The following is a 461,373-nucleotide window of genomic DNA, read 5'->3' as shown; positions in this document are numbered from 1 at the left end:
GGACCGCGCCGCCAGCACCGCACGCATGGCGCGTGATCGCGTGTTGACGCGAATGGTTCAGGCCGATGTTCTGACCACCGATGAAGCCGAACGCGGCAAGCGCGAGGCGATCTCCGCCACCCGTCATGCTCTGCCTGCCCTCGCCGCACACTTTGCCGATCTGGCGCTCAAGAAAGCGCCGACAGAAGCCCGCCACACACTGACGCTGAAGAAATCCGTCCAACTGGGTCTTGAAGCATCGGCCCGCGAGGCGGCATCAAAACTTGGACCCAAAGTGTCCGTGGCCATGGTGCTGGCCGATAGCCGCAACGGCAATATTCTCGGCGAAGTCGGGTCCGCGGATTATTTCGATGGCAGACGGCAAGGCTGGATCGACATGACGCGCGCCGTGCGTTCGCCTGGATCGACGCTCAAGCCATTCATCTATGGGCTTGCCTTCGAACAGGGCATGATTGCGCAGGAAACCATCATTGAAGACCGCCCGCAGGACTTTGCTGGTTACCGTCCGCGCAATTTCGACATGAGCTATCAGGGCGATGTCAGTATCCGGCAGGCGCTGCAAATGTCGCTGAACGTCCCGACCGTCAGCCTGCTGGACGCTATCGGTCCTGCCCGGTTGACCACGCGGTTTCGGCTGGCGGGTGTCAGCCTGCAACTGCCTAAGAACGAACCACCCGGTCTCGCCATCGGGCTTGGCGGCGCCGGGATCAGCCTGCGCGATCTTGTGCAGCTTTATACCGGGCTCGCCAATGGCGGACGTGGAGCCGCCTTGCGCGACGGAACCGAAACGGCGGAGCCGACGCAACCGTCCGGCCCTATTCTCACCGAACAGGCCTCATGGCAGATCGGCGATATTCTGGCCGGTGTCGTGCCTCCTCAAGGGGCACCCCGACGTGGCCTCGCTTACAAGACCGGCACATCCTATGGTTATCGCGATGCATGGTCGGTCGGCTATGACGGGCGTTATGTGCTGGGTGTCTGGGTCGGGCGTGCTGATGGCGGTTCGGTGCCGGGTCTTGCCGGTTATGCATCCGCCGCGCCAATTTTGTTCGATGCTTTCGTCAAGTCGGGCGTGGTTTCCGTGCCATTGCCGCGCGCGCCAGCCGGAACATTCCGCACGGCCCGTGCCGATTTGCCTGTTACGCAGACACGGTTTTCGTCGGCGAGCGATCCGCTCCCTGTGCTGAAAGCCGCAACCGAACCCGCACCGCGCATCATTTTTCCGCCCGATGGCGCGCATGTGGAGTTGAAAGCACTGACTGAAACCGCATCGCCGCTGGTGCTGAAATTGCAGGGCGGGCGCGCACCGTTTCGCTGGCTCGCCAACGGCAAGCCCGTGGCAGAGCCGGAACGCCGCCGCACCGCCACATGGCAACCGGACGGCACGGGCTACTCGACCCTGACCGTGATCGACGCCGCAGGCCGCGCGGCAAGCGTGAAGATTTTCGTGGAATAGCGCTTATTGCGCCGCTTCCGCGACGACCTCGCGAACCTCGGTCTTTTTCTCCAGCGACATGACTTTCAGATTGCCGGAAAACAATATGCCGGTGATCGGCAGAACCGGCTCGGCTGGCAGTTCATCCTGACGAACGCTATCCTTCGGCACATGCAGCTTGTGTTCGACATCGCTATCCGCACCGGAAAGCGTCAACGCGACATTGCCCCGCGCGTCGAGAAGATTGGTGCCGTAGAGAAATTCGAAGCTCAGCATGGAGACGAGAAACTTGTACGTTCCGTCGCGCACACCACCCTTCATCATCGCTGCGCGGTGCACCTCGTCGCCGATCCTGACGTCGAGCGGCGGAATGCGTGGATCGCAGACATAGCCGACCGCCAGCAACTGGCCGTTGTCCACTTCAAAGCGCATACGCTCATTGCCGAGGTTCAGGGCGGAAATGGAAAAGCGGCGGTTGCTATATTCCACCGGAACCCGTCCCAGCCGCTTGCATAGCTGCTCGCCACTTAAGGCACGTGCATTGGCAAAGTGGTCGGGATCGATTGCAAAAGGAAGCGCCTTCGGGCGATGGGGCGCGGAGAGCGCCGGTTCGAGCACATCAGCAATCAGGTTGGCGACAATGGTGGTGGCGATGGGCCGCGAATAATGCCCCTGATCGAGATAGAAAGACGGGTTGGTCACGGCATCACGACCATATTGCTGCATCAGCATGCGCGAGACATCGGCGCAGATCGTGCCATACCATTGCGAGATGTAATTGATGCCCGCATCGATAGACGGAACCGAATTGAGGAAAGACCCGTTGCGCGCACCGAAGACGAGCGTTGCGATACGCAGGTTCGGATTGCGCTCCAATGCGTAGCGGATAATCCCTTCATAGAACCGCGCCCAGTGACGGAAGGGCCTGCGCTCGTCGCCATAGACGAAAGCGTCGTTGATCGCATATTCGATCAGCAGCAATTCGCAGTCTTCCAGTTGCTCGAAAATCTTCAGCTGATAAAGACCGAGCGCGCTCGTCGTACCGCCGACCGCCAGATCGGCAACGATATCCAACTCCACCCCGCGTCGCGCCATGGTTGAAAGCAGGGTCGGCAGATAGCCGGGCAGCATGACCGTGTTGGAACCGCCAATGATTACAGTCTTGAGTTTCATTTCGTCACCGTTGCGGCCTGACCTGCAGGGGTCAGAGCCCCGCAGCGCCAGACGCCGTAAGTTCCCTCATCCCAATCGAAATAATAGGCAGCCGCGATCTGGCCGCTATCCATCATCTGGCGAAAGCGTTCCCGCGCTTTCTCGACCAGTTGCTGGCGGTTATTGTCATCTGCCGGGCAGGCCTTGGATTTGTTGGCAAAGCCCCATTCCGTGATCCAGCACGGCTTTCCATCGGCACCGCCGCAGAAGGAAAGCGCCTTATCGACATGCTTAGCGCGCGCGGCCCGCGTTCCGCTGCTGCCGGGATAAATGTGAATCCCGTAGCCATCGGCCACCGTATCGAGGCCGTGCTTTTTCAGAAGATCGGTGAACGTCGTCGGATCGATCGTATCGATCCCGCGCCGATCTGCATCGGCAAAGGGGATATCCGAAAGTCCCGCTGAAACCACCTTTGCGCCCGCATTGTGTCTGGTTTTCGCCAGTTCGGTACGAACGACGCGCAGCAGTTCGACATATTTCTCCGCGCCCTTCTCCACGAGGGGCAGTTCTTCCATTTCGCTCAGCGAGCGAGCGGTCTTTGTTTTTTCCTTCGGCAGAATGGCCAGATCGCCATTATAGGCGCCCCAGTTGATTTCGTTGCCGGTCTCGACACCGATCAGCTTCACGCCAAGCGCGTCGATTTTCTGCAACGCATCACCAATCGCTGTCTGAAACCGTTTCGGATCAATATCCGATAGCCGGTACATATCCCAGATACGGCCTCGCCCTGAACGCGGCTTCGTGCCTTCCGGATAGAAGTCCACATTGTTCAGCGAAACTTCCAGCAGAATTGCGAGCTTCTTCTCGTGCGCAAGCCGCACCGCATCGATGCTCTGGTCGATGGGCCGCGTCAGCGAAAGCCGCACGGCGACCACACCGTTCTTCACCATCTGGTCGAAGATCTGTTCGCGCTCTGCGGCGGGCAACCAGGCCATATTAACCCGGTTGACGCCGAAACGCGTATCGGCCAGAGCGCCGTTCGGCATGACGCCGAGCAGGGCAGCACCCAAAAGCGCTGCAATTGCCCGTTCGCTGCCCCCGGTGCTCCTGACCGTCAGTTTCATCGGATACCGATATCCTTCAGCGCGCCGTTGAAATTGGCTTCGCATTCCGAATAACGATTGATGGCGGCGGGCACATCGATCTTCGAAAGGAAGTCGCGCAGGTAAGCCTTTTTCTGCGGTTCACGGTTCCACACGCTGGCATCAATATGCGGAAAACCGACAAAACCCAGCATTTCGCGCATTCGGTCATCGACGGCGATCATCAGCCCCGGAATGCCGGACTGCATGCCGATGATCGTGCCGTGGAAGCGGCGGCTCAAGCCGAAATCCTGACTGGAAATCCAGCTGCGCCATTTGTGCGTATCGAAGAACACCAGCAGCTCATTCTTGCGCTGCCATTTTTCCATATGCTTGTATTCGACAGGCGCCGTGATGCGGCTTGCCGCCTGATCATAGGCTTCGGAGTGGTCTTCACCCGCCATGTTCATGTTGTAGACGATCACTTCGTCCTGAAGGACATAGCTTGCGACACTGTCCTTTTCGAGCAGCGCATGCGCGTCCACAATCGTATCAGCAACGCTGCCGAGATAGCCGCCGAAAGAGATTTTCTGCGCGTCCGCAAGGCTTGGATCAGCCAGACGGCTCAGCGAGCGTTTCATCTGGTCCGGTGCATAATAAAGCGATGGACAGCCGGTCGGACGGACATATTTCATGCCCGCATCCTTCAGGAATTCCGCCGTGAAATGGCCACGGGTCAGAAAGAAGCTTTCCTTGCGGCGCAGAATTTCAAGGAAGCGGCGCGTGCCTTCCGGCAGCTCTTCCTTCAGATTTTCCTTCTTCTGAATACCGATACCCATGACGACAATCGGCATGTTCAGCTTTTCAAAGACGAAGGATTCGGTCGTTGCCGCATAGCCCGGGCGCAAGAGATTCGCCGAGGCGAACAGGCAAAGATCAAAGCTCTCATTGAGCTTTGCATAGGTGTCCGGTGAATTGAGGCTGTTGGCGAGATGCCAGAACGGAACATAGGTCACGTCGTGGCCGCGCACGGCGTTGGCTGCGCCCTCACCGATAAGATAATTACCTGTATTGGCAATCTTCTTGACCTGATCGATCACATCCTTCTTCGTGCGGATAGGTTCGAAATAGGGGCGATGCTTCACGCTCGCCCCGGAAACACTTTCGACGGTCCGCATCAAATATGACGGAATGCCGGTAATCATTATGCGCATGATGATCCATCTTCGCTGGAGTTATAAAACGGCTCGTGGATTGGGAGCTATCCAATGCCGATTTCTGAAAGGGCGCTTCGGAAGTTGCGTTCGCGGTCCGAATATTTTTCGATCACGTCGGGGATGTTCATCGCCGCAATATGATCGCTCACGAATGCGCGCCGGTCGTTGGCGGCGTTGAGATCGCGGGCGTCGATCTTCGGCAGGCCGGAGAAATTCAGCATTTCGCGCATGCGATCATCGACAGCCACCATCAGGCTCGGCACGCCAGCCTGCATGGAAATGACATTGCCGTGGAAACGGCGACCGAAGGAGAAATCCATGGTCGAGCACCAGGCACGCCACTGATTGGTGTCGAGAAAAGCGTGAACGCTGATCTTCTTCTTGAGATCGCCGGAGCCCTTATAGGTGAGCGGGCCGACCAGTTCGCCTGTGGTCGAATCGTAGGCGCGGCCATTGGCGTCCGGCTCAAGCTGCATGTCGAAATGCAAAAGCTCATCCTGCACGACATAGGCCGAACGACCATCATCGGAGCTAAGTGCATTCATGTCTCCGATGGTTTCCAGTTCCGCACCCATATAGCCGGTGAAGACGGTGCGACCCTCGCCCACCTTCACATCCGGCAAGCGGCTGATTGCCTTGCGCATATTGTCGGGACGGAAATAGAGCGACGGACAGCCAACCGGGCGAACATAGGAAAAGCCCTGATCGCGCAGATAACCAGCGGCATTCTCGCCACGCGTGAGGAAATAATGCTCACGGGATTTCAGGACTTCCAGAAGCTTCTTCGTGCCTGCTGGCAGACCGTCTTCACCTTCAATGTCCGGACGATTCTGAATGCCGATACCGAGCATCACCACCGGCATGTCCAGCTTGGATAGGACCAGAGCTTCTGCATCAGCCGACAGGCCCTTGCGCAAAAGATTGGCGCAGGTAAAGACGCAGATGTCGAATTCCTTGTTGATCTCTTCGAGACCAGTCCCGTTATTGATGCAGTTATAAAGATGCCAGAACGGAACATGTTTTGCAGATGGCAGAAGGGCGGTCATGGCGCCCTCTCCAATCAGATAATTACCCGTGTTGCTGATGTTCTTCAGTTCCTGGATAAAATTATCCTTGGATTCCGAATCCCGCTGCTTTTCCGAATAATAAACCTGCGCCTTGTCCGCGCGCTGGATAAGGCGGGTCAAATGGCTCGGAATGCCAGTGACGAGAATTCGTGGGTTGGCTGGGCGGCTCATAGGTCGACCTTTCTGGTATGATCAGGCAACTGCGCGGCCGGGGAGAACGGCAATCGCGCTGGCATCATCTGCAACGTCCGGCTGGGAAGACCGGGATTTCGGATAGACAGGGCTGATTTCATTGGCCCAGTCCGTGAAGTCGGAAAACGCGGCGCTCCATGTGCGGTGCGCCGCCGAGGCAAGCGCGCCTTCAGCCGTGCGCATCAAGGCGTCACTGTCCTGCGCAAGAATGGTCAGGATACGCGTCATGTCGGAGACGATCTGCGCATCATTGCCATTGCGGATCAGGATGCCGTCACGGCCATGATTAATGAGCTCGTCAACCGCACCGACCGCTGTTGCGACCGGCACACAGCCAAGCTGTTGTGCTTCGGCGATCATCAATGGTGCGCCTTCCCAACGGGAAGGCATCAAAAGCACATCGGCCCAGGCAAGATGGTTTGCGATGTCCTTGCCGTCGAAGACCGGCGGCGACACGCGAACGCCCGCCTCTTGCAGCTTCGTCATCCAGGATGCGCTCGGATCGTCGGACAAAATCTCTCCACCAATTGCCTGTGCGTCGAAGGAAATGCCCTGCTCTCGCAGCTTCATGATCGCGTCGTGCAGCCGGTCGATGCCCTTCTGGCGGTCAAGGCGGCCCATATAGAGGATGCGCATAGGTCGGCCTTTTCGGCCTTCCTTGCGGGCTGCTGTCACCTGCGCGCGCTGCTTCGCATCGATTGAGAAGCTGGCGCCATTGGGCACCGAGAACACTTTCTCGAACGGCACGCCAAAACTGTGCAGGTAGATTTTCAGCTGATCCGAACAGGTGAGAAACGCATCATAGGCATGTTCGAAGGCGATGGCCGCATAAGGCTGTCCAGCCTGACGGCGGAAGACCGTTTCGTCCACCACATGGAGATAACAGGCCGTGCGCGTTCCCTCGGATCGAAGCTTGCCCATCAGCGGATGCGCGGCCATCACGTGGTTGTTCACGACCAGATCGAAGCCTGAAAGCTGACCACGGAGAATGCTCCAGTCGAGCGGATGATCCTCGGTGATGAAATCCTGCCCCAGAAAACGGTTCGTATCGCCCCAGGCCGGAATACCATCCTTCCACAAATGGAGATAATCGAAGGACTGGTCGAACTCGTCCAGCACGTCCATGCGTTCATTGCCGAGGACGAAGAGATGGGTTTCAAAGCCCTGATTCTTCAATTCGCGGCCTGCGGCATAGGCCACCTTTTCCGCGCCGCCAAACGATGCGTTCGGAACCAGAACGGCAGCCGTCTTTTTCTTCGCTGGATTATGGCCGAGCGGCAGGACAGGCCCGCCGCCCAGCTCGTCACGCAGCACCTGATACATGTCCGACAAGGCGGGCAGACGGCGCGGACGCCACGTCCAGCGCATGGCCGCGCTCTGCTTGAGCGGGCTTGTGGCAATCGACGTGACCAGATTGAGCATGGATTGTTCCGGTCGCGACAAAGCGCGACGCTGGCGCACCCGCGGGAATGGAAAGCGCACTTTCATACGCGCCGATGTGGGCCACAATTGCTGCGTGCCGAGCGAGGCGAACCAGTTCAGCGCATCGTTCTCGATAATGTCCCGGATCAGTCGGGTCGAAACGAAAATCAGATCGGCATGCGGCTGTCGCGTGCCGGACGGCATGATTTCCGTATCGATCCGCCGCTCGTTTTCGACATTCGTCAGTTCCACGAAAACGATATTGGCCTGCTCGGCGAGCTTCTCCAATCGCGACAGAATATTCGGGAACAAACGCGAGCGTGCCAGCAGTTTCAGAGTCTCGGTATTGGATGAGGCGAGGAATGGCGGGAAATGGAAATTATCGGGTTCCGACACACTGCCCCAAAAGGCCCGGATCGCATCATCGAATTTGAGATCGGTCGCACCGAGGCTCGGATCGGTGAAGAAACTGACGGTTCCCTCGCCTGCGCGAATGACGCCATAGCGCGGGCATTCCTCATGCTCGAAACCAACCAGAGTAGGACGACGGAACAGCGCCTTATGTCGCTTGCGCAGGAAATTGATCGAACCGGAACGGTCGCGATTGGCTTCCTTGAAGCGGCTTTCTGCGCGCAGACGATATTCGAAGCCGGTGTCATGGCACGGCGTACCAACAAAGCCTGCCTCAATCGCCGAAAGCCAGAATTCCCAGTCTTCAAATCCGTTCTGGCGGTCATCGTCGAAGCGCACGCCGCTGCGGAACACATCCGCCGAGATCATCGACCCCGTATCGCAAATATTGTCCGTGATGCAGTGGATGAGCCGCGAATAGCTGTCGCCGTAATGGGCACGCCAGTTGACCGAAAACGTATCGATATTCGTGTAGACCCAGCCCGCATTCGACGCGAGAAGCTTGCGGTAAAGCGTATCGATGGTGTGCGGCTGCACACGATTGTCGGCATCGACGAAATAGACCGCCTTGACGTCCGGCATCTCGTCCAGAATGTATTCGACAGCGCGATTGCGCGCGCCGCCCGGGCCGGCGTTTTCGCCGAATATCACATGGATGTTCGGATGGGCTGCGGAATAAAGCGCCAGACTGTCGAACACCTCGCGACGCGGATCGCCATCGACCGACACAACAATCTGCGTGCGGAACACGGTCTGCGACGCGAGGATCGATTCCAGTGCCTCAAGCGCCAGCGCCGCATGGCCGTAGAGCGGCATGGCGATGACGATCAAATCCTTCGATCTATCGTACATTCGCGGCCTCTTTCAGCACCTCTTGGGCGGGACTGGCTTCGATGTGCTTGACCAGCCGGAAGTTGAACACTTTCAGCCATGAGAAATCGACGGAATCGCCTGCCGCCTTGCTCAGCACGATGAGGTCCATCGTGCGGTCGATGGGTTCTTCCAGCATGAAATTGATGTCGATGGGACGATTGGGCGCCACTTCCGACCAGCCACTGAACAGCACCTGCGAACGCCGCCGGTCCATGGAAGCCAGCGCACCGATTTCTTCCTGCGCATCCGATGCCAGATTGACGAGCAGCAGACCGACAGCGCAAGCTTGGCCCTCGGGGTGATCGATCACAGCACGGGCCGAAATCCGCACGGTCCCCGGCGCGACCACGCGGCGGATGGCAGCGGCGGTGATCCCCTCTGCAAGCGGGTGGCAACCGATAGCGTCTTCGTGTTCCAGAAAACGTACCGTCGGGAAATCCGGCGTAAGCGGTGTCACCGAAACATTGGTGACATTGCGCAGCAATTCAATCGGCAGACGGTAATCATCCACCTTGCGACCGTTGATCATCGATGTCGGCACGATGGCGTTTGGCAGCGATGCCGGACGCACACCCGGCAGACCGGTGAAAATCCGCAGCGCCAGTGGGCGCATGTCGAGATCGGCATGCGGAATGCGCGCACGCGCGGCATAGCGCTCATTGGCGATCACATTGCCCAGCGAGATTTCTGGCGGCACGCCGCCCGTCGCCGCGATGCGAAGCCGCAACGTTCGATGGCTGCCGTCACAGGCTTTCGGGAGCGAGAAGAAGTTCCACTCCGAATGCAGCGTGCCATAAGGCACCAGCCATTCGGCGATACCCTCGCCGTTTTCGAGATAGTCCAGGGTGACGATCAGCTGACCGTTACGGTTGGCGGGCAGATCGCGGAAATGCAGCGCAAAGCCCGACACGGCATAGCTCGACACCGGAAAAAGCTGTTCGATTTCAGATTCGCGCAGCAGGCGCGCAAAGCCTTCATCCTTGGGATCGACCAAAGGCGCGTGGCTGAATATCTCGGTGGAAGAATCCCAGTTGCGCGCATGAAACGCGTCTTCGATGGCGCGATAATTCTCGAACATCGTTTCGCGTTCACGTCGCAGCATGGCAAGTTCTGCATGCACCTTGCTGACATGCCCGACAAGGCGGTCCAGACTGCTTTCCAGCAGCTGGGTCACCAGCATGGGCACGGTTTCAGGCCCAGCCTCATCGACGCGCACAACCGGCACTTCCGGTATGGTGCGCATGCGATAAAGCTGCTGCAGTATAGCGTTCAGTTCGTGGGCGCCTTCATCGGAAGCGGCAACCGCGATGAGTGGAAATGTATTCGCCAGACGCAGACGCTTGCCGTCGCCTTCGACGAAAGCAGTCACGTCGCCCAGAGAAGTCGCCTCCAGCGCTTCACGATCACGCATCGAAGCAATGGCATAGCGGCGGTTCTTCCGCCCCGAGATCGCAGGAAGTGGTGTGCTCAACATAGTCGTCCATTGTCTGATGGCCGATTGGGAGGTTCGGCTTACAAGTACAATGAGAAAATACAGACCATGTATTGTCAACAGGGATATAGCATCAACTATATGATAATATTGCGAATAATTGGAAGTGGTTTAATTCAAAATTTGAAACAATATGCATCTATATTCATTATACGTCGTAAATACGCAGAATTGCGGGCTATTATATTATAAAACAAACTCTTGAATGCCCGATTGTCGCCACATACTGCTCATCGAACATTCAATACTGCGTCGATCAACGTTTTTTGCTGACGTAAACATTCCGACAACCGAAAGCGATTTTCGATGGTTCGGCGTGCTGCCGCGCGCATTTGAAGGCAAGCATCAGGGTCGGCGAGGATATCCAGCACCGTTTGAGCCAGCACATCCGTGTCATAGAATGGAACAAGCAGACCATTTTGACCGGCACGGATCACCTCGCGCACCGGCGGCGTGTCGGACCCGATGATGAGCGCGCCGCAAGCCATGGCCTCGATCACCGACCAGGACAGCACGAACGGATAGGTCAGATAAATATGCGCAGTCGATATCTGGTAGAGCTTGCGCAGATCGGCATGGGGGATGGCCCCCAGAAACACCACCCTGTCGGGCGGCAAGTCGTGATTGCGCACCAGATGTTCGCGCCATGATCCGCCATCCGGCGGCGGCGTTCCATAGCTGACCCCGTCTCCGCCGACGAAGACGAAGATGGCGTCCTTGTTCTGGCGAATGACTTTCGCCGCGGCCTCCAGCGCTTGCGGGAAGCCCCGATAGGGTTCGAGATCGCGCGACACGAAGGTAATGACGCGCGATTCTCCGGCCTTCAAAACGCGACCGTCGGGCAGCTGCAAAGATGCATGGCGGTCGGGATAGAAAACCTTGGTATCGACGCCCTCATGCACGACGGCGATGCGATTTTGCACAGCCTTCGGATAAAGGCTCTTCTGCCAGTGTGTCGGGCTGAAACCGCCATCCATGCTTTCAAGCGTGACGAGCTGCGCCATATTTCTAAGCCGCAGCCGCTTCCGCATCTCCACATCAGGCTTGTCGTCGGGCGCAAAGCCTACATCCGCACCATGCGCCCGATAGAAAAATTCGCAATAGCCAAGCGCCGGCGTCGAGGGCAGCACGTCCTTGACGAACATCATGCTGCCCCAGCCGATATGACCGATGACTATGTCCGGCGGTTGACCGTGTCGCGCCATCGCTTCAAGCGTTTCGGCGACACGGTAACCGATCCGGGTATGATGATCCGGAACCTCGAGATATCTGGCCATCGCACCATCGGTGCGAGGACCAGATTCAACTCTGTGGCGAATGACGCGGACCGCAGGGAGGCGACGGTCCACCGTTTCGCAAATCAGGCTTACATCATGTCCGCTCTCGGCCAGATGTCCGGCTAAAGCAGCGAACTGACCAAAACCACGTCTGTGCACAAAAGCTATATGCATGTCACAAAACGTGTGCGATTTTTGGTCGTTTTTCGTCGATCAACATCAAATGCCATACCGTGCGGCGTTGCCCCACAGCAATTCCAGCCTGTGTAAAGTCTGGTATGCGATTTCGAGATTTCTAAGATCATCGTCATCGCGAGCAAGGATATGATGATAGTCCCTGCTGGCGTTTCTCAGGTTCATGCAAAGGCGTTCGCCCTTGTCTGTCAGACGAATGCGCGCCGACCTTTTGTCTCGCTGGGAGGCGACACGATCGACATAACCACCATCGGTAAGCTGCTTTAAATAATAGGAAATGTTGGACCCGACATAGTGCCCGCGATCCAGTAGTTCACCCACAGTGAGCTCGACATCGCCGATCGCCATCAGAACAAGCGTCTGTGCCGGGCCAATGTCCTCTACCCCCAGCTTGGTAAGCTCCGTCTTCAGAAGGCTCACAAAGCGGCGGTTCACTCTTTCAATCATCCGGGCCAGTTCGAAATGTGTAATAACGACTGTATGCACCGGATTTCTGCGTTCCTGTTTCTCGGCGGTTACTTCAGGAAAATCGACGGCTGAGTATCCGTCAATTGATGTTTCGACTTCCACTCCCTCGTGCAGAAGTTTTTGCATCTCTTACTCTCCATTTTCAATTTTACTTCAAATTTTGAAGAAATTTTCAATTAGATTTTCTTGTCTCCTTTCGCATTTCCCCGCCGTAATAACTTTTTTCCGTCACATTCTGAGCGGTATTACTTGAATAATACTGATAGAAGGGTGACTCTCTTTAGGGATATCCACGACCTGTGACCATACCAAGGCAGACCGCGTATGAACGATACTGGCCAAAAGAACCCAAATGGCAAGAGCTCCGTCGGCAAAAAAGCCACCGATGAAGTGGGGATTTCGCCGAAAAGCCTAATTTACCGGGCCCGGCGCGTGTTCCTGTCAGGGCTGCTTTATGCGGTGCTTTTAAGTGCCTGTATCAATTTGCTACAACTCACCGTACCGCTCTACATGTTGCAGGTTCATGACCGCGTCCTGAACAGCCGCAGTCTCGATACACTGACCATGCTGACGATTCTCGCGGTCGGCGCGATGATCGTATTCGGCGTTCTGGAGTTTATCCGGGCGTTGTCGTTTCAGGCCATGGGCACCGCGCTTGTACGCCGTCTCAACCTGGCCGTGTTGACCGCCGCCGTTCAGGCCTCGGTCGATCAGGGGCTGCCGAAAGCGACGCAGACCCTGCGCGACCTGACCGAATTGCGTGGCTTCCTGACCTCGCCCGCCATCAATGCCCCGCTCGACGCGGCATGGTCGCCGATCTTCCTCGGCGTCCTGTTTCTGCTCCATCCAATGCTCGGCGTGATCGGCGTGATAGCGGTCGTCATTCTGGTTGCCTGCGGTCTGTTGACCGATCTCCTGACGCGTAATCTCATTCAGGAGGCCAATCAGGCCAATATCGAAGCCGTGACGAAAATCGGTAGCAGCCTGCGCCACGCGGAAGTCATCGAGGCTATGGGCATGCTGCCTGCTCTCGCCCGTCGCTGGCGCACTGTGCAGATGCAGGCGCTCGAAGTGCTCGACCTCGGCGGCACCCGCGTGAAAGCCCTGTCGTCTATTGCACGTACAGCGCGCTTCATCATCCAGATTGCTTCGCTCGGCATCGGTACGCTGCTTGCCATGCAGCAGGAAATCACCCCCGGCGCGATGATCGCGACCAGCATCATCATCGGTCGCCTGCTGATGCCATTCGACCGCATCGTTGAGAACTGGCGTCAGTGGGTCAGCGCCATAGCAAGCTGGAAGCGCGTTCAGTCGCTCCTGTCTGAAAACCTCGCCGTGCGCCAGACCATGCCGACGCCGCGCCCCAATGGCGATCTGGTGATCGACAAGCTGATTTATGCCGCGCCCGGCGTTGAAGTTCCGATCATCAAGGGCATCTCGTTTTCAATTTCGCCCGGTGAAGTGCTGGGCGTCGTCGGCCCCTCGGCTGCAGGTAAATCCACACTTGCGCGCCTGCTGATCGGCATCGTTAAACCCACCTCGGGCGGTGTCTTCCTCGACGGCAACAATGTCTATCTTTGGGAGCGCGGTTCGTTCGGAGAGATCGCCGGTTACCTGCCGCAGTCGGTTTCGCTTTTGGACGGCACAATCAAGGATAACATTGCGCGCATGGGCGACAGCGATCCACATCGTGTGCTGGAAGCCGCCCGTCTTGCCGATGTGCACGAGATGATCGGGCGCATGCCGCTCGGCTACGACACGCCGGTCGGTGATGGGCGGCTGACGCTTTCGGGCGGCCAGCGCCAGCGCATCGGCCTTGCGCGCTGCCTCTATAATCGCCCGCGCCTGATCGTGCTTGATGAACCCAATTCCAATCTCGACGCCATCGGCGAACGCGCCCTGATGCGCGCCATCGAACATGCGCGCGACGACGGTGCCATTGTCATCATGATCGCCCATCGCCCGACCATCATGCAGGTTGCCGACAAGCTGCTGGTGCTGGAAAACGGCCGTATCACCCAGTTCGGCCCGCGCACCGACGTTGTGGCGTCGCTGACGCCCGGCAACAATAATCCGCAGGCAGGAGCCGTAAACTCATGACCGGAAAATCCGTCATTCCGCGCCGTGTTTCGAATTTGCTCGCGCCGCGTGCAGAATCGTCAGACCACACGGCACTTACCCGCTTCGGCAGTGTCAAACCCGAATGGGCCTATGATCTGGAACGCGAGGACAACCAGTCTCCGCTGCGCCGCCTGATCATCGCGGGCCTCGCCACTATCGGCGTCGCTTTTGGCGGCTTCTTCGCCTGGGCCTATTCTGCCGAGCTCGGCAGTGCCGCTGTCGCCAACGGAACCGTCATCGTCGATTCCAAGCGCAAGACGATCAGCCATCTGGAAGGTGGCATTCTCGACCGGTTGCTGGTGCAGGAAGGCGATCTGGTCAAGGCTGGCCAACCGTTGCTTCGTCTCGACGCCACCAAGGCCCGCTCACAGCTGAAATCGCTGGAAAGCCGTCGGATCGGCCTCATCGCCAAATTGGCGCGCCTGCGGGCCGAGCAGGCCGGTGAAACCGAAATCACCTTCCCCGATAAATTCGCGGAAGGTGGCGAGAATGCAGAAAATGCCATGCGCGCCGAGCAGATCTTCTTCGAAAAGCGGAAGACCCAGAAGCGTAGCAAGATCGATATTCAGCAGAAAACCATCGAGCAATATACCGAACAGGCCAAAGCATCGACGGCGCAGATCGCCGCCACCGACCGCCAGATCGCGTTGATCGAAGAACAACGCAAGGCAATCGCCAGCCTGGTCGAAAAAGGCTTTGCGCAGAAATCCAAGCTGACCGAAATCGAGACCCGGTTGAGCCAGCTTGCGGGCGACCGGGGCGAATATACCGGCGACAAGGCCAAAGCCGAACAAGCCAAGGCAGGCGCAGAATTCGCCCTTTCCGGCATTGAAAGCGACCTGCAATCGGAGATTGCCGGTGAAATCACGACCAGTCAGGTCGAACTTTCTGACGCGGAAGAGCAGATCATCGCGGCGAAAGACGTGATGCGTCGCGTTGAGGTGCTCGCCCCGCAGGACGGCATCGTCGCCAATATTCGCCTGCGCACACCGGGCGGGGTCATCTCTCCCGCCGAAGCGATCATGGATATCGTTCCTGAAAATGAACCGCTTCTGGTGGAAATGAAAGTCAGCCCCAACGATATCGACAGCGTTGCGGTGGGATCAAAGGCGCAGATCAAGCTGACTGCCTATAATCAGCGGTCCATGGCGCCCTTCGATGGCAAACTGACCTATATCGCCGCCGACCAGACGATCGACGACAAAACCAACACGGCCTATTTCGTGGCCCGCGCTGAGATTAATCCGGATTCTTTGTCCGCCAATCCGACAGCCCGTATGTATCCGGGCATGCCCGCCGAAGTCATCATCGTGCACAAGGAACGCCGCGCAATCGACTATATTGTTTCGCCGATCACCGACAGTCTGAACCGCGCATTCCGCGAGGATTAAGGTCGAAACTGCGCGTTCTTACCCGGACATTTAGAAAATGCGTTCTACAGTATAGTTTGAATTAAGTACGCAATTTCAGATTCTATCGCCGCCGCGCATTGGAAACGATGCGCGGCGGCATCGTTTTGAAAAACGGGCATTTTCTTGACAATTCCGTGACGTTTCAAATTTTGAAGCAATTTGCGTTTAAATATAATCCAAATACAAATTATAATTGATACAAAAGTAATTTTAAAAGAAGTTCACAATTCTGGAATATAAATTTTTCGTAATAAATTGTTACACGGCATTTCTATAATTATACCATTTTCCGATGTTGTATTTATCAAAGATACGTATCAGACTACTACGAGCATAATGGTCGGAGCATTCCGGCTTGTGAAACCCAACGGAACACAAGGAGAAGCAGATGGCCACTCTAGAAGGCGGCGCCTACGACGACGTGTTGTTCGGCTCCCGCTTTGACGATTTCATCCGTGCCCATGGCGGTGATGATCTCGTTTTCGGAGGGGATGGCAATGACACCATCTTCGGTGGGAATGGCAGCGACATTCTTTTCGGCGGCACGGGAAACGACACCCTGTTCGGCGAGAATGGCAATGACATTCTTTACGGCAATGAAGGAAACGACGTCCTGAGCGGCGGCAATGGCAGCGACGTGCTGTTTGGTGGCAATGGAGACGACATTCTCCAGGGCGGCAACGGCAGTGACCTGCTCTATGGCGGCGCGCACAACGATATCCTGTATGGCGGCAACGGCAACGACATCCTTGATGGCGGCGCCGGAAACGACATCCTTATCGGTGGCAACGGGAGCGACACGTTCCTGTTCAATGGTGGCGGCGGAAACGACGTCATTCTCGACTTCAATCCTGGCGAGGACATCCTTCAGATTCAGAAGGGTATCAATGGCCTCGACATTTCGTCCGCGGACGATCTTGCCGATCGCGTCACGCAGGTTGGTGGCAATGTCGTTGTCGATCTCGGCAATGGCGACAGCGTTACCCTCGTGAACACCAGTGCCGACGACGTACAGTCGCATCCCGACCAGTACTTCACCGTTCACTGATTGAACCAATAATGGCGTGCCCGGCAGCCTCCCGCCGGGCACGTTTTCTTTTGAAGCGAATTCCGAAAAGTGACTGCCAGTTTTCGGATCAGAATGCGGGCTTGTTGTTGAATTCCTGCATCCGACAAGAATGAAAGGGTATTCGCATTGAACCTCGACCATTCGGCGGAATTTGCAAGCGGCATCGGGGCAAGCGATATCGGCTCGCGCGACCTCCGGGAAAGCAAACCCGAAAACCTTTCGATTTGCCGTCTTTGCGCCGATATTGCAGTGATTGCCTGGGATATTCCAAGCCCGGCACGCCAGTCGACCAAATGCGCGCTCGAAATGCCTGTTCAGCCGGTGCCTCTGCTGAGCGTCGGCATTCCGCTGGAAAGCGGCGGCACGCGCATGTTCTGGGCCATGCGCACCGGCAGCGAGCCGGTCGAGTTTGCGCTTTCTGCGGGTTCCCTCGGCCCCACTGTTCAGACCGTTCTCTACCCCGCCAACGAACTGGCATCCTTTGATAGCGAGCGCATCCTGTCGGACCTGACGCTGCCCGGGCATATCAAGCTGCTCTCGACCATTCTCTCCACGTGGCGCAGCGCGTTTCGCCTGTCGCGCAATCAGACTTTTGCAGCCCTCGTCCGTGACATCACGCTGGCGCTGACCCCGGAACCGCGCGATATCCAGAACTGCGGCCAGCCGGTTGCGGGGCATCATCTGCTGGAAACCGCCGTTGACCCGATGCTGGGCGAAATTTCTGCCATCTATGGCGTCAGTAATGGAAGCGTCATCGTCATCCCGCCGCGCTTCACGGTCGGACAGCAATCACGCAAGGCGTGGCAACCCTGCCATCTTCTGGTCGAATCGCCACAGGATCTGCCATCATCCTTTCTGTTCGTCCTGACAGGACAAAAGGGTGTTGCGATCCGCAAACTCGCCGATGGCCCGTCAGAGCCGATGGATTTCGGCAAATGGTGGTCCAAATGGCAAGGCAATGCCGATCTGCGCGAATTTCTGGTTGGCGAACTCGCCAAACTCGGCACAAGCGGCCCCGCGGTCGCCATCGATCTGCAAAGCCGTTCGCCTCTTCCGGTGCGCCAGATCACGCAATCCGCAAGCCATAACCCGGCAGCGGAAATCGATCTCGCGCTTGCACTGGATAACGGGCTGATCGTTGGCGGGTGGTATCACGATCCCTCCGCCATGCTGGGCGATATCGAATATCTGCCCGCCAATGGCAGTGCGATTTCGCTGAAAGCCCATTTCCACAAATTCCCCGGCAAGATCGCCAAGCGCGAGGATGCCCCACAGGCCGATGTGACAGGATTTGTCGCGTGGCTGCCGGCGGCTAAGAACCTTGGCCCGCTTCTGCAACCGCGTTTCCAGATGCGGCTCACATCCGGCGCAGTCGCACCGCTCGTCCCTGCCCCGCAGCCATTCGAACCGGCGGAGCAGCGCAAGCGCATCTTGCGCGCCGTGCCGCCGCAACATGCCCGCCCGAAGGTGTTCGAGACCATTCTCGCCCCGGCCTTGACCGAAGTGGAAAAGAAGCTCGGCGCAACCGTGCGCATTTCGGAGGTCAAGGATTTCGGCATGATACCCGCCAATCCGGTCGCCTCAATCGTCATTCCGCTTTATCGCAATCTCGATTTCCTGCGCTTCCAGTTTTCGGCCATGGCGACCGATCCATGGATCGTCCGCAATGCCGAACTGATTTTCGTTCTCGATTCGCCGGAAATACACGACGACACCGAGCATATGCTGGGTGGCCTGCATATCTTGCATGACCTGCCGTTTCGCCTTGTCATCATGAACCGCAATGGCGGTTATGCCCGCGCCTGCAATGCGGGTGCGAGCGTGGCAACGGGTACGGCCATTGTGATGCTGAATTCTGATGTTGTGCCGGAAAAGCACGGCTGGCTGCAACAGCTTCTGCAACCGCTCTTCGATAACAAGCGGCTTGGAGCTATCGGCCCTCGCCTGCTGTTCGAAGACGGCTCGCTCCAGCATGCGGGCCTCTATTTCGCTCGTGACCGCCACGGCGTCTGGCTCAACCATCATTATTACAAGGGCATGCCCGGCAGCTATGCTCCTGCCCTTGTGGGACGCGATGTGCCCGGCGTTACTGGTGCCTGCCTTATAACCCGCAAGGATATCTTGGATCTCGTCGGCGGATATACTGAAGACTATGTGATCGGCGACTATGAAGACAGCGATCTTTGCCTGAAAATCCGCCAGCTCGGCTTTCAGGTCTACTACGACCCTGCCGTGGCGCTCTACCATTTCGAGCGCCGCTCGATCCGCCGCAGCGCCGATTATATGCGTGGTCTCGCCAGCCAATATAATTCCTGGCTGCATACCCAGCGCTGGGATGAAGACATCACCGACCTGATGGCTCCGCCTGAAGACGAAGCGCAGACCGCGCCGTCGGCCAATGTGATCGATGCCAAATATGAAAGGAGCGTCGCTTGACCGACGTGGTAGCGCTGAAACAGCCTGAAACCAAACTTCCAATCCCCGAAGAACAGATCGGCTGGCTGACACGCGCCGTCTTGAAGAACCGCTTCCTGCCCTCACCCGACCCCAACAGCGTGTTTGTCGGCGACGGCGATTTCCGGGCTGTCGGTGCTGAATTTCTCGGACATTTCATCCGCAAGGGCGGCCTCAAGCCTGACGCGCGCGTTCTCGATATCGGTTCGGGTATCGGGCGCATGGCGGTGCCGCTGACGCAATATCTCGATCCTGCCAAGGGGCGATATGCGGGCATCGACCCGGTTGCGGGCGGGACAAGCTGGTGTCGCCAGCATATCAGCGCGCTTTATCCGAACTTTCAGTTCCAACATATCGACATTGCCCATGCGCTCTATAATCCGCGTGGCGCTGTCGATGGCCTTCACCTCGTTCTGCCGTTTCCCGACAAGAGCGTCGATTTCGTCATCATGACATCGGTGGTGACACATCTCGACGCTGACGAAGTCAAAGTCTATCTGCGGGAGATCGCGCGCGTGCTGGCGCCCGGCGGCAAATTGTTCATGACGGCGTTTGTCGTGGATGATATTGCCGCGCGCGATCGCCATGGCAAACGCGATCCGCGCCTCAGTTTCGAACGCAGCGGTGCGGGGCCCTGCTGGTATGTGCCGGAACTTCCGCCGCTTGCCGCCGTCGGCTTTGAGAACGGCTTTATGGATCGCGCCCTTGCAGGTGTCGGCCTGTCGCTGGAACTGAAATCCTTCGGTCACTGGCGCGGGATCGCATCCGACCATTATCAGGACCTCTTCATCGCAACACGCGGAGGCGCTGCCTGATGGCCGAACGCGTGCTCGTTGCTGCCCATAATCACCCCTCGCTGCATCCCGGCGGGACGGAAATCTTCGCGCATGACCTGTTCCGCGCCTATCAGCGCGCCGGTTGCGAAGCATTGTTTCTGGGAGCCACCAACAAGATTCACCGTCAGGAACGCCCGGGAACCAGCTTTCAGAGCATAGGTAACGGCGGCGATGAAATCCTGCTCTGGTCGGGTCATTTTGACCGTTTCAACCTGAGCCAGGTCGATCTCTACGGCATCGTGCCGGACATTGTGGAACTGCTGAAGGATTTTCGCCCGGATGTGGTGCATCTTCACCATCTGTTGCTGCTGGGCGCAGAATTTCCGCATATCGTCCGCCGCACATTGCCGGATTGCCGTATCGTCCTGACATTGCATGACTATTACCCGATCTGTCACCATGACGGGCTGATGGTGCGTACGACCGGCAAGGAACTCTGCTACGGCGCCAGCCCGGATCGCTGTCATGCCTGTTTCAAGGACATAGCGCTCGACAAATTCGTACTGCGCGAGCGCCATATCAAATCATTGTTGAGCGCTGTCGACGCCTTCGTGTCTCCCAGCGAATTCCTGAAACAGCGTTATGTTGACTGGGGCCTGTCGGAAGAGCTGATCAGCGTCATTCCCAACGGCCAGCCGGAGCGCCCTGCTATCGACGCCCCGCGCCGCGCAAGAACCAAGCCTGTCTTCGGCTATTTCGGCAATCTGAACCCATGGAAGGGCGCGACGGTTCTGCTCCGGGCAGCGCAGCAACTCATCAATGAAGGTTTCGATTTCGAATTGCGCGTGCATGGTGCGGCACCCTTTCAAAGCGAGAGCTTTGTCAGCGAAATCGACCAGCTTTTCTCTGACACGGCCGCCTTCGTGCAACGGCGCGGCGCCTATCGGCGTGAAGATATCGCGCAGCTTATCCGCACCGTCGATTGCGCCATCATGCCGTCGATCTGGTGGGAAAATGCGCCCCTCGTCATTCAGGAAGCGCAGGGACAGGATTGCCCGGTCATCTGCTCCAATATCGGCGGCATGGCTGAAATGATTACGGACGGCGTAAACGGCCTAACCGTTCCGCCCAATGATCCGCAGGCGCTGGCGGAAGCCATGCGTCGTATGGCGGAAAACCCGGAGCTGCGTCAGTCGCTGAGCCACAATGCACGCCATCCGGACACTATCGACACGACGGCATCGCGCTATCTCGATCTGATCGGAACACTGCGAACGACCCGTGTCGAGGCAGCATAAGAGGTACACTATGAACATCGCGACCAAAGTTCCAGCCGAAGGGGCAGCAAATCCGGCAGCAGCACAGACTGCATCTGCCGCACCTCAGAGGACAGAAGCCATGAAAGGACGCGTTGACGCCATCGAGGAAGGCCGCCTTTACGGCTGGGCGTTTGATCCCGGAGCGCCCACGGAACGGCTTTTGATCCGCGTTCTTCTTGATGACAAACCCATCGCGGAAGCACCGGCGGACAAGGAACGTCCCGACCTGAAGCGCAACGGCATTGGCGACGGCCTGCATGCTTTCGAAGTGATGCTGCCGCAATTCGCGGCTGCCCGCGCCGGTGAACTTGTTGTCGTCGCAGCCAATGCGGCAGGCAATGAGCAGAAACTGCGTGTGCCGAAGCCCGACGAACAGGCCGCCGAAGCGCTGATTGCAGCGCCGATGACGCGCATTCTCGACAAGCTCGACATGCTGATGGCCGCGCAGCGCCAATTGCAGGTCAATCAGCGTTCACTGCAACGCGTAGCCCCGGTGCTTGACAGTTCGGGCAACGCTGCGCCTGCCGAAATGGCGGACATAGCCACATCCGTCGACGGATTGCGCACCGATCTGCATCAGCGCATGACCGAGCTCGACGTGCACATCATGCGCATGGATGGTGTGGTCGCTGGGCTCGAAAAGCGCATTGACGACGTGCGCAAACGCGCCGGTGGCGACGTGAAGCTGCTGTTCATGCTGATGTATGTGATGGCGGGCTTCGTCGCGGGTGCTATCCTGACGCTTTTCGTGATGCGCTGAGGGGAAACCCATGACGCAAGACGAACGACCCGCCACGCAGCAACCGGCAGTAAAACCTGCCCGACCATCGGAACGCCCGCCCATGATGATGGAGGGCGAGATGGTTGTCGGCTGTGTGATCGAGGATACGCTTCTGCTCGTGCTTGGGATCGGCAATGCGACCGGCGATCAGGTCACTGCCTTTCTGAATGGCGATCCGGCATTGAGCGTCAAGGTGAACCTCGTCACCTGGCCGCTGAAGGAGCCGTCGCCCGCCGGAACCCATGGATTCGTCGCGATTGTGCCGACCGGCATTTTGCGCCGGGGCATCTTGAAGACGATCATGTTCCAGCACAAGGCGAAGGTCGCGCGTTACAATTTCGCCTCGCGCGCAGCACCTGTGGCCGATTTCGTCGCCATGATCGGCGATCTGGCCGGGCCGAGCCTGCCAACGGTCATCGATGAACTGGTGGAAGGGCTGATCTCCGGTCCTATCGGACGCAAGAAACTTGCCGCCATCACCGTTCTTTTGCAGGTGGGTGCGCGCTCCGATGGCTGTATCGAGCTGATTGGCGGCAGCGATGAAGGCGAAATCTTCGTTCAGGGCTGGGCGCAGGATTTGACGCCCGCCGTCACACGACTGCTCATCAGCGGCAAAAACTCTTCACTGGCAGAATGTTCGATCAGCGTTTTCGCGCGCCCCGATCTCAACGATCAGGCGTCGGGCTTTGCCGGATTGCTGCTTGCCAATGAGCCGGTAGAACCCAACGACATTGAACGGCTGTTGTTTCGCGGGCGGCGCGGCTGGCGCTTCACGGAAGTCTATGATCGCAGGCTGCTGGCCGGATCGCGCGAGACGCCAAGCCATATTCGCGCCATCCTGCCGCGTGTGCGCAGTTCGACGGATATTTTGCTCCGGCTGCGCTCCGCCGCCAACCGCTTTGACGGCGGCGAGACCGTTTCCGGCCTGCCTTTCCCGGTGCGGCTTGGCATCGACAATGTGTTCCGTGTTGAGGGCAGCGGCATACTGGTTTCCGGTTGGCTACTCGACCCTGACAGCCATGTGGAAAGCGTCAAGCTGCGCCGCCATCGCGGCGAAATCCAGATCGACGGCACATGGACCCGTTATGACCGGCCTGACGTCACCCGCGAATTCGACAACCAGCCGCCCTTCAATGCCGGTCTCGACCCGAACCGCCATGCGCATGGTTTCGTGGCCTTTGCACCTGAACTCGCGGGCGATAGCACATCACCGTTTTATATCGAGCTTGCCATCAGCGATGGACGCCGCGCCTTTCATCCGCTGACGCCGACCCGTGTCACGTCACGCGATGCGATTGTCCGGCAGATACGCGCAACCGATCCCAATGCCTGGGCGCTGCGCCACATTGTCGATCAGCAGCTTGTTCCGCTGCTCAGCGGCGTCAGCCGCCCGGCGCCAGAAGTGTTTGGCGTGGTCGATCTCGGCCCGTTCGAAGACGCGGTCAATCACGCCGCCAATCTGGCGATCATCATCGGCGTCGATGAACGAGTAGAAGAGATCGAGCCTTTGCTGGCCCTGCTCGCACTCGATCCCGAAACCCGCATCGCGCCGATTGTCATTTCGGCGGCGACGGAAATCATCGACCGCATCGGCGTGCAGGTTCGAAGGCTCGCCGACTTCTATCGTCTGTGCATCCGCCTTGTTTCTGCCAGCGGCTCGGAAGACCTCTACGATGCGCTGGAAGTGGGCGCGCGCGCCGTTACAACCGACAAGGTGGTCTTTTTGGCAGGTTCGCTGTTGCCGCGACGCGCAGGCTGGTTGAACAAGCTCGTCACGGCCTATGACGCGCATCACGACTGCGTACTGTCGCCGACACTCGTTTACGAAGACGATTCCATCCGCTGGGCCGGAACCTGGGTTGCCGGCCCGCAATCGGATCGCGCCCTCATCAGCCGTTATGCCGGTTATCCGATGGATTCCGTTTCCGGCATGTCTCTTACCGAAGTCGCCACCGCGACCTTCGAATGCTGCATCCTGCCCCGTGATGCGTTGTTTTCGGTCGGCGGATTCACGCGCGGCTATCTCGGCACGCATGAAAAAGGCCTCGACCTTGGCTTGAAACTCAAACAATCCGGCCTGCGCTCCTATTGGCTGCCATCAGCGCAAATGCTTGGCTCCGACGATGTGTCTGTCACCGACCGGGCATCAACCATCGCATTGATCGAGCGGATCGACCGTCAGGTCTTTGATGCGCGCTGGTCGACTATTCTTGCTGGCAGGCGCAGCGCACCGATTGAGGAACCCGCATGAGCGACAAACTCCGCGTTCTGGTTATATCGCACGCCCACCCGTCGATTTCCCTCGGCGGCGGTGAAATCGCATCTTATAATTTGCACAAGGGCCTGAACGCCATTCCCGGCGTGCAGTCGGTCTATTTAGCCCGCGCCGGGCACCCGATTCCGCGTCATGGCACGACGGCATTGATGAGCATGCGCCGCGCCAGCGACGAAATCCTGTTTCATGCCGACGAATACGATCACTTCTACCTGTCGAACAAGAACACGGACGAAATCCGTCGCGATCTGCTGCGTTTCGTGCGCGATTTCGATCCGGATATCGTGCATTTCCATCATGTGATGGGACTCGGACTGGAAACGCTTTACGCAATCCGCGAGGCCTTGCCGGATCGCATTATTCTGGTCACGTTCCATGAATTCCTGTCGATCTGCAACAATGACGGCCAGATGGTGAAAGCCGGAACCTCGAAGCTTTGCAACGAGGCCTCGCCCATCGATTGCCACGCCTGCTTTCCGCAGGTTCCGCCAGCGCGGTTTCTCAAGCGCGAGCGCTTTGTGCGCGGGATGCTGGAACTGGCCGACGCCTTCATTTCGCCAAGCCAGTTTCTGGCAAACCGCTATCATGAATGGGGGCTGAGCCCCGACAAGATGGCCGTCATCGAAAATGGGATTGCCATCCGCGAAGTTACGCCGCCACGCGAACTGACCGGCCCAAACCCGCGCCGCAGCCGCTTCGCCTTTTTCGGCCAGATCAATCCGTTCAAAGGCATAGATGTGCTGGTTGACGCGGTATCGCGTGTGCCGGAACAGGTGTGGGGCGAAGATTCCCGCCTGATGATTTTCGGCGGCAATCTGGAAAAGCAGCCGCCCGCCTTTCAGGAGCGCATGCAGAAACTGATCGAAGAGGCTGGTCCCCGCGTGCGCTTTTATGGTGCTTACCAGAATTCGGAAATGCCGCGTCTCATGCAATCGGTCGATTGGGTGGTGATGCCGTCGATCTGGTGGGAAAATTCACCCATCGTCATTCAGGAAGCCTTGCATCATCGTCGCCCGGTTATCTGCTCCAATATTGGCGGCATGGCCGAGAAAATCCGCGACGGTGAAGACGGTCTGCATTTCCGCGTCCGCAGCGCTGAAGATCTGGCTGACCGTTTCACGGAAGTTCTAAGCGAGCCGAGCATATGGGATCGACTTCACAATTCCATACGTCGCCCTGTACACTATGTGGATTGCGCCAAGGAACATCTCGACCTTTATAACCGATTGCGCGAGGCGAAGCCTCGCAAACCGAAGCCAGCAGTGAGTGAAACTGTGCTCTCTCAGGCAAGCTGAGCCTGGCTCGCCTGGAACCATTATCTTACGCATTTCCGAACGCAAAACCGTTTCACACTTTTGCTGGAAATGCTCTTACTAAAGGAAAACCGAATGGCCCGTGCCCCCCGCGCCCTCGTGATGATTCCCGCTGGAGAAGTGTATGACCACGACAATGTGCGCTGGTATCGTCACACCGACGTGCAGGGCAGCATCAACCACTATCACAATATCGGCGATGCTTTCGTGTTCGAGTCATCGCTCAAGCTGATGAATTATGAAAAGGCGTCCGAGCTTCCCATAACCGCTTATTCGCCGGAAAAGATCGACCAACTGCGCGAGGAATATGACTATGTCATCCTGCGCGGGTCGAACTATGTGAACAAGGACATGAACTGGCGCGAGAGTATCACCGTCCTGCAACGGTTGAAGCTGCCCGTCATCGCTTTTGGCATTGGCGCGCAGGCGCCCTCCAAGGGCGCGCTGGAACTTTCCGAAGAAACCAAGGCCGTGCTGCGCATCATCGCGGATTCGACCGTTTCCATTGGCGTGCGCGGCGCTTATACGGCGCAGGTCCTGAACGATATCGGCATTCGCAATGTGCGCATCATAGGTTGCCCCACGGCCTTCCGCCGCAACAACCAGCATTTGCGCATCAAGCTGCCGCCGCTCGACAGCGTGCAAAAGGTTGGCGTCACCGTACGCCGCGAGGTTTCACCTGCCTATGCACAGGACATTGAGCAATATCTCACCCGCCACCGCGATCTCATCAAGACAATGGCGCGGCGCTTCGACGTTACCCTGATGGCGCAAGGCGAGATTGACGAGAAAAAGATGGTATTCGGCACGCCCGAGCAGAAGGAAGAGGCCATCGCCGCACTGAAAGGCCATCGCTGGACCGCCGACTGGTATTTCGATGATGAAATCGAAAACCTCTACCGGAACAAGATGTTCTATTCCGATGTTGTGGCCGACTATGAGAACCTCGTGCGTCAGCAGCAGCTTGTGCTTGGTTATCGCCTGCACGGAAACCTGATGGCGCTCGCCAATGGCGTGCCGTCTGTCTATTTCACCTATGACAGCCGTACCGCCGAATTTGCCGAGACCTACAAGATTCCGAGCTATGACGTGTTCAGCGACAAGCCGTTCCGTCTGGAAGACTATTGGGATCAGTCGCTATTCGACAAATACAACCGCGCATGGTTTGAAACCTATGCGGAGATGAAGCAGTTTCTCGATGAAAACGGCATCGACAACAAGATGACCGATACCGGCTTGCCGGTGGAAACGCTCAAAGTCGCTTGATCTTTCTGCGACCTTATTTCGAGCGTCTTGCCTTCGCCGCTGCTGGTTTGGGACTGTCGGCGGCAATGGGCTTGTCCTTCTGTTCTTCGGCCAGCAGCGACCATGCGGCAATGAACATGGCGGCGATCAACGGCCCGATGACGAAACCGTTAATGCCGACCAGCGAAATGCCGCCGACCGTCGAGATCAGCACCACATAGTCCGGCATGCGCGTGCCCTTGCCGACCAGCGGCGGGCGCAGCAGATTATCCACGAGACCGATAACCAGCGTTCCGATCAGGACAAGGATGACGCCCTTGACCCAGTCGCCGCTGACGAAGAACCATACGGCGGCAGGCACCCAGACGAGAGCTGCGCCAACCGCTGGCAGCATGGAAAAGAAGGTCATCATCACGCCCCACAACAGGGCGGCTTCGATGCCCAGCAGCCAGAAAGCGACGCCGCCGATCAAACCCTGAATGATCGCGATGATGATATTGCCTTTGACCGTCGCACGGATAACGGCGGTGAATTTCTCCAAAAACTGGCGCGTATAGTCATCGCTCAGCGGGATCGCCTGCCGGATTCTGCGTCCAAGATCCGCACCGTCGCGAAACAGGAAGAACAGCAGATAGAGCATGATGCCGAAGCCGATGAAAAATTGCAGCGTGTTCTGGCCAAAGCTGACCAGACGCCCCGCGAATAGCTGGCTGCCTTGCAGGATTGTCGATGAAATTCGCGAGCGCCATTCGGCGAAACTGCCAAGCTCAAAGCGCTTGAGCCAGTCTTCCAGCGAATCCGGCAGTACGGAAAGAATGCTGGTAATGTAGCTATTCAGGTCAAATTCGCGGCTGCTCAGCCGTTGGTAAAGCGAGTTTCCCTCCTGCACCAGCGAGCTGAAAATGATCAGCATCGGAATGATGACGAGACAGATACACATCAGCACCGACATGAAAGCCGCTAGATTGCGCCGTCCGCGCAGAACCCGCACGAGATATTGCTGAACCGGATAGAAGATAACGGCGAGAATGACCGCCCACAGGACTGCGGTATAATAAGGAATGAGCAGCCAGGCGAAGGCGATCGTGACGAGCGCCAGTAGAATATAGAAGCTTACGCGCTGGACGGACATATTCACTCACCGACATTGTCTTGGGAGTAAACCCTGCCCAAAATCCGCTTTTTATTCAATAGGGTATTTCCGGCAGGGACTAGGAGACGCCAGCCGAAATGTCAAGCTGCGGCCCGGATGGAAACCGGGGCAGTTTGGGGCAGAACGCGCGCAACGGCACTGAGAAGGTCGCTTTTCGACACGACGCCGACCACGAACCTGTTCTCGTCCACGATCACCGCCACATGCGTCAGACCATCGGTCAGAACCGGAAGCAGGCCCATTGCCGCATCGTCCGGGGCAGCCGTGATCGCCGGGACCACATGATCCTTGAGGCTTTCACCGGGCTGAACCAGCTCACGCAGGCCCACCATGCCAGTCAACCGCCCATCCGCGCCCGTCACCGGCAAGGTCAGGATGCGATGGCGCAGGAGAAGATGACGGGCCTGATCGGCGGTGTCGTTTTCCCCAATGCTGATGACGTCACGCGACATGATATCGGCGCAGGTCAGATCGCCATGCGCGCGGATCGATGCCTGCAACTCAACCTGCCGCAACAACCGGCCAAGATCGTTGCGATCAATGTCAAAACTTTCGTCCAGCGTGTTCAGCGCTTCATCGATATCCTCTTCGCGGATGCCTGCCCGCACGGAAGGGGGCAAGTCCTTGGTCGCGTGCATGCTCACCGGGGCAGCCGCCACATTATGCGGATATTTGCGCCGGGAAAGCTTGTGGAACAGGATGCCCAGCCCCACCAGCAGACATGAATTGAAGCCGACCGGCACAAGCGGGAACCACAGTCCCCAGCTGGCGACCGCCTGACCACCCAGCACAGCCGTCAGCGCAGCAGCGCCGCCAGGCGGATGCAGGCTGCGGGTGACCGACATGGCTGCGATTGCCAGCGAAACGCCAAGACCGATGGCGAGCGCCGGATCGCTGACATACTGGGCCACAATCACACCCACTAGCGCCGAAATCGTATTGCCGCCGATGATCGACCATGGCTGCGCAAGCGGACTGTTCGGCACGGCGAACAGCAGCACCGCCGAAGCACCGATAGGCGCAACGATTAGCGGCAGATGTGGCCCCTTACCCAACAAAAGCCCCGAAACGAAACCGGTGAGAGCAATGCCCACCAGCGCACCGACACAGGCAATGGCGCGTTCGCGCAGCGTTGCGCCAGCAAGCATCGGATTAAACAGCCGGAATCGCCAAGAAGGCGCTCCGTTATGGTCAGGAGGATTATGTCGTGTCATGTCGCACTACAGCCAGAGGCGGCCTGTCTATTCCGAGCTTTCCCGGGAACTGCAACAGATCCCGCAATTCATGGAGCGTGAGTATCCTGTCTCCGGTATATGCGAACAAGAAAGCAAATCCGCATGTCTCGGATGAGAAAAGAAAATTCTTCCGCTATTGAAAGCTTAATAAGAAAATCGGCCTCACCAGCATTTCCGCTCCCAATAGCATAAGCCCGACAAGAAACCAGAGGCGAAACCGTTCTGGACTTATTTTCTGGCGGAAAAGCTGCCCAAGCCCCATGCCAGCCAGCGCAGGCAGGACAGCAGCGAGCGAAATCAGAAGGATATCACCGCTATAGGCCTGATGTGAGGAGAGCCCGATCGCCAGCGCAATCGTCGATACCGTGAAGGACAATCCCAGCGCCTGCACGAGATCGTCTTTCTTCAAGCCCAGTGCCTGAAGATAGGGAACGGCTGGAATCACAAACACACCGGTCGCACCGGCAATCAGGCCGGTCAATAAACCGATCAGCGGAGACAGCCAGACTTCATGCCGCCGCGATACCTGCCACTGTCGGGCGAAAAGAGTGTATCCGGCATAAATGACCAGACATGCGCCGAGGAGCGCCGTCGTCACGATCGTATCGCCGCCCACGAGTAGAAAGGAGCCGATCCACGTTCCAGCGATGATTGCGACCATCATCGCCCACAGGCGCAGGGCCAGCGCACGAAAACTTGCCCCGGCCAGCAGCTGCCAGACATTGGTAATGAATGACGGAACAATCAGCAGGCTCGCGGCAGTGAGCGGCGAGATCAACGCCCCCAATACCCCCATGGCGACAGTCGGCAACCCCATGCCGGTCAGGCCTTTGACGAAGCCTGCGCCGAGGAAAGTAAGCGTAATCGTGACGAAAAGTGCGACGGATTGGGTCATGCTTCCGCTATAGAGAATTCCCCATTTTGCGAAATGCGGAAGTTCCATATTCTGCCTTCGGCTTTACCGAAGGCAGAATATAAGCGATAAATATGCATGCGTTTTGACCTCACAGACCTCCGCCTTTTCATCGCCGTTGCCGATGCCGGAAGCATTACGCATGGCGCAACGGAAGTGGGGCTCGCCCTGCCCTCGGCCAGCGAACGCCTGCGTGACATGGAAGCCATTGGCGAGGTCAAGCTTCTCGAACGCGGCAGACGCGGCGTCACCCTCACTGCAGCGGGTGAAGCGCTTGCCCATCATGCGCGCCTCGTGCTGCGCCAGATGACTGACATGCATGCGGACCTCATCACCCACGCCAGGGGCATGCGCTCAACCGTGCGCGTGGCAGCCAACACAGCCGCTGTGACCGAATATCTTCCCATGCGGCTCGCGCAGTTCATGGCAGACAATCCACAGATCGACGTCGAACTGAAAGAACGGCAGAGCGCGGAAATCGCAAGGTCCGTTGCGAGCGGCTTTGTCGAGATCGGCATATTGTCCGACGCCGTCGATACCGGTGGATTGGTTCTCATCCCCTTCACCATCGACCGGCTGGTTCTCATCACCGGGCAGCAGCACTCCCTTGCCGCCAGAAAATCGGCGTGTCTTGCCGATGTCCTGCATGAACCGTTCATTGGCCTCTATTCCGGCGCGCTCTACGATCACATCGAAGCGCATGCGGCACGCCTTGGCGTCAAGCTGAAGATGCGCACGCGACTGCGCACATTCGAGAGCATTTGCCCCATGGTCGCCGCTGGCGTCGGCCTGGCGATCATCCCGGAATTGGTCGCTCATCGCATGATGACAACGACCGGCATCGTGCCGATCCCGCTGACGGACACTTGGGCCACTCGGCATTTGTCGCTTTGCATACGCGCGCCGGACGAACTGACATCATCAGCCCGCGCGCTGATCGAACACCTTTCGGCAGAAACTCTGGTAGCGCTTCCCACGATTCAATCTTAACCGGAACGCTCTAGAAAACTTGCGGAGGCCCATCCTCTTGTCTATCACACGGCATCGAAGAACATGTTGTTTGGAAGCCGATGGCCACGCAGGACAAAGCAATCATCAGAACGGTTGGCGTTTCCGTCAGCTTTGACGGCGCGATGGCTCTGAATTCGGTCGATGCCTCGGTTCAATCCGGACGGATAACCGTCATTTGCGGGGCCAATGGTTCGGGCAAAAGCACGCTGTTGCGCAGCATGGCGCGGCTTCAGACGCCAACGAGTGGACAGGTTCTGTTTGACAGTGAAGACATAAACCGCCTGAAACGGATTGATCTGGCCCGCAAGATCGCCGTGCTGGGGCAGATGCCGGAAATTCCCGCTGGCCTGACCGTCGAAGAACTGGTCGAAAACGGACGTCACCCGCATCGAGGTCTGTTTTCCCGACTGGGCAATCATGACCGAAAGGCAATCGAACGCGCCATCACGCAAACCGGCCTGCAAGCCCTGCGTCATCGTCAGGTGGCTTCGCTATCTGGCGGCGAACGTCAGCGCGCATGGGTTGCGCTGGCGCTGGCGCAGGAACCATCCGTCCTGTTTCTCGATGAGCCGACGAATTTTCTCGATATCCGGCATCAGGCCGAGTTGCTGACATTGCTCAAGCAGTTGAACCGCGATCATGGCCTGACCATCGTTGCTGTTCTGCACGATCTCAATCAGGTGCTGGAACTGGCCGACGACGTTATCCTGATGCGTAAAGGCCGCTTGATGGCTTCTGGCTCTCCTGAAGAGGTATTCACAACGGAACGACTCCGAGAAGCTTTCGACTTCGATATCGAAGTGACCGCGCACCCGGTTCTGCCGATCCCGTTCTGCATGCCACGCTGGGTCAACCATGCATCCATCAAGCCATCTGCCGGAAATCAGCAGAGCGAGCGGAGCGCGGAATGACCGCGCAGCCTCTGACCACAAGCCAAACTAAACCGGCAGGTTTCACGATTGGAATTGTCGTTCTGGCAATCCTGCTGCTGATCGCGCTGACCGTCGCCGAACTCGTCATCGGCAGTGGAAATGTCACGCTACAGGACGTTTTGCAGTCGCCGTCGCGGCCGCAAACGCTGGCGCAGATTATCATCGAAACAATTCGCCTGCCCCGTGCAATAGCGGCTATATTGGTCGGCGCAGCGCTTGCCGCCGCTGGCACGGTGATGCAGACCATTTTGCGCAACCCGCTTGCCGCGCCAGACATTCTGGCTGTCACCAGCGGCGCGCAACTGGCCCTGGTTGTTTCCAGTCTGCTGCTTCCATTTGCCTTTCCGGGCTTCCTCGCCACGATCATCGGCGGCGCATTGGGCGGAACATTATGCCTGCTGGTGGGCGGCGGATTGCGCGCCCAAGCGGTTCGGCTGGCACTGGCGGGCGTGGCGGTATCCCTCGCCTTCTCGGCGCTTTCTTCCGCGATTATCCTGATTGCCGATGATCGCGCATCCGGCATCATCCTGTGGTCTTCCGGCATGCTGGAACAAACAGGCTGGGCTAAAGTTGCACCGCTCGCCCCCTTTATTGTCGGAGCCATCCTGCTGCTGGTCGCCCTTGCCCGCCAGTTCGACGTCATGGCGCTCGGCAGCGACATGGCGGCAAGCCTTGGGCTTGGCAAAGCGACTGCGCTGATCGGCCTTCTGGCCACAATCGTGCTATCAGGTGCTGCCGTTACCATCGCCGGGCCTATCGGTTTCATTGGTCTCGCAGTGCCCAATCTGCTCCGCGCCACTGGCATGGTTCGGCACAAAGCGCTTTTGCCCGCAGCCTGCCTGTGGGGAGCGGTTGCGCTGCTTTCAGCCGACATTGCCGCTCAATGGCTAAGCAGTGCCGGCACCATCATCCCGACCGGAATCCTCGCTGCCTGTTTCGCAGCACCGGCGCTGATCTTCGTCTTGCGTCGTATGAAAGCGGAGGCACCCGCCCACAACGCGCAGATCCTTGGGAAAACCATATTCAAGCGACCGTTCGCGCTTTATGCGAGCCTCGGCGCAGTTCTGTTCGCGGCTCTTCTGGCCGGGCTTCTGTTCGGCGACGGCATCGCAGGACGCGACATTGACTGGCAGGCGATACAGGCACTGCGCGCGCCACGCGTGTTGGTGGCCATGGGCGCGGGCGCTTTGCTCGCAATAGCTGGATTGTTGCTGCAGGCCGTGACGCGCAACCCGCTATCCGGCCCGGAAACTCTGGGCCTCGCACAAGGCGCAGCACTCGCAAGCCTCGTCGCACTGCTCGGCGGCATCATTCCGGGAAGCGCGCTTTTTGCGCTCTGCTCGGCAGGCGGCGCCTGTCTTGTGGTCTTGCTTTTAAGCCTGCTCGGCAAAAACCTGTCACCGACCCGCACGGCGCTGACCGGACTTGCAGTGGCAGCCAGCCTTTCAGCGTTGAGCACGATTGTGGTGATTGAGGCAAAGCTTCAGATTGCCGAAGCACTTGCCTGGCTCGCAGGCTCCACCCATGGGCGCAACTGGCAGGATGTGGCGGCGCTTGCCCCCTGGCTTCTGCTGATCGCTATCGCACTTGCATTCGCGAAACGCCTCGACATTCTGGCGCTCGGTCGCGATGCGGCGGAATCGCTTGGCGTGGATACGGCCACGACCCGCTTGTGGCTACTACTACTGTCAGCCCTTTCTGTGGCAGGCGCGGTGTCCGCCGTGGGCGCAATTGGCTTCGTGGGATTGATCGCGCCGCATGCAGCGCGCCTTTGTTGCGGCGCGCGCTATCGGCATCTACTGCCAGTGACAGCGTTGATCGGCGCAATATTGACCGTTCTGGCTGATACGCTGGGCCGCGCGATCTTCGCTCCGCAGGAAATCCCGGCGGGCATCGTGACGGCCTTCATTGGTACGCCACTCTTCATTCTGCTCATGCGCAGACAATCGCGCTGATTGTCAATCTCACAATAAAACCTCGATGAGAAGCGCCGGATTCGAGGGAGAACCAACACTGCTCACCGAGTGAGGACGGCGCTAACCGTCCTGTTTGCCGCATCCGCGAATTACCGAGCGGCCATCACACCAGCGATAAGACCGGTTGCCGCGGTAATCAGAAGATACTGATTATCGACCTTCACCCAACGCTGCCCCTTGCCCGGTGCACGAAGCCCATAACGCTTGTAATCCTTGACTTCGCTTTGACGCGAACCATTGAAGCGCTGCCCTTTAGACCAGCCCTTTGCGGACTGTTTCTTTTTCTGCACCTGTTGAACTGCTGGTTTGCGCTGCGGCTGGTTGTCACGAGCTTGCGCCAACGGCGCACCAATGAACGAAAGAGCAATCGCCGCGAGTAGGATTTTCTTGAACATGATATTCTCCTTTCGTGATGAACTCACGCTACCCAACCCGCGATGAACAATAAATGAATACTTTCAAAAATAATCATTAAATAAAATCAATGTTATTATTGATTTTCCAATTCCTTATTATTTCTTAGTATTCGCAATTTAATAGGTATAAACTTGATAAGTTAAATTATAAATTCAAACTATTTAAATGATTTTCTTATTATTTTATATTTAATAAAGTATAATATTATATATATTGAGAACGATCGATCACGCCAAGCGCAGGCTTGGAAAGCCAAAACCGTCGCCGGTTTTGACGGCACCATCGAAAACAAAAAGGGAAATAATGGCGGAGGGGGTGGGATTATTTCCGAGGCAGGAAAAATCTATACTCGCTTTTATATCAAAAGCTTAACCCTATTCCACATATTCGATTTTGTACCACTTTTTGTACCAACAATTTAGATAGATAAACGTCAAATTATGCTTGGGTACGCTTTGCAAACGGGATACTGCACGCCCTTCCATTGTTAAAAATCGTAGCGATCAACATTCTCGCGTTCAACCTGAGGGTCGCAATATTATATGGAAATGCTCTCAGAAACTGAGACTGGTCTATTCTAGCTTATCAGAAACTCAGACTGATCTGACTTAGCATTGCGATTCAGACCTCTCCCTAATTTAAAGGTCAGAAAAAATTCTAGAGGCGCGTGCTACATCTTATATCCAGTTCGTTTGCATGCCATCATGAAATGCGCTCTAAGAAGCGACGTAAGATTCGCGAGGCCCCGAAATGAAAAAAAATCCTGAAGATCAGTTTTCCGCATCGCAGGATTTTATTGACTTCGTTGGAAAACGCAGGTTCGCGACCATTATGGCCGACCCGCCTTGGCAGTTCGTTAATCGAACTGGTAAAGTGGCACCAGAACATAAGAGGCTTTCACGCTACGGTACGATGGAACTGGATGCCATAAAGGCGCTTCCGGTAGCTGACGCTTGCGCGGCGACGGCTCATCTGTATCTATGGGTTCCTAATGCTCTTTTGCCGGAAGGCCTTGAAGTAATGCGAGCATGGGGATTCAACTACAAATCAAACATCGTCTGGCATAAGATTCGGAAAGATGGCGGATCAGACGGTCGCGGTGTAGGTTTCTATTTCCGTAACGTTACGGAGTTAATTCTGTTCGGAGTCAAGGGCAAGAACGCACGTACGTTGCCACCGGGAAGATCGCAAGTGAACTACATTTCTTCACGGAAGCGGGAGCATTCGCGGAAGCCTGATGAGCAATATCCTCTCATAGAAAGCTGCTCGCCGGGTCCTTACTTGGAAATGTTTGGGCGTGGCGTGCGTAAGGATTGGTCAACTTGGGGTAACCAAGCTACCGAGGCATATGAGCCCTCGTGGGACACATACAGTTACAACTCCGCGACTGACAGACCTATCGCAGCTGAATAGTCAACTTTCAGGTGCAATGCCGTCCCGAATGAGGGCATTTTCTTCCTCAGCAATGTCTTCTAAGTCAATGTTTTGGTCAAATCTGACAATACTTGATGGAAGACCAATCAGCACCAGAGGACAAGGATTTCCGACGCCTCTGTGCACTCTCGCTTCCAGTTTGCTCCAGTGCGTCGTCGCTGCTCCGTATTTGTCTGCTACGAAAAGACTAGCCCACGCTTCTTCAAACGAGCATCCCGACGCGCTAACTCTATTTTCGACGGCAGTCCTCTGCCTCTTTGTGCGCGCCATGCCGAACTCCTCAACTGCGTCGTTCGAATTCAATCCTCGCTCGTAAGCAAATCGCTGAACCAATTCCTTCATGTTATCTTGCATTGTGGTGCCGCGAGTAACGATAACTCCAACAGAGATAGCCCCGTCTGCATGAAGTCTTTTAAAATTCTCTAAGTCGCGGTCGAAGAACGGGTCCTTGTTGTTCCATTCAATTTCTAAGGCAACTATGCCTTTATCAAACTGTTTCACGTGGTCGATCTCGTGCGAAATCGCTTCTCTTCGTTGGCCGTTTATTGTCTTTTCAACGATAAAATTCATCTTCTTCCAACCCAACGCTGCAAGTGAGCGTCGCAACCGCTGTGTCCCTTGGGTCTCTCCGCCGCCAGAGCCGATGATTTCTTCAATTGGAATTGACAAACTGCCCACAGCTTCTTCGAGTTGCAAAACAGCCTCTGGAAAATCTACACTCAATATTGCTTCTGCATGAGAATGAATTTCCACCTGAAAACCAAGCTCTTTGAGGGTATCAAACATACTGCCCACGCCAAAAAATGTTTCTGACGAAGATTAACAAATTGAACTATCCAAATCCTTAATAAGCCCAAACGAGTTGAGCAGGGCGACAGAATCTTAGATGAGTGCAGTTGATGGAAGAACGTGAAAACTAAGAAATGTCTACCACGCAACAGCCTTCTTCATTATGCTCTGAAGCGCTATGTTCTTCAACTTAAGCGCAATACTGGAAGATTGATCCAAGTTATCTTTACGGTGCATGGCATCATTATATATCACACCAAGTAAGAAGCACACCTCTGGTACGTTAACATTCAGGGATTCCGCTAGTTCAAGCTTCGCTGCCGTTCCATGTAAGTCAAGGAATTCTGCTCGCCTCTGAGGGTCACCAATTTTTTCGTATGCGCATTGTTCAATCGCTATACGAACATGCGCGCACACTGCGAACGGATCATAAGACTCAGCCCCGTCGACAAGTTTCTCCCAGTGTTCCCTCAAAAAACCATAGAAATCAACACTCACGCCGTGCTTCTTAGGTAGCCCATACGTCTCATTAAATATTTTTGAAATATCCCTACGCTCCGGATGATAATGTAGAAAGTACTTCGAAAGATCGTCCTTCCATACTGCGTCATCACGTTGCAAAATCACCTTTTTCATAGTATTTGAAATGCTTTGATTTGGTACTCCAAGATAAATCCTATTCTGTTTTTTAAGCGCATAGCCCTTAAAAAATACAGGGTCGAGATGCGTCAACAAAGCCAAATATATTCTTCGCCCTTCCCTCTTAAAATCCTCTATTAATTTACTTAGAAAATATTGAGCTACTACAATATTTGCATCATCAAGGTAATCAAAAATTTCATCGATAATTAATATTATAGGTTTTTGTGATCTTGAATTTGTTACCTTAATGAGAGCACAGGTAAAGTAAAGGAGGTCTCGCTGACCATTTGAAAGAGAATTTGCATCCGGAAATTTAATGATAAGACGTCCCTTAGTTTCTTTTATATCTGCCGCAACCCAGCCACCATTTATATCGTTTATAAAAGCTTTTATGTTACTTAACCGCCGTTCAAAGTCGCAGCGTTGTAGCCATTTCTTAAACTCCGCGCGATTGTCCTCTATTAGTTTGTGTAATTGAAACGTCAACAGAAAGCGTTCAACTAAATTTGTTTCAGTGGCTGACTGCTCAATTATCTGAACAATTTGCTTGATGGGTTCGCAAGCCATGATAGCGCTTGTGAATTCTTGTGAGAAACGCTGAGCGATATCCGGCTTGGTTCCTTTCGCTGCAACCAAGAACAATAGCGAGGCGTCAAATAACTCCGTGCACCGCTTTTGTTTTAATTTGTCAATAGCGTCAATATTGCTTAACAAATCGGAACATATAGAATTATTAAAAATTTTCGGTAAATTGGGAGACAGTTTTGAGTTCTCTGCAAGTAATATCTTGTAATCAGACGATTTATAATTAAGTGCAGCCTTCGGCGGCACGGGGCCTAAATCTAAGTCCGAAATCTCTAGATACGGTCTTGCGACTGCAAAACCGTTAGGACGCGGCATTTTTGCTTTAGCTTCTATATTTGATTTGATGACGGAAATTTCGAATTCTTCAGATACTTCGTTTTTCGAATCATCGGCTGTTAGCCATTTTCCCTCATGACAAATCTTGAGCAGTGAAATCCGTACTTCTTGTTGCCGATGCTTGTCTTTTTCATCAACTAAAAGTTTTGCGCCTCGGGCACAATTGAACGCGGTAGATAACGTGCTTTTCCCGAATCCGTTAGGCGCTATAAAGATATTTGGCTTATTGGGAAGAAACTGGACATCTAAAGTTGTATCATTAAATCCGCGGATATTCTGAATTACAATTTTCGAAATTGTCATTTTGCGATGCCCCCAGTCAGCCGAGTCCGATAAAAGACGTGAATCGGAGTTTTAATCAAGACATCAACATCAGCGACAGCTTATTATGATACCGGGGGAAGACGCGAAGGGTTCATTTCAGTGAAGATGTAATGGTGCTTTGCACTTCCACGCCCCGCTTGCGGACACCAAGCTTGCGCTCAATGATCTGTCCTTGTTGGCGCGAAATCATTACATGTACTGCCTTCTCCTCCAGCAGGCAGACCAATCAAACTACGATGACACTTCATGAAAAGTTCAAGACCAGTCGCGCTATGCTCAGCCTCAAGACGCCATTAAACTAAAGCGGTTTTCCTCAACTTCGAAAGGGTCGAGCGGCTACAGCCAGTAGCTGCTATAATGCTGTTCCAGCTCTGACCACTCTCTAGCATTTTTAGAAGCGCTGCATTCCGCGACTTATTTTCTGGCCTACCTTTGTATTTTCCATCGACCTTGGCTTTGGCTATTCCCTGTTTCTGCCGCCGCCTGCGATCATCATAATCTTTTCGAGCTATGGCCGCGATCATATCCAGAAGCATACTGTTGATTGCTTCAAACATTCGAAGCGTGAACTCATCCGTATTTTCGGAAGCCATCGTCCATGAGGTAGGAAGGTCAAGCGCAACGACGCGAATTTGTTTTATCCTAATTTCCGCCTTCAGCTTTTCCCAGTCGGCAGAGTTCAAACGGCTCAACCGGTCCACCTGCTCAATCAAGAGTATATCGCCGGGTTGGCTATCCGAAAGTAGGCGGAACAATTCCGGGCGATCAAGGGAAGCGCCGCTCTCATTTTCGGTATAGAAGGCCGCAATCTTCAAACCACGCTCTTTGGCAAATGCAATCAGATCGTCTTTCGCCCGATTGGCATCCTGATCCTTGGTTGACGCTCGCAGATAGGCACGTAAAAACATAGAACCACTCAAAAGTTCGTTTTAAGTGGTTCTTTTATAATCGGTTCGTTTTGAGTTGTAAACGGAAATTATCGAACCAGCGTAGAGCTAGTTCGCTAGAGGTTTACCCTTAGCGCATAGGCATCCAACTCCAGCAAAGCCGTCATGTTTTCAATTCGCACAAAAAGAGATAAAGATGCCGTGTATGGGCGAACTGCTGATTTTTTAACAAGGGAATGAAATGGTAAATGTCATTTGGGGTACGACTAGAAAACCGGTTTCAAGTCAACGCCTCGCCGATCTCTTGGAAACAGAGATACAAGACGAAGGCGACCTTTTCATCGGATACCCCATTATTGCAACTCCCGAAGGAGCATTCTCCATTGATGCTCTGCTCGTAAGCCCTTCGCGCGGAGTAATTATCTTCGATTTGGTGGAGGGGAGAGATTTAGGCGATTTTCAAGACCGCCAAGATGAAGGCGTAAATCGATTAGAGACAAAGTTTCGCTCCCATAAAAACTTGATGCAGGGGCGAAAACTGTTGGTCACATCAAACGTTATTACATACGCCCCCGTCGCTAACATCGAAGGACGGGGAGACGATCAATACCCCATATGTAATAACGCAAATTTTTCTGAAACAATTGACAAATTTCTTGGATATGAATGGGAAAGTCAAGATACTTATCTGGGCGCTCTTTCTGTAATACAGTCCATTTCTACGATACGCCGAAATAAGAGAAGCAGGATAGCTTCACGAGTAGACTCCCGCGGCTCAAAACTGAAGTCTCTGGAAGAATCTATTGCAAATCTTGATGTGATACAGGGACGCGCGGTAATCGAAACCGTAGATGGTGTGCAGCGAATTCGTGGACTTGCGGGTTCAGGGAAGACGGTTATTCTGGCACTCAAGGCGGCATATCTTCATGCTCAGCACCCAGAGTGGAAGATTGCTGTCACATTTAACACTCGGTCCCTTAAGGAACAGTTCAGGAGACTTATCACAACCTTCGTGATCGAACAGTCGGGGGAAGAGCCGATCTGGGACAATCTACAGATACTTAACGCATGGGGTGCGCCCGGTGGCAGAGAAAAGACCGGCATGTACTACATGTTCTGTCAAAGGCACGGTATTTCCGCCTACGATTTCCAAAGCGCACGACGGGCCTTCGGCCAAGGTAATGAATTCAACGGAGTTTGCACCAATGCTTTACAGCAAATGCAAAATCCCCAAAAAATATTTGATGCAATTCTTATTGATGAAGCGCAAGATTTTGAAAGCTCGTTCTTGCAGCTATGCTATTGGATGTTGGGGGATATTAAGCGCCTCGTCTATGCTTACGATGAACTTCAATCGTTGACTGAAAGGTCTCTTCCTCCACCAGAAGAGATTTTCGGCTCTGACGAGCGCGGTCGCCCTCGCGTTCAATTAGCGGCACCTGAACATGGACAGCCCCAACAAGATATCATTTTAGAAAAATGCTATCGCAATTCCGGACCAGTCTTGGCGACAGCACATGCCCTGGGATTCGGGATTTATCGTGACGCAGACCCTAAAACTGGAACAGGGTTAGTGCAGATGTTTGAAAATAATAATCTGTGGCTCGATGTTGGTTATCGCGTTAAGGAAGGGGAACTTGTAGATAATTCACAAGTAAGGCTTATGCGAACCGCGCATTCAAGCCCTCAATTTCTACAAAATCACTCTCCAATTAATGATCTTATCCAGTTTATCCACTTCGACAATGAAGATCAGCAAGCAAGTTGGCTTGCAAATTCCATCCAAGAGAACTTAACCGATGATGAACTCGCTTGCGACGACATTATCGTGATTAATCCAGACCCCCTGTCGACTCGCAGCGCAGTTGGCAAGACCCGCCGCATCCTTTTTGAAAAGAACATAAATAGCCATCTAGCGGGCGTCGATACATCTCCGGACGTATTCTTCGATGAGGGAAACCAGTCTGTTGCCTTCACCGGAATTTTTCGCGCCAAAGGAAACGAAGCCGGTATGGTTTACATCATGAATGCTCAGGATTGCTATACAGCATTCGGCGGTATTGCGCGGGTGAGGAATAGGCTATTTACGGCGATCACGCGCAGTAAAGCATGGGTTAGAGTGCTTGGGATCGGCGAGAACATGCGACGTTTGGAGCAAGAGTTTCAAAGGGTTCAGCAAGAGGATTTCGAACTCGCGTTCGTTGTCCCAGATGATAAAACTAGAAAGAGCATCAATATCATTAATAGAGACATGACGGATGCTGAGAAGAAGAATGTTAAAGACTTTAGTACAAATATTGGTCGGCTCATAGAAGAAATACGTAAAGGAGAGTTGCGCGTTGAGGACCTTCCCAACGAGCAAATTGAGCAACTTAGAACAATTTTGGGCAATAAGTAGTTGCTATGCCAAGTCCAGAAACTGTTAAGAAACAAATTGATAGTATAACAGCGGACCTAATCGAAACAGGACTGAGCAGCAAACAAAATTTTTCCATCCTCAGAACTCATCCAGAAGGGGTTATTGACGTAACTACCGAAAAGTATACGGACATGTCTCTTTTTATGAAAGATATCAGTTATGTTGATATGTATAATGGAGCCTTGGAAGGAGAACAATACAACATTGCGATGGTGGACGGCGCTCTAATTCAGATGCAGTACCGATTCGTTGATGGTGTTATTCACAAGCATCGGCTGGCTTTTTTTCCTTCACCAACGCTTGATGAGTTTCAAAATAATCCTGATATCTACGATGAGGATGAAATCTACGGCGATGTGATCAAAAGAAGTATCTTCCCTGCACCATTGCGCTTCGATTTTGATAGGTCAGCAGCTAAGAATGTAACTCACCCGATGTCACATCTTACTATAGGGCAGTACGGAAACTGTAGGATACCTGTTCTATCACCATTATCACCCTTTTTGTTTACTGATTTTATACTCCAGTCTTTCTATAACTGTGGATATAAGAACTTTTCAAAAAAAATAAGGACAATGAAAGAAAGATTTACGTCAACGATTACAGATTCAGAAAAGGAAATTATTCATATAAGTATTCCTTTATAAATATCCGTATTTACAATACTTATTAAATTTTTAAATTTTTCTCTTTCTATTTCTCTGACCAAGCCTAGATGGGCAGGAATTGAAGGTGCTGGCATCGGGTTGATTTTCCAGAAAGATGGCTAGACTGTATTGATTGGTCAGAGTGTGACTGTAATTTGCCCTGACTTGAATTCATACATAAAAGCCGTTCACATAGCATAATCTGTGAACGGCTTTGCAGAAAGCCTCGTTAGGAAGGTGTTTTTGGCAACTGCTTTCTCGATCCAAGAGTCGCAATCAGTCCACCGATAAATGCAAGCACCATAAATACGGCGACTATGGTCCCTCCGAGGACTGCTCCAGCCACAGCACAGATCATCAGAAGAATGCCGGGTAACCGTCCTCTTGCGCCTAGTGCAACGGCACCCAAAATGATGGTCAGAAACGAAAACGCAACACCACCCCAACCAAGGCCGATAATGGTTGAAGCTCCTTCAGCTTCAAGCCCAGCTCCCATACCGCCGACTGCTAACGTGAAAATGGCTGCGAAGACGCCAAAAATCCCTGCAACCAGCGCGATAATTCCGCCTGCTTTCTGCATTTTTGTATTCCTAGTTTGATGTCGATTGCTGTTGCGGGTGCTCTAATCCGAAGATGAGCGCTGAGCCGCTTTGAGCGAGATACGCCAACTTGACGTCGCCAAGCTTCACATTGGCTTCCTGACGCGGATTTAGCTGTAGTTGCATAGGCTGATCAGCAGGCTTTCCATCCACAAAGGCACCGCGTGCAAAAACCACCGGTACAGGCTCACGAAGATCGTTGTTGATGACAACAGAGATGGACGCATCAGACAGCTTTATGCTGGCCATGGTATTCACACGGCGTATTCGTTTCTGAATTTCCTCGTACTTCTCGGCGTTGAATGTCACGGCTACAGTGGGAGTTCCGTTCTCCATCCTGAACGCTTCAAAGGCCAGCAAGTAGTTGCTTTTCATTGGCTCCTCCGGTTTGGCATAGAAAAGGAGCGTCGTAGCCTTGATCGTCATCCGGTCATTGAGGCTTCCAGAAACCTTCTCGCATGCAACCAGCGATGCTTTTTCAAAAACGGACGCAACAGCTTCAACCAGCTCCTGTCCTTCCGGCTTGGAACATCTTTGAGCCAGTCCGGATTCCAGAACCTCAATAGAAATATCGACCGGAATTTGAGAAGGCTCTGATTTAGCCAGCATTTCCTGAACGTCTCGAACGTAAAGGGTGGTTGAGACATTTTGATCGCAACCGATCAAAGTCACTGAGGCAAGGCAAAAGCCCGCAATTTTCTTCAGCATGGATTTCCCCGACACCAATTCCCCAAAAGAACTCATCTAACAATAATGAGTCATATAACACCACGTTTCTTATAACGTGGCTCCGGGAAAGCCAAGCGTGTTTTGTAAGCGAATGGATATTCTCGAAAAGCTTGCTTTCAATTTGCGCCGTATCAGGGTCGCTAACGGCATTTCTCAGGACGAGTTGGCGCTCGTGTCCAACGTAGAGCGCGCCTATGTCGGCCACATTGAACGCGGCAAGAAAAACCCAACAGTGATTACCTTGGACAAACTGGCCACGGCATTGAACTGCCATATCGCGGATTTCTTCACAGAAGTTGAGGAAGAAGCGGAGAACCCAACTCTTCCACGTGGCCGTAAGGGAAATGGAGAGAAAGGGTTTCGCTAAAAGTCCTTCTCAATGCTCATTTTCACGCCACCATATTTGGACAGATAATCATCCAAGATGACATTCAGCGCAGCACCAGTCTGTTTGCAGGCGTTTGCAAAACGCATCCGATCTTCGAAGCCGACCGGCATCATTTTATAGAGCTGCATGAGTTTGTAATTGTCGTCCTTTTCCATCTTTTTTGCTGTGTCTGCCCAGATTGTACTGGTATCCAGCGAAAGAGACGCGGCAACAAGATCGACCTCCTTCAGCTTAGCTTTCAAGGGAGCCATTTGTCGTTCAGGAGCCACATGATATTCGCAGAACCCCTTTACCAGCAGATAATTCTGATAGATGTCGGAAAGAGCATTACGCGCTGCCTTCGATGTGGAAGGTGATTTACGACTTGCATCACTTTCCTCTGCGTGAGCAGCTTTGGATTGAGACGCGGCATTAGAAGCCGTTTCATGAACCGGCTTGGTCGCAGATTGCCCGCAAGCCTCCGCCCAAAGAGCGTCTGATAGTGAGATCAGTTCAGGATCAACATCCCGATTAAGCTCTTCAGCAAGCGTTTTCTCAATGCCGACCAGCGCTTTTCTCTGCTTCCAATAAACAGTACCGCTATCCGCATCGCAATAAACGTAAGCTCTCTCTGAACCTTTTTCGCCTTTACTCTGGACATCGGCTTTCACGAGATTGGCGATGGTCTTTGAATAATCCAGCGATTGCAAGCGAACCGTATAGGGCATGTCTTTCAGTGAAAGTTCTGTTTTACCGTTCAGGGTTTCGAGCCAGTTGTGAATTTCCGTCCGTTTAGAAAGCTTCGCTACGTCTTTACGGCAAGCTGCAAACCATAGTTCCCAATACAGCCGGTCAGCATTAGACGGTTCTTTACGGACATCAATCTGGTGATTGAGATTATCGCCATCCAAGACTTGCGCCATCGTATCATTGCAATTGACCACGAATTCGCTGGTCTCGCTTTCCCCACGATTGTCAGAAGCAATCACAGTCGCAATACGATTATCCTCCACACCTGTAGCTTCTACGCCTTGGAGAAAATATTCGCGATAAAGCCCTGAACGTCCTTCACTCGAAAAATGCTGAGCATTGGCCGTGAATGCCATCGTAGAAGAGACAACCGCAACGCCTGCTATCAAAAGGGGTCTATTTGCAGCGTTCATACTCGCCAGCCCCTGCAATCGAAATTTTGTTGGCGCTCAACTGCGTGATTTTCAGACTATCCCGCACAGTCTCACCCTCCGTTTCGCACAGAAACTGAATGGTGTGGCTGGTTCCCTTGTTCGTGTGTTTTATGATCGCACAGTCGCCCTCGTATCGCTTGAGGGTCTTTTTTCCGATTACGAGAAAATCTTCTGTCGTATCGTTTCGTACCGCTTTGCAGCTTTCGGCGTATTTGCCTTTCCACGTTCCAAAGATTGAACCGCCTTTTTCCGCTGAATGCACTTGTCCTGAAATGGCTGTCATTACCGTTGCGATTAAGATTGCAGAACCAATCCGTTTCATTGCCCCTCCGAATTAAAAACTGAAAGAAGTCACCGTTATCTAAAATCACGTTTTAAAACACCATAATTTGAAAGTCACGTGGTTCTGTGCATTCTAACAATTGCCATCCCTTCAAGCCTCAATCGAATGAAAGAGCACGAGTGAAACGAGATACAAATCGTGTCACAAAATCAGTATATTATCCGCGTCTCAAACTGTTCATTTTACTGTGTATGTATGCTGAATAGCCATTAGATAAGCGCTTTATAAAAGTATTTTATTTAAATGATCTCATGATCATTTCGAATAATGAGATGACGGACCAGAAAATGACCTGATCCGCCGTGGTTTGCTTTAAGCTGCGCGCCGTCTTCGATACGTCCGATAACAGTATTGGCGTCGATTTGGATTGCGCCGTATTTTATTTCTAATATGCCTTTGATACGGGAAAGTCTTCAGGCCACTTACTTGAGGTACGGTCAAATCGCTATTGTACCATGAAGGCTTGTCATATCGAGCTGCAAGTTTCGGGTGCAACTCAAGCCATAAATTTCGATCCCTCGTAGCTTTGAATCCGGCCTTTCGACGGGACTTCAGGCTAAGGGCATGACACACCATTGATCTTCTGCCGCGAAACCATCCTTGATATTCGGCATAATTTTCAAGATTGAAATATTCGATAGAATCCGGCGTGACGCCTTTAACCAGATAGTTTGCAAGAACCTTGTCTTCGTAGATGTTCACTGGGCGGATATCTATTGAATGCTCAAAGACGTTGTCTTTTCGCTTTTTTACCCATTTCGGTACTTTGCGCTTGAACTCCTCTGCCAGTTCCACTGGCACATGAACCAACCAATGGACATGAGTAAACCTATGAGGACTTTCAAAGACAAACAACCAATATGGAACGCATTTAGGAAGATTATTTCTTGAACAGGCATTGGCAAGCCACCGCCTGTAAGACTCTCGAATTTTAATGAATATTTGGTCTTCGTTAAATTCAAAGCATTTATCAAATGTAATTGTAACGAATGTATTTAAATTAAAGCCAATGAACTTAGCATAGTCAAAGGCGTGTAAAATGTTTTCTGCTCCCTTATGGGTTAGATATTCTGTATGCAATTGTTTAATTATTTAACTTTCTTTATCCTTTCAAAATTGACGATATCTAGCCTACATAAACTAGAAATCGCATCGGGGGATTCCCGGGGCTTTTGAGGATTTGCGTTTTTGAATTTTGGATTGAGAGCTCGCTATAGGAATTAGTCGGGACAAGACACGCTTAACCCCGCCTGAACGCGCCATAGCAAGAGGCCTATGAGCTCTGAAAATGTGATTTAAATTGAAATAGCTGCCGCTACGATTTACGCCGGACAGGATACACTATTTACAATACCATCATTGGAGCCAAGGCAATTCGAGGCTTTTCTTAAACTTGACAGCCTCATGCCATTCATCAAGAAGGACCTTCAATTCCCGCCTTAAACGGGGATGCTTGCTACAAAACTCGCAAGCGGCCTGAATTTCAAAAATATAACTTTCAATATCAACTGTTTCATATTTGCTATTCACTCTACATTGGTCCGTGCACCGCTACTATGGCCGTGCCTCCTGTTAATCGGATACATAAAGAGGAGATCGTAGAAGAAACTTTTGAGAGCTACTAATAAAACCTTCCGTCAATACATAAATGAACTATACAGTATTCACTGAAAAAATCAAGAAGAAAATTAATCCCAATCGGACGAAAGTAGCTTCATAACTTCGTATTTTGCTTCGAGTTCATACCCGTCACCATAATTATCCGCCATGGTTTTGTATTTGTGTCCCATAAGGTCGTGAGAAAGCTCTTCGTTGGTTTTGTGCTTTCGAAGGCGATCTTTAAAAGTATGCCGCAAGCCATAAAGTGTCTGCTTATCGTGTTCGACCAGATGATTTTCACGGAGAAATTTGTTTATCGTAGCGGACGCGGTCGCATGCCCGCTGTCGTTCGCATATCGGGTGAAACCTGTCGGGAATGCCTGAAATGCCTCAAGGGCCTTGCCGACCAACGGCATCGTCCGAAACCGCGCTTCCGCTTTGAGCCCGCGATTATCGTTTGCCTGAATCACCAGATGAGGAATTTTATGGTCGAGAACGATCTCACTCTTGGCATCTAGACCGCATAGCTCCTTGAGATTGCAACCTGTGTCGAGAACGGCGAACAAGAGATGTTTGGCACAGTCGTTCAAACCGACGAATGCATCGTCTTTGAACCAGTTCGCCTTGATGAATTCTACTGGTATTTTGGGCCGCTTATTGGTCTTTTTACCGAAAGTAAGACCTGCGAAAACCGTATCTTTCTCAATATCATATTTCTTGTAATACTCATTTATCAGCACACGTAAATGAGTGATATATTTAGAAGCCGTGTTCTCGGTAATTTTCTTGTTCTTGCCGCTCGTATCCTGAGAGAGAACGCGCGCCGTTAGCATTTTATGAAATGACTTTGCATCCGCACGTGTCACGTCTTCAAGAAATTTGTCAGCGTTCAAGTGCTCTTCAAACTTCTTCGCCGCGTTTTTCAAAGCGTTAAGATGGACACTACGCTCTCGCTTGGACCGCGTACTAAGGGCAATTGCTTGCTCTTCTTCGTAAACACCGACCAACTCTGACATCCGGACTTTTCCAGCAGAAGCGTTGATGTAAGTCAGAAAAACATCCGGGTCAGCGCTATTCTTTGCGTTGAATTGCTTGAGCCGGTTTTGTAGCTCGACAGGATTCTCTCGCAGTGTCTGCAGGTCAATATTGCGACGACCGAACGTTAAAGCTTCGTCTGCATAGAAGTCGAAAGGCTTATCATCGTCCAGCGACATATTTCGCTTTAGACGTTCAAAGTCCGCATCGACTTTTTTCTTATAGCGAGCATAACGCGCGAGAGCTTCATCGTAATCTTTAGTTTCGAGCGTTTTCTTGAACTCGGGCCGTTTTGCTAAAACGCGGTATTCAGGGGGAACGTAGCGACGGAAAACATAAGTCCCACCTCGTAGATACAAATAGGGAATGTCTTTCGAAACGCGCTTCATTTGTACCACCTTTTGTACCAAAAAATAGCACAAGAACCTCAGAAATCAAGGGATATAAGGGTTTTTGCGAGATAAATGGCGGAGGGGGTGGGATTCGAACCCACGGTACAGTCTCCTGCACGCCGGTTTTCAAGACCGGTGCCTTAAACCGCTCGGCCACCCCTCCAAGTGATTGTAATGTCTTCTTTTCCCTCAGCGGGAAAAGCAGCAAATCACCGATTTGCTAACCAATCACTCAACGGGTGACTTCTTAGCAGCTTTTATCGCCGCGTCAACTTGATCGCGACCGTTCTGTACGATCTCTCAGGGGGACAGCAACTTCGCAGGAAAACAAAAAAGGCCGGGGCAAAAACGCACCGACCTTCCTGATCCATCGCTTTCCTACCAGTGCCAGTACATCCGTGGTCAAAAGCATTAAACGATGGCGGCAATAGCGAGCAACAGACGCGTCCAGCGCTCTTAAGCTTTGCCGATGAGAGCGATATAGGTGGCCAATGTGTTCAAAACAAGTCCGTGCGGGAAAAATAGCATCTGCGCCACATCATGCTGTCCAACCGGTCGGCATTTCGCCGTTTATTGGTAATTATTATTCAATTGACCAATTCCACCAAAATTATAACAGTTCTAGGGTTGCTCTCATCGTTAATGAGACGTAAACTTGAGTTTAATTATCATCATAAAGGGAAGCCATGAGTCTGGAATCCGTAAAGGCATTTTTTGCTGACAAGGCGCCCGAAGTCGAAGTCATCGAATTGCCGACCAGCACCGCGACCGTAGCTCTGGCTGCAGAAGCGCACGGCGTGGAACCTGGCCAGATCGCAAAGACGCTTTCCTTCTCGACCAAGGACCAGACAATTCTTGTTGTCACACGCGGCGATGCGCGTATCGACAATCGCAAGTTCAAGGATCGCTTCGGCACCAAGCCACGTATGCTGGACGCCGACACCGTGCTGGCCGAAACCAGCCATCCCGTCGGCGGCGTGTGCCCCTTCGGCTTGCCGAGCGCGCTTCCCGTTTATTGCGATGTCTCGCTGAAAGCATTCGAGGAAGTGGTTCCGGCAGCGGGAGCAACAAACAGTGCGGTTCGTATTGCGCCGGACAGGATGGCCGCATTGGTAACCGCCGAGTGGATTGACGTGTGCCAGTGAAATGCTAGCCGGGCACGGGAGGCTCGCAATCAGAAAAATACGACTCGTTTTTTCCACTTTAAATGTGGAGAAAGACCTCGTATATATTAAGAACGATTCTAAACTGGACCATCAAGGAAATCCGGTTTCCATGAAAAAGCCATGAGCTGAGAGTGTTCTCGGCGCGGCTTTGTGGAGTTCAACCGAAATTTCGGTCCAGATTTTGGAACCAGGATACAAAGAGCGAGGGCATTTTCCGACCTGACTTGGTCGGGTTTGAAAATGCTCTGGACGTGCTGAAAGGAACTGTCATGCGCCTTACTCGCCAGACGAATTATGCCGTTCGGATACTCATGTACTGTGCCGCGAATGAAGGCAAGCTGAGCCGCATTCCGGAAATTGCTCGCGCTTACAGCGTTTCGGAGCTGTTTCTTTTCAAGATTTTGCAGCCGCTCGTGGAAAACGGGCTGGTAGAAACCGTGCGCGGTCGCAATGGCGGCGTGCGCCTTGGCCGTGCGGCCAACGATATCAGCCTGTTCGATGTCGTGCGCGTCACCGAAGAAAATTTCGCCATGGCGGAATGTTTTGAAAACGATGCGACCGAGTGCCCACTGGTCGATAGCTGCGCCCTTAACTCAGCGCTGCGTGAAGCGCTGAACGCCTTCTTCGGCGTCTTGATGAAATACAGCATTTCAGACCTCGTAAAAGCCCGTCCGAATGTACGCGCCCTGCTCGGTCTCGATGAAATGGAAGAACAGCGCGTCGCGAGCTAATCCTGCGACAGCGAGAGAAGCAAAAGGTCCGCTGAAAACCGGACCTTTTTTAATGCGTTGAGGTTATTCAGCGGCGGCGCGATAGGCCGATTGCGGCAGCACGAAGGGCACACCACGCGCAGGCGGCACCCCTACCCGCAGCGCGCATTCATAAACCCGTTCCAGCCGTTCATCGGTCAGCGCCTCCTGTGGGGAGCCGATTGTGTCGAGCCTGCCCTGACACATTACTGCGATCCGGTCGGCGAACATGGCCGTCAGATTGAGATCGTGCAGAATGGCGATCACGCCGCCGCCTTCAGCGGCAAAATCCCGCGCGATTTCCATCACGACGATCTGGTGCCGGATATCGAGGCTCGAAATCGGCTCATCCAGAAAAAGATAGCGCGCAGAGCCATCGACCACGGGCCTCCAGACCTGGCAAAGCACGCGGGCGAGTTGCACCCTTTGTTGCTCGCCGCCGGAAAGTTCCTGATAGAGCCTGCCGCCGAAGCCGCCAAGGTCCACCCGCTGCAAGGCGAGGTCGGGCAAGCCAGTTTCCAGATCGCGCGACAGGCCGCTATAGCCGCCTGTCAAACCGAGGCCGACGATCTCGCGCACCGTGAACGGAAAGGACAAGGCGCTCGCCTGCGGCAGCACCGCACGACGCGCTGCCATTTCCCATGGCTTGATATCCGTAAATGACCGCCCGTCCAGAAATGCACGACCCGTAAAGGGCACATCGCCGGAAAGAGCGCGCAAAAGCGTTGTCTTGCCCGATCCGTTGGGACCGACAATTGCCGTCACCTCTCCAGCGCGCGCCGTAAAATCGATGTTTTCGATGATCGACTTACCCGAGAGACGAACGCTGAGTGCCTTGGTTTCAATCATGACAGTTTCACAGATCAAGAAGGCCGCGCTGGCGCAGCAATATCCAGAGGAAGAACGGCGCGCCGCACATGGCGGTGATGATGCCGATGGGCAATTCCGCCGGTGCAACGATGGTGCGGCTGACCGCATCGGCCAGCAAAAGCAGGATGGCGCCCAGCAGAGCCGACGCAGGCAGAAGATAACGGTGATCCGGGCCGATGCTGAGACGCAGCATATGCGGCACCACGATACCGATAAAGCCAATGCCGCCCGCTACCGCCACGGTCGCGCCAGTGGCCGCAGCCACGGTAACGATGGCGACATTCTTGATGCGCTGCACCTGAATGCCGAGATGTCCGGCGGCGGCTTCGCCCAATGCCAGAGCGTTGAGACCGCGCGCCAGCATTGGCGCTGCAATCAGCACCACGGCGATAATGGGTCCGGCAGCGACAATCTTGCTCCAGGTTGCGCCCGCAAGTGAGCCAAGCCCCCAGAAGGTCAGATCGCGCAACTGCCGGTCGTCGGCCATATAGACCAGAACGCCGGTCGCAGCCCCCGCCAGCGCGCCAAGCGCGATGCCCGCCAAAAGCATGGTGGCAACAGAGGTGCGCCCGCGTCGGGTCGCAACCCGGTAGAGCAACAAGGTTGTGGCAAGGCCGCCGAAGAAGGCAGCCAATGGCAGCGCGTAGATGCCGAGAACGGCGATAACAGGCGCCAGAACGGTGCCGCCCAATACGATCATCGACACCGCACCAAGACTGGCGCCCGAGGCCACGCCCACCAGACCCGGATCGGCAAGCGGATTGCGGAACAGGCCCTGCATGACGGCACCAGACACGGCAAGCCCCGCACCGATCAACATGCCGAGGATAATGCGCGGCAGGCGGATTTCCATAATAATCAGATGATCACGCTGGAAGGTTTCCGCGCCCTCGCCGCCAGCAAACCCGCGCAGCAGCGTGAGAAGCGAAGCATCCGAAGCCCCTGCCGTGAGGCTGAACAAAGCTGTCAGGCAGAGGACAACCGCCAGCACGACCAGCACATTGCGCGCGCGTTGCGTGCGATCCCCGACCTTCGCGCCGGTTGCACCAGCGTTCTTCCGATTGTCTCCGGCTCGATGACGCATGGTGAAGGGCTCTCCGCCTGCCACACGGCCTTGGCTGGTCATTTGCTTATTCCTCATGTCGGATGCGTGATCCGATTATTGCGCTGCTGGCGCACCATAGAGTTTTGCCGACAATTCACGAATGGCAGCACCGGTGCGCGGGCCAAAGCCCAGCAGATAAAGCGCGTCCATGGCGACGACATTTTTGTTGCGGCCCGCAGGTGTGCTTGCAATGGCCGGGTTCTTCAAAAGTTCATCCGGACCGACACCGTCACCGCCATTGTTCATCATCAAAATCATATCCGGTGCGGCCTTGCCGATGGCTTCATCGGTCAGCTGCTTGTAACCGGGATATTCAGTGATGACGTTCACACCACCTGCAAGCTTGATCATGCCGTCAGCCGCAGTATCCGTTCCAGACGCCATCAGACGCCCACTAGCGCCGTTCAAAACGAACAGTACGCGCTTGCGTTGCTCATGCGCAGCGGCGGCCTTTTCAGCAGCCTGAAGATCGCTCGCAACGCTATCCGCCAGCGCCCTGGCTTTGTCTTCGAGGCCAAGCGCCTTGCCGACTGCTTCGATCTTCGCAATGACGCTTTCGCCGGTATAATCTTCCGGCACGATGACCATCGGCACCGAGGCCTTCTTCAAGACCTCCAGCGTGTCCTGCGGCCCGCTGCCCTGAATGAGCAGGATGCCGGTCGGGTTGACCGACAGCACCCCTTCGGGTGCCAGCCGGCGCATATAACCGACATCTGGCAGAGCCTTCGATTCCGCTGGATAGGTGCTGGTCTGGTCGCGCGCGACAAGCATCTTTTCCGCGCCAAGCGCATAGATGATCTCCGTCAGCGGCCCGCCCACGGAAACAATGCGGGACGTATCGGCAAAACGCTCGACGGTATCGGCACCGGCAATGCCGGTTGCCAATGACCAAGCCAAAGCGGCGACAGCCCCAATGCGCATGAAACGTGCTGAAATGACAGACATGATGCGCGTCCTATGCAGCGGTCGACCGGGGAAGACGCGGCAGGTTTTCAGCAATCATGCGCCAGTCGGCCAATTCCGCCTCACCTTCGTGACGCTCACCGAAGAACTGCACAATCAGTTCGCCATTGGCGTCGTAAGCTTCCAGCGAAGTCACATGACCGTCCTTGGTCGGCTTGCGCACGACCCACGCGTCGGCAATGTGATCGAGACGCAGATGCATGTGGAAGGTCGGATCAAGCACATTGAGCCATGGGCCCATCATCTTGATCTCATAGATCGGGCCGGTATGGATCTGGATGCAGCCGCGATTGCCGACAAAGCACATGATCGGCAGCTGTTGCTGCACAGCGTGGTTCATCATCGCTTCCACGGATGAAAGATCAACACGCCATGCGAAATCCTGTCCGGCGAGATGCACGGCCTGATGGCGGTCAACGCCAAAATCCTTCAGCAGCCCCATGAACTGATGCACATCGGTCAAAGCGCTCCAGCGCTCGCGAAAGGCATCGGTATCGACAAGCGCGACATTGGCCTTTGCACCTTTCGGCGCAATCGCGGTCGTTTCGATAGAACCCGACTGATCATCAAGCAGAAGTTCGGTGACAAGCGCCTCATAGGCTTCAACATCGGATGCCGGGCGCAGGTGAATCTTGTGCACGGCCTCACCGGAGGCATCGAAGAATTGGAGGCTGCGGCGCAGTTCCTCGCCGTCCTTCTTGCGAACCGCGAAACCATGCACCCAATGCTTCGGGAAAATACGCAGATCAATCTGCTTGCCCAGCACGATTGAGGCATGCGGGCCCCAAACGGCCTTTTCGAACGGTCCGATCTTTTCGTGCACGACACTTTCGTTGCGCGTCAGCGCCATCACTTCGCCAAGGGTCGAAGCGCGCTTAAGCAATGTCTCGACATCCGCGCGAATGCGGCGGGCCGAAATGGCGGCATCGTCGCCGAGGCCACAATGGGCAGCAACGAAATCAGCTTCTGAAATACCGAGGCTCTGCGCGAAATCGCGTTCGCGCGCCTTCGGGTTGTCCGCCCGTGCCTGGAGAATCTGCTCTGGGGAGGGCTTGGAATGTTGCGTCATGTGTGTCGTGCCTACTTGTTCAAAATGAGCTTGCCTTGGCGGGTAATCTTGAGGCGATAGAGCGATCCGCCATGCTCTATCCCTACCTCGCGGGAGCCGTCGAAAAGTTCGCGGCTGCCATAAGTTTTGATCTGCGCTTCTTTCAGGGTCGCGCGAATCGGCGGCGCGGTGCGCTCAACCGAACGCCCCGTTCGGTCGCCAGTATTGTCGCCTGCCGGACCGTCGATCATGCGATTGGCAGAACGGTCGGCGGCGTGCCCGCGAGGCAAACGCACTTGCATGTCGATATGAATACGCCTGTTCATTTTATCGCCCTGACGTTGACTTGAAAGCTCCGCTCGGAAGCCCGTTTTTCACAAAACCATATCCGCCTGTTCGTCGCGAAATTGATTTGTTGACATCACTAGTCATGTTTACTAATCACTGCATTACTGGATTAATCGAGTCAAGTTTAAATCTCGCCCTTCCAGCGCAAGCCACGAAGAATTCGTCTTCGCCAGCCAGCAGAGCTGCCTCCATATTGGAAGCATTCTAAACAATTGAATTCTCAGGGCTTCCTGCCGTGTCTCAGGTCGGCGGGGGAGCACACTTGCGCAGAGGAAATACAGCAATGCGGGCGACTGGTGGGGTACACAAGCGTTCATTCCTGGCGAGCAGCGGGCTCGCCGTCATTCTTGTCGCAATGGCATCGCAGTCATGGGCGCAGGAGCAAAAAGCAGCCGAAGGCGAAAACGACGTCAAGCTGAAGACGATCACCATCCGGGGCGATGGCGCCAGGGGTGATGCGACCTACAACACGCCCGCCGCCGTCAGCACTGTTTCCAGCGAAGAGCTTCGCCGCAACGGCGATGTGAAGCTGGACGATGTGCTACGCGACAAGCCGGGCGTCTTCACCCGCATGAACGGCTCCCAGCCCGGCGTGGCCGTCAATATTCGTGGCTTTGAAGGTTCCGGACGCGTCAACATGATGGTCGATGGAGTTCGTCAGAACTTCCGCTTCACCGGCCATGAGGCACAGGGCTTCACCTATGTCGATCCGAACCTTCTCGCCGATATCGACATTTCGCGCGGCGCAGTGACCGGCGCTGGTGGCGGCGGGCTCGCAGGCAGCGTTAATTTCCGCACGCTCGGCGTGGATGACATCGTCCGTCAGGGCCAGCAATATGGCGTTCTCGGTCGCGCCTCGTGGGGCAGCAACGGCGTCGGTTTCTCTGAAATGCTGGCCGCCGGTGCGCGCGTCAATTCGATGGGCGTTGCCGCAGCCATCAGCCGCCGCGATTCCAACAATTACAAGAATGGCGATGGCGTTGAACAGCCGGATACCGGTCAGGAACTGACCTCCGGGCTCGTCAAAACCGAGTTCGGCTTCGGCGAAGATCACAAGCTGGCGCTTGGCGGTGTTTTTTACAACAACGATTTTGGTGCCAATTCCTACGATCAGAACGTCAAGAACAAGACGTTCACGGCGAATTACACCTACAATCCGTCGGATAACGACCTGATCGACCTGCATGTCAACGCTTACTACAATCGCCTCGACATGACCTATTACAACAGCCTGTCCACGGGCCTTCCGGGCAGCGCGACAGGCCGTGGCATCACCGACAAGGGCTATGGCTTCGATATTTCGAACACATCGCGCTTCAATGTCGGCGAAGTGGGCGTCAAGTGGAACTACGGCGTCGAATATTTCCGCGACAACATTTCGGGCGACAATTCCGGCGTCAATCCAGTCGACGGACGCAGCAGCAACGGCGCAGTCTTCTCCGAAACCACCTTCAGCTACGGCATTGTCGACCTGATCGCCGGCCTGCGCTACGACTTCTTCAACACTTCTGGCAGCGCCGATACCGGCCTTGCCAATTTCGGTGACGGCGGCCTCTACGACGTCGATATTTCCAAGCAGCGCCTCGATCCGAAAATCACGCTGGCGATCAACGCGACCGACTGGTTGCAGCCATACGTGACCTATTCCCAGAGCATGCGTTCGCCAACGCTGCAGGAAACCATGTTGGGCGGCAACCATCCCGGCTCGACAAGCGTCAGCTTCCTGCCGAATCCGACCCTATTGCCTGAAACCCAGAAGGGTTGGGAAATCGGCGTCAACCTCAAGAAAGACGATCTGTTTCTTGCCGGAGACTCGCTGCGTCTGAAGGCCGATTATTACGACATGGATGTCGAGGACTACATCACGTCCACGTTCAACCCGACCTATCGCAAGTACCAGTTCGTCAATGTCGACGGCACTTCGCAGGTGCGCGGCTTCGAACTCGAAGCGATGTATGACGCAGGCATGGCCTTCGGCGGCATCACCTATACCCACTCGAAGTCGGATCTTCCAGCGCAGACCCCAGGTCTCGGTGCAGGTCAGTACATGCCGGATGATGTCTTCTCGGTTAGCGGTGGTGCGCGTTTCCTCGAACGCAAGCTGACGGTTGGCGGTCGCTACTCCTATGTTTCGGGCGGCGATACCGTCGGTTACACCGGCGTTACCCAGTCCGACAGCTATGGCCTCGTGGATGTGTTCGCCAATTACAAGTTCACCGAGAACGTCGATCTGACTTTGAAGGTCAATAACCTGTTCGACAAGAGCTATACGCCATTCCTGAGCACATCCGGCTCCGGTCAGGGCCGTACGTTCCTCATGGCGACACAGTTCCAGTTCTGACCATGGCGGGCGCCTGATCGCCCGCTTTAACCGTCGCATCTGTGAAGACCGGCCCACCTTCTGACCGCGGCTGTGGCCTTCTGATCCCGAGATGCGACACGGCGCGTGCGGCCTTGACCCCGCACGCGCCTGAAATTCGAATTCAGTTTTCTGGCCATGCCGGCCCGAAAACCCATATAGTCGATCTAAAGCCAGTCCAAACCCAATGGAAAAGGATGAGCCATGTTCATAGCCATGAATCGCTTCAAGGTGCGTGTCGGCAGCGAAGCCGATTTCGAAGCCGTCTGGAAAAACCGCGATTCCACGCTTTCCGAGCTGCCGGGCTTCGAAACGTTCCACCTGCTGCGCGGCGCAACCAATGAGGAAGAAGGCTATACGCTCTATGCTTCCCATACGGTCTGGCGCAGCCGCGAAGACTTTGTCTTCTGGACCAAGTCGGAACAGTTCCGCGAAGCGCATCGCAATGCCGGAACCAACAAGCCTCTCTATCTTGGCCCACCGCAGTTTGAAGGCTTCAGCGCCGTCGAAGGCGCCTAGTGGATTGAATTTGGCGTTTTAATCCCGGCTGACACATAAGCTGTTTCAAACGTCAAATTCGAAAAAGCCATCGGATTACGCTTCAAGCCATTGCCACGCCCACCTTTTCCACATGGGTGCGGCGAAATGGCACAGCCTCTATCGGTATAGCTTCAACGCCGTTGCAGATAGAGCATTTTAACAGATAATTAGTGTTTAAACATGGGTAGTTAACTCATATTTAGAATGATTCTAAGTTATTGTTTTTTAGAACATTTCAAAAACATAGAATTTGACAGACACCCCGCTCGCCAGCCATAACCTGACCTAGTTTGGCGAGTTTAACAGACCGTCGAAATAGACCTTTAATGTTCGGGCCTTTAACCCTTGCAATTGGAGGAACCATTGTCCGGTTCATCTTGGCCTTGCGCCACCAGTAAAATAACGCTGCGCGTTTCCTGCGGCAATCTTGAAGTAGAAGTACCGGGCAATCAGGTAAACTTCCTCCGTTTTTCGCATTCCGCGTCGGGTTTTTACTGGCAAAACGGCATGGGAGTATCCATCTCATGCTAGTTTGTAGCTGTAACGTCATCACAGATAAAGATATCGAAGCAGTTGTGATCGAACTTCTCGATCAGGACTGCTGGCAGCTTATCGTCCCCGGCACCGTCTATAATGCCATGTCCAAGCGCGGCCGCTGCTGCGGCTGCTTCCCAAACGTCGTAGAAACGATCATAAGGGTGACTGAAGAGTATCATCTTCGTCACAACCAAATGGACGAAAACGTTATCCAGTTCATGGATCGTGTACGTTCTCTACGCGACAAATTCGGGAGTTCATGGAATGAAAGGCGAACCAAAGGTCATCGAGCGGCTTAACGAGGCTCTGTTTCTCGAGCTCGGCGCCGTCAACCAGTATTGGCTGCACTACCGCCTGCTGAACGACTGGGGTTTCACGCGTCTTGCCAAGAAAGAGCGTGAAGAATCCATCGAAGAGATGCATCACGCTGACAAGATCATCGACCGCATCATCTTCCTCGAAGGTCACCCAAACCTGCAGACTCTCGCACCGCTGCGCATCGGCCAGAACGTCAAGGAAGTTCTGGAAGCCGATCTTGCCGGTGAATATGACGCTCGTGCTTCCTACAAGAAGTCGCGCGAAATCTGCGACGAGCTTGGCGACTACGTTTCCAAGCAGCTTTTCGACGAGCTTCTGGCGGATGAAGAAGGTCATATCGACTTCCTCGAAACCCAGCTCGACCTGCTGTCCAAGATCGGTGAAGAACGCTACGGCCTGCTGAACGCTGCTCCCGCCGACGCTGCCGAATAAGCCTGTTTCACAGGATGTTATGAAACCGGGACCTCGAGTCCCGGTTTTTTTATTGCCTATAACAACCCGCCGCTTTTCGATGCTGCGGCCCTGGCTGCGGCAACACTACCCGGCATCCAAGCTTTACCTTGGCCCCTTGGTCGTGGTATTGCGCGCGCAATTTCCGAAATTTGCAAGGTTTCCCCCAATGAGCGCACCGCGCGTCAGTTTCGTTTCACTTGGCTGCCCGAAGGCGCTGGTTGATTCCGAACGCATCATCACCAGCCTCCGCTCGGAAGGCTATGAAATCTCCCGCAAGCATGACGGCGCCGATCTGGTGATCGTCAACACCTGCGGCTTTCTCGATTCTGCCCGCGATGAGTCGCTTGATGCCATCGGCCTCGCTCTCAACGAAAACGGCAAGGTGATCGTCACCGGCTGCCTGGGTGCCGAACCGGAGGTCATTCGCGAACGTCACCCGAATGTTCTCGCCATCACCGGCCCACAGGCCTATGAAAGCGTCATGAGTGCCGTGCACGAAGCTGCCCCGCCCGCGCATGATCCGTTCGTTGATCTGGTGCCGCCGCAGGGTGTGAAGCTCACGCCGCGCCATTATGCCTATCTGAAAATTTCGGAAGGCTGCTCGAACCGCTGCTCTTTCTGCATCATTCCGGCGCTGCGCGGCGATCTCGTCTCGCGCCCGATTGATCAGGTGCTGCGCGAGGCCGAGAAGCTGGTGAGCGCCGGGGTCAAGGAAATCCTTGTTATCTCTCAGGATACGAGCGCCTACGGCCTCGACATCAAGTATCAGGAAGCTATGTGGCAGGACCGTACGGTCCGCACCAAGTTCCTCGATTTGTCACGAGAGCTGGGCGACATGGGCGTATGGGTGCGCATGCACTATGTCTATCCCTACCCGCACGTCGACGAAGTCATTCCGCTGATGGCGGAGGGCAAAATCCTGCCTTACCTCGATATTCCGTTCCAGCATGCTTCGCCTGCGGTTCTGAAAAACATGCGCCGCCCAGCCCATCAGGAAAAGACCTCGCGCCGCATTCAGGCATGGCGTGAAACCTGCCCTGATCTGGCGGTGCGCTCGACCTTTATTGTCGGCTATCCGGGTGAAACGGAAGAGGATTTCCAGCTGCTGCTCGACTGGCTCGACGAGGCCAAGATCGAACGCGCGGGCTGCTTCAAATATGAGCCGGTCAAGGGTGCAAAGGCCAATGATCTTGGTCTTGAGCAGGTGCCGGAAGAAATCAAGGAAGCCCGCTGGCATCGTTTCATGGCTAAGCAACAGCAGATATCCACCAATCTTCTCAAGAAGAAGGTCGGCAAGCGTCTGCCGGTCATTATTGACGAGGCAAACGGCACCGTTGCCAAGGGCCGCACCCGCTATGACGCACCCGAAATCGACGGTAGCGTGCATATCCAGTCGCGCCGACCGCTGCGCGTCGGCGATATTGTGACTGTAAAGATCGAAGCGAGCGACGCCTACGATCTGCACGGCATTGCGGTCTGATGGTGGCTCCGGCTGCCATTGCCATCAGAAAAGCAACATCGGCAGATGTGGCGGCTATCGTCGCCATGCTTGCCGATGACGCGCTTGGCGCAAAGCGCGAAGACGCCAGCCTGCCATTGCGCGACGAATATCGGAATGCCTTCGCAGCCATCGATGCCGATCCGAACCAGTTTCTGGCCGTGGTCGAGCATGACGGGCGGATCATTGGCTGCATGCAGCTGAGCTTCATTCCGGGCCTGTCTCGCCTGGGCCAATGGCGCGGCCAGATCGAAAGTGTGCGTATAGCGAGCGATATTCGCGGCGGCGGTATCGGTCGTCAGATGATCGAATGGGCCATTGAGAAATGCCGCGAACGGGGCTGCGGGCTGGTGCAGCTCACCACGGACAAATCCCGTTCCGATGCGCTGCGTTTTTATCAGTCGCTTGGTTTCACCGACAGTCATGAAGGCTTTAAACTGTCGCTTTAGGAAAGCTCTGTAAAAAGCTTATAATAAAGAAAAAGGGCGCTTGAGGCGCCCTTCTTTTTTGCCTGTGAACGATGCTTACTGCGGGAGCTTGTCGTCCACGCCAGCGACGTAGAAATTCAGGCCAAGCAGGGTCTTGTCGTCGGCCTGTTCGCCAGCCTTCAGCCATTCCGAACCGTCCTGCTTCTTGATCGGGCCGGTGAAAGGCTTCAGTTCGCCAGACTTGATCTTGGCTTCGGTTTCCTCGGCCAGTTTCTTCACGTCATCCGGCATGTTGGTGTAAGGCGCCATCTTGACGAGGCCTTCCTTCATGCCCCACCAGACATTCTGGCTCTTCCAGCTGCCGTCGAGAACAGCCTTGGTGCGGTCGATATAGTATGGACCCCATTCGTCCACGACTGCCGTAAGCTGCGTGTCGGGGGCGAACTTGATCATGTCCGAAGCCTGACCAAAAGCCTTGATGCCGCGATCATGCGCCACCTGAATGGCAGCGGTGGAATCGGTGTGCTGAGTGATGATGTCCACGCCCTGATCGATCAGAGCCTTGGCGGCATCAGCTTCCTTGCCCGGATCGAACCAGGAATTGACCCAGATTACCTTGACCTTGAATTCAGGATTGATCGACTGTGCGCCGAGCATAAAGGCATTGATGCCCTGCACGACTTCCGGAACCGGCACTGAGGCGATGTAACCGGCAACGCCCTTGGTCGACATCTTGGCGGCGATCACGCCCTGCACATAACGGCCTTCATAGAAGCGCGCATTATAGGCTGACATGTTGTCGGCGGTCTTATAGCCGGTCGCATGCTCGAACTTCACCTTCGGGAACTTCTTGGCGACCTTGACGGTCGGGTCCATATAGCCGAACGAGGTCGTGAAAATCAGCTGATTGCCAGCGCGCGCCAGACGTTCGATGGAACGCTCGGCGTCAGCACCTTCCGGCACGTTTTCAAGAAAGGTGGTCTCGATCTTGTCGCCCAGCGCTTCGACCAGTTCCTTGCGCGCCTGATCATGCTGATAGGTCCAGCCGAAGTCGCCCGGAGGTCCGATATAGATGAAGCCCACTTTGAGTTTGTCTTCTGCATGCGCCGCGCCGCCGAGCATAAAGCTGGCAGCGGTGGCGATGGCCATAAGCGTCTTTTTCATGGTCCCTGCACTCCTTGTTTGCACCCTATAAAAACGAAACCGTCCTGTCGTGGGAACCGGTTCGCGTTTAACCCCTATCTGTCCGGAACGAACGGCTTACCGAGCGACGCAGGCGTGTTCATCATCGTCAGGCGCTTGTTGCGCGAGATGATGACCAGCACCACGATGGTCGCGATATAGGGCAACGCCGAAAGCAATTGCGACGGCAGGCCGAAACCAAGCGCCTGCGCATGCAGCTGGCCGATGGTCACAGCGCCAAAAAGATAAGCCCCGATCAGCACCCGCCATGGTCGCCACGACGCAAAAACGACGAGCGCCAAAGCGATCCAGCCGCGACCGGCGGTCATGTTTTCCACCCATTGCGGCACATAGACGAGCGAGAGTTGCGCGCCCGCAAGGCCTGCGCAGGCACCGCCGAACAGCACCGCCAGATAGCGTGTGCGCACCACATGCACGCCAAGCGCATGGGCGGAACCGTGGCTGTCGCCAATGGCGCGCAAGGTGAGCCCCGCGCGCGTGCGAAACAGGAACCACGTCACTGCTGCAACCAGCATGAGCGAGAAGTAAAAGATCGGGTCTTGCCCGAACAGGAACCGCCCAACCAGCGGAATCTCGGTGAGATATGGAATGTGGATGGCATCGAGCCGGACACCCGGAACACCAACAAAGCTTTCGCCCAACAGTGCTGAAGCGCCGATACCCAGAATAGTGAGAGCAAGGCCCGTTGCCACCTGGTTGGTGACGAGTGTGAGCGTCAGGAAGCCGAAAATGGCCGAGAACAGGGTTCCAACGGCTATGCCCGCCAATAGGCCGAGCCATGCCGAGCCGGTGAGCTGCGCCGCCGCAAAGCCGGAAACAGCGCCCATCAGCATCATGCCTTCGACGCCAAGATTGAGAACGCCCGAACGTTCAACCACCAATTCTCCAATGGCTGCGATCAGCAGCGGTGTTGCGGCGGTGGCGATGGTGAGAAGAATGGCCTGTGTCAGTTCCATCGGATCAGGCCTTTCCCGCTTTGCGCGCGCTGACAAAACGAATGCGATAGAGAATGAGCGTATCACAGGCCAGCACAAAGAACAGGATCATGCCCTGAAACACGCGCGCCGATTTTTCTGAAATGCCGATGGCAACCTGCGCCGCCTCGCCGCCGAGATAGGACAGCGCCAGCACAAGGCCTGCAGCGATAGCGCCGAGTGGGTTCAGACGCCCGAGAAACGCGACGATGATTGCGGTGAATCCGTAGCCGGGTGAAATGACCGGACGAAGCTGCCCGATAGCGCCAGATGTTTCCGCAATACCGGCAAGGCCGGCCAGCGCGCCTGAAACGGCAAAGACGAAAAACACTAGTTTGCCGGAACTGAAGCCCGCGAAGCGCCCTGCCCTCGGGCTTTGGCCGATGACCTTGACCTCGAAGCCCTTCAGCGTGTGCTTGAGCAGGAACCAGACCAATAGCGCGGCAATCAGCGCCAGAATGAAGCCCCAATGGGCGCGTCCCGATTCACTCCAGATTTCCGGCAGAATAGCGCTGTCATTGAACTGGCGCGTTTCCGGGAAGTTATAGCCTTCCGGGTTACGCCACGGTCCGCGCACCAGCCAATCGAGGAAAAGCTGCGCCACATAGACCAGCATCAGGCTGGTGAGAATCTCGTTGGTATTGAAGCGGACCTTGAGAAAGGCCGGAACCGACGCATAGGCAGCACCGCCCGCCATGCCCATCAGCATCATCAGCGGCAGAACGAGCCATGACTGAAGGTCCGGGAACATCACCGGCAGAATGGAACCGGCGACGGCCCCCATAATGAACTGCCCTTCAGCACCGATATTCCAGTTGTTTGACAGGAAGCAGACACACAGACCCACCGCGATCAGGATCAGCGGCGCGGCCTTGACCAGCAATTCATGCCACGACCAGATATCGAACAAAGGTTCGACGAAGAACACATAAAGCGCATTGAACGGGTCCTTGCCCATCAATGCGAAGGCGAGCCCGCCGAATATGAAAGTGAGCGACAGAGCCAGCAAGGGCGACAAGGCGCTGAAAAGCTTCGACGGCTGGTGGCGTTTGACGAGTTCGATCCGCATCAGGCCGCACCCATCTCTGCTTCACCGGAAATGCCGCCCATCAGCAGGCCGATCTTTTCAAGAGTCAATTCGGCAACAGGCATAGGCTCGGAAAGCTGACCGTGATTCATGACCGCTATCCGGTCACTAATTTCGAAGAGTTCATCGAGATCCTGGCTAATGACAAGAACGGCAGAGCCCGATCGCGCAAGGTCCACAAGAGCCTGCCGGATATGGGCCGCAGCACCCGCATCGACACCCCATGTCGGCTGGTTGACGACCATGACCGATGGCGAACGATCAAGTTCGCGACCAATGATGAATTTTTGCAGATTGCCGCCGGACAGTGCCGAAGCTGGCGGGTTTTCTGCGCTTTTGCGCACATCCATCCGCTCAATAATGCGTCGCGCAGCGGAATACAGTGCGCTTTCGGCGATCAACTTTAACGCGCCGCCGCGCAGGAACGCTTTCGCATCGGTCTTGTAGCGCGACAGAAACAGATTGTCCGTCAGTGGCAATGATGGCACCGCACCATGGCCGAGCCGCTCTTCCGGCACGAAAGCCGCCCCCATCATGCGCCGTTCGCTGATGCCGAGCCTGCCTGCATCCTTGCCTCGAATACGCACAGTCGATGCAGCCGATTGCAGCACCTCGCCGGAAATGGCTTCGAAGAATTCGCCCTGCCCGTTGCCCGCAACGCCCGCAATGCCGACAACTTCGCCAGCCGCCACCGAAAGCGAGATATTGTTCAGCGCCGTGGAAAACGGTCCCCGTGGCGGCTGCGACAAAGACTTGATCTCAAACAGCGCTTCAGCGCGCGTCGCCGGAGCATCCATCGGGCTGCGCGCCACCACCTTGATGTCGTTGCCAACCATCATGCGGGCGAGCGACGCCGCCGTTTCCTTGCGCGGATCGCAATGCCCGACCACCTTGCCGTGGCGCAACACCGTTGCGCGGTCGCAGAGGCGCTTCACCTCTTCCAGACGATGACTGATATAGAGAATGGATTTGCCTTCTGCCTTCAGCCGTTCCAGTGTTTCAAACAGGCGGTCGGCTTCCTGCGGCGTGAGAACCGAGGTCGGTTCGTCCAGAATGATCAGGTCCGGTTCCTGCAACAGACAACGCACGATTTCGATGCGCTGGCGCTCGCCGACCGAAAGGTCGCCGACATGGGCCTGCGGATCGACCGGCAAGCCATAGGTCTTGCCCACTTCGCTGGCCCGTTTTGCCACATCGGACAGCGACAGAGCGCTATCCAGCGAGAGAGCGATATTTTCAGCGGCAGTCAGCGAGTCGAAAAGCGAAAAATGCTGAAAAACCATGCCGATGCCGAGCTTTCTTGCAGCGGCAGGTTCGCCAATGACGACGCTCTGGCCCTTCCAGAAGATTTCGCCTTCAAGCGGTTGCAGCGCACCGAACAGCATCTTGACGAAAGTGGATTTTCCAGCGCCGTTCTCGCCCAGAAGCGCGTGAATTTCGCCCTTGGCAATGGTGAGATCAACCCCATCGCAAGCTCTGAGCTGCCCAAATAGTTTCGTGAGCCGGCGGACATCCAGAAGAGGCCGGTCGGATAAATTGGCTGACATTATTCCCCAAATGTATTTTTGAAAGACCTTAGCAGCAATTTTGCACTTGAAAAGAGCAAAAGCAGGCTCTGCCTAACATATGCACATCGGCGATAGGTTACCCCTCACTCGCGCCGCGAAAACAAGGTCAATCAGACAACATTACGGGAGTAAAATACTGGTTCCGGTGGTCTTGCGCGCTTCCAGTTCCTCATGCGCCTTGCGGGCGTCTTTGAGCGCATAGGTCTGGTTGATCTCGATCTTCACCGCACCGCTGCCCACCACGTCGAAAAGCTCGGCTGCGGTCTTTTCGAGGTCGGAACGCTTGGCGACATAGTTGAACAATGTCGGACGGGTTGCGAAGAGCGACCCTTTCTGCGCCAGAAGCCCAAGATCAAACGGCGGAATGACGCCCGAAGACTGGCCGAAACAGGCGAACATGCCGAGCGGCTTCAGGACATCCAGCGATCCCATATAGGTATCGCGACCGACAGAGTCGTAAACCACGTCCACGCCTGCGCCATTGGTCAGTTCACGCACTCTTTCGGCGAAATTTTCCGTGCGGTAATTAATGACATGGTCATAGCCATGCTGCTTGGCAAGCGCGATCTTGTCTGGCGATCCGGCTGTGCCGATAACCGTTGCGCCAAGATGCTTGGCCCACTGCCCTGCGATCAGGCCGACACCGCCAGCCGCCGCATGAAAAAGGATCGTCTGTCCAGCTTCAACCCGGAAAGTGCGCCGCAACAGATATTGCGCCGTCATGCCCTTCAGCATCATGGAAGCGGCAGTTTTGAGATCAATGCTTTCCGGCACGATCACCAGACGGTCGGCAGGCAAAATGCGCTCGTCGGCATAGGAACCCGGCGTTGCCACATAAGCGACGCGGTCACCCACCTTCACATTGTCAACACCGGCACCAACGGCAATAACCGTGCCAGCACCTTCATTGCCGGGCGTGAACGGCATTTGCGCTGCCTTGTAGAGACCCGTGCGGAAATAAACGTCGATGAAATTGAGGCCGACGGCTTCATGGCGAACCTTCGCTTCACCCGGCCCCGGCTCACCGATTTCGATCTGCTCATAGTTCAGAACTTCAGGCCCGCCGGTCTGATGAACGCGAATGGCATTGATCATCATACGTCTCCGCTCTTTTTTGCAGCTGCAACTTTCTCGGCCTCAATAACGGCGGCGGTGCGCCCAAGGCCGGGGAAGAACTGCATCACTGCGCCAATGAAATAGATATAGAGCCCGGTCACGGAAATGCCCACGCGCACCCAGAGCGGCGCATCCAGCGTATAATAAAGCGCGATCGCACCAAAGGCGCACCAGAGCAGAAACACCGTGAGATTGATCGGGCGCAGGCGCACAACGCGCACCGGATGCAGGAAGTTGATCGGCAGGAAGGACAGGATCGCCGATGCAACCACGGTGCCGAACGCCACCCATTCTCCCGGCCTGACGATGAAGAGGGTGAAGACCACCATGTTCCACACCACAGGGAAGCCCTTGAAGAAGTTCTCCTTCGTCTTCATGCCGGTATCGGCATAATAGATCGCGCTCGACACGACGATGATCGCGCCGGATATGAAGGAGAGGTTCGTCCCCATAAAGCCGCTCTGATACAAGGCAAAAGCAGGGATCAGGACGTAGGTGACATAGTCGATGATGTTGTCGAGCAGTTCACCCGACCAGTTGGGCAACACATATTTGACTTCGAGCTTGCGCGCGATTGGCCCGTCGATGCCATCTACGAACAGCGCGAGGCCAAGCCACCACCACATCGCCGTATATCGCCCGTCGCTGGCCGCGACGATGGACAGAAAAGCCAGAAACGACCCCGATGCCGTCAGCAAATGGACAGAAAACGCCTTGGCTTGCGGCGCGGTGACTTTCTTGGCTTTGAGTTTTCCGGTCAGTTTGGTTTTCACGCTGTTCGCCATTCCGTTTTGTCGCCGCGCAGTTTCCGCAGAAGATACAGCGATTTTATTTCAAATCTCGCCTTGGCTCACCTTGGGCTTACCTTAGGCTCATCGTGGGCGTTTACACCAAACAAACTGACGCCCCAACTGTTCTGTTGGATCCTGACGTGATCTATCCCAGAAAAGCCGTGTTCTTAGTGGAAGCTTTCCCCGAATAAGCTCAAAAGAGCAAGTAAGGCATGAGGCAAATCAGCCTTAATTCCACGGAAGAATGGCCTTTGCCGACATTTCGGTCTAAGTGCTGCTTGAGAACGGCACGGAAGAATCATCTTCATAGCTGCACTTCTGGCCGACACGTCCCGACGAAGGATGAAGCGAATGAACGATCTGGTTGCGAACAAGCCAATGACTGACATCGTGATCAGCGGCGGCGGCCCTGCTGGCATGATGGCCGCGCTGGCGCTTGGCGCGAAGGGCTATCGCACCATCCTTCTGGGACCCGAAACGGACAAGGGCGACCGCCGCACGACGGCGCTGATGATGCCCGCCATCCGTTTTCTCGAACAGATCGGCGTCTGGTCGTCCATCCAGCCGGAAGCCGCACCGCTCGCCTCCATGCGCATTGTCGATGCGACCCAGCGCCTTGTCCGCAGCCCGACAGTCACCTTCCGCGCCGGTGAAATCGGCGAAGAGGCATTTGGCTATAATATCCCCAATGCCGTTCTCAACGCGAAGCTTGCCGAAGCTGTGGCCGAGAGCGCCAATATCGAGCGCAACACGGCGTCGGCTATCGAATATCGCCCCAATGGCGACCATGTAACGGTGACATTGGCGGGTGGCGACACCCTTCATGCCCGCCTGCTGGTAGCCGCTGATGGGCGCAATTCCGGGGCACGCGAAGCCGCAGGCATCCGCGCGCGCCGCTGGAACTATCCACAAACCGCTGTTGTCTTATCCTTCGCCCACAGCATCAGCCACGAAAACATCTCGACAGAATTTCATACCGAGCACGGCCCGTTCACGCAGGTTCCACTGAAAGGCAAGCGTTCGAGCCTTGTGTGGGTGGTGAACCCGGAACGCGCCGAAACCTTGCTCACGCTGGACGATCAGGCTCTGGCCGCACAGGTCGAGGAGATGATGCAGTCGATGCTCGGCCGGATCGAAATCGACGTGCGCCCGCAGGGCTGGCCTCTGTCCGGGCTGGTGCCAAACGCATTTGCAGCCAAGCGAACCATCCTGATTGGCGAAGCAGCCCATGTTTTCCCACCCATCGGTGCACAAGGGCTTAATCTCGGCACACGCGACGTGGAAACGCTGGTAAAGGCCATCGAAAGCGACCCTGTCGATCCAGGTTCTGGTCGTGTGATCCGCGCTTATGACCGCGCACGCCGTCCAGATATTCTGGCCCGAACCGGCTCGGTCGATGCGCTCAACCGCTCGCTTCTGTCGCCCATGCTACCCGCGCAGATCGCGCGCGGCGTCGGGTTGGAAATGCTGCGATCCTTCGCGCCGTTGCGGTCATTCTTCATGCGGGAAGGCCTGCGCCCCGGCAGCGGCTTTACGCATTTTCTCCCCAAACTTCCCAAGCTGGCAGACCGTCAACGCGACAACGCCAGCAAATAAAGGCTTCCCTCAAAAACTTCATGTTTCACGACCGCTTTAATTTGGCGGACGGTGAACTACATAACGTCTCATGGGTATGACACAGATAAAACACGCGAAATTCCAAATCGGCCAGGTGGTGAAACACCGGCTGTTCCCGTTCAGAGGCGTTATCTTCGACGTGGACCCCGAATTCGCAAATACGGAAGAATGGTATGAGTCCATACCGGAGGACGCACGTCCTCAGCGCGACCAGCCCTTCTATCATCTCTTCGCGGAAAACGCTGAATCTGAATATGTGGCCTATGTGTCCGAGCAGAATCTGCTGCCCGACGTCAGTGGCGAGCCTTTGCGCCATCCGCAGATCGACGAGATTTTCGACCGACTCGACAACGGCACCTATCGGGTGAAATCGCAGCACGCGCACTAAGTTGTCCTCACCTTTTAAAGCGATAGTTCAAAGAAAAAGGGCGCTGAAAAGCGCCCTTTTATTATGACCATGGTTTTGCCGATTAGTTGGCAGCGCCCTTGGCTTTTTCCTGTTCAGCCTTCATCTTGGCTTCGAAATCTTTCTGCTTCTTCTGGACGGCGTCCTGAAGTTCCTTCTGGCGGTCTTCCAGTTCCGACTGCTTCAGAGCCGGGCCGGTGAGAGCCTGCGAGAAGCCGGTCAGGGCAACCGGGATCGGGTTCGGCTTGTTCTGATAATTGACCGAGGTCAGAGTCAGCTTGCCGCCCTTCTGGAGAGCCTTGATCAGATCATCGTTCAGCGGTGCTTCTGCGATGCAGCGATCAGGGAAGCAGATGCCGTATTCAAGCTTTACCGCTTTGTTGTTGTCGATCTGCATGCCAACGCCAGCCGGAATCAGGCGGCCAATCGGCACGGTGACCTGGAAAATCTTGCGATTGATCTTGCCCTTGATCTCGATGAGGTTAACGGCGGTCAGCAACTGGCCGGAATCGGCAGTGATGATGTTCTGCGTGTTGCAGATGTCGTTATCTTCCTGCTTCGAGCAGACCTTGAACCAACCCTGCGGCGGCTGCTGCGCCGATGCAGGCATCGTTGCGGAGGCAAGCAAGGCGAACGCGCCAGCGATGGCCGATGTGGCAGCGATTGTCTTCGTGCTGGACATGATCAACAGGTTCCTTTCAACGCTCTGATCTGTAGTTCCCGTATTCTGGTTAGTCAGCGATAGACCGTCACTGGTTTGAAAATGCGGCAACAGCGTGACCTTTAGGACTCTTCAATCCTATTCCGGGGCGGTGTTACAACGACTGCGGGCGCGAATCCAGACCAGTTTCCATCTGGAAGGCTCGGAATCCCGTAAAATCACCATTTTCATTTGTACTGTAACGCGCGGAACACGCCCAAAATACCTATATATTATAGGATCATGATAATTTCGCCTAACGAATCAATGCTATTTCGTATTTCCTGAAAAACAAGCGCCTCACGCTTACTTACAATGGACGAATGAAGTTGAACGGATCGATCGCTCATTTGCGCAGAAAATTCCTGCTGGCAATCACGCGGGGGCTCAGATTAGGGCTTCCGGCGGCTATGGTCGTCTCGATGACGGGAATCGGTGCGCGTATGGCGCAGGCCGAAACAGCAGCTGCGCCCGATTATGCTCTCTCCATGCATGGAGACGTGGCGCTTCCTGCCGACTTTACGCATTTTCGCTATGCCAATCCTGATGCGCCCAAGGGCGGCAAGCTGACCATCGGTGTTGTCGGCACGTTCGACAGCCTCAATCCATTCGTGCTCAAAAGCATGCGCACAACTGCGCGCGGCCTGTTCGGCGATGGTGAGTTCGGCAATCTCGTGTTTGAGACATTGATGCAGCGCTCACGCGATGAACCTTTCACGCTCTACCCGCTGCTTGCGGAAAAAGTCGCCATAGACCCCGAACGGAAATGGGTGGAATTCACGCTGAACCCGAAGGCCAAATGGTCGGACGGGCAGCCAGTGACGGTGGATGATATTATCTTCACCTATCAAATTCTCACCGAAAAGGGCCGTCCCCCTTTCAACAACCGAATGAGCCGGATCGACAAGATCGAGAAGACTGGCGAGCGCTCGGTGCGTTTCAACTTCAACGACAAGTCGGACCGCGAGTTTCCGATGCTGATCGCGTCGGTGATGCCGGTTCTTCCGAAACACGCAACCGATCCGGCGACCTTCGGTAATTCCACACTGAAGCCGCCGCTCGGCAGCGGTCCCTATCTGGTGTCCGGCGTGCAGCCCGGCCAGCGCATCATCTATAAGCGCAACCCGGATTATTGGGCCAAGGACATTCCGTCCAAGCGTGGCACGGACAATTTCGACACGCTGACGATCGAATATTATCGCAACGAAACCTCCCTGTTTGAATCCTTCAAAAAAGGACTGCTCGATGTTTTCATCGAGGGCAATCCGACGCGGTGGGAAAAATCCTATGATTTTCCGGCTGTGCAGCAAGGCAAAGTCATCAAGGAGAGCTTCGAAAAGGGTACGCCCGCGAACATGCTGGGCTTCGTGTTCAACACGCGTCGTCCGATCTTCGCAGACCGTCGCGTGCGGCAGGCGCTTGGATTGCTGTTCGACTTTGAATGGGCGAACCGCAATTTGTTTGCAGGCCAGTACAAGCGCACCCAGAGTTTTTGGGAAGGCTCCGAGCTTTCTTCCGTCGGCAAACCCGCCGATGCCCGTGAAAGGGAACTTCTGGCACCCTATCCCGATGCGGTGCGTGAAGATGTGATGAATGGTACATGGCATGTGCCCGTCACCGACGGCACCGGCCATGACCGGACGCCCGCCAAACAGGCCTATGATCTTCTGATGGAAGCCGGTTTCCAGTTCCACAATGGGCTGGCCGTCGATTCCACCGGCAAGCCGCTGCAATTTGAAATCATGACGCGCTCGGCGGAAGAAGAGAAGATCGGGCTTGCCTATAAGCGCAATCTGGCCCGGCTCGGCATTACGGTGGATATCCGCACTGCTGATGACGCACAATATCAGCAACGGCTCCAGACCTTCGATTACGACATGATCCTCGGCGCTCTGTCCAGTTCGCTGTCGCCCGGCAATGAGCAGTGGATGCGCTGGGGCGCGGCGTCGCGTGATGCGCAAGGCAGCTTCAATTATCCAGGCGTGGCCGATCCCGCCGTCGATGCGATGATTGATGCGCTGCTCGCCGCGCGCACGCGTGCTGATTTCGTCAGTGCGGTGCGTGCGCTCGACCGGATATTGCTATCGGGCGATTATTATATTCCTCTGTATCACCTCCCTTATCAGTGGGTGGCACGCTGGGACCGGATCGAACATCCTGCAAAAACAGCGCTCTATGGCTTTCAGCTACCGACATGGTGGCGCGCTCAGCCTTGAGTTCTGTTTGATAAGGTCGTAATTCGCCCTAAATCCATTTCCTATAATATGCATATCGATGCGGGAGGCGTGCCTCCCGCAACCACACGGAGCATCCCGCATGAGCGAAAAGAAAATCACCATCGATGTTGTATCGGATGTCGTCTGTCCGTGGTGTTTCCTCGGACGCAAGCGGCTTGAAAATGCGCTCGCCATGCTACCCGATGTGGAAGCTGAAATTCGCTGGCGTCCGTTTCAGCTCGATCCGACACTGCCGCCGCAAGGCAAGGACCGGCAGGCCTATATGCGCGAGAAATTCGGCAACAGCTCTAAGATCGATGACATTCATAAGCAACTGACGGAGCTTGGCGAAGAAAACGGCATTGTCTTCGATTTCGAAGCCATCACTCGCGCGCCCAACACGCTCGATGCGCATCGTTTGATCCACTGGGCGGCACAGGCCGCACCCGACACGCAGAACAAGCTCGTCGGCACTCTGTTCTCGCTCTATTTTGAGCAGGGACAGGATATTGGCGACCATGAAGTGCTGGTCGATGCGGCAGCTAGCGTCGGCATGGATGCAGCCGTTGTCGCCCGTCTTCTGGAAAGCGACGCCGACAAGGCCACGATCCGCGAGGAAATCGACACCGCCAACCGTATCGGCGTGCGCGGCGTGCCCTGCTTCATCATCGATCAGAAATATGCCGTCATGGGCGCACAAAACGCCGATGTTCTGGCCGATGCCATTCGCCAGACGGCGGAAGGCTTTGAGCCAGGGATTTCGGAGGATCGCTAAAAGAAGCGAAGCGGCGGGTTAACCCGCCGCAATCTTCGCCAGTTGCGTCATGATGACGGCGGAACCGTTGAGGCGTTTTTCTGGCGTCGCCCAATCGCGGATGAATACGATGCTCTGATCCGGCCTGATCTTAGCCATGGAGCCCTGCTCGCCGATCATCTTCACCAGACCAACCGGATTGTTGAACGTTGCATGACGGAACTGGATGACGACGCCCTTCGGACCGGCATCCAGCTTTTCAACATTAGCGCGACGGCACAGCGCCTTGATATAGACGATCTTGAGCAGATGCTGCACTTCTTCCGGCATCGGACCGAAGCGGTCGATGAGTTCCGCACCGAAGGCGTCGATATCCTGCGGCTCTTCCAGATCGGCAAGACGGCGATAAAGGCCAAGGCGCAACTGCAGATCGGGCACATAGGATTCGGGGATCATGACCGCCGTGCCAATGGCGATCTGTGGCGACCATTGGCTGTCTTCCACCTCGCCGGAACCCTTGAGCGTCGCAACGGCTTCTTCCAGCATCTGCTGGTAAAGCTCGAAACCGACTTCCTTGATGTGGCCAGACTGTTCCTCGCCCAGCAGATTGCCCGCGCCGCGAATATCCATGTCGTGGCTGGCAAGCTGGAAGCCTGCGCCAAGCGTATCCAGCGATTGCAGCACCTTGAGGCGACGTTCCGCCATCTGTGTCAGCATCTTGCCCGCCGGAAGCGTGAAGAGCGCGAAGGCGCGCTGCTTGGAACGACCCACGCGCCCGCGTAGCTGATAAAGCTGCGCCAGGCCGAACATATCGGCGCGATGCACGATCATGGTGTTCGCGGTCGGAATATCGAGGCCGGATTCCACAATGGTCGTGGAAAGAAGCACGTCGTACTGACCGTCATAAAAGGCGTTCATGATATCGTCGAGCACGCCCGGCGCCATCTGGCCATGCGCCACGGCGACCTTCAGTTCCGGCACATGCTCTTTCAGGAATTCTTCGATATCGCCCAGATCGGAAATACGCGGACAGACATAGAAACTCTGACCGCCGCGATAGCGCTCGCGCAGCAGCGTTTCGCGAATAACGAGCGGATCGAATGGCGAAACGAAGGTGCGGACCGCCATGCGATCCACCGGCGGCGTGGTGATGAGCGAGAGTTCGCGCACGCCAGTCAGCGCAAGCTGCAAGGTGCGCGGGATCGGCGTTGCCGAAAGCGTCAGCACATGCACATCGGATTTCAGCTCCTTGAGCCGTTCCTTATGCTTGACACCGAAATGCTGCTCCTCATCGATGATGAGCAGGCCGAGATTCTTGAACTTGATCGAGTTGCCGAGCAGCGCATGGGTGCCGACGACAATATCGACCGTGCCTTCTTCCAGACCTTTCTTGGTGGCGGCCAGTTCCTTGGTGCCAACCAGCCGCGAGGCATGGGCAACGGTGATCGGCAGGCCGTGGAAACGCTTGGAGAAAGTCTTGAAATGCTGGCGCGACAAAAGCGTGGTCGGCACCACGACAGCCACCTGAACTCCGTTCAGTGCTGCGATGAACGCGGCGCGCAACGCCACTTCCGTCTTGCCGAAACCGACATCGCCGCAGATCAGGCGATCCATCGGCTTGCCTGCAGCCAGATCATCCGCCACCGCTTCGATGGCCGTCATCTGGTCTTCGGTCTCATCATAAGGGAAGCGAGCGGAGAATTCCGCATAAAGCCCATCGGGCGGCGTCATCACCGGCGCACCGCGCATCTGACGTTCGGCGGCGATCTGGATCAGATGGCCCGCAATCTCAAGCAGTCTCTTCTTGAGCTTGGCCTTGCGCATCTGCCATGCGCCGCCGCCAAGCTTGTCGAGAACCGCGTCGGAGCCTTCCGAGCCGTAGCGCGAGAGAAGCTCGATATTTTCGACCGGCAGGAACAGCCGGTCATCGCCTGCATAGTGAAGTTCAAGACAATCATGCGGTGCGCCCGCTGCGGTAATCGTCTTGAGGCCGATGAAACGTCCGATGCCGTGATCGACATGGACGACAATATCGCCTGCCGTCAGCGACGCCACTTCCGAGATGAAATCCTGATCACGCTTGCGGCGCTTGGAACGGCGGATAAGACGGTCGCCGAGAATATCCTGTTCGGCAACGACGACTAGGTCACCGGCATCAAAGCCGCTTTCCACGGCAAGAACTGCCGCCGTCACCTTATCGCGAGACAGCGCCTTGACGGTTGAAAGCCGATCAACCGTCTCGATCTTTTCCAGCCCGTGCTCATCGAGAACCTGCAACAGACGGTCAAGCGAACCTTCCGTCCAGGCGGCAACCAGAACTTTCTTGCCGGAGGCGCGCAGATCGGCAATGTGCTTCACCGCGGCCTCGAACAGGTTCACGTCGGTGGCGGCCCGTTCCTCGGCGAAGTTGCGGCCCTTTTGGGCGTCGGCGTGAACAATGGTGCGGTTCGATACGTCCGGTGTGCCGAAGGGCGTAAGGTCGATGCGAAGTCCGCCCGCCTGCACCGCATCTTCGACCGCTTGCGGCGTGAGATAGAGGGTTTCCGGCTTGACCGGCTTATAGGGTACGGCGTCGCTGCCTGCTTCCTTGCCTTCAGCCTGACGCAGCCGCGCCTCATAATGGTCCACGACCATGGTGTGACGCTCGGTCAGCGCTTCGTGCACCAGATGGTCGAACACCACCGGCATGTCGCCCGCATGGTCGAAAACCGTTTCCAGATGATCGTAGAACAGCGGCAGCCAGTGTTCCATACCGGCAAAGCGACGGCCCTCGCTGATCGCCTGATAAAGCGCATCGTCACGTTGCGGCGCGCCAAACATCGCCACGTAATTTTTCCGGAACCGGCTGATCATATCGGTCGAGAGCGTGATTTCGCTCATCGGCTGCAGCACGAATTCCTTGCGCGTTCCCGTCGTGCGCTGCGATGCGGGATCGAAAGCGCGGATCGTTTCCAGCGTATCGCCGAAAAAATCCAACCGCAGAGGTTCTTCGGCGCCCGGCGCGTAAAGATCGAGGATACCGCCACGCACGGCGAATTCGCCAATATCGCGCACGGTGGAAACGCGCTCGAAACCATTGCGCTCAAGCCGGGAAGCCAGATCGTTCATGTCGAGCTGGTTGCCGGGACGCGCCGAAATCACCTGTTCGGCAATGGCTGCCTGCGGCGGCAGTTTTTGCAGTACCGCATTGGCCGTGGTGAGAATAATGGCCGGATGCGGCGTCTTCTTGAGCGCTGCCAGAGCACCCAGTGCGGTCAGCCTGCGCGCCGATGCATCGGCACCGGGCGATACGCGGTCATAAGGCAGGCAGTCCCAGGCGGGCAGATGCAGCACCGGTAGATCCGGCGCGACGAAGCCCAACACCTGCTCCAGATCGGCAATGCGCTGCCCGTCGCGCACGATATACATAATTGGCCCGCGTTCGCCGATCTCGTCCACCAGACGCGCGAGGCAGAACGCCTCGAAGCCATCGGCAACACCGTCAATGACGATGTGGCGTCCGGCTTTCGTATCCGTATTGGGCTTGAGACCAAATTTGCTGAAAACGGGCATGGATTTCTTAAAACTCTATGCGGTCACGGAAGGCGACAATATCGCGGAACAGCGGCGTGTCATGTTCGGACGGAATAGGGCTTTCGCCCGTCACCCATTTGAGAAGATCACGATCCAGCACTTCCAGAATCTGCTCGAATTCATCCAGCTGGGCATCGGTGAAACTGACAATATACGCATCAGCATATTGGCCAAGAATCAAATCCATCTCACGCATGCCGCGATGCCAGGCGCGAAACAAAAGCTTGCGACGCCGTACATCCAGATTTTCCGCCGCAAGTGTGCTGCCAGTCATGTCGGAACTGCTCCATTTATCAAAATCGCTGCCGGTATATAGCATCTGCGACCGAACAGGGAACCTGTTTATCAGACAAGAACAAAAAGAGCACGAAAAGATGATGGCGCACACTTGCACCTGACCGCGAAGCAGTTAATGGTCTGAACCATGCGCCCATCCATGCTCGATCCGTTTTTCGCTTCCGTCCGCTCGCTTTCCGGCATTGGCCCGAAGGTAGCGGTTTTACTTGGCAAACTTCTCGGCACCGATGTGCCCGGTGCGGAACCGAAAGTCGGCCAGCTTCTGTTTCTGCCGCCGAACAGCGTGATCGACCGGCGCAACCGCCCCGGCATTGCGCTGGCGCAGGAAGGCGCCATCGTCACGTTGGAAGTGGTCGTTGATCAGCACCAGCCTGCACCGCCTGGAAGGGGCAATGTTCCGCATCGCGTCTTTGCCCATGACGAAACCGGCGAAATTGCGCTGACTTTCTTTCATGCGCAACTGCCATGGCTGCAAAAAATGCTGCCCGAAGGCGAAACCGTCATCGTGTCCGGCAAGGTGGAATGGTTCAACGGGCGCGCCTCCATGGTGCATCCGGACTATATTGCCAGCCTCGAAGACGCCGCCAATCTGCCCATGGTCGAGCCGGTCTATCCGCTGACAGCGGGCCTGTCGCCCAAAACCCTCGGACGCGCCGTCAAGGAAGCGCTGACGCGTGTTCCGCCGCTGCCGGAATGGATCGACGGCCCCCTGCTGGCGCGCGAGCGTTTTCCAAGCTTTCAGGACGCGCTTAATACCCTGCACCAGCCGGAAGACCCGTCCGACATTGCGCTTGAAGGCATCACGCGGCGCAGGCTGGCTTATGACGAGTTTTTAGCCGGGCAATTGGCGCTGGCCCTCGTCCGTGCCAAGACACGCAGGCTTTCCGGTCGACCGCTGGAAGGCACCGGACGCATTGTGACCGAAATCATGCGGCACCTGCCCTATCGCCTGACCAAGGGGCAGGATCAGGCCGTGCGTGAGATCATCACAGACCTCAAGTCGCCGGAGCGCATGTTGCGGCTTCTGCAAGGCGATGTCGGTTCCGGCAAAACCGTGGTGGGCCTGCTTTCCATGGCGCATGCCGCCGAATCCGGCGGTCAATCGGCGCTGATGGCTCCAACCGAAGTGCTCGCCCGCCAGCATTTCGCAACCATCGCGCCGCTTGCCGAAAAAGCCGGGCTGAAAGCTGCCCTGCTGACGGGCCGCGAAAAAGGCCGAGACCGCAACGCCGTGCTGGAAGGCTTGAAAAGTGGCGAAATCGATATCGTCATCGGCACCCATGCGCTGTTTCAGGAAAAGGTCGAGTATCACGACCTCGTTCTGGTCATCATCGACGAGCAGCACCGCTTTGGCGTGCATCAGCGCCTGATGCTGACGGCAAAGGGCACCGCCCCCGATATGCTGGTTATGACGGCAACACCGATCCCGCGCACGCTGGTCCTGACCGCCTTCGGCGATATGGACGTTTCTAAGCTCACCGAAAAACCCGCCGGACGACAGCCCATCACCACCGCGATCCTGCCGATGGAGCGTATGGGTGAACTGGTGGAGCGCATCCGCAAAGCGGTGCAGGAAGGGCAGAAGATCTACTGGATCTGCCCACTGGTGGAGGAATCCGAAGTCGTTGAACTGACCTCGGCGGAAGAGCGTTTCGAAAGCCTCAAATCCGTGTTTGGTGACCGGATCGGCCTTATCCATGGCCGTATGAATGGGGCCGAAAAAGACGAAGCGATGCGCGCCTTCAAGCAAGGTGAGACGCGGCTTCTGGTTGCCACCACCGTTATTGAAGTCGGCGTGGACGTGCCCGACGCCACCATCATCGTGATCGAACACGCCGAACGGTTCGGCCTATCGCAATTGCACCAGTTGCGCGGGCGTGTGGGGCGTGGCGATAAGCCATCGACCTGTCTCCTTCTCTACAAGGGGCCGCTGGGCGAAATCGGTCAGGCGCGACTGAAGGTGATGCGCGAGACGGAAGACGGTTTCCGCATTGCCGAGGAAGACCTGAAACTGCGCGGCGAAGGTGAGTTGCTCGGCACCCGCCAGTCTGGCACGCCGGGCTTCCGCCTCGCCTCCATCGAAGCGCATGGCGATCTTCTGGAAATCGCCCGCAGAGATGCCCGCTATGTTTTGACCAGCGATCCCGATCTGGAATCCGAACGCGGACAGGCGCTGCGCGTGCTGCTCTATCTCTTCGGGCGAGACGAAGCGATAAGGCTGCTTAGGGCCGGATAACAGAACGAATAAAGGACGCACTACCGCTCCCCTCACCCTGAGCTTGTCGAAGGGTGGGGGTGACCAGTGACGCCTCGTCCTTCGAGACAGTGCTTCGCACTTCCTCAGGATGAGGCGTTATGAGACGTCGAGGCATAGATCGACGTCTTCTATCACTTCATCAAGATAACTATATAACAGACTGATTTTATTCAACCGTAACCGATTTTGCCAGATTGCGCGGCTGATCGACGTCCGTGCCCATCAGGACAGCGGTGTGATAGGCCAGCATCTGGATCGGCAGCGCATAGACGAGCGGCGTGATGAATTCCGGCACGTCCGGCAGGACGATCGTTGCCATCGTATCGACGCTGGCGCTTTCAGCACCTCGTCTGTCGGTGATCAGGATGATGCGACCGCCACGGGCCGCCACTTCCTGCATGTTGGAAACGGTCTTTTCATAAAGACGGTCGGACGGTGCAATGACGATGACCGGCATGGTTTCATCGATCAGCGCGATTGGGCCGTGCTTCAACTCGCCGGCGGCATAGCCTTCGGCGTGGATATACGAGATTTCCTTGAGCTTCAGCGCGCCTTCCATGGCAAGCGGAAAGGACGTTCCACGACCGAGATAAAGAACGTGATTGACCTTGGCGAGATCGGTACAAACTGCCGCGATCTGATCTTCCAGCTTCAGCACTTGATTGAGGAAACGCGGGGCTTCGGAAAGCTGGCGCACCAGTTCCTGTTCGCGCGCATCGTCAATCGCGCCGCGCGCCTTGGCGGCGGCGATGGCGAGCGACGCCATGGCCGAAAGCTGGCAGGTGAAGGCCTTGGTGGAGGCAACGCCAATTTCTGGACCGGCAAGCGTCGGGAACACGGCATCGGATTCACGCGCGATGGTCGAGCCTGTGACGTTAACGACGGCGGCAATCTTCAAGCCTTGCGACTTGCAATAACGCAGCGATGCCAGCGTATCCGCCGTTTCGCCGGACTGGGAAACGAACATCGCCAGCGAATCTTTCGACAACGGCATTTCGCGATAGCGGAATTCCGATGCGATATCGCTATCGACCGGCAGACGGGCAATCTGTTCGAACCAGTATTTACCCACCGATGCGGCATAGTAAGCCGTGCCGCAGGCTGAAATCGTCAGACGATCAATCTTGCTGAAATCGAGGCCAATCGCTTCCTGACGCACCTTGCCGGTGGTGAAATCGAGATAATTGGCAAGCGTATGCGAAATCACTTCTGGCTGCTCAAACATCTCCTTCTGCATGAAGTGACGATGATTGCCCTTGGAAACGAGCATATTGGCCGTCTGCGTCTTCTGGATCGTGCGCTCGACCTGATTGTTGTTCTCGTCATAAATGGTGACGCCCTTGCGGGTCAGCACAGTCCAGTCACCATCTTCCAGATAGGCAATGGTGTCGGTGAAGGGCGACAGCGCAATCGCGTCGGAGCCCAGGAACATTTCGCCGTCGCCATAGCCGACAGCCAGCGGCGGTCCCTGACGAGCGCCGATGAGCAGTTCTTCGTCGCCTTCAAACAGGAATGCGAGCGCGAATGCGCCATGAAGCTGCGGCAGGCAATCGCGCACGGCCTCAACCGGCGACTTGCCCTTTTCCAGCTCACGCGTCACCAGATGCGCAACGGCTTCGGTGTCGGTTTCGGTCTGGAACTTGCGGCCTTCGGCTTCCAGCATGGTGCGCAGTTCGGCAAAGTTCTCGATAATGCCGTTATGAACCACCGCAAGGCGCTCGGTGATGTGCGGATGCGCATTACGCTCCACCGGCTTGCCATGGGTAGCCCATCGCGTATGACCGATGCCTATCACGCCCGGAAGCGGCTCACCGGCAAGGCGCTTTTCTAGATTGACGAGCTTGCCTTCCGCACGGCGGCGGTCGAGCCTGCCGCCCTGCAAGGTGGCGATACCGGCGGAGTCATAACCGCGATATTCCAGTCGTTTCAGAGCATCGACCAGAAGCGGCGCGACTTCATCCTTGCCGATAATACCGATAATTCCACACATGCATCTGCTCCAGATCTTGGTCGCTTGCTTTTGCCAGCCGGTTTAAAGACTCTAAAGCGGAACGGCAAGCCAAGCCATCCGCCCTGGGGTCGCCTGATAGTCGATTTATTTCGATGAGGTTTTAGCCGCTTTGATGGCGGCATACTTCTCCCGCAGGATCTTGCCCCGGCCTTCCTTGGTTTCCTGCCGCGCACGGCCAAAGGCCAGCGCATCGGTGGGCACATTGTCGGTGATCGTGCTGCCGGATGCGATATAGGCGTTGTCGCCGATTTCCACCGGCGCCACCAAAGAGGAATTGGAGCCGATAAAGGCATTTTCGCCGATAATCGTCTTATACTTGTTGTAACCGTCGTAATTGCAGGTGATCGTCCCTGCCCCGATATTGCTGGATGCGCCGACGGTCGCATCGCCGATATAGGTCAGGTGATTGATCTTGGCACCCTTGCGCACATCGGCGTTCTTCACTTCGCAGAAATTGCCGACCTTGGTTTTCTCGCCGAGCTTTGCACCGGGACGCAGTCGTGCAAAAGGCCCGATTTCCGCGCTCGGACCGACATTCGCGCCTTCCATATGCGAGAAGGAATGAATGAGCGCACCCGTTGCAACATGTACGCCCGGACCGAAGAATACGTTCGGCTCGATGATGACGTCAGCTTCAACCAGCGTGTCATGGCTGAAGAATACCGTTTCCGGCGCGATCAGCGTCACACCGGCCAGCATCATCTCGCGGCGCTTGCGGTTCTGCCAGATGGCTTCGGCTTCCGCGAGTTCTGCGCGGTTGTTGATGCCGATGACATTATCAACCGGCACTTCGATGGCGGTTACGTTGAGGCCCTTGTCATGCGCGATGGCTACAATGTCGGTAAGATAATATTCGCCCTTGGCATTGTCGTTGCTGACTGCATCCAGCAGTGCAAGAGCATGACTGCCGCGCACGGCCATCAAGCCGCCATTGCAGAAACCGATTTGCTTCTGGGCGTCCGTCGCTTCCTTTTCTTCGACAATGGCGATCAGTTGGTCGCCGTCTTCGATTAGGCGGCCATAGCCATGTGGGCTGGCCGGACGGAAGCCGATTACAACGATATCGGCACCATCGGCCAGACGCGCACGCGCGGCCTGCAGAGACTGCGCTTCGATCAGCGGCGTATCGCCGAAGACGATCAGCAGATCATCATAGCCATTTGCAATCGCCTCACGCGCGGCAAGCACGGCATGGGCCGTACCGAGGCGTTCCGTCTGTTCGAAAGAGGACACTGGACCCGCGATTTTCTCAACCGCGCCGCGCACGTCTTCCGCTCCGCGTCCGACGACCAGCGCGACATCGCTCTTGCCTGTCCCCTGCACGGCCTTGACCACATGGCAGACCAGCGGCAGGCCCGCGACTGCATGCAGCACTTTCGGCAGGCTTGATTTCATGCGTGTGCCTTCGCCGGCAGCAAGCACGATGGAAAGGCAAGTACGGTCTGTCATGACATTATCCAGAAAATCGTGATGTTCATCCGCTTTAGCATGAAAGCGTATATGGAAGCTTACGGATTTAGCCAAGCCTCCCGAGGACCGGGAACGTCTCCAGTAGCCAGAATGAGAAGGATTGCATGCCGCCTGTCAGGAACAGGACGCCTGCAACGACCAGAAGCGCGCCCATTGCCTTTTCCACCTTTCCAAGATGCACGCGGAAGCGGGACAGGAAGCGCATGAAGGCACCGGAAAAGAGTGCTGCGATCAAAAACGGAATGCCGAGGCCCAGCGAATAGATTGCGAGCAGAAGCGCCCCCTCGCCGACGGTGCTGCTGCCACCGGCCAGTGTCAGGATCGGCCCCAACACAGGGCCGATGCAGGGCGTCCAGCCGAATGCGAAGGCCAGCCCCATGACGTAAGCGCCGAGCGGCGAAGCAGGCGCGTTGCGTGCCTGAAAGCGCGCCTCGCGCGACAGGAAGGGCAAGCGCAGCAGGCCCAGAAAATTGAGGCCCATAAGTATGATGACCATACCGGCGACAATGGCGATCTCCTGCTGCCATGCGCGCAAAAATGCACCGATAGACGATGCGCCAGCACCCAGCGCCACGAAAACTGTGGTGAAGCCGAGGACGAAGCAGATAGCGGCAAAGGCAAGCGAGCGACGCGCGGACGGTTCTGCCGCAACGCGGGCGGCTTTATCAGCGCGAAAATCTTCAACGCTCACGCCAGCCATATAGCAAAGATAAGGGGGCACCAGCGGAAGAACGCAGGGCGATAAAAAGGACAGCGCTCCCGCACCAGCCGCCGTCATGTAGGAAACATCGAGCACGATTACCTCATTCGTTCATGAAATTGCTTGCTGCCCGGGCGAACCGCAGGCTTATATAGACCAAGTTTTGTGCAACTCTGAATATTTTTGATAGAACAGGACATTAGAACACAAGTTTGCCCAAAATCGGGATCACTCCCCGCCTTTACTATAATTTGTTAATTGCTCCAACTGGACGACGCTCCGATGAGCTTGATTGATGATGAAGTGCCTTCTCAACATAACGCTGCGTCTTCCGGGCCTTTAGGCTGGCTGAGGCGATATCAGCATTTTCTGTTTCCGGTTGCGGGCATCGCCATCGCGCTGCTGGCGATCTATGTTCTGGAAACAATGCTCCAGCACACGTCGCGTTCGGAAACGCTTGCAGCACTGCATAGCATTTCCTGGACGACGCTGTCGCTCGCCGTCTTCTTTACGGTGTTGAGCTATGCCGCTGTCGCTCTTTACGATGTCGTGGCCGTAGACACCATCGCGCCAAACCAGATTCCGCGCCGTATCGCGGCGGTTGCAGGCGCTGCGGGCTATGCGATTTCCAATGCGCTCGGCTTTTCGCTTTTGACCGGCGGCGCGCTGCGCTATCGCATCTATGCCGCCGAAGGCGTCAGCCTCGCCGATATCGGCAAGATCGTCGGCACATCGTGGTTCGCAATCTGGTTTGCGCTGATCATCATGGTCGGGGCTGCACTCCTCATCGATCCCCAGGACGTGCCTTGGCTATCCACCATCGATTCGCGCATCGATATCGTGGCGGGTGTGGTTATCCTCGGCGGCATCGGCTGGCTTATCTACTGGCTGTCGCATGGCGAGCGCAGCGTCAGGATCGGCTCGTTCAGCCTGCGCCTCCCCAATTCCAAAGGCGCACTAATCCAGATTTGCGCCGGATTGGTCGACGTCGGTGCTGCCGCAGCCACTTTATACGTTCTGATGCCTTCTGACGCAGTGCCAAGTTTCGCCGTCTTCGCACTCGTCTATGTGATCGCCATTGTTCTCGGCATCGCCAGCCACGCGCCCGGCGGCCTCGGCGCCTTCGAAGCAACGATCATCGCCGGGTTGGGCCTCGGCGGAAAACCGGACGCCATCGCAGCACTTCTCGCCTATCGCATCATCTACACGGTCATGCCGCTCGTCGTGGCAACGGCTGGCATTCTCGTCTGGGAAGCGATGCGGCGGCGTCAGATGCTGGGCAAACAGGCCGCCTTCGCCAAACGCCTTTTCGAGCCTCTGGTGCCAAGCCTTTCCGCTGGCATCATCTTTCTGGGCGGCATTATCCTGCTTATTTCGGGCTCGACACCCAATTTGCGCTATCGCGTTGAGCTTTTGTCCGACATCGTGCCTGAATTCCTGATGGAAATGTCGCATCTGGCGGCAAGCCTCGTGGGCGTCGCGCTGCTCATCGTTGCGCGTGGCCTTTCCAAGCGTCTGGAACGGGCTTGGGTTGCGGCGATGACGCTGCTTCTCAGCGGAGCGGTGTTTTCACTCGCCAAGGGCCTCGACTGGGAAGAAGCCGTCATTCTCTGCATCTTCGCTTCAACGCTCTGGAATTTTCGTGATTCCTTCTATCGCCGCCCGATATCCGGACCTTTCGAACTGAGCTGGAACTGGATCACCACAGTCGGCACCACGGTGCTTGTTTCCACATGGCTTGGCTTCTTCGTTTACCGGCACGTCGAATATTCGAGCGATCTGTGGTGGGATTTCGCATGGAGCGGTAATGCGCCACGCTTCCTGCGGGCGACCGTGCTGGTTTTTGCAGTGGTCGCCGCTGTCGGCCTGCATTCGATCATCAACCGCAACAGCCATCGCAGGCGAAAGGTCGATTATTCAATCCCCGAAGCAGTGCCTCCTCTGGTGGCGGAATGTCCGCATACGGACGCGGCGCTGGCCATGCTGGGCGACAAGCAGTTTCTGCTCGCACCGGATAACAGCGCCTTCATCATGTATGCCCAATCCGGTGGCAGCCTGATCGCGCTCGGCGAGCCGATCGGCAACCCCGAAACCGGCAAGGAAACGGCATGGTCGTTTCACGCGCTTGCGGACAGATTAGCGCTGCGCACGGTTTTCTACGGCGTTGGCCCGCAAAGCCTGCCGCTGTTTCTCGACATGGGGCTTGTCGCGCTGAAACTGGGCGAAGTGGCCCGCGTGAACCTGACGGACTTTTCACTGGAAGGGCCGCGTCGCCAGCCATTCCGCTATGCCGACCGCAAGGTCGACAAGGACGGCCTCACCTTCGAAATTATTCGGGCCGCTGACATTCCACCGACCCTCCCGCGCCTGCGTGAAATTTCCGACGCCTGGCTCGATTTCAAGTCAGGCAGCGAAAAGGGATTTTCGCTCGGCTATTTTGACGACGACTATATGCAGCGCTTCGATGTCGCCGTGCTGAAAAGCGAAGGCGAGATCGTGGCCTTTGCCAATCTGTGGCGCGGCGCAAACAAATACGAGATCACCGTGGACCTGATGCGCTATATGCCCAATGTGCACAAGCTGCTGATGGATGCGCTTTTCGCCAAGCTGCTCATGTATAGCAAAAACGAAGGCTACCAGTGGTTCAATCTCGGCGCGGCCCCGCTTGCCGGACTGAGCGGCAGCAGGCTCGCCTCGCGCTGGAACCGGCTCGGCTCCTTCATCTACAAGCGCGGTGCGGACCTCTATCATTTCGACGGATTGAAAGCCTTCAAGGAAAAATTCGATCCTGTCTGGACCCCGCATTACATGGTCTGCCCCGGCGGACTGGAAACACCGCGCGCCCTTCTCGACGCCACAACCCTGATCAACGGCAGCCCACTGGAGTTCATCCGTAAATGAAGAAAGAACGCGTCCTCTTTACCGTGGTCGGGCTTGTGCTGCTTGGAGCGGCGGGCGTTTACGCGTCGCTGCATACTGGCAAGATCGCCCGCATGTGGACCAAACTTACAGGCTCCGAGGAGCCGGTCATTCATGCAAGCGCCGAACGGCTGTCGAACATCCCGGTCTATATGCCGAACGGTGACCCGGTCGGACTTACCATCCTTCTCAGCGACGAGGCGGGCATCGGCGAGAAGGAGCGCGCCTATATGGACGCGTTGCTTGCGAAAAACATGATCGTTTTGCCGGTTGAACTCGGCCCATGGCGTGCTTCGCTCGATAAGGAAGACGGCGAGTGCAACTATCTCGACTCCGATTTTGAGGCCATCGCCAAGGAAGCGCTGCGCGGGCTTGATCTCGATGTCTATTTCCATCCGGTGCTGACCGGCATCGGCCAGGGTGCGACGATTGCCTATGCCGCGGCGTCGGATTCGCCCGATGCGACCATTGCGGGCGCTGTCTCGCTCGACCCTGCCCCGGCGAAAACCCGCCTGCCCTCCTGTACAGAAAAGGCGGCTGCGACGAAAACACCGGATGGTGCATTTACCTATGCTTTTGGCGCCCAGATACCAGCACCTGCTCTGGTGGTCGCCCCTCCCGGAACGGAGACCAACAACCCGGTCGAAGCACGGCAACAAAATATCGCCGTTCTCCAGAGCGCCAAGGATTTCCCGGCGCGCATGAAAATGGCGGTTGATAACATTGTCGCCATGGCTGATCAGGACGCCAAGAATGAAGCCCTGCCGATTGTCGATCTTCCCGCCAAGGGCGGCAATGCGGAGATGGTCGCGGTCTTCTATTCCGGTGACGGCGGCTGGCGCGATCTCGACAAATCCATCGGCGAATGGCTGCAAGCGCATGGCGTGCATGTCATCGGCGTCGATTCTCTGCGCTATTTCTGGTCGGAGCGCACACCGGAAGAAATCGCCAAAGACACCACGGCAATGATCAGGAAGGCCGATCCGACAGGGAAATTGCCTGTTACGGTGCTTGGCTATTCCTTCGGGGCCGATACTTTCCCCTTCGCGTGGAAATATCTCGATCCAGCCATTCAGGACCGCACAAAAATGATCGGGCTGCTTGGTGTCGAAACCACGACAACCTTTCAGGTCTCTATCGAAGGCTGGCTTGGCATGGATGGCGACAAGGATGTCGTTCCGGCAATTTCCAGCATTCCGCTCGACCGCGTCGTCTGCGTCTATGGCGAGGAGGAAGACGACACCGCCTGCACGGCAAGCGAGTTGAAGGGCATGGACGTCATGAAACTGGCGGGTGGCCACCACTTCGACGAAAACTACGAGCCGATTGCAGCCGCCCTGCTCGACAAAATGCGCGCACGCGCCGGTCTGCCGCCGCGCCCGTCAAGCTGACGGGCGACTTCCGGTAAAGGCGCTAACCCTTTATCGCGCCTGACGGATTTTGCGCGCCGAGCGCCCTTTGCACCGCCACGCGGGCCGAGGCGAGATCGGGCATGACCCAGTTCGGCTCGCCACCCAGAAACTTGTCGAGGAAGGCTATCGCATAGCCCGGCATGTCGGCCACGTTTTCCCGGTAAGACCACCAGGTTCGCAAATCGTCCGCACAGGCGTCGATATCCTGTGCCACGCCGAATTCCTGCTCCTGCACGGCGGCAATCGCGCAAATGCAGTAATTGGTATAGAGGAACCCCTCCGGCCAGAAGGCGATAATGTCGTGTTGCGGCGTATTCTCGCCCTCGTTCGCCTTCGGGATCAATAACCCCCGGGCAGGCGACAGGCGGATCAGTTCACGCAGAACCAGCCCGGCGGCAAAGGTGATGAAATCCTTGCGGTCCACCTTGGCATAACGCTTGTTCTGCTCGACCAGTTCTACCCAGTTCAGAAAAGCTTCCGTCAGTTTCTGCTCGTCGATCTCATAATCGACACCATAGACATCATGGAGAAGACTGGCGTGTTTGCGAAACGTCGCCCTGAACCAGCGCAACTGCCGCAAGCGACGCCGCAAGTCCGGCATCGATGTCATCTGGTTCTTCAAAAGCAAATCCATATTCCACGCCTCCAATGCCGACAGACCATATGCGAAACCGCTACCGTTGTCAGCTTGTCCTTCCCGCAATCTTCACCTCATAATTATACATATTGACATTTAAGAAAACAAATGTTCTGTGAAGAGACGGAGACTGGCGGCGCTCAAAGACGCACGAAGCCTCCGGTGGAGGAGGAGAAAATGGCTATCTGGCAATGGGCTTTACTGGCTTTGGCTCTTTTATGGGGGGTCCAGTCGCTGGGCGTCTGGTTTCAGATGCGCCATTACTCCGACGTGCTGAAAGGCGTCACATCCCGCTACTCTGACGGATTCGTGGGTGCAGGCCATGTACGCGGGCGCTTCGGCAAAGGCGTCATTGTCATGATCGTGGTTGACCGCGACCTGAAGGTCCGGCGCTTTCTCGAAATGAGCGGACGAACCGTGTTCGCGAAGTTCAAGCGGCAGGAAGCCTATGAGGGCATGCCGCTCAATGCCTTGCGGCGTGAACAGGAAGCGCTCGAAAAGTCACCTGTCAATGCTGCCGCAAAGCAGGCGATGGACCAGATCGACCGCATCCGCGAACAATCCGACGGCACGTCTCTCGAAGGACTGAAGCTGGCGCACGCCTGAGCGTGTGTCCAACCGTGAACTGGGTGGCAATGTTCAAGGGGTATCGCCCGACGAGGACGGGCGTGGAGGAGGAGAAATGTCTATAGCTGCAATGCTGGCGCAAGGCGCCGATACGACCTTACAGTCCTTGCATGTGGCGAGCCAGATGGCCGCCAACATAGCAACGGACGCGGTGTTTCACGGCAAGCTAGCCGTCGAACACGGTAGCGATAACCTTGTGCAACTTGCACAGGCAACCGGCACGGACAATCTGACTGTCGATCAGTTCAAGGAACGACTGCAAAACGTCACGCAGGAAGAACAGCTGGGCTGGCTGGCCTCGATCGGCAAGCACTTCATCGGTATTTTCCAAAAGGGTGGCGAAGTGTTTTCCGGTTTCGTGACCGGCATCATTCCGACCCTGGTGGTTCTGATGACCGCCTTCTACGCAATCACCGAACTCGTCGGCGAAAAGCGCGTGCACGGTTTGGCACAGGGGGCGGGCCGCATCGCGCTAACCCGTTATACGGTTCTGCCGGTGCTGTCGGTGTTCTTCCTGACCAATCCGATGGCCTATACCTTCGGTTCGTTCCTTGAGGAAAAGCACAAGCCTGCCTTTTACGACGCGGCAGTGTCCTATGTGCATCCGCCACTTGGCCTCTTCCCGCATATCAATCCCGGCGAATATTTCGTCTGGGGTGGCGTACTCGTGGCGCTGCTTGAACTGGAAAAGAAAGGCGCTGTCGCCAATGGCTATCACATCAATGTGGCCATCTGGTACGCCATCGTCGGCCTCGTCGTGATCCTGCTCAAAGGCATGCTCACCGAACGCATCACCGCCATCATGGCGCGCCGTCAGGGCATCGAGCTTTAAGGCGCGCGGGAGGACATCATGGCCAAAACCTACAAATCCGTTAGAATTTCCCACGGCTCCGGTGGCTGGGGCGGACCGCTTGTCATCCAGCCCACCGAACAGCGTAGCAAGATCGTATCCGTGACCGGCGGCGGCATCCATCCGCTCGCCAGACAGATCGCGGAAATGACCGGAGGCGAAGCCGTAGACGGTTTCCGCGCTCCGCCCATTGAAAGCGAAATGGCTGTCGTCGTGGTCGATTGCGGCGGCACCGCCCGTTGCGGCGTCTATCCGCGCAAGCGCATCCCGACCGTCAATCTCACGCCCGTGGGCCAGTCCGGCCCGCTTGCGCAGTTTATTACCGAAGACATTTATGTCTCCGGCGTGAAGCCCGAAAATGTCGTTCCTGCCGATGGCTCCGAGGCTCCTGCCGCCACCGCGTCCTTTGCAGCCGCAGCCCCAAAGGCCGACGAAAAGCCAGCAGCGCCAATCGATACATCGAATGATGGCGGCCTTGTCGGGCTGATCAGCCGGATCGGCCGCGTCATGGGCCGTGTCGTCGGCATTTTCTTCAACGCCGGTCGCCGCACCATCGATCAGGTCATCCGCAACGTTCTGCCATTCATGGCTTTCGTGACGATGCTGATCGGTCTCATTCTTTACACCGGCATCGGCGATATTCTTGCCCAGCCGATGGGACCACTCGCCAACAATATCATTGGCCTGCTTGTGCTGTCGGCTATCTGCGGCTTGCCGTTTCTTTCTCCGATCCTTGGACCGGGCGCAGTCATCGCGCAGGTAGTGGGTGTGGCCATTATCGGCCCGCAGATTGCCAATGGCACCATCGCTCCGGCAATGGCCCTGCCCGCGCTCTTCGCCTATAACACGCAGGTCGGTTGCGACTTCGTGCCAGTGGGTCTGGCGCTCGGTGAAGCCAAACCGAAGACGATTGAAATCGGCGTGCCTGCGATCCTGATCAGCCGCCAGATCATGGGCCCTGTCTCGGTGCTCATCGCCTGGCTCGTCAGCCTCGCCGTGCTTTGACGCAAACTGGCTCGTCGCATCAAAGCGGCGGGCCGCTCCTCCCAATCTCTGCCTTTAATTTTCGGCATCCTCATCTCCCCAATTTTTGGAGGATGCCGATTGAGTGAAATTGAAAAGGACTGCCGCCATGCCGATACATCTCAAGACACGGATCACCGCAATTGGTCCCGAAGTGGCTGATCTCGCCGAAGGCGGCGTTCTGATCCTGTTTGCAGAGGGCTCTCCGCCCGAACTCGCGGAAGTCTCGGTGATGCATGCAGTCGAAGACGGTCCGCAGGAAGCTGCGCCGCCGGTTGGCGCGCTCATCACCATTGGCGACATAACGGCAAACATTACCGCTGTTGGAGCAAGCGCCTGGCAGAAAGTGCGTGACATCGGCCATGTGGTGATATCGTTTACCGGGGCCGACTCGACCGACCGTCCGGGCGAAATCTGTGCCAGCGAAGTTGACGGCGCCGCTTTGGTTGCCGTTCTGCGCGAAGGACATATGATCGTCATCAGCGACTGATCTCAAGAAGCATTCATGATCCAAGGCTCTCAAATGGAACGCTCCACCATCGTCCGGGTGCATGAAGGGCTGCATGCGCGCCCCGCCACTCGTTTCGTCAAGCTCGCCAAGGGGTTCGAGTGTAATATCGAGATCGCAAAGAGCGGCAAAAGCGTCAGCGCGAAAAGCTCCGTTAAGCTCATGCTGCTTGGCGTGAAGGAAAATGACGAAGTCACCGTCAGCGCCGAAGGGGCTGACGCGATTGAAGCACTGGAAGCGCTGATCGGCTATCTCGAAAACCCGCGCGCGGGGCTTGAGGAAAATGACGGCGCAGCCGTTGCCGCGGTGGTGGAGACTGCTCCCGTCACCGCCCCGGTCGCGAGTGTTGCGATTGCAGCGTTGCCGGAAGGCCAGATCAAGGGCGTTGCCGCCAGTGAAGGTCTTTCGCTTGGCGAGGCATTTCCGTTTTTCCCTGCCGAAATCACGCCCGGCACCGGCAAGCTGGCACCTCACGAAATCGCACCGGAAATCAGCCGTTACGAGGCCGCTGTCGCAACTGTTCAAGAGCGGATGGAACATTCGCTCGCGCGCGACGATCTCGCCGAAAGTGATCGCGGCATCGTTGCTGCATTGAAGGATATTGCCTCCGACGACAGCCTGCGGGACGAAGCACACGCCCTTATTCGCGGCGGCATGGATGCGGTCTCCGCAACGCTCGGCGCTGCCTCGACGGTCGCGCAGCAATTCGCCAACCTCGACGATCCCTATCTCAATGCCCGCGCCGACGATGTGCACGCAATCAGCCGCCAGATTTGTCTCGCCTTGCTCGGTCAGGAAGACCTCAATCTCGACGGACTACCGGACGGTGCCATTCTGATCGCCGAAGACATCGGCGCTTGGGACTTGGCCCGCGCACCGCTGAAGCGCATTCGCGGCGTGGTTTGCGGCCATGGCGGCGCGACCTCGCATGTCGCGATCATCGCGCGCACGCACGGAATCCCGGCAGTGCTTGGACTTGGCGACGCTGTTCATAGACTGAAGACAGCGCGACAGGTTGCCGTCGATGGCAGTGCGGGCATTGTCCATCACGACCCGAATGCCACCGTTCTGGCCGAAATCGAAAGCCGCATTGCCAAGGCCACGGAAGAACAGCGTGCGCTGGACAAGTATCGTGACTATACGCCGCGCCGCGCCGATGGCGTGGTGATTGAGGTTGCGGCCAATCTCGGCGCTTTGGAGGAAATCGAAGCGGCCCAGACCGCAGGCGCGATGGGCGTCGGCCTGTTCCGCACCGAGCTTCTGTTCATGAAGCATATCCATTTGCCGTCCGAAGACATGCAGATGGAAACCTATGCATCACTTCTGCGCGCTTTCGCCCCCCAGTCTGTCATTGTCCGCACACTCGATATCGGCGGTGACAAGCCCGTCGCCGGCATCGAGTTTCCCGAGGAGGAAAACCCGTTCCTCGGCTGGCGCGGCATCCGCATGTGCCTTGACCGCCCGGAGGTGTTTAAGCCGCAATTGCGCGCCCTGCTTCGCGCCTCAGTGCACGGCAAACTGAAGGTCATGTTGCCGATGGTTTCCGATATCGAGGAGATCCGGGCGACAAAAAGCCTGATTGCCGAATGCGAGCGCGAGTTGACAGCAGAAGGCAAGCCTTACGGCACGTTTGAACTGGGTGTTATGATCGAAACACCGGCAGCGGTTTTCGCAGCCGATCAGCTGGCCAAGGAATCCGCCTTCTTCTCCATCGGCACCAATGATCTGACGCAATATGTCATGGCGGCAGACCGTCTCAACCCGACGGTCGCGAGGCTCAACGACGTGCATCATCCAGCTGTAATGGCGGCCATTGAAATGACCGCGAAAGCAGCCACGACAGCGGGCATCATGGTCGGCATGTGCGGAGAAGCGGCAGGCAAGCCGGATTTGATCCCGGAATTTATCCGCATGGGACTGACCGAGCTCAGCATGAGCCCGGCTTCCATTCCCCGCGCCAAGAAGATCATCGCCGATCTGTTTGGCGACTTAAGGTAGGTGGGCAATCAGCGTCGCGAAGAGGGTTTCGAGCTTCTTCGCGTCGCGGGTCTCTGCCGCATCCACCAGCCGTTCATAGCGTGCTTCCAGCACCATAAACACGCTTTCCAGCGGATCGATATCGGCGAGATCGGCAGGCTTTACGGTCGCCAGCCCGCAAGCGAGGCAAGTAGCGGCAAGCCCGACCACTTCCGCCTTGCGCAGATTTTCCGGGTCGCACGAGACTTCCAACGACGTCAAGCGGACAGGGCTTTCAGCCAGATATTCCAGATAAAGCGCGGCCAGCGCCTGTGCAACCTTTCGAGGATCGCGCAGAAGTTCCGCGTGCTTGCGCAACAGACGCCCGTGGATGACCGAAAAAGCCGCTTCGTGGATAAGTGCGTTTTCAAGTCCGTAGCGCCGCATCGTTCCCTTGAGGAAATAATACATATCGCTGCGGAAACCGCGCGCACCTTCCGCACCGGTGCCGAAATAAAAGGATAGGCTGCGCATCTGTGGCGCGCCATGATGTTTGGCCGGTTCAGACGAAATAATCGAGATTGAGATCGCCTCGGCGGCGGTCAGCGCCGTATCCATCACGCCTGCGGCATGGCCCAGAAGCGCTTCCGGTGCGGGCAGGCTGGTTTCGGGCGCACGCGAACTTTGCCGGGCGCGTCTGATCACGTAACGCACGTCACGCAGACGGTCTTTCAGATTGACGGCGATTTCATCGGAAAGTGTGCGCAGCATGATCGATCTCTTCCTCCTAGCGAGGCCAACAATCGTATCTTAACCGATACAAAAGAAGTATTGTTTTCCTCGTCCCGGAAAAGCAATAGGGTCCATATCACAAAGACGCAAACTGCAAGAATTTTGGGGAATCGATTTGAGAAAGACCGCCAAGGGGAAACGGAACGCAGCTGAAACCAACGACCTTCTGGTGGGCTCCGAAGGCGTTGCAGCGGAAAACCGCACCAGCCGCCTCAGAACCCGTGCGGCGTGGATGTATTATGTCGAGCAGATGACCCAGAGCGATATTGCCGATGCGCTGGGTGTTGGCCGCGTGACCATTGTGCGTCTTCTTGCCGATGCCCGCGCCCGCAACGAGGTGAAGATCACCATTGAAGGTAAGCTTTCGGCTTTGACCGCGCTGGAAGCGGCGCTTGAAAAGGCGTTCAGGCTGGAACAGGCCATTGTCGCGCCCCTCTCCTCTGCCGAGACCGATCCGATTCCTCCGATAAGTGCTGCGACCGGCGCTTATCTGTCGGAAAAAATCCAGCACGGCATGCGCATTGGTGTCGGCTGGGGCCGCACTTTATCCAGCACCTTGCAGCATATCGGCTCGCGTCCGGTGAACGATCTTAAGGTCATTTCGCTTCTCGGCGGCATTGTGCAGCCACGACGCTCCAACCCGCCCGAATTTGCCTGGCAATTCGCGCAGATGCTGCAAGGCGAAGGCTACCTTATCCCCGCGCCCGCCCTCGTGGACAGCAAGGAGACTCGCACAGCCCTGATTGAACGTTGTGGCCTGAACACAGTGCTGGACATGGCGGAAGATCTCGACATGGTGTTGCTCAGCATTGGTGGCATCGAGACCGCCAGCAGCACGTCCTACCGCGTGGGGCTCGTCGATGAAGAGCAGAAACAATCGCTGCGCGCCAATGGTGCGGTCGGCGACGTTCTGTTCCATTTCTACAATGCCGATGGCCGTATCGTCGATGATCCGGTGCATGAGCGCGTCATGTCGGCCAGCATCGAAAGCTTGCAGAACACGCCGCAACGCATCCTGACATCCGGCGGCAAGGAAAAGATCGAAGCGCTTCTCGGCGCGATGAAACTTCTGCGTCCAACGGTGTTCATCACCGACGAGGAAAGTGCCGCCGAAATGCTCCGGCGCATCGGACATTCCGTTCCGAACTGAACCGCTCAGTAGTGAGAATACAAATAGTTAGGGCGCTTTCGTGATCCTGCACGAAAGCGCCCTTTGAAATGGGCCGAAATTACTTGCGCAATTCGGCTTCGATTTCGTCCAGAACCTTGTCCTTGCCGATGCCGGTCAGGAATGCGAGGCCCTTGATGACCCGCTTCTCGACTGCGGCGGAAATAGGCGTCGTGGAAACGATGAAATCCACATTGTCAGCCAGAGACGGCACTTCGGTCGCCTTGGCCTGCTGGGCGTTGAAGGTCAGCCCGCGCTTTTTCATCTCTTCGGTGACGGCAGCATTCACGGCAGTGGATGTTGCGACGCCGGTGCCGCAGGCAAAGAGAATCGTTTTCATTTTGGCCATTTTGTTTCCTCCGATTAACCGAGCGCAGCTTCCACGTCACTCAATGTGCGCGATTTCTTGAGATTCTCGAGCGCGTCCTCATTTTGAATGGTCGCCATCACCTGTTGCAAGGTCTCGATCTGTTTGTCCTTGTCATTGATGGCAAGCAGGAAGACAAATCCGACGGGAACGTCCTCTTCCGGATCTTCCATATTGGCGAAGATGACGGGGGTTTTCAGCGTCGCAAAAGCGATGCCCGCTTTCAGGACATGCTCGGGGTCGGTATGCGGAACGGCAACGTTTTCTTCGCGCTCCAGCGGCAGACCGGTTGGCATGGTCTGTTCCCGCTTCACGACCGCATCCGCATAGCTGGGCTTTACATAGCCGAGCCGTTCCAGCTTCGCCGCCAGAATACGGATAATTTCCTCATTGGTTTTGGCCTCGCTCTGCAGCTCAATCGCTTCAGGGTCGAGAAAAGCCGTCAGGCCGTTCGCCATTCCATCCTCCATTGCAGATAGCCGCATACCTCTCCGGTATGCGGCCAATATTGCTTTTGCGCCTTACCAGTTGTTCTGCTCGGCTGGTTCGTCTTCCGCACCGGCAGCGCGTTCCCAACCGTCGGTGTTGCGACGATAGAGAATGAACGCTGCGGCGATGACGACTGCAAGAACTGCGATTCCAACAACGCCTAACCACTGGATTGCGGCGATGATGACATAAGGCACCCACAGGAAGCCGTCGACCACCGAAGTGATCTGCAACGCGTTTTCCGGCAACTTGAAGCCAGATGACACGGCAGCGCTCGTGAAGAGCGGAGCCAGCGCATTGGCCACATAGAAGCCGATGGCGAGCGTCACCGTGCCGACGACAACCATGCGGAACACGTTGCCCTTCAACAGCGGCGCAGTCATGGCGACGATGAACGGAATAACCGCAAGATCGGCAAACAGGATGACGCGGTTGCCCGGCAGTATCACCGACAGGATGATCGCAATCGGCACGAGGATCAGCGACGACGAGATCGCAGCCGGATGGCCGATCAGGATTGCCGAATCGAGACCGACCAGCAATTCGCGGTCGCCGGTGCGCTTGCGCACGAATTCCTGTGCGGCATCAGAAACCGGCAGCAGGCCTTCCATCAGGATTTTGACCATGCGCGGCAGAAGCAGCATCACGGCGGCAAGCGTCATGCCGGTGCCCAGCACCTTGGCCAGCACATGGCCGAAATCGCCTGAATTGTAGAAAGCGATGAGACCAAGCACGAGACCGATAATCAGGCCCAGAACCACCGGCTCGCCGAAGACGCCGAAACGGCGTTCGATGGTTTCGGTGCTGATGTGGATCTTGTTGATGCCAGGAATGCGATCCATGATCCAGTTGAGCACGATGGCAATCGGCAGAATTTGCGCCGATGCCAGATGCGGAACGGAAACGCCCGGAACGCCATAGAACTGCTGTACGGCGCGTGCCGACCAGTCAGCGAACAGCAGCGACAGAGCCGCAACAAGAGCTGCAACGATAATGCCATAGGCGAGATTGTCCGTTGCGGCGACGACAAGCGAGCCGACAAAGGCAAAGTGCCAGAAGTTCCAAACATCGACATTGAGCGTGCGGGTCCAGCGCATCAAAAGCAGCGCGATGTTGACCAGAATGCCGACCGGAATGACCCAAAGCCCCACGGACGAACCGAAAGCGATGGCCGCAGCCGAAGGCCAGCCCACATCGACGATATCGCGCTTGATGCCCGTATTGGTAACAATCGCCTGAGCCACCTCGCCAATGGAGGTGAACATCAGCCCCAATACGAGGTTGATACCGATGAAGGCGACGCCGATGGTCACGGCAGCGCGGAAGGCTTTGCCCACCTTAGCGCCAAGAACCACGGCTATAATGAAAATGACGATAGGGAGCAGGACCGTCGCTCCCAATGTATCGATGGCCGATTTCAGGCCGCTTAGAAATGCGTCCATAGTTTTCTCCTCCCCCCGGCCATCCTCCAACGAATGCCAGGCCGTTTGAACGCTTGTATCAAGTTCCGCGCCGCATGCCCCCACAAGATTTTGTTGTGTTGCATTTTGAAACACCGGGCAGAACATTTGTTTTTTATAGCAGACCAATGTTTGTTCACAAGCGATAAAGCACGGTAAGGAATAACAGGTCTGGGGCGCGTGATAAATGTACACTCGTATTGACTTGGAAACAAATGTTCATTATCGGGTAAGGGAAGAGAGGCGCGAAGGCGTCTGGAGGAACATCAGGAGGAAAAGATGGCGACGAATGTGGCGTTGACGGGCTTGGCACGTGATATGCAAGCGCGTGCTGACAGCGGACGGCCGATCCGTATCGGGCTGATCGGCTCCGGCGAAATGGGCACCGACATCGTGACCCGCGTGGCGCATATGCCCGGCATCGAAATCGGCGCCATTTCCGAACTGCGTGTTCCGAACGCTTTGAAAGCGGTTGATATCGCCTATCAGGAAGAAGGCCACGGCAGGCAAGTTTCAAACGCTTCCGACCTGACCTCCGCCATGGAAGGCGGCAAGGTCGCCGTTACGGACAATGCCAGTCTGATCCTCGAAAATGATTTGATCGATGTGGTCATCGACGCCACCGGCGTTCCGGCTGTCGGCGCGGAAATCGGCCTGCGCGCCATGGAACATGGCAAGCATCTCGTCATGATGAATGTCGAAGCCGATGTCACCATCGGTGCCTACCTCAAGGCAGAAGCCGACCGTCTGGGCGTCACCTATTCGCTGGGTGCCGGCGACGAACCATCGTCCTGCATGGAACTGATCGAGTTCGTTTCAGCCATGGGGCATCCCATCGTTGCCGCTGGCAAGGGCAAGAACAACCCGCTCAATATCGACGCCATTCCCGACGATTATCTGGAAGAAGCCAAACGCCGCAACATGAATGTGCGTATGCTGGTGGAGTTCGTCGATGGCTCCAAGACCATGGTGGAAATGGCAGCCATCGCCAATGCCACGGGTCTGGTGCCGGACAAGCCGGGCATGCACGGCCCTGCCGCAACGCTCGACCAGCTCAACAAGACGCTGATTCCTGAAAAGGACGGCGGTGTGCTTTCGAAAGTCGGCGTCGTGGATTACTCCATCGGCAAGGGTGTTGCGCCCGGCGTCTTCGTTGTGGCCGACATGTCGCATCCGCGTGTTTCGGAACGCATGGAAGATCTGAAAATGGGCAAAGGCCCTTACTTCACCTTCCACCGCCCTTATCACCTGACCTCGCTCGAAGTTCCCCTCACCTGCGCCCGTGTCGTGCTTTACGGCAAGCCGGACATGGTGCCCCTGGCAAAGCCGGTGGCCGAAGTCTGCGCTGTGGCCAAGAAGGATATGCAGCCGGGCGAAAAGCTCGATGCCATTGGCGAATATTGCTACCGCGCCTGGATCATGACGTCTGGCGAAGCGCGTACAGCGCATGCCATCCCCTGCGGTCTTCTTCAGGGCGGCAGCGTGACAAAGCCGATCAGGAAGGGCGAACTCATCACCTATGACAATGCTGCCGTCGCGCCGGGATCGAAGATCGCCGAACTGCGCGCCCGCCAGGACAAGCTCGTTTACGGAGCATAAGGAGCCGCACCATGGTTCAGGCCAGAAAGATTGACGCGCAGGCCGCAGATCGCCACAACCTGCCCTTCGCTTTCCGCACCTATTCTCCCGAACAGCTGAAGGAAGCGCTGCACAAGATGTATCTCATCCGCCGCTTCGAAGAAGGCGCGGAAGAAAGTTACACGCGGGGGTTTATTCACGGCACGATGCACCTGTCCATCGGACAGGAAGCAAGCGCCATGGGTTCCTGCCTGCCTTTGACCGAAGATGACATGATCACCTCTACCCATCGCGGCCATGGTCATTGCATCGCCAAGGGTGCCGATGTGAAGCGCATGTTTGCCGAGTTCTTCGGCAAGGAAACCGGCTATTGCAAGGGTCGCGGCGGCTCCATGCACATTGCTGATGTATCCAAAGGCAATCTCGGCGCAAATGGCATTGTCGGCGGTGGCATTCCGATTGCAGTGGGTGCTGCGCTTTCCGCCAAGAAGCAGAAGAGCAACAAGGTTGTTGTGTCCTTCTTCGGCGATGGCGCCAACAATGAAGGCGCTTTCCATGAAGCGCTCAACATGGCTTCCGTCTGGAAGTTGCCGGTCGTTTTCGTTTGCGAAAACAATGGCTACGGCATGTCTACTTCAACCAAGCGTTCAACGGCGGTGGTGAATGTCGCGGACCGCGCATCGGCCTATGCTATGCCCGGCAAGGTCGTGGACGGCAACAACCTTTCCGACGTTGCCGAAGCCATCAACGAGGCCGTGGAGCGTGCGCGGCGCGGGGAAGGCCCGTCGCTGATCGAGAACAAGACCTATCGCCTTCGCGGTCATTCCAAGAGCGACCGCAACCGTTATCGCACCAAGGAAGAGATCGAGGATTGGGCCAATAATCGCGACCCCATCGCGCATTTCGAGGCCGATCTGAAGGCTTATGGCGTGATCGACGACAACGAGATCGAAGCCATCCGGGCCAATGTCGAGAAGGAAATCGCCGACGCGATTGAGTATGCCCGCAACAGCCCTTCTCCCGACCTCACCAATCTGACCCGCGACGTATATACGGACGAAATCTGATCATGGACACCACCATCCGCGAGTTGAGCTATTCGCAAGCCATTCAGGAAGCCATGGCGATTGCCATGGAGCGCGACGACCGTGTTTTCCTGATGGGCGAGGACATCGGCGTCTATGGCGGCGCGTTTCAGGTAACCGGCGATCTCGTGCATCGCTTCGGCGAAGACCGCGTCATGGACACGCCGATTTCTGAACTGGGCGGTGCGGGCGTCGCCGTCGGTGCAGCGCTGACCGGCATGCGCCCGATTTTCGAATTCCAGTTTTCCGATTTTGCTGCGCTCGCCATGGAGCAGATCGTCAATCAGGCCGCAAAAATCCGCTATATGCTGGGTGGCGCGGTTTCGGTGCCGCTGGTCATGCGCTTTCCTGCCGGTTCCGGCACGGGCGCCGCCGCACAGCACAGCCAGAGCCTTGAAGCCTGGCTCGGCCATGTGCCCGGCCTGAAGGTCCTGCAGCCTTCCACCCCGCATGACGCCAAGGGCATGTTGCTTGCAGCCGTCGAAGACCCCGACCCGGTGATGATTTTTGAGCACAAGCTGCTCTACAAGATGAAGGGGCCAGTGCCGGAAGGCTATTATACCGTTCCCATCGGCAAGGCCGATGTGGTGCGCGAGGGCCGTGATCTCACCATCGTCGCGACCGCAATTATGGTGCACAAGGCGCTGGATGCGGCGGCAGAACTGGCCAAGGAAGGCATCGACGTCGAAGTCATCGATCTGCGCACCGTGCGCCCAATTGATCGCGACACGATCATCAGAAGCGTCAAGAAAACCTCGAAGCTGCTTTGCGTCTATGAAGCTGTGAAAACACTCGGCATCGGCGCGGAAATCTCTGCAATCGTCGCCGAAAGCGATGCTTTCGATTATCTCGACGCCCCGATTGTCCGCCTTGGCGGCGCCGAGACGCCGATCCCTTACAATCCCGATCTTGAACGCGCGACCGTGCCGCAGGTGCCGGACATTCTCAAAAGCGCCCGCGATCTTGCCAGGGGAGTGCGCTGACCATGGCAGTGGAAGTCATCCTGCCGAAAGTCGACATGGATATGGAGACCGGCCAGATTTCGCGCTGGTATGCCAAGGATGGCGATACCGTCACGAAGGGTCAGCTCCTGTTCGAAATCGAAACCGACAAGGCGGCCATGGAAGTGGACGCACCGGCCAGCGGCATTCTTGCAGATGTGAGCGCCGCCGAGGGCACTGTTGTGCCAGTCGGTCAGGCTGTCGCGTGGATTTACGAAGAAGGCGAAGAGCGCAAAGCACCACCATCCGTTGAGCGCCCCGCCGATGCGCAGCCTGCTCCCTCGCAGAGCGCGCCAGTACCGGTTCGGGAGGATGGCCCCCCACCTGTCGAACCGGTCGTTTCTACCTCCCAAGCTGCTACCGCTCAGGACACAGCCGTGCGTGCAACGCCGCTTGCACGCCGGCTGGCCCGGGAGGCTGGCATCGATCTTGAGGCGATTGCAGGTTCCGGCCCCAAGGGACGCGTCCAGAAAAAGGATGTCGAGGCGAAGATTGGCTCTGCCCAAGCTGCGGTTGCGGCTGGCGCTGTAAGCCAACCGGTTGCACCCCCCGCACGAAGACCTACCGCCGGTTCCGCTGCACCGCTCAATGCAGTCTGGCTGCGTGAGGGTGAAGCCGGAAAACTGCCTGTTGTCCTAATTCACGGTTTCGCCGCCGACCTCAATTCATGGCGCGGCCTGTTCGCAGGGGCAACACTCGGCCATCCGGTTCTGGCGCTTGACCTTCCCGGACACGGTGCTTCCACGCGCACGGTGCCGGAGAGCGTCGATGTGATCGCCGAGGCCGTTGAAGCCACACTTGCCGCCGTTGGCGTGAACGCCTGCGTGCTTGGCGGTCATTCCTTTGGTGGTGGCGTTGCGGCGACCGTTGCCGCACGCGGCATCGTGGATGTGCGCTCGCTGGTGCTGATTTCGTCCGCCGGTCTCGGCCCTGAAATCAACGGCGCCTTCACCAAGGGCCTGATCGCCGCCAAAAGCGAAGCGAGCATCATCCCTTGGCTGAAACTGCTGGTCAGCGACGAAAGCCTGCTCACGCGGCCTTTCATCAATGCCACGGTTGCCCAAGCCGCTGATACCGAATTGCGCGCCGCGCAAAGCGCGATTGCGGAACGGTTCTTCACCGATGGCACGCAGACCTTCGATCTGCGGTCAACCATAGCCGGATTGCCGATCCCTGTGCGGCTGATCTTCGGTGCGGAAGATCGGATCATTCCCGTCAGCCACGCCCATGGGCTGCCCGGAAAAGTCGGCGTGCATATCTTCCAGCGTTGCGGACATATGCCGCAAATCGAGGAACGCGCCGAAGTACTGCGTATTCTTGGCGAATGCATCCGCGCCGTTGCCTGAAACAACAAAGCCCCGGTTCAACCGGGGCTTTTCTCATATGTCAGGCAGTTAACGCCGCTAACGTCCGCTCAACCAGCCGCGTCATGGAGCGTGTCGAGCCAAAAGGCCAAATATCGCCTCCGAGATGATAAATATGACCAGCGCTGACCACAGGCAGGACCGGCCAGATTGCGCTTTCCGTCAGTTCCTTCGGCGTCGCATCATCCAACAGGCAAAGCCGTGTCTCCGGCGCTAGCGTGGCAAGCTCTTCCAACCCGAATGTCGTAAAACCAAAGGGCTGCACGCCGCGGTCGACTGCTTCCGAGAAGCCAGCTTGCACCATCGTTTTCATCACGGCAGAATTGGTCGTGAATATTCTCAATCGCGCCACACCGGGCAAAGGCTGTGCAATCACGACAGGCAATGGGCCGGATAGTTTCGCCCGCGCTGCCGACAGGCCGTATTCGAAAGATTGCCACGCGGCCCTGCCTTCCGCCTCGCATTGCAGAGCACTTGCGGCAACAGCAAGATTTGATTTCATATTCTGCAAGAGATCGGCGCTATCGGATGCGCCGTCGAGCAGCACCGTCGGTGCAATCGCCTTGAGGCGATCGGCAATCGCCTTATGGCGCAACGCCGATGTGAGGATCAGGTCTGGTTTCAGCCGTGTTAGCGCTTCAAGGCTCGGCTGCTGCCGTCCACCCACATCGGCCGCATCGGCAAGCCCGTCATTCTCGATATTGACCCACTGGCGATAGCCCGCCAGATCGGCAACGCCCAGAGGGCGAATGCCGAGCGACAAAGCAATTTCCGTTTCCGCCCATTCGAGCGTGACAACCTTACGCGGCGTCTCGGCCCGAACAGAAGACATAAGGGCGGCCAAAGCCGCCCCCACAAAAAATTCACGTCGTGAGAAACTCACTACCATTTCACACTCGTTGTCGCCACGATGGAGCGGCCCTGACCGTAATAGCACTGGCTGGTCGAATTGCAGCCCGCCACATATTTCTTGTCGCCGAGATTATAGGCATTCACCTGAAGGCGATAGTTGCCAAGATCATAGCGCAGGAAGGCATCCACCAGCGTGTAGGACGGCACGAAGAACGTGTTCAGCGTATCGCCAGCGGTCTTGCCGATGCGTCGTACACCGCCGCCAAGAACGAGATCGCCCTTGAGGTTATCCGGCAGCGGCACATTATAGCTGACGAACAACGACTGCTGATCCTTCGGCACGGTATAAGGCAGCTTGCCAATCTGGGCAGGCGTCTGGCTTTCGCTGACTTCCGGGTCCTGGAAGCTCATGGCAGCCGTCAGGTTCAGGCGATCCCACAATTGGGCCGTGCCTTCCAGCTCGACGCCACGCACGCGCACTTCGTCCGTCTGATAGTAGACGCCGGAAATACGATTGACGACATTCTGCTGTTCAGCTTCGAAGGCCGAAAGCGTAACGCTGTAATTCGCGCCTTCCGGGGCGTATTTAATGCCCACTTCCTTCAACGTGCCCGTGGTCGGCTTGAGCGGCGTATCCGCCAGCGTCAGCGTCGGCAGGAAGGACGTCGAATAGAGCGCATAAGGCACAAAGCCACTGTCAAAGACATAGGCTATGCCCGCACGGCCCGTGAACTTTTCAGGGTCCTGCTCATAGTCGACGCTACGACCTGTCGAGAGCGTCGTCTGTTCGGAATCGACCTTCACAAAGTCCTTGCGACCGCCGAGCGTCACGCGCAGATTGCCTGCTTCGATCTGATCCTGCACATAAATGCCGGTCTGATACTGGTTTTGCAGAAGACGCGTCGTCGCCTTCACCGGCGTCAGCGGCTGATTGAAGGTCGGGTTGAACAGGTCCTGCGACGGACCAGCCGCCGAGCCAGTATAATTGTCGAGGCGCTGCCATTGCTGATCAACGCCGACCAGCAAAGTGTGCTCCAGAGGGCCGGTATCGAAGCGCGATTCAAGCTGCGTGTCGAAGGCAATTGAATCGAGTTCGGGCTGTGCCAGATAATTGGTGCGCGGCAGCGTTCTGCCATTCCAGCCACTGGTCGGCAGCACGCCCGCAAACAGGTTGCGATAATCGGTCTTCAGATGCGAATAGCGGAAGTTCTGGCGCAGCGTGAACGTGTCGTTGAAGCGATGCTCGAACTGATAGCCAACGTAACCGATTTCCTTCTTATAGGTCGCGATGCGCGGATCGCCATCGGTGAAATCACGCGGAATACTCTGGCCGGTCGGGTTCGGCAGCACGCTGCCATAGGCCGGAACGATCACGCCCGCCTGTCCCAAATCATCCTTGAGATAACCGCCCGAAACAATCAGGCTGGTATCCGCATCCGGACGCCAGGCGAAGCTCGGATTGATGGCAATACGGTTGTTCTTGCCCAGATCGTAGGACGTGTCGGCATCGCGGATCATGCCGTTCAGGCGATAGGTGAAACGCGGGTCGTTGTTGATCGGCCCCGTCAGATCGAAGCCGAATTCCTTGCGCTGGAAACTGCCGCCACGCAGATAGACCTCATTGGATGCCTCGGCCTGCGGCTGCTTGCTGACCATATTGACGATACCGCCGACATTGCTCTGGCCAAACAGCGCGGAACTTGGACCGCGCAGAACTTCCACGCTTTCGAGCGAATAGGGTTCGACCACGAAGCCCGAATAACCGCCGGTCTGGTTGGCTATCTGCGGAATACGGATGCCATCAAGATAGAGATCAGCCGGGAAACCACGAATGGTATAATAATCCGAGCGCACATCCGCGCCATAACGCTGACCGTTCACATTGGCACTGTACAACAGTGCTTCACTCACCGACGAGACGGCGCGATCATTCATATTGTCGCGCGTGACAACGGAAATCGACTGCGGTGTTTCGCGGATCGGCGTGTCGCTCTTGGTGGCGGCGCGGCTATATTCAGCAATATAGCCCTCGACGGGAACGCGTGGCCCTTTGTCACCGGAGGTCTGCACCTCGATGGTGTTGAGCTGAATGACGCCCGTGTCCTGGGCCAATGCCGGAACGGCCACAGCGCCAAGCGCCACGCTAGCGAGAAGCACGGTTTTGAGCAGCGATCCGGCGCGTCTGCTGTTGTGAATGCGATCTGTATTGCGCACGGTGTCCCTGCTGGTCTTCAACTCTGTTCTCCTGCCGTTCCTGCAAAACGGCTACTGTCCGCAGCCCATCAAAGCAGCGGCTATAGCGATTATTTTTTATTGTTGCGCAAGTTCAGAATTCAGAATAATTCTAATTTACTCACACATATCAATGCGTTGCGCGAGCGAATATATTCGGGACAGTTTGGTGAGTCAGGCCAATCTTGGTTGCATTCGGGTCAAAATTTTGCAATTCCATTTAAATATGACAATTTCAGTCAAATTGGGCCAAAATGGAAATTCGCACGCGACCGAAACATGCCATCGACTATCAGGACATCGCACGCCCTCTGGCGGTGATGCGGCGCGACTATGAGAAAAGCGCCTCGTCCGGCTGGCATAGTCACCGGCGCGGCGAGCTTCTCTATAGCAATAGTGGCTATATGACGGCGCAAACCGAAGATGGCGCTTTCATGCTGCCGAGCGGTTATGCCGTGCTTCTGCCGCCCGATGTGCCGCACAGCGTCGATATTTATGGCTCGGTCGAAATGCATGCGGTCTTTATTGAAGAATCGGTCCTGCGCGATCATTGGGAGCCGACGCGCGTTTTGAAAGTTTCCCCCCTGTTGGACGCCAGCGTGCAGGCTCTGGCCGAAGAACCGGTGCTCTATGATGAGCGCGGGCGCGGCCAGCATCTGACAGCGCTTATTCTGGACGAAGTTCGCTCGGCGAAAGAACAGCCCTATGTCGTTTCGCTGCCGACCGATAAACCGTTGCGCAAGCTGTGTCGCAGCCTTCTGGATAATCCCGGTCTCGATCTCACGATTGACGACTGGGCGGATGAAGTCGGCATGAGTCGCCGCACCATGACGCGCAAGTTCCGTCTCCAGACCGGCATGAGTTTTGTCGAATGGCGGCAGCGCCTGCGGGTATCGCATGTCATGCGTAAACGTGCGGAGGGCATACCGCTTGCCATTGCCAGTGTCGAAGCGGGATATCAAAGCATTTCGACCTTGAAGAAAACGATGAAACGGTTGGGCGGGCAATAATGGCGTGCCTCACTGGTAGCGTGATTATATCCGCCGTACAGGCAAATTGATTTCAGCTGCCGCGAATAGTCCCAATTGGGAGACCAGACTGGTGCCGTTAAACGAGATGGAGAAACGACATGAGAGTGTCGGTACTTTCTTTAGCTGCGGCACTGGCGGTGTTCGCCTTTAATGCCGAAGCCAACCCGGTCGGCAATCTGCAAGCGCCCGCGCAATCGGGGCTGGTGCAGAAAGCGGATTACTGGTGCGGCCCCGGCTGGCGCATGTCACGTCGCGGCGTGTGTGTTCCCCGATATCGCCGTCCGCCACCCCCGCCGCCCGGTTGGGGATGGGGCCCGCCACCACCACGCTGGGGCTGGGGGCCGCCGCCAAGAGACTGGCGCCGCGATCACTGGCGCGACGGATATCGGGACCGGCCAAGGCATTACAGACCGCGCCCCTATTGGGATTGATTCCAAGAGACCGGATCGGGCGGCTGAAGCCGCCCTTTCCTTTGGCATCTGCGTCATCACGTTACGTCATATCTGCTTCGCCCAACGCGAAATTACCGCCCGACCCTGTTGATATCTCAACAAAAATCGAAATTAAAATTTTTTGATTTACGTACCTCATTTTTGCTCCTATGGTTTGCGCGGAGGAGCAGGAATGAAACCTACCGTTCATGATATAGCGCGCACTGCAGGCGTCAGCCTTGCCACGGTTGATCGCGTTTTGAACGACCGCCCCGGCGTCCGGTCCAAAACCCGTGAACGGGTGATGGAGGCAATGAATACGCTTGGCTATGTCCGCGATGTGGGGGCCGCCAATCTGGCCCGCAGCCGACTCTATCATTTCGATTTCATTGTGCCCGACAATGACAACACCTTCATGCTCAGCCTTCGCGAAGAGATCGCTGTTGCGAGCGAACGCGCGCTGACCGAGCGTGTCTCGATCAATCTCGTTCTGGTTCCGGCGTTTGACGAGCTTGCGCTGGTCGCAGCACTTGACGCCAGCGCCCTTGGTAAGCCGGATGGTGTGGCTTTTGTCGCGCTCGATACGGATCCGGTTCGCGCAGCCTGTGACCGGCTACGCGCAAGCGGCGTGCATGCCGTGACGCTGGTTTCTGACCTCGGCCACTCCGCCCGTGAACATTATGTCGGCGTGGACAATGTTGCAGCGGGACGTACGGCGGCCCGTCTTCTCGGCCTGTTTGCGAATGGGACAGACGGTGTCATCGCCATTCTCACCGGCTCGTTGAAAGTGCGCGATCATCGCGAACGTTTCGATGGCTTCACCTCCGCCATGCGAAGCGATTTTCAGGAACGCTCCATCCTCCCCGCCCTTGAAGGCCTCGACGAAGATGTGCGCGTGGAAAATCTGGTGCGCACCCTCCTTCGCGAGCGCAGCGATATTGCAGGCATCTACAGCCTCGGCGCTGGCAATGGCGGCCTGCTTCGCGCGCTCGCCACCCATGAGGGAAAACGCCCTTTGGTGATTGCCCATGAACGCGATGAAGCCACCTCGCAGGCGCTGGAACAGGGGCTGGTGCATGGCGTTCTGGCACAGGATGCCGGGCATGAAATCCGCAGCGCCATTCGCATCCTGAAAGCGTCCGCAGATCGTCTGCCGATCATTGCGGGACAGGAACATATCCGCATCGAAATCTTTCTCAAAGATAACCTGCCGCAGTTCTGCTGAACCATCGGCCATCGTGAAATTCCGACAGGAGCCACCATGTATCTCGGCCTCGATCTTGGAACATCCGGCGTCAAAGCACTTCTGATCGACGACAATCAGCGACTTGTCGGTTCCGCCCATGGCGAGTTGGACGTTTCGCGCCCGCATGCAGGCTGGAGCGAGCAGAACCCCGCCCAATGGATCAGCGCGACTGAAACTGCCATCGACGCCCTGCGGCAAGCTCATCCGAAAGAATTCGCAGCCATCAAGGGCATCGGCCTTTCCGGCCAGATGCATGGTGCGACATTGCTGGACGATACGGATCAGGTGTTGCGCCCCTGCATTCTCTGGAACGACACGCGGAGCTATCGCGAAGCCGCGGAGCTTGATGCCGATCCGGCCTTCCGCACTATTACCGGCAATATCGTCTTTCCGGGCTTTACGGCACCGAAGCTGGTCTGGGTCGCCCGCAATGAATCCGAAACCTTCGCCAAGACGCGTAAGATCCTGTTACCCAAGGATTATCTGCGCCTCTGGCTAACCGGCGAACACGTATCAGACATGTCGGATTCCGCCGGGACAAGCTGGCTCGACACGGGCGGGCGTCACTGGTCGTCCGAATTGCTTGCAAAGACGGGGCTGACCGAAAGCCACATGCCGCGCCTTGCAGAAGGCAGCGACGCGACGGGACAACTGCGTGCCGAACTCGCCGCGCGCTGGGGTATCGGCGGTCGCCCTGTGGTCGCTGGCGGTGCGGGTGACAACGCCGCTTCGGCCTGCGGCATGGGGACTGTAAAGCCCGGCCATGCGTTCGTGTCGCTTGGCACATCCGGCGTCCTGTTTGCCGCCAATGGCGCTTATCAGCCAAAGCCGGAAAGCGCTGTCCATGCCTTTTGCCACGCGCTGCCGGGCACATGGCACCAGATGGGTGTCATCCTTTCGGCGGCAAGCGCGCTTGACTGGTTCGCGCGTGTCGTCGGCACGACCCCGCACGCGCTTGATCAGGAACTGGGTGACACCGTCCAGACGCCCGGCAGTGTAACTTTCCTGCCTTATCTCTCCGGCGAACGCACCCCTTATAATGACGCCAAAATTCGCGGCAGCTTCAATGGTCTCGAACATGAGACCGACCGCAACGCCATGACACAGGCCGTTCTGGAAGGCGTCGCCTTCGCCATTCGCGACAGCCTCGTCGCGCTCCAATCGGCGGGCACCGAAATTCATTCGCTCATCGCAGTTGGCGGCGGTTCTCGCTCGGCCTATTGGCTAAAATCGATCGCAACGGCGCTGAACACGCCCATCTCGCTGCCGGAAGAAGGCGACTTTGGCGCGGCTTTTGGCGCAGCACGTCTGGGGTTGATTGCGGCCAGCGGCGCCGATCCGTTTTCGATCTGCACGCCCCCGCGCACCGCCCGTACTGTCGTGCCGGAACAGGCGCTGCTCTCCGCTTATGACGAAGCCTATCAGCGCTATCGCGCGCTCTACCCGGCCCTGCACTCGTTGGCTGGCTGAAGAATAAATCAAATGGGAGGATAACAATGGCAACCGGATTTTTCGGGGACATCGAGAAAGTTCGTTTTGAAGGCGCAGACAGCGATAATCCGCTGGCATTTCGACACTACAATCCTGACGAGATCGTGCTTGGCAAACGCATGGAAGATCACCTGCGTTTCGCGGTTGCCTATTGGCACACATTCGCCTGGGAAGGCGGCGACCCGTTTGGCGGGCGTACATTTGAGCGGCCTTGGTATTCCAACGATATGGAAGCGGCAAAGCTGAAGGCCGATGTCGCCTTCGAGTTCTTTTCGCTGCTCGGCGCACCGTACTACTGCTTTCACGATGCCGATGTGCGTCCGGAAGGCGCGAACTTCGCGGAAAACACCAAAAACCTTAACGAAATTGTTGATATTTTTGAGAAAAAGCAGGCTGAAACCGGCATAAACCTGCTCTGGGGGACCGCCAATCTCTTCTCTCATCGCCGCTATATGGCGGGCGCGGCAACCAATCCCGACCCGGAAGCTTTTGCCTTCGCGGCGGCCACGGTCAAAACCTGTCTTGACGCCACGATGCGGCTTGGCGGCCAGAATTACGTGCTTTGGGGTGGTCGTGAGGGCTATGAAACGCTGCTCAACACCGATCTATCGCGCGAACTCGACCATATGGGACGTTTCCTCAGTCTGGTTGTCGAGTACAAACACAAGATCGGCTTCAAAGGCACGATCCTGATCGAACCGAAGCCCCAGGAACCGACAAAACACCAATATGATTACGATGTGGCCACCGTTTATGGCTTCCTGAAACGCTATGGCCTCGAAAACGAAGTGAAGCTGAACATCGAACAGGGCCACGCCATTCTTGCCGGGCACTCGTTCGAGCATGAACTGGCGCTGGCGCGCACGCTCGGCATCCTCGGTTCCATCGATATGAACCGCAATGATTACCAGTCCGGCTGGGACACGGACCAGTTTCCCAACAATGTACCGGAGATGGCGCTGGCCTATTATCAGGTGCTTCTTGGTGGCGGTTTCAAAACGGGCGGCACGAATTTCGACGCCAAGCTACGCCGCCAGTCGCTCGACCCGCAGGATCTGCTGATCGGACATATCGGCGGCATGGACTGCTGTGCGCGCGGCCTCAAGGCTGCGGCGCGCATGCTAGAAGATGGCGCGCTTTCAAAGCCGCTGGAGGAACGCTATGCGGGCTGGGGCGGCGAATTCGGCAAGAAGCTTCTGGGGGACTTGTCGCTTGAACAGATCGCCACTGCCGTTGAAACGCAGAACATCAATCCGCGTCCGAAATCAGGCCGTCAGGAATATCTGGAGAACGTGGTCAATCGCTACGTCTGACCTAGCGCATTTCCAGCAAAAGTGCGAAGCGCCTACGCAGGGAAATCAGTCCACTGGACTGATTTCTGTTCCCGCTTCGATACGTAGGATAATGCGTAAGAACAAGTAGATAGAGCGGTTTCCCGATTCCGTTTTAACCGGAACCGCTCTAGATGCTATCAAACCCCGCCATTCGGTGGGGTTTCAACTTAGTTCAACGCCACCGTGTGCGGCTTGCGGCACACGGCAAAACGGTCGAGCTTTTGATCGTAAACCGTTGTTTTGATTTGCATCATGCCAAGCACCGTATGAAAAAGATTGTCATGCGAGGACGGTTCGGCAACTGTCTTCTTCAGGCAATCGACGTCAAGTCCCGTATCAGCCGCATAGTCCGGCGCAAACCATGTGATGAACGGCACATGGGTCTGCTGCGATGGCGCAATGAAATACGGCGCGGCATGAAGATAGAGACCATCTTCGCCGAGAGACTCGCCGTGGTCGGACATGTAGATCATCGACGAAGCGAATTTATCTTCATGCGCTTTCAGCATATCAATGACTTCAGACAGGATGTGATCCGTATAAAGGATTGAATTGTCGTAGGCATTGACGATCTCGTCATGCGAGCATTTGGCGAAATCGTTGGAGCGGCAATCAGGCTTGAACTTCGCGAATTCCTCCGGGTAACGGCGAAAATAAGCCGGGCCATGGCTGCCCGTCATATGCAGCACGATGGTGGCATTGCCCGAAAGCGCGTTCAGTTCCTTGCCCAGACTATCGACCAGAATCTGGTCGATACATTCGCCGCCCTCGCAGTAACGCGCGTCCTTGACGGCTTGCAGCTCGATCGTCTTGATGCGGTCGGCAACACCTTTGCTGCCGGTATTGTTTTCATACCAGGCCACTTGGACACCTGCATGTTGCAGCACGTCCATCAGATTTTCCGATCCACGAAACTTGGTATTGGAAAACTCCTCGCGTGTAAAAGGCGAGAACATGCAGGGCACCGAAACCGAGGTTTCCGTCCCGCAACTCGTCGTGTCGGTGAAGGCGACAATATTGCGCTGCTTCAATTCCGGGTTGGTTTCCCGCGAATAGCCGTTGAGGCTAAAATTCTGTGCGCGTGCAGTCTCACCCACGACAACAACCGTCAGCAGCTTCTTATCTGCAGGCAGCTTCGTCATCGCCTGTTTGGCATCAAGCCCCAGAGGCTCCATCGGTATGTCGCGATTCTTGATCGTATGCGCTACATATTGCACCGTGCTGGTGATCGGCGTTCCTGGCATCAGCTTTTGCATAATGTCAGCATTGTGCTCGCGGAACATTGAAGAATAGGCCGCGTAATTCACACCCAATATGGCAATCGACGCCGCGAGGCAGGCGAAGATTATCCCCGTATTGACGGCCACCTTGCCGAGCAAGGGCCGATGCTTGACCCGCACCCAGACAATCAACAAGGACGGCACAACACCGAACAACACCATGTGCCAAACGAAGCTTGGCGTCAGCAACGCGCCGGATTCAGCCTGCGTGGTCGTCAGCGCGGCCTCAACCACGAATTTGTCGATGATCGTCCCGAATGTATCGGTAAAATAGGAGCCGCCAGCCGCAATCAGGACAAACAGGATCAGGATCGGCTTGATGACGTATTTCGCCGAAAACACCAGAAGCAGCGCGGTATGGAGTAGCACGAGTGCCGCCGCAATGCCCGCCAGTTTCCACGGCGCATCAGCGTAATAAGCGCCGAGTGCATGCCAGAAAGAAGCGTTGGTGAAGATGAAAACGTAGAGCACCGTCAGAAGGCACAATGGGCCGCTGGCGATTGTGGGACGGAATTTCTGCATCGCGTATGTCTCAAGCGGCTCTGTGCGAGACCTGCCCTAAAAGCGGGCAGATCAGAATGACCAACACGCCTTCGCAAGCGTTTGCTTAGAAACATGCAATTAAAATGGTTTTTTAACGGCAGAGCGGCCACAAGGTGGCCGCTCAACTTAATTATTCGCTTCCGATCAGAGATTGACCCAGGCGCCGTTTCTCTTCGACGAGCGGACGCAAGCGTCGATAAAGCTCACACCTAGCAACCCATCGTCAACGGTTGGATAAATCACCGCACCGTCCGGCTTTTTGCCTTCACGATGCGCCTCGATAGCATTGGCTGCTTCGGTATAGATCGTCGCAAAAGCTTCGAGATAGCCTTCTGGATGACCAGCAGGCACACGCGTTACCCGTGCAGCTTCAGGTCCGGCACCCGCACCGCCGCGCGTGATAAGCCGTTTTTCGCCCCCGAACGGGGTAAACCACAGCCGGTTCGGGTCTTCCTGCGCCCATTCAATGCCGCCTTTGGTGCCGTAGACACGCAGGCGAAGCGCATTTTCGTTGCCGGGCGCAACCTGGCTGCACCAGAGCATGCCCTTGGCGCCGCCCGCAAAGCGCAGCATCACATGCGCATTGTCATCAAGCCGACGCCCCTCGACAAAACTGTCGAGATCGGCAGCCAGACTGTCCAATGTCAGCCCGGTGACGAAGGATGCAAGATTGAAGGCATGGGTGCCGATATCACCCGTGGCACCACCAAGGCCGGACTGCGCCGGATCGGTGCGCCAGACAGCGCCCTTCGCGCCCGTGGCTTCGACGGCTTCGGTCAGCCAGTCCTGCGCATATTCCACCTGCACAACACGCAGATCGCCCAACTCACCGCTCGTCACCATGGCGCGGGCCTGCCGCACCATCGGGTAACCGGTATAGTTGTGGGTCAGCACGAACAGCGCGCCGCTCTCATCAGCCGCTTTCTTCAGCTTTTTGGCATCGGCCAGCGTGGAGGTCAGCGGCTTGTCGCAAATGACATGGATGCCGCGCTTCAGGAATTCTTTCGCGGCTTCATAGTGAACGTGGTTCGGCGTCACAATGGAAACGGCTTCAATGCCGTTTTTCAACCGCGCTTCGCGGATCGCCATTTCGCGGAAATCCGAATAGATGCGGTCCGACGCCAGTCCCAGTTCACGTCCTGACGCTTGCGCCTTTTCCGGCGAGGACGACAGTGCGCCCGCAACCAGTTCGAAGCGGTTGTCGAGCCGTGACGCCATGCGGTGCACGCCGCCAATGAAGGCCCCTGCGCCGCCGCCAACCATGCCGAGACGGATGCGCGGCGTTGCTGTTTCCTTGGTTTTGGCTTCAATCGTCATGAGTTCCTCATTTCGTCTCAAAGACCCAGCATACGGCGGTTGGCAGCGTCATCGGTGCCGCCGGATGCAAAATCGTCGAACGCCTTGTCGGTGACGCGAATGATATGCGCCTTTACGAATTCCGCGCCCTCGCGCGCGCCGTCTTCCGGGTGCTTCAAGGCGCATTCCCATTCGACCACGGCCCAGCCGTCAAAATTATTCGCGGCCATTTTGGAGAAGACCGCACCGAAATCAACCTGCCCGTCGCCGAGCGACCGGAAACGACCGGCGCGATTGACCCAGCCCTGATAGCCGCCATAGACGCCCTGACGTCCGGTCGGGTTGAACTCCGCATCCTTGACGTGGAACATCCTGATCCGGTCTTTGTAGATGTCGATATTGTCGAGATAATCGAGACATTGCAGCACATAATGCGACGGGTCGTAGAGCATGTTGGCGCGCGGGTGGTTCTTCACACGCTCCAGAAACATCTCAAAGGTCACACCGTCATGCAGGTCTTCGCCGGGGTGAATTTCGTAGCAGATATCGACGCCATGCTCCTCGGCATGGTCGAGGATCGGCGTCCAGCGCCGTGCAAGTTCATCGAACGCCGTTTCTACCAGACCGGCTGGCCGCTGCGGCCATGGATAGATAAACGGCCAGGCGAGCGCGCCGGAAAAGGTCGCATGCGCGCCAATACCGAGATTGCGCGACGCCTTGATCGCCATCTTCACCTGTTCGACGGCCCAGGCCTGTCGGGCTTTGGGATTGCCACGCACTTCCGGCACGGCAAAGCCGTCAAAGGCTTCATCATAGGCCGGATGAACAGCGACAAGCTGGCCTTGCAGATGGGTGGAAAGCTCGGTGACAACCACCCCGTTTTCCTTCGCCACCCCGGCGAACTCGTCGCAATAATCCTTGGATTCGGAGGCTTTTTTAAGATCGATCAGCTGGCTTGCCCAGGTGGGCACCTGAACGCCGAGATAGCCTTTTTCGGCGGCCCATTTGGTGATGCCGTCCCATGTGTTGAACGGCGCTGCATCGCCCGCAAACTGCCCGAGAAAAATCCCCGGCCCCTTGATCGTCTTCATCGAAACTCCTCCAGAATAAAATGAAAATGCGCCCGCCAAACCGGCGGGCGCACACAAACGGATCAGAATGGCGAATCCGGGAAGTAGAACTGCTCGGCATTGTCTTTCGTGACGAGCGTTGCATCGAGGATGTAGTTGCCGCTGACCGGGGTCTGGTCATAGAAATGACCAGCCGTGAGCTGCATGGCCGTGCCCACCATCGCTGGCGGATAGAGCACATCGACCGGCACAAGCTTGTCGCCGTCCATGACCTTCTTGATCATGTCCTTGGAACCGGCACCGGCAACGATATACTGGATATCACTGCGGTTGGCCTGCTTGATGGCTTCGAGAACGCCAACGGCCATGTCGTCATCCTGACACCAGACCACGTCGATCTTCGGATATTTGGTCAGGAAGTCCTGCATCACGCGGAAAGCATCGTCGCGGTTCCAGTTGCCGTACTGGCGGTCGAGAACCTTGACGTTGGAGCCTTCAATGCCCTTGTCGAAGCCGTCCTGACGCTGCTGGTCGATCGGGATCGGCATGCCGCGAATAACCACGACCTGCGCATCCGGCGTGGTCTTTTTGATATATTCTCCTGCAACCTGACCGAGCGCCGGATTGTTACCGGCGACATAGAGATCGCGGATCGAATTGTCATTGTTGCTCGGCGCACGGTCGACCAGCGCGACGAATGTGCCCTTGTCCTTGATTTCCTTGATTGCGTTGACCAGCGGATCAGGATCGGATGGCAGCACGACCAGCGCGTCAAGCCCCTGCACCGCCAGATCCTGCAATGCATTGGCCTGATTGGCCGCATCCGGCGAGGTCTTGACGATGACGTTCAGGCCCGGATGCTCCTGCATCAGAAGCTTGGCCACGCGCTCGGCGTGATAGACGACACCTGCCGTCCAGCCATGGTCGGCAGCCGGAATTGAAACGCCTATGGTGACTTTCTTGTCCTGTGCACTGGCGACACTGGTAAATGCCATGGCACTTGCAGCCAAAGCGGCGAAAGCAACGCCCAAAAATTTCCTTCGCATGTTTTCCTCCCAAAAAACGGGGCTTGTCTCTTTCAGTGGACGCATGCCTATTCCCAGCACCGTTCCCGGTTTCGGGAGACATACCCCTTTTTGCCGGGATCGCCCCTGCAATCCCGCCAATTCCTGCATGTCATCGTCGCGACAGTGACCGTTGCACCAGCATGGCGATGATGATGATCGCGCCTTGAATGGCCCCGATCAGATATTCGCTGATGAAGTTCGACAGCAGCATGATGTTGCCGACGATCTCCAGAATGAATGCGCCGCAGATGGTGCCCCAGACGCGGGCGACACCGCCGCGCAACGCAGTTCCGCCAACCACAACCGCCGTGATGGCCTGCAATTCCCAAAGAATACCGGTCGTGGCCGAGGTTGAGCCAAGGCGCGGCACGTAAAGCAGCACCGCAACAGCCACACAAAGCCCCTGCACCACATAGGCAATGGTCCGCACGCGCTTGACTGAAATGCCGGAATAGCGCGCCACATCCTCGCTGGAGCCAACCGCAATCACATGCCGCCCATAGCGCGTTCGATAGAGGACGAAGGCAGCAATTGCCGCCGTGACGAAGATGGCGATCACCGGCACAGGCACGCCGAAAACCGTGCCAAAATAGGCCGGGCGATAAAGCGACTGTATGTCTGGATTGCGGAGCGTAATCGCGCCGCCCTGCGACAGCCATGTCGTAAGACCGCGATAGATGCCCATCGTGCCGAGCGTCGCGATGAAAGGCTCGATCCCTCCAACCGTCGTGATCAGTCCGTTCAGGAGGCCGCAGGCCGCACCCACCACGACCGCCAGCATGACGGCGGCAATCAGCATCATCACCGGATCGGCGATGATGCCGCTGTTCATGAACAGGATCATGATACTGGCGACAAAGGCCACCATTGCCCCGACGGAAAGATCGAGACCGCCCGACGAGATCACATAGGTCGCGCCGAGCGCGATGATGGCAATGAAGGCGCTGCGCGTTGCGACATTCAGCAGATTGTCAATGCTGATGAAGTTGGGATTGGCGATTGCCCCAAGAACCAGCAGAAGAGCAAGCGCGATGAATGGCGCGATGGCTCTCAGGTCCCAGTCGTTGGACGTCTTCGGTACCCGGCTTTTATCAGTCGCAACCTGTGTCATTGAATTCCCACTCATTGTCTTTTTCTGTTTATTGCCGTTCAGGCCGCTTCTGCATTAACACCGGTCGCCAGAACGACGATGTCATGTTCCGTCATTCGCTCGCCCGTAACCTCGCCCGCGATGCGTCCTTCGCGCATCACGATGATACGGTCGCAAATACCGATCAGCTCCGGCATTTCCGATGACACGACAATGATCGAACGCCCCTCGTCAGCCAGACTGGCGATAAACTGATAAATCTGCTCCTTGGTCCCGACATCGATGCCGCGGGTCGGCTCGTCGATGATGACAATAGATGGATCGAGCATCATCATCTTGGCCAGAAGCAGTTTCTGCTGGTTACCCCCGGACAATTGCCCGGCCAGAATGTCCTTGTTCCCCGTGCGAATGTCGAAATCGCGGATTGCATCATCCAGCGCCACGCGCTCCTTGTTGCGGTCGATCTGGAAGCGGCTGACGAATTTCGTGAGTGAAGCGAGCGTCAGATTGATGCCAAGATCCTTGGTCAGCAACAGTCCCTTGCCTTTGCGATCTTCGCTCAGATAGGCGATGCCCGCCGTCAGACTGTCATGGGCATCGCGGAAATGCGCGGGTTTGCCATTGTGGCGCACATCGCCCTTACCGGGCCGCAGGCCCACGACGCCTTCCATCAGTTCCGTGCGGCCAGCGCCGACCAGTCCCGCGAAACCCAGTATCTCGCCTCTGTTCAGGCGGAAACTCGCTTCCTTCACATAGCCGGGCACGGAAAAGCCGCTGACCTCCAGAACAGCTTCAACGCCATGCTGCGTTGCGCGGTCTGGATAAAGCTTCGCCACATCGCGCCCGACCATCAGACGCGCCATGTCGGCTGGCTGCAGCTCCGACGCCATATGCGCAGCAACAAGCGTTCCGTCCCGCAGCACTGTTACCCGGTCGGAGATTTCCTTCACTTCCGGCAAGCGATGCGAAATGTAGAGGACCGCCACGCCCTTGGCACGGATATCGCGAATGACCTTCAACAGAGCTTCGGTCTCAACCGGCGTCAGCGAAGCTGTCGGTTCGTCGAAAATCACCACGCGGTGCGGCACCAACAGAACCCGCGCAATCTGCACCAGCTGGCGTTGCGCTATCGACAGGCTGCCGACCACCGCATCGGGATTAATATCGGCACCGAGGTCCCGTATCGCCTTGCGTGCGCCCTCGCGCATGGAGCGGTCGTTGACCGTAATGCCGTTTAACAGCTCCCGACCGAGATAAATATTTTGCGCAACTGTCAGATCGGGTGCGAGCAATATTTCCTGATGCACAAGGACGATGCCCTGTGCTTCGGCCTCAACCGGATTTGCAAAGGCGATTGGCTTGCCGTCAATAAGGATTTCACCGGCTGTCGGGCGTTCATTGCCTGCAAGAAGCTTCATCAGCGTCGATTTACCGGCGCCGTTCTCGCCGATGATCGCGTGAACCTCACCACCGTAAATTTGCAGATTGATATTTTTCAGCACCTGCACAGGGCCGAAAGATTTCGACAGGGATCGGGCTTCAAGAAGCGCAGTTTTGTCGGGATTTGCAGCCGAAGTCATAAGCGTGCACCGTTCGATGCGCTACGCTTGCAGCCGTAACTTCCCCGCCATTGATCCTGATAATCAAATCGCACGTGAACTCCTCCCAAAGCCTCACAATTGCGAGCTTAACTTTCGTTTTGAGGTACGTAAAGCAAAATTGTGCAAACGTTGTCATTTCAGGGTTACCGAAAGCTGCAATGAACCAGCCGCAACCCTTGCGATCAAACCGGAGATCGCTATATGTATAGCACACCCATATTTTAGATTGCTAAGTAATGTATGACCCGAAACAGGAACTGCACGCCGCGTTCACGATGGGCCTATCCACTGCGGCCCGAAAAATGCGCAACCTATTTGACTCTCGCGTTCGGGCGCTTGGCCTAACGCTATCACGCGCCCGCGTGATGCTGTTGCTTGCGCAGGATCGCGACTGGAACCAGCGCGAACTGGCCGATGCATTGGAAATCGAGCATCCATCGGTTGTCCGCCTGCTGGATGGGCTGGAAAAACAGGAGCTTATCCGCCGTGTTCCGGTGGAAGGCGACCGTCGCGCCAAGCGCATTGAGCTGACGCCTGAAGGACAGCAACAGGTTCGCGAACTTCAGGAAGTGACGCATCATATCCGCGCCGAGCTTCTCGAAAAGATCGACCGTCAATCGCTGGAAAATGCGCTTTTCGTACTGCAGGAAGTGACGCGCACAGCTGAAACCGCACTGGTCACGCAAGACAGTTGAAACCCATCAAATTCCCAAGCCGCCCTCTGGAATAGTTGCGACAGACGGCCTAGATTCAAGTGGAATGACAGGGAGTTTTACCCATGAGCTACAGCAAGAATCCAGAGGCCATCGCCAAACTGTCCCCGGAGCAATATCGCGTTACGCAGGAAAGCGGCACCGAGCGCCCGGGAACGGGCGAATATCTCTATAATAAGGAAGCCGGTATTTACGTCGATATCGTTTCCGGCGAGCCGCTCTTTGCATCCAGCGACAAATACGATTCCCATTGCGGCTGGCCAAGCTTCACCAAGCCGATTGAACCGGCCAATGTCAGCGAGTTGAACGACATCTCGCACGGTATGGTTCGCACCGAAGTACGGTCCGCCCATGGCGACAGCCATCTTGGCCATGTCTTCCCGGACGGCCCGGTTGATCGCGGCGGCCTGCGTTATTGCATCAACTCCGCCTCCCTGCGCTTTGTGCCGAAGGCCGAGATGGAAGCCGAAGGCTATGGCGACTATCTCGATCAGGTCGAAGACATCGCGTAAAAGACAATGATCGCCTTTTCGCCCCCGCGAAAAGGCGATCTGTCCTTCAGCACTCACGCCGATGGCGTAACCAGTCTTTTCAGAAGCGCTTTCAGCTCTTCAATCGAGCGGTCGATTTCGCCCTTCTTCTTCTCAAGTTCAGCAAGCTTTCCGGAAAGCGTTGCGCGCAAATCATCGACCTGACCGAGATCGCTTGCGCCCTCTTTCCAGAGATCGATGAGCTGTTTCGTCTCCGCCAGCGTAAAGCCGATCTGGCGACCAAACAGAATGAGACGCAGACGGGTATGGTCCTCACGGTCATAAAGCCGCGTGACCCCGGCCCGTCGCGGACTCAACAATCCTTTATCCTCGTAGAAACGCAATGCGCGCAGCGACAGACCAAACTCATGCGCCAGGTCGCCAATCCGGAACAATTGGCCGCGTTGCTGATAATCTTCTCTGACCTTCAAGCTGCTCCCGGTCAGGAGCTCCGCTATCGTTACAGGCTCTATGGCCTTTTCACTCATATTAATCCCTGTTTCCGCCCCCGGAAACGCCCGTCCACCGCACCAAGGCGCGATGGAACCTCATTGAGAAAACGACTCAAGGTAAAAGCTTCGGCCACACAATGACCGGCCTGCCCGTCGATTCTGGTTGTTCGTACTGCCATGATGAACCCGGCCAGTTCCGAACCCGCAATTTGGTGCCTACCACACCTGCGCGAGCCGTCAGACCGGACAATTTTCGTTCAAAAACAAGCTGAAAACCCGCATATTAACGACTTGTTTACTACGTTTGTACAAATGTAGGTGCAGCAAGTTTCTAAGGTTCTGCGTTCCCGAATTTGCGTCCGGCGACCCTTATCATTTGGAAAAGTGAATTTCTCATGGCAAATCCAGAGCTAGCTTCCGGTTCGCGTTCCAGGATTGATGATTTGAACGCGCATCGCGAGCGTCGCCCCGCATCCGCAGCCATGCAGGAGCTCGACCGCACGCTTGCCGGTCTTGAGCGCCGCCTGATGGAGCTGGAACAGGACGCTCCCGCAGCACCGCATCCCAACGCCCCCTCCTTTGCCGCTCACCAGCCTGCCGCCCCGCGCTATGCGGATGAGACCGCAGCCGGTCTCGCAGAAATCGCCGACAATCTGCGCCGGCGTCGGGACAGCCAGGAACAGGCGAAGGCGCGCTTTGCATCGAGCACTGAAATCAGCGATGCCAGCCGTGAAATGTCGCGCATGCAGCGCGCTGCCAGCGAAGAAGGTTTTTCGCAGCGCATGAGTGACGATTTCGATCGCCTCAGCGAAAGCGTGCACCTGCTTGCCGAGCGCAGCAGCGAGGCCAATGCGCAGGCGCTGCGCCGCCAGTTCGATGAATTGAACCGCACCGTCCATACGCTTGCCCGCGAGGAAACCCTGCGCCGTCTCGACAATCGTTGGGACCGCTTCGACGCGCAGATGCAGGCTTTCGAAAAGCGTCATGACGCCGTTAATCCGGCGCTCAACGCCATTGGCTCCCGCCTTGAGCAGATGCGCGAAGCCATCGGCACCCTGCCGCAGTCCCATGCTTTCAGCGCCATTGAAGAGCGGATCGGCAGGCTGACCCACTCCATCGAAGACGCGCTGAACCCGCAGAACGCAGCGCCTTTCGAACAGGATATGCTGAACCAGATCGACACCCGGCTTGACGAAATCAGCCGTGCGATCATCGCGACCAGCCGCGCGCAACGTCCCGATCAGGAAGATGTGCGCCGTTTGGAGCGTATCGAGAAGCGCCTTGCCGAGCTTGCAGACCAGATCGACGGTTCGGCTTCCCGACAGAACTCGGATGTCTTGTTCCAGAAGCTGAGCGAGCTATCGCAGCGCATCGATGTGCTGTCCAGCGGACAGGCTCTGCCCGATCGCATCGCCGAACAGCTCGCACACCAGATCAGCCTTCTGGCCAATCAGGTCGCGAAGGTCACGGAAAATCTGAGCCAGTCCGATTATCGCAGCGTTGAAGCCCGCCTCGAAGCCATTGGCCAGAAGCTGGAAAACGCCGAACGGCGCAGCCATGAGCCGGACCCTGCGGTTCTCGACACCATCGACCGCCGTTTCGCGGAACTGACCGAACGGCTGGATGCGCAATATGGCGGCCGCTCCATCGACAGCGACGCGATCCATACGCTCGAAGGTCGTCTTGACGACATTTCGCAGCAGATCTCGCTCGGCTTGCTGCAAGCGCCGCATTATGAAATGCCAAATCTGGCCGACAGCGAAGCCATCCGCAATCTGGAAGATCAGATTGCCAATATCGCCCACCATCTGGCCCAGCCGGTTGCCGAACTCGCCCAGATCAAGCCGCGCCTCGATTCCATCGAACGTTCGCTCGAAACGAACCGAGAGACCGTTCTCGACGCGGCGCGTGAAGCGGCGGAAAGCGCCGTTGCGCGTGTTCTCCAGCACGGTAGCCAGGGCGACACAGCCATTGCCCGTCAGCTCGCGGACGATATGAAGTCGCTGGAAATGCTGGCCCGCAATACGGACGAGCGCAACAGCAAGACCTTTGAAGCCGTGCACGACACGCTGGTCAAGATCGTGGATCGCCTGTCCCGGCTTGAACAGGATATGGGCGGTCAGGGCAGTGAAAGCCTTGCCAATCGCAATCCGGACAAGCGTGAAGACGATGCGCGCCCGGCCATGGCTTTGGCGGGCGACCCGGCACCGCGCTTTTCCGCTCCGGAAACCGGTGCCCCGCGCCTGAACACGCCTCGTTCGCCTGCAGCCGCTGCCGCCGAAGCTGCCTTTGCCACCATTCAGGGCGAAACCGCTGTCGTTGCTGCGCCCGCTGGCGAAGCTTCCGGCAAGCCGTCGCTGTTCGGGGGGCTTGCCAAGGCAATGCGCGGACGTCGCGCTGACAAGAACGGCGCGAATACCGATGGCGATCTCAAGGCCGAAAGCTTCGACAAAAACGACGCCCCGGCTTTCGAAAGTGAAATGGCCACTGTCGAACCCATCGTCGAGAGCGAACCGGATGCAAGGTTCGGCGGCGATCATATGCCCGACCTAAACTCCATCATGAAGCGCGTGCGCGAAGAACGCCGCCAGCGCGAAGATGCAGCCGACGCCGCTCTGGCAGCCAATGGCAAGGTCGATTTTATCACTGCCGCCCGCCGCGCCGCACAGCTTGCAGCCGCTGAATCCGAACAGCTTCAGAAGGGTTCAGCCAAGGGCGCAGGCAAGAAGAAAAAGTCCGTTGGCGATGTCATGCAGCGTCAGCGCAAGCCGATCCTGATGGCAATCGGTGCCGTCATGATCGCCATGGCGGGTCTGCAAGTCGGCAGCGCCTTCCTCACCCACGATGAACCGACCGACGCGACTGTCGATGTTGCTCCGCAGCCGGAAGCGCCCGTCGCTGAGACACCAGCAGCAGCACCGCAGGCTCCGGTTCAGGCTGAGGCACCACAAATTATCGAGCCGCGTCAGGAAAAGGCCGAAGCGCCCGCTGCATCGGAACCATCGTCCACCATTGAAACGGTCATCGCCAGCGCGCCGACCACTCCGGTCGAAGCCTCTGCGCCTGCAGAGGTCACGTCACCTTCCGCACCGGCTCAAGTCGCTATTCCGGCCATCCCGGAAGAAGCGGGTCCGGCTGCCTTGCGCGAAGCCGCCGCCAAGGGCGATGCCCGCGCCTTGTTCGAAATCGGCAATCGCTACATGGAAGGTCGCGGCGTCACCGCCGACTTTACCAAAGCCGCAAAATGGTATGACATTTCCGCCGGTCAGGGTTTTGCACCGGCACAGTATCGCCTTGGCAATTTCAATGAAAAAGGCCTCGGCATGCCCCGCGATCTGGACAAGGCCAAGATCTGGTATCAGCTTTCGGCGCAGCAGGGCAATGCAAGCGCGATGCACAATCTCGCCGTTCTGTTCGCAACCGGCGCAAACGGCGCTCCGGACAATGCGTCGGCCGCCCGCTGGTTTACCGAAGCTGCCAACCTCGGCGTGAAGGACAGCCAGTTCAATCTCGGCATTCTTGCGGCCAAGGGCCTCGGTGTCCCGGTTAATCTGGAAGAAAGCTACAAGTGGTTCGCGCTTGCCGCCAATTCCGGTGACAAGGACGCCGCCCAGAAGCGCGACCAGATCGCCGAAGCGCTGAAACCGGAACAGCTGGAACAGGCGAAGGCCGCCGTCCAGTCGTGGAAGGCAAAGCCGCTTAACGAGGCCACCAATTCCATTGACGTGCCTGATGCCTGGACGGAAGCCAAGCCGACCACCACCGGCTCGGTGGAGATGAAGAAGGCAGTTCGCAACATCCAGCTTATTCTCAAGAAGAACGGCTATGATGTTGGCACGGCGGACGGTGTGATGGGCGGCAAGACCCGCACGGCCATTGCCTCGTTCCAGAAGGCCAACGGCCTGCAGCCAACCGGCAATGTCGATCAGAAGCTGGTGCAATTGTTGCTGCAGAAAAACACCTAGGAATGCGGCCAACCATTGCAGGAAAGTAACACGTCCCGCGCAAGGTAACCGTAATACCAATCGGCATTTGACTTCGCGGATCGGGCAGCGCAAGACGGTTAGGTGAACAGGCCTCGCGGGATTGCGCGACCGCAGCGGGCCCGAGAAGCGTATGCGTCCGTGAGAGCCGGGTTCGGAATTGGGTATTTATCTTCCCATTGCAGAATTATCGGTCAACATGCTGGTTCTGCTCAGCATGGGCGCTGCGGTCGGCTTTCTTTCCGGGTTGTTCGGTGTCGGCGGCGGATTTCTGATCACACCACTCTTGATCTTCTACAACATTCCACCGGCCATTGCGGTCGCGACCGGTGCCAATCAGGTTATCGCTTCGTCTGTTTCCGGTGCGCTCGTTCATTTCAAGCGGCGCACGCTGGATATCAAGCTTGGCCTGTTTCTCGTGGCCGGCGGTATTGTCGGTTCACTGCTCGGCATTTTCGTCTTCTCCTGGCTGCGCGAGCTGGGCCAGCTCGATCTGATCGTATCGATCCTCTACGTATTCTTCCTCGGTAGTGTTGGCGGGCTGATGCTAGTGGAAAGCCTGCGCGCTTTGCGGCGCGTCAAGAAAGGCGGCGCCATACGTCGCCCCGGCCAGCACACATGGATACACAGGCTGCCGTTCAAAATGCGGTTTCGCGCCTCGACCATCTATGTCAGCATCATTCCGGTTCTCGGCATCGGCTTCTTCATCGGTCTGTTGTCATCGATCATGGGCGTCGGCGGCGGCTTCATCATGGTGCCCGCGCTGATCTATCTTTTGCATGTGCCGACCAATGTGGTTGTGGGCACTTCGCTCTTCCAGATTACATTCGTGACCGCTTTCACCACGGTCATGCAGGCGACCACCAACCAGTCTATCGATATCGTACTGGCTTTCCTGCTGATGATTGGCGGCGTGATCGGCGCGCAATATGGTGCGCGCGCTGGCCAAAAACTGCGCGGCGAACAATTGCGCCTTTTGCTGGCCCTGCTTGTGCTGGCCGTTGCATTGCGTCTTGCCTTTGGCCTCTTTGTGCGGCCAGATAATCTGTTCTCGATCACGATAGCGGATTTTTGAGATGCGGAGCGCCGCCCTCGTCTCAGCACTCACCCTATCGCTTCTCGCGAGCGCCGCATTCGCGCAAATTAATGCCAGTGGCGACGGCAATACGGTCCCACAGTTGCAGACGCCTGCGGAAGAAACGATCGATATCGGCCTTTCGACCGAAACCATCGCCATCACCTCCAACTTCGGCGGCACGGATCTGACGATTTTCGGCGCGCTGGACAATGCCGATCCGATGATCCAACGGCAGGGGCGTTACGATATTATCGTGGTTTTGCAGGGGCCGGAACGCAACCTGGTGGTGCGCAAGAAGGAGCGTTATCTGGGCGTCTGGATCAACGCCGATTCAGAGACTTTTCTCGGCGTTCCGCTATCGTATTCGCTCGCCTCGACGCGCAATCTTCAGGATATTGCGGATGAAAAAATCTACCGTCAGCTTTCGGTCGGCGTGCGCAATTTCTATCTGAACCCGGAAGACCCTTCGAGCCTGTCGGGCAACATTCCGAAATTCGGAACCGAACTTCGCGAGATGAAAATCCGGCAGGGCCTCTACAATCAGCGCATTGGTGGCGTGGAATTCGTGTCACGCACCTTGTTTCGCGCGACGCTCAACCTGCCAGCCAATGTGCCGGTTGGACGACACAAAGCGCGTGCACTTTTGTTTCGCAACGGCGTCTTTCTGCGCGAAGCCAATGCCGGTCTGGAAATCGTCAAGGCCGGTCTGGAGCAAAGCGTTTATAACGCCGCCCACCAATATAGCCTGCTCTATGGTCTGTTCGCGGTTTTTCTGGCGGTCTTCACCGGCTGGTTCGGACGTATTCTGTTCAGGAAAGACTAGAGCATTTCCAGCAAAAGTGCGAAGCGCCTCCGCGGGGAAATCAGTTCACTGGACTGATTTCTAATCCCGCTTCGATGCGTCGGATAATGCGTAAAGGCAAAGGTTCAACCGCCATGCAGCGCGCCGCGGGCAATCGGATAGACCTTGCCTTGCCCCAGCATATAGGCGCGTAACGTTTCATCGACAAAAAGGCCGCGAAAGGCGCGGTCCAGCACGTTGAGCGCGCCGGTATATGCACCGAAAGCGGGCATGATCAGCCTTTCGCCATCGCTGACGAAACAGGGACGACGCACGGAGCGCCCACGCCGCACGATGCGCGCCGCCGGATGCAGATGGCCCGCAATCTCGCCCTGCCCAAGCATGCGCGAGGGTTCGTGCCGGAACACAAGCGGTCCCACCGCCAGTTCCTCCACACAATCGCCCGGTAGATCGACCGGGCGTTCGGGATCGTGATTGCCGGTGATCCAGAACCAGTCGCGATGTTCCATCAGCGATTTCAGTCGGATGGCGTAAAGCGACGGTAGGCGTTCGCTGGCTTTCGGATCATGAAAACTGTCGCCAAGGCTGATGATCACCTTCGGCTGATAACGGGCGACCGCCGCAGCGAGCATTTCGAGCGTTGCCGCCGTATCATAAGGTGGGATCAGTTGCCCACGCCGGGCGAAGGATGAGCCTTTTTCCAGATGCAGATCAGACACGACCAGCATGGCGAGATCGGGCAGAAACAGTGCGCCGGAAGGATCGCAAACGGCGGCAATGCCGCGCACTTGCGTGTGCGCGAGACTATAGGCCTCGCCATTGCTCCAGACAGCCGCTCTCATTCCGAAACCCTCATTCTCATTTCTTATTCCATCGCCTCGCGGATGAGATCGTCAGCTGTTTCCTCAAGCAGCATTTCATCGCTCTCGCCTGCCACACGTTCGCGCCCGATTTCCAGCATCACCGGCAGGGCCAGCGGCGAAATATGCTCAAGCGGCTTGTGCAAGATATGACCTTTCACGCGCGCCAGCATGTCGCCGAGGCGCTTGATATCGAGAAGCCCTGTCGCGGCATCCGCCCGCGTTGCCTGCAAGAGGATATGGTCGGGTTCATGGCCGCGTAGCACGTCATAGATCAGATCGGTAGAAACAGTCACCTGCCGCCCGGTCTTTTCCAACCCCGGATGACGGCGCTCGATCAAACCGGAAATCACGGCACAATTGCGGAAAGTCCGCTTCAAAAGATAGCTTTCGTCAAGCCATGCTTCGAGATCGTCGCCCAGCATGTCCTCATCGAACAGGCGGGTGAGGTTTAGCGAACCGGAGCGGATCATCGCGCCCATGTCCTTCAGCCCCCACAGGCCCAGTGAATAATCGGTGGCGACGAAGCCCAACGGATGGGCGCCCATCCGTTCCAGCCGGCGCGTCAGCAACATGCCGAGCGTCTGATGGGCCAGCCTGCCCTCAAACGGATAGGCCACCATGTAGAACCGACCACCCCGCGGAAAAGTTTCGATCAGCAATTCATCGGTGCGCGGCAGCACGGATTTGAATTCCTGCACCTCCAGCCACTCGCGCACCTGTTCGGGCAGAAACTGCCAGCGTGTGCGATCGGCCAGCATAGCGCGCACCTGAGAGGCAAGATAAGTCGAAAGCGGGAACTTCCCGCCCGCATAGACCGGTATTTTTGCATCCTGACCGGCAGCACTCGTGGCGATGCATTCGTTTTCGCGAATACCTTCGAAGCGCAACACCTTGCCCGCAAACAGGAAAGTGTCGCCGGGCGTCAGCGTTTCCAGAAAATATTCTTCGATCCGGCCCAGAACACGCCCGCCATAGGCGCTGGCTTTCTTGCCGCCACGTGTGAGCCGCACGTTCAGCTCCGGCGCTTCGACAATCGTGCCGATGTTCAGGCGATATTGCTGCGCAATGCGTGGATTGGAAACGCGCCACGTGCCGTCAGCCGTCTTGCGGATTTTGGCAAAGCGCTCATAGGTTTTCAGCGCATAACCACCCGTTGCGACAAAATCCAGAATGCGATCAAAGCTTTGGCGGGAAAGGTTCATGTAGGGTGCAGCACTGCGCACTTCGGCAAAAAGCTGATCGGCATTAAACGGTTCGGCGCAGGCCATGCCGAGCACGTGCTGCGCCAGCACATCGAGCGCGCCGTCGATCAGCGGCGGCGTATCCTGCGCGCCGAGATAATTCGCGTCGAGTGCGGCGCGACACTCCATCACCTCGAAACGGTTGGCGGGCACGAGAATGGCGCGGCTCGGCTCGTCCATGCGGTGATTGGCGCGACCGATACGCTGCGCCAGACGGCTCGCCCCCTTTGGCGCGCCGACATGGATAACCAGATCGACATCGCCCCAGTCGATACCGAGATCGAGCGTGGAAGTGGCGACAACCGCCCGCAACGTATTGGCGGCCATGGCCTGTTCGACCTTGCGGCGCTGGCTGGCATCGAGCGAACCGTGATGCAAGGCAATCGGCAGCGTATCCTCATTGATGCGCCACAGCTCCTGAAACAGCATTTCCGCCTGACTGCGCGTATTGACGAAAAGCAGCGTGGTCCGATGCGCCCGGATCGCCTCGTAGACATCGGCAATGGCATAGCGTGCGGAATGCCCGGCCCACGGCACCCGTTCCTCGGAATCGAGGATCGAGATTTCCGGTTTCGCGCCACCATCCACCGTCACCAGCCCGGCTTTGGGATCGGTGCCGTCCTGCTCCACCAGCCATCGGCGCAATTGGTCCGGCTCGGCCACGGTCGCGGACAGCCCGATGGTCTGCAATTGCGGTTGCAGACGGCGCAGCCGCGCCAGCCCCAGCGCCAGCAAATGGCCGCGCTTGGAAATCACGAGCGAATGCAACTCGTCCAGCACTACATAGCGCAACCCCTTGAAGAACTGATCTGCCCCTTTGGACGCGATCAGCAGGGCTAGCTGTTCCGGTGTGGTGAGCAGAATATCAGGCGGCGCCAGTTTCTGCCGCTGGCGCTTGTGCGCAGGCGTGTCGCCGGTGCGGGTTTCGATGGTGATATCAAGCCCCATTTCCTCGACCGGCACTGTGAGGTTGCGATGGATATCGACCGCCAGCGCCTTCAGCGGCGAGATATACAACGTATGAACGCCGCGCTTCGCCATACCCGGCTTTTTACGGCCTTTCCGCTCAAGATCCACCAGCGCGGGTAAAAACCCGGCCAGCGTCTTGCCAGCGCCAGTCGGCGCAATCAACAAGGTCGATTGCCCGTCTTCCGCACGCGCCAGCAGTTCCAGCTGATGGGCGCGCGGCGACCAGCCCTTGGAACCGAACCAATTGACAAAACGGTCCGGCAGGGCAAAAGCGGCTGATGCGGCAGCGGGTTTCAAATTCAGTGTCACACGCCCAATCTAATAGCCACGCCGCATCACGCCAAGATGTTTGTTCACTTTTGTTCTCATTTTGTCAGTAATGACGCCACCCTTCTCTTTTCAGCGGAAAGGTGCTGACCTATCTTTGGCTCATGCGCTTCAATCAGCTCTTATGTTCCTCTCCGAAAGGTCTTTATTGCCCGCCCGGCGATTTTTACATCGATCCGGTACGCCCGGTGGAGCGCGCACTGATCACCCATGGTCATTCCGATCATGCCCGCGCAGGACACACCCATGTTCTGGCCACGCAGGAAACGCTCGATATCATGCGACTTCGCTATGGCGAGGGTTTTGCCGAAACCGTGCAGCCGGTGGCTTTGGGTGAAACACTGACGATCAATGGCGTACGCATCAGTTTTCACGGCGCTGGCCATGTGCTCGGTTCGGCGCAAATCGCCGTCAAGAAAGATGGGACCCGCATCGTTGCATCGGGCGACTATAAGCGCGCCGCCGACCCGACCTGCGCGCCATTCGAGCCGATCAAATGCGATGTCTTCATCACCGAAGCGACATTTGCGCTGCCGGTCTTCCGTCACCCGGATGCATCGCATGAAATCGCAAAGCTTTTGAAATCACTCACGCTCTTTCCGGAGCGCGCGCATCTGGTCGGCGCTTATTCGCTCGGCAAGGCGCAGCGCGTGATCAAGCTCATTCGCAATGCCGGCTATAGCGATCCGATCTATATTCACGGCGCTTTGGAAACATTGTGCGACTATTACCAGATGCGCGGCATCGACCTCGGCCCGCTTGAACCCGCAACGCTGGAGCGTGGCGAGAAGCAGCCTGATTTTGCGGGCAAGATCATCGTCGGCCCGCCGACCGCCTTTTCCGACCGCTGGGCGCGACGTTTTCCCGATCCTGTTCCGGCCTTCGCCTCCGGCTGGATGCGCATCCGCCAGCGCGCCAAGCAACAGGGCATCGAACTGCCGTTGATCATCTCCGACCATTGCGACTGGGATGAGCTGACGGAAACGATATCGGAAATTGCGCCCGCCGAAGTCTGGGTCACGCATGGGCGGGAGGAGGCTCTGGTTCGGTGGTGCGAATTGCAGAACATTCCGGCGAAGCCGCTGCATCTTATCGGCTACGAAGATGAGGGCGATTGATGCGCGCTTTCGCCGAACTTCTCGACCGTCTGGTTCTCACTCCGCAGCGTAATGGCAAGCTACGCCTGCTTGCCGATTATTTCCGCACCACACCCGATCCCGACCGTGGGCTGGCGCTGGCCGCCATCACGCGCGATCTGGAATTGCAAAGCGTGAAACCCGCCATGCTGCGCGCCCTGATCGCGGAACGGACGGACCCGACGCTTTTCGCTTATTCCTATGATTATGTCGGCGATCTGGCCGAAACCATTTCGCTGATCTGGCCCGGCCCCAGCGAGACTTCACCGGGCACCAATCTTTCGCTCGGCGTTGTGGTGCACGAACTGCAACATGCCTCGCGCCGTGAAGGCCCGATACTGGTTGCAGGCTGGCTCGATCTTCTCGGCATATCGGAGCGTTATGCCCTGCTGAAACTTGTAACCGGCGGTTTGCGCATCGGCGTTTCAGCGCGTCTTGCCAAACAGGCGCTCGCCGATTTCGGCGGCGTGGACGTGACGGAGATCGAAGAACTCTGGCATGGCCAGTCGCCGCCCTATGCCGCGCTCTTTGCCTGGCTGGAAGGATATGCTCCCAAACCAGCCGCAACAGCCGATGCGCCCTTTCGCCCTGTCATGCTGGCCACCGCACTGGATGAAGCAGAGATTTCCTCGCTCGATCCAGCCGCATTCAGCGCGGAATGGAAATGGGACGGGATTCGTGTGCAAGCCGTCTCGGAAAACGGAGTGCGCAAGCTTTATTCACGCACCGGCGATGATATTTCCGGCGCATTTCCGGATGTGCTGGAGGCAATGGACTTTGAAGGCGCCATTGATGGCGAACTTCTCGTCGGGCATCACGGTGAAACCGGCATTGAAACCGCCACTTTCTCCGACCTGCAGCAGCGATTGAACCGCAAGACCGTCAGCGCCAAACAATTGCGCGACTATCCGGCTTTCATCCGCGCTTATGATCTATTGCAAGACGGCAACCAGCAATCCGGTGAGGATTTGCGCGCCCTGCCCTTTGCCGAGCGCCGCAGGCGGCTTCAAACCTTCGTCGCCACACTCGACCCGCGCCGGTTCGATCTGTCGCCCGTGCTGTCCTTCGCCGATTTCGGCGAACTGGCCGCCTTGCGCGTCAATCCTCCGCACCCGGTCATCGAGGGCGTGATGTTGAAACGGCACGATAGTGCCTATCTTCCCGGTCGCCCCAAGGGGCCATGGTTCAAATGGAAGCGCGATCCGTTCACCGTCGATGCGGTGGTTGTCTATGCGCAGCGCGGCCACGGCAAACGCTCCAGCTACTATTCCGACTTCACCTTCGCGGTCTGGACAGGACCCGAAGACGAGCCGGTTCTGGTGCCGGTCGGCAAGGCCTATTTCGGCTTCACCGATGAGGAACTGAAACTGCTGGACAAATTTGTTCGCGAAAACACCATCGAGCGTTTCGGCCCGGTGCGTTCGGTCCGCGCAGAACCCGATCACGGTCTGGTCGTGGAAGTGGCCTTTGAGGGATTGAACCGCTCAACACGACATAAATCCGGTGTCGCCATGCGTTTTCCGCGCTTCTCGCGCCTGCGCTGGGATAAACCGCCCCGCGAAGCGGATCGGCTTGAAACGCTGGAAAAGCTGCTCAGCTAAATCTCCTCCAAACCCGGAGAAGAAAAGCCAGCAACTCTCTGTTTTTCAATGACTACTGTGCATTCGCCGAAACGCGAATTTCGTAGATATCGACCGGCTTTCCGGTTCCGGTCAGATCGGAATTGATCGTGATGACACCGGCGCGGCCTGCCTTCTTGTCACCTGCGAAATCCAGATCGAACAGAAAATCATTGCGCGATTCACCCACGTCATACCGTCTGCGCCCGCAATCGCCAAAGCCTGCGAAATCGCAACTGACAGACATTTGGGTTATCTTGCCGCCATCGGCCTTGGCGATGATATCGAATGTGGCCGTCTTGCCAGCGAGCTGGTCCAGAATGCCTTCGCCAACATCGAAGGTAACCGTATCGCCTTCACCGGAAGATTTCACGCGTGCAAAGCTGCTCGGGCCATCACGCAGGATTTCTGCGGTGGCGCGCCCTTGCACCGACATGCGTGTCGCTTCGGACGGCTGGAAAATGGTAATCCACTTTGCCCCGCCCGGCTCTTCACCATCCTTCAGCGGCGCGCCGCTTCCATCGCTGTGCAGCGGACTGCTGGACGGACCACGGCTCAAATCGATGAAGCTGCTATAAAGCGAATAGCCAATCATGACGGCGACAAACAGCACCAGCGCCGGAATGCCATAGCTGTAGAAGGGCGAATGCCGCTTCTTCTTGCCGCGCTTTTCCTTGCGCGAGACACCGCCTTCATAGCCGAGATCGGCGCTTCCGCCCTTTTTCTTCGTGGATCGGGAACGTATATCGCCGGTATCGAGCGCCGGAGCACTGCCCACAGCAGCACCCAGGACAGGATCATCGCGATGCGGCGCATCCAGCGAGGGCTCTGCCTTGTCTTCATTCTGGCGCGGGGCGGAGAATTCCTGCTCGATGCTGGAAATGGCATCCTTCAGCTTCTGGCGGCGCTGTTCTTTTTGGGCGTCGCTCAAAGCAGTGTTGGCCGCGAGCGCGCGCTCATGGGCACCCCATGCGGATTCGTATATACGCTGACGGGTCGCAGGGTTATAAGCATCCGCTTTGGCAAATGCGTTTCTGATAGCGCGTTCTATACTATCCAAAGGCCACTCGTCCCCGTGTTCGCGTTTCCCGCCTGTGCTTATTCCTAAAGTTCCAAACCGACTTTCAGAAAGCGGCTTTTTCCAAGCCTCAGCGAATTTAACGTCTGAATCAAGGCATTTAGCCGTTCAATAACTGATTTGGCTACCTGATAAGACCCGCCTTGTTGCCAAATATCGACTTTCAACGTGCTTTTCCCCGAACCTTTGGTGCCGTCGCCTCACCCTAGCAGATTGAATCTGATGCAGAAACCTCATCCGCTGTCTGATCCAATACTGGTTCAGAGCATGATTTATCCGTCAGTTTCCTAAACTTCGCGGCAAATTCCTAGCCTAGCCATCTTCATGTTTTATCTCAGCTTTGTAACCCACCGGCCTAAATCGAACCGCAAAACCATGGCTGTTGCGACAGAATCATCATCCGAGCATGGAAGCCGAAGCTAAACCGAAGGCCTGACCATTCTTCGCCCGCGCGTTTTGTGCTGGCACCAGAGATGCTTCCGCTTGGTTCCGAGGCCGAGTCTCATTTAATCTTTCGTATTGCCGTTCTGTACAGGCGTGGTAGAGATATTACGTTTACGCAAACGTCAATTTTTGAGGAGAATAATATGGCCTTGCCGGATAGTTTGAAGAACAGATTGCGCATTCCTGTCGTCGGCGCGCCCCTATTCATCATTTCGCATCCGGCGCTTGTGATGGCGCAATGCAAGGCTGGCGTCGTTGGTTCGTTCCCTGCCCTTAACGCGCGCCCTGAAGCGCAGTTGGATGAGTGGCTGGCTGAGATCACCGAAGGCCTCGCCGCTCACGACAAGGCCAATCCGGACCGTCCGGCAGCACCATTCGCGGTCAACCAGATCGTTCACCGTTCCAACAAGCGGCTGGAACATGATCTCGGCCTCTGTGTGAAATACAAAGTGCCGATTGTCATTTCTTCACTCGGCGCAGTGCCCGAGGTGAACGCAGCGATCCATTCCTACGGCGGCATTGTGCTGCACGACGTCATCAATAATCGCCACGCCAATTCGGCCATCCGCAAGGGTGCAGATGGCCTGATCGCTGTCGCAGCCGGTGCGGGCGGCCATGCCGGACCGCTATCCCCTTTCGCATTGATGCAGGAAATCCGCGCCTGGTTTGATGGCCCACTGCTTCTTTCCGGTGCCATCGCCAATGGCCGTTCGATTCTTGCTGCACAGGCCATGGGCGCAGACCTCGCCTATATCGGCTCACCCTTCATCGCGACGACGGAAGCCCGCGCGGTCGATGCCTACAAGCAGATGATCGTCGATTCGACGGCGGCCGATATCGTCTATTCGAACTATTTTACCGGCATCGCAGGCAATTATCTGAAGCCCTCCATCGCCCAGTCCGGCCTCGACCCGGACAATCTGCCGGAAGCCGATGCATCGAAGATGGATTTTGATCAGGCGCAAAAGGAAGGCGCGAAAGCATGGAAGGATATCTGGGGCTGCGGACAGGGCATCGGCGCCATTCATGAAGTTGCACCGGCGGCCACGCTGATCGACCGCCTGGAGCGGGAATATAAGGAAGCGCGCAGTCAACTCTGCGCTGGCGCATAAGGCACATTGCCAGCGCGTTTCGAACAGGGCCTCTCCGATGGAAGGCCCTGTTTTCACAAGGTTTGAAACAATCTGACCGTTTTTCGATTTCGGCCTTGCTTTCCGTTCTGCTTTTGGTTATCAGCGCACCGTCCAGACGGAAACGAATGGAATCTCTTAACGGAGTTGGAACGAAGGTTCCCGGGCCGCTTTAGCTCAGTCGGTAGAGCACATCATTCGTAATGATGGGGTCAGGTGTTCGAGTCACCTAAGCGGCACCAGCTATTCAATAAATTAGCTTCCACTAACATTCTCAACGAAAATTCTGCTCTCCCAGAACGGCGTCGCCTTCTCTACAAAAAACGCTCACTCCATAGCTGAAAGCGCTCTTGTCGCCTCTTTCAGCCCGCCGCGCCATTTGAATTGCTTCGGAACGTAATCAAAACACGTTCGTTTACCGAGGCCTTCACCTCTAAGCGACGAGAAACATGGATCAGCTTCAAACCGCGCTTCAAGAGGCGCTAAAGTCCGACAATTTCAACGTTTGGCCACACGTCATCGCGTTGGCAGCCGCGTATATTCTGGCGCTGCCAATAGGCTGGCATCGAGAACGAGAAGAACGAAGCGCCGGCCTTCGAACATTTCCGCTCGTGGCAGTGGCCAGCTGCGGCTTTATCCAGGCAACAGAAGGGATTACGACCGACAATCCCGAAGCGCTCGCCCGCATTATTGAGGGCGTCATCACAGGAATGGGCTTTATCGGTGGAGGTGCCATCCTTCGTTTAAGCTCGTCGGTGAAGGGTACCGCCACCGCCGCCAGCCTTTGGGCGACAGGCGCCATTGGCATCGCCTGCGCTGTAAATGCCTTTGACGTTGCAGTTATTGTGATGGCCTTTGCGCTGCTCACGCTCATTCTTTTCTCGAACGGAAAATCGATTGCCTCACAGGGCGACACCCGGGATGAGCAATAACAACAAGGCCGTCTTCCCGTCATCTTACCTCAGATTTTCACCGCGCAGGGTTCCATGAGGGCGTTCATATAATATCCGTTCAGGAGAAACAATTTGGCGCCAGCGGAGTTGTAATAACGAGCTTTCCGGCATGTTGGGAAAACAGCGCCTTGGAACATGCGGGAGCGGTTAACGGCTCAGAACAGCAGGCATCCGGAGGGAAGAATGACGACCACCTATAAAACATTGAGATGCGGGAACGGCACCTGGTCAGTGGTGGATGGGGCAACCCAGCGCCCCATCACATTCAAAGGTCGGCTGCAAATCGCGTTGACAGAGGATGCCGCCCAAGCTGCCTTTACGATCCTTGAACGTGTTCAACAAGAAAGAGAGTTACAGGCACAGGACGGGCGGCAGATGTAGCGAATGGAGGCCCCTATGATTGAAAACGGATTTGATGTTCGGCGGGAGCACGACGGCACTTGGTCCGTTTTTGATAAGTTCAGCAGTGAAGTTGTTTCAATCGAGGGTCACGTTCAAGCGCGTTTGACGGAGACAGAAGCCAGAGATGCGCTCGATCTGCTCATTCGCAAATATATGGTTCGCCATCACGAAGATGGCAGCGGGCGACTACCCTGAACGTCATTTTGCAGCGGGAGAGAGACATGAGTGGCGAACTTGAAAAGCAGCTTGAGATTGAAGAACTTGCGAAGCAATTGTTTGACCACGAAAACCCGGACCCCGATCTGGACTGGGATTCAACCGTTGGCAAAATCGTCAGCGGTGCTAGTGTGAGCGGCGGGGTCTCCGACGAAGTGAAAGACAACTACAGAGCAAGAGCTGCGCAGATACTCAGAGATCAGCCAGAGCACAAAGACAGCTAGGTTTACCGAACGATTAATGCTCATTTCGATGACCGACCGGTTATCCATTACTCTCTGCCATGGCCAAACGGCAAAGGTGCACTAGTTTAGGATCGGCAATCCCATTGGCAATTTGCTGAATTCATATGAAGCTAAAGCAGAGGAAATCGCTATGCAGCACAGAATTCACGAGAATATGGAAGTGATCGGCGCAGACGGTGTGCATGTCGGAACAGTGGATCGGCTGGAAGGAAACCGGATCAAGCTGAAGAAGTCCGATAATTCCGGACAGCACGCCGACCATCATCACTATATCGAGTTGGGCTTCGTCGCCGATATCGAAAGCGACAAAGTCAGGCTTTCGGCAAATGCCGATGTCGCTGTCACGCTTGAGGAAGAAGCCTCAGGCCGCCCGGTGGACCTGTAAACGCGATAACAGGAGAAGCCGGACGAGACGCCCGGCTTCAACCTAATGTTAGCCGCGTGGAAAACGCTGGTTATCCTCCAGCACGTTCAGGTCCATATGGTTTCGCATATAGCGTTCGGATGCCTTTTGCAGCGGCTGGTAATCCCACGGGTAATAAGCGCCGTTGCGCAGGGCTGGATAGACCACATGGCGGCGGGCCTGACTTGCACGGACATCTGCATTATAGAGATCAAGATTCCAGCGCCCCAGTGCCTTGTCCATCAGTTGTTCGAGCATCGCGCGATGCTCCGGGCACTTTGCCAAATTTTGAAGTTCATCCGGGTCGTCAGCGAGATTGTACAATTGCGGTGGATCGACATGACAGAGATTGAGCTTCCATGGCCCGTCACGCAGTGAAACCATCGGCGCGATCGTACCTTCAGCCGCATATTCACACGGCACCGCGCCGCGTTCCTTTGCACCCGAAGCGACTTCCAGCAGTGAAACGCCATCCGTCCACGGCATGATGCCATTGAGGTCGATGCCGGCCAGATCGGCAAGGGTGGGCAGCACATCAAGCGTTGACGCAGGCGTATTGATAAGGCCCGCAGGCATCTGCGGAGCGGCGATCATCAGCGGCACCCGTGCTGAACCTTCGAAGAAGCTCATCTTGAACCACATGCCGCGTTCACCAAGCATATCGCCATGATCCGAGGTGAAGATGACGATCGTATCATCCGCCATGTTACAGCGCTCGATCACGTCCAGGAGGCAGCCGATCTTCTCATCGACGTAGGAAATATTGGCGAAATAAGCCTGTCGCGCCGCCCTGATCTGCTCGCGCGTCAGCTCATAATCCTCAGCCTTGCAGGCACGAAGCAGCCGCTCGCTATGGGGATCGATTTCGCTCTCCGGCAGAGGTCCGATCTTCGGATCGAGTTGCGGAATATTCGCATAGAGGTCGAAGAAGCGCTTGCGCGCAACATAGGGATCGTGCGGGTGAGTGAAGCTGACCGTCAGGCACCACGGACGCTTATCATGACCGCGCGCCAGATCGTAAAGCTTTGCTTCGGCCTGATAGGCAACTTCGTCATCATATTCGAGCTGGTTGGTGATTTCCGCAGAACCGGCCCCGGTGATGGAACCCAGATTGTGATACCACCAGTCGATGCGCTCTCCGGGCTTGCGATAATCGGGCGTCCAGCCAAAATCGGCGGGGTAAATATCCGTCGTCAGGCGCTGCTCGAAGCCGTGCAGCTGATCCGGGCCGACAAAATGCATCTTGCCGGAAAGCGCTGTCTGATAACCGGCATTGCGCAAATGATGCGCATAGGTTGGAATTTCGGACGAGAATTCGGCTGCATTATCATAAACGCCGGTGCGGAACGGCAATTGGCCCGACATCAACGAGGCACGAGCCGGAGCGCAAAGCGGGCTCGCCGTGTAGCAATTTGCAAAACGGGTCGAGCGTTCGGCAAGCTTGCGCAAATGCGGAACATGCAGAAAATCGGCGGGGCCATCCGGAAAGAACGTTCCGTTCAACTGGTCGACCATGAGAATGAGAATATTCGGCTTTTTCATCTGTGCAGAACCATTTGGCATAAGTGAAACGCGAAATGGCGGGCATAGAAATGCCCGCCTTATAGTCTTTTGCGTCTGACGATCAGAGGCCGATGCTTGCCTTGACGGCAGCAGCGCCGGGTTCGCCCTTCAGCGTCGTTACGCCTGCCAGCCACTTGTCGATCTGCTCAGGATTAGCTTTCAACCATTCCTTCGCAGCCGCAGGGCCTTCCGCACCGTCGTCCAGAATCTTGCCCATCAGCTCGTTTTCAATGTCGACGGTGAAGGTAAGGTTCTTGAAAAAGGTTGCAGCGTTCGGGCAATTCGCCGACCAGCCGGTGCGGGCCAGCGTGTAAACTTCGGCGCCACCATAGTTCGGACCGAAATAATCATCGCCGCCCGATAAATATTCAATCTTCAGTTTGGTGTTCATCGGATGCGGCGCCCAGGCGAGAAACACCACCCAGCCCTTGTCCTTGTTCTTGCGGTCTACCTGCGCCAGCATGGCCTGCTCGCTGGATTCCACGATCTTCCAGCCGTCGAGCTTGAATTTCGGGTCTTCAATGATCTTCTGGATATTCTGGTTGGCGGGAGCGCCGGGCTCAATACCGTAAATCTCCTTGCCGAATTTATCGCCCTGCGCGGCAAGATCGGCAAAATCCTTGATGCCTTCGCTTGCGACATAATCCGGCACTGCGAGCGTGAACTTCGCACCTTCAAGATTCTTGACGATCACTTCGGCTGCTTTGGCCTTGTCGAGATCGTCGCGGAATTTCTGCTGAGCGGGCATCCAGTTGCCGAGGAAGACGTCGAGATTGCCAGTCTTCAGGGCCTCATAGCCAATCGGCACAGACATCGTCTTCACATCGGGCTTATAGCCAAGCCCCGTCAGCAGCACGCTCGCGATGGAATTGGTCGAGGTGATATCTGTCCAGCCCGGATCGGACAGGCGGATGGTTTCGCATGCAGCCGGATCGGCAGCATAAGCCGTTCCCGCCAGCCCGGTGAACGCCGCAAACGCCAGCGCAGTCGTCTTCAAATAGCGCATCGGTGACCCCTCCTTGATGGATGCATTCCGCATCTCGTACAATCAAAAGCCGTTATGGCTTGCATTTCGACTTTCAGGAAAACACCATTTACGCTAAGGAAAAACCCATTCATTTTTTATTGGAGATATAAAGGTTCTTTATGGTTTCTCCATCCTGGGATCTTGGCAGCCTTGGCGTTTTCGAAGCGGTCGGACGTTTGGAAAATCTAACCCTTGCGGCGCGTGAACTCGGCATGACGCAACCTGCCGTCAGCTATCAAATAAAACGCATGGAAGACCGTTTGGGTGTTGCGCTGTTTGCAAGGCGGGCGCGTGGCGTTGAAATTTTGCCCGATGGACGAATCCTCTATGAAGCGGTGCGCGCCGGTCTGGATGGGATAGAGGACGCCGTGCAGCAGATCAGGCGCAGGCAGCGCTCCCCCGGTTTGCGGATTGCAACCGATTACGGCTTTGCCACTTTCTGGCTGATGCCGCGGGTGGCGCAATTCAGACCGAAACATCCCGAGGTGGATGTGCGCATCACGGCATCCTCCATGCTGCAGCCGCTCGACTATCGCGAGGCAGACATCGCAATCCTGTTTGGCGCGCGCAATGATTTTCAAAAAGGCTCCGTCCCCTTCATCAGCGAAAAGGTTGTGCCGGTCTGCTCGCCCGCTTTTCTCGAAAAATCCGGCGGCTTTCCCTCCGGTAAGGGGCTTGGTGCTGCCTCGCTTCTGCATCTCGACACCTTGCAGGGTGATCGCTGGTTCACCTGGCAATCGTGGCTAAATGCCATCGGCGAGGAGATCGATGACGGCAATTACGGTCTCGTCTTCAATACCTATAATCTGGTGATTGAGGCGGCGATTGCCGATCAGGGCGTCGCGCTTGGCTGGGCCGGGCTGATTGATGGCGCAGTGCAACGCGGACAACTCGTACACGCCTGCGACCAATCGCTAACGAGCGAAAACGGCTATTGGCTGGTTTTCAATCCCGATATTTCCGACACGGCGCGAGCGCTTGCCATGGAACTGATCGAGACGCCCGACAACAGCTGACGCAGCGGCAAGCGCTATTCCACGATGCCGACAATCGGACCAAAGCCGCCATGCCAGGATATGTCGTTGCGGCCCATGGCAGGATCATAAATGCCTGTGCCGTTTCCACCATCGAGAAACAGCGCATTCGGGCATTTCAGATGGTCGCGAAACATGCGCGCAAAATCATGAAAATTCACCGGGTCTTCGCTGATGGCAAAGCGCACAGCGCCATTTTCGCAGACACCGACGCCGCTGCGGCGTGTGCGGTCCGTCGAGCCGGCAATAAAGGCCGGATGCAATTTGTTGCGGATGACCAGCATGGGGCCTGACTGGGTGGCAAAACTCACCTTTGGTCGGCGTTTCAAAAACGTATCGGTCGGAAGAATTCCCGCCGCCTTGTCGTCCCAGAAGAAAACACCATTCGGCCTCTTGTAGAAATTTGGCACAGGACCGCCTGCACTTTCGCCTTTCTGCCTGTTGGCGGGGCGCAGTTCCTGTCCGTTCTCAATATAAAGGCCTATCGGCGCAAAATCCTGCCCGTACATTCCGGCATTCATCGCGAAAACCAGTCTGCGGCCATCGTCGCTGACGGCCTTGGCAGCGCTGGAGAATGTCCGATAGGGATTGTCGTCGGCCCCTTTCCAGAACAGCCGCAGCCCGGCGACACCGTTTTCCGGCTTGCAGATGATATATTTCGTATTCTCGAAACTATCCGCCTCGCAAATGCCGGGCTTGCCCGGTTCCTGTGCCTGAGCAGGACAGGACATCGCCGCCACGAGCATCATGGCCACAGTGGATAATCCGCGCTTCAGATAGATCGCCAATGCCGTTGCTTCTTTCTTCATCTCGCCACTATGCAGAAATTGGGAGATTCGAAGAAGCCTTTGTTATCAAGCGATCTCCGATGCCTCGTTTCGTGCCGCCTTGCGGGTCGCATAGATGAAAGCTGCGGCGAAAGTCATTGAAAGCAAAAGCACAATTGTGGGTGCCGGAGCGCTGTCGATGAAGAACGACAGATAAACCCCGATGAACGAACCCGCCGCTGCGATGACCGCGGCCAGAACCAGCATGGTGCTGAACTTGCGCGTCAGGAGAAATGCAATGGCCCCCGGCGCGATCAGCATCGCAATGGCGAGAATGATACCGACAGCCTGCAACGCGCCCACAATCGTCAGCGAGATGAGGCTCAGCAGGCCGTAATGCAGGAGATTGACCCGAAGGCCCACCGCCCTCGCCTGCGCGGGATCGAAGGCATGCAAAAGGAAGTCTTTCCATTTTACGCCGATGATCGCGGAGGTGAACAGCGCGATCAGCCCCGCCTGTCCAATATCGAACCACGAAACACCCAGCATATCACCGAACAAAATATGGTCGAGATGCACATCCGGCCTGACCTTGACATAGAGCACCAGTCCCAGCCCGAACATGCCGGAAAACACCACGCCCATGACCGTATCCTGCTTTATGCGGCTGTTATCCTTCAAAAAGCCGGTCGCGATGGCGCAAAACATGCCCGCAACGAAAGCGCCGACCGCATAGGGAAAGCCCACGACATAGGCGATCACCACACCGGGAAACACCGCGTGGCTGATTGCATCGCCCATCAGCGACCAACCTTTTAGAACGAGAAAGCAGGATAACAGCGCCATGGGAACAGCGACAGTGACGGAAATCACCAGTGCATTGACCATGAATGGAAATTCGAATGGCGAAAGAAGCGTGTCGATAATGTTCACTGCGACGCCTCCATGGCCTGCGTCCTGGCGGCGCGGCGTCGGCTGGCAATCATGCCATGCTTGGGTGCGAAGAAAAATGCGCTCAGGAAAATCGCCGTCTGCAACACGACAATGATGCCACCCGTCGCGCCATCGAGAAAATAACTCGCATAGGCGCCGACGAAACTCGTGGCAGCGCCGATTATCACGGCGATGACCAGCAGTCGCGGAAACCGATCCGTCAGCAGATAGGCTGTGGCTCCCGGTGTCACCACCATGCAGATGACGAGGAAGGCGCCTACCGTCTGGAGCGCCGCCACCGTCGATGCCGAGAGAAGCGTGAAGAACATGATCTTCAGCGCGGTCGGATTAAGGCCAATTGAACGTGCGTGGGTCTCGTCGAAGAATGTGACCATGAGGTCTTTCCATTTGACGAGCAGAAGGGCGAGCGACACGAAGCCGATAATCCCGAGCTGCAGCTTGTCGCCAGGCGTGATCGCCAGAATATTGCCGAGCACGATGGTCTGGATGTTTACCGAGGTCGGCGAGATCGACACCATGAACAAGCCGAGACCGAAAAAGCCTGAGAAGATCAGGCCGATAATGGCGTCTTCCTTCAGCTTGGTTCGCTGGTTCAAAAACAGCATGGCGCCTGCCGCCAGCCCGCCCGAAAAGAACGCGCCTATGGAAAACGGCAGCCCCAGCATATAGGCGCCTGCGACGCCGGGAACGATGGAATGGGACAGGGCATCGCCGATCAGCGACCAGCCTTTCAGCATCAGATAACAGGACAGGAAAGCGCAGACGCCGCCGACCAGTGCCGACACCCACATCGCATCCAGCATATAGCTATAGGTGAATGGCTGCAGGAGTGTTTCCATCATTCCTGCCCTCCTTCTCCATCGCCGCTGTTGCGAATGGCAGTCTTGCCGCCCTGCAAGATCAGCGGGCGTTCATCGTCGCTGATAACGCCTATCGAGGCGGAAGCCTCGCCTTGCGGTCCGTTCAATACGAAATGCCGCAGAACGCCACCAAAGGTCTTTTCCAGATTTTTCTGGGTGAATGTCTCAGCCGTCATCCCATAGGCCAGCACCGTGCCTTTTATCAGGATGGTGCGGTCGCAGAACTCCGGCACGGAACCCAAGTTATGCGTTGAGACCAGCATCACTCGGCCTTCATCGCGCAACTCGCGCAACAGCGTGATGATCTGCTCCTCCGTCTTGACGTCGACCCCCGTAAACGGCTCGTCCAGCAGGATCACGCGACCGTCCTGCGCCAGCGCACGGGCAAGGAAAACGCGCTTCTTCTGCCCGCCCGAAAGCTCGCCGATCTGCCGCTTGCGAAACTCGCTCATATTGACGCGGGCAAGCGCATTGGCCACCGCTTCATGATCGACAGCCTTTGGTCTCCGCATCATGCCCATATGGCCATAGCGGCCCATCATCACCACATCCTCAACCAGAACGGGAAAATTCCAGTCCACCTCTTCCGATTGCGGCACATAGGCGACGAGATTCTTGCGCAAGGCTTCGTCAACCGTCATGCCCAGCACCCGGATCGAGCCGCGCGCAAGACGCACAAACCCCATGATCGCCTTGAACAAGGTTGATTTGCCCGACCCGTTGACGCCGACAAGAGCGGCAATTGTGCCGGTCGGGATGCGAAAACTTGCGTCGCGCAAGGCAGTCAGACCGTTGCGATAGGTGACGGTAGCGCCATCGACGGAAATGCCGCCATCTTCAGAACCGGAACCGAAATGGCTCTGCCAGTCGGGTTGAGCATTCATCGGATATCTCTTTCATCAGGATCGAATGCGCGCCCGCCACGATGGCGGGCACCAGATTTGTAGGGATCAGGACGGATCAGCCAGTCCCTTGACGATTGTGTCGGAGGTGACGCGCAAGAGGTCGATATAGGTCGGCACCGGGCCGTCCTTGTCGGTCAGGGAATCCACGTAAAGCACGCCGCCATAGCGGGCCCCGGTTTCGCGGGCCACCTGCTCGGCTGGCGCTGGCGAAATCGTGCTTTCGGAAAAGACAACGGTAATGCCGTTCTTGCGCACGGCATCGATGACCTTGCGCACCTGCTGCGGCGTGCCTTGCTGGTCCGCATTGATCGGCCAAAGATAGAGCTCTTTCAGACCGAAATCGCGCGCGAGATAAGAAAACGCCCCTTCGCTCGAAACGAGCCAACGCTTGTCCTCGGGAACAGCGGCGAGTTTCGCCTTGATCGGCTCGATTGCAGCGCGGATCTTCTGCTTATAGGCGTCTGCATTTGCCGTGTAGGTGGCGGCATTCGCCGGATCATATTTGACGAAAGCATCGCGGATATTATCGACATAGATCAGCGCGGCGGTTGGCGACATCCAGGCATGAGGGTTAGGCTTGCCGCTATACGGTCCCTCCGTAATGCCCATCGGAGCGACGCCGTCAGACACCACAACGCTCGGCACGTCCTTCAGGTGTCGAAAGAACTTTTCGAACCAGAGTTCGAGGTTAAGCCCGTTCCATAGAACAAGCTGCGCACCTTGCGCCCGCTTTATGTCACCGGGTGTCGGCTGATAATTATGGATTTCCGCGCCCGGCTTGGTGATCGATTCAACGATTGCCGCATCGCCCGCCACGTTGCGCGCAATGTCGGCAATGACGGTGAAGGTCGTGACCGCCTTGAATTTATCCTGTGCGCCAGCCGGAGCTATTGCAAACATCGCGGTCAATATTGCCGCCAATGCTGCTCCGGTCGCTGCCTTCAGGAAAGTTCGTCTCACCTTGTTCAGCATTTCGCATCCTTCTGCTATTAGGACTTATTTGCAACTGATAGTTGGACTGTCCACCGCAGTTCGAACCGGCCTGCAATTTTGGGTATAGCCCTGTTGACTGCTTATATTCTGCAATTGCAAATTATTTGCAATAAGAAATTGCAAAAATGCCGAATTTCATCGCGGGCCTGGTTGGATTCGGAGCTGGCAAATCATGGAAAATACGACTGAGGGAATGCTGCGGCGCAGGCCACAGAGCCGCGATAATTATTTAAAGTCAATAATCTAAACCAATTACCTCATAAAACAGGACTGCCGGCGATTACATCACCGGCAGTCCTTCAATATCGTGACCTACCATTTCACGCGGAAGCCGACCGTTCCCTTATAGGCGTAGCTGTCGCCGAAATTGGCCAGACTGGTGTTGATCGAACCTTCGCCATAGAGCGAATATTTATCGTTGTCCCAGTTATAGCTGCCACCGAGACCGATACCGCCCCAGAAGCGATCATTGCGACTGGTAAAGCTGGCGCCCGAAACGTCAACTTTCGTCCCATCCAGAAACTCGTAGTAAAGATTGGCAATACCGTACACATAGGTCCGGTCGATCAACCCCCTGTCATTGTACCACGAATTCTGGCGGTCGAGGCTCAAGCCGAGACGGCCTTGCAGGCTGTCACCCCGGTTGAGACTGACTTCAGCATCGAAGACATCATTGAAGCTGTCGAAATCGACATTCGAATAAACCAGTTGCGCCTGCGGCGTCACCGACCATTGCTCGTTCAGCATGATGCGCTTGCCGCTTTCGAGCGACAGGGCATAACCGAAGCCGTTATTACCGCTGGTCAGGTCGAAACCCGCGAGCGTGGACTCCAGATCGCTATCATACCACGTTGCCTGCGCCTGTCCGTCGAGATAGAAGCCGTTCTCACCATACCAGGTCAGCGTGCCCCCGAAACCGTAACCATCGGTCGATATTTCACCGTCGCCATAGATCGACCGCGTCCTGGCCTTGCCGTGCACGTAATGCACGGTCAGCCCGCCGATCAGCTTGCCGTTTTCATTCTCGACGAAAAGACCATCAAGCCCTGCCTGCATGCGGAACGTATTGAAATCGTAATCCGTGCGGGAGGTGGAGAAGCGCGGCGCCATGCTGGTATGCACGCCTTCGACACGCCCCCAGATCCCGTTGTTTTCGATCAGGACACCTGCCTCCTGCGGCGACGCATAAGGCGAGCCGACCGGGTCTGCCCCCTCGGCAACCATGACATTGCCGGCATGGCTCCAGTAGCGGTTGCCCACGCGCTGCTGCAAGGTTGGAAGACCGTTCAGGCCGAGCAGCAATTGCGGATAGGCTTCATAGACAGGAACGCCCGGCTGGTAGAGTGGCAATTCCTCGCCCGGCTCTTCTGGCTCCGGCTCCGGGTTGCCCGGTTCGGGTTCCGGCTCGGGTTCTGGTTCCACCGCACTCACTGTCGAGCGGAGATACCAGTCGCCATCGTTCGGCGTCGAAACACCGCCCTTGTAAAGCCGATAAGCATAAGCCCCGCCGACGACCGCAGGGTCGCCCTCGAACTCATAATCGCCCAGAAGCGTAAACGAACCATCCGAAGCGCCATCGACGCTGATGATCCTGATGCCTTCGGTCGTCACGGCGCCAGTCCCGTTGACATTGAGGACATCGACCAGCGTGCTGCCTGCGGTGTCGCCGGTCACAACCAGCATATCGGTTGCGGAACTGTCATTACCCAAGGTCGTGTTGAGGCGCAGTTCGCCATCCGAACCGATATAGTTTCCGTTGATGGTGAGCCTGTCGCCGACTGAAGTGCCACCGGCGTCCAGATCGATCAGGCCTGCATTGGTCACGCCGACGGCCGTCCCCGCCACACTCGGCGAGATGGCATAGCTTCCCCCGCTGGCGACAACCGAGCTGGTGCTGTCGATGGTCAATGTGCCGGTTTCCGTCGCCGTGTCACCCAATGTCAGGTCACCGCCCATGGTGAGCTGCGAGCCGGACAGCAGGGAGATGCTTTCCCAATTGATGAAACGCTCCGGCTGTGCAGTCTGCACATTGGTCAGCGTGAGCGCGTCCGTGCCGAGACCGCCATCAAGTAGCGTGGTCGGCTGCACAGTCGTTTTGGTCAGATTCGTTAGATTGGCAACGTCATCGCCGTCATTGAGATGAATTTCACCGGCAATCGTCCCGGCGCCGGTCCAGTTCAACGTGTCGACCCCGGCTCCCGTCAGCACGTCGCCCGTTATGGTACCGCCCGTCACGTTGATGGTGTTGACACCACCCGCCAGACTGATCGCCGTGCCATTGCCGCCGGTAATGATACCGGCGTTGCTCACGGTATAGCGGCTGCCGGCGCCGAGAACACCGGTGGCCAAAGTGCTGGTGATCACGCCCGTTTCGGTGTTCGTTAGGACTGTGCCGCCGAGCATATAGACGCCATTGCCGCCATCGCCGGTGGCCGAAATCGTGCCGGAGTTGACGACGGTTTCATTGACGCCCGCCAGGACGCCATAGGCATTCAGGCCGCTGACGCTGACTGTGCCCGTATTGGTCAGAAACCCGAAGCCGCCCAACGAGCGCATACCATGCGCCGTCTGGCTGGACGTCTCAATCGTACCGTTATTGGCCAGTTCCCCCATATACTGCTTCGACATGCCGAAGCCGTTCAGCGAGGTCGTCGTGATGGTTCCGTTGTTGACGGCATTGGCGTAATCGTCGAGCAAAACGCCGGAACCCAGCGCATCGATGATCGTGCCCGCACCGATCGTCACAGTGATGTAGTCTTGTCCCGTGGTCGCGATAACGCCATAAGTGAAAGGGTTGGGCGCAGTCGCATCGCAGGTAATGGTTTCGCCCTCGTCCGGCTGGCCTTCCGCCGTGCTGGAACCGGTGATCGCTATTGCGCGCGTGACATTGAAGCACGCTGCTTCTGCAAATTCCGGAAAGGCTGTTCCGGCGAGTGTCGTCAATCCCGCAAGCGCCAGCGATGGAAAAGCCCGGCTCAATACGCCTTGCACAGTCACGGATTTCATATGGTTAGCGGGAGTACGGTCATATTTCCAACTGGCCATCCGGAAACTCCAACGAGAACGAACATCTCTAGGACTGTGCATGTACGAAAGAGCGGAAAAGCCCGAGAACAAATATCACCCAAAATGAATTGCTACAGAATACAGCAAGTCATTCTGGTGTAACGATATCCGCCGTTGAAAAGAAACACGCCCCTCAACGCGCAAATCAGTTCTTTCTAATTAAGAGAATTATTTCGAACCATTCGCCTGTCAAGGGCGCTCGCAGCAGATTTGACGCATAGGTCAATCATAGATTGTGAAACGTTGCCTGATTGCATCGGCAAGTGCTAAAATTCCCTCACTGAAAAAATAAGACCCGCTGCACAAACCCAATTGTGCAGCGGGCCCATAGAAACTCTTGGTTCTGACAATGCGTTCAGCGCATTCAGAAAATCCGCCTATTCCTTCACCGCTCCCGTCATCGACGACACGTAGTAGTCAACGAAGAACGAATAGAGGATCACCACCGGCAGCGAACCGAACAGCGCCCCCGCCATCAGCGCGCCCCATTCGAAAATATCGCCGCGCACCAGTTCGGTCAGCACGCCCACGGGAACAGTCTTGTTCTCGGAAGACTGAATGAATGTCAGCGCATAGATGAATTCGTTCCAGGAAAGCGTGAAGGCGAAGATGCCTGCCGAAATCAACCCCGGCACGGCCAGCGGCAGGATGATCTTGAGCAGAATCTGCCACCGGTTGGCGCCATCCACCAGAGCACTTTCCTCAAGCTCGAAGGGTATTGAGCGAAAATATCCCATCAGCAGCCATGTACAGAAAGGAATGAGGAAGGTGGGATAGGTGAAGATCAGCGCCAGACGTGAATCATAGATGCCGAGCTTGAAGACGATGAACGCCAGCGGAATGAACAGGATCGACGGTGGCACCAGATAGGCCAGAAAGATGAACAGGCCAACCGAGCGCGAGCCGGTGAAGCGGATGCGTTCGATCGCATAAGCGCCCAACACGGAAGCAATCAGCGACAGGAAAGTCGAAGCCGTCGCCACCAGCATCGTGTTCCACAACCAGCCCGGATAGGAGGTCTCGAACAGCAGATATTTGATATGGTCAAGCGTCGGCCCCACCACCCAGAAGGGGCTGAAATTATCATAATCCGTCAGCTGCGAGTTCGGTTTTACGGCGGTGATCGCCATCCAGTAAAACGGAAACAGCAGCACGAAGACGAACAGCGCTATGGGTATGTAGATCGTCACCACCCGCCGCGGCAGGCGATTGAGATAGGACATGCCCTGGCTGTCGTCCTTCAAAGCGGCTTCATTGGAAGGTGCCTTGGAATGCATGGTCATCTCCATTGTCAGTCGCTTCCGCCCTGCTGCCATTTGCGACGCTGCAAGCCGAAGAAAGAAAACATGATGGCGGCAAGGAGGAACGGGATCATCGCGACCGCAATCGCTGCACCCTCACCCAATTGGCCGCCGGGAATGGCGCGCTGGAAAGACAGGGTCGCCATCAGGTGGGTTGCGTTGACCGGGCCGCCCTTGGTCAGAACGTAGATCAACTGGAAATCCGTGAAGGTGAACAACACGGAGAACGTCATCACCACCGCGATGATCGGCGTCAGCATCGGCAATGTCACATGCCGGAACCGCTGCCAGCTTGAGGCACCATCCAGCGATGCTGCTTCCTGCAATGAGGCGGGAATGGTCTGCAAGCCAGCGAGAAGCGAAATCGCCACGAAAGGAATGCCGCGCCAGACATTGGCTGCAATCACCGAAAGACGCGCATTGGTTGGATCGCCAAGGAAATTGATGGGTTGATCGATGAGGCCCATTTTGATCAGCGACCACGAAATGATCGAGAACTGGGAATCGTAGATCCACCAGAATGCCAGTGCTGAAAGCACGGTCGGCACCACCCATGGCAACAGCACGATGGCGCGGAAGAACGATTTGCACGGCAGGTTTTCGTTCAACAGCAGCGCGAGCCAGAGGCCGAGACCGAATTTCAACACCGACGCCACGGTTGTGTAGAGTACGGTGTTGAACACCGACAGCCAGAAGACACTGTCATCCCACAGAAACTCGTAATTTTCCAAGCCGATGAAAATGCCATCGCGGCCAATCTTCGTGTCGGTAAAGCCGAGCCAGACGCCGAGACCGAGCGGATAGGTCAGGAAGCAGACCAGAAAAACCGCTGCGGGCAGCATGAACAGAAAGCCCAGCATGTTGTGATTATTCGCAAGGCGAGACATGAAAGGCCGTTTTATCGCACCGGGATCGCCGGATACTCCGGCTCCGGGTGAATTGGTCATCGTCATGGATACAAATCTCCAGAACCCAAAAAGAAACGAGGCGCGAAGCTGGAATTCGCGCCTCAGCTCCAGCGACTAGACGCGATAATAGCGGTTGGCGCGTTTTTCGGCGCTCGCCACAGCTTCTTCCGGCGTGGAAGCACCGGTAACGGCGGAGGCGAACATGTCGACCAGAACATAGTCGGCCATGACGGCTGCCGAAGCATAGCCGAGCGGACCGGCATAGCCGTTCGGACGCAGCGTTTCCGAAGCGCGGGCATAAGGCGTATGGATCGGATTTGCCTTCCACACCGGATTATCCGCGAAAGCCTTGAGCGGCTGGCAGCAATAGGCGCTGGAACCTTCAAGCCAGGCGTTCATCTGATCGGCTTCCATCATGAATTTGATGTAGGCCTTGGCTGCTTCCGGATATTTCGAATGCTTGAACAGCAGAAGCGAGCTGGTCTGGTGCAGTTCTACGCTCTTGCCGACCGGGCCAATGGGGAAGTTCGTGCTGCGCATGTCAGCGGCGAATTCGCTAAGTTTCGGATCATTCTTCGCCGCATAGTAGATGGAAACGCCATTGGCCGTCAGCGACACCTGACCGGCGAGGAACGCACGGTTGTTGTTGATGTCGAGCCAGCTTTCCGTGCCCGGAATGAAGGTCGCATAAAGCTCCTTGGCATAGTTGATGGCGGCAATCGTTTCCGGCGAGTTGATCGTCACCTTGCCGCTTTCATCGACCATCTGCGCGCCGTGGCTCCAGAGCAGCCAATGCGCATAGTTGTTGCCGTCACCGACAGCCTTGCCATGCGGGAAGCCAGCAGGCGTTCCCTTGGCTTTCATGGCCTTGCAAAGCTCAAGGAAGCCCTTGGTGTCCTGCGGGAATTCGCTGAAGCCAGCTGCTTTCATATGGCTGTCGCGATAGACAATCGCGTTGCCGATTGCTGTCAGCGGCATGGCGATGAACTTGCCTTCGCGGGTCGCATAACCCTTGAGGCCGTCATAGAAACCGCCATATTTCCCGTCGAGATAGGTGCCAAGCTCCGTCAGATCGACCAGCTTGTCAGGATACTGGTGGGCATCGTCGAACCAGCACATCACGATATCGGGGCCAGAGCCGACATTGGCGGCAACCGCAGCCTTTGGACGAATATCTTCCCAGCTTTCCTTGTCGATGCGCACTTCCACGCCGGTGGCTTCGGTGAACTTCTTGGTGTTGGCGAGCCAGCTTTCCTCATCGCCCTTCACAAAAGGCGTCCAGCGCAACACGCGCAGGCTGGCGCCCGCTTCCGGCTTATAATCCGGCTCGGCTGCAAAAGACGGACGAATGCCGAGGCCCGACAAACCCGCCGCGCCAACAAGACTTGCCGTTCCTGTCAGGAATGTTCTTCTTCTGATAGTCATGATGCTCCTCCTCCAAAATGGGACTTGGTTACGCCGTGTTCGCTGTCCCTGCAGGCGAAAACGGGTATCTGGTGAAATGCACTTTCCCAGAAAAGACACGGCCTCGGGCTCTCCCCTCCTTCAGCGTGCCTTGTATAAATTCATGCAATAAGGCGCATGCCGCTCTCTTCGTCGAAGAGGTGAACATTGCCGGGGTCGATGGAAATATTGATCGCCTCGCCGGGGCGCACATCGACGCGTTCGCGGAAAACACAGGTGACTTCCGTGCCGCCGAAATTCACGACCATCTGTGTTTCATAGCCGGTCGGTTCGATCACCACCACGGGCGCGGCCAGACCCGCACCGTCAAGCCGGATATATTCCGGGCGCAGACCGTAAACGAGGTCTCGCCCCACAGCCTGCGGATAGCTGCGCGACAGGGGCAGCCTCGTGCCATCGGTAGCCACGAACACCTGCGGGTTTTGCGGATCAAGCTTGCCCTTGATCATGTTCATGGCCGGAGAACCAATGAAGCCCGCCACAAACAGATTGTTGGGATTGTCATAGAGTTCCAGCGGCGAACCCACCTGCTCAACAATGCCGTCATGCATGACGACGATCTTGTCGGCCATGGTCATGGCTTCGATCTGGTCGTGCGTCACATAAACGGTCGTCGTTTTCAGGCGGTGATGCAGTTCCTTGATCTCGGCGCGCATCGCAACGCGCAGCTTGGCGTCGAGATTGGACAAAGGCTCATCGAACAGGAAAACCTGCGGATCGCGAACAATGGCGCGTCCCATAGCCACGCGCTGGCGCTGACCACCGGAAAGCTGGCGCGGATAGCGGTCGAGCAGATTGGTTAGGCCCAGAATGCCAGCGGCATAATTCACACGCTTGTCGATTTCCGCCTGCGGCGCTGAATTCAGCATCAGCGAGAACGCCATGTTCTTGGCGACCGTCATATGCGGATAGAGCGCATAATTCTGGAACACCATGGCGATATCGCGTTCCTTGGGCGGCAAGTTATTGACCGGCCTGCCGCCGATGCGAATTTCGCCGCCGGAAATATTCTCCAGACCGGCCAGCATGCGCAGCAGGGTCGATTTTCCGCAGCCCGAGGGGCCGACGAGAATGACGAACTCGCCGTCTTCAATATCGATATTAACGCCTTTGATGACGGGGAAATTGCCGAAAGACTTTTTCACTTCGGCGAACTGAACAGTGGCCATGCATCTCCTCCCAGACTGCATTCTGTATTTTAAGAAGATGTGAATGTCGGCTCCTCACTTCCGACGCTCAGATCTTTCGCGAATATTCTCCTTGCTTTTCATGCTCTCCGCGCCGAATTCCTCTTCCGGTGCGCATTCCCGTTTTTATTTAACCCCGGCCCACAAAGGGCATCTTGGTTGCCATGACGGTCATGGTCAGCACATTGGCGTCGAGCGGCAGGCTTGCCATATAGACAACCGCATTGGCGACATGTGCCGGATCGATGGTCGGCTCCGCCGCCATGGTTCCATTGGCCTGAATGACGCCGGTGGAAATCTTCTGCGTCATATCGCTGGCGGCATTACCGATATCGATCTGGCCGCAGGCAATATCGAAATTACGCCCGTCGAGAGCGGTCGATTTGGTCAGCCCGGCAATGGCATGTTTCGTCGCCGTATAAGGCGCTGAATTGGGGCGCGGCGTGGTGGCGGAAATGGACCCATTATTGATGATCCGCCCACCGCGCGGGCTTTGCGCCTTCATTACGCGGAAAGCCTGCTGCGTACACAGAAAAGCGCCCGTGAGATTGGCGCCGACAATAGCGCTCCAGTCTTCGAACGTAACCTCTTCAAGCGGCACACCCGGAACGAGAACGCCCGCATTGTTGACCAGAAGGTCGAGCCGTCCGAACTTTTCAACAATCGCATCAAACAGTTTGCGAACGGCGACCGGGTCGCCCACATCAGCTGCGATTGGGTGAAAGCTTCCCCCGGTTTGCGAGGCGAGATCGGATGCTGCCTTTTCCAGCACATCGATGCGACGACCGGAAATCACGACGTGATAACCTTGTGCTCCGAGGGCTTTGGCGATAGCGCGGCCCACACCTGTACCGCCGCCGGTGACAAGCGCAATGGCCCCACTTTTCGCACCCGTTGCCTCACTCATCCCAGCATTCCTCCGTGTTGCGCCCCCGGCCTCAGAGCGCGTTTTCAATTTGAATTTTCTATTGAAGCAAGATCCTGACGATCCTCAAAACCCGGAGGGCGGATATGCTTCGGCCTGCATGCATTATCGAATTTCAATAGTGGGTCGATGCTGCGCAACCGATAGTCAGGCGCGCGTATTGCGTATGCCGTCAATTCCCTGCCGGGACCGTTTCACCCTTAACTGGTAAGGTGAACGGACCACTTGTCCATTGTTGGCCGGTCGAAGGCCGCGAGTCAATCTCGTTTTGCCGCAATCCCGAAACATTAGCTAAAGAGATTGTGCGAGCCATTGCCCTCATCGCGAAGCCTTCATCCCGGACAGCCATGACAGTCCGGCATCGGTCGTCGTTTTCGGGCGATATTCGGCACCGAGCGGCATTTCATAGCCGAGAGCATCGAGCAACTGTACAATATGCCGGTAATCCAGTTCGCCGTGGTCGGGCTCGGCTCTATCCGGCACTGCCGCAATCTGGACATGCCCGATATGCGGCTGCAACGCTTCCAGCCGTTTGCTGATATCGCCTTCCATGATTTGAAGATGGTAGCAATCGAACATCAGCTTCAGATTGCTTGCCGCCACTTCTTGAATGATTGCAATGGCTTGTTCTGATGTCTTCAGAAAATATCCCGGCGCATCGCGGTGGTTCAGCGGCTCGATCAGGATCGTTATGCCGTGAGTGGCGGCCAGTTCGCAGGCATAAGTAAGATTTGCAATGAATATGCGATGCGCCGCTTCGCCTTCTGCTTTTCCGGCCATCACATGGATATTCAGGGCACCGATGGCGACGGCATAATCCACAGCCTGACGAATCGCTGCCTGCGCCTCATCTTCCCTTCCGGCAAGCGCCGCCAGACCGTTCTCGCCAGCCTCGACATTGCCGCGAATTGTATTGAGGCCAAGCATCGTCAATCCGGTATCGCGCAAGGCGGCAGCGACATCGCCAGGCTCGAATTTATAGGGCCAATGGCATTCCACAGCATCGAAACCGGCGGCCTTTGCAGCGCGGATGGCGTCAGGCAGCGGCAATTCTTGCCAGAGAAAGCCGAGATTGGCTGAAAAACGCGCCATATCAATCCCACTCCACATCAAATTTATCGACGATCTGGCGAATTTGCGCCTCCGTCAGCATGTTCGGTTTCAAACCGCGCGTGAGTATGGCGAGCTTCGCGGTTTCCTCAAGCTCTTCAACGGCATAGACCGCCGCTTCCAGATCCTTGGCGGCAACGACCGGACCGTGATTAGCCAGCATTACGGCGCTTCGCTTGCCTGCCAGACCACGAATCGCATCGCCCATCGCGGGATCGCCGGGGATGAAATAGGGCAGCAGCTTTACCTTACCGAGTTTCATAATCGAATAGGCGGTCAGCGGCGGAAGCATATTGTCCGGGTCCACATCCGGCAGCATGGACAGCGCGACGGAATGGCAGGAATGCAGATGCACCACAGCGCCCGTTTTGGCTGCCCGCGTTTCGTAAAATGCAGCGTGCAGCGGCATTTCCTTGGTCGGCTTGTCGCCGCCGACAAATTTGCCTTCGCTGTCGAACAAGGCCAGCCTTGCCGGATCGAGATTGCCGAAAGAACTGCCGGTCGGGGTGACGAGCAACCGCCCGTCTGACAAGCGGGCTGAAATATTGCCCGACGAACCGCCGGTCAGCCCTCGGTCGAACATGGATTTCGCCATCAGGCATATGCTTTCGCGTAGCCGCGCTTCTTCGCTCATGCGACCTCCAGCTTGCGCAGCGCCGTTTCAAAAAAGCTCTCGGAACCGAAATTACCTGATTTGAGCGCCAGCGCCGCTGTCTCGCCCTTGATCGTGGCAAAGGTCCACGGAACACCGGGGGCGATTTCCCTGCCGACCATCACGCGCGAGACGCCAAGCGCCTGCGCCACTGCGCCGGATGTTTCACCACCCGCCACCACGAAACGACGAATGCCAAGACTGAAAGCCTCGCGCGCCAGAGCGGCAAGAGCCTCTTCGACAATCTGGCCTGCCCGCTCCACGCCAAGCTTTTCCTGCGCCGCGCGGACCGATGCGGGTTCTGCGCTGGCATAGATCAGCTTCGGTTCATTCAATGAGCGCTGCCGGAGCCACGCGAAAGCCTCGCCAGCGCCATGTTCCGCCAGTTCCAGCGGGTCGAGCCGGTAGCTCGCGGCTCTTTGCGCATAATGCGCAACCTGTTTGAGTGTCATCGCCGAACAACTGCCGGAAAGCACGATTTGGCCTTCACCAACGGCAGGTTCCTGCGCCTCTTGCCTGTCTTGCTGCAACTGCCCTGCCTCAGCCAAGAGGCGCGGCAAGGGCATGGCAAGCGCGCTACCCCCGGTGAGCAAGGGCAGATTAAGCGTAGCCTCGGCAATGGTTCCGAGGTCCTCATCGGCAACCGCATCGACAACAACGTGCGCCACGCCCTGGCTAGCCAGTGCCGCGAACTGCGCCTTCAAGGCATCAGCACCGCGTGCCACAATGAGGCGATTGGCCAATCCGACCTTGCCTTTGACCTGCGGTTGCAGCAAACGCACCAAGCTGGAATCCCGCATCGGCGTCAGCGGATGATCCTTCATCGGGCTTTCGTCCAGCGGCTGTTCACCGACAAAAAGATGCCCCATGAAAATGCTGCGGCCGTTTTCAGGAAAAGCCGGACAATAGATCGTCTGCGACGTGCCAATATCAGCCATCAAAGCTTCGGCGACCGGCCCAATATTGCCCTCGGCAGTGCTGTCAAAAGTCGAGCAATATTTCCAGTAGAACCGCTGCGCACCGGCAGCTTTCAGCCACGCATATGCCGCGCGCACCTGAGCGACGGCCTCATCAACGGGAACTGTCCGGCATTTCAGCGCGATGATTTCGAACGGCGCTGTCGTTTCCGCCGCGTCAGTTTCACTGGGCAATCCGAAGCGCAGCGAAACCGGATAGCCGCTGCGGGCCAATAGTCCGGCAAGGTCCGTGGCTCCGGTGAAGTCATCGGCAATGGCGCCCAATACGATAGCCATCGATTATTTCTCCATGCCCGGCAGGGCAATGCCGCTGCGCGCGGCCAAAATCTTGGCAACGGCGGCATCGTCTTCGAGGCCGAAACCGGCCTCGGATGCTTGTTTGAACAAGGCCAGCGCGGCTTCGCTAAGCGGCGTGGAGCCGCCTGCATCAGACGCTTCGCCAGCCACAATCCCCATATCCTTGACGAAAATATTGACCGCAGAACGCGGCGTATAATCACCATCAACGATATGCGGCCCGCGATTTTCGAACATCCAGGACGAACCAGCAGAAACGCGGATGACATCAAATACCGTCTGCAAGTCGAGACCCACTTTGGCGGCGAGCGTCAGCGCTTCAGCGGCAGCGGCGATGTGAACACCTGCCAGCAACTGATTGATCATCTTGACTTTTGAGCCAAGGCCGAACTCTTCCCCAAGCCGGAACACTTTGGCCGCAACGGCGTCCAGAGCCGGGGCGGCTTTCGCGAAAGCTGCATCCGCGCCGGAACCCATGACCGTTATTTCGCCGGTCAGCGCCTTTTGAAAACCGCCAGAAACCGGTGCATCGATAACCGCCATTCCCGCAGCTTCAAGCTTGGCAGCGATCTCGACCGTCACGCTTGGCGCCATTGTCACGCATAGAAGAAATACCGTGCCGGGCGCGGCGGTCTGCACCGCTCCTTTTGGGCCAAACAGCACTTCCATGGCCTGATCGGAATTGACCACGAAGACAAAGACAACATCACTTGTGCCCGCATCGGCAGGTGCGGAAAAAGCCTCGCCGCCTTCCGCCGCGAACCGCTTCAGCACTTCGTCACGAATATCCACGCCCTTGACGTGAAAGCCCGCGCGCAGCAGGGACAGGGCTGCGCCCCACCCCATCGAGCCAAGACCAATCACGGTTGCCGTTTTGCCCGGCGCCATGCGAACCTCCCTTTATTTCAGTTGCCTTGCCGATCAGGCCTTCTCAAGTTCATCCTCGATATGGATACGGATGATTTCATCGAAGGATTTGTCACCGACAAAACCAAGAGCGATGGCGCGGCTCGCATCGAAGTCCTGCGCCCAACCGGCGACGATGCCTTCAATCAGCGGGTCGGACTCCCGGCGGATAAGCGCCACGGCCTTGTCGCCAGCGACACGGCGCAATGCTTCAATTTGTTCTCCAACGGTGGCAGACAAACCCGGCATATTGAGGATGCAACGATGCCCGACTTTAGCCAGATCGATAGTCGCGGCATGAAGCAGGAAGCCAACCGCCCGGCGCGGGCTCACATGCCAATGGCGTACCGATTCATCGACCGGCAGGATCGCTTCCTGTCCGACCAGCGGTTCGCGCAGAATATTGGAGAAGAAGCCCGATGCCGCCTTGTTTGGCTTGCCGGGACGAATGCAGACGGTGGGCAGGCGAATGCCGATCCCATCCAGAAAGCCTTTGCGGGCATAGTCTGCCAGCAGCAGTTCGCCGATTGCCTTTTGCGCGCCATAGCTGGTGCGCGGCGTCAGGAAAAACTCGTCGTCGATCTTTTCCGGGAATGGCGCGCCGAACACGGCAATGGACGAGGTGAAAACAACACGCGGTTTGTAGGGCGCCTTTTCGCCTTCTTTGCGGATCGCTTCAAGGAGATAGCGCGTGCCGTCGAGATTGATCGCATAGCCTTTGTCGAAATCAAGTTCCGCTTCACCGGAAACGATGGCCGCCAGATGAAAGATAATATCCGGTCGCGTGGCAATGAGCGCGCGTGTGACGGCTGGATCAGAAATATCCCCCGCGCTCGCATGGACCGTACCAGTAAAGCCCTCCGGCGGGGTCGGCGCGACCACATCCACCAGCGTCAACTGCTCGACGGGCTTTCCGTCAATGCCGCCATCACGGGCGATTGCTTCGGAAAGCTTGCGGCCAACCATTCCTGCTGCGCCGATAATCAAAACATGCATGCGATTTCGCCTTTCCCATTCACGGATGCTGACCGCATCCAACTCCCTCAGCCGCGCTTGTCGCGCACCTTGGCAAGCAAGTTCTTGGTTGAAACATAAATGCGTTCTTCATGCGCGGCGAAGGCCGCCATCGCCGCCTCGCGGTCGCGCTTTTCAAGCGCCTGCAAGATCGCCTGATGGTCGGAAAAACTGCCATCAATTGCGCCCGGCTGCGCAACGGCGCGGCGGCGATGCTCCAGCATATAGGTGTAGAGATCGGTGACAATATCGGCGAGCAGCGGGTTTCCGCATTCGCGATAGATAGTGACGTGAAACTCGCGGTCGCAGATCAGGAAACGAACCGGATCATTCAGGCAATCGATCTGCGCCTTGAGCGAGCGACGCAAGATATCCAGCGCTTCGTCGGAAATGCGCTCGGCGGCATCGCCGACGATCTGCTGCTCGACCAGCAGTCTCGCCGCATGTACGGCATGGACATCGTAGAGATCGACATTGAGCCTTGATGTTATTCCGACCGCCATACCGGTAAGATCGGCTTTGGCGACGCGCGTGCGCGATCCGTGCGAAACTTCCAACACACCGCGCGCCGCAAGCGTCTGGATGGCGCTGCGCACCGTCTGGCGACTGACCGAAAGCGCTGCGGACAATTCGCGTTCGCCCGGCAGCTCATCGCCCACCGCCAGCAAACCGGACGCAATAAGCGCTGCGATCTTGTCGGCGATCACATCCTTGATGGTACGCCGCTCCAGGTTTCGCCCCAGCCCCGTGTTCTTATCGAGCAGAAGATTATGTGCGACGATCAACGCTGCTCCCACTGACCCACTGGTCTTTCCACTAGTCCAGTTGGAATTTATCGATATCGCAATGGCTGTCAAGGGCGGGCACGGGTTCGCGCCGCGATCAATTCAGATCGCAGCGTTTTTCATATCGTGTTTTTGGGGGATCGCTTAGAGCCTGAACCAAAAAGCAGCATGTGTGTGTGAAAATGGTGATTTTCGTGTACCGGAGCGGAGCGTACTTAAGGTACGTGAGCACCGGAACGTAGAAAATTGCCATTTGCAGCCGCACAGGGCGACTTTTGGAACAGGCTCTTACACCGCGTCCAGAATCCGCTTCTGCAGGTCAATCGCGCGGGCATCGGCAAGTTCGCGGCGCGGGCGCTCCAGATCAATGTCGATATCGAGCGCAATCGACCCCTCGCGCAAAACGATGACCCGATCAGCGAGTGCGACAGCTTCGGCCACATCGTGGGTGATCAGGACCGTCGTAAAGCCACGCTTCGTCCAGATGCGTTCCAGAAGGCGGTGCATCTCGATACGCGTCAACGCATCGAGCGCGCCAAAAGGCTCGTCCAAAAGCAGGATTTTCGGATCGCTGACCAGCGCCCTCGCCAACGCCACACGCTGCCGCTGGCCGCCGGACAGGACGGAAGGCCAGTCATTGCCGCGCCCTTCAAGCCCCACATCCGACAGGACGGAGAGTGCGGCCTCGCGCCAGTTTTCGCCACGCGCTATGCCGACATTGTCGGTCACGCGCTGCCACGGCACCAGCCGTGCTTCCTGAAACAGCAGACGCACCGATGGGCTGATGCCAGTCAGCGCTTCTCCACCCACCGTAACGCGCCCGCCATCGGGCAGGTCGAGCCCCGAAATCAGGCGCAGAAGCGTCGACTTGCCACCGCCAGAGCGCCCGACAACGGCCAGAAACTGCCCGGACGGCACCTCCAGATTGAAGTGCCGCAGAACCTTGAGGCTACCGAAGGTACGGTCGACACGGGAAAGCGAAATGGGCAATCCACCATCCACTTCCGCACCGCGAGCGGTCGTTGCGACATCATATGTGTCCTGAACCGCAGCCATCAGTTTTTGCCTTTCTCCGGCTGATAGGCCGGATGCCAGACAAGCACGCGCTTTTCGATGAGACGGGTTGCCGTGTCGGCCACTTTGCCGAGAAGCGCATAGATGATGATGCCGAGCAACACCACATCGGTCATCAGAAACTCACGCGCATTCATGGTCATATAGCCAATGCCGCTGGTGGCCGAAATGGTCTCGGCAACGATCAGCGTCAGCCACATGAAGCCCAGAGCATAGCGCAGGCCGACAAGGATCGACGGCAGTGCACCCGGCAAGATAATGCGCTGGATCAGCGCCTTCCGATCCAATCCATAGACATGCGCCATCTCGATCAATTGGGGATCGATGGTGCGCACGCCGTAAAACGTGTTGATATAGATCGGAAAGAAAACGCCAATGGAAACCAGAAAAATCTTGGCGGTTTCGTCAATGCCGAACCACAGAATGACGAGCGGTATAAGCGCCAGATGCGGGATGTTGCGCAGCATTTGCAAAGTGCTGTCGAGCAGCGTTTCGGCTGGTTTCCAGAGACCGTTGACGATACCGGCGACAAAACCCAAGCCACCACCGATGACGAGACCGATTAAGGCGCGCTGCGTGGAAATATAGGTATGATAGATCAGCGTTCCGTCCAGTAGCGATTTCCAGAATGCTGCCGCCACCGTGCTGGGAGCCGGCATCAATCGCGCCGTGATCAGGCCGGTACGCGCGGCGATCTCCCAGACGATCAAAAGAACAATCGGCAGCGCCCATGGTGCAAGCACTTTGCCGAGCGATTTGAAACGCGGGACATTGCCTGTGCTGCTCTTTCCGGCAAAGCCGGAAATGCCCGAAATGCTTGAATCCGCCATCAAGCCGCTCCCTTGCGCGTCACCTCGGCAATGGAAATTTCCTTGGGAATGAGGCCGAGTTTGAAGAAGGTGTCTGCAATTTCCTGCTGCTGGGCGATGACCGCTGCATCGAGCGGCTTGACGCCATAGGACTGACGCTCAACGGCACGGACAAGGACATTTTCCGGAATGCCGACCGAAGGCGCAAGTTCTGCCGCGACCGTCGCCGTATTGTCCTTGATCCATGTATCGATCTCGGCAATCGCATCGATAACGATATCGATGGCTTGCGGGTTCGCATCCACAAATGGCTTTGCGCCAAGATAGAACTGATGGTTGGGCACAAGCCCTTCGCCGTTGCGCAACTCGCGCGCTTCAATGGCGATTTCCGCTGCGGCCTGAAAAGGATCCCAGATCACCCAGGCATCGACTGCGCCACGCTCAAAAGCGGCGCGCGCATCGGCAGGTGGCAGGAAGGTGGTTTTGATGTCGGTATAGGCAAGGCCTGCATCTTCAAGCGCCTTGACCAGAAGGTAGTGAACATTCGAACCCTTGTTGAGCGCGACGTTCTTGCCTTTCAGCTCTGCAACCGTCTTGATGGGGCTGTCCTTCGGCACCAGAATGGCCTCGCCGGTCGGTGCCGGAGGCTCATGCGCAATATAGACAAGCGGCGCACCCGCTGCCTGCGCGAAGATCGGCGGCGTTTCGCCGGTGGTGCCAAAATCAACCGCGCCAACATTCAGCGCTTCGAGAAGCTGTGGCCCTGCCGGAAACTCGGTCCAGCGCACGTCAAAACCGATCTTCTGCAACTTCTCTTCGAGAATGCCGCGCGCCTTGAGCAGTACCAGCGTGCCGTATTTCTGGTAACCGATGCGCAGCACTTTTTCCTGCGCGAAAGCAGGCACACTGCCGATCAATGGTAATGCAGCCGAACCGGCGAGAAGTCCTGCAAATTTACGTCTTGTAATGCGCATCAATACTGCTCCTGAAACACCGGCTTCTTCTTGTTCTTATGTTAGAGACAAATAAGCGCAGCCACAGGAACGAACGTCTAACCTCACGGGGTTCAGGGGAAATTCTTTACTTCTCGAACGCTATCGCCGCGCAAGACAGTGCACGACATATTGTAAAGCCTGCTGCCTCAATCGCGCCCCGCCCAGGGCACCAGCACGGATTCAAGCTTGCGCAGCGACAGTTCAAACGCAAAAGCGATCAGCGCAATGACGATAATGCCCATGATCACCACATCGGTCACAAGGAACTGCGCGGCCGACTGGATCATGAAACCAAGGCCTCTGGTCGCTGCAACCAGTTCTGCGGCTACCAGCGTGGTCCAGCCTGCGCCCAACGCAATGCGCACCCCGGTAAAGATCGAGGGCAGCGTATGCGGCAGCACAACGAAACGCACCAGTTGCCGACGACTTGCTTCGAAGGCGCGCGCAGCATTCAAACGCTCCTGCGAAACGCTGCGCACGCCGGATGCCGTGGAAAGCGCAATCGGCGCCAGCATCGCCAAAAAGATGACCAGCACTTTCGACGTTTCGCCGATGCCGAACCAGATCACCACCAGCGGCAGATAAGCAAGTGGCGGGATCGGGCGCAGAAATTCCAGAATGGGGTCGAGAATACCCCGCCCGACGGGACTAAGGCCAATGGCAAGGCCGACCGGCACGGCAATGACGATCGAAACGACCAGCGCCGCAAAAACGCGGGCAAGACTCGCGATCAGATGCTGCGCCAGCGTCGCATCGACGAAACCGTTTTGCGCCACGCTGAAAAACTTGGCCAGAACCTGTGCGGGCGACGGCAAAAAGACCGGCGAGACCAGTTTCAGGCTTGCCGCCAACCACCAGACAAGGATGAGAGCAACAATCGTCGCCGCGCTGATCGCACGCGTGCCGGAAAATAACGACAGCCATGGCCGTGAACCGAGCCGGGGCAGATCAGTGGAACTCTCCGATTTGCTTTGCGCAATATCGTCATAGCTGCGCGTTTCTGTCGAAACACTCATGCCGTTTCTCCCTCGAATATCGCATCCGCCAGTTCGCCCCGCGCTTGCAGGAACGCCGGGTCCGTCTTGATGGACCGCACCGGCTCGCCCGCCAGATAACGCCTGCCGAAATTCACATCGAACACCCGCTCGATCCGCCCCGGATGCGGCAGCATCACGACAATTCTGGTTGCGAGCAGCAATGCTTCCTCAATGCCATGCGTGACCATCAGGACGCCCGCCGCGCTTTTGCCCCATATGTCGAGCAACAGCGTCTGCATGCGTTCACGCGTCAGCGCGTCGAGTGCGCCCAGCGGCTCGTCCATCAATAGAAAATCCGGCTTTGAGGCCAGCGCCCGTGCCAGTCCGACACGCTGGCGCATGCCGCCCGACAATTCCCAGATCGCCTTGTCGCCCGCGCCTTCCAACCGGACCTGCGCCAGCAATTCATCGGCGATGCGGCGTCGCTCGCTCTGGGGAATGGCTTTCAGTCGCAAGGCAAAGGCGACATTGTCGCGCGTGTTGAACCATGGAAACAGCGCATCGTGTTGGAACACCACCGCCCGCCCTTGTCCTGCACCTTGCAGACGAACACCGTTTCGCGTCACCGCGCCGCTTTGCGGCTGCAACAATCCGGCAGCGACATTGAGCAACGACGTTTTTCCGCAACCTGAACGCCCGGTGAGTACAACGAATTCGCCCGCCGAGAGGTCAAGCGATACATTGTCGAGCGCTGGTATCGCAGTGCCGCCATAGTGCACGCTGATCTGACTGAGTTTGAGCTGGCTCATATGCCCTACCTGTTACCGCAAATGCCCCTGCCCGCCGGAATGGTCGGCGGACAGGGGTTTGTTCGATCTGAAACGCGCAGGATCAGTTGCTGGCGAGCGCGTCCGTCACGAATTTCGTGGTGACGTAAGGCGCATAATCCGGCAGCGCGTTGTCGATCTTGCCCTGCTCCTTCAGGAAGGCGGAAGTGTCCGCAATCGCCTTCACGGTTGCGCCGCCCAGATAGTCGGCAGAGGCCTGATCCTTCAGCGACGGATAGACATAGCCTTTCAGGAGCGCTGGAATTTCTTCCTGCTTGGCGCCGGTCAGGCGGGCAATCTTTTCCGCCTGCGGTGATTTGGCATCCCAGGCTTCCGGCTTGGAATTATAGGCATCATAGGCCTTGCCGGTTACCTTCACGAAATCCCGTACCGCTGCCGGATGCTCGCTGGCGAAATCCTTGCGGACGATCCATGCGTCAAAGGTTGGCGCACCCCATTCGGCAACCTTGGCCGAATCCAGAATGACTTTGCCCTTGGTCTTGATCTGGCCCAATGCCGGGTCCCAGACATAAGCGGCGTCAATGTCGCCGCGCTCGAAAGCGGCGGCAATTTCCGGCGGACGCAGATTGAGGATTTCCACCGACTTGCTGTCCACGCCCTCATGCTTGAGCGCGGCCAGCAGGCTGTAATGCGTGGTCGAGACAAACGGCACGGCAACCTTCTTGCCCGCAAGGTCCTTGACCGACGCGGCATCCCGCGCGACCAGCGCCTCGGATTCACCGATAAGCCCCACGACGAAAAACGTCTCAATCGGCAGTTCGCGGCTGGCGGCAGCAGCCAGCGGGCTGGAGCCGACATAGCCGATGTCGATATCGCCGGAAGCCACAGCCGCAATCACATCCGCGCCTGAATCGAACTTGCGCCAATTGATGTCGGCATTGGCCGCCTTTTCATATTCGCCGTCGGCCTGCGGAACCTTCGATGGCTCAACCACCGTTTGATAACCGATATTGATTTTTACATCGGCGGCGAAGCTTGCGCCCGCAGCCACCACCCCAATAACAGCCGTGGAAGCGGCCAGAAAAATACGTCTTGTCAGTATTGTCATCCTACGCCCTCGTTCACGCTGTTGATCACCCCGAAAGCGCCAGCCTGAAGCCCCGGCCTCAAGCGCTTCCAATACCAACAATGATCGAACAACGCGCAACGGTTGTAGAGGAACGGGATACCAATTTTACATGCAAAGGAAAAATATTCGCACCACCGGCAACGTGTGGATATGCACCCAAAAGAGGACTATCCGTCCGCGCGGCAGAAGCTACATTCCTGTTATAGGACGTTGACGCTTGTGCTACTTTATGGAAGGTAATTTTGATGCATCATACAGCAAATATCGGGCATCATCATGTATGACTATTGTCTCGTTGGTGGCGGTATTGTCGGCCTTGCCACGGCGCTTACCATTGTCAGACGAGAGCCTTCAGCCCGCATTCTGGTGCTGGAAAAGGAAAACGCCGTTGCGATGCATCAGACCGGCCATAATAGCGGTGTGATCCATGCGGGCATCTATTATCAGCCCGGCAGCTTCAAGGCAGAGCTTTGCCGCGCTGGCGAGCGCATGACGAAGCAGTTTTGTGACGAGAACAACATAGCCTATCGAGTTCCGGGCAAGCTTGTCGTGGCGACCAACGATGTGGAAGTGCAGCGCCTTGCAGCCCTTGAAACCAATGCCGCCGCAAACGGCATCACCTGCCGCCGTCTCAGTGGCGGTGAATTGCACGAATTCGAACCCGCTGTGACCGGACTTGCCGCTTTGTTGGTCGAGCAAAGCGGTATTGTTGATTATCGCGCGGTCTGCCGCGCCATGGCCGATCTCATTCGCGCCGCGGGCGGCGATATCGAATTCAATATCAGTGTGGACCGCATTGAAGAACGGGCGGATAATGCGCGCGTTTATGCGGGCGACAAGGTTTGGGAAAGCAGGCAGGTTATCGCCTGCGCCGGTCTGCAGGCCGACCGCCTTGCCCGCCGGTCGGGTGTCGATATCGATTTCCAGATCGTGCCTTTTCGCGGCGAATACTATGCCTTGCGGCCCGAATTGAACAAACTCGTCGAACGCATGATCTATCCGGTGCCCGATCCTTCAATGCCGTTTCTCGGCATACATCTGACGCCAATGATCGATGGCAGCCTGACCGTCGGTCCCAATGCCGTTTTGGGTCTTTCCCGCGAGGGTTATCCCAAATTCTCGGCCAGTCTGCGTGACATGGCGACTTATGCCGCATTTCCGGGCTTCTGGAAGGTGATTACTGCCCATCTTTCGTCCGGGTTCGAAGAAATGAAGGATAGCCTCTTCAAGACGAGCTATCTGGAAAAATGCCGGAAATATTGCCCTTCCCTGCAGGAAAGCGACCTGCGTCCTTATCGTGCGGGGATAAGGGCGCAAGCCGTTTCGCGAGACGGCAAGCTCATTCACGATTTCAAATTCCACCAGACCAAACGTGTGCTGCATGTGTGCAATGCACCGTCCCCAGCTGCAACATCGGCCATACCGATCGGAAATCTGATCTTTCAACGCTTGCAAACAGGCAATTGAACAGGCGTTTTTCTCCATCATAAAATGAAAACCCGCATCATCGCTGATGCGGGTTTTGTTTGTCCCTTGAAGGCGTTTTCAGATCAACTGCGACCGAGCGAGGCCGCGACCTCATCCAGCGACTTCTTCGTTGCCGCAACAACATCATCGACCTGCGCAGGCGTGATGATCATCGGCGGGCAAAACGCAATTGCGTCGCCCATATTGCGGGTGATGACCCCATTGCCGAACATCGCAGCATTGGCAAGCCCGCCCAGCGCGCCAACCTTCTCATGCGGTGCCTTGGTGGCCTTGTCGCCAACCAGTTCAAGTGCCGCAATGAGACCAACGCCGCGCACTTCGCCGACCAGCGGATGCTCGGCCAGTTCGCGCAGGCGCTTCTGCATATAGGCGCCCGTTTCGCGCGCATTGGTCACCAGATCGCGCTCTTCGATAATCTTGAGATTCTCGACCGCAACGGCGGCTGCGACCGGATGGCCCGATCCCGTATAGCCGTGACCGAACACGCCAAGACGCGCGCTTTCATCGGCCACCGGCTGATAGACGCGGTCGTTGAACATGAAAGCCGAGATCGGCAGATAAGACGACGAAATCTGCTTCGACAGCGTCATGATATCCGGCTTCATGTTGAAGGTCTGCGAACCGAACATGTTGCCGGTACGACCAAAACCGCAGATCACTTCGTCGGCGATCAGCAGAATATCGTATTTCTGCAGCACGGCCTGAATCTTTTCCCAGTAACCTTCCGGTGGCACGACAACGCCTCCTGCGCCCATCACCGGCTCGCCGATGAAAGCTGCAACCGTTTCCGGTCCTTCCGCGAGGATCATGTCCTCCAGTTCCTTGGCAAGACGCGTGGTGAATTCATCCACCGTCTCGCCCGGCAGCGCATCGCGGTAATAATGCGGACACGTCGTGTGCAGGAAGCCTGGCAGGGGCAGATTGAACGAGTTGTGATTGACCGGCAGGCCGGTGGCGCTGGCCGAAGCAATCGTCACGCCATGATAACCGCGCTTGCGACCGATGATCTTGGTGCGCTGCGGCTGGCCCATGGCATTGGCGCGGAACCACAACATCTTGATGATGGTGTCGTTGGCTTCCGAACCGGAATTGGTGAAATAAACCTTGCTCATCGGCACCGGCGCAATGCTGATCAGCTTTTCAGCCAGTTCGATAACCGGCGGATGCGAGCGATGCGTGAAAGTATGCGAATAAGGCAACTTCAGCATCTGCTTATGCGCTGCATCGGCCAGACGCTTTTCCGAAAAGCCGACGCCGACGCTCCAAAGCCCAGCCATCGCCTCAATGTAGCGCTTGCCGTTATTGTCTTCGACGTAGATGCCATCGCCCTTTTCAATCACCACCGGGCCGATTTCTTCATGACGGCGCGCATTGGTGTTTGAATGGAAATGATAAGCGATATCGCGAGCTTCAACGGAATTGGGCTGTCTGGTCATTCGAATTCCCCTTTTAAATCCGATCAGAGCAGCTTTCACGTCACTCATCTATAGCCGCTTCAACGGCAATATTATCCTGCCAGCGCCCGAGATGCGGAAAACCACTTGTCGTTAGGATCGAAGCTATAAACAAATAATCTTTGGCGCAACGAGAACGAAAACCGTTTTCGAGAAAATGTGGACCGCCGAGGGATAATGCAGTCACTCGCCAGCTTCTTCCATCTGCGGACGCTTCTTCTTCCGCGATGACAGAACCGAATCGCTCTGCCGGATCACAAGGTCAGCGCCCACAAGCACCTTGACCGCAGGCTGTTTGTCAGCCGCATTGATCAGATCGTCCAGTATCGACACGGCCAGATTGCCGATCTTGCGCTTGGAGACATCCACCGTCGTCAGCATCGGCTCCATGGTGGCGCTCTGCGGCAGATTGTCGAAGCCGATCACCGAAACATCTTCCGGTATGCGCACGCCGCTTTCCTTCAGGGCCCGGATGAAGCCATAGGCAATAATGTCATTGGTGCAGAAATAGCATTCGGCAAGCTCATGCCCCGATTGCAGCAATTCGCGCGTGTCGCGATAAGCGCCTTCATAGGTCGATTCGACCGACAGGATATCCTCGGGCTGAACCTTGAGGTTCAACCGCTGCATGTTCTTTACATAGGCTTCACGACGCAACCGGAAGTTCATCGTCTCGGTGGGGCTCGCAACAAAGCCTATGCGGGAGAAGCCGGACTGCTTGAAATGCGACAGCACCTTGAAGACGGCGTCTTCATTATTCATGTCGACAAAATTGGCCTCAACGACATCGTAAAACGTATCGATGAAAACCGTGGGCAAGCCCATGCCCTGTATCATGTGGATATCAACCGCCGACAATTCGGTGCCAAGCGCGATGACGCCACGAACCGGCGCACCCGCCAGCGACTCGGCCACGGCGCTGACCGGCTGCCCCTCGAAGCTCGCCACCTCCAGCGTGTAATTGCGGCGGGACGCTTCCGACGACATGCCGTCGATATAATCCGAAACGAACACGCTGTGATCGCGATTGACCGTGCCGCCGTGCTTGGAAATTTTCAGGAAGCGAATCGTCTCGCCCGGCCCTGTGGTGCCGTTGCTGGTCTTGGCCACACGCGGCACGTAATTCAGCCGCGACACTGCTTCAAGAACACGCGTGCGGGTCTCGCCAGAGATTTCTCCCTTACCGTTCAACACAAGCGAAACCGTGGCGGGGGAAACACCCGCATTCTCGGCAATATCTCTGATCGTAAAAGATTTCTTCTTTTTCATACGCTCCGCACGGCTGCCGTCATCAGCACGTCATTCCCCTCTTGGCCCCATTCGGCCCCACCGCCCGCTCAGGCAAAGCCAGAAGGATGGGCTGGAATCCTCTTCAATGCGCATCTTATTCGGAAATCCGCATCATGCTACTGAGAAAGCACCACGATAAAACACAATTTGTTTAGTAAACACAACAGCCGTGTTTTTAAAACGATTAAGCTGAAAACCTGCGCAAATCAACGGAATTTTCAGCAGCATCCGCTTGACATCGCCGTTAGCTAGGCAATAGGTTTAGTGAAATAAGTTTTTGTTTAGTAAACGCTGTAGGAGGAGACCATGCAGAGGACAAGCAACCCGCTTGCCATGCTTGTTGTCATTAATGTGGGATTGCTCGCGCTTGGCGCGTACATCTCCGGCGGGTCTTTTCTCTCCCTGTTCAACTTGCAGTCCATGGCTGGTCAGGTGCCTGAAATCGGCCTTCTCGCCATCGGCGTGATGCTGGCCATGTGCGCCGGCAATGGCGGCATCGACCTTTCGGGTATCGCGCTTGCCAATCTCGCAGGCGTGGTTGCAGCGGTTATTGCATCGTCTTTCGTGTCGGCCTCGGTCAATCCGCTCGGTTTCAGCATTGCATTCATCGTGCTTGCGCTGATCGTCGGCCTTGCAGGCGGCATTATCAATGGCATCCTGATTGCGCGTTTCAACATCACGCCCATTCTCTGCACGCTCGGCACGCAGATGGCCTTCATGGGTCTGGCCGTCGTGGTCTCGGAAGGCCGCGCCGTGATGGTCGGCAGCCCTGACCTGTTGTCGCGCATCGGCAATGACATGTTCCTCGCCGTCCCGATCAGCTTTCTGATTTTCCTTGCGGTCGCCATTCTGATCGGCGCCGTGGTTCGCTTCACGCCTTTCGGCGCATGGCTGATGCTGATGGGCACCAACCCGAAGGCAGCCGTCTTCGCCGGTTTTCCCCGCGCCCGCGTTCTGATTGCGACCTATGCAACAAGCGGCCTTCTGGCAGGCATTGCAGGCATCATCATCGCCGCACGCAACGTCAACGTGAAATATGATTACGGCAGCTCTTATCTGCTGGTCGCCATTCTCATCGTCGTGATGGCAGGCGTGAAGCCCGAAGGTGGTTACGGTCGTATCATCTGCGTGGTGCTGAGCGCCATCGCCTTGCAGCTCATGTCGAGCCTGCTCAACTTCGGTGGACTGTCCAACTTCGTCCGCGACTTTGCCTGGGGCCTGCTGCTGCTCGCATTCCTCGCTGTCGGACGCTACGACGTCGCCAGTTTCTTTACCTTGGGCAATCGCTCCAAGGCACCCATTGGTGCTCAACCCTCAAGCACCAAACCGTAATACTGAGGGACTCTTAACGAGGAGGAAGTCATGAAAGCAAAGACAAAGAAGCTGCTCACTGGTGCGCTCATTGCTGCCACTGCACTCGCAGGCGGCGCAGGCACGCTGGTCGCGCAGGAAAAGCCGGTCATCGCAACCGTCGTCAAGATCAGCGGTATTCCGTGGTTCGACCGCATGAACACCGGCGTTGAAGCCTATCAGAAGGCCAACCCGGATGTGGTTGCAACCCAGAGCGGCCCGGCAACTGCCGACGCGGCACAGCAGCTTCAGATCGTTCAGGATCTGGTTGCCAAGGGCGTTAACGCTCTGGCCGTCGTGCCGATGGATCCGGCTGTTCTCGAAGGCACCTTCAAGCGCGCCATCGAACGCGGCATTGTTGTCGTGACCCACGAAGCCGACAACCAGGTCAACACCATGGCCGACGTCGAAGCATTCGACAATGCCGACTATGGCAAAGCCCTGAACGAACGTCTTGCACAGTGCATGGGCAAGAGCGGCAAGTGGACGACCTTCGTTGGTTCGCTCGGCAGCCGCACGCATATGCAGTGGGTTGGCTCGGCTGAAGAAAACGCCAAGCAGTACCCGGATATGCAGCTGGTCGATCCGAACAATGAATCCTTCGACGATGCCAACGGCACCTACGAGAAGGCCAAGGAAATCCTGCGCAAGCATCCTGACCTGAAGGGCTTCCAGAGTTCGGCTGGCAACGACGTTCTCGGCATTGGCCGCGCGATCGATGAAGCGGGCTTAAGCGGCAAGGTCTGCCTCGTCGGCACCGGCCTTCCGAACCCTTCGGCTGACCTTCTGGAATCCGGCGCCATCACGGCTATCGGCTTCTGGGACCCGCAGAAGGCTGGCATGGCGATGAATGCTGTCGCCAAGCTTCTGCTGGAAAAGAAGGAAGTCAAGGACGGCATCGACCTCGGCGTTGAAGGCTATAACAAGGTTTCGGTGAAGAAGGGTGCAGGCGAAGGCCTCCTCGTTATCGGTAACGGCATGGTTATCGCCGACAAGGATTCCTACAAGGAACACCTGTTCTAAGAAGTCTCAGAAGATCCGACTGCGGGTGGCGACCGTTCCGTTCACCATCGCCACTTAGCGTCAAGGCCTCGGATGCTTTCCGCGAATGGAAAGCATCCGGGCAACTAACCCCGGTTGATTTTGCCGCCAACCAGCCGACAGCGGAACCGTTGCGCGCAAGCGCAATGATGCACTGTGGCAGAGGAATTAACGTGTCAACTACGATGAACAATGAGTCGGAAAATGGCCGGACACCGGAACGTTTTCTCGAATTGCGCAACATCCACAAGCGGTTCGGCGGCGTGCATGCATTGCGCGGCATCGACCTCACGCTCAATCTCGGAGAAGCCTATCACCTTCTCGGCGAGAATGGATGCGGCAAGAGCACCGTTATCAAGATCATGTCCGGCGCGCATGGTCCGAGCGAGGGTGAAATTGTTCTCAACGGCAAGACCTATAAAGAACTCGATCCGATTCAGTCACTGGCTGCAGGCATCGAGACCGTCTATCAGGACCTTTCACTGATCCCTAACCTCACGGTTGCCGAAAACGTAGCGCTTAATCAGCAGCTCGTTGAAGGCAATGGCAAGTTGTTGCGCCGTTTCGACCGCACCAAGCTGCGCCAGACGGCGGAACGTGCGCTCGCCACTGTCGGGCTGCCGACGGACCGCGCTTTCCTGAACACCATCGTTTCCGAACTGCCGCTTGCCATGCGCCAGCTGGTCGCCATTTCCCGTGCGATCGCCACGAGCGCCAAGCTGGTCATCATGGACGAGCCGACCACGTCGCTGACGCGCCGCGAAGTCGACAACCTCATCGAAGTCGTCAATCGCCTGCGCGCAGACAATGTCGCCGTCCTCTTCGTGACCCACAAGCTCGACGAATGCTATCGCATTGGCGGTAACGCCGTCGTGTTTCGCGACGGCCAGTGCGTGGCGCAAGGCCCGATTGAAAATTACACCAAGAAGCAGTTGTCCGAACTGATGATCGGCCGTGAAATTGACGCCGAACGTTACCGCACCGGCACGCCGGGCGAGGCAGAACTGCTGAAACTGGACGGTCTATCGTCGCCGGATTTCAAGAATGTCAACCTGGCGCTCCGAAAGGGCGAGGTTCTCGGCATTACGGGTCTCGCCGATTCTGGCCGTAACGAGCTCGCAATGGCAATCACCGGCGTTGATCCGGCATCCAACGGCGCGATTACGCTCGAAGGCCGCAAGATCAACGTCAAGAACCCTGCCGAAGCCATAGACCTCGGTATCGGCTATGTGCCGGAGGATCGTCTGGCCGAGGGGCTTTTCCTCGACAAGTCGATTTTCGAAAACGAAATCGCGCTGATCCTGACCCGCCTCAGCAACAAGATCGGCATCGTGGACCAGAAGAAAGGCCGCGAAATCGCAGCCTCGCTGATGGAGCAGATGCGCCTCAATACCAAAAATATGGACCTGCCGGTCGGCGCTCTTTCGGGCGGCAATCAGCAGCGCGTTCTCATCGGTCGCTGGCTCAGCATCGGTCCGAAGCTGCTTGTGCTGCACGGCCCGACTGTCGGCGTCGATGTCGGATCGAAGGATACAATCTACCGCGCAATCCAGACACTGGCCGAAGCAGGCATGGGTCTCATCATCGTCAGCGATGACCTGCCCGAACTGCTGCAAAACGCCGACCGCATTCTCGTCATGAACGCGGGAAGCATCGTCAAGGAATTTGACGCCGCCGAGGCGACGGAAGACCAGCTCTACCAAGCCATGATGTCGTCGCAAAAGGAGCTACCGCAATGAGCGCGTCGCAATATCAGCAGGAACTGGGCCAGACCCGGTCCTTCAAGCTGGGTGACTTCATTCGCAGACGCCCTGAATCCATCACCTTCTTTCTCCTGGTCGCGATCTGCGTGATCGTGTCGATTGTCAATCCTGCATTCCTGCAGGCTTCGACGCTGATCGATATCGGTCGCGCCAGCGTCGTGATGGGCCTGTTCGCGCTCGGCGTCTTCATCATTCTCGCCGCTGGCGGCATCGACGTGTCGTTCACGGCCATTGCGGCCTGCACGGTCTATTCGCTGACGCTTCTGGTGCAGGCCTATATGCCGACGCTGCCCATCGTCTTCGTCATCCTGATGGCGATTGCCGGTGGCGTCATTCTCGGCCTTATCAACGGCGTTTTGGTACACAGTCTGAAAGTTCCGTCGCTGATCGTCACCATTGGCACGCAATATCTGTTCCGTGGCTTTTTGCTCGCGTTCGTCGGCACGGTCTGGATCATGTCGCTGCCGCCGACGATGGGCGCGTTTGGCCGCCTGCCTTTGTTTCAGTTCGAATCCGCCAACGGCGCCACCATCACCATGCCGTTCTACTTCCTGATCCTGCCAGCCGCGGCGATCCTGACCTGGTGGATCTTGAACCGCACCTTGATGGGTCGCGCCATTTTCGCCATGGGCGGCAACAGCCAGATCGCCAGCCGCCTCGGCTATAATCTGCGCACCATCCATCTGTTCCTGTTCGGATATGCCGGTGGTCTCGCGGGTCTTGCAGGCATCATCCATGTTTGCGCCAACCGTCAGTCCAGCCCGTTCGACTTTGTCGGAACCGAAATCAGCGTCATCGCCGCTGTGGTTCTGGGCGGCGCACGAATTACCGGCGGCACGGGCAGCGTTTTCGGCACCATTCTGGGCGTTTTGCTCATCACCGTCATCAACAGCGTTCTGGTGCTCGTCGGCATTCCCAGCACATGGCAGCGTCTCGTCGTCGGCTGCTTCATTCTTCTGGCCGCCGCCTTCTTCGTCACCCAGCAGCGCAAGAAATAACCCGATAATCTCAAGAGGAAATCATGAAGAAATTCCTGAACGATCCAGTCAATTTCGTTGATGAGATGCTGGAAGGCATCTATCGGGCGCATCCCGAACTCACCTTCGTCAATGACGACAAGCGCTGCATGGTCACCGCCACGCCGAAGGCTGGCAAGGTTGGCATCGCAACCGGCGGCGGCTCGGGCCATTTGCCGACCTTCCTCGGCTATATCGGCGAAAACATGATCGACGGTGCAGCTGTCGGTGGCGTGTTCCAGTCGCCAAGCGCTGAACAGATGTATCAGGTCACCAAGGCTATCGATCAGGGCGCGGGCGTGCTCTACATCTATGGCAACTACACGGGCGACATCATCAATTTCGACATGGCTGCGGAATTGGCCGACCTCGACGGCATCACCGTCAAGCAGGTTGTCGGCAATGACGACGTTGCCTCGTCGGTCGTCGGTGAAGAACACAAGCGCCGTGGCGTTGCAGGCATTTTCTTCATCTACAAGGCAGCCGGTGCGGCAGCCGCCAACGGCCTGTCGCTCGATGAAGTAACGCGCCTCGCCGACAAGGCTCGTCTGCGCACCCGCACGATGGGTGTTGCGCTATCGAGCTGCGTTGTGCCTGAAATCGGCCATGCCACTTTCTCCATCGGCGACGATGAAATGGAAATCGGCATGGGCATCCATGGCGAACCGGGCATCAGCCGCACCAAGCTTGCACCGGCCGACTCCGTTGTCGACCAGCTTCTGGGCCGCATCTTTGCCGAACAGGATTATGCCAAGGGCGATGAAGTTGCCGTTCTGCTGAACGGTCTCGGCGGCACCCCGCTGGAAGAACTTTACATCATGTTCCGTCGCGTAGCCCAGCTTTTCGACGAGCGCGGCGTCAAGGTAAAGCACATCTGGATCGGCGAATTCGCCACCGCCATGGAAATGGCTGGCGCTTCGATCTCCGTGCTGCATCTGGACGACGAACTGGAGCCGCTTATCGCCGCTTCGGCGAACACGCCGTTCTTCAAGCACATTGCCGGTTGAGGTAACGCCATGAACTCCATCAAGGCTTCCGATCTCATCAACCTCTTCGACAGCTGGAAGCAGCTTTTCGCAGAACAGCGCGAATTCCTGATCGCGCTTGACGGCAAGGTCGGCGATAGCGATCTCGGCATCACCATGAGCAAGGCTTTCGCAGCCGCTGCCGAAGCAACCGCCGCAGAAGGCGAAGCGGCTGGTATCTCCAAGCTGCTGCGTCTGGCGGGTGCCACCATGGCCCGCGTCGCCCCGTCCACCATGGGCACGCTGACGGCAACCGGTTTCCTGCGCGCAAGCAAGGCGACCGAAGGCGTCGAAGAACTGGGCACTGCGGAAGTTGCCGCCTTCTGGCGCGCTTATCGTGACGGTATTGCCGAACGTGGCAAGGCCAAGGTCGGCGACAAGACCCTGCTCGACGTGCTCGATCCGATTGCCGTTACGCTTGAAGCACAGGCTGCCGTCGGTGCTTCCCTGCCCGACGCCCTGGCTGCGACAGCCAAGGCCGCTGAAGACGCGCTGGAAGCAACCAAGTCTCTGGTGGCCCAGCATGGCAAGGCAGCAGCCTTCCAGGAAAAGACCATCGGTCTTCAGGATGCCGGTGCGACCGTCGGCACCTTCCTGATCGTCAGAATGTCGGAGTTCGTATCAGCTCATTCCTGATACGTCTCCACACATGTCGAAGGCCGGGAACCCGCCAGATTCCGGCCTTCGATGCTTTTTAGAGATAGGCCAGCACTATAATTTTCGGCGCACGGCAAAAGACGACCCGAACCATTCTGCCTGTCGTCGTATGCGCATATCCCTGCTGAAGATCGACAATGATGTCGTCATAGTTCAGCACCACGCGGTCCAGCGGATAGACGGCCTTATAAACCGCCTCTTTGGCGCAAAAAAGAATACGATCTGCATCGGCTGCACCTTCAGGCAAGCGGTCGCCTGGCTGCTTCACCAGCGCGGCAATGTCCTCCGGCAGCGCAATAGCCGGCTCCACATCGATCCCGACCGAAAGAAAATCGGCGCTGCTTGCAACAGCAGCAACAGCCATATCGTCATCATGGGCGAGCGACCCGACAATGCCCGATGGCCAGATTGGTTCGCCCGAGCTGCCCCGCAAAATCGCAAAACCGCCTCTGCCATGCTTTATGAGCAATTCCCGCGCCGCAAGGCGGGCGGCCCCGCTGGCGCGACGGCGAACCGGATTTCGCGTCGGAAGCGTAGCATTTTCGTCGGCCAGCAATCGGGTTTCATCCCCGTCCCGAATGACCCGGCAAGCGGTTGAAATGCCCGCCGCGGCGACAGCCTGCATGGCTTGGTTCAGCGCAATTTCCAATGGATCGAAGCGCGCCATATCCGTTTCATCAGTCCCGAAGATCGAGGTGGGCGATCATCTCGCCATCTTCATCGAGACCATCTTCGACAAAGCCCGCTTTAGCATAAAGCTGGCGCGCGCCTTCGTTTTCCGGTTCGTAGCAGATCGAGATGCGACGAATATGATCGAGCGCCCTGATCTCAGCCAAGACCAGCTGCAACGCGGCCTTTCCGTAACCCCACCCCTGAAAAGCGCGGTCGATCATGAAGCGGTAGATCTGGGCATTGTCGCCGTCGCTGGTCGCGTCATACATGAGAAACCCGACCAGAATGTCACCGGCGAACACGGCGCGCGGACGCGCATCCTCGTCCTCGTCCGCCTCTTCCAGCGAGCTTGCATTATCCGCAACAAGATTTTCTTGTCCCGGCGCAAGCTCCAGCGCGGTAACCCGTGACCGCAAGTCGTCGGTTACGGTTTGAAGCCGGACAGCGCCAGAACTTGGGTCAGGATCGGTCAAATGGCTGCCTCCGCCGGGCGAAGAGCGACAGAACCTGCCGCCTGTTTGACATTGGCCAGCACCGTCCCATCCTTCGTCACCGGGACGACGAAACGGTTGAGCTTGGCCGGATTACCACGCCAGACGGAATAAGGCTCAAGCACCTCACCCTTCATGACAAAGGAATCCACATCAACGATAGAGCCGTCGCCCATGACGACGCCATAATGGACGAATGCCGATGGTCCGAGCGTGCAGCCATTGCCGATGCGGATGAAGTCGGACTTGAAAGCACCCTCCTCCAGCGAATGCGGCTGGATCACACAACCTTCATTCAAGGTTGCATCGTCGCCGATTTCCACCAGCGAACGTTCGGTCAGATTGGCGCCGCCGTCATAGACGCGGCGACCGACCTTCACGCCAAGGCAGCGCAGAATCATCGGACGGAACGGCGTTCCGGCGAAAAGCTGCGTGATCGGCGAATCCGACAGTTTCCAATGGCGCTCATGCCGCCAGAAAGCTTCATCATAGATCGTCGTCATACGCGGTTTCAGTCTGCCGAAGCCGAGCGAGAGCCTTTCGATGAAGATATAGAACGGTATTGCAATGCCCGCCGTCAGAACCACGGCCACAAACAGCGCGTTGTACTTCCAGTCGTCATAATAGTTCAGCGCACGGTCCCAGATCGCCAGCGTTGCAAACAGCATCAGCCATTGCTCCGCCAGGAACATCAGTCCGGTGCGGAAATTGTGGAAGTTCTTGCGGCGCAAGCGGCGCAGGCGGTCCTCCTCCTCAATATTGGCGATCAGTTCCTTGTCGCGATTGACCATGCGCGGAATTTCAAAGCAGGGCGAACCCAGAAGCCCGACATTCTCGCGCATAGGCCCCTCGATCGGCACCATAACCTTGGTGCCGAGCAGACAGTTATCCCCGGTCCGTCCGTCGGACGGATAGAAGATATTATTGCCGAAATAGTTCCGCTCGCCGACCTTGGTATGCTCCAGCCGGAATGTCGCCGCCGACTTGTGCGTGTTGATCATAAACAGACCATCCGACACCATGGTCTGGCTGCCGATTTCGCACAGAAGCGGGTTTTCATGCTGCTGGTTGGTGCCGAAATTGGACCCGGTCTGGACCACCTTGTTGAGCTTCCAGCCGATGGCCCGGATATAGTGCACGACGGCAGAACTATCGCCGAACAGCAGATTGAGAAGACGCGAATTGCTGGCCAGTTCCACCATCGACTGCAGCCAGTAATGGAAGCCGTAAAGCGTATAGGTGCGGTTTGGCTTCAGAAACAGGCTGGCCAGTCGCGGCACGGCAACCGCAGCAATAAACGAGGTTGCCAGCACGCCGAATAGCGTAACGGTCGTGCCGATGGCCACGATGCCGATGGTTTCCTGATAATCGTCGCTGACATTTTGCCAGTAGCTATGGAACAGTAAAGGGAACGGCGTGACCAGCATGAACAGCCCGACAAGCTGCACGATCTCGAACATGATACGGCGGGTTTTCGACAGCGTAATGCTGCGCACCTTGCAATAATCCGCAGTAGTGGGCGCTGCGGGCGACCCATGCCAATGTTCACCATCGGGGATGCTCTGGCCACGCTGCAACGACGACGCATGGCCAAGCTGCGCGCCATTGCCGATTTTGGTGTCGATATCGATGGTCGAACCAACGCCCACAAAAGCGCCGTCACCAATGGTGATCGTGCCCGTATGGATATAGCCGCTTTCAGCCGTAAAGCCGAGAATGTTGGATTCGCGGCGCAAAATGGAATTCTCGCCAATGGAAATCAGATCGGTGCAAACCGGAATTGCCCGGCATTCGATGGCCGTGTTGCGGCCAAGCTTTGCACCGAGCAGCCGCAGATAGAGGCTATAGAGCGGATTGCCGCGGAACAGCACCACCGGCGCGGTGCGGATCAAGGTCTTCACCACCCAGAAGCGGTAATAGCGCAGCCCCCAGATTGGAAAGCTTTCTGTCTTCCAGCGCCCGATCAGCAGCCATTTCGCAGCGATGGCAAAGCCCGTCATCGCGAAGAAGCTTGCCCCAGCGAGAACAACGCATCGGAAATAGAGCTGAAGCGGGTTGTCGAGCGCGTCATAGACCCAGTCGAGACCGCCATCGAAGAAAACCAGCCCGATATAGGCATAGACCGCATAGAAGGCGAGCTGTGCAGCGCCGCAGGTCCAGTAAGCAAAATTCGATGCCTTGTGGGTGAGCTGACGCTCAACCGTGGCCGCGGTCTTCTGCTGCGGCGCGTGCAGATGCGTCGCCAGACTTGCGATGGTCGGATGCAGGTAGATATCCCGCATCGACGCCGTTTCCCAACCCTGCGCTGTACGCACGCGGGCGCAAAACCGCGCCATCAGCAGCGAATTGGCGCCCAGATCATCGAAGAAATGATCCTCGACCGAAACTTCATCCAGATTAAGCACTGCGGCCAGCGCGTCCGCCATGAAGCGCTGATCGTCATTGCTCGGCGGGACGATTTCGCGCTCCGCCGAAAGGCGCACATTGGTCGGCTTTGGCAGGCGCTTCAGATCGGCCTTGTTGGAGACCGTCATTGGAATGGCGTCCAGCTCTTCGAGATAGGCCGGGACCATATAGGACGGCAAACGTCGCTTCAGCTCGCGCGCAATATCGGCACGCTGCAGCGGTGGCACGCCCGACTTCGGCGCATAATAGGCGACCAGTTCGACACGACCCGGCTCGATTTCCCAGGTGGTGACGGCAGCCTGCGCAACGCCGGGCTGATCGAGCAGAACGGCTTCGATCTCGCCAAGCTCGATGCGGTAGCCGCGAATCTTCACCTGCGTGTCGATACGCCCATGATACTCGATCTCGCCCGCAGCATTAATGCGCCCCAGATCGCCGGTGCGATAGATGCGTGCTGACGGATTGTTAGGCAGACCGATGAAATCAGGAATGAATTTCTGGTCGGTCAAATCCTGCCGGTTGAGATAACCGACCGCGAGGCCGATACCGGCGATGCCGATTTCGCCCAGTTGATCCGGGTCGGTCAGCTTCGGCTCGGTCGGTTCGATGATGACTATCGAATAGGTCGGCAACGGCGCACCGATGGTCACTGGCTTGTCGGGCGTCAGAACGCCCATGGTTGCCGTGACGGTCGCTTCCGTGGGCCCGTAAGTATTGAGAAGCAGGCGTCCCGGCTTTGTCCAGCGCGCCACCAAATTGAGCGGACAGGCTTCGCCGCCCACCATCAGCAGGCGCAGCTTCGGCACATCGGTTTCGATGGAAGACAAAAGCGTTGGGCTGCACGCCATGCAGTTGATGTCATTCTTCCGCAGGAAATCCGCGAGTTCTTCGCCCACCAGCGTCATCGGCCCCGGGGCGGGCACTACGGTCGCGCCTGCCGTAAACGGCACCCAATATTCTTCCGCCGAAAAATCGAAGGCGATGGTCATGCCGTGATAAACACGGTCGCCCGGCCTGTAGCCATAGGACATCGCCGCGACACGCAGGAAGTTGCAGAAGCTCTGATGCAGGATGGCGACGCCTTTTGGCCTGCCGGTCGTGCCAGACGTATAGAGAATATAGCAAATCTGATCCGGATTTGCGGCCCTTGCAGCCTTGTCCAGTGGCGCGTCGGACTGCTTTGAAATTTCAGCGCCCGCCCCGTCGATCAGCACATGCGGCACGGGCATCTGTTCGACGCGGGCCGTATAGGCCTCTAGCGAAATGACAAGTTTTACATTGGCATCCTCGATGATAAGGGCCATGCGATCTTCCGGAAATGCGGTCGCCAGTGGCACATAGGCCGCGCCCGCCTTCATGACGGCGAGCAGCGCGATATACGTGTCGGCAGAACGGTCGAGCAGCAGGCCGATACGGTCGCCAGGATGAACACCGCGTTCGATCAGCAGACGCGCAAACTGGTTGGCGCGGTTGTCGAGTTCCCGATAGGTCCAGTTGCGTCCATCTGAAACAACGGCAACCGAATCCGAAAATCTGTCGGCCAGTTCTTCGAAAAAGAGGTCCAGCCGTTCGCCCGGTTTTCCGGGGTCAGCGAAATCAGCACCTGTCAGGATCTGCTCGCGAGCAGCCCCAAGACCCGCCTTGCCCAGCGCCTTTTTTCCCTGCGCATCGTCTATGGGCAGACCATTTACGCCTGTCGTCGCTGCGGCTTCGCCGTGTCCAGCGCCACGATTTTCATAATTCATTTTTCAACACTCACTGACCAAAGGTCGAGCATCAACGGGCAATTATACGCGTTAGGCGGCACGCTTTGCCTGCAATGAGGCATTATCTGTCGTCGAACCGTTCACTGCGGGTGAAGAAGACCGCTATTGGCGCAGGCCACTACTCAAACTGGTTGAAATAAGAAAGTGAATTTATTTTTATCTTAGATGTTCGTCTCTCAGTGTTGCAAAACTAGCATACAACGCCGGTCAGATCATCCGCTTTTAGTTCCTATCCACCACTCTTGCAATCTTTCACCGGTCACGGTTAACTGCCGAAATGGCGTTTACATTAAGGCAGTTACAGTATTTCGTTGCAGTTGCGGAGCAAGGGTCGATCACCCGTGCGGCGCAAAAATTGTCAATTTCGCAGTCTTCTGTCACGGAGGCGATCAAGGAGCTGGAAACCGACCTGAATGTCGAGCTTTTCGAGCGCCATCCCCGCGGCCTGACGGTGACACATAACGGCCATCAGTTTCTGCGCCACGCCACCAAGATTCTGACCGGCGTTTCGGATGCCCGCCGCTCTTTCGTCGATCAGCGCATTCAGGAAAAGGGCAAGCTCAATCTTGGCGTAACATCGCTGGTCGCTGGCTACGTCCTGTCCGACCTGCTCGCCCGCTATCGCCGCGCCTTTCCGGGCGTCGAAATCAGCGCCATCGAAGACAATGGTTCCTATCTGGAACATCTGCTTGTCGGCGGTGAGCTGGACGTGGCGGTGATGGTGATTTCAAACCTGCGTGACCGCATGGCGCTACATGCGGAAATTCTCGAAACCTCGCCCTATCGGTTGTGGCTGCCGCTCGGGCACGAGCTCGTCTCCATCGACAGCATTTCAGTCAGTGATATCGCGAAGGAACCGCTGATCATGCTGACGGTTGACGAAATCGAGGAAAATACCGGCAAACTTCTGGCCGCCCTCGGTGCCCGTCCGCATGTGGCTTTCCGCACGCGATCGGTGGAAGCCGTGCGCAGTTTGGTGGCCACGGGCGCGGGCATAGCCCTCCTCCCCGATCTCGTCTATCGCCCCTGGTCGCTGGAAGGCGACCGGATCGAAAGCCGCGATGTTTCGGGATCGCTGCCCGTCGTGCAGATTGGTATGGCATGGCGAAAAGGATCGAGCCTGCCGCAATCCGCACGTGACTTCATCGGCATTGCCGAGGCTGCGCGTTCTGGCCGACTGCGTTAGCACACCAGCTCCGATATCGGAAAAATCGATACCAGCTTTCCGATAAATGAATTTGCGAAAGGCAGGGTTTAAGCACACCATCTGCTCCGGGAACAAAATCACTGAATGTGAATAAAACGGGAGTGGTCGATGAGAAAATTTCTGCAATCCTGTACCGCTTTAATGGCTGTTGCGAGCTTTGCCACGCAGGCCATTGCCGCCGAACCGCTGAAAGCAATTGGCGAAGGTGAAGGCGCGCTGAGCATCGTGGCCTGGGCGGGCTATATCGAACGTGGCGAAACCGACAAGAACTACGACTGGGTCACCGATTTCGAAAAGGAAACCGGCTGCAAGGTCAGTGTGAAGACTGCCGCCACCTCCGACGAAATGGTGGCGCTGATGAATGAAGGCGGCTTTGATCTCGTCACCGCTTCCGGTGACGCCTCGTTACGCCTCGTGGCTGGCAAACGCGTGCAGCCGATCAATACGGACCTCATCCCAAGCTGGAAAACGGTGGACGAACGGCTGCAAAATGCGCCTTGGTTCACCGTCAAAGGCGTGCATTACGGGGTGCCCTATCTCTGGGGTCCGAATGTGCTGATGTACAACACCGATGTCTTCAAGGGCGAAGCGCCGAAGAGCTGGAACGTGGTGTTCGAAGAACAGACCCTGCCGGACGGCAAGTCCAACAAGGGCCGCGTACAGGCCTATGACGGGCCGATCTATATCGCCGACGCCGCGCTTTATCTCATGAAGCACAAGCCGGAACTCGGCATCAAGAACCCGTACGAACTCAACGAAGACCAGTATAAGGCAGCGCTCGATCTCCTGCGCGGGCAGCGCAAGCTCGTCAGCCGTTATTGGCATGACGCGATGATCCAGATCGATGACTTCAAGAATGAGGGCGTCGTGGCTTCCGGTTCATGGCCGTTTCAGGTCAATCTCCTGAAGTCGGAAAATGCCAAGGTCGGCTCGACCTTCCCGGAAGAAGGCGCAACCGGTTGGGCCGATACCACCATGCTCCACGTGGATAGCGAGCACCCCAATTGCGCCTATAAGTGGTTCGAGCACTCGTTAAAACCAAAGGTTCAGGGCGACGCCGCCGCATGGTTCGGTGCCGTACCGTCCGTTCCAGCAGCCTGTAAGGGCAATGCGCTTCTGACCGACGAAGGCTGCGCGACCAACGGCTTCGATAATTTTGCCAAGATCAGCTTCTGGCGCACACCGACGGCCAAATGCGAAAGCCAGGGCGAATGCGTCCCCTACCATCGCTGGGTGTCGGATTATATCGGCGTCATTGGCGGTCGCTGACATCGACCATCACAATTACAAACATTGCCCTTCCTTCAGCTGAAGGAAGGGAACGGACAGACGCGCCCGCCAACGGAGGCTGGCGTTCTCGATGATGGGTAGAGCCATGACAGCAGCAGTTCGTTTTGAAAATGTGAGCCGGCACTTCGGCGAAGTCCGGGCCGTCGATCACGTCAACCTGACCATCGCGCCCGGCGAGTTCTTTGCCATGCTCGGCCCTTCCGGTTCCGGCAAGACGACCTGCCTACGGTTGATCGCGGGCTTCGAACAGCCGACCAACGGAACAATAGAGATTTTTGGCGAAAGCGCCGGTGGCGTGCCGCCCTATCGGCGCAACGTCAACACGGTTTTTCAGGATTATGCGCTGTTTCCGCATCTTAGCATTCTGGACAATGTGGCCTATGGGCTGATGGTGCGGGGTGCCGGAAAGGCTGAACGCCACCGCGCCGCCGAGGAAATGCTCGAACTGGTCAAGCTGCCCGGCTATGGCGCCCGCAAGCCAAGCCAGCTTTCCGGCGGGCAGCGGCAGCGCGTCGCGCTGGCGCGCGCCCTCGTCAACAAGCCGAAAGTGCTACTTCTCGATGAGCCGCTCGGCGCGCTTGACCTCAAACTGCGCGAACAGATGCAGGAAGAGCTCAAGAGCCTGCAAAAGGCGCTCGGCATCACCTTCGTCTTCGTGACCCACGATCAGGGCGAAGCACTGTCCATGGCGGACCGCATCGCAGTCTTCAACAATGGCCGCATCGTTCAGGCCGGAACACCGCAGGAAATCTATAATCGTCCCCAGACCCGTTTCGTTGCGGATTTTGTCGGCTCTTCCAATGTCGTCGCACCGGAAATCATGGCCGCATTTGGCGGCGAGCGCCGCTGGGCCAGCCTCCGGCCGGAATCCATTCGCCTTGCAGATAAAGGCGACAAGGTCGGCGTTGCAGCGCGGATCGAAACCGCCAGCTTTCTCGGCTCCGCCACACGTCTCGGGGTTGAAGCCGAAGGTGCCAGATTGCATGTCATGCTGCCCGCAGGTGCAAGTGTTCCCGAGACGGGATCGGATATCCGCATCGTCTGGAATCCGGGTGACGTTCATTACATGGATCAGGCAGCATGAGCGGCGCGCAGGCTTCCACACTCGGAAACTCCGGAGCAAATTCCGGGGCCAATCCGACCTCCATCCTGCCGCAGCACGGCGGGATACTTGGTCGTCTCTCCGACCTTTTCTGGCGTCGTCCGGGGATGCTGCTGTTTCTCATGCTCACGCCGCCGCTTCTGTGGCTGGGCATTATCTATATCGGTTCGCTGATCGCGCTGCTCTTGCAGAGCTTCTTCTCGGTCGACGATTTTTCCGGGCTGATCGACTATAATTTCACGCTCGCGACCTATGCGCAGCTTTTAAATTCCGCCAATCTCGACATCATCATCCGCACCGTATCAATGGCCGCACTGGTGACGGTTGCGTCTGCTTTCGTCGCCTTTCCCATCGCCTATTATGCCGCCCGCTATGCCCGTGGCCGCTGGAAAGCACTGTTCTATCTCGGCATCATGCTGCCGCTCTGGTCGAGCTATCTGGTTAAGGTCTATGCGTGGAAGCTGATCCTTGCCAAGGAAGGCATCCTGACCTGGATATTCGCGAAACTGCACCTGTCCTGGCTGCTCGACGGCATCCTGTCTCTGCCGGTCATCGGCGGCAATTCACTGTCGGTCAGTTATCTCGGCACCTTCATCGTCTTTGTCTATATCTGGCTGCCCTATATGATCCTGCCGACACAGGCGGCGCTGGAGCGTGTGCCGGGCAATCTGGTGGAAGCCTCGTCCGACCTCGGAGCAACGCCTGCGCAAACCTTCCGAACCGTGCTGATGCCGCTCGCCATGCCGGGTATCATCGCGGGGTCGATCTTCACCTTTTCGCTGACACTCGGCGATTACATCATTCCGCAGATCATCGGCTCGTCGCGCCTGTTCATCGGACAAGCCGTCTATACCCAGCAGGGAACGGCAGGCAATGTGCCGCTCGCTGCTGCCTTCTCCGTCGTGCCGATCGTCATCATGGCCATCTATCTTTGGATCGCCAAGAAACAGGGGGCTTTCGATGCGCTCTGATCGCAACAACCGCGCTTCCTTCGGATTGAAGCTTGCTGCCGGACTGGGCCTCGCCTTCCTGCATCTGCCGATCCTGCTGATCTTCGTCTATGCCTTCACGACGGAAGAGAAAAGCTATCAATGGCCGCCGCCGGGCTTCACACTGCAATGGTTCGCCGTGACATGGAACCGTGCCGATGTGTGGTCGTCGCTTGCGCTTTCCGTGCAGGTGGCCACGATTGCGACCCTGATTGCGCTCGTGCTTGGTACGCTCTGCGCCGCTGCCGTCAGCCGAACCCACTTCTTCGGACGCGAGAGCATTTCGCTGCTGGTCATCCTGCCCATCGCGCTGCCCGGCGTTGTCACCGGCATTGCCTTGCGCTCGGCCTTCTCGCTGTTCGACATTCCGTTTTCGATGTGGACCATTGTGCTTGGTCACGCCACCTTCTGCGTGGTGGTCGTCTACAACAATGCCGTGGCCCGCTTTCGACGCACTTCCGGTTCGCTGATCGAAGCCTCAATGGATCTTGGCGCAAACGGGTTCCAGACCTTCCGCTATGTGATCCTGCCGAATATCGGAACGGCCTTGCTCGCAGGCGGCATGCTCGCCTTTGCACTGTCTTTCGACGAAGTGATCGTCACCACATTTACCGGCGGCCAGCAGATGACCCTGCCAATCTGGATGCTTCAGGAACTGATCCGGCCACGACAGCGCCCCGTCACCAATGTGGTGGCCATGGTGGTGGTTCTGGTGACCTTCCTGCCCATCCTCGCCGCCTACTATCTCACCCGCGATGGCGATCAGGTCGCCGGTGACGGGAAATGACACAAGGGAGAACGATATGAACACCGAAATGCTGATTGGCTCGCGCTTTGAAGCTGGCACGGAAACCGAGGAAAACGTCCTCAATCCCAAGACCGGCGAGACCGTTCTCAAACTGCCGGAAGCCTCGCTGGCGCAGGTCGATGCCGCAGTCAGCGCCGCCGACAAGGCGTTCAAAAGCTGGTCGCGCACCACGCCCGGCGAACGTTCCAACTACCTTCTCAAGATTGCCGATGCGATTGAGCGCGATGCGGAGGCCTTTGCCACACTGGAAGCGCTTAATTGCGGCAAACCGATCAACGCCGTCATCAATGACGAGATTCCGGCCATTGTCGATTGTTACCGCTTCTTTGCAGGCGCGGTGCGCAATCTCCACGGACCGATTGCCGCCGAATATTTGCCGAACCACACGTCTATGATCCGCCGCGATCCGGTCGGCATCATCGGCTCCATCGCCCCGTGGAACTATCCGCTGATGATGATGGCGTGGAAACTGGCGCCAGCCATTGCGGGCGGTAATACGGTTGTCTTCAAACCATCCGAACAGACTCCGCTGACCGCGCTGAAAATGGCCAGGCTACTGGCGGATATTCTGCCGGAGGGTGTCGTCAATATCGTGTTGGGACGTGGTGAAACGGTCGGCAACGCGCTGATCAATCATCCGCGTGTCGATATGGTGTCGATCACTGGGGACGTCGCAACCGGCAAGAAGGTCTTGCAGGCGGCAGCCAAGAGCGTGAAGCGCACCCATCTGGAACTTGGCGGCAAGGCGCCGGTCATCGTCTTTGACGATGCGGATGTGGAAGCTGTCGTCAACGGCATTCGCACCTTCGGCTATTACAATGCCGGTCAGGACTGCACCGCCGCCTGCCGCATCTATGCCGATGCGCGCATCTATGATCGTTTCGTCGCTGACTTGTCATCCGCCGTTTCCAGCATCCGCTACAATCTGGAAGATGACAGCCAGAACGAGATCGGACCACTCATTTCCCGCCGTCAGCGGGATCGTGTCGAGAGTTTTGTCGCCCGCGCCCGCGAGCATAAGCATATCGAGGTGACGACCGGCGGCAAGACATCGGGCGCCAACGGCTTCTTCTTCGAGCCGACCGTGATTGCCGGAGCAACGCAGGATGATGAAATCGTGCGCCGCGAAGTCTTCGGTCCGGTTGTTTCGGTCACGCGCTTCAGCGATGTCGATGAAGCCGTGCAATGGGCGAACGACAGCGATTATGGTCTTGCCTCGTCGGTGTGGACCAAAGATGTCAGCAAGGGCATGCAGACTGCAGCCCGCCTGCAATATGGCTGCACCTGGATCAACACCCATTTCATGCTGACCAATGAAATGCCGCATGGCGGGTTGAAACAATCCGGCTATGGCAAGGACATGTCGATCTATGCGCTTGAGGACTATACTGCCGTGCGCCATGTCATGATCGCGCATTGAGCGATCACAGATAGAGCGAACGAAACGGCTTGGACGGCGGCAGATTTGCCGCCATTTCCATTTGATCTCAAGGCCTTATCTTTTAATAGCCAGCTAAATTAGCTTGAGCATCGGGACGACTTGGCCTATTCGGTTCTCAAATTCAATCTCAGGGCGAGCGGGATTTTGAGAATTGACACGCATTAACTGCATTCCCCCAGCGGAGCTGACCGGGCCGCATCTTATTGCGGAATACCGGGAATTGCCGCGTGTTTTCGCCCTTGTGAAAGCAGCGATCCAGCGCGGCGAAACCACCACGGATCGGAGAAATCCGCCCGCCTACACGCTTGGAACCGGGCATGTCCGGTTTTTCTATACGCGCCTCGGCTATCTGGCGAAGCGTCAGGCCTCGCTTGTGGCCGAAATGCAGGCCAGAGGTTACGCGCCCCAGTTCACCGCAACCCATGAATTGCTGATCGGCATCCCGCCTGAATGGTGTTGCGACTGGGAACCTTCCGACGAAGCAATGGCGATCAACAGAGCCCGTATTGCCGAACGTCTGCGGAAATAGGCCCGGCAGGACGCCAGCACATAAACAACCATACCTAGAAGCAACCCGGAAATACAATTGATTACCGTAGGTTGAAGCTGAGTTTAAATAAAACAAGGATACTTATGTAATTTTCAAATTATTCAATAGATTGTATATTTCTAAACAATAATACTATATTCTGGAAAGTACGGATAAAATTTGATATGATTAAGCAGCAACATCCCCCATGCTGAGACATACCGCATGACAGAGAAAAAAGCGGCGCCGGAAAAGAAGCACGCTCTGGACCAGCAGACATCGTCTTTTACCGACGCTGTTGAAGAGATTGCGCGGAAGCTGCAAAAGCCCTTGCAGCCCGATCTTGAAGACGACTTCATTCGCTATGCGCTCGACAGCGCTGCGATTGTCGCTCACACGGATGTGCGCGGCACCATCACCTATGTCAATCGTAAGTTCTGTGAGATCAGCGGCTATACGGCGCGCGAACTGATCGGCGCGAACCACCGCATCCTGCATTCGGGCGTCCACAGCAAGGACTTCTTTCGCGACATGTATCGCGAGATCGCCCATGGCAAAATCTGGCACGGCGAAATCTGCAATCGGCGCAAGGACGGCTCGCATTACTGGGTCGATACCACCATCGTCCCGCATTTGTCACCTGCTGGAAAGGTGGATAGCTACACGGCCATCCGCTTCGATATTTCCGACCGCAAGAAACTTGAAAGCGCCTTGCGGACCAGCAAGGAACATCTCGACCGGCTGGCCAATCTCGACCCGCTGACCGGACTACCGAACCGCCGCCGTTTTCAGGAATATCTGGAAATGCAGGTGCAGGACCACGAAAGGTCCAACGGCATATTCCATCTGGCGCTGCTCGATGTGGACTCCTTCAAGGAGGTCAATGACACGTTCGGGCATCACGCAGGCGATGTTCTGCTCCAGAATATCGGCAAGCGTCTGCGGTCCTTCGAGGACAGTCAGTTGTTCATGTCGCGCATGGGCGGCGACGAGTTCAGCCTCATTCTCGTCGGCGCGACGGACTGCGAAGCCGATGAGCTTTTCGAAGAAATTCTCGAAGCCATTCGTCAGCCCATGGTGATTGGCACGACTCCACGGCGCATATCGTCCAGCCTCGGCATTGCGCGCTTTCCGCGCGATGGCAAGGATGTCGGCAATCTGTTCAAGGCGGCAGATCTCGCGCTCTACAAAGCCAAGGCTCTGGGCCGGGACCGCGTGGAAGTGTTCCAGCCGCAGCTGCGTGAAGTCGCCCGCCGCAAATCCGCGCTCTATGAAGAGATCGAGGGTGGGCTGGAACATCGCGAATTCGAACTGCATTATCAGCCGATCATTCCGCTGCTTTCCGGTCAGGCAATTTCGTTGGAAGCGCTGATGCGCTGGCGTCATCCCGAACGGGGATTGCTGACGCCTGCCTATTTCGGCGAAGGCTTTGAAGACCCGGCCATACGGGCGGCGCTCGGCATGTTCATGCTGGAGCGGATTTTTGCGGATGCTCAATCGCTGCGTCAGGCGGAAGCGCCCTTGCATCGCATTGCGATGAACCTGACCAATTCCGATTTCCGCTCGGATATCTTTCTCGACCGCTTCTTTGAATTATGCGCCGAAACCGGTATCGGACCGGACAGTTTCAGCGCGGAGATGACGGAAGGCATGTTGCTCGGCCTTGCGCAAAAGCGCGTCGAACAGGGTCTCAAACGGCTTCACATGGCAGGCGTGGAAGTCGCCCTTGATGATTTTGGAACCGGCTTCGCCTCGCTCACGCATTTGCGCCGCCTGCCGATTGATCGCCTTAAGATCGACCGCAGCTTTGTGGCCAATATCGCGGCTTCACCGGAAGATCGGGCCATCGTGCGCGGCGTCATTCAGATCGCCCATAGTCTCGGCAAAACGGTGACCGCCGAAGGCGTCGAAACCATCGAACAGATCGACCTTTTGAGCGACATGAAATGCGATCATTTGCAGGGCTGGTATTTCAGCCCCGCCTGTGAGGTGCGCGAGTTGCCGGAGGTTCTGGCCATGATGCCCAAACTGGACGCCGAAAAGCTGCATTAAACCGCCCGCACCTTCCAAGGAGATAGGCCGATGCGCACCGGCATTGTTGCCGTTTTGACATAGTTCGCTTCTTTCTGTCATCGAATGCCCTTGACAACGTTTACCAGGGCGCGACTCGTGCTATTAATTCTGCATCTCGCCATTGGGGGCTTTGGCGGAGATTCACCGCCCTAGCGCGTTTATTCGCGGCTGGGGCGGTTTCGTTTTGGGACGCGTTTTAACGCCTTGCAAAATACGCATATCTCGGTTGCAGGATCGGTTGTTGTAAGGCCCGGCTCACGGCTCTATTTTGCAGTTGTTCGGTTTTACTCCTCCTCCCAAAAACCGAACCTGAAGCGCGATACTCCTCCTCCCAATCGCGCTTTACCAATCCGCCCGCAGCAACTCTCCTCCTCCCAAATTGCTGCGGGCGTTTTGCTATCCAGATTTCCCTTAAAAAGATAAATCCTTGATGCGGACCGTTCAGCCTGCGATCTTTCCCCCTGTCATGGGTGCAGGTACGCCTGTTGTGCTTGGAAAGCTGATCGGCAAGCCACGCAAGGCGCGCACGGCGAGAAACGCGAAGCACTCAGCCTCAACCGCATCGCCCCGCCAACCTAAGGTCTCGACCGGCACAAGCTCGACGCCAGCACGCTCGACCAGCATACGCATCATCGTCGGGTTGTGACGCCCGCCACCGGAGACCGCCAGCCGGTTCGGGCGCTGTGGCAGAATATCGAGCGCCTTTGCCACCGCCGATGTGGTGAAAGCGGTGAGCGTTGCAGCCCCGTCTTCATCGCTGAGGCCATCAGCCATAGCAGCTGTAAAGTCAAAGCGGTCCAGCGATTTCGGAAAAGGCGCGGTCATATAAGGATGTTCAAGCAGTTTGGCGAGGCGCGCTTCGTCAACCTTGCCATGCGCCGCCAGCGCGCCGTCGCGGTCCATCTCGCCCAAACCACGCGCTTTCATGAAATCATTGATCGGCGCATTGGCCGGGCCGGTATCGAAGGCGACCAGCGTGTCGCCGCCATCCCACCATGTAATATTGCCGACACCGCCGAGATTGAGAATTGCCGTATCGCCGCTGGCATCGGCACTGCGCAGCAAAGCCGCGTGATAGATCGCAGCCAGCGGCGCACCCTGTCCGCCTGCACGAATATCGGCGGTGCGGAAATCGTAGACAACCTTGGTGCCAAGCAAGTCTCTCATCAGCGCACCGTCGCCAAGCTGGCGCGTATCGCCAAGCCGTCCGGGCTGTGGCGCACGATGCAGCACGGTCTGGCCATGAAAACCGACAACGCCGATATCGGCCATAATCAGCCCGCTTTCTTCAACCAGCGTGCGCACGGCAGCCGATTGCGCTCGGGTCAGGGCATCTTCCGCCTCGGCAAAAATCGCCGGTTCCGGGCCTTCAAAATTCCAAACGCGGGCTTCGGCCTGCGCCTGCTGCAACAGTTCCAGAATACCGTCCGGATAAGGCTTCAGCGCATAGGTGCCGAATATATCGACCGTCTCGCCATCCGTTTTCAAAAGCGCGACGTCGATATTTCCATCGAGAACGGTGCCGGTCATCAGACCCACGGCCCAGATTGGCTGCATAGAATTCTCCAGACTCTCACATTACCGAGAGTCTGATTATTAAAGGAGTTCGCCGTTCAATGGAAATGGTCAGGCGCTGACACGCATCCCCTTTTCCGGCTCAAAGACGTGGCTCGTTGCCGGATCAATGGCGATTGGTAGCACATCGCCTGGACGCACGGTCAAACGCTCACGGAACAGGCAGGTGATCGGCTGCGTGCCGAGCTTGCCCATGACCATGATTTCCGAACCGGTCGGCTCGACAATTTCCGCCGTAACCGGAACGCCGCCTTCGGCGATCTTCATATGCTCGGGACGCACGCCATAGACAGCCTTGGCCGAAAGGCTCGCATAATCACCCTGCGGCAGTGACATACGGAAGCCGCCATCGGCCACGAACGAACCTTCCTCGATCTTGCCATTGATGAAATTCATCGACGGCGAGCCGATGAAGCCCGCAACGAACATATTGGCCGGGCGGTCGTAGAGATCGAGCGGCGCACCGATCTGCTCGACCAGACCGTCACGCATCACCACAATCTTGTCGGCCATGGTCATGGCTTCGATCTGGTCGTGGGTCACATAGATGGTGGTGGTCTTCAGGCGCTGATGCAGGCCCTTGATCTCGCCGCGCATCTGCACGCGCAGCTTGGCATCAAGGTTGGAGAGCGGTTCGTCGAACAGGAACACCTGCGGATCGCGCACAATGGCGCGGCCCATGGCCACGCGCTGGCGCTGACCTCCGGAAAGCTGGCGCGGAAAGCGGTCGAGCAGCTTGTTGAGGCCGAGAATTTCGGCTGCACGCGCAACGCGGTTGTCGCGCTCTTCCTTGGGCGCGTTCTTGAGCATGAGCGCGAAGCCCATATTGTCGGCAACCGTCATATGCGGATAAAGCGCATAGTTCTGGAATACCATGGCGATGTCGCGTTCCTTGGCGCGCAGGTCGTTGACCACGCGCGGACCGATGGCGATTTCACCGTCGCTGATTTCCTCAAGCCCGGCGATCATACGCAGAAGCGTGGACTTTCCACAGCCCGAAGGGCCGACGAGCACGACGAACTCGCCGTCCTCGATGCTGACCGACACGCCGTGCAGAACGCCGACATTGCCATATTTCTTGACTGCATTACGGATGGATACAGATGCCATCTTGAACCTCAACTCTTATTTGACGGCGCCTGCGGTTAGACCTGCAACGATCTGGCGCTGTGCGAAGACGGTAAGCAACAGAACAGGCAGAGTGACCACAAGTGCTGCGGCAGCAAGCGGCCCCCAGCTCACCTGTTCGAAGGAAAGCATGTTATAGACAGCGACCGGCAGCGTGCGCGTTTCGCGGCTTGCGAGCACGATCCCGAACACGAAATTGTTCCAGGAGAAGATCACTGCAAGAATAAGCGACACCACGATGCCGGGCTTGGCAATGGGCAGCGCTACTTTGAGAAACACCTGCAACGAGGACGCGCCGTCGATTATCGCCGCCTCTTCCAGTTCCATCGGCGTCGTTTCGAAATAACCGATCATGATCCAGATCACGATTGGGACGGTGACGACCAGATGGATGATGATCTGCGGCCAGAGCGTGCCAAGCAGACCCAGTGTTTGGAACAGAAGGAACAGCGGGATCAGATAGGACAGACCCGGCGTCATGCGGGCGATCATGATGACAATCGCCGATTTATGCGCCTTGAGTCGCGCGATGCCGTAGCCCGCTGGAACCCCGACCAGAAGGGCGAGCAGTGTCGCCATGCCGGTCACCAGAAGGCTGTTCCAGAAATAGAGCAGAAAATCATTGGCTTCGAAAATCTGCGTATAGTTCGACCAGGCGAAACGTTCCGGGATCAGGATCGGCGGATAGGCACCGTTGTCGATTTCGTATTTGAGCGAAAGCGACAGCATCCAGATGAAAAAGAAAAGCGCCGGCGAAACGATAACGAAAACAAGAAGCGCAGTGCCGAGCTTCGACAGAATTGACTTGCGTGCCATGAGCCGGTCCTCAAGCGTTCCATTTGGTCCGCTGGCGAAGCGCCAGCAGGATCATGGACATGGCGATGATCACGATGAAAAACACCACGGCAATCGCCGAAGCATATCCGATGTCGTAATAGGAAAACGCCACGTTATAGAGATAGATATTGATGGTTTCCGATGCCGTGCCGGGGCCGCCCTGCGTCATCGCATAGATGATGTCGAAGCTTTTCAGCGCATCGATCGAGCGGATGATGACGGCCACCATGATGAAAGGCAGGATCATCGGAAGCGTGATGTAACGGAATTTCTGCCAGCCATTTGCGCCGTCGATTTCAGCGCTTTCGAACGGATCGCGCGGCATGGAAGCAAGACCACCCAGCACGATCAGCATGACCAGCGGCGTCCATTGCCAGGTCTCGACCGCAACCAGCGACGGAATGACGGTGTTCTGGTTGAAAATCCATTCCTGCGGACCGATCCCGACCAGCGACAGGAGATAGTTCAGCACACCAAGCTGCGGGTGATACATCATTGTCCAGACCAGCGCGACGGCAACAGGTGTCGCCATCATCGGCATGACGAAGATACCGCGCAACAGGCCCCGCATCGGCAGCTTGCTGTCGAAGATCAGAGCGGCAATCGTGCCCAGCACCATCGGCGCCACCACGGACAGAACCGTATAGACGGCCGTGTGCCACATGGAATCCCAGAAGCGCGCATCGGCTGCCAGACGGATATAATTGTCGAAGCCGACGAAGCTGATGCCTCCGCCGAGCTGCCATTGATTGGCGCTCATCCAGAGGGTGAACAGCCAAGGGAAGACGATCACCGCCCCGACGGTGATCAAGGCGGGAAGCACAAACGGCCAGTAACTCGGTTTCAGATGGCTTTTTCCAGACTTGCTACCGGTTCTGGTTGTGGAAGCCGCCTTTGTGGCGGCCTCCCCATTCATGCTCTTTGTTGCTCCTGTCGGGGCGGCAGATGTCATTTTCCTTCGCTCCGTGCGAGGACCGGACGGAATTCTTCCGTCGCGCGCTTCATTTCAGCTTCTGCTTCGGCACCATTCAGAAGATTGGTGAGGCCAACGCCCATGATGTCGCGGAATTCCGTGACCGGGACGATAACCGGCAGGCAGAGCTGGCTGATTGGTGCGGATTTCGACAGGGCTTCGACCCAGCCTTCCGGCATGGTCACGCCCTTGCGCACTTCCGCATCGTCGATGATCGACTTGCGGAACGGAACGCCCGAACCCGTCTGCAGCAGACGAGCGCCCATTTCTTTCGAAATGGCCCACTGGCAGTAGAGATAGGCGGCTTCCTTCTTGGTCGAAGCTTCGGTCACGCCGATGCCGTCGCCGGTGGTCGGTGCGGCCTGGGCCTTCGGTCCAGCCGGGATGACGCCATAGCCGACCTTGCCGACAACGCGCGACTTGTTCGGATCTTCGAGCGGCGGCGCAAAGCCGATACCGTCGAGCCACATGCCGACCTTGCCTTGCAGGAAGCTCGACTGGCATTCGGCCCAGTTGAAACCGGCAACACCGGGAGGTGCCGCTTTGGTCATCAGGCGCTGATAGAGCTTGGCGGCTTCGATGGCTTCTGCCGAATCCGTCTTCAAATTGCCGTCGGCATCGACCGAGCTTTGGCCATAGCCGAGCATCAGGCTCGTCCAGACCGGAACATTGGCGTTCTTCATGCCGCGGGCCACGAAGCCGTAGGTGTTCGAAGACGGATCGGTCAGCGCTTCCGCAGCCTTCACCAGTTCTTCGAAGGTCTTCGGATATTCGATACCCTTGGCGGCAAACAGGTCCTTGTTCCAGTAGATGATCCAGTAATCGACCGAGAACGGCAATGCGCCGAAGCGGCCATTGGCGTCCTTGGCGAAGGTCAGACCAGCGCTTGCGAAATCGTTTTCCGTCAGCGACGCATCGGTCAGCGTCGGGTCTTTCAGGAACGGGTTGAGATCGGCAAGCCAGCCGCCCTTTTCGAACTGGCGCTTCTGCACGTGATAGCTGATGTGAATGACGTCAAAGCTCGGGCGACCGGAGGTCAGTTCGATGACCGCCTTCTGGCGCTGCTGCTGTTCCGGCATCTGTTCGGAATGAACCTTGATGCCCGTCAGCTCTTCGAATTCCTTCTGATGCTTCTGAAGGATTTCGCCGCGCGGGCTCTTGATGAGATTCACCTCAAGCGTGGTGCCCGCATATTTCTTCCAGTCAACCGTGGAAGCGGCGAAAGACGGGCTGATGCCTGTCACACCGGATGCGGCGATGGCCGCTGAACCCGCCAGAAACTGGCGACGTGTCGGATGAAATAGTTTCATTCTGCTCCTCCCCTATGTTTCAAACCCGGCAACTCCTCTTGCTGGGCCTTTGTTTGATCTAGATGTGTAAAGCCAGCTTCCGCGCATTGTTGATATGAACGGCGATGGCATCCATGGCGATTTGCGGGTCGCGGGTTTCAATCGCCGACAACACCGCGAGATGTTCCTGCATGACCGGAATGACGCGCCCGGTGATCCGGAAACGCTCCTGATTGATCAGGCGCATCTTGATCGTATTCGTCTGGTAAGCGCGCCAGATGATTTCATTGTCGAGCGAGGCCACAATGGTGTCGTGCAGGCTCCAGTCGATATTCTGCGCCCGCTCCTCAAGCTCAGGCGTTTCACCTTCGCTCATGGCGCGGTTCAGCGTGTCTTCATGCTCGGCCCGCAGCGAACGCAGCAATTCATCCGATGCCGACTGGCAGAAAATCGCGACCGACTCCTTCTCGATAAACAGGCGAAACTGGAAAGCCTCACGGATGAGATTGAGATCGATATGGGCGATCTGAAGCCCGCGCTGCGGTACGGTCTTGATCAGGCCTTCCGCTTCAAGGCGCGGGATCAGCTCGCGGATGGCGCCAAGCGGCAGACCTGTCATGGTCACGAGCTGGCGCTGCGAGACGAACTGGCCCGGATGGAAATCGCGCGCCAGCAAATGCTGGGTAAAGCTCTGATAGGCTTTGTCCCGCAACTTCACCGGCTCGTTCTGATCTTCCGCCAAGGCTTTGTCCTCTCCCAACCGCTTTGGTTATACTGCGGAAACGTCTCCCACATTTCCGCAGCATGTCTGCAACGCTTATGCCCGGCTCAGGCCGCCTTTGCCATATGCAATCCGGCAAATACACTGCCAATTGCATCGAAATCCGCATCGTTCAGCGCAACCAGCGGTGCACGGACACGGCGCCATTCCTGATCGCCGGTATGCCGCGCCACCAGCGCCTTCACCGCAGGCGTCACCGGATAGTTGAGAAGCTTGCGCACAGCATCGACCAGTTCGGCATCGTCCTGCCCGTCATTGATCATGCGCAGCAGGCGGTCCGGGAACAGATTGGCCATGCCGGAAATCGCGCCCTGCCCGCCGAGACGAACACCGGCGGCGAGATCGCGCTCGTCGCCGATCAGGATTGCAATGTCCTTATGCGCAGCCAGAAGCTTCTCGGTATAAGCCCAGTTGCCCGATGAATCCTTCACGCCAGAGATAATCGCGCCGAAAGCAACGCGCAGGCGGCCGACCAGATCGACCGAAAGTTCAACCGCCGTCACCGAGGGGATGTTGTAAAGGATGATATCGCGCGCATCCGAACCGAGACCTTTCAGCACGGCGGAGAACCAGTTGAAAAGGCCATCGTCGGAAAGGTTCTTGAAATAGGACGGCGGCGCCAGAAGAATGGCCTTGCAGCCGCGACGCAGCGCATCGCCCGACTGAAGCACCGCATCGGCAATGGAGTTCTCCATCACGCCGACAACGATATTGGCTGCTGGAAATCCCTGCGCGATGAATGCGTCGAGAAGCGCTGCGCGCTCCGCATCGCCAATCGAAGATCCTTCGCCGGTGGTGCCGAACAGCGTGACGCTGGAACAGCCATGGTCGAGGCGCGCACGGGCGTGCTTGAGTGCACGGTTGACGTCGATCTTGCCATCCGCATCGAATGGCGTGGTGAGCGCTGCAGAAAGCCCGAAGCGCTTCTGCGCAGAATTGTTTTGCGGCCCAGAATCTGTTGGCAAAGCCGTCTCCTCCCAAGATTGAACTGTAAGTTGGCACATACTAACATGTTAGTAAATAGTCAATTCGCGTTCACTGTGCGTTTATGTAAATTTGAGGGAATGGAGATTTAAACCGGAAGCAGTCCGCTTTCCATAAATGCCTGCACTTCTGCCCGGCTCGGCGAACCGGAACGTCCGCCGAACCGTGCGCATTTGATGGCGGCGGCGGCATTGGCAAAGCGGATGATGTCATGCATCGCGCCGCCTTCGACCAACCCGAGCGCGAAAGCGCCATGAAAGACATCGCCCGCAGCGAGCGTGTCGACCGCCTTTACGGGAAACCCGGCGACATGCTGCACCGAATGCCCGGCCCGTTCAGTCCAGTAGCACCCCTGCGCGCCAGCGGTAACGGCTGTGAAAACATCATAGCGGCTGGCCAGTATCTCGACGCATTCGCTCAAATTCGCCGTTCCCGTCAGGCTGATGGCGGCGGGTTCTGACGCGACAATATGCGTTGCAAGCGGCAATAACCGTTCAAGAAGTTCGACCGGGGCCGTGTCTGCATCGAGAATCGCAGGTATACCGGCGCGACGCGCGGCCTTGAGGCCGGTTTCTGCGGCCCAAGCCCAACGGACATCGGCCATGACCGCTGCAAATGCACCTGTTTCGACAGGCGGCACGATTGACGCCGGACTACCCAGTTGCGGATCATAGAACGGCACGATGACACGTTCGCCGGACGGATCGACCAGAATCGACGAAAACGCGGTGCGCGCGCGCGGAAGCCTGCGTATATGAGTGCAGTCGATCCCTTCGGCCCGCAATTCAGCAATCACCCGCTCGCCGGTGGCGTCGTCGCCGGTCGATGCCCAAAGCGCCACATCGCCCCCGAGACGGGCGATGGCGGCTGCGGCACTCGATGCCATACCCGCTGCAATTTGCACCGCTTCGCTGGGCAGATATTTCCCGGCTTTTTCCGGCAATGCGTCAAGGCGGAGGATTGTGTCGAGCGTCAAGGCGCCCAGGCAGAGAATAGTGCGGCTCATAATATGCGATCCAGAACTTGCAAGAATCTGACAGCGTCCTCCCCGGATCGCGCCGCTCTCGCCATATCACGTTTTCGCCAGTTGCAAAGCGTCCGTCGCACCAAGCCAGAAGGCGCGCAGGCCGTTGTGCCAAACAGCAAAAGCCCTGCTATCCATTTGTTTCGACAAAGCTTCCGTCATAAAGCCATCATGCAAAATTGCTGAAATGGACCGGAATTTTTTTCTCGCTGAAAGTCCAGCCTTGAGAAAGAAAGGCCAAAGAATTTCAATAATATGCGATGCGGATTAATCTCGACAATGCATAAGATGCAAATTACGCTTTCGGCATGAATCAGTCGGTCCAGCGGCGTGCCGTATTCTTTATTGGCGGGTATGATCCGAAAACGCCAGACGCGTTTTTCAAGCGGCTGCGTAAGGAAATTGCGCGTTTCGACACGCTTTGGGGCTATCAGTCGGCGGTCTCTTCCGTGGATCAGGCACCCGATCACGAGATTGGGCTTGCAACCATCGAAACCCGTGCTGCGCACGAAGATTGGTCAACGACGACCGATTTCAATTTTCTCGCACTCGACAGCATCGTACTGGCGGATTTCGCCCGGCCCCTGCCCGTTCGGCTCGGCAAATATCTGCGCGCTTTTGGCGACTTCGTCTTTTCCGGCACGGCTTTCCAATTCTTTGCCAAAGCTTGGCGCTTTGGGCTTTATTTCCTCTATCCTTTCCTCGCAATTGTCCTGTTCGCGCTGTTGGGATATGCCGCCGTTCGTCTCACAGCGCATTGGCTTGGCGCACTTGGCTGGATCATCGGACTTGCCGTGTTCTCGGTCGCTTTGATGGTGCTGGGCAAACGCTGGTCCACCAATCATCTGATGGATCTCTGGTCCTTCTCGTTGAACTTCTTTCGCGGCAGGCGACCGGATGCCGAAGCGCTGATGCAGCGTTTTGCGGAAGGCATTGTCCAGCGCGTCAGAGCGGGCAAATATGACGAGGTCATCCTGATCGGTCACAGCACCGGCGGCATGCTGATGCTGGATGTCGCCGCCCGTTGTCTGGCCATAGACCAAGCCTTTTCAACGCGCGCGCCGAAGGTTACCATTTTGACGCTTGGTTCCACGGCGCTCAAGGCTGGCTACCATCCGGCAGCCAAGAGATTTCGTGAAGACGTGCAAAGACTTACCGATGATGGTAAGCTTGATTGGGTGGAAATCCAGTGCCTCACCGACGCTATCAACTTCTATAAAACCGACCCGGTGGCGGAAATGAAGCTCAAGCGTGCGGAGGGCAGAAGGTTTCCGTTCGTGCGTCAGGTGCGCGTCAAGGATATGCTGCTGGCCGAGACTTACAAGCGGGTGAAGCGCAATCTCTTTCGCGTGCATTATCAATATGTATTCGGCAATACGAAGCCCTATTGGTACGATTTCTTTCAGGTCTGCTGCGGCCCGATTTTCCTGGCAGACCGTGTGCGTGACCATATTGTGGGCGACTCGTCGCCAGAAAAGGATATTTCCGAATGACGCCCACCTTGGCAATGATCGTCTGGGCCATTGGGCTCGTTGCGTGGGTGGTCATCCGGGTGCCGCACCAGCGGCGCGCCCGCAAGATCAAAGTTACGACCAATGCCAAGACACTGCCCGACCGGGCGGCGCTGGCTGCCGCGACCGTCGGCCTGTCGCTGATCCCGGTTATCTATGTTGCAACGGGCTTTCCAGCCTTTGCTGATTATACCTTTCAGCCGTGGCTCGGCTGGATCGGCCTTGTCGTGGAACTCGCCTTTCTATGGCTGTTTCATGCAAGTCATCGCCAGCTCGGCAAGAACTGGTCGGTGTCGCTGGAAATCCGCAAGGAACACAAACTCGTGACGGATGGGCTCTATAAATATGTCCGCCATCCGATGTATTTATCGTTCTGGCTTTGGGCGATAGCGCAGTTTTGCCTGCTCCCCAACTGGTTCGCCGGTCTGGCGGGCATTGTTGGTGTCGGCATTCTCTATTTTTACCGCGTAGGCCATGAAGAAGCGATGATGCGCAACGCATTCGGCGCTTCATATGACGAATATGCCAGGCGCACCGGACGTATTATTCCGAGACCTTGGCCATAACCCCGGTATTTTTACATGACGAACAAATCAGGCAATTCGGCGAAAAATTTCATCAGCCGCCGCTTTCTGCTGCTTTCTGGCCTTGTGCTGGCCGCGATGCCGGTCGCAGCACACGCCAAATCGGCGAAACCTGCCGGACAGGTGCCCGCTACGAATGACAAGACGGGAAACGCCGCCCAGCCGGGACGCCCCGACGTCTATCTCCTGCGCGGTTTCGCCAATATCTTTTCCGCCGGCATCGATGAAATCGGTGCAGAATTGCAGGCCGCAGGTGTAGATGCGCATGTCGATGGCAACGCCGCCTGGCGGCTCGTCGCCAACCGGATTATTGCCGACCGGCAGAAATATGGCCCGCAGCCGGTCATTCTCGTCGGCCATTCATTGGGTGCCAATGCCATTATTTCCATCGCCGAAGTCCTTGAGAAAAAAGGCATTCGCGTGGATTACATGGCCTCGTTTGCCGCCACGGCACCCGATCCCTTGCCAGGAAATATCCGCCGCGTTGTGAATTTCTATTTCTCGCAGCACGGTTGGGGGCTTCCGCTGGTGCCCGGCCCCCGTTTCAAGGGGAAGCTGGACAACCGCGATTTCTCCGGCGTGAAGGAAGTCGGCCATTTCAACATCGAAAAACAACGCCCGCTGCAGGCGGAAGTCGTCCGCGATATTCTCCGTATTCTTCAATAACGGCCAGCAACAACACGCGTTTCTGCTAATAATGGCATCACTCATTATCACGAACTGAACAACTGCCGCTCTCAATCAATTTAATTGCCGGGCGGCACCGTTGTGTTAGCGTTCGGACAGCCGGTATTGCGGCGTATCCCTTCGTTGACAGGAGCGTTGAGTGAAGCGTTGGGTTGTTTGGGGTGTCCCGATCCTATTGGTTGCCGGTGCCGGTTTTGTCGGCTGGCAACATACCACGAAACAGAACGGCACCAGTGCTCCAAACGCAGTTCAGACAGACAGTCGAAAAGGTGGCAGCCGCTCGGCCAATGCCGAGCATGCCGTCAAGGTCGCGGTTGCGACCGCTGGATCGCTGCCGATCCAGCGCAGCACCATCGGCACGGTTGTTGCCGTCGCCTCCACGGCGGTCAACAGTCCCGAGCCCGGCAATGTGGCCATCCTCAATGTCAAGGACGGGGCCATCGTCAGAAAGGGCGACCTGATCGCTCAACTTGATGACCGCGCCATCCGCGCCACTGTCGTGAAAGATCAGGCCTCCGTCGCCAAATCGCAGGCCACGCTGAACAATGCGCAAATCCTGCTGAAGCGGATGCAAGACCTTGTCACCAAGGGCGTGAGCACTTCGCAGGCTGGCGACGACGCCATGGCCGCTCTCAAAGTGGCTGAAGCCCAGTTGCAAGTCGATCAGGCACAGCTGGCGGCTGATCAGGTGACCCTCGACAACACCCGGATTATAGCGCCTTTCGACGGCCAGCTTGGCGTCGTGCTTGTATCCGCTGGCGCCTATCTTTCCGCCGGTTCGCCGGTCGCGACCATCACGCAGATGAAGCCGATTTATGCGGATTTTACACTACCGGAAACGGATATCGCGCTGATCCGCGAAACGCTCGCCATCGGCACACTGAAAGCCACAGCTTCCGCAGTGTCGGCTGACGGCAGGGATATTTCGGAAAGCGGCCCGGTCAGCTTCCTCGACAACACAATCGATGCCGCCAGCGGCACCGTGCGCCTGCGCGCCACGCTGGACAATCCATCTGGCAATTTCTGGCCCGGACAGTCGCTGCGTGTACTGGTGGAAGCCGGACAGGCAGACAATCTGGTGCTTGTGCCCGGCGTTGCCGTGCAGCCGCAGGAAAGCGGTTCAATCAGCTATGTCGTGAAGACGGATAACAGCATCGAAGTGCGCCCGGTCACGGTTGCGCTTCGCGCCAATGGCATGGCCGGTCTCAGCGCTGGCCTACAACCCGGTGAAAAGGTCGTGACGGAAGGTCAGGCCTCGCTAGCCAATGGCAGCAAGGTCAAACTGACCAGCAACGATACTGAGACAAAAGTCTCGTCCAATTGAATGAAGGCGCCAGGGCGATGAACATTTCCGAAGTCTTCATTCGCCGCCCGGTTGCGACGATCCTCCTTGTCATCGGCGGATTGATCGGCGGCATTGCAGCTTATCTCCAGCTTCCAGTCGCCGCGCTGCCGGAAGCGGATTTTCCGACCGTCAACGTGTCGGCCCAACTGGCAGGCGCGTCGCCGGATACCATGGCATCGTCTGTCGCAACCCCGCTTATCAAGCAGTTCGAGACGATTGCGGGTATCGATACGATCAGCGCCACCTCTTCGCTTGGCAACACCTCGATCACGCTTCAGTTCAACCTGTCGCGCAATATCGACGCGGCGGCCGCCGACGTGCAGGCGGCGATTACCCGCGCCCAGCGTCAGTTGCCCGACAATCTGACCACGCCGCCAAGCTACCGCAAGGCCAATCCCGCCGATGCGCCGGTCATCATTCTGGCGCTCACCGGCGACGGCGCACGCCTGACGCAGATGGACGACATCGCGCAGAACATCATATCGCCAGCGCTTTCCACCATTTCAGGCGTTGCGCAAGCGCAGGTCTACGGCTCCAAAACCTATGCCGTGCGCGTCGAGGTCGATCCCGATAAGCTCGACAGTCGCAATCTGTCCCTGTCTGGCCTTGGCGATACCATCGCCGCCGCGAACAGCCAAACGCCAGTCGGCACATTGCAGAACGGGTCGCAGGCGCTCACCGTCAATGCCAAAACCCAGCGCACCAATGCCGATGAGTTCAAAAGCCTGATCATCTCCGGCAGCGGCAATCGCATCGTCCGCCTCTCGGATGTAGCCAATGTTCTCGACAGTGTGGAAAACGTCAATCAGGGCAGTTGGCTGGATGGCAAACAGTCGATTGCGCTTGCGGTACAACGCCAGCCGGGATCGAACACGGTTGCCGTTGTCGATGCGATCAAGGCCAAGCTGCCGGAGATCGAAGCCTCCCTGCCCGCGCAGATGCATATTTCTGTCGTCAACGACGTCTCCCGGTCGATCCGCGATGCGGTCGCCGATGTTCAAAAGACGCTTGGCATTACGATTGCGCTCGTCGTGCTGGTGATCTTTCTGTTTCTCGGCCAGTTCTGGGCGACGATGATCCCCGGCCTTGCCGTGCCGCTTTCGCTGGTTGCCACATTTGCCGCCATGTATGCGTTCGGCTTTTCCATCGACAATATCTCGTTGCTTGCCCTCACACTGGCGGTCGGCCTTGTGGTGGACGATGCCATCGTGATGCTCGAAAACATCGTGCGCTATACCGAACAGGGGATGCAGCCTTTTGAGGCTGCTATCAAGGGCAGTCAGGAAGTGACCGGCACGATCATTTCCATGTCGCTGTCGCTAGTGGCGGTGTTTCTGCCCATTCTCCTGATGGGCGGCATCGTTGGGCGTGTGCTGAATGAATTCGGCATGGTAGTGACACTCGCCATCCTCTCCTCGGCGCTCGTGTCGCTGACCGTGACGCCGATGCTCGCCGCACGCCTGCCGCACAAGGAAATCAAACCGGGCCGGATCGCTCGCCTGTTCGATCAGGTGACAGAAAGCTATGGGCGCGCTGTCGGCTGGTGCCTCAGGCATCGGGCGCAGGTGCTGCTGGTGTTCGGCCTCAGTTTCCTTGGCTCGATCTGGTCGTTCACGACGCTGCCGCGCAGCTTCTTCCCGCAGGAAGACATTGGCCTTCTCACCATTTCCACGCAAGCGCGGCAGGATATTTCCTATCAAGCGATGCGCAATCTCCAACAGCAGGCGGCGGCGATCGTTTCCGAAAACCCCGCCGTCCAGCACGTTACGGCGTCACTCGGCAGCGGCCCCGGTGGATCGACTTTCAATACCGGATCGCTGCTGGTGCAGCTGAAAGCGCGAGACACCCGCCCTCCGCTCGACCAGACCTTGAGCGCGTTGCGCAAATCGCTCGCCGCCCTTCCCGGTATCACCGCCTATATAACGCCGGTGCAGAATCTGCGTTTCGGCGGACGCAGCACGCAGAGCCAGTATCAGATTGTGCTGCAATCGCTCGATGCCGACGAAGCCCGGTCTTGGTCGGTGAAACTGGCCGATGCCATGAAGGCCGAACCGCAAACCTTTGTCGATGTGGCGTCCGACCTGCAAAACAACGCCCTGCAAGCCAGTATAGAAATCGATCACGACAAGGCGGGAAGTCTTGGCATCAGCTCGCAAGCGATCCGCAGCACGCTGGAAGCCGCCTATGGAACGCTGACAGTTTCGCAAATCCAGACCACCGGCAACAGCTATGATGTCATTCTGGAACTCGATCAGAACCGCCAGTGGGACGAAACGCAACTCGGCGCGCTGCGTGTGCCCTCATCGTCGGGCGCTCTGGTTCCGCTGGCCAGCTTTGCCACAATCAAGCGGACCAACGGGCCGGTGACCGTCAACCAGTCGGGACAGCTCGCATCGGTCACGCTGTCCTTCAACCTGCCCGCAGGTGTTTCGCTTGGCACCGCAACCGACCGCGTGACGGCACTGCGCAGTGAAATCGGCATGCCGGCCTCGGTATCGGCGCGGCCTTCGGGCGCGGCGCAGATTTTTGCCCAATCGACCGGCAATATGGGTCTGCTGATCCTCGCCGCCGTTGCTACGATCTATATCGTACTCGGCGTTCTCTACGAGAGTTTCGCGCATCCGCTGACCATTCTGTCCGGCCTGCCATCCGCCGCGTTCGGTGCGCTGATCACGCTTCAATTGTCCGGTTTCGACCTGTCGATCATTGCGCTAATCGGGCTTTTGATGCTGATCGGTATCGTCAAGAAGAACGCGATCATGATGGTCGATGTCGCGCTCTACCTGAAGCGTGATGAAAACCATGCGCCGGAAGAAGCAATCCATCAGGCAGCTATTCGTCGCTTCCGTCCCATCATGATGACGACATTCTGTGCGCTTCTCGCGGCTGTTCCCGTTGCGCTTGGCGGCGGTCAAGGGTCTGAGCTGCGCCAGCCGCTTGGTGTGGCGGTGGTGGGCGGCCTTCTGCTCAGTCAGGTGCTGACACTGTTCATCACACCGGTGATTTTTGTGGAAATTGACCGTCTGGCAAGTGCACGCTGGTTCCGCAGACGAAAAGCAGCACCGCATGAGGCATGACCGCCTAGACAAAAAGCCTCCCGCGCGGACAGCACGGGAGGCTTCGTTTTGATCGGCAGTCGCCTCAATTCGCCAGAACTGAAATATCCTGCGAGGATTTGATTTCGTCGGCGGATGCACAAAACTCTGGCTTGCTGTCATCGCTGCCTTCGGCGAGAAACAGGCCAAAACGCGCGCCGAAGGCCACAAGAACAGCTGCTTCGCGCAGATCGGCCTGCTCGTCGCTCAGCTTTTTGTCCGTATCTTTGATGACGTCTTCGATTTTCCTGCGGAATGCTTCATGATCGAGCTCATGCCCATCGCAAAGTCTCACAATGGCTGCCTGATAGGCGAGATTGTTCAGGCTGGCAAATTGCTTCGTTGACAGAAATTCGCCTTCGCCCTTGGCCAGAGCGTCCCAAGCGGCATGGAGCCGATTATTGGCAGCGTCTTCAGCCATAGCCACTTTTGGAAAGGCTGCCAGCAATGCCGCACCCAGTAAAAAATGATGAAATTTCATAATATGTCCTAATTGCCGAACTGCGAATGGGTCGTGAGGCCCGCATAATGTCCGTTCGCCAGGTAACAGGCCCGCTGCGCCGGATAACAGGTGATGCCGTTGCTCAGGCGATAAGGCGGCGGCGCATAATAAGGTTGTGGCGGCGGAGCATAAACATCGTGAGGACGGTTGTTGCCATTGTCGGCAATGGCGGCGGCAATCGCCAGTCCGAGAATCCCTGCGGCAACGGCAGCACCAGCATGATCGTGATGATGAAAACCATGGTCATGACCGAAAGGCGGAAAATCATGGTCATGATGGCCCCAATGGTCATGATCCCAGTCATGCCCGAACGCGACCTGCACGGGTGACGCCAGTGCAAGCACCACCATGCTGGCAAGCAGCTGCGTTCTTCGCTTCACGATCATAATCGATCCTTTCTGATAAAGCGGTTTGTTCCAGTGAAAGGTTTTCGTTGTGTCGAGCGCGCCCTGCTCAAGCGACGCCAAGCGTCTATATCCGTGAGGGATAGCGACGTCTGGTGGGGATAATTCCGCCAAAACCTTCGCATATGCGACTTTTTCCGTCGTAAACAGAATGATGGCTTGGCAACCCTGAATTGCGCCCGCTGTATAATTTCACCGCCTCCGCCAGATTTTTCTTTCAATATAAGAGTTGTTTAATCCAACGATTTAATTGATCTGGAATACCCGTTTCAACGAGACAGCTTTACTTCGAACATCGGGCGGGCGGTTATCGCGTTAGACCCTGATTTAATTCCGCAATTCGATACTTCACCAAGATCTAACAATAAAGAATTCGACTTAATAGAAATAGCTGAGGGAATCGCACTGACAATACATGTATGTCCCTAATATGCGGTATTTTTGTCCCATCTTGCGTTTTGAGGGACAAATTTGATAGAATAGGTCCGGGCTTGGGAGTAGTAGGAAACAGTTGGATGCTTAAAAAGTGCGTAAGCTTATGCGCATGCAAAGTTGCCAGCTGATAATTGTCGCAGTTGGGGGCACATGAAGAGCGGCCATTACATATCAGCGGATATGGTTGACGAGAAAATCCGCAATGATTTCTGGCGGGACACGTCGTCCATCATCTATGAGGTTTCGCCAACGCTCGAAAAAGGCGACAAAGTCATGAGCGGCTCCGTCCGCTCGCGTCTGTTCGGCGACATGGTGGTCGGCAATACCACATTCAGCAGCCAGTTCTGTGATCGAACGCCGAAAATCATCGCGAGAACGGATCTCGACCTTTATCTGCTGCAACTCGTTCTGGCTGGCGACTACCGTGGCGACTTCAACGGCAAGAATGTCGATGTGAAGCCGGGTGACATATTCATTCTCGATCTGACGCAGGTGTTGACCAGCAAGAAAGAAGCTGGCGCGCGCGTGACGCTGGCCATTCCGCGCAAGGAACTCAACAAGGCCTTTCCGGGCAAGAACCTGCACGGTCTGGTGCTGCCTTCCAACATTGCAACCAACAAGATCCTGTTCAATTTCATTCTGACACTCGACCGGATCATCGATACGATCGACCAGAATGATTATCCTGAAATTCAGGAATCCCTGATGGTTCTGCTGAAAGCGGCGATAAACAGGCAGGCTTTCACATTGGAAGAATATCTTGCCGTCAGCCAGCCGCTGCGTCAGCGCGTGCTCGACCATATCGACGCGAACCTGGCTGATCCGAACCTTTCGCCAAAGAGCATTATGCAACAGTTCAAGCTGTCGCACTCTCATCTCTATCGCGCGTTTGAACCTGACAACGGTGTCACAAAGCTGATCCGCAACAAGCGGCTCGACCTTGCTTATCGACGCCTCATCAATGATGGCGGACGACGGCTGAGCATGAAGGAAGTCGCCTATGCCTGCGGCTTTTCAGACCGCGCGCAATTTACCAAATTCTTCAAGGAGCGGTTCGGTATAGCGCCGCAGGATTTGAAAGGTTTTCCAAAATCACCGGATCACAATCCGGCTACGTCGTTCACATTGCATACCTTTGTTTCCGAGCGGATTCGGCAGCAGGGTTCGGAAGAATAAACCGGATAGAGAGCGGACCGGCGCTTATGCACCGGTCAGTAGCTTCCATGCGATTGCCCACATTACAAAAGCAATCAAGCCCTCCAGCACACGCCAGGCGGACGGCTTGGCGAAAACCGGGCGTAGCCAGCGCGCACCAAATCCCAGCGAAAAGAAAAATACGAACGAAGCCGTGATCGCGCCCATAGCGAATGCGCTTTCGAGGCCCGGAAACTGGGTAGAGATCGTGCCCAGCAAGACAACCGTGTCCAGATAGACATGCGGATTGAGCCAGGTCAGAGCGAGGCAGGTGGCAATGGTTTTCCCCAAGCCCGTTGCCTGACCGTTGCCGGTCGAAAGCGCCGTTGACGATGTGATTGCCGAATAAAGGCTTCGCGCTCCATACCAAATCAGAAAAGCGGCACCGCCATAGCGCATGACCGGATCGATTGACGGCAGCGCCGCCGCGATCTTCTGGAAGCTGGTGATCCCAAGCGTGATCAGCACCGCATCCGAAACGGCGCAGACAAGACTGACCGCGAAGACATGCTCGTCGCGCAGCCCCTGCCGCAGAACAAAGGCGTTCTGCGCGCCGATGGCTACAATCAGGCTGAGGCCCATGGTCAGGCCCGTCAGATAAACGGAGAAATTCATTTCGGCTCGCTACGGAGTATGGCGCCAGATGCCACGCAAATTGGAATGGTTGATAGCGCTTGGATACAGACCTCGTCTGGATTAGTATAGTTAAAGATACTAACTATAATTAAGATAAACTAATGATCGATTATTCCGCACTTCGTGCCGTCGCGATGGTCGTGCAAACCGGCAGTTTCGAGAAAGCGGCCCGCGCCTTGAACGTGACGCCGTCTGCCATATCGCAACGGGTGAAACATCTGGAGGAGCGGCTTGGCACGGTGCTTATTTCGCGCGGGACGCCTTGCACCGCGACCGAAAAAGGCGACTGGCTTTGTCGCCACATCGAACAGGTGGGTATGCTGGAACGCGAGTTGCTGGAAGAACTGCCCGCCCTTGCCGGGCCGGACGACCTGAAGCAGCGCGTCACGCTGAACATCGCCACCAATGCCGACAGTCTGGGAACATGGTTTTTGAAAGCAATTTCCGCTTTTACCAAAGGTTCCGAGCATCTTCTTAACATCGCCGTGGATGATCAGGATCACACAGCCGAATGGCTTCAGCATGGGCGTGTTCTGGCGGCTGTGACCTCTCACGCGAAACTGGTGCAAGGCTGCCGTATCGTTCCGCTCGGCACGCTGCGGTATCACGCAACCGCATCGCCGGATTTCATGGAACGGTATTTCAAAAATGGCGTGACGCCTGACGCGCTTGCTGTTGCGCCAGCCTTGACCTTCAACCAGAAAGATCGGCTTCAGGAGCGCTGGATCAAGGAAAATCTCAAGGCGGATGTCAATTGCCCGACGCACTGGTTGCCATCCACGCAAGGATTTGTCGAAGCGAGCCTTGACGGTATGGGCTGGGGTGTAAACCCAAACGTGCTGGTGAAGGACCACCTTGCATCCGGCCAGCTGGTCGAACTTGTAGCCGACACACCGCTCGATGTACCGCTCTATTGGCAGGTCAATCGGCTTGCGGCTGATCGACTCTCCGATTTGACGCAGCAGGTTGTCGCAACAGCGCGGCGCGAACTGCTGCAGAACGCCGCCTGATCCGTTACCAGCCTCCGCACACTTCGATCACCATCAGTTTTATTGAACGTGAGCGGAGATTGAGCGAATGCTGTTTTATGAAAATTCTGGCTCTCATAGCGGCTGCGGTCGTGCTTTTGTTTCTCGGCTGCTATTTGCAGACGCATTTTGCCGTGCCGTAAAAGACGCATGAGCCAGCGAAAAAGGCAGGATCAATGATCCTGCCCCGTTTGCGCTACGCCTGCGGCCTCCTCGCAGACCCTGACATGTTCTGCCAGAGCGTCGAGAGGGAGAAAGGCGCTTACCGTACAAATATCGCGCTTCTGAAACTTTGGCAGTTCCTGAAGCTCCTTCAGACGGATAAGAAGTGTGCCGCGGTTCATGGAAATATCCCTCCATTATGGCCCCCGCACGTTGTATTATGGCCTTCCCAGACACAAAACGTTCAAATGTTGCTGCGGGAAATGCTTTGAAAATCAGGCTGCCCGCACCTTTTTCTTCAAGGGAAGCTCGATATCGACTTCCAGTGTCGACATCTGATCTCCCCGATCCATCTTCACGCTGACCTTGTCGCGATCGATCTGGATATGTTTGGCGATCACCGCCAGAATTTCTTCCCTCAGCACCGCCACAAGATCGGAATGTCCCTCGGACGCTCGCTCATGCGCCAGCAGAACTTGCAGACGTTCGCGCGCCAAGGGCGCCGATGCCTGCTTGGTGAAGAAACGAAATAGGCTCATGCCGCTCTCCTTCCGAAAATTTTGCCCAGAAGGCTGCGCTTTTCGGATGGAACAGTCATCGGCACTTCTTCGCCCGCCAGACGGCGTGCTGCATCCAGATAGGCCAGAGCCGGCGCACTGCGCTGGTCGGCAAGCGTCACTGGAGAGCCGATATTGGATGCGCGCAGCACATCCTGGCTTTCAGGGATGATGCCCAGAAGCGGGATAGACAGGATTTCAAGTACGTCTTCGACTTTCAGCATGTCGCCGCGTTCGGCGCGGATCGGGTCGTAGCGGGTCAGCAAAAGATGCTTTTCCACCCGCTCGCCGCGCTCGGCCTTGAGAGTCTTGGCGTCGAGAAGGCCGATAATACGGTCGGAATCGCGCACCGACGACACTTCCGGATTGGTCACCACAACGGCCATGTCGGCATGGCGCATGGCAAGCGTCGCGCCGCGCTCGATCCCGGCCGGGCTGTCGCAGATGATCCAGTCGAATTCCTTCTTGAGGTCTTCGATCACACGATCAACGCCCTCGGTGGTGAGGTTGTCCTTGTCGCGGGTCTGGGAGGCGGGCAGCAGATAAAGCGTGTCGAGACGCTTGTCGCGGATAAGCGCCTGCGGCAGCTTCGCATCGCCCTGAATCACATTTACCAGATCGAACACCACGCGGCGTTCGGCACCCATCACCAGATCGAGATTGCGCAAGCCGACATCGAAGTCGATAACGACAGTCTTTTCACCGCGCTGCGCAAGAGCGGCGCCGATGGCTGCGGTGGATGTCGTTTTGCCAACGCCACCCTTGCCGGAAGTTACAACAATTACTTTTGCCATATTGGTCTCCTGTAGCTCCCGCACGCCTTATGAGAGTATTGCCCGCCCAACCGGACATGATTTCTTTTCAATAAATTCGATCAACCGAGCGTTTCGGCCATCATGTAATCGCCATCGAGCCAGAGCTGCACCGCCTGACCGCGCAACCGGGCTTCCATGTCTTCAGCCGTCTTGTAGAGGCCGTCGATTGCAACCAATTCCGCTTCCATCTTGCGGCAGAAAATGCGCGCGTTGGAATTGCCTGCGGTCCCGGCCATCGCACGACCGCGCAGCGCGCCATAAACATGGATCGAACCGCCCGCCACCACTTCCGCACCAGAAGCCACCGAACCGACAACGGTAACGTCGCCATCCGGGAAATAGATGGACTGGCCGGAGCGCACAGGCTCCGTTACCACCATCGAAGGGACGGCCTTCACCAGTTGCACATTGGCGGGTGCTGCGGCTGTGACTGGCTTTGCCGGTGCCGCAGGCTCGCTCACCTCGGGATTGAAATCCGCGGCCACCTGCCCGCCACGCAGCGCTGGCGGCATGCCAGGACCGAGAAGCGAAGGACGCGCATTTTCAAAACCCGTGATCCAGACACCGCGACCTGCAAGATCTTCCAGTAGCTGAACCAGCTGCATCCGTTCGATAACCAGATTCTCAAGATCAAGCACGACCGGGCGGTTCAGAAAGAACCCCGCCGAACGCGCGGCAAGATCGTCCAGCCTGTCGAGCCAGCCATCCAGCGGCAGTTCAGGCGAGAGCACCAGCGCAAGAAAGGAGCGCCCTTTCAAACGGATCGGACGGGATTGTGTTAGCACTTGATTCATCTTGGTTAAAAAACGGTTTACTCGGTCTATATGCGGAATGGTTAACAGATGGTTAATTTTTGGCTGGCGTCCTGACATGCACACCCTCCGACAAAGCAAAGGCGCGCTAGCATGAAGCCGGACCCACTGCTGCATGCATTCCAAGACGTGGCCAAGCTGCGGTGCACCTCGCGCACCAATCGACTCAACTGGCTTAAACGTACCCGAAGAATAGGGCATCAGCCGGGCTTTTCGGCGTCTTCCACAGAAGAAAGCGCATCAGATTTACGATTAAATCCCAATCAAATGTGACGCTGCGTTACGTCTTAAAACGTGACTGCGATTTTTATACGAACCGAAGGGTAATGCGCGTTGCAACTCAAAATGCGCGGACCGAAGCCAGCATATTCGATTGTTACGATTCTTGGGAAAAACTGATGGTTCCTGGATAAGGAACCGCCTCGCGTTTGGGCGGGGGGCTTAGGGGCGCGAGGCGGGCGAGCTCTCAGGAGTGCACGCAGTGAAAAAATGGCGACTAAAGACCGATTCTAAAACCAACAAAGGGTTCCAGTCTGAAAGATTACGTGATCAAAACGGATAATTATCCCACTTAATTGGGAGGACGATCTGGTTAAACATCCGAGATCATAAGGCTTTTTTTGAAACTCTTATTGAGTCAGAGTTTTTATAGTCCTGTCTAAATTTCCACCGCACAAGCCTATCGCATCAGTGAAATTTGAAGACTGATTCCTTAAATCCGTCGGCGCGAACCTAATCACACCTGTTCCAAAATGGAAATAGCAATCTCGGAGAATTGCGGGGTACAACTGCGAAGCACACTCAAATGACAGCTTGCTGTGGTTCCACTCCGCCTCACGGCAAGTAGGTAGTCAATAAAATATATCAAATATTAGCCAAAGTTTTGTTCGGCTGGCTGCCACACAGTTTGGGCGAGTACGACCCGAGATTAGTCGAGACCAAACCGCTCATTAGCAGGAGACCCGGTAACTACTCAATCAGCTTCATGGATTTCAGTATTTTCTGAAATTTATAGAGTTTTGTCGGGGGCTTGCTTTTAGAAACTCCCACATTATTGTGTGCTCCACTTGGAGGAGGGAGTGACCGCCCCAGCGCGCTAGACCGCTGCGGGGCGGTTTCTTTTTTAGCCCTTTAAAAAATGCATAGCTGCCCTGCAGCATGTCCTCTTGTAAACCTCTGACCGCGCACCTATTTTCACGTTGTTCGGTTTCACTCCTCCTCCCAGAAACCGGACACGAAGCGCGATACTCCTCCTCCCAATCGCGCTTTACCAATCAGCCCGTTGCGCACTCCTCCTCCCAGCGCGACGGGCTTTTTTGTATCTCCAGACAAAGCTAAAACAGTCGCAGCTTGCGCATATGAAACGCTTCGGCATAGGTTTCCGGCGCGCGACATTCCATGCCGCGCAGCCGCGCCAGTCCGCGAAATGTTTCCGGGTCGAACCAGTCCTTCGAACGCTGCGTGCCGAAATGCTTCATCAACAGCTCGACCTTGTGTTCCATGATCGCCGCCGAAAGGGTTGAATAGGCATTGGGCTGGCCGAGGTCGCCATCCCATTTCGGGATTTCATATTCGAGGATCAGCTGGTCGCGGAAGAGGTTCCAGGTCAGTTCGTTGACTGTGCGGTGATCCTGATGCGCGTCGCCGTGACGGTGGGTGAACACAATATCCGGCGTCTGGCGGCTGCGCTGTTCGATCAGCCACCCCTTGATCTCGCGAATCTGCGCCGGAAAATAACTGTCCTCAAACGCCGCAAGCCTGATGCCGGGATTTTCCGTACCGCGCAGAAAATCGCGCGCTGAAGCCTCCGCCTCGGCGCGACGATCTTCACTGCCCGACAACACACACCATTCTATGTGCATCGGCGTTCCCGCTTCGATCAGACTGAGGAGCGTTCCCCCGCAGCCGATTTCGATATCGTCCGAATGCGCGCCCAGACATAAGAGCTGAAGCGGCCTGCCCGGATTGGCGAGAGAACGCAGGTCGATCATAGCGCTATGGCGATGTTGGCTGCGCGCTGCTCCGCCTTGTGTTTCTTCCAGGGCATATCGCCCTTCTCGACCATGTCTTCCAGCGTCTGCCAGTCGCGCAGCGTGTCCATCGACCGCCAGAAGCCTTCATATTTATAGGCCATCAGCTGATTGTCGGCGATAAGACGGCTGAACGGTTCCAACACCAGCTCTTCGCCCTCCCGCATGTAATCGAAGATTTCCTTGCGGAAGAGGAAATAGCCGCCATTGATCCAGATATCGGAGGTGTTTGAGGTCCGGAAAGCGCGCACGTCTCCGCCTTCGGCGATATCCGCCAGATGATAGGTCAGCGGCGGACGCACGGCGAGAAAGCAGGCAATCTTGCCGCTCGCCTCGAAACGCCGCGTCATGTCGTCGAGATCGACATCGCTCAGACCATCGCTGTAATTGGCGAGGAACATGTCCTCCTTCTCGACATGGGCGCGCGCGCTCCACAGGCGCTCGCCGATATTGCGCCAGATGCCGGTGTCGAGCAGGGTCACGCTCCAGTCGCGATCCACCTCCTCCAGCAATTCGACATTGCGCCCGCCATTGGAGACCACGCAATCCGCAAAAGTCTGCGGGCGGATCGTCAGGAAGAAATCCTTCACGACATTGGCCTTGTAACCCAGGCAAAGGACAAAATCGTTGTGACCGTAATCGCTGTAATATTCCATGACATGATGCAGGATCGGCTGGTGGCCAAGCGGTATCATTGGCTTGGGCACATTTTCCGAATATTCGCGGATTCTGGTTCCAAGACCGCCGCAAAACAGAACGACTTTCATGATTAACGCTCCTCTGCAATCAGAGCTGGATCGATCAATCGGACATGGGGGATGGGGATAATGAATTTCGCGCCCCATTCGACCACGTGCTGCATCTGCCGGATGATCTCATCCTTGAAGTTCCAAGGCAGGATGAGGATGTAGTCCGGCTTGTATTTGTCTATCGCCGATACGTCATAAATCGGGATATGCATGCCGGGCGTATAGCGCCCGTGCTTGTAGGGATTGCGGTCCACGGTGAAATCCAGAAAATCCGTGCCGATGCCGCAATAGTTCAGAAGCGTGTTGCCCTTGCCCGGCGCGCCATAACCGCTGATGCGCTTGCCCGAATTCTTGGCTGCAATCAGGAAGGACAGGAGATCACGCTTGGCGTGACGGGTCTTTTCCGCAAACTGTTCATAGGTCGCGATATCGGTGAGGCCGAAGCTCTCTTCCTTCTTGAGAAGGGCCGCTACCCGGGGCGACGCCTTGCGCTTGCTGCCGGTGCGCGCCAGATAGACCCGCAGCGATCCGCCATGGGTCGGCACTTCCTCGACATCGATGATCTTGAGGTGGTGCCTGTGCGCCATGAAGCGAATGGTCAGCAGCGAGAAATACGAGAAATGCTCGTGATAGATCGTGTCGAACTGGTTGAACTCAATCAGATTGGCAAGATGCGGAAATTCCAGCGTGATGACACCTTCGGGTTTCAGCAGAAGCTGCATACCGCGCACGAAATCATTCAGATCGGGCACCTGCGCCAGAACATTGTTGCCGATAATGAGATCGGCGCTTTGATTAGCACCGAGCATTTCCAGCGCCAGTTTCGCACCGAAGAAATCAACCCGGGTTGACACGCCCTTGGCGATTGCGGCTTCCGCCACATTGGCCGCAGGTTCTATGCCCAGAGCCGGAATGCCCTTTGGCAGGAAATGCTGCAGCAGATAGCCGTCATTGCTGGCGACTTCCACCACGAAACTGTTCTCGTCCAGTTCCAGCCGTTCGGTGATCGCGTCGCAATAGGCTCTGGCGTGATCCACCCAGCTTGTCGCAAAGGACGAGAAATAGGCATATTCCGTGAAAATCTCGGCGGGCGAAAAATACTCCTTCAGTTGCACGAGATAGCAATGATCGCAGACCAGCGCGTAGAGCGGGTAATAAGGCTCCATGCGGTCCAGCTGATCGGCGGCAACGAAACTTTCGCAGGGCGGCGACATGCCCAGATCCACAAATGTGTGTTTAAGCCGCTTACCGCACAGGCGACAGCCGGTCCGCTCTTGCGTCATGCTTTTGCTCCGCGAAATATCCGGTGTCTGGATGGTCATACACACCCCCTCGGCTCTGGCCCTCACAATGGCCGCCACTACTCTGGTCCCCAAACTACTAAGCGGTCTAAAGATTGCCGAGACTGCCATCTGGAGCGCGGCGCACATACCATTGGGCGCAGCCATCACCGAACGAATACTGCCAATCCTCACCCGGCTTGCGTCATAGGGCGGGCAAGGGTGTAGGCCGCTCGCCCATCCGGGGGAAAGCCCTACGTCGGAAGGTGAAGATCGTCCCTCGAAGAAGGCTCTACCGGGCGCTGACCACGCTGTCAGAATGTCGGCAGGCGGAAACGGGGCGTTCCATATGCGGTTTACTTCTCTGAACATTGATGGCGCATGGTCTATCGAGCCGGAACGGATGGAGGACGAGCGTGGCTGGTTTGCGCGGGTTTATTCCGAAACAGCTTTTGCCGAACGGCAGATGGAAACGCACTATCCGCAACACAGCCTTTCCTTCTCGCGTGAGAAAGGCACGCTGCGCGGCTTGCACTACCAGCATGACCCGCATTCGGAGACGAAACTCGTCACCTGCCTGCAAGGCACGGTCTGGGATGTGCTGGTCGATATACGGCCCAAATCGCCCACCTATATGCGCTGGGTTGGTCTGGAGCTTTCGGCGGAAAATGGCATGCAGCTTTATATACCGGAAGGCTGCGCCCATGGATTTCAGGCGCTTACCGATAATGTCCTCATTCGCTACATGATCTCACATCCCTACACGCCGGATCATGCAACGGGCCTGCGCTATGATGATCCGGCGCTCGGCATACCATGGCCGAACCAGCCCAGCGTGATTTCGGACAAGGACCGCTCCTGGCCTTTACTTTAGGCCCATTACTTCAACTCGATCAGCAATCCGGCATCGCGCAATCTCTCCGCAGCCCCGGCGAGCGTTGCGAAAGGCAATTTCGACCGCTCGGCCATGTCGAGAAGTGACGCGCCGCCGTCGGCCAGATTAAGAACCCAGAGCATGGCCATCGCTTCCTGCGCGGCACGGCTGTCACCGCCGGTCTTGCCGTACAGCCCACGGCGACCCAGTTGCGGCTCGCCCTTGGGCGAGGTGTTGAGCGGAATCCAGTTTCGCTCCGCTATATCAATGGCCTGCATGATGAGATTGAAGGATTGCTCAAGACATTCCGGCTTGATGAAATCCAGATTATCCGCAGAGGTATGATATTCCGGGAAAGTGCCATAAAGGCTGCGCTGGAACATGCCGACCGGCAGGTTGAATCCCGGCGAGCAGAACTGCCTTTCATCATATCCATAGGGCCAGAAATCATGCATCGTCGCCCCGGCCAGACCGGACTGTGCGAGCACCTGCCCCATGATCCGGTCGATCGCCGTGTTGCCGCGACGGCTGCGCTTGTAATTCGGCCCGCCATCATCGCCAACGCAGGACAGAACAAGGCCGTGGCTGACGCGGTCCAGATGCGGCTCGTTCTGGCGCAGCCAGGCAAGCGCGCCGAATGTCGCCGGGCCGAACAGGAAGCGATAAGTCAGCCGCGTGGAGCGCGCTTTAAGCGCCGTCCCCAGAAGCGTCAGCAATGCCAGACCTGAGCAATTGTCATTGGCAAGCGATGGGTGACAAAGATGCGCGGAGATCAGAAACGTCTCGTCCGTTGTTCCGCGATGCGTGAACTCCCCGAAGACGAGCGCACCATCGCGCCGCTCGGCATCGATAACCACGTCATAGTCTCCCTCGGCCATTGCCAGAAAGTCGCTATGCGCCATGCAGAAACCCCAGTCCTCCGCATGATAACAGGTACGGTAGGGAATGAGGTCCGGCTGATCGGGCAGCGTGTGAATGTGGCCTCTCAAGGCTTCGAGCGAAAGCCTTGTTCGTACAGGAATACTGAAGTTCACCACATGCAGATTGTGCCGCGCAAAATCGACAATCCGCTGGCCGTTTCTGTTCGCAATATAGGCTTCGCGGATCACCCATTCCTGCGGCGCTTTCCAGTCGAAAAGCGGGGTGCCGGTCGGCACCTCGTGAATCTCCAGCGGCAAATGCCTGCCAATAATGGCGAGCGTGTCCCGCACGCCCTCACCCGTCAGACTGCGGCAGATAGGATAAAGCTGCGCGGCCAGATCATAGATCGCCTGCCCGTCTGGAGACCGGTGCATGTCCGTGATTGCTGGCCGCGCATCCATCATGCGATCGCTCTGAGCGGCGGCTGCATAAGCTCCACGCGCCGCAGATCGCTGTCGAGAACACCTTCCTCCAGAAGCTTGCGAATATGGGCGATGCGCTGGAACCGAGGCCCTTCGAATTCTTCAAGCGTCAGGGTCGAGCGGCTATAGGCTGCCAGAAGCTCTTCCGCACCCGCCGCCGCATCCCATTGCGGCTTTGCGTTGGGCAGAACCCGCGCCAGCTTCTCGAAGCTGACACGGTAGGACCGTGTATCCGGGCCGGCATCTTCGGCAAATTCGATCCGGCAATCGGGCACCGTCTCGGCGACAATGCCCGCAATGTCACGAATACGGTAATTGTGTTCGGTGGAGCCGACATTGAAGGCTTCATTGAAGACCTTTTCGCGCGGCGCTTCCATGGCCGCCATGAAGGCTCGGGAAATATCGCGAATATGCACGATAGGCCGCCATGGCGTGCCATCTGATTTCAGATAGATCAGCCCCTTGGTCACGGCCCAGGCGACAAGATTGTTCAACACGATATCGAAGCGCAGGAAAGGCGACACGCCATAGGCCGTTGCGGGTCGCAGATAAACCGGGCAGAAATTCGCATCGGCCAGCTCACGGATTTCCTGCTCGGCGCGCACTTTCGAGCGGCCATAGGCCGTCACCGGCTTCAACTCGCCGGTTTCGTCGATCAGATCGGCATCGCTGATGCCATAATTGCTGCATGACGAGGCAAAGAGAAAACGCCCCACGCCCGCACGCTTGGCGGCTTTCGCCATTGCCACGCTGGCGCGGTGGTTGATGTCATAAGTCAGTTCTTCATTGAGGTTGCCCAGCGGATCGTTCGACAGCGCGGCCAGATGAATGACTGCATCGAAACCTTCCAGATCACGCGGCGACACATCGCGAACGTCCTTGCGCAGCGTTGGTACAGGAACAACCGCACCACCTTCTTCGAACAGGCAATGTTCGTAAAGACCGATATCGTAGCCCGACACCTCATGGCCCGCATGAACGAGGATCGGCACCATGACCGATCCGATGTAACCCTGACTTCCGGTAACCAGCACTTTCATAGTCGTTTCCTCTGCATCCCCAATAATCCAAGTTAATCACGCAGCAGTGGGGGTAGCGATTTGACCGAAGGCATATCCGGTTAAAGACAAGCGGGGTGCACGGCAGCGGAAGGGCGTAGCGCTTACCCCTTTCGGTTAAGCGCAAATCGGCCCGGCTTACCGATCAGCAATATCCAGTCTCCGTCCCCGCCCGCATTCTTTTCTGATGGGGTGCGAAAGGTCAGCGTCTGGCCATCTTCCTGCGGCGTGGCCGCTTGTATCCCTACCCCGGAAGATGGGTCGATCCAGACGACATCATCGCCAGTTTTCACTGCGGCCTTACGGACGGAAAAGCTGCCCCCTTCGCCGTAGATCACCGCTCCAGTCCCGCCGGAAAACGATGCAGCATAAAGGTTGCGCGCATCGGTAATCAGGCCGTTGCGGTCGGGCTGGAGTTCGGTCCAGGGCAGCACCGCAAACAGCTTTCGCAGAACCGTCATCGACCGCGCACCCGGACTGTTCAGCTCTTGCCGCCAGTCCCGATCGGAGTCGAACACGCCCGGCCCGCCAAAATGCCAGATCGGACTATTGCCGAAGAACTGCCCGACCGCTCCAGCCAGCAGCGCGCCATAAGCATTCCGGCGTATCATTTGCGCAGTCGTTCCATGCTCATTCTCGTAGAGCGTCTCAACCAGAATGACCGGCATTCGGTTGGCTTTGGTCTGCGCAAGCACGGAACTATGAACATCGTCATAGTCATAGACGGTGTCGATAGAAAGCCATTTGGCGTCGGACCAGATTTCGGCGGTGTTGGTGTTGCGGCGCGTATGAACGGTTTGCAGGGCATTCGGCAAAACGGCCGCGATGCCGTCGGCCAGGCTGGACACCAGCCTTTTATCCGGCGCATCAAAATCGCCGCCCAACACCCAGATAATATTGGTATATTTGGCGAAGCGGCGCGCCACCGCCTCGCCATAGGCGCGCATCCGTTGCGGCCCTGCGGCTTCGATTTCCAGATACCAGCCCTGCCCGCCGCCATTGGCGCCAAGATAGGCCGGGGCCAGCAGAACCACAAAACCAAGCGTCTGCGCCCGCTCGATGACCCATGCGGCATGGTCGAAGTAGCGCGGATTGATCGCGCCAAAAGCTGCATCTTTAAACGGCTTGTCGCCATAGGCATTGGCAGGCGGATTGCTAGAAAACTGATGCTCCAGAAGGTTAACCAACAGGGTATTGAAGCCGCGTTTGCGACGGTCTTTCAGGTAGAGATCAACATCATCGCGTTTGAGTTGAACGATCAATGACCATGCAGTGTCTCCCTGCATGAGAAATGGCTTGCCGGATGCATCTTCGAAATAGCGGTGGTTTTCGCTGACATGGATCGGCAGCTTGACCTCGGGTGCGGCTTGGGCCGGACCATTCAGCATCACAAATGCGAGCAGACCTGCCAGCATCCCTCTCATAGCGTCGCGGGCGGACATGCATTCACGTTTTCATTGAAGCGGCGATAGACCACCTGCGATGGACGTCCTGTCAGATAGGTCTCGACACCGTCATTCAGCGCCCGCGCATAGATAGCAAGAGCGCCGTCAATCGCGTCGACCGTCTTCGCTATATCATCATCGCTATGCGTATAGCTGACCACGAGCGAAGGCATCAGGACGCCGCGCCGGATGGTCTCCTGAAGAAACAGCGAGCGGAACGCCTGCGACGGCGCGCCGTTTTCGTCAAGCGTTGCATAGGCAAGACAGCTGGCGCGTCCAACGGTGCTGACATAGTTGCTCAAGCCATGACGGGTGATCGCCTCGTTCATTCCATTCGCGAGCTTGGAACCCTGTTCATACAGGTGCTCGATAACCGGTTCATCGCGATAAACGGCCATGGTCGCCATGGCGGCGGCCATAGCGTGCGTTTCGGCGCCATGCGTGGTCGACAGCAGGAACACACGCGGAAACTCGGTCTGACTGAGACCGCCAAGCTGCATATATTCCGCCTTGCCCGCAAGCGCCGAAATGGCGAAACCATTGCCGAGTGCCTTACCAAAACAGGAAAGGTCCGGAACAATGTCATAAAGTTTCTGCGCGCCCTGCCGGTGCCAGCGGAAGCCGGTGATCATTTCATCGAGCACGAACAGCGCACCATTTTCATGGGCAATGCGCATTGCCTCATGCAGAAAATTGTCCTTTGGATCATCGGCACGCGCAGGCTCCAGAATGATGGCCGCAATACGCCCCGGATAATCCTCAAACAGAGCCTTTACGCTGGCGAGATCGTTGTAGCGGAAGGTCGCCGTCAGGGCCGAGACTGACGCCGGAATGCCCGCATTCATCTTCGTCGTTCCGATAAACCAGTCGTCAGTGGAGAAGAACGGATGATCCCCGCAGCAGGCGATCATGTCACGTCCGGTATAGGCGCGTGCCAGACGCATTGCGCCGGATGTGGCGTCCGAACCATCCTTGCAGAACTTGACCATTTCGGCAGTGTCGATCAGTTCGAGAAAACGCTCCGCGCAATCCACTTCCATCGCGCTCGGGCGGGTGAAATTGCACCCATCCTCCAGCGCATCGCGCACGGCCTTCAAGACCGGCGGATAGGCGTGACCCAGCCCCACGGCCCGGTTGCCCATGCCATATTCGATATATTCATTGCCATCGACATCGAAGACATGCGAGCCGCAACCGCGTTGGATAAAACCCGGGGCGAGGACCGGATACTGGTCGTCGCCCTTGGCATAGGTGTGGCAGCCGCCGGGTATAAGCGCATGGGCTTTGCTACCCAGCAATTGAGAATTGCGAAACTGCGATGTGAACAGATTCATGGCGAATACCTTCGATTGCTCGGCAGCCGGTCAGGCTGCGGACCATCCCGCATACATTCGTTCCCTTATCCGGCGCAGCCAGTTCTTGACCGGCTGCGGCAGGCGGCTGCGCAAATTCTTGTGCAGCGCATTCGGCATAGACCATTGCGACAAGGCGAGTGGCGGCGCGATTTCCGGACGGTCCCGGTGCAGCTTTTGCAGCAGATTGACGTAAGCGCCCCCAACAATATCGCTGTCGAAAGTCGAAGTGACTTTCTGCACTGCCGCTTCCGCCATGCGGTTGCGCAATTGCGGATCACCGGCAAGCCGGTCAATCTGTGCCGCCGCCCGCCCGCAATCGCCAATCGGGAAGAGCATCCCGTCTTCGCCATCGGTCACGATCATATCCGTCACACCTGCAATGCGCGATACGATGGCCGGACACCCCTGGCTCATCGCTTCCATAAGCGTCATCGGGCACCCCTCATAGCGGGAGGGCATGACCAGCGCATCGTGCTGACTGACCAGCCATGACACATCGGAAGGCGCGACCCATCCGGTAAAGCTGACCTTGTCGCCGAATGGTTCCAGCTTGTGGCGCAGCGCTTCGAGGTCCGGCCCATCGCCTGCAATCGTCAGATGATAATCGCAGCTGAGCCGCCGCAAAATGCCCGGCAGCCAGAACACACCCTTCGAACTGTCGTCTATACGACCCAGATGCAAAAGCCGGATCGGCTTTCCATCTGCATTACGCGATGGGGCGGGCCCGATATGCGGATCGCGGCTCAACCCGTTCGGAATCACCAGCGTTCGCGACGCATCGAAACCGTAGCCGCGAACAAGATCGTCGCGGCAGCGGTTGGAGACGCCGACCGTCGCATGAACATGATCGCGGATTGCGCGTGCCGCCTCGTAAGTGCCGGGCGTGATGCTGTGGACGATCATGATGCGCAGAATATCGGCAGGCAGATAGCGGACGAGATTGGTTTCGAAACGCTGCGACAGCACATTGACGAAGACAGCATCGAACCGATTATCGCGCAGAAAATCCACAATGCGCTTTGCGCGGGTTTCTTCATCGAGAACACCCATCCGGTCAATGGCGTCGCCCTGCCGCTCGGCATCCTCCAGCCCCTGCCCTTCCGGCACGCTGACGGTATCGCCCGCAGCCCCCGTTGCAAGCCAGCGCAGTTCAATGTCCGAGCGCGCCAGTGACGCACGCATCCGCGTGAAAACCGAATAGGTCCCGCCTATGTGCGGGCGCACGAAGTAGGCACATTTCATCGTAAACACCCCCTTTAGAGCGGCTCCATGTCACTTGAATAGGGGTGCCGCTCTAAATGTCTTTTCGTCCGCATTTCCAACGCAAAACCGCTTCGCTCTTTTGCTGGAAATGCTGGTTTTCCGTCGCATTATCCCACGCAAAACCGCTTCGCCCTTTTGCTGGAAATGCTGGTTTTCCGTCGCATTATCCCGCGCAAAACCGCTTCGCACTTTTGCTGGAAATGCTCGGACCCCGGAAACCAGACTTCGAGGGAAGATGTCCCTCGAAGCCTTGTTCCGGTATATCGAGGGGGCAAGTTGATATACCGCTGCCAGTGTATCGAATTTGCAGGCGGGCGCATTCTGGCCATGAGGGGTAAGAGAGGTATGCTCCATCCTACATTAGACGATGGGCTTCCCCCTTCTGCCAGTTTTCCCGCGCGGTGATCCCAGAGTACCGTGCAACAGGCGCTTCGGGGGCGCTTCTGGAGACACCAGTATGAGAATAGGCCTTTTCGGACAGTTCGGTTCCGGCAATGCAGGCAATGACGGCTCTCTGGAAGCCATGCTGCAATTACTGAAACGCAACTGTCCCGATGCGGATCTGCTATGCATCTGCGCGCGCCCCGATATCATCTCGGAAAAATACAATGTCGCGACAGTGCCGGTGGGAAACCCCGCGCTAGAAAGCGACCTCTTTCGCCTGCTCGACAAGGCGCTGCTTCAGCTGCCACGACGGCTCGCCGGATTTCTCACCGCAATTTCCGTCGCACACGGCCTCGACATCATCATAGTGCCCGGCACGGGCATTCTCGACGATTTCAACGAAGGTCCGTTCGGCTGGCCGTTCGTCATCCTGCGCTGGTGTCTGGCGGCACGCCTTGGCCGCGCCAAGCTTGCCTTCGTGTCCGTTGGCGCCGGGCCTGCCGATCATCCGGTCAGCCGCTTTTTCTTCCGCAAGGCGGCGCTCTCCGCTGTGTTCCGCTCTTATCGCGACGAAATCTCCCACGATTTCATGAAATCGCTCGGGGTTCATGCGCACAGCGATACGGTGAGCGCAGATATTGCCTTCGCGCTGCCACCGGCCAGCAACGCAACCCATGACAACGTTGGCGGGCGCGTGGGCCTTGGCGTGATGACCTATCGCGGCTGGAAAAGGCGCGCGGCCAACGCCTCGGATATTTATGATACCTATCTCGGCAAAATCGCAGAACTGGCGAAAGCACTTCTGGCCAGCGGGCGCGAGGTGCGGCTGCTCACCGGCGACAAGGGCGACGTTCAGGCCATCGGCGATCTGATGGCGCGGATCGATTCACCGGACGCCGCGAAGATTATTATCGAGCCTGTCGCGTCTCTGCACGAGCTAATGCAGCAGATCGCGCAAACCGATATCGTGGTGGCCAGCCGTTATCACAACATTGTTTGCGCACTTGCCATGGGACGCCCTGCAATCTCGCTCGGCTATGCCGCGAAAAACGAGGCGCTGCTGCACGATACCGGCCTTGACGGCTTTGGCCATCATATCGAACGGTTCGACCCGCAAACCATTCTGGCGCAAATCGATGATATGTTCGCCCGGCGTCAACAACTGGCCGAAAGTGTTGAGGCCGGGGTGGCCCAATATCGGCTGAAACTCGCGCAGCAGGAAGAGACCTTGCGCGTACAACTGCTGACGAAACGGAAAAGCGTTCGTCTATTGTCGCCCGGTCGCCGCCAGAGGGCGAGCTAGCATCGTATCGACGTAGCTGCGCAAGCGCCGCTTCGTATCGGGCCGGTGCAGGAGATAATTGACCGGCGGGATAAAAGCCGTCTGTGTCCGCTGCGACACTGCGAATTTCAGAAGCTGCCGCCAAGCCGGATCACCACGCAGCAGGTGGGATATGGCTGACCAATAGGCCCGTTCCGCGATGCCCCGGCGCGCCATGCGATGCAAAGCATCGCAATCGGGCAAGACACGCCCCTCACGGGCAAAGAAATACTCGCCCGCATCCGCCGTATGCTGAATATGCAGCAGATGGGTGTCGCGCAGTTGCTGCGAACGGTTCTGCCCATGCGAGCGCGTACCGCCCTGAACACAGTCCAGTTCGGCAATCCTGCCCTGCAACCCAAGCCGCAGCCACATGTGGTAATCGTCGCTATGCGGTAGCGCCTCATCATAATGACCAGCAGCTTTTTGCGCCGCAGTACGGACAACCATCGCCGAACCCGGCAACTGGAACACGCCGAGCCGGCAAAAGCGCTCGATAAAAGCCGTGCCTGTCTCGACGCGGCAGGGCACATCATCCGGCTGGGGCGGGATGGGGGGAATCGGCGCGTCGCCATTCACCGCAACGTCGCGCCCGTAGGAGAATGCGATTGTTGGATCGGTTTCCATGATCGCCAATGCGCGTCGAAGGGCGCCGGGAACGATGAAGTCGTCGGAACACAACAAAACGAAATAGTCGCCGCTGGCCCAGTCGATACCATCGTTGAACGAGGCATGCTGGCCCTTATTGACTGGCCGCAGCAGCAGTTCCACCCGCGCATCTTCGGCAGCGAGCACACGCGCCACATCGGCGCTGTCATCGGTAGAGGCGTTATCGATGATCAGCACCCGCAGGTTTTCAATATCCTGCGACAGCACGCTGCGAACACAGATGCCGAGATAGCGTCCGTAATTGTAATTCGGAATGACGACATCGACACTTGGCTGTCTCATCCTCGATCTCCTCATTCGGCTGGCGTGGAGGTGGAGAAACGCCCGCGTCCCAACCGGCCAAGACGACCCGCAATTCTACTGAGCGCCCATCCAAGGACCGGGGTGATTTCCGATGCAAAAGGATGGCGCGTGATCAGCACGGCTCCGATCCAGCTGGCGACACCAGCAAGGCCGATGGCAAAACCCAAGCCCCAATGAACTTCCAATGTGCCAGCAGCGGCAATCATTGCAACCGGAATGGCAAGCGTCAGCAGCGTTACGAACCCGCTACGCAACAATTCGACGCCCAGCATCCGGTAGGAAAAAGCCACGTGCTTGCGCACATAGACCACGGAAACAACCATCTGGAACGGCGTACTGATGAACAGGCTAAGCGCTACCGCCATCAGGCCATGGTAAGCGGCGACGCAAAGAATGATCGCCGTCACCACGCGTGAAATCAGATTGGATACGAAGGCATCGCGATTGGCGCCGAGCGCCATCAACAGCGGATAGGTCAGCACAACTGAAAACCAGAACATGCTGGACAGGCACATGATGACGACAATCGACGTTGCGCCATACCAGTCTGGTCCGAGCACCAGATGGACCGCCGGAAAGGCGAGCAACGCCAGCAGCGCCTGCGCAGGCCAGTAAACAACCGAAATATAGGACAGCGCGCGCACATAGGATTGCGCTATATCCACACCCGCCCGAACCTGATCGGAGAGCATCGGAAAGGCGACCGTAAAGATCGCCGACAGAAACACCCGGTCGGGCAAACCGCTCAATGTGCTGGCGCGATTATAGATCCCGACGGATGCGGCGGGCATGAAACGCCCCAGCATAAGCTGCGGAAAAGTCTCGCAAATCTTGCTCAACCCCGCGCTGCTCCCGAGATACACGCTGAATTGCCATGCTGTGCCGATACTGGCGAGCGATGGGCGCAGCAGTCGACCCAATGGATAGAGCGCTGCCGCAAAAGCGGTTGTGACTGCCGCCGCAGCCAGCGATCCGAAGGCGAAGCACATATGCCCGACGCCCCACCAGGCCATTGCGATGGTTATGGCTGCGCCGCAAACGGAACCGGCGGTGCGAATGCGCGCCAGAGCGCCAAAAGCCATGTCGCGCCGCAACAGGGCGACAACCGGCAATGAAACGCTTTCGATCACCGCCGCGATGATGGTGACGGTGAGAAAAAGCGACAGCAGAGGATCATGATAGGTGACGGCAAAATAATCGCGCGCCAGAAAGAGCGCTGCGGCCAGCACCAGCGTCACGCTCATCAAAAACGTGAATGCCGTCTGGATATCGCGATCCTCGACCTTCTCGAGCCGGATCAGGAATTCGGCGCTTGCGAATTCACGCAGCGAAAAGACAATCGCCGCGACACTGAGGCCGACAACGCCCATGCCAGTCTCGGACGGCCCCAGAAAACGCGAAACCGCAACGACAGTCAGAAAATTGCACAGCAATCCGGCATATTGCTCCAGCGTGGCAATCACGAAGCCCCGGCGATGATTTTTCATGATCGGCTCCGTGTAACGAAGAACTGCGGGAGCGCCGACATTTCCGGCAGACAATTTTCCAAGATGCGATACCCCCTCGCAACCGTGCCGGGCGGAAAAGTCCACCCGGCTTCCCGGCGCCTTCAGAATAGCCTTTCGCCCGCCGCGGGGAATGTCACCGATGGTATTAGCGCCTGACCTGAAAGGGGTATGCCGCTCGCTCTAAAGCCAAGTCGTGGGACCCCGGCTGACTGGGTAAAAATTCCAGAACGTTCCCAATGGAATCGCGACGCGGTTCGGTTGGGAAATGCAGCAAGGAAAAAGAACAATAGACCTTCTTTCGCGCCTCGGAGGAGACATGAGCAATCTTTCCTGGATCACGCTTCTGGCCTTCGTCCTCTCGGTCGCCTTTTGCATCGGCTTCCGTGAACTGGCCCGCGAATGGTATCTCATCGACATTCCGGACGACCGGAAACGGCATGAGGGTGCGGTGCCGCTTTGTGGTGGCATTGCGATTTTTCTGGCCTTCGCCATCGCCGCTTCGATTGTGCATGGGGCTTCCCAGCAAGCCAATATGCTGCAGCTGCTGCCCGGTCTGGCGGTTGTGCTTGTCACAGGCGTGCTGGACGACCGTTTCAACCTGCCGGTCATGCCGCGTCTGACCATCCAGCTTTTGGCCGCGGCCCTGATCATCGGCATGGCCGATATTGAGCGGCTTAGTCTCGGCATGACTATCGGCTGGCCTTCCGGCCTGACCGCAGACGGCGGCAGCGTTTATCTTATGGGGCCTCTTTCACTGCTGCTTGCACTGGCATTCATCGTCGGCCTTATCAACGCGGTCAATATGAGTGACGGCGTGGATGGACTGGCCGGCGCATCCAGTGCCGCTGCCTTTTTCTGGCTTGCCGTGATCGGCTTCGACTTTGGACAGCATCGGCTCGGCCTTCAGACGCTGGCGCTCGCGGCGGCGTGCCTGGGCTTTCTCGTCTTCAATATGCGCCACCGCTGGCGCATGAAGGCCAGCCTCTTCCTAGGCGATGGCGGGAGCACCCTTCTGGGTGCGGCCCTTGCGGGCACATCCCTCATCCTCGCAAGTGGAGAACCCGCCATCGCCTTCCCTGTTCTGCTGTGGGTCGTCGCCGTTCCCGTCATTGATACGCTGAGCCTCATCATCCGCAGGCTTGGCGCGCGACGCAGCCCGTTTTCCGCCGACCGCCAGCACCTGCACCACCTGTTGATGGATGCTGGCCTGAGCTGCGGGCAAACGGCCATGGCTGTGATGGCGCTCAACCTGCTTGCTGGCGGGATCGCCTATATCGCGATCCGGGCCGGTGTGCCCGCATGGATCATGCTGGCTTTGCTCCTGCTGCCAGCCACGCTGCACACGCTTTTCGTGCTGCGCATGACCAGAGGCACACGTCCCGCTGTCGTCGTTGCCGCGACAATCTCCGAGACAGCCAAGACGGCAAAACCCAATCTCACATTTCCGGGGACCACTTCATGACCGTTTCCGCGCTCATCATGACATTCAACGAGGAAATGAACCTGCCCGCCTGTCTGGAATCGCTTGCCTGGTGCGACGATATCGTGGTGCTCGATTCATTCAGCACCGACCGCACCGTGGAAATCGCCAAGGCTGCGGGCGCGCGGGTCTATAGCCATGCTTATGACACCGAGGACCGCCAGCGCATGTATGGGCTTACGGAAATCAAGTTCAAGCATGACTGGGTTTATACGCCTGACGCCGATGAAATCACGCCGCCGGACCTGCGCGACGAAATGCTGGCCATTGCCGCCGATCCAGATCGACCGGAAGTGTTCTTCAAGGCGCGCTACAAGAATATGTTCATGGGGCGCTGGATACGCCATGCGAGCCTTTACCCGACATGGATAACCCGCCTTGTCAGACCCGACCGTGTCCGCTTCGAACGCTCGGTGCATTCCCGTGCCAGTGGTGGACCGGGCGGCGAATTGCAGGCGCATTTTATCCATTACAGTTTCAATAAGGGGCTGGAAGCCTGGTACGCGAAACACAATCGCTATTCCTCGGTAGAAGCCGACCTTTCGGCAGCGCGCCTTCTGGAACGGCACATCGACTGGGGTGGTATTTTCTCCACCGAGCCTGAGAGACGGCGGCGTGCGCTGAAATCGTTGTCCTACAATATGCCCTTCCGTCCAAGCCTGCGCTTTTTCTACATGTATGTGCTGCGGCGCGGTTTTCTCGATGGCAAGCCCGGCTATCTTTATTGCCGCCTGCTTGCAGCCTATGAGTTCATGATCGTCGTCAAGATGGAAGAGCAGCGCAGCCGTCAGAGCGCGCAGCCTTCCCGCTCTTCTGTCCTGCAGCGACCGCTGGACGCCCAAAAACCGGAGCGACACATGGTATGATGTTGCTCGCCATTCTGCCCTGCGCCGTGTTCTTCGGACTGGCCGCCATGTTCTTCTCTGAACCCTTGCTGGCACTGCCGGACGACGGCAGCCGGGCCGATGTGATCGTCGTGCCGGGCGGCGACGGTCAGCCGCGCGCGGAACAGGCGGCACGGTTGTGGAAGGAAGGGCGCTCGCCCTATATCCTCGTCACCGGTGATGGCGACTGCCTTTTCAACAAGCAGATCATCGTGCGCGAAGGTGTGCCGCCATCGGCTATTTTCGTGGAATGCTATTCCGGCAGCACCTGGCAGAATGCGCGCTATTCCGCCCCGATGATGCGCAAAATCAATGCGAAGAGCGCGCTTATCGTCACCAACTGGTATCACTCGCGCCGCGCTGTTGCGAGCTTTCGCGCCGTTTGCCCGCAGATGCATTTCGTGTCCGCGCCTGTCAATGACAGCGACGAACATATCGGCTTTCCCACCACACGCACTGATATGGAGGTGATCGCCAAGGAATATGTCAAGCTTGGCTGGTATCTGCTGTCCGGCCGCATCTTCCCGCAGGATCTGACTGGGCACGGCCCAACGCTCAACCTGTCCTCAATCTGCAAATCGACGGAGGACGGGCTGTGAACCTCTCGCTGACATGGATGTTCGTTCTTCTGGTTGTGGCGTTTCTGGCCACCGGCTTTCTGGGGCGGCCTGAGCGCATGTATCAGTTTCCGTTTCTGGCCGGTGTAATGACCTTCGGTTTCATCCTGCCGCAGGTTCCAGCCCTGGTGTATGACCAGTTCATACCCGCGGGCGCCTATGCGAAAACCATGGTGATGGGCATATTGGCTCTGCTTGCTCTGGCGCTCGGCTGGCAGATGGGGAACCGCCCGATAAAATTCCTCAGCATGAGCTTCAGCGAAAGGCGGCTTTTATGGGCTGCTGCCGGGCTATCGGTTTTCGGCGCATCCTTCTATTTCCTTTTGAGCCGCCTGCCCGGCGAAGTATCCATCGGCGTGCAGATGACCGGCATGCCCGTCATCTGGCTCTTCTTCGCGCAGCTCATGCCCTATGGTCTCGCGATTGCGCTGCTTTGCTTTGCCCGGCGCAGCTCGTGGCTCGCACTGGGCATCATCCTGTTTGATCTGGTGTTCTATCTCGACCGCATCGTCGTTACCGGCAAACGCGCCGAGGCCATCCAGCTTCTGTTGATGTTCCTGCTTGCTTTCTGGTTTTACCGGCGCTGGGTAGTGCCGCGCACATTAATGTTCATCGGCATTATTGCAGGCACGTTCCTGATGACCAGCATGGGCGATTACCGTCAGGTGACGCGTGCTGCCTCGGGGTTCGTCCTCGACCAGATTCTCGATATCGACTATGCGGCCAATTTCGAGGAAACGCTGGAACGCGGCGGCCCCGAAATGCGCAACGCCGTATTGCGAATGGATGAGATCGACCGGCGACTGGAGTTCGATTACGGCAAGTTCCACTGGAACCGGATCGTCTTCACCTATGTGCCCGCCCAACTCGTCGGCGGCCCGATCAAGGACAGTCTCTATCTGTCCACACCGAAGCCCGACCGCAATTACAACCCGCTGACCGGCACGACCGAAACCGGGCTGATCGATGCCTTTTCATCATTCTGGTATTTCGGCGCGCTGAAATTCTTGGCTTTGGCCTGGGTCATACGACGTCTATGGGAAACGGCCATGGCAGGTGAGCTGCTCGGGCAGCTCGTCTATATGTTTTCCATCGTGCCCGCCATGCATGCCATCTCGCATCAGACAGACTGGGTGATCACAGTGTGGATACACATGGCCCTGTTTCTCATTCCAATCCTGTCTGTCTGCGTCATCCGCAACCGCTCCGTCCACTTACCGGTATCGCCTTCCGGGTCGATACCGCAACTCATCCGGGGATGACTCATCATGACCGCCATGCCCAATCACCCCCGTCCCCGATCCGCAGCGCCCATTGCGGGACGAAAGGATGCCTCGCGTCCGCTGGAAGGCGGGGCGACATTCACCTTGCAACACCGGCTGCAGCGTCTTGGCTGGCAAATGACATGGCTGGCGCTTGCGGCCTGGACGCCCTCGTTTTTCTGGCGCTGGCGCGGCATGGTGCTGCGGCTGTTCGGCGCAAAAATCCACAAGACTGCCATCGTGCGCGGCAGCGCGCGCATCTGGTGGCCGGGCAATCTCATCATGGGCGCGCATTCCTCGCTTGGTCCCGGCGCACACTGCTACAATGTCGCCAATGTCACGCTGGCGCCCTTTGCCATCATCTCGCAAGGCGCGCATCTCTGCACGGCGGGCCACGATATCGACCGCGCCGATTTTCCGCTCACGGCATCGCCGATCCATATCGGCCCGCATGGATGGATCGCCGCTGAAGCGTTTGTCGGTCCCGGTGTGAATGTGGGTGAAGGCGCAGTGCTTGGCGCACGCGGCGTCAGTTTCCGCGATATGGAACCATGGACGGTTTATGCCGGAAACCCGGCAAAAGCGGTACGGCAAAGACGAAAAGCCGTGTGATTGGGCTGGTTAAACCGGCCCCATCCGGCGCTCGCGGATAAGGCTATAGCCATTTCCGCCCATGATCGAGCCTGTCTTGCGCTTTTGATAGGACTGATAGGCATCGATGGTTTGCAGCGCGATGCGCGGCCAGGTGTAATTGTCCCGAACCAGCTTATGGCCCGCCTCGCCCATCCAGACCGCCCGCGTCGGGTCGTCCAGAATCTGCATCAGCCCAGCCGCAACGGCTTCGGCATCCACAGCACAGACCACGCCCGCTCCCGCCTCGGCGACTTCCGGAAAATGGCAGGCATCGGTGATCACCACCGGCACACCGCAGGCAAGCGCCTCGGTTATGGCGACGCTGAAACCTTCCTGCCGGCTTGGCAGGCAAAAACAGGCTGACCGTTTCAGCGCAGCGATCTTGTCCGGGCCATAAAGCCCGCCAACCAGATGCACACGCTTTTCCAGCCCATATTGGCGGATCTGCTCGCGAAAATCATGCTCAGCACCGCCATCCGGCCCCGCAACGACGAGATCGACATCTGGCAGGATCGGTGCAATCCGGCGATAGGCATCGGCCAGAATGTCGAGACCCTTCTTGTAATGCAGGCGCGACAGAAACAGCACAAAGCGCCGGTTCGGCAGTTTTGCCAGTGCTGCACTGTCGTCAGCGCCAGCGTCACCTTCGACTTCATTGAGGAAAATGCCATTTGGAATGATCAGGCTTGGCGGCTTCAGCCCCAAGGGTCGCATCAGCTCGATTTCATCACGATTGAGCGCCTGAATGAAGGCCGCGCCATCGAGCATCCGGCGAAAGGCCAGCGCCAGCGCCAGTTTCTTCTTCCACGATCGCTGTTGCATGCTCCACATATCGAGCATGCCGCAACAACAGATGCAGTATGGCACGCCGAAGCGACGGCACAGCATGGAAGCCCGCAGCAGATTGGTTTCCCAGACACCGTGCAGATGCACAAAATCCGCCGCACGGATTAGCGGCGCCATAGCCTTTGCCGCCCGGCTTCCGAACAGCATTTCCCGCAGATCGGGCATCGGAAGCAATAACGTCTGCACCTTGTCGAAATCCGGTATGGTTTCGGCGGCCTTGGCCGCGCGGCGGTTCACGTCTTCATCGCTATAGCTGACGATCGTCACGCTATGTCCAAGTGCTGCCTGCGCCGCCGCCAGCCTGACAATGACCGCCTGCGGGCCGCCTTTGGCGGGATCGTAGGAACCGATGACGTGAACAATCTTCATGCCGCCAATCTCCGTGTGTGCTGCGAAAGGGCTGCGACAAGACGCTCGCCATAACGCGCCACCGTATAATCGGCGGCGCGCTCACGTGCGCTGTCGCTCATCCGTGCCAGCATGGCCGGATTGCCAGTCAGTTGTTTGAGAATTTCCGCCGTCTCGGCCACGTCGCGTATCGGCACAATGTAGCCATCAATGCCATGCCGCACGACGCTGCCGGTATTGTCCGTGCAAATGACCGGCAAGCCTGCCGCCAGCGCTTCATAGACGGCGGTGGCCGACCCTTCGCAAAGCGATGGCAACAGGAACACATCCGCCCATTCGAACTGCGCCTGCATTTCGCTGCGCGGGATCGGGCCGGTCAGCTCCACGCTGGCCGACAGGGTCGCAACAGCTTCCGGCTGCACGTCAATCGGCCCGACCATGCGAAACTGCGCGACATCCCGCACAGCCCTCGCAACCGCGCCGACATAGGGCGAGCCCTTGCGCAGCCCGACTGCACCGACCGTAAGCACCCGCAACGACCCCGGCGCGCGTGGCGATTGATTGAGCGGAAAGCGTTTGTCGACGCCATAAGGCACGACCACCACCTTATCCGGCTGGCATCCGGCCTCGATCACATGGCGCGCCACAAAGTCCGACGGGCAGACCACCGCGTCAGCAATGGCCCATTCGGCCCTTTCGCGTGCTGCAAAATCATCGGCATGCACATCGTCGGCAGCGGACATATGCCAGCCGGGATTGAGCACTTCCTCTTCGCAGGCCAATTGATCCACCACCGTGCGCGGCGCGATCATCTGCTCCACAGCGGTCCATAATCCCGCCTGTCGCGCAGCGGTCAGCTGCTCCAGCGCCTCACCGCTGAAAGCATAAACCCCGCTTGCCCCGTGAAAACCGCTGTCCGCCACCAATTGCCCAAATCGCTGTCCGGCCCAGATGGCGTTGGCGGTCGATTTCGGCCCGGTCTGGTTGGCGAGCCTGCGCACGGCGGAATGCAGGCCGAAGCCCGGAAAAGTCGTCATCCGCTCCTGCGGGATGCCCTGCGGCGCACGCCCGATCAACCGCCGCACGGCGGTTGGAAGCATGGTGGGCGGCAGACCGTTCAACAGACGCGGCCAGCCCTGCAAGGCGCAAATGTCGGTATAAAAATGCGCGAGCCTTTGCCGGTCGGCAAAAATGCGTGGTACGGCATAATGCATACGCGCCCCAAGCTGGCTGACGACAACTGAGCCATCCATCATTGAAGCTCTCCCGACTGGAATTTGCGATCCAGAACCGGCATTGCTGCCGGCACGCTTTTTTCTTCCAGACGCCCCACCGCCGATTGCCACATGGCCGCGCCATATTCGCGGGAATAGGCGGTTTCCATCAGATAGCGTGCATTGTTACCCATGGTCATGCGGCCAACCGCCGAATGGCGCATATGCAAAACGGCCTCGACCAGACGGTCCACCTCGCCTGGGCGCAATGCTGCGCCGCATTCGAAATCACGAACGATGGAACCTATCTCGCCATCGGGGTCGCCAATGAAGATTGTCGGACGCCCCGCTGCCAGCACCCCATAAAATTTGCTCGGCACGATGCAATGTTCCAGTTCTGGCTTAAGTGACACCAGATGGACATTGGCGGCGCCAAGACTTTCGGACAGTTTTTCGACAGGCTGAAACGGCTTCATCACCACATTGGTCAAGCCGCGTCGCTTGACTTCGCTTTCGACAAAACCTCGCTGCTGCCCCTCGCCGATCATCAGGAAAACAACGCTTTTCATATGTTTCAGCCGCTCGGCTGCATCGAGAACGGTCTGGAATTCATGCGCCCGTCCGAAATTGCCAGAATAGCCGATGACGAATTTTCGTCCCAGCCCCCATGCGCGGCGCAGCGGATTTTCCGAAGGGGCTACCGGCATGATCTCGTTGCGATCCGCCCAGTGATGCACAACGCTCAAATTCTCGCGCGCTATGCCCGTTGAAGCAAGATAGCGCGACATGCGCTCAATGGGGCAGATGGTCAGTGCCGACTGGCGCATGGACCAGTTGCGCAGCGCCAGCGTCAGCCTTGCCGATGCGCTGCCCGATTTGACCAGTCCAAGCTCGATTGCCGTTTCCGGGAATAGGTCCATCACCCAGTTGACGAGCTTTGCCCGCCGAAGCCGGATCGGCAATGCAGCCGAAACCGATAGCAAGGGCGGATCGGTGCAGATCACGCAGATATCGTCCTTGCGGGCATGGGTCGCGAACCAGGCCGCAGCGGAAAGATGGAAGGTGGCATAATCGATCGCCCGCCCGGCCAGTTTTCCGCGACCGAAGCCTGATGTCCAGATGCGATGCACATCGACACCATCAATCGTCTCACGCGCAGGCAAGGTTTCCCTGCGGTTGTCATGGAAACTTCGGCTGGTCAGAATCGCCGTTTCAATGCCCTCACCCACAAGCGTCCGCGCCAGACTGGTGACCATGCGACTTGTCGCGGACTGGTCCGGATAAAAATAACGATTGGCAAGCACAACGCGCATGAGCCCCGTCTCCCGTCTTTTCGACCTCATGGAAGCAGCATCGCAACAGCGGGTCGTTCATCGCAAGGAACCCAAAGGCATGGGCGGCACGCCAAGCGGGCGAAGTGCCTACCTCTTTGGGTGCATCGGGCCATGGCGGACACCATCACCGCTTCACCCGAAGAGGGTTAGGCACAGCCGTGCTTGCCGTTTTGGAGCCGTTCTGCCGCGACACGAAATCGGTAACATGGTCTCATGGATATTCAGGACGGAGGGCAGTCCCTTGACCGATAGATTGCACGATAGCTTGCATGATAATCAGCGTGAGAAAACCGCGCTCATCATCGGTGTTACCGGCCAGGATGGCGCCTATCTGAGTGAGCTTCTGCTCAAGAAGGGCTATCGCGTTCATGGTCTGAAGCGGCGTTCGTCCTCGTTCAACACCGGGCGTATCGACCATCTCTATCAGGACCCGCACGAAGAAGACGTGCGCTTTCGCCTGCATTTCGGCGACCTGACCGACGCCACCAATCTATGCCGCGTCATACAGGAAGTGCGCCCCGACGAGATCTACAATCTCGGCGCGCAAAGCCATGTGCAGGTTAGTTTCGAAACGCCGGAATACACCGCCAATACGGATGCGCTCGGCACGCTGCGCCTGCTGGAATCCATCCGTATTCTCGGCCTTGGCAAGACAAGCCGCTTCTATCAGGCTTCAACCTCCGAGCTTTTCGGCAATTCCTCGCCAAATGCGCAGAACGAGCATACGCCGTTCATGCCGCAGAGCCCTTATGCAACGGCCAAGCTCTATGCCTATTGGACCACGGTGAATTATCGCGAGGCCTATGGTTTCCACGCCTCGAACGGCATCCTGTTCAACCATGAAAGCCCGCTGCGCGGTGAGACTTTCGTTACCCGCAAGATCACCCGCGCCGTCGCGGCCATCGAGCGCGGTTTGCAGGACAAGCTGCGTCTTGGCAATCTGAATGCCCGCCGCGACTGGGGCCATGCCCGCGATTATGTGGAGGGCATGTGGCGCATCCTGCAGGAAGAGACACCGGATGATTATGTGCTCGCCACCGGCGAAACCCATACGGTGCGTGAATTTGTCGAACATGCCTTCAAGGCCGTCGACAAGCAGATTGAATGGAAGGGCGATGGCGTGGAGGAAATCGGCATTGACCGGAAGACCGGCAACTGCCTGATCGAGATCGACCCGCGTTATTTCCGCCCGAACGAAGTGGATTTCTTGCTCGGCGACGCATCGAAAGCCCATAGCCGCCTCGGCTGGCAGCACACGACCGGCTTCGACAGCCTTGTCGCGGAAATGGTGGATTGGGATTTGCGCAATATCATGCGGGAGGCTGGGCGCAATGACTTCTTTGGACATTAACGGGACCGCAGAACCGGTCTATTCGCTGGCAGGCAAGAAGATTTTCGTCGCCGGGCATACCGGCATGGTCGGTTCGGCCATCCTGCGCCGCCTGCACGGCACGGATTGCGACATCATCACTGCAGCGCACAGCGCGCTGGACCTGACCCGTCAGGGACCAACCGAGAACTTCATTACCGGGCGCAAACCTGATGTCATCATCATTGCGGCGGCCCATGTCGGCGGTATTCTTGCCAATGCGCAATCCCCCGCCGATTTTCTCTATGACAATCTCGCCATCGGCATGAATGTCATCCACGCCGCGCACCAGACCGGCGTGGAACGCCTTCTCTGGCTAGGGTCCAGTTGCATCTACCCGCGCGACGCGGCGCAACCGCTGACCGAAGACGCCCTGATGACCGGGCCGCTTGAAGCGACCAATGAAGCCTATGCCATCGCCAAGATTGCCGGGCTGAAATATGCCGAGGCCTGCGCGCGCCAGTTCGGTGATCGCTTCATGACGGCAATGCCAACCAATCTCTACGGTCCGAATGATAATTTCGACCTGAACACGTCGCATGTGTTACCGGCGTTGATGCGCCGGATCCATGAAGCGAAAGTCATGGGCGCAGAACAGGTGACCCTATGGGGCAGCGGCACGCCGCTGCGCGAATTCCTGCATGTGGACGATCTGGCGGATGCCTGCCTGCATCTCTTGCAGTTTCACCATGGGTTCGAGCCGGTCAATATCGGCTCCGGCGAGGAAATATCGATCAAGGATCTGGCGCTGCTGATTGCCCGCGTCGTGGGCTATGAGGGCCGGTTCGAGCATGATCTGAGCAAGCCGGATGGCACGCCGCGCAAGTTCCTCGATACATCCCGCATGGCCGCACTCAGCTGGAGGCCACGCATCAGCCTCGAAGATGGCCTGCGCGCCGTCTATTCCGCCTGGGTGGAAGAAAGCGCTGAAGCCGTCGCGGCATAGAGGAACTGTTTCACCCATTATCGCCCACACCCTCATGCTGAGGAGGCGCGCAGCGCCGTCTCGAAGCACGAGGGTTCCAGATGGAAATTGATATGTTTGCCAGCCGTTTCGCCTCCTTCGAGACGCCGCCTGCGGCGGCTCCTCAGGATGAGGGAAACGGCTCACTACGACGGCGACGTGTTGATTTTGCTCATATCGAGTTCGATACGCAGAATATCGCCCGGTTTGATTTCCGTCCGCTCGTTGCCGACGATGTCCTGAAACGAGCCATTGACGCTGCGGCTGATCGTGAAGATCAGCTTCTTGCGCATATCGGATGATGAGATATTGCCGGAAGACTTGGCGATTTCCGCCATGGTCTGGATTTGCGCGCCGCTGCGCCGCTCCATCCGCGCCAGATTGAGATCGACCTCCTGCAAGCTGGTTGCCGCATCGCTGCGCCGGACCTCTTCCAGATTGGCGATACGCTGCTGCACGGCGAGCTGGTTTTGCCGCGCCCGCGCCAGAAATGACGCCAGCTCCAGCGCATCGCGGCGGGTCGCCGACAGGTCACGTTCCTGATCACGCAGGTTCGATTTGGCGGCAAGGCCACGATCGACCAACGACCGGCTGGAATCTACATTTTCCTGCAACAGCTGGATTTCGGAATCATGCAGCTTGATGCTTTCCTGCAATGTGCGGATTTCGTCGCCATAACTTGCGACCTGCGCTTCCAGCGCCTGCCGCTCGGCTTTCATATTGGTGCGGCGCACGTCGAACAGCGTGCGTTCGCCTTCCAGCATATGCTGGACCATCACCTGATCGTCTTTCGATACGTTGGATTGCTGCGATGGAGTGTAGTCGAACTCGCCCCCCTGCAATTCGGCAGCCAGGCGCGCACGGCGGATTGTCTGGGCGGCAATCTGCAATTGCAGATCGGAATATTCCTGCTGTGCAGCGATCAGCTGCATCCCTGCGGTCATGGCGGGCGCTTCGCCCTTGCCCGCGCCACCGCCGAGCGCCATCAGTTCCAGCGCGACCATACCCGGCCTGTACTCATATTTGCCGGGCGACTTGATATCGCCGACAACAAAGACCGGCGCATATTGATTGATCGTCGCCGTCACCGTCAGACCCGGAATATGCTGCGACAGGGATGCGGCGATCCTCTGACTGATTTCAATCGTCGTCAGTCCGCGCACGGAAACGTTGCCGACAACCGGGTAACCGATATTGCCATCCACATCGACGGGATAGAGCCCGGTGAGGGAAGGTTGGCCATAAACCGTGACTTGCAGCACGTCATTCGCTCCGACGCGGTAAATCTGCCCCTCGGCCAGCGCCAGATTGCCCGCGCCGAACAACAGCGCGGCGGAAAACACCGATGCCTGCAAATGACGGGCGAAGCGGTGCCTATCTATGATCTTTGGCATGGCTCCCCCTCCTATATCTGTCTCTGGGTCGGGTCCGGCACAGACCGGCCACGCTTGAATAGCGCCGACAGCAGGGCACGGGCTGTCGCCAACATGTCGGCCACCCGTCCCGTGTAGATCGCCGGGGCCTGACTGACGACGGCAAGCGCGGGCTTGCGGCCAAAAGAGGCCAGCGTTTGCACCAGCGCATTGGTTGCACCGGAATCGCGCCGGTCATCGCTGACCACAAGAAGTGCTGTATCCGTGGCGCGCGACATCAGAACCGACCGCTTGTCTTCCTTGAAGGGCGGCAAATCCACCAGGATGATCTTGTGATCGGCGCGCAGCTGCGCAATGAGCCCGCCCAGCCAGTCGCCTTCCGGGGCTGGTCGATGCGGTCTGATGATATCGATGCCCGAGCCATGATCGTGAATCAGTGCCGCACCACTCAGCTTTTTGGCTGTAGCGGGTGGCTGCAAATCACCAACAGGCAGACCGAAAGCCGCACAAAGGCCGGACTGGCCATTGGTCGCATCAATCACCGCTATCGAAACACCGCTCGCGGCAAATTGCTGTGCCAGCGCCGTGATTACCAGACTTTTGCCGTCGGTATCGGACAGGGAAATGACGGATAGAGCGAGTGAATCGCGTCCTCGCGTCAACGCCCGCAGACGATCGTGCACGGACTTGATTGCGCGCCCGAAAGCGCTGGCCGGGTCCAGCCCGCCATTGATCAGCAAAGGTACGGTCAGGCGCGGCGTATTGGGCAGCAAGGTTGCCGCCGGAATTCCCGGCAAAGCGAGCGATGAAGTCTGCGCCGGTCTGATCCGATCGAAGGTCTCCTTCAGCATCGCACCCGCAACGGCAAAAAGCCCGCCCAAGCCGATGCCGAGCAGCAGCCAGTTGATCAGTTTCGGGCTTGCCTTGGCCATCGCCGGTTCGGCGCTGGAAATAAGCTGCGCTTCTGCCGAGGCGATACCGTCCTGCTCGATCAGCTGCTTGTACCGCGTCAGATAACTTTCATAGACAACGCGGCTGGCATTAGCTTCGCGGTCGAGCTGCGCCGCCGTTACCTGCGCCTGATTGGCGCTGGCAAGGTCCGCTTCAGCGGCTTTCAGCGCCTCTTCGAGACTTGACCGCCTTTGCCGGGCGATCTGGATTTCATTGCCAAGGCTCTGCACGATCTGATCGACCTGCCCGACAATCTGTTGTCGCAGCGCATCCCGCTCTGCCGTCAAAACCGGAATCTCGGCGCTTTTCAAAGCACCGTTCGATTGCAGCTCGCCCAGCTGGCGTTCAACACGCGCCTCTTCATTACGCAATTGCTGGATGGCCGGCGAGGCCAAAACTTCTGCCAGGGCCGGCGCATCGCTGCTGCCTTTCAGAGCTTGCGCGGTCTGCAACCGGGCTTCTGCGGACGACACAGCCCCGGTTGCCGCCACAATCTCCGTATTCAAGGCCGCAACGCGCTGCGCCTGAAAGGTCATCTGCCCCTGATCGCCTGCCAGACCGGATTTCTGCCGGAAATCTTCCGCCGCCCGTTCGGCGGTTTCAAGATCGTTGCGCAATGTGACCAGCTTTTCGCCAAGCCATTCGCTGACGCGCTTGGCCGCCGATTGCTGCACATCCACCTGATGGTCGAGATAGGCGGTCGCGAATGCATTGGCGACCTTGGCCGCATAGACCGGATCGGATGCACGATACGAAATGAAGATCGTATAGGAACGACCGTCATTGGTAACCTGCAACCGCGACAGCAGAAGGTCGATCTGCTGCCGCTCCTGTGTCGCCGGATCGCTATCCTGCGCCGCCGCGGGCGGCACCGTGAAGCCGTCCGCCTTCAGGATATCGATGACCTTACGCGCCATCATCCGCGAATTGATGATATCAAGCTCGGAGCGCAAAACCGGGCTATCCTGCGGCAGCGGCGTGATGGCGCTTTCACTTGGAAGCGCCTGTAGACGGCGCATGTCCAGAACAACCACGGCCTCCGAGACGTAAGAGACCGGGGCATTCATATAGCCGAGGAAACCGGCCCCTATGCCCACGAGAATGGGCACGGTCAGCATCAGTCTTCTGCGCTTGACAGTATCCAGAAGGTCGGCAACCGGCTGCCGCGCGCTTCCTGATGAAACGTCGGAGATAATCACAACAATGCTCCTTCACGGGAGGATCAGCTTGGATTGGACGGCTATTGCAGGTCGGAAAATGAAGTTTCCGAAGGGAAAAGCTCGTTGATGATGCAGGCTACTTCCGTGCGGTTGGTGACCTTGAGCTTCTTCATGATATTCCGGATATGCACTTTCACCGTGCTTTCGCGCAGCTTGAGCTCATAGGCGATGATCTTGTTGGCCTTGCCACGACGCAACGCATTGACGACCTCGGCCTGCCGCTGTGTGAACATGCCGCCCAGCGGCTGAATACGCTGCGCGCCCGTGTCGGTTGCATGGCGCAGCGCCAGAACACTGCTCGCCGGGACGAAAGTGCCGCCCGCCATGGCGAGACGCAAAGCTTCGATACAGACATTGAGATTGACCGAGGTGGGGATATAGCCCTTCACGCCATGCTCCAGCGCGCGGACGACTTGCGATATTTCTTCCTTGTCGGCAAGGATGATCACCGGCGCAGGCGCGCATTCGGAAACGAGTGATTTCAGATAATTGCCGACCGCCGGATCGGATACTTTCTGCCCGCCCACATTGAAGAGAACAGCGGCAGCGGTCCGGCTGCGACGCTGATGTTGCCATTGCTCGAAGGAACTGAAGGTTGCAATGGCCATATCGGCGCAATTATTGGTCAGTCCATGCGCCAGACATTCGCGATCCAAGGCGCGGCTGTCTATGATGACGATCAGGGACTGTTCCCTTTCCTTGGTAAAGTCACGCTGATCAGCAACGCGGCCCCCATACACATTGCGAGAGTTGAGGCTCTCGTCCTTATCCTTGAACTGTGCAGAAATATTCATTTTAACGCCCTCTGAATCTTTTAAGAACGCAACCCTCTTCCATGTTTAATCGCAATTAAACACAAGGATTACATCGTGTTCTATTTTATGATTGTATTCAGTCGCCCTAAGATCTTGTATATTTCTTATTTTTCTAAATTATTGCCGAACTCCCCCGGGCTGTCATTAACCTAGATTAACGGGCGAATAGAAATATGGTTTAGGGTGTATCCGTTATTCTACCCAATTAGTGGTAGAAAATGCCCTCTTGCAAAATCATTGCCCCTCACGGAAGCTTGGTCATCGAATATGACGCTTTTCGTGCAGGACGAGCCGGGCAATCATCCTGATATTCCAAACCACGCACCTGGTAACGCCGATGGGGCTGAATAACGAAGACAACACGCTGCTCAATCTTCTCAAGAACCCACCCATCGATGCGACCTTCGAGGCGAATGACCTGAATGTTCTGCGATCGATGCCGGTTTCGACCAGGCACTATGCGCCACATACGATCATATCCAGACAGGGTGACTGGACGAATTCGGTGCTTATAATCAATAGCGGATGGTGCTGCATCTATCGCGACCTGCCGAATGGCGACAGGCAGATCCTCGACTTTCCTATGAAGGGCGACCTTTTGGGGTTCCGCACGGGATTGGGCTTCAACTATTACACGCTGTTTTCAATCACTGACATTTCGGTGCTGGAAATCAACCTCGATACGCTGGTTGAAAACATGCTGAAATCGGCGCGTCTGGCCATGGCTTTCATGGAGATGACGGCGCGCCAGCGCACCATCCTGCTGGAACATCTGATCAGTCTGGGACGACGCGCATCAGTTTCGCGCGTTGCACATCTTCTGCTTGAACTGGGCTATCGCGCGCGGGCCAATGGCACCGGCGACGAGAACGGCTTCTATTGCCCCATCACCCAGAGCGAACTGGCCGATGCGCTCGGCTTGACGCCGATCCACACCAACCGGATGCTCCGCGAACTGCGGGAGGACAATCTCTTGACCTTCCGGAACAATGAGGTGAAATTCCTCAACCGGACGGCGCTCATGCAGATTTGCAGCTTCGATGAAAGCTATCTCGCGGCCAATATTTTTGCGAGCATCCACAAATCCAACCGTTGAAGCTTTACTAGCCCTCACGGCATCCGCTCCGTTAGTCGGCATTATCGGCTTTGTTTATCAAATCTTATCCGTATAGAGGCCAATACTGCGCCTGAGCAATCAGACGAGGAAAAACGTATGGGCGGCGCGGCAAGCGAAGAACTCATTCACGTGCTCTATATCACGGCCATTGTCGCCGAAGCCATGACAGCAGCGCTGGCCGCCGGGCGTCGGGAAATGGACTGGATTGGCGTGTTCCTGCTTGGCTGTGTAACCGCCCTTGGCGGCGGGTCGGTACGCGATGTTCTGCTTGATCATCATCCGCTGTCATGGGTGCAGCATCCGAGCTATCTGGTGATCACCGGTTTTGCTGCTTTGGCCACCATCCTCATCGCGCGCCATATGCATCGCCTGCGGCAGATGTTCCTTTTCCTCGACGCTATCGGCCTGGTGGTGTTCACGGTGATTGGCTGCGGCGTGGCGCTTGGCATGAATATGCCGATCATCATCGTGATTGCAGCAGGCATGATCACCGGCTGCGTCGGCGGCGTGTTGCGGGATGTGCTGTGCAACGATGTGCCACTGCTGTTCCGCTCGGAGCTCTACGCCACCGTGTCAGTCGTCACCGGCGGCATTTTTCTCGGCGGCCTATATCTGAATGTGCCGCACGGTCCCGCCGCCTTCGTGGCGATGGCGGCCGGGCTTGTTCTGCGACTTCTGGCGCTGCGCTTCAACTGGAGCATGCCCAAATTCGTCTATACAAAGGACCTGCACTGACTGGAGTTGGGTCTATCGTTGCTTTTTCTGGCGGCGTGAGCGCAGCCAGAAAATGGCGAAGAAACCCAGCACGAAAACAATCGCGAAGATTGCGGCGGCCACATGCGAGCGCGCGCCCAGTGCCAGCATGATGCTCGGCACAAAATAAGCGAGTACCCCGAAACCGATCAGGATGACGGCGGCGGCGATGGCCGGATGGCTTTTCTGCGGTTCAGCCAAGATTTCGGAACTCCTCAAATCTCTTTATCTGCTGGCCGTCACTATCAAAGTTTTCCGGTGCAAGCCATGCCTGATAGGCTTTCTTGAGCGCAGGCCATTCACTGTCGAGGATCGAATACCAGGCCGTGTCGCGGTTCTTGCCCTTGGCCACCATATGCTGGCGGAAAATCCCCTCGAAGGTAAAGCCGAAACGCTCCGCTGCGCGCTTGGACGGCGCATTGTCGTTGTTGCACTTCCATTCATAACGACGATAGCCAAGCTCATCGAAGATATATTGCATGAACAGAAACTGCGCTTCCGTTGCCGCGGGCTTGCGCGAAATCAGCGGCCCCCAATAGATATTGCCGATCTCGATCACGCCATGCACAGGATCAATGCGCATCAGGGTCTGGCGACCGGCCACCTTGCCACTGGCCTTGTCGATGACGGCGAAGAACAACGGGTCCTCGCTTTTTGACACCTTGTCCAGCCAAGGCTCGAATTCCGCGCGGGTTGCGGGTGGAAATTCGAACAACCAGGTGAAACGCTGGTCGGCGTCAGTCACCGACGACGCTGCAAAAAGCTCGTCGCCATGCTTTTGCGGGTCGAGCGGTTCAAGGCGCACATAGCGCCCTTCCAGCACTTTGCGTTCAGGTTTCGGGCGTGGCGTCCAGTTCTGCAAATCAGTCATGTTGTTCTCCCAGTCAGCAAGACAGGAGCATAAAAGCAGTGCCACGCAAACCAGATTATTGTAGCCGTTTCATTTTTACCGAATGGCAGCCCGGTCCACCGAGACAGCCTTCACCAAGGCAACCACCCGTTCGCCTGCCCGCAAGCCCAGATCGTCCACCGAGCGGCGCGTCAGACGCGCCTCCAGATGCCGCCCCTGAAAGTCGAGGGAGACATGCGCGTTCGGCCCCTCGCCTGCTTCGATGCCCGTAATGATGACCGGCAGCACATTGCGAATGCTGATTGCGTCTGGCGCCTGACGCGCCAGAGAAACGTCCCGCGCCCGCACGCGCAGTCGCACATGCATACCCTGTTTCAGCCCCGTATCCGTCAACTGGAACGACGCGCCACCAAGGTCGATTTCCGCCAGCTTGTAGCTCTCATCATAAGAGGCGACCGTGCCTTCAAGCAGCACGCCGGCTCCATCGCCTTCATCGATCAGCGGAAATATCGAAGCCGCCCCGCCGCTCGCCGTCACCTTGCCGCCGGAAAGAAGCACGATCTCATCGGCAAGCCGCGCCACTTCGTCTATTTCGTGACTGACATAGACAACCGGCACACGGCTTTCGTCACGCAACCGCTCGATAAAGGGCAATATCTCCTGTCGGCGCGCATGATCCAGCGAGGAAAGCGGCTCGTCCAGCAGCAGTAGTGCCGGATCTGACAACAGCGCCCGGCCAATAGCGACACGCTGGCGCTCGCCGCCCGATAACGTCGTTGGGCGACGGTCGAGAAGCTGTTCGATGCCGAGAAGCGTTACCACCTCATCGAAATTGCGCGTGGCCTGTCGGTGTCCCGCCCAGCGCGCATAGGTCAGGTTGCGCTTGACACTCATATGCGGAAACAGGCGGGCTTCCTGAAAGACATAGCCGATGCGCCGCTTCTCCGGTGGCAGATCAATGCCCTTATCGGCGTCGAACAGCGCAAAATCGCCAACCGCGATGCGACCGCTTTCCGGGCGCAACGTTCCGGCGATCATCTTCAAAAGCGTGGTTTTGCCCGCCCCCGAATGCCCGAATAGCGCAGTCACGCCACCACCCGCTGCAAAATCGGCTTCAACGGCGAATTTGCCATTACGGCCCTTAATGGAAACAAAGAGCCCACTCATTTGGCATCTCCGGCAAGCCTGCGCTGCAACCATTCGGACAGCACGACGGCTATGATGGAAATCGCAGCCGATATGGCAATCAGTCGGAAGGCTTCAGCGTCGCCCGATGGCGTCTGCATCAAAGCATAAATCGCAAGCGAGAGGGTTTGCGTCTCGCCGGGAATATTGGAAACAAAGGTGATGGTCGCGCCGAATTCACCCAGCGCCTTGGCAAAACCAAGCACGGCACCCGCCAGAACGCCCGGCAAAAGCGGCGGCAGGATCACGGTGAAAAAGGCCACAAGCCTGCTGGCGCCCAATGTCCGCGCCGCTTCTTCAAGCCCACGATCCAGCCCTTCAATCGACAGGCGGATCGGACGGACGAGCAGCGGAAACGCCATGACACCGGCGGCAAGAGCAGCACCGGTCCACCGAAAGGAAAAGGACAGGCCGAACCATTCCTGCATGGGTGCGCCGAACGCCCCTCTTGCACCGAACAGGATCAACAGCAGATAGCCTGTGACCACCGGCGGCAGAACCAGCGGCATGGTCACAAGCGCCTGCGCCAGAGATTTGCCCGGAAAATCGAACCGAGCAAGAATCCATGCGACAAGGAACGCGACTGGCAAAGCGACGAGGATGGCAATTCCGGCAACCCGGAGTGACAGCAGCACAATCGGCCAGACGCCAACTTCCATCATCACTTGCCCGCCTCCGCAGCGCCGACAAAGCCCTTGTCCTTGATGATCGCCTGACCGGCATCGCTTTCAAGGAAAGCAAGGAAGGCCTTGGCGGCATCGTTTTCATTCTTTTCAATGAGAGCCGCCGGATAGAGGATCGGCGCGTGGCTGGTTGCCGGGAACCGGTAGGCTTCCACCAGATCGGGCGCTGCAGCGCGGTCGGAAGCATAGACAATGGCCGCCTTCACTTCGCCACGGCTGACATATTGCAGGGCAACGCGCACATTCTCCGCGAAGACGCCATTCTTCTCGACATCTTTCCAGATATCGAGCTTTTCCAGCGCGGCCTTGCCGTATTTACCGGCAGGCACGTTGGACGGATCGCCCATGGAGAAACGGCCAGCGCTCAACAGTTCCTTGACATCGGCCTTCGCCGTATCCTTCTGTGTGGCGATAACCAGCGCATTGCCTGCGATCACCTTGCGCGACGCCGTGTCGATGGCATTGGCCTTCTCGACATAGTCCATCCAGTCGAGATCGGCGGAAATGAAAATCTGCGCCGGTGCGCCCTGTTCGATCTGCTTGGCCAGGACCGACGAAGACGCGAAGGAAGCGACCACTTCCGTGCCGTCCTTGGCCTTGATCTGCTTGGCGGCTTCTTCGATCACATCCTTCATGCTCGCGGCGGCAAAGACCGTTACCTTTTCGGCGGCATGCGCGACCGAAGCGGTGTCAGCGGCAATTGTGATAAGAAATGCGGCGATAAGTTTTTTCATGACTACCCTCCATATTGCCCGTTTGAACGGACAAACACCATCATCCGCCGGAATGAACCGGCGCGCTTTTTTGCGATGATGGGTGTGATGGAGGCAAACGCGACCCGGATGCCGTCAGACCCTTGATGCACGGGCGTCCATGCAAAAGCCGCCCAAAATTCCGTAACGAATTCAGTTCGTTCCGAAATCGGCGTCACCATAATGCGGTGCAACTTGTTTGGCTAGTGGCTAAAGAAGGCTCAACTGCCGATATGCTTGTGTTGTCCACGCGCTTTGGCGAGACCGATCTGCTTTTGACGCTCGGCATAACGGGCGCGATCTTCCGGCGTGCGCTCATCATAGCAACCGGCGCAGGAAATACCTTCCTCGAAGAACTTCGAGAGCTTGTCCTCTGGCGTGATCGGACGACGGCAGGCGCGGCAAAGCTCCACGTCGCTTTCGGTCAGGCCATGGCCAACGGCTACGCGCTCGTCGAACACGAAGCACTCGCCGTTCCACATGCTCTCTTCCTGCGGGACTTCTTCCAGATATTTGAGAATGCCGCCCTTCAGATGGAAGACCTCGTCAAAGCCGAGGCCTTTCACAAAGGCCGTCGCCTTTTCGCAGCGAATACCGCCGGTGCAGAACATGGCGATCTTCTTGCCTTCCAGCTTATCGCGGTTCTGTTCTACCCAGTTCGGAAATTCGCGAAAAGTCTTGGTCTGCGGATCGAGAGCGCCCTCGAACGTACCGATCGCATATTCATAATCGTTGCGCGTATCGACAACGACCGTATTTTCGTCGGCAATCAGGGCGTTCCAGTCTTGCGGGGCAATATAGGTGCCGACGCTTTTCAGCGGATCGATACCATCGACGCCCATCGTGACGATTTCCCGCTTCAGCCGCACCTTCATGCGATTGAACGGCATTTCGCTTGCATGGGAATATTTCAGTTCCGGCTGGCTGAGTCCCGGAATGGCGGTGATGTGCTGGACAAGCTTTTCAATCGCCTCGGCTGTGCCAGCCACAGTTCCGTTGATCCCTTCGGCAGCCAGAAGCAGCGTTCCCTTGATGCCGTTTCCACAGCAAAGCTGCGCCAGCGGCTCGCGCAGGCTTTCATATTGCGGCAGCGGCGCAAAGCAATAGAGGGCGGCGACGGTGAAAGGCAAATTGCTCATCGTTTGTGTCTTCTTTGAAAATCTACCCCGCAACTAATCCCCGGACACCGATAATTCAAGACAACTTTATCCTCGCGACCCCGGATGCGGCGAAAATCGCCACGAATACCACCGTCCAAGAGGAGAAATGCATGTTCGACAAACAGACCATCGATGCGATGACCGCCATGGCAAGACTGGCGCAAATCGATCCGGCGGCCTTGCTGGCGGTTGCGGAAGTGGAAAGCGGCGGTCGCGCGCTTTACGATGTGGATGGACAAAAGGAACCGGCAATCCGTTTCGAAGGGCATTATTTCGACCGCAGGCTTTCCGGGCGTATCCGCGACTATGCCCGCAAGAACGGCCTGTCCGCGCCGGAAGCTGGCAAGATCGCCAATCCGAAATCGCAAGGCGGCCGTTGGCTTTTGCTGGAACGCGCCATGGGTCTCGACAAGAAAGCCGCGCTGGAATCCACCTCCTGGGGTTTGGGTCAGGTCATGGGCGCGCATTGGGAATGGCTCGATTTTGCTTCGGTCGATGCGCTGGTGGCGGAAGCGCGCGGGTCGGTTGCCGGTCAGGTGCGGCTGATGCTGCGCTTCATCGAAAAGGCGGGGCTGGTGGACGTCATGCGCGCCTGCGACTGGCGCAGCTTCGCAAGACGCTATAATGGCCCCGCTTTCGCCCGCAACAATTACGACACGCGCATGGCCGCCGCCTATCAGCGCTGGCTAAAACAGCTTGGTACTTTCAAGTCTGCGGCCTGAAAACAACCTTGTCCCGGCTGTGGACAAGTGAGCCTCTTATATTTAAATCGATTTATCACATTGCGTGCATGTCCATTTTTGCGGAATCGTTGCACATTCCGCAGAATATGCCGAAATACTCCAACAGCCGAGCGAGCCGATGCCCCAGAAAACCGATCTTCTCGTCCCCGTCATGAAAGGCCAGCCGGTTATTCCGGTGCTGCTGATCGACAAGGTAGAACATGCCGTGCCGCTGGCGCGCGCACTGGCCAAAGGTGGGCTTCCTGCCATCGAGATCACCTTGCGCACGGCAGCGGCGCTGGAAGCCATTCGCGCTGTGGCTGATGAAGTGCCTGAAGCCATCGTCGGCGCCGGTACGATCCTCAACGCAAAGCAATATGAACAGGCGGCAAAGGCCGGTTCGCGCTTCATCGTCAGCCCCGGCGCGACGAGACAGATTGTCGACGCGGCCAATGACAGCGACGTGCCGCTTTTGCCCGCCGCCATCACGCCGAGCGAAATGCTGACGCTGCGCGAAGAAGGCTACACGCATCTGAAATTCTTCCCGGCGGAACAGGCCGGTGGCGCATCTTTCCTGAAGGCGCTTTCGTCTCCTCTGGCCGGAATCTTCTTCTGCCCAACCGGCGGCATCAGCCTCGCCAATGCAAAAACCTATCTCTCGCTGCCAAACGTCATTTGCGTCGGCGGATCGTGGGTTGCCCCGAAGGAACTCGTGGAAGCTGGCGATTGGGACGCCATCACCACGCTTGCACGTGATGCAGCCAGCCTGAAAGGCTGAGGTTCCTAGAGCATTTCCAGCAAAAGTGCGTAGCGCCTACGCAGGGAAATCAGTCCACTGGACTGATTTCTGATCCTGCTTCGATGTGTCGGATAATGCGTCAAAACAAATAGATAGAGCGGTTCCACGATTCCGTTTTAACCGGAACCGCTCTAAAACCGACCATAAAAAAGGGGCCTCCGTGGCCCCTTTTTCTTTGATGCCTTTGCGGCAATCAGTTCGTTGCGGTGAATTTTGCGACCGTCAGGAAGGTCACAGCGTTGCCGCTGAACTTGTTTGCGCGTTCGCTGGGCAGATCACCCTGCTGGAAGCCAGCCGTATAGACCATTGCTGGGGCACTGCGCAGCGCATCGTTACGCAGAACCGGATTGGTGACCGGAGCCTTCTGCGCCATGGATTCCGACGACATTGCCATTTCTGCATTATGCACGGCTGCCGGCTGAACCACGGCCCGCGGCTTTGCCGAAGACGCTTTGGCAACACGCCGTGCGCCCTTGGCGGTGGTGCGAACGCCGGTATCGACCGCCTTGCCAACTGAGGCAGGCTGCTTGGCGCGGGCTGCCGGTTGAACCGGTGCCGCGACAGGCGCCAGAGAAGCCGTCTGAACCGGAGCTGGCTTCATCTCCACTTTGGCGACCGGCTCGGAGTCGTAATCGTCGTCGCTCGGCGGTGCGATCAGCTCACCGATTTCATCCTTTTTGGATAGCATTGCGAGCTGGGTGTTGGGCTCGGCGCGCGGTGCCTGCTGCGGCAGGGGCAAAGCACCCGCTTCACCCGGATTCGTTGGCGAAGAACCCGCACCGGCCACAGCCACGGCATCATTGTCGTGATTATTGACCAGCGCTGCAATTGCATCCTGACCGGTGGCGACAGGGTGCTCACCCGGACGTTCCGGACGCTGCGACGGGACAACCGCTGCAATAAGCTGCGCCTGCGCATCGTCGCCTTCAAGCTGCGGACGGGCCGACGGGATCGGCACGAAGCCGGTCATGAGCGGCGAAGCATCCGCCACCTGGGCCGCCGCATCAGGATCGGCGGCGGCAAGCGCCACGGCATCCTGCGGCGCCATTTCAGGCTTGCGCGCCGGGATCGGCACATTCATGGCGACGACAGCGGCACCTTGCTCGGCAACAGTGCCGGTCTGCGCCTGCGATTCGAGTGTTTGAGCGTTCAAACCAGTCTCAGGACGCGGAGCCTGCATCGGAACCGGCGCTTCACGCGCTGGCAATGCGGCAATCATCGTTTCCCGCGGCTGAGCCGGAGCTTCTTCCACCGGCGCTGCGGCTGGAGCCTGCTTGGCCGGAGCCGTGGCGCGCGCCGGACGCGCAGTCGCTGGCGCCGCGACATCGCCATTATCTTCTTCTTCATCCGCACCACCGCCGAAGAGCGCGCCAAACAGCGTCTTGCTCTTGCGCGAGGACGACGAATTGCTGGCCACCATGACCTCGCCGCCGCCACCGGCCTTGCGCTTCTCGATCATGGCCAGCGCCTGCTCATAGCCCGGCAATGGCTTGCCATCAGCCGGAAGGTGGGCCGTCTTGCCATCCGGGAACAGTGCCAGAAGCTCGCGACGGCTCATGCGCGGCCAGGAGCGGACATTGCCGACATCCATGTGCACGAAAGGCGAGCCCGAGCGCGGATAATAACCGACGCCGCCGATCTGGTAGCGCATGCCGATGCCGCGCAACTTGGCCAGATTGACGCCCGGAATGTAATAATCCATCGCGCGACCCAGCATATGCTGGCTCTTCTTGGCGACGCCGCGCGTGCTGGAACGCAGCATAGCGTTGGTCGCAGGCGAGCGATAGGCCGACACCACATTGATATATTCGCGCGAGCCGGTGGACTGATAGACCTGCCAGACCAGATCGAACAGGCGCGGGTCCATCTTGGTCGGCTCATTGCGGCGCCAGTCGCGCAGGAAAACGTTGAGGCGCTTCAGCCCTTCGGGCACATAGCGGCCATTCTTCTTGAAGACGATTTCCGCCTTCTCGCCGGTATGGACGTAATAAAGTTTGAGGGCGCGGGTTTCAGCCGAAGCCTGCGTGGGAGAAGCCACAAAAGCGATTGCCGCCGCAACAAGGGAAAACGAGAGAGACAGACGTGTCGTCGCACCGATCCGGGTTTTATTCCAGACATTCGCGAAACGCGCTTTCATGGTCGATATGCTGTTCATCGAATCGTATCGCCTTACCGTTTTGTCCGCCCCCAGAGGCTACAAGTCTGAAACTCGCGGCAACTGTCAGTCACGACAGTTGCAATTGGTCTCGCCCGCAGCTCTCTTTCCAAGTGACCTTTTCTGAGCGCCGCACGAAATCCGCTTCGTTCCGCCATAGATCCAATTGTCGGATTTAATGGTTAATGGACGCTTAGTGAACAACAAATGCGGAAACACCATGGCAAAAAAGACACAGGAGCGCATCTATTTTCGCTATGGTAAAAAAATTATTAACAGTCTTTAATTGGCAACAGGCACTCTTTCCGCCCCAAGGCGAAGATTAGAAGCTATTGAAATTCAAATATTTAGACTGATTTCATTATCCTGCGGAGCGCCGGAAAGTGGTGCTGTCACCCTCCTGACCGTCATCGAATCCCCTGCCGGATATGGAGGTCACATCAATGCCATATTCCTTGAGCTTCCGGTAAAGCGTGGTCCTTCCGATGCCCAAACGACGCGCGACTTCACTGATTTGCCCGTCGTAATGTGCCAGCGCGAAGCGGATCATTTCTTCTTCGGCGGCGGCAAGGGTCCGCACTTCGCCATCGGCATTGGTGCCGCTGATGACACCGGGCGCGACCCTGCCGGATGCGATACTGGCATGCGTCGCCACCCTCGCGCCTGTCTGGAGCGCACCCGTCCAGCCGTCAACATTGCTCATCAGTTCGGCAAAATCCGCCATGGTCAGCTCGGAGGTCTCGCACAGCAAAACGGCGCGGAAAACCGCATTCTTCAACTCGCGCACATTGCCCGGCCAATCATAGACCCGCAACCGTTCCAGCACATGCGGCGCAATGCCGGTGATATGGCCGCGCCGCTCCTCGCTGGCAAAACGCATCGTGAAATGGTGCAGCAGGACCGGAATATCTTCTGAACGGTTTCGCAAGGCGGGAACCGGCAACATGAACGACCCCAGCAACTGGCCAAGGCCCGGATGGAACCGCCCCGTATGCACCAGATCGCTCAACGGCTGCGTCGTGGAAGCCATGACGCGCGCATTGAACGGGTATTGAACGCCCGCCGCCTCGAACTGCCCCGTTTGCATGGCCGAATAGAGCCGCATCTGGGCATGACGCGGCAGGAACCCGACCTCATCCAGATAAAGCGTGCCGCCATCGGCACTCGCCAGCTTGCCGAAAACCCCCTCCGGCCCCGTGATCGCGGAACCGCCCATGCGTGGCTTTTCCGGCGCGCCGAACAGGATCTGGTCCACATTGTCCGTTGTCAGTGTGCGGCAATCGACGGTGATGAAAGTTTCGCGCCATCTCGCGCCAGCGCTGCAAATGGCGCGGGCCAGCGTTTCCTTGCCGCTGCCTGGTTCCCCATCGAGAAGAAGCGGCGCATCTAATGCGGCAGCGCGTCGTGCGGCGACCATCGCCCGCTCCATATCGGAGCTTCTGGCAATGATGTCGGAAAGCGGAAAATGTGTTCTGAGCGAACGGTTGCGCCGCACCTCGTGGGCGAGCGCATCAAGTTTCAGCGCATTGGAAATCGAAAGCTGGACGCGCTCGGGCACCACCGGCGTAGTCACGAAATCCACCGCACCGAGCTTGACCGCCTGCAAGGCCCTGTTCAGGTCTTCGCCCTGAACCAGCACGATCACCGGTATGGTCACGCCCACATCGCGCATTTTGGCGAGAACGCTGAGACCATCCATGTCCGGCATGGCCATGTCGAGCAGGATCAGTGCAATATCCTTGCGCTGCGTCGCGAAACCAAGCGCGCCATTGCCTCCGTCAGCCAGGATCGTGCGATACCCCATGCGCTGGACCATCGCTTCAATATTGCGTCGGTGAATCGGATCATCATCCGCTATGAGAATGCGCGTGCCCATTAAAGCTTTAATCAACCTGTGGAGTTCCCGCGCCCGGACACATTAAACTGTTAAAAAATCAACAAAAGTTTACTGCTCCAGGCGCGCTATTTGGAGCCAAACCGCCAACAATTGCAAGACCTTAAATCAGTATCTGACGCTAGTTTCACAAAATTTTCGGCTAAAAAACACTCAATGCTTGAAGCGCCCAAAAAGTAATCGCGGAAGTTACTGACAATTTATTGGCTGCTTACATAACACCGGTTGTACCGCTGTGTTGCCCCTCTTGGCGATCCCGGCAAGACATGCGAGAAGAAGGCCAATAGGAGAATGCTTATGACCCGTTTTTCAGACTCTGCTTCGCTCAACGCACTTCTTCCCGTACCGGTTCTGGCCCCATCCGGCGATAGCGCCGCTACCGCAAAGGCCGATCTCGGCACACTGCCGGAATGGAACCTTGCCGATCTTTATCCGGCAGCCGACAGCCCGCAGCTCAAGGGCGATATCGAGAAAGCGATGAAGGATTCAGCCTCCTTCGAAGAACGCTGGAAGGGCAAGCTGGGTGCTGAAGCGGCCAAGGCCGATGGCGGCAATTTTGCCGATGCGATCAAGCAGTTTGAAGCGCTGGACGAACTGATGGGGCGCATCGCCTCCTATGCCGGGCTCTATTATTACGGCGACACGACCGATCCAAAGCGCATGAAGCTTTTCGGCGACGTACAGCAGAAGTTGACCGACGCCAGCACGCATCTCATTTTCTTCAGTCTCGAACTGAACCGCATCGATGATACAATTCTCGACAAGGCCATGGATGCCAATGCGGCAATCGGCCATTATCGCCCGTGGCTGACCGATCTGCGTAAAGACAAGCCCTATCAGCTCGACGACAAGCTGGAACAGCTTTTCCACGAAAAGTCGATCACCGGTTTCGGCGCATGGAACCGCCTGTTTGATGAAACCATGTCGGGCCTGCGCTTCGAGATCGACGGCCAGGAACTCGCCATCGAACCGACGCTGAACATGTTGCAGGACGCTGATGGCGCGGTGCGCAAAAAGGCGTCCGAAGCGCTCGCCAAGACATTCGGCGCCAATCTGCGCACCTTCACGCTGATCACCAACACGCTGGCCAAGGACAAGGAAATTTCCGACCGCTGGCGCGGTTTTCAGGACATTGCCGACAGTCGCCACCTTGCAAACCGCGTGGAACGCGAGGTTGTGGATGCGCTCGCCAAGGCAGTCGAAGACGCCTATCCACGCCTTTCGCACCGCTATTATGCGCTGAAGGCCAAGTGGCTCGGCCTAGACAAGCTGGAAAACTGGGACCGCAACGCACCACTGCCGGAAACCCCGCAGGCCCTGATTTCGTGGGATGAAGCGCGCGATACCGTGCTTTCGGCCTATGGCAATTTTGCGCCAGAAATGGCCGCGATTGCCAAGGATTTCTTCGACAAGAACTGGATCGACGCGCCAGTGCGTCCTGGCAAGGCTCCGGGCGCTTTCGCCCATCCGACCGTGCCATCTGCGCATCCTTATGTTCTGCTCAACTATATGGGCAAGCCGCGCGATGTGATGACGCTTGCCCATGAACTGGGCCATGGCGTGCATCAGGTTCTGGCTGGCGGTCAGGGCGCGCTGATGGCCTCCACCCCGCTGACGCTGGCCGAAACCGCTTCGGTCTTCGGCGAAATGCTGACCTTCCGTTCGCTGCTGGAGCGGACGAAGGACAAGCGCGAACGCAAGGCCATGCTGGCCCAGAAGGCCGAAGACATGATCAATACGGTCGTGCGCCAGATCGCCTTCTACCAGTTCGAGCGCCGCATCCACACCGAGCGCCGCGAAGGCGAATTGACGTCGGAGCGCATCGGTGAAATCTGGATGGATGTGCAGCGCGAAAGCCTCGGCGAAGCGGTGCGGCTCAATCCGGGCTACGAGACCTTCTGGACCTATATCCCGCATTTCATCCACTCGCCATTCTATGTCTATGCCTATGCTTTCGGGGATTGTCTGGTGAACTCGCTCTATGCCGTCTACCAGAATTCCGAAAAGGGCTTTCAGCAGAAATATTTCGACATGCTGAAAGCGGGCGGCACCAAGCATCACACGGAACTTCTGGCTCCGTTCGGCCTCGATGCCACCGACCCGAACTTCTGGAGCAAAGGTCTGTCGGTGATCGAAGGCATCATCGACGAACTCGAAGCCATAGAAGACTGAGGCGACAGTGACCCGAACGGGTAACAAACCGCTGATCCTGTTTCGGGACGATAAGGCGGGCCGCGACGTGCTTTTCGCGGCCCCATCGACCATCATCCGCGCCGACGAGCCGGATGAATTCGATGATGCATGGGAGGCGATGCAACACGCCCATGCGGATGGGAAATGGCTTGCGGGCTATCTTTCCTATGAGGCCGGCTATCTTCTTGAACCGAAGCTGAAGCCCCTCCTGCCGACCGGGCGCAAGGCCCCTATGCTGTGCTTCGGCGTATTCGACGGGCCGTCTGACGAAGATTTGCATCATCGTGGCAATGATAATGCGACCTATCTGCGCGCTCCTGTCGCTGAATGGACGCCAGCCGAATATGAAACGCGGTTCGACCGCCTGCACCGACACTTGCGCGAAGGTGACTGCTATCAGGGCAACCTGACCTTTCCGGTTCATGCGGAATGGGGCGGTGATCCGCTGGTGCTGTTCAACGCGCTCGCCGCACGTCAGCCGGTTCGCTACGCGACCTATTGCGATCTCGGCGGCCCGACAGTCCTGTCGCGTTCGCCAGAGCTTTTCTTCGAGGTGGATGCCGATGGGTGGATCGAAACCCATCCCATGAAAGGCACCATGCCGCGCGGAGCGACGCCTGAGGAAGACGAGGCTAATCGCACCTTTCTGATGAACGATCCAAAAAACCAGGCGGAAAATCGCATGATCGTTGATCTGCTGCGCAACGACATATCGCTCATCAGCGAAGTCGGCACGCTGGAGGTGCCAGAACTTTTCCGGGTTGAAACTTACCCTACGGTTTACCAAATGATCAGTCGGGTACGAGCAAGGCTGAAAAGCGATATTCCCCTGCGGTCGCTATTTGCAGCCCTTTTCCCCTGCGGTTCGATTACCGGCGCGCCGAAAATCAGCGCCATGGAAATCCTGCGCAAGCTGGAACCCAACCCACGTGACATTTATTGCGGTTCGCTCGGCTGGATTGAGCCAAGCGGACGCATGCGTTTCAATGTCGCCATCCGCACGATCTCGCTTCTCGACGAAAATCGTGCAATCTTCAATGTCGGGGGCGGCGTGGTTTTCGATTCCACGGCGCAAGCGGAGTATGAGGAATGCCTTCTGAAAGCACGGTTCGCGACGGGGCAAAAACCGTCAGTGCGGAACCAGAATATCAGCTGATTGAAACCATGCGATGGGAGCCTCTGTCCGGGGTTCTGCGGCTGCAATTGCATCTGGCGCGACTGGAACAGTCCGCGCGCGAACTTGGTTTCTCCTGCAATATGGACGCCATCCGCCAGCAGATTGAAAATGCAGGCTCCGGCGACCACGCCCTGAAACTGCGTCTCACGCTGGCGCCGGATGGCGTCGCCAATGTTGCTGCCTTTAATTATGAGCCGCTGCCGCAGCAGACGACATGGCGCATAGCGATTGCACGCACCCGCCTAAAACATGACGACCCGCTGCTTCGGTACAAGACCACGTGCCGTCAGGCCTATATCGCCGCGCGTGAGGAATATTCTTCCGCAGAAGTGGACGAGGTCATCCTGCTGAATGACCGCGATGAGGTCTGCGAAGGCACCATCACGTCGATTTTCCTCGATATTGGCGGTACGACCTGTGTGACGCCTGCTCTATCCTGCGGGCTGCTGGATGGCGTTCTGCGCCGCGAGCTTTTGAACAACAGCGTGGTCTCTGAGGGGATAGTTTCCGTAGACGATCTCAAAAACGCGCGTAATATTCTCGTCGGCAATTCACTGCGCGGCATGATCCGCGCCAAGCTGATTGAAGGCTAAAATCCTAAAATGCGTTAAACACGTCTGCATGTCATAGGGGTGTGACGTTTCTTTCTTTGTATGAAGTTGTGCTATCGTTCCGGTTTCAATCCTGCCGTCGAACGGTTACAGAGCGCAACGCCGCAATTTCTGCGGCTCACACAGAGGAAGAAAATGGCGAAAGCGAAATGGCAAGTCTATAGCGAGATCACCGGCCCCGTAATCATGATCGGCTTTGGGTCGATCGGGCGCGGTACCCTGCCGCTGATAGAACGCCATTTCAAATTCGACAAATCGCGGATGGTCGTGATCGACCCGAGCGAGAAAAACCGCAAGATCCTTGACGACAAGGGCATTCGTTTCGTCAAGCAGGCGATCACCAAGGATAATTACGCAGAAGTGCTGGACCCGTTCCTGAAAGGTGCGGAAGGACAGGCTTTCGTCGTCAATCTGTCGGTCGATACCGGATCGGTCGATCTGATGCACTATAGCCGCAAGAACGGCGCGCTTTATATCGACACCGTGGTCGAGCCTTGGCTCGGCTTCTATTTCGATGACAAGATGGACAATGCCGCGCGCACCAATTATGCGCTGCGCGAAACCCTGCTGGCAGAAAAGCGCAAGAACCCCGGCGGCCCGACCGCCGTGTCGTGCTGCGGTGCCAATCCGGGCATGGTGTCGTGGTTCGTCAAGAAGGCGCTGGTCGATCTGGCGACGGAACTCGAACTCGACTTCACCGAACCGGCGGCCAATGACCGCAATGGCTGGGCCAAGCTCATGAAAAAGGCTGGCGTGAAGGGCGTTCACATCGCCGAACGCGACACGCAGCGCGCAAAGGAACCGAAACCGTTCAACACGTTCTGGAATACGTGGTCCGTCGAAGGCTTCATTTCCGAAGGCTTACAGCCTGCCGAACTCGGCTGGGGCAGCCACGAAAAGTGGAAGCCGAAAAATGCACGCAAGCAGAAGAAGGGCACGAAGGCGGCAATTTTCCTCGAACAGCCCGGCGGCAATACGCGCATTCGCACCTGGTGCCCGACCCTCGGCGCGCAATTCGGCCTGCTCGTCACCCACAACGAGGCGATCTCCATCTCCGATTACTTCACCGTGCGGGATAAGAAGGGCAAACTCGATTACCGTCCGACCTGTCATTATGCCTATCATCCGAGCAATGACGCCATTCTCTCGCTCGACGAAATGTTTGGCGCGGGCGGCAAGGCCCAGCCCGTCCAGCATGTGCTGGAAGAGGCAGAAATTCTCGACGGTTCGGACGAACTGGGCGTCCTGCTCTATGGTCATGACAAGAACGCCTACTGGTATGGTTCGCAGCTGACCGTCGAGGAAGCGCGCAAGCTTGCGCCCTATCAAAATGCGACGGGCCTGCAGGTTTCGTCCGCCGTGCTGGCTGGAATGGTCTGGGCGCTGGAAAACCCGACAAGCGGTATCGTTGAAACTGACGAAATCGACTATCGCCGCTGCCTCGAAGTCCAGATGCAGTATCTTGGCCCCGTGAAAGGCTATTATACCGACTGGACGCCACTGGAAGGTCGCGGGCATCTGTTCGAGGAAGACCTCGACACCAAGGACCCATGGCAGTTCCGCAACGTGCTGGTGCGTTGATGCAATGAAGCCAAGGCCCGGCATAGACCGGGCCTTGGCGCCTCAGCGCATCCGAACGAAACTGATGTGATTTTCCAGACATGTCCGGTCAATTAAGGCGCGTAGTGGCAGACCGCTTTCCCGATCTCGTAGCCCTGCTCAGCGGGCTGCTGATCCTGCCGTGGATTCTGGGCGTGCCGGGGCATCCGAGCCAGCTTGTGCAGACGGGATGGACAATCGGACTGGTCTCGATGGTTGTTTATCTGGCCCTATACCAGACGGCCAAGTCCCTCGCAGCACTTCGCACCGTCAAGAACAATTCCTCCCGCATCGCCCTTATCAGTCGCATGATGAAGTGGTCGGCGGGTCTGCTTGTCTTGCTGATGCTTATATCTTTCGGGTTGATATTCACGGCATAAAGCCGGCATCTGCGCGGCGATTTTGCATCATTACCAATAAATTAACACATCTGGCGGCCAATCCTCACATTGGGGACTTGTTTTCGTGTAAATTTCGATTCATCACACGTCATTATCCCCATTTTGGAGAAAGCATGGACATGAAAAGCTTCCGCATCGTTGCCCCACTTGCCGTCATGTCGCTTGTGCTGGCGGCTTGCGAAACGACCGGACCGGTCGGCGGCAATGTTCCAACTGTCTCCCGCGCACCGAGTGGCATCGAAGGCAGCTGGGTCGATCCAAACGGCATTGTATCGTCGTTCAATGGCGGTATCTTCGAAACCCGCACCACCGACACCAACGAACGGCTCGCCGAAGGCAATTATCGCTATCAGTCGCCGCAGCTCGTTGAAATCGACATGCGCTCGATCGTGCGCGGCACCTCGTCCAAGGTCAATTGTGCTCTGGTTTCGCAAAACCAGCTCAACTGCACCTCGTCGGCAGGCTCGCGCTTCTCACTGTCCCGTCGCGCAACCAGCTAAAGCATTTCCAGCAAAAGTGCGTAGCGGTTTTGCGCAGGATAATGCGTAAAAACAAACAGATATAGCGGTTCCGAGATTCTGTTTTAACCGGAACCGCTTTAAAGCGAAACATAACATCTCTTCCCCTTCAAGCGGCGCGGGCTATGCTCGCGCCGCTTGAATTTTTTGTTGTCTGCAATTGTCAGGATTGTAATTTGTCGCTTTTTCTGGCCTTTGCTTACTGCGCGTTTCCCGCGTAAAACCGTTTCAAACTTTTGCTGGAAATGCTCTATTTTCCAGCGGGATAGGAGTCGGCTCATGAGTAAGATGGACACCGTGCAACAGAACCCAACTCAGCCCGCGCAGGCCAAACTACCCAAAGTTGGGGTTCTGCTGGTCAATCTGGGGACGCCGGACGGCACGAGTTACGCCCCGATGCGGCGCTATCTTGCAGAATTTCTGTCCGACCGCCGCGTGATCGAATGGTCGCGCCTGTTCTGGTATCCGATCCTTTACGGCATCGTGCTCAATACGCGTCCCAAGCGTTCCGGCAAGCTCTATGACCGCATCTGGAACCACGAGAAGAACGAGTCGCCATTGCGCACCTATACGCGCGCGCAAGGTGAAAAGCTGGCAACCGCGCTCACCGACATTCCCAACGTCGTCGTAGACTGGGCGATGCGTTATGGCCAGCCATCCATTGAAAGCGTGACCGATCGCCTGCTGCAACAGGGCTGCGAGCGTATCGTCGTGTTCCCGCTCTATCCGCAATATTCGGCCACCACGACCGCGACGGTGAACGACAAGTTTTTCGAAGCGCTGATGAAAAAGCGCTTCATGCCAGCAATCCGCACCATTCCGTCTTATGAAACGGAACCGGTCTATATCGAAGCGCTGGCGCGCTCCATCGAAAGCCACCTCGCGATACTGTCCTTCAAGCCGGAAGTGATTCTGGCTTCCTATCACGGCATTCCGAAAAGCTATTCCGACAAGGGCGATCCTTACCGCGAACAATGTCTGGAAACCTCGCGCCTGTTGCGCATCAGGCTTGGAATGGATGAAAACCAGTTTCGTTCCACCTTCCAGTCCCGTTTTGGACCGGAGGAATGGCTCCAGCCCTACACGGATGAAACCGTGGAAAATCTCGCGAAACAGGGCGTCAAATCCGTGGCGGTTCTCAATCCGGGCTTCGTCGTGGACTGCCTTGAGACGGTTGACGAGATCGGCAATGAAGCCGCGCACCTTTTCCATGAAAACGGCGGCGAAAACTTCAGCCACATCCCTTGCCTCAACGACAGCGAAGAAGGCATGAAGGTCATTGAAACACTGGTCCGACGTGAGTTGCAGGGATGGGTTTAGCAGTATAAGGTAGTACATTATGTACATGCTAATGTCTTTTCTGATACCTTATTGCTTAACTGATATATTATGAGGATTAAATAATGACCGGGTTTGATATTACGCTGCTTATTCTTGCGGCGCTGGTTCTGGCGACACTCTTCGCGGGCATCAAGACGGTGCCGCAGGGGTTTAACTATACGGTGGAACGTTTCGGCCGCTATACGCGCACGCTTAATCCGGGCCTCAATCTGATTGTCCCGTTCTTCGACCGCATCGGTGCGCGCCTTAATATGATGGAGCAGGTGCTGGATGTTCCGACGCAGGAAGTCATCACTCGCGACAACGCCATTGTCGGCGTCAATGGTATCGCATTTTATCAGGTATTAAATGCCGCGCAGGCGGCTTATCAGGTGGCGAACCTGCAATATGCGATCCTCAATCTCACCATGACCAATATCCGTACCGTCATGGGCTCGATGGATCTGGACGAATTGCTTTCCAACCGCGATGCGATCAATGACCGCCTGCTGCGTGTGGTGGACGAAGCAGCCCATCCATGGGGCATCAAAATCACCCGCGTGGAAATCAAGGACATCAATCCACCGGATGATATCGTCACCTCGATGGCCCGCCAGATGAAGGCGGAGCGCGACAAGCGCGCGCAGGTTCTGGAAGCCGAAGGCGACCGCAATGCCCAGATTCTGCGCGCCGAAGGCCAGAAGCAGTCGCAAATTCTCGAAGCCGAGGGCAAGCTGGAAGCAGCCAAGCGCGAAGCGGAAGCCCGCGAGCGTCTCGCCGAAGCCGAAGCTAAGGCCACGACGCTGGTGTCGGACGCTGTCGCCAACGGCAATGTGCAGGCGCTCAATTACTTCGTGGCGCAGAAATACACCGAAGCGCTCAGCAGTATCGCCAGCGCCAAGAACCAGAAGGTCGTGCTGATGCCGCTGGAGGCAAGCTCGCTGATCGGTTCGCTCGGCGGCATTGGCGCCATTGCGCGGGAAGTGTTCGGCGACGGCAACAAGCCCGTTGACCCGACGCCCCCATCGCCGGGCATTTCGCGCGCGCGCAGTGTTCCGCCCACCAGCCGCGGCTAGATCAAAGGACGGATCGCCATGATTATCGAACTTGTGTCCGAACTTGGCATCTGGAGCTGGCTCGTCTTCGGGTTGGCCCTGCTCATTCTGGAAATTCTGGCGCCCGGCATTTTCTTCATATGGTTCGGCCTCGCAGCTCTGGTGACCGGCGGTGTGGCGTTCCTCCTATCACCAACCACAATTTTTGGCTGGCAGGCCCAGGCGGTCGTGTTTCTTGTTCTCGCAGTCGCGTTCGCGCTGGCAGGACGCCGTTTTTTTGGCTCGAAGAGCGAAAATCTGGACGAGCCTCTGCTCAACCGGCGCGGCGAACAGCTGGTTGGTCAGCGCACCACACTGACCGAGCCCATCAACAATGGGCGCGGACGCATTCGCATCAACGATACGACATGGCGTGTGAAAGGGCCGGACCTGCCCGCAGGTACTGAAGTTCGCGTCGTGGCCTTCGATGCAGTGACGCTGGAGATAGAGGTGGCTGTTTAGGGCAGTATGTTGCGCCCTAATTTATCCCTATTGCCCTACTGCCTTACTGCCCTCTTAAACGGCCCCAATCCGCAGCAGATCGTGGAAATGCACGAGACCGACCGGGCGGTTGTTCTCGACCACGATCAGTGCGCCGATGTGGTTTTCGTTGATCGTGTTGAGTGCAGCAGTGGCCAGCATGTTCTGATCGACCGTCTTCGGCTTGCGGGTCATGATGTCATCGACCGCCAGTTCCGACAGATTGCGGTGCAGATTGCGCGAAATATCGCCGTCCGTGACGATACCGGCCAGTTCGCCGCTCTCATCGACCACAACCACGCAACCGAAACTCTTTTGCGCCAGCACTTTCATCGCGGCTGGCATGGCCGTTCCAGCGGCTACCAGCGGAATGCGCTCTCCGCGATGCATGATATCGCGGATATGGATGAGGCTCGCACCCAGCGAACCACCCGGATGGAAGGTTTTGAAATCGCTCGGTGTAAACCCGCGTGCTTCCAGAAGCGCAATCGCCAGCGCATCGCCGATGGCGAGCTGCATAATGGTTGAAGTGGTTGGCGCCAGCCCGTGCGGGCAGGCTTCTGCCGTCTTGGGCAGCTGGAGCACGACAGTTGCAGCGCGACCGAGTGCGGAATCCTCACGCGAGGTGATTGCAATCAGCGGAATGCGGAAACGCTGCGAATAATTGACGATGCCCTTCAGTTCTGCCGTTTCGCCGGACCAAGAAATCGCCAGGATCACATCGTCACGACCAATCATGCCGAGATCGCCGTGATTGGCCTCCGCCGAATGCACGAAGAAAGCAGCCGTGCCCGTCGAGGCAAAAGAGGCGGCAAGCTTGACGCCGATATGGCCGCTCTTGCCGACGCCGGTAACGACCAGACGCCCCTTGGCGGTGGCGATCTGTTTTACCGCTTGTGCGAAGGGACCGGACAAACCATTGCGCAGCGCTTCTTCAAGCGCGGCAAGTCCTTCGTTTTCGGTGCGAATGGTCCGGAGCGCCGAAGCGATGGCCGCTTCCGCACCCATCGAAATCTGGGTTTGATCGAGCTTTTCCATGGCGCAAAGCGTTAGCCTCTTCGCTGCCCGTTGTCCAAGCTTTTATTACCCACAAATGATTGCTTTCGTTGCGCAACATCGCCGATGGCAACAAAGAATTAACCATGTGCCTTTACCGTTCATCCACCACGTTGCAACGGTTTGAAATCACATATGCCATTTGCCATGCCTCTATCCGGCGGTTCGACGCCCATTGCCCGCAGGCTGAGAAGCCTGTTTCTGGCGGGCGCGGCGATGGCTATCGTCCCTTCCCTCTCGCATGCTCAGGATGCCTATCTGCGCGGCAGTGTGCCGGAAGACGTGCTTTCCGCCTCGTCGCCGGATACGCTCGCCGCGCGCGGGCTGGCAGCCCCCGGCCGTTCCGATAGCGCCAGCGGTGGCGGGAGCGATGATGGTTCCGACACCTTTTTCGCGCCGATGCAGGATAATGCGGTTGCAGCGGACGCCCAGCCACAGCCTGCCCCGGCGGCGCCGCTCGAGGATCAACCGCTTGACGCCATGCGGGTTGGCGCGATCACAAACGAAGCGGATAGCGATAGCGGGCGTGTGCAGCGCGAAAACATGCGCCAGTCACCCGAACAGGGGCGCGGGCCGGCACAGGAGGCAGACCCCTTCGCGCCGGTTGGCCTCCGCGCCGGATCGTTCGTTCTGCGCCCTTCGCTTGAGCAAGGCATTCGCGCGACATCGAACGGCGACAATAGTGCGTCCGGTTCGAGTGCAGTGCTATCGGAAACCACGCTGCGCCTCAATGCGCAATCCGACTGGGCGCGGCATCAGGCGACGCTCGATGCATCGGGCACGCTGAGCAAATCCATTTCCGGTCAGGATGTGAGCGAACCGCAGCTCGACATTCAGGGCAATCTGCGCCTCGATCTGACCGACCAAACCACGGTCAATACGGGCGCGGGTTATCGGCTGCGGCGTGAAAGCGCCTCCAATCCGAATGGCGTGGTTGGCGCCTTGCAGCGCCCGCTGGTTCACACCTTCAATGGCAGCCTCGGCGTCGAGCACGATACGGGGCTGATTTTCGGTCGCGCCACGGGCCGCGTCGAACACGATATGTATGGCGATGCGGAACTGCCTTCCGGCGGCACTGTCAGCCAGAAGGATCGCGATAACACCTATGCCAGCATCACGCTGCGCGGCGGTTTCTCCATGTCGCAGGCCATCAAGCCATTCGCCGAAGTGGAACTCGGCAAGCGCATTTTCGACGAGCGCGTGGATAGCAACGGCTTTGAACGCAGCGGTTCGCAATTCGCCCTGCGCGGCGGCCTGATGGTCGATATGGGCGAAAAGCTGAACGGCGAGTTCGCCGCAGGCTATATGCGCGCCAACAGCGATGATGACCGGCTTGGAGCAGTCAGCGGACCGTCGATCAATGCCGCGCTCAACTGGTCGCCATTGCGTGGCACCGATGTGCGGCTTTATTCACAAACCACCGTGGATATGTCCACCACGCCGGGCATTGCCGGTTCGCTGCTGCAATTTGCGAGCCTCGACGTCACGCATCGCATCCGGTCGGACCTCAGCCTCAATGGCAGGGTCGACACGCTCATCCGCGCGAACAAGGATGGCACCGGCACGGACTATACGCTGGGTGCACAGATCGGCGCGACTTACTGGATCAACCGCTTCGTCGGGCTTGATGCGCGCTTGCGTCATGAATTCCTGACGAGCCAGGTTTCGACACGAGAATATAACTCCAACAGCATTTATCTCGGCGTGAAAGTGCAGCGCTAGTGGTCTGATTCCAACATTTGCATCCCTCGGTTCACGCGCTGAGCAAATGTTGGAATCAAAAAGACCACTAGCAAGTATATGTATCTAGTGGATTTTTCGAATTTGACGTTTGAAACAGCATCTATGTCAGCCGGGAATCAAACGTCAAATTCAATCCACTAGAAGCGGGCAGCAAAAAACCGCCTTCAAGATTGAAGGCGGTTTTCGATTTTCAGGCAACCATCTCAGGCTGGCTTGATCGTTTCCAGCAATTCGCTGATCGACACTTCCACCGACGGGCGGATATCCTTGCGCCACAGCGCAAACGCGACATTGGCTTCGATGAAGCCTGCCTTGGAACCGCAGTCGAAGGTGCGGCCCTGATAGTCGAAGCCATAGAATTTCTGCGCATCGGCCAGCTTCAGCATGGCATCGGTAAGCTGGATTTCGTTGCCAGCGCCCTTTTCCTGCTTGCTCAGAAGTTCGAAGATTTCCGGCTGCAAAATGTAACGGCCATTGATGTAGAGATTGGACGGTGCAGTGCCCTTGGCGGGCTTTTCAACCATCTGGGTAATCTCGAAACCGGAGCCGATTGCACTGCCCTTGCCGACGATACCGTATTTATGCGCCTCTTCCGGGTCGCATTCCTGCACCGCGATGACATTGCCCCCGGTCTTTTCGTACAGCTCGACCATTTCGGCGAGGCAGCCCTTCTTCGACTGCATCACCATGTCCGGCAGCAGAAGCGCGAACGGCTCATCGCCGACCAGCTCACGTGCACACCAGACCGCGTGACCAAGGCCAAGCGGAACCTGCTGACGGGTGAAGCTCGTCGTGCCCGGCTGCGGCTGCAAATCCTGAAGATGATCGAGTTCGGCCTTTTTGCCGCGTTCGGCAAGCGTGGCATACAACTCGACCTGCGCATCGAAATAATCTTCGATGACCGCCTTGTTGCGCCCGGTGACGAAAATCAGATGTTCGATACCAGCCTCACGCGCTTCATCGACCACATACTGAATGACGGGCTTGTCCACGACCGTCAGCATTTCCTTGGGGATCGATTTGGTGGCGGGAAGGAACCGGGTGCCGAGACCGGCAACGGGGAAAACGGCTTTGCGGATTTTGCGGATCGAACTCATTCGTCTCCTCGATTTTCACTAATGCAATCTTGCTATCAAAGCATTGAAGCAACTGAATTTCAAATAAGGCTATTTCATTAAAGAACGACGAAATTACATGGATCATACCATCACATTAAATGAACCATTCTTAATGTTGCTTGATTCAAAAATTTTTCCAATTTTCCGGCAAATTTTGCCGCAGCGCCGCCCATGGTAAACCAAATGCTAACCGACAGACTATAATTTGAACATTCAACTGGTCGATGCCAATTTTACACTGCCAAATTGCAACAGTGGATGGTATTAGTTAGCGCATGCAATCTGAACCGAGCGGCATCGACATTCTTAAGAAACACGCCGGAAAACAAGACGTTCCGGCCTGAAGATTGCAGAAGGGAAACACAGAATGCTGCGATTTCCATTCACACTGGGACAGACGCTGAAGCTCAAGGCGACCGCTACGGTTGCCGTTGCGGTGCTGGCATCCGCCCTTTCGACCGGTTCGGCATTTGCCGATGCGAAATTTCGCCAGTGGGTGGCGAATTTCCGTCCGGTTGCCATCAACGCCGGCGTTTCGCCTTCCACCTTCGACCGCGCCTTCCGCGGTGTCGATGCTGCCGATCCCGTCGTGCTGGAGAAGGCGCGTTATCAGCCGGAATTCACCGAGCCTGTCTGGAATTACATTGACAATCGCGTGAACGAGGATTCCACCAGCGTCGGCCAGAGCATGGCGCGCAAATGGGGCCCGTGGCTGCAGCGCATCGAACAACGCTTTTCGGTTGATCGGAATATTCTGCTCGCCATCTGGTCAATGGAAAGCAATTACGGCGAGATTCTCAAGCGCGACGACGTGATGCGCGATGCGGTTCGTTCGCTCGCAACGCTGGCCTATGCCGATCCGAAGCGCGCCAAATATGGCCGCACACAGCTGATCGCCGCGATGAAAATTCTCCAGACCGGCGATATCGACCGCGGGCATCTGTCTGGTTCGTGGGCGGGTGCCCTTGGCCACACGCAGTTTATCCCGACTAGCTATCAGGCCTATGCAGTCGATATGGATGGCAATGGCAAGCGCGACATCTGGAATTCCATTCCCGATGCGCTGGGCACTGCCGCCAATCTGCTGCATCGCAACGGCTGGCAGCCGGGCCGGACATGGGGTTACGAAGTGGTGCTACCGGCGGGCGGCAAGTTCCCATCCGGTTCGCTGACTGTCGCCGAATGGCAAAAGCGCGGCGTCGTGCGCGCCAATGGGCGTGCATTCCCCGACCCGAGCGAAAAGGTGACGCTGAAGGTGCCGGATGGCCGCAAGGGCCCGGCATTCCTGATGACCAAGAACTTCTTCGTCATCAAGCGCTACAACAATGCTGACAAATATGCGCTGGCTGTCGGCCTTCTGGCAGACCGCATCAGTGGCTATCAGGGGCTGCGTCAGGACTGGAATCGTCCGTTCACCCCGATCACCATGAACGAGCGTCAGGAATTGCAGACGCATCTCAAGGCGCTCGGCTATTACGACGGTAATATCGACGGCAAGATCGGCTCCACCTCGCGTAAAGCCATCGAAGCCTTCCAGCAGCGCAACGGCTTGCAGCCGGATGGACATCCGAGCAAGGAAGTGTTGTCAGTCCTGCGTCGCCGTTAAGACGAACCGCAGATTTATCGGAGCGCGTTTCCCATGAAGCGCGCTCCGTTTCATTTTTGCGCCATGCCGTATTATGATGGCTTTGCAACGAAAGCGGAACTGATGCGCAAATCTCGGATTGCAGGCGAAATGTTGAAGGCGGCCAGTGTCATGCTGGCAGCGCTGGCGCTGCTGCTTTCCGGTCTTGCCAGTGCATCAGCGCAGGAACGGCCACGGACGCTTTTCGACTTGCTGTTTGGTTCGCGACAACCGCAACGCCAATATGAGCAGCCCCGGCCCCAGCAGAGCCGACCAAAGCCGAAACGCGCACCCAAGGCGACGTCTCCCGTCACCCGCAAAGCCGCGCCACAGGTGGCAGTGCCCACCGTGCCTGTCATCGAGAAAAACCCGGATGCAAAAAAGGTGCTGGTGGTCGGTGATTTCATCAGCAGCGGCCTTGCCGAAGGGCTCGATGTGGCCTTTGCGTCCGATCCGGATCTGACGGTCACAACCCGCATCAACGGTTCGTCGGGCTTTGTGCGTGAGGACTATTTCAACTGGCCGGAAAATATCGGCAAGATACTGGATGAGGAAAAGCCTGCCGCCGTCGTCGTGATGATCGGCTCCAACGATCGTCAGGCGATCACGGCCAATGGCACCAGCCTCGCCGCACGTTCGCCGGAATGGACTGCGGAATATCAAAAGCGCGTGGACCAGTTCGTCAAGGCGATCAATGACCGCCATTATCCGCTGGTCTGGGTCGGGCAGCCCGCCTTCCGTCCGAAAGGCATGTCACAGGACATGCTGGCGCTGAATGAAATCTACCGCACCACCACGGAAAAGGCGGGCGGCAAGTTTGCCGATGTCTGGGACGGCTTTATCGATGAAGACGGCAATTTCACCCAGACCGGTTTCGACATCAACGGTCAGACGGCGCGCCTGCGCGGCAATGACGGCATCAACATCACTTCGGCTGGCAAGCGCAAGCTTGCCTTCTATGCGGAAAAGCCGCTGCGCGCCTATCTTGGCGGCGGCAAGGAAGAGGGCCAGCCTCTCCCGGCTGCCGGTGCGCAAGACCCGTCCAAACCCGTGGACCGGGTCGCACCCGTCAGCCTGCGCGACATCAATAAGGACGAGAGCGGCGTTTTGCTCGGCGGCAATCTTGGTGTACGCCCCCAAAATACCCGCCCGGCACCTGTCGAGAAAAAACCCGCACCCGGTCGCGCCGATGATTTTTCATGGCCGCGCCCAAGCGCAAATCCCTAATAGATAGCCTACTACTCGTTATATCAATAGTATATTAGCGCTTTGAATAGAGCTTTCCGCGTCAAATCTTAGCCTAATTATTATATTCCGCGCTGTTTCCATCATCGTTCTCATCGTTTATCAGAAAGCACCGTTCGTCCAATTGGGCGCACAATTGCGGATGCGGTCTATCTGGCATCTGCTCGATAAAAAGAGGCGTTTGAATGAACATCGCATCCAAACCTTCTGTCGATTCCGATCGGGAGGAGGATACCCACCTTGCGCGCAATCTATCCAACAGACACCTGCAACTGATCGCCATTGGCGGCGCGATTGGCACCGGCCTTTTCATGGGCTCGGGCAAGACCATTTCGCTGGCTGGCCCTTCGATCCTGCTCGTCTATGCGGTGATCGGCTTCATGCTGTTCTTCGTGATGCGCGCATTGGGTGAAATCCTGCTGTCCAATCTCGAATATCGCTCATTCGCAGATTTCGCGGGCGATTATCTCGGCCCATGGGCGCAGTTCTTCACCGGCTGGACCTACTGGCTCTGCTGGATCGTGACGGGCGTGGCAGACGTGGTGGCCGTATCGGGTTACGTCTCGTTCTGGTTTCCTGAACTGGCGCTCTGGATACCGGCACTTGGGCTGATCTTCACGCTTCTCGCGCTCAATCTGCCCACCGTTCGCAATTTCGGTGAAATCGAATTCTGGTTCGCGCTGATCAAGATCGTCGCCATCGTCGCACTGATCATCGCCGGCGTGTACATGCTCTCGACCGGCTTTACCCTGCCGAACGGCAGCCGGGCCTCGGTCGCGCATTTGTGGAACCATGGCGGCTTCTTCCCCAACGGTTTCCTCGGCTTTGTCGCCGGTTTCCAGATCGCGGTCTTCGCCTTTGTCGGCATCGAACTCGTCGGCACCGCCGCCGCCGAAACCAAGGACCCGGTGCGCAATTTGCCAAAAGCCATCAACTCGATCCCGATCCGCGTGGTGCTGTTCTATCTCGGTGCGCTGTTTGTGATCATCACCGTGATCCCTTGGGATCAGGTCGATCCAAGCTCCAGCCCGTTCGTCGCCATGTTCTCGCTGGCCGGTCTCGGCATCGCCGCCCATGTGGTGAATTTCGTGGTGCTCACCTCGGCAACGTCGAGCGCGAATTCGGGCATCTACTCAACCTCGCGCATGATCTACGGCCTCGCCACCTCGAAGCTGGCGCCGGAGGCGCTCGGCAAGTTGAACAACCGCAAGGTGCCGGTCAACGCGCTGTTCTTCTCGTGCATCTTCCTGCTGGCAGGCGTGGTTCTGCTCTATGCAGGCCAGAGCATCATCGAAGCTTTCACCATCGTTACCACGATCTCGGCGCTGCTCTTCATCTTCATCTGGTCGATCATTCTTGCGTCTTACCTGCAATATCGCCGCAAGCGCCCTGATCTGCATGAAAAGTCCACGTTCAAAATGCCGGGCGGACGTGCCGCCGTGGTCATGGTCTTCGCCTTCTTCGCCTTCATTTTGTGGGCGCTGGCGCAGGAACCAGATACCGCAGCAGCCCTGAAGGTCACGCCATTCTGGTTCGTGTTTCTCGCCATCGCCTATCTGGTGATGAAGACACGGCGCAGCCAAAGCTGATCGCCAACAAACACAAAAAAGCCCGGAGTTTCCTCCGGGCTTTTTCAGTTTAATCGCTTGTCTCTTAACGGGGCAGGACAGAGCTTCCCATCAGATCCGCGTCGATTGCATGTGCGGCCTGACGGCCTTCGCGGATTGCCCAGACGACCAGCGACTGACCCCGGCGCACATCGCCTGCGGCATAGAGCTTGTCGACATTGGTGCGATAGTCCTGCTCATTGGCCTTGACCGACTTCGAGCCACGACGATCGGTAACAATGTCGAGCTTGTCGCCCAATTCCTTGACCACGCTGTCTTCGCCCGGACCGGCAAAGCCGATGGCAATGAATGCAAGATCGGCCTTGATGAAGAATTCCGAACCGGCAATCGGTTTGCGCTTTTCGTCCACCTGGCAGCACTTCACATGGGTCAGGCGGCCTTCTTCGCCGATGAATTCCAGCGTTGCGACCTGAAATTCGCGCGAAGCACCCTCAGCCTGGCTGGAAGAGGTGCGCATCTTGGTCGCCCAATAAGGCCAGACGCTGAGCTTGTCTTCCTTTTCCGGCGGCTGCGGGCGGATGTCGAGCTGGGTCACATTGACCGCACCCTGACGGAAGGCCGTGCCGACGCAGTCCGAAGCGGTATCGCCACCGCCGACCACCACGACATGCTTGCCACCGGCGAGGATCGGAGCCGAAGCCCAGGCGACGGATTCAATGTTTTCGCGACCGACGCGGCGGTTCTGCTGCACCAGATAAGGCATGGCGTCGAAAACGCCTTCCAGATCGGCACCGGGAATGCCTGCGGGGCGCGGGGTTTCGGAGCCGCCGCTGTAAAGCACGGCATCATAGGTATCGAGAAGACCGCGCAGCGGCTTGTCGACGCCGATATTCACGCCGCACAGGAAGCGGACGCCCTCACCTTCCATCTGCGCCACGCGGCGGTCGATGTGGTGCTTTTCCATCTTGAAATCCGGAATGCCGTAACGCAGCAGACCGCCGGGGCGGCTTTCGCGCTCATAGACATCGACCATGTGACCGGCACGCGCCAGCTGCTGTGCAGCGGCAAGCCCAGCCGGGCCGGAACCGATGATGGCAACCGACTTGCCGGTCTTGTTGGCGGCAGGCTGCGGCACGATATAGCCAAGCTCATAGGCCTTGTCGCCCAGCGCCTGCTCGACCGTCTTGATCGCAACCGGCGTGTCTTCGAGGTTCAGCGTGCAGGCTTCCTCGCAAGGTGCGGGGCAGACGCGACCGGTGAATTCCGGAAAATTATTGGTCAGATGCAGGTTGCGGATCGCCTGATCCCAGTTGTTGTTATAGACTAGATCATTCCAGTCCGGGATCTGGTTGTGCACCGGGCAGCCCGTTGGCCCATGGCAGAACGGAATGCCGCAATCCATGCAGCGCGCAGCCTGCTTCTGCACTTCACCATCCGTCATCGGAATGGTGAACTCGCGGAAGTGGCGGATACGATCCGACGCTGGCTGGTACTTTGCCACCTGACGGTCGATCTCTAGAAAACCAGTTACCTTACCCATTCTTCTACTCCCCTCGGCCTGAGACCAGCGCATGGTCTGCTTTGCCGGAAGTTGCCCTGTCCGCCGCGTTATCTTTAACGCGCAGGCATGTCAGGACGTTGTTATCTCTTCATATGGCGAAGGGCGCCCGACCCGAAGGTCGGGCTCCGCTTGTCAGGATCACTCAGCCGCGACACCGATCTGCGCACGCTCCATCTCTTCCAGAGCGCGACGGTATTCGACCGGCATGACCTTCACGAATTTGGGACGATAGCTCTCCCAATTGTCGAGAATGTCCTTCGCCCGCGTCGAGCCTGTGTAATGCAGGTGGTTGGCGATCAGCTGCACCAGACGTTCCTCATCATGATGGGTCATATTGGCCGAAACGTCCACACGGCCCTTATGCATGAGGTCACCGCCATGGTGATGCAGCTTTTCGAGAATGTCGTCTTCTTCCGGCACCGGTTCCAGCTCGACCATCGCCATATTGCAGCGCTGGGCGAAATCGCCTTCCTCGTCGAGCACATAGGCGACACCGCCCGACATGCCCGCCGCGAAATTGCGACCCGTCTGACCGATAACCACGACGACACCGCCGGTCATGTATTCGCAGCCATGGTCACCCACACCTTCGACAACCGTGACCGCGCCGGAGTTGCGCACGGCGAAACGTTCGCCTGCAACACCGCGGAAGTAGCACTCGCCTTCAAGCGCACCGTAGAGCACCGTATTGCCGACGATGATGGAATCTTCGGCGACGATACGCGTATCTTCCGGCGGACGGATGACGATGCGGCCACCCGAAAGGCCCTTGCCGACATAGTCGTTGCCATCGCCGATCAGTTCGAACGAGATGCCGCGTGCCAGGAACGCACCAAAGGACTGGCCAGCCGTGCCGCGAAGCGTGACGGCGATGGTGTCGTCCGGCAGACCCTTGTGGCGGAACCGCTTGGCAACTTCGCCCGACAGCATGGCACCGGCAGAACGGTCAACGTTCTTGATGCCAATGTCGATCTTGACGGGCTTGCGGTCTTCAAGCGCAGGCAGGGCCTGCTCGATCAGCTTGCGGTCGAGAACGTCCTCGATTGGATGATGCTGACGCTCGGTCCAGTAGATCTCGTGCTTTTCGGCCTCAGGCTTGTAGAAGATGCGGCTGAAATCGAGACCCTTGGCCTTCCAATGATCGATCATCGTTTGCTTTTCCAGAAGCTCGGTCTCGCCGATGATCTGTTCCAGCTTGGTGAAGCCCATCGAGGCCAGCAGCGCACGCACTTCTTCCGCCAGATAGAAAAAGAAGTTGATGACATGTTCCGGCGTGCCCTTGAAGCGCTTGCGCAGAACCGGGTCCTGCGTCGCCACGCCGACGGGACAAGTGTTCAGATGGCACTTACGCATCATGATGCAGCCAGCAGCAATCAGCGGAGCTGTCGAGAAGCCGAACTCGTCGGCACCGAGCAGCGCGCCAATGACCACGTCGCGTCCAGTGCGCAAACCACCATCGACCTGCAAGGCCACGCGAGAGCGAAGCCCGTTCAGCACCAGTGTCTGGTGGGTTTCGGCAAGGCCGATTTCCCACGGGCTACCGGCATGCTTCAGCGAGGTGAGCGGCGAAGCGCCCGTGCCACCATCATAACCCGATACGGTGATGTGGTCGGCGCGTGCCTTGGCAACACCGGCGGCAACCGTGCCGACACCCACTTCCGAGACCAGCTTGACCGAAATATCGGCAGCCGGATTGACGTTCTTCAGGTCGTAGATCAGCTGCGCCAGATCTTCGATCGAGTAGATGTCATGGTGGGGCGGCGGCGAAATTAGGCCAACGCCAGGCGTCGAGTGACGGGTCTTGGCGATGGTCGCATCGACCTTGTGACCCGGCAGCTGACCGCCTTCGCCCGGCTTTGCACCCTGCGCAACCTTGATCTGGATCAGATCGGAGTTGACCAGATATTCCGTCGTCACACCGAAACGGCCCGACGCCACCTGCTTGATCGCAGAGCGTTCCGGGTTCGGCTTGCCGTCCGGCAGCGGATAGAAACGATCTGGCTCTTCGCCACCTTCACCCGTGTTCGACTTGCCGCCAATGGCGTTCATCGCGCGCGCCAGCGTGGTATGCGCCTCTCTGGAGATCGAGCCGAAGGACATGGCACCGGTCGAGAAGCGCTTGACGATTTCAGCCGCAGGTTCGACTTCGTCGATGGAAACCGGCTTGAGGCCGCGTTCTTCGGCAAAGCGAATATCGAACAGGCCGCGAATGGTCTTGGCCTGTGCCGACTTGGAGTCGAGCATGCTGGTATATTCGGTGAAGGTGTCCGGGTTCGAAGTGCGCACTGCATGTTGCAGCTTGGCAACCGCATCCGGCGACCACAAATGCGCCTCGCCGCGCATACGGTAGGCATATTCGCCGCCGACTTCGAGCGAGGTCAGCAGAACCGGGTCATTACCGAAGGCATCGGTGTGACGGCGCACGGTCTCTTCCGCGATTTCGTCCAGACCAACACCTTCGATGCTGGTCGCCGTGCCGAAAAAGAACTTGTCGACAAAGCTCGACTGCAAGCCGACCGCATCGAAAATCTGCGCGCCACAATAGGACTGGTAAGTCGAGATGCCCATCTTGGACATGACCTTGAGAATGCCCTTGCCGATCGACTTGATGTAGCGCTTGACCACTTCATATTCATCGACTTCCGGCGGGAATTCGCGACGGCGATGCATGTCGAGCAGCGTGTCGAAAGCGAGATACGGGTTGATCGCTTCCGCACCATAACCGGCAAGGCAGGCGAAGTGATGCACTTCGCGCGGTTCGCCCGATTCAACCACGAGGCCGACCGAGGTACGCAGACCCTTGCGGATCAGATGATGATGCACGGCAGCCGTCGCCAGCAGAGCCGGGATCGGAATGCGGTCCGGACCGACCTGACGGTCGGACAGGATGACGATGTTGTAGCCGCCATGAACAGCCGCTTCGGCGCGGTCGCACAGACGCTCGATGGCGCCATGCATACCGGCTGCACCCTCACCCGTATTATAGGTGATGTCGAGCGTCTTGGTGTCGAAGCGATCTTCCGTATGACCGATGGAGCGGATCTTTTCCAGATCGCCATTGGTCAGGATCGGCTGGCGCACTTCCAGACGCTTGCGACGCGAATTGCCGATCAGGTCGAAAATGTTCGGGCGCGGACCGATGAAGGAGACGAGGCTCATCACCAGTTCTTCACGGATAGGATCAATCGGCGGGTTGGTGACCTGCGCGAAGTTCTGCTTGAAATAGGTGAACAGCAACTTCGACTTGTCGGACATGGCCGAAATCGGCGTATCCGTGCCCATCGAGCCGATAGCTTCCTGACCGGTGGTCGCCATCGGCGACATCAGGATTTTGGTGTCTTCCTGGCTGTAGCCGAAGGCCTGCTGGCGGTCGAGCAGGCTCACATCCTTGCGCAACGCACGCGGTTCGACCGGGTTGAGGTCTTCCAGAATGAGCTGGGTGTTGCCAAGCCACTGCTTGTAGGGATGCTTCTGCGCGATCTGCGACTTGATTTCATCGTCGGAAACGATGCGGCCCTCTTCCATATCGATGAGCAGCATACGACCCGGCTGAAGACGCCACTTCTTGACGACCTTCTTTTCGTCCACCGGCAGAACGCCAGCTTCCGAAGCCAGAATGACGAAATCGTCGTCGGTCACGATGTAACGGGCCGGACGCAGGCCGTTACGGTCCAGCGTCGCGCCGATCTGGCGACCGTCGGTGAAGGCCACGGCAGCAGGACCGTCCCATGGCTCCATCAGGGCAGCGTGATATTCGTAGAAGGCGCGGCGGTCATCCGACATCAGCTTGTTGCCGGACCATGCTTCCGGGATCAGCATCATCATCGCATGGGCGAGGCTGTAGCCGCCCTGATGCAGAAATTCGAGCGCATTGTCGAAGCAAGCCGTATCCGACTGGCCTTCGTAGGAAATCGGCCAGAGCTTGGAAATGTCGTTGCCGAACAGTTCGCTATCGACCGAAGCCTGACGCGCCGCCATCCAGTTCACATTGCCGCGCAGCGTGTTGATTTCACCGTTATGCGCAACCATGCGGTAAGGGTGAGCCAGACGCCAGGAGGGGAAGGTGTTGGTCGAGAAACGCTGATGAACCAGCGCCACCGCGCTTTCGAAGCGGGGATCGCGCAGATCGTTATAATAGGCGCCGACCTGATAAGCCAGGAACATGCCCTTATAGACGACCGTGCGCGCCGACATGGACACGACATAAAAGCCGTTATCGTCGCCGTCATTTTCCTGATAGATGCGGTTGGAAATGACCTTGCGCAGCACGAACAGGCGACGTTCGAACTCGTCGTCGGTTTCGAGCATCGGGTTGCGCCCGATGAAAACCTGAACATGGAATGGTTCGGTCGCGGCAATATCCGGCGCCTTCGACAGCGACGAGTTATCGACCGGCACTTCACGGAAACCGATGAACTGCTGGCCTTCGGCAGCGATCACTTCCTTGACGATTTCTTCCGCATGGGCGCGCAGCTGGGCGTCGCGCGGCATGAATAGGTAACCCACGCCATAATGGCCCGGCTGCGGCAGGTCGATGCCCTGCCGCGCCATTTCCTCGCGGAAAAAGCGATCTGGAATCTGTACGAGAATGCCAGCGCCGTCGCCCATCAGCGGATCAGCGCCCACGGCGCCGCGATGAGTGAGGTTTTCCAGCATCTTGAGGCCGTTTTCCACGACCTCATGCGACTTCTTGCCCTTCATATGGGCAATGAAGCCAACGCCGCACGCATCATGTTCGTTGCGCGGATCGTAAAGACCTTGAGCAGGTGGGACGCCTGCCGCTTTCGTTTTTCGCGTCGTTCGGGTGGAAGCCGTCGTCGCAGCTTTGACGTTTTCGTTCTGCACGTTGTGAGAAACCACATTCGTTACAGATGGCGTCAAATGCGTCATCGTCATTCCCTCCGTTTGGCCCTCTTCATGAGGCGCGCGATCAGTATATACCGAGATGGTGACAACCATCTCGCTGGTGTATTCATTCTATGGAAAGCCTTATCGACAAGGCGTTGGACGAGGTTCCGGGCAAATGGCAGAGCCAAGCGGGCAAAGCCGGTGCGAGGAACGATGTTTAGCGCCTTATTCTCATCAGGCTCGGACAGACGACACCCAGCCCGCCAAATAAAGGCGCACTCGAATCTCCCCTGTCACAGTCGGAGCGCCGGTGACCGTCAGGCCATTGGCCTGGCAGCACAGCGCTTTTATTTCTGAAACCGGCGGCGCGGGGTTCAACCCATGTTTTCCGTCTGCCTCAGCTTCTAATTGGACAGCATTGCTGTCCTAATTACGTATGACAGAATTCAAATTGCCTCACAAGATGGAAACGCAATTTTTCTCAGCAACTTCCGTAATAAAATGTCGCACGCACATATCTTTGAGACTTTTAATTACGCATACGGCTTATTGCGTCAGTTTGGCGCGGCTTAAGGTGAACGCACAAAGCATGGAAAAGTGACAGGCCGCGTCCGTTTTTTCATCATTTTCAGTATTATCGCCTTTCTCAAGTCCCGTTATAGACAGTCGGCAGCAGCTGTCGCTGACACACTGGAATCGTTGCGAGTGGAGACAACCGTGCATTTTGCTTCAGACAACTGGGCGGGCGCCCATCCGAAAATCGCCGAAAGCCTTTCGCTGCATGCAGCCGGTTTTGCCGCCGCCTATGGCGCTAGCGAACTCGACAAGCGCGTTGAGCAACGTTTCAACGAGGTGTTCGAGCGCGAAGTGGCCGTCTTTTTCGTCGGCACCGGAACGGCCGCCAACTCGCTGGCGCTGGCCAGCGTCAACCGTCCGGGCGGCGTTTCGCTGGTGCACCGCGAAGCGCATGTCATAGAGGATGAATGCGGCGCGCCTGAATATTTTACCGGCGGCGCGCGGCTGCATCCGATCGATGGCGCATTGGGCCGTATCGACCCCGAGCTTCTCAAGCGCGAACTGAAGCGCTTCAACCCGGCTTTCGTCCATGCCGGACAGCCGATGGCCGTCAGCATCACGCAGGCTACGGAAGTCGGCACGCTCTATCAACCGCAACAAATCGCCACCATTTCCAAAATCTGCCGCGATGCCGGTCTGCCGCTGCATATGGATGGCGCCCGCTTCGCCAATGCGCTGGTTAGTCTGGATATGACGCCGGCTGAAATGACCTGGAAACAGGGCGTGGACATCGTTTCCTTCGGCGGCACCAAGAATGGCTGCTGGTGCGCGGAAGCGCTGGTCTTTATGGACCCGGCACGCGCCAAGGACCTACCGTTCATTCGCAAGCGCGCGGCGCAGCTCTTTTCGAAGACCCGCTTTGTGGCGGCCCAGTTCGACGCCTATCTGCAGGACGACCTTTGGCTGGAACTGGCGCGTCATTCGAACGCGCTGGCGGCCCGTCTCGCGGGGCACGTCAATGCATCGAGCCAGATGCGGCTTGCCTGGAAGCCGGAAGCCAATGAAGTCTTCGCCATCATGAAACAGTCGGTTTACGACCGCCTGCGTAATGCCGGAGCGATCTTCTACGACTGGAACCCGCCGCATTCGGAAGAAAACCGCATCAGCGAGGGCGAGATTTTCGCCCGCTTCGTGACTAGCTTCGCCAATACGGAAGAAGATGTGGATCGGTTCGGCGACATGATCGCTTAAACAAAAAAGGTGGCGCTTTGCAGCGCCGCCTTTCTCATATCTATAGGTTTATCCGCACTTAGTGCGCGGTTTTCGCTTCGATCTGCTGAGCGCTGTCGGAACCAGCCTTGGCGACTTCGATCTTGCGCGGTTTCATCTGTTCAGGAATCTCGCGCTTGAGGTCGATGTGCAGAAGGCCATTCTTGAGGCTTGCACCAGCGACTTCGACAAAATCGGCAAGCTGGAAGCGGCGCTCGAAAGCACGCGAAGCAATACCGCGATAAAGCACTTCACCGATATCGGACGCCTTTTCGTCAGCCTTCTGGCCCTTCACGGTCAGCTGGTTGCGATGCGCTTCGATTTCGAGTTCGCTTTCGGAAAAGCCCGCAACGGCCATGGTGATACGATAGGTGTTCTCACCGGTGCGCTCGATATTATACGGCGGATAGGACTGGCTACCTTCCGGCGAAGCGAGCGAATCAAGCATGGTGAAGAGCCGGTCGAAACCAACCGTGGAACGATAAAGCGGGGAAAAATCTACGTGACGCATGTGTTAGCCCTCCTTTAGAGCGACATGATGCATGGTTCGGTATGATCCTTGTCTAAAAACCGCTTTGCGGTGTCCGGGATCATACATGGCGGCGAAACTCCCTTATTGGCGAATTCCTTGATGCCGGCGGCCCCTTTGTGGCGACCGCAAAACTCATTTGGGAATGGCTGTTTTGCTTTTCAAGGCCGTTTTCAAACAAGTGCCGATCCGGCATTGCCTACACGGCATGTCACTTCGCGTAACAACTCCTGATCCGTAGCGGGCTACATTTTTGGGGGCAACGCACGACGTGAACCCAAAATGAACATCATCTTCCACGAGCGTTCATTTGCTTGGGGCTAATGTCCCGTCATGCCTGTCACTCGACAGGTTCTATTAAGGATCACGGTTATGAAAAAAGCTGTTCTCGCTTTTGCCGCACTTGCCACCGTCGCTACCGGCTTTGCGACCCCTTCCCTTGCAGACAGCTCGGGCTTGCGCGTCCAGGTTCAGTATTACGACAATGATGGTTATCGCCCCCGCCCGCCGCGCCCGGATGCACCGCCTCCCGGCTATGGACGCCCGGACCGCCGCCCCGACTGGGGTGATCGCGACACGATGCGCCCGCGTGAAGTGACCCGTATGCTGGAACGCCGCGGCTATGCGGTCGGTGACATGCGCAGGGATCGCGACACCTATTTTGTCCGCGCCACACGCCCGAACGGTCGTCGTGTGATCGTCATGGTCGACGCCTTCTCCGGACGCATCGTCGGCGAACGCCGTCCCGACCGTTACTAACCATCTCAAAATACGGAACGTCTGGCGGCAACGTCCCTTGCCGCTGACGATCCTTTGGCCGGAAGTTCGCAAGCGAACTTCCGGTTACTTTTTGTCATCATTTCGCGCATAATAACGGAAACGATCAGGGCATTATCATTCGGGAAAGGCTGCGCAACGGATGTCGGAACTGCTGTTCGAAACCGATGCGAATCCAATTCCGCATGGAATACGGTCGGGCTTTTTCACAAGCCATTCCGACTATCCCGACAGGACATTGCGTTATAGCATCCTGAAGCCGGAAACTGGCCCTGTGCGCGGCACGGTGATTGTGCTGCAAGGCCGAAACGAATTCATCGAAAAATATTTCGAGACTATGACCGAGCTTGCGGCGCGCGGCTTTGTCGCCGCCACCTTCGACTGGCGCGGACAGGGCGGCTCGCATCGGCTGCTGCCGGACAGGCTTCGCGGTTATGTTCGCAGTTTCGACGATTATCAGGAAGATCTCGATCATTTTCTGATCGACATCGTTTTGCCCGACTGCCCGCCGCCCTTCTATATTCTCGGCCATTCTTCCGGCGCCATGGTGGCCCTGGCCTCGATGGGTAGCCTGTCGTCCCGCATTACGCGCATGGTGCTGTGCGCTCCGTTCATGGGCCTTGCTGCGCAGAAACTGAGCGATGATGTTGTGCGCCGCATGGCCGCCACGCTGCGGCGCATCGGGCTTGGCACGCTCTATGCGTCCGGCAAAAAAAGGCTGACAGCACGGCCATTTGCGGGAAATCCGCTGACCAGCGACCCCGCGCGCTTTATGCGCAACACGGAAATCACGCGGCTCTTTCCCAATCTGGCGCTGGGCGGCCCAACCGTGCGCTGGGTATGGGGGGCGCTTGAAACGGCACGCCGCATCAATCAGCCGGACTTCTATGAGGAAAGCCCCAGCGTGCCCGTGCTGATCATTGCCGCAGGCGATGACCGCGTCGTCTCGACGCCGGTGCTGGAGCGCTTTGCGGCGCGCACGCGCAATGTCTCACTGATTACCATCGATGGCGGGCGTCACGAACTGTTGCAGGAAGCCGATTTCTATCGCGAACAGCTCTGGGCCGCGTTCGACGCCTTCATTCCCGGTTCGTCGGATGTAGAGACCATGCCGGAAACCATTGAGCCTGAATTTTCCGGCGTCTGACAAGACGGTTTGGGGAATCAGCCCAAGCTTGCCGATTCCCCAAACCAGAGTTTAGCCGTTCAGCAGTTCAAGCGCGGCCTTGTGCAGTTCCGGCGTCGCGGCTGCGACGATATCGCCAGCCTCTTCCGCCGGGCCGCCATCGCGGCGCGTAACCACGCCGCCCGCCTGTTCGATTATCGGGATCAGCGCCACGATATCGTAAGGCTGCAAGCCGGACTCGACAACGATATCGACATAGCCGCCCGCAAGCATGGCAAAGGCGTAGCAATCGACACCATAGCGCGACAGGCGCACAGCGCTTTCAAGCCGGTCGAACCCCTTGCGGTTTTCGCCTTTGAACAGGGCAGGCGTTGTGGTGAACAGCGTCGCATCCGCCAGTGCCGCGCCCTTGCGCACGGAAAGACGGCGCGGCCCGTCGCCATCGCCTTCACGCAGCAGATAGGCGCCCTCGCCGTCGCTATAAAAAAGCTCGCCCGTGAAAGGCTGCGACATCATCCCGGCGCGCGCATCGCCATCCACCGTCAGGCCGACCAGCGTACCCCAAACCGGCAAACCCGATATGAAGGCGCGCGTGCCATCGATAGGGTCGATGACCCAGACGTGGCTGCGGTCGGTATTTTCGGGGCCATATTCCTCGCCCAGAATGCCGTGCTCCGGATAACGGTGGCCGATAACGGCACGAATCGCCCTCTCCGCAGCACGGTCCGCTTCGGTAACAGGGTCGAAACCGACGCTGTATTTGTTGTCCACCGCGTTCAACTGACGAAAGCGCGGCAAAGTTTCAGCCGCCGCTGCCGCTGCCACTTCGGAAAAAAATGCCTTGTCGATGAGCAACCTCATCCTCCTGTTTCCATGACATGGCTGCAACTTGTGCATCCATGCTAATTTTGCTCAATTATTGAGCAAGAAAAAATTCGCCCAAAAAAGATGCGCATTTTCTTGACGCAACCAGCTTTAGCGCGTAGCTTAAAGACTAGACAGGTCTTCCTGTCGATGCCTTTCGGGGCATTTCCTCCCTAGTCTTTGGCCGCGTTCGTATTGCTCGAGCGCGGCTCTTTTTATCGGCATGAGACCCGGATTGGTTGCGGCCTTACCTATTCGGCAGCCAGCGGCGGCGCGATGAACAAATCATCCGGAAGCGATGTGAGATCGCTCAGAAACTGATGCAGATCGCCACATAATGTCTCGAAGCCCGCAAGTTTGTGCAGCGACTGCTCGTTCACATAGAGACTGCGATTGATCTCAATCTGCAAGGCATGGCACGCAACGGCTGGCCGACCATAATGCTCGGTGATGAAACCGCCCGCATAGGGTTTGTTATGCGCAACCGAATAGCCCAGTTCACGCAGCAGCTCGATGGCCGTCTGCGTGAGACGCTCGCTGCAGGAGCGTCCGAATCGGTCGCCAATGATGAAATCCGGGCGGGAGCCCACCTCCCCCGGACGCACACCCCCCGGCATGGAATGACAATCGATCAGAACCGCATAGCCGAACCGGTCGCGGGTCGATTGCAACAGACCTTCAAGCGTCCGGTGATAGGGCTTGTAGAGGCTTTCGATGCGGTAAAAGGCTTCGGCAAGGGGGATTCGCCCCGGATAGATCAATTGCCCCTCGCCCACCAGACGCGGCACTGTGCCCAAACCACCGGCGACACGCGCCGACTGGCTGTTGATGAAGGGCGGCAAGGTTTCGGTGAACATGCGCGGATCAAGCTCGTAGGCTTCGCGATTCACATCGAGAAATGCGCGCGGGAAATGTGCTTTCAGCAGCGGGGCACCGAGCCGCACGGCAGACGCGAACAACTCATCCACATAACAATCTTCGGAATGGCGGATGCTGAGACTGTCGAGGCGGGATAATTCCAGAAAGGATTGCGGATAATAACGACCGCTATGCGGCGAGTTGAATACGAACGGAATTCGCTGCTCTGCCGGAGCATTCACCTCGAAAGGCGGTATCAGGCTGAAATCACGCTCCAAACTCATATTTTGATCCGTCTATGCATGTCTTGTTTGCGGCGCTGGACACAGCACACCGGCAGGCTCGACAAATTACGTCAACCGCTGCGCGGGTGCAAATACCAACAGGGTACGCCGAATTCGATCACGAACTGAAAACTGCGGCAATCCCGTCACAAATGACAGGTTGTTGCCAAATGCATGCCATAACAATTAACATTCGCGCGAGCATTCATTTCATATTTACCAAAGAAGCGTTTTCTAGAGTGGAAAATTGAATCGTTCACGCTGTCCAAGCACTGGAGCGAACGATGGGAAATTCGGACGGACCAATGAAAAGAATTCTTCTTGCTGAAGACGACAACGATATGCGGCGCTTTCTCGTGAAAGCACTGGAAAAGGCCGGCTATCACGTGACTCACTTCGATAATGGCGCCAGCGCCTATGAACGACTGCAGGAAGAGCCGTTCTCACTGCTGCTGACCGACATCGTGATGCCGGAAATGGATGGGATTGAACTGGCGCGCCGTGCGACGGAAATCGATCCAGACCTGAAAATAATGTTCATTACGGGATTCGCAGCTGTCGCTTTGAACCCTGATTCTGACGCTCCGCGCGACGCGAAAGTGCTTTCCAAGCCGTTCCATCTGCGCGACCTGGTGAACGAAATCGAAAAAATGTTGATCGCCGCCTGAGGCGATCACTGGCCAAGGCGCGGTTTTCCGGGCTTTTGAAAAGTCTTCAACAAAAAGACGAAAAAACTTCATAAAAGGGCATTGACGGGCGCAACGCGATATGGTGTATGCGCCACATCGAATGGGCGTATAGCTCAGCGGGAGAGCACTACATTGACATTGTAGGGGTCACAGGTTCAATCCCTGTTACGCCCACCATTCGATCTCCGAAAGCCTTGTGTTTTCAATCAGTTTCTTCCCCATTACAAATAGTATGTCTGCCGCGCTTGTGTGCATCTTGAATGCAAATAACCGGCCTCGAATATGTGTTTATCCTGCCCGCACCCTTCGAGCGCGAGCAGGACTTGCCGTTAAAGATTATATTGTTGGCGCGCGATATCCCCGAGACCGGCTTTATCAAGGTTCGTCAAAGGCGCTAAAAAAGTCACCTGAATTACGCCCGGATCGCGTCCGATTTCGATAGCGCCGTTGATCGTAGCCCGGTTGCGCACTTCCGAAACGGTCATATCCAGCAGCTTTGCCGCTCTTTCCAGGCCATTGACAATAGCCGCGTTCATATTGGCCGCCGTGCCAATGACGGAAATCGGCGCCACTTCCTCAACGACTTTGACACCCCACTGTTGAGCCAATTTTGCACCGCGTTTCTTTTCTTCCTCCGTGAAGGGCCTTGCCAATGGCGGCAGATCCTCAAGCAGCGGAAACAGCACGGGACCGTCATTATTATAGCTCTTCAGCACCTCGACCTGCAGGGTGACGCTTCCGGCCACATCCATTGTGTGCCCTGCGATTTCGCCATCCCCCTGGGCAGCGTGCATGTCACCCATATAGACGCCAGCGCCTGGAACCTTGACGGGGCAAACCAGAACGGCGCCGGCGCGCACCGCATCGATGTCCATGTGCCCATCGGTCTTGTGCTTCTGCAATTCCTCCTGGCTCAAGGCATAAGGGTGCGGCGCACCGACAAGGAACGCGCCGAAGTCGCCAGCGTTATGGGAATCCGGCATAGCCTTCGAAGGGGTTGTGCCCAACTGCCCGAGGAATGGCCGCATGCGCACAATGGCGCCGACGAGATCAGCCGGAGCGTAGTTCAACACGGAGTGCTGTACCGATTGATCGGGCAGCGACGCATAGTGATTGGCATTCTTGGCGATGCGTTCCGCAGCGTCCTTGTTGACCGTCAGGCCAACATCCTGCGCTTCGTCGAACACCACCGTGTAACCATGCACAATCTCGAATGGCTTTATCGCCGTCCCGCATTTGTTGCAGCGTACGGAATCCTGCCCCACGCCCTCAATATGCGTTTCGGGCCAAACTTCTTCACAGACAGGGCAGCGCGCCGCGACAAACGGATCGCCGAGACAATATTTGTTCGAAACGGCGTCGTGACCGGACGCTGTTGCCAACGAGGTTACTGAAATATCGCGAATGCGGATGACAACACCGTCGCCAACCTCTGCGCCCTCAATATAGACTGGCTTGGTCACTTCGTGTCCACCGCGGAGACGCGGCGTAATCATCGGCCCCCAGCAACCTGGCGCGGTATTGGCGATGATCGTGCCGCCATTCTGCAATGGACCCAACATCGGTTCGGACGGGTCCAGAACACTATTGGTAAAACCGTCTACGACGACGCTCCGCTTCGCAATATTGGATGGTGAATCTGCCATGGTCGCTCTCCCGCTGGTTTGTATCGAAGCCAGATCATAGCTCCGATAGCCTTGACCACAAGGAAAGAACGCCGAGACCTTGCCGGACCGTGCATGAAATGCCCCCTCTCCGGCTGCTCGCGACCGTAACGGGCGTGGCGCAATTGGCGCTCACCTCCCGTTTCAGCCATCAGCGTCTTCTCTGGACAAGCGGCCTGCTTAAGCCGCTATTTGGGCGAGGTAATGACCTTTGCGAATCCTCCAAGGGCACGATCATTCAACTCCAAAATTTCGATCGCTAACCACTGATAAATTATCCGCAGCATGGCCGTTCATGAAGTAGGTTGTAGCAGCCTTGATTCTGCTATTAACATTCAACTTTACAAGAATAGATTCTATATGTGACTTTACCGTTCCGGGACTAATATTCAAAATCTTGGCAATTTGCTTATTCGTGCAACCGTCCAATACGAGCCTAAGTATCTCTTCTTTCCTATTGCTCAACAAGCCGGAGTTCCTACGCCGGTTCCCCATGGAATTTATCTCATTCGAGTAACACGTGAACCCGGAATTAATAACGGATATTACATCGTGTAAACCGTCGATTGAGGTACTCCTCTTGATAACTGATTTTATATTGTAACTATCAAATCCACCGCAGCGAAAGCTACCGTCATCGCCAACCATCAATATTATTGGAACGAGTGGCAGTTTTTCTTTAATCTTTTCAAGTGACCCCGTCAGGATTGATGGGGAACAGTCACCGGCAATTAACACCGCTGACAATATCAAGTTTTCGATGTCTTCAGACCAATCTGAAATCGAATTACACCCGTAAATACAATACTTTTTGTCGATGTTCTTTAAGCCATGCATTGTCCCTCGTAAATATATATCATGGCTGTCTATAATTAGTAAATTCATTTTATTATCCACTTAAAATAGACGAATCAATTAATAAAGTATATATATGCAGTAATTTATATTAAATATCATTAAGTCCAAATTATTTCTAAAAATTACGCCCCATAGATTAAACATTGTTTATTCCTCATAGTTTAAATTATATAAAAATATCTCGATTAATTTCTTCCCTATTTTTAAGAGCCTGAATCAAAAAGCGGCATGTGTGTGCGAAAATGGTGATTTTCGAGTACCGGAGCGGAGCGTATTCAAGGTACGTGAGCACCGGAACGCAGAAAATTGCCATTTGCAGCCACACAGGGCGACATTTGGAACAGGCTCTAAGGCGCTCTCAAGAACAGATCGCGCTCAGCGGCCCGTCTGCGCGTTAAACCGGGCAACGCCATTCCACCCGCCTTGTTCCATCGCAAAAATTGTTCTGCAGCTTCTGTATATTGACCGTGGTTCAGGAGGCGAAGCAGCGTTGAGCCTTTCAGATTGGCCAGCCCTAGATTGAATGCGAATGATACGAGAGCATCGAATTGATTCTGGTTCATACTGACGGCGACATACTGGATGACGCCCCCTTCGAATTTCCTCAAATCACTTTGAAGTAAATCCTCTGCCTCCAATTCCGTTAAAGGCCGGTCAAATCGCTCTGAAGGCAGTATTAAATGGCCATAGCCGATAGTCCATTTTCCTACAGCATCTTTGTATTTCTCGAGCCTCAAACCTTCAAACTCTTTAATCAAATTTAGACCAGATTGACCTATTCTTCGTTGTTGCTCCATAATAATAACCTCACGATTGACGAACGGGCTGTATGTGACGTGTGTACTCGTCGATCAAACGCATCACGCTTTCCGGCGGCTCAAACGATGCAAACTCCATCTCGATATCTACATGGCTGGGGCAGCGCCCATTTTTGTCATGCGCAGTTGGAGAGAGGCTTACAATAAAGCGGTTCGTCGTTTCTTCCCCGGAAAGAGCAGAGGCGTCCATTGGCTCGATGGCTTCTGTACAGACGGTCAAGAATACTTTCATCTTTTCCAGAAGAAGCCCGCGAGGCGTAGACATCGCCACTAGAGGGATTTTGATTTGATGGTCGTCATCCAGCTCGATATCAACGACTTTAGGCTTAAGGCGCCCATCGCCAATGTCGTCAAAGAAAGGCTCCATAGCCTGCAAGTATTGACGCGCGACCAATCGGTTTGCTGCCATGGCTGCGTGCTGCATACCGAGTGCAATTTCATCTATTGATAATACCGGTCGATTACTTTGAAAAAAATTAGATCCATGATCTTTTGAAGAAGTATCCGATTCTTCAATTCCGGTCTTTTTATAGAACCAATCTTTTATAGACATAAGACTACCTTTTGGGTGAGAAGATCGCCCAGCGATCTTCTCACCTCGATTCAATTTTATTAATTAATACTATTTAATATTAATATTTGTAATTAATTTTTTTATTATTGGCTTAATTTGTGTCGCCTCCATTATTATTTTCGCCAGGAGTGAGCATCAGGTTCTTTGGATCCGTCTTAGGGAAATCCACGGCTTTGACATCCTTGTGCATCACAGGCTTGGTGGCAGCGTCTGTCAGGAAGTCAATGACTCGCAGCAGCGCTTCCGGCGCAGGCTGACGCTTTACCTGGGTATGAATGCTATACTTCGCCCGGGTGTCCGTTGATCGCGTTTGTTCGGACTTATGCGATACGCGACCTGCTAGTTTAACGCTGAAAGGCCCCCAGCCGATGCTGCCTTCGGCCGTTGCATCAGCCTTAGTCGTGCTCTGGGATTTTTCTGCTTGCGTAACTTCCAGCTCAAAATCAATAGTACCCTCTTCAATGCAAATATTGGGGTGAGCAATAGTTGCAAGCAAAGGAATACGCATAGTCTTCTTGAGCGTAGATGGAGTTCCATCTTGCTCGTTGATTACGGTCTCGTCGTAATCGAACTGAACGGCAATAGCGACGCCGTCCTTAATACATACCTTTAACAGAAATTCTGCATAGCTGTGGCTCGCCTGTAGCTGAGCCTTAATCATGGCCTGCAGCGGCCCGCCGATCATATCTTCGACGGGCAGTGCGTGAATGACAGAACCAATAAAATTCGTATCCATTTTTCAAATCCTTAATTAAATATATTGATGTGGACCACATGAGACACAGTAATGAAATTGATGAAGCGCCGAAATCCGCTGCATAGCCGTGAGCGGCGTGGCCTAGTTTCACTGCCATCAGACATATGTGGAACAGCATAGTATGTAGTTGTGGGGGTCGCGTCAGATCGGTGACTGCGCCCCATGTCTGAACCAGACCGTGTGTCGAGACCGCACTATTCCTTTGGCGCGCGTTGCTTGTCGCTTGATGTATCCGACAAGCGAAGCTTCGGCGGTTCTCCATCCGCGAGACAGTTGATCACAACGTCAACGATCCCGGAGGCAACAAAATCCGCCCGGATTCTATTTTGGAGTTCAGCGCCTTCCTTGCCGTCTCTCGTCTGCCCAAGGGACCATATGGCAACACCGATCAACGCATCTGGATTAAGACGCTTCAAACGGCGGATAGAGAACCTTCCGCGTGTCGCGTACTCCACATTGAGATAGCAGACCACGATAGCGGACGCCTCGGCGACAGCCTCTTTTTTCAACTGGCTTGGCAACAAGCCCGCATGGCCGATGACAGTGGCGCGCGCACCCTGTACGGACAGCACCTGAGCCACCATTTCGGCGCTAATGTCATCCAGCGCATCATGGCCGCCGATACAGACGACAGTTCTCCCCTCACCGGATGGAAGTTCGACCTTGGCCTTTTCCTTGGTGGTCGCATCGACCGTCACATCTTCATCATTATCCAGTTCTTCATTTGCAATCATGCGAAGATTGGCAACAAGCATATCTGCGCTGCTGGTGACGTCCTTCAACTGCTTTTCATTCAGCGCGCCGCGCGCCCTGTCCTGCTCCGCGAGAAGAATTGCCGGGATGGCAACGGTGCCGTAATATTCAACCAGAAACTTCTCTTCGAGGATTTCTTCCGCATTATCCGTTGCTTCGATCGGGTCTCCCGCAAGCAGGCGTTGATAGAGCCTCTCCTCCGGGTCGAGCACCGGCTCATCGCCAAACAATATCTCGAAGAACTCAAACTGCGGCACATGCCGCCCCAGCACCACGAGACAAACCGTCAGCGGCGTGGAGAGTACCAGCCCAACAGGTCCCCAGAGCCATGCCCAGAAGATCGCGGATACAATGATTGCAAGGGGGGACAGTCCTGTTCGCGAGCCGTATAGCCACGGCTCGATGACGTTATTGCTGATGAGTTCCACAATGATGAAAAGCGCGATGGTGCAGATGAGCAATGTCCAGCCGGGCGAAACCGCAAATGCCAGAAATATCGGCATCACCGCAGCAATCACCGGCCCGATATAGGGCACAAATCTCAGCACTATAGCGAGCATGCCCCACAACAGCGCATTGGGTATGCCAAGCAGCCACAGGCCGATGCCCAATGGCACGCCATAGGCGATATTGACCATGAGTTGGGTCAGCAGATATTGACCGACGCGACTACCAGCTTCCTGAAGGGCTTCGGTGGTCCGATGCAAGTCGCCATAACCGACAAGCCGGATAAACCTGTCGCGCAGTTCTTCCCTTTCAAGCAGCATGAAAACCACGACCACGATGACAAGGCCGGTTGTCGCCAGCGGGCTGATCAGCGGCCCCAGAATGTTTTCCAGCGTTTCGATGGGGCTGCGGCGCGAGAAGACTTCAACCAGCACCGGTTTTCTCTCCGGCTCCGGATTGATCCCGGGAACATCCGGCTTTTCTTCCGGACTGTTGATCTCGGCCCCTACCCGTTCGGCGAAGCGGTTCAAGCGGTCGATGATCCCGCCTTCCGTGCCTGCCTTCTTCAAATTCCGTATTTTCTCAATGATGTTGTACTGGTAGGTCGCGATGTTCTGCCCAACCTCCGTCACCTGAAAGGCCAGGATCGCGCTGAAAATCGCGATGATCAGGAAGCCCCCGGCAACACTGGTGATGATCGCCACCAGCCTCGGCAGCCGCAGCCGGCGGAGGAAGGCCACAATCGGCGCCAGCATGAAAGTGAGCAAAATCGCTATGGCCAGCGGCAGGAAAACATCTTTGGCGAAATAGAATATGGCAATGACCCCGGCCATCGCGGCCAAAGTCGGCAACCTGGTGTTGGCTGAGTTCAACGGCAGATTTCGATTAGGAACCCCACCATAACGGTCCATAGTGCATCCGGCTAATAATTGGTCACCTTATTAATGGAGATGCTCCGCTTTTGTTCCGCGAAATGAACCCGCAAAGCGCGCGATAAGATAAAAGCGGCCCTCCCGTCCGCCTTTTGTCAGAACTTCGCACCGACCCGCAGTGCGAATGCGTGGTCTCGCGCGCCAGAGCCGCCGAAGCCGGTCTGATATTCTACGCCGGTGGTCCAGGCATTTTCGAAACTGAAATCAAGCGACAGACCGACATTTCCGCTATCGCTGCTCTCGCCTTCGATGTCGAGCGCATAAGGAAGCCCACCGAGTGCGCTGTAGCCCATTGCGGCCCGGCTCGCCCCTTGAAAATCATGCGCGTATTCTGCCCGCACACCCGGCGTCAAACGGCCCCATGTGTAGTCGATGGCGTAATTGGCGCGCAGACCAACCACACCCGTGACGGTGTCCACGGTTTGATCGCCATAGGTCAGCCGATAGATGCTGTCTCCGCCTTCGGCATAGCCATCGAGCCAGGAACGCGACATTTCCAACCGGCCATAGGGTGAAACCAGCCAGGTTTCCTGACGAAATTCGTAGGCCACCGTCAGAGACCCGAACATCTGGCTGCCGTCGCGTTTGCCGTCGGTCAAACTTCCGTCTGTCGTGATGAAACGGATGGAATCAAAATCCAGAATGCTGCCGCCCACCAGCGCATCGATAAAGAAATTGTCGAGCGGCTTGAAACTGCCATAGACGGCGGCGCTGTAAGCATTGGCACGGCTTTCCGTGCCGTTGTCACCAATGTCGGTCCGATCCCGCCCATAGCCTACGCCAAAACCGGCCACGAACCGTCCCGAAAACCGATAGTCGATACCGCCACTCACGCCCACAAGCGTATAGTCCAGATCGAGCTTGCCACTATCGCGCTCACCAAAATTGACGAAGCCGCTGCTCCAGAATGCGAATGGTCCAAGGTCAGGGTCCAAAGCTGGTGCGGGCTGTTCCGGGTCCTTCAGGCCGATCGCCCTGCCCGGAAAAGCATTGCGCTTTTCGGGCGCATAGCCAAGGGCCGCATTGGGCGTTGCAGACGCTGAAGAAGACCGGTCGGACTGGTCCACCGGTGCCGCGTTGGACGCCTGCCCGCCGAGCCGTACACCGAGACTGGACTTTCTGCGGTCGCCTTCATCATGCAATTGCTCAAGCCGGTTTTGAAAATTCCGGGTTTGAACTTGCGCAAAACGTCGTGCCGCACTTGTCTGCGCGTTCAACAGGCCGATCACTTCGGGATCAAGCGTCGGGTCCGGGAAGACCAGCGCCGCACGGCTGACAACCACCGTGTAGCTGCGATTGGCGCCGCTTGGGGCCGTTACAACAATCGAAACCGTATTCGCACCAACCCCCAACCCCACCGGAGCGCTTGAACTTCCCGACGCAACATTGCTTCCTGCAACACTTACCCGGGCGGAAGGCTCGGAAACGGTTGGCACGAATGAAATGCTCTCGACACTATTCTCGACGTTGACAGAATAGCTGAGCGTCTCCTTGTCAAATGCCGGGTCCAGCGATCCGACGCTCGGAACAAGGCTCGCAAGCGTTGCATCTGCCGACACAGCGCGCGTGACATTCACCGTATAGCTGCGTGTCGTTCCATTTTGCGCAGTGACGACAACCGTTAGGGTCGTATTGCCGATGCCCAACGGAAACGCACTGCTCGCGCTACCGGACGCAACGGTTGCCCCGTTGACCGCGATGGTTGCCGTCGGATCAGCAGAAGTGGGTGTTAGTTGTAACGACGATGTTTCGGTTGGAACCGTCAGCGCGTAAGTCGTCGCGTTCGGCGAAAATGCCGGGTCAAGAGATCCAGCGCTCGGAACAAGGCCCACCAGTTCGGCATTGCCGGACTGCGCGCGAATGACATTGACCGTATAGCTCTTCGTGGTGGTTCCATCCTGCGCGGTAACAGTCGTGGTAACCGTGTTGCTCCCCACCACCAATGGGATTGCAGCGCTGGACGTTCCATTGGGCGTTGAAGCCCCATTGACGACAGCCGTTGCGTTGATATCTGCAAGCGATGGGATGAACGAAATGCTCTCCACATCGTTTGCGACATTCAACGTGTATGCGTTTGTGTTGGGAGCAAAGGCGGGCGTTAAAGTACCTGTGCTGGGAATAAGATTCTGCAAATTCGCATCGGATGATTTAACAACTGAAATATCCAATATGTTGGACGCAAGACTTTTATTTCCAAAAAAACTCACGGCAGCGTTATCTGGTAGTTGTATTTGGACCGATTCACTACTCTTTACCTGCATTCGAAGCGTATAAACTATATTGTTAACGGATGAATCCAAACGATACGTAATTTCATGGAGTCCTGTAGTGGATATCTTGAAATCGCTCTCTTCCAGTCCCAAGACCGCTTCCGAGAAAGTGATGGTAATGATCTTCTCGTCGCTGGAGGCGGGCGATGACGTCGAAAGCACCACTGTTGGATTGGCTGTACTAACAAGAACCCCGTTCGTAGCACCAACATTGTTGAGCCGAGGATTCGATGGTTCGTTTGCGCTATTGAAAATATTACCGCCGTTCAAATCTATCATTGAGGCGAGACTAATACCGTTCATGTCTATATCGCCGGGCTGGACAGTATAGGAAAAAGTCAGGACCTTACCCCCGGCTGTTCCCTGATAAACCGCGCTTCGGGTGACTTGGCCTATGACGACAGGTATGGACGGAACCCCCTGTACGGTGACATTTCGATCAAAAATTACAGAAAAGTTCAACTTTTCACCAGCTTTGTAATAGCCTGGTCCAGGAACAGACACTGACGTTACTTCCGCGGAATCCACTATATTGATAGTTACACGGGCAGTATTAATACCATAATCATCCGATACCTGATAAGTGAACGTATCGACCCCGATGAACCCCGGGTCAGGCGTATAAGTAAAGATTCCGCTGCCGGAATTTATAAAAACGCGGCCATCCTGCGCGTTGGTTCCCAGTACAAAAGTCAGATTACCGGCACCAGTCGCCGAAAGCTGGCCACTGAAAGACGAATTCTTAAATCCGGTAGTTTGATATGGGTAGGCGATCGGTGCAGATTGAGCCGCCAATGAGCCGGATATCAAGGCAAAAAGCCCGACTATCATCGCACAAAGATAGCGCCATCCCGGCGCGCCACGCATCCCCGCTAGTGTCCCCGACCGCACGATGTCCCCCTTGCCCCGAACAGTTTATTTTCTGTCACTAAAATGCATTGGCGACAAGAGAACATTGAATAGACATACAGAAACATTTAAAATACGGCATATGTCGTATTTTACATTGTCTTTAGAAAACAACTTTCAACACTGCATGGAATGCCTGAATATCACTGCGCGCATGAGTAGAAGATGGTTTGTGGTCGCGTCCTGTCACAAACGCTGATCAATCAATCATTATTTTTGACATGACATTGCCTTGCGGCAGCGGTAATTGCTCGTTTTAAAATAACGGTTTGGCGGGTTATTATGTCGACGGGCATGCAGGAAACAAAGCCGCTGGTCGGAATTGCGCTGGCATCGGCTGGCTATGCATGCTTTGCCTTGCAGGATGCACTGGTGAAATGGCTCGTCGCCAGTTATGCCGTGCCCCAAATCCTCTTCATGCGCAGTCTGGTCATTTTGGTGATTACCGGCGCTTTGGTGCGCTATTACCGCCACCCGTCGATCATGCACAGCCCCTATCGCGGCACGCTTGTCCTGCGCGCCGGGCTGATGCTGTTTGCATGGCTTTTGTTTTATAATGCGGCCAAGTTTCTTGGCCTTGCCGAATTGACCACGCTTTATTTCTCCGCACCGATCATGGTCATGTTTCTGTCCATTCTCGTTTTGAAGGAGCGGATTGGAACCGGACGCTGGATTGCCTGTTTCGGCGGCTTTGTGGGTGTTGTCATCGCGGCCAATCCGGGCCATTCGCCAAACCTGATACCCGCCATCATGTGCGTGGTGGCTGGCTTTTGCTGGGCATGGAGCACGATCCTGATCCGGCTCGTCAGCCGCAGTGAAACAACGCTGACGCAGATGTTCGCAACCAGCCTGATCTTCGGCATTGCCTGCGCAGTTTCCTTTCCATGGCTCTGGCAATGGCCGGATGGTATGGGCTGGGCGCTCATGTTCGGCCTCGGCTTGATCGCAACGCTTGGCCAGTATCTTCTCTACGAAGGGTTTCGTCACGCGCCCGCATCGGCGCTTGCTCCGGTCGAATATACCGGTCTCATCTGGGCCTTTGTCTATGGCTATGCGATCTGGGCGGAAATTCCGGCAACAAACGTCTTCGTTGGCGCCTTGCTGATCGTCGCTTCCAGCTTTGTTCTCGTCGGTTGGGAACGCTACGAAATCTCCGCGAAGCGCAGGCGCGCCGTCTGAGACGGGCGTGTTCGCTAGACCGCGAGAATATATAGCCAGAACGACATGGTGACCGCTGAAAGCAGCGTGCCGATGAGAATGGCATTGGCCGCCACACCAGAGGCGCGGTTATAATAAGTTGCGAATATATAGACGTTCACACCGGCGGGCATGGCTGCAAGCAGCACGCCATAACGCGCAAGTTCCATCGGAACTTTCAGCACGCCGATCATCAGCGCATAGGCAAGTGCTGGATGCACCATCAGCTTGATGATCGATGCGATCAGAGCCTGTTTCCAGTTTTCCGACAGCTTGAACTGAGTCAGCGCGCCGCCGATACCAAACAGCGAAACCGGCACGACCGCCTGCGCCATCATCGAGAAAAACGCATCCGCAGGCTCGATGAGTTTGATCCCGAGGCTGGAGCCGATGATGCCGGTGGCAATACCCCAGATCAGCGGATTGGAACCGATGCGGCGCAAGGCGACGATAATCGTCTTGCTCAAGACCTGACCATCACGACGCACAAGCTCCATCGTCATCATGCCGACCGTCAGCAGGATCGCACCATGCAGACCGATGATCGACAAGGTAACCGGCAGCGCCTGATCGCCATAGGCGCGCGTCATGATCGGCAGGCCGATCAGCACCGTGTTGGTGAATGTGCCGGAGAAACCGACAGACACGCTCTCGCCCGGGCGGTTTCCATAGACTTTGCGGGCGATGGTAATGCCAAGCACAAAGCAGATAATCGCCGCGACATAAAACGGGCCGATGATCTTGAGATCGAAGGCGGAACGAAAGTCGCTCGTCGTAATTGAGTAAAACAGCAGGCAGGGCGTCGCAAAATTATTCACGAAGGAAATGAGACTGCCGACACCAGAAGCGGGAAAGAACCCCGTTTTCACAGCAATAAAACCAAATGCCATGAGCGCGAATATCGGCGTTATAACGTAAATGATATCGATCATTTCAAGACTTCATGGAGATTCAACTTTCGCAATTCTCTTTTTATTATCAAATAATATTATTCGATCAATAAGAGAATACGAATATCCACGTCATAAATATCGATAAATTTAAATCCAGCTTCCACATAAGCTCAATTAATGCTTCGAAGCCACCTTTATGTTCCGACATTAACCGCGAAGATCATTAATATTTAACTATATGCGACGCTTTGCATATTTGACCGGGAACCACCCTGTCCTGTCAACATAATATAAAGGCTTGCTGGTGCTAATATCGCCTCAAGCAGGGGTTGCAGACCCTCAAGAGCTTTTAGGCAAAGGTGCGCCGGATAAAAACGCTTGCGTCGACGCGCACCAAGAGCGGGGAAATGAATTATGAATGAATCCATTCGGGAAATTCTGGCCAAGGTCGGCGGATTGCCCATAGCCGTGACCGACATTGCAGACGATGCCGATCTTTATACGGCGGGCCTGTCGTCCTTCGCCTCGGTGCAGCTGATGCTGGGCCTTGAAGACAAATTCGACATCGAATTTCCGGATCAGTTTCTGAACCGCAAATCCTTTGCGAGCATCAGCGCGATTGAACAGACGATCACCAGCATCCTCAAGGATAACGAGGCCGCATAATGAATGCAGGCGGGGGGAACAGCCTTTCCGAGCGTGCCGGTCGCGTAGCAGCCATCGCCGGAAAATTCGCTGATCAAGTCGATAAGGAAGGGCGCTTTCCGCGCGAAGCCATCGATGCGATGAAGGCCGAACGATTGCTGGGCATTCAGGTGTCGCGCGATCTGGGCGGCGAAAGCGCGGAGATCGACAAGATTGCAGAACTCTGCTGCATTCTGGGGCAATCCTGCGCTGCAAGCGCGATGATCTTCGCCATGCACCACATCAAGCTATCGAGCCTTGTGGAGCATGGGCAATCGGTCGAATGGCATCGCGGCTTCATGCGCGACGTTGCGGACCAGCAGTTGCTGCTTGCTTCCGCCACCACGGAAGGCGGCATTGGCGGCGATCTGCGCAATTCCATCTGCGCAATTGAAATCGACGGCGACACCTGCCGTCTGGAAAAGAACGCCACGGTTATTTCCTATGGCGTCTATGCCGATGCCATCCTGATCACGTCGCGTTCGCATAAAGATGCGGCCTCGTCCGATCAGGTCATGACCGTTTTCCGCAAAGACCAGTACACGCTGGAAAAGACCAATGAATGGGACACGCTGGGCATGCGCGGCACCTGTTCGGAAGGCTTTGTATTTCGCGGCGAAGCGGACAAGGTGCAGATCCTGCCGCATCCATTTGCCGAGATTGCCGCGCAATCGATGCTGGCGCAGTCGCATACATTGTGGAGTTCGCTCTGGTACGGCATCGCTGTGGACGCAGTGAACCGCGCGCAGGCTTTTGTGCGTGCCGCAGCGCGCCGCAATCCGGGCGCACCGCAGCCGGGCGCTTTGCGCGTCGCGGAAGCCTCCAACATGCTGCAAATGCTGAAATCGGAAATCGTCGCCTGCCTCAAGACTTATAAGGACGCGAAGCACGACGCCGACAAGCTCGCTTCCATGGGCTTTGCCATAGCGATGAACAATCTGAAGATTGCCGCATCGCAGACCATTCTGCAGGTCATCAACCACGCCATGCTGGTGTGCGGCATCATGGGCTACAAGAATGGCACGCCCTATAGCCTTGGCCGCCATTTGCGCGATGCGCATTCGGCGCAATTGATGATTTCCAACGAGCGCATCCTCGGCAATACGGCGACCATGCTGCTCATTCACAAACAGAACACAAGCCTCTTGGGATAACGCCATGGACGCGCAAAGATCTTTTCTCAACCGGCTTTTCGATGCCGGACTGCTGATTGAAACCGGCGTGGACGGCCTCTACGGACGTTCCGGCCAGTTTGAAGATGTCATCGTGGCCTTCGAGCGCCTCATTGACCGCACCGGCGGCGGCGATGGTGCCGAAGCGATCCGCTTTCCGCCCGGCCTCAATCGCGCTTACTTCGAAAAAAGCGGCTATATGAAGAGCTTCCCGCAGCTGGCCGGCACGGTGCACAGCTTCTGCGGTTGCGAGCTGGATCATATCAACCTCATCAAATGCATGGATGAGGGGCAAGACTGGACGCTGGAGCAGAAGGCAACGGACATCGTCCTGACGCCCGCCGCCTGCTACCCGCTTTATCCGACCATTGCCAAGCGCGGTCCGCTGCCGCAGGGCGGCGGCCTCTATGACCTGCAATCCTATTGCTTCCGCCATGAACCTTCGGTGGACCCTGCCCGCCAGCAGTTGTTCCGCATGCGCGAATATGTGCGCATGGGCACGGAAGCCGATGTGATGGAGTTCCGCCAGCTCTGGATAGAGCGCGGCACGGACATGATGAAGAAAGTCGGCCTGCCAGTTGAAATCGACGTGGCGAACGATCCTTTCTTTGGACGCGCGGGTCGTTTGCTGGTCAACAACCAGCGCGACCAGAACCTGAAATTCGAATTGCTGATCCCGATCACCAGCGTCGAAAAGCCAACCGCCTGCATGAGCTTCAACTATCATCAGGACCAGTTCGGCGTGAAATGGGGCCTGTCGCAACATGACGGTGAAGTCGCGCACACGGCTTGCGTCGGTTTCGGACTGGAGCGCATCGCATTGGCGCTGTTCCATCATCACGGCCTCGACGTCAAAGCCTGGCCAGAAAGCGTACGCAACGAATTGTGGGGTTAAAGCATAATCCGACCGGAGTGAAACGAGGATCGATCAAGGTTATGCAGGCAGTCTTTCCGCATATCTCGCCAGAAACCTACGCGCCGCATGCGCTGCATGCGCAGACACGCATCTGGCCCGAAACCAATTGCTATGTCGATCTCTGGATCGAAGTGCTGGCATCGCTTCGGGTCGTGCCCGAAGCGATGCTGGGCTTTACCCTGACGCAGGATTTCGAGGGCGACCAGTTCACCTTCTTCAAGGTGCCGCTGGAAGACCTCGAAGCGCTCTATGGTGTGCGGGCAACGGAACTTGCGATCTTCGACAGTGTGGAAGGCCATATCGCGGAACAGATCGGGCGCGGACGGCTGTGCATGGTGGAGATGGACAGCTATTTCATGCCTGACACGCAGGGCGTGAGCTATCGCACCGAACATGGCAAGACCACCATCGCGATCAACCGCATGGATGTTGGGAACCGCTCGCTCGATTATTTCCACAATGGCGGTTTCTACCATCTGGAGGGCGAGGATTTTGACGGTGTCTTTCAGCGCCATCTGACAGAAGCAGACCTACCCTTCCTGCCCTATACGGAATTTGCGAAGTTCCCGAAGGAAATGCCCGGTGAAGCGCATCAGCGGCGCGTGGCAGAAATTCTGCTGCCACGCCATTTTGCGCGCAGGCCCAAGGCCAATCCGATCCGCGCCTTCGCCGCTGTGTTTCCGGCGCAGGTAGAAGCCATCGCCGAACGCCCCTTCGGCTTCTTTCACAAATATGCGTTCAACACGCTGCGCCAACTTGGTGCAAATTTCGAACTGGCTGCAAGCCATCTGCAATGGCTGGGCGAAGGCAAGCGTTTCACCGCTGCTGCCGCCGATGCGATCCAGATCGCCGAAACGGCCAAGGCCGTGCAATTCCAGCTTGCGCGTGCCGTGATGCGCAAGAAATTCGACGCACTGGCAAGCGCGCTGACACCTGCCGCCGAAGCATGGGATCGCATGACGGGGGCGCTTGCAACAGAACTTGGCCGCGATGCTGCCTGAACAAGCTGCATCAAGCCGCCCGCTTGCCGAAGGCTGGCGGCTTTTTCTGACCGCAGCCAATGAGGCCGCGTCGCCCGCTGATGTGCCGCGCAACGGGGCGTATCTCGATGCGCCGGTTCCGGGCACGGTCGCGGAAGCGCTGGAAAAAGCAGGGCGTTTCAGCCGCACTGCTCCGACACCGCTGCACAATCAGGATGCGTGGTATTTTCTCGACCTTACCGAAACAGCCGGTGAGGCGGTGTTGCATTTTGCGGGCCTTGCCACGATCTGCGAAGTCTATCTGAACGGCGCTTTGGTTCACAACAGCGACAGCATGTTCCTCGCCCACGACCTTCCCGTCACGCTGACGGGCGCGGATGAGCTGGCGCTTTGTTTCCGCGCTCTTGGCCCCCGGCTGGAGCAAAAGGGCCCGCGCGCACGCTGGCGCACGCAGTTGATGAATACGCAAGGCTTGCGCCTGATCCGCACCACCGCGCTCGGCCATATGCCGGGCTGGTGCCCGGAAATTCACGCTGTCGGCCCTTGGCGGCCAGTGACGATCAGCCGACCCGACGCGGAAGCGGTCAGCAATATCTCCATCCAATCCACGTTTCATGAAAATGGCGACGGAGAACTTGCCGTTAGTTTTACTTACGAAGGCAAGGCTGAAAATCTGACCCTGCATTGCGCGGGTTCGCAGATCGCCTGTGACAGACAAGCGGATAGCCGCTGGCAGGCACAGCTGACCATCCCCGCCGTGGAATCGTGGTGGCCGCATACCCATGGCACGCCGACACTCCATCAAGTGGAATTGTCGCTTGGCAATGAAAAGCAGAAGCTTGGCCGAACCGGCTTTCGCCGTATCGGCGTTGATCGCGGTGCGGACGGAAAATCCTTCGCGCTGGTGATTAATGGCGAGAAAATTTTTTGTCGCGGTGCTGTCTGGAGTTCCGCCGATATAGTCCGGCTGCCGGGCGCACGCGCCGACTATCAACCGTGGCTGCAGCTTGCGCAGGACGCTGGCATGAACATGCTGCGCGTCAGCGGCATTACGGCTTATGAAACGCCTGACTTTTATGCCGTTTGCGACGAGCTCGGCATCATGGTCTGGCAGGACTTCATGTTCGCCAATTTCGACTATCCGCTGAAAGACGAAGGCTTCGTCGCCAAGGTACAGGCGGAGACGCAACAACTTCTTTCCGCCATTCGCCATGCTCCTTCGCTCACCGTGTTGTGCGGCGGCAGTGAGATTTATCAGCAAGGCGCCATGATGGGCCTGCCCGAGACAATCTGGAAAGGCGCGCTGACCGAAGAGATTTTGCCCGCCGTTGCGCGCAAACTCTGTCCCGGCATTCCCTATGTGCCGAACTCGCCCTGTGATGGCGCTCTGCCCTTCATCAGCAACGAAGGCGTCAGCCATTATTATGGCGTCAGCGCCTATTGCAGGCCGCTGGACGATGCGCGCCGCGCCGAAGTGCGCTTTGCGACCGAAAGCCTTGCTTTTTCCAATGTCCCGGAGGCACGCACGCTCAAGGCGCATCTCGACGTGCCCGCCGTCCATGATCCGCGCTGGAAAGCGCGTGTTCCGCGTGATCGCGGCGTGTCATGGGATTTCGAGGACGTGCGCGATACCTATCTGGAAATGCTCTATGGCTATGATCCGGCCCGCTTGCGGCGGGAGGATATGGAGCAATATCTACACCTTTCCCGCGCCGTCACGGCGGAAGTGATGGAGGCGACTTTCGCCGAATGGCGACGACCGGCAAGCACCTGCTTCGGTGCCTTGGTCTGGACGTTTCAGGATGTGTTGCCCGGTGCCGGCTGGGGCGTGGTCGATGCGACCTGTGAACCCAAACCCTCGTGGTATGGGCTGAAACGCGCTTTTCGCCCGGTGCAGGTTGGCCTGACCGACGAAGGCGTCAACGGGCTTGCCATTCACGTGCTGAACGAACAACCGCATGACGCCGATTTGACACTGGAACTCACTTGCCTGCGCGCCGGGGGGCAACCCGTCGTGAGCGGTCACCGCGATCTTTCGCTGACAGCGCGTTCCGGTGTCACAATACCGGCAACCGAATTGTTCGGCGCATTTTTCGATACGACTTATGCCTATCGCTTCGGCCCCCCGGCCCATGACGTGACGGTCGCCCGGTTGAAACGCAGCGAAGCCACTATCGCCGAGGCCTTTCATTTTCCGCAGGGGCGCACCAAAGCCTTTCACGACGCGACAATTGAATGCAGTGTCGTGGAAGAGAGCGGCAACTGGTTTCTCGATCTCAGCACAGCCGTGCTGGCGCAATCGGTCAGCATTGACGCCGAAGGCTGGCGGGCAACGGAAAACTGGTTCCATCTCGCTCCCGGCGAGACGAAGCGCGTCGCGCTTCTGCCCCGCCATGGTGGCGAAGGCAAACCGTCCGGCGAAATTCGCATTGCCGGATCGTCGCGCACCGTCTGGTTTTAACGCGTTTCTAAAGCCAGCGCGCGGATGGCGTCGATATAGACGTTGCGCGCATGTTCGGGCGTCAGATTGTGATCGGCGTCCGGAATGACTGCGACTTTCACATTGTCAAAGCCCTGCACCTTGTCGCCTGCCTGATCGAAATAGTAATTGAAATACTCGCGGCCGCTGTCCTTCTCGGCATAGATCAGCGTCAGCGGCACCTGCCGCAATTTCAATTCATCGAAAGCGGAATAGATTGCCCGGCCTTCAACGGTGCGGCTGCGCAAAAGCTTGCGCGCCAATCCGCGAATACGTCCGCCGACACCGCGTGCGAGGTTGCGCAGGATAGCGCGAATATCGAGTTCTCCGCGAAACAGGCGCTTGAACGTATCGAGTCGCATGGCGCGGCTGCCATAATCTTCCAGCGTCCGATTGCCTTCCCGTACCACATCTTCGACCGAAAGCTCCGGCGCCCAATAGAATGTCACCGGATTGACCAGCACGGCACCCGAAATCCGCTCGTCCAGCACCGCGCAATGCAGCCCGAGGAAAGCGCCGCTGCACCGCCCCGCCACAACCGGACGCCCCAGCCCGATGGCATCCAGATAATCCAGCGCGTCAGCGACATCCATTTCCGGCGCATGGGTATAAAGCACCTGTTCCGGCATGCCCGGAATGGGCGGGCTGTCACCGGCATTGGCGATATCAAAGCGCAGCGACGAAACACCGTCCCGCGCCAATCTGCGCGCCATATCGACCGTGGTGCGGCCCCATCCAACGCGCCGATCATAAGAGGACGAGAGGAAGAGGACCGTATGCCCCTTGCTGTCGCCCAAGGGTTTGCAGAGCACACCCGACAGACGATTGTTCGGGCCGAAGGCCACCGGCATTTCGACAAAGCCGTCGCCCCTGATCTGCCCACCGAGGTTGGTTTCATCGGCACTTTTTTGGGCCGGTCTGCCATCCGCAAGCGGCACTGCCCAATCGACCAGTCTGTCGGCAACATTCAACGGCAGGTGCGAAATAACCGGGTTGGAAATCAGCTTGTCGTAATCGGTGAAGGCTTCCACCGTGACTGCCACGCCGAGCTTTTCCAGATGCCCGGCCAGTTCCGCATCGTTCGGGCGGTCGGCCCTTGCTAGCAGAAGGCACGTGTCCGCAGGCTTTTCAGAGAGCGACAGGAGATTGATCTTCTTCACATCTGCGGCAATTTCGGGCGTCATCGTCAGGGATGCAATGGAAACCGCCCCCTTGATCCGCTGCGCATCGGGAAGGCCGAGATCGGCATCGACCATGCTCGACCACACCGCCAACTCGCGGGTGTAAAACCGACCGGAAATCACCGGTGCCAGCAGCGCCAGCGCCGCCAGACCTTCAATATGTGGAGCCGTTTCAGCAGCAACCGCCGCACCAAGGCTCTGCCCGATGATGACAACACGGCTCGCGCCCGACAAAAGCCGCGCCTTGTCCGCCGCTTCGATCAGCGCCTTTCGCCAGCGTTCCAGACCGGAAGAAAAATCAATGTCATCGCGCCCGTCGCCGGTGCCCGGCCAGTCGAAGCGCAAGGATGCAATCCCATGCTGAGACAGCCTGTCGGCAATGATACGCCAGAATTTCCGGGTCGTGCAAAGTTCTTCCAGCCCCCATGGGCTGGCGAAGACGACGACCGTATCGAGCCCCGTACCATAAGCACGCTGAAACAGGCCCAGAGTGTCGGAAAAGACAATCGGACTGGCCGCCGCCGTGCCCTCCAGAGGCTTGGAAGATGGTATAGTTTCCACGCCGTCGCCCATGCCCGGTATCCCCACCATATTAACAACGCCTGCAATAACGGAATTTAACCACAGAACCAAGAGGCCCTATTCAACATCTGAAGATGCGATCATTTAAAGATGTAGACCATATACTCTTAATTATCGGGCAGTATGACACTTCATCCACCAGGCAATGCCGGTTCATTTTCGAAAACGCTGTAACAGCAGATGCTTTCTTATAACATTCTTGTGAAAATGATCTCCCAATCACAATCTTGATATTCGCGTTAACCGCTAATCAGGAAATACTATGCAACCAAGGCCCATCGAAATTGAGCCGGATTTGGCTGGGGGGCCAGGATGGGTAACGCGATCATGACATGCCGCCGTGCGGTGACAAGGCCTGCGCCTGTCGGCTGCGCGATCCCGGTCCAGTTTCTGCATTTGTAAAGACCGACCTTGCACAGCCAGGTTTATCTGTCGGATCACCACTGACCGCCATTGAGACCAAGCCAATCACTTTGGGCAGTCCAGTGCCCTGACCTCGCTTCTAAAGGCTATCGGGGCTATTTCATTCCATGATGACCGTTCTCAATTGCATTGCCACGCAGCATGACGCGTGGCTGACAACGTTGGCAGCGCTGATCTGCCTCGTGGGTTCCGCGATCACGCTCAATCTCGTCCGCAAGGCCGCCAGATGTCATGGCTTCGTGCGCTATGGCTGGCATTTTCTGGTGGCGATCGCATCTGGCTCAACCGCCTGGTGCACGCATTTCGTCGCCATGCTGGCCTATGAGCCGAGCGCGCCCGTGGTGCTTCTGCCAGACCTTACCATCCTGTCGCTGGCGATTGCCGTTGTCGGCACGGGAATCGGCTTCGTGGTCATGACCGGCGGCTTTCCCCGCTTTGCCCCCGTCATCGGCGGCGCCATGGTGGGCGCATCAATTGCCACCATGCACTATATCGGCATGCTCGCCTATCGCGTGGACGGGCTGATCGAATGGAACATGGATTATTTCTATGCATCCATCGTGTTTGCCGTGTTGTTTGGCTCGCTCTCCGGCCAGTTTTTGATGCGGTGTCGCTACCCGACCTCCTACCGTCTGGCGGTTCTGGCCTTTACCGCAGCCGTCGTCAGCCTGCATTTCACCGGCATGGCGGCGCTGACCGTGACGCCGATGAACTATCTGCAAGAAGCGGAGCTTGCCGACAAGTTCACCCTTGCCGCTTCTGTCGGCGGAGTCGGCCTGATTGTGCTTGGCACTGCCCTTGCCAGTTACCTGATCGACAGCCACGTCCAGTCTTCCAACCTGCGGCAGTTGCAACACATTGCCCGTCACGACTCGCTGACCGGATTGCCCAACCGCACCCAGTTCGTCGAACGCCTCAGCCGCGAAAAGGTCAATGCCGATAATGGCGACCACCGCATTGCACTGATCGGCATCGATCTGGATCGCTTCAAGGAGGTCAATGACCTCTATGGCCACGCCGCGGGTGACAGGCTGCTTTGCGAGATTTCGGCCCGCATGACCGAACATCTGGAAAGCGGCGAGCTGATCGGTCGCTTCGGCGGCGATGAATTTGCAGCCCTGAAGACATTTCAGGATGAGGACGATCTGCGCAGCTTCGTCTCACGACTTAACATAGCGCTTAGCGATCTTGTGGACCTTGGCAATGCCGTTGTGCGCCCCGGCGCAAGCCTCGGCATCGCAATCTATCCAACCGACGCCGAGGATGTGGAAAAGCTTCTGTCCAATGCGGATATGGCCATGTATCGCGCCAAACAGAACATTGAGAACAAGATTTGCTACTATGAAAGCAGCATGGATGAAGCGGCGCGCAAGCGTGCTGCGCTGGCACGCGATGTCTGGACGGCGATTGACGAAAACCAGTTCTTCCTGAATTTTCAGGTCCAGCGCAGCATCAAGGATGGCGGCATATCGGGCTATGAAGTTCTGCTGCGCTGGCGTCACCCCGTGCAGGGTCTGGTGCCGCCAACCCTGTTCATTCCGATAGCCGAAGAATCGGGCGTCATTACGCAGCTCGGCGAATGGGTATTGCGTGCAGCCTGCAAAGAAGCGGCAAGCTGGCCCGTTTCCCGCAGGATAGCGGTCAATATTTCCCCGCTACAGCTCAGCCATACCGGCCTCGTGGACACAGTTCAAAATATTTTGAACGAAACCGGCCTACCGGCAAAACTGCTGGAGCTTGAAGTGACCGAAGGCGCGATCATCCGCGACAAGGCGCGCGCGCTGCATATCCTGCGTGAACTCAAGGCGCTTGGCGTCAGCATCGCCATCGATGATTTCGGCACCGGCTATTCGTCGCTGGCGACATTGCGTTCCTTCCCATTCGACAAGATCAAGCTCGACCGCAGCTTCGTCACCGATCTGGACCAGAACGTGCAATCGAAGGCTTTCGTGCGGGCGATTCTGGCGCTGGGCCAGAGCCTCGATATTCCGGTGCTGGCCGAAGGTGTGGAAACGCAGACGCAGATGGATATTTTGCAGGAAGAAGGCTGCAATCAGGTGCAGGGCTTCCTGCTTGGGCGGCCCGCGCCCGCCATTCACCTCGGCCTCGACAAGAAGGGCGAGGCGCAAGCCGCCTGAAGCCAGTCCACAGTGGGCCGGGACGCGGCGCGCGGCGCTATTACCGCCGCGTGCGAATCTGCCTATAATCGCTTCATGCCCATTCGACATTTAAGCGAAACCATCATCAATCAGATCGCAGCAGGCGAGGTCATCGAGCGCCCCGCCAGCGTGATCAAGGAATTGGTCGAGAATGCCATCGACGCTGGCGCGACCCGCATCGAGGTTGTGACCGGCGGCGGCGGCAAGACGCTGCTGCGCGTCACCGACAACGGCTCCGGCATTCCCGTCGACGAGTTGCCGCTCGCGGTTTCGCGCCATTGCACGTCCAAGCTCTCCGATGACGTGCACGATATTCGTGCGCTGGGTTTTCGTGGCGAAGCCCTGCCCTCCATCGGCTCGGTCGCCAAACTGACCTTGAAATCACGTCCGCAGGATGCGGATGCCGGATTTGAGGTTTCTGTTTCCGGCGGTCATCTCGAAGGCCCGCGCCCCACGGCGCTCAATCGCGGCACGATAGCCGAAGTGCGCGATCTCTTTTACGCCACGCCCGCCCGTCTCAAATTCATGAAGACGGACCGTGCCGAAGCCTCCGCCATCACCGATGTGCTGAAGCGCATTGCCATTGCCTTCCCGCATGTGCGCTTTTCGCTGTCCGGCACCGACCGCACGCCGTTGGAAATGCCCGCGACTGGCGCGGGCACCGATGCCACGCTGGAGCGGATCGGGCAGGTTCTCGGTCAGGATTTCGGCGAAAACGCGCTTTCCATCGATGCCGAGCGTGACGGTGTGCGGCTTGCCGGTTTTGTCGGCATACCATCCCATAATCGCGGCAATGCACAGCACCAGTTTGCTTATGTGAATGGCCGTCCGGTGCGCGACAAGCAGATTTTCGGCGCGCTGCGCGGCGCTTATGCCGATGTCATTGCGCGTGACCGCCATCCGGTCGCCGTGCTGTTTTTGACGCTCGATCCGGCGCTCGTCGATGTGAATGTGCACCCGGCCAAGGCCGATGTCCGTTTTCGCGATCCCGGCCTTGTGCGCGGCCTGATCGTGGGCGCGATCAAGCAGGCGCTGTCCCAATCCGGCATCCGTCCGGCAACCGGCGGCGCAGAAGCCATGTTGCAGGCTTTCCGCGCCGAAGGGTTTCAACCAAAGCGGTCTTCGAACAATTATGCCTCGACAAGCTGGCGGCCTGAGCGCCCAAGCCCGCGCAGCGAGTGGTCGCCGCAGACTGCACATCCGGCGCATAGACCGCTTGATTTCGGCAACGCGCCTGCCTTCCACGAAAGCGAGCAGGCGACAATCGATGTCGTGAATATTCCGACAGCCGATGCGCGCGCGACCATGAGCGAAGCCCCGGTCGAATTGCAGCAAAAACCGCTGGGTGCTGCCCGCGCGCAGATTCACGCCAATTATATCGTCTCGCAAACCGAAGACAGCCTCGTCATTGTGGACCAGCATGCGGCCCATGAACGGCTGGTCTATGAAGCGCTCAAAAACGCACTGCACTCGCGCCCGATACCGGGGCAGATGCTGCTGATCCCGGAAGTGGTCGATCTGGCGGAGGAAGACGCCGAGCGGCTGGCAAGTCATGCGGAAACGCTGGCCCGGTTCGGGCTGGGCGTGGAGCAGTTTGGTCCCGGCGCTATCGCTGTGCGCGAGACACCCGGCATGCTTGGCGAAATGAACGTGCAACAGTTGATCCGCGATCTGGCCGACGAGATTGCCGAGCATGAAACCGCCGACGGATTGCAGGCCATGCTCAACCATGTTGCGGCCACCATGGCCTGCCATGGATCGGTACGTTCAGGACGCCGTCTGAAGCCCGAGGAAATGAACGCATTGTTGCGCGAAATGGAGGCAACGCCCGGTTCCGGCACATGCAATCACGGACGCCCGACCTATATCGAGCTGAAGCTGAGCGATATCGAGCGGCTTTTCGGCAGACGTTGACAGGATTTGGTATAAGCACCTTCAGCGCCGCTGGACGCCAAGGTTCGCACTTGCTAGAGTTCAGTGCAAAGGTTTTACACACATGAACAGATTTGAATCGCCCCGCTCATCCTCCGAAGCTGTCCTGCGTTATCTCGACGGCGACTATGAAATCGTCAAGCACGGTTCCTATGTGCTCTGTGCCGTTACCGGCGCGCAGATTCCGCTGGACGAATTGAAATATTGGAGCGTTGCGCGGCAGGAAGCCTATGCGACCGGCCTCATTTCCTTCGAGCGTGAGCTTGAGTTCAATCCCGAAATGCGCAGCCGCAAGAAGGCTTAGTTTCCTTATAAAGACCGGCTTTTAAAGCGCTCGATCACCGTATCAAGGATATGATGGAGCGCATCCGTGCGCTCGAATTTCAGATCGATATCGAGAACCGCCAGTTTCGACAAAAATTCAGCCGGCACACCGACCATTGTGGCGAGACGCACATGGTCCTTTGCCGTGGTGATCAGCCCCAGCCCCTGCCTGCGGGCCGTATCGATCAGGTCGCGGATTTCATCGGGTTCAAAGCTGTGATGATCGGGAAACGAGCGCGTTTCCGCGATGACGCCGCCAGCCTGTGCAAGACTTGCATAAAACTTGTCGGGATTGCCGATACCGGCAAAGGCCAGCCAACGCTGCCCCGCAACAGTAGCCGACGATGAAGGCAAAAGCGCGGCCTCATAGATCGGCCGTCCGGCGCGGGCCGCCTGACGGATCACGAAATCCGCCGCATCGCCTTTGCCGATCCGCAACAGCGCGTCGGTCTTGCGCATCTGGTCGGTCAGCGGCGCGCGCAATGGACCCGCCGGGATGACGCGGCCATTGCCGATGCCCCGCCCCGCATCCACCACCAAAAGCGCGAAATCGGCATGGAGCCGCGCGCTCTGGAACCCGTCATCCATGATGATGAAATCGCAGCCAAGCGATTGCAGATGCTGCGCGGCCTTCACCCGGTCGGGCGAAAGCGCCACCGGCGCATGGCGCGCCAGCAAAAGCGGTTCATCACCGACATAGCGGGCGCTGTCATGGCCGGGGTCAACGACATGCAACCCTTTATAGCTCCCGCCATAGCCGCGCGAGACGATGCCGGGCTTCAGCCCGCGCGCCTTCGCGCCCTTGGCAAAGGCAATCGCCGTGGGCGTCTTGCCTGCCCCACCGACGGTGAAATTGCCGATACAGAGAACGGGCAAAGCGATTTTGGGTGGTTCGGAGCGGATCAGGCGTCGCCCGGCGATAGACCCGTAAATCCAGGCGGCAGGGGCCAGTGATCTTGCGCGCCAGTCGAGCTTTTCCCACCAGAATGGCGGCGCTTCGCTCGCCATATCAGATGCCGCCGTGGACGTAGGCAACCTCGTTGCGATTGCCGGGGAACTGCGCCTGCAGCACAAGCGGCTGGATGAACGGCTCCAGCGCGACAAGCGTGCGATCAAGCGCGCCGCGCATATCCTTCACGGTGTTGACGCCCGCATTGATCATGCCGCGCAGATGCTGCGGATTGTTGAACAGGAAATTGATCGCCCCGGCGAGCATGTTCCTGTCCTTCACGATGCGCGCGCCGCCATTCTTGATCAGGCGCTGGAAGGACTCGCGGAAGTTCTGCACATTCTTGCCAGTCAGCACAGCTGTACCCATCATCGCCGGTTCCAGCGGATTGTGCCCGCCTTCTTTGGTCAGCGAATTGCCGATGAAGGCAATCTCGGTCAATTGCAGATAAAGCCCCATTTCGCCAATTGTATCGCCGAGCAGAATATCGGTATCCGCTTCAACGGCCAAGCCACTGCTGCGTCTGGTGACTTTCAGCCCCTTTTCCGCCAGCATCGCTTCGATGGCAGGCGTGCGATCCGGATGACGCGGCACGATGATCGTCACGAGATGCGGATAGCGCACCTTCAGCATCTGATGCACTTCTGCGGCGATTGCCTCTTCTCCATCATGGGTAGAGATCGCAGCCCAGCTGCGCCGTCCGGCGATCTGCCGCTGCAACATGGAGAGCGCTTGCGGATCAGCAGGCGGCGGCGTGGTATCGACTTTCAGATTGCCCGACACGCTGACCGGGCGGGCGCCAAGCGTGCGGAAACGGTCGCCGTCGAGTTCCGACTGGGCCACGACATGAGCGAAATTTTCGAACAAGGCTTCGGCCAGCGCGGGCCGCTTTTGCCATCTGGCAAAGGAACGATCCGACATGCGGGCATTGACCAGCACTTGCGGAATATGACGACCGCCCAGCGACAGCACCGTCGCGGGCCAGATTTCGGATTCGCAGCCGATGGCGAGGTCCGGCTTCCAGTGATTGAGGAATTTGTTGACCGCCGGTTGCAGGTCGAGCGGCGCATATTGATGAATGACCTTGGAGCCCAGCTGATCGGCCACAAGCTTTGCAGATGTCACCGTGCCAGTGGTCATCACGACATGAATGCCGGTGGAGGCAATGCTTTCGATCAGCGGCGTGATGGCAACACTTTCGCCGACACTTGCCGCATGGGCCCAGATGACCGGACCTTGTGGGCGGGCGACGGCTGACTTGCCATAACGCTCACCACGGCGCTGCCGCTCTTCCTTGCCGCGCGACGCGCGATAGGCAATGTAAGGCCCCATGAAGGGATAGGCGGCGGAGCCGAACATGCGATAGGCTGACAATATATTGCGCGCCCAGCGTTCGCTCATTTCGCTTTCTCCAATGCCGCATAGGCGCGCACCGTGGCGTCATTCAGCAGGCGCGTCAGTTCCATGCGTTTTTCTTCCAGTTGCGTTTCATCGGCGTCGGCATCTACCCAGACATTGTCGGCGCGCACAACAACGGACCGTCCAAAAGGCAGTGGAATCGTCGTCTTGTCCCATGACTTCTCCAAAACATGATTTCTCGAGAAGGCATAAGCAACCGGAATGATCGGTCGCCCGGACAATTTCGCCAACAAAATGATCCCCTCGCCGGCCTCACGCGGCGTGCCGTGGGGAATGTCGGCGATGATCGATGCCGACTGTCCTTTTTTCAGCGCATTCTTCAAGGTGAGAAGCGCACGCGCACCGCCTTTTTCTGGCTGTGCCCGCGAGCTGCGCCCGCCGGACCCGCGCACGGTCATGAGACCGAGCTTTTCAGCGACGCGGGCGTTCAGCTCCGCATCGGCGCTGCGCGAAAACATGGCGACCAGTTCGATCCCCTTGGGGCAGATGAACGGCCCCATCAGATGCTGGCCATGCCAGAAGGTCACGATGAAAGGATCGTCCTTGCCGACCAGCGCTTGCGGATCAGCCGAGCCCTTCAGCCGCGTGTTGGTATAATAGACAAGCTTGAAATAGCTCGTGATGAGCCAGACCAATATCGACTTGACGACAGCCGACTGCGCCAGCGGCCCGCGCACGCGCTTCCAAAGACGCTTGGCAAGGCCGTCTTTTTTCTTGCGCCTGTCGGGCTGGGCCGCGGGCTGAACGGACCGCTCTTCGACTTCCGTCATATGTTGGTCTGGACCGGGCAAACTGCTCAGTCCGCCTGCAGGGTCACACCTTCGGGATCGAGCAACCGATGCAGGTGCACGATGAAATAACGCATATGAGCGTTGTCGACAGTCGCTTGAGCCTTGGCCTTCCAGGCGGCTTTTGCGGATTCGTAGTTGGGATAGATGCCGACGATATCGAGGTTTTCGAGATCGCGGAATTGTACGGTTCCAAGCTTGGACAGCTCGCCGCCGAATACCAGATGAAGAAGCTGCTTTTTGTCGCCTTCGACACTCATGACAATAATCCCTGAACAATTTTGGTTCGCGGCATGATTAACCCAACGGTCACTCCGCGACAACACTCAACATTTCACGCAGCAAATTCCCGCTGGCCGCGACAAGAGCGCCGTGGCTCCGCGTCGGACCGCCATAAATGAGCGGAAGAGCATCGTTTGTCAGAATAGCCCCGCCCGACTCACTCAAGATGAGATCGGCTGCAGCCAGATCCCAATCATGCGAATTTGGCCGAATGAAGGTGCCCGCAATATCGCCCCGTGCCACCATCGCAATACGATAGGCAAGCGACGGCACATAGGCATGCAGCTTGACCCTGTCGCGCCATGTTTCTGGAAATATGGTCGTTGCGCTACGCGCCGAAGCGATGGTGAGCGTCCCGCCTTCAGGCGGTAGTTTGACATGGATCGGCGCATCGTTTTGCACCGCACCAAGTCCCTGCCCGGCCTCGATCAGTTCTTTGCGAACCGGACATTCCAAAACCCCGGCAATCGGCCTGCCGTCCTCCACAATCGCGATGCTCACGCACCACTGGTCCTGACCGGCAATATAGGCACGGGTGCCGTCGATGGGATCGACGACGAAAGCGCGCCGCCGCTTTGCCTTGGCGCGGTCATCGGTGGTTTCTTCGGAAATCCAGCCATAATCGGGGCGCGCCGTCAAAAGCACGTCTTTCAGATAGCGGTCCACCGCAAGGTCGGCCTCGCTCACTGGCGAGTGACCGTCCTTCAACCAGACTTCCGGCGAGCGCCCGAAATAACGCATGGCGATGCGTCCGGCCTCGCGGGCGGCATCGCGCAACAGCGCCAGTTCTGCACGGGCTTCGCTCTGTTTGTCAGTTTCCGGCAAGGGTCATGCCTTCGATCACGAGGGTAGGCGCGGTCATCCCGAAATTGCGGTCGATATCCGATGCAGGTGTCAGATTGAGGAACATGTCCTTGAGGTTCGACGCGATGGTGACTTCGCTGACCGGATAGGCCAGCTCGCCATTTTCGATCCAGAAACCGGAAGCGCCACGACTATATTGGCCGGTGATCATATCGACGCCCTGCCCGAACACTTCTGTCACATAAAAGCCCGTGCCGACAGCGCGGATAAGGTCTTCCGGCGACTGCGTGCCCGGCTCGATGGCAAAATTGGTCGAGGCAGGTGAAACACCGGACCCCGAGCGCACGCCGCGTCCGTTGCCCGTCTGGCCCAGTTCGCGGGCGCTGGAACCGGACAGCAGCCAGTGTTGCAGCACGCCATCCTCAATCATGGTCAGCGGCTGGCCCTCAATGCCTTCACCGTCGAACGGACGGGACGACGAGCCGCGCATGCGCAGCGGATTATCGGTGACGTTGATGCCCTGCTTCAATATCTGCTTACCCAGGCTGTCGCGCAGAAAGCTCGTCTTGCGCGCAACCGACGCGCCATTAATGGCGCTGGCCAAATGCCCGGCAATACCGCGTGCGAGGCGCGGATCAAAGACTACCGTGACCGGGCCGGTCTTCGCCTGTCGCGCGCCAAGCCTGCGCACTGCGCGCTCACCGGCACGACGACCGATAGCGTCCGGCGTATCGAGATCGGCGAAATGCAGCCGCGAACTGAAATCATAATCGCGCTCCATCCTGGTGCCTTCGCCCGCAATGGCCGAAACCGAGCGACCGAAGCGCGTGGCGGCATAATGGCCAGCAAAGCCGGTGGAGGTGACAAGCACCAGCCCGCCGAGGCTGCGCGATGCGCCCGCGCCGCCGGAATTGGTCACGCCTTTGACTTCAAGCGCTGCTGCTTCCGTCGCCAGCGCATCCTGCGTCAGACGGTCGGTGTCGATTTCGGTCGTGTCGTAAAGATCGAGATCGCGCGGCGACTTCACCAGCAGCGCCGGATCGGCAAGCGCTTCATAGGGATCTTCCGGCGCAACACGCGCCATGGCGACGGCGCGCTCCGCCAGACGGTCCGGATCGGCACCCGCATTGGCCGAAACGCTGGCGATCCGCCGACCGACAAAAACGCGCAGCGCAAAATCGTCGCTCTCCGACGATTCGGTTCCCTCAACCTTGCCAAGCCTTACCGAGACGCTGACAGAGCGGGCGCGCATCACCACGGCATCGGCATGATCGGCGCCAGCACGTTCGGCAGCCTTCACCAACTGGGCCGCGCGCTCGACCAGCTTTTCCGCTGAATTATCTGAAATCATTGCATAATCCCGCTTTGGCAAGCTCGCCTCCGCCTGACCGGACATTGCATTGTGCAACGGGTCGTGACCGGGACTTGCTAAAAAAATATCGTCAATTTGGTCGACATTGGGCTGATTGCAGCCATATCTTGCTTCTATATTGCCGAAATCGGGGGGCATCAAGGCAAGCCCGTCCACATTTCTCCAAATCCTCACGTCGCGAGACCCGTCCGTCTCCGAACCACAAGAGCGCACAGCATGATTCCGACCGGTGGAAATCTCTACCTACAGGCCCTGATGATCCTTGGCGGCGCCATCATCGCCGCGCCGCTGTTCAAGCGTCTGGGGCTTGGCACAGTGCTGGGCTATCTGGCCGCTGGCATCACGATTGGCCCCGTCGCGCGCCTCATCGCCGATGGCGAGGAATTCCTGCACTTTTCCGAGCTTGGCGTGGTTTTCCTGCTGTTCATCATCGGCCTCGAACTGAAGCCGTCGCGGCTCTGGGCGCTGCGCCACGCCATCTTCGGGCTTGGCGCGGCACAGGTTCTGCTATGTGGCGCGGTTCTCACCGCGCTCGGGATTTATCTGGCTGGCCTCAACCCGGAGGCCGCGATCATCATCGGCTTCGGTCTTGCCCTTTCCTCGACGGCCTTCGCCATGCAGGTGCTGGAGGATCGCGCCGAGACCAACCAGAAGCATGGGCAGCGCGCTTTCGCGATCCTGTTGTTTCAGGACCTCGCCATCGTTCCAATTCTGGCGATCATTCCGGCCCTCTCGCCGAATGAACCCTCGCAGGCAAGCGCGGGCTTTCATCTGGCAACGGCGGTTGCGGCCATCGCCGCGCTCGTCATTGCCGGGCGCTATCTGATCAACCCGATGTTCCGCATCATCGCCAATACCGGCGCGCGCGAGGTTATGATTGCCGCCGCGCTCTTCGTCGTGCTGGGTTCGGCGGGACTGTTGCAGGCCGCCGGTCTGTCGATGGCGATGGGCGCATTCATCGCTGGCGTATTGCTGGCGGAATCCTCCTATCGTCACGAACTGGAAGCCGACATCGAACCGTTCCGCGGTATTTTCCTCGGCCTGTTCTTCGTCGCGGTGGGCCTGTCGCTCAATCTCAGCGTAATTCTGGAATATTGGAAGACGATCCTTCTGGCCGTGCCGGTGTTCATGGTCGCAAAGATCGCCGTCATCTATGTTCTGTGCCGCATCTTCCGCTCCAGCCATAACGACGCCGTGCGCATCGCTTTCCTGCTGCCGCAGGGCGGCGAGTTTGCCTTCGTTTTGTTCTCCGCTGCTTCGGCTGCGGCGATCATCTCCAGCGCGCTTGGCTCTGAACTGGTGGCGGCTGTCACCGTGTCCATGGCGCTGACCCCGCTTTCGGTGGCCATCGGTTCGAAGCTTCTCATCAAGGACAAGCCCGTCGATGAAATCGAAGAGGATTTCGAAGGCGCCGGTTCCGACGTGTTGATGATCGGCTTCTCGCGTTATGGCCAGATCGCATCGCAGATCCTGCTGGCTGGCGGTATCGACGTGACGGTGATCGACAAATCGCCCAACCGCGTACGCGCAGCAGGCAAGTTCGGTTTCCGCATCTATTTCGGCGATGGCACCCGCAAGGATGTGCTGGAAGCTTCCGGTATCCGCAAGGCCAAGATCGTCGCGGTGTGCACACACAATAAGGAAACGACCAACCATATCGTCAGCCTGATCCAGTCGGATTATCCGGATGTGCGCCTGTTCGTACGCTCCTATGACCGCGAGCATACGTTGCAGTTGCGGGCGCAGGGCGTGGAATACGAGTTGCGCGAAACTTTCGAATCCGGTCTGCTTTTTGGGCAGCGCACGCTGGAAGGTCTCGGCATGGCCGAGAACAACGCCTATGCCATCCGCGAGGATGTGCGCCAGCGCGACGAGGACCGGCTGCATGTTCAGGCGTCGGAAGGCATCATGGCCGGGCGGCATTTGCTGTTCAACAAGCCCGTTACGCCTGAACCTCTGGTCAAGCCGACGCGTGAAGGCCAGCGCATAGACAAGACGGTGGATGCGCCTTCGCCTGCCGCCAATGACGATACGATGGAAGATGCAATTCCCGCCGAATAAAGCGGGAGCTAGGACAGCGTCGGAAGATTATCGCCCTCGATAATGCGGTCGAGGGCCTGTTTCAGTTCCTCGCGAACCCCGGCGCTCTGGTCGAGAATCTGATCGAATTTCAGGAAATCGAGCAGCCCGATGCGGCCGACATCCGGTCGCAGAAAAATATGCGGCGGGCGAATGCGGAATTTGTTCTCGATGATCGAACACATGGTCAGCTGATTACCGCCGATGACCGCTTCGAATGTCGTCGGCATATAGTCGTCATCACCGGGCGGCGCCCCAACGACATCAATGCCGATGACGATATCGGCCTTGTCGAACAGAAGATCGAACGGCACCGGATTGAAGAGACCGCCATCGACAAGAATGCGGCCATTGCGGCGCACCGGCGCGAAAACCGGCGGAATGGCGCAGGAAGCCGCAATAGCGGAACGCAAATCCCCATCGACAATCTGAACCTCCTTGGCGGCGTGGAAGTCCGCCGCCGTGATGCTCATGGGAATCTTGAGATCTTCCACATTGGCGGGCAGCGATGCCGGAAGAAAGGCATCGATAATTTTCTCGATGTTGAACTGGCTGACGCGAAAGCCGCCTTTCAGCAGTTCAACCCAGCGGGATGGACGCGTCTGCCACATGCGGCGCGCAACTTCCGAACGGCGATTGAAGATCGCCGCCATATAGTCGTGTATTTCCGTGCCGCGCATGCCGTTCGCCATGCCCGCGCCGACAATCGATCCGATGGATGAGCCAGCGATGGCCACGGGCCTGATGCCCAGCTCGTCCAGCGTTTCGATGATATGCAGATGCGCAATGCCGCGCGCGCCGCCGCCGCCGAAAGCGACGGCAATGCGGGGCGATGACGGCATGGCGTTATCCAACACTCTATCCCCTTGAGAGGAATCTTCGGTTTTTAGGCGCCCAAGGCTCTGGTGAGATTCGGGCTATGGGGAGCCGAAAATGGTGGGGTTTGAGAACCGAAGCGGAGTGTACTTAAAGTACATGAGCACCGGAAGTCGTATGATCCCGAAAAGTTGCAGACTTTTCGGATGAGATCATGCGCATAAACTCAAACCACGCCATTTGCAGGCCGCCATTGCCCGAATATCGCAGAGCCTCAACTCTTAGCAGGTCCGTAAATCAGTATTGCCGGTTCGGCATCGAGCAGCTTCTTGGCAATAGCCTTGATCTGATCGAGCGTCACCGCCTCGATAAGCGCCGAGCGCTTGTCGATATAATCGCGCGGCAGTCCCGCATCCTGCAAGCTGACCAGTGTTTCGGCAATCGCGCCCGAAGAATCAAGATTGTTCACCGCGTAAGACCCCTTGAGGAAGCTTTTCGCGGCGGCAAGTTCGGCTTCCGTCGGACCGTCGCTCGCCATGGCTGCCACCTGCTCGCGAATGATCTTGAGCGAATCCTGTGCCTTTTCCGGGCGTGTCGCGGTGGAGATCACCAAGGCCGTGACATGGTCATGCAACACCAGCTGCGACGAAACCGAATAGGCGAGACCGCGCTTTTCACGCACTTCGGCATAAAGCCGCGAGGTGAAGCCGCCGCCCAGAATGTGGTTCATCAGATAGGCCGCGAAGAAGTCCGGGTCTTTGCGCGGGATTGCCGGATAGACAAACCGGATCGACGTCTGCGGCACATCGAAGGAGAGGCTGGTAGTGGTGCCGAGCGCCAGCTTGACGTCAGGCACCGGCACAAGCTCAGCCGCTGCGGGCAGATCGCCGAACACCTTGTCGAGCATCACGCCAAGGTCCTTGGCATTGATCGCGCCGACCACACCGATGGTCAGCCGGTCGCGGGCGAAATTCTTGCGATGGAACGTCACCAGATCGTCGCGGGTGATCGTCTGGAGCGATTTCGCCGTACCTTCGTCGGGACGCGCATAGGGATGGTTGCCATAAAGCACTTCCGCGAAACGGCGAGCGGCAATGGTGCCGGGGCTGCGCTGTGAAGCCTCGATGCTGGCCACGACCTGACTGCGAATGCGATCAATGGCGGGCTGGTCGAAGCGCGGCTTGTTGACCGCCAGCGCCACGAGGTCCATCACCGCATCGCGATTTTCCGCCAGCATGCGAACGCCGCCGGAAACGGCGTCCTGCGTGGCGGTGAAGCTCATTTCGGCGCCAAGATTATCGATCCGTTCCTGAAACGCATCGGAATCGAGATCGCCAGCGCCTTCATCGAACAGGCCAGTCATCAGATTGGCGAGGCCTTCCTTGCCTGCGGGGTCCTGCGACGTGCCGCCCTTGAACGAGAAGCGCATGGATACCAGTGGCACCGAACTGTCCTCCACCAGCCAGGCATGAATGCCCTTCGGCGAGACGACTTCCTGAATTTCGATGGCGCGCGCAGGCAATGCGCAAATCACGAGAAGCGTCATGGATGCGACCAGAACGCTTGCGAACGAGCGAGCGCGAGAAGCAAAGACGCGTTTGAAGTTCAGCATGATTATGGTCTTCATTGGATCGCTCCCTCTGCACCATTGCCGCTGGCACCGCTTGCGGGCGCGTTGGGGTTCTCACGGGCATTTTCCGGTTCGGCATCGGGTGGCAGGAGGTAGCTGGTCACCGACTGGTCCTTGACGAGATACCGCTCGGCCACATCACGAATCTGATCCACCGTCACGGATTTGATAAGGTCTGGCCATTTCTGGATATCGTCCACGGACTGGCCAACAGAAAGCGTCGAACCATAAATCCGCGCCATACCGGCCTGACTGTCACGCGCGAAAATAACCGCCTTCAGGAAGCGATTGCGCGCCTGATCCAGTTCGGTCTGGGTCACGCCGTCCTTGACGATGCGCGCAAGCTCGGCTTCCACCGCCTTCTCGACCTCGCCCAGCGTTGCGCCGTCGCGCGGTGAGCCATAGACCGAGAACGTGCCGTCATCCAGCGCATCACCGCCATAGGCTGCGCCCGTGTTGGCCGCGATGCCGTTTTTGACGATCAGCGTCTGATAAAGGCGCGAACGGGTCGAGCCGCCGAGAATTTCGCTCAAGAGATCGAGCGCCGGCGCATCACCCGGCTTCACACCGGGAAAACGCTTTTCATTGGCATAGGAAGGAACCAGCCATGACATGCGGAAGGAAGGCGTGCTGATGCGCGCATCATGCAGCGTCACCACGCGTGCGGCATGTTTTTCAGGCTCCTGCGGGCGGTCGCGCGGCAGAACTTCAGCGCGCTTCGGTACGCGGGCCCAGGTCTTGAGCGTCAATTCACGCACGCGTTCCGGCGTCACGTCACCGGCGATGACCAGCGTGGCATTGTTCGGCGTGTAATATTGCTGATAGAAATCGATGGCGTTCTTGAGGCTCAGCTTTTCCATTTCCTGCCGCCAGCCGATCACCGGCTTGCGGTAGGGGTGGTTATAGAACAGCACCGCATCGGTGTTTTCATTGAGCATGGCCGCCGGGGTGGAATCGACGCGCATGCGGCGTTCTTCCAGAATGACTTCGCGCTCGGTCGTCACGGCTTCATCGTTCAGCACCAGATTTTCCATCCGGTCCGACTCGAAATCCATGATCATTTCCAGCGCTTCCGGCGAAACCCGCTGATAATAGGCTGTGTAATCATAGGAGGTGAACGCGTTTTCTTCGCCGCCGATCGACGCGACCTTGGCCGAAAATTCCCCTGCCGGATGGGTTTTCGTACCCTTGAACATCAGATGTTCAAGAAAATGCGCAATGCCGGAAACGCCCGGCACTTCGTCTGCCGATCCGACATGATACCAGATCATCTGCGTCACCACCGGCGCGCGATGATCGGGAATGACCACGACTTTCAGGCCATTGGGCAAGGTGAAATTGCTGACGCCATCCGACTGGGTGATTTCCGGCAGAGCCGCCTGATCAGCCTGATCGCCTTGCGCCTGTGGCGCGGGCGCTGGCTCGGCGGCATCGGTTTGGGCAGGGGGTTGATTTTGAGCTTCAACGGAGCCGGTTGCGAGCGGCAAAGCCAGCGCGAAACCAAGAGCGGTCGATAAAAACAGGCGTCGGAGGGAGGTGTTATTCACCAAGCGACATCTCCAATCGGTTTCATTTCCGCCCGACCTTTCCGGGCGGCATGCTTCAAATCAATATCGGCGACACCGTCGCCGCACAAAAAGAACGCGACGGCAAACACCGCTGCAAATCATCTCAATCGGCTTTGATTTGGATGAGCCGAATGATTGTGCCGCCATAGTTCCGCTCGTCAAGCACAACAAATTGTTCGTCAAGCTCGAGCGAAGCTTCGGCAGCCTCTTCAAGCACCAAAAGTGCGTCAGGATTAAGCCAGCCGCCCTGAAGTGCCGATAAAAATGCTTTTTCGCCCATGCGCCGCCCATAAGGTGGATCTGCGAAGATCAGATCGAACGGTTCCATCGTGCCGACAATGCCAAGCTGGCAGGCGTCACGGCGGAGAATCTTCGTGTGGCCCTGCAAGCCGAGCGCCTCGACATTTTGGCGCAACAGCCCCCGGCCCTCCGCGGATTCCTCCACGAAGGTCGCGTATCGCGCGCCGCGCGAAAGGGCTTCAAGACCAAGCGCGCCGGTGCCTGCGAAGAGATCAAGCACACGCGCGCCTTCCACCTTGTCGGGAAAGCTGTGCGCGAGAACATTGAACAGGCTCTCGCGCGTGCGGTCCGTAGTGGGGCGAATGGCGTTGGTGGACGGTGTTACAAGCGGGCGACCGCGAAACTTACCGCCGACGATCCGCACCGCCGCCTCCCGATCTGCCACCGCCGCCTGGTTTTCCGCCGGTGGGCTTGCCACCGGTCGGCTTTCCACCCGGGCGTCCACCAGGCTTGCCGCCCGATTTGCCAGCTGGCTTTCCACCTTCAGGACCGCGACGCGGGCCGTCGCTGAAACCGCGTGGAGCGCCACCGCTGCGCGCGCCTGAACGCGTGTCGCGATCGGAACCGCCGAAACGGCCCTCACCGCGCGCACCGCCCGGCTTGTCGGACTTATATGGCTTGTCAGACTTGAACGTCTTGCGACCCTCAAAACCGCCCTGCGAGCGCTCGCCGGAAGCTGCATCGCGCAGCTCAGCGCGCTCACGCTTGCCGGGGCGACGCTCCTTGTGCCCATCCTCGCGCTTTTCGCGCGTTTCCGCACGACCACCTTCAAAACGAGAGCCTTCGGCGCGAGGGCCGTAAGAGCGACCTTCCGCTCCCGGCTTGCCGCCAGCGCGCGGACCGCTTGAACGCTGGCCTTCCAGACGCTTGTTGTAACGGCGCTCGCCGCCCTCTTCGCGACCTTGCTCCGCATCGTCCGAACGGCGCGGACGCACCTGCATGTCGCCGCTGAACTTCGCGCCGCGATGCGGCATCTGATGTTCGACGCGAGCAGGCTTGGCAGCGGCCTTCTCGCCCTTTGGACGTGCGCCGGGCGCCATCCACACATTGGCGTTGCCGCGACGGCGCGGCTCGACCTTTTCGGTCTTTTCCTCACGTCCGCGACGGCGTTCCGGGCGGCTGGAAATCCACTCGCGCTCACGCGGTGCGCGGCGGGTTTCGCCTTCCTGTTCCGGTTGAGCTTCTTCCATCTCGCGACGGGTGCGGCCCTGCACAGCGGCATTGGAGAACTCGTTGAAGATCGGCGCGTCGAAATCGGCACCGGAATCTTCAATCAGCTTGTCGCCCAGCTGATCGCGCAGCGTGCGCCCCTTGATTTCGCGCACAGCGCCTTCTTCAAGATCGCCAAGCTGGAACGGGCCGAAGGACACGCGGATCAGGCGACCGACCGTCAGACCGAGCGCGCCAAGAATGTTCTTCACTTCCCGGTTCTTGCCTTCGCGCAGACCAATATTGATCCAGACATTCGCGCCCTGAACACGCTCAAGCTCGGCTTCGATGCTGCCATAGAACACGCCATCGACAGCGATACCGTTCTTCAATTCATCGAGCTGCGGCTGCGTGACCTTGCCATGGGCGCGCACGCGATAGCGGCGCAGCCAGCCGGTAGATGGCAGTTCCAGAACCCGCGACAGCCCGCCATCATTGGTGAGCAGCAGAAGCCCTTCGGTGTTGATGTCAAGACGGCCAACCGACAGCACGCGCGGCATTTCGGCTGGCAGAGCGTCGAACACGGTCGGGCGACCTTCCGGATCGCGATTGGTGGTCACGAGACCCGCAGGCTTGTGGTAGAGCCACAGGCGGGTGCGCTCGGCCTGTTTTAGCGGCTTGCCGTCAACGGTGATGACGTCGGTACGCTTCACATTGACCGCAGGGCTGTCCAGCACCTTGCCATTGACCGCGATACGCCCGGCGGCGATCATCGTTTCCGCTTCGCGGCGCGAAGCGATGCCGACACGCGCCAGACGCTTGGCGATGCGTTCGCTGGTATCTTCTTCGGTTTCCACATCGCGCGGGGCACCCCGGCGCGGACCGGCGCGGCGCGCGTCATCCCGGTCGCCTTCATCGCGGCGCGGTCGGCTGTCACGGCCGGGGCGGTCGCCGCCGCGTCCAGCCGGGCGTCCGCCCGAACGACCCTCGGGGCGTCCACTACGGCCATGAGGCGGCTTGCCGCCCTTGTTATCGTCGTCTTTAGTCATCTGGTATTGGCCTCTCAGCAGCGTTTCCGTATCGCCTTGCACCGTCGAAAGCAGGCAAAGGAATGTCTGGAACGAAAACGCCGTATAAATCTGTTCGCAAATCGGTTTCGATTTCGAGAATTATGCAGTAACAAATCGCTCCAGTGCTTGCGAGCGAAATTTCCCGATCAATGCACGAAATGGAGTGCGCATGAAAGAGCGGGCACCCGCAACCGTTACCGACATGGCAACACCGATGGGCGCCGCGCTGGATGAAGCACGTGCTGCAGGCGCGCGCGGCGAAGTGCCGATTGGCGCTGTTGTCGTTCATGAAGGGCAGATCATCGCCCGCGCGGGAAACCGCACGCGGGAGCTGAACGACGTGACCGCCCATGCCGAAGTGCTGGTCATTCGCCAGGCTGGTGAGGCCCTGCAATCGGAGCGGCTTGTCGATTGCGACCTCTACGTGACGCTGGAACCCTGCGCCATGTGCGCGGCTGCAATTTCCTTTGCGCGCATCCGCCGCCTCTATTACGGCGCATCCGACCCCAAAGGCGGCGGCGTCGAACACGGCCCACGCTTCTACACCCAGCCGACCTGTCATCATGTACCGGAAATCTATGCAGGGTTTTCGGAAGGCGAAGCGCAGAAAATCCTCAAGGATTTTTTTCGCGAGAAACGCTGACCGGTATGTCCGAGCCCACCGTAAGCCGCCGACAGAATATTCTGGTATTTGCGCTTCTCATGCCGCTGATCGCTGTCCTGCTTCTCAGCTGGCTGGGCGCGGTCATTGTTATCAATCGATATTTTCCCGCACTGGCAATCTCGGCGGAAGATGTGCTGAATTATATTCTGGTCGGCGTCATTGCGATTTTTTACATGCCCTGGATTCAGGCGCGAAGCTTTCGCCGCCAGTTGGCAGAGTTTGAAAGCCAGCCACCAGCGCCCGTCAGCATTAGGTGCAAACGCTTTGGTCTCTATTGTATCGCCGCTTTCTCCCTGCTGCTGGCGTTCGGGCCATTATCTTTTCAGAGGCAAATATACAGCTGGGCCTATGGAACAGGGCTGGTGACCCGGTCCATATATCTTATTGAACTGCTATTTCTGGCGGGGGCTTTGCTGGTTATTGGCGTCGCAGCAGGTCTTGCAAAGATCATCACACGCATTCGCGCAAAAACGGCGGCGTCCAAACCGGACCATAAGGATCAAGCCGAAGTGGCCAGAATCTGGCGCGATTGCTTTGGCTTTACCTATTGCCTCTGCGCCGCCTTATGTCTTCTTCCGGGGTTCTTTATCCTCAAATTCCTGTAAGACACGGGGGCTTATCAGCCGCGAGCCTTATGCCCCGTCATATGGCGCAGTGTGTCGTCACGCAGCGCGAAATGGTGGAAAAGCGCCATGAAGACATGGCAGCCGATGACCGCCAGCAGAACCCAGCCGAACAAGCCGTGCAAAGCATTGCCCGGAGATGTCAACGCGTCATTTTTCACGCCTGTCTCCGCGAAAATTTGCAGACCGAGAAACGAAAAGCCATGCCCATTGCCATAAGAACGCAACAAGCCGAGCGCCGGGACGGCAAACATCAGCCCATAAATCGCCAGATGCCCGAGCGATGCCATCTTGCCCACAAGACCGTCTGTCTGCGGACGGCGACCGAGATTCAAAATACCCCAGACGCCACGCAACAAAACCAGCACCAGCAATGCGAAACCGAGCTGGTGATGCATCGACCAGAAGAAACTATATATCGCGCTGTCCTTGGCGAAGACGCGCAGAATGGCCGACATGAACTGCCAGAGAAACAAGAGGGCCATCAACCAGTGAAAGCTTCGGGAGACAACGCCATAACCATTGCGGCTGTCCCAGATCGTGTTTGCGTTGGCCATTGAACTGTATCCTAAAACTGAAAGTGGCACGGTGCCTTATGCCAGCGATGATGTCTTTGATTGAAATCAAATAGATGTCATCTCGAACAATATTAAAAAAATAAATTTATTACGAAACAATACCTTTATTCATCTTGAAAGAGTATATCTCTATTATGTCCGAAACAAAACAGCCACGGCGGATATTCGCGCCATGGCTGCGAAAACTGTTACAGAATAATTCCAAAATTAGTTCCAGGGAAGATAATCGCGCCAGCCCTTGGACTTGCCAGCGGCCTTCTTGCGCTCGCGTTCCTTTTGCGCCTCATCCTGACCCAGTTCGCCGGTAGCGGCGGTGGACGCCGGTTGGCGATAGGCAAGCGGCGGCTCGCTCAGATATTTGCGGTTGGTAGCCGACCCCTGCGTCTGCGCCGCACGCTCTGCCTTCAGCGCGGCGATCTTCTTGGGATCGGCGTTCGGTAAACGGGAATCATATTCTTCGCGGCGGCTGTTGCCGCCCGGCAGCGCCGTCTGCAAATTGCTTGCAACCGGGCCGTCAGCTTCGATCGGAGAGACGAAATTCGGATTGTCACGGTTGGCCGTGATTTCATCGCGCAGGCGCTTACGGCGCTGTTCCGGCGATTCTGGCCAGTTTGCACCACCCGCACTTGCAACATTGTCCTGCGGCGCAGGGAGCTGACCCTTGTCGCCCGGAGCCGGACGTACAAGATCGGGACGCGGCTTGTAGTCGATGCGTTCTTTCTTGTTCTTGCCCTGGCCGAAGCTCGCCATATTGGAAACGTCGTCGAGGAGCTGTGCGCCCGACGTCTTGTCCGTTCCATAGGTTGGCGATGACATGCAGCCTGACAGCGAAAGACCCGCTACAGCCGTCATAAGTATCAGAACTCGTCCGTCAATCTTCATTAGCGCCACTTCTTTTACGCCTGTCGATTCTTTGTTCGCGAGGCTTGCTCCAGCGTGCCTTGCCTCAAAAAACCGGCAACTCCAAGGCAGATCGTAAATTTATCCGAGGACTGCCTTGTACATGAGAGCAACTCATGCGGCAATCCGGCATTAACCGCTATTTCACCATGTTCACGCGCAAGGCTGCAACCCCTGTCACGCAAACAAACAATCCGCCCCGGATGAAACCGGAGCGGATTGCGATCTCTGCAATCAGGCGTTGAGCTTGCCGAGCGCCTTCAATTCGCGCAGTGCTTCGGCATCGCGCGCCGACACTTCCGGGAATTCCGGGTCGGAACCCACATCGGTGGTATAGCGCCACGAACGCGCGCATTTTTCGCCTTCGGCACGCGCTGGCACAACGGCCACGCCCTTCACATCGCCAAGCGTGAAAGCGCCTTCCGGTGCCGCTGCATCGCTGAACGAGATGCCGCTGGTGATGCAGATCTCCGCAAAATCGAGACCATCGAGCGAATCGCTCAGGCTCTTGTCGGAGATATGGACCACCGGGGAAGCTTCCAGCGACGAACCGATGCGCTTGTCGGCGCGTTCCAGTTCGAGAGCGCCGGTCACGACGCGGCGAACCGCGCGCACCTTGCGCCACTTTTCAGCCAGCACGTCGTCGCGCCATTCGGCCAGCGTCGGGCGGAACTGCTCGGCATGAACCGAAACCGACTGCGGATAACGGTCGAGCCATGCTTCTTCCATGGTGAAAGGCAGCATGGGTGCCAGCCAGGTCGTCAGGCGGTCGAAGATTTCGCGCACGGTCTGCAATGCGGCCTTGCGGCGCACGCTAGACGGCGCATCGCAGTAAAGCGCGTCCTTGCGGATATCGAAATAGAAGGCCGAAAGCTCGACGTTCATGAAATCGATCAGCGAGCGCGCAATGCGTTTGAAATCGAAGGCATCATAGCCGGAGCGGACGACTTCATCCAGTTCGGTCAGACGATGCAGCATCAGGCGTTCAAGTTCCGGCAGATCGGCATAAGCGACGTTTTCGCCTTCATCATGCGCCAGCGTGCCCAGCATCCACCGGATGGTGTTGCGCAGCTTGCGATAGGCGTCGATATTGGTCTGGATGATGCTCTTGCCGAGACGCTGATCTTCCCAATAATCGGTCGTCATGACCCAGAGACGCAGGATATCCGCGCCGGATTCCTTAATGACGTCCTGCGGCGTTACCGTATTGCCGAGCGACTTCGACATTTTTTTGCCGTGCTCGTCCATGGTGAAGCCATGGGTCACGACGGCATTATATGGCGCGCGACCGCGCGTGCCGCAGCTTTCGAGAAGCGACGAATGGAACCAGCCGCGATGCTGGTCCGAGCCTTCGAGATAGACGTCTGCGGGCCACTTCATGTCCGGGCGGTCTTCCAGCGTGAAGGTGTGGGTCGAACCGGAATCGAACCACACGTCCAGAATGTCGCGCACCTGCACCCAAGGCTCATTGGCGCGGTTGCCGAGGAACCGCTCGCGCGCGCCTTCGGCAAACCATGCATCGGCACCTTCGGCTTCAAAAGCATCGAGAACACGCTTGTTGACCGCATCATCCTGAAGGATGGTGCCTTCCTCATCCACGAAAACGCAGATCGGCACGCCCCATGCGCGCTGGCGTGAAAGCACCCAGTCCGGGCGGCCTTCAATCATCGAGCGCAGGCGCGTCTGACCGGCAGCCGGGACGAAACGCGTATCGTCGATGGCCTTCAGCGCGCGCGAACGCAGTGTGGTGCCGTCGCCAAGGTTCTTGTCCATATAGACGAACCATTGCGGCGTGTTGCGGAAGATGACCTGCTTCTTGGAACGCCAGGAATGCGGATAGGAGTGCTTCAGGCGACCACGGGCGAAGAGCTTGTCACGCGCGATGAGCTGATCCATCACCGACTTGTTGGCGTCGCCCTTCTTGCCGTTGTCGTCGATGACGCGCGCGGGGCCGCCTTCGCGATCCGGACCGAAGCCCGGCGCGTCCTTGGTATAGTAGCCGCCATCGTCGACCGGGAACGGGATGCTCGGATCGATACCGCGCGCTTCCAGCTCGCGAACATTGTTCATCCAGGCTTCAAAGTCTTCGCGACCATGGCTTGGCGCGGTGTGGACGAAGCCCGTGCCCGCATCGTCGGTCACATGGTCACCGTCGAGCATCGGCACTGCGAACTCATAGCCGCCGCCAAAGCCCTTCAGCGGATGATCGAGCACGACCTTGCCAAGCTCATCGGACGAAACACTGCGCAGGCGCTTGAATTGAAGCTTTGCCTTGGCGAAGCTTTCTTCGGCCAGCTTGTCGGCGAAGATGAGCTTTTCGCCAGGACGCGGGCCAAAATCATTCTCGGCTTCCGTGACTTCATAAAGCCCGTATGCGATACGCGACGAATAGGACACAGCGCGGTTGCCGGGGATGGTCCATGGGGTGGTCGTCCAGATCACCACATCGCTGCCAGAAAGTTCGCTCTGACCAGCGACCGGGAACTTGACCCAGATCATATCCGACTCGACATCGTGATATTCGACTTCGGCCTCGGCGAGCGCGGTGCGTTCGACAACCGACCACATCACCGGCTTGGAACCGCGATAAAGCTGACCGGAAGCCGCGAACTTGAGAAGCTCGCCAGCGATACGCGATTCAGCATGGAAGTTCATCGTGGTATAGGGGTTTTCGAAATCGCCGAGGATAGCAAGGCGCTTGAACTCATCCGTCTGGACCTTGATCCAGTTGGCGGCGAATTCCCGGCATTCCCTGCGGAATTCGTTGATCGGCACTTCGTCCTTGTTCTTGCCTTCGGCGCGATATTTTTCCTCGATCTTCCACTCGATCGGCAAGCCGTGGCAATCCCAGCCCGGAACATAGTTCGAGTTGAAGCCGCGCATCTGGAACGAGCGGGTGATGACGTCCTTAAGGATCTTGTTCAGCGCATGGCCGATATGGATATTGCCGTTGGCATAGGGCGGGCCATCGTGCAGCACATAGAGCGGGCGGTCTTTCGCCTGCTCGCGCAGCTTCTTGTAAAGGTTCATCCCCTCCCAGCGCTCGACGAACAGCGGTTCGCGCTGCGGCAGGCCCGCGCGCATCGGAAATTCTGTCTGCGGCAGATTGAGGGTTTTTGAGTAATCGATCTTGGTCGTCTCGGTCATGATGGGTATTCGCCTGTGGAGCCTCGGCCAGAAATGGCGGGCATGTGGATCAACGATAACAGGGGGACTGTAAGAGCACAGCCGGTCGTTCCCGGACCTCCGCACCAGTTATTGCCTGGCAAAACAGCCATTCAGGCAAAGCGGGAGGCCGGGCCAATAATTCGTATGGCCGTCATGATAAGCCGAAAATCCGTCATCATGGGCACGCTTTTAGCAATGAGCTTTGCAGGAATAAAGAGGCCAGGGGAACAAAGACGCAATAAAACTGCATCTCTGCCCCTGAATATCTTCACAGTAGCATCGGCATTGGCTGCCGAATGGTCTTAGTCAAGCGAGAAGTCGAAGCGATAGGTCGCCGACACGCCAACCATGAACTGGTCGCGCGAGCCGCGCTCCTTGACGATGCTCGAATCCTTCGCCGGGCCTTGCAGGCGGGTATATTCACCGAACAGGCTGGTATCGATCTTGTCGGTCGCCTTCCAGTTGATGGCGCCGCCGAAACCGGCCGATTTGAAACCCCCGCCGGGATTATATTCCGACAGGCCGGAAGCCGCGGATTCCTCGGCATCGACGCCGTAATAGGTCTTGAAATAGTCCTTCGACGCGAAGGTCGCGCGCGGACCCGCAGAAACGCGGATGACTGGCGTGACATCATAAAAGGCGTCAGCGGAAATGTCGGCAACCACGCCCTTATGGGCGCGAATGCCCTGGCGCACCTCGCCGCGCACGCGCATCCAGTCGGTCGGATAGACTTCGGCAAAGCCGCCCACTTCACCGCCGAACTTGGTGTCTTTCAGTCCGTGAATGTCGTCGTCGCGTTCGAACAGCAGCTTGCCTGCCAGACCGGCGCGGATGCGGTTGTTGTCGATCAGTGCGAAAGAGACATTGTCGTTGCGCGAGGAAAACCGCGTCGACTCGCCCTGACGGCCGAGCGAAATCAGCGGCTGCGCGGAAAAGCGATATTTGTTCGAGCCTTCAAACTTGGGCGCAACCAGCCCGGCGGCGCCGACCTTCAGATACCAGTCACCAGACCAGAAATGCTTGCGGGTCGGCTGAACCGTCTCCGCGGCATAGATATCGGTCTGCTGCACATCGGCGGCATAAGCGATGGAACCGAAGGGAATGAGAGTGCCTGCAACGAGGGCCAGTGAGAGAATACGCAAAACAAGATCTCCGACAAACAGCACCTCGAAAATGCGCAAGGTGTTTAACACTCTCTGACCGAAATACGTAAAATTTAACTTAAATCTTAGGTAGAAAAATAGCTCTTTACAATTCACTCGAAAGAAAGAGCGCGATCCAGCTCTGAAAGCGGGCGCGCGCCGGCCAGCAAGGCGCGGGCCTCTTCTTCATCGCGCTTCATCTGCACGATCAGCGCGTCCAGCCCGTCGAACTTCACTTCACCCCGCAAAAAGCCGAAGAACGAAACGCAGGCGTCTTCGCCGTAGAGATCGCCGGAGAAGTCGAACAGGAATGTTTCAAGAAGCGGCTTACCGTCGCTATCCACCGTCGGGCGGCGACCAAAACTGGCGACGCCGTCATGCAGACTGCCATCCTGCCTGCGGAAGCGGACGGCATAGATGCCATGTTTCAAGCTGGTCTGGGCGCTGACCTGCATATTGGCCGTGGGGAAGCCCAGCGTGCGTCCAAGCTTCTTGCCGTGGATGACTTCGCCGCAAACGGCATAGCGATAGCCGAGCAAACCTGCCGCTCCGGCAACATCGCCGTCGCAAAGCAGATTGCGAACCCGCGTGGACGAAACGAGATTGTCGCCCTCATCGGTAAAGGCATCGACCAGCGTCACGTGGAAACCAGCGCCCTCGCCTGCCTGCAGGAGAAATTCCGGCGTGCCGCGCCGACCTTTTCCGAAATGGAAATCATAGCCAGTCACGACACGGCTGGCATGAAGCTTTTCGACCAGTATATGCTGCACGAAATCCTCCGCCGACTGGCTGGAGAATTCAGCGGTAAAAGGCTGTTCCACCACCGCATGGAAGCCCATATGCCGCAGGATCGATGCCTTTTCACGCGCATCGGTGAGGCGGTCGATCGGCTCGTCCGGCTTGAAGAAGCTGCGCGGATGCGGCTCGAATGTCAGCACGACCGCAGGCAGATTTTCCTTGGCCGCGATTTCCAGCGCCCGCTCGAGCACGGCCTGATGTCCGCGATGAACGCCATCGAAATTGCCGATGGCCACCACGCAATTGCGCAGGCGCTCCGGCAGGGTGTCGGTTCCCGAAAGGCGTTGGAAATCAGAGTTCGTCATGGTGTGCCTGAGTCTTGACTGGCTTATATCGGGGCTTGCTGATCAGACGAGTGCATAAAGCGAGGCGACCGGGCGATGGCCGTGTTTCTCCAGAAACGCTTCCATCTTCTCAAGATCGACGGCCCCGTTATCCGCATAATCGGCAGCGTGCACGCCGCCCGAAATATAGAGCACATCGAGACCGAAACCGGCAGCGCCCTTCACATCGGTCAGCACACCGTCGCCAATGCCGAGAATACGGCTTTTGTCGACGGCTCCGCCGCGAATTTCTTCCGCCGCATGGAGCGCCGCCTCGTAGATCGGGCGATGCGGCTTGCCGGCGATCAACGTGCGCCCGCCCAGCTGGCCGTAATCGCGCGCAAGAGCGCCTGCACACCAGACAAGACGCGGACCGCGCTCGACCATGATGTCGGGATTGGCGCAGATGAAAGGCAGATTGCGCGAACGCAGACGCTGCAGCAGATCGGCGTAATCGGCAGGCGTTTCCACATCGTCATCGGCAAGACCGGTGCAAACGACACCATCGGCCTCGAATTCTTCCACCAGCTCCACATCCAGCCCATCATAGATCGACAATTCGTTCTCACGACCGATATGCAGAACCTTGCGCGGACCTTCGGCGATCAGATCGCGGGTCACATCGCCGGAGGTGACGACACGGTCATAGGTATCCGCAGGCACGCCCAGCATTTCCAGCTGCGCTTCGACACCCGGATGCGGGCGCGGAGAATTTGTGACGAGAATGACCGTGACGCCTCTGGCGCGGGCGCGCTTCAGCGCATCGACAGCAGCCGGATGTGCAGCAACGCCATTATGCACCACGCCCCAGACGTCGCAGAAGAACACGTCATACTGGCCGGCCAGGTCATCGAGGCTTTCAAGCTGCTTCATAGTCTTCCTCTTGATATTCCATTTCTGAGGCGAGCAATGCCCGCTTATCTGCGCTGCATGGGCTCCATCTAACGCAGCCGATCAAAACTGTCACGAGCTTTACCGCCAATAAGCCGAGAAAGCGCCGCGTCTAAACACCCCATCAGGAAAGACTTAATAAGCTTACTGGCAGATTCACCGATCATTTACCGCGCTTCGTGACCGACTGTTAGAAAGATGCTGCTAGGAACAGCGCACAACCTTTCGGTTTAACAAAAAGCAACACAACCTTTCGGGCGGGCGTGGATTTGAATAACTGGAGCGGACCAGCAAGGCGGCTATGCGCTGCCTGTGTGACCGGCTTTGCGCGCAAGGCCAATTGCGGACGCCTTGCCGAAAGAGCAAACCGGTTTCGCGGGGATGAGCGTGGCAATTTCGCGATGATCACCGCCATATTGCTGGTGCCGCTGCTCCTTGTCGGTATGGTCGCGATCGATGCGACCAATCTCATGCGCACCCGCAACAACGTGCAGGCCGCGCTTGACGCTGCGGCGCTGGCGGTCGGCAAGCGCTTTTCGACCGGCGCGAGCGAGGCCGACATGCAGGCCTATGGCGGCAAGGTCTTCAATGTGAACCTGACCGCCCTTGCCGCAGACCGCGTCGCCTTTGCCATCAACTTTCCTCGAACATCGAACGATGACCAGCAGATCGAGGCCACCGCAAGCTTCCGATATCCATCGCTGTTTGGTTCCATCGCAGCCCAGCTGACCAATTCGGCTGACGATTGGGACAACAAGCAATATGCGATGAGTTCCTTCGTGCGGTTGAAGAACACCGTCGAAGTGGCGCTTGTGCTCGATAATTCAGGCTCGATGAATGACACCGGCGCAGGTTCGAACAAGCAACGTCTGCAGTTGCTTAAAGATGCCGCAACGCAGCTTGTCGACACCATGGCTGCACAATCGGCGCTGATTACGCGTGTTGAAAAGCCGATACAGTTTTCGCTCGTACCTTTTGCCGGATCGGTCAATGTCGGGCCGAACTATCTTAAAGAAACATGGATGGACCCAAGCGGGACCTCCCCGGTCAACCTCGAAAACTTCACCCTGCCTGTTGAGATCGATAATACGCGCAGCATCATCGAAAACCCGAAAGGCAGCGGCCTTTACTTCAAATCGGGCAGCGGCTGGGGCACGGACAACAACAAGGCATTTTCCCGCGCCGCGCTCTATGCCGATCTTGCAAAGCGTTCGTCCGCCTCCTGGATTCCATGGGCGGGATGTGTCGAGGCGCGTCCCGGAGCATTGGCGCTGGACGTGACGCCCCCAACCGAGAGCAAACCGGAAACCCTGTTTGTGCCGATGTTTGGTCCGGCGGAGTATTACGATGTCGATTCGAAAAACAACCCGACGAATCTTACGCTGAACAGCTGGTGGACGGACGATTTGAAATTGAGCGGCGCGGCCCGCCAGAAGGACCTCAAGAAATATTATCTGAACAACGTGCTGTCGAAGCGTTCTGATGGCGGTGGCCCGAATTACAGCTGTACTACCACAGCCATCACGCGCCTGACTGATATCACCAACGATGCGGGTAAGGCCACGATCAAGACGGCCATCAAGGCCATGCAACCGAATGGCGGCACGAATGTGCCCGAAGGCATGGCTTGGGGGTGGCGCACGCTCGTCCAGGGTGCACCCTTTACGGAGGGTCGCCCGTCGACCGACCGCGGCAACGACAAGGTCGTCATCGTGCTCACCGACGGCGCTAATACCTACTACACCTATAATTCGCTAGCAGGATCGAACAGGGATAAGGCCAGCAATCTGTCCTACTATTCGGCGCATGGCTATACGAGCCGCACCACGAAGGGCTACAGCCAGACCCGGCTATTTCAGGAAAGCGGCGTGTCCGTTTCGCAAGATAACGGCGTCTACACCAAAGCGATGAATGCCCGCTTTGCCACGCTTTGCAACAACGCGAAAAATGCCAACATCATCATTATGACCGTCGCGGTGGACCTGAACAGCAGCAAGACGGACGAAAAAGCCCAGATGGAGCTGCTAAAAACCTGCTCGTCCGATTCCCGTGTTCGCCTCGACGGCGGCAAGCCAGCGAAACTGTTCTGGAACACCACGGGCGGCGAACTGGCCGAAACCTTCCGTCAGATCGGCGATGAGCTGTCAAACCTGCGCATCGCGGGTTGATCCTGCAATCCGAACCACCATATGCGGAGCGGGCCACCCGGCGCTCCGCATGTTGGGCCGCCTGATCCCTTCGCGAACGGTGCAAATTAACCATCATTCGCCTGTCAAATTTTTCAGGCAATCTTGACAAGAAAAGATACGGCCTCTATCTCAAAGGCACGTTAGCACTCTGGAAGAGAGAGTGCTAACAGCGCGGATCGGCTTGATCCGCATAACAGGGTTCAACGTCTATAACACCAAGGGTTATACCATGGCTGATATCAAGTTCCGCCCGCTTCATGACCGCGTCGTCGTTCGTCGCGTTGAATCGGAAGCAAAGACCGCTGGCGGGATCATTATCCCTGATTCCGCTAAGGAAAAGCCGCAGGAAGGCGAAGTCGTCGCTGCTGGCGCCGGCGCTCGTGACGAAGCTGGCAAGCTCGTTCCGCTGGACGTCAAGGCTGGCGACCGCGTTCTGTTCGGCAAGTGGTCGGGCACGGAAGTCAAGATTGGCGGCGAAGACCTGCTGATCATGAAGGAATCCGACATTTTGGGTATCGTCGGCTAATTCATTTAGCCCGGAGCATTTCCAGCAAAAGTGCGAAGCGGTTTTGCGTAGGATAATGCTTAAAAACAAAGAGACAGAGCGGTTTCGCTCCTGCCTCAAAACCAATTCACCATACCTGACCGGGATATTCCCAGGAGAGTAAAATGGCTGCAAAAGACGTAAAATTCGGTCGCACTGCGCGCGAAAAGATGCTGCGCGGCGTCGATATCCTCGCTGACGCTGTTAAGGTCACGCTCGGCCCGAAAGGCCGCAACGTCGTGATCGACAAGTCCTTCGGCGCTCCGCGCATCACCAAGGACGGCGTTTCGGTCGCCAAGGAAGTCGAACTGGAAGACAAGTTCGAAAACATGGGCGCACAGATGCTGCGCGAAGTGGCTTCCAAGACCAACGACACTGCCGGTGACGGCACCACCACCGCGACCGTTCTCGGTCAGGCTATCGTTCAGGAAGGCGCCAAGGCTGTTGCCGCTGGCATGAACCCGATGGACCTGAAGCGCGGTATCGACCTCGCAGTTTCGGAAGTTGTTGCAAACCTTCTGGGCAAGGCCAAGAAGATCAACACCTCGGAAGAAGTTGCACAGGTTGGCACGATCTCCGCTAACGGCGAAGCCGAAATTGGCAAGATGATCGCTGAAGCGATGCAGAAAGTCGGCAACGAAGGCGTCATCACGGTTGAAGAAGCCAAGACTGCCGAAACCGAACTCGAAGTCGTTGAAGGCATGCAGTTCGACCGCGGCTACCTGTCGCCGTACTTCGTCACCAACCCTGAAAAGATGGTTGCTGACCTCGAAGACGCTTACATCCTTCTGCACGAAAAGAAGCTCTCGAACCTCCAGGCTCTTCTGCCGGTTCTCGAAGCTGTCGTTCAGACCTCCAAGCCGCTCCTCATCATCGCTGAAGACGTTGAAGGCGAAGCTCTTGCTACCCTCGTCGTCAACAAGCTGCGTGGCGGCCTGAAGATTGCTGCCGTCAAGGCTCCTGGCTTCGGCGACCGCCGCAAGGCCATGCTCGAAGACATCGCGATCCTCACCGGTGGTCAGGTTATCTCCGAAGATCTCGGCATCAAGCTCGAAAGCGTTACGCTCGACATGCTCGGCCGCGCCAAGAAGGTGTCGATCTCCAAGGAAAACACCACCATCGTCGACGGTGCAGGCCAGAAGGCCGAAATCGACGCGCGCGTTGGCCAGATCAAGCAGCAGATCGACGAAACCTCTTCGGACTACGACCGTGAAAAGCTTCAGGAACGCCTGGCCAAGCTCGCTGGCGGCGTTGCCGTCATCCGCGTCGGCGGTGCAACGGAAGTTGAAGTGAAGGAAAAGAAGGACCGCGTTGACGACGCCCTGAACGCAACCCGCGCTGCGGTTGAAGAAGGCATCGTTGCTGGCGGCGGCACCGCTCTGCTCCGCGCTTCGGTTCAGATCAAGGCCAAGGGCATCAATGCTGACCAGGAAGCTGGCATCAACATCGTTCGTCGTGCGATCCAGGCTCCGGCCCGTCAGATCACGACCAACGCTGGTGAAGAAGCTTCGGTCATCGTCGGCAAGATCCTCGAAAACGGCTCCGACACCTTTGGCTACAACACTGCCAACGGCGAATATGGCGATCTCATCGCTCTCGGCATCGTTGACCCGGTCAAGGTTGTCCGTACGGCCCTGCAGAATGCAGCTTCGGTTGCTGGCCTGCTGATCACCACGGAAGCCATGATCGCTGAACTGCCGAAGAAGGATGCAGCTCCGGCTGGCATGCCTGGCGGCATGGGCGGCATGGGCGGCATGGATTTCTAAGAAATCCATAAAGCACGCCCATGAGTGGATAAGCCTGCGCCGCAAAGCGGCGCGGGTGGCGGCATGGACTTCAAGCAAGTCCATAAAGCACTACTTTAAAGAGAACCTCCGGTTTCGACCGGAGGTTTTTTTATGCCTAAAGGACTGATGCGCCCAATTATGCACCCGCTCCGATGCGGGATCGCGACCACTGAGCGCCTTTCTGTTACGCAGCGTAACCATCTGTGATTTATAAAAAATTTACCGTTCGCCCCCTTTGCCCAAGATAAAATTCTATTTTAGAAAGTTCTCATTGACTTGAGGCAACCATTCGTGGTCAATCCGGTTGAAATGAGATGGACTTCCAGTTTGCCCCCGCACCCCGGAAGTCCTGTCTCAGGCGACAGGAAAGGCAGGCTTCGGCCTGCCTTTCCACTTTCAGACGTGTCTTTCACAGATTTCCGGCGACCACATTTTTGTGCGTATTTGCGAATGCAGGCCCGTCCGTGCTCTGGCCCGACGCGCTTCAACTTGCCTCCCGCCGATTTTGCCCTATCGTTATCGCAACGGAAAGAGGACGGAAAATCTCATGCGCAAAGAATTGCCTATCGACACTGCACCCAAGGATGGTCGCAAGATTACGGTCGTCTGGACCGACGAAGACGACCAGCGGAATGAATCCATCGCGCAATATCGTTCGCTGGCGCAATTGAACGCTGGCGGGGGTCAGTGGGACGAGACCGATACCGGCTGGTGGACCTTCACCGACAGCAAGACCCAGCGCAAGATCGAACCGACCGCGTGGATCTCCGAAACCGAGGGCGGCGACGACGATAATGAAGACAACTGAAGAACGCGGAAATTTTCCGCTCAAATAAAGTTGAATTTCATAATCATATTTTGTCAAATAGCGACGTAAGGGAAATACGGAGCTACCAATCCCTCGGTAGTGCTATATTCATTGCCATAGACGCCCGGTTGCGGGCTGAAAGCTAGCCGGAGACATGAAATGACCGCCACGCGTACCGAAACAGATACTTTCGGACCGATCGATGTTCCCGCCGACCGCTATTGGGGCGCGCAGACGCAGCGCTCCTTGCAGAATTTCAAGATCGGCGGCGAGCGCATGCCCCTGCCGCTCGTCCATGCTCTGGGCGTTGTGAAACGCGCCGCAGCGGAAACCAATATTGCGCTCGGCAAACTTGATCCGGTTCTCGGTCAGGTCATCGCGGTTGCAGCTTCCGAAGTAATCGAAGGCAAGCTTGACGATCATTTTCCGCTCGTCGTCTGGCAGACCGGTTCCGGCACGCAGTCGAACATGAACGCCAATGAAGTGATCTCCAATCGCGCCATCGAACTGCTTGGCGGCGAAAAAGGTTCCAAGAAGCCCGTTCATCCGAACGACCACGTCAATATGAGCCAGTCGTCCAATGACAGTTTCCCGACAGCGATCCACATCGCCACGGCGGTTGAAGCGGTCAACCGCCTTTACCCGGCGCTGGAGCATCTGACCAAGGCGCTCAAAGCCAAGGAAGACGCCTTCAGGGACATCATCAAGATCGGACGCACCCATACGCAGGATGCAACGCCCGTCACGCTTGGGCAGGAATTTTCCGGCTATCGCGCAGCGCTTGAATATGCGCGTCATCGTATCGAGCAATCGCTGGCCGATGTTTTCCTGCTTGCACAGGGCGGCACGGCGGTGGGCACAGGCCTCAATGCGCCGATTGGCTTCGACACCGGTTTTGCCGATGCGGTCAGCGAAATCACCGGCCTGTCGTTCAAGACCGCGCCGAACAAGTTTGAAGCGCTGGCGAGCCATGGCGCGGTTCTCAACTTCCATGGCAGCCTGAACGCGCTGGCGGCTGATCTGTTCAAGATCGCCAATGATATCCGCTTCCTGGGTTCCGGCCCGCGCTCCGGCCTTGGCGAATTGTCCTTGCCGGAAAACGAGCCGGGCTCGTCCATCATGCCCGGCAAGGTGAACCCGACACAGGCGGAGGCCATGACCATGGTGGCAACGCAGGTCTTTGGCAACCAGACCGCCGTGACTGTCGCCGCGAGCCAGGGCCATTTCGAACTGAACGTCTTCAAGCCGGTCATCGCCTATAACGTCCTGCAATCGATCCGCCTGCTCAGCGATGCGATGGTCTCTTTCGCCGATCATTGCGTGGACGGCATCGAAGCCAATGAAACCCGCATCAAGGAATTGCTGGACCGTTCGCTGATGCTGGTGACCGCGCTGGCGCCGGCCATCGGCTATGACGGTGCAGCGAAGATCGCCAAAACCGCGCATAAGAACGGCACGACCCTGCGCGAAGAAGCGTTGGCGAGCGGGCTTGTGAGCGCCGAAGACTACGACCGGCTCGTCCGGGCGGAGCGCATGATTGCGCCTGAGTGATCAGGCGCAAATGATCGTCTACATGCAGTGAACGAACTGTCGAGAATTATACGTCTTTTCTTGACAGTAGTTAGTCGATAATTGGTGGCTTAGTTCAACAGGAGATAGCTCCCCCATGTCCTCGATTACCCCACAGTCCAACGGCGCTGTAACACTCATCGCCCGCGTCTTTCTTTCGATCCTCTTCATCATTGCCGGTTTCGGCAAGCTGACGGCTATTTCCGGCACGGCTGGTTATTTCTCCAGCATCGGTCTCCCGCTTCCGACGGTTACGGCTGTGGTCGTTGGCCTCGTTGAGTTTGTTGGCGGCATCGCCATCCTCGTTGGCTTCCAGACCCGTATCGCAGCCGCCATCGTCGGCCTGTTCACCATTGGTGCAACGCTCGTTGCGCACATGGACTTTTCTCAAGGCATGAACGCCCTGATGGCGCAGAAGAACCTTGCCATCGCTGGCGGTCTCTTCCTGCTCGCTCTGCATGGCGCAGGCTCGCTGTCGATCGACGCCAAGCGCGGCTGATCAAAGCCTGAATCATAACGCACTGCCTTCAATACTATTGGGCGGTGCGCACGAAATGAATAAAGCCGCGTCCGCATGAAACATCGGGCGCGGCTTTTTTGTTCTGCTCTCGACCGCTTTCGCACCACCAGCGCGAACACGCAATTTTTATCGAAACAACCTTTTCAGAATCTTCTTCCGATATAGTTTGTGCGGGCAGAGCACCCCGATGATTAAGCCTCCCATTTCAGCATTTAATGACCACCGCTCCGCAAACGATCCATTGCATGCCCAAATTCCTCCCCAAGCATAGATTGTAGAGAAAAATGTCTGTTTCCACCGCAACCCGCAGTCAGTCTCCCACTGGCTCAACCCCTGTTGGAAATTTCGGTTTCGCGTTGACCAGCCTGACCGTTCTGTTCTTCATGTGGGGCTTCATCACCAGCCTCAACGACATTCTGATCCCGCATCTGAAGAACGTCTTCCAGCTCAACTATACCCAGTCGATGCTGATCCAGTTCTGCTTCTTCGGCGCATACTTCATCGTATCCCTACCCGCCGGAGCATTGGTCAAACGCATCTCCTATAAACGCGCCATTGTCGTTGGTCTTGTGGTTGCCGCCATTGGCTGCGCGCTGTTCATCCCGGCGGCGTCCTACCGGGTCTATGGGCTGTTTCTCGGCGCGCTCTTCGTGCTGGCTTCCGGCGTGACGATCCTGCAAGTCTCGGCAAACCCCTACGTGACGATCCTCGGCAAGCCGGAAACAGCCGCCAGCCGCCTGACGCTGACACAGGCGTTCAACTCGCTCGGCACCACGATTGCACCGCTTTTCGGCGCAATGCTGATCCTGTCTGCTGCAACCACCGACGCTACCGTCGCCTCCGAAGCGGATGCAGTCAAATTTCCCTATCTCCTGCTGGCACTGGCCTTCGTCGTCCTCGCCATCGTCTTCGCCATCCTGAAGCTGCCGGATGTGGAAGCGGAAGAAAGCGCGGTCGCGGATGAAGGCTCTGCCTGGCAGTACCGGCATCTGGTGCTGGGTGCCATCGGCATTTTCGTCTATGTGGGCGCGGAAGTCAGCGTCGGCAGCTTCCTCGTCAATTTCCTGAGTGACCCGAGCGTGGTCGGACTGTCGGAAACCGAAGCTGCGCATCACGTCGCCTATTTCTGGGGTGGCGCCATGGTTGGCCGCTTCATCGGTTCGGCAGCCATGCGCTATATCAATGACGGCAAGGCGCTGGCGTTTAATGCCGTCGTGGCCATTCTGTTGCTGCTCCTCACGGTCGCAACGACCGGCAATGTCTCCATGTGGGCGGTTCTGGCCATCGGCCTGTTCAACTCGATCATGTTCCCGACCATCTTCAGTCTGGCGCTGCATGGCCTTGGAAAACACACCAGTCAGGGTTCGGCAATTCTCAATCTGGCTATTGTCGGCGGCGCGATCATTCCGCTAATCCAGGGCGCGCTGGCGGATACGGTCGGCCTTCATTACGCCTTCCTGATGCCGATCATCTGCTATGTCTATATCGCCTTTTATGGCCTCGTTGGCAGCAGACCGAAACGCTAATCCAAAACACAAAAGCCGGTCTGAACTCAGACCGGCTTTTCATTGAACGTCATAGCATAACGAAAGCGTCAGGCCGCGAGACCCTTGCGGATGCGCTCGGCAATTTCCGCGACACGGGCATTGCCATGGCTGCGGCGCGCCGAGACGAGGCAGGCCTGCGAGCGCAGGATGATGCCATCTTCCAGCACCTTGAGACGATTGGCGCGCAAGGTGGAACCGGTCGACGTAATATCGACAATCATGTCGGCGGACCCTGCCGCCGGAGCGCCTTCGGTCGCGCCGAGGCTTTCCACGATGCGATAGACCTGAATGCCATGCTTTTGCGAAAAGAACTGCTGCGTCAGACGCCAATATTTGGTGGCGATGCGCAAACGGCGACCATGACGCTGGCGAAAATCGGCAGCCACATCATCAAGATCAGCCATGCTGGTCACATCGCGCCAGACTTCCGGCACGGCGACAACAACATCGGCGTGGCCGAAACCCAGTTCCGCCTCGATGGCCACGCGCTCATCGGCATGGGCCAGTGTTTCGCGCACGAGGTCTTCGCCTGTCACGCCCATATCAACGCTGCCATAGCCCAGCTCGCGGGCAATCTCGGAAGCCGACAGGAACAGGATATCGAGATCGTCTTCGCCTTCGACGCGCGCACGATAATTACGGTCGTCATCCGGCAGGATCACCTTGTATCCGGCCTTTTCGAGAACGGCGAGCGTCTGTTCCTTGAGCCGCCCCTTGGACGGCAATGCCAATGTGACGCTCATTTCGTTGCTCCCGCCAGCACTTGCAGCCGGTCCAGCCAGATCGAGAAGCCGACGCCGGGAATGTTTTCGGAAGCGCCGAGCATGGTCAAAAGCCGGTCGTAACGACCGCCGCCTGCCAGAACCGCATCCTTTTCCACGCCCGCGGCGCGGATTTCGTAAACGAGGCCGGTATAATAATCGAGCGGACGCCCGAACGACGCGTCATAGACGATATCGCTGGTCTTGATGCCAGCCGCGGCAATCGCCTCGGCACGGGCTTCGAATTTCTGAAGCACAGCGCCAAGATCGAGCGCATTTTCGGATGCGAAGGCCCGCAATGTCACCGCTGCGGAATCGAGCGTAACATGGGTTTCCAGAAACTGCTTGAGCAGATCGAGCGCCGAAGCGGGGAACCGCGTGGCGGCCAGATCTTCCTTTTCGATCAGGCGGCGGGCGATTTCCGCAGGCGAACGGCCAGCGCCCGGCGAAATGCCAGCTTCCAGCATCTCCGCTTCCAGCGTGCGCGCAAGGCCGGTTTCGTCACCTTCTGCAACGAGAACGGCCAGCGTTTCAGGCAGCGAATCGCGCAGCTTGTCGCCCGTCAGTTCGGCCAGAGCCAGTTGCATGGAATGCGCATCACCGAAGGAACGCAGCAGCTTCTTGCGCCAGCCCTGCGGCAAACCAAGCGCTTTCAGCATGCCTGCGAAAACCGACTGGTCACCCAGCACGATTTCGAGCTTGGCTTGAGGGACAACGGAACGCACACAGGACAGTGCATCGGCAATCGAGCGCGCATCCGAAGCCGCTTCATCGGCAGCACCCAGATCCTCGATGCCTGCCTGAAGAAACTCAGCCGCGCCGTCACGGCGCTGGCGAAACACTTCGCCGAGATAAGCGTAACGCTTCGGCGTTGCGGCATTGAGCGCAATATGGTTGCGGCAGACCGGAATCGTGAATTCCGGCCGCAGGCACAGGCTGTCGCCATTTTCATTTTCGGTGAGGAAAATGCGACGGCGCAGATCCTCGCCCGCCATATCCAGAAATGGATCGGCAGGCTGGATCAGCGGTATTTCCACCAGATCGGCATCGCGCGCATCAAGCTCAGTGCGAAGCGCGTTGAAAACCGGCGATGTGCGCGTTGCAACCATGATTCCGATCACTTTGCGGCTTGAGCGCGGTCCTGCGCCTGACTGCTGAGAATTTCCCGAACCGCTTCGACCAGTCCGTCTTCCTTGACGGTGATCTGCGCCGGACGGCTCTCGCGCCAGGTCACATTGTCCTCGATCTCGGCGGAAAGGCGCTTGCCCTCGACCAGATCCTTGATCTGCACTTCACCGGCTTCGCGCTCCTGCGAGCCCTGAATGATCACGCATGGCGCATCGCGACGGTCGGCATATTTCATCTGCGCCTTCATGCCGGAACCGCCGACATACATTTCAGCGCGGATGCCCTGCTGCCGCAGATCGGAGACCATCTTCTGATAACGACCGAGGCTTTCCGTGTCCTTGTCCATCACCAGCACGACGACCGGGCCGACGACATCCGACACATCCAGCTTGCCGAGGTTTTTCAGCGCCGTCATCAGGCGCGAAACGCCGATGGAGAAGCCCGTCGCCGGAACCGGCTCGCCACGGAAACGCGACACGAGGCCGTCATAACGACCACCGCCGCCAACCGAACCGAACACGACCTTCTGGCCGTCTTCATTGGTCACGTCGAACAGAAGCTCTGCTTCGAAAACCGGGCCGGTGTAATATTCAAGACCGCGCACCACGGACGGGTCGATCTTCACGCGTCCATCGTAACCGCCTGCCGAGAACAGCGCCTGCATGTCGGCGAGTTCGGTGACACCTTCTTCGCCCTTGGCATTGCCTGCAACGACGGCGCGCAGATTGGCAATCGTATCAGCGCCGGTCGCACCACCGGCGGCGGTGAAGGCCAGCACCTTTTCAATTGCAGCAGGGCTAAGTTCAGCACCCTTGGTAAAATCGCCGCTTTCGTCGAGACGCCCCTTGCCGAGCAGAAGGCGCACGCCCTCCGGGCCGAACTTGTCGAGCTTGTCGATGGCGCGCAGCACGTTCAGGCGCTTGGCAGCATTGCCCTCGCCTTCAAGGCCGATGGCATCCAGCACACCGTCCAGAACCTTGCGGTTGTTGACGCGGATCGCATAGTCGCCACGACGAATGCCGAGACGCTCCAGCGTGTCGGCCATCATCATGCACATTTCGGCGTCAGCAGAGACGTTCGGCGCGCCAACCGTGTCGGCGTCGAACTGCATGAACTGACGGAAGCGGCCCGGGCCCGGCTTCTCATTGCGGAACACCCAGCCATTGCGATAGCTGCGATAAGGCTTCGGCAACTGCTCGAAATTTTCGGCGACATAGCGCGCCAGCGGCGCGGTCAGATCGTAGCGCAGCGACAGCCACTGCTCATCGTCATCCTGAAAGGAAAACACACCTTCATTCGGACGGTCCTGATCCGGAAGGAACTTGCCCAGCGCGTCGGTATATTCCACCAGCGGCGTTTCCACCGGCTCAAAGCCATAGAGGTCATAGACTCCGCGGATCGTCGCCATCATCTTTTCGGCGGCGCGCAAGTCGTCCGGAACCCGATCGACAAACCCGCGCGGCAGCCGCGCCTTCATCTTGTCCGCTTTATCGGCCATTTTTCCTGCCTGATCGCTAAATATATACAATACACGCCGGAAAAAACCGGCAGCAAACCCGTTGCCGGTTTCCTAACCGATCAAGCCCGTTGCGGCAAGTGCGGGAAGCGTGTTCAGCGTGCGGCAATGGCGACGGCAGCGCCCGCCATCACGCCAGCGCTGGTTCTATTGGCGATGCGCATCATGCGCGGGCTGCGCAAAACGCGCCGGGCCTGCGCGGCCAGCACCACCCATGCGGTGTCCACTGCCGCCAGCACGACAAACATGACAGCCAGCAGTTCTGCCCAGCCGACAAGCGAAACATGGTTGATATTCACGACCGTCGGCAGAATGGCGATGTAGAAGACCATGATCTTCGGATTGCCGAGCGTGACGGCAAGTGCACTGAGGAAAAGCTTGCGCCCTTCACCCTCGCGCGGAATGGCGTTTTCATCCGCTTCTTCATTAACCGGGGCGGTCCACATTTTCCACGAAAGATAGATCAGATAGGCCACGCCCGCATATTTCAGCACCAGAAACGCGGTGTGAAAGCTGTTGGCGAGAGCGGACAGGCCCCAGACGGCAAGCGACAGCCACACGGCATCGCCGAGCCAGAGACCAAACATGAATGGAAAGACGCCCTTATGCCCACGGCTGATGACACGCGCAACCAATGCGCCGACATTCGGCCCCGGCGTGCCCGCAGCAACGACCAGAATACCCGCGAAAGCAATGAGCGATGTCAAATCCATAGCCAATCTCCGAACAAGCGCGTTTTTCTGGCAGAAAGACTGCTCCTTAGCAATCCCTGTTTCTTGGCCCGCAGCTTATTGGGGCCGCTTGAATGCCTGCCGCAGTTTTTCTATTTGGGCACGGCAGTGGCAGCCTTCGATGTGGTCGTTGACCAGCCCCATGGCCTGCATGAAGGCATAAACCGTTGTCGGCCCGACGAAGGACCAGCCACGCTTTTTCAAATCCTTGGAGATGCGAATAGATGTATCGGTTTTCGGATTGGCCACCAGCGTCGGATAATCGACCACGGCGGGGCGGTCCGCCGCACCCGGCTCGAACGACCAGAAATAGGCCGCTAGCGAGCCCTTTTCCGCGACCAGTTCAATGGCGCGGTTTGCATTGTTGATGGTCGATTCGATCTTGCCGCGATGGCGCACGATACCCTTGTCGGCGAGCAGGCGTTCCACGTCTTTTTCGTCATATTGTGCAACGCGGTGGAAATCGAAGCCGTCGAATGCCGTGCGGAAATTTTCGCGCTTGCGCAAAATCGTCAGCCACGACAGCCCCGACTGGAAACCTTCAAGGCATATCTTCTCGAACAACCGGAAATCGTCGGAGACCGGCACGCCCCATTCATTATCATGATAGGCGAGATAATCCGGCAAGACGCCCGGCCAGAAGCAGCGGGTCTTGCCATCCTCGCTGACGATCAAACCTGTCTTGACCTCGGCAACATCACTCATTTTCCCGCCTCCATTTTCTTAGCTCACGACACTATCCGAAAACTGTTTCCCACTTTTCGGGGACATGCGCAAAGCTTCATCGATCATTAAACATGTGACGCAACCCGACGCTAACCACAACTCTACTTAGAGCTTCAGGCAGGCGGAACACGCGACCGAAATTTACCTTTACGATTCCATTGAGGCGCACAATCCCGTCATGAAATTGAACGTTGTTCTCCTGACAGGGCATGTCAGGAGGTGCAGCCAGGCAACCGCGCCAATGGACCCAGACAGGTGAAGCAACCGGGATGATGGCGCAAAGAGGGACGGATCTGGACCATGAAACCACGTCATCTTCTTTTGATCGGATCGCTCGCGGCGATTGCCGTTTCCGTCGTCAGCACCGGCATGGCCTTCGCCAGTGAACGTTATGCAACCCTGCCGCCGGTCGCAGTCAGTCCCGATCTGTCCGCGCCCTGGGTAGCGCAGCTGCACGGCCAGCCTGCCCGCGTGCGCCAGATGCCAGACGGCACCGTCCGGCAGCCCTTGCGCCGCACAACGGTCAAGCAACGCCAGAAGCAGAAATCGAGCTATCGTCAGGTTTCCTACCAGCGCCCGGCACAAAACCCGGCCACAGCACCGGCCAAACGCCAGATCGACCCGATCTATCTGCCACAGAGCGTTTCCTATTCCGGCAAGGAAAAGCCCGGCACCATCGTCATCGATACCGGCAAGCGCTTTCTCTATCTCGTGCAATCCGATGGCCGGGCCATGCGTTACGGTGTCGGCGTCGGCAAGCAGGGGTTTAGCTGGAAAGGTTCGCAGCGCATCAGCCGCAAGGCCGAATGGCCAAGCTGGACGCCGCCGAAGGAAATGATCGCCCGCGAGCGCAAGAAGGGACGCATCCTGCCTGCGCGCATGGATGGCGGTGTCAACAATCCGCTTGGCGCACGCGCCCTTTATCTCGGCTCCACGCTTTACCGCATTCACGGCACCAACCAGCCATGGACCATCGGCAAGGCCATGTCTTCCGGCTGCATCCGCATGCGCAACGAGGATGTGACCGATCTCTACGAACGGGTCCCCATCGGCGCCCGCGTCGTGGTTCGCTGACCCGTTACGGAACAGCTTTACAGTTGAACAAAGCCGCCCTGTCCGCAGGGCGGCTTTTTCCATTCATAATCCTGAAACATCGGATTATTTGATGAAAAGAGCCTGCAACAAGTCGCAAAACGACCTGAAAAGGCTTTTGCTTTTCCCGCGAACACCCATATGCTGCCCGTGATGATTTGAGAAAATATGGACGGAGCCGCCAGAGGGCGGCCAGAAATGCGGTTGTACCGGATATGAGCCGGTGCCGCATTTTGATGGAGGGAAAGGATAGTTCATGACCGTACCGACCGTAAAACTGAATGACGGCAACCATATTCCGCAGCTCGGTTACGGTGTCTGGCAGGTGGGCAATGATGAAGCGGTTACAGCGGTCAGCGAAGCACTGAAAGCGGGCTACCGGCACATCGACACTGCCGCGATCTATGGCAATGAAGAAGGCGTTGGCAAAGCCATCAACACTTCGGGCATTGCACGCGGCGACATCTTCCTGACGACCAAACTCTGGAACAGCGAGCAGGGCTATGAGTCGACGCTGAAAGCGTTTGCGACCAGCCTGAAAAAGCTCGGCACCGATTATGTGGATCTCTATCTGATCCATTGGCCGATGCCTTCCAAAGACCTGTTCATGGAAACATGGCGCGCCTTCATCAAGCTGAAGGAAGAGGGCCTCGTGAAGTCCATTGGCGTGTCGAACTTCCGCACCGCCGATCTTGAACGCATTCTCAAGGAAAGCGGCGTCACGCCGGTTCTCAACCAGATCGAGCTGCATCCGCAGTTCCAGCAGGACGAGTTGCGCCTGTTCCATGGCAAGCACAACATTGCCACGGAAGCCTGGAGCCCGCTTGGGCAGGGCAAGATTCTGGAGGATGAAAAGCTGAAGGCGATTGCCGCAAAGCACGGCAAGTCTGTCGCGCAGGTCATCCTGCGCTGGCACATCGAGACCGGCAATATCGTCATTCCGAAGTCGGTCACGCCCGCGCGCATCAAGGAAAATTTCGAGGTCTTCGATTTCAGCCTCAATGGCACCGATCACGATGCCATCACCAAGCTGGACAAGACCGATGGCCGTATCGGCCCGAACCCGGCCACATTCTCTGCGGGCTGATCCAAAGCATTCGAACAAAAAGCCGGGCACCTGCCCGGCTTTTTCTATCGCAATAATTTCAGACTACCGGTCAGTGAGCGGACCCATTTGGCGGGACCGGCGATCCCCACCCCATCAATGACCTCGGCGGCAAGATCGCGGTTCGGAAACGTGGTTTCATATTCCGCATAGACATGCATTGCCCGCGCGAAGGCTGGAAAGGCCACAACCGCTTCCCCGTCTTCATGTGCAGCCGCTTTCAACAGGATCGCCCGGATCGTTTCCGCGTCCGCTTGCAGGATCGGCACAGGACGGTCGGAGCTGATGTCGATGGCGACGCCTGAGCGATCAACCAGTTGCCGCGCCGCAACTTGCGGCAGCCGCGCACCAAGTCCGATTGAGATGGCCGCGACCGTATTTGCTAAAAGGCCCTGCGCCAGATCAGGGTTGACGATAACGGCGAGACGCAGATCTTCCTGCATGATGGCTCCAGAATTTTGGTGTTTCTGTCTGAGAAATACACCGCATCTCCGGGGCGATCCTGCCTTTCTTACCTGATTATGATCATGATAAGGTAGCTTCTACCCAAACTTACTATAATTCAGGTAGATTTTATGAGCACGCTGGAACCGTCCGATATTCGCATTCTCGAAGCTTTGCAGGAAGACGGTCGCCTGACCAATCAGGCGCTGGCCGATCAGGTCGGCATGTCCACCTCCCCCAGTTGGCGGAAGATGCGCAAGCTGGAAGACGATGGCGTGATCGACGGCTATCGCGCCAATCTCAATCGCAAGGCAATCGGTCTTGGCGTCATGGCCTTCGTGCGGATCAAGATCGACAGTCACAGCGAGTTGGAGGCGGAACAGTTCGCCGCCGAGCTGATGGACCTCGACGACGTGATCACCTGCTACAGCATCGCTGGCGATGCCGACTTTCTGCTGCAGGTGGTCTCACGCGATCTTGACACCTATGCCGATTTCGCCATGTCCACACTCCGCCGCCTGCCGCGTATCAAGGAAATGCAGACGACCTTCGTTCTGAAAGAAACGAAAAGCTTCAAGGGCTTTCCGTTGCACTATGCCGCGTCAGTGAAGACGGGAGCCTGAGAGAGCGACCGGCTTCGGCCCGCCATAGGCCCAGTCGATCAGCTCCACCGTGTGGACAATCGGCAACTTGCTGCCGGTGGCGATCTGGGTCATGCAGCCGATATTGCCGGTTGCGATCAGAGCCGCACCCGTTGCCTCGATATTCTTCACCTTGCGGTCGCGCAGCTTGGCGGCAATCTCCGGCTGCATGATGTTATAGGTGCCAGCCGATCCGCAGCACAGATGCCCTTCCAGCGGTTCCTTCACCGTAAAGCCCGCTTTTGAGAGCAGGTCTTTAGGCTGCCGCAGAATTTTCTGCCCATGCTGCATCGAGCAGGCCGAGTGATAGGCGACCGTCAGTGGCTGCGGCGCATCGGGTTCCGGCAGGTCGATGACGGTCAGATATTCGGTGATATCCTTTGCCAGCGCCGAAACCCGCGCAGCCTTGTCCTGATAGGCCGGATCGAGCCGCAACATGTAACCATAATCCTTGATCGTCGTGCCGCAGCCGGATGCCGTGACGATGATCGCGTCGAGACCGCCCGCCTCGATCTCGCGCATCCAGACATCGACATTGTGCCGCGCCTGTTCCAACGCCTGCTCCTCGCGGCCCATATGGTGAACCAGCGAACCGCAGCAGCCTTCGCCCTTCGGAGTCACCACTTCGATGCCGAAGCGGTTCAAAAGCCGCAAGGTCGCGGCATTGATGCCGGGATTGAGCACAGGCTGCGCACAGCCGTTGAGAATTGCCACGCGACCGCGCTTTTCGCCCTTGGCGGCGGTGATGGTTTCGACGGGAACCGCCGCTGGAAGGCTTTGCGGCGCGAGGTCCAGCATCGCCGCCATGGGTTTCAGGGCATCGCTCTTGCGCAAAAGTGGCGCAAAGGGCTTGCCGAGCTTTGCCAGTTTCAGCGCTGCGCGGAACCGGCCCGGATAGGGCAGAACCTGCGCCAGAACACCACGCAGAAAGCGGTTCATGAAGGGGCGCTTGTAGGTTTTCTCGATATGCGCGCGGGCATGATCGACCAGATGCATGTAATTGACGCCCGAGGGGCAGGTCGTCATGCAGGAGAGGCACGACAGGCAGCGGTCGACATGGCGCACGACTTCCTCATCCGCAGGACGCCCGTTTTCCAGCATGTCCTTGATCAGATAAATGCGCCCTCGTGGGCTGTCGAGTTCATTGCCCAGCGTCACATAGGTCGGGCATGTGGCCGTGCAGAAGCCGCAATGCACGCATTTGCGCAGGATTTTTTCCGATTCCTGAACACCGGGATCGCGCAGCTGGTCGGGGCTGAAATGGGTTTGCATCGTGTCACGCTCCAACCTGATGAGAATGCATGCGGCCCGGATTGAGAATATTTTCCGGATCGAATTGCTGCTTCAACCGCTGCGACAAGGCCGCAAGTGCTGTTGGCTGCGGTTCGAAAACGTCAACACCGGCGCGGATCGCCTCCGGCGCGCGCACCAGCGTCGCATGCCCGCCGCCATGTCTGGCGATCAGCTTGCGCAAGATTTGTGCTTCCGGGTCGGCCTCCATCCGCATCCAGATCAAGCCGCCTTGCCAGTCATAATAGGCATCGACGCCTGCATGACGACGGAACTCGTCCACCATCTGCCAGCCCTGCATCGGCGTCATCGAAACGCGCCATACAGCACGATTGTCGCCCGCATTGGCATAAGGCAGGACATCGCGCACTTCGCGCCAGAGCTGCTGCGATTGCGCCCCGTCGAGCGCTTCCACCATGCCGGACTGGCGGAGCAATGCCTGCAATTGGCGGCTGCGATGTTCGACTGAAGGCGCAAAGCCCTCGAGCCGCAACACGGTCGCCGCTTCCCAGCCGAGCTTTCCATCAAGGAAGCGATTGGCGACGGTCGGCGGCAAATGCGCTGCCGAAGCAACTTCCTCACGCGATCCCATGGCCATCGCCATGACACGCGCTGCCTGTTCGTCAGTCAGCCCGCGCACGACAAGCGTGGCTGCCGTTTCCGGCTTCGGCAGAACCTTGAACGTCACCTCGGTGGCGACGCCCAGCGTGCCCCAGGAATTGGCCATGCCCTTGGACAGATCATAACCCGTCACGTTCTTGACCACGCGACCACCGGACTTGAACAATTCGCCCCGCCCGGACACAACCCGCACGCCAAGCACATGATCGCGCGCAGCACCCGCCTTGAGACGGCGCGGACCAGACAGATTAGCAGCCAGCGCGCCGCCGATCGTGCCGCGACCGCGCTCGCCCGACAGCAAAGGACCGTAATCCATTGGTTCAAAATGGAAGCACTGATTGTTGTCGGCCAGAAGCTTTTCAATCTCGACCATCGGCGTTCCGGCCTTTGCCGAGAGCACCAATTCGTCCGGCTCGTACAGGGTCACGCCCGTAAGCTGCGACACGTCCAGCACGCGGCCCGCATCGACCCTGTGTCCAATGCCGCGCTTCGAGCCATGGCCGATGATTTCCAGTGGGGTGGAGCTGGCCAGCGCGTCCTGCACCGCATCCAGAACGCCCGCCTCATCCTGCGGCTTTAGAATATTTGCATCGCTCATGATCAAAACCACAACTCAGAATCGGGGAACATCCGGGAAGGCCAGCTCGCCGCGATGCACATGCATGCGACCAAGCTCGGCGCAGCGGCGCAATTGCGGAAACACCTTGCCCGGATTGAGCAGATGCTGGGCGTCGAAAGCACATTTGACGCGCATCTGCTGGTCGAGATCGATGTCATTGAACATTTCCGGCATCAGATCGCGTTTTTCAATGCCGACGCCATGTTCGCCGGTGAGAACACCGCCAACTTTCACGCAGAGCCGCAAAATATCTGCGCCGAAATTTTCGGCTGCTTCCAGTTCACCGGGGATATTCGCATCATAGAGGATCAGCGGATGCAGATTGCCGTCGCCCGCATGGAACACATTGGCCACCCGCAACCCGTATTTCTCGGACAAGTCGCGCATGCCCGACAGGACACGCGGCAGTTCCTTGCGCGGAATGGTTCCATCCATGCATAGATAGTCGGGCGAAATGCGCCCCACTGCCGGGAAAGCCGCCTTGCGCCCGGCCCAGAAAGCCAGACGCTGCTCTTCCGACTGCGACAGAATGCAGGTCGTGGAACCATTGCGCAGTGCGAGCGCCTCGACCCGTCCGATCAGGTGATCGACCTCGACCGGCGGGCCGTCGAGTTCGACGATCAACAGCGCTTCCACGTCGAGCGGATAGCCAACGCGCACAAAATCCTCCGCCGCCTTGATGGCGGGTCGGTCCATCATTTCCATGCCGCCGGGAATTATGCCTGCGCCGATAATATCGGCCACACACTGGCCGGCCTGCTCGCTGGATGGAAAGCCGACCATGACGGCGCGCGCCGTTTCCGGCTTTTGCAGGATACGCACAGTGATTTCCGTCACCACGCCGAGCAGTCCTTCCGAGCCGGTCATCAGACCCAAAAGATCATAGCCCTCGCTGTCGAGATGCTTGCCGCCGAGGCGCAACACCTCGCCGGTGATCAGCACCATCTCGATGCCCAGAACATTATTCGCTGTCAGGCCATATTTCAGGCAATGCACGCCACCGGCGTTTTCCGCCACGTTGCCGCCAATCGAGCAGGCAATCTGCGACGACGGATCGGGCGCATAATAAAAGCCCTCATGCTCAACGGCTTTGGTAATGCCGAGATTGGTCACGCCCGGCTGCACCACGGCGACACGGTTGGGATAATCGATTTCGAGAATGCGGTTGAAGCGCGACATGCCGAGCAGCACCGCATCCTGCAAGGGCATGGAACCGCCCGACAGCGATGTGCCCGCACCGCGCGGCACGACGCGAATGCCATTCTCGTGGCAATAACGCAGAACTTGTGAGACCTGATCGACCGTTTCCGGCAGCACAACCACCAGCGGCAGCGAACGATGCGCCGTCAGGCCGTCGCTCTCGAACACACGCATCGCATTGACCGTATCGACCACGCCCTCGCCCGGTACGATATCGCGCAGATCATCCACGATCTGCCCGCGCCGCTGCATGACGGACGCATCCGGCTCCGGCATAATCAATCCGCTCATTTGCTCCTCCGCCGCTGGGCAGGCCCTCTTCATCAAGGTGCCGCCAGCCTTCAAATGCCGCCCAGGTTTTCATCCTCGCTTGAGAACCGGAACGGTCGTAACGCGCTGTTTTAACGCCACGCCAGTCGAGATGGACAGACCCGATCTTTTCTGGAATAGCTCTAACATGCACAGTGCACCCTGCGCCGCATTCGTCAAGTGGTAAATCATTTTTACCACTTGCACCTTTCGCATAACAGTTTTCACGCTGTGGCATAATTGCTTGCGGAGCCTTGCAACGCTGGGCTAGATGCAATTGAAGCGCAGGGCAATTCGGGGGATCAGACGATCATGATGAGCAGCAGTCTGGCCGATATGGAAATCTTTGCCCGCGTGGTCGCAACCGGCAGCATGTCGGCGGCGGCTCGCGATCTCGGCCTGTCGCCTGCCGTGGTTTCCAAGCGTCTCGGTCGTCTGGAGGAGCGCCTCGGCACCCGGCTCCTGCAACGCACCACGCGGCAAATCGCGCTGACCGAGGCTGGTCAGGGCTATCATGAGCGCGTGCTGGCCATTCTTTCCAATATCGAGGAAGCGGAAGCTTTCGTCGCGCGCCGCTCGGCGGATGCGCGCGGCACGCTGAAAATCTCGGCTCCCACGACCTTCGGGCGCATGCATATCGCCCCCTATCTGGTGCCTTTCATGCGCGCCAATGCCGACCTGACCGTCAATATGCAATTGACCGACGAAATGGTCGATATTGTCGGCGACGGTTATGATCTCGCCATCCGCATCGGTGAATTGTCGGATTCGACCCTTGTGGCCCGCAGGCTGGCGCCGGTCCGCCGATTGCTCGTCGCATCGCCCGGTTATATCGCGGAACGCGGCACGCCTGAGACCATCGAAGACCTGCAGGCCCATATCTGCCTTGCGCCGCACAATAATGATCCATGGCGGCTGGAAGGGCCGAAAGGCCCGATTGTCATTCGCCCGGTCGGACCACTCCAGACCAATTCCAGCGAAATGGTGCGCGAGGCCGTGCTGGCCGGTCTCGGCATTGCCCAGCGCTCCACCTGGGATATCGGCCCTGAACTGGCCGCGGGCAAGCTTGTGCAGGTGCTGCCCGACTATACCGCATCGCGCAACGTGGCCATTCACGCGGTCTATCCGTCGAAACAGTTCCTGCCTGCCAAGGTGCGCCTGTTCATCGACTATCTTGCCGACCTTTACGGGCCCGTTCCCTATTGGGAGAGCGGCAGTTCTCCACAGGGCGCATCTCAAAAATAGACATCAAGTCTTTTGCCGACTATGAAACGCTGCGCATTAGAAAGCGTGCATATAAATACGGTGCGGCATGAACTCCCATCATGCCGGCCGTGTCGTTCCGACTTTTGAGGAAAGATAATGAACACTCCGATCCGATTCATTCTCGCTATCATCGTTGCCGTTGTCGTCGGCTGCGGCTTCATGTTCTACGACAAGTCCCGCGGTGCGGAATGGGTCGTGTCCCCGCAGCAGATAGAACAGGCCAAGGCCGAAGGTAAATCCGGCGTCGAAAGCCGCCCCGGCACTGTGACCGTGCTGCCGATCCGCAGCGAAACGGCTGATGCGTTGCCGTTCAAATGGGCGATGTATGGCGTTGTCGCCGGTCTGTTTGTGCTGGTTGCGACGCGCAAGCGCAAAAAGGGTTAAAACCCCTTTTTTCCAGCATCATAAAGCCCGGCTTGATCACCAGTCGGGCTTTATTGTCAATAGAGCGGTTCCTGTTTTGACGGAATCGTCGGAACCGCTCTAAGTATTTATTTTTACGCATTTCCAGACGCAAACCGCTTCGCACTTTTGCTGGAAAAGCTCTATATTCCGTTGCCGGGTCCGTCCCTTGCGGCTACCTTGCCGCCGATACGCAGAGGGCTTGAACGGCATGGCCGAAACGATTTTTTCCCGCATACAGGCGAGCCGCACAGCGGACGACGTCGTATACCAGATCGAGACGCTCATTCTGGAGGGCGTTCTGCGCGGCGGCGACCGTCTGCCCGGCGAACGGGAGCTGGCGCGCCAGTTCGACATTTCCCGGCCCATCCTGCGCGATGCCCTGAAGCGCCTTGAAACGGCTGGCCTTTTGACCTCCCGCCATGGTGGCGGCACATTCGTCGCCGATGTGATCGGGCAGGTCTTCAGCGCGCCCGTGGTCAAGCTTTTTGCCGACCACCGCAAGGCGACCGCAGACTATCTCGAATATCGCCGCGAGATCGAAAGCATCGCCGCCGAATATGCGGCGTTGCGTGCCACACCTGCCGACAAGGCCCTTTTGACGGAAATCATGCATGCGATGGAGACGGCCCATGGCGCGAGCGATTTCGACACCGAAGCGCGGCTTGATGTCGAGCTGCACAATGCGGTCGGCGAAGCCGCGCACAACATCGTGCTGCTGCACACTTTGCGCTCCTGCTACCAGCTTTTGAAGGATGGCGTGTTTTACAACCGCAGCCTCATCTACAGCTATCCGGGCGTCGCCGACATGTTCCTTTCGCAGCATCGCGCTATCTATGATGCGGTGATGGCTGGCAACCCGCAGGCCGCCCGTGAAGCGGTGCAGAAGCATATCCGCTTCGTCGAGCAGGCCACTCATGACCGCGAACTGAACGAAGAACGCGAGCGCGTGTCGCAGCTGCGCTTCCGCCAGCGGGCGGGCACCAATGCGGTGAAGGAAGTGAAGGACGACGGCGAATGACTGGTGTGGTTTTCAAGGATGCATGCGGCCCGCAGAACATTCGCCTTTATGCCATTGGCGACGTGCATGGGCGCTTCGATCTGTTGCAGGATATGCACGGATTAATCCGCGCCGATCTCGACCATCGCCCCGTCCATGACTGGCGCATCATCCATCTCGGTGATTACATCGACCGGGGACCGCAATCCAAGGAAGTGCTCGATTTTCTCATCGAGGCGGCTGCGCACGATCCGCGCATCCTGTCTCTTCTCGGCAATCACGACGAAGGCTTTCTCAATTATCTCGCCACCGGCGACACGGCAGGCATCTTCGCTCTGCATGGCGGCGTGGAGACCGGGCGCTCCTATGGCGTGGAACTCGATTTTTCCGATCCGGACAAAGCCCGGCGCGGACACGAGGCTCTGGTGAAAGCCGTACCGCAAGCGCATGTCGATTTCATACGCTCGATGCCGCGCTGGCTGTCTTTCGGGGACTTCTTTTTCTGCCACGCAGGCGTCAACCCCGTTGTCCCGCTTGAAGAGCAGGACCCGGACGACCTCATCTGGATACGCACTTTGTTTTTGAAATGGACCGATCCCCTCGCAAAGGTGATCATCCATGGGCATACGCCGCAAGGCGCGGTCGATGTTCAGCCCAACCGCGTCAATCTCGACACCTATGCCTGGAAGAGCGGCCTGCTCTCGGCAATCGCAATCGATGGCGCGGAAAAGCGCTTCATCGAAGCGAATTAATGAGCGCTGGAAATTCCGTAACCATCGCTCGAAACCATGGTGTTACCGGCATCGACGGTGAAGATGCCGACAGCCATGAACACGATCGCGGAGACCATCAGGACGGTAAGAAGGGCGGCATGCTTGGCGGTCATATTCGGAAACTCTTTCGACGGTTGCCGGATGAAATTCGATAAAACGAGCCGCCGTTGCGAGCATGGCGTGAAGCCCTGCCCGACCGATCATTGCCCGGGAGACGGCGATCAGTTACACCCGATAAAAGTTACCTGCAACTGAACGGCGGCGTCGTTCACCGCGCTTTTTTCACAAAACAACGCATTGCTCACAGCATGTGGCAAAGCAGCAACGCGAAGTCTATCCGCAAGGTTAATGTTGGGTTTAAATCTGGTCGATCCAGGCTTTGGCGAGTGCCGCGCCCGCTCTGTCTGAGGAGCGGCCAACGCTCTCGGCAAGTTGCGCAAACGCCTTGTCCCAGCCCGGCGCAAAATCTTCGATTTCGTGGGCGAGCTGGGCATTCCACTGTTTGACGAGCGCGGTATCGGCTTCGAAATGGAACTGGGTTCCATAGACCGCCCGTCCGATCCGGTAGGCCTGATTCTGCGTCATGTCGCTTTGCGCCATGTGCACGGCACCTTCGGGCAGCGTGAACGTATCGCGGTGCCAATGGAAGATCGGAAACGCTCTGCCTGCCGTCGATAAGACCGGATCGTTCAGGCCCTCTTCGGTCAGGCGCACTTCCTGCCAGCCGAACTCCATCGGACGGTCGAGGATATTGTCGCCGCCATAGGCGCGCGCCACAAGCTGGCTGCCGAGGCAGATGCCAAGCACCGCCTTGTCCCTGTCACCAAAGCCACGAATGAGATCGAGCAGATGCGGGAAATAGGCAAATTCGGCATCGGCCAGCGCATTCTGCTCGCCGCCCAGCACAATAAGCGCCTTGTGGTCGGTATCATCAGCGGGCAGCGCATCGCCATTGTAGGGAAGGCGCAAATCAATCGCATAACCGGCTTCTTTCAGGACGGGCTCAATCTGTCCGAGCCCCGCACCATCATAATTCTGGACGACCAATACCCGCATAACCAAGCCTCGAAAATTCTTTGCCATTGGCTAACACGAAAAAGGCCCGGACAACAGCCGGGCCTTTGATCGATTGGACGTCGATTATTCGACGACCGACACGCTGACGGTCCGGCCCGCCACGAGGTGCACGCCATCCGGCACGTCCTCAAGCTTGACGCGCACCGGCACACGCTGCGCAAGACGCACCCAGTTGAAAGTCGGCGTGACATTGGCAAGCAGGCTTGTCGTTGCGGTGCGCTCGCGATCCTCGATGCCACCGGCAATGCCTTCGACCTTGCCCTTGAGCTGCACGTGGCTGCCCATGATATCGACCACCACCGGATCGCCGAGCTTGATACGCTCAAGCTTGTTTTCTTCGAAATAGCCCGAGACATAATAGGAATCCGTATCCACCAGCGCCGTTACGGCAGAACCTGCGGTGACATAGTCGCCCGGCTGCAGCGAAAAGTTGGTGATGACGCCATTGACCGTCGCCTTGACCGAAGACCGATCCAGATTGAGCGCGGCCAGATCACGGTCCAGACCGGCCTGACGGTAAGCCGCCTCGGCCTGCATGGCTGTCGTTTCAACCTGTTCCAGCTTCTGGCGGGTCACAGTCGTGTCGTTTAGCTGGCGATAACGGACGAGATCGCGATTGGCCATGTCGAGCGCAGCCTTGCTGCTGTCGACCTTGGCCTCCGCCGTTTGCAGCGCCAGCTTGTAACGCGCCTGATCGATGCGGAAAATCACATCGCCTTTTTTGACGGTCTGGTTGTCGCGAACGAGAACTTCGCTCACCAGACCCGACACGTCCGGTGCAACGCGCACCACATCGGCAAGGATCTTGCCATCGCGTGTCCACGGCGCATTCATGTAATAATCCCAGAGATGCCAGCCCAGCAGCCCCGCCATTGTGACCATGACGAGGGTGAGAAAAACCCGGCCAGTATGTGCGAAGAGCTTTTTCATCAGTCTATTCCGTTCAAGATAATGGCGGCAGCGCCAAGAATGCAGAAATACATGGCGGCATCGAACAAGGGCCGGTGCCACACAAAACGGTAGAAACGCACGCGCGCCAAAAGGCGTTGCATGATCGTATTGAGGACGTAGGCGCCAAGCGCCAGCACGCCCAGGGTCGGGATATAAATCCCGTATATATCGAGTTCAGGTCTCATGATCGTTCACATTCAGTCTTCAAGCTCCTGTTGGTCAGGCGGCTTGCGGCAGCTCCAATTGCGGGCGCGGTGGCAAAGCAAAAGGCGGCGCCTTGGGAAACAGGTTGAAACGCAGCGCCACCAGTGCGAGCCGCGGACGGCGGGCAACGGCAGGCGAGCCGCTTTCGATGATCGCCGCTATCGCCTTGTCGATAGCGGTGAGCAATTGTTCGTCGATGCCCTGACGCGACAGGCCGTTCGGCCCGCCTTTGGACAAGGCCCGATAATGCGCGCCGACACCGTCCAGCACCGCATCCACCGCCTCGCGGCAAGGCTCGGGCAACTTGGCGCGATATTGTTGCAGGTCGATGGTATTCATCCCGTTGCGCAGGTCGCGCAGCAGATCGACCTTGGCGACATCTGCCGATGGGATCAGCGCCAGACGCGGCGTCATCATTCCGATGCGGTCAATCATGCGCAGCAACAGGCGGTTCATATGCTGGCGGCGATGACGGCTTGGTCCGCGTTCGGTTGCCGCCACAATATCGCGCCAGCCAGCCTCGACCAGACGCCGCACGCTCCATTCGGCACCGACCGAGCGCACGATAGACGTGATCACCGCAGCAATGACGATACCGACAACCGTTGCCAGATTGGCATTGGCAAAAGTGACGAAATCCGACGTGGCGTGGCTTTGCAGCATGAGCATGTTGGGCAGGTTCACACAGAGCACCATGCCCAGCAGAAACTGCGACGGAATTGCCAGAAGCACACCGGCAGGCACCAGAAACAGACCCAGCACCAAAGCCAGCGGGAAGAAACCGTCCACCAGCGGCAGCAGCGCGAATTCGAAGATGAAAGCGGCTGCGATCACGATCATCAACAGCCAGTTAAACTTCCGCATCACCGGCACGGGGTCGTCCATCGTCGCAAAGATACAGCAGAAGATGCCTGCCATCATTGCGGCTGCACTGCCCTGTGACCAGCCGGTGGCGATCCAGAAAGCCGTTGCAACACTGGTTGCGAGAAAGGCCGAGAAGCCCGACAGAAACGCCATGCCATAATCGCGATGCGCGGGACGCCCTTTTAGATGGGCGTCGTAACGGCGCCAGCGCAGCGCATGGCCGCGCTTCGCACCGGATACGATATCCTGACGCAGCGTGATGCAATCGCTCCAGATCTGGACCAGATCGCGGACACGCGCAGCCACGTTGAACGGCAGAAGCTCGCCCCAGCTGGAAGCGTCCTTACCGTGACGCTCGATCTCGTCAATCAGCTTCAACAGAACAGCGCGGCGCTCTTCGCTCAGGCTTTCGCCGCTTTCGAGCCAGTCGCAGGCTTCATCGAGAAGCTGCTGGACAGCTGGATGCCAAGGCTTTTCACCCTCGCCCGGCTTCAGCACGATGACATCATGCAGGCTCGATATGATCGGCAGCACGGCCACCATGCGCTGTTGCAGCACGTGCAGCATGGTTCCAACGCCACGAATGGACGAGGTGTCATAGGCCACATGAGTGGTCAGGTTGCGCAGTTCCAGCGCGTCGGATGCCAGACGCTGACGGTCGCGCAGAAATTGCGGGCTGGCGCCCTCGCCGCGCATTGTGGCGACGGCGAGCCGCGAGCCCTCCCGCAGCCAGTTGTCGATACGACCGACCAGCACCGGCCCGCTGTGGCGCGGAAAGACGAGGCGATTGACCAGCGCCGCGCAGACAATGCCAATGGCAATTTCCTCGACGCGGCCAAGCGCATAATCAAAGGTGGTTTCGGGAACGGAAACCACGGCAAAACTTGCAATCGCCACCGTATAACCGGCGAGCATGAAGAGATAGCTGCGCGGCGTGCCGTCAAGCAGGCTGATCGCCAGACAGACGCCCATCCATACGCCGATGGCGACGGTCAGGATTTCCGGCGAATTGATCAGATGTGGCACGAAAAGAATCGTCACCGCACCGCCGATGATCGTGCCGATCAGACGATAGATGCCCTTGGATGTGGTAGCCCCCGAAAGCGGATGCGCGACGATATAAACGGCGGCAATCGACCAGTATGGATTTGGCAGATTGGCCATCAGCGCAATCCACAAGGCAAGCATACCGGCGGCGAACGTCTTTAGGGAAAAGACGACGTCCCAGAATTTCGGGGTTGTTTCGGCAAGCTTGGTCATTGTTTTTCGAAGGCAGCGTGGTTGGTTCAGATGTTCAGGAATTTCTCGTTCAGCCTGCGCAAGACTTCCATGGCGACATCGACCTGTTCGGCGTCGAAATCGCTTAAGAACTGCGTCCGAAGACGGGCCGCAGACTTTTCCACCTTGGTGGCAAGGGCGCGGCCGTCTTCTGTCAACTGGATGAGTTTGACGCGACGGTCGGCATCGTCGGCGACGCGCAGGATCAGGCCATCCTTCTCCAGCTCATCGACGACACGAACGATCGTCGCCCCCTCGATGCCAACCCGTTCGGCCAGCACCCCCTGGGGGATAAGATCGCCATGCCGCAAGAGGGTCATCAGCGGAACAGCTTTCGCATCGGAAAGACCATGCTCCGCCATGGCCGCATCAAAGGCTTTCCGCCATCCTCTGGCGGTGCTTGCAAGAAGCGGCGCGAATTCGACCCAGGCTTGTTTCATCACTTCAATTCCATTCAAATAGATAGCTTCATACCTATATGGATACAATCTAATTAGATTCAACCGCCAGCCATTTCCCATCAATTGTTTGTGTAAGCCATTTGTTATGTGAGAGCGGTTTTCAATCGGCAGGCTGGCAGAACTGCCACACAAAGCGCTTGACCGGCAGGCTTGCCCTCTGCCATCGATGCGATCATGCGCGCAAATTACAGAATGCAACGACTTTACATCGAGGACGACTTCGCCCCGGAAACGCCGGTGGAGGCTGCGCCGCAGGCTGCCCATTATCTCATTCACGTGCTGCGCCTGAAAGAAGGCGATGAAGTTCTCGTCTTCAACGGGCGCGACGGTGAATGGAAGGCCTGGCTAAAGCCGGAAGGCAAGAAGCGTGTTCTGCTCGTACCTGTTGAGGAGACCCGCCCGCAGCCAGCGCCAAGCGATCTCGTCTATTGTTTCGCGCCGCTGAAACAGGGCCGCCTTGATTATATGGTGCAGAAGGCCGTTGAAATGGGCGCTGGCGTCTTGCAGCCGGTCGTCACCCAGCACACGCAAGTGCCGAAACTCAGCACCGACAAGATAAAGGCCAATGCCATTGAGGCTGCCGAGCAATGCGGTGTGCTTGCCATACCCGAATGCCGCGACGCGGTGCGCTTCGACCGCTTTATCGACCAGTGGGACCCGTCGCGCCGTCTGATCTTTTGCGATGAAGGTCACGAATCGGACGATCCGTTGAGCATTCTGCAAGGTTTGAAGACCGGACCAACGGGGCTTCTGATCGGCCCGGAAGGCGGATTTTCGGAAGAAGAGCGGCAAGTGCTGCACCGCCTGCCCTTCGTGACGGCCATTCCGCTCGGCCCTCGCATTTTGCGGGCGGATACCGCAGCCGTTGCCGCCATGGCTCTGGTACAGGCCATTCTCGGCGACTGGAGAAATGCGGCATGATGTTCTCTAAATCGATCGTTCAATGAAATTGACTTGCGTGATTTGACAAATTTGTCCAATCACGCTGACAAGCTGAAATACGACCAGGGATAGACTGTATGGCGCGCGATACGACTGACGAAACGGCACTGACGGGCGTTGAAGAACTTGCGATCTATCTTGCCGGGGGAAGCAAGCCCAAGGATGCCTGGCGCATCGGCACCGAGCACGAAAAATTCCCTTTCTATACCGCTGACAACAGCCCTGTTCCCTATGCGGGACCGCGCGGCATCAAGGCGATTCTGGAAGGCATGCAGGCCATGCTCGGCTGGGAGCCGATCATGGACGAAGGCAACATTATCGGCCTTGTCGAGCCGACCGGACAGGGCGCAATTTCTCTGGAACCGGGCGGCCAGTTCGAGCTTTCCGGCGCACCGCTTACGACCATTCACCAGACCTGCCGCGAAATGAACGCGCATCTGAGCCAGGTGCGCGAAATCGCCGAGCCTCTGGGCATTCGTTTTCTCGGCGTCGGCGGCAGCCCGAAATGGACGCTGGCCGAAACGCCGGTCATGCCGAAGTCGCGCTACAAGATCATGACCAACTACATGCCGAAGGTTGGCAAGGAAGGTCTGGACATGATGTACCGGACCTCGACCATTCAGGTTAATCTCGATTTCAGCTCCGAACGCGACATGCGCCGCAAGATGCAGGTTTCGATGAAACTGCAATCGGTCGCCACGGCGCTGTTTTCCAGTTCGCCCTTCACCGAGGGCAAGCCGAACGGTCTCCTGTCATGGCGCTCGAACATCTGGCGTGATACCGACAACCAGCGCGCCGGTGTGCTGCCCTTTGTCTTCTCGGAAAATTTCGGCTTTGCCGATTATGTCGACTGGGCGCTCGATATTCCGATGTATTTCATCCTGCGCGATGGCCGTTATCACGATTGCACCCATGTCACGTTCCGCCAGTTCATGAACGGCGCGTTGAAGGGTGAAGTCAGCGATCCGGTGCCGAATATGGGCGACTGGACCAACCATCTCTCGACGCTGTTCCCGGAAGTTCGCCTCAAGCGCTTCCTCGAAATGCGCGGTGCGGACGGCGGCCCATGGCGACGTATCTGCGCCCTGCCCGCCTATTGGGTCGGCCTGCTCTATGACGAAGAAGCGCTGGCGGCAGCGGAAATGCTGACCAAGGACTGGACCTATGAAGAGGTTCTGGCGCTGCGCAACGAAGTGCCCACCAAGGCGCTCACCGCAACATTCCGTGGCAAGCCGCTGGAAGGCATCGCCCGCGAAACGCTGAAGATTTCGCGTCTTGGCCTGAAGAACCGCAACAAGCTCAACTCGGACGGTTTTGACGAAACCCACTTCCTGGCGCCACTGGAAGAAATCGTCGCCGCTGGCATTACCGATGCCGAGCGTATGCTGAAAGCCTATAACAGCATCTGGGCCGGTTCCGTCGAGCCGATCTTCCTGGAATATGCTTATTGAGCTTCAATCCGGCAGAAAACCACACATGAAAAAGAGCGCGTTTTTCGCGCCCTTTTCATTTTCGGGATGTGCTCCGAGGTTAGCTCGTGACCTGCTGACCCTTTGTCGGATCGGGGATCACGACAATCGTGCTGCCATCGCGCACATTGTTATAAAGGTCGATCACATCCTGATTGAGCATACGGATACAGCCGGAAGAGACGGCCTTGCCGATGCTCCATGCTTCGGGCGACCCGTGGATACGATATAGTGTATCGCGGCCATCCTTATGGATATACATGGCGCGCGCGCCCAGCGGGTTCTTGAGGCCGGGGGGCATACCGCCATTGGCAATGCTGTAGGGCTGGAGTGCTGGCTGGCGGGCAACCATCTCATCCGGCGGCGTCCAGCGCGGCCACTGGCGCTTGTAAGCGATGACGGCACGGCCCGCCCAGGCAAAACCGTCACGACCGACGCCGATGCCATAGCGCATCGCCCGCCCATTGCCGAGCACGTGATAGAGATATTTGTTCGGCGTATCGACGATGACGGTGCCCTTAGTCTCGCTCGTCGGATAATCAACTTCCTGCCGCCAGAATTTCTGATCGACCTTACTGATATCGACGGCAGGCAGTGGAAACTGCTCTTCCGGCATGGCCTGATACATGAGCGGCACGGGCTGCGACGGCGCAACGGGCTTATTGACCGGCTTTGCCGGCAGCGGCGGCTGGGCAGTCGAAACACAGCCTGACAGCGCAACAGCGCTTGCACCAATCAGAAAGCTGCGGCGGTTGAACACCGCCGCCTTCAAGCCGGAAAATGCGGCGTCCTGGGAGTTTTTACGCGACATCCTTAAACTCTTCGTTTGACACGCATCACGGCAGAAACGCGGTTCGCCCTGCCCGAATTGTGCTCATCATTTCGGATGTGCGAGAAAGAAAAGGCCAAGCTTAAGCCAGCCTTAAGAGAACAGCGGAGCTTGCACTCGGCTTCCCAATTCGGCGTTCAAGACATTGCGAGTGTTGCTAAAATAGCGATCCCTGCCCGCCGGAGCGAGCCGATGCAGGCTTTTTCGGTGCGCCCGGTTTGGCTGCCGATTCGTCCTCTGCACCGCCATCAGCAACCACCGCCACATCACCGTCACGGAAACGAACCGACAGCGCATCGCCCGCCGCCACGCCTGCCGCCTGCTTGACCGGATGACCGTCCGCATCGAACACGATGGCAAAGCCACGGTCCAGCACACTTTCGTAAGACAGGGTGCGCATCAGGCGTTCCAGTTCCTGTCCGCGCCGTTTGGCGCGCTCGATCAAAAGGCGCACCGCCTGATCGCGCCTGCGATCCAGTTGCTCGACGGTCGATGTGGCAAGGCGGGTGCGCCGCAAGATCGGCTCCGGGACCAGCCGGTCGCCACGATGCGAGAGCGCCGTGCGGCGTTCCCGCAAAAAGGCTTCCAGCGCACGCGGCAGTCGCTGACCGAGCAGCGACATGGTGCGTTGCTGTTCCGCGAAACGGCGCTGCAACAGGCGCGGCGACAATTGCCGGGTGCGCCCTTCGAAATGCACCCTCTTCTTCTGCGTGTTGACGAACAGCGCCCGCGTCAGGCGCGAGGCGGATTCGTCAAAACGCCGGCGGGGCAAGGCCAGCAACTGATCGGCGGAAGGCAGAGCGCGCGCAGCCGCGCGATGCGCCTGCCGCTTGAGGTCGATGAAGCGCGACATGGCCGAGGCCAACCGCGCCGATTGTCCGGCAAGCATTGCCTGCAAATCGGCCCTGACCGGCACGGCCATTTCGGCAGCGCCTGTCGGGGTCGGTGCGCGCACATCAGCGGCAAGATCGATCAGCGTCCAGTCGGTTTCGTGGCCGACCGCAGAAATCACCGGAATATGCGACGCAGCCACGGCGCGCACGACAATTTCGTCATTGAAGCCCCAGAGGTCTTCCAAACTGCCGCCGCCACGCGCCACGATCAGCACATCGGGACGCGGGATCGCGCCATTATCCGGCAAGGCATTGAAGCCGTCCACGGCAGCAGCCACTTCCAGACCACTCGTCTCGCCCTGCACACGCACCGGCCAGACGATGACATGCAGCGGGTAGCGATCTGAAATGCGGTGAATAATGTCGCGGATGACGGCGCCTGTCGGCGATGTCACCACGCCGATCACACGCGGCATGAAGGGCAGGAGCTGCTTGACCGCCGGATCGAACAGGCCTTCCGCCGCAAGGCGGCGCTTGCGTTCTTCCAGAAGCGCCATCAGCGCACCGGCGCCCGCCGGTTCCATCTGCTCGATGACGATCTGATATTTTGACGATCCCGGATAGGTGGTCAGCTTGCCGGTGGCGATAACCTCCATGCCTTCTTCGGGACGAAAACGCAGGCGGCCCATGGAACCGCGCCAGATCACGGCTTCCAGCCGCGAGCGGTCGTCCTTCAAGGCGAAATAGGCATGACCGGACGAATGCGGTCCGCGATAACCGGAGATTTCTCCCCGCACGCGCACATGGCCGAACACATCCTCGACCGTGCGCTTCAAAGCGCCGGAAATCTCGGAAACGCTATACTCGGCGACATTCGACGATGCGCCGGTAAAACTCGAATCGGAACCCATGCTCATCCCATCATAGGCCATCAGCCGGTACGGCTGGTCAAGAAGTCGCGTAGAAAATCATCTCATGCTTATCGACGGGCCTCACCAGCCCGGCAACAACTCATTGGCCCGCACCCTGCGCGTGCGGACCGCCGGAAAAGACGAGATTTCCGGCGAACTCATCGCGCCAACAATGCCTCCCGGCTGGGGCGATGAAATATTGTCAAGACTTTCGATGATGTGCTGCGCCAGCGCATCCACCACCGCATTCTGCTTGTTGTGGCCGCGCATGATGCCAATGCCGAATTCCGGCAATCGCCCAAAACCATCGGCCTCACCCAGCACCCGCATGCCGGGGCGCAACGCACATTCCGGCAGCACCGAAACGGCGAGGCCGGAGAGAACCGCAGCGGCAGAAACCGTCGCCGACCAGCTCGTGATGATGATGCGATAATCGCGTTTCGCCGCTTCCAGCACTTCGATTGCCGCATGACGCCAGATGCAGGTCGGTCGCCCCACCGCAAGCGGCAGCACGGCTTCCTCATGCACAGCATGATTGGCCGACGTGACCCAAAGAAGCGGCTCGGTGCGCACCACTTCCGAGCGGCGCTTGTCGTCGCACTGGGTGACCAGCGCAATATCCAGCGTGCCGCGACGAATCATTTCGTCCAGATTGACGGTCGGCTCGCAGACGACGGAAAGCTCAACACGCGGATTGGAGCGCGCAAAACGCGCCATGATTTCCGGCAGGAAGCGGTCGGCATAATCATCAGGCGTCCCGATACGCACGTGGCCCTCCAGTTGCGTATCGTCAAAGGCCGCAATGGTCTCCCCATTCAGCTGCATCATCCGCCGCGCATAGAGAAGCAGCCGGTCGCCATCCTCGGTCAGACGATTGGAGCGCCCGTCCCGCTCGAAGAGCGGCTTTCCGATCCGTTCCTCAAGCCGCCGCATCTGCATGGAAACCGCCGATTGCGTCTTGAAAATCGCATCGGCAGCGCGTGTGAAACTGCCCGTATCGGCTATCGCGATGAAGGTTTGTAACTGATCGAGATCCAGAGGCGTGCTCATGGGCGCTATCCATCACTATTATTGAAGAGTGACATTAGAAACATTCGTTGGAACAATCAATTTGATTGTTGGATAAAGCAGCCGTCGTAAAGGAAAGGAGCCGCGAAAGCGCATGAGCCTGACGATGAGAACCCCTTAGCACCGCTGATTTAAAGGAGAGCGGACATGACAGCGATAAGCAAGACAACGACGACCTATTTACCGGCAACGCGCGCAGAGACCTCCACGCTCGTGCAAACGGTGAAAGCTGTGTTTACGTCGGCTCTGCGTCGCTGGATGATGTCCCGCAATCGACGGCAGCTGATGCGAATTTCCGAGCTTGACGATTATCTTCTGCGTGACATCGGCCTGCATCGTGGTGACGTCTATACGGCGACCCACTATCGCGGCCGCGAAAACCCGACACGTGTTCTGCGCTCGCTGGCTGATGCGCAGCGCCGTATCGAGGCGACACGCCACATCTGCTGAGGCCACGGCCTCAGCAGCCTTTTGAATCTCAAGCAGTTCGCACGAAACCCCTTCGCCGAACTGCCCACGGAACATCTGGCAGGCGCCACCTTCACAAGCCGGGTCCCCTCTCGGCCAGCCTGCCCTTTGCCCGGCCCGCTCCTCCGCTGGCCGGGCCTTTTTATTCCGGCGTCGCGCAAACAACCCGCCTTCTGGCAAAAGACCATGCTTGGCGGTTGTTTGCGGCGATTGCGGCGCGAGAAATTGGGGATGGCGAAATTTGCTATTCTTTTTTCAAAGAAAGGGGTTGCGTTCGGGGTTTGAGTTCGCTAGATGGAAGCCGTCGCGAACGAGCTTCACGCTTCTGTCGCAATTGCAAACGCTCGATAAGAGCATGATTTGCAATCCTTGCTGGGGAATAGTTTAAGGGTAGAACAACGGACTCTGACTCCGTTAGTCTTGGTTCGAATCCAGGTTCCCCAGCCATTATTTTCTTCAAAGAAATCAAGTTGATAAATATCAAGCCGGTACTTCCACAGGCTGGTCTTTTTGCATTCTTCCTCCAAGCGGATTCCCGATAGATTCAGTCGTTTAACCAGACTAGCGGAAAATCCACACCGCATGAAACGCAACATGCTTGACTCTTAAATAAGCAGCGAACAAAATAGGAACATCGACGGCGAAAAGCCGATGGAATCCGAAATGGCTGGAAATGTGATGTCTGCTTATGAGGAGCACGGCAAATGAATGCGCTTGTGCAAAAAGAAGGTTATGAGGACGAGATTGATCTGGTTCTCGCTTACCACGATGGCGATGTGCGAGCTGCTATCGAAGCCTTGCTGAAAGATCGCGATTTTCTGGTGAAGGAAATCGAATATGCGAGCCTCGCAATGTCCATGGGCTTTGCCCGCGGATGGAAGCCAACCGTCTTTACAAAATGATCCATCGCCGGTGCACAGCACACACGTGTCCGATCACACCATGGGAACCATCCAACATCCCTTATTGTTAAGCAGGTGCTTGGATTTGATCGCGATCAATGCTGGGTCCGGCGGGCTCTGCGAAGCTCAGCCAAAGCAAAGGAAGGAAACGTCATGTCGAACACACCGCACACGCTTGGAGAAGAATTCCCCGGCCAAATCGACGCTATTCACGCCCTCAAGGCGAAAGATGCCCGCTTTGCGCGTATTCTGGAAGAATATGACGCAATCAATGATCGCATTCATCTGGCGGAAACAAAGATCACGCCCTTGAGTCAGGACGAAGAGACGCTTTTGCGCAAGCAGCGTCTGGCGATAAAAGATACAATCGCTGAGGCGCTTGCCTCGGCATAATAGCGCGCAACCAAGGCGCCGCAATAAAACCGGCGAGTGAAAGAGACAGCACGTTCCCTCACCCGCCGGACGCCCCCGCGTCAACTGGCAAACCGCGCAAAGGTGGGTCTGCTTATCCACCGAAAGTGTTGCGCCCGCCCAACAAGACGCGCCCATTGGTGCGCTTGCCTCCGAATGCGATGATAGTCGAGTTTGTATGGGGCTTTGAGGCCGACGTCTCGCCAGGTTCCTTGAACGTCACCGGCACCGATGCTGCGGCACCGATTACGAAAGCAGCCAATGCTGCCGCTGCAATGAGAATGTGCTTCATTTTATCCTCCAATTGGCTGGCATCCCAGCATACCAACCCAATATTATGTCATCGGGATAGTTATCCTTTGCGTCCGACCGGAAACAATACGGCAGATGTCGTATATCGTAACGTAAGAACACCTGCCTGAAACCGTCGGATATCTCCTGTCGAAGCACAGCTGAACCAGCCAAGGGTCCGGATTATTGCCGTCTTCTAAGCGGGTTCGACACCTCGCAACGGGCCAAGCGTATCGATACTATAAGCTTCCATATTGTTGGCCAGCCAAGACTGCACACCGTGTGCGACCTCGACAATCATAAGTTGTTTTATTCTGCGATCTACCCAACGATCCGCAGTTCGCATTATTCATTACTTAACAATGCCGTTTTTCCGCCGCACAGATGGTATAAGAAAGCTGAAAAACTGGAAATAATGAAAATATTATACGCGACATGGTGCTCGGCACTTGACGAATTCCATGGGCAAGCGTCTACTATGCTATTGTTTTCATTTGTTATAAGCGCAGACGAAAGATCACAGGCGTGAATCCGATTAAATCCGCATATGTTCCCAGTATTCACGCCGATTTAGGTAATTTGCTTTATTGACCGGCTATCTCAGGGAGAAATGCAATGAACCTCGGTCGTCTTTTTGTCTGTCTGGCCGTTTGTGTGACAGCGATTTCCGGCGCCTTTGCCGCTTCGCTGCCCAAACCGCAGGACAAGCCCATTCTCACAATATCGGGCAATATCCAGAATAAGAACAACGGGGACACCGCGCAGTTCGACCGCGCGGGTCTGGAAGCCCTTGGCCTAAAAACCGTGGAAACCGCCAATCCATGGTATGACGGCAAGGTCCGCTTCGAAGGCGTGTCCATCGACCAGCTGATGAAACTGGTCGGCGCCGAAGGCAAAACCGTCACGGCGGTGGCGCTGAACGACTATGTAACCACCATTCCGCTTGAGGATTTCAAGAAGTTCAACGTAATTCTTGCTTTAAAGCGGGACGGAAAGTACATGGCGGTGCGGGACAAAGGACCGTTGTTTATTATCTACCCGTATGACAGCGACCCTCAACTCCAGAATCAAACATATTACACGCGCTCCGCCTGGCAGGTTGCCAAGCTGATCGTTGAATAGAGGCGCGCTTGAGACGCATACTGGGTGTCATTATCTGCTGCTTTGTGGTGGCAACGGGCTATATCGCCTATGTCATCGCAGAGCGTCAGACGGCTTTGCAAAAATTTTCCCGGTATAATGACTCCTGGTCCATCGGGCAGACTGTTTCTGAATATTTGCGGCTTGAACATCGGCTGAGCGCGCTGGCGCTTGGCCTGCCTGATGTTGATCGCGATGAAGTGCGGCTGCGGCTGGACTTCATGGTCGGACGCCTTGAAATGTTCCAGCAGGGCAATCTGCGCGCCTTCATTCAGGACGATCCGGGACGCCGCCAGCTCTATATGAAGTTGAGCAACATCATCCACGAGATGGATATGAAGCTCGACACGATGAGCACGGACGACATGAAAGCCATGCTCGTCGCGATGAGCGAGCTGGATGCACCGCTGACGTCGCTCGCATCCACATCGGTCGAACACGATGTCGATCTGATCGACGCCGCCCAGAGTGACGTCAAGCAGCTCCATTTCATCTATACGGCGCTTGCCGCAGGCCTTATTCTCTGCGGCGTCGTTCTGGTTATCCTGCTTATTCGCCATAACAATCTTCTGGATCGCGCCCATGGCCGCATGCAGCGCCTTACCGCGGATCTGCGCGAGGCCACGGCAGAACTGCAATCGCAAAACTTTCGTCTCGAACATGACGCGCATCACGATGCGCTGACCGGCCTCCCGAACCGGGTCCTGTTCCGGCAGGATCTGGAAACGCGGCTAACGGCGGCGCTGTCCGGCGGGCCGTCTGCCGTCATCCTTCTGCTCGACCTCGACGGCTTCAAGGATGTGAACGATACGCTCGGACACGATGTCGGCGATATATTGCTGCAGGGCGTTTCGCGGCGGCTGACGCGGCTGAGTCGGAAGGGTGATATTGTCTGCCGCCTTGGCGGCGACGAATTTGCCGTGCTGTCAACCGGCATGACCGAAGAAGAGTCGCTCGAATTCGCCGCGCGTTTGATGGATGAGATCAGCCGCCCCTACCGGGTGGGCGAATTGGAAATCAAGATCGGAACCTGCGTCGGCGTTGCCATTTCGGAAGGCGAGCCCGACACGGAAGAAATGTTCAAACATGCCGATCTGGCGCTTTATGAAGCCAAGGCCGTTGGCCATGGCCATGTCAGCGTTTTCAAATCGGACATGCTGACGCGGCTGCGCGAAAAGAAATCCTTCGAAGCGGATTTACAAACCGCGCTTCAGAACAACGAAATGGAAGTCTATTACCAGCCGCAGGCAACGACCGACACGCGGGAAATCTGCGGTTACGAAGCGCTGCTGCGCTGGACGCATCCGGTGCGCGGTCCGGTCTCGCCGATGGAATTCATTCCGGTGGCCGAGAAGATCGGCACGATCATGCCGCTTGGCGAATGGGTGCTGAAGACGGCCTGTCAGGAAGCCGCGCGCTGGAACAAGCCGCTGCGAATTGCGGTCAATCTTTCGCCGGTGCAGTTCCGCGACAAAGACCTCGTCCAGTCGGTGATGGCGGCGCTGGAAGAAACCGGGCTTGACCCCCGCAGGCTGGAGCTTGAAATCACCGAATCCGTGCTGCTCGACAAGAACGAGCAGACGCTGGAAACACTGCGCGGCCTGAAAGCGCTCGGCATCCAGATCGCCATGGATGATTTCGGCACGGGCTATTCGTCGCTCGGCAGCCTGAGCGGCTTTCCGTTTGACAAGATCAAGATCGACCGTTCCTTTGTCAGTGATGTCACGACGCGCAGCGATGCGCTTGCCATTGTCGAGCTGGTCACCGGCGTTGGCCGCAGCCTGCGCATGACCACCATCGCCGAAGGCATCGAGACGGAAGAACAATATGAATGCCTCAAGGGGCTGGGCTGCGATCAGGTGCAGGGCTATCTGATCGGCAGGCCGATGCCTGCAACAGAGCTCGCTTATCTGCATACCAAAAAAGGACGGGGAAGGACTGTTTCCGGTCGGAGCTAACTGATACGAATACACCCGTGGTAGCAATCAATTGGGTGTGGAAGTGTTGAATGTGCATGGGGTCGTCGTACCCATCGAGCCGGGAGAGGTTTCGCCCGTCATCTGGCAGGCGCTGAGCAGCGGCAGCTATGAAGCCAAGGAAGCGCGTACGATCAAAAAGGCCGTAAAGGCCAGCGACCGGGTCCTAGAACTCGGGTCCGGCATCGGCATCATTACCTCGCTGATCGCTCGAATCAGCGACGTGGCCGTCTGGGCCTTCGAAGCCAATCCGGCAACCGCCTCGCTGGCGCGGCGCGTGCTTGACGCCAACGGCCATGACAATGTGGTTCTGTCGCAGGGCATTTTGAGCGCCGGTGAAACCGGCACCTTCCGTTTTTATGTGCGCAAGGATCTCTGGATGTCGTCCATGGACGAAAATCAGGGGCCTTATGAAAGCACCATTTCGATCACCTCGACCAATATCGACCAGTTCATCGCCGACCACGGCATCAATGTGCTGGTGATGGATATCGAAGGCGCAGAGCGCGATCTGCTCAAGCAGGCCGAGCTGCCGGGTGTGGAACGTATTTTCCTCGAGCTGCACGACCATCTTTATGGTCTGGCCGGCATTCGTGACATTACTCATGCGCTGGCCGAAAAGGGCTTTGCCTACGACCCGCGCGGCTCGCACGGTCCGTGTGTGCTATTCGCCAAGGATGACGGCGCCCGCGAATATGAACCGGAACCCGATGCGCCGGTGATGTAAGACCATCGCTAGAGCGGTTCCTGTTTTGACGGAATCGTCGGAACCGCTCTATCTATTTGTTTTTACGCATTATCCCACGCAAAACCGCTTCGCACTTTTGCTGGAAATGCTCTATCGATAAAAACAGCCCCGGTTCGGTGACGAGTCGGGGCTGTTTTTATTTTCATCGCTGCTGATCGCGATCAGAAATCGCGCAGCTTGCGCGCCGTGTCCTGCAACAGCGTGAATGCCTCAAAACGGCGATCATGCCATTTTGCCCGGTCGGGATCAGGCTGATTGACCTCGCCAAGCTCCGACATGGCAGCCATCGCCATTGCGAGGTCCGGATAAGCTCCGCCCGCAACCGCGCCGAGCATAGCCGAGCCGAGCAGAACCGGTTCCGGCGATGTGGAGGCCGCAATAACGAGACCCGTCGTATCGGCCAGCACCTGACGCACGAGATGCGAACGGGCCGCACCGCCGCTGACGACGATGGTATCCGTCGTTATACCCTTTGCTTTCTGCGCTTCGACGATCTGGCGCGCGCCATAGCCAAGCCCGCAAAGACCGGCCAGATAAAGCGCTGTCAGGCTGTCGATACCTGCATCGAGATCAAGCCCGGCAATGATCGCCCGGGCGTCGGGGTCTGCGAAAGGTGCGCGATTGCCGAGAAACTCCGGCACGACGTGAATGTCGCCGATGATCTCAGCTGTCTTTGCAGCGCCGCCGCGTGCGTCCACTTCCAATGCAAGACGGTCCGCGAGGCCCTTGCCCTCAGCCGCCGCCTGCTTTTCCGCCTCGGCGGCAAAGGGGTGCATGTGGATGAGATGATCGATGGCGGCACCTGCCGCCGACTGACCGCCCTCATTCAACCACAGCCCCGGCACCATGGCCGAATAATACGGGCCCCAGACGCCATCCACGAAAACCGGCTGTTCCGTGGTGGTCATTGTGCAGGCGGATGTGCCAAACACATAGGCCATGCGCGTCAGCACCTTGCCAGCCTCGCCACGCGCGCCCACCGTGCCAATGCCGCCCGCGTGCGCGTCGATCAGACCGGCGGCAATCGCGATGCCCGGCTTGAGGCCAAGTTCCGCTGCGGCTTCCTCGCTCAGAACACCGAGCTTCTCGCCACCCGCACGAACCTCCGTGCCGATGCGCACAAAACCCTCATCGGCTAGTTCGCCGAGGCCAACTTCGCGGAAATAGGCATCGTCCCAGCGATTTTCATGGCTGAGATAGGTCCATTTGCAGGTGACCGTGCAGGCCGAGCGCGCAAGGCTGCCACAAGATTTCCAGGTGAGAAAATCGGTAAGGTCGAAAAACTGCCACGCAGACGCAAAACTTTCCGGCTTGTTTTCCTTCAGCCAGAGGAGCTTCGGCGTTTCCATTTCCGGCGAAATGGTGCCGCCGACATAATCCAGCACCTTGGCCTTGGTCGAATTGATACGCTCAGCCTGTTCGACCGCACGATGATCCATCCAGACGATGATGTCACGCGCCGGATCGTTGGACGGACCAACGGCGAGGGGCTTGCCGCCCCCGCCCAGCACCACCAGCGAGCAGGTGGCGTCATAGCCGATACCGGCAACGCTGGCCGGATCGATCCCGGCGATCTTCACCGCCTCGCGCACGCTTTCGCAGACGGCCTGCCAGATATTGGCGCTCGACTGTTCAACAATGCTGCCAGCCTCGCGCCAAATGGTAATGTCGCGCTTGGCGGAAGCAAGCATTGAACCTCTGGTGTCGAACACACCGGCGCGTGCGCTTCCGGTGCCGACATCGACGCCCAAATAATAGTGAATCATGGTCTCCGACCCGTTCTTGAAGGGATTACAGATCGAGGCTCTGCGGCACGATCACCAGATCCCGAATGGTGATGTTGCGCGGACGCGTCAGCATGAACATCACCGATTCCGCCACTTCCTTCGGCTCCATCAGGCTGCCATTGGCCAAAGCTTCCTCTAGCTTGGCCTTTGGCCAGTCGCTGATGAGCGCAGTCACGACCGGGCCGGGCAGAACACCGCCGACGCGAATGCCATGCGGCGCAACCTGACGGCGAACCGTATGCACGAAAGCCTGCACGGCATGTTTGGACGCCGTATAGATCGGCTCCCAGATCACCGGCACAACGCCCGCCACCGAGCTGGTCATGATGATGTCGCCCGTCTTGCGTTCAATCATATGCGGCAGCACGGCATGAACCGTGCGGAACGCCGCATTAATGTTGAGGTTCAACATGCGATCCCAGGCATCCGGATTACCTTCCCAGAGCGGACCGCCGATATAAGCGCCCGCATTGGCATGGAACACGTCGAGCTGGCCGGTCTGTTCGAGAATCTGCGGCACCATGGTGGCAACCGATTCCGGGCTGAGCAGGTCGATGACCAGCGGCTTTGCCTTGTCGCCAAGTTCGGCGCATTTTTCGGCCAGCGCGTTCTCGTCGCGATCAACGAGAAACACCGTCATACCTGCTTCGACCATGTGCTTTGCACATTCGAAGCCGATGCCGGAGGCAGCACCAGTCACCGCTGCAACTTGTCCTTTGAGATCCTGAGCCATTTGGAGAATCCTTTTATGTTAAGCGCGACCGTGCGACTGGCGCGAGCGGCGTGCAAGAGAATCGACAATCACGGCAATTGCCAGCACGGCACCGGTGATCATGTAGCGAAGCGACGACGACAGATCGAGCAAGGTCAGACCGCTGGCAATCGACTGGATGACGATGATGCCAAGCAAGGCGGACCAGGCGCTGCCGCGACCGCCGAACAGACTTGTGCCACCGATGACCGCTGCTGCAATGGCGTTGAGGTTGACGTCGCCCGTACCGGCCTGCTGGCTGGACGATGCCAAACGCGAAGCGGCGAGAATGCCGCCCGCCGCAGCCAATACCGAACAGGTGACGAAGGCGGAAATATAGATGAAGGTGACGTTGATACCGGCACGGCGCGCAGCTTCACGATTGCCGCCGACAGCCTGCATGGCGCGGCCCCAGCGGGTGCGGGTCAGCGCATAGTTCATGGCAACCACCAGCGCCACAAACAAGCCGAACATCCACGGCACGCCACGCGACTGGTTGAGATAGAACACGGCACCGCCGACGATCAGCGTGATGACAATGGCCTTCAGCGCGATCCCTGAGACGGAAGGTGCCGAAAGCCCGGCCTCGCGACGACGCTGCGCCGAGCGGAAACCCGTGAAGAAGATCGCAAGACCGGCAATCAGCGCCAGCGCATAGGAGAGCGGACGCGGCATCACCAGAAGCTGGCCGAAGCTGACGAGCCACGAGCCATAGGGCAGGTTGATCGAGCCGGTATTGCCGAGGAGATAAAGCTGGAGACCAAGTGCCGCGAGCAGGCCCGCCAGCGTCGAAACGAAGCTTGGCATGCTGAAGCGGTTATAAAGGAAGGCGTAGAGCAGGCCGATCAGCGCTCCCGCGCAAAGGGCTGCGACAATCGCCAACGCCACCGGCCAGCCATTGTTGACCCACAGCACGCCGACGATGGCGGAGGCCAGACCGCTGACGGAGCCGACTGAAAGATCGATTTCGCCAAGCATCAAAATGCAGACGATGCCAAGCGAAATGACGCCGATGGTCGAGCAATCGAACAACAGGTTCACGAGGTTGTTGCTCGACAGGAAAACCGGGTTCAGCGTCTGGAACACGGTCCAGATGATGACGAGGCCGACAATAACCGGCAGCGAGCCAAGATCGCCCGAGCGAACGCGGTCGAAGAAGCCACGCAGCGCGCCCGAAACGCCTTCATCATGGCGCACGCGGGCATCCTGCCGGTCGAGCGGGGTATTTCCGGTTGTCTGGTTCATCGTGCTTCTCCCCGGTCATGAGCGTCATCGTGCTGTGCCTGACGTCGTTCGGCACGGCGGGAAACGGAATTGCTGGTTGCGCCGGTGATGGCGGCGACCAGTTCCTCATTCGATGAATCCGGATAGAAAACACCGTTATTGCGACCAAGACGCAGCACCACGATGCGGTCTGCGACAGCGCGCACATCTTCCATATTATGGCTGATCATCAGCACGCCCAGACCGCGATCACGCACACGCTCGATCAGATCGAGCACTTCCGCCGTCTGCGCGACACCAAGCGCTGCGGTCGGTTCATCGAGCATGATGAGCTTTGGATCGAGCAGCAGCGAGCGCGAAATCGCAACGGTCTGCCGCTGGCCGCCCGAAAGCGAGGCGACCGGCTCGCGGACGCTGGGGATACGGGCGGAAAGCTCGTTCAAAAGCTTCCATGCCTTGATTTCCATCGACACTTCATCGAGGCGATAGGGGCTAAGCTCCCGACCAAGGAAAATATTGGCGACGACATCGAGATTTTCGCACAGCGCCAGATCCTGAAAGACCGTCGCTATGCCAAGGTCGAGCGCATCGCCCGGCGAGGACAGCACAACCTTCTCGCCATTGAATTCTATCGTACCCGAACTCGGCTGATGCACACCGGCGAGTGTCTTGATGAGCGTCGATTTTCCGGCGCCATTGTCGCCCACCAGCGCCACGACTTCCCCCGGATAGACTTCCAGATCGATATCGGTCAGCGCGGAAACAGCGCCGAAATTCTTGGAAATGCCGCTGAGACGCAGCACGGGCTGCGACGATGACGTCGCCGCTTTGTTTTCCTGGGACATTTTTCACTTTCCCCGGCACATCTCACGATATGCCTTTGCGCACGAAACACAGCACATCCCGAAAAATGTGAAACGGCTTTCGGATTGGATGTGCGTAAAAAAGACGCCCGACCGGAAAACCGACCGGGCGCATCGTTGAATTATTGCGTGATGCCAAGCTTCTTGCAGCCATCGGCATAGCGATCGACGCACAGCGTTGCTGCGGGCACGATGTTCTTGTCGATGATTTCAGCCTTGAGGTTTTCGGCCGTCACAACCGCCGGGACGAAGAGCTTCGATGGCGTGTTGTAAAGCGTGGTTTCAGCCTTCGGCGTTTCGCCGTTCAGCAGCTGGGCGGCAACGCGCGCAGCTTCCGAAGCAACGATTTCCGATGGCTTGTTGATGGTGTTGTACTGATCGCCGGAAATGATGAGCTGAAGCGCCGCAATGGTCGCGTCATTGCCGGTAATCGGCGGCAGCGGATCGATACCCGCAGCCTTCATGGCAGCAATCGCACCGCCTGCGGTGCCGTCATTGGCAGCCACGATGCCGACGATCTGGTCGTTGAAGCGGGTAATCTGACCGCTCGCCCATTGCTGCGCCTTGCTTGGCGCCCATTCCGGCGTGTCATATTCGGCCAGCGTCTTGTAGCCGCTGTCCTTCAGACCGGCATGTATACCGTTCTTGATGAGACCGGCAGCCGCATCGGTCGGCGAACCGTTGATCTGGAGAACGCCGCCCTTGTCGGCCGGAACGTTCTTGGCCTTCAGCTGCTTGACGAGCGATTCGGCAATCGACTTGCCGATGGCTTCATTGTCGAACGAGACATAGAAATCCGACGTCGCATCCGGGATCGGGCGGTCATAGGCGATGACCTTGATGTCCTGCGACTGGGCGAGCTTCACCAGCGAGGCTGCAGCTGCAGTATCCACGGCATCGAGAACGATCACCTTGGCGCCCTGCGAAATGACCGAATTGAACTGCTGCTGCTGCTTGGTCGCATCGCCATCGGCGTTGAGATAGAGCACCTTGCAGCTTTCGCAGAGCTTCTTCATTTCTGCTGCAAAACCTGGGAAATCGCGCTCTTCATAGCGCGTGGATGCCTGATCCGGCATCAAAAATCCGACCACCGCGTCCTTGACTTCCGCATGCGCCGTCGTAGCGGCCATCATCAGCACGCCAGCCAGCGCGCCTGTCATCTTCGATACCTTCATGACACTCTCCTCCTGATTGTCTGTTCTTCTGGCATTCGACCGGGAATTTGCCCGCAAGAGACGGCTTTACATGCGCTGAAGCCAAGGGCTCACCTCCAAGGTTACATGCCGAAAGCGTGAAACGCCTTTCGGACGAAGTATCCTCGCATGACCAACTAGAGCGCCGATCCGATTCAAACAGATCGGAACACACGCCAACCAGCCATTTTCAGAAACGCGCTTCGTATTGCCTCCACCTGCCAGCGCCGCCATCTCCCATCAGGCGGCGGCATCTCGTCCCGGGCCTCTTCCCAGTTGGAGATGCTGTAACTCTGCACAACAATTTGCACAATCGATTGTGCAAGGTGATAATGCGCCAGCCCCTGAAATCTGTCAACACGATTCAGCGAGGGATGGGTTGCTGGCGTCTGTAAGACTTCGACAAATCGGGAACAAAGTCCTCGGACATCGCTCCGGTTAGTGCAGAGCCGAGATCGCTCAATTATTTGATATCTTTAAGACTATCCACCGGCAGCGGGATCGCTGAACGCGGCGCGATTAATCTGGGCATAACGAGGTGTAGTTCCGGCGCCGTGACGTGCTTTTCCATCAGTTCGAAGGCTTTGGCGATCATGCCTTCCACATCCTGCTGGATTGAAATCACCGGAAACGACAGGAAAGAGGCAAAGGGGTCATAGTCGTAACAGCCGACCACAAGATCATCGAGCTGCTCGTGCGGGTGCTCGACCATATAGCGCAGCAGGCCCTCAAGATTGATCGACGAATTGACGAACAGACCGCGCGGCAACCGACCGTGACGCTCGCGATATTCATCCAGCGCCCGCACAGTATTTGACGGCGAATAGCCGGTGCGGAAAACGCAATCTTCCGGATCAGACCCGAGAACGGTCTGCTTGGCGTCATGAAAGCCGCGAATACGCTGGCGCGTGGATTCGTCATTGCGACCGCCAAACAGACAAAGCTCCATCGGCTGCAACGGTTCACGATCGGCAAAATGCGCGATGATCGCTTCCGTCAGCATGCGGCCACCGGCGAAATTATCGGTAGTCACCGATGGAGCCTTCGCTCCCGGCAGATCGATATTCACATGCGGGAGTGCTGCCTGTTCGCAGAGTTCATGCAGGCTGTCCGGGTCTGTCGCGCCGCAGATGAACAACTCGTCGATGGAATAGGAAATCAGCGTTTCCGCCGTTTCGCGTTCCTCAGCCGGATCGCGCCCCGCGCTGACCACGACCGGGCAAAGACCACGTGCGCGCACATGCGCTTCGAATGTCTGCGCCATGGACGAGAAAAAGCGGTTGTCATGCAAAGGCAAAAGCAACCCGACAAGGCCGGAGCGGGAATGGCGCAACCCCTGCGCCTGACGGTTGGCAGTATATTGGTGCTGTTCGGCAAGACCCAGAATGGATTCCGCGGTCGCCTGACTGATCCTGCGCTTGCGCCACGTGCCGTTCAGCACTGCGCTGACCGTGGAAGGCGAGCTGCCCGACAGAACGGAAAGGTCGTATATCGTCGCCTTCTTCTTGTCGCGGCGCATTCTGGCTCCTTCTTTTGACTGTATAGAAATAGCGCTCAGAAGCAGAAACTGGAACACGTTTCTCCGATTGCTGGCGCAACACCCACAGAGTTGACGCTTTGCTGTTTATCCCAGCCCACCGGAGACAACAGCAATCAAGTTTCGCAATAAAGCGGTCAAGCGCACCGATAAACTTCACGCAGGGCGCAGTTTTTAGCATCGCATTCCTTAAGCGGGCGATCTGCTCAGGTACAATATTCCCCGAACACGCTCCGCTGCTGCGAGCGCCCGATGGCATTAATCGGGCAATGCGCGGGCATACGGAACACAGGAAGAAAGGTCTCTCATGTCCGCCAATGGAAAGCCGCTCGATTTTCTCTGGTTCATCCCGTCTTCGGGTGACGGCACCTATCTGGGAACCGAAGCGCTGAGCCGCCCTTCCGATCCCGCCTATTTCCGGGAAATCGCGCAGGCGGCAGACCGCCTCGGCTATTCCGGCGTTCTGATCCCGACAGGGGTTGCCTGCGAAGAATCCTTCGTTCTGGCCGCCAATCTTGCCGCTTACACGGAAAAGCTGAAATTCCTTGTCGCAATCCGGCCCGGCGTGGCTTCGCCCGCCTATTATGCCCGCCTTGCCTCGACGCTCGACCGCGTGTCTCAGGGCAGGCTGCTTCTCAATATCGTCGTTGGCGGCAGTCAGCAGGAACTGGCTGGCGATGGCATTTTCCTGCCGCATGACGAACGCTACGACCATGCCGACGAATTCTTCCAGGTGTTCAACGATCTGATCGAAACGGGCCATGGCAATCTCGACGGCAAATACATCAAAGCCCATGACGCTGCCCTTGGCCTGCCGCCCGTGCAGGCCCGCCCGCCGATCTATTTCGGCGGTTCGTCGCAGGCAGGCATCGATTTTTCGGTCGGTCTCGTCGATAAATACCTGACCTGGGGCGAACCCCCGGCACAAGTCGGCGAAAAGATCGCCGCCGTTCGCAAGGCCGCAAGAGCCAAGGGCCGCGACGACCAGATTTCGTTCGGCATCCGCCTGCACTTCATCGTGCGCGAAACCGACGAGGAAGCGTGGGAAGCCGCCGACCGCCTCATTGCGCATCTCGACGACGAAACCATCGCCGCCGCCCAGCAGGTTTTCCTGAAGAATTCCGATTCTGTCGGTCAGGCTCGTATGGTCGCCTTGCACAATGGTCGCCGCGACAAGCTGGAAGTCTCGCCCAATCTCTGGGCGGGCATCGGCCTTGTGCGCTCCGGCGCCGGGACCGCGCTGGTCGGTTCGCCACAAACCGTTGCCGCCCGCCTGCGCGAATATCAGGAATTGGGCATCGATACGGTGATCGCCTCCGGCTATCCGCACCTGGAAGAAGCCTATCGCGTTTCAGAACTGCTGTTCCCCGAATTGGGGCTGGAAGGACCGCGCAACCAGATCCGCTCGTCCTTCGGCAAAAAACAGGTCTTTGGCGGCGGCGGACATGGGGGTAATGTAAAGGTCGCTTCCGGCTCGTGAGATTTGAAATGCCGATGAACGCCCACAGCAGCACCGTCGCCATTATCGGCGGCGGTTTTACAGGCGCGGCTGTTGCACTGCATCTGGCGCGCCAGCTGTCCCAACAAGGGCATGACGCCAACTGGCGGATCGTGGTGATTGAACCGCGCGAAAAGCTTGGGCGCGGTCTGGCCTATGATACGCTCGAACCCGTGCACCGCATCAACGTGCCTGCCGACCGGATGTCCATCCTGCCCGACGAACCACAGGATTTCAGCAACTGGCTTGCGGAAACCGGAATATTGGAAGGCGACCCGGATGCGTTCAGCATAGACGGTGCGCCCTTCCCCGCCCGCACGGTATTTGGGCTTTATGCGTCATCGAAGCTGGCGCCGCTAATTGAAGCCGGACGTGTGGAACACCGCCGCACCCGCGCCGTGAAGGCAACGAAAGACAGTGGCCTCTGGACTATCGACACCGAAGATGGCGAGCCGGTCTTTGCCGATATCGCCGTCCTGGCGGTCAGCCACCCCGCCCCTTCGCTGCCCGGCGTACTCGCGCCGATCAGGGACCATGCCGGGCTGATTGCCGACGCAACGCGCCCCAGCGCGCTGGATAATGTCCAGCCGGACGACCGCGTGCTGGTGGTCGGCAACGGACTGACCGCCGCCGACGTCATTGCCACGCTGAAAGCGCATGGCCATAGGGGGCAGATCGTTTCGATTTCGCGCCGTGGTCTCCGCTCGCGCGGGCATCCCCATGTCACCCACGAGCCTTATGGCGATTTTCTCAACCCGCCCTCGCTCAGCGCTTCACAATTGCTGCAACGGGTCCGTGAAACCGTCAAAGCCGCAGTCGCCGATGGCTTGAGCTGGCATCCGGTTCTTGATGCGGTCCGCCTTCAGGGGCAGAACATCTGGCGGGCTTTGCCTGTTTCGGAGCGCAGACGCATCGCGCGGCATGTGCGTCCATTCTGGGACGTGCATCGCTTCCGCATCGCGCCTCAGGTGGAAAATGCGCTGGACCGCGCCATCGTCGAGGGCACCCTTTCGGTGCGCGCTGCCTCCGTCCGTAGCGCGGAATCCTCCGGCGGTACTTTGCGCATCAGTCTCAAGGATCGCCGGACAGGCCAACTCGATATCCTCGACGTGGACAAGGTTGTTGTCACCACCGGTCCCGGCCATGGCGGCATTCTCGGATCGCAACCCTTGCTGGCGGCGCTTGCCGAAGCAGGCCATCTGGCGCTTTGCCCGACGGGGCTTGGCCTGCTCTGCGACTGGCAAAGTCATGCAATCTCCACGTCGGGCTTCGCCGACGAGACATTGCTGATTGCCGGACCGCTGGCGCGGGGGACATTCGGCGAACTGATGGGATTGCCGCAGGTCAGCGAACACGCCGTTCTCGTGGCTGGCATCATTACCGTGCTGATCGCGGAACAAGACCGTGCCCACCAAAAAGCTGCGGTCTGATCCTTCACGGTTTGGCGGGCTGTATGCGCGTCAGGTGATCCTCAATATGCTGGTGCAGATTGGAAGCCGACATCGGATCATGCCCCGGCAATCGCTTCAATTCGCGTAAATCCTGCGGTGAAACATCGTAACGTTCCTTGAACAACCGGGTAAACTGCGCGCGATCTGAAAAGCCGCATTTATAGGCGACCTCTTTCAGCGTTTCCGCCTTACCTTTGCTATGGATCAGATAGCGATAGGCCAAATCCAGACGCTTTTGCCGGATCAATTTGGTGATGCCGTCATCCTGCTCGAACTGCCGGTACAGATGCGAGTGGGAGAGTTTGAAATGCGCCATGATCGTCTTGGGGCTCAAACGCCGGTCGCGAATATTCAGATCGATATAGTCGATCACCCTTTGCCGCATCGTCTGGTCAATGGCGCTCGATTGTGCCGGCGAGAGCGCGACACCATTCACCGCCGCCACCAGCAACAGCACAAGCGCCTCCTTGATCGCCGGTATTTCAGTCTCCTGAATGAAATCCAGCGCGCCATCCAGACTCAAGATGAAATCGAACAACACCTGATTGATGTTCACATTCCGCGGCAGGATAAGCCCGTGCAGATCCTTCGCAGGAAACCACTTATTGATCTCGAACCGGGGGATCGCCAGGGTCACCCGCGCACCCGCTTCCTTGTGGCTGTCCAGAACTTTCGTCAGGTCCACGAAAAACATATCGCCCGGCTGCACCTGAACATAGGTGCCATCGAAGTCACCGGTATATTCTCCCGACAGGACAAGCTGCAGCAGGCAGATATCGAGATTTGAGCGCGCAATGATCTCCGGCGTTCGCCGGCAAATCTGCTCGTTGAATGTCGTGTCGCCCAGCACCATGCTGTCAAAAATCCGTGAGCGAATGGTGCCGATCAGTTCAGCATGACCATCCTCGTCTACGGGAGAGACTTCGTATATAAGCTTCGATACTTCCTGCCAAAAGGCAGTGCGATATCTTTCATCCACCATGTCGGTCGAGAGAAAAAATTCCGACACTATTTACCAGCCTTTCGTCGAGCCACGCAGAATATTGTGGGCAATAATTATTTCCTGAGACTATCTGGAGGTCGACCTGTATTCTTCCTAAGTCTCGAAACTCCAGCATTTTTTAAGCTTTTTATGCAAAAGGAACTACCTCGCTTTAAGCAATGATTCACTCATGCGCAGACCATCTTTTTTATATTTCTTTTTAAATATAGACCGACAATTTTATATTTCCAAATAAAATCTAATATCTATCGATATTTATTAGGTTGAGATAATATTGCACTGAATATGGGATAAAAACGCATTGCTCGACTTTGATTTTTACATATAGCTCATTCCGAAGAGAATAAAACACCCTGTTCCATTATGAAGCAGGTCCACCCCCATAGTTATGCATAAGATCAAGTTTTTCTAAGGCCAGTTATCGCAGCAACGGGAAAGCTCGTTCTTTCCGAGACGGCAGATATTTGCCTCTTGAGAACTGGTCACTCAATCCTTTCAAACACAGGATCTCGCGAATGGACCACGAACTGACAAGCCGGCTTAGCTTCTCACGACGTTCGTTTCTTAAGGTGGCGGCAGCTTCGGCGGCAACTGCCCTTGCGCCAGAAATTGCCTTCGCTGAAGACAAGACTTTTCCAGCCGGTTTCAAGTGGGGCGTCGCTTCCGCCGCCGCGCAAGCAGAAAGCCGCGCCGGGCGCGGGCGCAGCAACTGGGACGTTTTTGCCGATATTTCAGGTCGAATTCGCGACGGCTCAACCAACGTGAAGAACACGCAATTCGAAACGCGTTACGGCGAAGAGTTTGCCCTGTTGTCTCAAGCCGGTTTGAACACTTTTCGCTTTTCTTTCTACTGGTCACGCATCCAGCCCGAAGGACCGGGCGCGCCAAGCGCCGCTGCGTTGGACTTATATGACCGTATGATCGACGAGATGCTTCGGCTCGGTCTTGATCCCATGGCCACCATCCTGCATTTTGAAAACCCCATTTGGGCCGGTGATTTCCGCAATCGTGAAATCATCCAATATGCAACCGACTACACCGAAATTATAACGCGCAGGTTTGGCGATCGCATCAAGCTTTGGATTGCCATGAACGAGCCTGGCACCGTTTCCACCTTCGGCTATGGTTCGGGACGCTTTGCGCCGGGTTATATATCCTTGAGGGCAATGGGGGATGCGATCCATCATCAAAATGTCGCGCAGGGCCTTATCATCGCGGCCGCCCGGGCGAATCTGCCGAAAGACGCGAAGGTCGGCACCACGCTCAATCTCCAGACCGTCCGATCCAAGTCCAACTACCCGGAAGATGAAAAAATCGTCCGAATGATGGATGCTTACTGGAACACGGCCTATCTCGATCCGCTGTTCGGCCAGGAATATCCAGTAGAGGTGCACGCACTGGTCGCTCCAGTCGTCCAGCCCGGCGATATGGAAATCATCGCCGCGCGACCTGATTTTCTCGGCGTCAATTATTACTCACGCTTTTACGTCAAGGCCGAACCGCACACGCCACTCGGCTTCGTGCAGGACACGCCTCCGGATAATCTCGAGCTCACCAAATATCTGCCCTACGAACCGGATGGATTTTCCGAAACCCTGCTGCGTGTCCACAACGGTTATGGCGCCCCCGACATTTACGTTACTGAATTTGGCTTCCCGGTTGACGAACCCAATACAGTCGTCAATGGCGTCGTCGAGGACACAACGCGAATTCATTTTATCAAGGGCTATGTTGAGGAAGCCTATAAAGCGATGCAGAAGGGCGTCAACCTGAAGGGGCTGGTCTACTGGTCTTCCACGGACAATTGGGAATGGAACGAAGGATTTGCAAAGAACTTCGGCCTGATAAAGGTTGACCCCACAACAGAGAAGAGATGGCCGAAGCGTAGCCTCGAATATTTCGGAAAATGCTGCAAAACCAATAGCATTGTTTAAGCGCCCTCCCTTTGAGAGCGGTCCCGACACTCGCCCACAACAATGTTGTTGAACAGCGAATGCCGGGATCAAACTACCGGCTTTCTTCGAAAGAATAGTGTTGCGTTTTCATCCAGCATAACGCTGTCGGCCAGCCTAAAATCAAACAACGAATTCAATCTGCGGGCACAAGCGTTAGCGTTCCGACCTTTATACATTGGAGGGCAAATGGCTCGCGTGGGGTATTTTCTGGTTGCCGTAGCAATCCTTGCTTCGTCTTTGACTTTCGAAGCGCGCGCCGAAGCTACCAGCGGCAAAATCGAGCTGCAGCATGGATGGCGTCTCATCCGGGACGACGACGCGAAAGCAGCACAGATCGACGTGCCCAACGCACCTCTTGTCGACAGCGGCTACGCCATCCAGACGATGCCCTCCACCGTTTTGAACACGCTCAGCAAGGCTGGTGTCTACAAGGATATCTACTATGGGGACAATCTTACCAAGGTAGACAACACCCTGTGGAAACACCAATGGTGGTATCAGACCAAGCTCGATGTTCCAGAAGGGCACGACCGTTACACGCTCATCTTCAACGGGCTAAACTATCGCGGCGAAATCTGGCTGAACGGCCAAAAGATCGCAGGTCCCGACACCGTTGTCGGCATGAGCCGCAAGTACGAGTTTGACGTCACGAAGCTGGTCCATCCCGGCGCAAATAATTTGCTGGCGGTTAAAATCACCCCGGAACAGCGCACCCCAAGCCTGACACTGGGTGACAGCCTTAATCCGGGGAAAGGCGAAGGTGTCGATCTGACCGACACCTGGATGGACTGGATCAACCTGAAATATCTCGGCGATTACGCGACAAAAACCTCTTTTATCCCCGATAAGGGCGCAGGTATCTGGCGCAAGGTCTATCTCACCTATGGCGGCGATGTTGCCTTGCGCAATCCTTATGTCAAAGCCGACCTGTCGGTGCCAGATCTGAAGACGGCGAAGCTCGATGTCTATGCCAATCTGATCAACCGCTCTTCAGAACCCGTTACGGGGGTACTGCGCGGCGAGATCAGCCGGGAGGGCAAGCCCAGCATTCACCTCGAAAAGACCGTCACGCTCAAAGCCAACGAAACTCGCGAAGAAAGCTTTACCCCGGAACAAGTCAAGACGCTGACGGTGAATAAGCCCGATGTCTGGTGGCCCTATATCTGGGGCAAGCCAAACCTCTACAATCTGAAACTCACCTTTAGCATCGGCGACAAGGTTTCCGATACAGCAACAACGGATTTCGGCATACGCAAGATCACGCAGCACATCGACAACTCCAAGCTGTTTCCGAAGTTCAAGAACCCCGGCAGCTTCTATATCAAGGTCAATGGCCGTGATTATCTGATTCGTGGCGCGGCCTATACGCCCGACCTGTTGTTCGACAACAATCCGCAGCGCGATCGCGACATCATCCGCTATGCGAAAGACCTTGGCGTCAACATGCTGCGCTGGGAGGGCAAGTTCGCCGATGATGACATGCTGGAGCTGGCCGACAAGGAAGGCATCCCGGTCATGCGCGGCCTCATGTGTTGCGGATCGTGGGAACTGTGGAGCCATTGGGACAAGGAAGACTACGCCGTCGCTTATGCCACAGTTCATGACATGATCGCGGATTTTCGCTCGCATGCCTCGGCCTTCATCTGGGCGAATGGCAGCGATGGACTGCCCCCGGCTCCCGTCCTTCAGGAATACCATGCCATTCTGAAAAAGATGCATTGGCAAAATGCGGTGGTCGATACGGTGTCCGCCCGCAACGGTGACTGGAGCGGCATCCATATGGCGGCGCCCTATTCATGGCGCGCGCCCGCCTTCTGGTTCAAGGGCGACATCATCGGCGCGATGGGCTCCATCGCTGAATCGGGCAATGACGAGACTATTCTGCCGCTGGACAGTCTGAAGAAATTCCTGCCAGCGGACAAGCTCTGGCCCATCAATGATTTCTGGTATATGCGCGCCGGTTCCGCACCCGGCAACAGCACGCTTGAAAGCGCCAAGGCGGCCATTGCCAATCGATATGGTCCTGCAGATAGCGTTGAAGATCTTGCGCGCAAGGCTCAGCTCACGACCTATGAAAATGTCCGCGCGCAGAACGAAGCCTATGGCGCGCTGGGTGGGGACGCCCACAAGATGACGATTTTCTGGATGCTTAACAGCCATTGGCCATCCTTCTTCGGTCATCTCTTCGATTATTATATGAAACAGGGCGGCGGCTATTTCGGAGCCAAGAAAGCCCTGCAGCCTTTAAGCGTTGTTTTTGACGGCTATGCGACCGGCAACCATTCCAAAGCCAAAATTTATCTCGTCAACCAGACTCTGGGGGGCTTGAAAAACCTAACAGTCAACGCCCGGCTCTACGACATAAACGGCAAGCTCAAGCACGAGAAGAATGTGACCGTCAAAACCACCAGTCCTACCACCTCGACAGTCGCCATGACGCTTCCGCGTTATGGCGACATGGGCAAGGTTTATTTCGTCCGCCTGCAACTCCGCGATGCCAAGAACGAAGTGCTTGCGGAGAACACATATTGGCAATCGGCAAAGGACGACATTCCTGAAAACATGAGTCCAGACTCCATGATGGACGCCATGATACTCAAACAAAAGCAATGGGCTGACTTCACCCCGCTCAACACGATGCCGAAGGTGGAACTCAAAACCACACTTGAAGAAATCGCCTCCCAAGACGACTTCCGCCGCTTCAAGATTTCGCTGAACAACCCGACCGACCACATCGCTTTCTTTGTCCGGGCGGAGCTTCGGCAAGACGATAGTTCCGGTGAAATTCTGCCCATCACCTATGACGACAATTACGTCACGGTCTATCCCCGCGAGACGCGCGAAATCACCGCGGCAGTCTCAAAGGCACAGATCAACGGGCAGAAGCCGGTTGTCGCTATCGAAGGTTACAACACCCACTGATTGCCACTGTAAAACCAACATCACTGAACCTCTGGATCAGAGCAGGCTCATGAAACCACTAGTCCAAACCCTAAAGCCTATCCTCTGGTCCGTTCCGGCGACGCTCCTCTGCTTTGGCGCACAGGCCGCAGAAAACGGTCTCGGCTTCTACCTGCTGGGGTCCAAGGGGCCAATGGCTGCGATCCTGCCCGCGCCCGGACTCTATCTGCAGAACGACACCTACTTCTATCGCGCAAGTGCCGGTGCGTCCGCGCCGCTGCCGCTGGGCGGTGTGGTCGGCTTTGGTGTCGATGCCAAGGCCGTTGTCGATCTCCCAACCTTCATATGGTCCACGCCCTATGAACTTCTGGGAGGACGGCTGGCCTTTGGCTTGACCACACCTTTCGGCCAACAGAATGTCGATGCCGATCTGGTCTATGGCCCCTATTCGGGCGATATCGACAACAGCGTTACCAGGATTGGTGATCCGGTGGTCACCACCACGATCGGCTGGAACAGCGGCGACTTCCATTGGAGCCTCAATGGTATGGTCAATGTTCCCATTGGGGACTACCAGAAGGACTCGCTCGCCAATATTGCCTTCCACCGTTGGGGTGGCGATCTTTCCGCTGCGGGCACCTGGTTCGACCCGGCGCGCGGCCTCGACATATCCGGCGTAGTCGGCTTCACCTTCAACGGGAAAAACCAAGAAACCGATTACCGCACCGGAACCGAATTCCATGTGGAAGGCGCGGTTTCGCAATATTTCTCGAAACAGTTCTCGCTCGGTGCCATCGGCTATTATTACCAGCAGATCAGCGACGACAGCGGCAGCGGAGCCGTGCTCGGTGGCTATCGCGGGCGCGTGGCGGCACTCGGTGTAACCGCGAGCTACAATTTCGAATTCGATAAAACACCGGTTCAGGCGCGGGTGAAATTGCTGCGCGAGTTGCATACCGAAAACCGGGTCGAGGGCACCGCAGCGTTTCTTACGCTTTCGGTTCCGCTTTACGTGAGCAAATGACCCGGCAATTTGGTCACGTCGAAAGCCCAGCGTGAATGGATCAGGATGTTAAAATGTTGTTAATATTTACTACTCTATTATATTAGTAATATATAATTTGATGACGACTTATTTAAAGAAAACACTTTCGGAAACTTCTTTTACTGTTTCAAATATAATTTATATAGCTTATCCTAATAAGCGATTCTATACATACCGGAAGAACCACTATGCCTTTATCCGCCTCAGCACAACTTACGATTGCGCGGCCATGACACATTTAAACATGCAGTCTTGCGGAAGGCACTTCACCCCATAGCACCCTGCGTCGCAGGATCAGCGTTGAAGCCCCAGCACGACGCAAGCTCCCAAACAATCTGAACAGACCCAGCCGACCGTGCCCCCACGAAAGTCGGCGGGCCAAGACAACCGACGTTGGTTGTCCCTTGAACTATGCAGGATAATTTGATGCGGACATACCCATTGCACAAACTGGCAGCCGTCCTTTCTGCGAGCACGGCGCTGCTCTTGCTGACCCATACAGCGAATGCAGCGGATATTAGATATACAGGCGGGTCTGGTGGTTCCTGGAATGTCGCAGCCAACTGGGCAGGTGACTCCGCGCCGACAGACAACGATACCGCCATAATCGGTTCCGGCATTATAACAATATCGGTATCTACGAACTCTACCGTGCAGGTCGGGAGCATCTTGTTCGAAGATGGGGCGAACTTATCTAGTTCCAATGGCATCGGTGGCTTTGGAAACCCCGGCCTAGTGCAGATTTATGGTGTAAATGGAATAGGTATCCACTACGCTAGCGAATTGGAATCCACAGGCCCGAGAAAAACTCAAATCATGAATGATTTGGAATATTTGATTGATAATCCAAATGGCGGCGAGTTGAAAACTGGTCCTAGCTACGGCATTTTGCTCGGCCCGCATACTTTGACAGTCAATGTGGTCAATTCAGGTAACATAATGAACGTTGGTGGCCCTATAGAAGGTCAGGGTAACTTGATTCTGACAGGCAATGGCGATCTCATTACCGATGGCGTGCATAGCTTCACTGGCTACACCGATATTCGGTCAGGAACGCTCAAGCTTTTCAGCACCGGCCCTCGTACCGGCAATCTGAACTCATCCAGCCTCATCAATGTCGATGGAACTTTTGACATCAGCGCGATAACCCCCACCTCCACATCGATCCAGACCTTGACTGGCACGGGCGAGGTTCGGCTTGGAACCAAGACCCTCGAGATCACAAACGCAAGCACAACATATGCGGGCGATATCAGCGGCACGGGCGGCGTCACGATCAGCAGCGGTGTTCTCACTCTGGCTGGCGCGACCAGCTATAGCGGCGCAACGTCGATTGCAGCTGGTGCGCGCCTTCAGCTCGGTGCGGGCGGCGCGACGGGCAGTCTGGCCAGCCAGCAAATCTCCAATGAGGGCGAACTGGCGTTCAACCGCGACAATGCGTTTGATTTCAGCGCCAACATTTCTGGAAACGGCACCGTATTCCAGAGCGGAACAGGCACGACCACCCTGTCGGGCAACAACACCTATAGCGGCGACACCAATATCGAAGCCGGAACCCTGAAAGCGGGTGCGACCAACGCCTTCAGCACGTCATCGGCTTTTACAGTTTCGTCCGGCGCGACGCTCGATCTCAACGACATGGATCAGACACTGGTGACGCTCGCCAATGCGGGTAATGTCAATTTCGGCACATCGACCAGCAACAATCTTCATATTACCGGCGATTATGTCGGCAAGAACGGCATGCTGACGATCAATGCCGTTCTTGGCGACGACACGTCGAACACGAACACGATCGTGATCGATGGCAATACGTCGGGCACCAGCTTCCTCCATGTCAATAATCGCGGTGGAACGGGCGACAGCACGACGCTGGGCATCGAAGTCATCAAGGTCAACGGCAGTTCTGACGGTGATTTCATACTGGACGCGCAATATCGTGCAGGCGGCAGACCCGCTGTGGTGATCGGCGCGTATGAGTACGGCCTTTATAAAGGCAATGCTGAAGGTCAGAACACCAATGACTGGTATCTGATTTCCAAGAAGACGCCAGTGATCCCCACGCCAGATCCAGACCCAAATCCGGAAAACCCCAATACTGAAAATCCAGTTCCAGAGAAGCCGGAACCACAACCGGAAGGCAAGCTGCAAGCCGGTGCGCCGGTCTATGAGGCCTATTCGCAGCATCTGCTTGGGATGAACAACGTCTCCTCGCTGCGCCAGCGCACGGGCAACCGCGTCTGGGTGGGGCAAACCACGTCTTCCGACAAGGAAACCGCAACCTCCATGGGCAATGGCGTCTGGGGCCGCATTGAAGGCGCGCATAATCGTCTTGAAGCCGACTACAGCACCACCGGAACCCAAATCCGTCAGAACATCTTCAAGATGCAGGCGGGTATTGACGGCGCATTTCTGGAAAATGAGCAGGGTCGCCTCATTGGCGGCATCTTCGGCCAATATATGCATGGCAAAACCAGAACATCGTCCAGCGACTTCGTGTCCGGCGATATTTCCACGGATGGTTATGGCCTCGGTGGAACCCTGACCTGGTATGGCGAGAACGGCTTTTATGCAGACGGGCTGGCGCAGGCGACATGGTATGACAGCGACCTGACCACATCGGCAGAAGGCGCATCGGCGCTCGCCACCGGAAGCCATGCATTCGGCTATGCGCTGTCGCTGGAAAGCGGGCAGAAACTCGCCATCGACAACGATTGGTCGGTCACGCCACAAGGCCAGCTGGTCTATTCGTCGGTGGACGCCGACAACTTCATCGACGGTTTCGGCAGCGCCGCGCGGTTTGATCGTGGCGAGAGCCTGCAAGGCCGTCTTGGCCTCAATCTCGATTACGCATCTTCCTGGCAGAACGCCAGGGGCACAACCGACCGCGCCAGCCTCTACGGCATCGCCAACCTTTATTACGAATTCCGCGACGGCACCCGTGCCGATCTCGCAGGCGTCAGTCTGGCAAGCCGTCAGGATCGTCTGTGGGGCGGTCTCGGCGTCGGCGGCAGCTATGATTTCGACAATCGGCGCTATTCCGTGTTCGGCGAAGGACTGGTCAACACAAGCCTGAATAATTTCGGCGACAGCTACACGCTGAAGGGCAATGTCGGCCTGCGCGTCAACTGGTAAACGCACAGCAGAGCGGCTTCGCATCACGAAGCCGCTCTCAATTATGTTACAGGGCCGATTGAACCAAATCGCCAGAGCCGCGTTTATTAAGCATTCGTTAACCATAACGGAGGCTGTCATGCTCTGGTACTACCGACTGGAAAGCAGTTTTGCCGCCGCATTCGTGATCGCTGCGGCAGTCACACTCTGGTTGATGTGAGGCGGAGGCCAACACCGCCCACTTTCTCCAACAACACAACAACGGAGGACCACACTATGCAGTGGCTCCATTGGATCGCGTTTGGAATGATTGCCGCCATGCCACTTGTCGTGTTCGGCATTACTTATCTTGAACTGGGTCGCAAATGATCTGAAAGGATCGGGCTCGGCATCATCCGTCAGGGGACAGATGATGCCTTGCCTGCATAATGTCGTTCTCTTTCATGAGAGGCAAAACCACAATTTCGGATGACTTCTGTGTATGCAGCCCTTATGCACAGGAGAACGATTTTTCCCGGTTTTGCTGCATGAAAGGACATCACGATGAGCGACGCCATCCTGATTACGGTCGATGAACTGTTCGAACTCGTGAAGGACACACTCCGCAACGCCACATTCAGCGATGACCATGCAGCCGCAATCGCGCGCACCATTGTCGCCGCAGAACGCGACGGCTGCAAATCGCATGGCATTTACCGCATCGAAGGCTGCCTGCGCACCGTGAAGAGCGGCAAGGTGGCGACCGATGCCGTGCCCGTGCTGACCGTGGATGACAGCGCCGTGGTGCGCGTCGAAGCTCATGGCGGCTTTGCCAATCTCGCATTCGAAACCGGCAAACCGGCGCTGATCGAACGGGCGCGCGAGCTCGGTCTGGCCGCCCTCGTCATCAATGATTGCACCCATTTCGCAGCCCTCTGGCCGGAAGTGGAAGCGCTGGCCGACGAAGGCCTAGCAGCCATGGCCATGTGCCCGAGTTATGCGACCGTTGCGCCTGCGGGCGGCAGCAAGCCGCTTCTTGGCACCAATCCATTTGCGTTTGGCTGGCCGCGCACTGGCGAAAACCCCTATGTGTTCGATTTTGCAACCAGTGTCGCGGCACGCGGCGAACTGGAACTCTACCGCCGCGCTGGCAAGCAATTGCCGGAAGGCTGGGCGGTTGACGCCGAAGGCAATCCGACCACCGATCCGGAAGCAGCCCTCGCAGGCGCCATGCTGCCCTTCGGCCAGCACAAGGGTTCGGCCATTTCGACCATGATCGAGCTTCTGGCCGGTTCCATGATCGGCGATTTTAGCAGCCCGGAAGCGCTTGCGTATCTTGGCACCACGACGATTGCCCCGCGCCACGGCGAACTGATCCTCGCTTTCGACCCGACACGCATGGCCGGTGGGCGTCTCAATCCGATCCAGCACGGCGAAATCCTGCTGGAAGCCATTGCCGGTCAGGGTGCGCGCCTGCCTTCGCAACGCCGTTTCGCGGCCCGCCGTGAATCGCTCTCCAAGGGCATTTCGCTGACGCAGGCGGAAATGGAACAGCTCGAAATGCTGCGCCAGAAGGGCCTCGACGCCGTCGCGTAGTTCGGACCGCAACCAAACAAAAACCCCGCCAATTGGCGGGGTTTTTTATTTGCGAATTTTATAACGTTCAGGCTGCGTATTTCGCGACCGCGCCGCCCTGCTTGTTCCACTCTGCATACCAGGTCTGGAACAGCTTCAGCTGTGCTTCGCAATAACCGCGCTGGGCATCGGACAGCTTGTCCGTCTCGTTGAAATGCAGTTCATATTCCGGGTTTCCGGTCACGACCATCATGTGCTTGTAGAACAGGACGAGGTCCGGGCCTTCATCGAAGGAGGACAGCACGCCAAGTGCGGCTTCCAGTTCAAGCGCGGCAACGCGGGCCTCAACATCGCCCGCAGCAGCGGCCTTGGACAGCGATACCAGATGCTGCACTTCCTTCGGCAACACATTGCCGATGCCGGTGATGGCACCCTTTGCGCCGCAATTGACGAAGCCGTGGAACACGCCCGTATCGACACCGACCATCAGGGTCACATCGTCATCGGCGCTGGTGATGTTTTCTGCCGCATAACGCATGGCTTCCGCCCCGCCGAATTCCTTGAAGCCGATCAGGTTCGGATGCTCAGCGCGCAGCGCGAAGAAAAGATCGGCGCGGGTGGCAAAGCCATAATATGGGCTGTTGTAGATAACCGCCGGAAGATCGGGCGCAGCCGCCAAAATGGCCTTGAAGTGCGCCTTCTGGGCGGAAATCGACGAACCACGCGACAGAACGCGCGGGATGACCATCAGGCCCTTTGCGCCAACTTTCTGGGCATGAGCAGCGTGAGCGACAGCGGAAGCCGTGTTGACCGCGCCGGTGCCGACGACGACAGGCACGCCAGCCTTGGCCAGCGCTTCAACGCCCGCCATTCGCTGTTCGTCGGTGAGAAGCGGCCAGTCGCCCATCGAACCGCAATAGACGACGGCAGACATGCCAGCGGCGATCAGTTCCTTGCCCTTGCGCACCAGCGCATCGAAGTCCGGCGTACGGTCTGGCTTGCATGGCGTCATGAGTGCGGGAATGCAGCCGGAAAAAATATCAGAAGTCATGGTCCTGTCCTTGAATCTCTTCAACGCGTTTTTCAATCAACCAGAGTCTACAACCGGCTTCAGCAAGCCTTGTATGAAATCAAATATACACAATGTATTTTTCTTGTCGACTAAAATTTCAATTGCAACTACGATCTAATCACCATCACAAAGGTTATCGCGGATAACGGCGTGAAAGCATGCCTCCCGGCTCTTCCCGCCCGCCCCTTTCAATAAAGGACACGCCATGAGCAAAGCACCATCCAGCCAATCGGCAAACCGGTCTGAGGGCCAATCTGCCGACCGCAAGAAGGGCTCGGGCGTCAAGATGGTCTATGATGTGCTGCGCGACGAGATCATCGATCTTTCGCTCGCGCCCGGTAGCCCCATTGATGAAAACCAGCTTGCGGAGCGCTTTGCCATGTCGCGCACGCCGATCCGCGAGGCGCTTGTGAGGCTTGCCAGCGACGGGCTGGTGACGACGCTCCCCAACCGCTCGACAGTGGTTTCGAATATCGACTTTCTGAGCCTGCCTGCCTTTTTCGACGCGATCACCCTGATGTACCGCGTCACGACGCGGCTTGCCGCACGCCACCGCACCAAAGCGGACCTCAAGATCATCCGCGCCCATCAGGAAGATTTTGCCAGGGCCGTGCGCGCACAAAACGCGCTGGACATGATTTCGACCAATCGCGATTTTCATGCGGCGATTGCCGAGGCCGGGCGCAACCCGTTCTATACGAGTTTTTTCGCACGCCTTCTTGACGAAGGCCGTCGTTTGCTGCGCCTTTATTATTCGTCCTTCTCGGACCAGCTGCCGGAACAATATGTGACGGAACATGAAGACATGATCCGCGCCATTGAAGAGCAGGATGTCGAAACAGCAGACCGGCTTGGCAAGGCGCATGGCGACCAGATCGTACAGCAGATCCGCAAGCTGATCGCCGAAGACCGGCGCGATGTGATGGAACTCTGATCAGCCGCCATTCACCAGCGCGAGGACAAGCTGCTGCACATTGCCGCCATTGCCCATTTCGACCCGGTCGAAATCGCGGCCTTGCGCGCGTTGCACGGCAACCAGATCGGTGATTTCCTTGATCAGCACCTTGCGCATTTTCTGGCATTTCGGATCGTTGGGCACGGAAAGTCCAACCGTACGGCGCACGATTTCCCGCGTCATGTCCTTGGCGCTGTCGCCATGCACCAGTTCGTGCTTGCGGATGCCTTCGATGAAGACGTCCCAGTTTTCGCGCACCGGCGACGGCAGCTTTTGTGACGGCTTCGGCAGCGTATAGGTGATCTTCAGCTTCGGTTTTGCCGACAGAATCGTGCAGCCATTGTTGCTGTTATCGAATTTGCGGTCCCAGGTCAGCACATAGCTCGTATGGGCGATCACCCGTCCAATCCCGATCTTCGGCCCACGCTGGCCAATGGATCGATAGAGATCAATGCCGGTCTGGCCGGTAATGGCGTAAGGCTTGACCTCTTCGACGGCCTTCCAGTCGTCTTCAGCATAAGCGGGCACCGCCGCGAGCAGTGCAAGAATTGCCAGTCCAACGATTTTCTTCACGACCACCCCATCAAAAACAAGATGCCGGGCAACTTACAGGAGCGGATTGCATTGCAGAAGCCATGCTTTTCGTTTGCCGAAAACTATTGTCCACAGTGACGGGAATCGAAGGAGATTGACTCCCGCCACCCATCATCGTTTGATCGCATCATGCATGGGGGTTCTGCGGGGTGGCATTTTTGCCGGAGCAAGGAAAAACCATCTCATTCAAACAAGAAAATGGAGTTGCGTTGTGCTCAAATCCACCAGACGGGGAATAATTCATCTTGCCTTAGCTCTTGCCGCCACCACGGCGATCGGCACTTTCGCTACCGCAGCGGAAGCCAAGGACAAGATCCTCCTGATCATCAACGGCGCCCTCGGCGACAAATCATTCTTTGATTCCGCCGCCAAGGGCATGAAGATGATCAAGGACAAATATGGCGATGAGGTAGAGACCAAGATTCTCGAAATCGGCGACGATCCGACCAAGTGGGAGCCGGTCTTCCTCGACGCGTCCGAACAGGACTGGGACCTGATCATCGGCGGCACCTATCAGATGTCGGAAACCGTCGGTTCGGTCGCCAAGCAGTATCCGGACAAGAAATACGTTCTTTACGATGCGAGCGTGCCTTATGAGGAAGGCGGCTATGACAACGTCTATTCCATCCAGTACAAGCAGAACGAGGGCTCCTATCTCGGCGGCATGCTGGCGGCTTCGCTGCTGAAAGACGGCAAGCTTGGCGATACGGGCAAGAATCTGGGCTTCCTCGGTGGCATGGATATTCCGGTCATCAACGATTTCCTCGCTGGCTATATTGCAGGCGCACAGTCGGTCACGCCGGATGTGAAGATCGCCATTTCCTATGCCGGTTCCTTCATGGATGCCGCCAAGGGCAAGGAACTCGGCCTCGCGCAATATCGCTCCGATGTGGCGCTTGGCTTTGTGGTCGCGTCGCAGACCGGCCTCGGCCAGCTTTCGGCTGCCAAGGAAACCGGCAAATATGTACTCGGCGTCGATTCCGATCAGGAAGCGATCTTCAAGGACAGCGACCCGGCCATTGCCAAGCAGGTTGTCAGCTCCGTGCTGAAAAACGTCGATGTCAGCCTCTTGCAGGCCTATGATCGCTTCAAGGCAGGCGACCTGCCTTTCGGCAAGGCGGAAGCGCTTGGCCTGAAGGAAGGCGCAGTTGGCATCGTGATGGATGGCAACATGGCGACCATGGCCAGCCAGGAAACCAAGGACGCCATCAAGAAGGCTTCCGACGAGATTTCCGAAGGAAAGATCACGGTTCCGACCGGCTTTGGGCTCAGCACCGAAGACCTCAATGCCATGCGCAACAAGGTTCGTCCCTGATCGTGGCAAATCAAGCTGAAACACATGAAGGCGGCGATGCTATCGTCGCCTTCCGCGATGTGAGCAAGGTCTATCCGAACGGCACGATTGCGCTGCGCGACGTGTCGTTTTCGATCCGCGCCGGATCGATCCACGCCATTTGCGGCGAGAACGGCGCTGGCAAATCCACGCTCATGAAAATCCTGTTCGGCATTGAAAATGCCACGGCGGGAGAAATCGTCGTGGATGGGCAGCATATCGCATCATGGTCGCCGGAAGATGCCGCCGCGAAGGGCATCGGCATGGTGCATCAGCATTTCTCACTGGTGCCGACATTGACCGTTACGGAAAACATCATTCTCGGCCATGAACCGGTAAAGGCCGGACTGATCGACCGCGTTGCCGCGCGCAAAATGGTCGATGAACTGATGCAGCAATATGACCTGCATGCCGACCCGGATGCGATCACGGGCACACTATCCGTCGCAGCCCAGCAGAAGGTCGAAATCCTGAAGGCGCTGGCGCGCCGCACGCGCCTGCTGATCCTCGACGAGCCGACGGCCGTTCTCTCTCCGCCGGAGATCGAGGAACTGATGCGACGGCTGAAAAGCCTGCGCGACGACGGCATCACCATTCTCTTCATCTCCCACAAGCTGAACGAAGTGCGCGAACTGGCGGAAAGCGTCACCGTGCTGCGCGCCGGTGCTGTCACCGGCACGGAAAAGCTTGCCGATGTGCCCGACGATGCCATCATGCAGATGGTGATGGGCCACGCGGTGGATATTCCAAAACGCGCCCACAAGACCGGTCCGACCAGAACTGTTCTCACCATGAATGGCGTGACGACCATGGCGCCCGATCCTGCCGACCGCATCAACGATATCACCCTCACCATTGGCGCAGGCGAAATCGTCGGCGTTGCGGGTGTGGATGGCAGCGGCCAGCGCGGCCTCGTCTCCGTCCTGTCCGGTCTGGCGGAAGCCGCGACCGGCACTATCAGCTTCAACGACGCAAACATGCTGCGCGCCGATACGGCCAGCTGGCGCAAAAAGGGCCTTGCCTATCTTCCTGCCGACCGCTTTTCGCAAGGCGGCGCGCCGGGCCTGTCGCTGGCGGAAAATGCCATCGCCGGAACCGACCGCAACTCCGATACGGATCGCGGACCCTTCCTGCGCTGGAATGCGATCAAGACGCGCGTACAGGATATGATCAAGCGCTATTCGGTGCGCGCCGGCGCGATTACGGAGCGGCTCGATTCCCTTTCCGGCGGCAATGCGCAAAAGCTGATTGCAGCGCGCGAGCTGGCGACCAATCCGAAATTTCTCATCGCCGATCAGCCGACGCGCGGCATCGACGTTTCGGCGGCGGCTTTCCTGCATCGCCGCATCGATGAAGTGGCGCAGGGCGGCTGCGCGGTTCTGCTGGTCAGCGCCGATCTCGACGAATTGCTGCGCCTCAGCGACCGTGTCGTTGTGCTTTTCAACGGGCGCATCGTTGCCCATCTTGAAAACGGGTCCGACATCACACCTGCGACGCTCGGCCCCTATATGCTCGGAACCAAGGTGGCTGCCTGATGCGCAAAATTCTGGCTTCCCTCGTTCCGTTCTTCCTGACCGTGCTGGTCATTGCCGTCATTATGGCCGTGCTGCTGGTGCCGCTGGCGCTTATGCAGGATGACCCGGCGGCGATTCTGAAGACGTTTTTCCTCGGCCCCTTCGGCAGCATCCGCCATATGGGCAATATGGTGGAAGCGGCAACGCCGATCATGCTGACCGGCCTTGCCATCACCATCATGTTCCGCTCCGGCCTGTTCAATCTCGGTGCGGAAAGCGGCTTCTTTCTGGGCGCGCTCGGCGCGGTGACAGGTGCCGTGCTGATCCCGTCGCTCGGCTGGTTCTCGCTGCCCGTCGCCATTCTATGCGGCGCCGTTGCGGGCAGTTTTGCCTGCACCATTCCGGCGGCTTTGCGCCTGCGCTATGGCGCATCGGAAATGGTGACCTCGCTGGTGCTGAACTACGCCTTTCTGTTTCTCGGCCTCTATGTGCTCAATTATATTATCCGCGATCCGGCTGCGGGCGGCATGATGTCCTACAGAATTCCCGCCGAGGCCAAGCTCGACCGCCTTCTGGCGGGCACGCGCCTCAACAGCGGCTCGATCATCGCCATTCTGGCCTGTATCGCGGGCGGCATCTGGCTTTACTGGACGCGCTCCGGCCTTAATATCCGCATTGCGGGCTCCAGCCCCGGCTTCGCCAATCATCTCGGCCTACCGCTGAAACGTATCATCATGCGGGCGCAGATTGTCGGTGGTCTGGTGGCGGGCATGGCAGGGGCGCTCGAAGTGCTCGGGCTTCATGCGCGCTTTTCCTGGCTGGACCTGCCCGGCTATGGCTGGACCGGCCTTGTCGTCGCCATTCTGGCGCGGGAAAACCCGTTCATGCTCATCCCGGCTGCCCTGTTCCTCGGCTTTGTTCAGGTGGGCGGCGATCTTCTCGCCCGCAACATGAATATTCCGACCGAGGTGGTGGGACTGGTAACAGCGGCCATCATGGTGGGTGCCACGGCCAGCGTCATCCATAACCATCCGACCGTGCTGCGGCTGATCCGAAGCCTGCGCAATCGTGAAGGCGAACAAGCCGGAGTGCAGCCATGAGCACCGTTCTCGCACAAATTCTCGATCCGTCCTTCATCGGCACGATCCTGCGTGTGGCGACGCCGCTTCTGCTGGCAGCGCTTGGCGTGATGATTTCCGACCGCGCCGGTGTTCTGAACATCGGCATGGAAGGCATGATGCTTGTGGCGGCGCTCATCGCCGTTCTGGCCAGTGCCGCAACGGGAAGCCCGGCCATCGGCCTTTTGGCCGCGCTGATTGCGGGCGCGCTTCTCGGCTGGATCATGTCGGTTTCGGTCAACCGTCTCGGCACCGACCTCATCATGACCGGCATTGCGCTCAACATTGCGGCGGCGGCGGCAACCACGCTCGGCCTTTATCTGGCGACCGGCGACAAGGGCATGTCGGGCGCGCTGAAAAGCGGCGCATTGCCAAGCCTGCCAGTGCCTTTCATCGGCAATATTCATGTGCTGACCTTCGCCGCCCTTCTGGCCGTCCCGGCGGTCAGCCTGCTGATGATGCGCACCCGTTTCGGCCTGCATCTGCGCGCCACCGGCGTCGATCCCAAATCGGCGCGCGCCGCAGGCATTCAGGTCCGGCGCGTGCAGATGCAGGCGCTTGTCCTGTCCGGCCTCTTCGGCGGTGCGGCGGGCGCCTATCTTTCACTGGGCTATGTGACGTGGTTTGCCCAGAACATGACTGCCGGTCGCGGCTTTATCGCGATTGCAGCCGAAGTGATGGGACAGGGAACGGCATGGGGCACGCTTGCCGCGAGCCTTGTACTGGCGGCTGCGGAATCGCTTGCCATCACGCTGCAAAGTCTCGGACTGCCGTTCGAACTGATGCAGATGATCCCCTATCTCGTTCCGGTGGTCGTGCTGACGATCCATGCCGCCCGCAAGCAGCGGCGCGCACGGCAATTGAAGAACTCCTGACATGCATGAAAATGAGAAGAACATGAAGGCTTGGGAACTGACCCGCGATCTGCTGCGCGACACCAAACCCGTGGTGCGGACGGCGGAAGAACAGACATGGGATGCGAGCGCCGTCATGAAGGCGCAGGACGATCTCATGGCCATGTTCTGGAAAAGCAATGTGCCAGGATCGGCAGCACCCGAATGCCTGATGGCAGGCGCGCTGCAATCGCTCGAAAACAAGGGCTATGTGCTGGAACCCTATGCAGAGCTTCTCAGCGATGGGCTGGCAGCGCTTGAGCGCGGCGATTTCGAAACGCTCTACCGGATCGACATGCGCCTGCGCGTACTGATGCGGGCAGCAACGCCCGACCCGAACCACATTTCGCAGAAGACAGTGCGATATGGGTCGTGGGAGGAGTTCGACGCCGCCGTCCAATGGCCGGATGATGTGCTCTACGCTGTGCATTCAGACGATTTCCGCGACCGCACCGCAGCCGCATGGATGGCGCAACTGGTGGGCGCGGCAGCTGGAACCGCACTGGAAGGCTATACGGCTGAAAACATCATGGAGGTTTTCGGCCCGATCCGCGATTATGTGCGTGAGCCCAACACCTATAATGACGATATCACCTTCGAAATCGCCTTTCTGGAAGCCTTTGGCGACAAGGGTTCCGCTGTTACCTGCCGCGACATTGCCGAGCGCTGGACTGCGCTGATCCCGCTTGGCTGGTCGGCGGAAGCCATCGCGCTTTCCAATATGCGCCGTGGCCTGACGCCGCCGGAAACCGGCAAATCCGACAATCCATTCGATGAATGGATCGGCGCGCAGATGCGTGGCACCATTTGCGGCATGGTTGTGCCCGGTCGCGCCCGCGAAGCGGCACGGCTTGCATGGATGGACGCCGAAATCTCCCATGCCGGTAACGGCATTCTGGGCGAGGTGTTCAACGCCGTCATGGCCGCCCGCGCTTTTGCGGAGAGAGACACGCGCGAACTGCTTGTCTCAACGATTGGGCTGTTTTCAACCGAAACGGAATATGGCGCTGTTCTGGCCTTCGCGCTTGATGCCTGCCATTCCGCAGCCAGCTGGCAGGACGCATGGGCGAAATGCGATGCGGAATATGCCGAATATAACTGGATCCACGTCTATCCGAATGCGGCGGCTCAGGTTATCGCCTTGTGGTTCGGCGAAGGCGATTTCGACCGCACGCTCGAAATCGTGTGCGGCATCGGTCATGATGTCGACTGCAACGCAGCTCAGATCCTGAGCATGATCGCCATCCAGCACGGCTCCGGTATCATCGCGGAACGTTGGTCGAAGCCGCTTTTGGCCGACGACATCGTCACCTATATGCGCCGCCCGGCGAAAATCTCTTTCGAAGCGCTTGTCGACCAGACGGTCGATGCAGCGCGCAACGCTCTTTAATTCCCCTATTAGGAACCCTAACATGGCCCGTAAAATCATTATCGATACCGATCCCGGTCAGGACGACGCCGTTGCCATTCTGCTGGCGCTCGCAAGCCCGGAGCTGGACATTCTCGGCATTACCGCTGTTGCGGGCAACGGCCCGCTGGCGCGCACGGAAATCAATGCGCGCACCATCTGCGAAGTGGCGAAGAAGCCGGACACCAAGGTGTTTGCCGGTTCCATCCGCCCGCTGGTGCGCCCGCTTGTGACGGCTGAAAACGTCCATGGCAAGACCGGTCTCGACGGCTATGATCTGCCCAAGCCGACCATGCCACTTCAGGCGCAGCACGGCGTCGATTTCATCATCGAAACGCTGATGAAAGAGGAACCCGGCACTGTCACGCTTTGCCCGCTGGGACCGCTCACCAACATCGCCTCCGCGCTGATCCGCGAACCGAAGATCGCCGAACGCGTCAAGGAAATCGTGCTGATGGGCGGCGGCTATTTCGAGGGCGGCAACATCACGCCTTCGGCGGAATTCAACATCTATGTCGACCCGCATGCCGCAGCGGTTGTGTTCAAATCCGGCATCCAGATCACCATGCTGCCGCTCGATGTGACGCACAAAGTGCTGACCACCGAAAAGCGCATCGCCGCCATTCGCGGTCTCGGCACCCATGTCGGCGAAGTCGTCGCGGCATGGCTCGAATTCTTCGAGCGTTACGACGAAGCCAAATACGGCACCGATGGCGGCCCGCTGCATGATCCGAACGTGATCGCCTATCTGTTGAAGCCGGAGCTTTACTCCGGTCGCCATTGCAATGTGGAAATCGAAATCAATTCGGAGCTGACCATCGGTGAAACCGTCGTCGACTGGTGGGAAGTGACCGACCGCCCGAAGAACGCGCTCTTCATCAAGGATGTCGATGCGGATGGTTTCTTCACGCTTTTGACGGAACGTCTGGCGACGCTCTGATCCCTCGTCAAAACAAAAAAAGCCGCGCTGGTCCAGCCAGCGCGGCTTGCAGTTTGACGAGTGAAACTCAGGCGCTGGCGATCAGCGCTTCCACTTCGTGCGCGGTCGGCGCTGCCGCACCAGCACCTGCCCGCGTGACTGCTATCGCGCCCGAGGCGGACGCGAAACGCACGCAATCATGCAGCGATTTTCCATCCGCATAGGCGACCGCAAAGCCACCATTGAAACTGTCCCCGGCAGCGACCGTATCCACGACCTTGACCTTGAACGGCTCGAAATGCCGGACCTCATCCGCCGTGACCAGCAGCGCCCCACGGCTGCCGAGCTTGAGAATAACGGTCCTGGGGCCGCGTTCCAGAAGGTTGCGGCCCGCCGCTTCTGCCGAGGCCAGATCGGTTGGCTCAATGCCAGTGATTTCGGCGGCTTCCGTCTCGTTTGGTGAGATGATATCGCAAAGTGCGATCAGGTCCGCCATGCGGCTGGCATCGCCAACCGGCGCCGGATCGAACAGCACCTGACCGCCGGAAGCCCTTACCGCCCGTGCAACAGCCAGATTAACCTCATGCGGCACTTCGCGCTGCAAAAGGGTGATCTTCGCCTTGGCAATATCGGCAGCATAAGCGTCGATATCGGCTGCCGACCAATGCGCATTGGCACCCGCACAAACCGCAATCGTGTTCTGCCCGGCCTCGTCAACCTGAATGATCGCCATGCCCGTATCGACACCATCGGTCACACGCACGCCATCCGTATTGAGCCCGAATTCCTGCATCTGCTTGACGGCCAGATCACCGAAGGCATCATTGCCCACCGCGCCGACAAAACGCACATCGCCGCCAAGCTTGGCGACAGCCACAGCCTGATTGGCGCCCTTGCCGCCGAGACCGATGCCATAGCCCGATGCATTCACCGTCTGCCCCGGACGAGGCAGCGCCGCCATGCGGGCGCTGACATCCACATTCACACTGCCGAAAATAAAAATCTTCAACGGCTTCCTCCATAGAACTTTAGGGCACCATAGAGCATTTCCAGCAAAAGTGCGAAGCGGTTTTGCGTAGGATAATGCGCAAAAACAAATAGATAGAGCGAAGAAAACTTCCATGTCGGCAGTTCTGTCGTGCACAGACAGAAAAGCCGCGAGACGATCCCGCGGCTTTTCTTCAATCATGGCACAAGCGGCTTATTCGGCTTTCAGGAAATCGCCGACTTCCAGCAGCACGAATTCATTGTCGTCAACCTTGTCGAGCGAACGGCCAGCCGAGAACGGCAGATTGTTGTCGTTACCGACGATGATATGGGTATCGTCTACGCGGTCGACATTTTCGATGGTCAGGAAGGGCATGTCGTAAATGGCGTCATGACCGCCCTGACGGCGCTTGTTGTCCGGGTCGGCAATGGCCAGCAGGTCGATATAGCCGATCTTGCGCACTTCCTTGCCGACATTGCTGTCGTCGAAGGAGATCTTGTAAACGCGCTTCACCTTGGACGGCGCGTCGAAGCAATCGGCTTGCGGCTTCTTCGGATCGGCACAGGCCTTTTCCGCAACACCAACGCCGTTGTCACGCTCGATCACCAGACCCGTGCTGGCGTCCAGCATGTTGAAATCGCCAATTGCTTCGCCGCCATCGGCCAGAGGATAGAGCCACGAACGACCCGTCCATTTCTTGTCGGCCACGCTGAACTCGATAATACGCAGGCCGGTCTTGCCGCTTTCGGTCTTTTCCGGCGCGCCATCGACGAAAAGCGGGCCTTCGAGAAGACCATAAAGCTTCGAACCATCCTTCGATATGGCAAGGCCTTCGAAGCCACCCGAACGCTTCAGATTGTATGCCGGAAGTTTGAGGCTCGGATTGGCAGGCAAAGCGAGCTTCGGATTGTCCGGCGAAACGACCGGCGTTTCACCCACCTGCGTCGCGAATACGTCGGTCAGTTTGCCTTCAGTATCGAATTTCAAAAGGAAGGGACCAAATTCCTCGCCCACCCAGAAACCATCCGCCACCGGCTGGATCGATTCCACGTCGAAATCGGCCCCGGTCAGATAGCGCTTTTCCGCGCCTTCCATGACAATCGGAAACGGCGCCTTCTTGTTCGGATCGGAGAGGAACAGGGTTTTTACCCGCTCGACCTTGCCATTGTCCCAGTCGAATTTCACATTGTGCAGCATCAGCATGGCATCGGGCGAGTTGAGCTTCGACCCAAAACCATTGTCCGACAGCGTCCAGAAGCTGCCGTCTTCCATGGTCTTGATGCCGGAAAAGCCCTGCACCGGCTGGCCGTCGAAAGGAAGCGAAAGGCCGGTTTTGCGCACGCCATCCTTGCCCTCGATCGTGCCGATGCCCTCGGCGCGTTTGCGGTCGGCGGTGGTGAACTTGCCGGAGGTCTTCAAATGGTCTGCCGCATCATCCGGTGCCGCGATAACCGTGTTGGCTGGCAGGATCGCGTGAGCCTTGAGTGTGGCCGAAAAGGTTTTTTCCTCAGCCAAGGCCGGTGCGATGGTGAAAGCCAGCAGGCTGGCGAGAAGGGTCGAAGTGCCTAAAGAGCGATGCATGGAATGTCCCCGTTCCGATTGAGCAATGCGCATGGGTAAGCAAGCTTCGTGACAGGTGCTTGACTGTCCAATGAAGCTTTGAAGACTTCCGTGCCGACGAGAGGAAAAACCAACTTCGTCAGTATGGAATATTTTTCCTCTATTCGGCGGGCAACTATGACGTTAATTTCCTGCGTCGCTGCATGAGGGAAAATATGACCGACAATTCGTCCGTTCGCCGCAATATTCTTATCCTGACGATGGCACAGGCGCTCGGCGCGTCGAGCCCGCCCATCGTCATCTCGCTTGGCGGTCTTGTCGGGCAGAAATTGTCGTCTGATCCAGCCCTTGTCACCCTGCCCGTCAGCCTGTTCAATCTGGGGCTCGCTCTTGGCACATTGCCTGCCGCATTTTTGATGCGCCAACTCGGACGGCGCAATGCCTATATGCTCGGCGCACTTGTCGGCATGGCGGCGGGGTTGATCGCAGCCGCAGGCATTTTCTCGGCATCGTTCCTGATCTTCTGCCTTGGCACGCTGACGGCGGGTCTCTACGCCGCCTATGTGCAAAGCTATCGCTTTGCCGCCGCAGACGCCGCCAGCGGCGACATGAAGGCCAAAGCAATTTCCTACGTGATGGTCGGCGGTCTTATCGCCGCAATCGTCGGCCCGCAATTGGTGATCTGGACGCGCGATACCATCCCCGACGCCATGTTCGCGGGCAGTTTTCTGAGCCAGGCGGTGCTTGGCCTCCTGGCATTGCCGGTGCTGTTCATGCTGCGCGCGCCCAAGGCCGTCAAAGCAGCCAATGCCAACAACGATACCGGCAGACCCCTGATTGAGATTCTGAAAATGCCACGCTTCATCCTGTCGGTGGCGGCAGGCGTCTGCTCCTATGCCCTGATGACCTTCGTGATGACGGCAGCGCCTATCGCCATGGTCGGTCATGGCCATTCGGTCGATCATGCGGCGCTTGGCATTCAGTGGCACGTGCTGGCTATGTTTGGACCGAGCTTCTTCACCGGCAAACTGATCGCCCGCTATGGCAAGGAGAAGATCACCGCGCTCGGGCTTATCCTGATCGCCGGGGCCGCAGCCGTCGCGCTCGGCGGCTTCGATGTCGGCCATTTCTGGTTTGCACTGATCTTGCTTGGCATCGGCTGGAATTTCGGCTTCATCGGTGCCACCGCGATGGTCACCGACTGCCACACGCCCGCCGAACGCGGCAAGGCACAAGGCGCCAACGATTTCATCATGTTCGGAACGGTTGCCTGCGCGTCGTTCTTCGCGGGATCGCTGCTGCACGCTTCCGGTTGGGAAACCATCAACTGGCTGGTTTTCCCCGCTGTCGCGCTGGTGCTTGTGCCGCTGATCCTGCGCCTGAAACCAAAGGTCGTGACACAATAATCAGCTTGGCAAACAAGCACACTATCGTGACTTGGACTTAGTTTCGCCAGAAGCTATCTCTACTGAAATGCACCGATCCGATTCCGTCGGAACGGTGTTCTATTTTAATTTCCTAATCATTGATGGACGCCGCATACTCAAGTTTTTGAACGCCAGGCGAACCGCTGGAATGAGACTATGATCAACGATCTTACCGACGAAATGTTCTGGCTGTTCACCATCGGTGTCTGCATCCTGTTCTTCATCCGCCTGCTGTCGCCGCCCCCGGCAATGCGCAGCAAAACATCCGCGCAGACGCTTCCGCGCCCGCGTTGGCGTTCACGGCGCAGGGCTTTCCGCGAGCGCTGGATGGCGCGCAGCAAGGACGCGCAGCGTCCTAACGCATAAAGATCAGCGCCATGCCGACCACGGCAAAGGCGGCCCCGAGCCATGCGCCCGCTGCCGGGCGCTCGCCTGTTCGAAGCCAAAGCAGCGGCAATATGATGACGGGTGTTGTAGCCGAAATGGTCGAGACAATGCCCGCTTTCCCGCCCGACAAGGCAAAAAGCAGCAAGGTCATGCCGACGCCAAGCGACAGGAAGCCGGTCAGTGCCGTCATCGCTCCAACCCGCCAGTTGAGCGGATTGCGGGGCTTGACGGCTGCGAAGGGCAGCTGCATCAAAACCGACAGACAGGTGGCGGCAATACCGACGCGCAACATGGAGCCGACAAACGGGTCGATGCCCGTTTCCATCACCGGACGTGCGATGATCGAGCCGATGGCCTGACCAAGCGCCGACAAAAGCCCGAGGCCGACACCGGCCCACAGCGACCCTTTGATCGTTTCCCATGGATGCTGCTGATTGGCGCGCTTGCCAAAGAAGATCGCCAGCGAAACACCGAAAACCGTGATGACAATACCGAGCACGGCGGTCAGGGAAAGCGTTTCACCCAGCACCAGCCAGCCCAGCAATGCGGTCATTGGCGCATTCATGGCGAACAAAATGCCGGAGCGGCGGGGCCCAAGCCTGTTGAGCGTGATGAAAAGCAGGGTATCGCCCAGAAAAATGCCGATGAAACCTGAAAGCAGCAACGGCAGAACGACATCGCCGGTCAATTGCTGCCATTTTCCGGTGGCAATCACGTAGATGGCGAGCAGGCTCGTCACGAACACCTGGCGCACGCGATTGAAGGCAAGCGCGCCCAAATGACCGGCTGGCCAGGCGGAAATGAGACCCGTCAGTGCCCAGCACGTTGCTGCCCCCGCCGCAGCCAGTTCGTAGATCGGCATGTTATTCCTGCAATTTTTAAGAATCCGGCGTTCGGTGCGCCAACCGCCTTCCGCTTTCTATCGGGGCAGGAAAATGCCGTCTATTTCATTCTCGTGAACTGGCTATCACCGAAATCGAACGGTCGGTCGCTGGTTAGAACCGATAGGTCACACCCAAAACCGGGCCATTCAGGCGAGAATCGAACACATAGCCATCGCGGTCATAATCGACATGCAGCGCCTTGTAGCCCGCCGAGACCGACAGGTGATCGGTGAGCAGATAATTGACCGTGCCAAGCACTGACCAGGTCAGCTCAGACCCGGCACCGAAGCCGCCAATATCCGCCTGTGCCTGCAAGGAGAGCTTGTCCGTGAGTCGCAGAAGCGCTCGCGTACCCACCACCGGATCGACCCAGTTGAAGCTTTCGCCATAACTCCGCGTCAGGCCAAGCGCGCTCACCGTCACATCATTGGAAATGTGCCAGAAGCGGATGCCGCCCAGCGCATCAAGCGTGAATTTGGGCGTATCGACCACGCGATAGCCGGCTTGCAGCGTGGCCATGAACTGCTTGCTGTCCACATCGCCCTTGACGACCGTGCCCGATGGAATGGCAATCGGCAGTGGCGGCAGGTTGCCGTAGGCGTGGCTTTCGGTCGTATCGACATACATCATGTCGCCCGAGACGACGAAACGGTCGTAGCGGCCCCAGACATTGACGAAGCCGCTGAAATTGAGATCGCTCAACACATCGGAAAAGGACTTTTCGATGCCGATGGTCGGCGCGCGCTGGAAAGGCGAAATATCGCCCTTGAGACCCGCAGCCCAGACATAGGGTGTGATTTGCAGGGCCCAGCGCTGGCTTTCCACGACGGGCGGCGCCTCCGGCGGAACGGTAACCGCATCGGCGGCACTGGCAGCCTGTGCGCCGCAAAGGGACAGGACAATGGCAACGGCGTAGTGACCTGGTCTATTCAAAATGCGCCCCTTCAAGCCGAAAGCGTGTTTTTGTGAATGCGCCCATCCTTCATGATGAGCTTCATCGTGCGGTCTGGATCGGCAATCAATGAAATATCATCGAGCGGATTGCCATCCAGCACGAGAATATCCGCATAGGCTCCCGCTTCGATGCGGCCCAGTTTTGCCGGATAAGGATTGCGCGGCCCCGAAAGCGCGACCAGATCGGCATTGCCGCTGGTCAGCATGCGCAGCACGTCTGCATTGTCATACCAGCGCGCAAATTTCGCCAACTGCCTGCCTTGGGTCGCAGTGCCCTTCGGGTTGAACAAAATGTCGGTCCCGAGCGCCATCTTGACCTTGTACTTCCGCCCAAGCTCGATTGCCCTGACCGTGCCGTCGGAAATCTGCTGCTGTTGCTGGCGCTGCACCGGGTCGGATTTCGGATTGGCATCCTCGTCGGAAAGAAACGGCTGAATGCTCCACCACGCATCGGCATCGGCCATGCGCTTGACGGTTTCCTCATCGGCAAGCTGGCCATGCTCGATGGATTTCACGCCGCAATCGAGAGCCCGCTGAATGCCGGCGGATGTATAGGTGTGGATGCAGACATAGGTGCCCCAGTCGGAGGCGGCAGCAACAGCCGCCTTGGTCTCGGCTTCGGTGAACTGTATACCGTCGATCGGGTCGTAAGATGAGGAAACACCGCCGCCGCCCATGATCTTGATCTGGCTTGCGCCGAGCATCAACTGCTCGCGCACGCGGCGCAGCACTTCGGCCTCGCCGTCGGCAATGGCCGATATGCCCGCCCGTTCCGCCACGCTCAGATCGCTCTGCGCGCTTCGCGGCAGATCGGTGCGCATACGAAAATCGCCGTGACCGGAGGTCTGCGAAATCATGGCGCCGGATGGGTAAATGCGCGGGCCCACCACGCCGCCCTCGTCGATGACGCGCTTGAGCGCGAAAGACGGCCCACCGACATCGCGCACCGTCGTGAAGCCGCGCAGCACCGTGCGCTCGGCTTCCTGCGCGGCCACCAGATGCACATAGGGAATATCGGCTGTCATGGCGGCCATTTGCGATATTCCGGCCAGAATGGAGTGCCAGTGGGCTTCGATCATGCCCGGCATCAGTGTGCGACCACCGCAATCGATAACGTCCGCGTCTGCGACCGTTTCCTGCGCGCCGACCAGCGCCTTGATGAGATTTCCTTCCACCAGAACGTTCTGGCCTTCGATGAGCTTGGCGCTGGTGCCGTCGAAAATCTTCACATTGGTCAGGAGAAACGGCTTTGCCGGGGCTTTGGTCTGCGCCATCGCCGTGCCGGTCAGGCCCAGTGCCGATACGGTAAGCGTTGCGGCGGCAGCCTTGAGCAGATTGCGGCGCGACAGCTTCTTTTCCATTCGTGCCATCAGTTGCAGGGCTTGCGGGCTATGGCAGGCGCAGCTCCATCCGTGAATGAGGTGCCCGTATTTTTGGCCAATCCGTATCGACAAGACACACCCCTTCTTTTCGTTTGCGAACGACAGCGCGCAGGAAAGCTTCAGGAAGCCGAAGCGATGACTTTCATGTTAGAGGATTCTTCAATAAAAACATCTCGAATTTGCCGGTTTCCTTCCTTCGATGTATATATTTTCCATCGCACGCAACGCGAATAAAGCGGCGAATGACCTTTCAAGCAATATTGCCGATTTGATTTTTAAATTTGGAGTAAAAATTGCGCGGTGAACAAACGGTTCTTCAAGTCTCGATAGGCGTTACTCTGCTGGTCGCCGGTTTCGGCGTCGTATTCGGTCTTTTGTCCGGTTCATTCTCCATTGTCTTCGACGGTGTCTATATGCTGGCCGACGCAGCCATGAGCGGGCTCGCGCTGATCGTATCGCGCCTCATCGCGCTCTCCGCATCCCCGGAGCAGCCCAACCGCAAATTGCGCGAGCGTTTCACCATGGGGTTCTGGCATCTGGAACCGATGGTGCTTGGCCTGAACGGCATCATGCTGACCGGCGTTGCGATCTACGCACTCATCAATGCAATTGCCATTATCATGCAGGGCGGTCGCCATCTCGAATTCACCTATGCCATCTTCTATGCGGTGGTTGCGCTGGTTGCATGCCTCGGCATGGCGTGGTTCGAAATGCGCGCCAACCGCGTCATAAAATCGGAGTTCGTGGCGCTGGATGCCAAGGCGTGGATCATGTCGGGCGGCATTACCGCCGCGCTGTTGATCGCCTTCCTGATCGGCTATCTCGTGGAGGGCACCGAGCTTGGTTGGATAGCGCCCTATATCGACCCGACCGCGCTGGCCGTGGTCTGTCTCGCCATCATCCCTATGCCTATCGGCACGATAAAACAGGCGCTGGCCGACATATTTCTGGTTACGCCCGCCGATCTCAAGCAACATGTCGACAGCGTGGCGCAAGACATTGTGAAGCGTCATGGCTTCATGTCCTATCGCGCTTATGTCGCCAAAGTCGGTCGCGGCAAACAGATCGAACTTTACTTTATCGTTCCGCCCAACCTACCACCCCGGCGGCTGGAAGAATGGGACGCTTTGCGCGATGAAATCGGCAATGCGCTGGGTGAAGAAAGCCCCGACCGCTGGCTCACCATCGCCTTCACCACCGATGTCGAATGGGCGGTGTAACAAATGCCTTATCCCGACAGCTTCTTCGCCTGAATTTTCTGCGAGAATGCCTCGACCGTCACATCGTAGTGGTCGCCCTGCACAACATCGAGAATACGGCTCGGACGAAAAGCGGCGATGTTGACGCCGCCCTCATGGCGGAGGCTATCGAACAGGATGCCGTTTTCTCCGGCAGCGCGCATTTCCTCGCCGAAAAGCTGCGACGCGCGATAGTCGTCGGATGCGTAGATTTCAGGTCTTGCCACCTGTTCGCCGCTGATATCGATGAAATCGCCTTCAAGGCGCGCGCTATAAACGCGGAATGTCCGGGAAAGCGTCTCCTGCCCCGTGGCCACCGCCTCACGGCGCATATGATGCGCTACTTCCACTACGGAGGTGGTGATGCTGGCGGCGGCATACCATGCGCCGAGCTCCGGCCCGTTGAACCGCATGCCGCCCGGCGCGACATGCAGAAATGTCGCCATGACGATGCTGGAATTCGGCCTGCCGAACACCCATTCCTCATGCGGTAGCCTTTGCAGACGTTCGACCAGTAGCCGGTCATTGGTCCAGCCGGCCAGTTCCATCACCGCTTCCAGATCGGCAGCGGTCGCCACCGTGTCGAAAAGTCCGACCGGAGGAAAACGCGACGGAATAAGCCGGTAACTCGGATGCGGCGCGGGATTGCGCCTCACGAGAACACCACGTCGGAATCGCGATAAGGCGTGAAGGCGCTGTCGATCTCGTTTGGTTCCATGAAGTGGCCGCCACGGGCCGCATCGAGAAACCGCCGCACAGTCAGCAATCCGTCCTGTGTGCCACCCGTCACCAGCCTCAGCGGCGGATGCCCGCCAAACACCGTTGCGCGATTGGGCGTCGTCAGCCAGCGCACGCCCGCCGTCTCATCCGGATAAAGAACACCCAGCGCCTGATGAATGCCGAGCACGGCAGACAGGCGCGTCAGCACATCGACATCCAGCGTGATATCGCGATGTTCGCGCACGGCTTTCACCCAGTTGTAATAGGTCGAGCGCGACGGAAGACCCAGAACCAGCAGACGCTGCTGCTCGTCCAGCCCCCAGAGATCGGCAATAGCCAGAAAGGTACGCAGCCCGGGCGCACTCAATCGCTTGCGCGATAATGGGCCGAAACGGCGCGGATCAAGAACGTCCGGACCTTTTTCAATCCCTGTCTTTAACGCCACATTGCCACGAGCCATGATCGTCTCCATTCGTCCAGAATGGAATATAGTCCAAATTTGGACTTTTACAACTCTGCGTTATAGGCAGCGATTATTCAGCCGCGATGAGCGGGGCGTGGGCAGCACCCGGAAGATCGAAATGAACAGGACGCAAGGACACATAGCCATTGCGGATATCCAGCACATGGGAATAGACCTGTGCGCCGTTTTCCAGCACCGGAAGCTTTTCCTCATGCATGATGCTGATGACGATGGCATCAGGGCAGCGGCTCTTCAGGGCGGTATGGAAGCGCGCCTTTGAAGCCGGGTCGAGCGCGCCTGTGGCCTCATCGAGGAAGATGATCGAAGGCTTGTGCAGGAGAATGCGCGCCAGCACGATCTTCTGCTTTTGCCCGCCAGACAGAACCATATCCCACGGTGCACCACCGGCATCGCTATCGTTCATCTTTTCGATGAATTCGCCGAGACCCGCTTCATGCAGGACCGCAGCGACGGCAAGATCGCTGAAGCTTCCGGCATCGCCCGGCAGGCTGACAAGCTGCTTCAGCGAGACGGACGGGAACTTCGCATCCTGCGTGGCATAGAGCGCGGTCGCGTTCTGCGGATAGATGATATCGCCGGTGCCATAGGGCCAAAGGCCGTTTAGCGCCTTGACGAAAGAGGTTTTGCCCGAGCCGGATTCACCGCGCATATAGACCCAGTCGCCTGCGCGGATATTGATGACGCCGGAACGCAGGAACGGCGCTTCGCTGCCCGGCCCCTGCATCAGCGTGAGGTTGCGGACAGACAGGCCGAAGCGCGGATGCTGACGGCCAAAGGCAAAGCGGTTGACGCCCGAGCGCGCATAGAAATCCGTCGGGTCCTGCACATTTTCCATGGCGCGCGCCAGCCCGGTCACGCGACCGGCATTGGCGCGCAGATTGGCGATGGCAGGCATGACCTGAATGAACCACGAGCAATCATTGATCATGGCGGTGACGAGTTCCGCGCCCGTGACATAATTCCGGAAGCTCACCGACCCGCCCATATAGGGCAGAAGGCCCGGAATATAGGCGACGATGCGATTGGACAGGAAGCCATAGGCTTGCTGGAAGGCAAGATAGGCCGCGTCAAAACGATTGAGCTTATTCCACGTTCCGTCCACATCCTTGTAGAGGCGCTCGTTCACCGAACGCTGCACGGCCTCGCCATTGGAGGCGGAAATCTGGAAACTGCGGCGCAAAAGGGTCGTCCACTCGCCACGATAGGAACCTTCCGCCTGCTGAATGCCGAGATTGAGGCGTTCCAGACGACGACCGATTTTGACGGCGACGAATGTGCCAAGCGGCACGTAAATCAGGATGGCGGCGAAGGCGAGAACCGCGCTGCCATAGGAGCCGAAGACTTCCAGCCCTTCCACATCCGTGGACATTTCAATCAGCTTCTGCCCGATGAAGAAGGCCGACAGAACGACGCCGACAATACCCATTACGAGGCCGATAGCGCCGCCGGTCATGCCCTTGATCGACTCCTGCAAGCGCTGATCGACATTGTCGATCTGGTCCTTGCCGCGGCCCTGCTGCAAATGGAAATGCGTGTGCCTGCTATTAAGAAGCGCTGCGGAAAACTGGTCGTTCAGCCATTTGCGCCACTTGCGGTGCAAGGTGGTTGAAAGGAAATGCCGTGAGCCGACCAGCATCACATCCTTCGCCAGCATCAGCAGAATGAGAATACCTGCATTGATGGAAATCGTCGCCAACGGGTTTTGAACCGGTGCGGTATTGGCGTTGACAATGGAGTTCATCAGATGACCGGAGGCTTCCGCCACCCACACCGTCGTCTTGCTGACGAAAGCGGTCAGAAGAAAGATCGCGGCGGTGAGCGCCCAGGCTTCTCTCCAGCGGTCCGATACCCAATAGGCGCGCATCAGGCCCCAGAATGAGGTCATGCTGGCCACGGCAGACTTATCCCCTTGTGGCAGGCTTGCCTGCCGGGATTGTCGTTTTATCTGCCGTACACCTTTCAATCCGCACCTCGCTTCCAGTTCACCAATTGTAACACTGCGTAACACATTGCAACAAACTGTGGTTAACGCGATGTTAACAGTCAATACAAAACGAGAGCACGGATTCTTGAAAAGCCGAACGCGCCGTCTCAAGGACCTGAAATTATTGAGCTATTAGATGTGCTAAATTTTATCGGAAAGCGCCGTTTTGTGCGGAAAACCGGCACTTAGAAGCAAATATGCAACATGATTCGGCATGATTCCACTTCACTTGGCGAGAAACGCCTGCAAACGCGGCACCACGAAATCGAGGAAAACCTTCACACGCTGGGGCAGGCGCGCGCCACCCAGATAGACAGCGTTCACCTCTTCCTCGTCGCTCTCGATCACATCGGCCAGCACCTCGACGAGCCGACCGGCAGCTATATCGTCGCGGGCGTGATAGTCACCAAGGCGGGCAAGCCCCAGACCGGCGACGGCCATGCGACGGACCGTTTCACCATTATTGGCGAGCAACGAGCCATAGACGGCGCGGTCGACAATGCGACCACTTTCCTTGAGCGGCCAGACGGGCGCCATACGGCGGAAATTGAACCCGATGCAATTATGGTCCGCAAGGTCGTCTACCGTCAGCGGCGTGCCGCACCGCTCCAGATAGGCCGGAGCCGCCACAATCTTGCGCCGGGCCAGTCCGATCCGGCGCGCCATCATGCTGGAGTTCGGCAACCGACCGGTGCGAAGCGCCACATCGGTTCGATCACGATAGAGATCGATAATCTCGTCGCCGAGTGACAGGTCCACCACAATATTGGGATAGGCGGCAAGAAACTCCGGCAGTATCGGTTCCAGTCCCAGCGTGCCCAGCGCGACCGATGTGTTGACGCGCACCGTGCCGCCCGTGCTGGCCGAGCCTTGCGACAGTTCGCGCTCGATCTCATCGAAGTCGTGCAGCAGCCCCTGGCTGCGCTCATAATAGATGCGCCCCTCGGCGGTCAGCGACAGGCGGCGCGACGACCGTTCCAGAAGCCGCACGCCCAGCCGCGTCTCGATACGGGAAATCAGCTTGCTGATCGTGGACGGGTTCATGCGCAGCAATCGTGCCGCCTCAGAGAAGCTGCCCGCCTCCACGACCCGCAGAAAAACCTGCATCTCACCGGCGCGATTATCCATTCATGACCTCATCTGTGAAATCGTTTCATAGATAATGTGGAACGCCAGCGCATTTTCAAGTGAGAATGTTGGGCCTATTTCTTGGGACATCACAGGTTTCTAATAGATTCCTGACTGGAAGCGTCTGCCTCCCAAGCTTCGTGCGCGCCCCGCGCGAAACGCGTCCAGCCAGTCAACAGGAGTTACCATGAAGTTCATCAACGCACATGGCGCGGCCATTCCCGCGCTTGGTTTCGGCGTTTTCCGCATGTCGGATGCCGAAGTGGAAGCCATCATTCCAGCCGCACTGGAAGCAGGTTTCCGCCATTTCGACACCGCCCAGATTTATCAGAACGAAGCAGCCCTTGGCCAAGCCTTGCAAAAGGCAGGCGCGCGTCGTGACGATCTGTTCCTGACCACCAAGGTCTGGGTCGATAATTATAGCGAAGAGAAATTCGCCTCTTCCGTAACCGAAAGCCTGGACAAGCTGCAAGTCGATCAGGTCGATCTGCTGCTTCTGCACTGGCCAGCCCATAAAGTATCGATTGTCGAACAGGTTGACCTGCTGAGCGCGGTTCAGGCTTCCGGCAAGACGCGCTTTATCGGCGTCAGCAACCAGAATATCGCGCAGATGAAAGAATCGATTGAACGCAGCCCCGCGCCGATCGTGACCAACCAGATCGAGGTTCATCCTTATCTCGACCAGAACGCGATTGCCGCAGCCGCCAAGGAAGCAGGCGTTGCCATCACCGCCTATTTCGGCATGGCCGATGGGGCGGTTCCGCGTGATCCGGCGTTGCAGGCCATTGGCGCGAAATACGGCAAGACCGCCGCACAGGTTGCGCTGCGCTGGCTCATCGAACGCGGCTTCATCACGCTTTCGAAGACCGCCAAGCCGGAACGTGTCGCGGAAAACTTCGACCTGTTCGACTTTGAACTCAATTCTGAAGACATGGCAGCGATTGCAAAGCTCGCCCGTCCCGATGGACGTCTGGTCAGCCCTCCCGAGCTGGCGCCTGTCTGGGACAAGTAATACGGAGATTTCGCTATGAGTGCTTCAACCGCTCAGACAAGCGCAACCAGCGCGGCCGGTTTCAACTGGCCGCTGCTTGCGCTTGCAATCGGTGCCTTCGGCATCGGTACCACCGAATTCGCGCCGATGGGCCTGCTGCCTGTCATCGCCGATGGTGTGAACGTATCGATCCCGACCGCTGGTCTTCTGGTCAGCGCCTATGCCATTGGCGTGATGATCGGTGCGCCGATCATGACTTTGGCCTTTGGTCGCTTCGGCAAGCGCACCGCGCTGATGCTGCTGATGGCGATCTTCACCATCGGCAACATTCTCTCGGCAATGGCGCCCGATTACTGGACGCTTCTTGCCGCACGTCTGGTGACAAGCCTTAACCACGGCGCGTTCTTCGGTCTCGGCGCAGTTGTTGCGGCCAGCGTCGTGCCGCCGGAAAAGCGGGCCAGCGCGGTTGCGACCATGTTCATGGGTCTCACCATTGCCAATATCGGCGGCGTCCCGGCAGCCACCTGGATCGGACAGCAGATCGGCTGGCGCATGTCGTTTGCGGGAACTGCGGTTCTCGGCCTCGTCGCCATTGTCGCGCTCTGGCTTTCGCTGCCGCGCGGTGAAGCGGGCAAGATGCCCAATATCCGTCAGGAACTGGGCGTTCTGATGCGGCCAACCGTGTTGAAGTCGCTGGCGACAACCGTGATGGGCGCAGGCGCGATGTTCACGCTCTACACCTATGTTGCCGCCGTTCTGGCTGATCGCACCGGCGCTTCGGAAGGTTTCGTGACGCTGGCGCTCGTCATTATCGGCGTGGGCTTTACCATCGGCAATGCGCTGGGTGGCCGTCTGGCCGACTGGTCGCTCAATGGCGCAACGCGGATCTTCCTCGCCATGCTCGCAGCCGTCAGCTTCGTGCTGCCGTTCGCGCTCAACAGCCATGTCGGCGCGCTCATCAGTCTGCTGGCCTGGGGTGCTGCGGCATTTGCCATCGTGCCGCCGGTTCAGATGCGCGTTATGCAGGCCGCAGCCGAAGCACCGGGGCTCGCTTCGTCGATCAATATCGGCGCATTCAACCTTGGCAATGCAGTGGGCGCTGCTCTGGGTGGCGCGGTGCTGAGCGCTGGCTACGGCTATGCCGCTATCCCGGTGGCCGGAGGCCTTCTGGCTGCAGCGGGTCTGCTCTTCACGTTGTCACGCCGCCCGAAAGTGGAGCTAGCCGCTTCGGCTTGCTGATAAAACCTGGCTCCGGCGCGCGTTTCGTTAATCAAGCGTGCGCCGGAAGCGCAACAGCGCCATCGTGGCAAAGAGAACAACGAACAGGATCAGCGCATTCACCTCGCCGGCGATGTCGGCAAGGGTTGCGCCTTTCAGCATGACGGCGCGCACGATGCGCAGGAAATGCGTGAGCGGGAAAATCTCGCCCAGAGTCTGCGCCCAATCCGGCATGCCCCGGAACGGGAACATGAAGCCCGACAGCATCAGCGACGGCAGGAAAAAGAAGAAGGTCAGCTGCATGGCCTGCATCTGCGTGCGCGAAGCGGTCGAAATTGTATAGCCAAGCAGCACCAGCGACAAAACGAAGATCAGCACGCAAGCCAGAAGCAGCGCCAGCGATCCGACGAACGGCACGCCGAACAGAAGCTTTGCCGCAACCAGCACGACCACCACCTGCACCGCGCCGACAGCCAGAAACGGCAGCACCTTGCCCAGCATGATCTCGGCAGGCGTAGCGGGCATAGCAAGCAGGTTTTCCATCGTGCCTCGCTCGGTTTCACGGGTCAGCGCCATGGCCGTCATCATCACCATCGTCATTTGCAGGATGACCCCGAGCAGACCGGGCACGATATTATATTGCGACACGCCTTCCGGGTTGTAACGGCGATGCACGATCACCTGCAGCTGGCTGCTGGCGGCACCCGTCGCTTCGGCCTGTTTGCCCTGCTCGCGCAGCAGCGCCTGACTGGCCACGGTGCCGAGCGTCGAAATCGCCCCGCTTGCCACCGATGGATCGGTCGCATCGGCTTCGATCAGGATTTGCGGCGCATCGCCCGCATCTACCCGCCGCGCGAAGTCGGAAGGAATGGTGACCACGAAAGAGACTGTGCCGTTGGCGAGCAGCGCTTCGGCTTCGGCAGCGCTTTGAACCACATGATCAAAGCGGTAATAACCGGTCGTTTCCAGCGCCGAAATCATCGCCCGGGTGTAATGATCCTGACTTGTCACGACGACCGCGCTTGGCAAGCTTTTCGGGTCGTTGTTGATGGCAAAGCCGAACAGCAGAAGCTGCATCAGCGGCACCATCAGCATCATGGCGAAGGTGATGCGGTCGCGCCGCATCTGGATGAATTCCTTCATCAACATCGCGCCAAGACGCTCGAATGAAAACCAGCTGCCGGTCATCCTTTGCTGCTCCCGGCCTTGCTACTCCCGTCGCTTCCCGCTTTCGACATATTGTCCTGCGCATTGGCCATGAACTGGATGAAAACATCCTCAAGGCTGGTTTCGCCCGCCTCGATCGCGAGGTCCTTCCGGTGTCTGATCTTGTCGAGCGCCGTTTCAAGTTTGGCCCGGTCGGAGCCTACAACATGCAGCGTCGCGCCGAATGGCGCCACCTGCTCGACACCCGGCTCGTTCTCCAGTTCGCGCGCGACATCGCTGAGCCGTTGGCCGCTGACAATGAACGTCGTAAGCCCCGCCTCGGCGATCACATCCTTGACCGTTCCCGTCGCCAGAAGCTTGCCATAGGAAATATAGCTGATGCGGTGGCATCGTTCGGCCTCATCCATATAGTGGGTTGAAACCAGCACCGTCAGGCCGCCATCGGCAAGGCGGTGTATCTCGTCCCAGAAATCGCGCCGCGCCTTGGGATCGACACCGGCGGTCGGCTCGTCCAGCAGCAAGAGCTTCGGCTTGTGCATGATACAGGCGGCAAGCGCCAGCCGCTGTTTCCAACCGCCGGAAAGCGTTCCGGCCAGCTGGTTGCCACGCGATGTCAGGCCAAGCTCTTCCAGCGTGCGCGCGACGTGCTCCCGCACCGGCTTCAGCCGATAAAGCCGCGCCACGAATTCCAGATTTTCGGCGATGGTCAGGTCTTCATAGAAGGAAAAGCGCTGCGTCATATAACCGACCTCGCGCTTGATCTTCAGCCCTTCCGTGCGCAGGTCAAAACCGAGCACCTGCCCCTCACCTTCGTCGGGGGTCAGCAGGCCGCACATCATGCGGATGGTCGTGGTCTTGCCGGAACCGTTCGGCCCCAGAAAGCCGACAATCTCGCCCTCCGCCACCGACATGCTCACATGATCGACGACGGTTGCATCGCCGAACCGCTTCACCAGGCCTTTGACATCGATGGCGTTCGACATAATCGCGTCCGCCTACCTGTTCGCCAGATCGACATCGACGATCTGGCCCGGCTGGAGCGGCGAAGCCGGATCGACCGGATGCGCCTCGACGAGATAGACAAGTTTCTGGCGCGTTTCGAGCGAATAGATCACCGGCGGCGTAAATTCAGGGTCCGGCGACACATAGCTCACCTTTGCTTTCAGGTCTGCCGCGCAGCCATCGCAACGGACCGACAGCAAGTCGCCCACCCGGACGGAGGAGAACTTGGCTTCCGGGATATAGACTTTTAGCTTCACAGCGCCGTCCGGCAACATGGTCAGCACCGGCGCGGTTGGCCCGGCAGTATCGCCCGGATTGCGGATGACATCGGTGATCCGCCCGGCAGCGGGCGCAACGATGGTGCGCTTGGTCAGATGCCAGCGCGCGGAATCAAGCTGCGCGGCAGCGCTCTTGACCGCATTTTCGGCGGCCTTGATTTCTTCCGGGCGGGCGGGCAAGCGCCCCACGGCCAGATTGGCCATGCTCTGATTGATGGCCGCTTCGGCGACCTCCACACTAGTTTTGGCATCGTCCAGCTGGGCCTGCGTCATCACCCCGCGCTTGGTGAGGTCCTGCGTACGCAACAATGTGCGCCGCGCATCATCGGCCTGCGCATTGGCGGTGCGCACCGACGCTTCCAGAACCGCAATTTCATCCGGGCGTTTGCCCACCTGCAAATCCGCAAGCTTCGCCTCGGCCTGCGCCAGTGCGGCTGCGGCCTGCGCAACCGCAATCTTCGCATCCGTATCTTCGGTAAGCGCAATCGGCTTGTCCGGTTCCACGCGGTCACCGCGCTTCACCATGACGGATTGCACCTGCGCAACTTCGAGCGGTGCGAGCTGCACGAACTCGCCTTCGACATAGCCGACGGCCAGCGGCTGGCTGCTGCATGCCGCAAACAGATAGGACGCGAAAGGAACGATACAGAGAAGGCTCATTACACTTCGTCCTTATTGTGCTGCGCATCGCGGGCGGCAAGAATGGCGAACAGATTTTGCCGCGCAACGGCTGCAACCGCCCTGGCCTCATCGGGGCCGAAAGCCGCCCAGCCCATGCGCCGCTTCACCGCCTCTTGCCCGATCCGGAAATAGACGACCTGCCCTAACAGCGTGAAAATAGTGAGGCGCGTCTGCTCGCTTTCCGCCGCTTCGCCGGTCGCCGCCTCCCAGACAGCGCAAAGCCGTTTGTGGGTCGGCTCGAAAACGCCGGAATAGATGCGGTCGAGCGCTGCGGTCGGATGCGCCAGTTCCCGCAACAGAAACTGAACGATTTCGCCGGACGCCGGTTGCGCCACGATGAACTGCACCATCCGTTCCAGCGCGACGCCCAGCTGCTGACGCGCGGCCTCCTTCGTCACCGCGGGCTCGCCGATTGCCCCGGAATGACCGAGCGCCTGACCGGCAACGCCCTGTATCGTCTCGACGATATAGTCGGCGGCGGCAAGCCGCAGACCTTCCTTGCCGCCGAAATGATAGGCGATGGACCCGATATTCGCCTTGGCAAAACCCGCAATTTCGCGCGTCGACGTGGCGTCGTAGCCTTTCGACCCGAACAGCCGCAATGCCGCATGGATCAACGCCATGCGCGTCTGATCACTGGGGAGCGATGTTTCGCCTTGGCCAGTGGCGCTGGCCGGACTAGTGCGACGGGGCGGTTTCATAGGATGATTTAATCAATCGATTGATTAAATGTCAAGTTGTCGAAAACTGCGGCATGCATCGCGCAGTTTTCGGTCGGATTGAGTGCGGTTTTACGAAGGCCCTTGCCCGTCACTGCGCGCTGGCAATGACTTTCTCCAGTCGCGTCTGAACGATCTTCGGTTTTTTGGCGGCGACGATCTGATCGAGATTGGCTGGATTGTCGCCAACAGCGATCAGCGCCACCATACCCATCGCAAAATGCGGCGTGCATTTGACGAGATATGCGCCGGGCTCCGTGACGGTCAGCACATAGGTCTCGTTCATCTTGCTTTTGAACGGGGCCACGCCTGCCGGAAGCATGTCCTTGACCGACTCGACATAGTGCCCCTTATCCACCGAAATAAAGGTTACCGTGTCGCCCGGCTTTGCCTTGATATAGGCCGGTTCGAACACCATGACGCCTTCAGCGCCCTTGTTCAGCATGTGAACTTCAATATTTTCAGCAAAAGCGGGCGCAGAAAGAAGGCCCAAGACACCGGCGGCAAGTCCCAACGCGGTCATACGCATTTTCATGTCGATCTCCATCACGAGCACCGCCGCTGCCCGGGCAGACAGGCCGAAAGCGCCCAAACATGCGGGCAAAGCAGCCCGCAATCAGAAATCTAGTCCCGCTGTATCAGGTTTTCCTTGATTGCAATCAAGGAAACTTAAAACTACGCGCCGACGGGCATGACTATTTCATTGAGTATCTGGACAGGATGCCGGATGGCGCGGCTTTCAATCGCCTTCACCTGCGAGCGGCAGGAATAGCCGGTCGCCATGATGATATCCCCCTCGCCGGACGATGCGAGGATGCCGTTCCAGCTTGCAGCGTACAGCTTTTCCGAAATCGGGCGATTGCGGACCTCATGGCCGAACGTGCCCGCCATGCCGCAACAGCCTGTTTCCGGCACATCCAGCTCCACGCCGATCTGTTGGAAAACGGATTTCCACTGCTTCATCGAGGATGGAACATTGCTGCGCTCGGTGCAATGCCCGAGGAGACGCAGCCGCTTTTCACCCGCCATGGTGTCAGCGCTACGCAGACGGTCGCGATGGGCGTCCAGCCATTCCTGCATCAGATTGACCTGCGCCTTGATCCGCGCCGCCTCGACCCCCTTATATTCGCTGCGATAGGTCAGCGTCATGGAAGGGTCGAGACCGACCAGCGCAATGCCCATCTCGGCCAGTTCGTTGAGATAGCGGATGGATTTCGCTGCGGTTTTCTCGAAAGCGCCGAGATAGCCGTGAACGTGCAGGGCCTTGCCGTTCTGGTTGGGTGCGGCGAGATAGGGCGTGAAGCCCATCTTGCGCGCCAATTGCAGCGCGGCCAGCCCGACAGCCGGGTCGAAATGGGCCGTGAAGGCATCCAGCACGAACACCACCGCCTGTTGCCGCTGCGCCTCCGTTAGTTTGCGCATCCGCTCCGGTGTTGCCACCGCCACGCCCATGCGTCGCGCTTCACGCGCCAGTGACAAAGCAGGCATTTCCGGCAGCGCCGTCAGCCCGGCCCGACGCATCAGCGCCTGCCCCAGAGATGACCCAACCCATACATTATAGGCGGGCTTCAGCCGCGCAAACAAAGGCAAGGTGTTCTCGATGCTCGCCACCATCATATCCTTGATCGGGCGGGCATAGCGTCCATAGTAGATTTCGAGAAATTTAGCCCGGAAGGCCGGAACGCTGACCTTGACCGGACATTGCCCGGCACAGGCCTTGCAGGCGAGGCAGCTATCCATCGCCTCGCGCACTTCATGCGAGAAATCGTTGCGATTGGCGGGGTTGATCGAGTTCCACAGCCTTGCGGGCAGCGTGCGGATTGCACTGGCACTGCGGGCTTTTCCTGCTTCCTTGCGCGGGTCTTTCCCGCTCTCCGCCATCAGGCGCAGCCATTCGCGCATCAGCGAGGCACGGCCCTTCGGCGAATAGCGACGGTCGCGCGTCGCCTTGTAGGACGGGCACATCAGGCTCGCATCGTCGAAATCGAAACAGGCGCCATTGCCGTTGCAATAGGCGGCGTTGTCGAAAGCTTCGCGGATTTCCAGACCGATGATCCGGTCGAACTGGCCGCGCAGCGGCACCTCATCGATCTTCAGCAGTGCCTGCGAGGCGGGCGCTGCGATCTTGCCGGGATTGAGCCGGTTGCGCGGGTCGAACAGGCCCTTGATTTCCTGCAGGCTTGGATAAAGCGCGCCGAAAAATTCCGGTACATATTCCGACCGCACACCCTTGCCGTGTTCGCCCCACAGAACGCCGCCATATTTGCGCGTCAGCGCAACCACGCCATCGCTGATCTTGCGCACCAGTGGCTCGTGATCAGTCCGCGTCAGATCGAGCGCCGGGCGCACATGCAACACGCCCGCATCGACATGGCCGAACATGCCATAGCTTAAACCCTCGCCGTCGAGCAGCGCCCGAAACTCGCGAATATAGGCGGCAAGATTCTCCGGCGGCACTGCCGTATCCTCAACAAACGGCACCGGACGCACCGGCCCATCGACATTGCCGAGCAGACCGACCGAGCGCTTGCGCATGGTCCAGATCTCCTCGATATCCTTTGGATCACGCGCAATGGTGTAAGGCTTGCCGCCATCGGACTGATCGGCATCAAGCGCAGCAATCACTTCGCGGAACTTGCTCTCCAGCTCTACCGCGCTGTCGGCCACCAGTTCCACAATGTTGATGCCATTGGTTGGGCTGCCGCCATCATCCGGGAAAAAGCGCGCAATGCCCGGCCAGACAATGTCCTTCTTGGCAAGACCCAGCACCTTTTCGTCGATGGTTTCGACGGAAGCGACCTTCAGCGCCACTAGCGCGCGGGCATGTTCCAGCGCGGTGTTGAAACTGTCATAGCGAATATTGATCAGCAGCGCATGGGCCGGGATCGGCAGAAGATTGACCTCGACCTCCGCGATCATCGCCAGCGTGCCTTCCGATCCGCACAGAATGGCGTTGAGATCGAAACGCCCATCCTCGCGCCACAGATGCTTCAGATCATAACCCGTCATATACCGGTTGAGGTTCGGGAAAATCTCGTCGATCAGCGCCCGTTTTTCGGTCGCGATGCGCGCAACAGCGCGATAAATTTCACCGATACGGCCGGGCTTCTGCTGCGCTTCCGCCAGCGCCGGGCCGTCGAGCGGGCGTGACCACAGTTCCTCGCCATTGGCCAGGACGACATTGAGCCCCAGAATGTGATTGCTGGTCTTGCCATAAAGACACGACCCCTGCCCGCAGGCATCCGTGCTGACCATGCCGCCGATGGTGGCACGGTTGGAGGTGGAAAGCTCCGGCGCGAAGAACAGGCCATGCGGTTTCAGCGCCTTGTTGAGCTGGTCTTTCACCACGCCCGACTGGACGCGGGCCACGCGCCGTTCCGTGTCGATGTCCAGAATGCGGTTCATGTGGCGCGAGCAATCGACCACAATACCGGAGGTGAGCGACTGGCCATTGGTGCCGGTGCCGCCGCCGCGTGGCGAAATCACCACGTCGCGAAATGCCGGTTGTTCCAGAACCGATGCAAGGATTTTCAGATCGTCCGTGCCTTTGGGAAACACGATGCCGGTCGGCTCTACCTGATAGATCGAATTATCGGTGGAATAGACGGCACGCGAGCTGTCGCCGACTTCCACGTCACCTTGAAAGCCCGCCTGGGCCAGGTGCTGCGAGAGTTCGAGTGTGAGGCCGTTGAGGGGCTGTTTCCTGATCAGGGACGGTATCATGCGGGACTCAAAAAATCTGCATCGCCATGGGCGGCACGCCGCATGCCGGAGTGGTCCCACTACGCTATATGAAAAGCAATGTCGAGGCTCTCCGATGCCGCGATTGCCGCAGGCTTCGTCTAACACTATAGTTGCAAATTCGTCAGGCCGTGGCGAAAGGAGTGATTTTCGAGTACCGGAGCGGAGCGTACTTTTGGGTACGTGAGCACCGGCGCACAGGAAATTGCTCGTTGCAGACCGGCATGGCGAAGAATGCAGCTGTAGTGTTAAACGCGCTCAAGCTTTACGTGAGGCAGCGGCGGCAACTCGACTTCAATCGGATCGTCAGCGCGCACATGCCCACCAGCGAGAACGATGGTCATGACACCAGTTTTGCGGATCACTTCGCCATCCGGCATCTTGTCGAGCACTGCCGAAAGAAGGCCTTTCTGGAAGTTTTCAATCTGCGGGCATGGATTACGCAAGCCCGTCACCTGCAACACCACATCCTTGCCGATTTTAAGCAAAGCGTCTCTCGGCAAGCCCAGCAAATCGACACCCCGCGTGGTGACGTTCTCGCCAAGATCAGCAGGCGCAATCTGAAAACCTTTTTCCGACAGTTCGTCGAAAAGTTCGGCCTGAATGAGATGCACCTGTCGCAGATTGGGCTGGGTCGGGTCCACCTTCACGCGTGAACGGTGTTTCACCCTTGTGCCCTGATGCGCATCGCCCTCGACACCAAGCCCGGTCAGGATATTGATTTCCGGTACGGGCTGCTTGGAAAAACGATGTTCACCATCGCGTGCAACGGCCACGACAAATCCACCACCCATGATTCCCATCCCATCGTTGCTCTGGCCATTTGTGTAGCGACCAAATTATTGTTGCAGAGAAGGTTTCTCGCAAAGGAAAAACACTCCCGGCCTGCTATCATAGGTTATAAGACATTTATTTGAATGCAGGCAGGACGAGGCGCAGATTGCAACAGAAAAACGCGCATAGCGAGTTTCGCTGGGGGATATGGGGAACTGGCGCCATTGCCAGCGCCTTCGCAGCCGATATCGCTGCCGTTGAAGGCATGCGCGTTTCCGCCGTCTGTTCGCGTACACTGGAAGCGGCGGAAGCTTTCGGCAACCGTATCGGTGCCGACAAGACCTTCAACACGGTCGGCACATTCCTTGCCGACCCGGATATTGATGCGGTCTATATCGCAACGCCCAGCGCCATGCATGTCGCGCAGACCTTGCAGGTCATTGCCGCAGGCAAGCCCTGCCTGACCGAGAAACCGCTGGCGCTTGATGCCGCTGGCGCGGGGCGTCTTTCCGCGGCCAGCGAAATCAGCGGGACTTTCGTGATGGAGGCAATGTGGTCAAGGTTTCTTCCCGCCATACAGGCAGCGAAGCGCCACATCGAGGCCGGCACCATCGGCAAGGTCACGCGCATCGAAGCGGACCTCTCCTATCTGCGCGCCTATGACCGGCAGAGCCGCTTCTTCGACCCGGAACTGGGCGGCGGGGCAGCCTTCGACCTCGGCGTCTATCCGGTCTCGCTGGTGCTGTTCTTTCTGGGTCAGCCGGAGCGCTCGCAGGGCCGCTGCAAACGCGCCGATAACGGCGTCGATCTGCGCACGGAGATCGAACTGTTCTGGCCCGGCGCGGAAGCCCGGCTGTCCTGCGGCTTCGACCGGGATGGCGACAATCGCATGCTGATCACGGGCACCAGGGGCGCGCTGTTGTTGCACGGCCCTTTCCTGAAGGCCCAGCGACTGACTGTCTATTCCGCTGGTGCATTGAAATCGCCCTTCGGACCGGGCAAAGGCTCCGGCCTGTTTGGCAAAATCATCAACCGCCTGCCCCTGCCGGGTCGCAAAATCGAAAACCATACCTTTTCCGGCAACGGGCTTCAGTTTCAGGCGCTTGCCGTGCGCGATGCCGTGCGCAATGGCGCGATTTCAAGCCCGGTCATGCCTCTGACGGACAGCACAGCCGTGGCGGACATCCTGCATCGGATCGTATCGAGCGATTAGAAACTGCTCTTCATCTGATACGGCACCGCGCTGTCGCCAGCATTGTTGAGCGCCAGCGCGATTTCGGTAATGTGCAGCGCCACATCACCGGAAAAGAACGCCGTCGCGCCCGTTTCGATGGCGCGCGCCTGATCGGCGATACCGCGTGCAAAATCGATCTGCGACGGGTAAGCAGGCAAAGCGGATTTACCGTCCTTTGGATAGGAGAGCTTCTTTCCGGCAACCGGCTTCCACGACAGGAACTTGCCGATCCGCACTTCAAGGATGATGAAAAGCCGCGCCCAGAACCGCGTCTTTTCATCCGCCTTTTCAAGCCGCACGGCAGAGCGGTTGTCCCACAGATCGTCCACGCTGATCGAGCCCTTGTCACCCACCACCGTCAGGCTGCGGTCGCGCGGCATGGCGAGACCCGATGTCAGCCGCGCCACGAGACCCGACTTGAAACGCAGGCAACCGACCGAAAAATCGGGAGCCATGTGGAGATGTTCCGTGCCCGGCCCCTTGTCGGGAAAGGTGATCGCAGAAAACGCCGTGACGCTTTCCACCGGGCCGAACAGCGAAACCAGCCATGACAGCGCATAGCCTGCATGTTCGAGCGTGCAGCCGATTTCAAATTCGTGCAGGCCGGGCCAGGCCGCGCCGGAGGCCGAGCGCCATGTGGACCATCTGTCGCGAAAAACGGGGCCATCTTCCATCTGCGCATAGACAAGACGCGGCGTGCCGATAGTGCCTAGGCCTGCGGAAACCAGCTTCTGCGCATCGCTGAGACCGTTGGCGGGTGCAGCGGCCAGCGTCAGGCCGCGGCTCGCGGCAAAATCGACCAGCGCGCGCGCCTCATCGAAACTCATGGCGAGCGGCTTTTCGGAATAGACATGCTTGCCTGCGGCGAGTGCCGCCCGAGAAATTTCATAATGGCTTTCCGGCGTCGTAAGATTGACCACGATCTGCACGTCCGGGTCTGCCAGCACGGCATCGAAACTGTCATAGACCTGCACGCCATAATGCGCCGCAAATGCCTTGAGCCGCTCCGGCGACCGATCATAGACGCCGCGCAGCACCAGTTCGGGATAGTTGCGTAGGGTGGTCATATAGTAATCGGCGACGAAACCCGTGCCGACAATTGCAATATTCATGAATGATCTCCGGTAGAAGCGGCCAGCCTTTTCGGTATGCTGATTCTGGATGTCAGTCGCAGCCCGAAAATCCCCAACAAGGTGGTGAGCCAGACCGGGTCCACGCGTCGGAAGAAGAAGCTTTCCATCATCGCGTTCAACGTGCAGAAGAACACGATCATCAGAAAGTAATCGGCCAGAAGCAGGTTTTCGCGCTGCGGCCTGCACCGCATATAATTGACCAGCGGCATCACGATGATCACCGCCACGCCGCAAATCAACCCCGGAATGCCCATGGCGATGACCAGATCGAGATAGCCATTATGGGCATGGACCATGTTGCGCACATCCCAGCCGAGATAATAAGGATTGGCCGCCTCCAGCGCGATGGGCGATTTCCAGAAGCTTTCATAGCCATAGCCGGTCCACAATCGGCCCGGCAGATTTTCGATTGCAAATTGCCAGATCGACACGCGCCCGGTGAAAGTCGCGTCAATGCCGAGGCTCTCGACAAATTGGCGGACCGGATCGAACAGCACCGTCCCGAAAGTAAGGAACGCGAACAGGAACTGAATGGAAAAGATCGCCGCAACGGTCAGAAATCGCAGGCCGAATGCACCCGGCACCATCACCAGCAACATGGCCATCGGCACCAGCGCCATGGTGGTTTTCGAGCCGGTCTGCGCGACGAAGAACAAGGCCGACAGGCCGATCAGCGCGCCGCTGACGCGCCAGCCCCGCCGCCAGAGATAAAGCCCAGAAAAGGCGAAGGCGGCCATGACGGGACCGGCCACATTCTTGTGGCTGAAGACACCGCGCCAGAGATAGGAGTTCTGCGGTTCGATCGGGTCTGCACCATGAGTTGCCCCCGCGGGCAACAGCACCACACCCGCATAGGAAATAACCAGCACGACAGATGCCACCGTCATCAAAAGCCGTGCATAGCCATCGCCGTCCTGCGGCAGCGCGAGAACCGCGACAACACAGCAAACGCCGATCATCGTGAAAATGGCGCCGCGCATGACCACAGCCGGATAGATACTCTGCATGAGCGACGCGAATAGCAGGAGAAACATCAGCGACCAGCCGAAGCCGACAATCCGCGCCACCTTTCGCGGGTCGGCCAGCGTGGCAAGCGCCAGCATGGCCATGACACCCAGAAGGCTGAAACCGAGCTGGTTGATGATATCGCCACCGCCACCGCCATCGGTTTCCGGCTCGGGCATGAATGGGCGAAACGAAATCATCAAAATGCACATGATGATCATGGAGGCAGCGAGCGCCACCTTCCGCATTTGCGCACGGTGCGCGCCCGCAACCCCGGCTGCGACAGCACTGGGTGCGCCGCTGTCAGTTTTTGTCCGGGTTGCGATACTGCTCATGCTCATATCCAAAATGCGCCATGACCCGGCCCAATCCGACATGGATATAGTAGGCGCCGACGGAAACCCAACGCGCCTGAACCGCCTTGTAGACCGCCTTGAACGGCGAAAAGCCCAGCAGAAGCGCGCTCTTGAGAAAGACCCGCGCCGCGCTGAACGGTTCGTTCTTGCGCTTGCGCCGCTCCATCATGGTGGAAATCATGCCATTGCGCAAACCGCGCGCGCGAATCCAGTCGGCTTCCAGCCGCCGCGCCGGGACGGTTTCACGCACCGGGGCTTCCGCGCACCAGCCTGTCTTGAAACCCTTGGCGACGGAACGGCTGATGAAATCCGAATCGCCGCCGCCGGTGAAGTTGAACATCGGATCGAGAAACGGAAAACCCGCCGCTTCCAGCACAGGCCGCGCCACAGCCAGATTGCCGGATGAATAGAGCGTCGGCACCGGTCCGCTCTGCTGATAGGTCGGCAGGAAAACCGGATGCCGCGCCCACGCCTCCGAGCCCGGGCGGTCGAAAACCGGCACCTGCGGGCCACCGACCAGATCGACGCAATAGCGTTCCGCCGCAGCGATCATATTTTCCAGCCATGACGGGTCGGCCAGTTCGTCGTCATCGATCACCAGCACATGCTTCATGGCGGGGAAATAGCCAAGCGCTGTCAGCCAGGCCGCATTATAGGCGTTGCAATTGCCGCGCTGCATTTCCACGATCACCAGACCGCGATAAGTGCCCGCCGCAAAAAGCGGTGCCGCGACCGCCGCGCCCGCGCGTTCCTCCGCCTCGTTTTCCACCACGATGATCGCGAATTGCCGTCCGGTCACCTGCCCCTTCACGCTTTCCAGCGTGCGCAGGAGATGTTCGGGGCGGCGAAATGTCGGCAGCGTCACGACCACCTCGACATTTGCAAAATCCAAATGGGGTGTTTCAGCAATGACTTGAATATGATCGGGAAGCTTCGGCGTTCTGTTGTCCATTATATTTTCAACCGCCGCCCTATTTCCCAATGCAAAACCAATTGGCACTTTTGCCGGAAATGCCCTATTTTTGACACGTAAACTTCTCTATGCCACATCAATTCTTCAATCGGTGCGGTTGTACTGAAAAACAGCGCTCCATCCGATTCAACAAATTGTTTTCAAGCCCTTATTACCAGCCGAGCGTTTAAGGATCATTTACACCGCGCGGCTATGAATCGGGGAATAAGAAATACGGCATATCCGCAGGAGTCGAATTGCAACCGTTGCGTCTTGTCTTCGTGACATCCCTCGTACCCCACGAAGATGCTTCGACTGGATATGAAGTCGCCAATGCCGCTGTCATCGACGGGCTGCGCCGGGCGGGTGCACAGGTCACGGTCATCGGCTTCACATGGCCCGGGCGTAAGGCTGCAACCGACCGTGATGTCGTCGTGCTGGGCGAAGTGGAAGTGCGCACCGAAGGCGCAAGTGCGGCGCAGAAAATCGGCTGGGTGGTCAAATCCTTCCTGACCGGGCTGACGGTTTCCTCCGCCAAGCTGCGCGTCATTTCCCCGATGAAATTGCATGACGCCATTGCGGCTTGCGGCGATTTCGACGCCTATGTGCTGAATGGTGTTGCCCTGCCGGGCGCGTTCGAAGCGGTATTTCGCGACAAGCCATCGCTTTTTGTCGCCCATAATGTGGAACACCGCTCAGCGCGCGAAAACGCCGAAGACGCCAAGGGCATCATCCAGAAACTTCTGTTCGCCCGCGAAGCCCGCATTCTCAAGCGGCTGGAAAAGCGGCTCTGCGACAATGCAGATTTCGTCTTCACCTTTGCCGAGGATGATGCGCCAGCGCTGGGCCTGTCGCAGACAAAAGCCGCGACCTTCCCGCTGGTCATGCCAGCCGGGCGCGTATCGGCCAAACGCGATATCGCCTATGACCTCGCCTTGATCGGCACCTGGACATGGCACCCGAACCGGATTGGCCTTGAATGGTTCCTCAAAGAAGTGAGGCCTTTGCTGCCCGCAAATATATCCATCGCGATCGCCGGCAGCACGCCAGCCGATCTGATTGCCGCATGGCCCGGCGTGAATTTCGTCGGCAAAGTACCGGACGCTACCGCCTTCGTTGAAAGCTGCGCCGTCGTGCCACTGATCAGCCGCGCAGGCACGGGCGTTCAGCTCAAGACCATCGAAACCTTCGAGCTTGGCATGCCAAGCGTTGCCACGCCGCATTCTGTGCGCGGCATCGCCCGCATTCCTGAAAACTGCACCCTTGCCGACACGCCAGCGGCATTTGCAGCGGCGATCCAGACGCGCATTGCCAAAGCCCGCGCAGGTGACCGTCAGATGCTCGACGGCAAGGCGTTTACCCGCTCGCAGATCGACGGCATGGATCAGGCGCTTTCACGCGGGCTGGATGCGCTCCGTCTCGCGTCAAAGCGTGCGGGCGGAGCGCAATGATGCCGGAACCAAGCCCCGTTCACGCCCGCAATATTCTCGGCATCAAGGTCACCGGTTTCAACTGGGACCAAGCGCTCGACTTTTTCGACAAGGCGCTCGAAGACGGACAATTCCTGCGCGTGGCATGGCTCAATGCCCATTGCGCCAATGTTGCCCATGCGGATGCGACCTATAGGCAGGCCTTGCAGAGTTTTCTCGTGCTGCCGGATGGGGTCGGCGTCGATATTGCAAGCAAGATCGCCTATGGGCAGAAATTTCCCGCCAATCTCAACGGAACGGATTTCGTGCCGCGCCTTCTCGGCCGTATCAAGCGGCCCCTGCGCATCGGGCTGATCGGCGGGCGGCCCGGCATCCCCGAACAGGCTGCCGAAGCTTTTCGCGCCCGCGCGCCGCAGCACGACTATCGGGTCTTTGCGGACGGATTTTTCGGAAGCCACCAGACAACCGCCATCCTCGACCGGCTCGCGGAATATCGCCCGGACATCGTGCTGGTCGCCATGGGGGTGCCCTTGCAGGAATTGTTCATCCGAACCCATATTACGGCAGCGCATTGCACCATGGCCTGCGCGGTTGGCGCCTTGTTCGATTTTCAGGCAGGCGCCACCGAACGCGCGCCGCAATGGGTGCGTGACATGCGCCTCGAATGGGCCTACCGGCTGATGCGTGAGCCGGGCCGGCTGGCCGGGCGCTATCTCGTCGGCAATCCGCTTTTCCTGTGGCGGGTCGTGCAGCATGCAGTTTCGGGATACTTCAGGCATGACAAGCGATGAAAACGGCACTGGTAACGGCAAGCTACCACAAGGATTTCGAGCGTTGCAAATTGCTGTGCGAGACCGTGGACCGTCATGTCAGCGGCTTCACCAATCACTATATCCTTGTCGAACCGCGCGATGTCCCGCTTTTCCGGCAGCTGGCCGGGCCGCGCCGCATCATTATCGACGAGCGCGAGTTACTGCCGTCCTGGCTGCGCGTGTTTCCCGATCCGACATCGTTCGGCAAGCGCCGCATCTGGCTGTCGCCCAAAACAAAACCGCTGCGCGGCTGGCATGTGCAGCAATTGCGCCGCATCGCGGTGGCGCAAGTGCTGGAGGAAGACAGCTTTCTCTACATGGATTCCGATACGGTTTTCCTGCATCCATTCGATTGCAACAGCCTGTGGCATGGCGAGCGGCTGCGCCTCTTCGTGCGCCCCAATGCGCTGGCCGATCCGAAATGGACGGAGCATCCGTTCTGGTCGGCCAATGCGGCAAAAATTCTCGGCATTCCCGAGACGAAAACCGCGCTCAATGATTATGTCGGCCAGCTGATCGCCTGGCGGCGCGACACGATGCTTTCCATGTGCGAGCGCATCGAACAGCAGACCGGACGCCACTGGGTGGCGGGCATTGGGATGAACCGTCGTTTCTCGGAATGTTTCATCTATGGCCGCTATGTGGAAGATGTGCTGAACGGTTCCGGTCACTTTACCGACACGCATGATCTGTGCCGGGTGATGTGGTTCGAGCCGCCGCCGACCGAAGCGGAATTCCGCGCTTTCATCACCGAAATGGAACCCTATCAGGTTGCCATTTGCATGCAGTCGTTTCTGGGGCTTTCAGCCGACGATATTCGCCGCATCACCAGCGGCTGAACTTAAATTCGTTTGGCTGGGAGCTTCAGGCTCGTATAGGTGAAGACCAGCGACAGGATATAAAGCGCGCCGAAGACAAGATTGAGGCCCGCAATCCAGTCATTGCCGCCAGCGGCATGCCTGAGCAGCAGCCAGACAAACAAAGCCTTGGCTGCCGTCATGATAACGAGGCTGAGCGTCCGCAGGCCCGACTGGCCGCGCGCATAGAGAAGCTCGGTCTGGTATTCGATCAGATTGCGGAACCCCGGCACCAGCAGAACCAGCGGCAGCAGGCTGACAATGGCTGCGACATTGGCACCGAGCGCATTGGGAAACACCCAGAGGAAGATCGCAAGCGCCGCAAGCCCGCCCGTTGAGACGGCAAACACCGCCGCTTCCAGTCCGGCGCGCAGACGCAGGCTCGACAGCATGTCGGGCTTGCGCATCAGCTTTTGCACCAGCATCATGTTGAAGGAGCGTACCGGCAGCGCCGTCAGATCGACCAGCCGCATGACGATGGCATAAAGCCCGGCTATTTGCGGCCCGCCAACACTCAGCACCAGCAACTTGTCCAGCTCGCTTTGCACATAAAAAAGCAGTTCCGCTCCGGCGACCGCAACCGAATCCGCGATGCGGCGCATATAGAGTTTTGGCCGGAAACGGATTTTCCGTCGCGGATAGAAGCAGATTGACACGGCAAGCGCCGCGGCATTGGCCGCAAGATACCACCATGCCCAGTGGGCGACATCATGGACCGTCGCCATCCAGGTGAACAGCACCGCCGCAACCGCGCGCGTGACCGTGCCGAAAATGACGAGGCTTGCCGAAATGCCGAAACGGTTGAGGCCGTTATTGACGATGATGATGACTTCCGCCGACCGCCAGAACAAGGCTTCCGCCGCGATGATAATGGCGAAAGGCAAAAGCGTGATATCCCGGCTGAAGAAGACCAGATAGACGAGCCAGGAGCAGAGCGCGAAGAGCGGCAGCGATCCCACCACCGCCATGAGATAACCGGCGCTATAGGTGCCGAGAAGATGCGGCTTGACGGTTGCGATGCGATAAAGCGGCGAGGTAAAGCCCAGTGAAACAATGCGGGACAGCATGACGCCCGTGCCCGATGCGGTTGCGAAAATGCCGAAATCGCCGGTCGGCAGCGTATTGGCAAGCGCGATGAAATAGACCAGCGAAACCACGAGCCGCCCGACCGAACCAGAGACGAGCGACAGATAATCCCTGAACAGGCCGGACTTGAGACCAGATTTCAGGCGATCCATTTTTTGAAATGCTTTCGCTATCACCAACGAACCTTTGTCTGCGTCGCATCGCTCATGATCTGGCATGTTTCACGGGCCGAAGCGAAAAGCCAGCGCAAAACCCGGCATACGATATTGAATGGTTAACCGGTTGCATTTTCCATCGGGAGAATTGCAATAACATTAACCAATTTTTTCCCGTAGGCACTTACAGTCTCAACCCAAACGGGTTTTCAGAGTTCGGATATTTCAGGCAATGAGCAGCGATGATAAGCGTCATAAAGAGGGGAGCGGGAAACCCCTTCTCTCATTCTCCGACGCGCCAGCTGCCGTAAGCCGGACATCGAACGCTCCGACGCCACGCCAGGCACCTCCCCAAACACCCCCGTGGACTCCCCCCGCTTCGAAAGAGGAGCGCGAGGATTTCACCCGCACGCACGATCTCAACCCGGAGCGGCTGACCGAGGAGGAACTCGAAGCCTTGCAGGAACGGCTTGCGGCCATCGAGACCGAGCTTGACCGCAAGCTGGTCGAGCGCCAGCGGCGCAAGCGGGTCGCGCGCGAAAGCGAGCCGCCGCTTGCTGATGAAACAAACCATCACGAACCGGAGGCCGCGACCCCACCCGCCACCACGCAACCCGCCCCACAGGCCGGAAACGTTGATTCCGGCGATGGCTGGCGTCCGCTGATCGACCCTTATGCGGCAATCGACGTCATCAAGGGATCGCGCAAGCTACTGCTTGTCACCACCGTTCTCGGCGGCATTGCCGGTGTGCTGATCGCACTTTCCATGCCGACCATGTATGTGGCGACGACCGATATTCTGGTCGATCCGCGCAACATCAAGACGGTGGGCACCGAACTGACCCCCGGCCAGTTGCCCACCGACGCCTCGCTGGCGGTGGCGGAAAGCCAGGCGCGTATCATCGGTTCCAGCAGCGTGCTTTTGAAGGTGATCGACCAGACCAAGCTGACTGAAGACCCGGAATTTAACGGGACGCTGGTGCCAACCGGCGTGGCCGGTTTCTTCGCGCAGATCCGCGACATGCTGTCCACTAAGAAGACAAGCGACGGTCAGGCGCTGGAAACGCGGGTTCTCTACAATCTCTACAAGGCGATGACCATCGCTCGCGATGCCAAGACCTTCATCTATTCGATTTCGGTCAAAACCCGCGATGCGCAAAAATCGGCCTCACTGGCCAATACGATCAGCACGGTGTTTCAGAACGAGCTTGCCTCGATGCAATCCGATGCGACGCGCCGCACATCGGAAGAATTATCCACCCGGCTGGCCAGCCTGCGCGCAAGCGTCGAGCAGGCGGAAACAGCGGCTGCCGATTTCCGCGCCGCGCATGATCTCGTGGATGTTGACGGCAAGCTGATCAGCGATAGCGATTTGAGCTACCTCAACCAGCAGCTTTCCAACCAGCGCGCCGAAACGATGCGGTTGCAGGCCCGCACGCAGGTGATGAACAGCGCCACATCGGACAATGTGGTGGCCGGTACATTGCCGGAAGAGTTGCGTTCCAACACACTGACCACTTTGCGCGCGCAATATGCGCAGGCAAGACAGGCGGCCAACGGCATGTCCTCGCAATTGGGGCCGCGCCATCCGCAATTGATACAGGCGCAATCGCAGGCAGGCGCAATCCTCGGCGATATCGACGCCGAACTGCGCCGCGTGCGTTCCTCGCTTCAGGTCGAGGTGCAACGTTCGGTTCAGCAGGAGAAGGAATTGTCGGCTCGTCTGGCGCAGTTGAAAGCCCAACAGGCCAATAATAATGGCGATCTGGTCAAGCTGCGCGAACTGGAGCGGGAAGCGGCAGCGCGGCGCTCCGTCTATGAAGCCTTCCTCCTGCGCTCGCGCGAAACTGGCGAACAGGAAGGCCTCAACACGGTCAATATCCGTGTGCTTTCGGAAGCGCGTCCGCCGCTCGATCCTTCGGGAAAATCGCGCAAGCTGGTGGTGATTGCAGGATTGATCGCCGGTCTTCTGGCGGGGCTTGCCATCACAGCCGTCCGCAATTTCGGACGGCTGCTGCGGCTTTCAAGATAGTCTCAGGCGGCGCGCGGCACCTTGCGGCCACTTGCCCGCAGAACGCCGTGGGCACCGTCGAGGTGGCCGGGCTTCAGTTCAAGCGCCAGAAAACGACGCTTTTCATAAGGGCCGGGCATGGCCAGTTCGCCGGTCTTTTCTGCCGTGAAGCCGAAACGCTCGTAATATTCCGGATCCCCCACCAGCAGGATCGCGCCATGGCCAAGCGTGCTTGCTTCGGCAATCGCATGACGCATCAGGGCCGAACCCATGCCGCAACCGGCAGCCGACGGATCCACAGCCAGCGGCCCAAGCAGCAGCGCGGCAACCGGAAAGCCGAAGGCGTCGATGCCAGCCTGCACATTCCACAGGCGAACGGTGCCAGAAAGAGCGCCATCGGCGCTTTCGGCAGCAAAGGCCAGCCCTGCGGCGGGAAGACGACCGCGACGCAGCTTTTCCGAAGACTTTCTGCGACGGCCTTCGCCCATGGCACGGTCGAGCAGCGCCTCGCGCGCCAGCACATGCTCTACCGTCTCGCCCGCTATCGCAAAAGCAGGCGCAGCAACGGGGGCAAAGCCCGGCACGAAGCCAGCGGCATCATTGTCCTGAAAATCGTGAATTGCATTCATCACATCTATCCCCGCAAAGCGGCAGCAGCACACCCTGTCCAGTGCCTTGCGGCACCAGACAGATTGAGAGGATCCTCAGGGTTAAACCTGAAAGATCAGATGACGTAGGATCGGAGCGGTTCGAAGCCGTTGAACGCCACCGCCGAATAGGTGGTGGTGTAAGCACCCGTGCCTTCGATGAGGATTTCGTCACCGATGGTCAGCGAGACCGGCAGCGGATACGGCGTCTTTTCGTAAAGAACATCCGCACTGTCGCAGGTCGGGCCAGCCAGTACGCAAGGCTCGGTTTCGCTACCGTCATGCGGGGTCACGATCTGATAGCGGATCGCCTCGTCCATGGTTTCGGCCAGACCGCCGAACTTGCCAATGTCGAGATAGACCCAGCGCACATTGTCGTTGTCCGCCTTGCGGGAGACCAGAACCACTTCGGTCTTGATCACGCCTGCATTGCCGACCATGCCGCGGCCCGGTTCGATGATGGTTTCCGGGATGCGGTTGCCGAAATGCTTGGACAGCGCGTCGAAGATCGCCATGCCGTAAGCCTGAGCGGTCGGCACGTCCTTGAGGTAACGGGTCGGGAAACCGCCGCCCATATTGACCATGCGCAACACGATGCCTTCATCGGCAAGGGTGCGGAACACCGATGCCGCATCGCCAAGCGCGCGGTCCCAGGCGGAAAGGTCCGTCTGCTGCGAGCCGACATGGAACGACACGCCATAAGCGTCGAGACCGAACACCTTGGCATGACGCAGCACGTCCACGGCCATTGCAGGCACGCAGCCGAACTTGCGCGACAGCGGCCATTCGGCGCCTTCACCGTCGGTCAGAACGCGGCAGAACACGCGGCTGCCGGGAGCGGCGCGCGCAACCTTCTCGACTTCCTCCACGCAATCGACCGCGTAGAGACGGATGCCCAGCTCGAAAGCGCGCGCAATATCGCGCTCTTTCTTGATGGTGTTGCCGTAGGAAATACGGTTCGGCGTTGCGCCGGCTTCCAGCGCCATCTCAATCTCGGCAACCGAAGCGGTATCGAAGCAGGAACCGAGCGAAGCGAGCAGGCGCAGGATTTCCGGCGCAGGATTGGCCTTCACCGCATAGAAAATGCGGGAATAGGGCAATGCCTTCTCAAAGCTCTGATAGTTCTCGCGGACAACATCGGTGTCGACGACGAGGCAGGGACCGTCCGGACGACGGGTGTTGAGGAAATCAATAATGCGCTGTGTAGCCATGGTCGTTCTCCTGCGGCGACCCTAACCGGGCCGTTTTTGGTGCGCAATCGCGAAAAGTTGCTGCCTTTTCTGACAAACGCGCATAAAAACAAATACTTAGACCATCGACCCACCCCCAAGGGGCAGGCAATTCTCTAAGAGACAAAGGTGCATGAGACCCTCGCCGCGAAGTCAGCCTTTGGAGGCGCTGATATCACACGAAAGAGCATGCGGCGTTGGAACAACGCTAGATCCGCGTTATTCCGCTTTGTCTGCCTTGGATTGGAATTGGAGAACCGCATCCGCACTACCGGCAATGAAGGTGTGCCTCTTCAGTAATTTCGGCTTTTGGACAGCCGAAAGACACCAGAAAGGCCCGCACCGTCGTTGCTTCAAGATGTCCTCGATCTGGCGGTTGGCCAACAGATCGACTGGAGCGGTTAGGTCCAGGTACCGTACCGAATTCCTCACCATTCGAGGATCGGCGGACACCCACAGGCACGTGCGACTTTGGGCAAGGGCGATATAAGCGCAAAGCCGTGACCATTCAATGACAAATCTTTGTCGAAACGAATTTATTTTTCGACCTTTTTGGAGGCAAAGCGCGCTTGCCATTGTTCAGTAAGAGTGAAACATTCCATCGGAAATTTTCACTTTCTATTCAGCATAACGGCAGATTCCTGCCCCTAATGGTGAACAATGACCACCTTCGATCCTTTCAATGCGATCATCGCAAAGCCCGAAAATCCCCTTCCCCACGCGGAAAATGGACCGCTTTTCGGCGAGCGGCTGGCGGTCAAGGACATCTATGATCTGGCTGGAATGGTCACCGGATGCGGCAATCCGCAGATTCTGGCCGAATCACCCCCCGCTCAAAAATCCGCGCCCGTGGTCGAAAAGCTGCTTGGCGCTGGTGCCGAAGTCATCGGCAAGGCCCAGACGGACGAGCTTGCCTTTTCGCTGATGGGGCAGAATTCGCATTATCCCCATCCCATCAATCCTGCCGCGCCGGACCGCGTGACGGGCGGGTCGTCGTCGGGCTCCGCGGCGGCAGTCGCAGGCGGGATCGCCGATATTGCGCTCGGCTCCGATACGGGCGGGTCGATCCGCGCGCCTGCCAGTTTCTGTGGCCTTGTTGGCCTGCGCACCACCCACGGCCGCATCCCGCTTGAAGGCATCATGCCGCTCGCACCGTCACTCGATACGATCGGCTGGTTTGCACGCGACGTCTCGCTTTATGAAAAGGTGGGCGCGGTCCTGCTGGGTGAAGACGAACAGTCGTTTCAGCTGACCCAGCTTCTCTATATGCCGGTTCTGGAGCAGCTTCTGCTCGGACAGGCGGAAACCGACGCCTATCGCGCCATGTTCGGGGCAATTCGCCCGCATTTTTCGGGCCTTAAGGCGGCGAGCCAGCCAACCCTGTCCATCGACGAACTTTATCTCGCCTTCCGGCAGATACAGGGCGCCGAAGCCTGGGCAAGCCACGGCGCATGGATATCCTCCGGCGAACGCCAGCTCGGCCCGGGTGTCGTTGATCGCTTTACCTATGGATCGCAGATGACGCCCGATATCGTGGCCCAACAGCGGACGAGGCGCGCGCGTTTCACACAGGAGCTTGAGGCGATCATCGGCGATCATGCCGTGCTTGCTTTGCCCACGGTCCCCGGAGCGGCACCGCTCGCAAACGAACCTTTCGAGGCCTTGCAGGCCTATCGTGAGCAGGCATTGCGCTTGCTTTGTCTTTCGGTGCTTTCGGGCCTGCCGCAAATCACATTACCACTTGGGCCGCTGGGCGAAGTGCACGGCGCGCCCTTCGGCATATCTCTCATCGGGCCACGTGGCAGCGACCGGGCGCTGATCGCGCTTGGCAAAACCATTCTTGAAACGCGGGGCTAAAACAGATGGACACGCTGACACGTATGCGCGCCTTTATCGACGTGGTGGAGGCGGAAGGGTTTTCTGCCGCAGCGCGAAAAATCGGGCGCTCCAAAGCCCTTTTGTCCAAATATGTGCGCGAGCTGGAAGACGAGCTGGGCGCACGCCTTCTCAACCGCACCACGCGCCAGTTTTCGCTGACCGAGGCGGGGCACACCTATTACCACCGGGCGGTGGAAATCATCCGCGAAATCGACGCGCTTCAGGATGCCGTCAGTGAAACCAGCTCCGACGCCCGCGGGCGCATAAAACTGTCCGCGCCGCGCACCTTTGCCGATGCGGTGATCGGCCAGTCGCTAATTGATTTCTGCCTTGCGCATCCTGAAATCGTGCTCGACGTGCGGCTGGACGACCGCTTTGTCGATCTGGTCGAGGAAGGTTTCGACCTCGCGATCCGCATCACGCGCTTGCAGGATTCTTCCCTCATCGCGAAGAGGCTTTCGCCTTTCCATTCCATCCTGTGCGGTGCACCGGCGCTGATCGCCCGCGTCGGCAAGCCCGAACGACCGGAAGACCTGACCGACAGGCCCTGCATCATCGACACCAATGCCCGCTCACGCAACAACTGGCACTTTCGCAACACGGATGGCTCGATGATGACCGTGCCGGTCAATGGCCCCATCGAGGTCAACAGCCCGGTCGCCACCAAAAACGCCGCTCTGGCGGGGCTCGGCTTCTGTTCGCTGCCCGCCTTCATCGCCGAAGAAGAAATCGAGCGCGGCAGGCTGGTCGCCTGTCTCGACGAATTTATCGTGCGGGACGGCGGCATCTATGCGGTCTATCCGCATCGGCGCTATCTGCCGGCGAAAATCCGCGCGCTTGTGGATTTTCTTACGCAATGGTTCAAGGAACGGGAGCAAGGCGGAGCCGCGAAAAGCCCGACTTCATAAAACTATCGGCGTTTTGGGCTATGTGTCCCACTTTCGCCGTCTTCGGCTTCGAGCATTAGGTAGTACTTACGGAAAGACTATATGCAGGTTTCGTCATCGCGGTTCAAAGCCCGGTTCGCCCGGACCACCACAGCGGCCCTTCTGGCTGCTGGCCTCGTGCCGACGGCGGCGCTTGCCCACCCGCATGTCTTTGCCGAAGCGCGTCTGGAACTCACCATTGCGCCGGACGGCACGGTTCAGCAGCTCGCCCATGTCTGGCGCTTCGACGATGTGTTTTCGTCAACCGTGCTGATGGAATTCGACAAGAATGGCGATCTCAAGCTCGACCATAAAGAGCTGATCGATCTCGGCCATGTCATCAATGAATCCATTGCAGAGTTCAAATATTTCCAGACCGTTCAGGAGGATGGCAAGGATGTCGCGATGGTGAGACCCAACGATCTTGCCGCGACCTTTACCGACAACCGCCTGCTGATCGTCTTCACCAGCAAGCCCGCCAAGCCGCTCAAGCTGCAGCCCGGCCACAAGGTGAGTTTCGGCGTCTATGACCCGACATTCTATACCGCGATTGACTATGTGGACGACAAGGAACTTGTGGTGAAGGGTTTGCCGCAGGGCTGCAAATCGACCGTCGTGCGCCCCGATCCCGATCAGGCCATCGCGCAAAATCAGGCAACGCTGACCGAGGCCTTCTTCAACGATCCGGCGGGTACCGACATGTCGAAGATTTTCGCCACCCGCCTTGAAATCGACTGCGCCGCGAAAGGATAGACGAGCCGATGAAGAAAACGGCAACGCTCATACTCACTTTTGGTCTGACGATCCTCGCCGCGCAGGCGCTTGCGCAATCGTCGCTGGGCATCGGTGCGAATGAAGTGGCCATGACGCCGACCGGACCGTTCGCGCATATCATTCTCTGGATGAACGAGCAGCAGCGCGCATTCTATCTGGCCATGACCACCGCGCTGAAAGCCATGCGCGAAGACCCGTGGCAGGCGTCCATCCTCATCGCTCTTTCCTTCATCTATGGCATATTTCATGCCGCCGGTCCCGGCCACGGCAAGGCGGTGATCTCCTCCTATATGATCGCCAATGAAACAGCGCTGCGGCGCGGCATTTTCCTGTCTTTCATCTCGTCGCTGTTGCAGGCCATTATGGCGATTGTCGTTGTTGGCCTCGCATGGCTCGTGCTGCGCGGCACCGGCATTTCTATGAACCAGACGGCGCGCTATATGGAGATTGCCAGCTTCGCGCTGGTCCTGTTCTTCGGCCTGTGGCTTCTGGCCCGCAAGCTGCCGCTTCTGTTCCGCAAACCCAAAAACGCAGCACCGCTTTTTGCGAGTGCACCGCAACCGGCCATGGCAAGCGGCCCGGCATGGCAGGGCAGCATTTCGCAGGCCACGCGCGCGGCAGCAGGCGGCAGCACGGTCAAGCTCAACTACAAGCCAGCCGCAGCGGCGGCGACTGCGACGGACCACGCCTTCATCGGGGATAGCGATGTCTGCGCCGCCTGTGGCAATGCCCATATCGCCGATCCCTCGACACTTGGCGACGACTTCAACTGGACAACGGCCTGGTCGGCGATTTTTTCGGTCGGTCTTCGCCCCTGTTCCGGGGCCCTGATCGTGCTGACCTTCGCGCTGCTCAACGGCCTGATGCTGGGCGGATTACTCTCCGTTTTCGCCATGGCCTTCGGCACGTTTCTCACCGTGGCTTTTCTCGCCACACTGGCGGTCACAGCCAAGAATGTCGCCCTGCGTTTTGCGGGCAGCAACGCCATGTCCGGGCGATTGAAGGCAGCAATCGAGGTCTGCGCCGCCCTTTTCATCGCGCTTACCGGCGCGTTGCTGCTGAGCGCCGCCTTGGCCGGCTAAATGTGGTTCGCTTGCTGCGGCTGAATCGACCTGTCGCGTCGGCGAAATTAAATCCGATAAGGGTGGTTTTGCACGTATTCCCCCAGAAAAGGCCGCTATAAATATCGGAAAATTATACCGTATTGCCGATTTCTCTAAAATAATATTCTAATATTACTATCGGATCGGCTCTCTCGGAAACCATTCAAATGAACCGTTTCGATGGCTATTCATTTCAAGAGGAAGTTCCTCAACATTAATTCATTTCAACGTGTATGCCCTCATTTTTCATAATCCTCCTGTCAATCAAAACAGAAGGGATTCTTGGTTATGAAAACGAACGGGCAGCGCATTTTCTCTGCAGTCATCGCTCTGGGAATGCTCGGCGCAACAACGGGCGTTTCCTTCGCCCAATCGGCGGCAAGCGAGGCAACAGCACCGGCTGGCACCTACAAGCTTGATCCGACACATGCAGCCTTGCTGTGGTCCCTGAGGCATAACCAGATTTCCAACTATACCGCCCGCTTCAACAAGTTCGAGGCTACGTTGAAGCTCGACCCGGCCAAAATCGAAAATTCCTCGATCGAAGTGACCATCGATCCCACTTCCGTCGCCACTGCCTATCCGGCGGACTACAAGGCCACGCATGCCTCTTCCGGTTATGCAACCTGGGACGAAGATGTCAGCCGCTCGCCCAACTTCCTGAACAGTGACGCCCACCCGACAATCACCTTCAAGTCCACCAAGGTTACGTCGACCGGCGCAACAACGGCTGACGTCACAGGCGACCTCACGTTTCTGGGGGTGACGAAGCCCGTCACACTGAAGGCGACGCTCCAAGGCGCAATCGACAGCCATCCCTATGAAGGCGTGCCTGCGGTCGGATTTGCCGCTGAAGGCACTTTCAACCGCACCGAATTCGGTCAGCCGCTTGGCCCGGTCGGCCCGGAAATCACCATTCGTTTCGATGGGGAGTTCATTCAGGAAGCGAGCTGACGCGCGCTTGACTGAAACCCACCGGCTGCGCCTCCTCCCAAGCCGGGCCGGTGGGCTTGCGACATTTCAATCACGAAGTTTTTGCCCGGTGTCGCAATGACGGCATCTGGGCCCTGACCCGTCAGGATGATCATGAACACTCATCCCCGCTCAACGTCCTCCCGCTACAGCGCGACTGCCATTCTGTTGCATTGGGCGATTGCCATTCTCGTCATTTCCATGATCCCGATGGGCTGGTGGATGGTGAGGGCCATCAACAAGCCGGACACGCAGCAGCTCGCCTATCAGCTGTTCCAGCTGCATAAATCCATCGGCTTCGCCATTCTGGCCCTGACCCTGCTTCGCGTGATCTGGCGTCTGACCCACCCGGTTCCGGCACTGCCATCGGACATGAAGGACTGGGAACGCGTGCTGGCGCGCGCAACCCACATTGCCTTTTATGCACTGCTGCTGGCCATTCCACTGACCGGCTGGGTCTATGTCTCGACCGGCTGGGCGATCAGCACGGATCGCCCGCTGATGGTATCGACCTCGTGGTTCGGTCTGTTCGACGTTCCACCAATTCCAGCCATGGACGGCATGCGCAATGTTGCCTTCGGTGCCATGGGCGCCCATGCTTATATGGCCTATGGGGGTGCCGCTCTCATTGTCCTGCATGTTGCCGCCGCGCTGAAACACCAGCTGATCGACCGCGACGGCGTGCTGGCCCAGATGCTGCCTTTCCTGCGCGCGAAAGATCATGGGGACACGGCGCTTCCCGGAAGGGCGATGTTGCCAAGCGGCCTAGGGATCGCCTTCATCGTCATGATCGGGCTTGCGGGTTTTACCATGCATCTGCCCACCACCCCTCCGCCAGCACAGCTGACCGTCGCAGAAGCGACGCCGGTGGCGGCCTCCCCAGCCGCAGAAGCCACAACGGCAGACGCCAATGCCACCAGCTGGGCTATTGATCCGGCTGTATCGGCCATCCGCTTCACCGGCACCCATGCAGGCAAGGACTTCGCCGGGCATTTCAGCGAGTGGACCGGCAATATTCGCTTCGATCCCGACAATCTTGCCGGATCGAAAGCCGTGATCACAGTCAATACCGGCTCGGCCACAACCGGCGATGCCACGCAGGAAAGTTCGCTCAAGAATGGGGAATGGTTCAATCCCCGGCGCTTTCCAGAAGCGCATTTCGAAACCAAGAACTTCCGCTCGCTCGGTGGCGAGCGCTATGAAGCCGACGCTATCCTGACGATCAAGAACAAGGCCGTGCCGGTCGTTCTGCCCTTTACCTACAAACCGGAAGGTAACATCGCCACCGTGGACGGCAATATCGAGCTTGATCGCGCAGCGCTTAATCTCGGGATGTTTTCCGATCCGGCTGCGGAATGGGTGTCCAAGACGATTGCCGTCACGATCAATGTCACGGCAGCAAAAAGCTGATGCCGAAAACAAAAATCCCGGCACTTGTGCCGGGATTTTCTGTCTGTCTATGCAAACTGCCTATTCTGGCCGAAACTGGTCCGGAGCAGCAGCCTCAAAGGCCGGTAGCTCTCCGCAAGCCTTTGCCACTGCCGCAATACGCGGAAGGTTCTCCCATTCGACGCCCCAACGGCTTGCATTGTAAAGCTGGGGAACCAGCACACAATCGGCCATGCCCGGCGCTTCACCATAACAGAAGCGACCTTCAAAACCCCGATGGTCGAGCAGCTTTTCGAAAGCAGCCAGACCACGAGCAATATTATCCTTGTTCCACGCTGCGCGGGCTTCCTTGCCACCAATGGCTTCGACCTGCGCCAAGACCCGAAGGTTGGAAACCGGATGGATTTCGCAGGCGACTGCCTCGGCCAATGCGCGGACATGCGCCCTGCCCGCTGCATCGCGCGGCAGCAGGGCCGGGTCTGGCCGCGTCTCTTCCAGATATTCGATGATCGCCAGCGACTGCACCAGCACCAGCCCGTCAATTTTCAGAACGGGCACAAGACCCTGCGGATGCAGCGCCAGATGCTCGGGCGAAAACTGCGCACCCGCAGTGAGGTCTACCGGCACCCGATCATAGGCGATCCCCTTCAAGGCCAGCGCGAGACGAACGCGATAGGCCGAAGACGAGCGCCAGTAATCATATAAAGTCACCGTCATGGCTGTGCCGGAAGAATCTGGCCGACGCAGGGTCCAAAACCGATGCGATAGCCATCGCCTCTGGCTTCTGCGAACAAGGCAATCTCGTCGCCGTCCTCGATGAAGGTGCGGCTTTCGCCATTCACCGTAACCGGTTTCTTGCCGTTCTGCGTCATTTCCAGAAGCGCGCCGGTCTGTTCAAGGCTCGGCCCGGAAATCGTGCCGGAACCAAGCAGATCGCCAACCCGCATCGGGCAGCCGGTTTCGGTATGGTGTGCCAGTTGCTGCGCGCTCGAATAATACATGACATTGTAATTTGTCTCTGCCATGCGTTGGCCGTTCATGGTCCAGCCGATGGCGAGATCGTACAATCCCGGCCGGTCTTCCTGCAGATAAGGCAGAAGCGGATTGACGCGCTCCGGGCCTGCGCTGCGGAACGGCTCAAGTGCGGCCTGCGTCACAACCCATGCACCAATGGTCGTCCCCAGAGCCTTTGACTGGAAAGGCCCCAGCGGCTGATATTCCCAAGCCTGGATATCGCGGGCGGACCAGTCATTGAGCAGCACATAGCCGAAGATCATGTCCTCCGCCTGCTCGACGCTAACGCGTTCGCCCATCGTGCTGTCGATGCCGACGATCGCGCCCAACTCCAGTTCCAGATCGAGCTTTTTACAGCGGTCCCATACCGGCCCCTGTTCGCCTTTGGTCTGTCCCATGGGGCGGCGGATCGGCGTGCCCGTCACCACCACAGAGGAGGCGCGGCCATTATACCCGATCGGCATATGGGTCCATTGCGGCGGCAAAGCGTTTTCCGGCCCGCGAAACAGCACGCCCACGTTGAAGGCATGATTTTTCGATGCGTAGAAATCCGTAAATTCCGTCACGCGGATCGGCAGATGTAACCGCGCATCGGCCATTGGCATCAAGGGCAGGCTGGTGTCGCCGCCTTCACGCAAAAGCTCCGTCAGCGCTACCCGCACCTCGTCCCATCTGGCGCGGCCCAACGCCATGAAGCCATTGAGCTGCGGCTGGGCGAAAGTGCCATCGGCATCGATGAGGCCCGCCGCTTCGCATTTATCGAGATCGAGTATCATATCGCCAATGGCAACGCCGCAACGCGGTGCATCACCGTCGACCGAAAACACACCATAGGGCAGATTGTTCAGGGGAAAGGGGCAATCTGCATGATTGGCGCTCTCCACCCAGGACCGGATCAAAGCCAATGTCCATCTCCTCATTTCAAAATCATCGTCTTCGAGTGCCCGGAATTGGAAACCGAAGCACCCGATGCATCGCGCTTCACTTCACGCCGGGCGTGCCGTCGAACTTCTTTTCGAGATGGTCCCAGACCTCGATGTATTCTTCCTGCATGGGGGCCTCGTGCGCGGCGAATTCTGTCAGATGCTGCGGGAAGCGGGTCTCGAACATGAAGCTCATCGTATTGTCGAGCTTTTCCGGGCGCAGTTCCGCATTCGACGCGCCTTCAAATGCGTCGCGGTCCGGCCCGTGCGGCAACATGCAATTGTGCAGGCTGATGCCGCCCGGCGCGAAGCCCTGCGGCTTGGCATCGTAGACGCCATAAATATTGCCCATAAGCTCGGACATGATGTTCTTGTGATACCATGGCGGGCGGAATGAATGTTCCGCCACCAGCCAGCGTTCGCGAAACAGCACGAAGTCGATATTGGCCGTGCCTTCCTGACCCGACGGTGCTGTCAGTACTGTGAAGATCGACGGATCGGGATGGTCGAACAGAATCGCCCCGACCGGAGAATAGGTGCGCAGGTCATATTTATAGGCGCAGTAATTGCCATGCCACGCCACAACGTCGAGCGGCGAATGGTCGATCCATGTCTCGTGGAACTGGCCGCACCATTTGATGACAACACGCGAGCGCGCCTGTTTGTCTTCATAGGCTGCAACCGGCGATTTGAAATCGCGCGGGTTGGCAAGGCAGTTGGCGCCGATAGGACCACGGCCCGGCATATCGAATTTCTGGCCATAATTCTCGCAGACGAAACCGCGGCATGGCCCCTCAAGCACCTCGACGCGATAGACAAGACCGCGCGGGATAATGGCGATTTCCTTGGGCTCAAGATCGATGATACCAAGCTCCGTGCAGAAACGCAGACGACCTTCCTGCGGTACGATCAGCAATTCACTGTCGGCGGAGTAAAAATATTCGTCCTCCATCGAGCGGGTGATCAGATAGACATGGCTTGCCATGCCGATCTGGATGTTCACATCGCCCGCCGTGGTCATGGTGCGCATGCCGGTGATCCATGTCAGGTCTTCGTCCGACCCCGGCAACGGGATGGGGTCCCAGCGATACTGGCCAAGACTGGTGATATTGCGCCGCTGCGGATCGCCGACCGGCAGATTGGGCGCAGTTTTCCAGTACGGCACGTCGATCAGCTTGAAACGGCCCGTATGATGAACGGACGGGCGAATGCGATAGCACCAGGTCCGCTCGTTCTGACCGCGGGGCGCGGTGAAAGCGGTGCCGGACAGCTGCTCGGCATAAAGCCCGTAATTGCATTTCTGCGGTGAATTCTGGCCTTGCGGCAATGCGCCCGGCAGCGCTTCGGTTTCAAAGTCGTTGCCGAAACCGGGCATGTAGCCCTCCACGGTTCCGGTCGTTACCGATGCGCGGACCATGCCCTGCGGGATCGCTTGAATGGTCATGATTATTCCTCCCGGCAAATTCGTTGCACTAACAACGATAATAACGTTGCGAATGCAACGAAGTCAACGCTTCTTGTGCAGAGCTTGTTTTTCCGTTGTATTTGCAATGAAACTCTGCTCCTTTCCTGCAAAAAGGAGACGTGCATGGCGTTCGAACTCGACAGTTTCCTGCCCTATCAGCTGAGTGTCGTGGCACAGCGGATCAGCGAGCGGTTTTCAAGACGCTACGCCGCCGAGGCAGGGCTGACCATTCCCGAATGGCGCGTGCTGGCGCATCTCTATCGTAGCGGCGAAGTCAGCATTCGCGACATCAACACCCGCGTCAATCTCGACAAGTCGATTGTCAGCCGGGCTGCAACGCGTTTGGAAAGTGCTGGCCTGCTGCACAAGTCGGATAACAATATCGACCGCAGATTGATTGTACTCGCCCTCACCCCCAAGGGGGAAGAGCTGATGCATCGCCTTGGCAAGATCGCCGACGAATTTCAGGCGGAGATCCTGAAAGAGCTGGGCCCGGACGCCGGGCATTTTCTCGACGGGCTCGCGCGCCTCTCCGGCGCACACCCCGCGCGATAGGGTTCGTCTTATTCTGCCGCAGTCACCTGCCTTACGGCGTTGTGCAGCGCGGCAATGCCGGTTTCCAGCGCCTGCCTGTCCCGCTCGGACATGGCGCCCAATATGGCATTGGCCCTGGCATCGACCTCGCCAAAGACTTGTTGAAACAGGGCCTGTCCCGCATTCGTGATGGCATAGTGCCGCAAACGCCGGTCTTCTTCGGATACGGCGCGGACAATCAGACCTTTTGCCTCAAGCCGACTGGCGGCGCGGCTGACCTGCACCTTGTCGAGCGATGTGCGCTGGGCTAGCTGCACCGAATCGATGGACCCTGCCTCCGCAAGCAGAAACAAGAAACGCCATTCTTCTCGCATCAGCCCATATTTATGGCCATAGACTGCAACGAGTTGCCGGGAAAATGCTTCCGCGACAATCGCAAGCCGATAGGGAAAGAACGTTTCCATACGCATTACATGCCCCTCACAAAGTCTTTGCATTTCAAACAGTTTCACGGAATGGACGAACAATTTCAAAGGCTTTTTCACAAACACGGCCCATCCGAAGATCGTAAAGATTGCGGCCCACGGAACACCTCAAACATCGACTGCTCCCCAGACGGTTCACACCACTATTAAACGTTGCCCGCCGCTACTGCGGTCTGCATACCTTCTAAAAAAGCCACTCCAGTTCATTGCATATGTAACGTTGCTATTGCAATGAACTTGACATCGTTGCAAATGATACGATTATAGGGAGCCGGTATCGAGGAACCGGCTTTTAAAATTCTGTGCAGCGGAGGAGCACCCATGAGCACATCAGCACCGGCGGGGACAGTGGACGCCGCGCAGACGCAAAAATCGTCGATACGACTTCTTTTCGCGGCCAGCACCGGCACGATCATCGAGTGGTATGATTTCGCGGTTTTCGCCTTTTGCGCCGCGCTTGTTTTCAACACCGCATTTTTTCCGGCTGTCGATCCGATCACCGGATTGATCGCAGCCCTGTCCACCCAGGCCGTGGGGTTCATTGCCCGCCCGGCGGGTGGCTGGTTCTTCGGCGTTCTGGGTGACAGGATCGGCCGCAAACAGGCGCTCGTCATCAGCCTATTCCTGATGGGCGGCGCGACGGTCGCAATGGGCCTGCTCCCAACCTACCAGCAGATCGGTGTGTTTGCACCGCTCCTGCTTCTTCTCATGCGCCTGCTGCAAGGCTTTGCCATTGGTGGTGAATCCACTGGCGCACTGGTGCTGATTGCGGAAAGCCTTCCAGCCAAACAACGTGGGCTTTGGACCGGCTTTCCGATGATCGGCGGACCGGCTGGCAATGTGATCGCCACAGCCGTTATCGGTGCCGTCATCGGTCATTTCGGATCGGAAGCCTTTATCGAATGGGCATGGCGTATCCCATTCATTGCTTCCATCCTGTTGATCGGTCTTGGCCTTTGGGTCCGTCGCAAGGTCGAAGAATCGCCCGCCTTCGTCCAACTTCAGGAACAGAAGACCGAGCCGGTCAAAGCCCCGTTGCGCGAAGCAATTTCGACCCAGGGCGGAAACATGCTCCGCGTCCTGTTCGTCAAGGCTGGCGAAAGCGCGCTGTTCTACCTCTTCTCCACATTCTTCATCGTATTGGCCACTGTGTTTCTCAAGGTGCCACGTGAGGCAGCACTTGGCGCACTATTCATCGGCTCGATTGCCGAAGTCGCGGTCATCCTCGCCGCTGGCGCGACCGCTGACCGGATCGGACGCCGGGCAGTCACGCTGGTGGGGCTCGTCGGCGGTATCGGCGCTGGCTTCTGGCTTTTCAGCCTGCCTCCCGGCGCAGACACTGCAACGCTTACATGGGCAACGGTACTGACGCTCTCTTTCCACGGCATTATCGTGGGCGGCATGTCGGCCTATTTTACCGAACTCTTCCCTGCACGTGTTCGCTATACAGCTATGTCGACATCCTATTCGGTCGCCACAGTCCTCGGCGGAGCGCTCGCCCCCATTATTGGCACATGGTTGCTCGAAATACTCGGTACACCCTTCGCGGTTGCGGTCTATGCAACACTGATGGCCATTCCAGCGATCTATGTGATGATCACCACACCTGAAACCAAAGGCCGGGATCTTGTGAACTGAAACTGTTTCTGTTTCTAACGAAAAGCCGCCTGAAGATGCGGCTTTTTTTGTTGCACTGATTTTGTCGGTCCCCACCCTGCCAGCGAAAACCCTGTCATCATTCACATTATTAGACAGTGATAAGCTGTTCGATAAAGCAACGCGGCATCTTAATGCATGTTGAGGTATCGACGATCTGTTAGGCTGCACGACTTTTAGAACGCGCTTCCCTGGTCGCAATCTGCCCTCCCCTTCCTTTATTCACCCTTAGAACGCGGAAAGCCCCGCATTGTTTTTGCGGGGCTTTTGTGATGATTTGGTTGCGTTGGCAGGATTGCCCCGTTGGTCGGGGAATTGACTCGCTGGATCAATTTTTTCCTGCTCACCGTTCAGGTTCTGATCCGAGGAAGGAGGGGCGAGTGCGGTGTGGTAAGCGAAGCTTTCCGGCAGCGATATCTGATAGGGAAGTGATTTAGGAAGTTCGGTTGCGGGGGCAGGATTTGAACCTGCGGCCTTCAGGTTATGAGCCTGACGAGCTACCGGGCTGCTCCACCCCGCGTTATTAAGTGCAGACCTCAATGGCCCGGGAGCGAAGTCAGGCGTAGCCTGATGAGGTGAGGCCGTTAAAAAATCGATTGAGTATCGATTTTAGGCCGAACGGGCTGCTCCGAGCCTGTCTCACTTATTTGTTGTAGTCGGTATTTTTGGCGATTATCGCATGTTTGGAGTGTTTTGTATGATTTGAGAAGATGTTTTGATTTGTGTGCTTGGCAGACCTGGCAGCGACCTACTCTCCCGCATCTTAAGATGAAGTACCATTGGCGCTGGAGCGTTTCACGGCCGAGTTCGGAATGGGATCGGGTGCAGCCGCTCCGCCATAACCACCAGGTCGGCGAAGAACACAAATTGAGAAGCTGGTTTAGGGCAGTAAGGCAGTAGGGGAATAGGGCAGTATGTTTAGGCTGCGCTTGTCCTATGCCTTGGTGCTTTGTCTTTCTGTGCAGGCGATGGTTAAGGGTTTTGGGCAACATATTGCCTTATTGCCCTACTGCCATATTGCCTTCATCCTCGAACGTTGTTCGATGGATATTGTAAATGGGAGTGATCAAGTCGATCGAGCTATTAGTACCGGTAAGCTGCATGCGTTGCCGCAC

Annotated in this window: 392 protein-coding genes, 5 tRNA genes, 1 rRNA gene and 1 pseudogene (1 of these 399 only partly in view); 184 read left to right on the top strand and 215 right to left on the bottom strand. The window is 57.6% G+C overall.

Features of this window, described 5'->3' with window-relative positions; all coding sequences use genetic code 11:
- On the top strand, window positions 1-1,456 hold the 3' portion of the coding sequence (gene pbpC / locus FIC94_RS02000) for a penicillin-binding protein 1C (RefSeq protein ID WP_140023747.1). Its footprint begins 629 nt before the window's first position; 1,456 of the gene's 2,085 nt are visible here — the last part of the coding sequence; its start codon lies off the left edge, out of view; it ends in the stop codon at window positions 1,454-1,456.
- 3 nt (window positions 1,457-1,459) lie between these two features.
- On the opposite strand, the gene FIC94_RS01995 is transcribed toward pbpC, so the two are convergent.
- The 8 genes from FIC94_RS01995 to FIC94_RS01960 form a co-directional block, all read right to left on the bottom strand.
- A complete protein-coding gene (locus tag FIC94_RS01995; RefSeq protein WP_140023746.1) occupies window positions 1,460-2,608 on the bottom strand; it encodes an SGNH/GDSL hydrolase family protein in 1,149 nt (382 codons plus the stop codon).
- Window positions 2,605-3,711 carry a glycosyl hydrolase gene (locus FIC94_RS01990; RefSeq protein ID WP_235891935.1) on the bottom strand — a complete coding sequence of 369 codons (1,107 nt, stop codon included), beginning with the start codon at window positions 3,709-3,711 and terminating at the stop codon, window positions 2,605-2,607. The genes FIC94_RS01995 and FIC94_RS01990 overlap by 4 nt, the downstream gene beginning before the upstream one ends.
- Window positions 3,708-4,883, bottom strand: coding sequence for a polysaccharide pyruvyl transferase family protein (locus FIC94_RS01985; RefSeq protein WP_109367440.1), 1,176 nt, complete (start codon window positions 4,881-4,883; stop codon window positions 3,708-3,710). The genes FIC94_RS01990 and FIC94_RS01985 overlap by 4 nt, the downstream gene beginning before the upstream one ends.
- A gap of 47 nt (window positions 4,884-4,930) precedes the next feature.
- The gene (locus FIC94_RS01980) at window positions 4,931-6,124 is read right to left on the bottom strand and encodes a polysaccharide pyruvyl transferase family protein (protein WP_109367441.1); all 1,194 of its coding nucleotides are present in this window, start codon (window positions 6,122-6,124) and stop codon (window positions 4,931-4,933) included.
- 21 nt (window positions 6,125-6,145) lie between these two features.
- Window positions 6,146-8,830, bottom strand: a complete 2,685-nt coding sequence (locus FIC94_RS01975) for a glycosyltransferase (RefSeq protein WP_140023745.1) — start codon at window positions 8,828-8,830, stop codon at window positions 6,146-6,148.
- Window positions 8,820-10,325: a DUF6212 domain-containing protein gene (locus FIC94_RS01970; RefSeq protein WP_109367443.1), complete on the bottom strand. Its 1,506-nt coding sequence runs from the start codon at window positions 10,323-10,325 to the stop codon at window positions 8,820-8,822. The genes FIC94_RS01975 and FIC94_RS01970 overlap by 11 nt, the downstream gene beginning before the upstream one ends.
- A gap of 248 nt (window positions 10,326-10,573) precedes the next feature.
- Window positions 10,574-11,794, bottom strand: coding sequence for a glycosyltransferase family 4 protein (locus tag FIC94_RS01965; protein WP_140023744.1), 1,221 nt, complete (start codon window positions 11,792-11,794; stop codon window positions 10,574-10,576).
- Between the two features lie 45 nt (window positions 11,795-11,839).
- Window positions 11,840-12,409: a MarR family winged helix-turn-helix transcriptional regulator gene (locus tag FIC94_RS01960; protein ID WP_109367445.1), complete on the bottom strand. Its 570-nt coding sequence runs from the start codon at window positions 12,407-12,409 to the stop codon at window positions 11,840-11,842.
- A 198-nt stretch (window positions 12,410-12,607) separates the two neighbouring features.
- Here FIC94_RS01960 and FIC94_RS01955 point away from each other — a divergent pair, with 198 nt between their 5' ends.
- The 10 genes from FIC94_RS01955 to FIC94_RS01910 all read left to right on the top strand — a co-directional run bounded on the left by FIC94_RS01955 (window position 12,608) and on the right by FIC94_RS01910 (window position 27,069).
- The gene (locus FIC94_RS01955) at window positions 12,608-14,383 is read left to right on the top strand and encodes a type I secretion system permease/ATPase (RefSeq protein ID WP_109367446.1); all 1,776 of its coding nucleotides are present in this window, start codon (window positions 12,608-12,610) and stop codon (window positions 14,381-14,383) included.
- Entirely contained in the window at window positions 14,380-15,795 is a 1,416-nt protein-coding gene (locus FIC94_RS01950) for an HlyD family type I secretion periplasmic adaptor subunit (protein ID WP_109367447.1), read from the top strand. Before FIC94_RS01955 ends, FIC94_RS01950 begins: the two co-directional genes overlap by 4 nt.
- Window positions 15,796-16,204: 409 nt before the next feature.
- A complete protein-coding gene (locus FIC94_RS01945; protein WP_109367448.1) occupies window positions 16,205-16,864 on the top strand; it encodes a calcium-binding protein in 660 nt (219 codons plus the stop codon).
- Window positions 16,865-17,011: 147 nt separating this feature from the next.
- Entirely contained in the window at window positions 17,012-19,321 is a 2,310-nt protein-coding gene (locus FIC94_RS01940; protein ID WP_235891934.1) for a glycosyltransferase family 2 protein, read from the top strand.
- Entirely contained in the window at window positions 19,318-20,154 is an 837-nt protein-coding gene (locus tag FIC94_RS01935; protein ID WP_140023743.1) for a class I SAM-dependent methyltransferase, read from the top strand. Before FIC94_RS01940 ends, FIC94_RS01935 begins: the two co-directional genes overlap by 4 nt.
- Window positions 20,154-21,413 (top strand): glycosyltransferase family 4 protein, encoded by a 1,260-nt coding sequence (locus FIC94_RS01930; protein ID WP_140023742.1) that lies wholly within the window; start codon window positions 20,154-20,156, stop codon window positions 21,411-21,413. Before FIC94_RS01935 ends, FIC94_RS01930 begins: the two co-directional genes overlap by 1 nt.
- 10 nt (window positions 21,414-21,423) lie before the next feature.
- The gene (locus FIC94_RS01925) at window positions 21,424-22,194 is read left to right on the top strand and encodes a hypothetical protein (RefSeq protein WP_109367451.1); all 771 of its coding nucleotides are present in this window, start codon (window positions 21,424-21,426) and stop codon (window positions 22,192-22,194) included.
- Between the two features lie 10 nt (window positions 22,195-22,204).
- Window positions 22,205-24,466: a glycosyltransferase family 2 protein gene (locus FIC94_RS01920; RefSeq protein WP_140023741.1), complete on the top strand. Its 2,262-nt coding sequence runs from the start codon at window positions 22,205-22,207 to the stop codon at window positions 24,464-24,466.
- A complete protein-coding gene (locus FIC94_RS01915; RefSeq protein ID WP_140023740.1) occupies window positions 24,463-25,785 on the top strand; it encodes a glycosyltransferase family 4 protein in 1,323 nt (440 codons plus the stop codon). The genes FIC94_RS01920 and FIC94_RS01915 overlap by 4 nt, the downstream gene beginning before the upstream one ends.
- Window positions 25,786-25,878: 93 nt before the next feature.
- Window positions 25,879-27,069 carry a polysaccharide pyruvyl transferase family protein gene (locus FIC94_RS01910; protein WP_140023739.1) on the top strand — a complete coding sequence of 397 codons (1,191 nt, stop codon included), beginning with the start codon at window positions 25,879-25,881 and terminating at the stop codon, window positions 27,067-27,069.
- A 13-nt stretch (window positions 27,070-27,082) separates the two neighbouring features.
- Here the strand turns inward: FIC94_RS01910 and FIC94_RS01905 are convergent, their stop codons facing one another.
- The 3 genes from FIC94_RS01905 to FIC94_RS01895 all read right to left on the bottom strand — a co-directional run bounded on the left by FIC94_RS01905 (window position 27,083) and on the right by FIC94_RS01895 (window position 30,331).
- Entirely contained in the window at window positions 27,083-28,180 is a 1,098-nt protein-coding gene (locus tag FIC94_RS01905; RefSeq protein ID WP_140023738.1) for an AI-2E family transporter, read from the bottom strand.
- Window positions 28,181-28,281: 101 nt separating this feature from the next.
- Window positions 28,282-29,415 carry an HPP family protein gene (locus tag FIC94_RS01900; protein WP_140023737.1) on the bottom strand — a complete coding sequence of 378 codons (1,134 nt, stop codon included), beginning with the start codon at window positions 29,413-29,415 and terminating at the stop codon, window positions 28,282-28,284.
- A gap of 154 nt (window positions 29,416-29,569) precedes the next feature.
- Window positions 29,570-30,331, bottom strand: a complete 762-nt coding sequence (locus tag FIC94_RS01895) for a sulfite exporter TauE/SafE family protein (protein WP_140023736.1) — start codon at window positions 30,329-30,331, stop codon at window positions 29,570-29,572.
- Between the two features lie 96 nt (window positions 30,332-30,427).
- On the opposite strand from FIC94_RS01895, the gene FIC94_RS01890 reads away from it, so the two are divergent.
- The 3 genes from FIC94_RS01890 (at window position 30,428) to FIC94_RS01880 (ending at window position 34,247) form a co-directional block, all read left to right on the top strand.
- On the top strand, window positions 30,428-31,339 hold the full coding sequence (locus FIC94_RS01890; protein WP_140023735.1) for a LysR family transcriptional regulator: 912 nt from the start codon (window positions 30,428-30,430) through the stop codon (window positions 31,337-31,339).
- Between the two features lie 80 nt (window positions 31,340-31,419).
- Window positions 31,420-32,271 (top strand): ABC transporter ATP-binding protein, encoded by an 852-nt coding sequence (locus tag FIC94_RS01885; protein ID WP_140023734.1) that lies wholly within the window; start codon window positions 31,420-31,422, stop codon window positions 32,269-32,271.
- Complete coding sequence (locus FIC94_RS01880; RefSeq protein WP_140023733.1) at window positions 32,268-34,247, top strand: iron ABC transporter permease; 1,980 nt, start codon at window positions 32,268-32,270, stop codon at window positions 34,245-34,247. Before FIC94_RS01885 ends, FIC94_RS01880 begins: the two co-directional genes overlap by 4 nt.
- Before the next feature lie 110 nt (window positions 34,248-34,357).
- Here FIC94_RS01880 and FIC94_RS01875 read toward each other — a convergent pair whose 3' ends face one another.
- Window positions 34,358-34,663 (bottom strand): RcnB family protein, encoded by a 306-nt coding sequence (locus FIC94_RS01875; RefSeq protein ID WP_140023732.1) that lies wholly within the window; start codon window positions 34,661-34,663, stop codon window positions 34,358-34,360.
- 772 nt (window positions 34,664-35,435) lie between these two features.
- On the opposite strand from FIC94_RS01875, the gene FIC94_RS01870 reads away from it, so the two are divergent.
- Window positions 35,436-36,098 carry an MT-A70 family methyltransferase gene (locus FIC94_RS01870; RefSeq protein WP_140023731.1) on the top strand — a complete coding sequence of 221 codons (663 nt, stop codon included), beginning with the start codon at window positions 35,436-35,438 and terminating at the stop codon, window positions 36,096-36,098.
- On the opposite strand, the gene FIC94_RS01865 is transcribed toward FIC94_RS01870, so the two are convergent.
- The 3 genes from FIC94_RS01865 to FIC94_RS01855 form a co-directional block, all read right to left on the bottom strand.
- Window positions 36,099-36,905 carry a BglII/BstYI family type II restriction endonuclease gene (locus tag FIC94_RS01865; RefSeq protein WP_140023730.1) on the bottom strand — a complete coding sequence of 269 codons (807 nt, stop codon included), beginning with the start codon at window positions 36,903-36,905 and terminating at the stop codon, window positions 36,099-36,101.
- Between the two features lie 141 nt (window positions 36,906-37,046).
- Complete coding sequence (locus FIC94_RS01860; protein ID WP_140023729.1) at window positions 37,047-38,774, bottom strand: AAA family ATPase; 1,728 nt, start codon at window positions 38,772-38,774, stop codon at window positions 37,047-37,049.
- Between the two features lie 314 nt (window positions 38,775-39,088).
- A complete protein-coding gene (locus FIC94_RS01855) occupies window positions 39,089-39,703 on the bottom strand; it encodes a recombinase family protein (protein WP_140023728.1) in 615 nt (204 codons plus the stop codon).
- 220 nt (window positions 39,704-39,923) lie between these two features.
- Here FIC94_RS01855 and FIC94_RS01850 point away from each other — a divergent pair, with 220 nt between their 5' ends.
- A complete protein-coding gene (locus tag FIC94_RS01850) occupies window positions 39,924-42,080 on the top strand; it encodes a DEAD/DEAH box helicase (protein ID WP_140023727.1) in 2,157 nt (718 codons plus the stop codon).
- 5 nt (window positions 42,081-42,085) lie between these two features.
- Window positions 42,086-42,748, top strand: coding sequence for a DUF2290 domain-containing protein (locus FIC94_RS01845; protein ID WP_140023726.1), 663 nt, complete (start codon window positions 42,086-42,088; stop codon window positions 42,746-42,748).
- Between the two features lie 229 nt (window positions 42,749-42,977).
- Here the strand turns inward: FIC94_RS01845 and FIC94_RS01840 are convergent, their stop codons facing one another.
- Together FIC94_RS01840 and FIC94_RS01835 are read right to left on the bottom strand one after the other, a co-directional pair.
- On the bottom strand, window positions 42,978-43,328 hold the full coding sequence (locus FIC94_RS01840; RefSeq protein WP_140023725.1) for a hypothetical protein: 351 nt from the start codon (window positions 43,326-43,328) through the stop codon (window positions 42,978-42,980).
- 10 nt (window positions 43,329-43,338) lie between these two features.
- Window positions 43,339-44,055 (bottom strand): DUF7424 family protein, encoded by a 717-nt coding sequence (locus FIC94_RS01835; protein ID WP_140023724.1) that lies wholly within the window; start codon window positions 44,053-44,055, stop codon window positions 43,339-43,341.
- A gap of 112 nt (window positions 44,056-44,167) precedes the next feature.
- Here FIC94_RS01835 and FIC94_RS01830 point away from each other — a divergent pair, with 112 nt between their 5' ends.
- Window positions 44,168-44,443 (top strand): helix-turn-helix domain-containing protein, encoded by a 276-nt coding sequence (locus FIC94_RS01830; protein WP_180917874.1) that lies wholly within the window; start codon window positions 44,168-44,170, stop codon window positions 44,441-44,443.
- Here FIC94_RS01830 and FIC94_RS01825 read toward each other — a convergent pair.
- The 5 genes from FIC94_RS01825 to FIC94_RS01805 all read right to left on the bottom strand — a co-directional run bounded on the left by FIC94_RS01825 (window position 44,440) and on the right by FIC94_RS01805 (window position 49,159).
- Window positions 44,440-45,606 (bottom strand): hypothetical protein, encoded by a 1,167-nt coding sequence (locus FIC94_RS01825; protein ID WP_140023723.1) that lies wholly within the window; start codon window positions 45,604-45,606, stop codon window positions 44,440-44,442. The two genes, FIC94_RS01830 and FIC94_RS01825, sit on opposite strands and share 4 nt — an antisense overlap.
- Window positions 45,590-45,949 (bottom strand): hypothetical protein, encoded by a 360-nt coding sequence (locus FIC94_RS01820; RefSeq protein WP_140023722.1) that lies wholly within the window; start codon window positions 45,947-45,949, stop codon window positions 45,590-45,592. Before FIC94_RS01820 ends, FIC94_RS01825 begins: the two co-directional genes overlap by 17 nt.
- A 333-nt stretch (window positions 45,950-46,282) precedes the next feature.
- Window positions 46,283-47,050, bottom strand: coding sequence for a hypothetical protein (locus FIC94_RS01815; protein WP_140023721.1), 768 nt, complete (start codon window positions 47,048-47,050; stop codon window positions 46,283-46,285).
- 608 nt (window positions 47,051-47,658) lie between these two features.
- Window positions 47,659-48,993 (bottom strand): DUF6538 domain-containing protein, encoded by a 1,335-nt coding sequence (locus FIC94_RS01810; protein ID WP_140023720.1) that lies wholly within the window; start codon window positions 48,991-48,993, stop codon window positions 47,659-47,661.
- A 76-nt stretch (window positions 48,994-49,069) separates the two neighbouring features.
- Window positions 49,070-49,159, bottom strand: a tRNA-Ser gene (locus FIC94_RS01805).
- Between the two features lie 523 nt (window positions 49,160-49,682).
- Between FIC94_RS01805 and FIC94_RS01800 the strand changes: the two genes are divergently transcribed.
- Window positions 49,683-50,141, top strand: a complete 459-nt coding sequence (locus FIC94_RS01800; protein WP_121538813.1) for a YbaK/EbsC family protein — start codon at window positions 49,683-49,685, stop codon at window positions 50,139-50,141.
- Between the two features lie 290 nt (window positions 50,142-50,431).
- Window positions 50,432-50,893, top strand: a complete 462-nt coding sequence (gene rirA, locus FIC94_RS01795) for an iron-responsive transcriptional regulator RirA (RefSeq protein ID WP_109367509.1) — start codon at window positions 50,432-50,434, stop codon at window positions 50,891-50,893.
- A 63-nt stretch (window positions 50,894-50,956) separates the two neighbouring features.
- On the opposite strand, the gene FIC94_RS01790 is transcribed toward rirA, so the two are convergent.
- The 5 genes from FIC94_RS01790 to hemP all read right to left on the bottom strand — a co-directional run bounded on the left by FIC94_RS01790 (window position 50,957) and on the right by hemP (window position 55,148).
- Window positions 50,957-51,760 carry a heme ABC transporter ATP-binding protein gene (locus tag FIC94_RS01790; protein ID WP_140023719.1) on the bottom strand — a complete coding sequence of 268 codons (804 nt, stop codon included), beginning with the start codon at window positions 51,758-51,760 and terminating at the stop codon, window positions 50,957-50,959.
- 7 nt (window positions 51,761-51,767) lie between these two features.
- Window positions 51,768-52,865, bottom strand: a complete 1,098-nt coding sequence (locus FIC94_RS01785) for a FecCD family ABC transporter permease (protein ID WP_140024019.1) — start codon at window positions 52,863-52,865, stop codon at window positions 51,768-51,770.
- A 75-nt stretch (window positions 52,866-52,940) separates the two neighbouring features.
- The gene (locus tag FIC94_RS01780; protein WP_140023718.1) at window positions 52,941-53,831 is read right to left on the bottom strand and encodes a heme/hemin ABC transporter substrate-binding protein; all 891 of its coding nucleotides are present in this window, start codon (window positions 53,829-53,831) and stop codon (window positions 52,941-52,943) included.
- Between the two features lie 10 nt (window positions 53,832-53,841).
- A complete protein-coding gene (locus tag FIC94_RS01775; RefSeq protein ID WP_140023717.1) occupies window positions 53,842-54,918 on the bottom strand; it encodes a hemin-degrading factor in 1,077 nt (358 codons plus the stop codon).
- An 11-nt stretch (window positions 54,919-54,929) separates the two neighbouring features.
- Window positions 54,930-55,148 carry a hemin uptake protein HemP gene (gene hemP, locus FIC94_RS01770; protein WP_371830888.1) on the bottom strand — a complete coding sequence of 73 codons (219 nt, stop codon included), beginning with the start codon at window positions 55,146-55,148 and terminating at the stop codon, window positions 54,930-54,932.
- Window positions 55,149-55,528: 380 nt separating this feature from the next.
- Here hemP and FIC94_RS01765 point away from each other — a divergent pair, with 380 nt between their 5' ends.
- From FIC94_RS01765 to FIC94_RS01740, 6 genes are all read left to right on the top strand, one after another.
- Window positions 55,529-57,586 (top strand): TonB-dependent receptor domain-containing protein, encoded by a 2,058-nt coding sequence (locus FIC94_RS01765; RefSeq protein WP_140023715.1) that lies wholly within the window; start codon window positions 55,529-55,531, stop codon window positions 57,584-57,586.
- A gap of 222 nt (window positions 57,587-57,808) precedes the next feature.
- On the top strand, window positions 57,809-58,123 hold the full coding sequence (gene hmuQ, locus FIC94_RS01760) for a heme-degrading protein HmuQ (protein ID WP_140023714.1): 315 nt from the start codon (window positions 57,809-57,811) through the stop codon (window positions 58,121-58,123).
- A gap of 545 nt (window positions 58,124-58,668) precedes the next feature.
- Entirely contained in the window at window positions 58,669-58,980 is a 312-nt protein-coding gene (locus FIC94_RS01755; RefSeq protein WP_109367516.1) for a (2Fe-2S)-binding protein, read from the top strand.
- Entirely contained in the window at window positions 58,946-59,431 is a 486-nt protein-coding gene (gene bfr / locus FIC94_RS01750; RefSeq protein ID WP_109367517.1) for a bacterioferritin, read from the top strand. The genes FIC94_RS01755 and bfr overlap by 35 nt, the downstream gene beginning before the upstream one ends.
- Window positions 59,432-59,618: 187 nt before the next feature.
- Window positions 59,619-60,932, top strand: coding sequence for a 30S ribosomal protein S12 methylthiotransferase RimO (gene rimO, locus FIC94_RS01745; protein ID WP_121538809.1), 1,314 nt, complete (start codon window positions 59,619-59,621; stop codon window positions 60,930-60,932).
- Window positions 60,932-61,399 (top strand): GNAT family N-acetyltransferase, encoded by a 468-nt coding sequence (locus FIC94_RS01740; RefSeq protein ID WP_140023713.1) that lies wholly within the window; start codon window positions 60,932-60,934, stop codon window positions 61,397-61,399. Before rimO ends, FIC94_RS01740 begins: the two co-directional genes overlap by 1 nt.
- Before the next feature lie 75 nt (window positions 61,400-61,474).
- On the opposite strand, the gene FIC94_RS01735 is transcribed toward FIC94_RS01740, so the two are convergent.
- From FIC94_RS01735 to pcsA, 6 genes are all read right to left on the bottom strand, one after another.
- Window positions 61,475-62,542, bottom strand: a complete 1,068-nt coding sequence (locus FIC94_RS01735; protein ID WP_121539622.1) for a BMP family ABC transporter substrate-binding protein — start codon at window positions 62,540-62,542, stop codon at window positions 61,475-61,477.
- Window positions 62,543-62,616: 74 nt separating this feature from the next.
- Complete coding sequence (locus FIC94_RS01730) at window positions 62,617-63,537, bottom strand: ABC transporter permease (protein ID WP_140023712.1); 921 nt, start codon at window positions 63,535-63,537, stop codon at window positions 62,617-62,619.
- A 4-nt stretch (window positions 63,538-63,541) separates the two neighbouring features.
- Window positions 63,542-64,624 (bottom strand): ABC transporter permease, encoded by a 1,083-nt coding sequence (locus tag FIC94_RS01725; RefSeq protein ID WP_140023711.1) that lies wholly within the window; start codon window positions 64,622-64,624, stop codon window positions 63,542-63,544.
- Window positions 64,624-66,189, bottom strand: coding sequence for an ABC transporter ATP-binding protein (locus FIC94_RS01720; protein WP_140023710.1), 1,566 nt, complete (start codon window positions 66,187-66,189; stop codon window positions 64,624-64,626). Before FIC94_RS01720 ends, FIC94_RS01725 begins: the two co-directional genes overlap by 1 nt.
- 141 nt (window positions 66,190-66,330) lie before the next feature.
- On the bottom strand, window positions 66,331-67,305 hold the full coding sequence (locus tag FIC94_RS01715) for a quinone oxidoreductase family protein (protein WP_109367524.1): 975 nt from the start codon (window positions 67,303-67,305) through the stop codon (window positions 66,331-66,333).
- Window positions 67,305-68,111: a phosphatidylcholine synthase gene (gene pcsA, locus FIC94_RS01710; RefSeq protein ID WP_109367525.1), complete on the bottom strand. Its 807-nt coding sequence runs from the start codon at window positions 68,109-68,111 to the stop codon at window positions 67,305-67,307. Before pcsA ends, FIC94_RS01715 begins: the two co-directional genes overlap by 1 nt.
- Before the next feature lie 357 nt (window positions 68,112-68,468).
- Between pcsA and FIC94_RS01705 the strand changes: the two genes are divergently transcribed.
- The gene (locus FIC94_RS01705) at window positions 68,469-69,713 is read left to right on the top strand and encodes a UbiH/UbiF family hydroxylase (RefSeq protein WP_140023709.1); all 1,245 of its coding nucleotides are present in this window, start codon (window positions 68,469-68,471) and stop codon (window positions 69,711-69,713) included.
- A gap of 70 nt (window positions 69,714-69,783) precedes the next feature.
- A complete protein-coding gene (hspQ, locus tag FIC94_RS01700; RefSeq protein ID WP_140023708.1) occupies window positions 69,784-70,122 on the top strand; it encodes a heat shock protein HspQ in 339 nt (112 codons plus the stop codon).
- Window positions 70,123-70,204: 82 nt separating this feature from the next.
- Here hspQ and FIC94_RS01695 read toward each other — a convergent pair whose 3' ends face one another.
- Window positions 70,205-70,822: an invasion associated locus B family protein gene (locus tag FIC94_RS01695; RefSeq protein WP_109367528.1), complete on the bottom strand. Its 618-nt coding sequence runs from the start codon at window positions 70,820-70,822 to the stop codon at window positions 70,205-70,207.
- A 341-nt stretch (window positions 70,823-71,163) separates the two neighbouring features.
- On the opposite strand from FIC94_RS01695, the gene FIC94_RS01690 reads away from it, so the two are divergent.
- Window positions 71,164-73,056 (top strand): extracellular solute-binding protein, encoded by a 1,893-nt coding sequence (locus FIC94_RS01690; protein WP_371830881.1) that lies wholly within the window; start codon window positions 71,164-71,166, stop codon window positions 73,054-73,056.
- Between the two features lie 100 nt (window positions 73,057-73,156).
- On the top strand, window positions 73,157-73,831 hold the full coding sequence (locus FIC94_RS01685; RefSeq protein ID WP_109367530.1) for a DsbA family oxidoreductase: 675 nt from the start codon (window positions 73,157-73,159) through the stop codon (window positions 73,829-73,831).
- Between the two features lie 18 nt (window positions 73,832-73,849).
- Here the strand turns inward: FIC94_RS01685 and mfd are convergent, their stop codons facing one another.
- Together mfd and FIC94_RS01675 are read right to left on the bottom strand one after the other, a co-directional pair.
- Window positions 73,850-77,362 carry a transcription-repair coupling factor gene (mfd, locus tag FIC94_RS01680; protein WP_140023707.1) on the bottom strand — a complete coding sequence of 1,171 codons (3,513 nt, stop codon included), beginning with the start codon at window positions 77,360-77,362 and terminating at the stop codon, window positions 73,850-73,852.
- Window positions 77,363-77,369: 7 nt separating this feature from the next.
- Complete coding sequence (locus tag FIC94_RS01675) at window positions 77,370-77,657, bottom strand: FAD assembly factor SdhE (protein WP_140023706.1); 288 nt, start codon at window positions 77,655-77,657, stop codon at window positions 77,370-77,372.
- Window positions 77,658-77,807: 150 nt separating this feature from the next.
- Between FIC94_RS01675 and recG the strand changes: the two genes are divergently transcribed.
- Window positions 77,808-79,916 carry an ATP-dependent DNA helicase RecG gene (recG, locus tag FIC94_RS01670; RefSeq protein WP_140023705.1) on the top strand — a complete coding sequence of 703 codons (2,109 nt, stop codon included), beginning with the start codon at window positions 77,808-77,810 and terminating at the stop codon, window positions 79,914-79,916.
- A gap of 187 nt (window positions 79,917-80,103) precedes the next feature.
- Here the strand turns inward: recG and glmS are convergent, their stop codons facing one another.
- The 3 genes from glmS to FIC94_RS01655 all read right to left on the bottom strand — a co-directional run bounded on the left by glmS (window position 80,104) and on the right by FIC94_RS01655 (window position 84,214).
- A complete protein-coding gene (gene glmS / locus FIC94_RS01665) occupies window positions 80,104-81,927 on the bottom strand; it encodes a glutamine--fructose-6-phosphate transaminase (isomerizing) (RefSeq protein WP_140023704.1) in 1,824 nt (607 codons plus the stop codon).
- Between the two features lie 105 nt (window positions 81,928-82,032).
- Window positions 82,033-83,397, bottom strand: coding sequence for a bifunctional UDP-N-acetylglucosamine diphosphorylase/glucosamine-1-phosphate N-acetyltransferase GlmU (gene glmU, locus FIC94_RS01660; RefSeq protein WP_140023703.1), 1,365 nt, complete (start codon window positions 83,395-83,397; stop codon window positions 82,033-82,035).
- Between the two features lie 67 nt (window positions 83,398-83,464).
- Window positions 83,465-84,214, bottom strand: a complete 750-nt coding sequence (locus tag FIC94_RS01655; RefSeq protein WP_140023702.1) for a cytochrome c biogenesis CcdA family protein — start codon at window positions 84,212-84,214, stop codon at window positions 83,465-83,467.
- 186 nt (window positions 84,215-84,400) lie between these two features.
- Here FIC94_RS01655 and mprF point away from each other — a divergent pair, with 186 nt between their 5' ends.
- Both mprF and FIC94_RS01645 read left to right on the top strand, forming a co-directional pair.
- Entirely contained in the window at window positions 84,401-87,019 is a 2,619-nt protein-coding gene (gene mprF / locus FIC94_RS01650; RefSeq protein WP_140023701.1) for a bifunctional lysylphosphatidylglycerol flippase/synthetase MprF, read from the top strand.
- Window positions 87,016-88,428 carry an AcvB/VirJ family lysyl-phosphatidylglycerol hydrolase gene (locus FIC94_RS01645; RefSeq protein WP_180917870.1) on the top strand — a complete coding sequence of 471 codons (1,413 nt, stop codon included), beginning with the start codon at window positions 87,016-87,018 and terminating at the stop codon, window positions 88,426-88,428. Before mprF ends, FIC94_RS01645 begins: the two co-directional genes overlap by 4 nt.
- A 22-nt stretch (window positions 88,429-88,450) precedes the next feature.
- On the opposite strand, the gene FIC94_RS01640 is transcribed toward FIC94_RS01645, so the two are convergent.
- Entirely contained in the window at window positions 88,451-89,083 is a 633-nt protein-coding gene (locus FIC94_RS01640) for a hypothetical protein (RefSeq protein ID WP_140023700.1), read from the bottom strand.
- A 180-nt stretch (window positions 89,084-89,263) separates the two neighbouring features.
- Between FIC94_RS01640 and FIC94_RS01635 the strand changes: the two genes are divergently transcribed.
- The 5 genes from FIC94_RS01635 to ptsP all read left to right on the top strand — a co-directional run bounded on the left by FIC94_RS01635 (window position 89,264) and on the right by ptsP (window position 94,092).
- On the top strand, window positions 89,264-89,692 hold the full coding sequence (locus FIC94_RS01635) for a transcriptional regulator GutM (protein ID WP_140023699.1): 429 nt from the start codon (window positions 89,264-89,266) through the stop codon (window positions 89,690-89,692).
- Window positions 89,693-89,768: 76 nt separating this feature from the next.
- Complete coding sequence (srlA, locus tag FIC94_RS01630) at window positions 89,769-90,545, top strand: PTS glucitol/sorbitol transporter subunit IIC (RefSeq protein WP_109367540.1); 777 nt, start codon at window positions 89,769-89,771, stop codon at window positions 90,543-90,545.
- Between the two features lie 18 nt (window positions 90,546-90,563).
- Window positions 90,564-91,568, top strand: a complete 1,005-nt coding sequence (gene srlE, locus FIC94_RS01625; RefSeq protein ID WP_140023698.1) for a PTS glucitol/sorbitol transporter subunit IIB — start codon at window positions 90,564-90,566, stop codon at window positions 91,566-91,568.
- Window positions 91,569-91,695: 127 nt separating this feature from the next.
- On the top strand, window positions 91,696-92,076 hold the full coding sequence (locus FIC94_RS01620; RefSeq protein ID WP_140023697.1) for a PTS glucitol/sorbitol transporter subunit IIA: 381 nt from the start codon (window positions 91,696-91,698) through the stop codon (window positions 92,074-92,076).
- Window positions 92,077-92,109: 33 nt separating this feature from the next.
- Window positions 92,110-94,092, top strand: a complete 1,983-nt coding sequence (gene ptsP / locus FIC94_RS01615; RefSeq protein ID WP_140024016.1) for a phosphoenolpyruvate--protein phosphotransferase — start codon at window positions 92,110-92,112, stop codon at window positions 94,090-94,092.
- Here ptsP and FIC94_RS01610 read toward each other — a convergent pair.
- A complete protein-coding gene (locus tag FIC94_RS01610; protein ID WP_140023696.1) occupies window positions 94,084-94,821 on the bottom strand; it encodes a hypothetical protein in 738 nt (245 codons plus the stop codon). The two genes, ptsP and FIC94_RS01610, sit on opposite strands and share 9 nt — an antisense overlap.
- 136 nt (window positions 94,822-94,957) lie before the next feature.
- On the opposite strand from FIC94_RS01610, the gene FIC94_RS01605 reads away from it, so the two are divergent.
- The gene (locus FIC94_RS01605) at window positions 94,958-95,992 is read left to right on the top strand and encodes a sugar-binding transcriptional regulator (protein ID WP_140023695.1); all 1,035 of its coding nucleotides are present in this window, start codon (window positions 94,958-94,960) and stop codon (window positions 95,990-95,992) included.
- A 79-nt stretch (window positions 95,993-96,071) separates the two neighbouring features.
- Here FIC94_RS01605 and FIC94_RS01600 read toward each other — a convergent pair whose 3' ends face one another.
- The 3 genes from FIC94_RS01600 to FIC94_RS01590 form a co-directional block, all read right to left on the bottom strand.
- Window positions 96,072-96,359, bottom strand: a complete 288-nt coding sequence (locus FIC94_RS01600) for a PTS sugar transporter subunit IIB (RefSeq protein ID WP_078340332.1) — start codon at window positions 96,357-96,359, stop codon at window positions 96,072-96,074.
- 14 nt (window positions 96,360-96,373) lie between these two features.
- On the bottom strand, window positions 96,374-96,835 hold the full coding sequence (locus FIC94_RS01595) for a PTS sugar transporter subunit IIA (RefSeq protein WP_121538791.1): 462 nt from the start codon (window positions 96,833-96,835) through the stop codon (window positions 96,374-96,376).
- 63 nt (window positions 96,836-96,898) lie between these two features.
- Window positions 96,899-98,308 (bottom strand): PTS galactitol transporter subunit IIC, encoded by a 1,410-nt coding sequence (locus tag FIC94_RS01590; protein ID WP_109367547.1) that lies wholly within the window; start codon window positions 98,306-98,308, stop codon window positions 96,899-96,901.
- Between the two features lie 297 nt (window positions 98,309-98,605).
- On the opposite strand from FIC94_RS01590, the gene FIC94_RS01585 reads away from it, so the two are divergent.
- Genes FIC94_RS01585 through FIC94_RS01570 form a run of 4 tightly spaced genes read left to right on the top strand, consistent with a single transcriptional unit; the run spans window position 98,606 to window position 103,336 of the window.
- Window positions 98,606-99,925, top strand: coding sequence for an NAD(P)H-dependent oxidoreductase (locus FIC94_RS01585; RefSeq protein WP_140023694.1), 1,320 nt, complete (start codon window positions 98,606-98,608; stop codon window positions 99,923-99,925).
- An 11-nt stretch (window positions 99,926-99,936) separates the two neighbouring features.
- Window positions 99,937-100,971 (top strand): thiamine pyrophosphate-dependent dehydrogenase E1 component subunit alpha, encoded by a 1,035-nt coding sequence (locus tag FIC94_RS01580; RefSeq protein ID WP_140023693.1) that lies wholly within the window; start codon window positions 99,937-99,939, stop codon window positions 100,969-100,971.
- A 2-nt stretch (window positions 100,972-100,973) separates the two neighbouring features.
- Window positions 100,974-101,972 (top strand): alpha-ketoacid dehydrogenase subunit beta, encoded by a 999-nt coding sequence (locus FIC94_RS01575; RefSeq protein ID WP_140023692.1) that lies wholly within the window; start codon window positions 100,974-100,976, stop codon window positions 101,970-101,972.
- Window positions 101,973-101,974: 2 nt separating this feature from the next.
- Window positions 101,975-103,336, top strand: a complete 1,362-nt coding sequence (locus tag FIC94_RS01570) for an acetoin dehydrogenase dihydrolipoyllysine-residue acetyltransferase subunit (RefSeq protein WP_140023691.1) — start codon at window positions 101,975-101,977, stop codon at window positions 103,334-103,336.
- Between the two features lie 40 nt (window positions 103,337-103,376).
- Here the strand turns inward: FIC94_RS01570 and FIC94_RS01565 are convergent, their stop codons facing one another.
- On the bottom strand, window positions 103,377-104,186 hold the full coding sequence (locus FIC94_RS01565) for an iron-siderophore ABC transporter substrate-binding protein (RefSeq protein ID WP_235891932.1): 810 nt from the start codon (window positions 104,184-104,186) through the stop codon (window positions 103,377-103,379).
- A 50-nt stretch (window positions 104,187-104,236) separates the two neighbouring features.
- The gene (locus FIC94_RS01560) at window positions 104,237-106,441 is read right to left on the bottom strand and encodes a TonB-dependent siderophore receptor (protein WP_140023689.1); all 2,205 of its coding nucleotides are present in this window, start codon (window positions 106,439-106,441) and stop codon (window positions 104,237-104,239) included.
- 251 nt (window positions 106,442-106,692) lie between these two features.
- Here FIC94_RS01560 and FIC94_RS01555 point away from each other — a divergent pair, with 251 nt between their 5' ends.
- From FIC94_RS01555 to xylA, 5 genes are all read left to right on the top strand, one after another.
- Window positions 106,693-107,448, top strand: coding sequence for an AraC family transcriptional regulator (locus FIC94_RS01555; RefSeq protein WP_109367554.1), 756 nt, complete (start codon window positions 106,693-106,695; stop codon window positions 107,446-107,448).
- A 119-nt stretch (window positions 107,449-107,567) separates the two neighbouring features.
- A complete protein-coding gene (locus FIC94_RS01550) occupies window positions 107,568-107,900 on the top strand; it encodes a hypothetical protein (RefSeq protein WP_140023688.1) in 333 nt (110 codons plus the stop codon).
- Between the two features lie 193 nt (window positions 107,901-108,093).
- Window positions 108,094-109,125, top strand: a complete 1,032-nt coding sequence (locus tag FIC94_RS01545; RefSeq protein ID WP_140023687.1) for a LacI family DNA-binding transcriptional regulator — start codon at window positions 108,094-108,096, stop codon at window positions 109,123-109,125.
- Window positions 109,126-109,161: 36 nt separating this feature from the next.
- Complete coding sequence (gene xylB, locus FIC94_RS01540; RefSeq protein WP_140023686.1) at window positions 109,162-110,616, top strand: xylulokinase; 1,455 nt, start codon at window positions 109,162-109,164, stop codon at window positions 110,614-110,616.
- A 26-nt stretch (window positions 110,617-110,642) separates the two neighbouring features.
- Entirely contained in the window at window positions 110,643-111,950 is a 1,308-nt protein-coding gene (gene xylA / locus FIC94_RS01535; RefSeq protein WP_140023685.1) for a xylose isomerase, read from the top strand.
- Between the two features lie 188 nt (window positions 111,951-112,138).
- On the opposite strand, the gene FIC94_RS01530 is transcribed toward xylA, so the two are convergent.
- The 6 genes from FIC94_RS01530 to FIC94_RS01505 form a co-directional block, all read right to left on the bottom strand.
- Window positions 112,139-113,773, bottom strand: a complete 1,635-nt coding sequence (locus FIC94_RS01530) for a phosphoethanolamine transferase (RefSeq protein ID WP_140023684.1) — start codon at window positions 113,771-113,773, stop codon at window positions 112,139-112,141.
- 165 nt (window positions 113,774-113,938) lie between these two features.
- Window positions 113,939-115,111, bottom strand: coding sequence for a Gfo/Idh/MocA family protein (locus FIC94_RS01525; RefSeq protein ID WP_109367560.1), 1,173 nt, complete (start codon window positions 115,109-115,111; stop codon window positions 113,939-113,941).
- A gap of 17 nt (window positions 115,112-115,128) precedes the next feature.
- The gene (locus FIC94_RS01520; RefSeq protein WP_140023683.1) at window positions 115,129-116,181 is read right to left on the bottom strand and encodes a sugar phosphate isomerase/epimerase family protein; all 1,053 of its coding nucleotides are present in this window, start codon (window positions 116,179-116,181) and stop codon (window positions 115,129-115,131) included.
- Window positions 116,182-116,243: 62 nt separating this feature from the next.
- Entirely contained in the window at window positions 116,244-117,206 is a 963-nt protein-coding gene (locus FIC94_RS01515) for a substrate-binding domain-containing protein (protein ID WP_140023682.1), read from the bottom strand.
- Window positions 117,207-117,336: 130 nt separating this feature from the next.
- Window positions 117,337-118,338 carry an ABC transporter permease gene (locus tag FIC94_RS01510; RefSeq protein WP_109367563.1) on the bottom strand — a complete coding sequence of 334 codons (1,002 nt, stop codon included), beginning with the start codon at window positions 118,336-118,338 and terminating at the stop codon, window positions 117,337-117,339.
- Window positions 118,339-118,376: 38 nt separating this feature from the next.
- The gene (locus FIC94_RS01505) at window positions 118,377-119,897 is read right to left on the bottom strand and encodes a sugar ABC transporter ATP-binding protein (protein ID WP_140023681.1); all 1,521 of its coding nucleotides are present in this window, start codon (window positions 119,895-119,897) and stop codon (window positions 118,377-118,379) included.
- A gap of 257 nt (window positions 119,898-120,154) precedes the next feature.
- Here FIC94_RS01505 and FIC94_RS01500 point away from each other — a divergent pair, with 257 nt between their 5' ends.
- Both FIC94_RS01500 and msrB read left to right on the top strand, forming a co-directional pair.
- A complete protein-coding gene (locus tag FIC94_RS01500; protein ID WP_140023680.1) occupies window positions 120,155-120,613 on the top strand; it encodes a MarR family winged helix-turn-helix transcriptional regulator in 459 nt (152 codons plus the stop codon).
- Window positions 120,614-120,696: 83 nt separating this feature from the next.
- On the top strand, window positions 120,697-121,143 hold the full coding sequence (gene msrB, locus FIC94_RS01495; protein WP_109367566.1) for a peptide-methionine (R)-S-oxide reductase MsrB: 447 nt from the start codon (window positions 120,697-120,699) through the stop codon (window positions 121,141-121,143).
- 53 nt (window positions 121,144-121,196) lie between these two features.
- Here the strand turns inward: msrB and FIC94_RS01490 are convergent, their stop codons facing one another.
- Entirely contained in the window at window positions 121,197-121,649 is a 453-nt protein-coding gene (locus tag FIC94_RS01490) for a MerR family transcriptional regulator (RefSeq protein WP_140023679.1), read from the bottom strand.
- A gap of 707 nt (window positions 121,650-122,356) precedes the next feature.
- Here FIC94_RS01490 and FIC94_RS01485 point away from each other — a divergent pair.
- From FIC94_RS01485 to FIC94_RS01475, 3 genes are all read left to right on the top strand, one after another.
- Window positions 122,357-125,578: a peptidoglycan-binding protein gene (locus FIC94_RS01485; protein WP_371830887.1), complete on the top strand. Its 3,222-nt coding sequence runs from the start codon at window positions 122,357-122,359 to the stop codon at window positions 125,576-125,578.
- Between the two features lie 217 nt (window positions 125,579-125,795).
- Window positions 125,796-126,671 (top strand): sulfite exporter TauE/SafE family protein, encoded by an 876-nt coding sequence (locus FIC94_RS01480; RefSeq protein WP_235858985.1) that lies wholly within the window; start codon window positions 125,796-125,798, stop codon window positions 126,669-126,671.
- Window position 126,672: 1 nt separating this feature from the next.
- The gene (locus tag FIC94_RS01475; RefSeq protein WP_140023677.1) at window positions 126,673-127,497 is read left to right on the top strand and encodes a TIGR02186 family protein; all 825 of its coding nucleotides are present in this window, start codon (window positions 126,673-126,675) and stop codon (window positions 127,495-127,497) included.
- A gap of 104 nt (window positions 127,498-127,601) precedes the next feature.
- On the opposite strand, the gene pdeM is transcribed toward FIC94_RS01475, so the two are convergent.
- Both pdeM and FIC94_RS01465 read right to left on the bottom strand, forming a co-directional pair.
- Entirely contained in the window at window positions 127,602-128,318 is a 717-nt protein-coding gene (gene pdeM / locus FIC94_RS01470) for a ligase-associated DNA damage response endonuclease PdeM (protein WP_140023676.1), read from the bottom strand.
- A 23-nt stretch (window positions 128,319-128,341) separates the two neighbouring features.
- Window positions 128,342-130,858 (bottom strand): ligase-associated DNA damage response DEXH box helicase, encoded by a 2,517-nt coding sequence (locus tag FIC94_RS01465; protein ID WP_140023675.1) that lies wholly within the window; start codon window positions 130,856-130,858, stop codon window positions 128,342-128,344.
- Window positions 130,859-130,980: 122 nt separating this feature from the next.
- On the opposite strand from FIC94_RS01465, the gene FIC94_RS01460 reads away from it, so the two are divergent.
- Complete coding sequence (locus FIC94_RS01460; RefSeq protein ID WP_140024015.1) at window positions 130,981-131,994, top strand: ligase-associated DNA damage response exonuclease; 1,014 nt, start codon at window positions 130,981-130,983, stop codon at window positions 131,992-131,994.
- Complete coding sequence (locus tag FIC94_RS01455; RefSeq protein ID WP_140023674.1) at window positions 131,994-133,613, top strand: cisplatin damage response ATP-dependent DNA ligase; 1,620 nt, start codon at window positions 131,994-131,996, stop codon at window positions 133,611-133,613. The genes FIC94_RS01460 and FIC94_RS01455 overlap by 1 nt, the downstream gene beginning before the upstream one ends.
- A 52-nt stretch (window positions 133,614-133,665) precedes the next feature.
- On the opposite strand, the gene FIC94_RS01450 is transcribed toward FIC94_RS01455, so the two are convergent.
- On the bottom strand, window positions 133,666-134,691 hold the full coding sequence (locus FIC94_RS01450) for a hypothetical protein (protein WP_109367574.1): 1,026 nt from the start codon (window positions 134,689-134,691) through the stop codon (window positions 133,666-133,668).
- A 605-nt stretch (window positions 134,692-135,296) separates the two neighbouring features.
- Between FIC94_RS01450 and FIC94_RS01445 the strand changes: the two genes are divergently transcribed.
- The 7 genes from FIC94_RS01445 (at window position 135,297) to FIC94_RS01415 (ending at window position 138,484) form a co-directional block, all read left to right on the top strand.
- Window positions 135,297-136,265, top strand: a complete 969-nt coding sequence (locus FIC94_RS01445) for an NAD(P)H-dependent flavin oxidoreductase (RefSeq protein WP_140023673.1) — start codon at window positions 135,297-135,299, stop codon at window positions 136,263-136,265.
- A gap of 184 nt (window positions 136,266-136,449) precedes the next feature.
- A tRNA-Thr gene (locus FIC94_RS01440) sits at window positions 136,450-136,525 on the top strand.
- Window positions 136,526-136,732: 207 nt separating this feature from the next.
- The gene (locus tag FIC94_RS01435; protein WP_140023672.1) at window positions 136,733-137,215 is read left to right on the top strand and encodes an MgtC/SapB family protein; all 483 of its coding nucleotides are present in this window, start codon (window positions 136,733-136,735) and stop codon (window positions 137,213-137,215) included.
- 204 nt (window positions 137,216-137,419) lie between these two features.
- On the top strand, window positions 137,420-137,617 hold the full coding sequence (locus FIC94_RS01430) for a hypothetical protein (RefSeq protein ID WP_140023671.1): 198 nt from the start codon (window positions 137,420-137,422) through the stop codon (window positions 137,615-137,617).
- A 15-nt stretch (window positions 137,618-137,632) separates the two neighbouring features.
- Window positions 137,633-137,833 (top strand): hypothetical protein, encoded by a 201-nt coding sequence (locus FIC94_RS01425; protein ID WP_235891931.1) that lies wholly within the window; start codon window positions 137,633-137,635, stop codon window positions 137,831-137,833.
- A 26-nt stretch (window positions 137,834-137,859) separates the two neighbouring features.
- On the top strand, window positions 137,860-138,078 hold the full coding sequence (locus tag FIC94_RS01420; protein ID WP_140023669.1) for a hypothetical protein: 219 nt from the start codon (window positions 137,860-137,862) through the stop codon (window positions 138,076-138,078).
- Between the two features lie 151 nt (window positions 138,079-138,229).
- On the top strand, window positions 138,230-138,484 hold the full coding sequence (locus tag FIC94_RS01415; protein ID WP_109367621.1) for a DUF2171 domain-containing protein: 255 nt from the start codon (window positions 138,230-138,232) through the stop codon (window positions 138,482-138,484).
- Window positions 138,485-138,532: 48 nt separating this feature from the next.
- Here FIC94_RS01415 and betC read toward each other — a convergent pair whose 3' ends face one another.
- Window positions 138,533-140,044: a choline-sulfatase gene (betC, locus tag FIC94_RS01410; RefSeq protein ID WP_140023668.1), complete on the bottom strand. Its 1,512-nt coding sequence runs from the start codon at window positions 140,042-140,044 to the stop codon at window positions 138,533-138,535.
- An 82-nt stretch (window positions 140,045-140,126) separates the two neighbouring features.
- Window positions 140,127-141,071: a choline ABC transporter substrate-binding protein gene (choX, locus tag FIC94_RS01405; RefSeq protein WP_140023667.1), complete on the bottom strand. Its 945-nt coding sequence runs from the start codon at window positions 141,069-141,071 to the stop codon at window positions 140,127-140,129.
- Between the two features lie 140 nt (window positions 141,072-141,211).
- Between choX and FIC94_RS01400 the strand changes: the two genes are divergently transcribed.
- A complete protein-coding gene (locus tag FIC94_RS01400) occupies window positions 141,212-142,108 on the top strand; it encodes a choline sulfate utilization transcriptional regulator (protein ID WP_140023666.1) in 897 nt (298 codons plus the stop codon).
- 14 nt (window positions 142,109-142,122) lie between these two features.
- Here FIC94_RS01400 and FIC94_RS01395 read toward each other — a convergent pair whose 3' ends face one another.
- From FIC94_RS01395 to tauA, 23 genes are all read right to left on the bottom strand, one after another.
- On the bottom strand, window positions 142,123-142,935 hold the full coding sequence (locus FIC94_RS01395) for a phosphodiester glycosidase family protein (RefSeq protein WP_140023665.1): 813 nt from the start codon (window positions 142,933-142,935) through the stop codon (window positions 142,123-142,125).
- A gap of 45 nt (window positions 142,936-142,980) precedes the next feature.
- Window positions 142,981-143,826: a metal ABC transporter permease gene (locus FIC94_RS01390; protein ID WP_140023664.1), complete on the bottom strand. Its 846-nt coding sequence runs from the start codon at window positions 143,824-143,826 to the stop codon at window positions 142,981-142,983.
- Entirely contained in the window at window positions 143,823-144,689 is an 867-nt protein-coding gene (locus FIC94_RS01385; RefSeq protein WP_109367626.1) for a metal ABC transporter permease, read from the bottom strand. Before FIC94_RS01385 ends, FIC94_RS01390 begins: the two co-directional genes overlap by 4 nt.
- Window positions 144,686-145,591, bottom strand: coding sequence for a manganese/iron ABC transporter ATP-binding protein (locus FIC94_RS01380; RefSeq protein ID WP_140023663.1), 906 nt, complete (start codon window positions 145,589-145,591; stop codon window positions 144,686-144,688). The genes FIC94_RS01385 and FIC94_RS01380 overlap by 4 nt, the downstream gene beginning before the upstream one ends.
- A 66-nt stretch (window positions 145,592-145,657) precedes the next feature.
- Window positions 145,658-146,584 (bottom strand): metal ABC transporter substrate-binding protein, encoded by a 927-nt coding sequence (locus tag FIC94_RS01375; protein ID WP_140023662.1) that lies wholly within the window; start codon window positions 146,582-146,584, stop codon window positions 145,658-145,660.
- 333 nt (window positions 146,585-146,917) lie between these two features.
- On the bottom strand, window positions 146,918-149,650 hold the full coding sequence (locus tag FIC94_RS01370; RefSeq protein WP_235891930.1) for an autotransporter family protein: 2,733 nt from the start codon (window positions 149,648-149,650) through the stop codon (window positions 146,918-146,920).
- 398 nt (window positions 149,651-150,048) lie between these two features.
- A complete protein-coding gene (locus tag FIC94_RS01365) occupies window positions 150,049-150,948 on the bottom strand; it encodes a carbohydrate ABC transporter permease (protein ID WP_371830880.1) in 900 nt (299 codons plus the stop codon).
- Between the two features lie 14 nt (window positions 150,949-150,962).
- Window positions 150,963-151,925 (bottom strand): carbohydrate ABC transporter permease, encoded by a 963-nt coding sequence (locus FIC94_RS01360; protein WP_371830832.1) that lies wholly within the window; start codon window positions 151,923-151,925, stop codon window positions 150,963-150,965.
- A gap of 69 nt (window positions 151,926-151,994) precedes the next feature.
- Window positions 151,995-153,305 (bottom strand): ABC transporter substrate-binding protein, encoded by a 1,311-nt coding sequence (locus FIC94_RS01355; protein ID WP_109367629.1) that lies wholly within the window; start codon window positions 153,303-153,305, stop codon window positions 151,995-151,997.
- A 140-nt stretch (window positions 153,306-153,445) separates the two neighbouring features.
- Entirely contained in the window at window positions 153,446-154,513 is a 1,068-nt protein-coding gene (locus FIC94_RS01350) for an ABC transporter ATP-binding protein (protein WP_140023660.1), read from the bottom strand.
- Between the two features lie 148 nt (window positions 154,514-154,661).
- Window positions 154,662-155,438 carry an SDR family oxidoreductase gene (locus FIC94_RS01345; RefSeq protein ID WP_140023659.1) on the bottom strand — a complete coding sequence of 259 codons (777 nt, stop codon included), beginning with the start codon at window positions 155,436-155,438 and terminating at the stop codon, window positions 154,662-154,664.
- A gap of 336 nt (window positions 155,439-155,774) precedes the next feature.
- Complete coding sequence (locus tag FIC94_RS01340; RefSeq protein WP_140023658.1) at window positions 155,775-156,548, bottom strand: hydroxypyruvate isomerase family protein; 774 nt, start codon at window positions 156,546-156,548, stop codon at window positions 155,775-155,777.
- Window position 156,549: 1 nt separating this feature from the next.
- Window positions 156,550-157,200, bottom strand: coding sequence for a 3-oxo-tetronate 4-phosphate decarboxylase (gene otnC / locus FIC94_RS01335; RefSeq protein ID WP_140023657.1), 651 nt, complete (start codon window positions 157,198-157,200; stop codon window positions 156,550-156,552).
- Window positions 157,197-158,471, bottom strand: coding sequence for a 3-oxo-tetronate kinase (otnK, locus tag FIC94_RS01330; RefSeq protein ID WP_140023656.1), 1,275 nt, complete (start codon window positions 158,469-158,471; stop codon window positions 157,197-157,199). The genes otnC and otnK overlap by 4 nt, the downstream gene beginning before the upstream one ends.
- A gap of 3 nt (window positions 158,472-158,474) precedes the next feature.
- Window positions 158,475-159,380 (bottom strand): L-threonate dehydrogenase, encoded by a 906-nt coding sequence (gene ltnD, locus FIC94_RS01325; protein WP_140023655.1) that lies wholly within the window; start codon window positions 159,378-159,380, stop codon window positions 158,475-158,477.
- Between the two features lie 33 nt (window positions 159,381-159,413).
- Window positions 159,414-160,394 carry a D-erythronate dehydrogenase gene (gene denD, locus FIC94_RS01320; protein WP_140023654.1) on the bottom strand — a complete coding sequence of 327 codons (981 nt, stop codon included), beginning with the start codon at window positions 160,392-160,394 and terminating at the stop codon, window positions 159,414-159,416.
- Window positions 160,395-160,441: 47 nt separating this feature from the next.
- Entirely contained in the window at window positions 160,442-161,197 is a 756-nt protein-coding gene (locus FIC94_RS01315; RefSeq protein WP_121538761.1) for a FadR/GntR family transcriptional regulator, read from the bottom strand.
- A gap of 288 nt (window positions 161,198-161,485) precedes the next feature.
- A complete protein-coding gene (locus FIC94_RS01310; RefSeq protein WP_140023653.1) occupies window positions 161,486-162,253 on the bottom strand; it encodes an ABC transporter ATP-binding protein in 768 nt (255 codons plus the stop codon).
- Window positions 162,253-163,101: an ABC transporter permease subunit gene (locus FIC94_RS01305; RefSeq protein WP_140023652.1), complete on the bottom strand. Its 849-nt coding sequence runs from the start codon at window positions 163,099-163,101 to the stop codon at window positions 162,253-162,255. Before FIC94_RS01305 ends, FIC94_RS01310 begins: the two co-directional genes overlap by 1 nt.
- Entirely contained in the window at window positions 163,101-164,054 is a 954-nt protein-coding gene (locus tag FIC94_RS01300) for a sulfonate ABC transporter substrate-binding protein (protein ID WP_140023651.1), read from the bottom strand. The genes FIC94_RS01305 and FIC94_RS01300 overlap by 1 nt, the downstream gene beginning before the upstream one ends.
- 167 nt (window positions 164,055-164,221) lie before the next feature.
- On the bottom strand, window positions 164,222-165,091 hold the full coding sequence (gene tauC / locus FIC94_RS01295) for a taurine ABC transporter permease TauC (RefSeq protein ID WP_140023650.1): 870 nt from the start codon (window positions 165,089-165,091) through the stop codon (window positions 164,222-164,224).
- On the bottom strand, window positions 165,088-165,861 hold the full coding sequence (locus FIC94_RS01290) for a taurine ABC transporter ATP-binding protein (RefSeq protein ID WP_140023649.1): 774 nt from the start codon (window positions 165,859-165,861) through the stop codon (window positions 165,088-165,090). Before FIC94_RS01290 ends, tauC begins: the two co-directional genes overlap by 4 nt.
- A gap of 82 nt (window positions 165,862-165,943) precedes the next feature.
- Entirely contained in the window at window positions 165,944-166,948 is a 1,005-nt protein-coding gene (gene tauA / locus FIC94_RS01285) for a taurine ABC transporter substrate-binding protein (protein ID WP_140023648.1), read from the bottom strand.
- A gap of 297 nt (window positions 166,949-167,245) precedes the next feature.
- On the opposite strand from tauA, the gene lhgD reads away from it, so the two are divergent.
- Window positions 167,246-168,436: an L-2-hydroxyglutarate dehydrogenase gene (lhgD, locus tag FIC94_RS01280; RefSeq protein WP_210237280.1), complete on the top strand. Its 1,191-nt coding sequence runs from the start codon at window positions 167,246-167,248 to the stop codon at window positions 168,434-168,436.
- Window positions 168,437-168,519: 83 nt separating this feature from the next.
- Here lhgD and FIC94_RS01275 read toward each other — a convergent pair whose 3' ends face one another.
- Both FIC94_RS01275 and FIC94_RS01270 read right to left on the bottom strand, forming a co-directional pair.
- Window positions 168,520-169,893, bottom strand: coding sequence for an aspartate aminotransferase family protein (locus tag FIC94_RS01275; RefSeq protein ID WP_140023646.1), 1,374 nt, complete (start codon window positions 169,891-169,893; stop codon window positions 168,520-168,522).
- A 201-nt stretch (window positions 169,894-170,094) separates the two neighbouring features.
- Entirely contained in the window at window positions 170,095-171,180 is a 1,086-nt protein-coding gene (locus FIC94_RS01270) for a LacI family DNA-binding transcriptional regulator (RefSeq protein ID WP_109367645.1), read from the bottom strand.
- Between the two features lie 327 nt (window positions 171,181-171,507).
- On the opposite strand from FIC94_RS01270, the gene FIC94_RS01265 reads away from it, so the two are divergent.
- The 6 genes from FIC94_RS01265 to FIC94_RS01240 all read left to right on the top strand — a co-directional run bounded on the left by FIC94_RS01265 (window position 171,508) and on the right by FIC94_RS01240 (window position 178,032).
- Window positions 171,508-172,533, top strand: coding sequence for an ABC transporter permease (locus FIC94_RS01265; RefSeq protein WP_109367646.1), 1,026 nt, complete (start codon window positions 171,508-171,510; stop codon window positions 172,531-172,533).
- Between the two features lie 30 nt (window positions 172,534-172,563).
- Entirely contained in the window at window positions 172,564-173,574 is a 1,011-nt protein-coding gene (locus FIC94_RS01260) for a substrate-binding domain-containing protein (protein ID WP_109367647.1), read from the top strand.
- Between the two features lie 203 nt (window positions 173,575-173,777).
- Window positions 173,778-175,331 (top strand): sugar ABC transporter ATP-binding protein, encoded by a 1,554-nt coding sequence (locus tag FIC94_RS01255; RefSeq protein WP_140024012.1) that lies wholly within the window; start codon window positions 173,778-173,780, stop codon window positions 175,329-175,331.
- Window positions 175,328-176,353, top strand: coding sequence for an ABC transporter permease (locus FIC94_RS01250; RefSeq protein ID WP_109367649.1), 1,026 nt, complete (start codon window positions 175,328-175,330; stop codon window positions 176,351-176,353). The genes FIC94_RS01255 and FIC94_RS01250 overlap by 4 nt, the downstream gene beginning before the upstream one ends.
- Before the next feature lie 23 nt (window positions 176,354-176,376).
- Window positions 176,377-177,378 (top strand): dihydroxyacetone kinase subunit DhaK, encoded by a 1,002-nt coding sequence (locus tag FIC94_RS01245; protein WP_109367650.1) that lies wholly within the window; start codon window positions 176,377-176,379, stop codon window positions 177,376-177,378.
- A 9-nt stretch (window positions 177,379-177,387) separates the two neighbouring features.
- Window positions 177,388-178,032 (top strand): dihydroxyacetone kinase family protein, encoded by a 645-nt coding sequence (locus FIC94_RS01240; RefSeq protein WP_109367651.1) that lies wholly within the window; start codon window positions 177,388-177,390, stop codon window positions 178,030-178,032.
- 58 nt (window positions 178,033-178,090) lie between these two features.
- On the opposite strand, the gene FIC94_RS01235 is transcribed toward FIC94_RS01240, so the two are convergent.
- The 3 genes from FIC94_RS01235 to FIC94_RS01225 are packed head-to-tail and all read right to left on the bottom strand — an operon-like array spanning window position 178,091 to window position 183,367.
- A complete protein-coding gene (locus FIC94_RS01235) occupies window positions 178,091-178,720 on the bottom strand; it encodes a 4'-phosphopantetheinyl transferase family protein (protein WP_140023645.1) in 630 nt (209 codons plus the stop codon).
- A 10-nt stretch (window positions 178,721-178,730) separates the two neighbouring features.
- The gene (locus tag FIC94_RS01230) at window positions 178,731-179,198 is read right to left on the bottom strand and encodes a GNAT family N-acetyltransferase (RefSeq protein ID WP_140023644.1); all 468 of its coding nucleotides are present in this window, start codon (window positions 179,196-179,198) and stop codon (window positions 178,731-178,733) included.
- Complete coding sequence (locus FIC94_RS01225) at window positions 179,195-183,367, bottom strand: Pls/PosA family non-ribosomal peptide synthetase (protein ID WP_140023643.1); 4,173 nt, start codon at window positions 183,365-183,367, stop codon at window positions 179,195-179,197. Before FIC94_RS01225 ends, FIC94_RS01230 begins: the two co-directional genes overlap by 4 nt.
- 298 nt (window positions 183,368-183,665) lie before the next feature.
- On the opposite strand from FIC94_RS01225, the gene FIC94_RS01220 reads away from it, so the two are divergent.
- The 8 genes from FIC94_RS01220 (at window position 183,666) to FIC94_RS01185 (ending at window position 192,806) form a co-directional block, all read left to right on the top strand.
- Entirely contained in the window at window positions 183,666-184,574 is a 909-nt protein-coding gene (locus tag FIC94_RS01220) for a LysR family transcriptional regulator (protein ID WP_109367654.1), read from the top strand.
- A 129-nt stretch (window positions 184,575-184,703) separates the two neighbouring features.
- Window positions 184,704-185,864 (top strand): ABC transporter substrate-binding protein, encoded by a 1,161-nt coding sequence (locus tag FIC94_RS01215; RefSeq protein ID WP_140023642.1) that lies wholly within the window; start codon window positions 184,704-184,706, stop codon window positions 185,862-185,864.
- A 106-nt stretch (window positions 185,865-185,970) separates the two neighbouring features.
- Window positions 185,971-186,969 carry an ABC transporter ATP-binding protein gene (locus tag FIC94_RS01210; RefSeq protein WP_140023641.1) on the top strand — a complete coding sequence of 333 codons (999 nt, stop codon included), beginning with the start codon at window positions 185,971-185,973 and terminating at the stop codon, window positions 186,967-186,969.
- Window positions 186,966-187,958, top strand: coding sequence for an ABC transporter permease (locus FIC94_RS01205; RefSeq protein ID WP_140023640.1), 993 nt, complete (start codon window positions 186,966-186,968; stop codon window positions 187,956-187,958). The genes FIC94_RS01210 and FIC94_RS01205 overlap by 4 nt, the downstream gene beginning before the upstream one ends.
- Window positions 187,948-188,763, top strand: a complete 816-nt coding sequence (locus tag FIC94_RS01200) for an ABC transporter permease (protein WP_140023639.1) — start codon at window positions 187,948-187,950, stop codon at window positions 188,761-188,763. The genes FIC94_RS01205 and FIC94_RS01200 overlap by 11 nt, the downstream gene beginning before the upstream one ends.
- 16 nt (window positions 188,764-188,779) lie before the next feature.
- Window positions 188,780-190,204: a gamma-aminobutyraldehyde dehydrogenase gene (locus FIC94_RS01195; RefSeq protein WP_109367659.1), complete on the top strand. Its 1,425-nt coding sequence runs from the start codon at window positions 188,780-188,782 to the stop codon at window positions 190,202-190,204.
- 172 nt (window positions 190,205-190,376) lie between these two features.
- Window positions 190,377-190,754 carry a pyrimidine dimer DNA glycosylase/endonuclease V gene (locus FIC94_RS01190; RefSeq protein ID WP_140023638.1) on the top strand — a complete coding sequence of 126 codons (378 nt, stop codon included), beginning with the start codon at window positions 190,377-190,379 and terminating at the stop codon, window positions 190,752-190,754.
- 225 nt (window positions 190,755-190,979) lie between these two features.
- The gene (locus tag FIC94_RS01185; RefSeq protein WP_140023637.1) at window positions 190,980-192,806 is read left to right on the top strand and encodes a putative bifunctional diguanylate cyclase/phosphodiesterase; all 1,827 of its coding nucleotides are present in this window, start codon (window positions 190,980-190,982) and stop codon (window positions 192,804-192,806) included.
- A gap of 462 nt (window positions 192,807-193,268) precedes the next feature.
- On the opposite strand, the gene FIC94_RS01175 is transcribed toward FIC94_RS01185, so the two are convergent.
- From FIC94_RS01175 to FIC94_RS01140, 8 genes are all read right to left on the bottom strand, one after another.
- Window positions 193,269-194,384 carry an anhydro-N-acetylmuramic acid kinase gene (locus FIC94_RS01175; protein WP_140023636.1) on the bottom strand — a complete coding sequence of 372 codons (1,116 nt, stop codon included), beginning with the start codon at window positions 194,382-194,384 and terminating at the stop codon, window positions 193,269-193,271.
- 69 nt (window positions 194,385-194,453) lie between these two features.
- Complete coding sequence (locus tag FIC94_RS01170; RefSeq protein ID WP_140023635.1) at window positions 194,454-195,512, bottom strand: ABC transporter ATP-binding protein; 1,059 nt, start codon at window positions 195,510-195,512, stop codon at window positions 194,454-194,456.
- A gap of 15 nt (window positions 195,513-195,527) precedes the next feature.
- The gene (locus tag FIC94_RS01165) at window positions 195,528-196,346 is read right to left on the bottom strand and encodes a carbohydrate ABC transporter permease (RefSeq protein ID WP_140023634.1); all 819 of its coding nucleotides are present in this window, start codon (window positions 196,344-196,346) and stop codon (window positions 195,528-195,530) included.
- Window positions 196,347-196,356: 10 nt separating this feature from the next.
- Window positions 196,357-197,319: a carbohydrate ABC transporter permease gene (locus FIC94_RS01160; protein WP_109367665.1), complete on the bottom strand. Its 963-nt coding sequence runs from the start codon at window positions 197,317-197,319 to the stop codon at window positions 196,357-196,359.
- Entirely contained in the window at window positions 197,316-198,650 is a 1,335-nt protein-coding gene (locus FIC94_RS01155; protein ID WP_109367666.1) for an ABC transporter substrate-binding protein, read from the bottom strand. The genes FIC94_RS01160 and FIC94_RS01155 overlap by 4 nt, the downstream gene beginning before the upstream one ends.
- Before the next feature lie 58 nt (window positions 198,651-198,708).
- Complete coding sequence (locus FIC94_RS01150; protein WP_140023633.1) at window positions 198,709-199,371, bottom strand: GntR family transcriptional regulator; 663 nt, start codon at window positions 199,369-199,371, stop codon at window positions 198,709-198,711.
- Between the two features lie 86 nt (window positions 199,372-199,457).
- Complete coding sequence (locus tag FIC94_RS01145) at window positions 199,458-200,414, bottom strand: dihydrodipicolinate synthase family protein (RefSeq protein ID WP_140023632.1); 957 nt, start codon at window positions 200,412-200,414, stop codon at window positions 199,458-199,460.
- 68 nt (window positions 200,415-200,482) lie between these two features.
- Window positions 200,483-201,400, bottom strand: coding sequence for a PfkB family carbohydrate kinase (locus tag FIC94_RS01140; RefSeq protein WP_140023631.1), 918 nt, complete (start codon window positions 201,398-201,400; stop codon window positions 200,483-200,485).
- A gap of 326 nt (window positions 201,401-201,726) precedes the next feature.
- Between FIC94_RS01140 and FIC94_RS01135 the strand changes: the two genes are divergently transcribed.
- The 5 genes from FIC94_RS01135 (at window position 201,727) to FIC94_RS01115 (ending at window position 208,622) form a co-directional block, all read left to right on the top strand.
- Window positions 201,727-202,911, top strand: coding sequence for a lipase (locus FIC94_RS01135; protein WP_140023630.1), 1,185 nt, complete (start codon window positions 201,727-201,729; stop codon window positions 202,909-202,911).
- Entirely contained in the window at window positions 202,908-203,495 is a 588-nt protein-coding gene (locus tag FIC94_RS01130) for a protein-S-isoprenylcysteine O-methyltransferase (protein WP_140023629.1), read from the top strand. The genes FIC94_RS01135 and FIC94_RS01130 overlap by 4 nt, the downstream gene beginning before the upstream one ends.
- A gap of 51 nt (window positions 203,496-203,546) precedes the next feature.
- Window positions 203,547-204,179 (top strand): lipase, encoded by a 633-nt coding sequence (locus FIC94_RS01125; RefSeq protein ID WP_140024011.1) that lies wholly within the window; start codon window positions 203,547-203,549, stop codon window positions 204,177-204,179.
- 358 nt (window positions 204,180-204,537) lie between these two features.
- Window positions 204,538-205,524 (top strand): efflux RND transporter periplasmic adaptor subunit, encoded by a 987-nt coding sequence (locus FIC94_RS01120; RefSeq protein WP_235891948.1) that lies wholly within the window; start codon window positions 204,538-204,540, stop codon window positions 205,522-205,524.
- Between the two features lie 17 nt (window positions 205,525-205,541).
- Window positions 205,542-208,622: an efflux RND transporter permease subunit gene (locus FIC94_RS01115; protein ID WP_140023627.1), complete on the top strand. Its 3,081-nt coding sequence runs from the start codon at window positions 205,542-205,544 to the stop codon at window positions 208,620-208,622.
- A 64-nt stretch (window positions 208,623-208,686) separates the two neighbouring features.
- Here FIC94_RS01115 and FIC94_RS01110 read toward each other — a convergent pair whose 3' ends face one another.
- Both FIC94_RS01110 and FIC94_RS01105 read right to left on the bottom strand, forming a co-directional pair.
- Window positions 208,687-209,121, bottom strand: a complete 435-nt coding sequence (locus tag FIC94_RS01110; RefSeq protein ID WP_140023626.1) for a hypothetical protein — start codon at window positions 209,119-209,121, stop codon at window positions 208,687-208,689.
- Between the two features lie 8 nt (window positions 209,122-209,129).
- Window positions 209,130-209,609 carry a hypothetical protein gene (locus FIC94_RS01105; protein ID WP_109367675.1) on the bottom strand — a complete coding sequence of 160 codons (480 nt, stop codon included), beginning with the start codon at window positions 209,607-209,609 and terminating at the stop codon, window positions 209,130-209,132.
- 522 nt (window positions 209,610-210,131) lie between these two features.
- Between FIC94_RS01105 and FIC94_RS01100 the strand changes: the two genes are divergently transcribed.
- On the top strand, window positions 210,132-211,157 hold the full coding sequence (locus FIC94_RS01100; RefSeq protein WP_140023625.1) for a helix-turn-helix domain-containing protein: 1,026 nt from the start codon (window positions 210,132-210,134) through the stop codon (window positions 211,155-211,157).
- Window positions 211,158-211,181: 24 nt separating this feature from the next.
- Here the strand turns inward: FIC94_RS01100 and FIC94_RS01095 are convergent, their stop codons facing one another.
- A complete protein-coding gene (locus tag FIC94_RS01095; RefSeq protein ID WP_140023624.1) occupies window positions 211,182-211,790 on the bottom strand; it encodes a LysE/ArgO family amino acid transporter in 609 nt (202 codons plus the stop codon).
- Window positions 211,791-211,912: 122 nt separating this feature from the next.
- Here FIC94_RS01095 and FIC94_RS01090 point away from each other — a divergent pair, with 122 nt between their 5' ends.
- On the top strand, window positions 211,913-212,821 hold the full coding sequence (locus tag FIC94_RS01090) for a LysR family transcriptional regulator ArgP (protein WP_140023623.1): 909 nt from the start codon (window positions 211,913-211,915) through the stop codon (window positions 212,819-212,821).
- Window positions 212,822-213,012: 191 nt separating this feature from the next.
- On the opposite strand, the gene FIC94_RS22340 is transcribed toward FIC94_RS01090, so the two are convergent.
- From FIC94_RS22340 to FIC94_RS01055, 7 genes are all read right to left on the bottom strand, one after another.
- On the bottom strand, window positions 213,013-213,183 hold the full coding sequence (locus FIC94_RS22340; protein ID WP_167836099.1) for a hypothetical protein: 171 nt from the start codon (window positions 213,181-213,183) through the stop codon (window positions 213,013-213,015).
- A gap of 93 nt (window positions 213,184-213,276) precedes the next feature.
- Entirely contained in the window at window positions 213,277-213,540 is a 264-nt protein-coding gene (gene minE / locus FIC94_RS01085) for a cell division topological specificity factor MinE (RefSeq protein WP_109367679.1), read from the bottom strand.
- Window positions 213,537-214,352 (bottom strand): septum site-determining protein MinD, encoded by an 816-nt coding sequence (gene minD / locus FIC94_RS01080; protein WP_109367680.1) that lies wholly within the window; start codon window positions 214,350-214,352, stop codon window positions 213,537-213,539. Before minD ends, minE begins: the two co-directional genes overlap by 4 nt.
- An 80-nt stretch (window positions 214,353-214,432) precedes the next feature.
- The gene (gene minC / locus FIC94_RS01075; protein ID WP_140023622.1) at window positions 214,433-215,167 is read right to left on the bottom strand and encodes a septum site-determining protein MinC; all 735 of its coding nucleotides are present in this window, start codon (window positions 215,165-215,167) and stop codon (window positions 214,433-214,435) included.
- A gap of 1,352 nt (window positions 215,168-216,519) precedes the next feature.
- On the bottom strand, window positions 216,520-217,176 hold the full coding sequence (locus FIC94_RS01065; RefSeq protein WP_140023621.1) for a PIG-L deacetylase family protein: 657 nt from the start codon (window positions 217,174-217,176) through the stop codon (window positions 216,520-216,522).
- Window positions 217,173-217,982 carry a sugar phosphate nucleotidyltransferase gene (locus FIC94_RS01060; RefSeq protein WP_121538746.1) on the bottom strand — a complete coding sequence of 270 codons (810 nt, stop codon included), beginning with the start codon at window positions 217,980-217,982 and terminating at the stop codon, window positions 217,173-217,175. The genes FIC94_RS01065 and FIC94_RS01060 overlap by 4 nt, the downstream gene beginning before the upstream one ends.
- 2 nt (window positions 217,983-217,984) lie before the next feature.
- Complete coding sequence (locus tag FIC94_RS01055) at window positions 217,985-219,286, bottom strand: class I SAM-dependent methyltransferase (protein WP_140023620.1); 1,302 nt, start codon at window positions 219,284-219,286, stop codon at window positions 217,985-217,987.
- 307 nt (window positions 219,287-219,593) lie between these two features.
- On the opposite strand from FIC94_RS01055, the gene rfbC reads away from it, so the two are divergent.
- A complete protein-coding gene (rfbC, locus tag FIC94_RS01050; RefSeq protein ID WP_140023619.1) occupies window positions 219,594-220,118 on the top strand; it encodes a dTDP-4-dehydrorhamnose 3,5-epimerase in 525 nt (174 codons plus the stop codon).
- Window positions 220,119-220,123: 5 nt separating this feature from the next.
- Here the strand turns inward: rfbC and FIC94_RS01045 are convergent, their stop codons facing one another.
- The 5 genes from FIC94_RS01045 to FIC94_RS01025 form a co-directional block, all read right to left on the bottom strand.
- Window positions 220,124-221,443 (bottom strand): DUF4910 domain-containing protein, encoded by a 1,320-nt coding sequence (locus tag FIC94_RS01045; RefSeq protein ID WP_140023618.1) that lies wholly within the window; start codon window positions 221,441-221,443, stop codon window positions 220,124-220,126.
- Entirely contained in the window at window positions 221,440-222,501 is a 1,062-nt protein-coding gene (locus tag FIC94_RS01040; RefSeq protein ID WP_140023617.1) for an NAD-dependent epimerase/dehydratase family protein, read from the bottom strand. The genes FIC94_RS01045 and FIC94_RS01040 overlap by 4 nt, the downstream gene beginning before the upstream one ends.
- 122 nt (window positions 222,502-222,623) lie before the next feature.
- Window positions 222,624-223,961, bottom strand: a complete 1,338-nt coding sequence (locus tag FIC94_RS01035) for a glycoside hydrolase family 140 protein (RefSeq protein ID WP_371830879.1) — start codon at window positions 223,959-223,961, stop codon at window positions 222,624-222,626.
- The gene (locus tag FIC94_RS01030; RefSeq protein WP_140023616.1) at window positions 223,940-225,298 is read right to left on the bottom strand and encodes a glutamate-1-semialdehyde 2,1-aminomutase; all 1,359 of its coding nucleotides are present in this window, start codon (window positions 225,296-225,298) and stop codon (window positions 223,940-223,942) included. Before FIC94_RS01030 ends, FIC94_RS01035 begins: the two co-directional genes overlap by 22 nt.
- Before the next feature lie 30 nt (window positions 225,299-225,328).
- Entirely contained in the window at window positions 225,329-226,561 is a 1,233-nt protein-coding gene (locus tag FIC94_RS01025) for a glycosyltransferase family 4 protein (RefSeq protein WP_140023615.1), read from the bottom strand.
- A gap of 478 nt (window positions 226,562-227,039) precedes the next feature.
- Between FIC94_RS01025 and FIC94_RS01020 the strand changes: the two genes are divergently transcribed.
- Window positions 227,040-228,269, top strand: coding sequence for a polysaccharide pyruvyl transferase family protein (locus tag FIC94_RS01020; protein WP_140023614.1), 1,230 nt, complete (start codon window positions 227,040-227,042; stop codon window positions 228,267-228,269).
- Here FIC94_RS01020 and FIC94_RS01015 read toward each other — a convergent pair.
- Both FIC94_RS01015 and FIC94_RS01010 read right to left on the bottom strand, forming a co-directional pair.
- Entirely contained in the window at window positions 228,234-229,238 is a 1,005-nt protein-coding gene (locus FIC94_RS01015) for a glycosyltransferase family 2 protein (RefSeq protein ID WP_140023613.1), read from the bottom strand. The genes FIC94_RS01020 and FIC94_RS01015 overlap by 36 nt on opposite strands.
- Window positions 229,239-229,249: 11 nt before the next feature.
- A complete protein-coding gene (locus FIC94_RS01010; RefSeq protein WP_140023612.1) occupies window positions 229,250-230,746 on the bottom strand; it encodes an oligosaccharide flippase family protein in 1,497 nt (498 codons plus the stop codon).
- Window positions 230,747-231,083: 337 nt separating this feature from the next.
- On the opposite strand from FIC94_RS01010, the gene FIC94_RS01005 reads away from it, so the two are divergent.
- The 5 genes from FIC94_RS01005 to FIC94_RS00985 are packed head-to-tail and all read left to right on the top strand — an operon-like array spanning window position 231,084 to window position 235,622.
- Complete coding sequence (locus tag FIC94_RS01005; RefSeq protein WP_140023611.1) at window positions 231,084-232,229, top strand: MraY family glycosyltransferase; 1,146 nt, start codon at window positions 231,084-231,086, stop codon at window positions 232,227-232,229.
- The gene (locus FIC94_RS01000; RefSeq protein WP_140023610.1) at window positions 232,226-233,113 is read left to right on the top strand and encodes a glycosyltransferase family 2 protein; all 888 of its coding nucleotides are present in this window, start codon (window positions 232,226-232,228) and stop codon (window positions 233,111-233,113) included. Before FIC94_RS01005 ends, FIC94_RS01000 begins: the two co-directional genes overlap by 4 nt.
- Complete coding sequence (locus FIC94_RS00995; protein WP_371830886.1) at window positions 233,113-233,730, top strand: YdcF family protein; 618 nt, start codon at window positions 233,113-233,115, stop codon at window positions 233,728-233,730. Before FIC94_RS01000 ends, FIC94_RS00995 begins: the two co-directional genes overlap by 1 nt.
- Window positions 233,727-235,010 carry a hypothetical protein gene (locus FIC94_RS00990; RefSeq protein ID WP_140023608.1) on the top strand — a complete coding sequence of 428 codons (1,284 nt, stop codon included), beginning with the start codon at window positions 233,727-233,729 and terminating at the stop codon, window positions 235,008-235,010. Before FIC94_RS00995 ends, FIC94_RS00990 begins: the two co-directional genes overlap by 4 nt.
- Window positions 235,011-235,025: 15 nt before the next feature.
- Window positions 235,026-235,622, top strand: coding sequence for an LbetaH domain-containing protein (locus tag FIC94_RS00985; RefSeq protein WP_140024009.1), 597 nt, complete (start codon window positions 235,026-235,028; stop codon window positions 235,620-235,622).
- 9 nt (window positions 235,623-235,631) lie between these two features.
- On the opposite strand, the gene FIC94_RS00980 is transcribed toward FIC94_RS00985, so the two are convergent.
- From FIC94_RS00980 to FIC94_RS00970, 3 genes are read right to left on the bottom strand one after another with little or no spacing between them, the layout of a single operon-like run.
- On the bottom strand, window positions 235,632-236,858 hold the full coding sequence (locus FIC94_RS00980) for a glycosyltransferase (protein WP_140023607.1): 1,227 nt from the start codon (window positions 236,856-236,858) through the stop codon (window positions 235,632-235,634).
- A complete protein-coding gene (locus tag FIC94_RS00975; RefSeq protein ID WP_140024008.1) occupies window positions 236,855-238,090 on the bottom strand; it encodes a glycosyltransferase family 4 protein in 1,236 nt (411 codons plus the stop codon). The genes FIC94_RS00980 and FIC94_RS00975 overlap by 4 nt, the downstream gene beginning before the upstream one ends.
- Window positions 238,090-239,364 carry a glycosyltransferase family 4 protein gene (locus FIC94_RS00970; protein ID WP_140023606.1) on the bottom strand — a complete coding sequence of 425 codons (1,275 nt, stop codon included), beginning with the start codon at window positions 239,362-239,364 and terminating at the stop codon, window positions 238,090-238,092. The genes FIC94_RS00975 and FIC94_RS00970 overlap by 1 nt, the downstream gene beginning before the upstream one ends.
- 286 nt (window positions 239,365-239,650) lie before the next feature.
- Between FIC94_RS00970 and gmd the strand changes: the two genes are divergently transcribed.
- On the top strand, window positions 239,651-240,736 hold the full coding sequence (gene gmd, locus FIC94_RS00965; RefSeq protein WP_140024007.1) for a GDP-mannose 4,6-dehydratase: 1,086 nt from the start codon (window positions 239,651-239,653) through the stop codon (window positions 240,734-240,736).
- On the top strand, window positions 240,717-241,700 hold the full coding sequence (locus FIC94_RS00960) for a GDP-L-fucose synthase family protein (RefSeq protein WP_140023605.1): 984 nt from the start codon (window positions 240,717-240,719) through the stop codon (window positions 241,698-241,700). The genes gmd and FIC94_RS00960 overlap by 20 nt, the downstream gene beginning before the upstream one ends.
- 164 nt (window positions 241,701-241,864) lie before the next feature.
- On the opposite strand, the gene FIC94_RS00955 is transcribed toward FIC94_RS00960, so the two are convergent.
- Genes FIC94_RS00955 through FIC94_RS00945 form a run of 3 tightly spaced genes read right to left on the bottom strand, consistent with a single transcriptional unit; the run spans window position 241,865 to window position 246,056 of the window.
- Window positions 241,865-243,112, bottom strand: coding sequence for a polysaccharide biosynthesis/export family protein (locus tag FIC94_RS00955; protein ID WP_140023604.1), 1,248 nt, complete (start codon window positions 243,110-243,112; stop codon window positions 241,865-241,867).
- An 11-nt stretch (window positions 243,113-243,123) separates the two neighbouring features.
- Window positions 243,124-245,241: a GumC family protein gene (locus FIC94_RS00950; RefSeq protein WP_140023603.1), complete on the bottom strand. Its 2,118-nt coding sequence runs from the start codon at window positions 245,239-245,241 to the stop codon at window positions 243,124-243,126.
- Between the two features lie 41 nt (window positions 245,242-245,282).
- On the bottom strand, window positions 245,283-246,056 hold the full coding sequence (locus FIC94_RS00945) for a response regulator transcription factor (protein WP_109367703.1): 774 nt from the start codon (window positions 246,054-246,056) through the stop codon (window positions 245,283-245,285).
- A gap of 358 nt (window positions 246,057-246,414) precedes the next feature.
- Between FIC94_RS00945 and FIC94_RS00940 the strand changes: the two genes are divergently transcribed.
- The gene (locus tag FIC94_RS00940; RefSeq protein WP_109368019.1) at window positions 246,415-247,173 is read left to right on the top strand and encodes a Crp/Fnr family transcriptional regulator; all 759 of its coding nucleotides are present in this window, start codon (window positions 246,415-246,417) and stop codon (window positions 247,171-247,173) included.
- A 117-nt stretch (window positions 247,174-247,290) separates the two neighbouring features.
- Window positions 247,291-247,929 carry a trimeric intracellular cation channel family protein gene (locus FIC94_RS00935; protein ID WP_109367704.1) on the top strand — a complete coding sequence of 213 codons (639 nt, stop codon included), beginning with the start codon at window positions 247,291-247,293 and terminating at the stop codon, window positions 247,927-247,929.
- 12 nt (window positions 247,930-247,941) lie between these two features.
- Here the strand turns inward: FIC94_RS00935 and FIC94_RS00930 are convergent, their stop codons facing one another.
- From FIC94_RS00930 to trhO, 6 genes are all read right to left on the bottom strand, one after another.
- Window positions 247,942-248,148, bottom strand: a complete 207-nt coding sequence (locus FIC94_RS00930) for a hypothetical protein (RefSeq protein WP_109367705.1) — start codon at window positions 248,146-248,148, stop codon at window positions 247,942-247,944.
- Window positions 248,141-248,818, bottom strand: coding sequence for a GNAT family N-acetyltransferase (locus FIC94_RS00925; RefSeq protein WP_140023602.1), 678 nt, complete (start codon window positions 248,816-248,818; stop codon window positions 248,141-248,143). Before FIC94_RS00925 ends, FIC94_RS00930 begins: the two co-directional genes overlap by 8 nt.
- 75 nt (window positions 248,819-248,893) lie before the next feature.
- Window positions 248,894-249,964: a molybdenum ABC transporter ATP-binding protein gene (modC, locus tag FIC94_RS00920; protein ID WP_140023601.1), complete on the bottom strand. Its 1,071-nt coding sequence runs from the start codon at window positions 249,962-249,964 to the stop codon at window positions 248,894-248,896.
- Window positions 249,961-250,644 (bottom strand): molybdate ABC transporter permease subunit, encoded by a 684-nt coding sequence (modB, locus tag FIC94_RS00915; RefSeq protein WP_140024006.1) that lies wholly within the window; start codon window positions 250,642-250,644, stop codon window positions 249,961-249,963. The genes modC and modB overlap by 4 nt, the downstream gene beginning before the upstream one ends.
- Window positions 250,644-251,399, bottom strand: a complete 756-nt coding sequence (gene modA, locus FIC94_RS00910; protein WP_140023600.1) for a molybdate ABC transporter substrate-binding protein — start codon at window positions 251,397-251,399, stop codon at window positions 250,644-250,646. The genes modB and modA overlap by 1 nt, the downstream gene beginning before the upstream one ends.
- A gap of 239 nt (window positions 251,400-251,638) precedes the next feature.
- A complete protein-coding gene (gene trhO, locus FIC94_RS00905) occupies window positions 251,639-252,556 on the bottom strand; it encodes an oxygen-dependent tRNA uridine(34) hydroxylase TrhO (protein ID WP_140023599.1) in 918 nt (305 codons plus the stop codon).
- A gap of 131 nt (window positions 252,557-252,687) precedes the next feature.
- On the opposite strand from trhO, the gene FIC94_RS00900 reads away from it, so the two are divergent.
- Together FIC94_RS00900 and FIC94_RS00895 are read left to right on the top strand one after the other, a co-directional pair.
- A complete protein-coding gene (locus FIC94_RS00900) occupies window positions 252,688-253,299 on the top strand; it encodes an N-acetylmuramidase family protein (protein WP_140023598.1) in 612 nt (203 codons plus the stop codon).
- Between the two features lie 139 nt (window positions 253,300-253,438).
- A complete protein-coding gene (locus FIC94_RS00895; RefSeq protein ID WP_140023597.1) occupies window positions 253,439-254,077 on the top strand; it encodes a 2-dehydro-3-deoxy-phosphogluconate aldolase in 639 nt (212 codons plus the stop codon).
- A 214-nt stretch (window positions 254,078-254,291) separates the two neighbouring features.
- Here the strand turns inward: FIC94_RS00895 and FIC94_RS00890 are convergent, their stop codons facing one another.
- Together FIC94_RS00890 and FIC94_RS00885 are read right to left on the bottom strand one after the other, a co-directional pair.
- The gene (locus FIC94_RS00890) at window positions 254,292-256,235 is read right to left on the bottom strand and encodes a peptidoglycan L,D-endopeptidase MepK (protein ID WP_371830885.1); all 1,944 of its coding nucleotides are present in this window, start codon (window positions 256,233-256,235) and stop codon (window positions 254,292-254,294) included.
- 379 nt (window positions 256,236-256,614) lie between these two features.
- Entirely contained in the window at window positions 256,615-258,129 is a 1,515-nt protein-coding gene (locus FIC94_RS00885; RefSeq protein WP_140024005.1) for a sigma-54-dependent transcriptional regulator, read from the bottom strand.
- Window positions 258,130-258,438: 309 nt separating this feature from the next.
- Here FIC94_RS00885 and FIC94_RS00880 point away from each other — a divergent pair, with 309 nt between their 5' ends.
- The 9 genes from FIC94_RS00880 to FIC94_RS00840 all read left to right on the top strand — a co-directional run bounded on the left by FIC94_RS00880 (window position 258,439) and on the right by FIC94_RS00840 (window position 267,522).
- Window positions 258,439-260,319 (top strand): M3 family oligoendopeptidase, encoded by a 1,881-nt coding sequence (locus FIC94_RS00880; RefSeq protein ID WP_371830878.1) that lies wholly within the window; start codon window positions 258,439-258,441, stop codon window positions 260,317-260,319.
- A gap of 7 nt (window positions 260,320-260,326) precedes the next feature.
- The gene (locus FIC94_RS00875; RefSeq protein ID WP_140023595.1) at window positions 260,327-261,496 is read left to right on the top strand and encodes an aminodeoxychorismate synthase component I; all 1,170 of its coding nucleotides are present in this window, start codon (window positions 260,327-260,329) and stop codon (window positions 261,494-261,496) included.
- A complete protein-coding gene (locus tag FIC94_RS00870; protein WP_121538734.1) occupies window positions 261,430-262,110 on the top strand; it encodes an aminotransferase class IV family protein in 681 nt (226 codons plus the stop codon). The genes FIC94_RS00875 and FIC94_RS00870 overlap by 67 nt, the downstream gene beginning before the upstream one ends.
- A 153-nt stretch (window positions 262,111-262,263) precedes the next feature.
- Window positions 262,264-263,709: a homospermidine synthase gene (locus tag FIC94_RS00865; protein ID WP_140023594.1), complete on the top strand. Its 1,446-nt coding sequence runs from the start codon at window positions 262,264-262,266 to the stop codon at window positions 263,707-263,709.
- A gap of 104 nt (window positions 263,710-263,813) precedes the next feature.
- Window positions 263,814-264,107, top strand: coding sequence for a hypothetical protein (locus tag FIC94_RS00860; RefSeq protein WP_235891929.1), 294 nt, complete (start codon window positions 263,814-263,816; stop codon window positions 264,105-264,107).
- 140 nt (window positions 264,108-264,247) lie between these two features.
- On the top strand, window positions 264,248-264,628 hold the full coding sequence (gene omp10 / locus FIC94_RS00855; protein ID WP_109368022.1) for an outer membrane lipoprotein Omp10: 381 nt from the start codon (window positions 264,248-264,250) through the stop codon (window positions 264,626-264,628).
- Between the two features lie 297 nt (window positions 264,629-264,925).
- Window positions 264,926-265,966 (top strand): ferrochelatase, encoded by a 1,041-nt coding sequence (hemH, locus tag FIC94_RS00850; protein WP_140023592.1) that lies wholly within the window; start codon window positions 264,926-264,928, stop codon window positions 265,964-265,966.
- Window positions 265,967-266,049: 83 nt separating this feature from the next.
- A complete protein-coding gene (locus tag FIC94_RS00845; RefSeq protein WP_140023591.1) occupies window positions 266,050-267,042 on the top strand; it encodes an SPFH domain-containing protein in 993 nt (330 codons plus the stop codon).
- Between the two features lie 18 nt (window positions 267,043-267,060).
- Window positions 267,061-267,522, top strand: a complete 462-nt coding sequence (locus tag FIC94_RS00840; RefSeq protein ID WP_140023590.1) for an NfeD family protein — start codon at window positions 267,061-267,063, stop codon at window positions 267,520-267,522.
- Window positions 267,523-267,576: 54 nt separating this feature from the next.
- Here the strand turns inward: FIC94_RS00840 and FIC94_RS00835 are convergent, their stop codons facing one another.
- Entirely contained in the window at window positions 267,577-268,578 is a 1,002-nt protein-coding gene (locus FIC94_RS00835; protein ID WP_140023589.1) for a KpsF/GutQ family sugar-phosphate isomerase, read from the bottom strand.
- Between the two features lie 153 nt (window positions 268,579-268,731).
- Here FIC94_RS00835 and FIC94_RS00830 point away from each other — a divergent pair, with 153 nt between their 5' ends.
- Window positions 268,732-270,318 (top strand): outer membrane beta-barrel protein, encoded by a 1,587-nt coding sequence (locus FIC94_RS00830; protein ID WP_140023588.1) that lies wholly within the window; start codon window positions 268,732-268,734, stop codon window positions 270,316-270,318.
- Window positions 270,319-270,542: 224 nt separating this feature from the next.
- On the opposite strand, the gene galU is transcribed toward FIC94_RS00830, so the two are convergent.
- Window positions 270,543-271,436 (bottom strand): UTP--glucose-1-phosphate uridylyltransferase GalU, encoded by an 894-nt coding sequence (gene galU / locus FIC94_RS00820; protein WP_140023587.1) that lies wholly within the window; start codon window positions 271,434-271,436, stop codon window positions 270,543-270,545.
- Between the two features lie 388 nt (window positions 271,437-271,824).
- Here galU and FIC94_RS00815 point away from each other — a divergent pair, with 388 nt between their 5' ends.
- The 3 genes from FIC94_RS00815 to FIC94_RS00805 all read left to right on the top strand — a co-directional run bounded on the left by FIC94_RS00815 (window position 271,825) and on the right by FIC94_RS00805 (window position 275,915).
- Window positions 271,825-273,063, top strand: coding sequence for a lytic murein transglycosylase (locus FIC94_RS00815; protein WP_140023586.1), 1,239 nt, complete (start codon window positions 271,825-271,827; stop codon window positions 273,061-273,063).
- A gap of 102 nt (window positions 273,064-273,165) precedes the next feature.
- Complete coding sequence (locus FIC94_RS00810; protein ID WP_140024003.1) at window positions 273,166-274,308, top strand: SGNH/GDSL hydrolase family protein; 1,143 nt, start codon at window positions 273,166-273,168, stop codon at window positions 274,306-274,308.
- Window positions 274,309-274,511: 203 nt separating this feature from the next.
- Window positions 274,512-275,915, top strand: a complete 1,404-nt coding sequence (locus FIC94_RS00805; RefSeq protein WP_140023585.1) for an amino acid permease — start codon at window positions 274,512-274,514, stop codon at window positions 275,913-275,915.
- Between the two features lie 64 nt (window positions 275,916-275,979).
- Here FIC94_RS00805 and FIC94_RS00800 read toward each other — a convergent pair whose 3' ends face one another.
- Both FIC94_RS00800 and gltB read right to left on the bottom strand, forming a co-directional pair.
- Window positions 275,980-277,434 carry a glutamate synthase subunit beta gene (locus FIC94_RS00800; protein ID WP_109367763.1) on the bottom strand — a complete coding sequence of 485 codons (1,455 nt, stop codon included), beginning with the start codon at window positions 277,432-277,434 and terminating at the stop codon, window positions 275,980-275,982.
- Between the two features lie 159 nt (window positions 277,435-277,593).
- Window positions 277,594-282,345, bottom strand: coding sequence for a glutamate synthase large subunit (gene gltB, locus FIC94_RS00795; protein WP_140024002.1), 4,752 nt, complete (start codon window positions 282,343-282,345; stop codon window positions 277,594-277,596).
- Window positions 282,346-283,020: 675 nt separating this feature from the next.
- Between gltB and FIC94_RS00790 the strand changes: the two genes are divergently transcribed.
- Window positions 283,021-284,070, top strand: coding sequence for a threonine aldolase family protein (locus FIC94_RS00790; protein ID WP_140023584.1), 1,050 nt, complete (start codon window positions 283,021-283,023; stop codon window positions 284,068-284,070).
- Window positions 284,071-284,128: 58 nt separating this feature from the next.
- Here FIC94_RS00790 and FIC94_RS00785 read toward each other — a convergent pair whose 3' ends face one another.
- Window positions 284,129-284,599 carry an Hsp20 family protein gene (locus tag FIC94_RS00785; protein ID WP_109367764.1) on the bottom strand — a complete coding sequence of 157 codons (471 nt, stop codon included), beginning with the start codon at window positions 284,597-284,599 and terminating at the stop codon, window positions 284,129-284,131.
- Between the two features lie 390 nt (window positions 284,600-284,989).
- Here FIC94_RS00785 and FIC94_RS00780 point away from each other — a divergent pair, with 390 nt between their 5' ends.
- Together FIC94_RS00780 and FIC94_RS00775 are read left to right on the top strand one after the other, a co-directional pair.
- A complete protein-coding gene (locus FIC94_RS00780) occupies window positions 284,990-285,376 on the top strand; it encodes a PepSY domain-containing protein (RefSeq protein WP_109367765.1) in 387 nt (128 codons plus the stop codon).
- Window positions 285,377-285,536: 160 nt separating this feature from the next.
- Window positions 285,537-286,541: an alpha/beta fold hydrolase gene (locus tag FIC94_RS00775; RefSeq protein WP_140023583.1), complete on the top strand. Its 1,005-nt coding sequence runs from the start codon at window positions 285,537-285,539 to the stop codon at window positions 286,539-286,541.
- Between the two features lie 51 nt (window positions 286,542-286,592).
- Here FIC94_RS00775 and hisN read toward each other — a convergent pair whose 3' ends face one another.
- The gene (hisN, locus tag FIC94_RS00770; protein ID WP_140024001.1) at window positions 286,593-287,375 is read right to left on the bottom strand and encodes a histidinol-phosphatase; all 783 of its coding nucleotides are present in this window, start codon (window positions 287,373-287,375) and stop codon (window positions 286,593-286,595) included.
- 260 nt (window positions 287,376-287,635) lie between these two features.
- The gene (locus FIC94_RS00765) at window positions 287,636-288,526 is read right to left on the bottom strand and encodes an N-formylglutamate amidohydrolase (protein WP_140023582.1); all 891 of its coding nucleotides are present in this window, start codon (window positions 288,524-288,526) and stop codon (window positions 287,636-287,638) included.
- 305 nt (window positions 288,527-288,831) lie between these two features.
- On the opposite strand from FIC94_RS00765, the gene cpdR reads away from it, so the two are divergent.
- Both cpdR and FIC94_RS00755 read left to right on the top strand, forming a co-directional pair.
- Window positions 288,832-289,194, top strand: a complete 363-nt coding sequence (cpdR, locus tag FIC94_RS00760) for a cell cycle two-component system response regulator CpdR (RefSeq protein WP_002966536.1) — start codon at window positions 288,832-288,834, stop codon at window positions 289,192-289,194.
- Window positions 289,195-289,317: 123 nt separating this feature from the next.
- Window positions 289,318-289,392 (top strand) — tRNA-Val (locus tag FIC94_RS00755).
- Between the two features lie 152 nt (window positions 289,393-289,544).
- On the opposite strand, the gene FIC94_RS00750 is transcribed toward FIC94_RS00755, so the two are convergent.
- The 8 genes and pseudogenes from FIC94_RS00750 to FIC94_RS00715 all read right to left on the bottom strand — a co-directional run bounded on the left by FIC94_RS00750 (window position 289,545) and on the right by FIC94_RS00715 (window position 299,155).
- Complete coding sequence (locus tag FIC94_RS00750; protein ID WP_140023581.1) at window positions 289,545-290,861, bottom strand: acetamidase/formamidase family protein; 1,317 nt, start codon at window positions 290,859-290,861, stop codon at window positions 289,545-289,547.
- Window positions 290,862-291,113: 252 nt separating this feature from the next.
- Complete coding sequence (locus FIC94_RS00745) at window positions 291,114-291,764, bottom strand: helix-turn-helix transcriptional regulator (protein ID WP_140023580.1); 651 nt, start codon at window positions 291,762-291,764, stop codon at window positions 291,114-291,116.
- Between the two features lie 175 nt (window positions 291,765-291,939).
- Window positions 291,940-292,050, bottom strand: a pseudogene (locus FIC94_RS00740) (flagellar basal body P-ring protein FlgI); the annotation flags it as partial.
- A gap of 34 nt (window positions 292,051-292,084) precedes the next feature.
- Window positions 292,085-292,534 (bottom strand): lysozyme, encoded by a 450-nt coding sequence (locus FIC94_RS00735; protein ID WP_109367770.1) that lies wholly within the window; start codon window positions 292,532-292,534, stop codon window positions 292,085-292,087.
- A gap of 10 nt (window positions 292,535-292,544) precedes the next feature.
- On the bottom strand, window positions 292,545-293,108 hold the full coding sequence (locus FIC94_RS00730; protein WP_140023579.1) for a DUF2589 domain-containing protein: 564 nt from the start codon (window positions 293,106-293,108) through the stop codon (window positions 292,545-292,547).
- Between the two features lie 112 nt (window positions 293,109-293,220).
- The gene (locus FIC94_RS00725; protein ID WP_140023578.1) at window positions 293,221-293,865 is read right to left on the bottom strand and encodes a DUF2589 domain-containing protein; all 645 of its coding nucleotides are present in this window, start codon (window positions 293,863-293,865) and stop codon (window positions 293,221-293,223) included.
- A 215-nt stretch (window positions 293,866-294,080) separates the two neighbouring features.
- Entirely contained in the window at window positions 294,081-295,997 is a 1,917-nt protein-coding gene (locus tag FIC94_RS00720; RefSeq protein WP_140023577.1) for an AI-2E family transporter, read from the bottom strand.
- A gap of 116 nt (window positions 295,998-296,113) precedes the next feature.
- Window positions 296,114-299,155, bottom strand: coding sequence for a cadherin-like beta sandwich domain-containing protein (locus FIC94_RS00715; RefSeq protein WP_140023576.1), 3,042 nt, complete (start codon window positions 299,153-299,155; stop codon window positions 296,114-296,116).
- A 324-nt stretch (window positions 299,156-299,479) separates the two neighbouring features.
- Here FIC94_RS00715 and FIC94_RS00710 point away from each other — a divergent pair, with 324 nt between their 5' ends.
- Entirely contained in the window at window positions 299,480-300,376 is an 897-nt protein-coding gene (locus FIC94_RS00710) for a DMT family transporter (RefSeq protein ID WP_140023575.1), read from the top strand.
- Window positions 300,377-300,390: 14 nt separating this feature from the next.
- Here FIC94_RS00710 and FIC94_RS00705 read toward each other — a convergent pair whose 3' ends face one another.
- Window positions 300,391-301,326, bottom strand: a complete 936-nt coding sequence (locus FIC94_RS00705) for an AEC family transporter (RefSeq protein ID WP_140023574.1) — start codon at window positions 301,324-301,326, stop codon at window positions 300,391-300,393.
- A gap of 375 nt (window positions 301,327-301,701) precedes the next feature.
- Between FIC94_RS00705 and FIC94_RS00700 the strand changes: the two genes are divergently transcribed.
- From FIC94_RS00700 to FIC94_RS00680, 5 genes are read left to right on the top strand one after another with little or no spacing between them, the layout of a single operon-like run.
- Window positions 301,702-301,953 carry an acyl carrier protein gene (locus FIC94_RS00700; protein WP_109367777.1) on the top strand — a complete coding sequence of 84 codons (252 nt, stop codon included), beginning with the start codon at window positions 301,702-301,704 and terminating at the stop codon, window positions 301,951-301,953.
- Window positions 301,953-303,125: an acyl-CoA dehydrogenase family protein gene (locus tag FIC94_RS00695; protein WP_140023573.1), complete on the top strand. Its 1,173-nt coding sequence runs from the start codon at window positions 301,953-301,955 to the stop codon at window positions 303,123-303,125. The genes FIC94_RS00700 and FIC94_RS00695 overlap by 1 nt, the downstream gene beginning before the upstream one ends.
- A 4-nt stretch (window positions 303,126-303,129) precedes the next feature.
- Window positions 303,130-304,038 carry an amino acid--[acyl-carrier-protein] ligase gene (locus FIC94_RS00690; protein ID WP_109367779.1) on the top strand — a complete coding sequence of 303 codons (909 nt, stop codon included), beginning with the start codon at window positions 303,130-303,132 and terminating at the stop codon, window positions 304,036-304,038.
- Window positions 304,039-304,079: 41 nt separating this feature from the next.
- The gene (locus FIC94_RS00685) at window positions 304,080-305,060 is read left to right on the top strand and encodes a DUF1839 family protein (RefSeq protein WP_140023572.1); all 981 of its coding nucleotides are present in this window, start codon (window positions 304,080-304,082) and stop codon (window positions 305,058-305,060) included.
- Complete coding sequence (locus FIC94_RS00680) at window positions 305,050-307,500, top strand: glycoside hydrolase family 2 protein (RefSeq protein ID WP_140023571.1); 2,451 nt, start codon at window positions 305,050-305,052, stop codon at window positions 307,498-307,500. Before FIC94_RS00685 ends, FIC94_RS00680 begins: the two co-directional genes overlap by 11 nt.
- Here FIC94_RS00680 and FIC94_RS00675 read toward each other — a convergent pair.
- Window positions 307,497-309,290 (bottom strand): alpha/beta fold hydrolase, encoded by a 1,794-nt coding sequence (locus tag FIC94_RS00675; RefSeq protein WP_235891928.1) that lies wholly within the window; start codon window positions 309,288-309,290, stop codon window positions 307,497-307,499. The two genes, FIC94_RS00680 and FIC94_RS00675, sit on opposite strands and share 4 nt — an antisense overlap.
- A 521-nt stretch (window positions 309,291-309,811) precedes the next feature.
- On the opposite strand from FIC94_RS00675, the gene FIC94_RS00670 reads away from it, so the two are divergent.
- The 3 genes from FIC94_RS00670 to FIC94_RS00660 all read left to right on the top strand — a co-directional run bounded on the left by FIC94_RS00670 (window position 309,812) and on the right by FIC94_RS00660 (window position 314,099).
- A complete protein-coding gene (locus FIC94_RS00670) occupies window positions 309,812-311,842 on the top strand; it encodes a putative bifunctional diguanylate cyclase/phosphodiesterase (protein WP_140023570.1) in 2,031 nt (676 codons plus the stop codon).
- A 75-nt stretch (window positions 311,843-311,917) separates the two neighbouring features.
- Window positions 311,918-313,777: a DNA mismatch repair endonuclease MutL gene (gene mutL, locus FIC94_RS00665; protein WP_140023569.1), complete on the top strand. Its 1,860-nt coding sequence runs from the start codon at window positions 311,918-311,920 to the stop codon at window positions 313,775-313,777.
- A gap of 82 nt (window positions 313,778-313,859) precedes the next feature.
- Window positions 313,860-314,099 carry a DUF2093 domain-containing protein gene (locus FIC94_RS00660; protein ID WP_140023568.1) on the top strand — a complete coding sequence of 80 codons (240 nt, stop codon included), beginning with the start codon at window positions 313,860-313,862 and terminating at the stop codon, window positions 314,097-314,099.
- Between the two features lie 5 nt (window positions 314,100-314,104).
- Here the strand turns inward: FIC94_RS00660 and lpxK are convergent, their stop codons facing one another.
- The 6 genes from lpxK to FIC94_RS00630 are packed head-to-tail and all read right to left on the bottom strand — an operon-like array spanning window position 314,105 to window position 319,712.
- Complete coding sequence (lpxK, locus tag FIC94_RS00655) at window positions 314,105-315,127, bottom strand: tetraacyldisaccharide 4'-kinase (protein WP_140023567.1); 1,023 nt, start codon at window positions 315,125-315,127, stop codon at window positions 314,105-314,107.
- A 1-nt stretch (window position 315,128) separates the two neighbouring features.
- Window positions 315,129-316,469, bottom strand: a complete 1,341-nt coding sequence (waaA, locus tag FIC94_RS00650) for a lipid IV(A) 3-deoxy-D-manno-octulosonic acid transferase (protein ID WP_109367785.1) — start codon at window positions 316,467-316,469, stop codon at window positions 315,129-315,131.
- Window positions 316,466-317,257 (bottom strand): lysophospholipid acyltransferase family protein, encoded by a 792-nt coding sequence (locus FIC94_RS00645; protein WP_140023566.1) that lies wholly within the window; start codon window positions 317,255-317,257, stop codon window positions 316,466-316,468. Before FIC94_RS00645 ends, waaA begins: the two co-directional genes overlap by 4 nt.
- A gap of 26 nt (window positions 317,258-317,283) precedes the next feature.
- The gene (locus tag FIC94_RS00640) at window positions 317,284-317,535 is read right to left on the bottom strand and encodes a DUF4170 domain-containing protein (protein ID WP_109367787.1); all 252 of its coding nucleotides are present in this window, start codon (window positions 317,533-317,535) and stop codon (window positions 317,284-317,286) included.
- Window positions 317,536-317,584: 49 nt separating this feature from the next.
- On the bottom strand, window positions 317,585-318,382 hold the full coding sequence (locus tag FIC94_RS00635) for a 3'(2'),5'-bisphosphate nucleotidase CysQ (RefSeq protein WP_109367788.1): 798 nt from the start codon (window positions 318,380-318,382) through the stop codon (window positions 317,585-317,587).
- Window positions 318,369-319,712, bottom strand: coding sequence for a TldD/PmbA family protein (locus FIC94_RS00630; RefSeq protein WP_140023565.1), 1,344 nt, complete (start codon window positions 319,710-319,712; stop codon window positions 318,369-318,371). Before FIC94_RS00630 ends, FIC94_RS00635 begins: the two co-directional genes overlap by 14 nt.
- Before the next feature lie 237 nt (window positions 319,713-319,949).
- Here FIC94_RS00630 and FIC94_RS00625 point away from each other — a divergent pair, with 237 nt between their 5' ends.
- On the top strand, window positions 319,950-321,794 hold the full coding sequence (locus FIC94_RS00625; protein ID WP_109367789.1) for a monovalent cation:proton antiporter-2 (CPA2) family protein: 1,845 nt from the start codon (window positions 319,950-319,952) through the stop codon (window positions 321,792-321,794).
- Between the two features lie 8 nt (window positions 321,795-321,802).
- Here FIC94_RS00625 and FIC94_RS00620 read toward each other — a convergent pair whose 3' ends face one another.
- The 5 genes from FIC94_RS00620 to FIC94_RS00600 form a co-directional block, all read right to left on the bottom strand.
- Window positions 321,803-322,666, bottom strand: a complete 864-nt coding sequence (locus tag FIC94_RS00620) for a patatin-like phospholipase family protein (RefSeq protein ID WP_109367790.1) — start codon at window positions 322,664-322,666, stop codon at window positions 321,803-321,805.
- 236 nt (window positions 322,667-322,902) lie between these two features.
- Window positions 322,903-324,255, bottom strand: a complete 1,353-nt coding sequence (locus tag FIC94_RS00615; RefSeq protein ID WP_109367791.1) for a M16 family metallopeptidase — start codon at window positions 324,253-324,255, stop codon at window positions 322,903-322,905.
- A complete protein-coding gene (locus FIC94_RS00610; RefSeq protein ID WP_140023564.1) occupies window positions 324,252-325,805 on the bottom strand; it encodes a M16 family metallopeptidase in 1,554 nt (517 codons plus the stop codon). Before FIC94_RS00610 ends, FIC94_RS00615 begins: the two co-directional genes overlap by 4 nt.
- Before the next feature lie 124 nt (window positions 325,806-325,929).
- Window positions 325,930-326,490 (bottom strand): 16S rRNA (guanine(966)-N(2))-methyltransferase RsmD, encoded by a 561-nt coding sequence (rsmD, locus tag FIC94_RS00605; RefSeq protein ID WP_109368034.1) that lies wholly within the window; start codon window positions 326,488-326,490, stop codon window positions 325,930-325,932.
- A complete protein-coding gene (locus tag FIC94_RS00600; RefSeq protein ID WP_140023563.1) occupies window positions 326,471-328,324 on the bottom strand; it encodes a pseudouridine synthase in 1,854 nt (617 codons plus the stop codon). Before FIC94_RS00600 ends, rsmD begins: the two co-directional genes overlap by 20 nt.
- A gap of 190 nt (window positions 328,325-328,514) precedes the next feature.
- Here FIC94_RS00600 and FIC94_RS00595 point away from each other — a divergent pair, with 190 nt between their 5' ends.
- On the top strand, window positions 328,515-328,988 hold the full coding sequence (locus FIC94_RS00595) for a nucleoside deaminase (protein ID WP_140023562.1): 474 nt from the start codon (window positions 328,515-328,517) through the stop codon (window positions 328,986-328,988).
- 59 nt (window positions 328,989-329,047) lie between these two features.
- Window positions 329,048-329,614, top strand: a complete 567-nt coding sequence (locus FIC94_RS00590; protein ID WP_140023561.1) for a hypothetical protein — start codon at window positions 329,048-329,050, stop codon at window positions 329,612-329,614.
- Between the two features lie 14 nt (window positions 329,615-329,628).
- On the opposite strand, the gene FIC94_RS00585 is transcribed toward FIC94_RS00590, so the two are convergent.
- The 6 genes from FIC94_RS00585 to FIC94_RS00560 all read right to left on the bottom strand — a co-directional run bounded on the left by FIC94_RS00585 (window position 329,629) and on the right by FIC94_RS00560 (window position 337,414).
- The gene (locus FIC94_RS00585; RefSeq protein WP_140023560.1) at window positions 329,629-330,189 is read right to left on the bottom strand and encodes a cytochrome b; all 561 of its coding nucleotides are present in this window, start codon (window positions 330,187-330,189) and stop codon (window positions 329,629-329,631) included.
- 228 nt (window positions 330,190-330,417) lie between these two features.
- Window positions 330,418-331,092 carry a hypothetical protein gene (locus tag FIC94_RS00580; protein WP_109367796.1) on the bottom strand — a complete coding sequence of 225 codons (675 nt, stop codon included), beginning with the start codon at window positions 331,090-331,092 and terminating at the stop codon, window positions 330,418-330,420.
- A 252-nt stretch (window positions 331,093-331,344) separates the two neighbouring features.
- Window positions 331,345-334,257: an isoleucine--tRNA ligase gene (ileS, locus tag FIC94_RS00575; protein ID WP_140023559.1), complete on the bottom strand. Its 2,913-nt coding sequence runs from the start codon at window positions 334,255-334,257 to the stop codon at window positions 331,345-331,347.
- Window positions 334,258-334,580: 323 nt separating this feature from the next.
- Window positions 334,581-335,420, bottom strand: coding sequence for a MipA/OmpV family protein (locus FIC94_RS00570; RefSeq protein WP_109367799.1), 840 nt, complete (start codon window positions 335,418-335,420; stop codon window positions 334,581-334,583).
- 113 nt (window positions 335,421-335,533) lie between these two features.
- Window positions 335,534-336,523, bottom strand: a complete 990-nt coding sequence (locus FIC94_RS00565; RefSeq protein ID WP_140023558.1) for a bifunctional riboflavin kinase/FAD synthetase — start codon at window positions 336,521-336,523, stop codon at window positions 335,534-335,536.
- Between the two features lie 42 nt (window positions 336,524-336,565).
- Complete coding sequence (locus tag FIC94_RS00560; protein ID WP_140023557.1) at window positions 336,566-337,414, bottom strand: TIGR01459 family HAD-type hydrolase; 849 nt, start codon at window positions 337,412-337,414, stop codon at window positions 336,566-336,568.
- A gap of 281 nt (window positions 337,415-337,695) precedes the next feature.
- Between FIC94_RS00560 and FIC94_RS00555 the strand changes: the two genes are divergently transcribed.
- The 7 genes from FIC94_RS00555 to FIC94_RS00525 all read left to right on the top strand — a co-directional run bounded on the left by FIC94_RS00555 (window position 337,696) and on the right by FIC94_RS00525 (window position 346,375).
- Complete coding sequence (locus tag FIC94_RS00555) at window positions 337,696-339,600, top strand: TadE/TadG family type IV pilus assembly protein (RefSeq protein WP_235891927.1); 1,905 nt, start codon at window positions 337,696-337,698, stop codon at window positions 339,598-339,600.
- A 250-nt stretch (window positions 339,601-339,850) separates the two neighbouring features.
- Complete coding sequence (gene groES, locus FIC94_RS00550; RefSeq protein ID WP_109368036.1) at window positions 339,851-340,147, top strand: co-chaperone GroES; 297 nt, start codon at window positions 339,851-339,853, stop codon at window positions 340,145-340,147.
- Between the two features lie 143 nt (window positions 340,148-340,290).
- Window positions 340,291-341,931 (top strand): chaperonin GroEL, encoded by a 1,641-nt coding sequence (groL, locus tag FIC94_RS00545; protein ID WP_109367802.1) that lies wholly within the window; start codon window positions 340,291-340,293, stop codon window positions 341,929-341,931.
- A 568-nt stretch (window positions 341,932-342,499) separates the two neighbouring features.
- Entirely contained in the window at window positions 342,500-342,760 is a 261-nt protein-coding gene (locus FIC94_RS00540) for a hypothetical protein (protein WP_109367803.1), read from the top strand.
- A gap of 159 nt (window positions 342,761-342,919) precedes the next feature.
- Window positions 342,920-344,311, top strand: coding sequence for a class II fumarate hydratase (gene fumC / locus FIC94_RS00535; RefSeq protein ID WP_140023556.1), 1,392 nt, complete (start codon window positions 342,920-342,922; stop codon window positions 344,309-344,311).
- A gap of 115 nt (window positions 344,312-344,426) precedes the next feature.
- Window positions 344,427-344,828, top strand: a complete 402-nt coding sequence (locus FIC94_RS00530; protein ID WP_109367805.1) for a DoxX family protein — start codon at window positions 344,427-344,429, stop codon at window positions 344,826-344,828.
- Window positions 344,829-345,133: 305 nt separating this feature from the next.
- On the top strand, window positions 345,134-346,375 hold the full coding sequence (locus FIC94_RS00525; protein WP_140023555.1) for a sugar MFS transporter: 1,242 nt from the start codon (window positions 345,134-345,136) through the stop codon (window positions 346,373-346,375).
- A 68-nt stretch (window positions 346,376-346,443) separates the two neighbouring features.
- Here the strand turns inward: FIC94_RS00525 and hisG are convergent, their stop codons facing one another.
- The 5 genes from hisG to FIC94_RS00500 form a co-directional block, all read right to left on the bottom strand.
- Window positions 346,444-347,139, bottom strand: a complete 696-nt coding sequence (gene hisG / locus FIC94_RS00520) for an ATP phosphoribosyltransferase (protein WP_140023554.1) — start codon at window positions 347,137-347,139, stop codon at window positions 346,444-346,446.
- Entirely contained in the window at window positions 347,136-348,266 is a 1,131-nt protein-coding gene (locus FIC94_RS00515) for an ATP phosphoribosyltransferase regulatory subunit (RefSeq protein WP_140023553.1), read from the bottom strand. Before FIC94_RS00515 ends, hisG begins: the two co-directional genes overlap by 4 nt.
- Before the next feature lie 8 nt (window positions 348,267-348,274).
- A complete protein-coding gene (hisS, locus tag FIC94_RS00510; RefSeq protein ID WP_140023552.1) occupies window positions 348,275-349,783 on the bottom strand; it encodes a histidine--tRNA ligase in 1,509 nt (502 codons plus the stop codon).
- 113 nt (window positions 349,784-349,896) lie between these two features.
- A complete protein-coding gene (locus tag FIC94_RS00505) occupies window positions 349,897-350,514 on the bottom strand; it encodes a LysE family translocator (RefSeq protein ID WP_109367809.1) in 618 nt (205 codons plus the stop codon).
- Window positions 350,515-350,589: 75 nt separating this feature from the next.
- Window positions 350,590-351,237 (bottom strand): DNA-3-methyladenine glycosylase I, encoded by a 648-nt coding sequence (locus FIC94_RS00500; protein ID WP_109367810.1) that lies wholly within the window; start codon window positions 351,235-351,237, stop codon window positions 350,590-350,592.
- A 321-nt stretch (window positions 351,238-351,558) separates the two neighbouring features.
- Between FIC94_RS00500 and FIC94_RS00495 the strand changes: the two genes are divergently transcribed.
- Window positions 351,559-352,332 carry a L,D-transpeptidase gene (locus FIC94_RS00495; protein ID WP_140023551.1) on the top strand — a complete coding sequence of 258 codons (774 nt, stop codon included), beginning with the start codon at window positions 351,559-351,561 and terminating at the stop codon, window positions 352,330-352,332.
- A gap of 274 nt (window positions 352,333-352,606) precedes the next feature.
- A complete protein-coding gene (locus tag FIC94_RS00490; RefSeq protein WP_109367812.1) occupies window positions 352,607-353,437 on the top strand; it encodes an aldo/keto reductase in 831 nt (276 codons plus the stop codon).
- Window positions 353,438-353,481: 44 nt separating this feature from the next.
- On the opposite strand, the gene FIC94_RS00485 is transcribed toward FIC94_RS00490, so the two are convergent.
- Window positions 353,482-353,898, bottom strand: coding sequence for a DUF2000 domain-containing protein (locus tag FIC94_RS00485; protein WP_140023550.1), 417 nt, complete (start codon window positions 353,896-353,898; stop codon window positions 353,482-353,484).
- 132 nt (window positions 353,899-354,030) lie between these two features.
- Between FIC94_RS00485 and FIC94_RS00480 the strand changes: the two genes are divergently transcribed.
- Window positions 354,031-354,522 (top strand): Lrp/AsnC family transcriptional regulator, encoded by a 492-nt coding sequence (locus tag FIC94_RS00480; RefSeq protein ID WP_140023549.1) that lies wholly within the window; start codon window positions 354,031-354,033, stop codon window positions 354,520-354,522.
- On the opposite strand, the gene glcF is transcribed toward FIC94_RS00480, so the two are convergent.
- The 3 genes from glcF to FIC94_RS00465 are packed head-to-tail and all read right to left on the bottom strand — an operon-like array spanning window position 354,502 to window position 358,561.
- A complete protein-coding gene (glcF, locus tag FIC94_RS00475) occupies window positions 354,502-355,812 on the bottom strand; it encodes a glycolate oxidase subunit GlcF (RefSeq protein ID WP_140023548.1) in 1,311 nt (436 codons plus the stop codon). The genes FIC94_RS00480 and glcF overlap by 21 nt on opposite strands.
- Window positions 355,813-355,816: 4 nt before the next feature.
- A complete protein-coding gene (glcE, locus tag FIC94_RS00470) occupies window positions 355,817-357,049 on the bottom strand; it encodes a glycolate oxidase subunit GlcE (RefSeq protein WP_109367816.1) in 1,233 nt (410 codons plus the stop codon).
- Window positions 357,050-357,064: 15 nt separating this feature from the next.
- Window positions 357,065-358,561, bottom strand: coding sequence for an FAD-linked oxidase C-terminal domain-containing protein (locus FIC94_RS00465; RefSeq protein ID WP_140023547.1), 1,497 nt, complete (start codon window positions 358,559-358,561; stop codon window positions 357,065-357,067).
- Window positions 358,562-358,894: 333 nt separating this feature from the next.
- On the opposite strand from FIC94_RS00465, the gene FIC94_RS00460 reads away from it, so the two are divergent.
- The 4 genes from FIC94_RS00460 (at window position 358,895) to FIC94_RS00445 (ending at window position 361,999) form a co-directional block, all read left to right on the top strand.
- A complete protein-coding gene (locus FIC94_RS00460; protein ID WP_109368038.1) occupies window positions 358,895-359,824 on the top strand; it encodes a LysR family transcriptional regulator in 930 nt (309 codons plus the stop codon).
- A 117-nt stretch (window positions 359,825-359,941) separates the two neighbouring features.
- Complete coding sequence (locus tag FIC94_RS00455; protein ID WP_140023546.1) at window positions 359,942-360,229, top strand: hypothetical protein; 288 nt, start codon at window positions 359,942-359,944, stop codon at window positions 360,227-360,229.
- Between the two features lie 229 nt (window positions 360,230-360,458).
- The gene (locus FIC94_RS00450) at window positions 360,459-361,268 is read left to right on the top strand and encodes an FCD domain-containing protein (RefSeq protein ID WP_109367819.1); all 810 of its coding nucleotides are present in this window, start codon (window positions 360,459-360,461) and stop codon (window positions 361,266-361,268) included.
- A complete protein-coding gene (locus FIC94_RS00445) occupies window positions 361,265-361,999 on the top strand; it encodes a metallophosphoesterase (protein ID WP_140023545.1) in 735 nt (244 codons plus the stop codon). The genes FIC94_RS00450 and FIC94_RS00445 overlap by 4 nt, the downstream gene beginning before the upstream one ends.
- Here the strand turns inward: FIC94_RS00445 and FIC94_RS22335 are convergent.
- The 6 genes from FIC94_RS22335 to FIC94_RS00420 form a co-directional block, all read right to left on the bottom strand.
- The gene (locus tag FIC94_RS22335; RefSeq protein WP_167836115.1) at window positions 361,996-362,133 is read right to left on the bottom strand and encodes a hypothetical protein; all 138 of its coding nucleotides are present in this window, start codon (window positions 362,131-362,133) and stop codon (window positions 361,996-361,998) included. The genes FIC94_RS00445 and FIC94_RS22335 overlap by 4 nt on opposite strands.
- A gap of 244 nt (window positions 362,134-362,377) precedes the next feature.
- Window positions 362,378-363,076: a type 1 glutamine amidotransferase gene (locus FIC94_RS00440; protein ID WP_140023544.1), complete on the bottom strand. Its 699-nt coding sequence runs from the start codon at window positions 363,074-363,076 to the stop codon at window positions 362,378-362,380.
- A gap of 84 nt (window positions 363,077-363,160) precedes the next feature.
- Window positions 363,161-364,027 (bottom strand): efflux RND transporter periplasmic adaptor subunit, encoded by an 867-nt coding sequence (locus FIC94_RS00435; protein WP_109367822.1) that lies wholly within the window; start codon window positions 364,025-364,027, stop codon window positions 363,161-363,163.
- A complete protein-coding gene (locus FIC94_RS00430; protein ID WP_078338977.1) occupies window positions 364,027-364,233 on the bottom strand; it encodes a DUF1656 domain-containing protein in 207 nt (68 codons plus the stop codon). Before FIC94_RS00430 ends, FIC94_RS00435 begins: the two co-directional genes overlap by 1 nt.
- Window positions 364,234-364,267: 34 nt before the next feature.
- A complete protein-coding gene (locus tag FIC94_RS00425; protein ID WP_140023543.1) occupies window positions 364,268-366,376 on the bottom strand; it encodes an FUSC family protein in 2,109 nt (702 codons plus the stop codon).
- 26 nt (window positions 366,377-366,402) lie between these two features.
- Window positions 366,403-366,834 (bottom strand): MarR family winged helix-turn-helix transcriptional regulator, encoded by a 432-nt coding sequence (locus FIC94_RS00420; protein ID WP_109367824.1) that lies wholly within the window; start codon window positions 366,832-366,834, stop codon window positions 366,403-366,405.
- A 195-nt stretch (window positions 366,835-367,029) separates the two neighbouring features.
- On the opposite strand from FIC94_RS00420, the gene FIC94_RS00415 reads away from it, so the two are divergent.
- Complete coding sequence (locus FIC94_RS00415) at window positions 367,030-367,776, top strand: 16S rRNA (uracil(1498)-N(3))-methyltransferase (RefSeq protein WP_140023542.1); 747 nt, start codon at window positions 367,030-367,032, stop codon at window positions 367,774-367,776.
- A gap of 98 nt (window positions 367,777-367,874) precedes the next feature.
- Complete coding sequence (locus FIC94_RS00410) at window positions 367,875-369,248, top strand: glutamate--cysteine ligase (protein ID WP_140023541.1); 1,374 nt, start codon at window positions 367,875-367,877, stop codon at window positions 369,246-369,248.
- A gap of 79 nt (window positions 369,249-369,327) precedes the next feature.
- On the opposite strand, the gene FIC94_RS00405 is transcribed toward FIC94_RS00410, so the two are convergent.
- The 3 genes from FIC94_RS00405 to FIC94_RS00395 form a co-directional block, all read right to left on the bottom strand.
- Window positions 369,328-370,077 carry a L,D-transpeptidase gene (locus tag FIC94_RS00405; RefSeq protein WP_109367826.1) on the bottom strand — a complete coding sequence of 250 codons (750 nt, stop codon included), beginning with the start codon at window positions 370,075-370,077 and terminating at the stop codon, window positions 369,328-369,330.
- Window positions 370,078-370,252: 175 nt separating this feature from the next.
- The gene (gene xseA / locus FIC94_RS00400; RefSeq protein WP_140023540.1) at window positions 370,253-371,839 is read right to left on the bottom strand and encodes an exodeoxyribonuclease VII large subunit; all 1,587 of its coding nucleotides are present in this window, start codon (window positions 371,837-371,839) and stop codon (window positions 370,253-370,255) included.
- Window positions 371,840-371,920: 81 nt separating this feature from the next.
- Window positions 371,921-372,889 (bottom strand): LysR substrate-binding domain-containing protein, encoded by a 969-nt coding sequence (locus tag FIC94_RS00395; RefSeq protein WP_140023539.1) that lies wholly within the window; start codon window positions 372,887-372,889, stop codon window positions 371,921-371,923.
- 165 nt (window positions 372,890-373,054) lie between these two features.
- Between FIC94_RS00395 and FIC94_RS00390 the strand changes: the two genes are divergently transcribed.
- The 4 genes from FIC94_RS00390 to FIC94_RS00375 all read left to right on the top strand — a co-directional run bounded on the left by FIC94_RS00390 (window position 373,055) and on the right by FIC94_RS00375 (window position 374,670).
- Window positions 373,055-373,357 carry a DUF1127 domain-containing protein gene (locus FIC94_RS00390; RefSeq protein ID WP_140023538.1) on the top strand — a complete coding sequence of 101 codons (303 nt, stop codon included), beginning with the start codon at window positions 373,055-373,057 and terminating at the stop codon, window positions 373,355-373,357.
- 391 nt (window positions 373,358-373,748) lie between these two features.
- A tRNA-Gln gene (locus FIC94_RS00385) sits at window positions 373,749-373,822 on the top strand.
- Window positions 373,823-374,079: 257 nt separating this feature from the next.
- Entirely contained in the window at window positions 374,080-374,277 is a 198-nt protein-coding gene (locus FIC94_RS00380) for a CUE domain-containing protein (RefSeq protein WP_109367830.1), read from the top strand.
- 153 nt (window positions 374,278-374,430) lie between these two features.
- The gene (locus FIC94_RS00375; protein ID WP_140023537.1) at window positions 374,431-374,670 is read left to right on the top strand and encodes an HP1242/YdcH family protein; all 240 of its coding nucleotides are present in this window, start codon (window positions 374,431-374,433) and stop codon (window positions 374,668-374,670) included.
- Between the two features lie 112 nt (window positions 374,671-374,782).
- Here FIC94_RS00375 and FIC94_RS00370 read toward each other — a convergent pair whose 3' ends face one another.
- Window positions 374,783-374,980 carry a hypothetical protein gene (locus tag FIC94_RS00370; RefSeq protein ID WP_140023536.1) on the bottom strand — a complete coding sequence of 66 codons (198 nt, stop codon included), beginning with the start codon at window positions 374,978-374,980 and terminating at the stop codon, window positions 374,783-374,785.
- Between the two features lie 614 nt (window positions 374,981-375,594).
- Here FIC94_RS00370 and FIC94_RS00365 point away from each other — a divergent pair.
- Genes FIC94_RS00365 through FIC94_RS00355 form a run of 3 tightly spaced genes read left to right on the top strand, consistent with a single transcriptional unit; the run spans window position 375,595 to window position 378,822 of the window.
- Window positions 375,595-376,101 (top strand): putative pterin-binding protein, encoded by a 507-nt coding sequence (locus tag FIC94_RS00365; RefSeq protein ID WP_109367833.1) that lies wholly within the window; start codon window positions 375,595-375,597, stop codon window positions 376,099-376,101.
- Window positions 376,102-376,109: 8 nt separating this feature from the next.
- Entirely contained in the window at window positions 376,110-378,077 is a 1,968-nt protein-coding gene (locus FIC94_RS00360; protein ID WP_140023535.1) for a putative bifunctional diguanylate cyclase/phosphodiesterase, read from the top strand.
- Between the two features lie 37 nt (window positions 378,078-378,114).
- Complete coding sequence (locus FIC94_RS00355; protein ID WP_109368040.1) at window positions 378,115-378,822, top strand: FkbM family methyltransferase; 708 nt, start codon at window positions 378,115-378,117, stop codon at window positions 378,820-378,822.
- A gap of 182 nt (window positions 378,823-379,004) precedes the next feature.
- Here the strand turns inward: FIC94_RS00355 and FIC94_RS00350 are convergent, their stop codons facing one another.
- The 6 genes from FIC94_RS00350 to FIC94_RS00325 form a co-directional block, all read right to left on the bottom strand.
- Window positions 379,005-380,609 (bottom strand): FGGY-family carbohydrate kinase, encoded by a 1,605-nt coding sequence (locus FIC94_RS00350; RefSeq protein ID WP_140023534.1) that lies wholly within the window; start codon window positions 380,607-380,609, stop codon window positions 379,005-379,007.
- Window positions 380,610-380,634: 25 nt separating this feature from the next.
- Window positions 380,635-381,363 (bottom strand): SDR family oxidoreductase, encoded by a 729-nt coding sequence (locus FIC94_RS00345; RefSeq protein WP_140023533.1) that lies wholly within the window; start codon window positions 381,361-381,363, stop codon window positions 380,635-380,637.
- A gap of 18 nt (window positions 381,364-381,381) precedes the next feature.
- Window positions 381,382-382,626 (bottom strand): sugar ABC transporter permease, encoded by a 1,245-nt coding sequence (locus FIC94_RS00340; RefSeq protein ID WP_140023532.1) that lies wholly within the window; start codon window positions 382,624-382,626, stop codon window positions 381,382-381,384.
- Window positions 382,623-383,450 (bottom strand): ATP-binding cassette domain-containing protein, encoded by an 828-nt coding sequence (locus FIC94_RS00335; protein WP_140023531.1) that lies wholly within the window; start codon window positions 383,448-383,450, stop codon window positions 382,623-382,625. Before FIC94_RS00335 ends, FIC94_RS00340 begins: the two co-directional genes overlap by 4 nt.
- Window positions 383,451-383,590: 140 nt before the next feature.
- Window positions 383,591-384,643, bottom strand: a complete 1,053-nt coding sequence (locus FIC94_RS00330) for an ABC transporter substrate-binding protein (RefSeq protein ID WP_109367838.1) — start codon at window positions 384,641-384,643, stop codon at window positions 383,591-383,593.
- Window positions 384,644-385,124: 481 nt separating this feature from the next.
- Entirely contained in the window at window positions 385,125-386,180 is a 1,056-nt protein-coding gene (locus FIC94_RS00325; protein WP_140023530.1) for a LacI family DNA-binding transcriptional regulator, read from the bottom strand.
- A 325-nt stretch (window positions 386,181-386,505) separates the two neighbouring features.
- On the opposite strand from FIC94_RS00325, the gene ssuD reads away from it, so the two are divergent.
- Together ssuD and FIC94_RS00315 are read left to right on the top strand one after the other, a co-directional pair.
- Window positions 386,506-387,678: an FMNH2-dependent alkanesulfonate monooxygenase gene (ssuD, locus tag FIC94_RS00320; RefSeq protein ID WP_140023529.1), complete on the top strand. Its 1,173-nt coding sequence runs from the start codon at window positions 386,506-386,508 to the stop codon at window positions 387,676-387,678.
- A 14-nt stretch (window positions 387,679-387,692) separates the two neighbouring features.
- The gene (locus tag FIC94_RS00315; protein ID WP_140023528.1) at window positions 387,693-389,126 is read left to right on the top strand and encodes an FAD/NAD(P)-binding protein; all 1,434 of its coding nucleotides are present in this window, start codon (window positions 387,693-387,695) and stop codon (window positions 389,124-389,126) included.
- A gap of 4 nt (window positions 389,127-389,130) precedes the next feature.
- On the opposite strand, the gene FIC94_RS00310 is transcribed toward FIC94_RS00315, so the two are convergent.
- The gene (locus FIC94_RS00310) at window positions 389,131-390,156 is read right to left on the bottom strand and encodes a helix-turn-helix domain-containing protein (RefSeq protein ID WP_140023527.1); all 1,026 of its coding nucleotides are present in this window, start codon (window positions 390,154-390,156) and stop codon (window positions 389,131-389,133) included.
- Between the two features lie 509 nt (window positions 390,157-390,665).
- Here FIC94_RS00310 and FIC94_RS00305 point away from each other — a divergent pair.
- The 5 genes from FIC94_RS00305 to FIC94_RS00285 all read left to right on the top strand — a co-directional run bounded on the left by FIC94_RS00305 (window position 390,666) and on the right by FIC94_RS00285 (window position 400,740).
- A complete protein-coding gene (locus tag FIC94_RS00305; protein WP_140023526.1) occupies window positions 390,666-392,084 on the top strand; it encodes a glycoside hydrolase family 1 protein in 1,419 nt (472 codons plus the stop codon).
- Window positions 392,085-392,291: 207 nt separating this feature from the next.
- Complete coding sequence (locus tag FIC94_RS00300) at window positions 392,292-395,027, top strand: glycoside hydrolase family 2 protein (RefSeq protein WP_180917861.1); 2,736 nt, start codon at window positions 392,292-392,294, stop codon at window positions 395,025-395,027.
- A gap of 49 nt (window positions 395,028-395,076) precedes the next feature.
- On the top strand, window positions 395,077-396,030 hold the full coding sequence (locus FIC94_RS00295; RefSeq protein WP_140023524.1) for a SphA family protein: 954 nt from the start codon (window positions 395,077-395,079) through the stop codon (window positions 396,028-396,030).
- A gap of 960 nt (window positions 396,031-396,990) precedes the next feature.
- On the top strand, window positions 396,991-399,186 hold the full coding sequence (locus FIC94_RS00290) for an autotransporter family protein (RefSeq protein WP_180917859.1): 2,196 nt from the start codon (window positions 396,991-396,993) through the stop codon (window positions 399,184-399,186).
- 522 nt (window positions 399,187-399,708) lie between these two features.
- A complete protein-coding gene (locus tag FIC94_RS00285) occupies window positions 399,709-400,740 on the top strand; it encodes an Ldh family oxidoreductase (protein WP_140023522.1) in 1,032 nt (343 codons plus the stop codon).
- A gap of 67 nt (window positions 400,741-400,807) precedes the next feature.
- Here FIC94_RS00285 and FIC94_RS00280 read toward each other — a convergent pair whose 3' ends face one another.
- Window positions 400,808-401,770, bottom strand: coding sequence for a dihydrodipicolinate synthase family protein (locus FIC94_RS00280; RefSeq protein WP_109367848.1), 963 nt, complete (start codon window positions 401,768-401,770; stop codon window positions 400,808-400,810).
- A gap of 226 nt (window positions 401,771-401,996) precedes the next feature.
- On the opposite strand from FIC94_RS00280, the gene FIC94_RS00275 reads away from it, so the two are divergent.
- Complete coding sequence (locus FIC94_RS00275; protein WP_121538894.1) at window positions 401,997-402,725, top strand: GntR family transcriptional regulator; 729 nt, start codon at window positions 401,997-401,999, stop codon at window positions 402,723-402,725.
- Here the strand turns inward: FIC94_RS00275 and FIC94_RS00270 are convergent, their stop codons facing one another.
- Window positions 402,726-403,301, bottom strand: a complete 576-nt coding sequence (locus tag FIC94_RS00270; protein WP_371830839.1) for a DUF922 domain-containing Zn-dependent protease — start codon at window positions 403,299-403,301, stop codon at window positions 402,726-402,728. It abuts the gene before it with no gap.
- A gap of 250 nt (window positions 403,302-403,551) precedes the next feature.
- Between FIC94_RS00270 and FIC94_RS00265 the strand changes: the two genes are divergently transcribed.
- Genes FIC94_RS00265 through FIC94_RS00240 form a run of 6 tightly spaced genes read left to right on the top strand, consistent with a single transcriptional unit; the run spans window position 403,552 to window position 410,546 of the window.
- Window positions 403,552-404,655: a BMP family ABC transporter substrate-binding protein gene (locus tag FIC94_RS00265; RefSeq protein WP_109367850.1), complete on the top strand. Its 1,104-nt coding sequence runs from the start codon at window positions 403,552-403,554 to the stop codon at window positions 404,653-404,655.
- Between the two features lie 2 nt (window positions 404,656-404,657).
- Entirely contained in the window at window positions 404,658-406,208 is a 1,551-nt protein-coding gene (locus FIC94_RS00260) for an ABC transporter ATP-binding protein (RefSeq protein ID WP_140023521.1), read from the top strand.
- Window positions 406,208-407,287 carry an ABC transporter permease gene (locus FIC94_RS00255; RefSeq protein ID WP_140023520.1) on the top strand — a complete coding sequence of 360 codons (1,080 nt, stop codon included), beginning with the start codon at window positions 406,208-406,210 and terminating at the stop codon, window positions 407,285-407,287. Before FIC94_RS00260 ends, FIC94_RS00255 begins: the two co-directional genes overlap by 1 nt.
- A complete protein-coding gene (locus FIC94_RS00250) occupies window positions 407,284-408,180 on the top strand; it encodes an ABC transporter permease (RefSeq protein ID WP_140023519.1) in 897 nt (298 codons plus the stop codon). The genes FIC94_RS00255 and FIC94_RS00250 overlap by 4 nt, the downstream gene beginning before the upstream one ends.
- Before the next feature lie 22 nt (window positions 408,181-408,202).
- A complete protein-coding gene (locus FIC94_RS00245; RefSeq protein ID WP_235891926.1) occupies window positions 408,203-409,588 on the top strand; it encodes an ADP-ribosylglycohydrolase family protein in 1,386 nt (461 codons plus the stop codon).
- 22 nt (window positions 409,589-409,610) lie between these two features.
- Window positions 409,611-410,546: a nucleoside hydrolase gene (locus FIC94_RS00240; protein ID WP_121538891.1), complete on the top strand. Its 936-nt coding sequence runs from the start codon at window positions 409,611-409,613 to the stop codon at window positions 410,544-410,546.
- A 67-nt stretch (window positions 410,547-410,613) separates the two neighbouring features.
- Here FIC94_RS00240 and rbsK read toward each other — a convergent pair whose 3' ends face one another.
- Both rbsK and FIC94_RS00230 read right to left on the bottom strand, forming a co-directional pair.
- Window positions 410,614-411,486, bottom strand: coding sequence for a ribokinase (rbsK, locus tag FIC94_RS00235; RefSeq protein ID WP_235891946.1), 873 nt, complete (start codon window positions 411,484-411,486; stop codon window positions 410,614-410,616).
- Window positions 411,487-411,726: 240 nt separating this feature from the next.
- Window positions 411,727-413,094: an esterase-like activity of phytase family protein gene (locus FIC94_RS00230; RefSeq protein WP_180917855.1), complete on the bottom strand. Its 1,368-nt coding sequence runs from the start codon at window positions 413,092-413,094 to the stop codon at window positions 411,727-411,729.
- A 194-nt stretch (window positions 413,095-413,288) separates the two neighbouring features.
- Here FIC94_RS00230 and FIC94_RS00225 point away from each other — a divergent pair, with 194 nt between their 5' ends.
- Both FIC94_RS00225 and FIC94_RS00220 read left to right on the top strand, forming a co-directional pair.
- Window positions 413,289-414,479 (top strand): MFS transporter, encoded by a 1,191-nt coding sequence (locus tag FIC94_RS00225; RefSeq protein WP_140023516.1) that lies wholly within the window; start codon window positions 413,289-413,291, stop codon window positions 414,477-414,479.
- A gap of 177 nt (window positions 414,480-414,656) precedes the next feature.
- Window positions 414,657-414,866, top strand: a complete 210-nt coding sequence (locus FIC94_RS00220) for a hypothetical protein (RefSeq protein WP_109367858.1) — start codon at window positions 414,657-414,659, stop codon at window positions 414,864-414,866.
- Here FIC94_RS00220 and FIC94_RS00215 read toward each other — a convergent pair.
- From FIC94_RS00215 to FIC94_RS00205, 3 genes are all read right to left on the bottom strand, one after another.
- Window positions 414,856-415,749: a DMT family transporter gene (locus FIC94_RS00215; RefSeq protein WP_121538888.1), complete on the bottom strand. Its 894-nt coding sequence runs from the start codon at window positions 415,747-415,749 to the stop codon at window positions 414,856-414,858. The two genes, FIC94_RS00220 and FIC94_RS00215, sit on opposite strands and share 11 nt — an antisense overlap.
- A gap of 133 nt (window positions 415,750-415,882) precedes the next feature.
- A complete protein-coding gene (locus FIC94_RS00210; RefSeq protein ID WP_371830884.1) occupies window positions 415,883-416,668 on the bottom strand; it encodes a porin family protein in 786 nt (261 codons plus the stop codon).
- Between the two features lie 47 nt (window positions 416,669-416,715).
- Window positions 416,716-418,086: a metal-dependent hydrolase family protein gene (locus tag FIC94_RS00205; protein ID WP_109367726.1), complete on the bottom strand. Its 1,371-nt coding sequence runs from the start codon at window positions 418,084-418,086 to the stop codon at window positions 416,716-416,718.
- Between the two features lie 314 nt (window positions 418,087-418,400).
- Here FIC94_RS00205 and FIC94_RS00200 point away from each other — a divergent pair, with 314 nt between their 5' ends.
- The gene (locus FIC94_RS00200) at window positions 418,401-419,327 is read left to right on the top strand and encodes a cation diffusion facilitator family transporter (protein ID WP_140023515.1); all 927 of its coding nucleotides are present in this window, start codon (window positions 418,401-418,403) and stop codon (window positions 419,325-419,327) included.
- A gap of 8 nt (window positions 419,328-419,335) precedes the next feature.
- Here FIC94_RS00200 and FIC94_RS00195 read toward each other — a convergent pair whose 3' ends face one another.
- From FIC94_RS00195 to FIC94_RS00180, 4 genes are all read right to left on the bottom strand, one after another.
- On the bottom strand, window positions 419,336-420,001 hold the full coding sequence (locus FIC94_RS00195; RefSeq protein WP_109367728.1) for an RES family NAD+ phosphorylase: 666 nt from the start codon (window positions 419,999-420,001) through the stop codon (window positions 419,336-419,338).
- The gene (locus tag FIC94_RS00190) at window positions 419,998-420,525 is read right to left on the bottom strand and encodes an MbcA/ParS/Xre antitoxin family protein (protein ID WP_140023514.1); all 528 of its coding nucleotides are present in this window, start codon (window positions 420,523-420,525) and stop codon (window positions 419,998-420,000) included. The genes FIC94_RS00195 and FIC94_RS00190 overlap by 4 nt, the downstream gene beginning before the upstream one ends.
- A gap of 73 nt (window positions 420,526-420,598) precedes the next feature.
- Window positions 420,599-422,443 (bottom strand): ABC transporter ATP-binding protein/permease, encoded by a 1,845-nt coding sequence (locus FIC94_RS00185; protein ID WP_180917853.1) that lies wholly within the window; start codon window positions 422,441-422,443, stop codon window positions 420,599-420,601.
- A gap of 315 nt (window positions 422,444-422,758) precedes the next feature.
- Window positions 422,759-423,661: a LysR family transcriptional regulator gene (locus tag FIC94_RS00180; RefSeq protein ID WP_109367731.1), complete on the bottom strand. Its 903-nt coding sequence runs from the start codon at window positions 423,659-423,661 to the stop codon at window positions 422,759-422,761.
- Window positions 423,662-423,848: 187 nt separating this feature from the next.
- Here FIC94_RS00180 and FIC94_RS00175 point away from each other — a divergent pair, with 187 nt between their 5' ends.
- Window positions 423,849-424,673, top strand: coding sequence for an aldo/keto reductase (locus FIC94_RS00175; RefSeq protein ID WP_140023513.1), 825 nt, complete (start codon window positions 423,849-423,851; stop codon window positions 424,671-424,673).
- A gap of 15 nt (window positions 424,674-424,688) precedes the next feature.
- Window positions 424,689-425,891: an MFS transporter gene (locus tag FIC94_RS00170; RefSeq protein ID WP_140023512.1), complete on the top strand. Its 1,203-nt coding sequence runs from the start codon at window positions 424,689-424,691 to the stop codon at window positions 425,889-425,891.
- 27 nt (window positions 425,892-425,918) lie between these two features.
- Here FIC94_RS00170 and FIC94_RS00165 read toward each other — a convergent pair whose 3' ends face one another.
- The 7 genes from FIC94_RS00165 to FIC94_RS00135 all read right to left on the bottom strand — a co-directional run bounded on the left by FIC94_RS00165 (window position 425,919) and on the right by FIC94_RS00135 (window position 434,252).
- The gene (locus FIC94_RS00165; RefSeq protein WP_140023511.1) at window positions 425,919-427,058 is read right to left on the bottom strand and encodes an ABC transporter permease; all 1,140 of its coding nucleotides are present in this window, start codon (window positions 427,056-427,058) and stop codon (window positions 425,919-425,921) included.
- A complete protein-coding gene (locus FIC94_RS00160; RefSeq protein WP_140023510.1) occupies window positions 427,055-428,020 on the bottom strand; it encodes an ABC transporter ATP-binding protein in 966 nt (321 codons plus the stop codon). Before FIC94_RS00160 ends, FIC94_RS00165 begins: the two co-directional genes overlap by 4 nt.
- Window positions 428,021-428,032: 12 nt before the next feature.
- A complete protein-coding gene (locus FIC94_RS00155; RefSeq protein ID WP_140023509.1) occupies window positions 428,033-428,977 on the bottom strand; it encodes an HlyD family secretion protein in 945 nt (314 codons plus the stop codon).
- The gene (locus tag FIC94_RS00150; protein WP_140023508.1) at window positions 428,977-429,699 is read right to left on the bottom strand and encodes a DUF1956 domain-containing protein; all 723 of its coding nucleotides are present in this window, start codon (window positions 429,697-429,699) and stop codon (window positions 428,977-428,979) included. Before FIC94_RS00150 ends, FIC94_RS00155 begins: the two co-directional genes overlap by 1 nt.
- Before the next feature lie 109 nt (window positions 429,700-429,808).
- On the bottom strand, window positions 429,809-430,246 hold the full coding sequence (locus tag FIC94_RS00145; RefSeq protein ID WP_140023996.1) for a pseudoazurin: 438 nt from the start codon (window positions 430,244-430,246) through the stop codon (window positions 429,809-429,811).
- 146 nt (window positions 430,247-430,392) lie between these two features.
- Complete coding sequence (ydiJ, locus tag FIC94_RS00140) at window positions 430,393-433,440, bottom strand: D-2-hydroxyglutarate dehydrogenase YdiJ (protein WP_140023507.1); 3,048 nt, start codon at window positions 433,438-433,440, stop codon at window positions 430,393-430,395.
- Window positions 433,441-433,706: 266 nt separating this feature from the next.
- Window positions 433,707-434,252, bottom strand: a complete 546-nt coding sequence (locus FIC94_RS00135; RefSeq protein WP_140023506.1) for an MOSC domain-containing protein — start codon at window positions 434,250-434,252, stop codon at window positions 433,707-433,709.
- A gap of 146 nt (window positions 434,253-434,398) precedes the next feature.
- Here FIC94_RS00135 and FIC94_RS00130 point away from each other — a divergent pair, with 146 nt between their 5' ends.
- Window positions 434,399-435,445: a Gfo/Idh/MocA family protein gene (locus FIC94_RS00130; protein WP_140023505.1), complete on the top strand. Its 1,047-nt coding sequence runs from the start codon at window positions 434,399-434,401 to the stop codon at window positions 435,443-435,445.
- On the opposite strand, the gene FIC94_RS00125 is transcribed toward FIC94_RS00130, so the two are convergent.
- Genes FIC94_RS00125 through FIC94_RS00115 form a run of 3 tightly spaced genes read right to left on the bottom strand, consistent with a single transcriptional unit; the run spans window position 435,442 to window position 438,912 of the window.
- Complete coding sequence (locus tag FIC94_RS00125; protein WP_140023504.1) at window positions 435,442-436,578, bottom strand: Gfo/Idh/MocA family protein; 1,137 nt, start codon at window positions 436,576-436,578, stop codon at window positions 435,442-435,444. The two genes, FIC94_RS00130 and FIC94_RS00125, sit on opposite strands and share 4 nt — an antisense overlap.
- The gene (locus FIC94_RS00120) at window positions 436,575-437,939 is read right to left on the bottom strand and encodes an O-antigen ligase family protein (RefSeq protein ID WP_140023503.1); all 1,365 of its coding nucleotides are present in this window, start codon (window positions 437,937-437,939) and stop codon (window positions 436,575-436,577) included. Before FIC94_RS00120 ends, FIC94_RS00125 begins: the two co-directional genes overlap by 4 nt.
- On the bottom strand, window positions 437,908-438,912 hold the full coding sequence (locus FIC94_RS00115; protein WP_140023502.1) for a glycosyltransferase family 2 protein: 1,005 nt from the start codon (window positions 438,910-438,912) through the stop codon (window positions 437,908-437,910). The genes FIC94_RS00120 and FIC94_RS00115 overlap by 32 nt, the downstream gene beginning before the upstream one ends.
- Before the next feature lie 257 nt (window positions 438,913-439,169).
- Between FIC94_RS00115 and FIC94_RS00110 the strand changes: the two genes are divergently transcribed.
- From FIC94_RS00110 to FIC94_RS00100, 3 genes are read left to right on the top strand one after another with little or no spacing between them, the layout of a single operon-like run.
- Window positions 439,170-440,363, top strand: coding sequence for a glycosyltransferase family 4 protein (locus FIC94_RS00110; protein ID WP_140023501.1), 1,194 nt, complete (start codon window positions 439,170-439,172; stop codon window positions 440,361-440,363).
- Window positions 440,363-441,133: a WecB/TagA/CpsF family glycosyltransferase gene (locus tag FIC94_RS00105; protein WP_140023995.1), complete on the top strand. Its 771-nt coding sequence runs from the start codon at window positions 440,363-440,365 to the stop codon at window positions 441,131-441,133. The genes FIC94_RS00110 and FIC94_RS00105 overlap by 1 nt, the downstream gene beginning before the upstream one ends.
- Entirely contained in the window at window positions 441,130-441,993 is an 864-nt protein-coding gene (locus tag FIC94_RS00100) for a DUF6492 family protein (protein WP_140023500.1), read from the top strand. The genes FIC94_RS00105 and FIC94_RS00100 overlap by 4 nt, the downstream gene beginning before the upstream one ends.
- 2 nt (window positions 441,994-441,995) lie before the next feature.
- Here FIC94_RS00100 and FIC94_RS00095 read toward each other — a convergent pair whose 3' ends face one another.
- On the bottom strand, window positions 441,996-443,273 hold the full coding sequence (locus FIC94_RS00095) for a lipopolysaccharide biosynthesis protein (protein ID WP_140023499.1): 1,278 nt from the start codon (window positions 443,271-443,273) through the stop codon (window positions 441,996-441,998).
- 211 nt (window positions 443,274-443,484) lie between these two features.
- On the opposite strand from FIC94_RS00095, the gene FIC94_RS00090 reads away from it, so the two are divergent.
- On the top strand, window positions 443,485-445,284 hold the full coding sequence (locus tag FIC94_RS00090) for a GumC family protein (protein WP_140023498.1): 1,800 nt from the start codon (window positions 443,485-443,487) through the stop codon (window positions 445,282-445,284).
- Between the two features lie 2 nt (window positions 445,285-445,286).
- Here the strand turns inward: FIC94_RS00090 and FIC94_RS00085 are convergent, their stop codons facing one another.
- Window positions 445,287-445,892 carry a GNAT family N-acetyltransferase gene (locus FIC94_RS00085; RefSeq protein ID WP_140023497.1) on the bottom strand — a complete coding sequence of 202 codons (606 nt, stop codon included), beginning with the start codon at window positions 445,890-445,892 and terminating at the stop codon, window positions 445,287-445,289.
- 95 nt (window positions 445,893-445,987) lie between these two features.
- Window positions 445,988-447,121, bottom strand: a complete 1,134-nt coding sequence (gene odc2 / locus FIC94_RS00080) for an ornithine/lysine decarboxylase (RefSeq protein ID WP_109367749.1) — start codon at window positions 447,119-447,121, stop codon at window positions 445,988-445,990.
- A 678-nt stretch (window positions 447,122-447,799) separates the two neighbouring features.
- Between odc2 and FIC94_RS00075 the strand changes: the two genes are divergently transcribed.
- The 6 genes from FIC94_RS00075 to FIC94_RS00050 all read left to right on the top strand — a co-directional run bounded on the left by FIC94_RS00075 (window position 447,800) and on the right by FIC94_RS00050 (window position 454,202).
- A complete protein-coding gene (locus FIC94_RS00075; protein WP_140023496.1) occupies window positions 447,800-448,996 on the top strand; it encodes an amidase in 1,197 nt (398 codons plus the stop codon).
- A 5-nt stretch (window positions 448,997-449,001) separates the two neighbouring features.
- Window positions 449,002-449,925: a LysR family transcriptional regulator gene (locus tag FIC94_RS00070; RefSeq protein ID WP_109367752.1), complete on the top strand. Its 924-nt coding sequence runs from the start codon at window positions 449,002-449,004 to the stop codon at window positions 449,923-449,925.
- Between the two features lie 81 nt (window positions 449,926-450,006).
- Window positions 450,007-450,696, top strand: a complete 690-nt coding sequence (locus FIC94_RS00065; protein WP_140023495.1) for a DUF1007 family protein — start codon at window positions 450,007-450,009, stop codon at window positions 450,694-450,696.
- Window positions 450,697-450,704: 8 nt separating this feature from the next.
- Entirely contained in the window at window positions 450,705-451,799 is a 1,095-nt protein-coding gene (locus FIC94_RS00060) for a nickel/cobalt transporter (protein WP_140023494.1), read from the top strand.
- A gap of 309 nt (window positions 451,800-452,108) precedes the next feature.
- On the top strand, window positions 452,109-452,774 hold the full coding sequence (locus FIC94_RS00055) for a YceI family protein (protein ID WP_140023493.1): 666 nt from the start codon (window positions 452,109-452,111) through the stop codon (window positions 452,772-452,774).
- 132 nt (window positions 452,775-452,906) lie between these two features.
- Window positions 452,907-454,202 (top strand): cytochrome b/b6 domain-containing protein, encoded by a 1,296-nt coding sequence (locus tag FIC94_RS00050; RefSeq protein ID WP_235891925.1) that lies wholly within the window; start codon window positions 452,907-452,909, stop codon window positions 454,200-454,202.
- A 60-nt stretch (window positions 454,203-454,262) separates the two neighbouring features.
- Here the strand turns inward: FIC94_RS00050 and maiA are convergent, their stop codons facing one another.
- The 3 genes from maiA to hmgA all read right to left on the bottom strand — a co-directional run bounded on the left by maiA (window position 454,263) and on the right by hmgA (window position 457,562).
- Window positions 454,263-454,898, bottom strand: a complete 636-nt coding sequence (gene maiA, locus FIC94_RS00045) for a maleylacetoacetate isomerase (RefSeq protein WP_140023491.1) — start codon at window positions 454,896-454,898, stop codon at window positions 454,263-454,265.
- The gene (fahA, locus tag FIC94_RS00040; RefSeq protein ID WP_109367758.1) at window positions 454,895-456,115 is read right to left on the bottom strand and encodes a fumarylacetoacetase; all 1,221 of its coding nucleotides are present in this window, start codon (window positions 456,113-456,115) and stop codon (window positions 454,895-454,897) included. Before fahA ends, maiA begins: the two co-directional genes overlap by 4 nt.
- 61 nt (window positions 456,116-456,176) lie before the next feature.
- Window positions 456,177-457,562, bottom strand: a complete 1,386-nt coding sequence (hmgA, locus tag FIC94_RS00035; RefSeq protein ID WP_140023490.1) for a homogentisate 1,2-dioxygenase — start codon at window positions 457,560-457,562, stop codon at window positions 456,177-456,179.
- Window positions 457,563-457,706: 144 nt separating this feature from the next.
- Here hmgA and FIC94_RS00030 point away from each other — a divergent pair, with 144 nt between their 5' ends.
- Window positions 457,707-458,138: a MarR family winged helix-turn-helix transcriptional regulator gene (locus tag FIC94_RS00030; RefSeq protein ID WP_140023489.1), complete on the top strand. Its 432-nt coding sequence runs from the start codon at window positions 457,707-457,709 to the stop codon at window positions 458,136-458,138.
- Between the two features lie 8 nt (window positions 458,139-458,146).
- Here the strand turns inward: FIC94_RS00030 and FIC94_RS00025 are convergent, their stop codons facing one another.
- Window positions 458,147-458,587: a MarR family winged helix-turn-helix transcriptional regulator gene (locus FIC94_RS00025; protein WP_140023488.1), complete on the bottom strand. Its 441-nt coding sequence runs from the start codon at window positions 458,585-458,587 to the stop codon at window positions 458,147-458,149.
- 336 nt (window positions 458,588-458,923) lie between these two features.
- Between FIC94_RS00025 and FIC94_RS00020 the strand changes: the two genes are divergently transcribed.
- Window positions 458,924-460,240 carry an MFS transporter gene (locus tag FIC94_RS00020; protein WP_140023487.1) on the top strand — a complete coding sequence of 439 codons (1,317 nt, stop codon included), beginning with the start codon at window positions 458,924-458,926 and terminating at the stop codon, window positions 460,238-460,240.
- 464 nt (window positions 460,241-460,704) lie between these two features.
- On the opposite strand, the gene FIC94_RS00015 is transcribed toward FIC94_RS00020, so the two are convergent.
- Window positions 460,705-460,778 (bottom strand) — tRNA-Met (locus FIC94_RS00015).
- Between the two features lie 215 nt (window positions 460,779-460,993).
- A 5S ribosomal RNA gene (gene rrf / locus FIC94_RS00010) occupies window positions 460,994-461,108 on the bottom strand.
- Between the two features lie 64 nt (window positions 461,109-461,172).
- Between rrf and FIC94_RS22545 the strand changes: the two genes are divergently transcribed.
- On the top strand, window positions 461,173-461,373 hold a 201-nt coding region (locus FIC94_RS22545), incomplete at its 3' end, for a hypothetical protein (protein WP_210237284.1).

It is taken from the genome of Ochrobactrum teleogrylli (genome assembly GCF_006376685.1).
GTDB classification, from domain to species: Bacteria; Pseudomonadota; Alphaproteobacteria; order Rhizobiales; family Rhizobiaceae; genus Brucella; species Brucella teleogrylli.
Note: the sequence above shows the minus strand (reverse complement) of the source record. Positions and strands in the feature narration are given on the sequence as shown.

Excerpts from the sequence above, each read along its gene's own strand:
- FIC94_RS01300 (WP_140023651.1), bottom strand. The coding sequence starts at position 164,054 with ATGCGCATTACAAGACGTAAATTTGCAGGACTTCTCGCCGGTTCGGCT.
- FIC94_RS01545 (WP_140023687.1), top strand. The coding sequence starts at position 108,094 with ATGAAACCTACCGTTCATGATATAGCGCGCACTGCAGGCGTCAGCCTT.
- FIC94_RS01515 (WP_140023682.1), bottom strand. The coding sequence starts at position 117,206 with ATGCGAAGGAAATTTTTGGGCGTTGCTTTCGCCGCTTTGGCTGCAAGT.
- FIC94_RS01360 (WP_371830832.1), bottom strand. The coding sequence starts at position 151,925 with ATGACGATGACCAATTCACCCGGAGCCGGAGTATCCGGCGATCCCGGT.
- FIC94_RS00380 (WP_109367830.1), top strand. The coding sequence starts at position 374,080 with ATGAATGCGCTTGTGCAAAAAGAAGGTTATGAGGACGAGATTGATCTG.
- FIC94_RS01145 (WP_140023632.1), bottom strand. The coding sequence starts at position 200,414 with ATGTGCCAACTTACAGTTCAATCTTGGGAGGAGACGGCTTTGCCAACA.
- FIC94_RS01020 (WP_140023614.1), top strand. The coding sequence starts at position 227,040 with ATGAGAATAGGCCTTTTCGGACAGTTCGGTTCCGGCAATGCAGGCAAT.
- FIC94_RS00485 (WP_140023550.1), bottom strand. The coding sequence starts at position 353,898 with ATGCAGGAAGATCTGCGTCTCGCCGTTATCGTCAACCCTGATCTGGCG.
- mfd (WP_140023707.1), bottom strand. The coding sequence starts at position 77,362 with ATGCCCGTTTTCAGCAAATTTGGTCTCAAGCCCAATACGGATACGAAA.
- betC (WP_140023668.1), bottom strand. The coding sequence starts at position 140,044 with ATGAAAAAGCCGAATATTCTCATTCTCATGGTCGACCAGTTGAACGGA.
- FIC94_RS00480 (WP_140023549.1), top strand. The coding sequence starts at position 354,031 with ATGAGCACGCTGGAACCGTCCGATATTCGCATTCTCGAAGCTTTGCAG.
- pcsA (WP_109367525.1), bottom strand. The coding sequence starts at position 68,111 with ATGGCGAACAGCGTGAAAACCAAACTGACCGGAAAACTCAAAGCCAAG.
- FIC94_RS00290 (WP_180917859.1), top strand. The coding sequence starts at position 396,991 with ATGAACGTTGGTGGCCCTATAGAAGGTCAGGGTAACTTGATTCTGACA.
- mprF (WP_140023701.1), top strand. The coding sequence starts at position 84,401 with ATGAGCTTGATTGATGATGAAGTGCCTTCTCAACATAACGCTGCGTCT.
- FIC94_RS01525 (WP_109367560.1), bottom strand. The coding sequence starts at position 115,111 with ATGACGATTGAAGCCAAAACCAAGGAAACAGCAACGCCGCGCATCCGT.
- FIC94_RS01215 (WP_140023642.1), top strand. The coding sequence starts at position 184,704 with ATGAGAAAATTTCTGCAATCCTGTACCGCTTTAATGGCTGTTGCGAGC.
- FIC94_RS01970 (WP_109367443.1), bottom strand. The coding sequence starts at position 10,325 with ATGTTGAGCACACCACTTCCTGCGATCTCGGGGCGGAAGAACCGCCGC.
- FIC94_RS01685 (WP_109367530.1), top strand. The coding sequence starts at position 73,157 with ATGAGCGAAAAGAAAATCACCATCGATGTTGTATCGGATGTCGTCTGT.
- FIC94_RS00230 (WP_180917855.1), bottom strand. The coding sequence starts at position 413,094 with ATGCATCGCTCTTTAGGCACTTCGACCCTTCTCGCCAGCCTGCTGGCT.
- FIC94_RS01790 (WP_140023719.1), bottom strand. The coding sequence starts at position 51,760 with ATGATTGAAACCAAGGCACTCAGCGTTCGTCTCTCGGGTAAGTCGATC.
- FIC94_RS00970 (WP_140023606.1), bottom strand. The coding sequence starts at position 239,364 with ATGCGCGTTGTGCTTGCCAATCGTTATTTTTATCCGGACCAGTCCGCG.
- bfr (WP_109367517.1), top strand. The coding sequence starts at position 58,946 with ATGAAAGGCGAACCAAAGGTCATCGAGCGGCTTAACGAGGCTCTGTTT.
- minE (WP_109367679.1), bottom strand. The coding sequence starts at position 213,540 with ATGAGCCTATTTCGTTTCTTCACCAAGCAGGCATCGGCGCCCTTGGCG.
- ileS (WP_140023559.1), bottom strand. The coding sequence starts at position 334,257 with ATGACCGAGACGACCAAGATCGATTACTCAAAAACCCTCAATCTGCCG.
- lhgD (WP_210237280.1), top strand. The coding sequence starts at position 167,246 with ATGTATGACTATTGTCTCGTTGGTGGCGGTATTGTCGGCCTTGCCACG.
- hemH (WP_140023592.1), top strand. The coding sequence starts at position 264,926 with ATGAGTAAGATGGACACCGTGCAACAGAACCCAACTCAGCCCGCGCAG.
- FIC94_RS00115 (WP_140023502.1), bottom strand. The coding sequence starts at position 438,912 with ATGGACAACAGAACGCCGAAGCTTCCCGATCATATTCAAGTCATTGCT.
- FIC94_RS01820 (WP_140023722.1), bottom strand. The coding sequence starts at position 45,949 with ATGAAACGGATTGGTTCTGCAATCTTAATCGCAACGGTAATGACAGCC.
- FIC94_RS01115 (WP_140023627.1), top strand. The coding sequence starts at position 205,542 with ATGAACATTTCCGAAGTCTTCATTCGCCGCCCGGTTGCGACGATCCTC.
- FIC94_RS01850 (WP_140023727.1), top strand. The coding sequence starts at position 39,924 with ATGGTAAATGTCATTTGGGGTACGACTAGAAAACCGGTTTCAAGTCAA.
- modB (WP_140024006.1), bottom strand. The coding sequence starts at position 250,644 with ATGATGGAAGTTGGCGTCTGGCCGATTGTGCTGCTGTCACTCCGGGTT.
- FIC94_RS01400 (WP_140023666.1), top strand. The coding sequence starts at position 141,212 with ATGGTTTCTCCATCCTGGGATCTTGGCAGCCTTGGCGTTTTCGAAGCG.
- FIC94_RS01600 (WP_078340332.1), bottom strand. The coding sequence starts at position 96,359 with ATGGCCAAAATGAAAACGATTCTCTTTGCCTGCGGCACCGGCGTCGCA.
- FIC94_RS01950 (WP_109367447.1), top strand. The coding sequence starts at position 14,380 with ATGACCGGAAAATCCGTCATTCCGCGCCGTGTTTCGAATTTGCTCGCG.
- FIC94_RS01445 (WP_140023673.1), top strand. The coding sequence starts at position 135,297 with ATGGCCTTGCCGGATAGTTTGAAGAACAGATTGCGCATTCCTGTCGTC.
- FIC94_RS00880 (WP_371830878.1), top strand. The coding sequence starts at position 258,439 with ATGCTTATGACCCGTTTTTCAGACTCTGCTTCGCTCAACGCACTTCTT.
- FIC94_RS00330 (WP_109367838.1), bottom strand. The coding sequence starts at position 384,643 with ATGAAGGTATCGAAGATGACAGGCGCGCTGGCTGGCGTGCTGATGATG.
- FIC94_RS00060 (WP_140023494.1), top strand. The coding sequence starts at position 450,705 with ATGAAGAAAACGGCAACGCTCATACTCACTTTTGGTCTGACGATCCTC.
- lpxK (WP_140023567.1), bottom strand. The coding sequence starts at position 315,127 with ATGGCGAGCGAAGCGCCGCCATTCTGGTGGGAAAAGCTCGACTGGCGC.
- FIC94_RS01350 (WP_140023660.1), bottom strand. The coding sequence starts at position 154,513 with ATGGCCACTGTTCAGTTCGCCGAAGTGAAAAAGTCTTTCGGCAATTTC.
- FIC94_RS01345 (WP_140023659.1), bottom strand. The coding sequence starts at position 155,438 with ATGAGTGAGGCAACGGGTGCGAAAAGTGGGGCCATTGCGCTTGTCACC.
- FIC94_RS01245 (WP_109367650.1), top strand. The coding sequence starts at position 176,377 with ATGAAGAAATTCCTGAACGATCCAGTCAATTTCGTTGATGAGATGCTG.
- FIC94_RS00815 (WP_140023586.1), top strand. The coding sequence starts at position 271,825 with ATGCTGCGATTTCCATTCACACTGGGACAGACGCTGAAGCTCAAGGCG.
- rirA (WP_109367509.1), top strand. The coding sequence starts at position 50,432 with ATGCGCCTTACTCGCCAGACGAATTATGCCGTTCGGATACTCATGTAC.
- hmgA (WP_140023490.1), bottom strand. The coding sequence starts at position 457,562 with ATGACCATTCAAGCGATCCCGCAGGGCATGGTCCGCGCATCGGTAACG.
- FIC94_RS01910 (WP_140023739.1), top strand. The coding sequence starts at position 25,879 with ATGGCCCGTGCCCCCCGCGCCCTCGTGATGATTCCCGCTGGAGAAGTG.
- FIC94_RS01385 (WP_109367626.1), bottom strand. The coding sequence starts at position 144,689 with ATGATGGAAACACTCCTGCAGCCATTCACCTATAGCTATATGCTGGAT.
- FIC94_RS22340 (WP_167836099.1), bottom strand. The coding sequence starts at position 213,183 with ATGAACCGCGGCACACTTCTTATCCGTCTGAAGGAGCTTCAGGAACTG.
- FIC94_RS01265 (WP_109367646.1), top strand. The coding sequence starts at position 171,508 with ATGCAGAGGACAAGCAACCCGCTTGCCATGCTTGTTGTCATTAATGTG.
- FIC94_RS01375 (WP_140023662.1), bottom strand. The coding sequence starts at position 146,584 with ATGCTGAACAAGGTGAGACGAACTTTCCTGAAGGCAGCGACCGGAGCA.
- FIC94_RS00890 (WP_371830885.1), bottom strand. The coding sequence starts at position 256,235 with ATGAAAGCGCGTTTCGCGAATGTCTGGAATAAAACCCGGATCGGTGCG.
- FIC94_RS01205 (WP_140023640.1), top strand. The coding sequence starts at position 186,966 with ATGAGCGGCGCGCAGGCTTCCACACTCGGAAACTCCGGAGCAAATTCC.
- FIC94_RS01100 (WP_140023625.1), top strand. The coding sequence starts at position 210,132 with ATGAAGAGCGGCCATTACATATCAGCGGATATGGTTGACGAGAAAATC.
- FIC94_RS01905 (WP_140023738.1), bottom strand. The coding sequence starts at position 28,180 with ATGTCCGTCCAGCGCGTAAGCTTCTATATTCTACTGGCGCTCGTCACG.
- FIC94_RS00720 (WP_140023577.1), bottom strand. The coding sequence starts at position 295,997 with ATGGACCGTTATGGTGGGGTTCCTAATCGAAATCTGCCGTTGAACTCA.
- FIC94_RS00275 (WP_121538894.1), top strand. The coding sequence starts at position 401,997 with ATGAGCAAAGCACCATCCAGCCAATCGGCAAACCGGTCTGAGGGCCAA.
- FIC94_RS01580 (WP_140023693.1), top strand. The coding sequence starts at position 99,937 with ATGGTTCAGGCCAGAAAGATTGACGCGCAGGCCGCAGATCGCCACAAC.
- FIC94_RS01370 (WP_235891930.1), bottom strand. The coding sequence starts at position 149,650 with ATGGCCAGTTGGAAATATGACCGTACTCCCGCTAACCATATGAAATCC.
- FIC94_RS01010 (WP_140023612.1), bottom strand. The coding sequence starts at position 230,746 with ATGAAAAATCATCGCCGGGGCTTCGTGATTGCCACGCTGGAGCAATAT.
- FIC94_RS00410 (WP_140023541.1), top strand. The coding sequence starts at position 367,875 with ATGGCGCGCGATACGACTGACGAAACGGCACTGACGGGCGTTGAAGAA.
- FIC94_RS01420 (WP_140023669.1), top strand. The coding sequence starts at position 137,860 with ATGAGTGGCGAACTTGAAAAGCAGCTTGAGATTGAAGAACTTGCGAAG.
- xylA (WP_140023685.1), top strand. The coding sequence starts at position 110,643 with ATGGCAACCGGATTTTTCGGGGACATCGAGAAAGTTCGTTTTGAAGGC.
- otnC (WP_140023657.1), bottom strand. The coding sequence starts at position 157,200 with ATGAGCGAAGAAGCGCGGCTACGCGAAAGCATATGCCTGATGGCGAAA.
- ydiJ (WP_140023507.1), bottom strand. The coding sequence starts at position 433,440 with ATGATACCGTCCCTGATCAGGAAACAGCCCCTCAACGGCCTCACACTC.
- FIC94_RS00450 (WP_109367819.1), top strand. The coding sequence starts at position 360,459 with ATGGCCGAAACGATTTTTTCCCGCATACAGGCGAGCCGCACAGCGGAC.
- FIC94_RS00805 (WP_140023585.1), top strand. The coding sequence starts at position 274,512 with ATGAACATCGCATCCAAACCTTCTGTCGATTCCGATCGGGAGGAGGAT.
- mutL (WP_140023569.1), top strand. The coding sequence starts at position 311,918 with ATGCCCATTCGACATTTAAGCGAAACCATCATCAATCAGATCGCAGCA.
- FIC94_RS00120 (WP_140023503.1), bottom strand. The coding sequence starts at position 437,939 with ATGAGCAGTATCGCAACCCGGACAAAAACTGACAGCGGCGCACCCAGT.
- FIC94_RS00985 (WP_140024009.1), top strand. The coding sequence starts at position 235,026 with ATGCCCAATCACCCCCGTCCCCGATCCGCAGCGCCCATTGCGGGACGA.
- FIC94_RS01415 (WP_109367621.1), top strand. The coding sequence starts at position 138,230 with ATGCAGCACAGAATTCACGAGAATATGGAAGTGATCGGCGCAGACGGT.
- xylB (WP_140023686.1), top strand. The coding sequence starts at position 109,162 with ATGTATCTCGGCCTCGATCTTGGAACATCCGGCGTCAAAGCACTTCTG.
- tauC (WP_140023650.1), bottom strand. The coding sequence starts at position 165,091 with ATGAGTGTTTCGACAGAAACGCGCAGCTATGACGATATTGCGCAAAGC.
- FIC94_RS00160 (WP_140023510.1), bottom strand. The coding sequence starts at position 428,020 with ATGTCGAACGCCATCGATGTCAAAGGCCTGGTGAAGCGGTTCGGCGAT.
- FIC94_RS01425 (WP_235891931.1), top strand. The coding sequence starts at position 137,633 with ATGATTGAAAACGGATTTGATGTTCGGCGGGAGCACGACGGCACTTGG.
- FIC94_RS00085 (WP_140023497.1), bottom strand. The coding sequence starts at position 445,892 with ATGAATGCAATTCACGATTTTCAGGACAATGATGCCGCTGGCTTCGTG.
- FIC94_RS01275 (WP_140023646.1), bottom strand. The coding sequence starts at position 169,893 with ATGACCAGACAGCCCAATTCCGTTGAAGCTCGCGATATCGCTTATCAT.
- FIC94_RS01990 (WP_235891935.1), bottom strand. The coding sequence starts at position 3,711 with ATGAAACTGACGGTCAGGAGCACCGGGGGCAGCGAACGGGCAATTGCA.
- FIC94_RS01635 (WP_140023699.1), top strand. The coding sequence starts at position 89,264 with ATGGCTATCTGGCAATGGGCTTTACTGGCTTTGGCTCTTTTATGGGGG.
- pdeM (WP_140023676.1), bottom strand. The coding sequence starts at position 128,318 with ATGAGAGCGGCTGTCTGGAGCAATGGCGAGGCCTATAGTCTCGCGCAC.
- FIC94_RS00135 (WP_140023506.1), bottom strand. The coding sequence starts at position 434,252 with ATGGGTGGTGGATTTGTCGTGGCCGTTGCACGCGATGGTGAACATCGT.
- fahA (WP_109367758.1), bottom strand. The coding sequence starts at position 456,115 with ATGAGGAGATGGACATTGGCTTTGATCCGGTCCTGGGTGGAGAGCGCC.
- FIC94_RS00955 (WP_140023604.1), bottom strand. The coding sequence starts at position 243,112 with ATGCCAAAGATCATAGATAGGCACCGCTTCGCCCGTCATTTGCAGGCA.
- rfbC (WP_140023619.1), top strand. The coding sequence starts at position 219,594 with ATGCGGTTTACTTCTCTGAACATTGATGGCGCATGGTCTATCGAGCCG.
- FIC94_RS00435 (WP_109367822.1), bottom strand. The coding sequence starts at position 364,027 with ATGAAAAAGCTCTTCGCACATACTGGCCGGGTTTTTCTCACCCTCGTC.
- FIC94_RS00750 (WP_140023581.1), bottom strand. The coding sequence starts at position 290,861 with ATGGCAGATTCACCATCCAATATTGCGAAGCGGAGCGTCGTCGTAGAC.
- FIC94_RS00490 (WP_109367812.1), top strand. The coding sequence starts at position 352,607 with ATGACCGTACCGACCGTAAAACTGAATGACGGCAACCATATTCCGCAG.
- FIC94_RS00500 (WP_109367810.1), bottom strand. The coding sequence starts at position 351,237 with ATGAGTGATGTTGCCGAGGTCAAGACAGGTTTGATCGTCAGCGAGGAT.
- FIC94_RS00300 (WP_180917861.1), top strand. The coding sequence starts at position 392,292 with ATGGCTCGCGTGGGGTATTTTCTGGTTGCCGTAGCAATCCTTGCTTCG.
- FIC94_RS01620 (WP_140023697.1), top strand. The coding sequence starts at position 91,696 with ATGCCGATACATCTCAAGACACGGATCACCGCAATTGGTCCCGAAGTG.
- FIC94_RS01825 (WP_140023723.1), bottom strand. The coding sequence starts at position 45,606 with ATGAACGCTGCAAATAGACCCCTTTTGATAGCAGGCGTTGCGGTTGTC.
- FIC94_RS00240 (WP_121538891.1), top strand. The coding sequence starts at position 409,611 with ATGGCCCGTAAAATCATTATCGATACCGATCCCGGTCAGGACGACGCC.
- FIC94_RS00370 (WP_140023536.1), bottom strand. The coding sequence starts at position 374,980 with ATGAAGCACATTCTCATTGCAGCGGCAGCATTGGCTGCTTTCGTAATC.
- FIC94_RS00420 (WP_109367824.1), bottom strand. The coding sequence starts at position 366,834 with ATGAAACAAGCCTGGGTCGAATTCGCGCCGCTTCTTGCAAGCACCGCC.
- FIC94_RS00785 (WP_109367764.1), bottom strand. The coding sequence starts at position 284,599 with ATGCGTCACGTAGATTTTTCCCCGCTTTATCGTTCCACGGTTGGTTTC.
- FIC94_RS01005 (WP_140023611.1), top strand. The coding sequence starts at position 231,084 with ATGAGCAATCTTTCCTGGATCACGCTTCTGGCCTTCGTCCTCTCGGTC.
- glmU (WP_140023703.1), bottom strand. The coding sequence starts at position 83,397 with ATGACAGACCGTACTTGCCTTTCCATCGTGCTTGCTGCCGGCGAAGGC.
- FIC94_RS00975 (WP_140024008.1), bottom strand. The coding sequence starts at position 238,090 with ATGGATGGCTCAGTTGTCGTCAGCCAGCTTGGGGCGCGTATGCATTAT.
- FIC94_RS00335 (WP_140023531.1), bottom strand. The coding sequence starts at position 383,450 with ATGTCCCAGGAAAACAAAGCGGCGACGTCATCGTCGCAGCCCGTGCTG.
- FIC94_RS01715 (WP_109367524.1), bottom strand. The coding sequence starts at position 67,305 with ATGATCAATGCCATTCGCGTTCATCAGACCGGCGGGCCTGAAGTTCTG.
- FIC94_RS01240 (WP_109367651.1), top strand. The coding sequence starts at position 177,388 with ATGAACTCCATCAAGGCTTCCGATCTCATCAACCTCTTCGACAGCTGG.
- FIC94_RS01735 (WP_121539622.1), bottom strand. The coding sequence starts at position 62,542 with ATGAAAAAGACGCTTATGGCCATCGCCACCGCTGCCAGCTTTATGCTC.
- FIC94_RS00325 (WP_140023530.1), bottom strand. The coding sequence starts at position 386,180 with ATGCGCCGCGACAAGAAGAAGGCGACGATATACGACCTTTCCGTTCTG.
- FIC94_RS01645 (WP_180917870.1), top strand. The coding sequence starts at position 87,016 with ATGAAGAAAGAACGCGTCCTCTTTACCGTGGTCGGGCTTGTGCTGCTT.
- FIC94_RS01250 (WP_109367649.1), top strand. The coding sequence starts at position 175,328 with ATGAGCGCGTCGCAATATCAGCAGGAACTGGGCCAGACCCGGTCCTTC.
- FIC94_RS00675 (WP_235891928.1), bottom strand. The coding sequence starts at position 309,290 with ATGGTGGGGATACCGGGCATGGGCGACGGCGTGGAAACTATACCATCT.
- FIC94_RS00250 (WP_140023519.1), top strand. The coding sequence starts at position 407,284 with ATGAGCACCGTTCTCGCACAAATTCTCGATCCGTCCTTCATCGGCACG.
- FIC94_RS00600 (WP_140023563.1), bottom strand. The coding sequence starts at position 328,324 with ATGACTAAAGACGACGATAACAAGGGCGGCAAGCCGCCTCATGGCCGT.
- FIC94_RS01310 (WP_140023653.1), bottom strand. The coding sequence starts at position 162,253 with ATGGCTGCGGTTCAGGACACATATGATGTCGCAACGACCGCTCGCGGT.
- FIC94_RS01870 (WP_140023731.1), top strand. The coding sequence starts at position 35,436 with ATGAAAAAAAATCCTGAAGATCAGTTTTCCGCATCGCAGGATTTTATT.
- FIC94_RS01840 (WP_140023725.1), bottom strand. The coding sequence starts at position 43,328 with ATGCAGAAAGCAGGCGGAATTATCGCGCTGGTTGCAGGGATTTTTGGC.
- FIC94_RS01895 (WP_140023736.1), bottom strand. The coding sequence starts at position 30,331 with ATGACCCAATCCGTCGCACTTTTCGTCACGATTACGCTTACTTTCCTC.
- FIC94_RS01160 (WP_109367665.1), bottom strand. The coding sequence starts at position 197,319 with ATGACATCTGCCGCCCCGACAGGAGCAACAAAGAGCATGAATGGGGAG.
- FIC94_RS00175 (WP_140023513.1), top strand. The coding sequence starts at position 423,849 with ATGAAGTTCATCAACGCACATGGCGCGGCCATTCCCGCGCTTGGTTTC.
- FIC94_RS22335 (WP_167836115.1), bottom strand. The coding sequence starts at position 362,133 with ATGACCGCCAAGCATGCCGCCCTTCTTACCGTCCTGATGGTCTCCGCG.
- FIC94_RS00525 (WP_140023555.1), top strand. The coding sequence starts at position 345,134 with ATGTCTGTTTCCACCGCAACCCGCAGTCAGTCTCCCACTGGCTCAACC.
- FIC94_RS01830 (WP_180917874.1), top strand. The coding sequence starts at position 44,168 with ATGGATATTCTCGAAAAGCTTGCTTTCAATTTGCGCCGTATCAGGGTC.
- FIC94_RS00295 (WP_140023524.1), top strand. The coding sequence starts at position 395,077 with ATGAAACCACTAGTCCAAACCCTAAAGCCTATCCTCTGGTCCGTTCCG.
- FIC94_RS00995 (WP_371830886.1), top strand. The coding sequence starts at position 233,113 with ATGTTGCTCGCCATTCTGCCCTGCGCCGTGTTCTTCGGACTGGCCGCC.
- FIC94_RS01985 (WP_109367440.1), bottom strand. The coding sequence starts at position 4,883 with ATGCGCATAATGATTACCGGCATTCCGTCATATTTGATGCGGACCGTC.
- FIC94_RS01500 (WP_140023680.1), top strand. The coding sequence starts at position 120,155 with ATGTATGACCCGAAACAGGAACTGCACGCCGCGTTCACGATGGGCCTA.
- FIC94_RS00845 (WP_140023591.1), top strand. The coding sequence starts at position 266,050 with ATGACCGGGTTTGATATTACGCTGCTTATTCTTGCGGCGCTGGTTCTG.
- msrB (WP_109367566.1), top strand. The coding sequence starts at position 120,697 with ATGAGCTACAGCAAGAATCCAGAGGCCATCGCCAAACTGTCCCCGGAG.
- FIC94_RS01885 (WP_140023734.1), top strand. The coding sequence starts at position 31,420 with ATGGCCACGCAGGACAAAGCAATCATCAGAACGGTTGGCGTTTCCGTC.
- FIC94_RS01530 (WP_140023684.1), bottom strand. The coding sequence starts at position 113,773 with ATGCAGAAATTCCGTCCCACAATCGCCAGCGGCCCATTGTGCCTTCTG.
- FIC94_RS01365 (WP_371830880.1), bottom strand. The coding sequence starts at position 150,948 with ATGCATTCCAAGGCACCTTCCAATGAAGCCGCTTTGAAGGACGACAGC.
- FIC94_RS00775 (WP_140023583.1), top strand. The coding sequence starts at position 285,537 with ATGTCGGAACTGCTGTTCGAAACCGATGCGAATCCAATTCCGCATGGA.
- FIC94_RS01135 (WP_140023630.1), top strand. The coding sequence starts at position 201,727 with ATGAATCAGTCGGTCCAGCGGCGTGCCGTATTCTTTATTGGCGGGTAT.
- FIC94_RS01865 (WP_140023730.1), bottom strand. The coding sequence starts at position 36,905 with ATGTTTGATACCCTCAAAGAGCTTGGTTTTCAGGTGGAAATTCATTCT.
- FIC94_RS00900 (WP_140023598.1), top strand. The coding sequence starts at position 252,688 with ATGTTCGACAAACAGACCATCGATGCGATGACCGCCATGGCAAGACTG.
- FIC94_RS01025 (WP_140023615.1), bottom strand. The coding sequence starts at position 226,561 with ATGAAATGTGCCTACTTCGTGCGCCCGCACATAGGCGGGACCTATTCG.
- FIC94_RS01570 (WP_140023691.1), top strand. The coding sequence starts at position 101,975 with ATGGCAGTGGAAGTCATCCTGCCGAAAGTCGACATGGATATGGAGACC.
- FIC94_RS01900 (WP_140023737.1), bottom strand. The coding sequence starts at position 29,415 with ATGACACGACATAATCCTCCTGACCATAACGGAGCGCCTTCTTGGCGA.
- FIC94_RS00810 (WP_140024003.1), top strand. The coding sequence starts at position 273,166 with ATGCGCAAATCTCGGATTGCAGGCGAAATGTTGAAGGCGGCCAGTGTC.
- FIC94_RS00255 (WP_140023520.1), top strand. The coding sequence starts at position 406,208 with ATGCGCAAAATTCTGGCTTCCCTCGTTCCGTTCTTCCTGACCGTGCTG.
- FIC94_RS00425 (WP_140023543.1), bottom strand. The coding sequence starts at position 366,376 with ATGACCAAGCTTGCCGAAACAACCCCGAAATTCTGGGACGTCGTCTTT.
- FIC94_RS00065 (WP_140023495.1), top strand. The coding sequence starts at position 450,007 with ATGCAGGTTTCGTCATCGCGGTTCAAAGCCCGGTTCGCCCGGACCACC.
- omp10 (WP_109368022.1), top strand. The coding sequence starts at position 264,248 with ATGAAAAGCTTCCGCATCGTTGCCCCACTTGCCGTCATGTCGCTTGTG.
- FIC94_RS01060 (WP_121538746.1), bottom strand. The coding sequence starts at position 217,982 with ATGAAAGTCGTTCTGTTTTGCGGCGGTCTTGGAACCAGAATCCGCGAA.
- FIC94_RS01835 (WP_140023724.1), bottom strand. The coding sequence starts at position 44,055 with ATGCTGAAGAAAATTGCGGGCTTTTGCCTTGCCTCAGTGACTTTGATC.
- FIC94_RS01260 (WP_109367647.1), top strand. The coding sequence starts at position 172,564 with ATGAAAGCAAAGACAAAGAAGCTGCTCACTGGTGCGCTCATTGCTGCC.
- FIC94_RS01255 (WP_140024012.1), top strand. The coding sequence starts at position 173,778 with ATGAACAATGAGTCGGAAAATGGCCGGACACCGGAACGTTTTCTCGAA.
- FIC94_RS01960 (WP_109367445.1), bottom strand. The coding sequence starts at position 12,409 with ATGCAAAAACTTCTGCACGAGGGAGTGGAAGTCGAAACATCAATTGAC.
- FIC94_RS00980 (WP_140023607.1), bottom strand. The coding sequence starts at position 236,858 with ATGAAGATTGTTCACGTCATCGGTTCCTACGATCCCGCCAAAGGCGGC.
- FIC94_RS01225 (WP_140023643.1), bottom strand. The coding sequence starts at position 183,367 with ATGAATTATGAAAATCGTGGCGCTGGACACGGCGAAGCCGCAGCGACG.
- FIC94_RS01720 (WP_140023710.1), bottom strand. The coding sequence starts at position 66,189 with ATGTCAGCCAATTTATCCGACCGGCCTCTTCTGGATGTCCGCCGGCTC.
- FIC94_RS00515 (WP_140023553.1), bottom strand. The coding sequence starts at position 348,266 with ATGGTTGCAACGCGCACATCGCCGGTTTTCAACGCGCTTCGCACTGAG.
- FIC94_RS00345 (WP_140023533.1), bottom strand. The coding sequence starts at position 381,363 with ATGGCTCAGGATCTCAAAGGACAAGTTGCAGCGGTGACTGGTGCTGCC.
- FIC94_RS01095 (WP_140023624.1), bottom strand. The coding sequence starts at position 211,790 with ATGAATTTCTCCGTTTATCTGACGGGCCTGACCATGGGCCTCAGCCTG.
- FIC94_RS01775 (WP_140023717.1), bottom strand. The coding sequence starts at position 54,918 with ATGACGCAACATTCCAAGCCCTCCCCAGAGCAGATTCTCCAGGCACGG.
- FIC94_RS00580 (WP_109367796.1), bottom strand. The coding sequence starts at position 331,092 with ATGAAGATTGACGGACGAGTTCTGATACTTATGACGGCTGTAGCGGGT.
- FIC94_RS01220 (WP_109367654.1), top strand. The coding sequence starts at position 183,666 with ATGGCGTTTACATTAAGGCAGTTACAGTATTTCGTTGCAGTTGCGGAG.
- FIC94_RS00670 (WP_140023570.1), top strand. The coding sequence starts at position 309,812 with ATGATGACCGTTCTCAATTGCATTGCCACGCAGCATGACGCGTGGCTG.
- FIC94_RS01000 (WP_140023610.1), top strand. The coding sequence starts at position 232,226 with ATGACCGTTTCCGCGCTCATCATGACATTCAACGAGGAAATGAACCTG.
- hisS (WP_140023552.1), bottom strand. The coding sequence starts at position 349,783 with ATGGCCGATAAAGCGGACAAGATGAAGGCGCGGCTGCCGCGCGGGTTT.
- choX (WP_140023667.1), bottom strand. The coding sequence starts at position 141,071 with ATGCGCTATTTGAAGACGACTGCGCTGGCGTTTGCGGCGTTCACCGGG.
- FIC94_RS01165 (WP_140023634.1), bottom strand. The coding sequence starts at position 196,346 with ATGGCACGCAAGTCAATTCTGTCGAAGCTCGGCACTGCGCTTCTTGTT.
- FIC94_RS00780 (WP_109367765.1), top strand. The coding sequence starts at position 284,990 with ATGAAAAAAGCTGTTCTCGCTTTTGCCGCACTTGCCACCGTCGCTACC.
- FIC94_RS00715 (WP_140023576.1), bottom strand. The coding sequence starts at position 299,155 with ATGCGTGGCGCGCCGGGATGGCGCTATCTTTGTGCGATGATAGTCGGG.
- FIC94_RS01550 (WP_140023688.1), top strand. The coding sequence starts at position 107,568 with ATGAGAGTGTCGGTACTTTCTTTAGCTGCGGCACTGGCGGTGTTCGCC.
- FIC94_RS01355 (WP_109367629.1), bottom strand. The coding sequence starts at position 153,305 with ATGACTATCAGAAGAAGAACATTCCTGACAGGAACGGCAAGTCTTGTT.
- ltnD (WP_140023655.1), bottom strand. The coding sequence starts at position 159,380 with ATGGCGCCGGGCAAAACGGCAACCGTGATTGGTCTTGGCTCGATGGGG.
- FIC94_RS00155 (WP_140023509.1), bottom strand. The coding sequence starts at position 428,977 with ATGAGCCTTCTCTGTATCGTTCCTTTCGCGTCCTATCTGTTTGCGGCA.
- FIC94_RS01395 (WP_140023665.1), bottom strand. The coding sequence starts at position 142,935 with ATGAAGAAAGAAGCAACGGCATTGGCGATCTATCTGAAGCGCGGATTA.
- FIC94_RS01855 (WP_140023728.1), bottom strand. The coding sequence starts at position 39,703 with ATGTTTTTACGTGCCTATCTGCGAGCGTCAACCAAGGATCAGGATGCC.
- FIC94_RS01705 (WP_140023709.1), top strand. The coding sequence starts at position 68,469 with ATGAACGATCTGGTTGCGAACAAGCCAATGACTGACATCGTGATCAGC.
- FIC94_RS01130 (WP_140023629.1), top strand. The coding sequence starts at position 202,908 with ATGACGCCCACCTTGGCAATGATCGTCTGGGCCATTGGGCTCGTTGCG.
- FIC94_RS00025 (WP_140023488.1), bottom strand. The coding sequence starts at position 458,587 with ATGCGTATGGAAACGTTCTTTCCCTATCGGCTTGCGATTGTCGCGGAA.
- FIC94_RS01860 (WP_140023729.1), bottom strand. The coding sequence starts at position 38,774 with ATGACAATTTCGAAAATTGTAATTCAGAATATCCGCGGATTTAATGAT.
- FIC94_RS00745 (WP_140023580.1), bottom strand. The coding sequence starts at position 291,764 with ATGAATTTACTAATTATAGACAGCCATGATATATATTTACGAGGGACA.
- FIC94_RS00530 (WP_109367805.1), top strand. The coding sequence starts at position 344,427 with ATGTCCTCGATTACCCCACAGTCCAACGGCGCTGTAACACTCATCGCC.
- FIC94_RS00165 (WP_140023511.1), bottom strand. The coding sequence starts at position 427,058 with ATGACCGGCAGCTGGTTTTCATTCGAGCGTCTTGGCGCGATGTTGATG.
- FIC94_RS01945 (WP_109367448.1), top strand. The coding sequence starts at position 16,205 with ATGGCCACTCTAGAAGGCGGCGCCTACGACGACGTGTTGTTCGGCTCC.
- FIC94_RS01170 (WP_140023635.1), bottom strand. The coding sequence starts at position 195,512 with ATGGCATCTGTATCCATCCGTAATGCAGTCAAGAAATATGGCAATGTC.
- FIC94_RS00590 (WP_140023561.1), top strand. The coding sequence starts at position 329,048 with ATGCCGCTGATCGCTGTCCTGCTTCTCAGCTGGCTGGGCGCGGTCATT.
- glcE (WP_109367816.1), bottom strand. The coding sequence starts at position 357,049 with ATGAGCGATGCAAATATTCTAAAGCCGCAGGATGAGGCGGGCGTTCTG.
- FIC94_RS00180 (WP_109367731.1), bottom strand. The coding sequence starts at position 423,661 with ATGGATAATCGCGCCGGTGAGATGCAGGTTTTTCTGCGGGTCGTGGAG.
- FIC94_RS01475 (WP_140023677.1), top strand. The coding sequence starts at position 126,673 with ATGCGGAGCGCCGCCCTCGTCTCAGCACTCACCCTATCGCTTCTCGCG.
- FIC94_RS01030 (WP_140023616.1), bottom strand. The coding sequence starts at position 225,298 with ATGAATCTGTTCACATCGCAGTTTCGCAATTCTCAATTGCTGGGTAGC.
- xseA (WP_140023540.1), bottom strand. The coding sequence starts at position 371,839 with ATGGGTTCCGATTCGAGTTTTACCGGCGCATCGTCGAATGTCGCCGAG.
- FIC94_RS01200 (WP_140023639.1), top strand. The coding sequence starts at position 187,948 with ATGCGCTCTGATCGCAACAACCGCGCTTCCTTCGGATTGAAGCTTGCT.
- FIC94_RS01975 (WP_140023745.1), bottom strand. The coding sequence starts at position 8,830 with ATGTACGATAGATCGAAGGATTTGATCGTCATCGCCATGCCGCTCTAC.
- FIC94_RS01380 (WP_140023663.1), bottom strand. The coding sequence starts at position 145,591 with ATGAATGCTCAACCCGACTGGCAGAGCCATTTCGGTTCCGGTTCTGAA.
- FIC94_RS00925 (WP_140023602.1), bottom strand. The coding sequence starts at position 248,818 with ATGACTGATTTGCAGAACTGGACGCCACGCCCGAAACCTGAACGCAAA.
- FIC94_RS00725 (WP_140023578.1), bottom strand. The coding sequence starts at position 293,865 with ATGGATACGAATTTTATTGGTTCTGTCATTCACGCACTGCCCGTCGAA.
- FIC94_RS00020 (WP_140023487.1), top strand. The coding sequence starts at position 458,924 with ATGAGCACATCAGCACCGGCGGGGACAGTGGACGCCGCGCAGACGCAA.
- srlE (WP_140023698.1), top strand. The coding sequence starts at position 90,564 with ATGGCCAAAACCTACAAATCCGTTAGAATTTCCCACGGCTCCGGTGGC.
- FIC94_RS00565 (WP_140023558.1), bottom strand. The coding sequence starts at position 336,523 with ATGACGAACTCTGATTTCCAACGCCTTTCGGGAACCGACACCCTGCCG.
- FIC94_RS00285 (WP_140023522.1), top strand. The coding sequence starts at position 399,709 with ATGAGCGACGCCATCCTGATTACGGTCGATGAACTGTTCGAACTCGTG.
- FIC94_RS01800 (WP_121538813.1), top strand. The coding sequence starts at position 49,683 with ATGAGTCTGGAATCCGTAAAGGCATTTTTTGCTGACAAGGCGCCCGAA.
- modA (WP_140023600.1), bottom strand. The coding sequence starts at position 251,399 with ATGAAAAAACTTATCGCCGCATTTCTTATCACAATTGCCGCTGACACC.
- FIC94_RS01090 (WP_140023623.1), top strand. The coding sequence starts at position 211,913 with ATGATCGATTATTCCGCACTTCGTGCCGTCGCGATGGTCGTGCAAACC.
- FIC94_RS01955 (WP_109367446.1), top strand. The coding sequence starts at position 12,608 with ATGAACGATACTGGCCAAAAGAACCCAAATGGCAAGAGCTCCGTCGGC.
- FIC94_RS01595 (WP_121538791.1), bottom strand. The coding sequence starts at position 96,835 with ATGGCGAACGGCCTGACGGCTTTTCTCGACCCTGAAGCGATTGAGCTG.
- FIC94_RS00800 (WP_109367763.1), bottom strand. The coding sequence starts at position 277,434 with ATGGGTAAGGTAACTGGTTTTCTAGAGATCGACCGTCAGGTGGCAAAG.
- FIC94_RS01290 (WP_140023649.1), bottom strand. The coding sequence starts at position 165,861 with ATGAGCCAGCTCAAACTCAGTCAGATCAGCGTGCACTATGGCGGCACT.
- denD (WP_140023654.1), bottom strand. The coding sequence starts at position 160,394 with ATGCATGTTTTGATTATCGGCGCAGCAGGAATGGTTGGCCGCAAGCTT.
- FIC94_RS00560 (WP_140023557.1), bottom strand. The coding sequence starts at position 337,414 with ATGAAGCAGCTTGAAAGCCTCGATGACCTGGCCGGCCAGTATGACGTG.
- FIC94_RS00630 (WP_140023565.1), bottom strand. The coding sequence starts at position 319,712 with ATGATTTCAGATAATTCAGCGGAAAAGCTGGTCGAGCGCGCGGCCCAG.
- hspQ (WP_140023708.1), top strand. The coding sequence starts at position 69,784 with ATGGGTATGACACAGATAAAACACGCGAAATTCCAAATCGGCCAGGTG.
- FIC94_RS00885 (WP_140024005.1), bottom strand. The coding sequence starts at position 258,129 with ATGGGCACGCGCATTCTCATAGCGGATGATGATCCGATTCACCGACGC.
- FIC94_RS01485 (WP_371830887.1), top strand. The coding sequence starts at position 122,357 with ATGCAGCGCGCTGCCAGCGAAGAAGGTTTTTCGCAGCGCATGAGTGAC.
- FIC94_RS00495 (WP_140023551.1), top strand. The coding sequence starts at position 351,559 with ATGAAACCACGTCATCTTCTTTTGATCGGATCGCTCGCGGCGATTGCC.
- hemP (WP_371830888.1), bottom strand. The coding sequence starts at position 55,148 with ATGATCGACGGTCCGGCAGGCGACAATACTGGCGACCGAACGGGGCGT.
- FIC94_RS00055 (WP_140023493.1), top strand. The coding sequence starts at position 452,109 with ATGAAAACGAACGGGCAGCGCATTTTCTCTGCAGTCATCGCTCTGGGA.
- FIC94_RS00895 (WP_140023597.1), top strand. The coding sequence starts at position 253,439 with ATGCCCCAGAAAACCGATCTTCTCGTCCCCGTCATGAAAGGCCAGCCG.
- recG (WP_140023705.1), top strand. The coding sequence starts at position 77,808 with ATGCGCCCATCCATGCTCGATCCGTTTTTCGCTTCCGTCCGCTCGCTT.
- FIC94_RS00350 (WP_140023534.1), bottom strand. The coding sequence starts at position 380,609 with ATGATTCACTATTATTTGGGCGTCGATGTCGGCACCGGAAGCGCACGC.
- FIC94_RS01435 (WP_140023672.1), top strand. The coding sequence starts at position 136,733 with ATGGATCAGCTTCAAACCGCGCTTCAAGAGGCGCTAAAGTCCGACAAT.
- odc2 (WP_109367749.1), bottom strand. The coding sequence starts at position 447,121 with ATGGCTACACAGCGCATTATTGATTTCCTCAACACCCGTCGTCCGGAC.
- groL (WP_109367802.1), top strand. The coding sequence starts at position 340,291 with ATGGCTGCAAAAGACGTAAAATTCGGTCGCACTGCGCGCGAAAAGATG.
- cpdR (WP_002966536.1), top strand. The coding sequence starts at position 288,832 with ATGAAAAGAATTCTTCTTGCTGAAGACGACAACGATATGCGGCGCTTT.
- FIC94_RS01920 (WP_140023741.1), top strand. The coding sequence starts at position 22,205 with ATGACGCAAGACGAACGACCCGCCACGCAGCAACCGGCAGTAAAACCT.
- FIC94_RS01015 (WP_140023613.1), bottom strand. The coding sequence starts at position 229,238 with ATGAGACAGCCAAGTGTCGATGTCGTCATTCCGAATTACAATTACGGA.
- FIC94_RS01875 (WP_140023732.1), bottom strand. The coding sequence starts at position 34,663 with ATGTTCAAGAAAATCCTACTCGCGGCGATTGCTCTTTCGTTCATTGGT.
- FIC94_RS00305 (WP_140023526.1), top strand. The coding sequence starts at position 390,666 with ATGGACCACGAACTGACAAGCCGGCTTAGCTTCTCACGACGTTCGTTT.
- FIC94_RS00695 (WP_140023573.1), top strand. The coding sequence starts at position 301,953 with ATGAATGCAGGCGGGGGGAACAGCCTTTCCGAGCGTGCCGGTCGCGTA.
- FIC94_RS00150 (WP_140023508.1), bottom strand. The coding sequence starts at position 429,699 with ATGAAACCGCCCCGTCGCACTAGTCCGGCCAGCGCCACTGGCCAAGGC.
- FIC94_RS00440 (WP_140023544.1), bottom strand. The coding sequence starts at position 363,076 with ATGCGGGTATTGGTCGTCCAGAATTATGATGGTGCGGGGCTCGGACAG.
- hisG (WP_140023554.1), bottom strand. The coding sequence starts at position 347,139 with ATGAGCGTCACATTGGCATTGCCGTCCAAGGGGCGGCTCAAGGAACAG.
- FIC94_RS00090 (WP_140023498.1), top strand. The coding sequence starts at position 443,485 with ATGAGCAGCGATGATAAGCGTCATAAAGAGGGGAGCGGGAAACCCCTT.
- maiA (WP_140023491.1), bottom strand. The coding sequence starts at position 454,898 with ATGACGGTGACTTTATATGATTACTGGCGCTCGTCTTCGGCCTATCGC.
- FIC94_RS01510 (WP_109367563.1), bottom strand. The coding sequence starts at position 118,338 with ATGACACAGGTTGCGACTGATAAAAGCCGGGTACCGAAGACGTCCAAC.
- FIC94_RS01140 (WP_140023631.1), bottom strand. The coding sequence starts at position 201,400 with ATGAGCCGCACTATTCTCTGCCTGGGCGCCTTGACGCTCGACACAATC.
- FIC94_RS01590 (WP_109367547.1), bottom strand. The coding sequence starts at position 98,308 with ATGGACGCATTTCTAAGCGGCCTGAAATCGGCCATCGATACATTGGGA.
- FIC94_RS00245 (WP_235891926.1), top strand. The coding sequence starts at position 408,203 with ATGAAGGCTTGGGAACTGACCCGCGATCTGCTGCGCGACACCAAACCC.
- glmS (WP_140023704.1), bottom strand. The coding sequence starts at position 81,927 with ATGTGTGGAATTATCGGTATTATCGGCAAGGATGAAGTCGCGCCGCTT.
- FIC94_RS01210 (WP_140023641.1), top strand. The coding sequence starts at position 185,971 with ATGACAGCAGCAGTTCGTTTTGAAAATGTGAGCCGGCACTTCGGCGAA.
- FIC94_RS01740 (WP_140023713.1), top strand. The coding sequence starts at position 60,932 with ATGGTGGCTCCGGCTGCCATTGCCATCAGAAAAGCAACATCGGCAGAT.
- FIC94_RS00940 (WP_109368019.1), top strand. The coding sequence starts at position 246,415 with ATGGGGCTGAATAACGAAGACAACACGCTGCTCAATCTTCTCAAGAAC.
- FIC94_RS01065 (WP_140023621.1), bottom strand. The coding sequence starts at position 217,176 with ATGATCGACCTGCGTTCTCTCGCCAATCCGGGCAGGCCGCTTCAGCTC.
- FIC94_RS00865 (WP_140023594.1), top strand. The coding sequence starts at position 262,264 with ATGGCGAAAGCGAAATGGCAAGTCTATAGCGAGATCACCGGCCCCGTA.
- FIC94_RS01460 (WP_140024015.1), top strand. The coding sequence starts at position 130,981 with ATGCGCTTCAATCAGCTCTTATGTTCCTCTCCGAAAGGTCTTTATTGC.
- FIC94_RS00640 (WP_109367787.1), bottom strand. The coding sequence starts at position 317,535 with ATGAGTGTCGAAGGCGACAAAAAGCAGCTTCTTCATCTGGTATTCGGC.
- glcF (WP_140023548.1), bottom strand. The coding sequence starts at position 355,812 with ATGCAAACCCATTTCAGCCCCGACCAGCTGCGCGATCCCGGTGTTCAG.
- FIC94_RS01040 (WP_140023617.1), bottom strand. The coding sequence starts at position 222,501 with ATGAAAGTGCTGGTTACCGGAAGTCAGGGTTACATCGGATCGGTCATG.
- FIC94_RS00685 (WP_140023572.1), top strand. The coding sequence starts at position 304,080 with ATGCAGGCAGTCTTTCCGCATATCTCGCCAGAAACCTACGCGCCGCAT.
- FIC94_RS01765 (WP_140023715.1), top strand. The coding sequence starts at position 55,529 with ATGCGGGCGACTGGTGGGGTACACAAGCGTTCATTCCTGGCGAGCAGC.
- FIC94_RS01930 (WP_140023742.1), top strand. The coding sequence starts at position 20,154 with ATGGCCGAACGCGTGCTCGTTGCTGCCCATAATCACCCCTCGCTGCAT.
- FIC94_RS01785 (WP_140024019.1), bottom strand. The coding sequence starts at position 52,865 with ATGCGTCATCGAGCCGGAGACAATCGGAAGAACGCTGGTGCAACCGGC.
- FIC94_RS00460 (WP_109368038.1), top strand. The coding sequence starts at position 358,895 with ATGAGCAGCAGTCTGGCCGATATGGAAATCTTTGCCCGCGTGGTCGCA.
- ptsP (WP_140024016.1), top strand. The coding sequence starts at position 92,110 with ATGGAACGCTCCACCATCGTCCGGGTGCATGAAGGGCTGCATGCGCGC.
- FIC94_RS01925 (WP_109367451.1), top strand. The coding sequence starts at position 21,424 with ATGAACATCGCGACCAAAGTTCCAGCCGAAGGGGCAGCAAATCCGGCA.
- FIC94_RS00340 (WP_140023532.1), bottom strand. The coding sequence starts at position 382,626 with ATGAACCAGACAACCGGAAATACCCCGCTCGACCGGCAGGATGCCCGC.
- FIC94_RS01890 (WP_140023735.1), top strand. The coding sequence starts at position 30,428 with ATGCGTTTTGACCTCACAGACCTCCGCCTTTTCATCGCCGTTGCCGAT.
- FIC94_RS00615 (WP_109367791.1), bottom strand. The coding sequence starts at position 324,255 with ATGAAGACCATAATCATGCTGAACTTCAAACGCGTCTTTGCTTCTCGC.
- FIC94_RS01965 (WP_140023744.1), bottom strand. The coding sequence starts at position 11,794 with ATGCATATAGCTTTTGTGCACAGACGTGGTTTTGGTCAGTTCGCTGCT.
- FIC94_RS00960 (WP_140023605.1), top strand. The coding sequence starts at position 240,717 with ATGACTTCTTTGGACATTAACGGGACCGCAGAACCGGTCTATTCGCTG.
- FIC94_RS00645 (WP_140023566.1), bottom strand. The coding sequence starts at position 317,257 with ATGACGGAAGTCGAAGAGCGGTCCGTTCAGCCCGCGGCCCAGCCCGAC.
- FIC94_RS01755 (WP_109367516.1), top strand. The coding sequence starts at position 58,669 with ATGCTAGTTTGTAGCTGTAACGTCATCACAGATAAAGATATCGAAGCA.
- FIC94_RS00455 (WP_140023546.1), top strand. The coding sequence starts at position 359,942 with ATGAACACTCCGATCCGATTCATTCTCGCTATCATCGTTGCCGTTGTC.
- FIC94_RS00690 (WP_109367779.1), top strand. The coding sequence starts at position 303,130 with ATGGACGCGCAAAGATCTTTTCTCAACCGGCTTTTCGATGCCGGACTG.
- galU (WP_140023587.1), bottom strand. The coding sequence starts at position 271,436 with ATGAGTTCGATCCGCAAAATCCGCAAAGCCGTTTTCCCCGTTGCCGGT.
- FIC94_RS01780 (WP_140023718.1), bottom strand. The coding sequence starts at position 53,831 with ATGTCTGTCATTTCAGCACGTTTCATGCGCATTGGGGCTGTCGCCGCT.
- FIC94_RS00595 (WP_140023562.1), top strand. The coding sequence starts at position 328,515 with ATGAAAGAGCGGGCACCCGCAACCGTTACCGACATGGCAACACCGATG.
- FIC94_RS01730 (WP_140023712.1), bottom strand. The coding sequence starts at position 63,537 with ATGGAACTGACACAGGCCATTCTTCTCACCATCGCCACCGCCGCAACA.
- FIC94_RS00190 (WP_140023514.1), bottom strand. The coding sequence starts at position 420,525 with ATGGCTCGTGGCAATGTGGCGTTAAAGACAGGGATTGAAAAAGGTCCG.
- FIC94_RS01585 (WP_140023694.1), top strand. The coding sequence starts at position 98,606 with ATGGCGACGAATGTGGCGTTGACGGGCTTGGCACGTGATATGCAAGCG.
- FIC94_RS00505 (WP_109367809.1), bottom strand. The coding sequence starts at position 350,514 with ATGGATTTGACATCGCTCATTGCTTTCGCGGGTATTCTGGTCGTTGCT.
- FIC94_RS01455 (WP_140023674.1), top strand. The coding sequence starts at position 131,994 with ATGCGCGCTTTCGCCGAACTTCTCGACCGTCTGGTTCTCACTCCGCAG.
- srlA (WP_109367540.1), top strand. The coding sequence starts at position 89,769 with ATGTCTATAGCTGCAATGCTGGCGCAAGGCGCCGATACGACCTTACAG.
- modC (WP_140023601.1), bottom strand. The coding sequence starts at position 249,964 with ATGAGTGGGCTCTTTGTTTCCATTAAGGGCCGTAATGGCAAATTCGCC.
- FIC94_RS01235 (WP_140023645.1), bottom strand. The coding sequence starts at position 178,720 with ATGGCGCGCTTCGATCCATTGGAAATTGCGCTGAACCAAGCCATGCAG.
- FIC94_RS00700 (WP_109367777.1), top strand. The coding sequence starts at position 301,702 with ATGAATGAATCCATTCGGGAAATTCTGGCCAAGGTCGGCGGATTGCCC.
- FIC94_RS01110 (WP_140023626.1), bottom strand. The coding sequence starts at position 209,121 with ATGAAATTTCATCATTTTTTACTGGGTGCGGCATTGCTGGCAGCCTTT.
- FIC94_RS00070 (WP_109367752.1), top strand. The coding sequence starts at position 449,002 with ATGGACACGCTGACACGTATGCGCGCCTTTATCGACGTGGTGGAGGCG.
- rbsK (WP_235891946.1), bottom strand. The coding sequence starts at position 411,486 with ATGGCGGCGCTGCCTCGTCCGGGGCAGACGGTGAATGCATCGGGCTAT.
- FIC94_RS01185 (WP_140023637.1), top strand. The coding sequence starts at position 190,980 with ATGACAGAGAAAAAAGCGGCGCCGGAAAAGAAGCACGCTCTGGACCAG.
- hmuQ (WP_140023714.1), top strand. The coding sequence starts at position 57,809 with ATGTTCATAGCCATGAATCGCTTCAAGGTGCGTGTCGGCAGCGAAGCC.
- FIC94_RS00030 (WP_140023489.1), top strand. The coding sequence starts at position 457,707 with ATGGCGTTCGAACTCGACAGTTTCCTGCCCTATCAGCTGAGTGTCGTG.
- FIC94_RS00220 (WP_109367858.1), top strand. The coding sequence starts at position 414,657 with ATGATCAACGATCTTACCGACGAAATGTTCTGGCTGTTCACCATCGGT.
- FIC94_RS01640 (WP_140023700.1), bottom strand. The coding sequence starts at position 89,083 with ATGGATTTGCTTTTGAAGAACCAGATGACATCGATGCCGGACTTGCGG.
- groES (WP_109368036.1), top strand. The coding sequence starts at position 339,851 with ATGGCTGATATCAAGTTCCGCCCGCTTCATGACCGCGTCGTCGTTCGT.
- FIC94_RS01305 (WP_140023652.1), bottom strand. The coding sequence starts at position 163,101 with ATGGCGGATTCAAGCATTTCGGGCATTTCCGGCTTTGCCGGAAAGAGC.
- FIC94_RS01195 (WP_109367659.1), top strand. The coding sequence starts at position 188,780 with ATGAACACCGAAATGCTGATTGGCTCGCGCTTTGAAGCTGGCACGGAA.
- FIC94_RS00395 (WP_140023539.1), bottom strand. The coding sequence starts at position 372,889 with ATGAGCACGCCTCTGGATCTCGATCAGTTACAAACCTTCATCGCGATA.
- FIC94_RS00730 (WP_140023579.1), bottom strand. The coding sequence starts at position 293,108 with ATGTCTATAAAAGATTGGTTCTATAAAAAGACCGGAATTGAAGAATCG.
- fumC (WP_140023556.1), top strand. The coding sequence starts at position 342,920 with ATGACCGCCACGCGTACCGAAACAGATACTTTCGGACCGATCGATGTT.
- FIC94_RS00945 (WP_109367703.1), bottom strand. The coding sequence starts at position 246,056 with ATGAATATTTCTGCACAGTTCAAGGATAAGGACGAGAGCCTCAACTCT.
- FIC94_RS00680 (WP_140023571.1), top strand. The coding sequence starts at position 305,050 with ATGCTGCCTGAACAAGCTGCATCAAGCCGCCCGCTTGCCGAAGGCTGG.
- FIC94_RS01520 (WP_140023683.1), bottom strand. The coding sequence starts at position 116,181 with ATGAAGACGATCAAGGGGCCGGGGATTTTTCTCGGGCAGTTTGCGGGC.
- FIC94_RS01845 (WP_140023726.1), top strand. The coding sequence starts at position 42,086 with ATGCCAAGTCCAGAAACTGTTAAGAAACAAATTGATAGTATAACAGCG.
- FIC94_RS00280 (WP_109367848.1), bottom strand. The coding sequence starts at position 401,770 with ATGACTTCTGATATTTTTTCCGGCTGCATTCCCGCACTCATGACGCCA.
- FIC94_RS01490 (WP_140023679.1), bottom strand. The coding sequence starts at position 121,649 with ATGAGTGAAAAGGCCATAGAGCCTGTAACGATAGCGGAGCTCCTGACC.
- FIC94_RS01035 (WP_371830879.1), bottom strand. The coding sequence starts at position 223,961 with ATGTCCGCCCGCGACGCTATGAGAGGGATGCTGGCAGGTCTGCTCGCA.
- FIC94_RS00705 (WP_140023574.1), bottom strand. The coding sequence starts at position 301,326 with ATGATCGATATCATTTACGTTATAACGCCGATATTCGCGCTCATGGCA.
- minD (WP_109367680.1), bottom strand. The coding sequence starts at position 214,352 with ATGGCAAAAGTAATTGTTGTAACTTCCGGCAAGGGTGGCGTTGGCAAA.
- FIC94_RS01880 (WP_140023733.1), top strand. The coding sequence starts at position 32,268 with ATGACCGCGCAGCCTCTGACCACAAGCCAAACTAAACCGGCAGGTTTC.
- FIC94_RS01575 (WP_140023692.1), top strand. The coding sequence starts at position 100,974 with ATGGACACCACCATCCGCGAGTTGAGCTATTCGCAAGCCATTCAGGAA.
- FIC94_RS00205 (WP_109367726.1), bottom strand. The coding sequence starts at position 418,086 with ATGGAAAAGAAGCTGTCGCGCCGCAATCTGCTCAAGGCTGCCGCCGCA.
- FIC94_RS01810 (WP_140023720.1), bottom strand. The coding sequence starts at position 48,993 with ATGAAGCGCGTTTCGAAAGACATTCCCTATTTGTATCTACGAGGTGGG.
- FIC94_RS01695 (WP_109367528.1), bottom strand. The coding sequence starts at position 70,822 with ATGTCCAGCACGAAGACAATCGCTGCCACATCGGCCATCGCTGGCGCG.
- FIC94_RS00830 (WP_140023588.1), top strand. The coding sequence starts at position 268,732 with ATGCCATTTGCCATGCCTCTATCCGGCGGTTCGACGCCCATTGCCCGC.
- rimO (WP_121538809.1), top strand. The coding sequence starts at position 59,619 with ATGAGCGCACCGCGCGTCAGTTTCGTTTCACTTGGCTGCCCGAAGGCG.
- FIC94_RS00735 (WP_109367770.1), bottom strand. The coding sequence starts at position 292,534 with ATGGAGCAACAACGAAGAATAGGTCAATCTGGTCTAAATTTGATTAAA.
- FIC94_RS01270 (WP_109367645.1), bottom strand. The coding sequence starts at position 171,180 with ATGAAAAAGAAGAAATCTTTTACGATCAGAGATATTGCCGAGAATGCG.
- FIC94_RS00215 (WP_121538888.1), bottom strand. The coding sequence starts at position 415,749 with ATGCCGATCTACGAACTGGCTGCGGCGGGGGCAGCAACGTGCTGGGCA.
- minC (WP_140023622.1), bottom strand. The coding sequence starts at position 215,167 with ATGAATCAAGTGCTAACACAATCCCGTCCGATCCGTTTGAAAGGGCGC.
- FIC94_RS00935 (WP_109367704.1), top strand. The coding sequence starts at position 247,291 with ATGGGCGGCGCGGCAAGCGAAGAACTCATTCACGTGCTCTATATCACG.
- trhO (WP_140023599.1), bottom strand. The coding sequence starts at position 252,556 with ATGAGCAATTTGCCTTTCACCGTCGCCGCCCTCTATTGCTTTGCGCCG.
- FIC94_RS00100 (WP_140023500.1), top strand. The coding sequence starts at position 441,130 with ATGAAAACGGCACTGGTAACGGCAAGCTACCACAAGGATTTCGAGCGT.
- gltB (WP_140024002.1), bottom strand. The coding sequence starts at position 282,345 with ATGACGCATTTGACGCCATCTGTAACGAATGTGGTTTCTCACAACGTG.
- FIC94_RS01430 (WP_140023671.1), top strand. The coding sequence starts at position 137,420 with ATGACGACCACCTATAAAACATTGAGATGCGGGAACGGCACCTGGTCA.
- waaA (WP_109367785.1), bottom strand. The coding sequence starts at position 316,469 with ATGAGCGAACGCTGGGCGCGCAATATATTGTCAGCCTATCGCATGTTC.
- FIC94_RS00125 (WP_140023504.1), bottom strand. The coding sequence starts at position 436,578 with ATGAATATTGCAATTGTCGGCACGGGTTTCGTCGCCGATTACTATATG.
- FIC94_RS00835 (WP_140023589.1), bottom strand. The coding sequence starts at position 268,578 with ATGGAAAAGCTCGATCAAACCCAGATTTCGATGGGTGCGGAAGCGGCC.
- FIC94_RS00105 (WP_140023995.1), top strand. The coding sequence starts at position 440,363 with ATGCCGGAACCAAGCCCCGTTCACGCCCGCAATATTCTCGGCATCAAG.
- FIC94_RS00585 (WP_140023560.1), bottom strand. The coding sequence starts at position 330,189 with ATGGCCAACGCAAACACGATCTGGGACAGCCGCAATGGTTATGGCGTT.
- FIC94_RS01155 (WP_109367666.1), bottom strand. The coding sequence starts at position 198,650 with ATGAAACTATTTCATCCGACACGTCGCCAGTTTCTGGCGGGTTCAGCG.
- FIC94_RS01045 (WP_140023618.1), bottom strand. The coding sequence starts at position 221,443 with ATGATGGATGCGCGGCCAGCAATCACGGACATGCACCGGTCTCCAGAC.
- FIC94_RS01505 (WP_140023681.1), bottom strand. The coding sequence starts at position 119,897 with ATGACTTCGGCTGCAAATCCCGACAAAACTGCGCTTCTTGAAGCCCGA.
- FIC94_RS00710 (WP_140023575.1), top strand. The coding sequence starts at position 299,480 with ATGTCGACGGGCATGCAGGAAACAAAGCCGCTGGTCGGAATTGCGCTG.
- FIC94_RS00145 (WP_140023996.1), bottom strand. The coding sequence starts at position 430,246 with ATGCGTATGACCGCGTTGGGACTTGCCGCCGGTGTCTTGGGCCTTCTT.
- FIC94_RS01055 (WP_140023620.1), bottom strand. The coding sequence starts at position 219,286 with ATGACCATCCAGACACCGGATATTTCGCGGAGCAAAAGCATGACGCAA.
- FIC94_RS00405 (WP_109367826.1), bottom strand. The coding sequence starts at position 370,077 with ATGTCGCGTAAAAACTCCCAGGACGCCGCATTTTCCGGCTTGAAGGCG.
- FIC94_RS01480 (WP_235858985.1), top strand. The coding sequence starts at position 125,796 with ATGCTGGTTCTGCTCAGCATGGGCGCTGCGGTCGGCTTTCTTTCCGGG.
- FIC94_RS01915 (WP_140023740.1), top strand. The coding sequence starts at position 24,463 with ATGAGCGACAAACTCCGCGTTCTGGTTATATCGCACGCCCACCCGTCG.
- FIC94_RS01610 (WP_140023696.1), bottom strand. The coding sequence starts at position 94,821 with ATGCTGCGCACACTTTCCGATGAAATCGCCGTCAATCTGAAAGACCGT.
- FIC94_RS00075 (WP_140023496.1), top strand. The coding sequence starts at position 447,800 with ATGACCACCTTCGATCCTTTCAATGCGATCATCGCAAAGCCCGAAAAT.
- FIC94_RS00415 (WP_140023542.1), top strand. The coding sequence starts at position 367,030 with ATGCGCGCAAATTACAGAATGCAACGACTTTACATCGAGGACGACTTC.
- FIC94_RS00870 (WP_121538734.1), top strand. The coding sequence starts at position 261,430 with ATGCCTTCTGAAAGCACGGTTCGCGACGGGGCAAAAACCGTCAGTGCG.
- FIC94_RS00170 (WP_140023512.1), top strand. The coding sequence starts at position 424,689 with ATGAGTGCTTCAACCGCTCAGACAAGCGCAACCAGCGCGGCCGGTTTC.
- FIC94_RS01555 (WP_109367554.1), top strand. The coding sequence starts at position 106,693 with ATGGAAATTCGCACGCGACCGAAACATGCCATCGACTATCAGGACATC.
- FIC94_RS00365 (WP_109367833.1), top strand. The coding sequence starts at position 375,595 with ATGAACCTCGGTCGTCTTTTTGTCTGTCTGGCCGTTTGTGTGACAGCG.
- FIC94_RS01725 (WP_140023711.1), bottom strand. The coding sequence starts at position 64,624 with ATGCGGATCGAACTCGTCAAACGCCACCAGCCGTCGAAGCTTTTCAGC.
- FIC94_RS01675 (WP_140023706.1), bottom strand. The coding sequence starts at position 77,657 with ATGACTGGCAGCACACTTGCGGCGGAAAATCTGGATGTACGGCGTCGC.
- otnK (WP_140023656.1), bottom strand. The coding sequence starts at position 158,471 with ATGGCTATCGTATTGGGCGCCATTGCCGATGACTTCACCGGAGCCACG.
- FIC94_RS00375 (WP_140023537.1), top strand. The coding sequence starts at position 374,431 with ATGTCGAACACACCGCACACGCTTGGAGAAGAATTCCCCGGCCAAATC.
- FIC94_RS01565 (WP_235891932.1), bottom strand. The coding sequence starts at position 104,186 with ATGTCTTCTGTTCGGGCCGAGACGCCGCGTAAGGTTGTCACGCTCGAA.
- FIC94_RS01340 (WP_140023658.1), bottom strand. The coding sequence starts at position 156,548 with ATGGCGCGTTTTTCAGCCAATCTCGGCTTTCTCTGGCAAGAATTGCCG.
- FIC94_RS00315 (WP_140023528.1), top strand. The coding sequence starts at position 387,693 with ATGAACGCCCACAGCAGCACCGTCGCCATTATCGGCGGCGGTTTTACA.
- FIC94_RS01690 (WP_371830881.1), top strand. The coding sequence starts at position 71,164 with ATGAAGTTGAACGGATCGATCGCTCATTTGCGCAGAAAATTCCTGCTG.
- FIC94_RS01175 (WP_140023636.1), bottom strand. The coding sequence starts at position 194,384 with ATGCAGCCAATCTGGGCCGTGGGTCTGATGACCGGCACCGTTCTCGAT.
- FIC94_RS00225 (WP_140023516.1), top strand. The coding sequence starts at position 413,289 with ATGACCGACAATTCGTCCGTTCGCCGCAATATTCTTATCCTGACGATG.
- FIC94_RS00660 (WP_140023568.1), top strand. The coding sequence starts at position 313,860 with ATGAACAGATTTGAATCGCCCCGCTCATCCTCCGAAGCTGTCCTGCGT.
- FIC94_RS00840 (WP_140023590.1), top strand. The coding sequence starts at position 267,061 with ATGATTATCGAACTTGTGTCCGAACTTGGCATCTGGAGCTGGCTCGTC.
- FIC94_RS01995 (WP_140023746.1), bottom strand. The coding sequence starts at position 2,608 with ATGAAACTCAAGACTGTAATCATTGGCGGTTCCAACACGGTCATGCTG.
- FIC94_RS00765 (WP_140023582.1), bottom strand. The coding sequence starts at position 288,526 with ATGAGTTTGGAGCGTGATTTCAGCCTGATACCGCCTTTCGAGGTGAAT.
- FIC94_RS00445 (WP_140023545.1), top strand. The coding sequence starts at position 361,265 with ATGACTGGTGTGGTTTTCAAGGATGCATGCGGCCCGCAGAACATTCGC.
- FIC94_RS00465 (WP_140023547.1), bottom strand. The coding sequence starts at position 358,561 with ATGAGCGGATTGATTATGCCGGAGCCGGATGCGTCCGTCATGCAGCGG.
- FIC94_RS01980 (WP_109367441.1), bottom strand. The coding sequence starts at position 6,124 with ATGAGCCGCCCAGCCAACCCACGAATTCTCGTCACTGGCATTCCGAGC.
- FIC94_RS00540 (WP_109367803.1), top strand. The coding sequence starts at position 342,500 with ATGCGCAAAGAATTGCCTATCGACACTGCACCCAAGGATGGTCGCAAG.
- tauA (WP_140023648.1), bottom strand. The coding sequence starts at position 166,948 with ATGACAATACTGACAAGACGTATTTTTCTGGCCGCTTCCACGGCTGTT.
- FIC94_RS00050 (WP_235891925.1), top strand. The coding sequence starts at position 452,907 with ATGAACACTCATCCCCGCTCAACGTCCTCCCGCTACAGCGCGACTGCC.
- FIC94_RS00430 (WP_078338977.1), bottom strand. The coding sequence starts at position 364,233 with ATGAGACCTGAACTCGATATATACGGGATTTATATCCCGACCCTGGGC.
- ssuD (WP_140023529.1), top strand. The coding sequence starts at position 386,506 with ATGTCCGCCAATGGAAAGCCGCTCGATTTTCTCTGGTTCATCCCGTCT.
- FIC94_RS00390 (WP_140023538.1), top strand. The coding sequence starts at position 373,055 with ATGACAGCGATAAGCAAGACAACGACGACCTATTTACCGGCAACGCGC.
- FIC94_RS00625 (WP_109367789.1), top strand. The coding sequence starts at position 319,950 with ATGATTCCGACCGGTGGAAATCTCTACCTACAGGCCCTGATGATCCTT.